At 72.2% G+C, this 450,472-nt stretch carries 414 protein-coding genes, 6 tRNA genes, 5 pseudogenes and 1 riboswitch (2 of these 426 only partly in view); of the genes and pseudogenes, 198 read left to right on the forward strand and 227 right to left on the reverse strand.

All coding sequences use genetic code 11. The features are described 5' to 3' along the window. The 3 genes from ACRB68_RS14965 to ACRB68_RS14975 all read left to right on the forward strand — a co-directional run. A protein-coding gene (locus ACRB68_RS14965; RefSeq protein ID WP_328594224.1) for a sigma-70 family RNA polymerase sigma factor crosses the window boundary here: on the forward strand, positions 1–1,613 show its 3' portion. Its footprint begins 844 nt before the window's first position; only the last 1,613 of its 2,457 coding nucleotides appear in the window; its start codon lies beyond the left edge, outside the window; its stop codon occupies positions 1,611–1,613. A 255-nt stretch (positions 1,614–1,868) separates the two neighbouring features. Beyond that, a complete protein-coding gene (locus tag ACRB68_RS14970) occupies positions 1,869–3,242 on the forward strand; it encodes an NYN domain-containing protein (protein WP_153533083.1) in 1,374 nt (457 codons plus the stop codon). Between the two features lie 102 nt (positions 3,243–3,344). Continuing rightward, positions 3,345–3,962, forward strand: coding sequence for a tetratricopeptide repeat protein (locus tag ACRB68_RS14975; protein WP_328594225.1), 618 nt, complete (start codon positions 3,345–3,347; stop codon positions 3,960–3,962). 289 nt (positions 3,963–4,251) lie between these two features. On the opposite strand, the gene ACRB68_RS14980 is transcribed toward ACRB68_RS14975, so the two are convergent. Then, positions 4,252–4,818, reverse strand: coding sequence for a hypothetical protein (locus ACRB68_RS14980; RefSeq protein ID WP_153533084.1), 567 nt, complete (start codon positions 4,816–4,818; stop codon positions 4,252–4,254). Between the two features lie 113 nt (positions 4,819–4,931). Here ACRB68_RS14980 and pyrE point away from each other — a divergent pair, with 113 nt between their 5' ends. Next, entirely contained in the window at positions 4,932–5,468 is a 537-nt protein-coding gene (pyrE, locus tag ACRB68_RS14985) for an orotate phosphoribosyltransferase (RefSeq protein WP_328594226.1), read from the forward strand. Between the two features lie 55 nt (positions 5,469–5,523). Here the strand turns inward: pyrE and ACRB68_RS14990 are convergent, their stop codons facing one another. Together ACRB68_RS14990 and ACRB68_RS14995 are read right to left on the reverse strand one after the other, a co-directional pair. Continuing rightward, positions 5,524–5,916: a hypothetical protein gene (locus ACRB68_RS14990; protein WP_328594227.1), complete on the reverse strand. Its 393-nt coding sequence runs from the start codon at positions 5,914–5,916 to the stop codon at positions 5,524–5,526. Between the two features lie 60 nt (positions 5,917–5,976). Continuing rightward, complete coding sequence (locus tag ACRB68_RS14995) at positions 5,977–6,705, reverse strand: DedA family protein (RefSeq protein WP_328594228.1); 729 nt, start codon at positions 6,703–6,705, stop codon at positions 5,977–5,979. Between the two features lie 229 nt (positions 6,706–6,934). Here ACRB68_RS14995 and fbaA point away from each other — a divergent pair, with 229 nt between their 5' ends. The 5 genes from fbaA to ACRB68_RS15020 all read left to right on the forward strand — a co-directional run bounded on the left by fbaA (position 6,935) and on the right by ACRB68_RS15020 (position 11,371). Further along, positions 6,935–7,957, forward strand: coding sequence for a class II fructose-bisphosphate aldolase (gene fbaA, locus ACRB68_RS15000; RefSeq protein ID WP_153533085.1), 1,023 nt, complete (start codon positions 6,935–6,937; stop codon positions 7,955–7,957). Between the two features lie 78 nt (positions 7,958–8,035). Next, positions 8,036–8,491, forward strand: a complete 456-nt coding sequence (locus tag ACRB68_RS15005) for a winged helix-turn-helix transcriptional regulator (RefSeq protein ID WP_328594229.1) — start codon at positions 8,036–8,038, stop codon at positions 8,489–8,491. A 36-nt stretch (positions 8,492–8,527) separates the two neighbouring features. Continuing rightward, on the forward strand, positions 8,528–8,944 hold the full coding sequence (locus ACRB68_RS15010; protein ID WP_153533087.1) for a DUF3151 domain-containing protein: 417 nt from the start codon (positions 8,528–8,530) through the stop codon (positions 8,942–8,944). Positions 8,945–9,102: 158 nt separating this feature from the next. After that, positions 9,103–10,386, forward strand: coding sequence for an adenylosuccinate synthase (locus ACRB68_RS15015; protein ID WP_153533088.1), 1,284 nt, complete (start codon positions 9,103–9,105; stop codon positions 10,384–10,386). Positions 10,387–10,468: 82 nt separating this feature from the next. Continuing rightward, positions 10,469–11,371 (forward strand): glycerophosphodiester phosphodiesterase family protein, encoded by a 903-nt coding sequence (locus tag ACRB68_RS15020; RefSeq protein ID WP_328594230.1) that lies wholly within the window; start codon positions 10,469–10,471, stop codon positions 11,369–11,371. Here ACRB68_RS15020 and ACRB68_RS15025 read toward each other — a convergent pair whose 3' ends face one another. Beyond that, entirely contained in the window at positions 11,372–12,475 is a 1,104-nt protein-coding gene (locus ACRB68_RS15025) for a magnesium and cobalt transport protein CorA (protein ID WP_153533089.1), read from the reverse strand. It abuts the gene before it with no gap. Between the two features lie 362 nt (positions 12,476–12,837). On the opposite strand from ACRB68_RS15025, the gene purD reads away from it, so the two are divergent. From purD to ACRB68_RS15055, 6 genes are all read left to right on the forward strand, one after another. After that, complete coding sequence (purD, locus tag ACRB68_RS15030) at positions 12,838–14,085, forward strand: phosphoribosylamine--glycine ligase (protein WP_328594231.1); 1,248 nt, start codon at positions 12,838–12,840, stop codon at positions 14,083–14,085. A gap of 43 nt (positions 14,086–14,128) precedes the next feature. Continuing rightward, positions 14,129–15,241, forward strand: a complete 1,113-nt coding sequence (locus tag ACRB68_RS15035) for a low temperature requirement protein A (RefSeq protein WP_153533090.1) — start codon at positions 14,129–14,131, stop codon at positions 15,239–15,241. Next, on the forward strand, positions 15,238–16,548 hold the full coding sequence (gene purB, locus ACRB68_RS15040; protein ID WP_328594232.1) for an adenylosuccinate lyase: 1,311 nt from the start codon (positions 15,238–15,240) through the stop codon (positions 16,546–16,548). Before ACRB68_RS15035 ends, purB begins: the two co-directional genes overlap by 4 nt. 128 nt (positions 16,549–16,676) lie before the next feature. After that, the gene (locus ACRB68_RS15045) at positions 16,677–17,456 is read left to right on the forward strand and encodes an MOSC domain-containing protein (RefSeq protein ID WP_153533091.1); all 780 of its coding nucleotides are present in this window, start codon (positions 16,677–16,679) and stop codon (positions 17,454–17,456) included. 316 nt (positions 17,457–17,772) lie between these two features. Beyond that, complete coding sequence (gene murA, locus ACRB68_RS15050) at positions 17,773–19,059, forward strand: UDP-N-acetylglucosamine 1-carboxyvinyltransferase (RefSeq protein WP_153534871.1); 1,287 nt, start codon at positions 17,773–17,775, stop codon at positions 19,057–19,059. Positions 19,060–19,691: 632 nt separating this feature from the next. Next, positions 19,692–20,954 (forward strand): transcriptional regulator, encoded by a 1,263-nt coding sequence (locus tag ACRB68_RS15055; RefSeq protein WP_194293391.1) that lies wholly within the window; start codon positions 19,692–19,694, stop codon positions 20,952–20,954. Positions 20,955–21,012: 58 nt separating this feature from the next. Here the strand turns inward: ACRB68_RS15055 and hisC are convergent, their stop codons facing one another. The 4 genes from hisC to ACRB68_RS15075 form a co-directional block, all read right to left on the reverse strand. Beyond that, positions 21,013–22,092 (reverse strand): histidinol-phosphate transaminase, encoded by a 1,080-nt coding sequence (gene hisC / locus ACRB68_RS15060; protein WP_328594233.1) that lies wholly within the window; start codon positions 22,090–22,092, stop codon positions 21,013–21,015. A 38-nt stretch (positions 22,093–22,130) separates the two neighbouring features. Further along, positions 22,131–22,406, reverse strand: a complete 276-nt coding sequence (locus tag ACRB68_RS15065) for a DUF6401 family natural product biosynthesis protein (RefSeq protein ID WP_194293319.1) — start codon at positions 22,404–22,406, stop codon at positions 22,131–22,133. 167 nt (positions 22,407–22,573) lie between these two features. Beyond that, positions 22,574–23,770, reverse strand: a complete 1,197-nt coding sequence (locus ACRB68_RS15070) for an MFS transporter (RefSeq protein ID WP_153533094.1) — start codon at positions 23,768–23,770, stop codon at positions 22,574–22,576. 44 nt (positions 23,771–23,814) lie between these two features. After that, positions 23,815–24,285 carry an RrF2 family transcriptional regulator gene (locus ACRB68_RS15075; protein WP_153533095.1) on the reverse strand — a complete coding sequence of 157 codons (471 nt, stop codon included), beginning with the start codon at positions 24,283–24,285 and terminating at the stop codon, positions 23,815–23,817. A gap of 216 nt (positions 24,286–24,501) precedes the next feature. Between ACRB68_RS15075 and ACRB68_RS15080 the strand changes: the two genes are divergently transcribed. Next, positions 24,502–25,368 (forward strand): NAD(P)H-binding protein, encoded by an 867-nt coding sequence (locus tag ACRB68_RS15080; RefSeq protein ID WP_153533096.1) that lies wholly within the window; start codon positions 24,502–24,504, stop codon positions 25,366–25,368. A gap of 107 nt (positions 25,369–25,475) precedes the next feature. Here ACRB68_RS15080 and ACRB68_RS15085 read toward each other — a convergent pair whose 3' ends face one another. Beyond that, the gene (locus tag ACRB68_RS15085; protein WP_153533097.1) at positions 25,476–25,922 is read right to left on the reverse strand and encodes a MarR family winged helix-turn-helix transcriptional regulator; all 447 of its coding nucleotides are present in this window, start codon (positions 25,920–25,922) and stop codon (positions 25,476–25,478) included. A 43-nt stretch (positions 25,923–25,965) separates the two neighbouring features. On the opposite strand from ACRB68_RS15085, the gene ACRB68_RS15090 reads away from it, so the two are divergent. Further along, positions 25,966–26,868 carry an LLM class flavin-dependent oxidoreductase gene (locus ACRB68_RS15090; protein WP_153533098.1) on the forward strand — a complete coding sequence of 301 codons (903 nt, stop codon included), beginning with the start codon at positions 25,966–25,968 and terminating at the stop codon, positions 26,866–26,868. A 2-nt stretch (positions 26,869–26,870) separates the two neighbouring features. Here ACRB68_RS15090 and ACRB68_RS15095 read toward each other — a convergent pair whose 3' ends face one another. Continuing rightward, on the reverse strand, positions 26,871–27,647 hold the full coding sequence (locus ACRB68_RS15095) for a MerR family transcriptional regulator (protein WP_153533099.1): 777 nt from the start codon (positions 27,645–27,647) through the stop codon (positions 26,871–26,873). Between the two features lie 113 nt (positions 27,648–27,760). Between ACRB68_RS15095 and ACRB68_RS15100 the strand changes: the two genes are divergently transcribed. Together ACRB68_RS15100 and ACRB68_RS15105 are read left to right on the forward strand one after the other, a co-directional pair. Further along, positions 27,761–28,306 (forward strand): SCP2 sterol-binding domain-containing protein, encoded by a 546-nt coding sequence (locus ACRB68_RS15100; RefSeq protein WP_235959391.1) that lies wholly within the window; start codon positions 27,761–27,763, stop codon positions 28,304–28,306. Positions 28,307–28,437: 131 nt separating this feature from the next. Then, the gene (locus ACRB68_RS15105; protein WP_153533100.1) at positions 28,438–28,830 is read left to right on the forward strand and encodes a hypothetical protein; all 393 of its coding nucleotides are present in this window, start codon (positions 28,438–28,440) and stop codon (positions 28,828–28,830) included. Positions 28,831–28,834: 4 nt separating this feature from the next. On the opposite strand, the gene ACRB68_RS15110 is transcribed toward ACRB68_RS15105, so the two are convergent. The 8 genes from ACRB68_RS15110 to phoA form a co-directional block, all read right to left on the reverse strand. Continuing rightward, positions 28,835–29,890: a hypothetical protein gene (locus ACRB68_RS15110; protein WP_153533101.1), complete on the reverse strand. Its 1,056-nt coding sequence runs from the start codon at positions 29,888–29,890 to the stop codon at positions 28,835–28,837. 108 nt (positions 29,891–29,998) lie between these two features. Then, positions 29,999–30,619: a DUF4189 domain-containing protein gene (locus ACRB68_RS42475; RefSeq protein ID WP_153533102.1), complete on the reverse strand. Its 621-nt coding sequence runs from the start codon at positions 30,617–30,619 to the stop codon at positions 29,999–30,001. Between the two features lie 246 nt (positions 30,620–30,865). Further along, the gene (locus ACRB68_RS15120; protein ID WP_153533103.1) at positions 30,866–31,540 is read right to left on the reverse strand and encodes an NUDIX hydrolase; all 675 of its coding nucleotides are present in this window, start codon (positions 31,538–31,540) and stop codon (positions 30,866–30,868) included. 64 nt (positions 31,541–31,604) lie between these two features. Further along, positions 31,605–32,939 (reverse strand): flotillin family protein, encoded by a 1,335-nt coding sequence (locus ACRB68_RS15125; protein ID WP_153533104.1) that lies wholly within the window; start codon positions 32,937–32,939, stop codon positions 31,605–31,607. A gap of 72 nt (positions 32,940–33,011) precedes the next feature. Further along, the gene (locus ACRB68_RS15130; RefSeq protein WP_153533105.1) at positions 33,012–33,212 is read right to left on the reverse strand and encodes a hypothetical protein; all 201 of its coding nucleotides are present in this window, start codon (positions 33,210–33,212) and stop codon (positions 33,012–33,014) included. A 70-nt stretch (positions 33,213–33,282) separates the two neighbouring features. Then, entirely contained in the window at positions 33,283–33,981 is a 699-nt protein-coding gene (locus ACRB68_RS15135) for a hypothetical protein (protein ID WP_153533106.1), read from the reverse strand. A 76-nt stretch (positions 33,982–34,057) separates the two neighbouring features. Continuing rightward, positions 34,058–34,732 (reverse strand): lysophospholipid acyltransferase family protein, encoded by a 675-nt coding sequence (locus ACRB68_RS15140; protein WP_328594236.1) that lies wholly within the window; start codon positions 34,730–34,732, stop codon positions 34,058–34,060. Positions 34,733–35,090: 358 nt separating this feature from the next. Then, entirely contained in the window at positions 35,091–36,449 is a 1,359-nt protein-coding gene (gene phoA, locus ACRB68_RS15145; RefSeq protein ID WP_328594237.1) for an alkaline phosphatase, read from the reverse strand. A gap of 202 nt (positions 36,450–36,651) precedes the next feature. Here phoA and ACRB68_RS15150 point away from each other — a divergent pair, with 202 nt between their 5' ends. Beyond that, positions 36,652–36,999, forward strand: coding sequence for an STAS domain-containing protein (locus tag ACRB68_RS15150; protein WP_153533107.1), 348 nt, complete (start codon positions 36,652–36,654; stop codon positions 36,997–36,999). Here ACRB68_RS15150 and ACRB68_RS15155 read toward each other — a convergent pair. Genes ACRB68_RS15155 through ACRB68_RS15180 form a run of 6 tightly spaced genes read right to left on the reverse strand, consistent with a single transcriptional unit; the run spans position 36,996 to position 44,857 of the window. Continuing rightward, entirely contained in the window at positions 36,996–37,811 is an 816-nt protein-coding gene (locus ACRB68_RS15155) for a glutamate ABC transporter substrate-binding protein (RefSeq protein WP_153533108.1), read from the reverse strand. The two genes, ACRB68_RS15150 and ACRB68_RS15155, sit on opposite strands and share 4 nt — an antisense overlap. 14 nt (positions 37,812–37,825) lie before the next feature. Beyond that, the gene (locus tag ACRB68_RS15160) at positions 37,826–39,319 is read right to left on the reverse strand and encodes a hypothetical protein (protein WP_235959393.1); all 1,494 of its coding nucleotides are present in this window, start codon (positions 39,317–39,319) and stop codon (positions 37,826–37,828) included. After that, a complete protein-coding gene (locus tag ACRB68_RS15165) occupies positions 39,316–40,002 on the reverse strand; it encodes an FHA domain-containing protein (protein ID WP_153533109.1) in 687 nt (228 codons plus the stop codon). The genes ACRB68_RS15160 and ACRB68_RS15165 overlap by 4 nt, the downstream gene beginning before the upstream one ends. Before the next feature lie 4 nt (positions 40,003–40,006). Beyond that, positions 40,007–41,314, reverse strand: coding sequence for a VWA domain-containing protein (locus ACRB68_RS15170; protein ID WP_153533110.1), 1,308 nt, complete (start codon positions 41,312–41,314; stop codon positions 40,007–40,009). Positions 41,315–41,333: 19 nt separating this feature from the next. After that, the gene (locus ACRB68_RS15175; protein ID WP_153533111.1) at positions 41,334–43,631 is read right to left on the reverse strand and encodes a serine/threonine-protein kinase; all 2,298 of its coding nucleotides are present in this window, start codon (positions 43,629–43,631) and stop codon (positions 41,334–41,336) included. Beyond that, a complete protein-coding gene (locus ACRB68_RS15180; protein WP_328594238.1) occupies positions 43,628–44,857 on the reverse strand; it encodes a hypothetical protein in 1,230 nt (409 codons plus the stop codon). Before ACRB68_RS15180 ends, ACRB68_RS15175 begins: the two co-directional genes overlap by 4 nt. 337 nt (positions 44,858–45,194) lie before the next feature. Here ACRB68_RS15180 and ACRB68_RS15185 point away from each other — a divergent pair, with 337 nt between their 5' ends. After that, positions 45,195–46,511: a hemolysin family protein gene (locus tag ACRB68_RS15185; protein ID WP_153533112.1), complete on the forward strand. Its 1,317-nt coding sequence runs from the start codon at positions 45,195–45,197 to the stop codon at positions 46,509–46,511. Positions 46,512–46,666: 155 nt separating this feature from the next. Next, a complete protein-coding gene (locus tag ACRB68_RS15190; protein WP_153533113.1) occupies positions 46,667–47,680 on the forward strand; it encodes a hemolysin family protein in 1,014 nt (337 codons plus the stop codon). A gap of 3,170 nt (positions 47,681–50,850) precedes the next feature. On the opposite strand, the gene ACRB68_RS15195 is transcribed toward ACRB68_RS15190, so the two are convergent. Further along, entirely contained in the window at positions 50,851–51,300 is a 450-nt protein-coding gene (locus tag ACRB68_RS15195; protein ID WP_328594239.1) for a phage holin family protein, read from the reverse strand. A gap of 49 nt (positions 51,301–51,349) precedes the next feature. Between ACRB68_RS15195 and recQ the strand changes: the two genes are divergently transcribed. Next, a complete protein-coding gene (gene recQ, locus ACRB68_RS15200) occupies positions 51,350–53,317 on the forward strand; it encodes a DNA helicase RecQ (RefSeq protein WP_153533115.1) in 1,968 nt (655 codons plus the stop codon). Here the strand turns inward: recQ and ACRB68_RS15205 are convergent. Further along, positions 53,302–54,072: a class I SAM-dependent methyltransferase gene (locus ACRB68_RS15205; protein ID WP_153533116.1), complete on the reverse strand. Its 771-nt coding sequence runs from the start codon at positions 54,070–54,072 to the stop codon at positions 53,302–53,304. The genes recQ and ACRB68_RS15205 overlap by 16 nt on opposite strands. Positions 54,073–54,151: 79 nt before the next feature. On the opposite strand from ACRB68_RS15205, the gene ACRB68_RS15210 reads away from it, so the two are divergent. Then, positions 54,152–54,361, forward strand: coding sequence for a hypothetical protein (locus tag ACRB68_RS15210; RefSeq protein ID WP_153533117.1), 210 nt, complete (start codon positions 54,152–54,154; stop codon positions 54,359–54,361). Positions 54,362–54,365: 4 nt separating this feature from the next. Here the strand turns inward: ACRB68_RS15210 and ACRB68_RS15215 are convergent, their stop codons facing one another. The 5 genes from ACRB68_RS15215 to ACRB68_RS15235 all read right to left on the reverse strand — a co-directional run bounded on the left by ACRB68_RS15215 (position 54,366) and on the right by ACRB68_RS15235 (position 59,288). Continuing rightward, positions 54,366–55,295: a DMT family transporter gene (locus tag ACRB68_RS15215; protein ID WP_153533118.1), complete on the reverse strand. Its 930-nt coding sequence runs from the start codon at positions 55,293–55,295 to the stop codon at positions 54,366–54,368. Between the two features lie 132 nt (positions 55,296–55,427). Then, on the reverse strand, positions 55,428–55,589 hold the full coding sequence (locus ACRB68_RS15220; protein ID WP_153533119.1) for a hypothetical protein: 162 nt from the start codon (positions 55,587–55,589) through the stop codon (positions 55,428–55,430). 133 nt (positions 55,590–55,722) lie between these two features. Then, the gene (locus tag ACRB68_RS15225; RefSeq protein ID WP_153533120.1) at positions 55,723–56,997 is read right to left on the reverse strand and encodes a hypothetical protein; all 1,275 of its coding nucleotides are present in this window, start codon (positions 56,995–56,997) and stop codon (positions 55,723–55,725) included. A 309-nt stretch (positions 56,998–57,306) separates the two neighbouring features. Further along, positions 57,307–58,584: a pentapeptide repeat-containing protein gene (locus tag ACRB68_RS15230; RefSeq protein ID WP_153533121.1), complete on the reverse strand. Its 1,278-nt coding sequence runs from the start codon at positions 58,582–58,584 to the stop codon at positions 57,307–57,309. 215 nt (positions 58,585–58,799) lie between these two features. Further along, positions 58,800–59,288 (reverse strand): hypothetical protein, encoded by a 489-nt coding sequence (locus ACRB68_RS15235; protein ID WP_153533122.1) that lies wholly within the window; start codon positions 59,286–59,288, stop codon positions 58,800–58,802. A gap of 291 nt (positions 59,289–59,579) precedes the next feature. Between ACRB68_RS15235 and ACRB68_RS15240 the strand changes: the two genes are divergently transcribed. Then, complete coding sequence (locus ACRB68_RS15240; RefSeq protein WP_207709701.1) at positions 59,580–60,446, forward strand: class I SAM-dependent methyltransferase; 867 nt, start codon at positions 59,580–59,582, stop codon at positions 60,444–60,446. Here ACRB68_RS15240 and ACRB68_RS15245 read toward each other — a convergent pair. Further along, positions 60,404–60,796 carry a hypothetical protein gene (locus ACRB68_RS15245; protein WP_153533124.1) on the reverse strand — a complete coding sequence of 131 codons (393 nt, stop codon included), beginning with the start codon at positions 60,794–60,796 and terminating at the stop codon, positions 60,404–60,406. The two genes, ACRB68_RS15240 and ACRB68_RS15245, sit on opposite strands and share 43 nt — an antisense overlap. A 330-nt stretch (positions 60,797–61,126) precedes the next feature. On the opposite strand from ACRB68_RS15245, the gene ACRB68_RS15250 reads away from it, so the two are divergent. From ACRB68_RS15250 to ACRB68_RS15265, 4 genes are all read left to right on the forward strand, one after another. Further along, positions 61,127–61,717 carry a hypothetical protein gene (locus ACRB68_RS15250; protein WP_153533125.1) on the forward strand — a complete coding sequence of 197 codons (591 nt, stop codon included), beginning with the start codon at positions 61,127–61,129 and terminating at the stop codon, positions 61,715–61,717. 153 nt (positions 61,718–61,870) lie between these two features. After that, on the forward strand, positions 61,871–62,317 hold the full coding sequence (locus ACRB68_RS15255; RefSeq protein WP_153533126.1) for a DUF5666 domain-containing protein: 447 nt from the start codon (positions 61,871–61,873) through the stop codon (positions 62,315–62,317). A gap of 9 nt (positions 62,318–62,326) precedes the next feature. Further along, positions 62,327–63,022, forward strand: coding sequence for a response regulator transcription factor (locus tag ACRB68_RS15260; protein WP_153533127.1), 696 nt, complete (start codon positions 62,327–62,329; stop codon positions 63,020–63,022). Further along, positions 63,019–64,380 (forward strand): sensor histidine kinase, encoded by a 1,362-nt coding sequence (locus ACRB68_RS15265; RefSeq protein ID WP_153533128.1) that lies wholly within the window; start codon positions 63,019–63,021, stop codon positions 64,378–64,380. Before ACRB68_RS15260 ends, ACRB68_RS15265 begins: the two co-directional genes overlap by 4 nt. Here the strand turns inward: ACRB68_RS15265 and ACRB68_RS15270 are convergent. Then, positions 64,365–64,835 (reverse strand): macro domain-containing protein, encoded by a 471-nt coding sequence (locus ACRB68_RS15270; protein ID WP_153533129.1) that lies wholly within the window; start codon positions 64,833–64,835, stop codon positions 64,365–64,367. The genes ACRB68_RS15265 and ACRB68_RS15270 overlap by 16 nt on opposite strands. Before the next feature lie 40 nt (positions 64,836–64,875). Beyond that, complete coding sequence (locus ACRB68_RS15275; RefSeq protein WP_153533130.1) at positions 64,876–65,745, reverse strand: alpha/beta fold hydrolase; 870 nt, start codon at positions 65,743–65,745, stop codon at positions 64,876–64,878. Between the two features lie 101 nt (positions 65,746–65,846). Here ACRB68_RS15275 and ACRB68_RS41255 point away from each other — a divergent pair, with 101 nt between their 5' ends. Beyond that, positions 65,847–66,353 (forward strand): CGNR zinc finger domain-containing protein, encoded by a 507-nt coding sequence (locus ACRB68_RS41255; RefSeq protein ID WP_328594241.1) that lies wholly within the window; start codon positions 65,847–65,849, stop codon positions 66,351–66,353. Here the strand turns inward: ACRB68_RS41255 and ACRB68_RS15285 are convergent, their stop codons facing one another. From ACRB68_RS15285 to ACRB68_RS15295, 3 genes are all read right to left on the reverse strand, one after another. Then, positions 66,354–67,121, reverse strand: a complete 768-nt coding sequence (locus tag ACRB68_RS15285; RefSeq protein WP_153533131.1) for a class II glutamine amidotransferase domain-containing protein — start codon at positions 67,119–67,121, stop codon at positions 66,354–66,356. Positions 67,122–67,186: 65 nt separating this feature from the next. After that, positions 67,187–68,959 (reverse strand): N-acetylglutaminylglutamine amidotransferase, encoded by a 1,773-nt coding sequence (locus ACRB68_RS15290; RefSeq protein ID WP_153533132.1) that lies wholly within the window; start codon positions 68,957–68,959, stop codon positions 67,187–67,189. Positions 68,960–68,978: 19 nt separating this feature from the next. Next, positions 68,979–71,465, reverse strand: a complete 2,487-nt coding sequence (locus tag ACRB68_RS15295) for a carboxylate--amine ligase/circularly permuted type 2 ATP-grasp protein (protein WP_153533133.1) — start codon at positions 71,463–71,465, stop codon at positions 68,979–68,981. A 120-nt stretch (positions 71,466–71,585) separates the two neighbouring features. On the opposite strand from ACRB68_RS15295, the gene ACRB68_RS15300 reads away from it, so the two are divergent. Both ACRB68_RS15300 and ACRB68_RS15305 read left to right on the forward strand, forming a co-directional pair. Beyond that, a complete protein-coding gene (locus ACRB68_RS15300) occupies positions 71,586–72,506 on the forward strand; it encodes an alpha/beta fold hydrolase (protein ID WP_153533134.1) in 921 nt (306 codons plus the stop codon). A 19-nt stretch (positions 72,507–72,525) separates the two neighbouring features. Then, entirely contained in the window at positions 72,526–73,029 is a 504-nt protein-coding gene (locus tag ACRB68_RS15305) for a hypothetical protein (RefSeq protein ID WP_153533135.1), read from the forward strand. Between the two features lie 8 nt (positions 73,030–73,037). Here ACRB68_RS15305 and ACRB68_RS15310 read toward each other — a convergent pair whose 3' ends face one another. Then, on the reverse strand, positions 73,038–73,595 hold the full coding sequence (locus ACRB68_RS15310) for a dihydrofolate reductase family protein (protein ID WP_153533136.1): 558 nt from the start codon (positions 73,593–73,595) through the stop codon (positions 73,038–73,040). Between the two features lie 159 nt (positions 73,596–73,754). Here ACRB68_RS15310 and ACRB68_RS15315 point away from each other — a divergent pair, with 159 nt between their 5' ends. After that, on the forward strand, positions 73,755–74,024 hold the full coding sequence (locus ACRB68_RS15315; RefSeq protein ID WP_235959592.1) for a cell division protein SepF: 270 nt from the start codon (positions 73,755–73,757) through the stop codon (positions 74,022–74,024). 7 nt (positions 74,025–74,031) lie between these two features. On the opposite strand, the gene ACRB68_RS15320 is transcribed toward ACRB68_RS15315, so the two are convergent. After that, entirely contained in the window at positions 74,032–74,286 is a 255-nt protein-coding gene (locus ACRB68_RS15320; protein WP_153533138.1) for a hypothetical protein, read from the reverse strand. A gap of 228 nt (positions 74,287–74,514) precedes the next feature. Between ACRB68_RS15320 and ACRB68_RS15325 the strand changes: the two genes are divergently transcribed. Genes ACRB68_RS15325 through ACRB68_RS15335 form a run of 3 tightly spaced genes read left to right on the forward strand, consistent with a single transcriptional unit; the run spans position 74,515 to position 77,879 of the window. Then, positions 74,515–75,906 carry a family 2B encapsulin nanocompartment shell protein gene (locus ACRB68_RS15325; RefSeq protein WP_153533139.1) on the forward strand — a complete coding sequence of 464 codons (1,392 nt, stop codon included), beginning with the start codon at positions 74,515–74,517 and terminating at the stop codon, positions 75,904–75,906. Between the two features lie 28 nt (positions 75,907–75,934). Next, complete coding sequence (locus ACRB68_RS15330; RefSeq protein WP_153533140.1) at positions 75,935–76,771, forward strand: geranyl diphosphate 2-C-methyltransferase; 837 nt, start codon at positions 75,935–75,937, stop codon at positions 76,769–76,771. Positions 76,772–76,778: 7 nt separating this feature from the next. After that, positions 76,779–77,879, forward strand: coding sequence for a family 2 encapsulin nanocompartment cargo protein terpene cyclase (locus tag ACRB68_RS15335; protein WP_194293320.1), 1,101 nt, complete (start codon positions 76,779–76,781; stop codon positions 77,877–77,879). Between the two features lie 59 nt (positions 77,880–77,938). Here the strand turns inward: ACRB68_RS15335 and ACRB68_RS15340 are convergent, their stop codons facing one another. From ACRB68_RS15340 to ACRB68_RS15360, 5 genes are all read right to left on the reverse strand, one after another. Further along, on the reverse strand, positions 77,939–78,562 hold the full coding sequence (locus ACRB68_RS15340; protein WP_153533141.1) for a hypothetical protein: 624 nt from the start codon (positions 78,560–78,562) through the stop codon (positions 77,939–77,941). A gap of 207 nt (positions 78,563–78,769) precedes the next feature. Next, the gene (locus ACRB68_RS15345) at positions 78,770–79,027 is read right to left on the reverse strand and encodes a hypothetical protein (protein WP_153533142.1); all 258 of its coding nucleotides are present in this window, start codon (positions 79,025–79,027) and stop codon (positions 78,770–78,772) included. 68 nt (positions 79,028–79,095) lie between these two features. Continuing rightward, positions 79,096–80,133 carry a serine/threonine-protein kinase gene (locus ACRB68_RS15350; protein ID WP_153533143.1) on the reverse strand — a complete coding sequence of 346 codons (1,038 nt, stop codon included), beginning with the start codon at positions 80,131–80,133 and terminating at the stop codon, positions 79,096–79,098. A 418-nt stretch (positions 80,134–80,551) separates the two neighbouring features. Continuing rightward, positions 80,552–81,004: a hypothetical protein gene (locus tag ACRB68_RS15355; RefSeq protein WP_153533144.1), complete on the reverse strand. Its 453-nt coding sequence runs from the start codon at positions 81,002–81,004 to the stop codon at positions 80,552–80,554. A gap of 39 nt (positions 81,005–81,043) precedes the next feature. Beyond that, positions 81,044–81,718 carry a DJ-1/PfpI family protein gene (locus tag ACRB68_RS15360; RefSeq protein ID WP_153533145.1) on the reverse strand — a complete coding sequence of 225 codons (675 nt, stop codon included), beginning with the start codon at positions 81,716–81,718 and terminating at the stop codon, positions 81,044–81,046. A 210-nt stretch (positions 81,719–81,928) separates the two neighbouring features. Here ACRB68_RS15360 and ACRB68_RS15365 point away from each other — a divergent pair, with 210 nt between their 5' ends. Continuing rightward, positions 81,929–82,867 carry a GlxA family transcriptional regulator gene (locus tag ACRB68_RS15365; protein ID WP_153533146.1) on the forward strand — a complete coding sequence of 313 codons (939 nt, stop codon included), beginning with the start codon at positions 81,929–81,931 and terminating at the stop codon, positions 82,865–82,867. A gap of 26 nt (positions 82,868–82,893) precedes the next feature. On the opposite strand, the gene ACRB68_RS15370 is transcribed toward ACRB68_RS15365, so the two are convergent. Further along, positions 82,894–83,454, reverse strand: coding sequence for a TetR/AcrR family transcriptional regulator (locus tag ACRB68_RS15370; RefSeq protein ID WP_153533147.1), 561 nt, complete (start codon positions 83,452–83,454; stop codon positions 82,894–82,896). A 97-nt stretch (positions 83,455–83,551) separates the two neighbouring features. Here ACRB68_RS15370 and ACRB68_RS15375 point away from each other — a divergent pair, with 97 nt between their 5' ends. Next, positions 83,552–84,460, forward strand: coding sequence for an NmrA family NAD(P)-binding protein (locus ACRB68_RS15375; RefSeq protein ID WP_153533148.1), 909 nt, complete (start codon positions 83,552–83,554; stop codon positions 84,458–84,460). A gap of 64 nt (positions 84,461–84,524) precedes the next feature. Here ACRB68_RS15375 and ACRB68_RS42480 read toward each other — a convergent pair whose 3' ends face one another. Together ACRB68_RS42480 and ACRB68_RS15390 are read right to left on the reverse strand one after the other, a co-directional pair. Continuing rightward, entirely contained in the window at positions 84,525–85,223 is a 699-nt protein-coding gene (locus ACRB68_RS42480; protein ID WP_194293321.1) for a Gfo/Idh/MocA family protein, read from the reverse strand. 111 nt (positions 85,224–85,334) lie between these two features. Beyond that, positions 85,335–86,960 carry an MFS transporter gene (locus tag ACRB68_RS15390; protein ID WP_153533151.1) on the reverse strand — a complete coding sequence of 542 codons (1,626 nt, stop codon included), beginning with the start codon at positions 86,958–86,960 and terminating at the stop codon, positions 85,335–85,337. Positions 86,961–87,070: 110 nt separating this feature from the next. Here ACRB68_RS15390 and ACRB68_RS15395 point away from each other — a divergent pair, with 110 nt between their 5' ends. After that, positions 87,071–88,222 (forward strand): NAD(P)/FAD-dependent oxidoreductase, encoded by a 1,152-nt coding sequence (locus tag ACRB68_RS15395; protein WP_153533152.1) that lies wholly within the window; start codon positions 87,071–87,073, stop codon positions 88,220–88,222. On the opposite strand, the gene ACRB68_RS15400 is transcribed toward ACRB68_RS15395, so the two are convergent. The 9 genes from ACRB68_RS15400 to ACRB68_RS15435 are packed head-to-tail and all read right to left on the reverse strand — an operon-like array spanning position 88,134 to position 97,128. Further along, on the reverse strand, positions 88,134–88,925 hold the full coding sequence (locus ACRB68_RS15400; protein ID WP_153533153.1) for a class I SAM-dependent methyltransferase: 792 nt from the start codon (positions 88,923–88,925) through the stop codon (positions 88,134–88,136). The genes ACRB68_RS15395 and ACRB68_RS15400 overlap by 89 nt on opposite strands. Further along, complete coding sequence (locus ACRB68_RS15405) at positions 88,922–89,992, reverse strand: adenylosuccinate synthetase (RefSeq protein WP_194293322.1); 1,071 nt, start codon at positions 89,990–89,992, stop codon at positions 88,922–88,924. Before ACRB68_RS15405 ends, ACRB68_RS15400 begins: the two co-directional genes overlap by 4 nt. Beyond that, the gene (locus tag ACRB68_RS40180; protein WP_194293323.1) at positions 89,992–90,990 is read right to left on the reverse strand and encodes a hypothetical protein; all 999 of its coding nucleotides are present in this window, start codon (positions 90,988–90,990) and stop codon (positions 89,992–89,994) included. Before ACRB68_RS40180 ends, ACRB68_RS15405 begins: the two co-directional genes overlap by 1 nt. After that, positions 90,987–91,997: a Gfo/Idh/MocA family protein gene (locus tag ACRB68_RS15410; RefSeq protein ID WP_153533155.1), complete on the reverse strand. Its 1,011-nt coding sequence runs from the start codon at positions 91,995–91,997 to the stop codon at positions 90,987–90,989. The genes ACRB68_RS40180 and ACRB68_RS15410 overlap by 4 nt, the downstream gene beginning before the upstream one ends. Next, a complete protein-coding gene (locus ACRB68_RS41265) occupies positions 91,994–93,559 on the reverse strand; it encodes a DUF6917 domain-containing protein (RefSeq protein WP_153533156.1) in 1,566 nt (521 codons plus the stop codon). Before ACRB68_RS41265 ends, ACRB68_RS15410 begins: the two co-directional genes overlap by 4 nt. After that, complete coding sequence (locus ACRB68_RS15420; RefSeq protein ID WP_153533157.1) at positions 93,556–94,239, reverse strand: HAD family hydrolase; 684 nt, start codon at positions 94,237–94,239, stop codon at positions 93,556–93,558. The genes ACRB68_RS41265 and ACRB68_RS15420 overlap by 4 nt, the downstream gene beginning before the upstream one ends. 2 nt (positions 94,240–94,241) lie before the next feature. Next, positions 94,242–95,165 (reverse strand): transketolase C-terminal domain-containing protein, encoded by a 924-nt coding sequence (locus ACRB68_RS15425; RefSeq protein ID WP_153533158.1) that lies wholly within the window; start codon positions 95,163–95,165, stop codon positions 94,242–94,244. Beyond that, entirely contained in the window at positions 95,162–95,956 is a 795-nt protein-coding gene (locus tag ACRB68_RS15430) for a 1-deoxy-D-xylulose-5-phosphate synthase N-terminal domain-containing protein (RefSeq protein ID WP_153533159.1), read from the reverse strand. Before ACRB68_RS15430 ends, ACRB68_RS15425 begins: the two co-directional genes overlap by 4 nt. Beyond that, entirely contained in the window at positions 95,956–97,128 is a 1,173-nt protein-coding gene (locus tag ACRB68_RS15435; protein WP_153533160.1) for a threonine synthase, read from the reverse strand. The genes ACRB68_RS15430 and ACRB68_RS15435 overlap by 1 nt, the downstream gene beginning before the upstream one ends. Positions 97,129–97,346: 218 nt before the next feature. Between ACRB68_RS15435 and ACRB68_RS15440 the strand changes: the two genes are divergently transcribed. The 3 genes from ACRB68_RS15440 to ACRB68_RS15450 are packed head-to-tail and all read left to right on the forward strand — an operon-like array spanning position 97,347 to position 102,657. Then, the gene (locus ACRB68_RS15440; RefSeq protein ID WP_153533161.1) at positions 97,347–99,101 is read left to right on the forward strand and encodes a nucleotidyltransferase domain-containing protein; all 1,755 of its coding nucleotides are present in this window, start codon (positions 97,347–97,349) and stop codon (positions 99,099–99,101) included. Further along, a complete protein-coding gene (locus tag ACRB68_RS15445; RefSeq protein ID WP_153533162.1) occupies positions 99,082–99,963 on the forward strand; it encodes a hypothetical protein in 882 nt (293 codons plus the stop codon). The genes ACRB68_RS15440 and ACRB68_RS15445 overlap by 20 nt, the downstream gene beginning before the upstream one ends. A gap of 33 nt (positions 99,964–99,996) precedes the next feature. Beyond that, positions 99,997–102,657: a phosphoenolpyruvate synthase gene (locus ACRB68_RS15450; protein ID WP_153533163.1), complete on the forward strand. Its 2,661-nt coding sequence runs from the start codon at positions 99,997–99,999 to the stop codon at positions 102,655–102,657. 9 nt (positions 102,658–102,666) lie between these two features. Here the strand turns inward: ACRB68_RS15450 and ACRB68_RS15455 are convergent, their stop codons facing one another. From ACRB68_RS15455 to ACRB68_RS15480, 6 genes are read right to left on the reverse strand one after another with little or no spacing between them, the layout of a single operon-like run. Next, positions 102,667–103,722, reverse strand: a complete 1,056-nt coding sequence (locus ACRB68_RS15455; protein ID WP_153533164.1) for a DUF2332 domain-containing protein — start codon at positions 103,720–103,722, stop codon at positions 102,667–102,669. After that, the gene (locus tag ACRB68_RS15460) at positions 103,719–104,816 is read right to left on the reverse strand and encodes a mandelate racemase/muconate lactonizing enzyme family protein (RefSeq protein ID WP_153533165.1); all 1,098 of its coding nucleotides are present in this window, start codon (positions 104,814–104,816) and stop codon (positions 103,719–103,721) included. The genes ACRB68_RS15455 and ACRB68_RS15460 overlap by 4 nt, the downstream gene beginning before the upstream one ends. Further along, positions 104,813–107,575 (reverse strand): ATP-binding protein, encoded by a 2,763-nt coding sequence (locus tag ACRB68_RS15465; RefSeq protein ID WP_153533166.1) that lies wholly within the window; start codon positions 107,573–107,575, stop codon positions 104,813–104,815. The genes ACRB68_RS15460 and ACRB68_RS15465 overlap by 4 nt, the downstream gene beginning before the upstream one ends. After that, positions 107,569–109,254 carry a thiamine pyrophosphate-binding protein gene (locus ACRB68_RS15470; protein ID WP_153533167.1) on the reverse strand — a complete coding sequence of 562 codons (1,686 nt, stop codon included), beginning with the start codon at positions 109,252–109,254 and terminating at the stop codon, positions 107,569–107,571. The genes ACRB68_RS15465 and ACRB68_RS15470 overlap by 7 nt, the downstream gene beginning before the upstream one ends. A 39-nt stretch (positions 109,255–109,293) precedes the next feature. Next, positions 109,294–110,970, reverse strand: a complete 1,677-nt coding sequence (locus tag ACRB68_RS15475) for an AMP-binding protein (protein WP_328594244.1) — start codon at positions 110,968–110,970, stop codon at positions 109,294–109,296. Further along, the gene (locus ACRB68_RS15480; RefSeq protein WP_153533168.1) at positions 110,967–112,253 is read right to left on the reverse strand and encodes a cytochrome P450; all 1,287 of its coding nucleotides are present in this window, start codon (positions 112,251–112,253) and stop codon (positions 110,967–110,969) included. The genes ACRB68_RS15475 and ACRB68_RS15480 overlap by 4 nt, the downstream gene beginning before the upstream one ends. Before the next feature lie 214 nt (positions 112,254–112,467). On the opposite strand from ACRB68_RS15480, the gene ACRB68_RS15485 reads away from it, so the two are divergent. From ACRB68_RS15485 to ACRB68_RS15500, 4 genes are read left to right on the forward strand one after another with little or no spacing between them, the layout of a single operon-like run. After that, positions 112,468–112,731: an acyl carrier protein gene (locus ACRB68_RS15485; protein WP_207709702.1), complete on the forward strand. Its 264-nt coding sequence runs from the start codon at positions 112,468–112,470 to the stop codon at positions 112,729–112,731. Next, positions 112,728–113,837: an SDR family oxidoreductase gene (locus ACRB68_RS15490; RefSeq protein WP_207709703.1), complete on the forward strand. Its 1,110-nt coding sequence runs from the start codon at positions 112,728–112,730 to the stop codon at positions 113,835–113,837. The genes ACRB68_RS15485 and ACRB68_RS15490 overlap by 4 nt, the downstream gene beginning before the upstream one ends. Continuing rightward, positions 113,834–115,057, forward strand: coding sequence for an acyl-CoA dehydrogenase family protein (locus tag ACRB68_RS15495; RefSeq protein ID WP_153533169.1), 1,224 nt, complete (start codon positions 113,834–113,836; stop codon positions 115,055–115,057). The genes ACRB68_RS15490 and ACRB68_RS15495 overlap by 4 nt, the downstream gene beginning before the upstream one ends. Then, the gene (locus ACRB68_RS15500; RefSeq protein ID WP_194293324.1) at positions 115,054–115,896 is read left to right on the forward strand and encodes an acyl-CoA thioesterase domain-containing protein; all 843 of its coding nucleotides are present in this window, start codon (positions 115,054–115,056) and stop codon (positions 115,894–115,896) included. Before ACRB68_RS15495 ends, ACRB68_RS15500 begins: the two co-directional genes overlap by 4 nt. Before the next feature lie 25 nt (positions 115,897–115,921). Here the strand turns inward: ACRB68_RS15500 and ACRB68_RS15505 are convergent, their stop codons facing one another. Both ACRB68_RS15505 and ACRB68_RS15510 read right to left on the reverse strand, forming a co-directional pair. Next, on the reverse strand, positions 115,922–117,235 hold the full coding sequence (locus tag ACRB68_RS15505; protein ID WP_194293325.1) for a helix-turn-helix domain-containing protein: 1,314 nt from the start codon (positions 117,233–117,235) through the stop codon (positions 115,922–115,924). Between the two features lie 372 nt (positions 117,236–117,607). After that, complete coding sequence (locus tag ACRB68_RS15510) at positions 117,608–118,543, reverse strand: adenosine kinase (RefSeq protein WP_207709704.1); 936 nt, start codon at positions 118,541–118,543, stop codon at positions 117,608–117,610. Between the two features lie 468 nt (positions 118,544–119,011). Here ACRB68_RS15510 and ACRB68_RS15515 point away from each other — a divergent pair, with 468 nt between their 5' ends. Then, positions 119,012–119,509 carry a response regulator transcription factor gene (locus ACRB68_RS15515; protein WP_235959396.1) on the forward strand — a complete coding sequence of 166 codons (498 nt, stop codon included), beginning with the start codon at positions 119,012–119,014 and terminating at the stop codon, positions 119,507–119,509. Positions 119,510–119,579: 70 nt separating this feature from the next. On the opposite strand, the gene pafA is transcribed toward ACRB68_RS15515, so the two are convergent. Further along, positions 119,580–120,938: a Pup--protein ligase gene (pafA, locus tag ACRB68_RS15520; protein ID WP_153533174.1), complete on the reverse strand. Its 1,359-nt coding sequence runs from the start codon at positions 120,936–120,938 to the stop codon at positions 119,580–119,582. 272 nt (positions 120,939–121,210) lie between these two features. Between pafA and pabB the strand changes: the two genes are divergently transcribed. From pabB to ACRB68_RS15550, 6 genes are all read left to right on the forward strand, one after another. After that, positions 121,211–123,361 carry an aminodeoxychorismate synthase component I gene (gene pabB / locus ACRB68_RS15525; RefSeq protein ID WP_328594246.1) on the forward strand — a complete coding sequence of 717 codons (2,151 nt, stop codon included), beginning with the start codon at positions 121,211–121,213 and terminating at the stop codon, positions 123,359–123,361. Next, on the forward strand, positions 123,358–124,158 hold the full coding sequence (locus ACRB68_RS15530; protein WP_153533176.1) for an aminotransferase class IV: 801 nt from the start codon (positions 123,358–123,360) through the stop codon (positions 124,156–124,158). Before pabB ends, ACRB68_RS15530 begins: the two co-directional genes overlap by 4 nt. Positions 124,159–124,228: 70 nt before the next feature. Further along, entirely contained in the window at positions 124,229–125,890 is a 1,662-nt protein-coding gene (locus ACRB68_RS15535) for a (2,3-dihydroxybenzoyl)adenylate synthase (RefSeq protein WP_153533177.1), read from the forward strand. A 9-nt stretch (positions 125,891–125,899) separates the two neighbouring features. Further along, positions 125,900–126,931 (forward strand): ketoacyl-ACP synthase III family protein, encoded by a 1,032-nt coding sequence (locus tag ACRB68_RS15540; RefSeq protein WP_153533178.1) that lies wholly within the window; start codon positions 125,900–125,902, stop codon positions 126,929–126,931. Positions 126,932–126,974: 43 nt separating this feature from the next. Beyond that, complete coding sequence (locus ACRB68_RS15545; RefSeq protein ID WP_207709705.1) at positions 126,975–127,895, forward strand: diiron oxygenase; 921 nt, start codon at positions 126,975–126,977, stop codon at positions 127,893–127,895. A 42-nt stretch (positions 127,896–127,937) separates the two neighbouring features. Continuing rightward, entirely contained in the window at positions 127,938–128,600 is a 663-nt protein-coding gene (locus ACRB68_RS15550) for a response regulator transcription factor (RefSeq protein WP_153533180.1), read from the forward strand. 21 nt (positions 128,601–128,621) lie between these two features. Here ACRB68_RS15550 and ACRB68_RS15555 read toward each other — a convergent pair whose 3' ends face one another. From ACRB68_RS15555 to ACRB68_RS15565, 3 genes are all read right to left on the reverse strand, one after another. Further along, positions 128,622–130,190 carry a long-chain-fatty-acid--CoA ligase gene (locus tag ACRB68_RS15555; protein WP_328594248.1) on the reverse strand — a complete coding sequence of 523 codons (1,569 nt, stop codon included), beginning with the start codon at positions 130,188–130,190 and terminating at the stop codon, positions 128,622–128,624. Continuing rightward, the gene (gene hemA, locus ACRB68_RS15560) at positions 130,183–131,388 is read right to left on the reverse strand and encodes a 5-aminolevulinate synthase (RefSeq protein ID WP_153533181.1); all 1,206 of its coding nucleotides are present in this window, start codon (positions 131,386–131,388) and stop codon (positions 130,183–130,185) included. The genes ACRB68_RS15555 and hemA overlap by 8 nt, the downstream gene beginning before the upstream one ends. 114 nt (positions 131,389–131,502) lie before the next feature. Further along, complete coding sequence (locus ACRB68_RS15565) at positions 131,503–131,958, reverse strand: MarR family winged helix-turn-helix transcriptional regulator (protein WP_153533182.1); 456 nt, start codon at positions 131,956–131,958, stop codon at positions 131,503–131,505. 229 nt (positions 131,959–132,187) lie between these two features. On the opposite strand from ACRB68_RS15565, the gene ACRB68_RS15570 reads away from it, so the two are divergent. The 10 genes from ACRB68_RS15570 (at position 132,188) to ACRB68_RS15615 (ending at position 141,788) form a co-directional block, all read left to right on the forward strand. Continuing rightward, the gene (locus ACRB68_RS15570; RefSeq protein ID WP_153533183.1) at positions 132,188–133,660 is read left to right on the forward strand and encodes an MFS transporter; all 1,473 of its coding nucleotides are present in this window, start codon (positions 132,188–132,190) and stop codon (positions 133,658–133,660) included. A 269-nt stretch (positions 133,661–133,929) separates the two neighbouring features. Next, complete coding sequence (locus ACRB68_RS15575) at positions 133,930–134,916, forward strand: aminotransferase class I/II-fold pyridoxal phosphate-dependent enzyme (RefSeq protein WP_194293326.1); 987 nt, start codon at positions 133,930–133,932, stop codon at positions 134,914–134,916. Positions 134,917–134,978: 62 nt separating this feature from the next. Further along, complete coding sequence (locus ACRB68_RS15580) at positions 134,979–136,541, forward strand: AMP-binding protein (protein WP_194293327.1); 1,563 nt, start codon at positions 134,979–134,981, stop codon at positions 136,539–136,541. A gap of 59 nt (positions 136,542–136,600) precedes the next feature. Further along, the gene (locus ACRB68_RS15585) at positions 136,601–137,302 is read left to right on the forward strand and encodes a beta/alpha barrel domain-containing protein (RefSeq protein WP_194293328.1); all 702 of its coding nucleotides are present in this window, start codon (positions 136,601–136,603) and stop codon (positions 137,300–137,302) included. A 6-nt stretch (positions 137,303–137,308) separates the two neighbouring features. After that, positions 137,309–138,265: a 1,2-phenylacetyl-CoA epoxidase subunit PaaA gene (gene paaA, locus ACRB68_RS15590; RefSeq protein WP_153533186.1), complete on the forward strand. Its 957-nt coding sequence runs from the start codon at positions 137,309–137,311 to the stop codon at positions 138,263–138,265. Then, on the forward strand, positions 138,262–138,546 hold the full coding sequence (paaB, locus tag ACRB68_RS15595) for a 1,2-phenylacetyl-CoA epoxidase subunit PaaB (RefSeq protein ID WP_328594250.1): 285 nt from the start codon (positions 138,262–138,264) through the stop codon (positions 138,544–138,546). Before paaA ends, paaB begins: the two co-directional genes overlap by 4 nt. 7 nt (positions 138,547–138,553) lie before the next feature. Beyond that, positions 138,554–139,444, forward strand: a complete 891-nt coding sequence (gene paaC / locus ACRB68_RS15600; RefSeq protein WP_153533188.1) for a 1,2-phenylacetyl-CoA epoxidase subunit PaaC — start codon at positions 138,554–138,556, stop codon at positions 139,442–139,444. 5 nt (positions 139,445–139,449) lie between these two features. Next, positions 139,450–139,935 carry a 1,2-phenylacetyl-CoA epoxidase subunit PaaD gene (gene paaD / locus ACRB68_RS15605; protein WP_328594251.1) on the forward strand — a complete coding sequence of 162 codons (486 nt, stop codon included), beginning with the start codon at positions 139,450–139,452 and terminating at the stop codon, positions 139,933–139,935. Further along, complete coding sequence (locus ACRB68_RS15610; RefSeq protein WP_153533189.1) at positions 139,935–140,990, forward strand: 2Fe-2S iron-sulfur cluster-binding protein; 1,056 nt, start codon at positions 139,935–139,937, stop codon at positions 140,988–140,990. Before paaD ends, ACRB68_RS15610 begins: the two co-directional genes overlap by 1 nt. Before the next feature lie 9 nt (positions 140,991–140,999). Beyond that, the gene (locus ACRB68_RS15615; RefSeq protein WP_153533190.1) at positions 141,000–141,788 is read left to right on the forward strand and encodes a tryptophan synthase subunit alpha; all 789 of its coding nucleotides are present in this window, start codon (positions 141,000–141,002) and stop codon (positions 141,786–141,788) included. Here the strand turns inward: ACRB68_RS15615 and ACRB68_RS15620 are convergent. From ACRB68_RS15620 to ACRB68_RS15670, 11 genes are all read right to left on the reverse strand, one after another. After that, positions 141,778–143,013, reverse strand: a complete 1,236-nt coding sequence (locus ACRB68_RS15620) for a cytochrome P450 (protein ID WP_153533191.1) — start codon at positions 143,011–143,013, stop codon at positions 141,778–141,780. The genes ACRB68_RS15615 and ACRB68_RS15620 overlap by 11 nt on opposite strands. Continuing rightward, positions 143,013–143,831: an SAM-dependent methyltransferase gene (locus tag ACRB68_RS15625; RefSeq protein WP_153533192.1), complete on the reverse strand. Its 819-nt coding sequence runs from the start codon at positions 143,829–143,831 to the stop codon at positions 143,013–143,015. Before ACRB68_RS15625 ends, ACRB68_RS15620 begins: the two co-directional genes overlap by 1 nt. Before the next feature lie 95 nt (positions 143,832–143,926). Next, positions 143,927–145,315, reverse strand: a complete 1,389-nt coding sequence (locus ACRB68_RS15630; RefSeq protein WP_328594252.1) for an amino acid adenylation domain-containing protein — start codon at positions 145,313–145,315, stop codon at positions 143,927–143,929. Continuing rightward, a complete protein-coding gene (locus ACRB68_RS15635) occupies positions 145,312–154,191 on the reverse strand; it encodes a condensation domain-containing protein (protein ID WP_153533194.1) in 8,880 nt (2,959 codons plus the stop codon). The genes ACRB68_RS15630 and ACRB68_RS15635 overlap by 4 nt, the downstream gene beginning before the upstream one ends. Before the next feature lie 21 nt (positions 154,192–154,212). Beyond that, the gene (locus tag ACRB68_RS15640; RefSeq protein ID WP_153533195.1) at positions 154,213–155,415 is read right to left on the reverse strand and encodes a cytochrome P450; all 1,203 of its coding nucleotides are present in this window, start codon (positions 155,413–155,415) and stop codon (positions 154,213–154,215) included. A 179-nt stretch (positions 155,416–155,594) separates the two neighbouring features. Beyond that, on the reverse strand, positions 155,595–160,856 hold the full coding sequence (locus ACRB68_RS15645; RefSeq protein WP_153533196.1) for a type I polyketide synthase: 5,262 nt from the start codon (positions 160,854–160,856) through the stop codon (positions 155,595–155,597). Beyond that, positions 160,853–167,971, reverse strand: coding sequence for a type I polyketide synthase (locus ACRB68_RS15650; RefSeq protein ID WP_153533197.1), 7,119 nt, complete (start codon positions 167,969–167,971; stop codon positions 160,853–160,855). The genes ACRB68_RS15645 and ACRB68_RS15650 overlap by 4 nt, the downstream gene beginning before the upstream one ends. Further along, the gene (locus ACRB68_RS15655; RefSeq protein WP_207709706.1) at positions 167,968–169,407 is read right to left on the reverse strand and encodes an NAD(P)/FAD-dependent oxidoreductase; all 1,440 of its coding nucleotides are present in this window, start codon (positions 169,405–169,407) and stop codon (positions 167,968–167,970) included. The genes ACRB68_RS15650 and ACRB68_RS15655 overlap by 4 nt, the downstream gene beginning before the upstream one ends. Positions 169,408–169,861: 454 nt before the next feature. Further along, positions 169,862–170,047, reverse strand: coding sequence for a hypothetical protein (locus tag ACRB68_RS15660; RefSeq protein WP_153533198.1), 186 nt, complete (start codon positions 170,045–170,047; stop codon positions 169,862–169,864). Positions 170,048–170,056: 9 nt separating this feature from the next. Beyond that, positions 170,057–170,419: a helix-turn-helix domain-containing protein gene (locus ACRB68_RS15665; RefSeq protein WP_328594253.1), complete on the reverse strand. Its 363-nt coding sequence runs from the start codon at positions 170,417–170,419 to the stop codon at positions 170,057–170,059. Positions 170,420–171,304: 885 nt separating this feature from the next. Beyond that, complete coding sequence (locus ACRB68_RS15670; protein ID WP_194293329.1) at positions 171,305–171,577, reverse strand: response regulator transcription factor; 273 nt, start codon at positions 171,575–171,577, stop codon at positions 171,305–171,307. A gap of 1,021 nt (positions 171,578–172,598) precedes the next feature. On the opposite strand from ACRB68_RS15670, the gene ACRB68_RS42825 reads away from it, so the two are divergent. From ACRB68_RS42825 to ACRB68_RS15690, 5 genes and pseudogenes are all read left to right on the forward strand, one after another. After that, a complete protein-coding gene (locus ACRB68_RS42825) occupies positions 172,599–172,853 on the forward strand; it encodes a hypothetical protein (RefSeq protein WP_407924290.1) in 255 nt (84 codons plus the stop codon). A 47-nt stretch (positions 172,854–172,900) separates the two neighbouring features. Further along, positions 172,901–173,044, forward strand: a pseudogene (locus ACRB68_RS42960) (IS701 family transposase); the annotation flags it as partial. A 248-nt stretch (positions 173,045–173,292) separates the two neighbouring features. Continuing rightward, positions 173,293–173,718: a site-specific integrase gene (locus tag ACRB68_RS15680; protein WP_153533201.1), complete on the forward strand. Its 426-nt coding sequence runs from the start codon at positions 173,293–173,295 to the stop codon at positions 173,716–173,718. Beyond that, on the forward strand, positions 173,715–173,888 hold the full coding sequence (locus ACRB68_RS15685; RefSeq protein ID WP_153533202.1) for a hypothetical protein: 174 nt from the start codon (positions 173,715–173,717) through the stop codon (positions 173,886–173,888). The genes ACRB68_RS15680 and ACRB68_RS15685 overlap by 4 nt, the downstream gene beginning before the upstream one ends. Next, the gene (locus ACRB68_RS15690) at positions 173,885–174,124 is read left to right on the forward strand and encodes a site-specific integrase (protein WP_153533203.1); all 240 of its coding nucleotides are present in this window, start codon (positions 173,885–173,887) and stop codon (positions 174,122–174,124) included. The genes ACRB68_RS15685 and ACRB68_RS15690 overlap by 4 nt, the downstream gene beginning before the upstream one ends. Before the next feature lie 71 nt (positions 174,125–174,195). Here ACRB68_RS15690 and ACRB68_RS15695 read toward each other — a convergent pair. Next, a tRNA-Arg gene (locus ACRB68_RS15695) sits at positions 174,196–174,268 on the reverse strand. A 190-nt stretch (positions 174,269–174,458) separates the two neighbouring features. On the opposite strand from ACRB68_RS15695, the gene ACRB68_RS15700 reads away from it, so the two are divergent. Together ACRB68_RS15700 and ACRB68_RS15705 are read left to right on the forward strand one after the other, a co-directional pair. Further along, positions 174,459–174,905, forward strand: coding sequence for a hypothetical protein (locus ACRB68_RS15700; protein ID WP_153533204.1), 447 nt, complete (start codon positions 174,459–174,461; stop codon positions 174,903–174,905). A gap of 145 nt (positions 174,906–175,050) precedes the next feature. After that, positions 175,051–175,140, forward strand: a tRNA-Ser gene (locus ACRB68_RS15705). Between the two features lie 236 nt (positions 175,141–175,376). Here ACRB68_RS15705 and ACRB68_RS15710 read toward each other — a convergent pair. Then, positions 175,377–177,107 (reverse strand): L-aspartate oxidase, encoded by a 1,731-nt coding sequence (locus ACRB68_RS15710; protein WP_153533205.1) that lies wholly within the window; start codon positions 177,105–177,107, stop codon positions 175,377–175,379. A gap of 236 nt (positions 177,108–177,343) precedes the next feature. Between ACRB68_RS15710 and ACRB68_RS15715 the strand changes: the two genes are divergently transcribed. Then, positions 177,344–180,100 (forward strand): AAA family ATPase, encoded by a 2,757-nt coding sequence (locus ACRB68_RS15715; RefSeq protein WP_207709707.1) that lies wholly within the window; start codon positions 177,344–177,346, stop codon positions 180,098–180,100. 18 nt (positions 180,101–180,118) lie between these two features. Here the strand turns inward: ACRB68_RS15715 and ACRB68_RS15720 are convergent, their stop codons facing one another. Together ACRB68_RS15720 and ACRB68_RS15725 are read right to left on the reverse strand one after the other, a co-directional pair. After that, the gene (locus tag ACRB68_RS15720) at positions 180,119–180,604 is read right to left on the reverse strand and encodes an OsmC family protein (protein WP_153533206.1); all 486 of its coding nucleotides are present in this window, start codon (positions 180,602–180,604) and stop codon (positions 180,119–180,121) included. Continuing rightward, positions 180,601–181,374, reverse strand: a complete 774-nt coding sequence (locus ACRB68_RS15725; protein WP_153533207.1) for a nuclear transport factor 2 family protein — start codon at positions 181,372–181,374, stop codon at positions 180,601–180,603. The genes ACRB68_RS15720 and ACRB68_RS15725 overlap by 4 nt, the downstream gene beginning before the upstream one ends. Positions 181,375–181,749: 375 nt before the next feature. Here ACRB68_RS15725 and ACRB68_RS15730 point away from each other — a divergent pair, with 375 nt between their 5' ends. Then, on the forward strand, positions 181,750–181,992 hold the full coding sequence (locus ACRB68_RS15730; protein ID WP_153533208.1) for a hypothetical protein: 243 nt from the start codon (positions 181,750–181,752) through the stop codon (positions 181,990–181,992). A gap of 43 nt (positions 181,993–182,035) precedes the next feature. Here ACRB68_RS15730 and ACRB68_RS15735 read toward each other — a convergent pair whose 3' ends face one another. The 5 genes from ACRB68_RS15735 to ACRB68_RS15755 all read right to left on the reverse strand — a co-directional run bounded on the left by ACRB68_RS15735 (position 182,036) and on the right by ACRB68_RS15755 (position 186,735). Next, a complete protein-coding gene (locus ACRB68_RS15735) occupies positions 182,036–182,977 on the reverse strand; it encodes an RNA polymerase sigma-70 factor (RefSeq protein WP_153533209.1) in 942 nt (313 codons plus the stop codon). Positions 182,978–183,143: 166 nt separating this feature from the next. Continuing rightward, entirely contained in the window at positions 183,144–184,955 is a 1,812-nt protein-coding gene (locus ACRB68_RS15740) for a ferritin-like domain-containing protein (RefSeq protein WP_153533210.1), read from the reverse strand. Positions 184,956–184,990: 35 nt separating this feature from the next. Continuing rightward, a complete protein-coding gene (locus ACRB68_RS15745; RefSeq protein ID WP_153533211.1) occupies positions 184,991–185,230 on the reverse strand; it encodes a hypothetical protein in 240 nt (79 codons plus the stop codon). A gap of 275 nt (positions 185,231–185,505) precedes the next feature. Then, a complete protein-coding gene (locus ACRB68_RS15750; protein ID WP_153533212.1) occupies positions 185,506–185,943 on the reverse strand; it encodes a cupin domain-containing protein in 438 nt (145 codons plus the stop codon). 36 nt (positions 185,944–185,979) lie between these two features. Beyond that, complete coding sequence (locus tag ACRB68_RS15755) at positions 185,980–186,735, reverse strand: SDR family oxidoreductase (protein ID WP_153533213.1); 756 nt, start codon at positions 186,733–186,735, stop codon at positions 185,980–185,982. Between the two features lie 230 nt (positions 186,736–186,965). On the opposite strand from ACRB68_RS15755, the gene ACRB68_RS15760 reads away from it, so the two are divergent. Next, positions 186,966–188,135 carry a low temperature requirement protein A gene (locus tag ACRB68_RS15760; protein ID WP_153533214.1) on the forward strand — a complete coding sequence of 390 codons (1,170 nt, stop codon included), beginning with the start codon at positions 186,966–186,968 and terminating at the stop codon, positions 188,133–188,135. A 372-nt stretch (positions 188,136–188,507) separates the two neighbouring features. Here the strand turns inward: ACRB68_RS15760 and ACRB68_RS15765 are convergent, their stop codons facing one another. Then, a complete protein-coding gene (locus tag ACRB68_RS15765) occupies positions 188,508–190,199 on the reverse strand; it encodes a hypothetical protein (RefSeq protein ID WP_153533215.1) in 1,692 nt (563 codons plus the stop codon). Between the two features lie 79 nt (positions 190,200–190,278). Beyond that, positions 190,279–190,575, reverse strand: coding sequence for a TetR/AcrR family transcriptional regulator C-terminal domain-containing protein (locus tag ACRB68_RS40185; RefSeq protein WP_194293330.1), 297 nt, complete (start codon positions 190,573–190,575; stop codon positions 190,279–190,281). Between the two features lie 113 nt (positions 190,576–190,688). Between ACRB68_RS40185 and ACRB68_RS15780 the strand changes: the two genes are divergently transcribed. From ACRB68_RS15780 to ACRB68_RS15810, 7 genes are all read left to right on the forward strand, one after another. Further along, positions 190,689–191,399, forward strand: coding sequence for a B3/B4 domain-containing protein (locus ACRB68_RS15780; RefSeq protein ID WP_153533218.1), 711 nt, complete (start codon positions 190,689–190,691; stop codon positions 191,397–191,399). 287 nt (positions 191,400–191,686) lie between these two features. Beyond that, entirely contained in the window at positions 191,687–192,904 is a 1,218-nt protein-coding gene (locus tag ACRB68_RS15785; RefSeq protein ID WP_153533219.1) for a glycosyltransferase 87 family protein, read from the forward strand. 272 nt (positions 192,905–193,176) lie between these two features. After that, positions 193,177–193,797: a hypothetical protein gene (locus ACRB68_RS15790; RefSeq protein WP_153533220.1), complete on the forward strand. Its 621-nt coding sequence runs from the start codon at positions 193,177–193,179 to the stop codon at positions 193,795–193,797. Between the two features lie 42 nt (positions 193,798–193,839). Next, entirely contained in the window at positions 193,840–195,870 is a 2,031-nt protein-coding gene (locus tag ACRB68_RS15795; protein WP_153533221.1) for a flotillin family protein, read from the forward strand. Between the two features lie 78 nt (positions 195,871–195,948). Then, complete coding sequence (locus ACRB68_RS15800; protein WP_328594254.1) at positions 195,949–200,835, forward strand: DNA repair ATPase; 4,887 nt, start codon at positions 195,949–195,951, stop codon at positions 200,833–200,835. Positions 200,836–200,889: 54 nt separating this feature from the next. Continuing rightward, positions 200,890–201,897: a permease gene (locus ACRB68_RS15805; RefSeq protein WP_328594256.1), complete on the forward strand. Its 1,008-nt coding sequence runs from the start codon at positions 200,890–200,892 to the stop codon at positions 201,895–201,897. After that, positions 201,894–202,568 (forward strand): TIGR03943 family putative permease subunit, encoded by a 675-nt coding sequence (locus ACRB68_RS15810; RefSeq protein WP_153533224.1) that lies wholly within the window; start codon positions 201,894–201,896, stop codon positions 202,566–202,568. Before ACRB68_RS15805 ends, ACRB68_RS15810 begins: the two co-directional genes overlap by 4 nt. Here ACRB68_RS15810 and ACRB68_RS15815 read toward each other — a convergent pair. The 7 genes from ACRB68_RS15815 to ACRB68_RS15845 all read right to left on the reverse strand — a co-directional run bounded on the left by ACRB68_RS15815 (position 202,559) and on the right by ACRB68_RS15845 (position 210,418). Beyond that, the gene (locus tag ACRB68_RS15815; protein WP_153533225.1) at positions 202,559–203,326 is read right to left on the reverse strand and encodes an SAM-dependent methyltransferase; all 768 of its coding nucleotides are present in this window, start codon (positions 203,324–203,326) and stop codon (positions 202,559–202,561) included. The two genes, ACRB68_RS15810 and ACRB68_RS15815, sit on opposite strands and share 10 nt — an antisense overlap. Positions 203,327–203,458: 132 nt before the next feature. Next, on the reverse strand, positions 203,459–204,292 hold the full coding sequence (locus ACRB68_RS15820) for an alpha/beta hydrolase (protein WP_153533226.1): 834 nt from the start codon (positions 204,290–204,292) through the stop codon (positions 203,459–203,461). Next, on the reverse strand, positions 204,293–205,810 hold the full coding sequence (locus tag ACRB68_RS15825) for a glycerol-3-phosphate dehydrogenase/oxidase (RefSeq protein WP_153533227.1): 1,518 nt from the start codon (positions 205,808–205,810) through the stop codon (positions 204,293–204,295). A 4-nt stretch (positions 205,811–205,814) separates the two neighbouring features. Continuing rightward, the gene (gene glpK, locus ACRB68_RS15830; protein ID WP_153533228.1) at positions 205,815–207,323 is read right to left on the reverse strand and encodes a glycerol kinase GlpK; all 1,509 of its coding nucleotides are present in this window, start codon (positions 207,321–207,323) and stop codon (positions 205,815–205,817) included. A gap of 70 nt (positions 207,324–207,393) precedes the next feature. Then, on the reverse strand, positions 207,394–208,155 hold the full coding sequence (locus ACRB68_RS15835; protein ID WP_153533229.1) for an IclR family transcriptional regulator: 762 nt from the start codon (positions 208,153–208,155) through the stop codon (positions 207,394–207,396). A gap of 63 nt (positions 208,156–208,218) precedes the next feature. Beyond that, positions 208,219–209,283: a serine hydrolase domain-containing protein gene (locus tag ACRB68_RS15840; RefSeq protein WP_153533230.1), complete on the reverse strand. Its 1,065-nt coding sequence runs from the start codon at positions 209,281–209,283 to the stop codon at positions 208,219–208,221. 139 nt (positions 209,284–209,422) lie between these two features. Next, positions 209,423–210,418, reverse strand: a complete 996-nt coding sequence (locus ACRB68_RS15845; RefSeq protein WP_153533231.1) for an adenylate/guanylate cyclase domain-containing protein — start codon at positions 210,416–210,418, stop codon at positions 209,423–209,425. 90 nt (positions 210,419–210,508) lie between these two features. Here ACRB68_RS15845 and ACRB68_RS15850 point away from each other — a divergent pair, with 90 nt between their 5' ends. Beyond that, a complete protein-coding gene (locus ACRB68_RS15850; protein WP_153533232.1) occupies positions 210,509–211,279 on the forward strand; it encodes a MerR family transcriptional regulator in 771 nt (256 codons plus the stop codon). Positions 211,280–211,309: 30 nt separating this feature from the next. Here ACRB68_RS15850 and ACRB68_RS15855 read toward each other — a convergent pair whose 3' ends face one another. The 4 genes from ACRB68_RS15855 to ACRB68_RS15870 all read right to left on the reverse strand — a co-directional run bounded on the left by ACRB68_RS15855 (position 211,310) and on the right by ACRB68_RS15870 (position 215,540). After that, on the reverse strand, positions 211,310–212,701 hold the full coding sequence (locus tag ACRB68_RS15855) for an RNA polymerase sigma factor (RefSeq protein ID WP_153533233.1): 1,392 nt from the start codon (positions 212,699–212,701) through the stop codon (positions 211,310–211,312). A gap of 123 nt (positions 212,702–212,824) precedes the next feature. Beyond that, a complete protein-coding gene (locus ACRB68_RS15860) occupies positions 212,825–213,244 on the reverse strand; it encodes a hypothetical protein (RefSeq protein WP_153533234.1) in 420 nt (139 codons plus the stop codon). Positions 213,245–213,247: 3 nt separating this feature from the next. Next, positions 213,248–214,870 (reverse strand): fatty acid--CoA ligase, encoded by a 1,623-nt coding sequence (locus ACRB68_RS15865; RefSeq protein ID WP_328594258.1) that lies wholly within the window; start codon positions 214,868–214,870, stop codon positions 213,248–213,250. 169 nt (positions 214,871–215,039) lie between these two features. Then, positions 215,040–215,540: a SigE family RNA polymerase sigma factor gene (locus ACRB68_RS15870; protein WP_328594259.1), complete on the reverse strand. Its 501-nt coding sequence runs from the start codon at positions 215,538–215,540 to the stop codon at positions 215,040–215,042. Between the two features lie 294 nt (positions 215,541–215,834). Between ACRB68_RS15870 and ACRB68_RS15875 the strand changes: the two genes are divergently transcribed. Further along, positions 215,835–216,764, forward strand: a complete 930-nt coding sequence (locus ACRB68_RS15875; RefSeq protein ID WP_328594260.1) for a hypothetical protein — start codon at positions 215,835–215,837, stop codon at positions 216,762–216,764. Beyond that, positions 216,758–217,555 (forward strand): MauE/DoxX family redox-associated membrane protein, encoded by a 798-nt coding sequence (locus ACRB68_RS15880; protein ID WP_153533237.1) that lies wholly within the window; start codon positions 216,758–216,760, stop codon positions 217,553–217,555. The genes ACRB68_RS15875 and ACRB68_RS15880 overlap by 7 nt, the downstream gene beginning before the upstream one ends. Before the next feature lie 133 nt (positions 217,556–217,688). Here ACRB68_RS15880 and ACRB68_RS15885 read toward each other — a convergent pair whose 3' ends face one another. Further along, entirely contained in the window at positions 217,689–218,882 is a 1,194-nt protein-coding gene (locus ACRB68_RS15885) for an ATP-binding protein (RefSeq protein ID WP_328594261.1), read from the reverse strand. A 295-nt stretch (positions 218,883–219,177) separates the two neighbouring features. Then, positions 219,178–220,158: a pirin family protein gene (locus ACRB68_RS15890; RefSeq protein WP_153533238.1), complete on the reverse strand. Its 981-nt coding sequence runs from the start codon at positions 220,156–220,158 to the stop codon at positions 219,178–219,180. Between the two features lie 158 nt (positions 220,159–220,316). Here ACRB68_RS15890 and ACRB68_RS15895 point away from each other — a divergent pair, with 158 nt between their 5' ends. Then, positions 220,317–220,793, forward strand: coding sequence for a MarR family winged helix-turn-helix transcriptional regulator (locus ACRB68_RS15895; RefSeq protein WP_153533239.1), 477 nt, complete (start codon positions 220,317–220,319; stop codon positions 220,791–220,793). 25 nt (positions 220,794–220,818) lie between these two features. Here the strand turns inward: ACRB68_RS15895 and ACRB68_RS15900 are convergent, their stop codons facing one another. Then, a complete protein-coding gene (locus tag ACRB68_RS15900) occupies positions 220,819–221,232 on the reverse strand; it encodes a hypothetical protein (protein ID WP_153533240.1) in 414 nt (137 codons plus the stop codon). A 117-nt stretch (positions 221,233–221,349) separates the two neighbouring features. Between ACRB68_RS15900 and ACRB68_RS15905 the strand changes: the two genes are divergently transcribed. Further along, a complete protein-coding gene (locus ACRB68_RS15905; RefSeq protein WP_235959399.1) occupies positions 221,350–222,087 on the forward strand; it encodes a M15 family metallopeptidase in 738 nt (245 codons plus the stop codon). 9 nt (positions 222,088–222,096) lie between these two features. On the opposite strand, the gene ACRB68_RS40190 is transcribed toward ACRB68_RS15905, so the two are convergent. Next, on the reverse strand, positions 222,097–222,267 hold the full coding sequence (locus ACRB68_RS40190; protein WP_194293331.1) for a hypothetical protein: 171 nt from the start codon (positions 222,265–222,267) through the stop codon (positions 222,097–222,099). Between the two features lie 194 nt (positions 222,268–222,461). Between ACRB68_RS40190 and ACRB68_RS15910 the strand changes: the two genes are divergently transcribed. The 3 genes from ACRB68_RS15910 to ACRB68_RS15920 all read left to right on the forward strand — a co-directional run bounded on the left by ACRB68_RS15910 (position 222,462) and on the right by ACRB68_RS15920 (position 225,796). Continuing rightward, positions 222,462–223,295, forward strand: coding sequence for a DUF4397 domain-containing protein (locus ACRB68_RS15910; protein ID WP_194293332.1), 834 nt, complete (start codon positions 222,462–222,464; stop codon positions 223,293–223,295). A 119-nt stretch (positions 223,296–223,414) separates the two neighbouring features. Continuing rightward, positions 223,415–223,885, forward strand: coding sequence for a class F sortase (locus ACRB68_RS41270; protein ID WP_328594262.1), 471 nt, complete (start codon positions 223,415–223,417; stop codon positions 223,883–223,885). Between the two features lie 54 nt (positions 223,886–223,939). Then, positions 223,940–225,796, forward strand: coding sequence for a WD40 repeat domain-containing serine/threonine protein kinase (locus tag ACRB68_RS15920; protein ID WP_153533243.1), 1,857 nt, complete (start codon positions 223,940–223,942; stop codon positions 225,794–225,796). Here the strand turns inward: ACRB68_RS15920 and ACRB68_RS15925 are convergent. Continuing rightward, the gene (locus tag ACRB68_RS15925; protein ID WP_153533244.1) at positions 225,791–226,639 is read right to left on the reverse strand and encodes an alanyl-tRNA editing protein; all 849 of its coding nucleotides are present in this window, start codon (positions 226,637–226,639) and stop codon (positions 225,791–225,793) included. The genes ACRB68_RS15920 and ACRB68_RS15925 overlap by 6 nt on opposite strands. Positions 226,640–226,709: 70 nt before the next feature. Here ACRB68_RS15925 and ACRB68_RS15930 point away from each other — a divergent pair. Next, positions 226,710–226,799 (forward strand) — tRNA-Ser (locus ACRB68_RS15930). Between the two features lie 58 nt (positions 226,800–226,857). On the opposite strand, the gene ACRB68_RS15935 is transcribed toward ACRB68_RS15930, so the two are convergent. From ACRB68_RS15935 to ACRB68_RS15945, 3 genes are read right to left on the reverse strand one after another with little or no spacing between them, the layout of a single operon-like run. Beyond that, positions 226,858–227,712, reverse strand: a complete 855-nt coding sequence (locus ACRB68_RS15935; protein ID WP_153533245.1) for an aldo/keto reductase — start codon at positions 227,710–227,712, stop codon at positions 226,858–226,860. 43 nt (positions 227,713–227,755) lie between these two features. Then, positions 227,756–228,547 carry an SDR family NAD(P)-dependent oxidoreductase gene (locus ACRB68_RS15940; RefSeq protein ID WP_153533246.1) on the reverse strand — a complete coding sequence of 264 codons (792 nt, stop codon included), beginning with the start codon at positions 228,545–228,547 and terminating at the stop codon, positions 227,756–227,758. 17 nt (positions 228,548–228,564) lie between these two features. Continuing rightward, positions 228,565–228,768: a hypothetical protein gene (locus ACRB68_RS15945; protein ID WP_153533247.1), complete on the reverse strand. Its 204-nt coding sequence runs from the start codon at positions 228,766–228,768 to the stop codon at positions 228,565–228,567. 197 nt (positions 228,769–228,965) lie between these two features. On the opposite strand from ACRB68_RS15945, the gene ACRB68_RS42485 reads away from it, so the two are divergent. Both ACRB68_RS42485 and ACRB68_RS15950 read left to right on the forward strand, forming a co-directional pair. Next, entirely contained in the window at positions 228,966–229,085 is a 120-nt protein-coding gene (locus ACRB68_RS42485) for a DLW-39 family protein (RefSeq protein WP_220163873.1), read from the forward strand. Between the two features lie 119 nt (positions 229,086–229,204). Beyond that, a tRNA-Ala gene (locus ACRB68_RS15950) sits at positions 229,205–229,277 on the forward strand. An 89-nt stretch (positions 229,278–229,366) separates the two neighbouring features. Here ACRB68_RS15950 and ACRB68_RS15955 read toward each other — a convergent pair. After that, positions 229,367–230,284 carry an AraC family transcriptional regulator gene (locus ACRB68_RS15955; RefSeq protein ID WP_328594263.1) on the reverse strand — a complete coding sequence of 306 codons (918 nt, stop codon included), beginning with the start codon at positions 230,282–230,284 and terminating at the stop codon, positions 229,367–229,369. 76 nt (positions 230,285–230,360) lie between these two features. Between ACRB68_RS15955 and ACRB68_RS15960 the strand changes: the two genes are divergently transcribed. Both ACRB68_RS15960 and ACRB68_RS42965 read left to right on the forward strand, forming a co-directional pair. Continuing rightward, complete coding sequence (locus tag ACRB68_RS15960) at positions 230,361–231,248, forward strand: NADP-dependent oxidoreductase (protein ID WP_153533249.1); 888 nt, start codon at positions 230,361–230,363, stop codon at positions 231,246–231,248. Between the two features lie 60 nt (positions 231,249–231,308). Beyond that, the gene (locus tag ACRB68_RS42965) at positions 231,309–232,742 is read left to right on the forward strand and encodes a S1 RNA-binding domain-containing protein (protein ID WP_456356037.1); all 1,434 of its coding nucleotides are present in this window, start codon (positions 231,309–231,311) and stop codon (positions 232,740–232,742) included. Between the two features lie 4 nt (positions 232,743–232,746). On the opposite strand, the gene ACRB68_RS15970 is transcribed toward ACRB68_RS42965, so the two are convergent. After that, on the reverse strand, positions 232,747–233,643 hold the full coding sequence (locus ACRB68_RS15970; RefSeq protein ID WP_153533250.1) for a PrsW family intramembrane metalloprotease: 897 nt from the start codon (positions 233,641–233,643) through the stop codon (positions 232,747–232,749). A gap of 25 nt (positions 233,644–233,668) precedes the next feature. Further along, positions 233,669–234,652 (reverse strand): helix-turn-helix domain-containing protein, encoded by a 984-nt coding sequence (locus tag ACRB68_RS15975; RefSeq protein WP_153533251.1) that lies wholly within the window; start codon positions 234,650–234,652, stop codon positions 233,669–233,671. 98 nt (positions 234,653–234,750) lie between these two features. Here ACRB68_RS15975 and ACRB68_RS15980 point away from each other — a divergent pair, with 98 nt between their 5' ends. From ACRB68_RS15980 to secY, 4 genes are all read left to right on the forward strand, one after another. After that, positions 234,751–235,227, forward strand: a complete 477-nt coding sequence (locus ACRB68_RS15980) for a rhodanese-like domain-containing protein (RefSeq protein ID WP_153533252.1) — start codon at positions 234,751–234,753, stop codon at positions 235,225–235,227. Between the two features lie 454 nt (positions 235,228–235,681). After that, positions 235,682–237,358 carry a DEAD/DEAH box helicase gene (locus tag ACRB68_RS15985; RefSeq protein WP_328594264.1) on the forward strand — a complete coding sequence of 559 codons (1,677 nt, stop codon included), beginning with the start codon at positions 235,682–235,684 and terminating at the stop codon, positions 237,356–237,358. A gap of 134 nt (positions 237,359–237,492) precedes the next feature. Next, positions 237,493–237,873, forward strand: a complete 381-nt coding sequence (locus tag ACRB68_RS15990; protein ID WP_153533253.1) for a hypothetical protein — start codon at positions 237,493–237,495, stop codon at positions 237,871–237,873. 147 nt (positions 237,874–238,020) lie between these two features. Next, the gene (gene secY / locus ACRB68_RS15995) at positions 238,021–239,316 is read left to right on the forward strand and encodes a preprotein translocase subunit SecY (protein ID WP_328594265.1); all 1,296 of its coding nucleotides are present in this window, start codon (positions 238,021–238,023) and stop codon (positions 239,314–239,316) included. A gap of 351 nt (positions 239,317–239,667) precedes the next feature. On the opposite strand, the gene ACRB68_RS16000 is transcribed toward secY, so the two are convergent. Beyond that, entirely contained in the window at positions 239,668–240,603 is a 936-nt protein-coding gene (locus tag ACRB68_RS16000; RefSeq protein WP_153533254.1) for a LysR family transcriptional regulator, read from the reverse strand. 133 nt (positions 240,604–240,736) lie between these two features. Here ACRB68_RS16000 and ACRB68_RS16005 point away from each other — a divergent pair, with 133 nt between their 5' ends. Both ACRB68_RS16005 and ACRB68_RS16010 read left to right on the forward strand, forming a co-directional pair. Further along, on the forward strand, positions 240,737–241,981 hold the full coding sequence (locus ACRB68_RS16005) for an MFS transporter (RefSeq protein ID WP_153533255.1): 1,245 nt from the start codon (positions 240,737–240,739) through the stop codon (positions 241,979–241,981). Positions 241,982–241,994: 13 nt separating this feature from the next. Then, positions 241,995–242,594 (forward strand): cysteine hydrolase family protein, encoded by a 600-nt coding sequence (locus tag ACRB68_RS16010; protein WP_328594267.1) that lies wholly within the window; start codon positions 241,995–241,997, stop codon positions 242,592–242,594. A 61-nt stretch (positions 242,595–242,655) separates the two neighbouring features. Here ACRB68_RS16010 and ACRB68_RS16015 read toward each other — a convergent pair whose 3' ends face one another. Both ACRB68_RS16015 and ACRB68_RS16020 read right to left on the reverse strand, forming a co-directional pair. Further along, positions 242,656–243,495: an acyltransferase gene (locus ACRB68_RS16015; protein ID WP_153533256.1), complete on the reverse strand. Its 840-nt coding sequence runs from the start codon at positions 243,493–243,495 to the stop codon at positions 242,656–242,658. Between the two features lie 111 nt (positions 243,496–243,606). Continuing rightward, on the reverse strand, positions 243,607–244,074 hold the full coding sequence (locus tag ACRB68_RS16020) for a hypothetical protein (RefSeq protein ID WP_153533257.1): 468 nt from the start codon (positions 244,072–244,074) through the stop codon (positions 243,607–243,609). Between the two features lie 150 nt (positions 244,075–244,224). Here ACRB68_RS16020 and ACRB68_RS16025 point away from each other — a divergent pair, with 150 nt between their 5' ends. Next, complete coding sequence (locus tag ACRB68_RS16025) at positions 244,225–244,755, forward strand: peptidylprolyl isomerase (RefSeq protein WP_328594268.1); 531 nt, start codon at positions 244,225–244,227, stop codon at positions 244,753–244,755. Positions 244,756–244,798: 43 nt separating this feature from the next. Continuing rightward, positions 244,799–245,683 (forward strand): rhomboid family intramembrane serine protease, encoded by an 885-nt coding sequence (locus ACRB68_RS16030; protein WP_153533259.1) that lies wholly within the window; start codon positions 244,799–244,801, stop codon positions 245,681–245,683. A gap of 144 nt (positions 245,684–245,827) precedes the next feature. On the opposite strand, the gene ACRB68_RS16035 is transcribed toward ACRB68_RS16030, so the two are convergent. Further along, positions 245,828–246,085, reverse strand: a complete 258-nt coding sequence (locus ACRB68_RS16035; protein ID WP_328594270.1) for a cell division protein CrgA — start codon at positions 246,083–246,085, stop codon at positions 245,828–245,830. Positions 246,086–246,166: 81 nt separating this feature from the next. Here ACRB68_RS16035 and ACRB68_RS16040 point away from each other — a divergent pair, with 81 nt between their 5' ends. The 4 genes from ACRB68_RS16040 to ACRB68_RS16055 are packed head-to-tail and all read left to right on the forward strand — an operon-like array spanning position 246,167 to position 248,457. Then, positions 246,167–246,922: a DUF881 domain-containing protein gene (locus ACRB68_RS16040; RefSeq protein ID WP_328594271.1), complete on the forward strand. Its 756-nt coding sequence runs from the start codon at positions 246,167–246,169 to the stop codon at positions 246,920–246,922. A 51-nt stretch (positions 246,923–246,973) separates the two neighbouring features. Continuing rightward, positions 246,974–247,609 (forward strand): class E sortase, encoded by a 636-nt coding sequence (locus ACRB68_RS16045; RefSeq protein WP_153534916.1) that lies wholly within the window; start codon positions 246,974–246,976, stop codon positions 247,607–247,609. Between the two features lie 35 nt (positions 247,610–247,644). After that, a complete protein-coding gene (locus tag ACRB68_RS16050; protein WP_235959839.1) occupies positions 247,645–247,836 on the forward strand; it encodes a hypothetical protein in 192 nt (63 codons plus the stop codon). A 39-nt stretch (positions 247,837–247,875) separates the two neighbouring features. Then, positions 247,876–248,457 (forward strand): anthranilate synthase component II, encoded by a 582-nt coding sequence (locus ACRB68_RS16055; protein ID WP_328594274.1) that lies wholly within the window; start codon positions 247,876–247,878, stop codon positions 248,455–248,457. Between the two features lie 239 nt (positions 248,458–248,696). Here the strand turns inward: ACRB68_RS16055 and pknB are convergent, their stop codons facing one another. From pknB to ACRB68_RS16090, 7 genes are read right to left on the reverse strand one after another with little or no spacing between them, the layout of a single operon-like run. Next, entirely contained in the window at positions 248,697–250,505 is a 1,809-nt protein-coding gene (gene pknB, locus ACRB68_RS16060) for a Stk1 family PASTA domain-containing Ser/Thr kinase (protein ID WP_153533262.1), read from the reverse strand. 22 nt (positions 250,506–250,527) lie between these two features. Beyond that, positions 250,528–251,877 carry a serine/threonine-protein kinase gene (locus tag ACRB68_RS16065; RefSeq protein ID WP_328594275.1) on the reverse strand — a complete coding sequence of 450 codons (1,350 nt, stop codon included), beginning with the start codon at positions 251,875–251,877 and terminating at the stop codon, positions 250,528–250,530. Beyond that, positions 251,874–253,358 (reverse strand): peptidoglycan D,D-transpeptidase FtsI family protein, encoded by a 1,485-nt coding sequence (locus ACRB68_RS16070; protein WP_153533263.1) that lies wholly within the window; start codon positions 253,356–253,358, stop codon positions 251,874–251,876. Before ACRB68_RS16070 ends, ACRB68_RS16065 begins: the two co-directional genes overlap by 4 nt. A 10-nt stretch (positions 253,359–253,368) precedes the next feature. Then, the gene (locus tag ACRB68_RS16075) at positions 253,369–255,018 is read right to left on the reverse strand and encodes an FtsW/RodA/SpoVE family cell cycle protein (RefSeq protein ID WP_153533264.1); all 1,650 of its coding nucleotides are present in this window, start codon (positions 255,016–255,018) and stop codon (positions 253,369–253,371) included. Next, positions 255,019–256,575 carry a Stp1/IreP family PP2C-type Ser/Thr phosphatase gene (locus tag ACRB68_RS16080; protein WP_153533265.1) on the reverse strand — a complete coding sequence of 519 codons (1,557 nt, stop codon included), beginning with the start codon at positions 256,573–256,575 and terminating at the stop codon, positions 255,019–255,021. Further along, complete coding sequence (locus ACRB68_RS16085; protein WP_153533266.1) at positions 256,572–257,081, reverse strand: FHA domain-containing protein FhaB/FipA; 510 nt, start codon at positions 257,079–257,081, stop codon at positions 256,572–256,574. Before ACRB68_RS16085 ends, ACRB68_RS16080 begins: the two co-directional genes overlap by 4 nt. A gap of 11 nt (positions 257,082–257,092) precedes the next feature. Next, positions 257,093–257,848 carry a DUF3662 and FHA domain-containing protein gene (locus tag ACRB68_RS16090; protein WP_328594276.1) on the reverse strand — a complete coding sequence of 252 codons (756 nt, stop codon included), beginning with the start codon at positions 257,846–257,848 and terminating at the stop codon, positions 257,093–257,095. Positions 257,849–257,977: 129 nt separating this feature from the next. Between ACRB68_RS16090 and ACRB68_RS16095 the strand changes: the two genes are divergently transcribed. Then, positions 257,978–258,060, forward strand: a tRNA-Leu gene (locus tag ACRB68_RS16095). A gap of 591 nt (positions 258,061–258,651) precedes the next feature. Here ACRB68_RS16095 and ACRB68_RS16100 read toward each other — a convergent pair. Together ACRB68_RS16100 and ACRB68_RS16105 are read right to left on the reverse strand one after the other, a co-directional pair. Beyond that, complete coding sequence (locus ACRB68_RS16100; RefSeq protein WP_153533267.1) at positions 258,652–259,518, reverse strand: endonuclease/exonuclease/phosphatase family protein; 867 nt, start codon at positions 259,516–259,518, stop codon at positions 258,652–258,654. Positions 259,519–259,616: 98 nt separating this feature from the next. After that, positions 259,617–260,528: a LysR family transcriptional regulator gene (locus tag ACRB68_RS16105; RefSeq protein ID WP_328594277.1), complete on the reverse strand. Its 912-nt coding sequence runs from the start codon at positions 260,526–260,528 to the stop codon at positions 259,617–259,619. 110 nt (positions 260,529–260,638) lie between these two features. Between ACRB68_RS16105 and ACRB68_RS16110 the strand changes: the two genes are divergently transcribed. Both ACRB68_RS16110 and ACRB68_RS16115 read left to right on the forward strand, forming a co-directional pair. Continuing rightward, complete coding sequence (locus ACRB68_RS16110) at positions 260,639–261,826, forward strand: MFS transporter (protein ID WP_235959403.1); 1,188 nt, start codon at positions 260,639–260,641, stop codon at positions 261,824–261,826. 26 nt (positions 261,827–261,852) lie between these two features. Next, positions 261,853–262,833 carry an SMP-30/gluconolactonase/LRE family protein gene (locus ACRB68_RS16115; protein ID WP_207709708.1) on the forward strand — a complete coding sequence of 327 codons (981 nt, stop codon included), beginning with the start codon at positions 261,853–261,855 and terminating at the stop codon, positions 262,831–262,833. On the opposite strand, the gene ACRB68_RS16120 is transcribed toward ACRB68_RS16115, so the two are convergent. Genes ACRB68_RS16120 through ACRB68_RS16145 form a run of 6 tightly spaced genes read right to left on the reverse strand, consistent with a single transcriptional unit; the run spans position 262,735 to position 267,412 of the window. Then, positions 262,735–263,253 carry a dihydrofolate reductase family protein gene (locus ACRB68_RS16120; RefSeq protein ID WP_153533268.1) on the reverse strand — a complete coding sequence of 173 codons (519 nt, stop codon included), beginning with the start codon at positions 263,251–263,253 and terminating at the stop codon, positions 262,735–262,737. The two genes, ACRB68_RS16115 and ACRB68_RS16120, sit on opposite strands and share 99 nt — an antisense overlap. After that, positions 263,250–263,837, reverse strand: coding sequence for a TetR/AcrR family transcriptional regulator (locus ACRB68_RS16125; protein WP_153533269.1), 588 nt, complete (start codon positions 263,835–263,837; stop codon positions 263,250–263,252). The genes ACRB68_RS16120 and ACRB68_RS16125 overlap by 4 nt, the downstream gene beginning before the upstream one ends. Before the next feature lie 22 nt (positions 263,838–263,859). Then, entirely contained in the window at positions 263,860–265,107 is a 1,248-nt protein-coding gene (locus tag ACRB68_RS16130; RefSeq protein WP_153533270.1) for an FAD-binding oxidoreductase, read from the reverse strand. 40 nt (positions 265,108–265,147) lie between these two features. Beyond that, positions 265,148–265,597, reverse strand: coding sequence for a carboxymuconolactone decarboxylase family protein (locus ACRB68_RS16135; protein WP_153533271.1), 450 nt, complete (start codon positions 265,595–265,597; stop codon positions 265,148–265,150). Between the two features lie 56 nt (positions 265,598–265,653). Beyond that, entirely contained in the window at positions 265,654–266,139 is a 486-nt protein-coding gene (locus tag ACRB68_RS16140; RefSeq protein ID WP_194293334.1) for an RrF2 family transcriptional regulator, read from the reverse strand. A gap of 10 nt (positions 266,140–266,149) precedes the next feature. After that, positions 266,150–267,412, reverse strand: a complete 1,263-nt coding sequence (locus tag ACRB68_RS16145; protein ID WP_207709709.1) for an amino acid permease — start codon at positions 267,410–267,412, stop codon at positions 266,150–266,152. 107 nt (positions 267,413–267,519) lie between these two features. Between ACRB68_RS16145 and ACRB68_RS16150 the strand changes: the two genes are divergently transcribed. Together ACRB68_RS16150 and ACRB68_RS16155 are read left to right on the forward strand one after the other, a co-directional pair. Beyond that, positions 267,520–267,975: an Lrp/AsnC family transcriptional regulator gene (locus tag ACRB68_RS16150; RefSeq protein ID WP_153533274.1), complete on the forward strand. Its 456-nt coding sequence runs from the start codon at positions 267,520–267,522 to the stop codon at positions 267,973–267,975. A 70-nt stretch (positions 267,976–268,045) separates the two neighbouring features. Next, complete coding sequence (locus ACRB68_RS16155; protein WP_153533275.1) at positions 268,046–268,852, forward strand: SDR family NAD(P)-dependent oxidoreductase; 807 nt, start codon at positions 268,046–268,048, stop codon at positions 268,850–268,852. Positions 268,853–268,927: 75 nt separating this feature from the next. Here the strand turns inward: ACRB68_RS16155 and ACRB68_RS16160 are convergent, their stop codons facing one another. Both ACRB68_RS16160 and ACRB68_RS16165 read right to left on the reverse strand, forming a co-directional pair. Beyond that, positions 268,928–270,376 (reverse strand): DHA2 family efflux MFS transporter permease subunit, encoded by a 1,449-nt coding sequence (locus ACRB68_RS16160; RefSeq protein WP_153533276.1) that lies wholly within the window; start codon positions 270,374–270,376, stop codon positions 268,928–268,930. Between the two features lie 5 nt (positions 270,377–270,381). Beyond that, positions 270,382–270,927, reverse strand: a complete 546-nt coding sequence (locus ACRB68_RS16165) for an NADPH-dependent FMN reductase (RefSeq protein WP_207709710.1) — start codon at positions 270,925–270,927, stop codon at positions 270,382–270,384. A gap of 131 nt (positions 270,928–271,058) precedes the next feature. Here ACRB68_RS16165 and ACRB68_RS16170 point away from each other — a divergent pair, with 131 nt between their 5' ends. Then, positions 271,059–271,652 carry a TetR/AcrR family transcriptional regulator gene (locus ACRB68_RS16170; RefSeq protein ID WP_153533278.1) on the forward strand — a complete coding sequence of 198 codons (594 nt, stop codon included), beginning with the start codon at positions 271,059–271,061 and terminating at the stop codon, positions 271,650–271,652. Here ACRB68_RS16170 and ACRB68_RS16175 read toward each other — a convergent pair. Then, positions 271,649–272,299 (reverse strand): O-methyltransferase, encoded by a 651-nt coding sequence (locus ACRB68_RS16175; RefSeq protein ID WP_153533279.1) that lies wholly within the window; start codon positions 272,297–272,299, stop codon positions 271,649–271,651. The genes ACRB68_RS16170 and ACRB68_RS16175 overlap by 4 nt on opposite strands. Positions 272,300–272,396: 97 nt before the next feature. On the opposite strand from ACRB68_RS16175, the gene ACRB68_RS16180 reads away from it, so the two are divergent. The 4 genes from ACRB68_RS16180 to ACRB68_RS16195 all read left to right on the forward strand — a co-directional run bounded on the left by ACRB68_RS16180 (position 272,397) and on the right by ACRB68_RS16195 (position 275,844). Next, positions 272,397–272,957 (forward strand): GNAT family N-acetyltransferase, encoded by a 561-nt coding sequence (locus ACRB68_RS16180; RefSeq protein ID WP_153533280.1) that lies wholly within the window; start codon positions 272,397–272,399, stop codon positions 272,955–272,957. Positions 272,958–273,028: 71 nt separating this feature from the next. Continuing rightward, entirely contained in the window at positions 273,029–273,673 is a 645-nt protein-coding gene (locus ACRB68_RS16185; RefSeq protein WP_328594280.1) for an RNA polymerase sigma factor, read from the forward strand. Then, the gene (locus ACRB68_RS16190) at positions 273,670–274,656 is read left to right on the forward strand and encodes a CU044_5270 family protein (protein WP_153533281.1); all 987 of its coding nucleotides are present in this window, start codon (positions 273,670–273,672) and stop codon (positions 274,654–274,656) included. Before ACRB68_RS16185 ends, ACRB68_RS16190 begins: the two co-directional genes overlap by 4 nt. Positions 274,657–275,334: 678 nt before the next feature. Beyond that, on the forward strand, positions 275,335–275,844 hold the full coding sequence (locus ACRB68_RS16195; protein WP_153533282.1) for an HIT family protein: 510 nt from the start codon (positions 275,335–275,337) through the stop codon (positions 275,842–275,844). Positions 275,845–275,849: 5 nt separating this feature from the next. Here the strand turns inward: ACRB68_RS16195 and ACRB68_RS16200 are convergent, their stop codons facing one another. Beyond that, positions 275,850–276,482 (reverse strand): class I SAM-dependent methyltransferase, encoded by a 633-nt coding sequence (locus tag ACRB68_RS16200; protein WP_194293335.1) that lies wholly within the window; start codon positions 276,480–276,482, stop codon positions 275,850–275,852. Next, positions 276,475–277,242, reverse strand: a complete 768-nt coding sequence (locus ACRB68_RS16205) for a hypothetical protein (protein ID WP_153533284.1) — start codon at positions 277,240–277,242, stop codon at positions 276,475–276,477. Before ACRB68_RS16205 ends, ACRB68_RS16200 begins: the two co-directional genes overlap by 8 nt. Positions 277,243–277,400: 158 nt before the next feature. On the opposite strand from ACRB68_RS16205, the gene ACRB68_RS16210 reads away from it, so the two are divergent. Continuing rightward, positions 277,401–278,075, forward strand: coding sequence for an HIT family protein (locus ACRB68_RS16210; protein WP_153533285.1), 675 nt, complete (start codon positions 277,401–277,403; stop codon positions 278,073–278,075). Between the two features lie 31 nt (positions 278,076–278,106). After that, entirely contained in the window at positions 278,107–279,171 is a 1,065-nt protein-coding gene (gene thiL, locus ACRB68_RS16215) for a thiamine-phosphate kinase (RefSeq protein WP_153533286.1), read from the forward strand. A 707-nt stretch (positions 279,172–279,878) separates the two neighbouring features. Here the strand turns inward: thiL and ACRB68_RS16220 are convergent. Beyond that, the gene (locus ACRB68_RS16220; RefSeq protein WP_153533287.1) at positions 279,879–280,736 is read right to left on the reverse strand and encodes an LLM class F420-dependent oxidoreductase; all 858 of its coding nucleotides are present in this window, start codon (positions 280,734–280,736) and stop codon (positions 279,879–279,881) included. Positions 280,737–280,745: 9 nt separating this feature from the next. Beyond that, positions 280,746–281,111, reverse strand: a complete 366-nt coding sequence (locus ACRB68_RS16225; protein ID WP_153533288.1) for a MerR family transcriptional regulator — start codon at positions 281,109–281,111, stop codon at positions 280,746–280,748. Positions 281,112–281,196: 85 nt separating this feature from the next. Between ACRB68_RS16225 and ACRB68_RS16230 the strand changes: the two genes are divergently transcribed. Next, the gene (locus ACRB68_RS16230; RefSeq protein ID WP_328594282.1) at positions 281,197–281,622 is read left to right on the forward strand and encodes a RidA family protein; all 426 of its coding nucleotides are present in this window, start codon (positions 281,197–281,199) and stop codon (positions 281,620–281,622) included. A 7-nt stretch (positions 281,623–281,629) separates the two neighbouring features. On the opposite strand, the gene ACRB68_RS16235 is transcribed toward ACRB68_RS16230, so the two are convergent. After that, on the reverse strand, positions 281,630–282,064 hold the full coding sequence (locus tag ACRB68_RS16235) for an ArsI/CadI family heavy metal resistance metalloenzyme (RefSeq protein WP_153533289.1): 435 nt from the start codon (positions 282,062–282,064) through the stop codon (positions 281,630–281,632). 103 nt (positions 282,065–282,167) lie between these two features. On the opposite strand from ACRB68_RS16235, the gene ACRB68_RS16240 reads away from it, so the two are divergent. The 5 genes from ACRB68_RS16240 to ACRB68_RS16260 are packed head-to-tail and all read left to right on the forward strand — an operon-like array spanning position 282,168 to position 285,099. Continuing rightward, positions 282,168–282,533: an ArsR/SmtB family transcription factor gene (locus ACRB68_RS16240; protein WP_153533290.1), complete on the forward strand. Its 366-nt coding sequence runs from the start codon at positions 282,168–282,170 to the stop codon at positions 282,531–282,533. After that, on the forward strand, positions 282,530–283,606 hold the full coding sequence (gene arsB, locus ACRB68_RS16245; protein ID WP_328594283.1) for an ACR3 family arsenite efflux transporter: 1,077 nt from the start codon (positions 282,530–282,532) through the stop codon (positions 283,604–283,606). The genes ACRB68_RS16240 and arsB overlap by 4 nt, the downstream gene beginning before the upstream one ends. Further along, a complete protein-coding gene (locus ACRB68_RS16250) occupies positions 283,599–284,009 on the forward strand; it encodes an arsenate reductase/protein-tyrosine-phosphatase family protein (RefSeq protein WP_153533291.1) in 411 nt (136 codons plus the stop codon). The genes arsB and ACRB68_RS16250 overlap by 8 nt, the downstream gene beginning before the upstream one ends. 20 nt (positions 284,010–284,029) lie before the next feature. Continuing rightward, complete coding sequence (locus tag ACRB68_RS16255) at positions 284,030–284,359, forward strand: ArsR/SmtB family transcription factor (protein WP_153533292.1); 330 nt, start codon at positions 284,030–284,032, stop codon at positions 284,357–284,359. Continuing rightward, positions 284,359–285,099 (forward strand): methyltransferase domain-containing protein, encoded by a 741-nt coding sequence (locus ACRB68_RS16260; RefSeq protein ID WP_153533293.1) that lies wholly within the window; start codon positions 284,359–284,361, stop codon positions 285,097–285,099. The genes ACRB68_RS16255 and ACRB68_RS16260 overlap by 1 nt, the downstream gene beginning before the upstream one ends. Here the strand turns inward: ACRB68_RS16260 and ACRB68_RS16265 are convergent. Continuing rightward, positions 285,056–285,541: a hypothetical protein gene (locus ACRB68_RS16265; RefSeq protein WP_153533294.1), complete on the reverse strand. Its 486-nt coding sequence runs from the start codon at positions 285,539–285,541 to the stop codon at positions 285,056–285,058. The two genes, ACRB68_RS16260 and ACRB68_RS16265, sit on opposite strands and share 44 nt — an antisense overlap. A gap of 132 nt (positions 285,542–285,673) precedes the next feature. Between ACRB68_RS16265 and ACRB68_RS16270 the strand changes: the two genes are divergently transcribed. Beyond that, positions 285,674–287,104, forward strand: a complete 1,431-nt coding sequence (locus ACRB68_RS16270; RefSeq protein WP_194293336.1) for a DUF2079 domain-containing protein — start codon at positions 285,674–285,676, stop codon at positions 287,102–287,104. Here the strand turns inward: ACRB68_RS16270 and ACRB68_RS16275 are convergent. Together ACRB68_RS16275 and ACRB68_RS16280 are read right to left on the reverse strand one after the other, a co-directional pair. Then, positions 287,038–287,529, reverse strand: coding sequence for a MarR family winged helix-turn-helix transcriptional regulator (locus ACRB68_RS16275; protein ID WP_328594284.1), 492 nt, complete (start codon positions 287,527–287,529; stop codon positions 287,038–287,040). The two genes, ACRB68_RS16270 and ACRB68_RS16275, sit on opposite strands and share 67 nt — an antisense overlap. A gap of 3 nt (positions 287,530–287,532) precedes the next feature. After that, positions 287,533–287,949 (reverse strand): SRPBCC family protein, encoded by a 417-nt coding sequence (locus ACRB68_RS16280; RefSeq protein WP_153533296.1) that lies wholly within the window; start codon positions 287,947–287,949, stop codon positions 287,533–287,535. Positions 287,950–288,055: 106 nt separating this feature from the next. Here ACRB68_RS16280 and ACRB68_RS16285 point away from each other — a divergent pair, with 106 nt between their 5' ends. Further along, positions 288,056–288,562 carry a DinB family protein gene (locus ACRB68_RS16285; RefSeq protein WP_153533297.1) on the forward strand — a complete coding sequence of 169 codons (507 nt, stop codon included), beginning with the start codon at positions 288,056–288,058 and terminating at the stop codon, positions 288,560–288,562. Positions 288,563–288,565: 3 nt separating this feature from the next. On the opposite strand, the gene ACRB68_RS16290 is transcribed toward ACRB68_RS16285, so the two are convergent. Beyond that, a complete protein-coding gene (locus ACRB68_RS16290; protein WP_153533298.1) occupies positions 288,566–289,492 on the reverse strand; it encodes an NADP-dependent oxidoreductase in 927 nt (308 codons plus the stop codon). A gap of 94 nt (positions 289,493–289,586) precedes the next feature. Here ACRB68_RS16290 and ACRB68_RS16295 point away from each other — a divergent pair, with 94 nt between their 5' ends. Beyond that, entirely contained in the window at positions 289,587–290,555 is a 969-nt protein-coding gene (locus ACRB68_RS16295) for a GlxA family transcriptional regulator (RefSeq protein WP_153533299.1), read from the forward strand. A 7-nt stretch (positions 290,556–290,562) separates the two neighbouring features. Here the strand turns inward: ACRB68_RS16295 and ACRB68_RS16300 are convergent, their stop codons facing one another. From ACRB68_RS16300 to ACRB68_RS16315, 4 genes are all read right to left on the reverse strand, one after another. Next, positions 290,563–290,985: an STAS domain-containing protein gene (locus ACRB68_RS16300; protein ID WP_153533300.1), complete on the reverse strand. Its 423-nt coding sequence runs from the start codon at positions 290,983–290,985 to the stop codon at positions 290,563–290,565. Positions 290,986–291,068: 83 nt separating this feature from the next. Then, positions 291,069–291,491, reverse strand: coding sequence for a hypothetical protein (locus tag ACRB68_RS16305; RefSeq protein ID WP_153533301.1), 423 nt, complete (start codon positions 291,489–291,491; stop codon positions 291,069–291,071). Positions 291,492–291,546: 55 nt separating this feature from the next. After that, the gene (locus tag ACRB68_RS16310) at positions 291,547–291,909 is read right to left on the reverse strand and encodes a 5-carboxymethyl-2-hydroxymuconate Delta-isomerase (RefSeq protein WP_153533302.1); all 363 of its coding nucleotides are present in this window, start codon (positions 291,907–291,909) and stop codon (positions 291,547–291,549) included. Positions 291,910–291,966: 57 nt separating this feature from the next. Continuing rightward, a complete protein-coding gene (locus ACRB68_RS16315) occupies positions 291,967–292,752 on the reverse strand; it encodes an alpha/beta fold hydrolase (protein ID WP_153533303.1) in 786 nt (261 codons plus the stop codon). A gap of 88 nt (positions 292,753–292,840) precedes the next feature. Between ACRB68_RS16315 and ACRB68_RS16320 the strand changes: the two genes are divergently transcribed. Then, positions 292,841–293,455: a TenA family protein gene (locus ACRB68_RS16320; protein WP_153533304.1), complete on the forward strand. Its 615-nt coding sequence runs from the start codon at positions 292,841–292,843 to the stop codon at positions 293,453–293,455. Between the two features lie 43 nt (positions 293,456–293,498). On the opposite strand, the gene ACRB68_RS16325 is transcribed toward ACRB68_RS16320, so the two are convergent. Next, complete coding sequence (locus ACRB68_RS16325) at positions 293,499–294,587, reverse strand: alkene reductase (protein ID WP_153533305.1); 1,089 nt, start codon at positions 294,585–294,587, stop codon at positions 293,499–293,501. Positions 294,588–294,606: 19 nt separating this feature from the next. Beyond that, positions 294,607–294,996 (reverse strand): RidA family protein, encoded by a 390-nt coding sequence (locus ACRB68_RS16330; protein WP_194293337.1) that lies wholly within the window; start codon positions 294,994–294,996, stop codon positions 294,607–294,609. 89 nt (positions 294,997–295,085) lie between these two features. On the opposite strand from ACRB68_RS16330, the gene ACRB68_RS16335 reads away from it, so the two are divergent. Next, entirely contained in the window at positions 295,086–295,499 is a 414-nt protein-coding gene (locus ACRB68_RS16335) for a MarR family winged helix-turn-helix transcriptional regulator (RefSeq protein WP_153533307.1), read from the forward strand. A 4-nt stretch (positions 295,500–295,503) separates the two neighbouring features. On the opposite strand, the gene ACRB68_RS16340 is transcribed toward ACRB68_RS16335, so the two are convergent. The 5 genes from ACRB68_RS16340 to ACRB68_RS16360 form a co-directional block, all read right to left on the reverse strand. Further along, entirely contained in the window at positions 295,504–296,316 is an 813-nt protein-coding gene (locus ACRB68_RS16340) for a hypothetical protein (RefSeq protein ID WP_153533308.1), read from the reverse strand. Between the two features lie 104 nt (positions 296,317–296,420). Then, positions 296,421–297,071 carry a nitroreductase family protein gene (locus ACRB68_RS16345; protein ID WP_153533309.1) on the reverse strand — a complete coding sequence of 217 codons (651 nt, stop codon included), beginning with the start codon at positions 297,069–297,071 and terminating at the stop codon, positions 296,421–296,423. Positions 297,072–297,139: 68 nt separating this feature from the next. Further along, positions 297,140–299,446, reverse strand: coding sequence for a heavy metal translocating P-type ATPase (locus ACRB68_RS16350; RefSeq protein WP_153533310.1), 2,307 nt, complete (start codon positions 299,444–299,446; stop codon positions 297,140–297,142). Positions 299,447–299,479: 33 nt separating this feature from the next. Then, a complete protein-coding gene (locus tag ACRB68_RS16355) occupies positions 299,480–300,427 on the reverse strand; it encodes a hypothetical protein (protein ID WP_153533311.1) in 948 nt (315 codons plus the stop codon). A gap of 3 nt (positions 300,428–300,430) precedes the next feature. Continuing rightward, complete coding sequence (locus tag ACRB68_RS16360) at positions 300,431–300,637, reverse strand: heavy-metal-associated domain-containing protein (RefSeq protein WP_153533312.1); 207 nt, start codon at positions 300,635–300,637, stop codon at positions 300,431–300,433. Between the two features lie 153 nt (positions 300,638–300,790). Between ACRB68_RS16360 and ACRB68_RS16365 the strand changes: the two genes are divergently transcribed. Beyond that, positions 300,791–301,915 carry an NAD(P)/FAD-dependent oxidoreductase gene (locus ACRB68_RS16365; RefSeq protein WP_153533313.1) on the forward strand — a complete coding sequence of 375 codons (1,125 nt, stop codon included), beginning with the start codon at positions 300,791–300,793 and terminating at the stop codon, positions 301,913–301,915. Between the two features lie 6 nt (positions 301,916–301,921). Here the strand turns inward: ACRB68_RS16365 and ACRB68_RS16370 are convergent, their stop codons facing one another. Further along, positions 301,922–302,269: a winged helix-turn-helix transcriptional regulator gene (locus ACRB68_RS16370; protein WP_153533314.1), complete on the reverse strand. Its 348-nt coding sequence runs from the start codon at positions 302,267–302,269 to the stop codon at positions 301,922–301,924. Positions 302,270–302,359: 90 nt separating this feature from the next. Here ACRB68_RS16370 and ACRB68_RS16375 point away from each other — a divergent pair, with 90 nt between their 5' ends. Beyond that, positions 302,360–303,022: an NADPH-dependent F420 reductase gene (locus ACRB68_RS16375; protein WP_153533315.1), complete on the forward strand. Its 663-nt coding sequence runs from the start codon at positions 302,360–302,362 to the stop codon at positions 303,020–303,022. Positions 303,023–303,104: 82 nt separating this feature from the next. Here ACRB68_RS16375 and ACRB68_RS16380 read toward each other — a convergent pair whose 3' ends face one another. Beyond that, complete coding sequence (locus tag ACRB68_RS16380) at positions 303,105–303,878, reverse strand: glucose 1-dehydrogenase (RefSeq protein WP_153533316.1); 774 nt, start codon at positions 303,876–303,878, stop codon at positions 303,105–303,107. An 86-nt stretch (positions 303,879–303,964) separates the two neighbouring features. Here ACRB68_RS16380 and ACRB68_RS16385 point away from each other — a divergent pair, with 86 nt between their 5' ends. Both ACRB68_RS16385 and ACRB68_RS16390 read left to right on the forward strand, forming a co-directional pair. Continuing rightward, positions 303,965–304,582 carry a TetR/AcrR family transcriptional regulator gene (locus ACRB68_RS16385; protein WP_153533317.1) on the forward strand — a complete coding sequence of 206 codons (618 nt, stop codon included), beginning with the start codon at positions 303,965–303,967 and terminating at the stop codon, positions 304,580–304,582. 207 nt (positions 304,583–304,789) lie between these two features. Continuing rightward, positions 304,790–305,653 (forward strand): Fpg/Nei family DNA glycosylase, encoded by an 864-nt coding sequence (locus ACRB68_RS16390; RefSeq protein ID WP_153533318.1) that lies wholly within the window; start codon positions 304,790–304,792, stop codon positions 305,651–305,653. A gap of 3 nt (positions 305,654–305,656) precedes the next feature. Here ACRB68_RS16390 and ACRB68_RS16395 read toward each other — a convergent pair whose 3' ends face one another. Then, positions 305,657–306,115, reverse strand: a complete 459-nt coding sequence (locus ACRB68_RS16395) for an SSI family serine proteinase inhibitor (protein WP_153533319.1) — start codon at positions 306,113–306,115, stop codon at positions 305,657–305,659. A gap of 115 nt (positions 306,116–306,230) precedes the next feature. On the opposite strand from ACRB68_RS16395, the gene ACRB68_RS16400 reads away from it, so the two are divergent. After that, positions 306,231–306,566, forward strand: a complete 336-nt coding sequence (locus tag ACRB68_RS16400; RefSeq protein ID WP_153533320.1) for a rhodanese-like domain-containing protein — start codon at positions 306,231–306,233, stop codon at positions 306,564–306,566. Positions 306,567–306,575: 9 nt separating this feature from the next. Here ACRB68_RS16400 and ACRB68_RS16405 read toward each other — a convergent pair whose 3' ends face one another. Then, the gene (locus ACRB68_RS16405; RefSeq protein ID WP_153533321.1) at positions 306,576–306,986 is read right to left on the reverse strand and encodes a hypothetical protein; all 411 of its coding nucleotides are present in this window, start codon (positions 306,984–306,986) and stop codon (positions 306,576–306,578) included. Between the two features lie 56 nt (positions 306,987–307,042). Then, positions 307,043–307,158, forward strand: a riboswitch (TPP riboswitch). Here ACRB68_RS16405 and ACRB68_RS16410 point away from each other — a divergent pair. The 3 genes from ACRB68_RS16410 (at position 307,152) to ACRB68_RS16420 (ending at position 311,396) form a co-directional block, all read left to right on the forward strand. Beyond that, positions 307,152–308,486 (forward strand): purine-cytosine permease family protein, encoded by a 1,335-nt coding sequence (locus ACRB68_RS16410; RefSeq protein ID WP_153533322.1) that lies wholly within the window; start codon positions 307,152–307,154, stop codon positions 308,484–308,486. (Overlaps the previous riboswitch by 7 nt.) Positions 308,487–308,572: 86 nt before the next feature. Continuing rightward, positions 308,573–310,432 carry a sensor histidine kinase gene (locus ACRB68_RS16415; protein WP_153533323.1) on the forward strand — a complete coding sequence of 620 codons (1,860 nt, stop codon included), beginning with the start codon at positions 308,573–308,575 and terminating at the stop codon, positions 310,430–310,432. A gap of 430 nt (positions 310,433–310,862) precedes the next feature. Then, complete coding sequence (locus ACRB68_RS16420; RefSeq protein WP_235959409.1) at positions 310,863–311,396, forward strand: ATP-binding protein; 534 nt, start codon at positions 310,863–310,865, stop codon at positions 311,394–311,396. A 148-nt stretch (positions 311,397–311,544) separates the two neighbouring features. Here ACRB68_RS16420 and ACRB68_RS16425 read toward each other — a convergent pair whose 3' ends face one another. Continuing rightward, the gene (locus ACRB68_RS16425) at positions 311,545–312,759 is read right to left on the reverse strand and encodes an arginine deiminase (protein ID WP_328594286.1); all 1,215 of its coding nucleotides are present in this window, start codon (positions 312,757–312,759) and stop codon (positions 311,545–311,547) included. 67 nt (positions 312,760–312,826) lie between these two features. On the opposite strand from ACRB68_RS16425, the gene ACRB68_RS16430 reads away from it, so the two are divergent. The 3 genes from ACRB68_RS16430 to ACRB68_RS16440 all read left to right on the forward strand — a co-directional run bounded on the left by ACRB68_RS16430 (position 312,827) and on the right by ACRB68_RS16440 (position 316,431). Further along, positions 312,827–313,999: an MFS transporter gene (locus ACRB68_RS16430; protein WP_153533325.1), complete on the forward strand. Its 1,173-nt coding sequence runs from the start codon at positions 312,827–312,829 to the stop codon at positions 313,997–313,999. Positions 314,000–314,225: 226 nt separating this feature from the next. Then, positions 314,226–315,410 carry an elongation factor Tu gene (gene tuf / locus ACRB68_RS16435; protein WP_153534934.1) on the forward strand — a complete coding sequence of 395 codons (1,185 nt, stop codon included), beginning with the start codon at positions 314,226–314,228 and terminating at the stop codon, positions 315,408–315,410. Between the two features lie 133 nt (positions 315,411–315,543). Then, on the forward strand, positions 315,544–316,431 hold the full coding sequence (locus tag ACRB68_RS16440) for an endonuclease/exonuclease/phosphatase family protein (protein ID WP_328594287.1): 888 nt from the start codon (positions 315,544–315,546) through the stop codon (positions 316,429–316,431). Between the two features lie 45 nt (positions 316,432–316,476). Here ACRB68_RS16440 and ACRB68_RS16445 read toward each other — a convergent pair whose 3' ends face one another. The 3 genes from ACRB68_RS16445 to ACRB68_RS16450 all read right to left on the reverse strand — a co-directional run bounded on the left by ACRB68_RS16445 (position 316,477) and on the right by ACRB68_RS16450 (position 319,049). Further along, positions 316,477–318,033 (reverse strand): long-chain-fatty-acid--CoA ligase, encoded by a 1,557-nt coding sequence (locus tag ACRB68_RS16445; protein ID WP_328594288.1) that lies wholly within the window; start codon positions 318,031–318,033, stop codon positions 316,477–316,479. 80 nt (positions 318,034–318,113) lie between these two features. After that, positions 318,114–318,281: a hypothetical protein gene (locus ACRB68_RS40195; RefSeq protein WP_194293338.1), complete on the reverse strand. Its 168-nt coding sequence runs from the start codon at positions 318,279–318,281 to the stop codon at positions 318,114–318,116. 99 nt (positions 318,282–318,380) lie between these two features. Next, positions 318,381–319,049, reverse strand: a complete 669-nt coding sequence (locus tag ACRB68_RS16450; RefSeq protein WP_153533326.1) for a hypothetical protein — start codon at positions 319,047–319,049, stop codon at positions 318,381–318,383. A 214-nt stretch (positions 319,050–319,263) separates the two neighbouring features. Between ACRB68_RS16450 and ACRB68_RS16455 the strand changes: the two genes are divergently transcribed. The 4 genes from ACRB68_RS16455 (at position 319,264) to ACRB68_RS16470 (ending at position 324,399) form a co-directional block, all read left to right on the forward strand. Beyond that, entirely contained in the window at positions 319,264–319,956 is a 693-nt protein-coding gene (locus ACRB68_RS16455) for a response regulator transcription factor (RefSeq protein ID WP_328594525.1), read from the forward strand. After that, positions 319,953–321,047, forward strand: coding sequence for a sensor histidine kinase (locus ACRB68_RS16460; RefSeq protein ID WP_153533328.1), 1,095 nt, complete (start codon positions 319,953–319,955; stop codon positions 321,045–321,047). Before ACRB68_RS16455 ends, ACRB68_RS16460 begins: the two co-directional genes overlap by 4 nt. A 426-nt stretch (positions 321,048–321,473) precedes the next feature. Next, the gene (locus ACRB68_RS16465) at positions 321,474–322,871 is read left to right on the forward strand and encodes an FG-GAP repeat protein (RefSeq protein ID WP_328594289.1); all 1,398 of its coding nucleotides are present in this window, start codon (positions 321,474–321,476) and stop codon (positions 322,869–322,871) included. A gap of 79 nt (positions 322,872–322,950) precedes the next feature. Then, positions 322,951–324,399, forward strand: a complete 1,449-nt coding sequence (locus ACRB68_RS16470; protein WP_194293339.1) for an FG-GAP-like repeat-containing protein — start codon at positions 322,951–322,953, stop codon at positions 324,397–324,399. Between the two features lie 7 nt (positions 324,400–324,406). Here ACRB68_RS16470 and ACRB68_RS16475 read toward each other — a convergent pair whose 3' ends face one another. Continuing rightward, entirely contained in the window at positions 324,407–324,781 is a 375-nt protein-coding gene (locus ACRB68_RS16475; protein ID WP_153533330.1) for a hypothetical protein, read from the reverse strand. A 233-nt stretch (positions 324,782–325,014) separates the two neighbouring features. On the opposite strand from ACRB68_RS16475, the gene ACRB68_RS16480 reads away from it, so the two are divergent. The 3 genes from ACRB68_RS16480 (at position 325,015) to mptB (ending at position 327,613) form a co-directional block, all read left to right on the forward strand. Then, complete coding sequence (locus ACRB68_RS16480; protein ID WP_328594290.1) at positions 325,015–325,350, forward strand: STAS domain-containing protein; 336 nt, start codon at positions 325,015–325,017, stop codon at positions 325,348–325,350. A 92-nt stretch (positions 325,351–325,442) separates the two neighbouring features. Next, entirely contained in the window at positions 325,443–326,171 is a 729-nt protein-coding gene (locus ACRB68_RS16485) for a glycosyltransferase family 2 protein (RefSeq protein ID WP_153533331.1), read from the forward strand. Beyond that, positions 326,168–327,613, forward strand: a complete 1,446-nt coding sequence (gene mptB, locus ACRB68_RS16490; RefSeq protein ID WP_153533332.1) for a polyprenol phosphomannose-dependent alpha 1,6 mannosyltransferase MptB — start codon at positions 326,168–326,170, stop codon at positions 327,611–327,613. Before ACRB68_RS16485 ends, mptB begins: the two co-directional genes overlap by 4 nt. On the opposite strand, the gene ACRB68_RS16495 is transcribed toward mptB, so the two are convergent. Then, positions 327,495–329,672: a hypothetical protein gene (locus ACRB68_RS16495; protein WP_153533333.1), complete on the reverse strand. Its 2,178-nt coding sequence runs from the start codon at positions 329,670–329,672 to the stop codon at positions 327,495–327,497. The genes mptB and ACRB68_RS16495 overlap by 119 nt on opposite strands. Before the next feature lie 39 nt (positions 329,673–329,711). On the opposite strand from ACRB68_RS16495, the gene ACRB68_RS16500 reads away from it, so the two are divergent. The 4 genes from ACRB68_RS16500 (at position 329,712) to ACRB68_RS16515 (ending at position 333,134) form a co-directional block, all read left to right on the forward strand. Then, positions 329,712–331,079: a glycosyltransferase 87 family protein gene (locus ACRB68_RS16500; protein ID WP_153533334.1), complete on the forward strand. Its 1,368-nt coding sequence runs from the start codon at positions 329,712–329,714 to the stop codon at positions 331,077–331,079. Then, positions 331,079–331,525, forward strand: coding sequence for a DUF4446 family protein (locus tag ACRB68_RS16505; RefSeq protein ID WP_153534944.1), 447 nt, complete (start codon positions 331,079–331,081; stop codon positions 331,523–331,525). Before ACRB68_RS16500 ends, ACRB68_RS16505 begins: the two co-directional genes overlap by 1 nt. Positions 331,526–331,627: 102 nt before the next feature. Continuing rightward, complete coding sequence (pheA, locus tag ACRB68_RS16510; protein WP_153533335.1) at positions 331,628–332,551, forward strand: prephenate dehydratase; 924 nt, start codon at positions 331,628–331,630, stop codon at positions 332,549–332,551. A gap of 79 nt (positions 332,552–332,630) precedes the next feature. Further along, positions 332,631–333,134: a hypothetical protein gene (locus ACRB68_RS16515; RefSeq protein WP_153533336.1), complete on the forward strand. Its 504-nt coding sequence runs from the start codon at positions 332,631–332,633 to the stop codon at positions 333,132–333,134. 15 nt (positions 333,135–333,149) lie between these two features. On the opposite strand, the gene ACRB68_RS16520 is transcribed toward ACRB68_RS16515, so the two are convergent. Further along, a complete protein-coding gene (locus tag ACRB68_RS16520; RefSeq protein ID WP_407924297.1) occupies positions 333,150–334,064 on the reverse strand; it encodes an alpha/beta hydrolase family protein in 915 nt (304 codons plus the stop codon). Positions 334,065–334,268: 204 nt separating this feature from the next. On the opposite strand from ACRB68_RS16520, the gene ACRB68_RS16525 reads away from it, so the two are divergent. The 7 genes from ACRB68_RS16525 to ACRB68_RS16555 all read left to right on the forward strand — a co-directional run bounded on the left by ACRB68_RS16525 (position 334,269) and on the right by ACRB68_RS16555 (position 341,767). After that, positions 334,269–334,781 (forward strand): TetR/AcrR family transcriptional regulator, encoded by a 513-nt coding sequence (locus tag ACRB68_RS16525; protein WP_153534948.1) that lies wholly within the window; start codon positions 334,269–334,271, stop codon positions 334,779–334,781. Positions 334,782–334,922: 141 nt separating this feature from the next. Next, complete coding sequence (locus ACRB68_RS16530; protein ID WP_153533337.1) at positions 334,923–335,630, forward strand: PaaI family thioesterase; 708 nt, start codon at positions 334,923–334,925, stop codon at positions 335,628–335,630. A gap of 83 nt (positions 335,631–335,713) precedes the next feature. Next, positions 335,714–337,579: a peptidase associated/transthyretin-like domain-containing protein gene (locus ACRB68_RS16535; protein WP_153533338.1), complete on the forward strand. Its 1,866-nt coding sequence runs from the start codon at positions 335,714–335,716 to the stop codon at positions 337,577–337,579. A 20-nt stretch (positions 337,580–337,599) separates the two neighbouring features. Beyond that, positions 337,600–338,403: a class I SAM-dependent methyltransferase gene (locus ACRB68_RS16540; protein ID WP_153533339.1), complete on the forward strand. Its 804-nt coding sequence runs from the start codon at positions 337,600–337,602 to the stop codon at positions 338,401–338,403. A gap of 68 nt (positions 338,404–338,471) precedes the next feature. Then, positions 338,472–339,539 carry an RNA ligase (ATP) gene (locus tag ACRB68_RS16545; protein ID WP_153533340.1) on the forward strand — a complete coding sequence of 356 codons (1,068 nt, stop codon included), beginning with the start codon at positions 338,472–338,474 and terminating at the stop codon, positions 339,537–339,539. A 52-nt stretch (positions 339,540–339,591) separates the two neighbouring features. Further along, the gene (gene serS / locus ACRB68_RS16550; RefSeq protein WP_328594293.1) at positions 339,592–340,851 is read left to right on the forward strand and encodes a serine--tRNA ligase; all 1,260 of its coding nucleotides are present in this window, start codon (positions 339,592–339,594) and stop codon (positions 340,849–340,851) included. 112 nt (positions 340,852–340,963) lie between these two features. Continuing rightward, entirely contained in the window at positions 340,964–341,767 is an 804-nt protein-coding gene (locus ACRB68_RS16555; protein WP_153533341.1) for an HAD family hydrolase, read from the forward strand. Here ACRB68_RS16555 and ACRB68_RS16560 read toward each other — a convergent pair. The 5 genes from ACRB68_RS16560 to ACRB68_RS16580 form a co-directional block, all read right to left on the reverse strand. Then, entirely contained in the window at positions 341,764–342,297 is a 534-nt protein-coding gene (locus ACRB68_RS16560; protein WP_153533342.1) for a bacterial proteasome activator family protein, read from the reverse strand. The two genes, ACRB68_RS16555 and ACRB68_RS16560, sit on opposite strands and share 4 nt — an antisense overlap. 13 nt (positions 342,298–342,310) lie before the next feature. Beyond that, a complete protein-coding gene (locus ACRB68_RS16565) occupies positions 342,311–343,267 on the reverse strand; it encodes an NAD(P)H-quinone oxidoreductase (RefSeq protein WP_153533343.1) in 957 nt (318 codons plus the stop codon). 132 nt (positions 343,268–343,399) lie between these two features. Beyond that, a complete protein-coding gene (locus tag ACRB68_RS16570; RefSeq protein WP_153533344.1) occupies positions 343,400–345,325 on the reverse strand; it encodes a cutinase family protein in 1,926 nt (641 codons plus the stop codon). Positions 345,326–345,509: 184 nt separating this feature from the next. Further along, entirely contained in the window at positions 345,510–347,507 is a 1,998-nt protein-coding gene (locus ACRB68_RS16575) for an AfsR/SARP family transcriptional regulator (RefSeq protein WP_153533345.1), read from the reverse strand. A 228-nt stretch (positions 347,508–347,735) separates the two neighbouring features. Then, a complete protein-coding gene (locus tag ACRB68_RS16580; RefSeq protein ID WP_153533346.1) occupies positions 347,736–348,869 on the reverse strand; it encodes a serine hydrolase domain-containing protein in 1,134 nt (377 codons plus the stop codon). A gap of 279 nt (positions 348,870–349,148) precedes the next feature. On the opposite strand from ACRB68_RS16580, the gene ACRB68_RS42045 reads away from it, so the two are divergent. Further along, positions 349,149–351,977, forward strand: a complete 2,829-nt coding sequence (locus ACRB68_RS42045) for a nucleotide-binding protein (protein ID WP_328594294.1) — start codon at positions 349,149–349,151, stop codon at positions 351,975–351,977. 21 nt (positions 351,978–351,998) lie between these two features. Next, on the forward strand, positions 351,999–352,370 hold the full coding sequence (locus ACRB68_RS16590; RefSeq protein WP_153533347.1) for a cupin domain-containing protein: 372 nt from the start codon (positions 351,999–352,001) through the stop codon (positions 352,368–352,370). On the opposite strand, the gene ACRB68_RS16595 is transcribed toward ACRB68_RS16590, so the two are convergent. The 6 genes from ACRB68_RS16595 to ACRB68_RS16620 all read right to left on the reverse strand — a co-directional run bounded on the left by ACRB68_RS16595 (position 352,256) and on the right by ACRB68_RS16620 (position 357,378). After that, positions 352,256–352,786 (reverse strand): hypothetical protein, encoded by a 531-nt coding sequence (locus tag ACRB68_RS16595; protein WP_153533348.1) that lies wholly within the window; start codon positions 352,784–352,786, stop codon positions 352,256–352,258. The two genes, ACRB68_RS16590 and ACRB68_RS16595, sit on opposite strands and share 115 nt — an antisense overlap. Continuing rightward, positions 352,783–353,715 (reverse strand): DMT family transporter, encoded by a 933-nt coding sequence (locus tag ACRB68_RS16600; protein WP_328594296.1) that lies wholly within the window; start codon positions 353,713–353,715, stop codon positions 352,783–352,785. Before ACRB68_RS16600 ends, ACRB68_RS16595 begins: the two co-directional genes overlap by 4 nt. 41 nt (positions 353,716–353,756) lie before the next feature. Further along, positions 353,757–354,626 carry a helix-turn-helix domain-containing protein gene (locus ACRB68_RS16605; RefSeq protein ID WP_328594297.1) on the reverse strand — a complete coding sequence of 290 codons (870 nt, stop codon included), beginning with the start codon at positions 354,624–354,626 and terminating at the stop codon, positions 353,757–353,759. After that, positions 354,583–354,804, reverse strand: coding sequence for a hypothetical protein (locus tag ACRB68_RS16610; protein ID WP_153533349.1), 222 nt, complete (start codon positions 354,802–354,804; stop codon positions 354,583–354,585). Before ACRB68_RS16610 ends, ACRB68_RS16605 begins: the two co-directional genes overlap by 44 nt. A gap of 809 nt (positions 354,805–355,613) precedes the next feature. Further along, the gene (locus tag ACRB68_RS16615) at positions 355,614–356,069 is read right to left on the reverse strand and encodes a hypothetical protein (protein WP_194293340.1); all 456 of its coding nucleotides are present in this window, start codon (positions 356,067–356,069) and stop codon (positions 355,614–355,616) included. Positions 356,070–357,114: 1,045 nt separating this feature from the next. Then, a complete protein-coding gene (locus ACRB68_RS16620; protein ID WP_153533350.1) occupies positions 357,115–357,378 on the reverse strand; it encodes a hypothetical protein in 264 nt (87 codons plus the stop codon). A 126-nt stretch (positions 357,379–357,504) separates the two neighbouring features. Between ACRB68_RS16620 and ACRB68_RS16625 the strand changes: the two genes are divergently transcribed. Next, positions 357,505–358,044 (forward strand): hypothetical protein, encoded by a 540-nt coding sequence (locus ACRB68_RS16625; RefSeq protein WP_153533351.1) that lies wholly within the window; start codon positions 357,505–357,507, stop codon positions 358,042–358,044. A 183-nt stretch (positions 358,045–358,227) separates the two neighbouring features. Here ACRB68_RS16625 and ACRB68_RS16630 read toward each other — a convergent pair whose 3' ends face one another. The 13 genes from ACRB68_RS16630 to dnaA all read right to left on the reverse strand — a co-directional run bounded on the left by ACRB68_RS16630 (position 358,228) and on the right by dnaA (position 373,193). Beyond that, positions 358,228–358,569: a hypothetical protein gene (locus ACRB68_RS16630; protein WP_153533352.1), complete on the reverse strand. Its 342-nt coding sequence runs from the start codon at positions 358,567–358,569 to the stop codon at positions 358,228–358,230. Positions 358,570–358,688: 119 nt separating this feature from the next. Then, positions 358,689–359,555, reverse strand: a complete 867-nt coding sequence (locus ACRB68_RS16635; RefSeq protein ID WP_328594298.1) for a sigma-70 family RNA polymerase sigma factor — start codon at positions 359,553–359,555, stop codon at positions 358,689–358,691. After that, a complete protein-coding gene (locus ACRB68_RS16640) occupies positions 359,552–359,932 on the reverse strand; it encodes a VOC family protein (RefSeq protein WP_153533353.1) in 381 nt (126 codons plus the stop codon). The genes ACRB68_RS16635 and ACRB68_RS16640 overlap by 4 nt, the downstream gene beginning before the upstream one ends. Positions 359,933–360,021: 89 nt before the next feature. Beyond that, on the reverse strand, positions 360,022–360,309 hold the full coding sequence (locus ACRB68_RS16645) for a hypothetical protein (protein WP_153533354.1): 288 nt from the start codon (positions 360,307–360,309) through the stop codon (positions 360,022–360,024). 409 nt (positions 360,310–360,718) lie between these two features. Further along, a tRNA-Ile gene (locus tag ACRB68_RS16650) sits at positions 360,719–360,792 on the reverse strand. Positions 360,793–360,862: 70 nt separating this feature from the next. Then, a complete protein-coding gene (locus ACRB68_RS41285; RefSeq protein WP_328594299.1) occupies positions 360,863–361,756 on the reverse strand; it encodes a DUF3566 domain-containing protein in 894 nt (297 codons plus the stop codon). 33 nt (positions 361,757–361,789) lie between these two features. After that, complete coding sequence (gene gyrA / locus ACRB68_RS16660; RefSeq protein WP_328594301.1) at positions 361,790–364,300, reverse strand: DNA gyrase subunit A; 2,511 nt, start codon at positions 364,298–364,300, stop codon at positions 361,790–361,792. A 51-nt stretch (positions 364,301–364,351) separates the two neighbouring features. Further along, entirely contained in the window at positions 364,352–366,295 is a 1,944-nt protein-coding gene (gyrB, locus tag ACRB68_RS16665) for a DNA topoisomerase (ATP-hydrolyzing) subunit B (RefSeq protein ID WP_153533355.1), read from the reverse strand. 394 nt (positions 366,296–366,689) lie between these two features. Continuing rightward, positions 366,690–367,214 (reverse strand): DUF721 domain-containing protein, encoded by a 525-nt coding sequence (locus tag ACRB68_RS16670; RefSeq protein ID WP_328594302.1) that lies wholly within the window; start codon positions 367,212–367,214, stop codon positions 366,690–366,692. A 2-nt stretch (positions 367,215–367,216) separates the two neighbouring features. Further along, positions 367,217–368,341 carry a DNA replication/repair protein RecF gene (gene recF, locus ACRB68_RS16675; RefSeq protein WP_328594304.1) on the reverse strand — a complete coding sequence of 375 codons (1,125 nt, stop codon included), beginning with the start codon at positions 368,339–368,341 and terminating at the stop codon, positions 367,217–367,219. A gap of 82 nt (positions 368,342–368,423) precedes the next feature. Next, complete coding sequence (gene gnd, locus ACRB68_RS16680; protein WP_153533357.1) at positions 368,424–369,344, reverse strand: phosphogluconate dehydrogenase (NAD(+)-dependent, decarboxylating); 921 nt, start codon at positions 369,342–369,344, stop codon at positions 368,424–368,426. A 73-nt stretch (positions 369,345–369,417) separates the two neighbouring features. Further along, positions 369,418–370,548, reverse strand: a complete 1,131-nt coding sequence (dnaN, locus tag ACRB68_RS16685; protein ID WP_153533358.1) for a DNA polymerase III subunit beta — start codon at positions 370,546–370,548, stop codon at positions 369,418–369,420. 548 nt (positions 370,549–371,096) lie between these two features. Further along, entirely contained in the window at positions 371,097–373,193 is a 2,097-nt protein-coding gene (dnaA, locus tag ACRB68_RS16690) for a chromosomal replication initiator protein DnaA (protein ID WP_153533359.1), read from the reverse strand. Positions 373,194–373,815: 622 nt separating this feature from the next. Between dnaA and rpmH the strand changes: the two genes are divergently transcribed. Genes rpmH through ACRB68_RS16715 form a run of 5 tightly spaced genes read left to right on the forward strand, consistent with a single transcriptional unit; the run spans position 373,816 to position 376,154 of the window. Beyond that, the gene (rpmH, locus tag ACRB68_RS16695; protein WP_021592695.1) at positions 373,816–373,953 is read left to right on the forward strand and encodes a 50S ribosomal protein L34; all 138 of its coding nucleotides are present in this window, start codon (positions 373,816–373,818) and stop codon (positions 373,951–373,953) included. Between the two features lie 12 nt (positions 373,954–373,965). Then, complete coding sequence (rnpA, locus tag ACRB68_RS16700) at positions 373,966–374,337, forward strand: ribonuclease P protein component (protein ID WP_153533361.1); 372 nt, start codon at positions 373,966–373,968, stop codon at positions 374,335–374,337. After that, positions 374,334–374,690 carry a membrane protein insertion efficiency factor YidD gene (gene yidD / locus ACRB68_RS16705; RefSeq protein WP_153533362.1) on the forward strand — a complete coding sequence of 119 codons (357 nt, stop codon included), beginning with the start codon at positions 374,334–374,336 and terminating at the stop codon, positions 374,688–374,690. The genes rnpA and yidD overlap by 4 nt, the downstream gene beginning before the upstream one ends. Beyond that, on the forward strand, positions 374,683–375,630 hold the full coding sequence (yidC, locus tag ACRB68_RS16710; protein WP_328594308.1) for a membrane protein insertase YidC: 948 nt from the start codon (positions 374,683–374,685) through the stop codon (positions 375,628–375,630). Before yidD ends, yidC begins: the two co-directional genes overlap by 8 nt. Positions 375,631–375,665: 35 nt before the next feature. Next, the gene (locus tag ACRB68_RS16715; protein WP_153533363.1) at positions 375,666–376,154 is read left to right on the forward strand and encodes a Jag family protein; all 489 of its coding nucleotides are present in this window, start codon (positions 375,666–375,668) and stop codon (positions 376,152–376,154) included. A gap of 127 nt (positions 376,155–376,281) precedes the next feature. Here ACRB68_RS16715 and ACRB68_RS16720 read toward each other — a convergent pair whose 3' ends face one another. Next, a complete protein-coding gene (locus ACRB68_RS16720) occupies positions 376,282–376,713 on the reverse strand; it encodes a DUF6458 family protein (protein WP_153533364.1) in 432 nt (143 codons plus the stop codon). A 155-nt stretch (positions 376,714–376,868) separates the two neighbouring features. On the opposite strand from ACRB68_RS16720, the gene rsmG reads away from it, so the two are divergent. The 3 genes from rsmG to ACRB68_RS16735 all read left to right on the forward strand — a co-directional run bounded on the left by rsmG (position 376,869) and on the right by ACRB68_RS16735 (position 379,662). Continuing rightward, the gene (gene rsmG / locus ACRB68_RS16725) at positions 376,869–377,549 is read left to right on the forward strand and encodes a 16S rRNA (guanine(527)-N(7))-methyltransferase RsmG (protein WP_153534966.1); all 681 of its coding nucleotides are present in this window, start codon (positions 376,869–376,871) and stop codon (positions 377,547–377,549) included. 236 nt (positions 377,550–377,785) lie between these two features. Beyond that, entirely contained in the window at positions 377,786–378,676 is an 891-nt protein-coding gene (locus tag ACRB68_RS16730; protein WP_407924298.1) for a ParA family protein, read from the forward strand. Next, on the forward strand, positions 378,673–379,662 hold the full coding sequence (locus ACRB68_RS16735; RefSeq protein ID WP_328594310.1) for a ParB/RepB/Spo0J family partition protein: 990 nt from the start codon (positions 378,673–378,675) through the stop codon (positions 379,660–379,662). The genes ACRB68_RS16730 and ACRB68_RS16735 overlap by 4 nt, the downstream gene beginning before the upstream one ends. A 55-nt stretch (positions 379,663–379,717) precedes the next feature. On the opposite strand, the gene ACRB68_RS16740 is transcribed toward ACRB68_RS16735, so the two are convergent. Together ACRB68_RS16740 and ACRB68_RS16745 are read right to left on the reverse strand one after the other, a co-directional pair. Next, on the reverse strand, positions 379,718–380,158 hold the full coding sequence (locus tag ACRB68_RS16740; protein WP_153533365.1) for a HEAT repeat domain-containing protein: 441 nt from the start codon (positions 380,156–380,158) through the stop codon (positions 379,718–379,720). An 878-nt stretch (positions 380,159–381,036) separates the two neighbouring features. Then, positions 381,037–381,516, reverse strand: coding sequence for a diadenosine tetraphosphate hydrolase (locus ACRB68_RS16745; protein ID WP_153533366.1), 480 nt, complete (start codon positions 381,514–381,516; stop codon positions 381,037–381,039). A 197-nt stretch (positions 381,517–381,713) separates the two neighbouring features. On the opposite strand from ACRB68_RS16745, the gene ACRB68_RS16750 reads away from it, so the two are divergent. Continuing rightward, a complete protein-coding gene (locus tag ACRB68_RS16750) occupies positions 381,714–382,781 on the forward strand; it encodes a carotenoid 1,2-hydratase (protein ID WP_194293341.1) in 1,068 nt (355 codons plus the stop codon). Between the two features lie 1,913 nt (positions 382,782–384,694). Here the strand turns inward: ACRB68_RS16750 and ACRB68_RS16755 are convergent. From ACRB68_RS16755 to ACRB68_RS16765, 3 genes are all read right to left on the reverse strand, one after another. Beyond that, complete coding sequence (locus ACRB68_RS16755) at positions 384,695–385,477, reverse strand: LLM class flavin-dependent oxidoreductase (protein ID WP_328594311.1); 783 nt, start codon at positions 385,475–385,477, stop codon at positions 384,695–384,697. A gap of 1,700 nt (positions 385,478–387,177) precedes the next feature. Further along, positions 387,178–388,119 carry a D-alanine--D-alanine ligase family protein gene (locus ACRB68_RS16760; protein ID WP_153533369.1) on the reverse strand — a complete coding sequence of 314 codons (942 nt, stop codon included), beginning with the start codon at positions 388,117–388,119 and terminating at the stop codon, positions 387,178–387,180. A gap of 71 nt (positions 388,120–388,190) precedes the next feature. Further along, positions 388,191–389,423: an aminotransferase-like domain-containing protein gene (locus ACRB68_RS16765; RefSeq protein WP_153534973.1), complete on the reverse strand. Its 1,233-nt coding sequence runs from the start codon at positions 389,421–389,423 to the stop codon at positions 388,191–388,193. A 284-nt stretch (positions 389,424–389,707) separates the two neighbouring features. Here ACRB68_RS16765 and ACRB68_RS16770 point away from each other — a divergent pair, with 284 nt between their 5' ends. After that, positions 389,708–390,325, forward strand: coding sequence for a GNAT family N-acetyltransferase (locus tag ACRB68_RS16770; RefSeq protein WP_328594312.1), 618 nt, complete (start codon positions 389,708–389,710; stop codon positions 390,323–390,325). Between the two features lie 64 nt (positions 390,326–390,389). Here the strand turns inward: ACRB68_RS16770 and trxA are convergent, their stop codons facing one another. Together trxA and trxB are read right to left on the reverse strand one after the other, a co-directional pair. Continuing rightward, entirely contained in the window at positions 390,390–390,704 is a 315-nt protein-coding gene (gene trxA, locus ACRB68_RS16775) for a thioredoxin (protein ID WP_153533370.1), read from the reverse strand. A gap of 109 nt (positions 390,705–390,813) precedes the next feature. Beyond that, entirely contained in the window at positions 390,814–391,767 is a 954-nt protein-coding gene (gene trxB, locus ACRB68_RS16780; protein ID WP_328594313.1) for a thioredoxin-disulfide reductase, read from the reverse strand. A 188-nt stretch (positions 391,768–391,955) separates the two neighbouring features. Between trxB and ACRB68_RS16785 the strand changes: the two genes are divergently transcribed. Then, positions 391,956–392,525 carry a dienelactone hydrolase family protein gene (locus ACRB68_RS16785; RefSeq protein ID WP_153533371.1) on the forward strand — a complete coding sequence of 190 codons (570 nt, stop codon included), beginning with the start codon at positions 391,956–391,958 and terminating at the stop codon, positions 392,523–392,525. 77 nt (positions 392,526–392,602) lie between these two features. Here ACRB68_RS16785 and ACRB68_RS16790 read toward each other — a convergent pair whose 3' ends face one another. Together ACRB68_RS16790 and sigM are read right to left on the reverse strand one after the other, a co-directional pair. Further along, on the reverse strand, positions 392,603–393,370 hold the full coding sequence (locus tag ACRB68_RS16790) for a hypothetical protein (RefSeq protein WP_153533372.1): 768 nt from the start codon (positions 393,368–393,370) through the stop codon (positions 392,603–392,605). Beyond that, positions 393,367–393,972, reverse strand: a complete 606-nt coding sequence (gene sigM / locus ACRB68_RS16795) for an RNA polymerase sigma factor SigM (RefSeq protein WP_153533373.1) — start codon at positions 393,970–393,972, stop codon at positions 393,367–393,369. The genes ACRB68_RS16790 and sigM overlap by 4 nt, the downstream gene beginning before the upstream one ends. An 860-nt stretch (positions 393,973–394,832) precedes the next feature. Between sigM and ACRB68_RS16800 the strand changes: the two genes are divergently transcribed. Continuing rightward, positions 394,833–395,237 carry a hypothetical protein gene (locus ACRB68_RS16800; RefSeq protein WP_153533374.1) on the forward strand — a complete coding sequence of 135 codons (405 nt, stop codon included), beginning with the start codon at positions 394,833–394,835 and terminating at the stop codon, positions 395,235–395,237. Positions 395,238–395,604: 367 nt separating this feature from the next. Here the strand turns inward: ACRB68_RS16800 and ACRB68_RS16805 are convergent, their stop codons facing one another. From ACRB68_RS16805 to ACRB68_RS16820, 4 genes are all read right to left on the reverse strand, one after another. Then, positions 395,605–397,191, reverse strand: a complete 1,587-nt coding sequence (locus tag ACRB68_RS16805) for a protein kinase family protein (protein WP_153533375.1) — start codon at positions 397,189–397,191, stop codon at positions 395,605–395,607. 178 nt (positions 397,192–397,369) lie between these two features. Next, positions 397,370–398,986, reverse strand: a complete 1,617-nt coding sequence (gene murJ / locus ACRB68_RS16810) for a murein biosynthesis integral membrane protein MurJ (RefSeq protein ID WP_235959411.1) — start codon at positions 398,984–398,986, stop codon at positions 397,370–397,372. Between the two features lie 61 nt (positions 398,987–399,047). Further along, complete coding sequence (locus ACRB68_RS16815) at positions 399,048–401,423, reverse strand: DUF6049 family protein (RefSeq protein ID WP_153533377.1); 2,376 nt, start codon at positions 401,421–401,423, stop codon at positions 399,048–399,050. A gap of 153 nt (positions 401,424–401,576) precedes the next feature. Further along, positions 401,577–402,128 carry a YbaK/EbsC family protein gene (locus tag ACRB68_RS16820; protein ID WP_153533378.1) on the reverse strand — a complete coding sequence of 184 codons (552 nt, stop codon included), beginning with the start codon at positions 402,126–402,128 and terminating at the stop codon, positions 401,577–401,579. 326 nt (positions 402,129–402,454) lie between these two features. Here ACRB68_RS16820 and ACRB68_RS16825 point away from each other — a divergent pair, with 326 nt between their 5' ends. After that, complete coding sequence (locus ACRB68_RS16825; RefSeq protein WP_153533379.1) at positions 402,455–403,909, forward strand: CCA tRNA nucleotidyltransferase; 1,455 nt, start codon at positions 402,455–402,457, stop codon at positions 403,907–403,909. Next, positions 403,906–405,222 (forward strand): adenosylmethionine--8-amino-7-oxononanoate transaminase, encoded by a 1,317-nt coding sequence (locus ACRB68_RS16830; RefSeq protein WP_153533380.1) that lies wholly within the window; start codon positions 403,906–403,908, stop codon positions 405,220–405,222. The genes ACRB68_RS16825 and ACRB68_RS16830 overlap by 4 nt, the downstream gene beginning before the upstream one ends. On the opposite strand, the gene ACRB68_RS16835 is transcribed toward ACRB68_RS16830, so the two are convergent. The 3 genes from ACRB68_RS16835 to ACRB68_RS16845 form a co-directional block, all read right to left on the reverse strand. After that, a complete protein-coding gene (locus ACRB68_RS16835; protein ID WP_153533381.1) occupies positions 405,215–406,498 on the reverse strand; it encodes an MFS transporter in 1,284 nt (427 codons plus the stop codon). The genes ACRB68_RS16830 and ACRB68_RS16835 overlap by 8 nt on opposite strands. A 135-nt stretch (positions 406,499–406,633) precedes the next feature. After that, positions 406,634–407,713, reverse strand: coding sequence for an inositol-3-phosphate synthase (locus ACRB68_RS16840; RefSeq protein WP_153533382.1), 1,080 nt, complete (start codon positions 407,711–407,713; stop codon positions 406,634–406,636). 70 nt (positions 407,714–407,783) lie between these two features. Then, entirely contained in the window at positions 407,784–408,407 is a 624-nt protein-coding gene (locus ACRB68_RS16845; RefSeq protein ID WP_153533383.1) for a PadR family transcriptional regulator, read from the reverse strand. Positions 408,408–408,612: 205 nt separating this feature from the next. On the opposite strand from ACRB68_RS16845, the gene ACRB68_RS16850 reads away from it, so the two are divergent. The 4 genes from ACRB68_RS16850 (at position 408,613) to ACRB68_RS16865 (ending at position 415,530) form a co-directional block, all read left to right on the forward strand. Next, complete coding sequence (locus ACRB68_RS16850; protein WP_153533384.1) at positions 408,613–408,990, forward strand: DUF5318 family protein; 378 nt, start codon at positions 408,613–408,615, stop codon at positions 408,988–408,990. Between the two features lie 561 nt (positions 408,991–409,551). Further along, entirely contained in the window at positions 409,552–411,798 is a 2,247-nt protein-coding gene (locus tag ACRB68_RS16855; protein ID WP_153533385.1) for a transglycosylase domain-containing protein, read from the forward strand. Between the two features lie 707 nt (positions 411,799–412,505). Continuing rightward, on the forward strand, positions 412,506–414,647 hold the full coding sequence (locus ACRB68_RS16860) for a transglycosylase domain-containing protein (protein ID WP_153533386.1): 2,142 nt from the start codon (positions 412,506–412,508) through the stop codon (positions 414,645–414,647). A 484-nt stretch (positions 414,648–415,131) separates the two neighbouring features. Further along, a complete protein-coding gene (locus ACRB68_RS16865) occupies positions 415,132–415,530 on the forward strand; it encodes an IS110 family transposase (RefSeq protein ID WP_235959413.1) in 399 nt (132 codons plus the stop codon). 84 nt (positions 415,531–415,614) lie between these two features. Here the strand turns inward: ACRB68_RS16865 and ACRB68_RS16870 are convergent. The 7 genes and pseudogenes from ACRB68_RS16870 to ACRB68_RS16900 all read right to left on the reverse strand — a co-directional run. After that, positions 415,615–415,923, reverse strand: a pseudogene (locus ACRB68_RS16870) (transposase family protein); the annotation flags it as partial. Between the two features lie 609 nt (positions 415,924–416,532). Beyond that, on the reverse strand, positions 416,533–417,879 hold the full coding sequence (locus ACRB68_RS16875) for an ABC transporter permease (RefSeq protein ID WP_153533388.1): 1,347 nt from the start codon (positions 417,877–417,879) through the stop codon (positions 416,533–416,535). Next, entirely contained in the window at positions 417,879–418,616 is a 738-nt protein-coding gene (locus ACRB68_RS16880) for an ABC transporter ATP-binding protein (RefSeq protein ID WP_328594314.1), read from the reverse strand. Before ACRB68_RS16880 ends, ACRB68_RS16875 begins: the two co-directional genes overlap by 1 nt. Further along, entirely contained in the window at positions 418,613–419,776 is a 1,164-nt protein-coding gene (locus ACRB68_RS16885; protein WP_194293344.1) for a peptidoglycan-binding protein, read from the reverse strand. The genes ACRB68_RS16880 and ACRB68_RS16885 overlap by 4 nt, the downstream gene beginning before the upstream one ends. A gap of 148 nt (positions 419,777–419,924) precedes the next feature. Then, positions 419,925–420,857, reverse strand: a complete 933-nt coding sequence (locus ACRB68_RS16890; RefSeq protein ID WP_153533391.1) for a hypothetical protein — start codon at positions 420,855–420,857, stop codon at positions 419,925–419,927. Between the two features lie 176 nt (positions 420,858–421,033). Then, positions 421,034–421,300 (reverse strand): hypothetical protein, encoded by a 267-nt coding sequence (locus ACRB68_RS16895; RefSeq protein ID WP_153533392.1) that lies wholly within the window; start codon positions 421,298–421,300, stop codon positions 421,034–421,036. A gap of 1,542 nt (positions 421,301–422,842) precedes the next feature. Beyond that, positions 422,843–423,531: pseudogene (locus tag ACRB68_RS16900) on the reverse strand (transposase family protein). 129 nt (positions 423,532–423,660) lie between these two features. Here ACRB68_RS16900 and ACRB68_RS41295 point away from each other — a divergent pair. Next, a pseudogene (locus ACRB68_RS41295) lies at positions 423,661–424,226 on the forward strand (transposase family protein); the annotation flags it as partial. A gap of 304 nt (positions 424,227–424,530) precedes the next feature. Here ACRB68_RS41295 and ACRB68_RS42830 read toward each other — a convergent pair. The 4 genes and pseudogenes from ACRB68_RS42830 to ACRB68_RS16925 form a co-directional block, all read right to left on the reverse strand. After that, positions 424,531–425,145: pseudogene (locus tag ACRB68_RS42830) on the reverse strand (CatB-related O-acetyltransferase). A gap of 16 nt (positions 425,146–425,161) precedes the next feature. After that, entirely contained in the window at positions 425,162–426,700 is a 1,539-nt protein-coding gene (locus ACRB68_RS16915) for an FAD-dependent monooxygenase (protein WP_153533393.1), read from the reverse strand. Positions 426,701–426,781: 81 nt separating this feature from the next. Beyond that, the gene (locus ACRB68_RS16920) at positions 426,782–427,048 is read right to left on the reverse strand and encodes a DUF1905 domain-containing protein (protein ID WP_153533394.1); all 267 of its coding nucleotides are present in this window, start codon (positions 427,046–427,048) and stop codon (positions 426,782–426,784) included. A gap of 14 nt (positions 427,049–427,062) precedes the next feature. Continuing rightward, positions 427,063–427,428, reverse strand: a complete 366-nt coding sequence (locus tag ACRB68_RS16925) for a VOC family protein (protein WP_153533395.1) — start codon at positions 427,426–427,428, stop codon at positions 427,063–427,065. A gap of 109 nt (positions 427,429–427,537) precedes the next feature. Between ACRB68_RS16925 and ACRB68_RS16930 the strand changes: the two genes are divergently transcribed. Continuing rightward, entirely contained in the window at positions 427,538–428,620 is a 1,083-nt protein-coding gene (locus ACRB68_RS16930; RefSeq protein WP_328594316.1) for an ABC transporter substrate-binding protein, read from the forward strand. Here the strand turns inward: ACRB68_RS16930 and ACRB68_RS16935 are convergent. Continuing rightward, on the reverse strand, positions 428,608–429,513 hold the full coding sequence (locus ACRB68_RS16935; RefSeq protein ID WP_194293395.1) for a LysR family transcriptional regulator: 906 nt from the start codon (positions 429,511–429,513) through the stop codon (positions 428,608–428,610). The genes ACRB68_RS16930 and ACRB68_RS16935 overlap by 13 nt on opposite strands. Before the next feature lie 142 nt (positions 429,514–429,655). Between ACRB68_RS16935 and ACRB68_RS16940 the strand changes: the two genes are divergently transcribed. From ACRB68_RS16940 to ACRB68_RS16965, 6 genes are all read left to right on the forward strand, one after another. Further along, positions 429,656–430,387 carry a flavodoxin family protein gene (locus ACRB68_RS16940; protein WP_153533398.1) on the forward strand — a complete coding sequence of 244 codons (732 nt, stop codon included), beginning with the start codon at positions 429,656–429,658 and terminating at the stop codon, positions 430,385–430,387. Positions 430,388–430,530: 143 nt separating this feature from the next. Beyond that, the gene (locus tag ACRB68_RS16945) at positions 430,531–430,974 is read left to right on the forward strand and encodes a lamin tail domain-containing protein (protein ID WP_153533399.1); all 444 of its coding nucleotides are present in this window, start codon (positions 430,531–430,533) and stop codon (positions 430,972–430,974) included. Between the two features lie 101 nt (positions 430,975–431,075). After that, complete coding sequence (locus ACRB68_RS16950) at positions 431,076–432,488, forward strand: glycosyltransferase family 87 protein (RefSeq protein ID WP_153533400.1); 1,413 nt, start codon at positions 431,076–431,078, stop codon at positions 432,486–432,488. 65 nt (positions 432,489–432,553) lie between these two features. Beyond that, positions 432,554–432,733, forward strand: coding sequence for a hypothetical protein (locus ACRB68_RS16955; protein WP_153533401.1), 180 nt, complete (start codon positions 432,554–432,556; stop codon positions 432,731–432,733). Positions 432,734–432,807: 74 nt separating this feature from the next. After that, positions 432,808–433,626 carry a D-alanyl-D-alanine carboxypeptidase family protein gene (locus tag ACRB68_RS16960; RefSeq protein WP_153533402.1) on the forward strand — a complete coding sequence of 273 codons (819 nt, stop codon included), beginning with the start codon at positions 432,808–432,810 and terminating at the stop codon, positions 433,624–433,626. An 18-nt stretch (positions 433,627–433,644) separates the two neighbouring features. Beyond that, positions 433,645–434,583, forward strand: coding sequence for a phosphotransferase family protein (locus ACRB68_RS16965; RefSeq protein WP_153533403.1), 939 nt, complete (start codon positions 433,645–433,647; stop codon positions 434,581–434,583). On the opposite strand, the gene ACRB68_RS16970 is transcribed toward ACRB68_RS16965, so the two are convergent. Further along, positions 434,555–435,475, reverse strand: a complete 921-nt coding sequence (locus tag ACRB68_RS16970; RefSeq protein ID WP_153533404.1) for a MerR family transcriptional regulator — start codon at positions 435,473–435,475, stop codon at positions 434,555–434,557. The two genes, ACRB68_RS16965 and ACRB68_RS16970, sit on opposite strands and share 29 nt — an antisense overlap. Positions 435,476–435,607: 132 nt before the next feature. On the opposite strand from ACRB68_RS16970, the gene ACRB68_RS16975 reads away from it, so the two are divergent. Beyond that, positions 435,608–436,033, forward strand: a complete 426-nt coding sequence (locus ACRB68_RS16975; RefSeq protein ID WP_153533405.1) for a ribonuclease domain-containing protein — start codon at positions 435,608–435,610, stop codon at positions 436,031–436,033. 25 nt (positions 436,034–436,058) lie between these two features. Beyond that, entirely contained in the window at positions 436,059–436,523 is a 465-nt protein-coding gene (locus ACRB68_RS41315) for a barstar family protein (RefSeq protein WP_207709713.1), read from the forward strand. Between the two features lie 215 nt (positions 436,524–436,738). On the opposite strand, the gene ACRB68_RS16985 is transcribed toward ACRB68_RS41315, so the two are convergent. The 3 genes from ACRB68_RS16985 to ACRB68_RS16995 all read right to left on the reverse strand — a co-directional run bounded on the left by ACRB68_RS16985 (position 436,739) and on the right by ACRB68_RS16995 (position 438,486). Beyond that, positions 436,739–437,158: a DUF4190 domain-containing protein gene (locus tag ACRB68_RS16985; RefSeq protein ID WP_153533406.1), complete on the reverse strand. Its 420-nt coding sequence runs from the start codon at positions 437,156–437,158 to the stop codon at positions 436,739–436,741. Positions 437,159–437,352: 194 nt separating this feature from the next. Continuing rightward, on the reverse strand, positions 437,353–438,123 hold the full coding sequence (locus ACRB68_RS16990) for a deoxyribonuclease IV (protein ID WP_153533407.1): 771 nt from the start codon (positions 438,121–438,123) through the stop codon (positions 437,353–437,355). 45 nt (positions 438,124–438,168) lie between these two features. Beyond that, on the reverse strand, positions 438,169–438,486 hold the full coding sequence (locus tag ACRB68_RS16995; protein ID WP_235959418.1) for a hypothetical protein: 318 nt from the start codon (positions 438,484–438,486) through the stop codon (positions 438,169–438,171). 238 nt (positions 438,487–438,724) lie between these two features. Between ACRB68_RS16995 and ACRB68_RS17000 the strand changes: the two genes are divergently transcribed. From ACRB68_RS17000 to ACRB68_RS17025, 6 genes are all read left to right on the forward strand, one after another. Beyond that, entirely contained in the window at positions 438,725–438,931 is a 207-nt protein-coding gene (locus ACRB68_RS17000; RefSeq protein WP_235959841.1) for a hypothetical protein, read from the forward strand. A gap of 125 nt (positions 438,932–439,056) precedes the next feature. After that, positions 439,057–439,347: a 30S ribosomal protein S6 gene (gene rpsF / locus ACRB68_RS17005; RefSeq protein ID WP_153533408.1), complete on the forward strand. Its 291-nt coding sequence runs from the start codon at positions 439,057–439,059 to the stop codon at positions 439,345–439,347. A 40-nt stretch (positions 439,348–439,387) separates the two neighbouring features. Next, entirely contained in the window at positions 439,388–439,954 is a 567-nt protein-coding gene (locus ACRB68_RS17010) for a single-stranded DNA-binding protein (RefSeq protein WP_153533409.1), read from the forward strand. Between the two features lie 66 nt (positions 439,955–440,020). Further along, entirely contained in the window at positions 440,021–440,257 is a 237-nt protein-coding gene (rpsR, locus tag ACRB68_RS17015; protein ID WP_019631633.1) for a 30S ribosomal protein S18, read from the forward strand. Positions 440,258–440,274: 17 nt separating this feature from the next. Further along, entirely contained in the window at positions 440,275–440,721 is a 447-nt protein-coding gene (gene rplI, locus ACRB68_RS17020; RefSeq protein WP_153533410.1) for a 50S ribosomal protein L9, read from the forward strand. A gap of 197 nt (positions 440,722–440,918) precedes the next feature. After that, on the forward strand, positions 440,919–441,704 hold the full coding sequence (locus tag ACRB68_RS17025; RefSeq protein ID WP_153533411.1) for a peptidoglycan recognition protein family protein: 786 nt from the start codon (positions 440,919–440,921) through the stop codon (positions 441,702–441,704). A 6-nt stretch (positions 441,705–441,710) separates the two neighbouring features. Here ACRB68_RS17025 and ACRB68_RS17030 read toward each other — a convergent pair whose 3' ends face one another. Then, complete coding sequence (locus ACRB68_RS17030) at positions 441,711–441,899, reverse strand: hypothetical protein (protein ID WP_153533412.1); 189 nt, start codon at positions 441,897–441,899, stop codon at positions 441,711–441,713. A 52-nt stretch (positions 441,900–441,951) separates the two neighbouring features. After that, on the reverse strand, positions 441,952–443,433 hold the full coding sequence (locus ACRB68_RS17035) for an FAD-dependent monooxygenase (RefSeq protein ID WP_153533413.1): 1,482 nt from the start codon (positions 443,431–443,433) through the stop codon (positions 441,952–441,954). A gap of 38 nt (positions 443,434–443,471) precedes the next feature. On the opposite strand from ACRB68_RS17035, the gene ACRB68_RS17040 reads away from it, so the two are divergent. Next, positions 443,472–444,053 (forward strand): TetR/AcrR family transcriptional regulator C-terminal domain-containing protein, encoded by a 582-nt coding sequence (locus tag ACRB68_RS17040; protein ID WP_194293345.1) that lies wholly within the window; start codon positions 443,472–443,474, stop codon positions 444,051–444,053. Here ACRB68_RS17040 and ACRB68_RS17045 read toward each other — a convergent pair. Continuing rightward, entirely contained in the window at positions 444,050–445,363 is a 1,314-nt protein-coding gene (locus ACRB68_RS17045) for an MATE family efflux transporter (protein ID WP_153533415.1), read from the reverse strand. The genes ACRB68_RS17040 and ACRB68_RS17045 overlap by 4 nt on opposite strands. Before the next feature lie 325 nt (positions 445,364–445,688). Between ACRB68_RS17045 and dnaB the strand changes: the two genes are divergently transcribed. Continuing rightward, complete coding sequence (dnaB, locus tag ACRB68_RS17050) at positions 445,689–448,493, forward strand: replicative DNA helicase (RefSeq protein ID WP_153534982.1); 2,805 nt, start codon at positions 445,689–445,691, stop codon at positions 448,491–448,493. A gap of 19 nt (positions 448,494–448,512) precedes the next feature. On the opposite strand, the gene ACRB68_RS17055 is transcribed toward dnaB, so the two are convergent. Then, complete coding sequence (locus ACRB68_RS17055; RefSeq protein ID WP_153533416.1) at positions 448,513–448,881, reverse strand: MFS transporter; 369 nt, start codon at positions 448,879–448,881, stop codon at positions 448,513–448,515. Between the two features lie 14 nt (positions 448,882–448,895). Between ACRB68_RS17055 and ACRB68_RS40200 the strand changes: the two genes are divergently transcribed. After that, the gene (locus ACRB68_RS40200; RefSeq protein WP_194293403.1) at positions 448,896–449,153 is read left to right on the forward strand and encodes a hypothetical protein; all 258 of its coding nucleotides are present in this window, start codon (positions 448,896–448,898) and stop codon (positions 449,151–449,153) included. Here ACRB68_RS40200 and ACRB68_RS17060 read toward each other — a convergent pair. Beyond that, entirely contained in the window at positions 449,113–449,946 is an 834-nt protein-coding gene (locus ACRB68_RS17060; protein WP_153533417.1) for a dienelactone hydrolase family protein, read from the reverse strand. The genes ACRB68_RS40200 and ACRB68_RS17060 overlap by 41 nt on opposite strands. 84 nt (positions 449,947–450,030) lie before the next feature. On the opposite strand from ACRB68_RS17060, the gene ACRB68_RS17065 reads away from it, so the two are divergent. Further along, positions 450,031–450,472, forward strand: partial view of a GlxA family transcriptional regulator gene (locus tag ACRB68_RS17065; RefSeq protein WP_328594318.1) — the start only. The gene runs 545 nt beyond the window's last position; only the first 442 of its 987 coding nucleotides appear in the window; it begins with the start codon at positions 450,031–450,033; the stop codon falls past the right edge of the window.

Here is a 450,472-nt window from a genome sequence, read left to right on the forward strand (position 1 = left end):
CCGGCGGCGGCGTCCTCGGCTGGTTCCGGCACCTGCCGAAGCGGCAGCAGCAGGCGACGGCCGGTGCCGCGGCGGCGGTGCTGGTGGGCCTGCTCGCGGGCGGGATGGTGCTGGCCTCGACCGGCGAGCCGCTCAAGCCGCGGCCGAAGCCGCCCGCGGCAGCCCCGGCCGCACCCGCGCCCGCGCCGCCGGCCAAGCCGGGGGCGCCCGGCGGCAAGCCGAAACCGAAGCCGCCGGCCAAGGCCGCGCCCAAGCCCAAGCCCAAGCCCGCGCCGGGCGCGAGCACGCCGAAGCCCGCCGCGGCACCGGCCGCGCAGCCTCCCGCGAAGATGACCGCCCGCATCGGCACCGTCGGGACGCTGCTGCGGCAGCAGCCCGGCATCGTCGCGATGACCGTGCGCAACGACGGCGGGAGCCCGTCCAAGGACGTCCTCGCCATCGTGGACCTGCCGCCCGACGTCGCCTACGCGGGCGGCGCGACCGGCCGCAACTCGGTGATGTTCACGCCGCTGCGGCCGCCGGGCGACGGCTGGGCGTGCCGTCCGGGCGCGGGCGGGACGGTGCGCTGCACGCACGCGCCGCTGCCGGCCCGCTCGGCCACCTCCGCCTACCTGGACGTGCGGGTGGGCGCCGCCGCGCCCTACGACACCCCGCCGGCCGTCACGCTGCGCGCGGGCGGCGCGCCGCTCACCGCCCGCGCCGAGGAGGGCGTCGCCGCCGACGGGATGCCCGCGCGGTTCGCCGCCGACGGCCACGTCCGCGCCGTCCAGACCGGCAACGCGCTGCTCGGCTGCGACACCGCCGACGCGGGCTGCCGCCGGGCGATGGACCGCGAGGGCGACGAGCGCGACGACGACTTCTGGGACATGACCCCGATCGACCGCGACGACGACAAGGGCACCTCCTCCTCCAGCGCCGCCACCCTGGACGTCCCGGCGGGCGGCAAGGTGCTGTGGGCCGGCCTGTACTGGTCGGGCGTGGCCGACGGCGACGTCCCGGCGACCGCGAAGCTGCGCGGCCCCGGCGGCGCGTACCAGGCGGTGAAGGCCGCCGAGACGCGGCGCGGGCGGTTGCCCGACTTCGGCGTCTACCAGGCGTTCGCCGACGTCACCGAGCAGGTGCGGGCGGCGGGCGGCGGCACCTGGTGGGGCGCGGACGTGCCGACCGTCCCGGGCACCGCGCACTACGCGGGCTGGGCGCTGGTCGCGGTCGTGGAGGACCCGAAGGCGCCGTTCCAGCAGGCGATGGTGCTGGACGACGCCCGCGCGCTCGGCCCGCAGGCCGGCGACCGGCTGGAGGCGCGGGTGAACGGCCTGCTCACCGCCGCCCGCCCGGCCCGGATCGGGCTGGTGGCCTGGGAGGGCGACGCCGGGCTCACCGGCGACCGGTTCAGCCTGGACGGCCGGGCGCTCACGCCCGAGACCGGCGACCGCTCCGCCGACAACGTGCTGGACTCGGCGGCGGACGGCGCGATCGGCCCCAAGCTCACTTTCGGGATAGATGTCGATTACTTCTCAGTAACCCTGGGGCGGCATCCCGTCCTCTCCCTGTCCACCGGGCGGGACGCCCTGTTCGCGGGGGTCGTCACGGTCACCGCGCCCATGCGCAGTTGAAATCCGCCCGGGCACCGAACCCCGCCCCGGCCCTTTCCGTAAAGATCATGAAGCGGGTATTTCGGACAGAAAGGATGTGCTGGTAGCGTCCGCGCTACATCCGAGGGGCCGATCCCGTACCCGCCCGGAGCGGGCGGCGTGCGGGCGTTCCGCGGCGGCTCGCCGGATCGGCCTACGCGACCTTCGGGCTTCACTAGGCTAGGGATTCCCGGGTCTCTCCGGCCCATGTCCCGACATCCGGAAAGGCGGTGTCGCATGGATCGCTGCGCGCTGTTCGTAGACGCCGGCTATCTGCTGGCGGACGGCGCCATGGCGGTGCACGGCACCCGCCACCGCGAGACCGTCTCCTGGGATTTCGGCGGCCTGCTGCAACTGCTCGGCAACCTCGCCCGCGAGCGCACCGGCCTGCCGCTGCTGCGCTGCTACTGGTACGAGGCCACCGTCGAGGGCCGCCGCGCGCCCGAGCACGAGGCGCTCGCCGACCTGCCCGGGCTGAAGCTGCGCCTCGGCCGGATCCGCCCGGGCCGCCGCGAGGGCGTCGACACCGAGATCCACCGCGACCTGATGACGCTCGCCCGCGGCGGCGCGCTCGCCGACGCCGTCCTGGTCAGCGGCGACGAGGACCTGGCGCAGGTCGTCGCCGACGCGCAGGACCTCGGCGTGCGGGTGACGGTCGTGCACGTCGCCGCCGACGGCAACTGGACGATCTCGCGGGCGCTGCGCCAGGAGTGCGACGACCTGATCGAGATCGGCGCCGGCCACCTGCGCCCCTACGTCAACCTGCTCTCGGGCATCGACAGCGGCGCGGGCAGCGGCACGGGCTCCACACCCGCGCTGTCGGCGGCGCCGCTGTCCAACGGGCACGGCAGCGCCTCGTCCCTCGGCTCGCTGTCGGCGACGGTGCAGAACAGCCCGCCGCCCGCCACGCCGCTCACCGCGCAGCCGTCCTCCGCCTCCACCTCCTCCTCCGCCGGACGCGGCGGTTCGAGCAGCAGTGGGTACGGCACGGGCGAGTACGGCACGGGCGAGTACAAGACCGGCGAGTACAGCACGGGCGAGTACAGCACCGGTGAGTACAAGACGGGCGGGTACGTGCCGAGCCAGTCGTCCTCCTCCTCCGGGAGCGGGTCGAACTACGGCTCCGGGCTCGGATCGACCTCCAGCGGCCCGCAGCCGCTTCCGGTGAACCCGCTGCAGCAGGCCCCCTCCTCGGCGTCCGCCTCCCAGGCACCGCCCAGCAGCAGCACGCAGTACACGCCGCCGTCCCCGCCTCCCGCCATGCCGCCTTCCAGCATGCCGCCGCCCAGCATGCCGCCCGTTTCGCAGCACGGCCCCTACACCGGGCCGCAGCAGATCTCCCCGCTGCCGGTGCAGCAGAACACCCCGTCGCTGGCGGACGCGGTGAAGGCCGCGCACAAGGAGGGCCAGGACTTCGGCGAATCGGTCGCCCGCGACGCGCCCGCGCTCTGGCTGGAGGCGGTGCTCGCCCGCAAGCCGCGGATGCCGTCCGATCTGGAGGCGCGGCTGCTGCAGGGCTCCTCGCTGCCCATCGACTTCCTGCTGCACGACGAGGTCCGGCACGCGCTGCGCCGCGGCTTCTGGGACGCCCTCGAACGTTCCCGCAGGTAGCGGCGGCGCCGCGGGTCATCCCGCGACCACGTACGCGTAGAAGATTCACGATCATCCGCGATTCGCCCGCTTCGGCCGCCGGGCGCCGGGTAGCGTTGAGGCGTGACGCATGTGACGGAAGACGATCTCGACGACCTGGAGTTCGCCACCCTGCGCACCGGCGATCACGTCACGGCGGCCCGGCGGCTCGGGGAGCTGGCCGAGGCGGTGTCCGGCGGGGTGTCGCGGGCCAACGTGCTGCTGCGCGCCGGCGAGCAGTGGCAGCACGCCGGCGACCACGGCAGGGCCGCGGAGTTCTACGAGAAGGCCGTGCAGGACGGTGGCGAGACCTACGGCGACCCGCGCGCCTACCTGGCCGACGCGCTGTTCGAGCTGCAGCGCCCCGCCGAAGCGCGCGCGCTGCTCGACCAGATCCGCGCCGACTCCCCGCGCGACCCCGAGGTCTACCGGGCGGTCGCCGAGGTGCTGTACGCCCAGGGCGACGCGGCGGGCGCGCACGAGTGGGCGACCAGCGGCGCCGACCTCGTCCTCGCGCTGCGCGACCGCGCGACCGGCACCGGCCTGGCCGGGGTGCCCGACGCGGCGGCCGACGACGATGTGGCGCTCGCCGAGGACAGCCTGGAGGCGCTGCTGCGGCTGCGCTACCGCGCCCGCGTCGACCTCGGCAAGCCCGAGGACGACTACGACGCCCTGCTGGACGACCTGCTGAAGAACGCCTGACCCCCGCCCCCGCACTCCTCGTACGGGCCGCTCAGGGCGCCGCCTTCACCTCGCGGCACTCAGCACGGTGGTCACCGCGCTGTCCTCAACATGCGGCGTTCTCGGCATGGCCGCCTTCGGCGCGCGCCCTAGAGCACGGTCGTCACCGCGATGCCCTTGGCACGCGGAGCTTTCAGCACGGGCACCTTCGGCGCACGGCCCGCAGAGCGGTGCCCTCGGCTCAGGCCGTGCGGCCTCTCAGCACGGGCCCTGAGCGCAGCCCCTCAGCGCGGCCCGTCAACACGTGTCCTCAGAGCGCGGCGAGCAGGTCGCCGAGGGCCTGCCCGGCGGTCACGGGCGGTTCCTGCTCCACGACCGGCCAGCCCCGCAGCCGGGCCTCCCGGACGGCCTGCTCGTGCCCGGCCGCGGCGCCGGTGGCCGCGAACGCCGTCCGGTCGGCGTGGGTGCGCAGGTAGCCGCAGGGCGCCTCGGGCCAGTCCGCCGGGACGGCGGGGGCCGCCCCGCCCTCGGGCCCGTGCCCGTGCCCGTGCTCATGTTCGTGCTCGCGGCGCGGGCGGGGCAGCAGCGCGTCCACGAAGACGTAGCCGCCGACCTTGCGGTGCGCGGCGCGCTGCGCCAGCGCGACGGCCGGCAGCAGCGGCCCGGCCGTGCCGTGCCCGACCAGCACCAGCGGCGCCACCGGATCGGTCGCCGCGATGATCAGCGAGGCGCGGGCCACGTACCGGGCGCCGCCGCCCTCGGCCACGGTCGGCGCGACCACGTCGTGGCCGCGCGAGCGCAGCAGTTCGGGCAGGTCGCCCCATGCGGCGGCGGTGTCCAGCGGGGCGTGCAGCAGCACCAGGGTGCCAGGCGTCAACGTCGACCTCCGGGGTAGCCGGGCGCGGCCACCGGCCCCGGGCCACCGTACAGCGCCCGCCTCGGGCGGGCTCGGGTCCCCGGACACGGGGCGCGACGCGTAGGGTTCTCAGTGTGAGCGATCGTGATGACCTGCTGCAAGAGATCAAGGACAAGGCCGTCGTGCACGGCGATTTCGTGCTGTCCTCGGGGCGGCGCGCGTCCTGGTACGTGGACCTGCGCCGGGTCACGCTGGACGGCGCGGTGGCGCCCCTCGTCGGCCGGGTGATGCTGGACGAGACCGCCGACCTGGACTACGACGCCGTCGGCGGCCTGACGCTCGGCGCCGACCCGGTGGCCACCGCGATGCTGCACGCCGCGGCCGCGCGCGGCCGCAGGCTGGACGCGTTCGTGGTGCGCAAGTCCGACAAGGCGCACGGCCTGCAGCGCCGCATCGAGGGCCCGGACGTGGCGGGCCGGCGGGTGCTGGCGGTGGAGGACACCTCCACCACCGGCGGCTCGGTGCTGACCGCGGTGCAGGCGCTGCGCGCCGCGGGCGCCGAGGTCGTCGCCGTCGCGACGATCCTGGAGCGCGGCGCCGCCCCGCGGATCGCCGAAGAGGGCCTGGAGTACCGCCACCCCTACAGCGTCGCCGACCTCGGCATGGAGTGACCCTGCGCGACGGCCGGCGTCCCCCGCGCGGGGGGCGCCGGCCGTCGCGTGTGCGTCAGCGTTTGGGGACCGACCACTCGCCGCGCTGCCCGGCGGCCTTCGGCTGCTCCGTGCCGTAGACGAACACCTGGACCAGTCCGGCGTCGGTCGCCACCACGCTGAGCGGCGTGTCGTCGAACTGGCGCCCCTCGCCCGGGTTCAGCCGCCCCCGGAAGAGCACCTGGCGGTCGTTGCCGCCGGTGATGGTGACGACCGTCGGCATGTCCCCGATGTTCTTGATGAGCAGCGCGGGCTGCCCCGTCGAGGAGGGGTGGGCCGGCGCGGAGGCGCGGGTCCCCGGCGGGCCGGAGGCGCCCGGGGGGGCGGCCTCCTTGTTGGAGGTCAGCGCGTTCACCAACGCCATACCGCCGACGACGAGCAGCGCTATGACGAAAGCGACGGCGAGCACCGCGATCGCTATGCGCGCTAGACCCCTAGGGTCCGACCGATGACGTCCCACATGGGGAGGTTAGCGATAACTGTCACCGCTGAGCGACGGCCGTGACTCTTCAGGGGCATTCTTATTCGGACCGTTGCCCTTGCCGCCCCGGCCCTTGAGCACCTCGCGGATGATGGGGATCAGCGACAGGATGAGGATGACGGCCACGCCGGGCAGGATGTAGCGCTCGATGTTGGGCACCCGGGTGCCCAGGAAGTGGCCGAGCAGGAACAGCGCGTCGGTCCACAGGACCGCGCCGACGACGTTCCAGACGAAGAACTTGCGGCTGTCCATGCCGAGCATCCCGGCGAGCGGGTTCAGGAACGTCCGCACGATCGGGATGAAGCGGGCCAGCACCACGGCGCGGGCCGGGCCGAACCGGTTGAAGTAGTGCTCGGCCTTCTCCACCCACTCCTGCTTGAAGATGCGCGAGTCGGGGCGGTCGAACAGCTTGCGCCCGTACCGGGCGCCGAGCCAGTGCCCGAGCTGGGCGCCGGCGATCGCGGCGACCGGGCCGCCGATCAGCAGCCACGGCAGCGACAGCGGCTCGAACTTCTGCCCCTGGACCTCGTCCACGGCCGTCAGGATGCCCGCGGTGAACAGCAGCGAGTCGCCCGGCAGGATGCAGCCGAACAGCAGGCCGGTCTCGGCGAAGATGATGGCGAGCACGCCGATCGTCGCGAACGTGCCGAACAGCGCCAACCATGCGGTCGGATGCAGCCATTCGGTGATGTCAAGGGGAATGAGGGCGAGGTCCACGACACGAGCGTACCCGTGATGCGAAGGCGATTCCGAGAGTCCGGCCGGTCCGCTGACACCCCGAGCGGCACCCCCCGCTGGCCTGTGGCGGGAAAAACGAGATACTGGCGGAGGACGGCATGCCAGTCCCGTCCCGTGCGCCCGGGAGCCCTGACCTGGAGCAGTACGGACGGGATCGACCGCCCGGCCGGACGCCCGGCGGCACCACTGCGTACGAAAGGACTGCTCCATGCCCATCGCGACCCCTGAGGTCTACGCGGAGATGCTCGACCGTGCCAAGCGCGACGGCTTCGCCTACCCGGCGATCAACGTGACGTCCAGCCAGACGCTGAACGCCGCGCTGCGCGGGTTCGCCGAGGCCGAGAGCGACGGCATCGTGCAGGTGTCCACCGGCGGCGCCGAGTACCTGTCCGGCCAGTCGGTGAAGAACATGGTGGTCGGCTCGGTCGCGCTCGCCGAGTACGCCCGCGTGGTGGCGGCCGAGTACGACGTCAACATCGCGCTGCACACCGACCACTGCCCGAAGGACAAGCTGGACGGCTTCATGCGTCCGCTGATCAAGATCTCCCAGGAGCGGGTGGCGCGCGGCGAGCAGCCGCTGTTCCAGTCGCACATGTGGGACGGCTCGGCCGTGCCGCTGGAGGAGAACCTGCAGATCGCGGCCGAGCTGCTGGAGCAGTGCGCCAAGGCCAACATCATCATGGAGATGGAGATCGGCGTCGTCGGCGGCGAGGAGGACGGCGTCGCCAACGAGATCAACGAGAAGCTCTACACCACCATCGGCGACGCGCTGGACACCGCCAAGGCCGTCGGCGTCGGCGACAAGGGCCGCTACATCCTGGCCGCGACGTTCGGCAACGTGCACGGCGTGTACAAGCCGGGCGCGGTCAAGCTGCGGCCGGAGGTGCTGAAGGAGATCCAGGACGCGGTCGGCGCCGAGTACGGCAAGGACAAGCCGTTCGACCTGGTCTTCCACGGCGGCTCGGGCTCGTCGCTGGAGGAGATCCGCGAGGCGGTGTCCTACGGCGTGGTCAAGATGAACATCGACACCGACACCCAGTACGCCTTCACCCGCCCGGTCGCGGACCACATGCTCCGCAACTACGACGGCGTGCTGAAGATCGACGGCGAGGTCGGCAACAAGAAGCAGTACGACCCGCGGTCCTACGGCAAGGCCGCCGAGAACGGCATGGCCGCGCGCATCACCGAGGCGTGCGAGAGCCTGCAGTCGGCCGGCAAGCGCCTGAAGTAGCCCGGCACGGGAGGGCCGGGGCGGCCACCGCCCCGGCCTTTTCTGCGTTCTTGCCCCGGTACGGGGTATTTTCCGGGTGTGGCGCTACCCCGCACCTACGACTCGCAGAACTGCTCGATCGCCCGCTCCCTGGAGGTCGTCGGCGACCGCTGGACCCTGCTGGTGATCCGCTCGGCGCTGGAGGGCGTGCGCCGGTTCGACGACTACCAGGACGCGCTCGGCGTCGCCCGCAACATCCTGGCCGACCGGCTGACCCGGCTGTGCGACGAGGGCGTGCTGCGCCGCGTCCCCTACCAGGAGCGGCCGGTCCGCTACGAGTACCGGCTGACCCGCAAGGGCCTGGAGCTGTGGCCGGCGATGATGGTGCTGCTGCTGTGGGGCGACCGGCACTACGCCCCGGACGGGCCGCCGCTGATCGTCGGGCACCGCGGCTGCGCCGGCTCGCTCACCCCCGCCCTGACCTGCTCTTCCTGCGGCGCCGCCCTCGGGCCCGGCGAGGTGGAGTCGCGCCCGGGGCCGGGCGGCCGTTCCTAGAGCCCGGTTGATGCGCACGGCCCGTCCCGACTTACGATGACCCGCATGACCCAGAACCTGCTCGGCGGCCCGGCCCCGACCGAACTCCCGGACGTACCCGAGGCGCGCGAGGCGCTGGAGAACGGGGTCGACCCCGTCGAGGTCGCGGCGCGCCATCCCGAGTACCCCGGCGCGTGGGCGGCGCTGGCCGACCGCGCCTTCGCCGCGGGCAGCGTGATCGAGTCCTACGCCTACGCGCGCACCGGCTACCACCGCGGCCTGGACGCGCTGCGCCGGGCCGGCTGGAAGGGCCACGGCCCGGTGCCGTGGGAGCACGCGGCCAACCAGGGCTTCCTGCGGGCCCTGCACGCCCTCGGGCGGGCCGCGGCGGCGATCGGCGAGGACGCCGAGGCGGCGCGCTGCAAGACGTTCCTGCGCGACTCCAGCGCCACCGCGGCCGAGGTGCTCGGCTGACCTTTGCGACAACGGGTTCCAACGGCCCCACCAGCCGCTTTCGACCCGCCGAGAACGACGTGCGGTTTCTTCGGCACCCGGAGCCGGGTACGATTTGATCGCAAGAGGCCCCTTCGCGCTTGCGATCAGGGGCCTTCGTCGTGGGAAGGGAAAGTGGCATGCCTGCCATCGTTCTTGTCGGTGCCCAATGGGGAGATGAGGGCAAGGGCAAGGCCACCGACCTGCTCGGCGGCGACGTCGACTACGTCGTCCGCTACCAGGGTGGCAACAACGCCGGCCACACCGTGGTCATCGGCGACAAGTCCTACGCCCTGCACCTGCTGCCGTCGGGCATCCTGTCCGACGACGTGGTGCCGGTGATCGGCAACGGCGTGGTGATCGACCCCGCGGTGCTGCTGCAGGAGATCGACGGGCTGAACGAGCGCGGCATCGACACCGGCAAGCTGCTGATCTCGGCGAACGCGCACCTGATCATGCCCCAGCACCGGACCCTGGACAAGGTCACCGAGCGCTACCTGGGCAAGGCCCGGATCGGCACCACCGGCCGCGGCATCGGCCCGGCCTACGCCGACAAGATCAACCGGATGGGCGTGCGGGTGCAGGACCTGTTCGACCCCAACATCCTGACCCAAAAGCTGGACCTGTCGCTGCGCGAGAAGAACCAGGTCCTGACCAAGGTCTACAACCGGCGCCGGATCGAGACCGGCCCGATCGTCCAGGAGTACCTGGCCTACGGCGAGCGGCTGAAGCCCTACGTCGCCGACACCACGCTGGTGCTGAACAACGCCCTGGACGAGGGCAAGGTCGTCCTGCTGGAGGGCGCGCAGGGCACGCTGCTGGACATCGACCACGGCACCTACCCGTTCGTCACCTCCTCCAGCCCGACCGCGGGCGGCGCCTGCGCCGGCTCCGGCGTCGGCCCCACCAAGATCACCCGGGTGATCGGCATCCTGAAGGCCTACACCACCCGCGTCGGCTCGGGCCCGTTCCCGACCGAGCTGCTGGACGAGCAGGGCGAGTTCCTGCGCAAGACCGGCGGCGAGTACGGCGTCACCACCGGCCGCGACCGCCGCTGCGGCTGGTTCGACGCGGTCATCGCCCGCTACGCCAGCCGCGTCAACGGCATCACCGACTACTTCCTCACCAAGCTCGACGTCCTGTCGGGCCTGGAGCGGATCCCGGTGTGCGTCGCCTACGAGATCGACGGCGTCCGGCACGAGGAGATGCCCGCCTCGCAGACCGGGTTCCACCACGCCCAGCCCGTCCTGGAGTACCTGGACGGCTGGCAGGAGGACATCACCGGCGCCAAGACCTTCGACGACCTGCCGAAGAACGCGCAGGCGTACGTGCGGGCGCTGGAGGAGATGTCGGGCGCGCAGATCTCGGCGATCGGCGTCGGCCCGGGCCGCGACCAGACGCTGTCGCTGCGCCCGCTCGTCTGACCCCGCGCGCTTGAGGTGACGTTCTCTGCGACATCACCGGTAGTCCACCGGTGATTCGGCCGCAGCCGATAGCGTGCCCGTCGTGACTTCCTTCGGGGGGACCGTCGAACTGCACGGTCATCGGGGGGCGCGCGGGCTGCGGCCCGAGAACACGCTGCCCGGATTCGCGCACGCCGTGGAGATCGGCGTGCACGCGGTCGAGCTGGACGTGGGCCTGACCGCCGACGGCGTCGTGGTCCTCAACCACGACCAGGTGCTGTCGGCGGCCAACCTCGCCGACACCGGCCCGGCAACGCCGGACGACCCGCTCTACCCCTACGTGGGGCGGGCGATCGGCGAGCTGACGCTGGCGCAGGTCCGCACGGTGGACGCCGGGTCGCGTCCGCCGGCGGCGTTCGCGGCGACGCAGCGGCCCGCGCCGGGCACGCCGCCGCCGACGCTGGCCGAGGCGTGCGCGCTGCTCGGGGCGGCGGGCGTCGACCTGGCCGTGGAGCTGAAGACCGACCCGGGCTGGCCGGTCGCCGCCGTCGCGGAGTTCACCGCCGCCGTCGCCGGCGTGCTGGACGGCGCGGGCCTCACCGGCCGGGCGCGGCTGCTGGCGTTCGACTGGCGGGTGCTGGTCGCGGCCCGCGCGTGCGCGCCGGGCCTCGGCCGGGTCGCGCTGGCCGAGCGCAAGACGCTCGCCCCGGGCACCGCCTGGCTCGCCGGCCTGCCGCCGGAGGCGCCCGCCGAGGCCGCCCTGGCGATCGGCGCGACCGCGCTGTCCCCCGAACGCCACCTGGTGACGCCCGAGCTGGTGCTGACGGCGCAGGCGCTCGGCCTGCCCGTCGCGGTGTGGACGGTCAACGACCCCGGCGAGATGGCCGCCCTGGTCGACCTCGGGGTCGACGCGATCGTCACCGACTACCCGGACCGCCTGCGCGCGGTGCTGTCGGAGTACGGCCTGCCGCTCCCCGCGCCCGTCCGCGTCCCGGCCTTCAGCTGATCACAGCCAGCCGTTGCGGCGGAAGCCGCGGTGCAGGGCCAGGCAGGAGAGCGCGATGATCACCAGGACCATCGGGTAGCCGTAGTCCCAGCGCAGCTCGGGCATCTTGTCGAAGTTCATCCCGTAGATCCCGGCGATCGCGGTCGGCACCATGAAGATGGCGCCCCAGGCCGAGATCTTGCGCATGTCCTGGTTGTCGGCGACGGTCACCTGCGTCATGTGCGCCTGCAGGATCGGGTTCAGCAGCTCGTCGTAGGACTCCACCTGCTCGCGGACGCGGGTCAGGTGGTCCTCCACGTCGCGCAGGTACTCCTTGATGTCGTCGGGGACGAACCGGCGGCCGGTCAGGTTGCGCAGTGGCCCGGCGAGCGGCCCGACGGCCCGCTTCAGCTGGATGACCTCGCGCTTCAGCCGGTAGATGCGGCGGGCCTCGTCGGTGCGCTCGGGCGAGAACACCGCCTCCTCGACCTCGTCGATGTCCTCCTGGACGGCGTCGGCGACGCACACGTACCCGTCCACCACCCGGTCGGCGATGGCGTGCAGCACCGCGGTCGGGCCGAGGGCGAGGCGCTCGGGGTGGCGCTCCAGCTGGCCGCGGACCGAGCCGAGCTCGCCGTGCGCGCCGTGCCGGACCGTCACCACGAAGTCGGGGCCGCAGAACACCATGATCTCGCCGGTCTCCACCACCTCGGACTCGGCCGGGTCGTGCGCCACGTAGCCGACGGTCTTCATCACGAAGAAGTTGACGTCGTCGTAGCGTTCCAGCTTGGGCCGCTGGTGGGCGTGGATGGCGTCCTCCACGGCCAGCTCGTGCAGGCCGAACACCTCGGCCAGCTCGTGCAGCTCGGCGGCGGACGGCTCGTGCAGCCCGACCCAGACGAAGCCGGCGCTCTCCTCGGCCGACGGGGCGAGCCGCCCGTCGCGGACGAGGCGGACGGCGTCGGCGACCGAGTCGGTACAGACCCGGTGGCCGTCGATGTAGGCGGCCCAGTCGATCACCGCGGTGCTGCGCCGCGCCGCCTGCACGGGGACCGGGTGCAGCCGGTTGCGCGTCTTGAACAGGGACATCGTCGCGCGGCCCGGGAGGACTCGGGTCATGGCCATGAGGTGCTCCTAACCTCCGGCCGTCAACGCGCGTCAGCGCGCTCGACCCCGGCGGCTAGCGAGGGGAGCGCGCGAAGCGGGAGGAGGCCGGACGCCGTCGAAGGGCGGTCGGTCGTACAGTCCGGCTCGGACTGTGAGGGTTCTCCGGCGAACAGCACGTATCGCCAGGACTCATCCCGACCACCTCCCTTCGCGTCAGGGCACGGGGCATCGCCTGCGGCGAGCGTTCCGCAGCCTACCAGCCGACATATAAGACGCCCGGGACATCGCCGAAGTTCACCCGGGCGCGCTGTGAGCCGCGCCGCATCCGCGCGGGCACTCCCCGCGTGGCGCCGGCGGCGGGCCCACTAAGCTCCCTCTACGTGCGAGTACTCGTCCTTGGATCGGGTGGCCGCGAGCATGCGCTCGCCCGCGCCCTGCACCGTGACCCTGCCGTCTCCGCGCTCCACTGCGGGCCCGGCAACCCCGGCACCGCCCAGATCGCGGTCAACCACCAGATCGACCCGGCCGACCCGACGGCGGTGGTGGAGCTGGCCGAGCGGCTCGCGATCGACCTCGTCGTCGTCGGGCCCGAGGTGGTGCTGATGGCGGGCGCCGGGGACGCGCTGCGCGCCGCCGGGATCGCCTGCTTCGGTCCCGACCGCGAGGCCGCCCGGATCGAGGGCTCCAAGGCGTTCGCCAAGGAGATCATGCAGGCGGCGGGCGTGCCGACCGCGACCGCGCGCGTCTGCGAGACGCCCGAGCAGGTCGACGCGGCACTGGAGGAGTTCGGCGCCCCCTACGTGGTCAAGGACGACGGCCTGGCCGCCGGCAAGGGCGTCGTGGTGACCGACGACCGCGCCGAGGCCGCCGCGCACGCCGCGGCCTGCGGGCGCGTGGTGATCGAGGAGTACCTGGACGGCCCCGAGGTGTCGCTGTTCGCGCTCTGCGACGGCGAGCACGCGGTGCCGCTGCTGCCCGCGCAGGACTTCAAGCGCGCCTACGACGGCGACGAGGGCCCCAACACCGGCGGCATGGGCGCCTACACGCCGCTGCGGTGGGCCCCGCCCGGCCTGGTCGAGGAGGTCATGGCGAGCGTCGTGCAGCCCGCCGTGGACGAGCTGCGCCGCCGCGAGCTGCCGTACGTGGGCGTGCTGTACGCCGGGCTCGCGCTGACGTCGCGGGGCGTGCGGGTGGTGGAGTTCAACGCCCGCTTCGGCGACCCCGAGACGCAGGTCGTGCTGGACCGCCTCGCCACGCCGCTCGCCGGGCTGCTGCACGCGTGCGCCGTCGGCGGCCTGGACCCGGCGTTCCGGCCGGCCTGGCACGACGGCGCGGCGGTGACCGTGGTCGTGGCGGCGGAGGGCTACCCGGCGGCGCCGGTGAAGGGCGACGTCATCGAGGGCCTGGACGAGGCGGCGCAGGTGCCGGACGCGTACGTGCTGCACGCCGGGACCGCGCTCGACGCCGAGGGGCGCCTGGTCTCCAGCGGCGGCCGGGTGCTGAGCGTGGTCGGCACCGGCGCGGACCTGGCGGCGGCGCGGACGGCGGCGTACGAGGCCGCCGGCCGGATCAGGCTGCGCGGCTCGCACCACCGCTCCGACATCGCGCTGAAGGCGGCCACCCGGTAGAGGTCTTGGCAGGCGGGGGGCGTTGATTACATAATTACCCGCCATGACCGCCCCCCGTGGGGCCGAAGAGGTCTACGGCGTCACCACGCTGGAGCTGTTCTTCGACCTCGTCTTCGTCTTCGCCATCACCCAGCTGACCGCCGTGCTCGTGCACGACCTCGGCCCCCGCTCGCTGCTGCAGGTCGTGCTGATGTTCGGCGTGCTGTGGTGGATGTACGGCGGGTACGCCTGGCTCACCAACACCCTGGCCCCGACGACGACGGCCCGGCGCCTGATCATCCTGACCGGGATGGCCGGGTTCTTCCTCGTCGCGCTGGCCACGCCGACCGCCTTCTCCGGCGGCGGCGTGCTGTGGGGCCTCGGCTACCTGCTCCTGGTCCTCGCGCACGCCGCGCTGTACGTGCGGAGCAACCCGCAGATCCTGCGGGTGCTGCCGGGCAACCTGCTCGCCGCGGTCCTGATCATCGCGGCCGGGGTGCTGGACCACGGCACGCCCGTCTACGTCCTCTGGGCGCTCGCGCTGGTGGTGCCGATCGCGCAGCCCTACCTCGTCCCGGCGGGCGGCCGGTTCCGCATCCAGGCCGCGCACATCGTCGAGCGGCACGGGCTGCTGGTGATGATCACCCTGGGCGAGTCGATCATCGCGGTGGGGGCGGGCGCCGGCGGCGCGGACCTGGACGCCGGGCTGGTCGCGGCGGTGCTGCTCGGCCTCGCCCTCGCCGCCGGGGTGTGGTGGACCTACTTCACCGGCGACGACGAGCGCGCCGAGGAGGCGCTGACCGGCGCGGACGAGACCGCCCGGACGCAGATGACCATGTTCGGGTACTTCTACGCGCACATCCCGCTGCTCGTCGGGATCATCGTGCTGGCGGCCGGGCTGAAGAAGGCCGTCGGGCACGCCTGGGGCCACCTGACCGCCGCGCAGGCCCTCGCGCTCGGCGGCGGCCTCGCGCTCTACCTGCTCGGCGACGCGCTGTTCCGGCGCACCGTGCGCATCGGCCCGTCCAGGATCAGGATCGCCGCCGCCGCGGCCGCGCTCGCCGCCGTCCCGGCCGGCCTGTGGCTGGCCGCCGCCGAGCTCGCGCTGCTCCTCGCGGTGATCGTCGCGGCCCTGGTCGCCGAGCACGGCCGGCGGCCTGGGAGAATCGAGGCGTGATCGAACGCTACACACTCCCGGAGATGGGCCGCGTCTGGTCCGACGCGCACAAATACGAGCTGTGGTGCCAGGTGGAGACCCTGGTGGTCGAGGCCCACGCCGAGGCGGGCACCATCCCGGCCGAGGTCGTGGAGCCCGTCCGCAAGGCCCCGCCGCCCACGCCCGAGGCGGTGCACGCGATCGAGGCGGTCACCCAGCACGACGTGATCGCGTTCCTGTCGGCCTGGGCCGACAACACCGAGCCCCGCGAGGCGGCCCGGTACGTGCACTTCGGCATGACCTCCTCGGACCTGCTGGACACCGCGCTCGCCCTGCAGCTGGTCGAGGCCACCGACATCCTGCTCGCCAAGGCCGACGCCCTCGTGGCGACGCTGCGCGACCACGCCCTGGAGCACAGCGCCACCCTGCGCGTCGGCCGCACCCACGGCATCCACGGCGAACCCGACGTGTGGGGGCACCGCGTCGCCGACTTCGCGTTCGCGATGGCCCGCTCCCGCGACCGGCTGCGCCGCGCCCGCGAGGCCGTCGGCGTCATGGCCATCTCCGGCGCCGTCGGCACCTACTCCAACATCGACCCCGCGATCGAGGCGCACGTCGCCCGCCGGCTCGGCCTGAAGACCGCCGAGGTGTCCACCCAGGTCGTCATCCGCGACGGCATCAGCGAGTGGACGTCCGCCCTGGCCATCATGGCGACGGTGTGCGAGGCGATCGCGCTGGAGGTCCGGCACGGCCAGCGCACCGAGGTCCGCGAGCTGTGGGAGCCGTTCGGCAAGGGCCAGAAGGGCTCCTCGGCCATGCCGCACAAGAAGAACCCCATCATCTCCGAGCGGCTCGCCGGGATGGCGCGGATCGTGCGGGCGCAGATCGTCCCGGTCATGGAGGGCATCCCGCTCTGGCACGAGCGCGACATCTCCCACTCCTCCACCGAGCGGATCGCGCTGCCGGACGCCTCCATCGCGCTCGACTACATGCTGAACCTGACCGGCCGCCTCATGTCGGGCCTGGTGGTGGACACCGACCGGATGACCGCCAACCTGGAGTCCACCGGCGGCCTCATCTACACCTCCACCGTGCTGCTGGAACTGGTCGAGGCCGGCATGTCCCGCGACGACGAGGCCTACCCGCTGGTCCAGAAGGCCGCCATGGACACCTGGGAGACCGGCGTCCCCTTCCGCGAGACGCTGCGCAAGCACGCGGGCGAGGCGGGGCTGACGCTGGACGAGGCGCGGCTGGACGAGGTCTGCCGGCCGGAGCGGTTCGTGGTGCGGCTGGCGCCGATGTTCCAGAAGCTGGCTGCGCTCGTGTGACCTGTGGGGCGCCCCCCGCACCCCGGACCCCTTCGGGGTGAACCGCGGGCCCGGAGTCTTTCGTCAGGGGCTCTCGGGCTCTTTAAGGTGGGGGTCTGTGGTTTCTGGTTGGTGGGGAGTGTCCCAGTATGGCGATCTTGACCGCGTTGAACGTCTATCCGCTCAAGAGCGCCGGGGGCACTCCCCTGCTCGGTGCCGAGCTCGGCCCGGCCGGGCTCCGGTTCGACCGGGAGTTCATGCTCGTCACGCCGAAGGGGCGGTTCCTGTCCCAGCGGGAGATCGCGGCGATGGCGCTGCTGCGGCCCTCCTACGACGGCGCGGCGCTGACCGTCGGGTTCGGCGGCGCTGAGCCGCTCGTGCACGCCCCCGTCGCGGGCGGGCCGGTACTGGAGGTGTCGGTGCACCGGAACCCCTGTCAGGGGGTCGATCAGGGCGATGCGGCCGCAGCGTGGTTCGGGCGGATGCTGGACACCGAGTGCCGGCTGGTGCGCTTCACCGGGCACCGGGCGACGTCGCGGGGCGGCGGCGAGGTGAGGTTCGCCGACGGGTACCCGCTGCTGGTGATCTCCGAGGAGTCGCTGGAGGACCTGAACGGGCGGCTGGAGGACCCGCTGCCGATGGACCGGTTCCGGCCGAGCCTGGTCGTGCGCGGCCTCGGCCCGTTCGGGGAGGACAAGGTGCGGCGGCTGCGCGTCGGCGCGGCCGAGATCGAGCTGGTCAAGGCGTGCGCCCGGTGCGTGATCACCACGACCGACCAGGCCACCGCCGCGCGCGGCCGCGAGCCGCTGCGCACGCTCGCGACCTACCGCACCATCGACAAGGGCATCATGTTCGGGCAGAACGCGGTGCCGCGGGTGACCGGCACGCTGCGCGCCGGCGACGACGTCGAGGTGCTGGAGTACGCCTGACGGCCGGGCGGTTTGCCCTTTGTTGACCCAGTCCGGACCCGGCACCACTGGACTGGGGCGAATCCGGCGGGCAACCTCGTTTCCGGCGGGGAAGTGCGAACTTTTCCCGCCGTGCCGCCATCAAAATGATCAGACTGTTCCGGACAGCGCGCGCCGGACACCCCATCGCCCACCCGATGGTTTACTGGGGACGCGTTCGGCTCGCCGGGATCATCCGGTGCGTTCGCGGCCCTGGTCACCGCCGTTTCCGGCCGGACGGGCACTCGCGTACCCGCATCACACATCCGCAGCTTCGAAGGAGTCAGACGGCATGAGCATGGGCCACGATGTCCGCTATCGCGTGCGAGGCGGACGGCGGCTGCACGGCACCGTCTTCATCCAGGGCGCCAAGAACGCCGTCCTGCCCATGATCGGCGCCTCGCTGATGGCGAGCAAGGGCCGCACGGTGCTGCGCAACGTCCCGATCATCGAGGACGTGCGCCGCGCGGTGGAGCTCGCCCGGGCCATCGGCGCCAAGGCCGAGCTGCACGAGGCCGAGCGCACCCTGGTGATCGACGCCTCCAGCCTGTCCAGCCCGGTGCTGCCCGCCGAGATCGCCGCCCGCTTCCGCGGCTCGTTCCTGTTCGTGCCGGCGCTGCTGCACCGGCTCGGCGAGGCCGTCATCGAGGGCGTCGGCGGCTGCAACCTCGGCAGCCGCAACCTGGACTTCCACTACAACGGCTTCAAGCGGATGGGCGCCACCGTCACCGAGCAGGTGGCCGACAACGGCGACGGCACGATCCACATCAAGGCCGGCGACCTGCGCGGCGGCACGCTGTACTGCGACACCCCCTCGCACACCGGCACCGAGAACCTGATCATGGCGGCGGCGCTGGCCCAGGGCACCACGCTGATCAAGAACGCGGCGCTGGAGCCCGAGGTGCTGGACAACATCGCGTTCCTGCAGGCGATGGGCGCCCGGATCAGCGGCGGCGGCACCGGGTTCGTCACCGTCGAGGGCGTGGACGAGCTGACCGCCGTCGAGCACACCGTGATGCCCGACCGGATCGACGCGGGCGTGTTCGTCATGGCCGCCGCGATCACCGGCGGCGAGCTCAGCCTGGTCGGCGCCAACCTCGAGCACCTCGGCGTGGCCGCCGACAAGCTGGAGCAGATGGGCGTGGAGTTCCACCAGCAGGGCGCGGTGCTGCAGGTCCGGCGGGACCGCCCGCTGCGGCCGATCAACGTCATCACCGACGAGTACCCCGGCTTCGCCACCGACCTGCAGTCGCCGATCATGGCGCTGTCGTGCCTGGCCGACGGCCCGTCCTACATCTACGAGCGGATCTTCGACGGCCGGTTCAAGCTGGCCGACGAGCTCGGCAAGATGGGCGCCGACATCGAGGTCGACGGCAACCGCGCCAAGGTCAACGGCGCCGTCCGGCTGACCGGCGCCGAGGTGGAGGCGCACGACCTGCGCTGCGGCAGCGCGCTGGTGCTGGCCGGCCTGGCCGCCGAGGGCGAGACGACGATCACCTCGGCGTACTACCTGGACCGCGGCCACGCGCACACCGCCGAGCGGCTCTCCCAGCTCGGCGCCGACATCGTGCGCGAGGCCGACTAGGCCCGGTGACCGAACGCCCTTCACACCGCCGCTGACAGAAGCGGTCAAGGTGAAAAATCACCGGCCGGGGGCGCCGGCCGCGCCGCCGCGCCGGATCCCTCGTTCTGCTTGCCGCTTCTGATCGTTTCGGTCCGGTTCCGGCCGCCGTGTGAACCGAACGCCCGTCCCGGGGGTCTTCTGAGAGCGCAACCGCGCCACAGGAGGCCCCTTCCGGTGTTTTCGGGTCTTGTTTTTCAACTTCGGACGACCCAAGATGCAGGATCAAGGCTGGCCGAATGGTGACAAATTACTGACCAAGGGGTCGCGTAGGTTACTTTTTCGCCGCACTCTTGATTCGATTTCGCGTCTGGGCGTCACACGCGGTCGCCCCGACCCGATCTGCCCACTGAGGAACGAATCGCACGGGAACTGCGGTGCTGGGTCAGAAGGCAGGGGCGACAAGCCATGAGTCAACCGTTGGGCGGAGCGTGGGCGAACGCATGGCCGGACCGGGGCCACCGAACCGGACCGGATCGGCTCCCCTCGCGCGCGGGGAAATGCCCCGGGCGGGAAGCGAGCGATCGACGATGACGGTGCCCAGAGCGGGGGCGGTGACACCCGACCTCACGATCGGCGTCGTGGGCCCGCATGACCTGGTGGAACGGGTCATGCTGATGGGCCACGGCCCGACGCCGGTGCCGAGCCGGCTGGTGGCCGCCGCATACCGAGACGAACAGGAGGCCGCAGACAAGGTCGTACGGCTGGGCGGCGGGGTGGACGTGTGCCTGTTCGCCAGCCCGGTCCCCTACGACTTCGCCCGCAAGGCCGGCGTGCTCACCATGCCCGCCACCTATGTGCCGCTGAACGGCGCCGCCCTGCAGGGCGCGCTGCTGCGGGCGTCGCTGGACGAGCGCTTCGACCCGGGCCGGGTCAGCATCGACGTGCTCGGGCGGGCCGAGGTCGAGGAGGCCTACTCCGAGATCAACCTCGGCACCGAGCAGGTGCACCTGCGCGAGGAGGCGGCCGGTCCCGGCACGCTCGCGGCCTTCCACGAGCGGCTGTGGCGGCGCGGCGCGACCACGGTCGCGATGACGTGCGTGCACGCCACCGCCGAGCGGATGGAGCTGGCCGGCGTGCCGACCATCCGGGTGCGCCCGACCGGCGCCGCGATCCGCAGCTCGCTGCAGACCGCGGCCCTGCTCGGCGCCCACCACCGGCTGGAGGAGTCCCAGCTCGTCGTGGTGCTGGTGGACGTGCCGACGCTGCGGGAGACCCCGCGGCGCGTCACCCCCCGCTACTGGCGCGACGAGCTGAAGCTGGCGCTGCACCGGGTGCTGCTGCAGGAGGCGCACCGGATGAACGCCTCGGTGTGGCCGCTGGACGACCACAGCTACCTGGTCATCGCGACCCGGGGCTCGGTCACCGGCGTCACCGAGGGGTTCCGCACGCCGCCGTTCGTGGAGCGGGTCCGCGAGGAGCTCGGGCTGGCCATCGAGGTCGGCATCGGCATGGGCCGCACCGCGCACGAGGCCGAGTCGCACGCGCGCGCGGCGCTCGCCCGCTCGCAGAGCTCGCAGCGGGCGCAGGGCTTCGCGCTGGACCGCGATGGCCGGGCGCTGGTGCCCGCGCCGCGCCAGCCGCCGCGGGCGCAGCCGCCGACCAAGCCGAAGGGCCTGGAGATCCTGGCGCGCCTGGCCGACAAGCTCGGCGACCAGGACCAGCCGCTGATCGTGGACGCGGAGAACGCGGGCAAGATGCTCGGCGTCACCCCGCGCACCGCGCGGCGGCTGCTGCGCACGCTGGTGGAGGAGGGGCTGGCCTGGCCGCTGCCCCCGAACCGGACGCCGCAGCCGGGCCGGCCGCGGCAGCTGTACCGGCTGATCGTGGAGAAGCTCGGCCCGAAGGCGGGCGCCTGATCGCGGGTGGCCGGGGGCGCGTCCCCCGGCCCCCGCGCTCGCCGGCCGGGCGCCGGCGCTAGCCGCGGTGCGGGAACGCCTGCGCGACGGCCAGGAAGGCGTCGTTCTCCTCGGGCGTGCCGATCGACACCCGCGCGCCCTCGCCCGGGAACGGCCGGACGCTGACGCCCTCGGCCTCGCACGCGGCGGCGAACTGCGCGGTCCGCTCGCCGAGCCGCAGCCAGACGAAGTTGGCCTCGGTCGGCGGGACCGTCCAGCCGTCCGCGAGCAGCGCGCCGCGGACCCGGTCGCGCTCCTTGACGGTGCCCTCGACGCGCTCCAGCAGCTCCCCGGCGGCGGCGAGCGAGGCCACCCCGGCGGCCTGCGCGATCGAGTTGACGCTGAACGGCAGGTAGGTCTTGCGGATCGCCCCGGCGACCTCGGGGTGCCCGACCAGGAACCCGACGCGCAGGCCGGCCAGGCCGTAGGCCTTGGAGAACGTCCGCAGCACCACCAGGTTCGGGCGGCCCTCCAGCAGCTCCAGGCCGTTGACGACGTCGGCGTCGCGCACGTACTCGCGGTACGCCTCGTCCAGCACCACCAGGCAGTCGGCGGGCACCCGGTCCAGGAACGCCTCCAGCTCGGCGCGCCGGACGACCGTGCCGGTCGGGTTGTTGGGGTTGCACACGAAGATCAGCCGGGTGTTCGCGGTGATCGCGTCCGCCATCGCGGCCAGGTCGTGCGCCTCGTCCACCAGCGGCACCTGCACCGAGGCGGCCCCCGACAGCGCCACCAGCAGCGGGTAGGCCTCGAACGAGCGCCAGGCGTACAGGATCTCGGCGTCCGGCTCGGCGACGGCCTCCAGCAGCATCTGGGAGACCCCGACCGACCCGCAGCCGACCGCGACCTGCTCCGGCGCCACCCCGAACTCGGCGGCGATCGCCTCGGTCAGCGCGGTCGCGTTGTTGTCGGGGTAGCGGTTGATGTTCCGCGCCGCCTCGTTGATCGCCTCCTGCACCGAGGGCAGCGGCCCGTGCGGCGACTCGTTGGACGACAGCTTGAACGAGCGGCCCGCGGGCGACATCACGGCCCTGCCGGGCTTGTAGGCCGCGAACCGGTCGAGCACGGAGCGGAAGCGGGGGGTGGTTGCCTCGGACACCGTTGTCCTCCAAATATGACGAGGTGGTGAGCCGTAGCCTACTGAGCGGCGCCCTGCCGCATCATCCAGCAGACCGCCACGATCCGGACGAACTCCCAGTCCCGGGTGCTGTCCGGCCACCAGCCGCGCTGGAAGGCCTCCTCGGCGAAGCCGTGCAGGTAGCCCATCAGCGCCTCGGTGCCGGGCTCGGGGAACAGGTCGCGCAGCGCGGCCACGTGCTGGTCCACCGCCGCCGCGAGGCCGGGCGTGGTCGCCATCTCGGCGACGCCGGCGTCGCCGATGTCGCGCACCAGCAGCCCCAGCTCTTCGGACAAATCACCACTCATAGGACAAAAAACTAGCAACGCCCCGGCCATGCCCTCTTCACCGGAACCCCCGGCCCGGACCCGGCCGATTCCGCCGCAGCCCCGTCCCGCGCGCCGATCCGGGGCACCGGGGCGGCCCTCAAGTCTTTACCTGGAATTCCGCGTCGCCGGGCCTGTCACCGGTACCGGCGGGTGAGGCCGAGGTAGGCGAGGCTGAGCACCGCCAGCCCGGCGCAGGCCGCCAGGGCCGCCGGCACGCCGACGGGCAGGAGGAGCCCGCCGAGACCGGTGCCGAGGGCGATGCCGAGGTAGAGGGCCGAGGCGTTCAGGCCGACGACCACCGGCGTCTCCCGCGGGGCCGCGGAGATCAGCCGGACCTGCTGGGCGGGCGTCTGGAACCACGTGCCGGCGCCCCAGGCCACCATCAGCAGACCGGCCAGCGGCAACCGGTGCACGTGCGCGCCGGCCGCCCAGGCGGTCGCGGCGAGCGTCACGGCGAGCGCCGTGTACCCGGCCGCCAGGACGCGGACGGGCCCGTACCGGTCGACCGCGGCGCCGGCCGCCAGGTTGCCGGCCACCGCGCCCGCGCCGTACAGGAAGAGCAGCCACATCTCCGCGCCGCCTTCGGCACCGAGCGCGTGCAGGATGGGGACGGCGTAGGCGTACAGCCCGTAGCTGGCGGCCAGGCCGAGCACGGTCAGCGGCAGCACCGCCACCACGCCGGGGAGGCGGAGGGCGTTCAGCCGCGCGCGCAGGGGGACGCGGGGGCCGCCGGGGAGCACCGGCATGACGGCGAACACGCCCGCCGCGCAGAGCGCGCAGAGCGCCGCGACCAGGCCGAGCGCGGCCCGCCAGTCCAGCAGCCGGCCGGCCAGGTTGCCGAGCGGCACCCCGAGCGCCGTCGCGACGGTCAGGCCGCCGATGACCACGGCGAGCGCGCGGCCCCGCTGCGCAGGCGCGACCAGCGAGGCGGCGACGGCGCCCGCGCTCGGGGTGAAGGCGGCGGCGCCGAACGCGGCCAGGACCCGGGTGGCCATCAGCACCGGGAAGCTCGGTGCCAGCGCCGAGCCCAGGTTCGCGGCCGCGAGCAGCACCAGCGCGCCCACCAGCAGGGCCCGGCGCGGAATCCGGGTGGTGGCGGTGGCGAGGACGGGCGCGAGCACGGCGTAGGCGACGGCGAAGGCCGTCGCGCTCTGCCCCGCCGCCCCCTCCGACACCCGCAGCGAGTCCGCCATGGCGGGCAGGAATCCGGCCACCACGTAGGCGTCGGTGCCGACGGCGAAGGTGCCGAGCGCCAGCACGGCGGTCGAGCCGAGGCCGCGCGCCGCGGGCGCGGCGGGGGCCGCGGCCGTCTTGACCGGGATATTGGACATCCCCATTTCCTTCCTGACTGGGCCCGCACGCGGGCCGGCCTGTTTCAGCCGCCCAGGCGGGCGTAGTTGCGGCGGGCGCGTTCGGCCGACGCCGGGGAGCCGGCCATCAGGTCGGCGACGGTCTGCGCGGCCAGTTCACGCCGCCAGGCCAGTTCGGCCCGGCGCATCGCGGCGGCGATCCCGCACGGGCCGTCGAAGCGGGCCCCGACGGCCCCGGCGCCGCGCTGCCGGATCTCCTCGCAGCGGAAGAACTCCTCGCCGCCCTCCAGCGCGGCCACGACGTCCATCAGGGTGATCCGCTCCGGCGGCCGCGCCAGGGCGAAGCCGCCCCGCGCGCCGGGCGTGGAGGTCAGGATCCCGGCCCGGGCCAGCGCCTGCAGGCGCTTCTTCAGGTACTCCTGTGGCAGGTCGAACCAGGCGGCGAGCCTGCGGATCGACACCGGGCCCTCGCCCTCCAGCCAGCCGAGCGTGACGCAGCAGTGCAGCCCCCACTCGACCCCTTCACCCAGTCGCATGAACAGGGATCTTAGATATCCCCTTTCCCGGCCGCAACCCGACCCGCGGGGGCGGGGCGCACGGCCGCGGCGGGCCGGAGAATTTTTTTTCCGCACCCTCCGGCCCCTTTCTCGCGCGTTTATGCAGGTGAGCGAAATACATGAACATCGCATTCACGTTTGCCTTCGCCGCACGCTCGGCACAGAATGCGGGCTCACCAATTCAAGGAGGACGTGATGACCATTCTGGTGACCGGGGCCACCGGGAACATCGGACGGCTCGTCGTCGAGGGGCTCCTGGAGGCCGGCGCATCGGTGCGGGCCGTGACCCGCTTCCCGGAGACGGCCGGACTGCCCGCGAAAGCCGAGGTCGTGCACGGTGACCTGACCCGGCCGGACACGCTGGCGGAGGCGCTGCGGGGGGTCGAGGCGGTCTATCTGTTCCCCGTCGCCGCGACGGCCGGGGAAGTGGTCGGGCTCATCGAGGCGGCCGGCGCGGAACGCGTGGTCACCCTGTCGTCGGGGGCCGTGGAGGGAGGTTACGACACCGATTTCCATTTGCCCGTCGAGCAGGCCGTGGAGGCGTCCGGAATGGCGTGGACGCATGTGCGGCCGGGTGAATTCATGCTGAACAAGCTGTGGCTGTGGGGGCCGTCCATCCGGGCCGAGCGGACGGTCCGCGAGCCGTCGCCGGACGCGCTCTGGTGCCCCGTGCACGAGCGCGACATCGCCGAGGTGGCCGTCGCGGCGCTCACCGAGGACGGCCACGCGGGCGCCGCGTACCCGCTGAACGGCCCGCAGGCGCTCTCCCTGCGCGACCAGGCGCGGGAGATCGCCGCCGCGCTCGGCGAGGACGTCCGGTTCGAGCGGGTCACCCCGCAGGAGGCGCGCGAGCTGTACCGGCGGCAGGGCGGGTTCGCGGCGGCCAACGCCGACTTCCTGCTGGGCTTCACCGACTACGGCGGGGCGGAGACGACCCCCGGCGAGGCGGACGGGCTGGACGCGTCGATGCTCGCCGACCTGCCGACCGCCGCGGCGGTGACCGGCCGGCCCGCCCGGACCTTCGCCGCCTGGGCCCGGGAGCACGCCGGCGATTTCCGCTGACCCGCTCTTAAAGTTCGTACCACGAACAAGTATTGTTCGTGGTACGAACCATTAGGGACGGGAGGGCGGGGGCATGACCTGCACGGCCGCGGTCACCGGTCCGGCGCCTACTCGAACACCTCGGGCACCTTGTTCTCCAGCACCACCCGGCCGAGCAGGGCGGCGAGGGCCGCCCGGTCCGCCTCGCCGAGGCCCGCGGTCAGGTCCTCGATCCGGCGGCAGGTCTCGGCGTAGAACCGCTCGGCCACCCCGGCGCCCGCGGGGGTGAGCGCGATCCGGACGGCGCGCCCGTCCGCCGGGTCGGGCTCGCGCCGCACCAGGCCGCGCCGGGCGGTGCGGTCCACCAGGCCGGTGAGGCTCGACTTGGCCAGCCGGAGCATCCCGCCGAGCTCGCCCATGCCGTACGGCTGCGCCATCAGCACGCAGAGCAGCTGGCCCTGCTGCGGGGTGATCCCGTGCTCGCGGCCCGACTCGGCGTACACCGCGTCCACCAGGAACGAGGAGCGCACCAGCGCGGCGACGACCCCCATCGGCCCGTTCTCGGCTCTTCCCATGCGGCCACAGTACATTCGCAGTACGAACTAAGAAGGTGCGGAAATGAACCAGCCCCTGTTCGGCGTGAGCGTCAGCACCGCGGTCGAGGCGGCACGGGAGTCGCTGCGGCTCGCGACCCTGGCGGACCGGGACGGGCTCGACCTCGTCACCGTCTCCGACCACCCCTACTACGGCGGCCGGCTGGACGCCTACTCCATCCTCGGCGTCGTCCTCGGCGCGACCTCCTCCATCACCGGCGTCGTGAGCGTCTCCAACCTGCCGACCCGCCCCGCGCCCATGCTGGCGCGCGCGGTCACCTCGCTGTCGGCGCTGTCCGGCGGCCGGATCGTACTCGGGCTCGGCGTCGGCGGCCTGTGGGACGACATCGCCCGGATGGGCGTGGAGAGGCTCGGCCCCGGCGCCGCGGTCCGCGCGTTCGAGGAGGCGATCACCCTGGTCCGGGAGCTGTCCGGCGGCGGCGGGCCGATGACCTTCGACGGCGAGTTCTACCAGGTGGACGCCCTGGAGCCGGCGCCGGTCCCGGCGGCGCCGGTCTGGACGGGCTCGGTCGGCCCGAAGTCGCTGGCCGTCACCGGCCGGCTCGCCGACGGCTGGTTCCCCGGGCACGCCGCGGACTGGCTGAGCGAGCGGTACCGCACGTCCCGCCCGGTCATCGACGAGGCCGCGCTGGCCGCGGGCCGCGACCCCGCGGACGTCGCCACCGTCTACAACCTGCCCGGGGAGATCACCGAAGCGCCGCTCGCCGCGCCCCGGGACCGGGAGGGCCGGTGGCGGGGCGGCTCGGTGGAGCAGTGGACCGAGGAGCTCACCGGCGCGGTGCTGGAGCACGGCGCGTCCGGCTTCGTGTACTTCGCCCCGGGCGGGCGGGCGCCGGACGAGGCCGCCCTCGGCCGCTGGGCGCGGGAGATCGTCCCGGCCGTCCGCGCGGCCGTCGCCGCGGGCTGAGGTCAGCGGGCGCCGGACCGCCGGGCGATCTCGGTGATCTGCTCGCTGGTGCGGGCCTGGATCTCGGCCTGCATGGCGCGGGCCAGGAGCGCCCGCACCGCCGCCTCGCTGAGCGGGCGGAGCCGCCGGATCAGCCCGGCGACCTCGGGCAGGTCCTGCCGGACCGCGTTGTGCGAGGAGTCGTCCAGCTTGCCCTGGTCGACGGCGAGCTGGACGAAGCGCCCGGCGATGTCCCGGCAGCCGGCGTCGGTCTTCTCGGCGATCTCGAACACGGTCGTCAGCGGGACGCCGGCGGCCACCAGCTCGGCGCCGACCTGCAGCAGGGCCGGGCTGGGGACCGTGTAGTGGTCGCCGTCGCGCTCGACGAAGCCGAGCTCCTCGGCGCGCCGCAGCGTCCACCGCAGGTAGCCGGCGGGCAGCGCGTCCAGCTCCCGCGGCGTCATGCCGGGGAAGAACATCGCGGTCAGCCGGGGGCCGTCGATCCGCCCGGGCGCCTCCTGCGACCACGGGTCGGTGAGGGCCTTCTCCACGCCGAGCAGGTCGGCCAGGTCGTGCCCGCTCTCCCAGGCGGTGATCAGCTCGGCGATCGTGGCGATGGTGTGGCCGCGCTCCTGGAGCTGGTGGATCAGCCGCAGCCGGGCCAGGTGGGTCTCGTCGTAGAGGGAGACCCGGCCCTCGCGCCGCGGCGGGTGCAGCACCCCGCGCTCCCGGAAAGCCCGCACGTGCCGGGAGGTGGTCCCCGCGGCGTGCGCCAGCTCGTCGATGCGGTAGGTCGCCATGCCCGTCTTTTTATCACCGGGCGCTCTTGACGGTGCCGCGACGACGCCCGCAAACTGTGGCCCTCAAGTCAATGTGCCATAGATTTACGGCACAGTCGCGGATGGAGAACCCGATGACCGATCCGACCGTCCTGCGGGAGACCGACGACCTGCCGACACTGCTCGCCCACCTGAAGGGCGTGGACATGACGAGCCTCCTGGAGCAGGCCGACCCGGCCGACCTGCGGCGGCTCACCACGTCCATCAGCACCCCCGGCGAGCTGCGCGACCTGCTCGCCCTCGCCGGCGACGACGCCACGATCACCGCGTTCATCGCCAAGGGCGGCGTCGAGGCGATGCTGGACCAGGTGTTCGGCCTGATGCCCACCCGGCTGCTGCCCGAGAAGATCGGCGCCGACGGCGGCACGGTGGAGTGGCACATCGGCACCCCCGACGGCGAGAAGACCTACCACCTCACCATCGCCGACGGCACCGCGACCGGCACCCGGGGCGCCGCCGACCGGGCCCGCACCACGCTGACGATGTCGGCGCCCGACCTGCTCCGCCTCTGCGCGGGCACCCTGGACGGCGTCGCCGCCTTCATGACCCAGAAGATCAAGCTGTCCGGCGACATGCTGTTCGGCGCCAAGCTCGCCTCCGCCTTCGACACCACCGCCTGAGCCACCCCCTGGCGCGGGGGAACGCGTTTCCCCCGCGCCGGCTCCGGCGGCCGAGGTGTTTTTCCCGGCTGTGCCGGCCGCCGGGATCTTCTAGGGTGCGATGGACGAATGATCTACATGGGAGGTCCACCGTGCGCCGGTTCGCGACCGTGTCCGCCATGGCCCTGCTCGCCGGGGCCGTCCCGCTGATGTCCGCCCCCGCCGAGGCGGCGGTCTGGCACTCCTTCAAGGCCTCCCCGGTGAAGGGCGGCGCGGCCGGCGGGAAATGGGCGCGGGACAGGTCCAAGATCACCGTGCGGATCTGCGCCAAGGACACCGGGCGCGACGGGCTCGCCGCGATCGCCGTCCTGCGGGTCGCCGAGAAGAAGCGCACGAAGGAGCTGTTCGGCGCCTCCGCCGGCGGCTACGGCAAGGTGCGGTGCCGCACGGTGACCTCGAAGATGAACGACCACCTGTGGGTGCGGGTCCTGACCGGCAACGAGGGAGGCCCGGCCCGCATCGGCACGTGGCAGAAGCTCGCCTGACCCGTCAGGGGTTCTCCCGCAAGGTGAGGCCGAAGAAGTCGACGTGGTAGCCGTCGATGGACTGGGCGTGGTCGACCAGGCTGAGGCCCTGCGGGGACTCGATGCCGAAGGCCTTGGCCGTCTCGACCAGCAGCCCGGCCAAGCGGAGGCCGTCCACCTCGCCCAGGCGGTGCGGGCCCGAGTGGTAGGCGACGCGCGTGAACTCGTCGTGCTCGTGGGACGGCGGCGCGTCGGCGGTCGCCGTCCAGCCGAGCGAGGGCAGGTCGTACTTCGCCAGGTCCACGTCCTCCTGCTCGAAGACCGCCAGCTCCAGCGTGTCGGCGTCGCAGGCCAGGTGGAACACCCAGGGGCCGTACGTGCCCGGGATGAGGGCGTGCATCGCGAGCGACAGCTCGATGCCGAGGGCCCGGACCTCCGCCGGAAGGCTCCGCAGGAAGCAGGTCAGCGTGGTGTGGAAGACCTCCCAGTCGTCGGTCCGCCACATGCCGGGGATGCTGAGGCCGCCGTTCGCGGCGCTGCGGTCGGTGCCGAAGAAGCCGTCCAGGGCGTAGGCCTCACCGTGGCGCTGGCGCCAGAACCAGTTCTCGGTCGGATCGGTCGGGAACAGCACCAGTTCCGGGCCGGCCTCGCCCGCCTGCAGTTCCAGCGAGTCGGGGTGGCCGCGCCAGCGCCGGAACGGGGCGCCCCACCGGGGCGTGCTGTCATAGAACGTGCTGAGACCGCCGTACGAGCCCATGATCGGGGAGGGGCCGAGGGCCGCGGTCAGCTCGTGGGCGGCGCGCCGGAAGGCGTCGGCCTTGACGGCCGGGTCCGCCGCCACGGCGATCGGCACGTAGAGGCCGACGTACTCCTCGCCGCGGACGTGGTCGCTCTCGTACTTGCCGACGGGCCGGAGCCGGGCGTCACCGGAGGGCAGGCCCGTGCGCACGACGTCGCCCGCCCGCTCCCAGCCGAGGCCGGCCACGAGCCGCCCCACCCCGTCCTCGCGCCACCCGCCCGTGTCGGCCGCCCGCAGCCGCCGCGCCAGGTCCACCAGATCGTCTCCGCCGAGCACCGGCATCCCGCCCTTTCATGATCGAGTGGGACAAGCCTGCCACGCGCCACCGACGAAATCGCCGTGGCCGCCCCCGGTCGTCCACGGAGCGGCCACGTGCGCTGCGGAACGTTCCTACCGCGTGGTGCACACCCAGGAGATCCAGCGGCCGCCGCCCGCGTTGGAGATCGCGTTCCGCTGGGCCGCCTCCTTCGTCGCGCCGCTGCCGCCCCAGTACCGGTTGGTCCTGGAGTTGAACGCGACCGCGCCGCAGCCGTTGACGAACGTGGTGAGGACCTTGCACCCGGAGGCGGGGCACTCGTTCAGCGCCCGCCGCTTGGCGCCGGCCTCGGTGTCGTAGTCCCAGGCCTTGCCGACGGCGCCGTTGCTCGCCACGGCGATCGCCCCGTAGTTGCGCGGCGGCGGCGAGTACGTGCTGTCCGGGGTGGACGGCGTCGAACTGGGCAGCGTCGGCGGGCTGTACGTGGGCGGGCTGTAGGTCGGGACGTCCGGGATCGTGGGCCGCGTGATCGCCGTCGGCCGCGACGAGCCGCTGGAGCCGAGCAGCAGCACCGCGAGGACGCCGCCGCCGATCAGTACCACGAAGACCGCGACGAGCACGATGATGAGGGCCGCCGGGTTGCCGTTCGGCGGCCGCGGGGGGCCGGGCGGCCCCCAGCCGGGCGGGCCGGGCGGACCGGGCGGCGGCCCGTACGAAGGTGGTGGGCCACCATGCGGCGGCTGCGGAGGTTGCACTGTGACCGCTCCCGGGATGCGTCGATTTCCGGAAGATCATAGCGACCCCGGCTGACGAGAAATGGCGACAATCTACTACTTTTCACCCCCACTTGCCGCATCCGCCACTCCACCCCCTGAAGCCCGCCTCAATCAACGCCCGCACCACCGGACCCGCCCCGCCGGACGGCACACCGAAGCCACGCCGCCGCACATCGCCAGGAGTAGCGCATCCGGGGCCTGAAGCGGCTTGGGTTCCGGGAGGGGTCAGCGGCCGGGGCGGAGCATGGGGGGGCGGAGCTGCTCGGCGTCGCCGCGGGTGTACAGGCGGGCGGGGCGGCCGCCGTCGCGGGTCGTGGTGCGGCCCGTCGGGATCAGGAAGCGGTCGGCGCCGGTGACCTTGCGGTGGAAGTTGCGGGGGTCCAGCGCGGTGCCCCAGACGATCTCGTAGACGCGGCGCAGCTCGGCGACGGTGAACTCGGGCGGGCAGAACGCGGCGGCGAGGGAGGTGTACTCCAGCTTCGCGCGGGCCCGCTCCACGCCGTCGCAGAGGATGCGGCGGTGGTCGAAGGCGGCGCGGTCGCGGTGGATGAGGTCGTCCACCGCGGCCCACAGGACCTGGGCGCGGCTGGAGGCGGGCAGGTCCGGGGCCAGGCCGAGGTAGGCGACGCTGACGACGCGCTGGCGCGGGTCGCGGTCGGGGTAGCCGTAGGTGGCCAGCTGCTCCAGGTGGATGCGCACGTCGGCGAGGCCGGCCCGCTCGGCCATCAGCCGGGACGCGGCGGCGGGCAGGTCCTCGTCGAGCTGGATGAAGCCGCCCGGCAGCGACCAGGCGCCGTCGTAGGGGGCCCGGTCGCGCCGCCACATCAGGGCGGAAAGGCGCTGCTCCCGCACGGTGAGGACGACCAGGTCGACGGTGACGGCGAGGCGGGGCACGGGCATGGCATGAACGTTAATCGTTCCCGGGACCCGCGCGGGCCGTTCCGCCCGCGCGGGCCCCGCCGGTTCACTCGGGCCTCGGCTCCGCGGCCGGGACGGCGGCCGGGGCGGGGGCGGCGCCGTTGCCGCCGTTGCCGTTCATGCCGGCCAGCAGCGAGCGCGCCACGCCGAGCCCGGTGCCGCCGAGGGTGAGGGCCTTGGCGAGCATGTCCTCCACGCCGTCGGCGCCGTTCAGCACCACCATGTTGTCGACGTTGCCGAACACCTTCGCGCCGGCCTCGACGATCTGCGGCCACTGCTCGGCGAGCTGCTGGGCGATGACCGCCTCCTGGTTGTGCGCCAGGGCCTCGGCGCGGGCCTTGATCGCCTCGGCCTCGGCCAGGCCCTTCTGCCGGATCGCGTCGGCCTTGGCCTCGCCGATCAGCCGGGTCGCCTCGGCCTCGCGGGTGGCCTTCAGCTGGACCTCCTGCGCGGCGGCCTGGGCGTAGGCGATGCGCTCCTCGCGCTCGGCCTCGGCCAGCTTGACCTGCTCGTACGCGCGCGCGTCGGCGGGCTTGCGGATCTCGCTCTCCAGCCGCTTCTCGGTGCGCTCGGCCTCCAGCTCGGCGTTGCGGGTCTCGCGCAGGATGACCTCCTGGCGGGCGAGCGCGGCGGCCTGGTCGACCTGGCCCTTGTACTCGGCCCGCTTGATCTGGGTGTCGCGGATGACGGCGGCGTTCTCGCGCTCGGCGTGCTGCTCGGCGACGGTCGCCTCCTGGTTGCGGGCGGCCTCGGCGATGCGGGCGGCGGCCGCGACGGCGGCGGCGTCGGGCCGGCCGAGCGCGTCGATGTAGCCGCTGTCGTCCTCGATCTCCTGGATCTGCAGCGAGTCGACGATCAGGCCGAGCTTGCCCATCTCGTCGGCCGAGGAGGTGCGCACCTGGTTGGTGAGCTCCTCGCGGTTGTGGATGAGGTCCTCGACGGTCAGGTGGCCGATGATCGAGCGCAGGTGCCCGGCGAACAGCTGGTGGGTCTTGTCGTCCATCAGCTTCTGCTGGTCCAGGAAGCGGCGGGCGGCGTTGGCGATGGAGGTGAAGTCGTCCCCGACCTTGTAGATCACCACGCCGCGCACGTGCACCTTGATGCCCTGCCGGGTGACGCAGTTGACGTCCAGGTCGGAGGCGCGGGTGTCCAGGGACAGCCGGCGGCAGGTCTGGAAGCCCGGCAGCACCGAGACGCCCTTGCCGGTGACGATCTTGAAGCCGAGGGACTCGGCGGTGTCGCGGTTGTGCGCCTTGGCGCCCAGCCCGGAGATGATCAGTGCTTCGTTCGGTTCGGCGACGCGCCAGATCATCTTGAAGATGATCACCAGCGCGATCACGGCGGCGACGGCGATGATCGCCACGGTGGCGGTGAGCGGCATCGCGCTCCTCCCAGGGACGGCGGATCCGGTACCGGATAGACGCCCTGGAGCGGCGAACGGTTCGCCGCGCGGTCAGGCCAGTGCGGGCGCCACGTAGACGGTGCGCGGCGGGTGGTACTCGACCACCACGATGATGGCGCCGACCTGGATCTCCTCGCGCGGGTCGACCGGGTGCGCGTAGAAGGCCTCGGTGCCGCCGCGGACCGCGATGATGACCTCGCCGGTGCGGCCCGGGCCGATCCTGCCGGTGACCCGGCCCTCCTTGCCGATCAAGCCGACCCCCTGCCGTCCCCTGCCGTGGAGGCCACGCTATCTCGCCGCGCGGCCGTCCGGCGAGCGCCGGTCAGGGCAGGATGCGGCGGGCCTGCTCGATGGCCTGGCCGGCGAGGCCCTCGGCCTCCTCGCGGGTGGCGTTCGGCCCGTACAGGCTGATCGTCACCAGGTGGCGGCGGCCGCGCGCCACCACGTACCAGGTCTTGGTGTTGGACCCGCCGGTGGTGCTGACCACGCCGACGGTGCGCGACCCCTCGCCGAGGGTGCCCGGCGGCGGCTCCATCACCTCGTGCTCGGACCAGGTCGCGCCGACCAGGGTGCGGAAGGTCTGGCAGCCGGCCGGGACGCGCGCCTTGACCTGCCGTTCGGCGGCGTCGTCGGGCAGCGCCAGCAGCGTCTCGGTGAGGCTGCTGCCGCCCTTCTTGGCGAAGGTGGCGATCGCGGCGGGCACGGAGCGGTCCAGGGCGCCGCCGGGACGGGCCGCCGCGCAGCGCGGCTTGTCCAGCTTCACCTGCCGCTGGAGCTGGTCGAAGTTCTGGATGGCGGCGAGCGTCCCGTACTCGCCCGAGTCGGGGTCGCCGGCGCGCCGGTAGCCGGAGGGTTCGGTGAGCAGCGCCTGCTCGAGCTGGTCGGAGGTGTAGCCGGCGCCGGCGAGCGCGGCGCGGCCGGCCGCCTGTGCGGGCGGGCCCTGGTCCGCGCCGCCGCCGCACCCGGCCGTGGTCGCGGCCGCCGCGGCGAGCAGCGCGATCGGGAGGAGCCTGTGCGTCATGCCGCGAGCCTATGGCGGGCCGGTGCCACGGCGGGCAAGGGGACACGCCGCCGGCCCGTGTGTTCAGCCCGCGTGTTCAGCCGGTGTGGTCGGCGCGCTCGTTGTAGGAGCCGGCGTACTCCTGGCCCGACAGCTTGCCGATCGCCGTCACGATCTCGTCGGTGATCGCGCGCCGGGCCTTGGCCGCGGGCAGGTCGCGGTACTGCGCGAAGTCCAGCGGCGCGCCGATCCGCACGGCCGGGCGGGGCGCGAACGGCCGCGGCCAGCCGGCGCCGATCGGCTGGATCTTCTCGGTGCCGGCCAGGCCGACCGGCAGCACCCGGGCGCCGGAGGCGAGCACCAGCCAGCCGACGCCGGTGCGGCCGCGGTAGAGCCGGCCGTCGCGGGAGCGGGTGCCCTCGGGGTAGATCGCGAAGGCGCCGCCGTCGTCCAGGATGCCGACGGCCTGCTCCAACGCGCCCATCGCGGCGCGCTGCGCGCCGCGCTGCACCGGGACGTGGCCGAGCGAGGTCATGAACCAGCGGACGAACCGGCCCTTCAGCCCGCCGCCCTCGAAGTAGTCGGCCTTGGCGATGTAGGTGACGGGCCGCGGGATCGACAGCGGGATGATGAAGCTGTCGATGAACGACAGGTGGTTGCTGGCCACGATGAGCGGTCCGTCCGGCGGGACGTTCTCGGCGCCCTCCACCCGGGGACGGAAGAGCACCCGCAGGATCGGCGCGACCACCCGGGACATGAACGTGTAGAGCACCCAGCCCTCCAGAATTCGGCACCGCCGACTGTAGCGGCTTTACTCGGACGCGCCGGAATCAGCGCCCCGATTTTCCCCTGCGGGAATGTATCACCGCTGCTCAGTGGCATGGTATGCGCGGCATTCCAGTGAACCGGGCGGGCCGTCGGAAACCCGGCAATTGGACGGACGATCCAATCCGCCCGCCCTTTTCTACTGTTTAGTAAGTTTCCCGGGAGTAGCTTTTCCCGCCGTTCCCCGCCCGGGCCGCCGGGCGCGAACGGGACGGGCCGGCCGGATCGCCGTCGTGGGACGGCGGATCCGGCCGGCCCGTCTCTCCTGCCGGTCAGCGGGTTCGCGCGGTGGCCCCGCGCGCCGTTCAGCGTGCGCCGAGCGCGCGCCGCAGGGTGCGGAACAGGTCGGTCTGGTCGGTCACGCCGACCACGTTGGCCGCCTGCGGGCCGCGCGCGGCGATCCGCACCTCGGTGCCGGTGTGCTCCTGCGACTCGCCGGCCGGGTTGGTGGCGTAGTTGATCTTCATCTGGGCGTTGTCGGCCGTGACCAGCGTGGCGGTCTGGCCGGGGCTCTTGGCGTCCAGCGGGATGATCTGGCTGGTGTGGCCGTGGTCGGCGGTGGTCACCACCAGGGTGCCGGGGTGCCGGCGGGCGTACTCCTGCGCGACGCGGACGGCGTTGTCGAACTCGACGGTCTCGCCGATCTGGCCGCACGGGTCGGCGGCGTGGTCGCGCTTGTCGATCGAGGCGCCCTCGATCTGCAGGAAGAAGCCCTTGCGCTTGGACCGGGTCTGCGCGTCCAGCGCGTCGATGGCCTTGGTGGCCATCTGGGACAGGTGCGGGCCGCTGAACTGGGTGTTCGGGGCGCACTTGGCCGGGTCGGTGCCGCCGACCTTGGCGGCCGGACCGGTCCACTCCTGCGGCATGTTGCCGTCGGCGAACAGCCCGAGCAGCCGCTGACCCGGCTTGGCCGCGGCCAGCCCGGCCGCGTCGGTGACGACGTTGTAGCCGGCCGCCTTGGCCTGGTCCACGACCGTCTTGCCCTGGAACGGCCCGGCCTTGACGGTCTGGGCGAACCGGGCCCGGCCGCCGCCGAGGTACAGGTCGGCGCCGGTCTGGATCTGCTGCTCGGCGATCGACCCCTGGCCGCCGTTCTCCTTGGCGTTGGCGGGGCAGTTCTTCATGTCGGCCGGGCCCTGGCAGCCGCGGTCGGTCACGTGCGCGGCGAGCACGGCCGGGGTGGCGTCGGTCAGCTCGGCCGTGGTCACGTCGCCGGTGCGGAAGCCGGCCTGCTTGGCCAGCTCCAGGATGGTGCGCTGCGGCTTGCCGTCCGGGGTGACCGAGATGGCGCCGTTGTAGGTCTTGTGGCCGGTCGCCCAGCCCGAGCCGCTGGCGGCCGAGTCGGTCACGTACTCCGGCAGCGACGGGTTCGCCTTCTGCACGGCGTAGGTGGTGTACGCGCCGGTCAGCGGCAGCGTGTCCATGTTCAGCCGGCCCGCCGCGCCCTTGGCGTAGTTGCGCGCGATGGTGATCTCCGAGTCGCCCATGCCGTCCCCGATGAGCAGGATGACGTTGCGCGCCTTGCCTCCGTGGATCGCCTCCCGCACCTGGTGCGTGCGGTCGCCGTCGCCGGCGCCGGCCAGGCCGGTGCCGAGGACCGAGACGGCCACCCCGGCGGTGAGCGTGATAGCGGCGAGGCGCCGCGTCCGTGCAGCCGAAGTCACCGGCTGACCTCCCCATTCAGGTCGTTCGTGAGCAGGGATAGATAACAGGGGCAAAATGGCCTATACCCCCGCACCGGATGGCGTCCCGGTGAACACCGCCCCACCCGCGGGACACCTCCCGCTCCCGGCGGGCGCTTGGCAGGCGGCGGCCGGTGGGCGATGCTGAGGACTCGGTGACCGAGCCGGGGGGCAAGGTGGACCCATGGACTTCGACATCAGCCTGCTGCACCACGACAGCTGCACCCTGCTGCGCATCCAGGGGGAGATCGACGTGGTCTCCCGGGCGCGGTTCGAGGAGTCGATGCTCGGCGTGCTGGACGCCGGGCAGGCGATGATCGTGGACATGCGGCAGGTGACGTTCTGCGACTCGACCGGCCTGAACGCCATCGTGTCGGCCAACCGGCGGGCGGCCGAGCGGGACGTGCCGATCGCGCTCGTCGCGCCGCCGCCGCGGGTGGAGCGCGTCTTCCACATCACCGGGATCGACCAGTACGTCCCGGTCTACGGGTCGGTGCGCGAGGCGATCGGCTCCTTCGGCACCCCGCCTTAGGAGCAGCCCTCGAACTGCGGGACGCTGGTCGTCACCTCCAGCCCGGCCTTGGCGAACCACTTGTTCAGCAGCGCCGCGGCCGTGCCGTCCTGGTACATCTCGGTGAGCGCGCGGTTGACGGCCTCGCAGCCCGCCAGGTCGCCCTTGCGCAGGCCGACGCCGTACTTCTCGTCGGTGAACGGGGCGTTGACGATCTTGGCGCCGCCGCGCGCGGCCAGGCCGGCCAGGATCAGGTCGTCGGTGGAGATCGCGTCGACCTGCCCGGACGTCAGCCGGTCCATGCAGGCGCCGTAGGTCGGGGTGTCGACCGGGACGGCGGCGACCTTGCGCTCCTCGGTGACCCGCTTCCAGGAGTTGGACCCGGTGACCGCGCAGATCCGGCGGCCCTTCAGGTCGCGCACGTTGCGGATGCCGGTCTCGTCGTCGCGGACCAGGATGGCCTGGTGCGCGACGTAGTACGGGCCGCCGTAGGTGACCTGCGTCTTGCGCTTCGCGGTGATCGAGTAGGTCGCGAAGACCAGGTCGACGGCGCCCGACTGCAGCGCCTGCTCGCGCGCCGACGACGGGGTGGTGCGGAACCTCAGCCGGGACGGCGGCACCCCCAGCCGGCCGGCCACATAGGTCGCCACGTCCACGTCGAAGCCCTGGTAGCGGCCGTCGGGCCCCTTCAGGCCGAGGCCGGGCTGGTCGGCCTTCACCCCGATCACCAGCGAGCGTTTGTGCACGACCGACCCGGCGTCGGCGCTCTCCAGGGCGCAGCCCGCGCTGGAGAGCGCGAGCAGCAGCGCGGCGGCGGCGCGGGAGAGGCGCATGGTCACTCCTTGGGTCAGCGGAACTCGGCGAGCCGGGGGCGGACGCCGGCCAGGATCAGGGCGGCGATGACGAGCGCGGCGCCGAGCGGCAGCCACTTCCAGCCGCGCAGCCCGCCGTCGCCGGCCGCGATGGCGGCGTCGAAGCCGCGCCGGTGCGTCTCGCTCAGCGAGACCAGCGCCCGGTCGTAGTCGTCGAACGCGCGGATCGCGCCGCCCGGCCCGGTGCCCATCCGCAGCCGGATCGCGCCGGCCCGGTCGCCGCGGCCGGCCAGCTCGCGCATCCGCCGGTCGTTCTGCTGGACGGCCAGGTAGGCGCGCAGCGTCTGCCCGAGCGCGTCGGACGCCGCGCCCGCCGGCCTGACCTGGTGCGCCTCGTCGCCGAAGAAGCCGAGGAAGCGGGCCCGGCCGGGCGTGAACCCGCGCACGTCCCGGTCCAGCGTGGCGTAGTAGGTCTCCAGGTTGACCGGCTTGCCCTGCCCGGGGTCGACGTACAGGACCGCCAGGGCCTTGTCGAGGTAGGTCTGCTCGTAGGTGTCGGCCCGGTCGGGGTCCAGCAGGTAGCGGCTTTCGTCGGCGAACGCGCTGTGGCTGATCGCGCGGGCCCGCGACAGCGACAGCACCGAGTCGAACCCGTCCCGCTTGGCCACCCGCAGGTGCTCGGCCTGCGCCGACAGCTGGGCGAACGCCGCGACGGCCAGCACCAGCGTCAGCAGCGTCGCGAGCGCGAGGCCGGGGTTCACCGTCCGCCGGAAGCCGCGCGCCAGGTACAGCTGCGCGACGGCGAGCGCGGCCAGCACGAGCACCGCGGTGAGCACCACCCACGCGCGGCCGGACAGGACCGCCGCGCGCTTGCTCTCGTAGGACTGGCGGACGGTCGCGCCGCTGTCCAGCGTCAGGTTGTAGGCCTTCGGCAGCAGCTCCAGCTTCATCAGGTCGGTGGCCTGCCGGTAGACCCTCAGCACGTTGCCGGGCGGCGGCCCGGCGGCGTGCCCGGACTGGTCGTTCAGCAGCATCGCCTCGCCGGCGAGCTGCTCGTACCGGCCGAGCCCGTTCAGCACGTCGCGCACGTTCTGCTGCCGCTTGGCGTCCTGCCCGGCCAGCTGCGCGGCCTGCACCGCGGCCTGCGCGGCGGCGTCGCGGCGCTGCTCGTAGCGGCGCAGCGACTCGTCGTGGCCGATGCCGAGGCCGTGGTCGCGGCCGATCAGCAGCACGTCGGCGACCTGGGCGTCCATGTCGCTGAGCGCGAAGTACAGCGCGCCGGTCGCCACGACCTGCGGGCCGGCGTCGTGGCCCATCGTCTGCACGCCCTGGCGGGCGTTGCCGACCGCCACGGTGAGCACGATGCCCATCAGCGCCAGCAGCGCGAGCAGCAGCGCGACGGACGCGCGGATGCGGCCGGGGATCGTCTTCAGCCAGCGGCCGCGCGCGAACGTGCGCAGCCGGCCGCGGCGCCGCGCGGGCGGGCCGGGCCGCGCGGCGGGCACCGGCGGCTGCCGCGTCGTCGTCATGAGGAGCCCTCCCCGTGGTGGTGCAGCGTGATGGTGGTCCAGGCGCCGACGTGCACGCGGTCGCCGGGGGCGAGGGGGACCGGGGTGTTCGGCGGGATCGGCGCCGGGTCGTCGTTGACGGTGGTGCCGTTGACCGACCCGGCGTCCACGATGGTCCAGCCGCCGCCGGGGACGGCGACCAGCGCGGCGTGGGTGTGCGAGACGCCGGGGTCGCCGGGCGGGACGGCCAGGTCGATCTCGGGCAGCAGCCCGCGCGCGACGCTGCGGCGGCCGATGCGGACCTTGTCGCCGAGCAGCGGGACGCGGCGGTCGGGGCAGTTCTCGGGGAAGGCCAGGGTGGCGGCGTCGGGGCCCTCCTGCGCCAGCACCGCCGCGTGGTAGGCGCGGTCGGCGGTGATCAGCACGGACCAGCCGGTGAGCGCCGGGGGCGGGCCGGGCGGCGCCTCCGCGGGCTCGGGCGCGGGCGCCGTGCCGAGCTCGAAGTCGTACCCGTCCTCCTCGCAGAACCGGCCCGAGCGCGCCGCGCCGCACGTCGGGCAGGTCTCGGCCCGCTCCGGCGCGGCGGGCGCGGGCGCGGCACGGGGGGCGTCCAGGTCGGCGCGCGCCGCGCCGTCCATCAGGTCGCCGCACACGTCGCAGTAGTCGGGGTCGTCGGACGGATGGCCGTTCGGGCAGGTCGCCATGGCCTCAGCTCCCGGGTTCGGGCGCGGCGCCGCCGGGGCGGGTCCGCACGGTCCGGACCGACCGGGTGTCCAGCGACATCTCGTCGGCCTTGCTCACGTCCTTCTTCAGCCGGACGGTGCCGGACTCCTCGTCGATCACGTCGACGACCTTGTGCAGCAGCCCGGCGATCTGCGCGTTGCCGACCTGGCGGGCGAGCGCGACGGCGCGGCCGAGGCGGGCGGTGGCGGCGTCCTCGTCGCCGCCGCGGCGGGCCGCCAGGCCCTCCTGGATCGCCTCGGCCAGCTCCGACTGGCCGGTGTGGTGCGCGACACGGGCGTTGATGCGGGTGGACTTGTCCTCGTCCTCGGTCCACTCGGCCAGGACGTTGCCGCCGGCGAGCACCGCGTCGCCGGGCCCGAGCAGCCTCACCCAGGAGGCGCGCATCTGCCGGCCGACGTCGCCGGGCGGCACCTGCACGCACAGGTGGTACTCGCGGGCCTCCTCGCCCCACGCGCCGAGCGGGTAGTCGCCGGTCTGCGCGCCGGAGGCCACGCGCTTGCCGGTGAGGTCGTCCACGGCCGGCACCATCTGCTTGAGGAACCGCAGCCTGGCGTGCTGCGGCGTCCACACCCGCAGCCGGACGTCGGCGACCTCCTTGCCCATCGCGTGCTCGGCCAGGCCGCGCAGGTGCCCCTCCAGCCGGGCCGGCTCGGGCACGTCCCAGAACCCGCCGAGCAGCGCCGTGGTGATCTTGCGCAGCTCGGCGACCTCCCAGTCGGTGCCGACGCCGAGCGCGTCGCAGGTGAACGCGCCCTCGCAGCGGGCCAGCGCGGCGTCCAGCTCGGCGGGCTCCTCGTGCTGGTTCTTGCCGTCGGTGAGCAGGATCGCGTGCCGGACGGCGCCGCGCCGCTCCTCGGCGAGCCGGGCCGCGAGCCGCAGCCACGACCCGATCGCGGTGCCGCCGGCCGCCTCCAGGGCGCCGATCGCCTTGCGCGCGGCGCGGCGCGTCCGGTCGTTCATCACGACGAGCCGCTCGCCCTGCGGGTAGACCATGCGCGGCTGGTTGGCGCCCGACACGACCGCGAAGTGCACGCCGTCGCGCAGCACGTCGACCGCGGCCTTGGCGGCGCGGATCGCCGCCGCCATCTTCCCCGAGTAGGCCATCGAGCCCGAGGTGTCGATGACGATGATCTCAGCGGCGTCCGTGGTGCGAGCGCCGCCGGTGGCGCCGCCGGTCGCGCGGACGGTCACGATCGCGTGCATCTCCTGCCCGCCGGCCGGCAGGTAGGGGTTCTGGTCGATGTCGACGGTGAACTCGGGCAGGTCGCTCATCTGCGGGTCTCCCTGCGGGTCAGAACAGCGTGCGCGGCCGGACGGCGTTGGCCCGTTTGACCATCGCGTGCCGGTCGCCCGGGGTGTCGGCGAGCTTGGCGAGCGTCCGGTAGGTCTCCTCCAGCCGGCGCCGCAGCGCCGGTTCGGTCAGCGGGACGCCGAGCAGCCGCCCGCGCGCCCGGCGCCCGGTGCGCACCCAGGCCAGCGCGGCCTCCAGCAGCTCGGCGGCGAACCGGGCGCGCCGCTCGGTGCCGAGCCGCAGCGCCTCCAGCCGGCGGCCGGTGCCGGTGAGCAGCGCCTCGTCGAACTCCTGCGGGCGGCGGTTGCGCACGACGGTGGCGACGGCGGCCAGCTGCGCGGCGACGTAGTGCGCCGAGATGCGCGGGACCGAGTCCAGCACCCGTTCGGCCGCCGCCGGGTCGCCCGCGGCGAGCCGCGCCCGCGCCACCCCGAACGCGGCGCTGACGAACGTCTCGTCGGTGCGCCAGACGGCCTCGTAGTAGTGCTCGGCCTCGGCGCCCTCGCCGCGGCCCTCGTGCGCGAAGGCGAGCGCGAGCTTGGGCGCGGTCTCGCCCGGCATCAGGTCGTACAGGTCGTCGAAGATCTTGGCGGCGTCGGCGCTCCGCCCGGCGGCCAGCGCGCGCACGCCCCGGTACCAGTCGACGCGCCAGTCCTGCGGGCAGTCGGCGGCGAGCTCGTCCAGCAGGCGGGCGGCCTGCGTGAAGTCGCCGATCTCGATCTGCGCGCGGACGAGCGCGAGCCGCACCTCGGTCGACGACACCGGCGCGGCGGCCAGCGCGGCGGCAAGGTCGCCGGGGTCGCGGGCCGACAGGCCGCGCAGGAACGCCGCCGCCGGGTCGCCGCCGTAGACGAGCGGGACGGGCAGCGCGGCGGCGGCCGCCGCCGGGTCGAGCGGGACCAGCACCCGGCCGTCGGCGCCGTCGTCGAGGGTGTCGGTGCCGGCCGAGGAGCGCTCGGGGCCGAACAGCGGCGACGGCGCGGGCCGCGGCTGCCCGTCCTCGGCCGACAGCACCTCGCGCAGCACCCCGGTGAGCTGCTCGGCCATCTCCCCCGCCGACTGGAACCGGCGTGCCGGGTCGGGATGCGTGGCGCGCCGCAGCAGCCGGTAGTACGACTCGTAGCGCTGCAGCAGCGGCACCTCCTCGCGCGGGGGGAGGCTGCGCAGGTGGCGGCCGGTGTAGCCGCGGAAGGGGAAGCTCAGCACGGCCAGCGTGCGGCCCACGGTGTACAGGTCCGAGGCGATCGTCGGGCCGCCGGTGCCGATCTCGGGCGCCTGGTAGCCGGGCGTGCCGAAGATCGGGCTGTTGGCGTCGAACGCGCGCCGCACCCCGCCGAGGTCGATCAGCTTCAGCTGCTCCTCGGACTGGATCGCGTTGTCGGGCTTGAAGTCGCAGTACAGCAGGCCGACGCCGTGCAGGTAGCCGAGCGCCTCCAGCACCTCCAGGCCGTAGGCGATGACCTGGCCGAGCGGCAGCGCGGCGTCCTCGCCCTCCTCGGCGCGGCGCCGCAGCAGGATGTCCTTCAGCGACTCGCCGCCGACGTACTCCATCACGATGTAGCCCGAGCCGCCGTGCCGCACGAAGTTGTAGATCTTGACGATGTTGGGGTGCTCGACCTCGGCGAGGAAGGCGCGCTCGGCGGTCGCGGCGGCCATCGAGTCGGCGTCGCCGGTGTCCAGCAGCCCCTTCAGCACCACCCAGCGGTCGCTGACGTTGGCGTCGCGGGCCAGGTAGACCCAGCCGAGGCCGCCGTGCGCCAGGCAGCCGAGCACCTCGTACTGGTCGGCGACCCGCTCGCCGGCGACCAGCTTCGGCGCGAAGGAGAACCGGTGCCCGCAGTTGCGGCAGAACCCCTCGGTGCGGCCCGGCCTGCCCTCGCGGCTGCGCCCCACCGGATCGCCGCAGCGGCTGCAGTACCGCCGGTTCTCGGGCACCTCGGGCTTGGCCATGACCTCCAGCGAGGGGTCGCGGTAGGGCACCGAGGGCACCTCCACCAGCCCGGCGCCGAGCTTGCCGCGCCGATGCGAGCCGGTGGAGCCCGACCCGCCGGTGCCGCGCGAGGCCGTCCGGCCCGCCGTCACCGCCGACCCGGCGGCGCTCACCGGGGTGGCGGGCGTGGTCGGCGCGACCCCGACCATCGCCATCGACTCCACCGGCCGGGCGAGCTGGGACGGCTCGCGCGGCGCGACGACCAGCGGCGGCGCGACCGGCAGCGGCGGGGGCGGCGCCATCCCGCACACCTCGCAGAACCCGTCCTCGACGGTGCCCGCGCAGCCGGGCTGGGTGCATGCCGTCATCGCCGCGCCGCCTCGCTCTCGCTCGCCCTGATCGCACGCTGGTAGTCGGCCACGGCGGCGGTCGCCGCCCGCAGGTCGCACGGCGCCGTCCACAGCAGGTCGCGGGCACGGGCGTGCAGCCGGGCGAGCGTCTCGTCCTCGGCGAGTCCGAGCCGCGCCGCCTTGGCCTGGTAGGCGCCGAGCCGCCCCCGCAGCTCGGCGCGCCGGTCGAGGAGTCCGCTGCTGAGACGCAGATGCTCGGCGGCGCGTTCCCGCGCGTCCGCGATGGCCGCCTCCAGCGCCTGGGCGCGGCCCGCCAGATCGGTCCAGCGGCCCGCCTCGCGCAGCGCGCCGAGCGCGGCGAACCGGTGGCGCAGGCCGGCGGCGCGCGGCTTCAGCGCGGGCGGCCCCGCCGCCTCGATCTTGCGGGCGGCCGTCTCCGCCGCCTCCAGTGCGGCCCGCTCGGCCTCCTCGACCTCGCCGACCGCCGCCTCCAGCGCGGCCGCGCGCTCCTCGTAGGAGTCGCGCAGCGCGACCGCCGCGGCGAGCTCGTCGTGCAGCGCGGCGATCGCCGTGCGCAGCCGGTCCAGGCGGCCGGCGTCGGCGGCGAGGCCGAGCGGGTCGCCGCGCACCTCGCGGCGCAGCGCGGTCAGCTCCCGGCCGAGCCGGTCCAGGTCGGGCCGGCGCGCGCCCGACAGCGCGTGCGCGAACCGCGCCGCCGCGCGCCAGCCCTCCTCGGCCTCGCCGAGCGGGCCGGCCAGCTCGCCCCACGCGGCGTCGGCGGCCGCGACCATCTCGGCCGACCGCTCGAACGCCTCCGCCATCAGCGCGACGGCCTCGTCCAGCGTGACGCGCTCCTTCGGCGGGCCGAGCAGCGTGCGGCGGTCCAGCGGGATCTCCCCGCCGGGCAGCTCCACCGAGTCGCCGGTGAGCAGCCGGGTCAGCTCCGCGCGGACGGCGCCATCGGGGCGGGCGTGCGCGGCGCGCAGCGCGGCGGCCCCGTCCAGCACCTGCCGGTAGGCGTCGTACAGGCGCCACAGCAGCGCCATCCGCGCCTTGGTCTCCTCCCAGCGGCGGCCGGTCTCGCCGGTGAGGCTCGCGCCGCCGAGCAGCCGCAGGCCGTCGTGGGCGTCCAGGTCCAGCAGGGAGGCGGCAATGCGCTCCTGGTCGGCGCGCAGGGACGTCAGGGCACGGTCGATGGCCTCGTCGCCCATGGGCGCGGCGGCCCCGGCCCCGCTCTCCGTCACATCGGCCCCGCGTTCGGTCTCCAGCGCTGCGCCAGTACGGCCATGATCCTGCGGTTTCCCTGCACACAGTGTGTTCGGTGACACTTTTCGAGACAAGCGCTCTGGTGCACCGAAGAATTCACCAGCCCCAGGAGCAAAGGCCACAAAGCACACACCGCGATGTGGCCGATGGCCGCCATCGGCCATCCGGGACGCTCCATGATGAGGCGTTCGTCACGCGCGTGTCGCTTGTGCTCCGGGAACCACCTGGTGTGGAGTGACGTTCCGTAAGGTGAACCGGTTGCGAAAGGAGTGGTGAGTCCGCAGTGTCGGACCCTAGTCATAGACCTGGTGTCCCATGGTGAGCGCGATCCTCGGCGTCCTCGCCGTCATCCTGCTCACCGCCGCGACGGGCTACTTCGTCGCCCAGGAGTTCGCCTACGTCGCCGCCGACCGCGTCCGGCTGGCCCAGGCCGCCGACCAGGGGGACGCCGCCGCGCGGCGCGCCCTGAAGGTCGTCGGGCGGCTCTCGTTCATGCTGTCGGGCGCGCAGCTCGGCATCACCATGACGACCCTGGTGGTCGGCTTCATCGCCAAACCCGCCCTCGCCGGGATCATCGCGCCGCTGCTGCGGGCCGCGGGCGTCCCGGACGGCGCGACCGGCGCGATCGCCCTCGCCACCGGCTTCGTCCTCGCCACCCTGATCCAGATGGTCCTCGGCGAGCTGTTCCCCAAGAACCTCGCGCTCGCCAAGGCCGAGACGCTCGCCCGCGCGCTCGCCGCGTCCACGCTCGTCTACCTGACGGTCGCGGGCCCGCTCATCCGGCTGTTCGACAAGGCCGCCGACAGGCTGCTGCGCTCGGTCGGCGTCGAGCCGGTCGAGGAGCTGCACAGCGGCGCGACGCTGGAGGAGCTCGGCGACATCATCGGCCGCTCGCACGACGCCGGCCATCTGCCCGCCGACCTGTCGGGCCTGCTGGAGCGCGCGCTGTCGTTCGGCGACCGCACCGCCGACGAGGTCATGGTGCCGCGCCCGCAGGTGAGCGCGCTGGCCGGCGACGCGACCGTCGCCGACCTGGTCGCGGCGATCCGCGACACCGGCCACACCGACCACCCCGTCTACGGCCTGGAGGTCGACGACGTCATCGGCGTCGCCGGCGTCCGCGAGGTCGCCGACGACGCGCTGCCGCGCGACACCCCGCTGCGCGAGGTGGCCCGCCCGGCGCTGCTGGTGCCCGGCAGCCAGCCCCTCTACGGCGTGATCGACCGGATGCGCGACTCGGGCGAGGAGTTCGCCTGCGTGGTCGACGAGTACGGCGGCCTGGCCGGCATCCTCACCTTCGAGGACGTCGCCGAGGAGCTCGTCGGCGAGATCGACGACGAGACCGACGTGCGCGCCGACCTGCCCTGCGTCACCGCCGACGGCGGCTGGCTCGCCGACGCGGGCCTGCGCGTGGACGAGGTCACCCGCTTCACCGGGCTGCCGCTGCCCGAGGGCGACTCCTACGACACCCTCGGCGGGCTGATCATGGCCGAGCTGCGCCGGCTGCCGAGCCCGGGCGACCGGCTCACCGTGGCGCCGGTCGAGCTGGAGGTGGTGTCGGTGCGCCGCCGCGTCCCGCACCGGGTCCGGCTGCGCGCCGTCTCCCCCGAGCCCGTCGCGACGGGGGCTTAGGGCGTGCCTCCCAGGCCCACGTCCTACCGCGCGAAGCCCGGGCGGCCCCTGGCGGCGTCGCCGCCGGTCGCCGGCCGACACGACCCCCTCCTCCGCCTTGCCAGGAACCACCTGGACGCCGCTCGCCACGAACAGGACCTAGGAAACACGCCCGCATGGACCCGCTGACCTCACTGGCGATCACCGTCCTGCTGCTGCTCGGCAACGGCTTCTTCGTCGCGGCCGAGTTCGCGCTGGTCGCGGCCAACCGCGGCCAGCTGGAGCGCGCCGCCGCGACCGGCAGCCGCCCGGCGCTGGCCGCCGTCGCGGGCGTCCGGGAGCTGTCGCTGATGCTCGCCGGCGCCCAGTTCGGCATCACCATGTGCTCGCTCGGCCTCGCCATCGTCACCGAACCGGCCGTCGAGCACCTGCTGGAGCCGCCGCTGCACGCGCTCGGCGTGCCCGAGGCGGGGGCGAAGGCGGTCGCGCTCGCCGTCACCCTCGCGCTGATCACCTTCCTGCACATGGTGATCGGCGAGATGGCGCCGAAGTCGTGGGCGATCGCGCACCCCGAGCGGTCGGCGCTGCTGCTGGCGCTGCCGTTCCGCGCGTTCGCCAAGGTGTCGCGGCCGATCCTGGCCGCGCTGAACACCGTCACCAACGGGCTGCTGCGGCTGCTCGGCGTCACCCCGCGCGACGAGCTGGAGAGCCACACCGACCCGCAGGGGCTCAGCCACCTGGTCGGCGAGTCGCGGCGGCTCGGCCTGATCGGGCGCAACGACCACGAGCTGCTGCGCCGCGCCATCTCGGCGCGGGAGGCGACGGTCGGGCCGCTGGTCGTCCCGGCGGCGTCGGTCACCACGATCGACGCGGCGGCGACGCCGGCGCAGATCCGGCGCACCGCGACCGCCAGCGGGCACAGCCGGCTGCTGGTGCGCGACGGCGCGGCGACGGTCGGCATCGTGCACGTGCGCGCCGCCGTCACCGAGCCGGACGGCGACCGCCGCGCGGCCGGGCTGGCGCACCCGGCGCCGTCGCTCACCGCCGGCACGACGGTGCTGGACGCGGTGTCGCGGATGCGCCGGGCGCGCGCGCAGCTGGCCGTGGTGCAGGACGCGGACGGCGGTTTCGCCGGCATCGTCACGCTCGACGACCTGCTGGCCGAGCTGCTGGCCGTGAACCCGCGCTGAGCCCCCTCTCAAGATCAATGGGCTGTGAGACGTTAGTCGGGGGCAGTCGGGGAGACATATCGCCCGAAGCAACCGGGAGCGGGATGGCAGTGGAACTGCACGACGAGGTCGAGAAGAACTACGGGCCGCTGGCCGCTTTCTACGAGCGCCTGCATGCCGAGCACGGCACGAACGCGATCGGCTGGGCCCCGCACGTGGCGGCGCTGCGCGCGCTGCTGGCCGGGGAGCGGCCCGACCTGGCGGCCCTGCTGCTGTCCCCGGCGGACTCGGGCGCGCAGTTCGTCGAGTCCGCCGACCAGGCCGGCGCGGCGCTGGAGGCGGCCCGCGAACTGGTGGACGCCGGGGAGCGGGTGCTGCTGATGGCGCCGCCGGAGCGGCTCGCCGAGATCGTCCAGGCCCTGGAGGCCGCCGGGTCGCCGCTCGCGGTGCGGCTGGCCGAGGAACCGGCCGAGCCCGGGCCGGCCCGGCCGGCCCCGGCCATCGCGGGGCGGGGCGAACCGGGCTCCAACGGGACGATCGAGTTCCGGCCGGTGACGAGCCCGGCGGAGGCCGCGCAGATCATCGAGGCCGTCGAGGCGGCCTCCCGCCCGGACCGGCCGTCCAACGGGACGATCGAGTTCCAGGCGGTGCGGCCCGCACAGGAGCCGCCGTCTGTCCGGACGATGCCGCTGGAAGAACTCCCGCCGGCCGCCGGCACGGCCTCACTGCAGGAAACGCCGACCGAGGCGCTCTCGCCGGTGACCGCCCCTACCGACGAGCTGGGGACACCGCCCGAAGCGGCCTCCCCAGCGGAGCCGCCGGCCAACGCGCCAACACCCGACGAAACACTGCGGGCAGAGCTCTCACCCGGCACGCCCCCGCACAGCGGGGCACTGCCCGAAACGCCCTCGCCCAACGAGACACTGCGGGCAGAACCGTCGGTCGAAACGCCCTCGCCCGGCGGAGCACTGTCAGTTGAAGCGGCCTCCGCAACGCCCTCGGCCACCGAGACGGTGCCGGCAGAGGCGCCGGCCAACACCCCTCCGGTCAGCGGGTCGCTGCCAGTAGCGGCGGCGGGCGAAACGCCCTCGCCCAGCGGGACACCGCCGGTTGAAGCAGCCTCCGCAACGCCTCCGACCAGCGGGACGCTGCCGGTAGCGGCGCCAGCCGAGACGTCCTCGCCCGGCGGAGTACCGCCGGTTGAGGCGGCCTCCGCAACACCCCCGGCCACCGAGACGGTGCCGGCAGAGGCAGCGGCCGACACACCCTCGCCCAGCGGGACGCCGCCCGTAGCGGCGTCGGCCGACGCGCCCTCTCCGAACGAGACGTTGCCGGTGGAGGCGTCCTCCGAAGGTTCCCAGGCCGGTGGGACACTGCCGATCGAAGCCTTGTCCGAAACGCCCCCGGCCAGTGGGGCACCGCCGGTGGAGGCGACACCCGGAACGTCCCCGGCCGGCGCGACGCTGCCGGTTGAGATGTCAGCCGACGCGCTCTCGCCCAACGGGATACCGCTGGTGGAGGAGCCGCCCGGAACGCCCCCGGCCGACGCGACGCTGCCGGTGGAGCCGTTGCCGGTGGGCGCGCTCGCCGCCGAGGCGGCGCCGCGGGCGCCTGAGACGTGGGTGCGGGACGTCGTCGTCCGGCCCGTCGGGGACGCGTGGCAGCAGGCGTGGGACGCCGAGGAGCGGCTGCTGCGGCGAGGCCTGCTCTGGCTGGAGCAGTGGCCCCGCGACCTGGCGAACCAGGAGACGCGGCAGGCCGATCACGCACGGCACCGCGAAGAGCTGAACGCCGAGCTGGAGACGCTGGAGCAGCGCCTCCAGGGGCTGCGCGGCGAGCTGGAGACGGCCGAGCGGTCCATCGCCGAGGCCACCGTCGAGTGCGAGCGGCTGGAGGCCGAGCGCGCCGCCGCCGCCGAGGCCGTCGCCGGGCCGCGCGAAGAGGCGCAGCGGCTCCAGCAGGACGCCGACGCGGCGTCGAACCAGGCCAAGCAGCTGTCCGCCGTCGCCGAAGAGGCCTACACGCTCTGCACCAGCATCGACGAGCGTTCCGCGCGCGCCCATGCCGAGCTCCAGGCCGCGCGGGAGCAGGAAAGCTCGCTGACCGAGCAGCTCGCCCGCGCGCGCGCCGAACTGCCCGTCGTCGCCGAGGAGGCCGAGCGGCTCGCCGCGCAGGACGCCGACGCCGTGGCCGAAGGGCATGCCAGCTACTACCGGCTCGCCGCCGCCGAGTCGGCGCTCAGCGCGATCCGGCAGAAGCTGACGCTCGGCCAGCGCCTGCACGTCGCCGCGCCGCCGGAGGATCTGAAGCGGCTGCGCGAAGAGGTGCGGACGCAGACCCGCAAGGCCGACGAGGCCGCCACGCGGGCCCGCGGGATCAAGGAGGCCGCCGAGCGGGCCGAGCACCGGCGCGGCCAGATCGACCGGTTCCTGGCCGAGGGCGGCGCCGCGCTCACCGCCGCGCAGGAGGCGCAGGTGCGGCTGGACGCCGAGCTCACCCGGCTGACGGCCGACCGAGAGACGGCCGCCGCCGCCCACCGCGAGCGGGCCCGGCAGGCGGCCGAGGCGGTGGATCGTGCCACCCAGTCCAGCGCGTCGGCCCGCTACGCCGAGCAGGCCGCGCGGGCGCTGGAGGAGCGGCTCGCCGCCGCCACCACCGCGCACGAGGTGGCGCAGGCCGCCGCCGAACGCGCCCGCCAGGACGCCGAGGCCGCCGCCGGGCGGCTCGCCGAGGCCGAGGCGGCGCTGGAGGCCCGGCGCGGCGAGGTCGCCGGGCTGCTGGCGGCCGACGACGCCGAGGCCGAGACGATGCGCGCGGCCGCGGAGGAGTCGCGTGCCAACGTCCGTGAGTTCTGCGGCGAGGAGCCCGACCCGGCGCGGCTGGCCGACCACCAGCGGCGGGCGATGGAGCGCATCGAGCGGCTCGCCGCGCTGCGCGCCGACCCCGCCGGCCTGCTGCCCGCCGCCGGCCTGGTCTGCGGGACGCCGGTCACGATCGGCGCGGCCGCCCCGGCCGGCTTCGACGCCCTGGTCGTCGCGGGCGCGGGCGCGCTCACCGAGGCCGAGGTGCTCGTCGGCGCCGCCCGCGCCCGGCACTGGGTGCTGACCGGCTCGGACGCCGACCACCCGCCCGCGTACGCCGAGTACGGGGGCGAGCGGCCGGGCTCGCTGTTCGCGCGGCGCGGGCAGGGGTCAGTCGTCGTCCCCGCCGAGGAGCAGGTCCAGGATCCAGCCGACGACGCCCACGACGATGGCGCCCCAGAAGGCGGCCCAGAATCCGGACACGTGGAAGGGCAGGTCGAGCCGGTCGGCCAGGAAGCTGGTGAGCAGCAGCAGGAGGGCGTTCACCACGAGGCCGAACAGGCCGAGGGTGAGCACGTAGAAGGCGCAGCCGAGCGTCTTGACGATCGGCTTGACGACGGCGTTGACCAGCCCGAAGACGATCGCCACGCCGACCAGCGTCAGCACGCGGCGCCCGGCGGTGTCGCCGTGGACCGCGATGCCTGAGACCAGTTCCGTCGCCGCCCACAGCGCGGCGGCGGTGATGCCTATCTTGAGAAGAATGCGCACACCCCGATCATGGGCCGGGGCGGCCTGATCCGGCATCCCTCCCCGAAACGATTTCCGCGCCCGCGGGGTCATCACCCGGGACGAGCCGCATATCGTCCCCGGCGGCTCGTACTATGGCCCGATGACTTCCCCCGACGTGGACGAGACCCTGCGGACGCTCCAGCGCGTGTTCGGCTACGACGCGTTCCGGGGCGAGCAGCAGGAGGTCATCGACCACGTCGTCAACGGCGGTGACGCGCTCGTCCTGATGCCGACCGGCGGCGGCAAGTCGCTGTGCTACCAGATCCCCGCGCTGGTCCGGCCGGGCACCGGCGTGGTCATCTCCCCGCTGATCGCGCTGATGCAGGACCAGGTCGACGCGCTGCAGGCGCTCGGCGTCCGCGCCGGGTTCCTCAACTCCACCCAGGACCTGGACGAGCGCCGCGTCATGGAGGCGCGGTTCGCCGCCGGCGAGCTCGACCTGCTCTACCTGGCGCCCGAGCGGCTGCGCGTCCCGGCGACCGCCGCGCTGCTCGACCGCGCCAAGATCTCGCTGTTCGCCATCGACGAGGCGCACTGCGTGTCCCAGTGGGGGCACGACTTCCGGCCCGACTACCTCATGCTGTCGGGCCTGCACGAGCGCTGGCCGGAGGTGCCGCGCATCGCGCTCACCGCGACCGCCACCCCGGCCACCCGCGAGGAGATCGCCACCCGGCTGAACCTGACCGGCGCGCGGCACTTCGTGGCCAGCTTCGACCGGCCCAACATCCAGTACCGGATCGAGCCGAAGACCGACGCCAAGCGCCAGCTGCTGCAGCTGCTGCGCACCGAGCACGAGGGCGACGCGGGCATCGTGTACTGCCTGTCGCGCAGCTCGGTGGAGAAGCACGCGCAGTTCCTGTCCGACAACGGCATCGAGGCCGTCCCCTACCACGCGGGGCTCGACGCGCGGGTGCGCGCCGAGAACCAGTCCCGGTTCCTGCGCGAGGACGGCCTGGTCGTCGTCGCGACGATCGCGTTCGGGATGGGCATCGACAAGCCCGACGTCCGGTTCGTCGCGCACCTGGACCTGCCCAAGTCGGTCGAGGGCTACTACCAGGAGACCGGCCGCGCGGGCCGCGACGGCCTGCCGTCCACCGCGTGGCTGGCCTACGGGCTGAACGACGTCGTCAGCCTGCGCAAGATGATCGACGGCTCGGAGGGCGACGCCGACCACCGCCGCCGCCTCAGCCAGCACCTGGACTCGATGCTCGCGCTCTGCGAGACCGTGGAGTGCCGCCGCGTCCAGCTGCTGAACTACTTCGGGCAGGACGCCGCGCCGTGCGGCAACTGCGACACCTGCCTGACGCCGCCCGAGACCTGGGACGGCACCGTCCCGGCGCAGAAGGCGCTGTCCACGGTGGTGCGGCTGAAGCGCGAGCGGCGCCAGCAGTTCGGCGCCGGGCACATCATCGACATCCTGCGCGGCAAGAAGAACGCCAAGATCATCCAGTTCGACCACGACGCGCTCAGCACCTTCGGCATCGGCGCCGACCTCAGCGACGCCGAGTGGCGCGGCGTGATCCGCCAGCTGCTCGCGCAGGGCCTGGTCGCCGTCGAGAGCAACTACGGCTCGCTGGTGGAGACCGAGGCCAGCGCCGGGGTGCTGCGCGGCGAGCGCAAGGTCATGATGCGCCGCGAGTCCGAGCGCACCAGGGCCGCCGCCGCGAAGACCAGGACGGCCAAGGAGCGCAAGGCCCCGGTCGACCTGCCCGCCGAGGCCGCGCCGGTCTTCGAGCGGCTGCGCGCCTGGCGCGGCGCGGCGGCCAAGGAGCAGGGCGTCCCCGCCTACGTGATCTTCCACGACGCCACGCTGCGCGAGATCGCGACGGCGCGCCCGGCGTCGCTGTCGGCGCTCGGCGGGATCAGCGGGGTGGGCGAGAACAAGCTGGCCAAGTACGGCGAGCAGGTCCTGGAGGCCCTCGCCGAGTTCGGCGACGCCCCGCCCGCCCCGGCCCCGGCGCCTGCACCGGCGCCCGTCCAGGCCGCGGTGCCCGCCCCGGCACCGCCCGCCGACCCGCCCTACTACGACGACCTGCCGCCCGAGCCCGACTTCTACGAGTACGAGTAGCCGCGCACCGCCCGTACCGCGAGGGTGACGATGGGCAGGTCGAACTCGCCCTCGGCGGTCTCGGGCGTGGCGCGCAGGTAGGCGAGCACGCGGTCCAGGAGCGCGGCGCGTTCGCCCTCCTCCAGGACCAGCGCGTGCGAGTGGGTGCCGACGGTCGCGGTCAGCGACTCGGCGGTGCGGCGCTGCGCGTGCGGGAACTCGGCCCGCTCGACCTCGGGGAACCAGCGGGTCGGCGGGAGCCGCTTCGGCCGCCACCGCTCGAACGAGACGCCGCTGCGCGCGGCCTCCTTGAAACCCGCGACCCACGGCACCCGGTCGTCGTCGAGGTTCCACAGCCCGGCGAGGACGCCGCCGGGGGCGAGCACCCGGTGGATCTCCGGCAGCGCGCGGTCCAGGTCGAACCAGTGCATGGCCTGCCCGACCAGGACGGCGTCCACCGACCCGTCCGGCAGCGGGATGTCCTCGGCGCCGCCCTGCTCGGCCCGCACGCCCGGCAACCGCCGGCGCAGCTCGGCGAGCATCTCGGGATCGGGCTCGACGGCGATGACGTCCCGGTCCAGCAGCGCCTCGGTCAGCTTCCCGGTACCCGCGCCGAGGTCCAGGACGCGCCGTCCGGGCGCCGCCTCCAGCGCCCACCGCACGGCCGCCTCCGGGTATCCGGGGCGTTCGGTGGCGTAGGCGGCGGCGTTCCCCCCGAACGACGCGGCCCGGCGCGCGACGAGATCCCGGTCGGCGCCGGGAAAAGCGTTCTCCATATCCCCAAAACTACGGGTCTGGGGCACCCTGGATGCGTCGCCGGCCCCCGGAAGCGAAGTGATCATGGCTCCTGAGGACATGCCCACCGAAGGTCCGCCGAAGCGGCTGCTGCGCTGGTGGCACCACGTCGCCTCCCTGGCCGTCGCGGTCGTCATCCTCGTGTGGGGGCCGTGGGAGCCGTGGTTCCGCATCGTGGCCGCGGTCACCACCGTCGTGCTCCCGCTGCTGTGGGAGCAGGCCGCGCTGTGGGACGCCAGGCGCCGGCGGCGGTCCGGCGACCGCCGCTGACACCTCAGGCCGGGACCAGGGCCTTAGGGTCCTCGACGGCGACCGGTGCCGCCGCGCGGCGGCCCCAGAACGTGCCGGCCAGCACCAGGCAGGCACCCACGTAGCCGAGCGCGCCCAGGTCGTCGCCGCCGACCGCAACGCCCACGACGGCCGCCCAGAGCGGCTCGGTGCCGAGCAGCAGGCTCACCCGCGACGGCGAGGTGCGGCGCACCGCCCACATCTGCACGAGGAACGCGAACAGGGTGCAGCCGAGCGCCAGGTAGACCAGGTCCAGCCAACCCAGCGCGCCCAGGGAGGCGGCGGCCTCCCACGGCGGCGTCCCGGCCCAGGGAGCCAGCAGCGCGAAGATCCCCACGCACGTGCCGAGCTGCACGAAGGTGAGGGCGCCGTCATCGGTGTCGCGGACGGCGGGCAGCCGGTGCATCAGCAGCACGTTCGCGGTCCGCACGCCGGCCGCCAGCAGCATCAGCACGTCGCCCGCCGAGGGCGCGGTGAAGCCGGCGCCCTGGGTGAGCAGGCCGACGCCGACGACCGACAGCGCCGCCGCCGCGACGAAGGACCCGGTCGGCCGGGTCCGGTTCAGCGCCGCCTCGGCCAGCGGCGTGAAGATCATGGTGAGGCTGATGATGAGCCCGGCGTTGGTCGCCGAGGTGTGCACCACCCCGTAGGTCTCCAGCAGGAAGATCAGCGCCAGCACCAGGCCGAGCAGCACCCCGCCGCCGATCTCCGGCCGGGTCAGCCGCCGCAGCCTGCGCCGCGCCGCGACCGCGAGCGGCGGCAGCGAGATGGCGAACCGCAGCAGCAGGATCGCGATGACGTTGGCGCCGTCGGTGATCTGCTTGGTCGCCAGGTAGCTGGAACCCCACACCACCGCGACGAGCAGGACCGGGACATCGACCAGCAGCGCACGGCGGCCGGCAAGGGGGGACGGCATAGGGGAGCTTCCTCAAAACGTGGGAACAGCGGCGGAACGAACCGTCAGCGCGCCACGTTGAGCGCCCACGCCCTCAGCACACCGAGGACGTGCAAGAACATACCGTGCCCCGGTCGCCGATCACCTGCCCGCTCAGGACGCCAGGCCGATGCACCACTGCAGATCACCTCCCAGAACCTGCGGGCAGGTGCCGCGCCGGAGCCGCACGGTGACCTGCTTGCGCGAGTAGTCGCCGGTCACGGAGACGAGCGGCAGGCCCTCCCGGCGCAGCCCGGCGTAAGCCAAGTGACGCATCGAGCAAGCCCTTTGTCCCGCCGCGTGCCGCAGGAACGACAAACGCCTCTCACCCCTGGACGCGAACCTGCCAAAGGACCGGTCCAGCCGATAGGGAACCATCCGAAGAAAAGGAATGGCGGTGAACGCGGAATCAGCGTGATACGGCCAGGGTCCACTCTTCGTGATCCGCGAGGACCTGCAGGAGTGCGCCGTGCCGCAGCCGCACTGAGCCGCGCTGCGGCCGTACCGAAGTCCGCCGTCGCGGTACGGAGGCGATCAGTTCGCTCTCCCGATGGAATTCGCCGTCCAGCCGGTGCAGCTCGAACCACTGCCCCGCCCACGAGGCGTCGATCATCGCGTCGGGGCCCGTGTAGCGGACGACCTCGTCCCCGCGCCCCTTGATGTCGGTGTCGAAGTCGCGGATCTCGGCGGCCTCCGTGACGACGATCCGCCACTTCCCCTTGGCCTGAATCGACATCAGCGCCGGACCGCCCAGCGCCACACATCCGTGATGCGAGCTTGCAATCTGTTCCAGCCAGCCCAGATCGCGCGCGAGACCGACCACCTCGAACCCCGGTTCGGCCTCGATGAAGGCGATGCCCTTCGGGCCGCGGTAGAAGAGGACGTCGTCTCCCTCTCCTTCGGCCTGGGAGGTGAACCGCGGCACCCCGCCGGCGTCGTGCAGCGAAATCGCCCAGGCGCCTTCGGCCTCGATCCTGAGGTGACGCACCTCCCACAGGCCGACGACCTTCCGACCGCCGGTGAAGACGGTCTCTTCGGCCTCCCCTTTTCGGTGGCGCAGCAGTTCGACCCGGATCGCGCCGTGGTCTCCGGCCGTCATGAGGACGTGGTCTGGCAGCCCTTCCGGCAGAGGGACGACCGCGTTCCCGGCGCCGTTCAGCACGTGCAGCGGCGGCCCGGGGTCGTCGATCCGTGCCAGCCGCTCACGCTCTCTGGCCCGCCAGGAGTCGCTCCTGTCGATCCGCGAGTCTCCGTAGAGCCTCATCTCCAGGCGCCGCAGCGCGGCCAGCGCGTCGCCGGTCGCATCGAGCGCCTGCGAGCCGTGCCGCAGCCGCGCCGCGTCGGCCCGCCGTTGCAGGGCCTCCCGATGATCCTGCACCGCGTCCGGGGCCACGCCTTCCCGCTGCGGATCGAAGTCGAGCCCGCCGAGAACCTGGTCGAATTCGACCATCTCTTCTTTGGCCAGCGAGATCAGGGAAAGCCGCTTGTCCGCTCTCTTGAATGCCAGCCTGGTGGCGATGAAAAGACCTGCGTTCACGATAGCGAGGAGGCCCGTCCACCAGATGCCAAGTCCGCCCATGAGGACGAACACGAGAACGACGGAGAGGAGGCCGAGGACCGTCCAGTAGAGTTCCCGCAGCGGGCTCCGGTAGAACGGGTTCAGCCAATCGGGAAAATCCTCCATAAACTCGCACCTCTTTACCTGATATAAGTCGATTGCGTTCGTCGCGGAAGGCACGAGCTGAGGTCGCAACAAAACCCCCAAAGTACCCGTAGGCTACATCGGGGGATCAGGCACGCCTGCTTCACCCGGCCGCGCAAGAGGCCGTCGCCCCTGCCGGCACCACGGGCCTGCACAGAATCGGCCTGTACGCCATCGCGTCCTCCTGGACTTGTTGAACGGCAAGGCCCGGCACCACGTTTTGAAACACCCTGGAAGCCGCGAATATCCGGCTGAACGAGATCATCTAACGAGCGTTGAGAAACGATCGTTTTACGACAGGTGATCGGCCATGCCGTCCGGCAACCCTTCCGGCCGCCGGCCGACGGCATCCGTGAAGTCGATCGTGCCTCCATCGAACCCCGCGTCAGTGAAGTCGACCCTGCCGCCCACGAACCCCACGCCCCTGAAGTCGACCCTGCCGTCCCCGAATCCCACGCGCCCGAAGTCGACCTTGCCGTCCCGGAACCTCGCGTCCCTGAAGTCGACCGTGCCGCCCTCCAAGCTCGCGCTCCTGAAGTCGACCGTGCCATCCTCCAAGCTCACACACCTAAAGTTGACCGCGCCGCCCACGAACCGCGCACTCCCGAAGCCGACCGCGCCGTCCCTGAACAGCGCGTCCCCGAAGTCGACCATGCCGTCCTTAAGCCGCACACGCCCAAAGGCGACCGTGCCGCCCTCGAGCCGCGCATTGGTGAAGTCGACCGTGCCGCCCAGGAATCCCGCGCTCTCGAAGTCGACTGTGCCGCCCTTGAACCGTGCACCGGTGAAGTCGACCGTGCCGCCCCTGAACCGCGCACCGGTGAAGTCGACCGTGCCGCCCTCGAACTGTGCATTGGTGAAGGTGAGGGTGCCGCTGGTGATGTGGATATTGCGCAGGTCGCCGCCGTCGAAGGCCACGTCGGTGAAGTCGAAGTCGTGGCCGTCCCAGGAGACGGTGGCTTCGGGGCGCAGGTGGTTGCCGATGATGCGGATGATGGTGTGGCGGACCTCGCGGATCGCCCGGTACCGCTGGCGCGCCTGGAGGTGCTCGGGGGCGTCGCCGGGGTCGGGGTCATACGGCAGGCGCAGGTAGGCGCACAGGACGTCGATGCAGGTCTGGCGCAAGGCGCGGGTGGGGGCGTCGTCGGCCAGGCCGGCCAGGGCGTGCACCCCGCCAAGCTGCACCGCGGGTGAGGCGTCGCCGAGCTGGGCGACGGCGGCGGTGAAGCGGTCGCTGTGCAACTTGGTGTTCTCGCGCAGCGCGGCGTTCTCCTCGGTGCGCTGCTTGCGGTAGGCCACCACCAACGCAACCAGACCACCCAGACCGGCCACGACCGCGAACGACAACTTCACCAGATCGAACAGCACCGATGAGGAGATCTGCTTCTCGCGCTTGACGCCGTGCACGTCCAGCAGGTCCAGCCCCAGCCACAACGCGCCCGCCGCGACCGCGACCGCGGTGACGAACGTCCCCGACAGCGCCACCCACACCGGCACCAGCCGCGCCGGCCGCCGCCATCCGTCGCCGTCGCCGTGCCGGCGAAGCCACCCTTTCCGCTGTCTGGCCATGGTGCGGCGCCCTTCCGGTCAGGGCCCGCAGCACCGGGCCGCCCGCTGTTTCGACGCGCCCCTCCAGCATCGCGTTCACGCCCTGGTGGAGGCGGATACTCAGATCCCAACCGCCCACAGGGGCGTTCGTCTCCATGAGGCGGGTTCCGGTGGGGACGCGCCGCTGATCGAACGGCTGGGCGAGCGCGTGATGTGGAATGCCGAGGGGTCGCTGCTTAGGGCTGATGGTGCAGAACCGTGGTGAAGCCCTCGCTGCCGTAGAGCGACTCGTAGCCGATCTGTAGCTGTAGTCGGTTGTCGATCAGCTCGGAGAACCACGCGTGCTCGGCGCGGTCCCAGTCCTGCAGTTTCAGCAGGAACGTCTCGTAGCCGGCCGGGATCGCCCTGCCGGGGCGGAAGGTGGCGGCCTCAGGCCGGACCGGCAGCGTGCTGCGGAGCCGGTCAAGGCTGGGGCGGTCCCAGTCGCCGAACGGCCGTCCGTCCAGCACCAGCTCGATGCGGGTGATGATCGCCGGGCCCATGCCGCGGTTGACCAGGACGATCCCGGCCGGTCCGCCGTCGGTCTTGGTGAACCACAGCTCCAGCAACGGCCGCACGGCGTACCGGTTGTGCCGGCGGGTGGCCCGGGCCTCCAGGAAGGACACCCCCAGAGACAGCACGGCGATGAAGGTCGCACACGTGGCGATCACGGTATTGGCGTCCACCGGCACTCCTGCCCTCGACACCGCTGTTCGGCGTTCAAGTTCGACCACGCAGGACCACGCCGGGTTCCACACGTCCCGGTGCTGCACCGCATCTGGCTCATAGACGGGGCTTGAGCAGCAACCGAACGGCCAGTCACGTTAAGGAGCCCGGGGCCCGTCTTAGCGTGACTGGCCGTTCCGATGCAGGCGGTGGTCTCGTAAGGGGCCTTCGGGGAGGCTAGGTGCAGCGCTTAGTGGTAGGTCGTGGTGTTTGTCTGAATTACATGACCTTGCCTCTTGCCGCGGCGGGACGTGCGGCTCGCCATCGCGACGGCACGGCAACAGCCGCGGCAGAATGGTGCGGTGGCGGATTCGAATCGACGTGACCTCGGCCGCGTGTTCAACGAGGTGCCAGAGCTCTACGATCGGGTTCGGCCGACATACCCCGACGAAATGTTCTCTGACCTCGTCTCCATCACGGGCATGGACGAGTGGTCGTCGGTGCTTGAGGTGGGCTGCGGTACCGGTCAGGCGACGCGCTCGCTGGCTGCGCTCCGATGCTCGGTGACCGCGATCGAGCCGGGTGCGGAAATGGCCGTACTCGCTCGCCAACGGCTCGCCGCCTTCCCCAGCGTCGAAGTCGAGACGTCGACGTTCGAGGAGTGGAACGACCGCGGTAGACGCTTCGATGTCCTCGTGGCCGCGTCAGCATGGCATTGGGTGGATCCATCGATTGGCTGGCAGCGAGCGCACGACATGCTCCGTCCCGGAGGTTGGATGGCGCTGCTCGGCAACATCGTTGTCCGCCGGCCAGGAGAGCCGGAGGTGTACGCCGAGACCGCCGATCTCTATGAGCGGTACTCCCCGGGGAACCCCGACTGGGGTCATCCGCCACTCGAGGATGACGTGCGCACCACCGACGAGGGTTGGGGACCGGTTGAGGATCCCGGCGACTTGTTCGGCCCAACGATCGTCCGCTGGTATCCGACCGTTCAGGCGTTCGACGGGAACGGTTTCGCCGATCTCCTTCGCTCGACGTCGCCGTTCCGAAGGCTTGACCACGACGTCCGCGAGCCCCTGCTCGACGCCATCGCCGAGCGCATCCGCACACGGATGGGCGACCGAGCATCCCGCCGTTACCTGAGCGTTCTCCGTATCGGACAGCGCGCCGGGCGGTAATGACCGGTCGGCGGGTCCGTGGACGCGGCCGAGCGGTACCTGGACTGATCGGCGGGCGGCGTCCCGCAAGTCGCCGGCCGGGCCGCCGCCGCCGGCGCGATCAGGTCGTCCAGCGCCTGGTGCAGCGGCTCGGCGCACATCACCGGCACCGGGACGCCCAGGGCGGCCGTCGCGTCCACGACGTCCTCCACCACGTCGAACAACTCGTCGGTGTCCGCCTCGGCCGTGCCGTCGTCGGCAGGCCCGTTCAGGGTTCGCGAGAGGCGGCCGAAGACCGGCGGCGCCTCGGCCGGCAGGGCCTTGGAAGGGAAGTAGGCCAGCAGGTCACGGGCGACCTCGATCAGCAGCACGGGCGCGTCGCCGGTCGCGATCTCCCGTGCCGCCTGCAGCCGCTCCAGGGCGGGCCAGAGCGGATGCAGCCGGCCGGCAGCATCCGGGCGGCGTGCTCGCCCAGGACGGCGTCGGCCGTGGCGAACACCTCGCCGACGTCCAGGCCGCGCTCCTCGCCTCGGGGCTTGAGCAGCAACCGGACGGCCAGTCGCGTTAAGGAGCCCGGCGGGACACGCCTCGGGACAGGTGCGCTCCCTGACGTCGGCCTTGCCCACACCCAGAGAACCGTGCCTTGCAGGATGTCCGGCCTTCCGCTTTCCCGTGGCGGGAAGATCTCTCATCCTTAAGCCATGGCCGCAGTCATGAGTCTGATCGGCGCGCTTGTGGGCGCCTTCATCGCCACTACCGGGCAACTCGCCATCACCCGTGCCACCCGACGCGACCGATGGGCCGACAAGTTCCACCAGCGCTGCGCACAGATCTATGCGCTGGAACGCGAGTGTGACCTGGCCGTTGCCCACATCCTGAACGGCGAGGGCGCCGATCGTCTCGACGCGTGGGACTTCGCCACCCGGCGCATCGCCGAGGCCGAGATCCTTCTGCTGACCGGCGACGTGGAGCTGACCCGCGCCTTGACCGACCTCACCACCGCCGGGGTCCGCCTCTCGGCGCAAGCCCGCGCAATGGCCGCCGGAGGCGGAGATCAGGACCAGGTCCAGGCACGGCGCGCCGAACACGCCCAAGCATTGATCCGCTTTGCTGAAGCCAGCCGTCGGGGGCTGGGAGTGGATTCCGTCCTGACCCGCAGACGCGCCAGGCGTCTGCTGCCGCCCACCCGCGAGAACGGTTCCTTGCCTCCTGCAGGATGGCCGATCGGGCCCACCGGAGGCAGCGGAGCCTTCCTTCCGGACCGCGCCCAAGGCGACCAGCAGGTCCGGTGACCGTCAACGCGCTGCGGCCGGCCGCGTCCGTCGACAGCGCATAGATCCGGTAAGGCGTTCAAAGTACTGCGAACTCCACGCCGAACGCCCTCTCAGGGTTCTCCCAGCCTTAGCCGGGGGCTGTTGCCAGCCCGGCCGGGTTCACTGAGGAGCATGAGAGCCAACAAGAAGATCGTCGCCGCCGGTGCCGCGGGGCTGCTCGGGCTCGGCCTGGCCACCGCCGTTCCCGCCCTCGCCGACCCGTCGCCGTCCCCCTCCGCGTCCGCCAAGGACCACCGCGAGCACCGCCGCCACCCCGGCATGCGCGCGATGCACGGCCTGCGCGGTGTGCACGGCGAGGCGACCGTGAAGCGCAAGGACGGCTTCCACGTCGTCGGCTGGCAGCGCGGCCAGATCACCGCCCTGTCCGGCGGCACGCTGACCGTGCACAGCGAGGACGGCACCGACTGGCAGTGGGCGGCCAACGCCCAGACCCGCGTCCGCAAGGACAAGGCGAAGGCGGACATGTCCGCGCTGGCCAAGGGTGACAAGGTGGTGGTATTCGGGGAGAACAACGGCGGTACCCGCACGGCGAAGGTCGTCCGGGTGACGCAGAAGTAGCGGAGGCGCATGAACGACGACCACCGGGTGCTCGTCGTGGACGACGAGGCCGGCATCCGGGACCTGATGTGCACGGCGCTGCGGTTCCACGGCTTCCGGCCGGTCACCGCGGGCACCGGCGCCGAGGCGCTGCGCGAGGCGGCGGCGCGGCGGCCCGACCTGGTGCTGCTCGATGTCATGCTGCCCGACATCGACGGGTTCGAGGTCTGCCGCCGGCTGCGCGCCGCCGGCGACGACGTCCCGGTGATCTTCCTGACGGCGCGGGACACCCCCTCCGACACCGTCACCGGCCTCACCCTCGGCGGCGACGACTACGTCACCAAGCCGTTCTCCATCGAGGCGCTGATCGCCCGCGTCCGCGCGGTGCTGCGCCGCACCGCCCCGGCGGGCGGCGCGGCGCCGGCCGCGGGCGAGGTGCTGCGCAGCGGCGACCTGGAGCTGAACGAGGCCGACTGGACCGTGCGCCGGGCGGGCACCGAGGTGGACCTGTCCCCGACCGAGTTCCGCCTGCTGGCCCACCTGATGCGCAACGCCGGCCGGGTGCTCAGCCGGGCCCAGCTGCTGGAGGCGGTGTGGGGCTGGGACCAGCACGGCAGCCCGCAGGTGGTGGAGACCTACATCAGCTACCTGCGCCGCAAGCTCGACCCGCTCGGGCCGCCGCTGATCCACACCCGCCGCGGCATCGGCTACATCCTGCGGCCATGACGCTCAACGCCCGGCTGCTCACCGGCCTGCTGTCGGTCACCCTCGCCGGCCTCCTGGTGATGGGCGCGGTGAGCGGCCTGGTGCTGCACGGCTACCTGATGCACCGGGTGGACGGCCAGCTCCAGGCCACCCGCGACCGCGCCGTGCCGCGGCTGCTGCGGCCCGGCCTGCCCGAGCAGGGCGTGGCGCCGGCGCGGTTCGTCGTCGCGCACGTCACGGCGGCGGGGCAGGTCCGCATCCTCAGCGGCCCCGACCCGGACCCGTCGCGGGCCGCGGCCGAGCTGCGGGAGCTCGGGCCGGGCGCGCTGGCCGAACGCGCGGCGAGCCTGGAGCCGTTCTCGCTGCCGGGCCTGCGCGCCGTCGCCCGCGCGGGCCGCAACGGCAACACCATCGTGGTGGCGGCGCCGCTGGACGAGGTCCGCGCCGCCGTCCGCAACCTGGTCCTCACCGAGCTGATCACCGCGCTGGTGCTGCTCGCCGTCCTCGCCCTGGTCGGCCGGCACCTGATCCGGCGCGGCCTGCTGCCGCTGGACCGGATGGCGGCGACCGCGCACGCCATCACCGCGGGCGGCGACCTGCGCGCCCGCATGCCGTCCGGTCCCGGCGCGCGCACCGAGACGGGCCGGCTCGCCGCCGCCATCAACGTCATGCTGGACCGGATCGAGCAGGCGTTCTGGGCGCGCAGCCGCTCGGAGGCGCGGGTCCGCGAGTTCGCCGCCGACGCCTCGCACGAGCTGCGCACGCCGCTGACGACCATCCAGGGCTACGCCGAGCTGTACCGGCACGGCGCGCTCGGCCCGGCCGAGCTGCCCGCGGCGATGGCCCGCATCGAGGCCGAGGCGCAGCGGATGAACAGCCTGGTCACCGACCTTCTGGAGCTGGCCCGGCTGGACCGCGAGGCGACCTTGGACCCCGCCGCCGTCGACCTGGTCGCGCTGGCCCGCGAGGCCGTCCGGGACGCCGGGGCGGCCGGTCCGGCGCCGTTCGCCCTGGACGCCCCGGACGCGCTGGTCGCCACCGTCGACGAGGCGCGCGTCCGGCAGGTCCTGGCGAACCTGCTGGCCAACGTGCGGACGCACACGCCGCCCGGCACGCCCGCGACCGTCCGGCTGTACCGCGCGCCGGACGCGGTCGTCATCGAGGTGGCCGACGAGGGTCCCGGCATGCCGCCGGACGACGCCGCCCGCGCGTTCGAGCGGTTCCACCGCGCCGGCCGGGCCTCCGGATCGCCGGGCGCGGGTCTCGGGCTGCCCATCGTCGCCGCGATCGCCGCGGCCCACAACGGGCGTGCCGAGCTGCTGTCCGCGCCGGGCAAGGGCACGACGGTCCGGGTCACGCTTCCTCAGGCGACGTCGTAGACGGTCACCTGGACGTCGCGCGCGGTCAGGTTCCGTTCGACGAGCGGTTCGACCAGCTCCCACCGGCCGCCCGCCAGCCCGCACCCGATGCGCGGCATGTGCACGCTCGCCCCGAGTTCGAGGGCCTTGTCACCGAGCGCGGCCAGGCACGTGTCGAGGGCGTCGTAGCGGATCGGCACGCCCTTGCTGCCGCGTTTGGTGCCCCGCTGCCCGATCATGTTCGCGACCCAGGTGTACCGGTCGACCTGCACGAACTGCACCGCGCCGAGCGCGAAGCCGTCGCGGGAGCGCCGCCAGGCCCGGTAGGCGCGCTCGGGCTCGTCCCAGCGCCGTGACAGCGCCAGGACGAAGCCCTTGCCCCAGCCGCCCAGGTCGTTGCAGACATGGGCGATGATCTTCACGCCCTTCGCCTGCGGGCTGGTGGCGTCGCCCTGGATGTAGCGGATGCTCCCCATGGCGCCGACCTTAAAGATCGACTCGGACATCCGCCACGGATTAACCGAGGGCCCGGCCGAGGAAGTCGCGGATCAGCGCGGCGATCTCGGGGCCGTGGGTCTCCAGGGCGAAGTGCCCGGCGTCCAGCAGGTGGATCTCGGCGTCGGGCAGGTCGCGGGCGAACGCGCGCGCCCCGGCCGGGCCGAAGATCTCGTCGTGCTCGCCCCAGGCGACCAGCACCGGCGGCCGGTGCGTGCGGAAGTACTCCTGGAACGCGGGGTAGCCGTCCAGGTTGAACTGGTAGTCCCAGAAGAGCTGGAGCTGGGCCTCCTTGGAGCCGGGGCGGTCCAGGTAGGCCTGGTCGAGCGTCCAGGTGTCGGGGTTCAGCCGGTCCAGGCGGTCCTTGGGGACGCCGTGCTCGTACTGCCAGCGGGTGGCCGCGGGCTCCAGCAGCCCGCGGACGTCCGCCTCGTTGGCGGCGCGGTCCTTGGCGTGCGCGAACAGCACGTCCCAGAACGGGGTGAACCCCTCCAGGTAGGCGTTGCCGCTCTGGCTGATGATCGCCGTCACCCGGTCGGGGTGGCGGGAGGCGATGCGCAGCCCGATCGGCGCCCCGTAGTCCTGGACGTAGAGCGCGAAGCGGTCCAGGCCGAGGGCGTCCAGCAGGCCGAGCGTGATCTCGGTGAGGCGCTCGAAGGAGTAGTCGAAGTCGGCCACCGAGGGGGCCGCCGACTGCCCGAAGCCGATGTGGTCGGGGGCGATCAGGTGGTACTCGCCGCCGAGGTCGGCCAGCAGGCCGCGGAACATCGCCGAGCTGGTGGGGAAGCCGTGCAGCAGGACCAGCGTGGGGCGGGCGGGGTCGCCGGCCTCCCGGTAGAAGACGCGCTGCCCCTGGATCCCGATGGTGCGGTGGTGGACGACGGCGGTCATGGCGGACCTTCTCTCTAACCGATGAATCTCGCTTGAATGGTTAGAACATAGATCAACGCGACCTAACCCGTCAAAGGTTGTTCATCAGTTAGACTGTGCCGGTGATCACAAGACCGCTCACCGGCGAGCCGCTCCCGTTGGACCTGGTGAACACCCGCTGGCCCGCCCAGGGCGGCTGGATCGACGCGCTGGAGGACTGGCACGCCGAGCACGCGGCGGCGCTCGGCGGCACGACCGGACTGGAGCAGCTGCGCGCCGCGCGGCAGGCGATCCGGCGCGCGTTGGAGGAGAAGGAGTACGACGAGCTCAACGCCGTGCTCGCGCACGGCCGCGTCCGGCTGGAAATGACCGGCGACGGGCCGGTCGAGACGCCCGAGGTCGACGACGAGGCGTGGCGCGGCGCGTGGCTCGCCGCGCGCGCGTTCGCCGAGCTCGTGCGGGATGCGCCGCCCGGCCGGATCCGCGACTGCGAGGCGCCGGACTGCATCCTGTGGTTCCTCGACGTCTCGCGGAACGGCCGGCGGCGCTGGTGCTCGATGAGCGGCTGCGGCAACCGCGCCAAGGCCCGCGCGCACTACGCGCGGGCCCTGGGCGGCCAGGCGCCGTGACTACCCGGGCACGGCCTCGCCCGGCAGCACGGTCGGCGCGGCCGACGGCACCGTCCGCAGCGATCTGACCTGCGCCGACGACCCGTCGGCGACGAGGATCGAGCGGTCGGGGACGGTGGTCCAGTCGTCGGCGTCGTCCTGCGGCTCGCTCGCGACCATCACCCCGTCGCTCTCCTGGCGGTAGCAGAGGGTCTCCGCCCAGGTCGTCGCGACGGCCTGCGTCCCGTCGGTGGCCAGCATGTTCAGGCACGCGTTCGGGTCGAGCCCGACGACGTCGTACAGCAGCCCCTCGACCGTCTCGGCGAGCGGGCGGCCCTGCTCCAGCCGCTGCCAGAGCAGCGCCGCCAGGAACGCCGAGTCGCACGTCGACTCGGGCTCGCGGCCCGCCTCCAGCAGCACGCCGGTCTTGCCGACGTTCAGGTGCCCGTTCAGGCTGAGCAGGATCTCGCCGTCGGTGAACGGCGCGTTCGCGGTCTCCTCGATCGGCATGCCGGGGCTGGCCGCGCGGGCCGCGCCGAGGACGCAGCCCGCGGAGACCTCACGGGCGAACGCCGGGAACTCCGCGTCCTCCCAGATCGGCGTGGTGGTGCGGAACACCCTGGTCCCGCCCCCGGGCGGATGCCACCCGGCGCCGAAACCGTCCTTGTTGACCAGGCCGATCTGCTGCCAGCGCGGCAGCCTGGCCTGTTCGGGCAGTCCGTAGCTCGGCTCGAAGAACAGGGCGTGCAGCGTCCTGGGCGCGCCGACCCAGGCGAAATGACGGCACATCTAGGCAGGGCTCCCCTTCGTTGCGGTCTGGACGTCGCCGAGGTCGTTCCCGGCGTTCGTCCCACTCACACGCCATGCCCCTGCAACCACAGTTCCAACAACGCGATCTGCCACAGCTGGCTCGCGCCGAGCGTGGTCCGGTGGTCGCTCGGCGCCGCCAGCAGCCGCTCGACGTAGTCGGCCCGGAACAGCCCGCGCTCCTTGGCGGCCGGCGACATCAGCGCCTCGCGCACCAGCTCCAGGTAGGGGCCCGACAGGTGGCGGATGGCCGGGACGGGGAAGTAGCCCTTGGTCCGGTCGATGACCTCGTCGGGGACGATGCCGCGCGCCGCGTCCTTCAGCACGCCCTTGCCGCCCTGGGCGAGCTTCAGCTCGGGCGGGCAGGCCGCCGCGAGCTCCACCAGGTCGTGGTCCAGGAACGGGGTGCGGGCCTCCAGGCCCCACGCCATCGTCATGTTGTCGACGCGCTTGACCGGGTCGTCCACCAGCATGACGGTCGAGTCGATGCGCAGCGCCGCGTCGACCGCCGTCTCCGCGCCGGGCGCGCCGAAGTGGGCGCGCACGAAGTCGGAGGCGGCGTCGTGGTCGAGCAGGTAGGACGGGTTGAGGATGCCCTCCAGCTCCGGGTACGGGCGGTCGAAGAACACCCCGGCGTAGGCGTCGGCGGCCTGCTCGCGCGGGACGCCCGCGAGCGGCGGATACCAGTCGTACCCGGCGAACACCTCGTCGGCGCCCTGCCCCGACTGGACGACCTTGACGTGCTGGGACACCTCCTGCGACAGCAGGTAGAACGCGACGACGTCGTGGCTGACCATCGGCTCGCTCATCGCGCCGATCGCGCCCGTCAGCGCGGGCAGCAGCCGCGCGTCGTCGATGCGGATCTGGTGGTGGTCGGTGCCGAACCGCTCGGCGACCAGGTCGGAGTAGACGAACTCGTCGCCCGACTCCCCGCCCGCCGCCTGGAAGCCGATGCTGAACGTGCTGAGGTCGCGCTGCCCCGCCTCGGCGAGCAGCGCGACGATGAGGCTGGAGTCCAGGCCGCCCGACAGCAGCACGCCGACCGGGACGTCGGCGACCATCCGCCGGTCCACCGCCGTGCGCAGCGCCGCCAGCACCTCGCCGGTCCACTCCTCGCGGCTCATCGGCAGGCCCCGGGTGAAGCCGGGGCTCCAGTACAGCCGGTCCTCGATCCGCCCGTCGCGCTCCACGGTCCGCACGGTCGCGGGCGGCAGCTTCTGCACGCCCGCCAGGATCGTGCGCGGCGGCGGGACGACCGCGTGGAACGTCATGTAGTGGTGCAGCGCGACCAGGTCCAGCCCGGTGTCCACGCCGCCGCCGGCCAGCAGCGCGGGCAGCGTCGAGGCGAACCGGAGCCGGTCGGCGTCCTGCGTCATGTAGAGCGGCTTGATGCCGAGCCGGTCGCGGCCGAGGACGACCCGCCCGGAGTCGCGCTCCACGATCGCGAACGCGAACATGCCCTTGAAGTGGTCGACGCAGCCGGTGCCCCAGTGGTGGTACGCCTTGACCAGCACCTCGGTGTCGGAGGTGGAGAAGAACCGGTAGCCCGCGGCGAGCAGCTCGTCGCGCAGCTCGCGGTAGTTGTAGAGGCAGCCGTTGAAGACGCCGGTGAGGCCGAGCTCGGCGTCGGCCATCGGCTGCGCGCCCCGCTCCGACAGGTCGATGATCTTCAACCGGCGGTGCCCGAGCGCGACCGGCCCGGCCGACCACACCCCGGCGCCGTCCGGGCCCCGCGGCTCCATCGCGGCCGTCATCCGCGCCACCGCCGCGACGTCGGCGCCCATGCCGTCCAGGCGCACCTCACCGCTCAACCCGCACATTCGGATGTCTCCCTTCCGTTCACTGCATCAGCCAGGTGTCCTTGGAGCCGCCGCCCTGCGAGGAGTTGACGATCCGGCTGCCCTCGGGCGCCACCCGCGTCAGCGCGACCGGGACGACCTCGGCCCGGTCGCCCTGGCACACGAACGCCCGCAGGTCCACCGCGCGCGGCCGCAGCCGGCCGCCGTCCAGCACCGGGTGCGTGGACAGCCCGACGGTCTCCTGCGCGATCCAGCCCGCCGGGTTCTCCAGCAGCCGGTCGCGGGCCTCGGCCAGCTCGGCGCGGGAGGCGTCCGGGCCGATCAGCACGCCGGCGCCGCCGTAGCCGTCGACCGGCTTGAGCACCAGCTCCGGCAGCCGGTCCAGGACCTGCTCGCGCTGCTCCTCGTCGCGGCACAGGTAGGTCGCGACGTTGTCCAGCAGCGGCTGCTCGCCGAGGTAGTACTCGATGAGGCGGGGGACGAACGCGTACAGCGCCTTGTCGTCGCCGACGCCGTTGCCCGGCGCGTTGGCCAGCCTCAGCTGCCCGCGCCGCACGGCGTCCAGCAGCTCGCGGGGCAGTTCGTCCTCGTCGATCCGGCGGTAGAGGACCTCCACGTGCTGCCCGTCCGCCCGGACGCCGTGCTCGTCCACCTCGATCTGGTCGGGCGTGACGAGCGGGATGCCCATCTCCTGCGCGAGCAGCCTGTGCTCGAAGAACGCCGAGTCGGATTCACCGGACGTCACCAACGCGAGCGCGTCCGATTCGTTCGACAGCGCCGCACGCAGCACCTTCAGCGCGCGCGCTGGGCTGGGCGTGGACGACGCGCGCAGCATCTCCGGCAGCACCCGCGCCATCAGCCAGCGGTTCGCGAGCGCGTACCCGATGCCGGACGGAACCCGCAGGTTGTCCTCCAGGACGGCCCAGCGGCCCGCCCCGTCGCGCACCAGGTCGATGCCCGCCACCGCGCACCGCACCGAATCCTTCGGGACCAGCCGCCCGTCGTCCCGCAGGCCGGGCGAATCGTCGACCGCCCAGGCGGGCAGCACACCGTCGCGCACCGCCTCGCGATCGCCGTAGGCGTCGCGCAGGAACGCCTCCAGGGCGCGCACCCGCTGCACCAGGCCGACCTGCAGCAGCGTCCAGTCCTCGGCGGCGATGATGCGCGGCACCAGGTCGACCGGGAACAGCCGGTCCTCCTCCTCGCCCTCCACGTGGAAGGTCATGCCGAGCTGCCGCTGCACCTCGTCGCGCTTGCGCTCCCGCTCGGCCAGGCCGTCCGCGCCGAGCCGGTCGAGCGCGTTCATCAGCAGCCCGTAGGGGCCGCGCGCGCTGCCGTCGAACACCACGGCCTCGTCGGCGGAGGTGTCGTAACCGGCCAGCATCGGCGCGACCCGCGTCCGGGCCGGCCCCGCGCCGGGCGCCCACTCGGTGTTCGCGCGGGTCTCGGCGAGCAGCAGGTCCACCACCCGCCCGACACCGCCCTCGGCGAACGCGGCGCGCTGCCGGGCCGCCGACCCGCCGCCCGCCAGGACCGCGTCGGCCAGCTCCGACACCAGCTCCCAGTCGCCCAGCCGCTCCAGCGCCGGCCGCAGCCCCGCCACCGTCCGGCGGATGAACAGCGGCGCCGGCACCGGCACGCCGTCCACCGGATCGACCAGCTCGCTCTCCAGCCCGGCGCGGGCGGCGCGCCACGACATCGCCCGGGTCAGCTCGGTGCGCACCGGCAGCGGCGGGCGGCCCGCGACGGCCGCCTCCATCTCCTCGATCACCATCGCCCGGAACAGCCCGGCCAGCAGCACGACGTCCTCCACCCGCGGGCAGGCGTCGCACACGCGCAGCTCGATCGTCGGCAGGTGCGCCGACGGCCGCACATCGAAATAGATCATGCCGCGGTCGCTGATGACGCCGGACCGCACCAGGTCGTCGACCATCCGGTCGTACTCCTCGGCCGACCCGAACTCCCCGAGCGGCCCGGTCGTCGGCCAGCGCGACCACAGCAGCGTCCGGTAGCTGGCGTAGCCGGTGTCGGAGCCGAGCCAGTACGGCGAGCTCGCCGAGATCGCCAGCAGGGCCGGCAGCCGCGGCGCGATCCGGTGCGCGATCGCCACCGCCAGATCGCGGTCGCCCACGTCCACGTGGACCTGCGCGCCGCAGATCAGCTGCTCGCGGGCCAGCGCCTGGTACTCCTCCAGCATGTTCTCGTAGCGGGGGTCCGGCGTGACCTTCAGCGCGTCCACGTCGGCGACGGGCACGGTGCCCGACGCGACGATGCCGAGCCCGAGCGGCTCGGCCGCGGCCACCACGCCGCGTCTCAGCGCGGCCAGGTCCTCGGCCAGGTCGATCAGCCGCAGAAAGGGTCTGCTGTTGGTCTCCACGACCGAACGCTGCAGCTCAGCACTGAAACGCTCGGCCGGTAGTTGCTGCAGGAGGCTGTCCGCCCGCGGCAGCAAACGATGCGTTTCCAGGTCCACGGTGTGGAACTCCTCCTCCACACCGACGGCCATCACTTCCGCGCGGTCGCCCATCACGCGACCGTAGGTGCCCTTTGTTTCGCCGAAATATCATGAACATGGCGAACGGGTTCGCTTACCTGGCTCTCACCAGCCGGAATCATCCGTGAAACACGCCCGGCCGACCCTGCGGACATGCTCTGTTTCCAGGACATCCACGGTTACCGCCGCGCCTACCGCGTCCTCGGCGACGGCCCCCCGCTCCTGCTCGTCCACGGCATCGGCGACAGCTCGCTGACCTGGGACCGGGTGCTGGCCGGCCTCGCCGAACGCCACACCGTCATCGCCCCCGACCTGCTCGGCCACGGCGACTCGGCCCGGCCCCGCGCCGACTACGCCATCGGCGCCTACGCCTGCGGCATGCGCGACCTGCTGACCGTCCTCGGCGTCGACCGGGTCAGCGTCGCCGGGCACTCCCTCGGCGGCGGCATCGCGATGCAGTTCGCCTACCAGTTCCCCGAGCGCGTCGAGCGCCTCGCCCTCGTCGGCAGCGCCGGCCTCGGCCGCGCCGTGCACCCGGCGTTCCGGCTCGCCGCCGGCCCCGGCGCGTCCCTCGGCATGCGGCTGCTCACCACCCCGCCCACCCGCGCCGCGGTCCGGGCCGCCACCCCCGTCCTGCGCGCCCTCGGCGGCGCCGGCCTCGGCCACGACCTGGACTACGTCCTCGGCCGCTACCGGAACTTCGCCGACCCGTCCGCCCGCCGCGCGTTCCTGCGCACCATCCGCGCCGGCGTGGACCTGCGCGGCCAGGCCATCACGATGCTCGACCGCGGCTACCTCGCCCGCGACCTGCCCACCCTCATCGTCTGGGGGCGCCGCGACGGCATCATCCCGGTCCGCCACGCCTACGTCGCGCACACCGTCATGCCCCGCAGCCGCCTGGAGGTCTTCGAGGACGCCGGCCACTTCCCGCACCGCGACGAGCCCGAGCGCTTCGTCGAGGTGATGGACGACTTCCTGAAGACCGAACCGGCCCGGCACGACCGCGCCGACTGGCGCGACCTCCTGCTCGCCGGCCGCCCGACCACGCCCCCGGAACCCTCCAGCGGCACCTGAGGCCCGCCATACTCGGCGCATGCTGGACTTCCTGGTGCGCTTCGCCCTGACCGGAAGCGCCGGCCTGCTCCGCCTCGGCGCCCCGCTCCGCGACCTGGTCGCGGAATACGGCGGGCCGTGGGACATCGGACGCGTCGGCAAGCACGACAGGTGGCCGCACCTGTACTCCTACGGCGACGTCGAGTTCACGGTCTGCCGCTGCCGCATGGTCACGCACATCTCGGTGCCGACCTGGCGCGAGACCGTCGAACTGCCCCCTGGCCTGGGCACCGTCCCCGCAACGGTCACCTACCGGCAACTGACCGAGGCCCTGTCCGCGGCCGGCTGCGCCTGGGAACCTCTCCCGCCCATCCCGGGCCAGTGCGGCATACGCGCCATGCCGGAACGCATCGAGTTCGTCTTCGTCACGGAAGAGGAACCCGAACCGCTGCTGCACGGCGCCCACAGCTGGTTCCTCCCCCACGACTGCATCGACACCGCCACAGCCGCGGCCCGTTTCCCGGACGACCTCCCACCAGAGTGACGGAGCGGTCAGGGGCGCTTGGGCTCGTAGTGCATCGCGGTGATGCCGCAGTCGAACGGGTGGGCGCCGACGAGGCGCAGCCCCTGGTAGGCGCCTTCAGGGAAGACCGGCATGCCGGAGCCGATCGCGGTGGGGTTGACGAACAGGTGCAGCTCGTCCAGCAGGCCCTCGGCGATCAGGCTCTGGGCCAGCGTGCTGCCGCCGTAGGCGATGATGTCGCCGCCCTCCTGCGCCTTCAGCTTCGCGATCGTCCCGGCCAGGTCGCCGGACACGGTGGTGTTGTCCCAGGGCGACTCGGTGAGGCTGCTGGAGATCACGACCTTGGGCGTGCCGTTCATCTTGTCGATCGCCTCCTGCGGCTCGCCCTCCGGACCGGCCGCCCACGTCGGGATGAACCCCTCCGCGAGGTTGCGGCCCAGCACGATGCAGTCGACCGGCTCGGTCAGCGCACCGATGTAGGCGCCGATGTCCTCGGTCCAGGGGAACGTCATCCAGTCCATCTCGCCGTTCGGGCCGGCCATGAAGCCGTCGGCGGTGACCTGGACCTGCAGCTTGAACCTGCGCATGGGGTGCTCTCTCTCAGCCGTGGAACCGTCGTCCTTCTCGATGGCTCCACACTGCCGGACCCCGCTTACGGCATCTTTACGGCTTCTCTTCGATGACGCCCGGCTTCATCAGCAGGTCGGCCTTGACGCCAGGATCAGCACCGGGAGACTGGCCTGGTGATGGTCAAGACGCTGCGTCCCCGCGACTACAACGAGGCCCTGCACGTGGGGCACTTCTTCCGCAACAAGCGCATCCCGGTCGTGATGGACCTGACGGCGCTGAACGACGACGTGGCGCGGCAGTTCGTCGACTTCGCCGCGGGCCTGGTCTTCGGCCGGGGCGGCGACATGGACCGGCTGGGTCCCAAGCTCTTCCTGCTGATCCCCTCCGGCCTGTCCCGGCCGGCCGTCCTCCCGCCGGCTACCGGGACGGACACGGCCACCGCCTGACCGGCCGTCACGGCGTGCCGGTGACCACCGCCGTGCCGACGAGGACATAGCGGGGCTCGTGCCATCGGGAGGGACCCTCGCCCGGCGATATCGTCGTCACCTGCAACCCCACGATGGCGTGGGCGCCGCGGTAGACCGCCGCGTGCGCGAGCTGATCGAGTCCGAGACCGATGTCGGCGGCGTCGGTCCAGACCGGCCACGCCTGCTCGACGGGTCCCGCGCCGGCGATCGGTATGTGGTCGGTCGTGTAGATCGGGATCATCCGGCCACCCTCTCCTACCACCGGGCGCGTTTTCGACCCCCTATCCGTGACGCCACATTCCGCTGGACGGCGCGTGCGGCTTCTGTAGTGAACGGCCCCCTTTCCGGCCTGCGAAGGGCGCGACTAACGTCACTTTCCGTAGCCGATTGACTTTACTGCGTATCCATTTTGCCCGTTCTGGCCGTTCCGCCAGAGGACGCTCCGCCTTTCCCCCGAGAGGAGCCCGTCATGACCAGCGAGGCGACCGGCGAAAGGCTCAGTCTCAGCACCCGCGCGGCACGGAACCTGGCCACCACCACCAAGACCGTGCCGCAGATGCAGGGCATCACCCCGCGGTGGCTGCTGCGCAGGCTGCCCTGGGTCGAGGTCCCCGGCGGCACCTACCGGGTGAACCGGCGGCTCAGGCTCGCCGTGGGCAGCGGCCGGGTCGGGGTCGTCCAGGCGGGCGCCGACGACGTCCGGATCATCCCCGAGACGCTCGTCGAACTCCCCCCGCTGCGCGGGTACGGCGACGCGGCGGTGCTCGCCGGGCTGGCCCGCCGCTTCACCCCCCGCCACGTGCAGCCCGGCGAGGTGCTGGCCGCGGCCGGCGCGCCGGTGACCGAGGTGCTCGTCATCGCGCACGGCAAGGTCGAGCGGATCGGGACGGGCGAGTACGGCGACCCGCAGACCCTCGGCGTGGTCGCGGACGGCACGCACCTGGGCGAACAGGCCCTGCACCAGGACGAACCGGTATGGGCGCACACCTACAAGGCCGCCACCGCCGGCACCCTCCTGGCGCTGCCCCGGCGGGAGCTGCAGCGGATCCTGGACGAGACGCCGCGGCTGCGCGCGCACATCGCCGACCGCCTGGCGGCCGGCGACCGCCCCGCCAACCGCAAGGGCGAGGCCGAGATCGCGGTGGCCTCCGGGCACCACGGCGAACCCGTGCTGCCGGGCACGTTCGCCGACTACGATCCCGGCCCGCGCGAGTACGGGCTGTCGCCCGTGCAGTCCGTCGTGCGCGTGCACACCCGCGTCCAGGACCTCTACAGCGACCCGATGGACCAGACCGAGCAGCAGCTGCGGCTGGTGATCGAGGAGGCCCTGGAAACCCAGGAGCGGGAGCTGCTCACCAACCGCGGGTTCGGGCTGCTGCACAACACCGAGTACGACCAGCGCATCAGCACCCGCGGCGGCCCGCCGACCCCCGACGACATGGACGACCTGCTCACCCGCCGCCGCGGCACCAGGCTGTTCCTGGCCCACCCCAAGGCCATCGCCGCGTTCATGCGCCAGTGCAGCCGGCGCGGCCTGTACCCCGCCCCCGTCACCGAGGACGGGCGCCCCGTCCCCGCCTGGCGCGGCGTCCCGATCTTCCCCTGCGACAAGATCCCCATCAGCCGCGGCCACACGACCTCGATCGTCGCGATGCGGCTCGGCGAGTCCGCGCAGGGCGTGGTCGGCCTGCGCCCCGCGGAGCTCGCCGACCAGGTCGCACCGGGCGTGAGCGTCCGCCGCATGGGCGTCGACGAGCGCGCGCTGACCGCCTACCTGGTGTCGGCCTACGCCTCGGCCGCCGCCCTCGTACCCGACGCGATCGGCGTCCTGGAGAACGTCGACATCGCCGCCGGCCACTGAAGCAACCCGCCCCCGAAAGGAACCTTCCATGGTCATCGCCAGCGTCTACCAGAACGACGTCGCCGACTACTGGAACGCCGAACGCAACCCCGTCAACCTGCGGCTGGGCGAGGTGTCGGGGATCTACCACCACCACTACGGCATCGGCGAGGTCGATTGGACCGTCCTGGACGCCGACGACGACGACGCCCGCGAGAAGGCCGTCATCGCCGAACTGCACCGGCTGGAGAACGAGCAGGCCCGGCTGCTGCTCGGCCACCTCGGCGACATCAGGCCCGAGCACCGCCTGCTCGACGCCGGCTCGGGCCGCGGCGGCTCCAGCATCATGGCCAACGCCGCCTTCGGCTGCCGGGTCGACGGCGTGTCCATCTCCCAGGCCCAGGTCGACTTCGCCAACGCCCAGGCGGCCGAGCGCGGCGTGGCCGACAAGGTCCGCTTCCACTTCAAGAACATGCTCGACACCGGCTTCGAGGCGGGCGCCTTCCAGGCGATCTGGAACAACGAGTCGACCATGTACGTCGACCTGAACGACCTGTTCGCCGCGCACTCGCGGCTGCTGGCGCGCGGCGGCCGGTACGTCACCATCACCGGCTGCTACAACGACGTGTACGGGCTGCCGTCCAAGGCGGTGTCCACCATCAACGCCCACTACGTGTGCGACATCCACCCCCGCAGCGCCTACTTCCGCGCGATGGCGGCCAACCGGCTGGTGCCCACCACCGTCGTCGACCTGACCGCCGCCACCATCCCGTACTGGGAACTGCGCCAGCGCTCCTCGGTCGCCACCGGCATCGAGGACGCCTTCCTGACGGCCTACCGCGACGGCAGCTTCCAGTACCTGCTCATCGCCGCCGACCGCGTCTGAGGGCGAGATGACCACGCACGCACCGGGCAGGCCGACCGGTCTCGGCACCACCGCGGCCCTGCTCCCCGCCCTGCTGGCCGCCGCGCGCCCCAGCCGCGACTCCCCGGCGGCCGGCCCCGGCTACGCCGAAATGCCCTGGGGCGACGGAACGCACTCGCCGCTCTACTGCCCCCTGCCCGAACGCCTCGACCAGGCCCTGTCCGACGAGGTCGACGCCCGCCTCCTGGCCTGGGCGCAGGACCGCGGCTTCCAGGAACACGAGCTGGCGGGCCTGGCCAAGGCCGCGTTCGGCCACCTGGTCACCCTCGCCCACCCCGACGTCGACGACCCCGACGCGCTGCTCGTCGCCGCCCAGATGAACGCCAGCTGGTGGGCGGCCGACGACTACTACGCCGACGACACCGCCCTCGGCGCCGAACCCGTCCGGCTCCCCGAACGCCTCACCCTGGTGATGGCCGCCATGGACCCGGTCGCGCCCGCCGGGGACCTCACCCCGCCGCTGGAGGCGGCCTTCCAGGACGACCTCGTCCTGCGCATGTTCGACTCGGCGGTGGCCCACCTGCGCCGCCACGCCACCCCGGCGCAGGTCCAGCGGATCTGCTACGCCACCTTCTCCATGTTCGTGAGCTGGACCGCCTACGCCGCCTGGCGCGAGACCGGCGACGACCCCACGGCCTGGGAGTACCTGGCGGCGCGCCAGCACGACAGCTTCTACACGTCCATGACCCTCATCGACGCCATCGCCGGCTACCAGGTCCCCGCCGACCTGTTCTGCCACCCGCACGTCCGCCGCGCGGCCATGCGGGCCGGCACCGCCAGCGTGATCGTCAACGACCTGCACTCGGTGGCCAAGGACGCCGCCGACGAGAAACCCGTCTGCAACCTGGTCCTGCTGACCGCCGCCGACCGGGACTGCTCGCTCGACGAGGCCACCGAGGTCACCGTGGCCCTGCACAACGACCTGGTGCGCGGCTTCGAGAACGACCACCGCCAGTTGGCCGCCGTCCCGTCCCCCGAACTGCAGCGCTTCCTGCGCGGCCTGCGGGCCTGGATGGGCGGCGGCTTCCACTGGCACGCCACCAACCCCCGCTACGCCACCCGTCCCTGACCGGACCCCGGAGAGGCCCCTCGCGACGTTCGCGAGGGGCCTTTCTTCGTGGCCGCGCCCTAGGAGAGGACGAGCTTGAACTCGGCGTCGAAGGTGATCGTCTCGTTGGCCTTCACCCCGGGACAGCCGATGGAGCCGTCGTTGTTGGCGGTGGTGTAGGGCCGCGCGGTCGCGCTGATGTACTTCAGGGACTTGGTGCCGACGGTGTAGGTCGCGATGATCTTGTCGAAGTCGAACCGGCAGCCGTCGGAGAGGTAGGAGATCCCGTAGGGGGTGCTCTTGTTGCCGATGAGGCTGACGACGCCGGTGGCCGGGTTGTAGGCGGTCTGGGTGTAGTAGACGATGCCGATGCTCGCGATGTCCCCGCCGATGAGCATGCCCTGCTCTCCGTTGGGACGCTGGCACGTGCTCCCGTTCCGGACGGCGGCGGTGTAGTCGGCCTTCCTCGGCAGCTGACCGGCGGTGGCGGAGACGGTGGTCCCCTGCTGGTAGAGCGAGGTGCAGGTGAAGATCGTCTGGCCGGCGGAGTTGCGCACGGTCACCACGCCGGTGGTGTCGGAGGTGTAGCGGCCGTCGGCGGCGTGCGCGGGCGCGGGGGCCAGCGCCAGCAGCGCCGCGGCCGGCGCGAGGACGCCCACCAGGGCGCGGGTCAGGGCACGGGGACGCGAGGGGGTGGGGAGCATGGGGCGATGCCTCCTTGTACCCGCCGGGGCGGGAAGTTCCACTGAACGAACACCGCCAACACTATTTACGCCCCCTACAAGATCAATGCACTCTGCGCAGACGCAACCGAACCGGTGAATGAGCTGCCGGAAGCCGCCCCCAGAAGCCGTTTCCGCAACGACCACGGCCTTGAACCAGCCGAATCGTTCTCGCCGAAGGGCCTTCACTCAACGTCCTTCACCCGCCGTCGAAGGCCGCCACCCGGCTCGAATCCCAGCAGCCTCAGCACGCGCCGCCGCAGCCTCGGCGGCGGCGAGCTGCCGGTCCTCCTCATAGAGAAGCCGTTGGGACAACTCATCAAGAAAATCCGCCATGCGCTCACGCCAGTCAGCGAAGTCCAGCGAATCGACGTCCCCGGCCGGCCGCTGAGAATGCACCTCACGCAACCGCCGCAGAGAACGCTTCAGATCATCGGGGACGGTCAAGCCCGCCTTCGTCCGTACGCGCTACAGCAATTCCAAGCGCCGCCATACTCCAGCCGCACCGGACAACGTCAGAGGATCTGCGCGAGCTCCGAAAGCTCGGCACGCAGCCGTGGCGCCAGGGGCCTGTCCGCCGGATCCTTCGCGAGCAGCCTCATCAGCAGCGGCCCCAGTGGCTCCCCCGCGCGCCGCGGCGGGAGAGGCGGATCGGTCAGAACGGCGGCCATCGCCGCCGTCGGGCTCGGCCCGCCGAAAGCGGGCAGCCCTTCGACAGCGTAGAAGAGCGTGGCGCCGAGCCCCCACACATCGGTGGCGGGCGAGCTCTCCAGCCCTCGGATCTGCTCTGGAGCCATGTAGGCCGGAGTGCCGATGATGGCACCCGCTTCGGTGAGCGTCGGTTCACCTTGGAACCGGGCGATACCGAAATCGGCGAGCTTGATGGATCCATCGCTTTGAACGAGGACGTTCGCGGGCTTGACGTCCCGATGGACGATCCCGAGTTCATGCGCCGCCGTGAGCACATCGAGCAGGTCGAGGGCCATCGCGGCGACCCGCGCGGGAGGCAGCGGCCCCTCGGACTCCACCATCGCGCCGAGCGTGACCGCCTGGACCAGTTCCATCACGATGAGAACCGAACCCTGGTCCTGGAGGACGTCGTGGACGGTGACGGCGTTCTTGTGGGCGAGCTGCGCGGCGGCCCTGGCCTCGCGCAGCATGCGGGCCCGCATGGCCTCCTGCGCGCCGGGGGCGGCCCCAGAGGGCGGGAGGAGCTGCTTGATCGCCACCTGGCGGCCCAGCACGCCGTCCCTGGCCCGCCAGACCACCCCCATGCCGCCGCGGCCGAGTTCTTCCAGCAGCGTGAACCGGCTCCAGGCGGCGGCACCGGCCTCCTGCACGCTCACGGCCGGTGGCTGCGAGGAGCCCCCGCTGAAGACCTCCGTAGCCCGCTGCGCCGAGCCCGCCCGCACATGCCGCCGTCGGCGGCGTTGCAGCCCAAGAAAGATCCCGAACAGGACGAACAGAACAAACAGCACTATGCCAGTGATGACAAAGGAATTGGTGTACCAGGGCGATGCCGCCTCCGCGGCCCCAGGCGGCGACAGTTCCACCGGAAACCCTCTCTGCCCAGTTCAGCACGGTCGGCCTGATCAGGACTCAGCACAGACCATCGTCCACCGATCCCTGGGACAGTAACCTCGCCTACGAGCGAGGCGGCGTCAAGGGGAACAGATCACCGAAGGCGCTCATTCATCCTCCCCATAAAGTCCACGGCCTGGTGGCCGGAGACCACGCGGCATGGTCGCCAAGCGAGCCCATCGAAGACGCGGAAACCGGTCCAGGGCGCGCGACCATGTGCACTCACGGGCAGGAACAAGGGACCCCGACTTGGCGATGACAGATAAATTCGGTAACGCGGATGCACACCTATCGGACGGCCCGCGCCGCACCGACTCGTCCATATCGCCTGCACCGTTTCCCGGCACGCACGGGCTGCCCTGCAGGCCGCTCTGGACACCCCGCCCAAGATCACCCAGCTCTGCCGCCGTTGGCGTCCGGGGCAGGAAACCGGGCGATGTACCGCAGAGCCCGCTCCCATGGATCGAAGGCGAAGCACTGCCGGGGCCGGTGATGGTGGCGCGCGCAGAACGCGTCGAGCCCCATGCGGATCGGGCGCGGCCGGAGATCGCTCAGCGGCTCGGCGGCGCGGGCGCCCCTCAGGAGTTCGGACTGCAAGGTCCACCCGTCGTGATCGAACGCCCAGACGCCGTCCGTGACGTAGACATGACAAGCGTCCCTCGCCCCGCGCGGCCAGAGCCCGACGGGGCCGAACCCGGCATCCGGATAGGTCGCGATGAACGCGTACGCGAGGATGTGGCAAGCGCCGGCAGCGAAGAACGCCACGTCATCCCGGTTCCACGAGAGCAGCTGATCCTGCCGCTCGGCGCCAGTACGTCTGAAGCGTCCACTCGGACGGTACATACCTGGAAACCCTACGAGCCAAGCGGAGAAGGGGCGCGGTCAAAAGCCGCCGGGTACGGGGCCTTCGGGGCGCCAGACGATGCCGCGGCGCTCATGGGCGAACAGCTCTTCGACGGCGTGGGCGATCTGGGGCCCCACCTCGCGCTCCAGCAGGTACAGGCCGAGGTCCAGGCCGGAGGTGACGCCGGCCCCGGTGACGAGGTCGCCGTCGTCGACGACGCGGGCGCGCACCGCGTGGACGCCGGCGGCGTCGAGTGCGTCCAGGCCCGCGTGGTGCGTGGTGGCGTGGCGCCCCTTCAGCAGACCGGCCATGGCCAGGACGAGCGAGCCGCCGCACACCGCGCTGAGCGTCACCTCCGGATTGTCCCTCGCCGCCTTCAGCAGGGCGGGCAGTTCCGTCGCCAGGGCGCGGCCGAGCAGGACGGTGACGGGTTCCTCCTTCCGGCCCCCCGCTCCCGCGTCCTCGCCGGGCTCGCCCAGGCGTCCCGCGGCGCCGGGGACCAGGACCAGGCCCGCGCGGGCGGGGTCCAGGGCGGCCGTGGCCCGCAGCGCCAGGCCCCCGAGGCCGCCGGCCACTTCACGCGGCCCCTCCGCGGAGACCAGTTCCACGCTCACCGCGCCGCCGGAGGCGGTGCCGCCGGCGTACAGCACTTCGTAGGGGGCGACGACGTCGAGCGGATCGAAACCATCGAACAAGACGATCTGGGCGTGCATGGAGAAACCCCTTCGCGAGCGCTGCCTCCGACCTCCCGCCGGAGCCGCTCCCGACGCTAACCGGCCACCGGCCCGCCCCCCAGTGGCGTTAATGCCACCTTCCACCGGAATAATGCCAACATCCTGGATGAGGTCCTGAGCTGCCCAAAGTGGGCGTTCAGCGGCCCGCAGCCCGGATCCGGGCGCCCGGCGGGCGGATATCTTCTGGCCATGCACACCGTCGCCGTCCTCGCCCTGGACGGGGTGATCCCCTTCGACCTGTCCACCCCGATCGAGGTCTTCTCCCGCACTCGCCTGCCGGACGGGCGGCCCGGTTACCGGATCCGCGTCTGCGGCGAGCGGCCGGAGATCGACGCCGGCGCCTTCACCCTGCGCGCGCCCTGGGGGCTGGACGGGCTCGGGACCGCGGACACGATCATCGTTCCCGGCACCGCCGACCCCACGGCGCCGCTCGCCCCCGCCGTCCGTGACGCGCTGTGCGCGGCCGCCGCCAACGGCACGCGCATCGCCTCCATCTGCACGGGCGCCTTCCCCCTGGCCGCCGCCGGACTTCTGGACGGCCTGCGGGCCACCACCCACTGGGCCGCGGCCGATCTCCTGGCCGCCGCCCACCCGGACATCGACGTGGACCCGGACGTCCTGTACGTCGACAACGGCCGGATCCTCACCTCCGCCGGCGCCGCAGCGGGCCTGGACCTGTGCCTGCACCTGATCCGCCAGGACCATGGATCGGCCGTCGCCGCGGACGCCGCCCGGCTGTCGGTCATGCCGCTGGAGCGCGAGGGCGGGCAGGCGCAGTTCATCGTCCATGACCGTCCGCCCGCTCCCCAGGGGGCGACGCTCGAACCGCTGCTGGCCTGGTTGCAGGACAACCTCGGCTCCGACCTCACCCTCGCCGATATCGCCGCCCGGGCCGGGATCAGCACCCGCACCCTGATCCGGCGCTTCCGCGAGCAGACCGGCACCACCCCGCTCCAGTGGCTCCACCGCGCACGCGTCCGCCAGGCCCAGCACCTCCTGGAGGCCACGCACCACTCCGTCGAACGCATCGGCGCCCAGGTCGGGTTCGGTTCGCCCACCGCCTTCCGCGACCGGTTCAAGAAGACCACCGGCGTCAGCCCCAACGCCTACCGCCGCGCCTTCGGCTGACGACGTCCGCGCCGTTCGTCCCGCCCTCACTTTCCGGGGCTGAGCCCCTGAACGGTCAGGCCGAGCAGCCGGTGCGCTTCGGCGGCGGGGGCGGGGAGGTGCTCGGTGGCCAGGGCGATGCCGGTGACCAACGTGATCAGGTCGGCGGCGGTCACGGCCGGCGCCAGCGCGCCGGCCCGTACGGCGGCGCGGACCAGCGGACCGGCCGCCTCGGCGAGCTTGGCCGAGCAGGCATCGGCGTGCCCCGGGCCGCTCCCGCCGTCCTGGACCAGCGCACCGGCCATGCCCCGCGCGGAGGCGGCGTAGTCGGTGAGCGCCCCCAGCCAGTCCAGCAGCGCGGCGCGCGCGTCGGCTGCGCCGGCCGATTCCGCGGCGCGGGCGCACAGGACTTCGATCCGCTCGCGGAACACCGCCGCCAGCAGCGCGCGCCGGTCGGGGAAGTGCCGGCGCACGGTGGCCGAGCCGACCCCGGCGACGCGGGCGATCTGCTCCAGGGACGCGCCGGCGCCGTGCGCGGCGACCTCCTGCTCGGCGACGGCGAGGATCCGCGCGTGGTTGCGCCGGGCGTCCGCGCGCTGTACGGCCATGGCGTCACCTCCGGTCTTGCCAAGTGGCGGGGCCCTCCGTATGGTACGGAACCATAAGTGGCGGGCCCCGCCACTTAGCCGTTCGCAGAGGAGCGCCATGCCGGCAGCGTCCGCCCCCGTCCTGGTCACCGGCGCCACCGGCCGCCAAGGCGGCGCCGCCGCCCGCGCCCTGCTGGCCGCGGGCACCCCGGTCCGGGCGCTGGTCCGCGACCCCGCGACCGGCCGGGCGAGGGCCGTTGAGGCCCTCGGCGCCGAACTGGTGACCGGCGACCTGGACGACCGCGATTCCGTGACCGCGGCCGCCCGGGGCGCCCGCGCCGTCTTCTCCGTCCAGATGCCCGACACGGACCGGCGCGCCTTCGAGGGCGAGGTCGCCCAGGGCGTCAACCTGATCGAGGCCGCCAAGGCCGCCGGTGTCCCGCAGTTCGTGCACACCTCCGTCTCCGGCGCCGGACGGCATGTCGACTGGGTCAAGGGCCGCTGGGCCTGGATGGAGCCCTACTACGCGGCCAAGACCGAACTCCAGGACCGGGTCCGCGCGGCGGGGTTCGCGCACTGGACGCTCATCAAGCCGGGCTTCTTCATGGAGAACTTCCTGCCCACCGAGCGGATCATGTTCCCCCGCGGGGTCGGCGGCGGGCTGGTGAGCCTCCTCAAGCCGGCCACCCGGCTGTCCCTGGTCGCGGTCGCCGACATCGGCGGCGCGGTCGCCGCGGCCATCGCGGAACCGGCACGGTTCGACGGGGTCGAGCTGGAGCTGGCGAGCGACCACCTGACGATGGCCGAGATCGCCGAGACCCTCTCCCGCGCCCTGGGCGTCCGGCTGACCGCACCCGACATGACCGAGCAGGAGGCGACCGCCGCCGGCATGCCCGGCATGGGCCTCGCGCAGGCGCGTATCAACGAGTTCCCCCAACCCGCCCGTCCCGAATTCGCCCGAGCCCTCGGCCTTTCCCTCACCGCCTTCGAGACATGGGCGAAAACCCACCTGCGCCCCGCCCCCTGACCGGCCGCGCCCTTCTCCGCACCAGCGACCAGCCCTGCGGCAGGCCTGCCGTTCAGAACACCACCTAGGCGGGGGTGCGGGCGCGGTCGGCGAGCAGGGCTGCGTACCGGCCGCCGCGTGCGGCCAGGTCGTCGTGGGTGCCCTGTTCGACCAGGCGGCCCTCGTCCAGGACGAAGATGACGTGGATGTCGCGGACCGTCTCCAGCCGGTGGGTGATGGCGATCGTCGTGCGGCCGGGCAGGAGCGGGGCCAGGGCGTCCTGGACGTGGTGGGTGTTCTCGGTGTCGACGCAGACGAGGGCTCCGGTCGCCGAGGCCCGGGAGAAGGAGGTGCGGGAGGGATCGCGGCGGCGCCGCGCGTGGGCGCGGAACATCCGGGCGCTGACGGCGGTGATGGCGTGCCCGGAGACGAACCGGGCGAGGTCGCACCAGTGGGAGCCGATGTCGCCGAACGCGCGGGACGCGCCGCCGAGGGCCGTGTCGACCCGCCGGTTGTCGTCGCCCTCCTCCAGCAGCCAGTCCTGGAGATAGGCGCCGTGGATCAGGCGCAGGTCACCGGACGTGCCGTCCAGCAGCCGCGCCCGGGCCTGCCGGACGAGGGCGTAGTAGGGCCGACCGCTCGGGGGTGGAGGTCGTAGGTGTGACCCATCGTGCCGGTGGGCGAGGTGATCGTGGTGGTGCGGTCGCGGGTGTCGTAGCCGAAGGCGGTGGGGCCGCCCCCGGTCCCGCCAACCGTCACATTCCTGTCGCCTGTGGCACGTCACCCCGCCCCGGCTTTGAAATCGCCCCGCCCCGGGAATAACGCCTCCGGCAATTCTCGCCTCGGGCTTTAAATCCCACCAATAAGCCTTTCGGCCATTACCGAACAGGGTCGGTCAGGTCCTGTCGGTGGCTGTGGCGGCGTCCGGGGCGCCGGTGGCGTCCGCCGGTGCGGCGCGCGCCGGTTCACGGAGCAGGAACGCGCAGCAGAACGCGACCGCGAGCGCGGCGGCGCAGGTAAGCAGCGCAGGTTGCAGCGCGGTCGTGAAGGCGCGTTCGAAGGCATGCTGGCGCGCGAGCTCGACGACGCGGGCCGCCTGGGGTGCGAGGTGTGCAGTGCCGGTTCCGCCGCCCGCGTTGGAGATGGTGATGCCGTGTTCGGCCGTGCCGCGGATCGCGTCGGCGAAGGGCTTCACGAGATTCGCGGGAAGCGTGCTCGCGGTGGTGGCCGCCTCGTGGTGCAGGGAGGCCGACAGCCGGTTCTGCAGGACGGCGCCGACCAGCGCCCCGCCGAGGATGTTGCCGAACTGGCGGGTGGTGTTCAGCACCCCCGAAGCGGCGCCCGCGAGTTCGAGGGGCAGGCCTCGCATGGCGACGCTCGTCATGGGCGCCCAGAGCTGCCCGGAGCCGAAGCCGGTGACGACCAGGCCCGCCTGGAGCGCCCAGGTGTTCTGGTCCGCCCGGATGGCGAGGGTCGTCATCAGGATGCCGAGGCCGAACATGAGGGAGCCGGACAGCAGCACGCGGCGGCTTCCGACCTTGTCGGCGAGGCGGCCCGCGAACGGCGAGGTGACCGCGGCGAGGATGGGGAGGGCGATGAGCGACACCCCGGCTTCGAGGGGCGAGAGGCCGACGACCTCCTGGAAGTAGATGGTCAGCGGCAGGTAGAGGCCGAACAGGGCGAACTGGCACGCCGCCGTCATGACGTTCATCAGCGAGTGGTCGCGGTGCCGGAACAGCGCGAGCGGCATGAGCGCGTTCGGGCGGCGCTGGGAGACCACGAAGACCGCGAGCAGCACGACGCCCCCGACCAGCAGCAGCGGGATCGAGACGAACGACCAGACCACGCCCCAGTCGTAGCGCTGGGCCTCGATCAGGCCGTAGGTGAGGGCCAGCAGCGCCGTGCTCCCCAGGAGCATGCCGCGGAGGTCGAAACGGGCGCTCCGGCTCGCCGGAAGCGGCGGCAGGACGACGCGCGCCAGAACGATCGTCGCAAGGCCGATGGGGACGTTGACGAGGAAGATCCAGCGCCAGCCGAGGCTCTCGACCAGCAGGCCGCCGAGGGTCGGCCCGGCGACGGCCGCGCTGCCCGCGACACCGCCGTAGACGCCGAACGCGACGCCGAGCTTCGTCCAGGGGAACACCGCGACGATGAAACCGATGGTCGGCGGGGTGAGCAGCGCGGCCCCCACGCCCTGGAATGCGCGCGCGGCGATGAGCTGCCCCGGGCTCATCGTCATGCCGCAGACCGCCGACGCCAGGGTGAAGACGGTCACGCCCACGATGTACACGGTCCGCGGGCCGAGGATGTCCCCCAGCCGCCCGCCGGTGATGTACAGGACGGCGATGACAAGGATGTAGACGTTCATCACCCACAGCATCTGGTCGAGCGAGGCGCCGAGGTCCATGGCGATCGCCGGCAGCGAGATGCTGACGATCGTCGCGTCCAGCATCGCCATGAAGAAGCCGAGGCAGAGCACGAACAGAATGAGCCACGGCCCTTTTCGGGCAGTTTCATCCATGCCATTCTCCCATTTTAGAGAATTGCTGTCGAATGCGGCACTGCTATTGATTTGCCTGATGTCTGTAATTAGTCTCCCTGAAGATAACCGTTCCGGAAAGGGGTGATCTGATGCGGTGCGATGTGCTCGTCATCGGCGGCGGGGCGGCCGGGCTGGCGGCCGCGGCCAGGCTCCGGCGCCACGCGCCGGAACTCGCGGTGACCGTGGCGGACGCGAGTCCCGATCACGTGTACCGGCCCTGGCTGGTGTTCCTCCCCTGGGAGCGCGTACCGGCGGCGTCGCTGCGCGTCGGGCTCGCCGACTTCGCGCGCGAGCACGGGTTCACCTTCCGGAACGGGAAGGTGGAGGCGGTCGACGTCGCGGCCCGGACGGCGCGGATCGCGGGCGAGGACGTGGAGTTCCGCGCCGTGGTGGTCGCCACGGGCGCTCCGGCCGACCGGGACGCGGTGCCCGGCGCGCGTGAGCACGCGCTGTTCCCCTGCGACCCGTCCGACGCCGAGACGCTCGCCGCGCGCCTGGCGGACGGCCGCCGCGACCTCGTGCTCATCCTCACCGGCGAGCGCGTCGGGCCGGGCGTGGAGTATGCCGCGTGGATCGCCGAAGGGGCCGTGCGGGCCGGGAAGGAGCTTCGGGTCACCGTCGTCGGCGACGAGACGGCCATGAGCTCCTACCTCGGTGCCCGCGCCACCCGGGTGTTCGCGGCCAAGCTCGCGAAGTGGCGGGGCGGCTACCGTCCCGGAACGGTGAAACAGATCGACGCGACCGGGGTATGGCTGACCGAGGGCGACTTCCTCCCCGCGGACCAGATCGCGGTCGTGGGCCCGCTGGCCGCCCCGGACACGGGACTGCCGGACGAGACGCTGGACCCCGCGGGGTTCCTCGTGGTCGACGACACGTTCCGCAGCCCCCGGCACGAGTGCCTCTTCGGGGCGGGGGACACGATCACGGTGCCCGGGCAGAAGTGGCGGCGCAGCTGGCTGCTCAGCGTCAGCCAGGCGGAAAGGGCCGCCGACAACGTGGTGGCGGCCCTGCGGGGCGGAGACCTCCAGCCGTTCGATCCGGCGATCGGACGGCGCCTTGCGCGCACGTCGGTGCCGGACCTGGCGGGGTCTGCGCTGCTGATCGTGAACCAGCGGCTCCTGGCCTCGGGCCGCTGGGTGCACTGGCTGCGGGTCAGGATGGATCGGCTGCATTTCGCTCGCTATGGCGTGCCGGGGCGGCCGGCGGTGCGCCGTCCAGGACGGGTGCGCGGCGCGCGGTGAGCACCCGGACGTGCGGAAACGGGAGGTAGCGCAGGCCGGAGACCTCGACGTCGAGGCATCCCGCCGCGCGCAGGGGCTCGAGGTAGGTGTGGGTCCGCCAGAAGTCGACGAGCATGAGCCGTCCGCCGGGCCGCAGCACCCGGACCATCTCGCGCAGTGCCGTGGCGCGGTCGGCCGGATCGGGCAGGTTGTGCACGACGAGGGTCGAGATGACGATGTCGAACCGGCCGTCGGAGAACGGCAGGTCGCGCATGTCGCCGTGCGTGAGCGTCGTCCGGTCCGCGACCCCCTCCGCCCGCATGTTGGCCAGGGCTCGCTCGCGTGAGTTGCCGGAGTGGTCCCAGGCCCGCCAGATGTCGACGCCGGTGGCGTGGCCTCCCGAGGTGAGGTGCCGGGCGACGGCGGCGAGCTGCTGCCCCGAGCCCGTCCCGACGTCGAGGATCTGCTCGTCGCCGCGCAGCGCCAGGTCCTCGATCAGGCCGCGCCACAGCCGCCGCTTCCCGTACCGTCCGCTGATGACGATGCCGGTGCACTCGGCGAGCGTCACGACGGCGAACAGCACCAGCAGGACCGCCAGGACCCGCCAGACCACGCCGCCGGCCATGGCGAGCCACACCGCTCCCCCGGCGAGCGCGGTCGTCCCGACCGCGTAGTGCGCGATGACGATGAACGGGCTGTCCACTCCGTAACGTGCGCGGGTCATGGTCTGCCTTCCGGTCGGCGGTGGGATGCCGGGGGTTCGGGCGCGAGGACCGGCTCGCCGAGCCGCACGATGTCGCCGACGGCGGGGCCGGTGGAGACCAGGCTCACCGGGACGCCGAGGTCGTCCTCGGCCTGGTCGATCCAGGAGCGGATGCCCGCGGTGAGCCCGGCCGTGTCGCGCGCGCCCGCGCAGTCCGGGTCGTAGAGGTCGGCCCTGCCGAGCGCGAGCGAGCTGGGCCGTTCGGTGCGGACGAACCGCCGCAGCATGTCGAGGTCCGGCCGGGCGGCGACGCGACGGCGTACACCGGAGACGGCGCCGTGGCTCTCCAGTCCCCTACGGCGGATCTCCGTGAGCGTCAGCTCGTGCGCGAGCGGCACGGGCGAGGTGACGGTGGGCGTCATGTTGACGACGGCGACGACCTCGCGCAGGTAACGCCACGCGAGGCCGGTCCGGCTCAGCGTCGCGGCGGCGGAGCAGTTGTCCGAGGTCGTGATCGGGTAGTGCGACCCGGTGTAGAGGCTGTAGTCGGCACCATGGGCGCCGAGGACCAGCACGTCCTCATCGACGGCGACGGCGTTGAGGGCGGCCACGACGTCCCCCGAGGGGCAGGGCGGGTCGACGAGCTCGCCGTAGAGCCGGGCCCTGCGCCAGAGATAGTCCACCCGGGCGGCGGTGGTCCCGGCCTCCCAGGAGAGCCCCAGGTCGTGCAGTCCCTGCTCGCGCTCGCGGGCGTGGGCGTCGTCCGGGATGAGGCCGCAGCGGCGGTCCACGAGCAGGCGGGAGGCGGCGTCGTGGGCGGCGAGCCCGGCGAGCTCGGCGCGCAGGACGCGCTCGCTCACCAGCGTGCCCGGGCCGATGTAGAGGCGGGCGTCCGGGACGGCGAAGCCGACCGGCACCTGGCTGACGGTGTGGGCCGGCCCGTCCGGCAGCGGGAGGACATGCCCGGCGCTCGGGCCCGTCCCGCCGTCCACGACGTGGCGGACGCCCCGGCTGAGGGCGAGGAACGCGGCGATCTTGCCCTTGCCGCTGTCGCCGAGCCCGGCGTCCAGCACGACGGTGGCGGGCATCAGACGACGTCTCCCGCCAGAGCCGTGGTCCAGTGCCGCAGGAGGGGGCCGCGCTCGCCGGGGTCGCGGGGCCGGAGGGGCGCGGCGGCGTCGAGACCGGTCAGGGCCGCGTGCACGGCGGCGGTGGTCGCCTCGTCCTCGTCCTGGGCCGTCCGTACGTGCAGGCGCTCGCGGTGGATGGCCAGGGTGGACGCACGGTGCCCGTGGATGTAGCGCAGCTGCTCGGAGATCGTGTCCCAGTAGGCGGTGAGCTCCGGATGAGCGGCACGGACGGCGCGCGCGGTGTCCACCTGCTCCTCCCAGGTCCGGGTGAGGAAGCGCAGGTGGGAGAGATACCGCGTGGTGCTGCCGGAGAGGACGATCCCGCTCCGGTCGGGCCGCAGGGCCTTCCGTCCTGACCGCCATCCCGGCGCGGTGTCCTCGTCCACGCCGATCTCGTTGACCAGCACGGCGAAGGCGTAGTCGGGGGCGCGGCCGAGCCAGTCCGTGCAGAGCTCGCGGAACAGCAGCGCGTCGCGTCCGGTGGCGGAGTTGCTGTCGGCGAAGATCACGCGAGTGGAACGGCCGGTGAGGCGGCGCAGTACGGCGGGGAGGTCGCTCAGGCCGGCGGAGGAACGCGCGTAGTCGGTGCAGGCGGCCTGGAGCGCCTCGGGCGGGTCGGCGCTCAACGTCACGAACGGGTGCTTGGACATCGGCAGCAACAGGAGATGGGCCCCGGCCTCGTCGCACAGCCGGCGGAGGACCGGCAGCAGAAGGGCGCCGCTCATCAAGGGGGCGACCACGACGTCGCCTGGCCGGATGACCGGAGCGAGCGTCTCGGCGGTGAGCCCGGCCAGCTCGGTGTGGCCGAGCACGTGGGGATACCAGCCGCCCAGCAAGCCGCGGACGCGGTCCTCATAACGCGGTGGCGCCTCGTACCAGGGGTGGTGGTCCAGGACCAGCAGCCGTTCGTGGCAGGCCCGTGGCGTCGTCTCGGTGGACAGGGTCGGCTGGTTCATCGCAAGGCTTCCTCGCCTTCGGGATCGGCGGAACCGGCCAGCCGCCGGGCGGCCAGCGCGAAGGTCAGCGCCCGGACGACGGATCCGTGGTCGCCGGGCAGGGTGGCGGCCTCGCCCGCCAGGCAGGCGTCCCGGAACCGCGTCAGCAGCCCGGCGAAGCCCGCGTCGTCGTCGTCGCCTCGGTGCACGGTGTTCCCGGCGCTGCTCTGGACGCGCAGGGTGTGCCGCCGCCGGTCGTCGAGGCCACGGTCGAAGGAGACCGAGCCCTCGGTCCCGGCGACGTCGAAGAAGCCGGACCTCATGGCGTTGGTTCCCAGCCAGGTGGTCTCCAGGACGGTGACGCAGCCTCCGGTGTGGCGAAGCGTGGCGGTCCCTCCGACGACCGCCTCGCCGTCGCGGTACTCGGCGGCCGACAGCACGGTCTCGGCGGGCCCGAGCAGGGTCTCCATCAGGTGGAAGCCGTGCACGAGCGTCTCGACGAACGGCCCTCCGCTGGTCTCGGGCGAGCGGAGCCAGGCGGGCGCCGGGCGGGTCCGTGGGACGAACATGCGGAAGGTCGCGTGGACGGGCCGGCCGATGGCACCGCCGGCGATGGCCTCGGCGGCGCGTTCGATGAGCGGGTTGTAGAGCCAGTGGTAAGGAACCGCGAGGACGAGTCCCCGGTCGCGGGCGGCCTTGACGAGCGCGGCGGCTCCGGCCGGGTCCAGGCCCACGGGCTTCTCGACGAGGACGTGGTGTCCGGCGAGCAGGGCCGCCTCGGCGAGCGCGACCTGTGCGGCCGGTGGCGTGCAGATCAGCACGGCGCTCAGGCCGGGCCGTGCCAGGACCTCGGGGTAGGCGTCGCGGGCCAGCACCTCGTAGGTGCATCCGGAGAGGCTCAGTTCACCGGGACCGCGCCCGACCACCGCCTCGACGCGGTAGCCCGGCAGCCGGGTGAGCGCGCGCAGCAGCCGGCGGCCGCTCCAGCCGGGGCCGACCAGCGCCACGGGCAGGACGGGGGCGCTCATGCGCCGGTCGGGGGCACGATCCGAACGGTGTCGCCGGGTGCCAGCCCGCGCTCCGCACCTGTCTTCAGCACCGGCGAGGTGAACACCACGTTCATGTGGTCGGGCAGGTGGGCGTCGTCGAATCCGGCGAGGACGCCGATGGTCTCGTCGCCGACGCGCAGCTCGTCCCCGACTGCGAGGATCCCGGCGTCGAACCTGGCGAAGCCCAGATAGCGGACGTGGTCGGCGCTGCCCGTCGCCAGCTCGTCGGCGTCGCAGACGAGCAGCTCGTGGACCTGCCCGGCGGCCACGGCCCTGGTGTTCCACCGGGCGAGCGTGAGACCGCGGTCCTCGCGGACATGGTGCATGACGCACACGAGGTCGGCGTCCAATACGGGCCGGGCCCACGTCCGCGGGTCGGGCGAGGGCGGGGCGTCCGGCCAGTAGCGCCGGGTCACCAGGTCGGACATGGCGTCGGCGGTCCCGGTGACGGCCAGTTGCGGAGCGGCGGCCGTCTGCCTGATCGTGCGGACCATCTCTTCGGTCCGGTGGTTGATCCCGCCGAGCAGCTCGCGCAGCCAGCCCGAGCCGTCGGGGTCGGGGACCAGGGCGACCTCCTCCAGGTAGGCGCAGATCTTGTCCTCGGTGGGCACCGACGTCTCGGCCGGCCCGCCGCCCGCCTTGCCCGTCTGGAGGGAGGGCCAGACAACCGCCTGGAGCCGCGCCGTGGGGCAGAACGGCACCCCGAGGATCCGGGTGAGCTCACCTGGGCTGAGTTCGAGCTTGTCCTGGTGGATGAACTGGTCTTCCAGCGGCAGGATCGCGGCGTGGAAGTGGTCGAACGCGTGCAGGTGGCTGCGGAGCACCGGGTGGTGCTGGAGGGTGCCGCCCCCGATGCGCGCCGACATGGCGTACGGAAGGACGTCGAGGCCGCCGTCCGGCCCGGGGCCGACCAGGACCCGGTCATTGCCGAGGTACTCCGCGCGCGGCGCCTCCAGTTGCTTCAGGCTGAGGGTCGTCTTCCCGGCACCCTTGTTCCCGGCGAACAGCACGGCCTCGCCGTCATGCGCGACCGCCGCGGCGTGCAGCGTGATGTAGCCCCGCGCGAGCATCGCCGTGAGCAGCAGTTCCCGTGCCTGCCTGGCCAGGTCCCGGATGTCGTTGGCCCGCTCGGTCGTGACGTTCAGCACCGAGCGCGACTCGCGGTCCACCAGGTAGACCGAGGGGCCGTCGGGGTCGACGACGGCCAGCCTCCCGGCGCCCAGCGGGTGGACGGTGGCGGTGCGGCGCAGATGGACGGGCAGCGGCGTGCCCGCCTCGGCGGCGACGGCGGCCGCGAACCCCGTGGTGTCGGGGACGATGAACGACCAGTAGGCCGTGGTGGTGGCCGCCCCCTCCGCCACCGTGACGATGGGCTCGAGGTAGCGGCGGGCCCACGTGAGCACGGCCGGGACGTTGGTGGCGACGTCGAGCGTCTCCCCCGCGTACGTGAGGCGTGCGGTGTGGGGGGCTCCGCCCAGCCGCTCGGCGAGCGTCGCGAGCGGGGCCGTGGCCAGCAGGTCGGACGTGAGGTGCGGCGTCATGGGTTCGCTCCTTGGAGGACGTCGAGCAGTCCGGCGAGCGCGGGGACACGGCGCAGGCCGGGCGGGGCGGATTCCGCGGGGTCGTGGCCGCCGACGAGGACGGTGTCCATTCCGAGCCGGGCCGCGGCGCTGAGGTCGGGATCGACGCGGTCGGAGATGACCAGGTAGGGGGCGCCCGGTTCGTACAGGCGGCCGAGGAACCTCGGCCAGTCGGCCTTGGTGGCGCCGACCTCGCCGGAGATCAGCACGGCGGTGAACGCCCCGGCGATTCCCGCGCGGTCCAGCCGTGCGCGCTGCCGTGCCCCGATCCCGTGCGTGCACAGCACAGGCCCCTCGTACCGTCCGGCGAGAAAGGAAAGAACGTCGGTGGCCTGGGGCAGGAGCCGTACAGAGTCATAGCGGGTCTCCCAGTAGCGGTCCACCGCGCGGTCGAGGAAACGGTCGTCGGGCCGGTGACCGACAGTGGTGAAGGCAAGGGTGAGCCTGGTCCGGTACTGCTCCTCGTCCGCGACCGGTCTGAGCAGGCGGGCCCGGTCCTTGGCCTGGCGGTAGGCGGCGGACCAGCGGGAGGCGTCGGCGCCCGGAGGGAGCAGGTCGCGCAGGGCCGCCGCTGCCGCCTGTTCCTCGTACCGGTAGTCCAGGAGCGTGTCGTCCAGGTCGATGAGGCAACGCACTCGCACCGTCACACTGCCGAATCCGGTCGCAGTACGCTCCGAACGCGTTCCACCGCTCGCGGTCCGGCCAGCCCGCACTCGTTGAGCAGGTCCATGTACGTGCCGCTGCCGGGGCTCGCAGCGACCGCCATCTCGTGGACCGGGACGTCCCCGAGGGCCTCGCGGAGCCGGTCGGCGAGGCCGCCTCCGGCGCGATGTTCCTCAAGGACGACGATCTGGTCCGTGCCCCCCAAGGCGCCCCGCAGGGCGGACGCGTCAAGGGGCTGGCATCGCCGGAACTCCAGAACGCCCACGCCCAGCCCGGCTTCCCCGAAGGCACCCGCAGCCGCCAGGAGGCTGGGGCCGTATCCGCACACCACAGGGCCGTTCGTGCGTGGCGTGAGCCAGCGCAGGGGCCCATCGGTGTCCTGCCCCGGCCATGAGGGCACAGGCACGCGGGCGAGCCGCACGTAGGCGGGGCCGGGCTGGGAGAGGAGGTCGGCGACCACCCAGCGGCACGCGGCGGCGTCGGACGGGGTGTACACGCGAGTGGAATCCAGTGGCCGGAAGAAGGCCAGATCCTCCAGCGCATGGTGGCTGACACCGTCCGGGCCGGCCGACAGACCGGCCATTCCGCCGAGCAGCACGACGTCGGCCTTCTCACCGTCGATCAGGGTGCGGAGCGGCTCCGCACCGCGCAGGGTGCCGAAGGCGGCGAACGCCGCGACGAAGGCGGTCCGGCCCTCGGCGGCGAGCCCTGCCGCAAGGCCCAGCCCGAGGGCCTCGCTGATCCCCACGTCGATGTGCGGGAGGCCGTGCCGTTCGAGCAGGGCGGGGAGCCGGAACGTCGAAGCCGAGTCGCAGGTGACGAAGCACGGGCGGCGGGAATCGTCGCACACGAGTTCCTCGCACAGCAGGCCGAGGAACTCCTCCAGCTGCGTCGGGGCGGTCATGGCAGGCTCTCCGCGCGCAGCCGGGCGACGGCCGTTCCGACCGCGGCCGGTTCCGGCAGGTAGCTCATGGGACGGCCGTGCCCCAGACCGAGCTCGGGTGCCCCGGCCGCACGGCTGGTACGGGCGAACACGACGGTGAGCAAGTCCTCGGGCGCGCACTCGCGAAGGACGCGGGTGAGCACGAGCAGGTCGTGGCCGTCCACCTCGACGAAGCGGTCGGCCACCGCCGCCAGCTGGGCGGCGAGCCGGGACGCGGCGAGCACGGCGCCGAACGACTGCTCGCCGTTCGCATCGACGATCACGACGACGCCCCGCGTGCGGCGGCGGGACGCGAACATCAGCGCTTCCCAGGCCAGCCCGGTCTGCAGTTCCCCGTCACCGGTGACCAGGGCCAGCCGTCCGCTCCCCCGGGCCAGGTGCACACCGAGCGCATGCGCCAGGCCAAGGCCGAGCGAGCCGGTGGTGCTCGGGGTCGCAGGCCAGCGCAGCCTGTTCGGATGCCCCTGGAGAGGGGACCCCAGAGCGGCGTAACGGCCGTGCTCCCGCCAGTCCCAGCCGTACGCCAGCGCATAGAGGGCCGGGGCGGCGTGCCCCTTGGAGAGCAGGACGATGTCACGCCCGCGCAGGTCCGGCCGGGGCAGGTCCCAGGAGACGTGGAGCGCGGCGAGGATGTCGGCGACCGACATGCACGACCCGGCGAATCCAAAGCCGCCCTGCGCGATCATCTCCAGGGCGGCGCCACGGACCTCGGCGGCGAGCCGCCGGCCGGTGTCCACGGGCGCCATCGTCATCAGGCGTCCTCGCGCTGGCTGCCGGTGAGGTTCGCGAGGACGGTCTCCTCCGGGCCGATCCGCCCGGCGTCACGGCCGCGGATGATCGCGGCGATCGTGGCGGCGGAGGCGTAGCAGGCGTCCACGCCCTCGGTCTCGCGCAGCAGCTCGCGGGCCCGGCGGAGCTCCTCGGTGGCGACCATGGCGATCTCGCCGCCGCTCAGCTCGGCCAGGCGGTACAGGTAGGGGTAGCTGGCGGTGCCGTTGCCGCGGAGGATGGCCGTGGCCAGCCCGGACGGCTTGGCGATGATGTCCTCGGCGCCCAGTTTCTTCTTGCCGCTCTGCCAGCCCCGGGCCATCGGGGCGCAGGTCTCCTGCTGCACCATGACCAGCCGTGGCTGGTGGGTGAGCCTGCCCAGCGCCAGGTACTCCTCGACGCCCTTCTGCGCGCCGAGCATCCCCATGCCGCTGCTGACGGCCTGGACCACGATGTCGGGCGTCCGGTCCATCTGGTCGAACGCCTCCAGGTACGCCGTCTTGAGCCCCTCGCGGCGGCCCCAGTTGAAGAATCCGCCCTCCCAGACCAGGCCGTGCGCGGAGCTGTAAGCGCGGGCGGCCTTCTCCGCCGCGACGAAGTCACCCTCGACGACGTGCAGTTGCGCACGCGAGTGGTCGAAGTGGGAGTGGCGGCCGGCGAAGTCGGTCGCGCAGAAGAAGTCGCCCCGCACACCGTCGTAGAGGCCGAGGGCGCGAGCCATGGCCGACGAGCTGTTGCCCGTGCTGCTGGTGACGAAGCGTTCGATGCCGAACTCGCGCAGCATCGGAACGACGACGGCGGCCATGCGGTCCTTGGTGCTGCCCGTCGGCTGGGCGAACTCGCCCTTGAGCCACAGATCGGGCACCCCGATCCGGTCCCCGAGGCCGGTGGCGCGCCAGCAGGGCGTGGTGACGCAGATGCCGGGCACGAGGCGCCCGGGTTCGCGCATCGGCAGCAGCGCACCGTAGCGCTCGACCGGGTCGGCGCTCTCGGGGAACGTGACGGCCCCGAGGTCGTACCGCGAATCGAGCAGCCCGCCGCACTCGCCGCACTTGTGGGTGAAGCTCCACTCAGTGACGGCGCCGCACGACCCGCAGGCGAGGTCGGCCGGCGCGGTTCCGGCCGTCTGGTCTCGGGGGGATTGAAGCGCGGTCATGAAGGACAGAACAGCAGGGGCCCTCCGCAGGCCACATCCGGAAACACACGGAACAAACCAGCGCCGCCCCATCGCAGCGAACGGCATCACGGGCCCGTCATCTCCGTAGTCCGGCCTCCTGCGGCCAGACCAGAAATCTCCGTGTGTTTCCGGATGTCGGCCCGTGCGCGCCCGTGGTCCGGTGGAAGACGTCCGACACACGAGCGAAGGGGCGGACGGTGGACGAACCCACAGACGAGCATGGCCCCGCCGGCGGATGGGACCGCTCTCTCCTCCTGGGGGAAGACCGGGTCCGGCGGCTGCTGGAGAGCGCGCTTGAACGCGTCACGGTGCCGGACAGCGCCGCGATCGTGCTGGAGGGCAGCATCGCCGAGGGCTTCGGCAACGCCACCTCCGATGTGGACTTCCTGGTCATCGTGCCGGGCTCCCGGGAGTACCTCACGATGCCGACGGTCCTGTTCGTCGACGACCGGCGCGTCGAGGTGCGGATCCGGTCCGCCGCGCAGATCGAGGCGCAGAACGAGCGGCTGCGCGCGATGACGCGGCGCGGCGCCCGCCCGTCGGCCACCGAGTTCGAGGACCTGCTGAACCGGGCCCAGCGGCTGTCGCGGGCCGTCCCGCTGCGGAACCGGCCGCTGGTCGAGTCGACCCGCGCGCTGATGCCCTACGATGAGATCATCGCGATGGTGCGCGGCTGGTACGGCCAGTTCGCGCGGCGCGCCGCCCGCCGCGCCGTCGCGCTCGCCGCGCTGGGCCGGGACGAGCTGGCGATGCCGTGGGCGCGCACCTCGCTCACCTACGGCGCCAAGCACTGGGCCGCCGGGCGCGGCGAGACGTACCTGGGCATCAAGTGGACCACCGCCCAGTTCCAGCGCGCCGATCCACCGCCCGGCATGCTGGAGCGGCACACCGCACTGACCACTCCCGGGCCGCTGGCGCTGTCCCCGGCCGACTATGTGAAGGCCGCCGTCGACCTGCTCGGCGACCTCGGTGTCACCGACGTCAGCGCCGACCCCGGCCAGATCTACCTGCGCCGCCGCCGGGACGTCACCACGTGGCAGATAGGCAGCCGCCTCCATGTGATCCGGCGCCGTCGCCAGGTGTACGCGTTCGGGGACGAGGCCGAGCGCATGTGGCGGTCCCTGTCGTTCCACCACCCGGTCCCGCGGCTGCTGGCGGACGCGCCGCTTCCCCGCGAGCGGGCAGGCGGGCTGCTCGCCGAGTTCCACCGCCTCGGCCTGATCCAGGTGTGCTGGGGCGGGCCGGACGGTTCGATCATCCCGGCGCCGGTGTCCGCTCCGCTGCCGGTCGTCCGGTCGCCGCTGCTCGGGATCGACGGCCTCGCCCTTCCCCCCGGCACGCAGATCGGGCTGGCCCCCCTGACCGCCGAGCGTTTCGCCGCGGCGGGCATGGCGCAGGCGTGGGCGAACGTCGAGGTGGAGAACGCCCGGGAGGACCTGCTCGGCGCGATCAAGAACGCGCAGTGGCCGGTCGCCCTGTCGTCGGCGCACCGGATGCTGCGGTACACCGCCGCCGTGCTGCTCAACGCCTACGGGACGTTCCCGCACCCGGCCGTCGAGGAGGCCGTCTACCATGTGCGCGAGCTGGCGGGGCCGCCCGCCGAGCTCGTGGCCGGGATGGAGCGCCTGGAGCGCCTGTTCATCGGCGATCCGAGCTGGCCCGAGCACGCCGAGACCCGCCAGGACGAGCTCGCCGATCTCGTCGACCGCGTCCGTGCCCACCTGAACACCGCGCACAGCCGGTCGTTCCCGCTGTCGTTCGACTCCGCGGACGGCTGGCACGACACCTTGGAGATCGGCTACGACTGGGTGCGGCTCGGTGCCCACCTCGATGCGACGCTGCCCATCGAGGAGGCCCGCGACCTGATCGCCTCGGGCGGGCAGCAGCCCCACGTGGCGGCCGAGGCCGAATCGGCGGCCGCCGGCGACGACCGTGTCGCGTCCGGTCGCTGAGGGCCGCGCCCAGGCGGCGGCCTCGTACCTGCTCGCCCGCTTCCCGCCGCAGTCGCTGGGCCTGGCGATCGTGGTCTGCGCGCTCAGCGCCACGCTGCTGTGCGCGCTGAGCGCGCCCCGGATGTCCGTTCCCGCGGTGGCCACCACGGTCTCGACCGTGACCCTGGTGCTGCTGTTCCTGCTGATGCGGCTCGCCGACGACCTGAACGACCTGCCGCACGATCGGCCTCCGGGGCCGGAGCGCGAGCGGGCGCGCGGCGCGCTGATCCGCGCGATCGTCGCGGTCATCGGCGTGGCCGCCCTGCTCAACGTGACCCGGCCGCGTGCCGCCGGGGTCGTGCTGGCCACGTCCGCGCTGGTGCTGCTCACCCCGTTCGTGCTGAAGCACCTGCTGCGCGAGAACCGCCTGCTCCTGCTGCCGTGTTATGAGGGCGGCCCCGCGCTGGCGCTGCTGTACGTCCCGCTCGCGTGGAGCGACGCGTCCGGTATCGCGCTGTCCGTACCGCTGACGCTGGGCATCACCGGGGCGTTCTGGGCGAGCTACGAGTTCTGGAAGTTCTCCCGCAAGGCCGGGCAGGACGTCTACCAGCCCTACGACCTGTCCGATCCGGGCCTGCGCCTGGTCCTGCTGGGCCTCGCGGCGCTGCTGGCCACGTGCGTCCTGGCGGTGTGGCGGCTGGGCGGGCTGTCCCCGCTCTTCCCCTTGCTCGGCCTGCCCGGTCCCGCGCTTCTGGCCGCCGCCGTCGTCCGCCGGTGGCCGCGCCGCGGCGTGGACGCCACCCCTGGGTGGGCGGGACTCCCCATCGTCGTCGCACTGGTCGGCGCGGTCGCCGCCGAAGGCCTCTGGACCGCGCTGCGATGACCGCCGACCTCCGTACTGAAAGGTAGGACGACCATGAAGGTCCTCACTCAGGACTCGCCGGCGGCCGAACTCGCCGCACTGGGCGGCGGCAAGGCCCGCGGCCTGCACGCACTCGCCCGGACGGGCGCGAGCGTCCCCGCCTGGGCGGTCGTCGGCACCGACGTGTTCGAGCGGTACCTGGCCGACAACGACCTCACGGGCAAGCTCGCCGACCTCGTGGCGCGAACCGGCGAGCTCGGCACCGAGACCGTCGCCGCCCGCGCCGAGAAGCTGCTCCTCGGCGGGGACCTCGGCGACGAGGTGGCGGGCATGGTCGGCGAGGCGTACCGGACGGTCGGCCAGGGCGCGGTCGCGGTGCGGTCCTCGTCCGCCGAGGAGGACTCCGCCGACCTCTCGTTCGCCGGTCAGTTCGCCACCTTCCTCAACGTCCGCGGCGAGGAGGCGGTCGCGGAGCACGTGCGGCGCTGCTGGGCCTCGGCCTACTCGGCGCGGGCGCTGGCCTACCGGGCCCAGCACCCGGAGGCGGGCGGGCTCGCCCCGATGGCCGTGATCGTCCAGCGGATGGTCCGCGCGGACACCAGCGGGGTGCTCTTCACCGCCAACCCCACCACGGGCGACCGCGGCGAGCTGATCGTCAGCGCCGTGTACGGCCTCGGGGAGGCGCTGGTCAGCGGCACGGTGGACGCCGACACCATCGTGGTCGACCGCGTGACCGGGGCCGTGACGAGCACGGTCGTCGGCGACAAGGCCGAGCGCTACGACGCGGACGAGGAGCTCGGCTACCGGGTCAGCGAGGTCGATCCCGCCAAGCGCGGCGCCTGCTGCCTCACCTCGGAGCAGATCGGCGAGCTCACCGCGCTCGGCGCCCGGCTGGAGGAGGCCTTCGGCGCGCCCCAGGACGTCGAATGGGCCATCAGCGAGGGACGGCTGCTGGTCCTGCAGAGCAGGCCGATCACCACCGAACTCGGCCCGCCCCCGGACGAGCCCGTCCTCATCTGGGACAACTCCAACATCGTGGAGAACTTCGGCGGCATCACCAAGCCGCTCACGTTCAGCTTCGCGCAGCACGTCTACCACCTCAGCCACCAGGAGTACTGCCGCATGCTCGGCGTCCCGGAGCGGCGGCTCGCGGAAATGGACGACTGGCAGCGCGGCAGGCTCGGCTACTTCCACGGCCGCGTCTACTACAACCTGCTCACCTGGTACCGCATGCAGCGGCTGCTGCCGTTCGCGCGGATGAAGCGGCGCGTCATGGAGCTGTCGATGGGGGTACGCGAGCCCATCCCGCACGCCACGGTGGAGGCACTGCAACCGTTCACCACCGACTCCCAGTTGGAGTCCGCCCTGATCCGCGCCCGTGCCGGGGCCGTCTTCTCCTGGCATCTGCTGGCCACCGAACGCTACGTCCGGCGCTTCCTGCGCGACTTCCGGACGGAGTTCCGCCGGTTCGACGAGCTCGACTACGAGGCGATGCCGGGCGAGGAGGTCTACCGCCGTTTCGTCGACCTGGACCGCACGCTCCTGCCCAAGTGGGCCCCGATGATCGGGCTGGAGGCCGTGATCCTCACGACGTACGGCGCGCTGTTCGGCCTGACCCGCCGGTGGCTGCCGGACGCACCCGGCTGGTTCTACTGGAAGGTGGCCAACCCGGGCGGCGGGGTCGAGTCCGCCGAGCCCGCGCACGAGCTCACCGAGCTCGCCGCCACCGTGCGCGCCGACCCCGGCCTCGGGAAGCTGCTGGACTCGACGCCGGCGGACGAGGTCCTGGAGGCGCTGGACCGCGATGGCCACGACGACTTCGCGCGGCGGGTGCGGCGGTACATCGACCGCTACGGGTACCGCAGCCTGAACGAGCTCAAGCTGGAGGAGCCGGACCTGCGGCAGAACCCGGCGTCGCTCTTCATAATGCTCCGCAGCGCGCTCGCCGCCACGGCCGTCCCCGCCGAGCCGGGGCGTGTCGACGACGTCGAGGCATACCTGAACGAGCACCTCGATCCGGCGCGCGGACGGCTCTACGGCGTCGTGCGCCGCAAGGTGCGGGGGTCGCTGGACGCCCGCGAGCGCGTCCGCTTCTGCCGCACCCGCGCGTTCGGGCTGGCCCGGCGCATGTTCCGCGGCATGGGCCGCTCGCTGGCCGAGATGGGGGCGCTCGAACACCGGGACGACATCTTCTACCTGCGCATGGAGGAGATCCGCGACTGCTTCGAGGGCGCGCTGGGCCACGGCGATCTGACCGGCCTGGTCGAGCTGCGCAAGCGGCAGGAGGCGAGGGACGCCGAGCTCACTCCGCCCGAGCGGTTCGTGACCCGCGGTCCGGTGTACTGGCGCGGCAACCTCGACCGGGCCGGCTGGTCCACCGCCGCGGACGACACCTCCTCGGGCCGCACGCGGTTCCAGGGGACGCCCTGCGGGCCGGGCGTCGTGGAGGACGTCGCCCAGGTGGTCACCGAGCCGACCGAGGTCACGGGCGGCGTGCTGGTCACCTACCGGACCGACCCCGGCTGGGTCGGCGTCCTGCCGTCGCTGTCGGGGCTGCTCATCGAGCGCGGCAGCCCGCTCACCCACCTGGCGATCGTCGCGCGCGAGCTGGGCATCCCGACCGTCGTGCAGATCAAGAACATCACCCGTGAGGTGAAGACCGGAACGCGCCTGCGGGTGGACGGCGGAACGGGCGAGGTCACCGTCGTGGAGTGACGGGGGCGCTCACCAGGCGGGCGGGGTCCGCCAGACGCAGGGCAGGCCGTGATCCTCGCTGTCGGCGGCCACGTCCCGCCCGCCACCGGGCCACCGCTGCAGCTCCAGCCGGTACCGGGCCTGCGTGTCCGGCTCCAGCGTCATCCTGACCAGCGGGGCGCCGCCGGTCGCCCTGGCCCCCGCCGCCTCCAGCAGCTTCTCGACCTCCACCTGCTCGGACGCGGGGATGTACTGCCACACCAGCGAGTGCCACACCACCGTGGTGACGCCGGGCTGGGCCGGCTCGGCGAGCCTGTCCGCCAGCCAGTCCGCCGCGCCCGACCGCGTCACCGCGAAGGGCAGGTCCCGGGCGAGGTCCACGGCCCGCCGCGCACGCTCCCAGCGTTCCCGCTGGTCGGGCCAGATGCACGACAGGAGAGCCAGGCCCCCGTCCGCCGACCGCGGGTCGAGCGGATGCGGATCGCAACCCGCCCTGGCCACGATCACCGGGGTCGCGGAGGTGCCGGCCGGAAGCCCCTCCCAGGGTTCGCGCAGCCGGACGGGCGAGCCGGGATCACCCAGCACCCGCCGTCCCACCTCATAGGCGTACCGGTCGGGCCACAGGTTGAGCCCGGCGCTCGCGCCGATCTCCAGCAGCCGCACCTCGGCGGACGGCCCGCGGTCCACGGCCCGGATCAGCCCGCCGTACAGGGCGGCGCTCCGGCCGACCTCGTTCGTCTGGAGCGGCAGGCCGGTCAGCTCCGCCACCTCGGCCGGGCGTTCGGCGAGCAGCCGCCGCATCGCGGGCCACGCGCCCGCCGGCCCTTCGGCACCGCCCGCGCTCGGGAAGTACGGCGCCAGCTTCGGCGCCCGCCCGGCCAGCACCAGCCAGTGCACCGCCCGCATCATGCGCAGTGCGGGAACACTGCTCAGCTCGGGTTCGGGCCCTTCGAACAGCGCGGCGACCGGCCCGCCCGCTTCCACGTCGTCGGCCGCCGCCGCCAGCAGCTCCGCGTAGAGCGGCGAGCCCAGCCGGCCGCATTCGTGGGCGTGGTAGCGCATCCCCAGCGCCAGCAATTCGGTCACACGAACCACTCCTCCGCAAGTTCCACGCCGAAGCCCGGCTCCGTCCACGGTACGAGCCGCCCGTCCTTGACCGTGTAGCCGCCGTCCGGCACCGGCTCGTCCAGGACGACCAGCGAGAAGTAGTAGTCACTGCCGTCGACGATCGGATCGAGGGTGACCATCAGCTGGAGCGCGGCGCTGGTCGCCAGCCGGGTCTCGGAGAAGGCCCCCGCGTATCCGCGGATCCCGAACGTCGCGGCGGTCCGGGCCGCGGCGGCGGTCGCGCGCAGGCCGCCGAGCTTGCCGACCTTGAGGCTCACGACCTCGAACGTCCCGTCGGCCACGATCCGCTGCAGGTCGGCGGTGCCGCGGAACGACTCGTCGGCGCAGAACGCGACCGGGACGGCCTGGCGGAGCCACCGCAGGGCCTGGGTGTCCCCGGGCGCGAACGGCTGCTCCACGAACTCCAGCGGAAGGCCGGCGGCGGCCCGCAGGAACATCCCGATCTCGGGCACCGTGCCCGTGCCGTTGAAGTCGAGCCGGACCGAGATGTCGTCGGCGAACCCGCACAGGGCCTCCAGCCGCGCGAGGTCCTCGCGCCACGGCCGCACGCCCGTCTTCAGCTTGAAGATCCGATAGCCCTCGGCGTAGCGGGCCGCCACCAGGTCGGCCTCGGCCGCGCGGTCCTGGGCGGACACCGAGTAGGACAGCCCGAGCGAGTCCCTGACCGGCCCGCCGAACAGCGTCATCGCCGGGACGCCCAGGCGCCGCGCGGCGAGGTCCACCAGCGCCATCTCCACCGAGCTCTTGGCGGCGGGATTGGCGAGGATCGCCGACTCGATCGCCCCCGTGCAGGCGTTCAGGTCGAGCGCCGACCGCCCGATGAGGAGCGGCGCGAACAGCTCTTCCACCAGGTCACGGATTCCGCTGGGCGTCTCGGCGGCGAACAGCGCCCAGGTCGCGGCCTCGCCATAGCCGCAGACCCCGTCCTCGTCGCGGACGCGGACGAACACGTTGTCGGTGTGACCGGCGAGGTCGCCCGCGCCCATCACCTGGTGCTCGCGCATGCGCAAGCTCCGCACCACCGCGCGGACCTCGGCGATCCGCCCGGTCACCAGCCCTCCTCCGGTTCGCAGGTCCGGACGAACGCGTCCAGCCGGAGCTCGGCGGCGTGCGCCCCGGCCTCGGCCATCAGCGCCGCCCTGGACGCGACGCCGAGCTTGGCATAGATGTGCGACACGTGGCTCTCCACAGTTCTCGGGGAGATGAACAGGCGTGCGGCCGCCTCGCGGTTGGTCAGCCCCTCCGACAGGAGCCGCAGCACGTCCAACTCGGTGGCGGTCAGGCTTCCCCAGCCGCGCGAGCGGCGGCGCGGTCGTGCCGCCGAGCGGCGGTGCACGCCGAGCGCGCGCAGCGCCGAGCGGACCTTGGCCGCGCTGCGTGCGGCGCCCATTTGCTCGTACGCCGCCAGGGCCTCTTCCAGCCGGTGCACGGACTCCTCGGCCCGGCGGGCGCCGACCAGTGCGGCGCCCGCGTCCGCGAGGGCGTCCGCCCGTGCCAGCGGCGCGGGATGCTCGCGCATCGCCCACGCCGCCGACAGCAGCGTCTCGGGGTCCCGGCTCACCAGGCCCGCGCACCGCTGTGCGACGTGCCCGGCCGCCGGCCCGCAGGCCGGGTCGGCGGCGAAGTCCGCGACCCGGCGGGAGATGCGCGAGGCGAGCCGTTCGTCGCCGCAGGCCACGCAGAGCCGGACCAGGTCGACCATCTGGTCCAGGTACGGGAACGGCGGGGCCACGGACCCGGGCGGCTCCCACAGCCTCGCCACCGACGCCAGCGCGCGGCCGGGTTCGCCGTTCGCCTCGGCGACCAGTGCCCGCACCCGCCAGAGCGGCGCCCACACCGGCCATATCTCCAGGTCCTCGGCGATCTCTTCGGCGCGGGCCAGCGCCGCCCCCGCGCCCCGCAGGTCGTTGCGCTGCACGGCCAGCTCGGCCGCCAGCGTGTCCGCCCAGGCGGCCACCATCGGCGTGCCCACCTCACCGGCCAGCGCCCGCGCCTCCCCCGCCGCTGCCATGGCCTCGTCCCAGCGGCCCCGGCGGTAGGACGCGGCCGCGTGCGCCCAGCGGTAGAACGGCGCGTGCAGGAGCGCACCGGACACCTCGGCCCGCCGCTGCCCTTCGGCCACGGCCGTCTCCGCCTCGTCCAGCCGGTCAAGCTGCAACAGCGCGAGGGCCGCCGGGAGATGGCCGGGCCACAGTGCCAGGTCGTGGCGCGCCTGCAACGCCAGTGCCCGTTCGGCCGCGTCCAGCGCCTCCTGCCCGTGGCCGGCGGCCAGGAGGGCGAGGGTCTGCGCGCCGAGCTCGGCACAGGCGGCGAGAGGCGTGATGTCCGGACGATCCCTGTCTGCGGCGGTGCCCTTCAGCGGCTGGCCGGGACGGTCCGCCAGGACGAGATCCCAGGCGAGCTCGGCCGGCCCCGCCGGTGCCGGGTCCGGTTCATCGGCCTGGCTTCCGCGCACTCGCCACAGGTTGGCGAGCAGTCCGCTCAGCCGCCGGGCGGACGCCTGGCCGGGACGGCGGGCGAGCTGTTTGCGCGCCAGCTCTCCGGCTTCGCGGAGCCGCCCGGACCATGCGAGCGACTCGGCGAGGTCGGCCATCAGGTCGCCGTGCAGCGGCTCCTCCGGCAAGGCGAGCGCGAGCGCCTGCTCCAGCAGCCGCGCCGAGGTCGCCGGGGCCGTGTCACGCACCCCGCGGGCGGCGGTGCGCAGCCAGGTCAGCGCCTCTTTGTCCCCGGGCAGCGCGCCGAGGGCCAGATGGCGCCCGACCTCGGTCGGCGGGGCGCCCGTCTCCGACAGGGCCCGTCCCACGTCGAGATGGAGGCTGGCCCTGACCGCGGCGGGGATGTCGTCGTACAGCGCCTTGTGCACCAGCCGGTGCCGGAACACGAGCCGGTCGTCGTCCGCCGCGAACAGGCCCGCGTCGATCAGCTCGTCGAGCACCGGCAGCAGATCGACGGTCGAACGCCCGCTGGCCAACGCCAGATGCGACACGCAGAAGCCGGTTCCCAGCACGCAGCCCACGGACAGTGTCGTCTGCGCGGCGGGTGACAGCTCCCGCGCTGAACGCAGCAGGATCTCGCGGGCGGCCGGAGGCAGTTCGGGGTGGGACATCTCGGCGTGCCCGCCCGCCGACTCCAGCATGCCCTCGGCGTCCAGCGCGGCGACCAGCTCGACCGCGAGGCCGGGGTTGCCGGCCACCCCGTCGAGGAGCCCGCGGAGTTCCCGGCCCGGCATCCGTTCCAGCATCGCGACGACCAGCTCGTCGAGGGTGTCGCCCGGCAGGCCGGGAAGGCCGATCCGCTGCGCCCCGCATTGCCGGAAACCGGGGGCCGCCGTGCGCAGGCCGGGCACAGGGCGGTAGACCACCAGCATGGCCAGCGCCAGGTCCTCCGTCCGCCGCGCCAGCGACCCGAGCAGGTGCAGGCTCGCCGGATCCGCCAAGTGCGCGTCGTCGATCGCGAGCAGCAGCGGCTCGCCGACCGCGTCCGAGCGCACCGCGTCGACCAGCTCGGCGACATCCCGTGCCGGGGTGCCGAACAGGTCCGTGGCCACCGAGAACGGCTGGTAGGCGGCGACGACGTCGGCCTCGACCCGGCGCACCTTCCAGCCGTCGCGGACGGCGCGTCCGCACACCTCCGCGAGCAGGCGGCTCTTGCCGATGCCCGCCTCGCCCTCGACCAGGACGACCTGGCCGGCGCCGCCCGCCGCCCGCCGCAGCACTCCCTCCAGCCACCCCAGTTCGGCCGAACGGCCGAGCAGTGGGGTCCGGCGCGCCGTGTCCACTCCGCACTCGCCCTCCACGACCGGTGTCACCACGCGGCGGCGCTTCCCGCCTTGAACATTTCGAAGTCAGGCGAGGACTCGGCGGCCGTGACGAGCGCGTCCAGGACGAGGACGCCCCCGTTCGCGCCCCATCGGTCCAGTTCGCTCTCCAGGCCCCGCAGCGAGTCGACGCGTTCGGCGCGGCAGCCGTAGCCGCGGGCGACGGCCGTCCAGTCCGCGCTCGGCGCGCCGGGCAGGGTGAAGTCGGGCCGGAGCTTGTGCCTGCCGACCTGTTCCAGCAGGCCGAGCGACCGGTTGTCCAGGATGACCACGGCGAGGTCGAGTCCCGCCGTCACCGCGATCTCCAGTTCGTGGCAGGACATGGCGAACCCGCCGTCGCCCGTCACCGCCACGATCTTGCTCCCGGGCGCCGCGAAGGCCGCTCCGATCGCCGCGGGAACGGCATACCCGATGCTGCCGCTGCCGCGTGGTGCCAGCACCGAACGCCCTGGGCGGCCCACCCGGTGGTGCACGCCGACCCAGCTGGACGCCTTGCTCGCGTCCGCCACGACGACCGGCGGATCGGGAAGGCGGGCGCGTAACGCGCTGACGATGACTTGCGACGACCACTCCGGCGCCGCCTGTCCGTTCGGCGGCGACCCGTCGTCCACCGCCGGCTCGGTGGTGGACCATGCGGGCGCCCGCCAGCCGGGGGCGCGGGACGACAGTTCGGTGGTGAGGTCTTCCAGGAACGCGGCGGCGTCCGCCGCCAGGCCGACTTCCAGGGGGAAGGTACGGCCCAGGGCCTCGGGGTCGATGTCGACATGGACGACTGCGGCCCCGGCCGGCGGCAGCTTGCCGTAGAGGGTGGACTTGTCGCCCGCCTTGCTCCCCAGCCAGACGACGGTGGTCGCCCGGGCGGCCTCGGCGTTCGCCCGCGGATGTCCCTTGGCCCCCACGACCCCGAGCCAGTGCGGCCCCTCTTCGGCGACCGCGCCCTTTCCGTTGAAGGTGGTCGCCACCGGCAGGCCGTGCGCGCGCACCAGCTTCTCCAGCGCGTCATAACCGCTGCTGGCGTGGATGCCGCCGCCGACCACCAGGAGGGGCCTTTCGGCCTCGGTCAGGAGCCGGGCGGTCTCGGCCAGACCGGCCCGGTCAGGGCGGGGACGCCCGGCGGGGCAGACGACACGGCCCGCCGCCGTCCTCGGTCCGTCCTCGCCCGCCGGTTCGGACAGCAGGCCCGGATCGATGTCCAGGACCACCGGCCCCGGCCGCCCCGACACCGTCAGTGTCAGCGCCCGGTCGACCAGCTCGCCGATCCGGTCGGGGCGGGTGAGCCGCAGCACCTGCTTGGCGACGCTCTCGAAGAGGCGGTCGTTCTCGCAGTGCGTGGTCGGCCACCGGCCCGCGTCCCGCGCGGGCGGGGCCGTGGTGATCGCGAGCAGCGGGATCGCGCTCGTCCAGGCCTCGTGCAGGGCGGGCACGAGCCACGGGGTGCCGACGCCGCCCGGGGAGTCGCAGATCCCGGCCGTGCCCGACAGCCGTGCATACCCGTCGGCCATGTACCCGGCGCACCGCTCGCAGACCGCCATCACGTGGCGCAGCTCGGGTCTCCCCTGGGTCGCCGCGTACAGCGGCAGGCTCGATTCGCCGGGGAATCCGAACACGTGGCCCACCCCGGCCCGGACCAGCCGGTCCACGATCCTTACGGCGCCCTCGTCCGTGGTGTGCATGGTCCTCCCTCGTGAACGGTCTGCGGACGGCCCGCGCCGTCAGCCGGCGGCCGGGCCTGGTTCGCGGACGGCGACCGCGGTGCCGCCCAGCCGGCCGGCCTGCAACGCGTTCCACATCCGGCGGCGCCGCGGCTTGCCGCTGGAGGTGCGCTCGATCAGCCCGGCGGAGCCCGTGACGACCCGTACGGCGCACTCGTCGCCCAGCTCGCGCGTCAGCACGCGCAGCACCTGCTCGACCCACGGGCCGGGCCTGCTCTCGGCGATGACGGCGACCCCGCTCCGCCCTTCGCTCGCAGCGCCGACGACCGCGACGCGGCCGCGTTTCAGCCCCCCGGCGTCGGCGATCTTCTCCTCCAGGTCCTCCAGGTAGACACTGCGGCCGCGCACCTTGAGGCTGTCGCCCATGCGGCCGACGACGTACAACTGGCCGTCGTGCAGGAAGCCGGCGTCGCCCGTCCGCAGCACCGGCCCGTCGAAGCGGGTCGATCCCTGTGTGTTCCCGCCCTGGTATCCGGCCGCCACCGAGGTGCCGGTGACGGTGAGCTCGCCGAGGTGCCGGTCGGGCAGGACGGCCCCGGACTCGTCGCGCACGTCCAGCGACATCCCGTCCAGCGTGCCTCCGCAGCCGACCAGCCAGCCCGGCTCGTCCGCGGCGGACGGATGGTCCAGGGCTCCTTCGTCCGTCAGCCGTACCGGCTCGCCGAACCGCAGCTCGGCCCAATCCGGCCGGACGACCCACGGCGTCTCCCCCGATCGCAGCCCCGTAACGGCCAGGGTGGCCTCCGCCATGCCGTAGGCGGGAGCGAAGACGCCGCGGGAGAAGCCCCGGGGTGCGAGGCGCCGGGCGAAGGTCTCCAGGACCCGCGGGTTGACCGGTTCCGCGCCCACGATCGCCGTCCGCCAGCCGCTGAAGTCCAGGTCGGCCAGCTTGTCGTCGGTCACCCGCCGCGCGGCGTACGCGAGACCGAACGTCGGCGTCGCCGTGTGGTGGGCCCGGCCCTCGCCGAAGCACCGGAGCCAGCGGGCGGGGTCGCGGACGAACTGGTCGGGGCGCATCAGCCACAGGTCGCCTTGCGCGGTGACCGTGGAGAGGAAGCAGCCGATCAGCCCCATGTCGTGGTAGAGCGGCAGCCACGAGGCCGTCGCGTCGCCGTCCCGCCAGCCGACCCAGTCCAGGATCGAGTCGATGTTGGCCTCCAGGCAGGAGCGCAACACCCGGACGCCGCGCGGATTGCTCGTCGAGCCGGACGTGAACTGGAGCAGGCCCACGTCCGCCGCCGGTCCCGGCCCGGAGTCCTCGTCCGCCTCGCGCACCAGCCAGGGCCGGCCGTCGTGGCCCGCGTCCGACAGGCCGCGCCTGACCAGCGCCTCGTACGCCTCGGTGGTCACGGTCAGCGTGGGACGCGCCACCGCGAAGATGCTCGACACGTGCGCGGCGTACTCGTCCTCCTTCTGGAAGGCGGGCGGGACGACCGGGCAGACCGTCGCACCGGTGTACCAGACCCCGTACAGCGCGGCCACGCACCGGTGATCGGTCGGCAGCACCACGCACACGACGTCGCCCGGGCGGACGCCGTCCTCCCGCAGCGCGGCGGCTATCCGGCGCGCCATGGCGGCCAGCTCGGTGTACTCCTGAAACTGCCAGCCGGTGTCTCCCGCAAGGTGCACCCCGCGTCCCGGCCTGGGTCGCTCCAGCCAGTCGGTCAGCCCTCTCACGCGCGGGCCTCCGCGGGCGTGAAGGTGCAGGGAAGGTGCTTGACCCCGTTGATGAAGGCGCTGCCGATGAGCCGGTCCGGCTCGCCCGCGCGGATGTCGGGGAGGCGGGTCAGCAGCTCGCGGAACGTGGCGCTGATCTCGGCCCGCGCCAGATGGGCGCCGAGGCAGAAGTGCGGTCCCGGCGCGCCGAACGCCACGTGGTCGTTCGGCGTGCGGGTGATGTCGAACCTCTCGGGGTCGGGGAAGACGTCCTCGTCCCGGTTGGCCGACCAGTAGAAGAGCAGCGCCTTCTCGCCCTCGCGGTACCGGCGGCCGTTGACCTCGCAGTCCTCGACCACCGTGCGGCGCATGAAGATGATGGGCGAGGCGAGCCGCACGATCTCCTCGACCGCGCCCGGGCCGTACCGGTCGAGGTCGCTCGCGAGCAGCTCGCGCTGCTCGGGGTGGTCGGTGAGCAGCATGAGCCCGTGGGTGATCGCGTTGCGGGTCGTCTCGTTGCCGGCCACCGCGAGCAGCAGGAAGAACGACCCGACCTCCTGGTCGGTGAGGGACTCGCCGTCGACGTTCGCCTGGACCAGGTGGGAGATCAGGTCGTCGGCGGGACGCTCGCGCCGCCGGGCCGCCAGGTCTCCGACCAGATCCACGATCTCCGAGCCCGCGGTCAGCAGCTGCTCGGCGATCTTCTCGGGGGCGGGCAGGAACTCGGGATCGAACCCGCACAGGATCCGGTTCGATCTCTCGAAGACGAAATCGTGGTGTTCCGGCGGTACCCCGAGCATTTCGCAAATGATCGCCAGGGGCACCCGCGCCGCCACTTCGACCGCGAAATCGCAGGAACCGCGGGCGGCGACGGCGTCGACCGTCCGTGCGGCGACCGCGTCGATCTGACGGGACAGGTCGGCCATCGACCGCCGGGTGAACGCCCGGGACACGATCCGCCGCAGCCGCGCGTGCCGCGGGTCGTCCATATTGATCATCGACCCGAAGTACTCCGCGTACTCGTCGGGCATGTCCAGGATGTTGGTCGCCCCGCCGCGCCCGGAGCAGAACAGCTCGGGCCGACGGCTCACCGCGAGGATGTCGGCATGCCTGACCAGGGCGTGGTAGCCGGTGCCCCGCTCGAAACCGATGTCGGTGTAATCCGGGTCGGCGAACCAGATCGGGCCCGCCTGGCGGCGCAGCACCGCGAAGGCGGCCGACCGCTCGGCCGGGGGCCGGTCCCAGAACCCGGCGTCGGACAGATCGATCTCGCCCAGCGCGGGGAGGGTTGCGGACTCGCCCATGCGTCTCCCGTCGTGACGTGTGTGCTGCCCCGTGCTGCCACGGGCGGTCGTTGTCAAAAAATTGACATCTAAGATACCAATGTCAATCAGCATTTAAAGTTTGTCAAGCTTGACCGGTCTGCTGGCGATTGGTTAGATTTTCAGGGAATAGCCCGTCCCCGCCACCGAGAAGGTTCTCCCGCCGCATGCGCGGAATCCGCAGGAAGGACGATCTATGTCGACGGAGTCAGCGGAGCACATACGCAGCGAGACCTATGCGGTGATCCAGGCCATGGCGCGCGAGGACCCCGGCGAGATGCGCGGCGACCTGAGCCTCGTCGAGCAGCTCGGCTTCGACTCGCTGCGGTTGATCGAGCTGGCGATCGCCGCCGAGCAGCATTTCGGTCTGCCCCCGGTCGACCTGGAGAACGCGGTGACCGTCGCGACCGTCGAGGACGTCGTCCAGCTCGTCGCCGGCCTGCGCGAGGTGAACCGGTGATCGTCCTTCTGACCGGCGCGGCTGGGCTCATCGGCGCCGAGGTCGCGGCCCGCCTGGCCGCCAAGGGCGCCGCCGTGATCGGGCTCGTCCACCGCAACCCGAACCTCACCCGCAACAACGGCCGCCCCATCCGGACCGTCCCCTGGAACGGCGCGCCCCGCCCCGGCACCGTCACCACGGTCACCGGGGACGTCACCCAGCCGCGGCTCGGGCTGGAGCAGTACAACGCCATACGCGAGGCCGCCGACATCGTCGTGCACTGCGCCGCCATCACCGACTTCGGCCGCGCCCAGCACGTCTACGACGGCGTCAACGTCAACGGCACCGACCACGTCCTCCGGCTCGTCCGCCCGCGCGACGCCCGGCCCGTCCCGCTCGTCCACGTCAGCACGGCGTACGTGTGCGGCGAGCACGAGGGCACGTTCCGCGAGGCGGACCTGGACACCGGCCAGAGCTTCGGCACCGCGTACGAGCAGAGCAAGTTCCGCGCCGAGACGATGGTCCGCGAGGCCCAGGAGGGCGGGCTGCCCGCGGCGGTCGTCCGGCCGAGCATCGTGGTGGGCGCCGAGCGCACCGGAGTGGTGCGCGAGTTCCAGAACATGTACGTGGTCCTCAAGGCCCTCACCGAGGGCCGGGTGCGCTCGATCCCCGGCTACTACGACGCCCACCTCGACCTTGTGCCCGTGGACTACGTGGCCGACGTGGTGGTCGAGGCGACGCTGCGCTTCGCGGCGGCCGAGGGCCGCACGTTCCACGCCCTGGGCGCCGCCCCGCACACGCTGCGCGACTTCAGCGACGTCCTCGCCGAGTACCCGACCTTCCACGTTCCCCGCTACATCCCGCCCTCCAGCTTCTCGGCCGAGAAGCTGCCCGCCACCGAGCGGATCTACTACGAGCGCATCGTCGGCCTGTACGAGACCTACTTCCGGCGCACCGTCGTCCACGAGAACGTCAACGCGGCCGAGCTGCTCGGCCGCAAGCCCGGCGCCCAGGGCCTGCCCTACCTGCGTCGCCTGCTCGACCACGCGCTCAAGGTCGGCTACCTGGGCACCCCTCTCCCGTCCGTGGACGAGGCGCTCGCCGGCTTGGCGAAGGAGGGCCGGTGACCACTACGGCCAGTGGCCCCACCACCGGGGTCGAGGCACCCGGCGACGTCCCCGACCTCGGCGTCGAGCTGGCGCTGGACCGCGCGAGCGCCGCGGTGTCGGAGCACCGCGCGCGGCTGCGGGAGCTCATCGACGCACAGGTGGCGCCGCTGATCGAGGCGGCCGAGCGCGACCGCCGGTTCCCCCGGCGGGCGCTCGCCGCGCTCGGCGCGGCCGGGGTGCTGCGCGAGCGGTGGAACGGCGGCCCGCACGGCGATCTCGGCCGGTGCGTGCTGCTGTCGGAGGAGCTCGGCAGGGCCGCGCTCGGCGGCGTCGGCGTCGGGATCAGCCTCCATCTCGACGCCGCCGCGCCGCTGCTGCGCCGGTTCGCCCGGACCGACCTCACCCGGGACATCCTCGACCGGGCGCTGGACGGCACCGCCGTGTGCTGCGTCGCCACGTCCGAACAGCTCGTCGGCTCGGACCTGTCCTCGGTCGGCACCCGGATGCAGCGCGACGGCGACGGCTGGCGGATCGAGGGCACCAAGTGGTTCGTGTCGCCGGGCGCGGCGGCCGACTTCGCGCTGGTGCTGTGCGCCGCCGAAGAGGGGCCCGCGGTCGTGGCGGTGCCCCGCGAGGGCCTGACCGTCGTCAAGCGGCTGGAGACCGCCGGGATGCGCGGCCTGGAGACCGTGCGCCTCACGGTGGACGCGCGAGTCGGCAAGGACGCCGTCCTGGCCCCGCCGCGGACGGGCCTCGCCGCCGTGATGACCAGCCTCACCTACGAGCGGCTGGCGATCGCCGCCCAGACCCTGGGCGCACTCGACCTGGCCGTCACCCTCGCGGCGACCCACCTGCGCCGCCGCCGCCAGTTCGGCGTCCCTCTGCACGAGCACCAAGCGCTCCGGCTGCGGATGGCGGACCTGTCGGCCCGCACCACGGCCGCCCGCCGCGCGTTGTACGCGACCGTCACCGAGCTGGCGGCGGGCGGGCCGACCAACCTCACCGACATCGCGGGGCTGAAGGTCTCCTCGGCCAGGCTCGCCGAACGGGTCGCCAGCGAGTGCATGCACATGTTCGGCGGGCGTGGTTATCTTGAGGACGCCACGCCCATGAGCCGCCTCTGGCGCGACCTGCGGGTCGGGAGGGTCGGCGGCGGCACCGACGAGATGATGTGGGAGCTCGTGGCGAGCGGCATCCGCACCGACGACGCCCTCTACGAGAGGTGGATCAGCGAGTGACCCCGACTGACGGCCTGGCCGCCGACACCGCGCTGGAACAGATCGGCGAGCATCTCCACCAGGCCGTCCTGCCGCCGGACTGGGCCGTCTGGGGACCGCACGGCGGCTTCCTCGCCGCGCTCGCGCTGTGCGCGGCCGGCGCCCACGCCCCGGACGCGCGGCCGCTCAGCATCGGCTGCGACTTCCTCGCGCCCGCCGAGTTCGACAAGGTCGAGCTGGAGACGGTCCCCTTCCACACGGCTCGGACGAGCCGGGCGCTGCGCGTCACGATGACCCAGCGCGGCCGTCCCGTCATGGCCGCGAGCGTGTGGACGGCCGGAACCCACCTCACCAGTCCCGAGCGCGCCTGGCGCCCCGCCCCCGACCTGCCGCCGCCGGAGGAACTGCCGGGTTTCGACCGGCTGATGCGCGAGGCCGGCCAGGAGCCGCCGCCGATCTTCAAGCACACCGACCAGCGTCCGGTCGCCTGGCCCGACGACTACTTCACCCGCTCCGGCGGCGACGCGGCGATCACGACCTGGGCCCGGTTCCTCCCGCAGGGCACCTTCCCTGGTGACCCCTGGCTCGACGCCGCGCGCAGCGTCATCCTCACCGACCTCGGCCTCTTCCCGGCCGTGGCCGCCGGGCTCGCCGCCTCGGAGATGGTCTTCACCGCGCCGAACGTCAACCTGCACGTGGCCTTCCACCAGCGCCGCCCCGACCATGAGTGGCTGCTCTTCGAGGGCGAGGGCCTGGCCATCTGCGACGGCACCCTGGCCGCGCGCTCCATCATCTCGACCGCCGACGGCGCCGTCGTCGCCACCGGTGTCGGTCAGATGCTCTACCGTCCGTTCGCCTGAGCCCCGACGCCCGTCACCGTCACCGTCACCGTGGGATCGTGGGGCCTGCGTTGAGACCCAGCTCGGCCGCGGTCCGGTAGGCCGACAGCGCCGTCGCGGTGTCGCCCGCGTCCTCGGTCAGGCGCGCCAGCTCCAGATAGGCCTCGGCGCTCAGGCGGACGGCGCCGAAGGACGCCAGCGCCGCGGCGGCGCGGTCCAGTTCCTTGTGGGCATGGCCGGTCGCGCCGGCGCCCCAGTGGGCACGGCCGCAGATCAGGCGGGCGCGCTCCTCCAGGAGGGCGCCCCGTCCCGTCCACTCGGACATGACCTGCTCGACCTCGCCGAGCGCGGCCTGCGGCTGGCCCGCGCGGACCTGCTGTTCGGCGTAGTCCAGGCGCCAGCGCGCGGCGATGGTGCCGGGGTCGCGGGCCAGCGCGGCCAGGGCCGCGGCAAGGTCGTCGGGCGTGGGGGCCGGGGTCGTGCACCGCTCGTGGGCAAGGGCGGCGGCGATGGTCCAGCGGGCCAGATAGCCGGTGTCGCGGTCGCCGGCGTGGGCGGCGAGGGCGCGCCGCGTCAGGACGGCGGCGGCGTGCGCGTCGCCCGAGGTCTCGGCCATGGAGGCGGCGGCCAGGTAGCTCTCCACCCGGCGCCCGCGGCGGGCGAGGCCGGTGACGACCGGCGCCCAGGTCCCGACAAGCTCGGCGGCCCGCTCCGACAGGCCCCGGTCCAGGCACTGCCGGACGAGACCGGCGGCGGCCGCGACGGCGAGCGGGCTGCCGTCCAGGCCGTGGTCGGCGAGGTTCCGGGCGGCCTCCTCCAGCCGGTCCATCGACTCTTCGGCGCGTCCCAGGTCGGCCAGGCAGCCGGCCAGCGACAGCGCGGTGTCCAGCCGGACGTCCCAGTCGTCGTACCGTTTCGACAGCGCCTCGCCGTAGAGCGACACCGCCTCCTCGAGCCGGCCGAGCCGCTCGTTCGCCAGAGCCAGTCCGCGCAGCGCCATGGGCGGCGGGGTCCCCCCGGACGAGCGCAGCGCCTGCGCGAAGAGGTCGCGAGCGGTCTCGGTGCCGCCCTCGGCCAGGGCCAGCTCGCCCCGGGCGAGGAGGAGCTCGCGCTCGGCCGTCATGTGCCCGGACGGCGCCGGGGCGCTCTCGGGCTCGCCGGAGTTCAGCAGCACCTCGGGCGCCACGTTGAGGCGGGCGGCGAGCTTCAGCGCGATCTCGACCGTGGGCCGTCGCTTGCCGCTCTCCAGAAGGCTGACGTAGCTGGTCGACAGCTCGTCTCCCGCGAGCTCGGTCTGCGTGATCCCCTGCTGTCGCCGCAGCGCCCGAAGCCTTCGCCCGAAACTGTCCGCACTGGTCACCGAGCACAGTCCTTCGTCGTTCAAGCCCGCGTCAGACCCGCGCGGCACGCCGATAGAGAATATCATTTCAGCGTCCGAAACGCCGGAGTGGGCCCCACCGATTACCATCGGGCGCTCTCCTTGCCAAAACCACGGAATGACGGTTGGCCGGGCGCACCCGGACGAAGCCGGATGTCACCCGCGAGGAGAGAGCTGGTCACGCCGAAGGGGCCTGAGAGGCATCTGCTGTCAGGGAGCCGTCCGATTGTCGCCCGCGCGACGCCCAGAAAATCGGACGATCAACGCGTTGTGACGATACTGACACGGAGCCCGTCACATTGCAAGAGTGTAGTCAAATTTATTTATGGAAAATGGTTAAAGCGGTCAATATCATCAGGCCTCGTCGAGCAGCAGGTCCGCCTGGGGGCGGGAGCCGAGATGCCCGATGACTTCGGCCGCCGCGGCCGAGCCCGTCCGCGCGCAGGAGGGCAGGTCGAGGCCGCGGGCGAGGCCGTGCAGGAACCCGGCCGCGTAGGCGTCACCCGCGCCCGTGGTGTCCACGATGCGCGCGACCGTTTCGGCGGGCACCTCCACCGCCCGGCCCGACTCCAGGACGACCGAGCCGTGCGCCCCACGGGTGACCGCCGCGATCAGGTCGCGTTCGGCCAGCGCGGACAGCGCGGCCGGCAGCCCGTCCGTCTCACAGAGGGAGACGACCTCGGCCTCGTTGCCGAACACCAGGTCGACGTGCTCCTCGATGAAGTCGCGAAACTCCTCGCGGTGCCGTTCCACGCAGTAGGAGTCCGACAGGGTCAGCGCGACCCGGTGCCCCGCGGCGCGGGCCGTGCGCGCCGCGAGCAGCACCGCCTCCTTCGCGGGCGGGGAGTCGAAGAGATAGCCCTCGACGCAGGTCACCCGGGCGCGGCTCACGAGTTCGGTGTCCACGTCGGCGGCCGTGAGCTCCACGCACGCGCCGAGGTAGGTGTTCATCGTCCGGTGCCCGTCCGGAGTGACCACGATCAGGCTGCACGCCGTGCCGGTCAGGCCCGACGACACCTCAGCCCCGAAGTCCACCCCCGCCGCCCGGAGGTCGGCGGTGAAGGCGATGCCGAACTCGTCGGCGGCCACCTTCCCCACGAAGGCCGCCGCGCTGCCCAGCCCGGCGGCACAGACGACCGTGTTGGCGACCGACCCGCCGGACATCTTGGCGACCGGCCGCATGCTCCCGTACAGGAAGGCCGACCGCTCGGCGTCGACCAGCGTCATGCTGTTCTTCGGCATGCCGTGCAAAGCGAGGAACTCATCGTCCTCGTGAGCGAAGATGTCCACGATCGCATTACCGATTCCGAGAACATCGAAGCCATTCTCCGACGCCATGATGCTTCCTCCGGGCTTGCGGGCAAAGTCCCGAGGCTAGGCCATCCGCGCGGATCGAACATGCGGTTTGACCAAAATCGGTCAGCGCCTCCGACGGGCCACGCCGCAGCCCTGGTGCGCCGCGGATGGCCGTTATCGGACAGATCGTCTCGTAACCACCGTTCCACGCCCCCGCACGGGGGGGCGGGACCGCCCGCACGGCGCGGGGGACCGGGTGTCCTTCACCTCGTGATTTACACCAGCGAAACATCATGACAAAACGCGGTACCACCCTTCGCATCGAAAGGCTCACTGCAGAGAACCGTTTCGGCTGTCGACCGCATGATCATCGCATGGTGTCGCGAGTTACACTTCGCTGGTCCGGACCAGTCACGTTCCAACCCACCAAGGCAGGCAAGGGCACGAAGGCAGGGGAACTGCATGAGCCCAGTCACCATCGTGAACGACTCACCGCAACTCATTCTCGTCGTCGTCGACGACACGAGCAGCCCCACAGAGTCTCTGATCCGCACGATAATGCGCGCCGCACCGACCTCGAAGATCCTGGTTCTCGATGCGGACGACTGCTCCCGCGCCCAGGACCGGCTGGCGGCCGCCGGAGCGCACGCCTTCCTGACCAAGGACGCGATGATCGGGGGCTTCGTTCACACCGCCACGGACACGCCGAGCCGCGCACCGGCCATGCCGGATCAGGAGAAGGTGCCCCCGCCCGACGAGTTCCCCCTCTCACCGCGGGAGGAGGAGGTCCTCGGGCTGGTGTCCACCGGGCTCCGGAACGCGGAGATCGCACAGCGCCTCCGCATCGCCGAGGGGACCGTCAAGCGCCACCTGACGAGCATCTACATGAAGCTGCACGCGACGTCACGGCTGGACGCCGTCAACAAGGCGGCGGCCCTCAGGGTCGCGCTCGGGCGGTAGCCGCCTCCCCGCGCCGGATACCGGCGATCGGCCGGTCTCCGCCCGGCCGGCGGCGACGGCCCGGTCCGCGTCAGATGCCGGCGATGAGCCGGTCCACACGTTCGTCCACGGACCGGAAGGGGTCCTTGCACAGCACCGTCCGCTGGGCCTGGTCGTTGAGCTTCAGGTGCACCCAGTCCACGGTGAAGTCGCGGCGCTTCGCCTGGGCCTTGCGGATGAACTCCCCGCGCAGCTTCGCGCGGGTGGTCTGCGGTGGCACCGACTTGGCCTCGAAGATCTCCAGATCGCTGGTGACACGCTTCATCAAGCCGCGCTTCTCGAGCATGTAGTAGAGCCCGCGGTCGCGCTGCACGTCGTGGTAGGCCAGATCCAGCTGCGCCGCGCGGGGAGAGCTCAGGGGCAGATCGTGCTTGCGCCGGTAGCGCTCGATCAGCTGGTACTTGGCCACCCAGTCGATCTCGCGGGAGACCAGGTCGAGATCGCCGGTCTCCACGGCCCGCAGCGTGCGCTCCCACAGTTCGAGGACCCGGTGCGCGCTCTCGTCGCCGCCGCGGCGGTCGACGAAGTCCTTGGCCTTGCCGAAGTACTCCTTCTGGATCTCCAGCGAGCTGGCCTCGCGGCCGTTGGCCAGCCGCACCTTGCGGCGGCCGGTCATGTCGTGGCTGACCTCGCGGATCGCCCGGATCGGGTTCTCCAGCGTCAGGTCGCGCATGACCACGCCCGCCTCGATCATCCGGAGGAGCAGGTCGGTCGCGCCGACCTTCAGGAGCATGGTCGTCTCGGACATGTTGGAGTCGCCGACGATGACGTGCAGGCGGCGGAACCGCTCGGCGTCGGCGTGCGGCTCGTCCCGCGTGTTGATGATCGGCCGGGAGCGCGTGGTGGCCGAGGAGACGCCCTCCCAGATGTGCTCGGCCCGCTGCGACACGCAGTAGACCGCGCCGCGCGGCGTCTGCAGCACCTTGCCGGCCCCGCAGATGATCTGCCGGGTGACCAGGAAGGGGATCAGCACGTCGGCCATCCGGCCGAACTCGCTGCGCCGTTCCACCAGGTAGTTCTCGTGGCAGCCGTAGGAGTTGCCGGCGGAGTCGGTGTTGTTCTTGAACAGGTAGATGTCGCCGGCGATGCCCTCCTCGCGCAGCCGCTGCTCGGCGTCCACGAGCAGGCCTTCGAGGATCCGTTCGCCGGCCTTGTCGTGCGTCACCAGGTCGACGACGTTGTCACATTCGGGTGAGGCGTACTCGGGGTGGCTTCCGACGTCCAGGTAGAGCCGCGCGCCGTTGCGCATGAACACGTTGCTGGAACGGCCCCACGACACCACTCGGCGGAACAGGTAACGGGCCACCTCGTCAGGTGACAACCGCCGCTGACCGCGGAAGGTGCAAGTGACGCCGTATTCGCTCTCGATTCCGAAGATGCGCCTGTCCATGACGGTCAACGTTACGCGCCGAAGCGATGGTTTTACAGTATTGACTTCAGCTGCCGCCGCCCCGGCAACCCGTCTGTCACCGCCACGCCCGGTCCACGTCCGCCCGCGAGCCGCGCGCGGGCGCATCCGGGACCCGCTCCCTCCGGCCGCCCCCTCTGTCAAATCCTTGTCACATGCGCGACCCGGTCGCTACGCTGATCGCAGTCAAAACTGTAAACCCGCGTTTGCTGGTCCTTCGGCGTCTGACATTGATCACCCGATCGGGGTCCATCGTGCCGACTCTGCTCATCGACAACTACGACTCCTACACCTACAACCTCTTCCAGCTTCTCGCCGCGGTGAACGGGATCCCGCCCGTCGTGTTCCACAACGACGACCCCCGTCTGCCCGAACTCGAACTACGGGATTTCGACTCGATCGTGATCTCGCCGGGCCCGGGACGTCCCCAGGCCGGGCGCGATCTCGGCCACGTGACCCGGTTGCTGGAGGAGGCCCGCGCACCGGTGCTGGGGGTCTGCCTGGGGCACCAGGCCCTCGCCCATATGGAAGGCGGGGACGTCGTTCCCGCACTGCTGCCCCGCCATGGGCACCTCACGGTCGTCCGGCACGACGGCGACGGCCTGTTCGAGGGCATTCCCCAGAATTTTCGGGCCGTCCGCTACCACTCGCTCGTCGTCGCCGAGCCTCTGCCCGACTCCCTCGTGGCGACGGCCTGGGCCGAGGACGGCATGGTCATGGGGCTGCGGCATAAGCACCTGCCGCGCTGGGGAGTGCAGTTCCACCCGGAGTCGATCGCGACCGAGCATGGGGAACGCCTGCTCGCCAACTTCCGCGACCTGGCCGCCGCCGTTCGCGAGAGCAACGGGCACCGCCGCCCGCGAACGCTCTCCGTCCACGAGGCCATGACCCCGGGCCCACTCGCCGACCCGAGCACGGTCGCCGCCGCGGACGAGGAGCCGATGGGACTTGCCGTCGAGGTGCGCGCGCTTCCCGGCGCCGTGCCGACGGAGCGTGCCTTCGAGGCGCTTTACCGCGACGGCGAGCAGGCCTTCTGGCTCGACAGCAGCCGGGTGGAGCCGGGCCTGTCGCGCTTCTCGTTCATGGGCGACTTCTCGGGCCCGTTGAGCGAGGTCCTCACCTACCGCGTTCCGGACGACAAGGTGACCGTGACCAGTCCGGACGGCACCACGCGGCTGGAACCGGGCGACATCTTCGAGGTCCTGGAGCGCCGGCTGGCCACCCACGCCGTGGACTCCCCCGACGGGCTGCCCTTCGACTTCAGCTGCGGATACGTCGGCTACTTCGGCTACGAGCTCAAGGCGAACTGCGGCGGCGACTACCGCCACGCGTCCGCGACCCCGGACGCCACGTGGATGCTCGCCGACCGCCTGGTGGCAGTGGACCACCAGGAAGACCAGACCTATGTGCTGACGCTGAACGACGGCTCCAACAAGGTTCGCCGCGCCAACGCCGCCTGGACGGAACGGATGCTGGCCGCGCTGTCGAACCTCCTCACCGAGAGCGAAGGCGAGGATCCGCGGGCGGATCCGGCCCCACCGGCGGCCGGTGGCTCCGAGGCCGATCCGCTCAATACCCGTGGCCGTCCCCGGTATCTGGAGGACGTGGCCGAGTGCAGGCGGCTGCTCGCGGCGGGCGAGAGCTATGAGATCTGCCTGACCGACAAGATCCGCACCACCTTCGACGGTGACCGGCTCGCCTTCTACCACCGGCTGCGCTCGGTCAACCCGGCCCCCTACGGCGCGCTGCTGCGGTTCGGCGATCTGACGGTCTTCTGCTCTTCGCCGGAGCGCTTCCTGCGCATCGACACCGACCGGCTGGTGGAGACCAAGCCCATCAAGGGCACCGCCCCGCGTTCGGACGACCCGCTGGAAGACGCGCGGCTGCACAACGGGCTCGCCACCAGCGCCAAGGCGCAGGCCGAGAACCTCATGATCGTGGACCTGCTGCGCAACGATCTCGGCCGCACCTGCGAGATCGGGAGCGTCCAGGTGCCCTCGTACATGGCGGTCGAGTCGTACGCGACGGTCCACCAGCTCGTCTCCACGATCACCGGCCGGCTCCGCCGCGAGGTCTCCCCCGTCGCCTGCGTCCGGGCGTGCTTTCCGGGCGGCTCGATGACCGGCGCCCCCAAGCTCCGCACGATGGAGATCATCGACCGGCTGGAGCACGAGGCGCGCGGCGTCTACTCCGGCGCCCTCGGCTACTTCGGCCTGAACGGCACGGCGGACCTCAGCATCGTGATCCGGACCGCCGTGCTGTGGAAGGACGATCTCACCGTCGGCGCGGGCGGGGCCGTGGTCTACGGCTCCACCCCGGTGGAGGAGTACGACGAGATGGTCCTCAAGGCCTCGGCGACACTGCGCGCCCTCGCCTCTCTGCAGAGCACCACCACCGCCCCATGACCACCAGGGCGCGGCGGCTCGTGTGGCGTGGGGACACGGGCGCCTTCGCCACGGCGTCCGCCGGCGGTCCCGCGCTCGTCGTGGACTCGTGGCTGGTGTCGGACGGCCTGGTCCGCGGCCTGGACCTGCACAGGGAGCGCTTCGTCCGCGCCTGCGCCGCACTCGCCGGCGTGCGGACGGAGACCACCGGCGCCTTCTTCACCGCCGCCGTCGAGGAGCTGCCGCGCTCGGGCGACTGGTTCCCCAGGGTCGAATACGCGCCGGCCGGCACGACCGGTGACGCGGCCGCCGGGGCGTTCCGGCTGTGGATCAGACCGGCGCCGCAGCGGGGCTCCTTCGTGCGGATGTGGGTGCCGGAGGAGGCCGATCAACGTCGTCATCCCGCCGTGAAGGGCCCCGACCTGCCCTATCTCCTCGCGCTGCGCGACAGGGCCCTCGCCGCGGGCGCGGACGAGGCGCTCCTGCTCGGTCCCGGGGGGCAGGTGCTCGAAGGGACGACCACCAGCCTGCTGTGGTGGCGCGGCGACAAGCTGTGCATGCCGCCGGACGAGGCGCCGGCGCTGCACGGCGTGACCCGCAGGCTGATCCGGGCCATCGCCGGGAACCTCTGGTGCCCGGTCGGGTTCGAGTACGTCACGCTCGCCGACCTGGATGGCGTCGAGGTGTGGACGGTCAACGCGCTGCACGGCATCCGGCCGGTGTCCGCCTGGGCGCAGACCGCACTCCGGGCCCCCGCGCCGACGGACCGCCTGCACCACTGGCGGCGGCTGCTGACGGCCACCTCGGCACCGATTTGACTAATTCGTTGTCAAATTTTACACCCTATGCCACGATCATTGACTGATCTCTGGTCGGAGAAGAGGAACGATGCCACGTCCCGGACTCACGCTCTATCCGGAGGAGTTCGCCGACCACTACGTCCGCGCCGGATACTGGCGCGGTGTGCCGCTCGGTTCCTGGCCCTGGGACTGGGCCTCCCGGTACGGCGACCGGACGGCGCTGGTCGACGACGACCGGAGCCTCGGCTTCCGTGACCTCGCCGAGCACACCGATGCGCTCGCCGGGCGCCTGCTCGCGCTGGGACTGCGCCCCGGCGACAACATCGTCGTGCAGCTCCCCAACCGCTGGGAGTTCGTCGTCCTGTTCCTGGCCTGCCAGCGGATCAACGTGGTGCCCGTGCTCGCGCTGCCGGCCGACCGGGACCACGAGATCGGCGTCCTCGTCGAGCGGGTGCGGGCGACGGCGCTCGCGGTCCCGGCGACCTGGCGCGGCTACGACCACCTCGCCCTGGCCGGGCGCGTCCGGGAGCAGGCCGGGCGCGACCTGCACATTCTGGTCGCCGGCGGCGACGGGGGCCGCCCGGGCGCGGACCTGCGCGCCATGGCCAGGCCCGGGCCGGAGCCCGCGGTGCAGCGCGCGCTTCTCGACGCGCTCCCCGTCGATCCGCGGGACGCGGCGCTCATCCTGCTGACCGGCGGGACGACGGCGACGCCCAAGCTCATCGCCCGGACGCACGAGGACTACCACTACGCGGTGCGCACCAGCGCCGAGGTCTGCGGCGTGGACGACCGGTCCGTGTACCTCGCCGCGCTGCCCATCTCGCACGGCTTCGCGCTCGGGGCGCCGGGGGTCCTCGGGACGTTGTCGTGCGGCGGCCGGGTGGTCCTGTCCCCCTCGCCCAACCCCGAGACGGTGTTCGCGCTGATCGAGCGGCACCGCGTCACGCGCACGTCGGCCACCCCCGCCGTCGCGCAGCGCTGGATGGAGGAGGCGGGCCGGACCCCGCACGACATCTCCAGCCTCGACGTCCTGCTCATCGGCGGCGCGGCGCTCCCGCCCGAGGTGGCCGAGCAGATCACGCCCACCCTCGGCTGCCGGCTCCAGCAGGTCCTCGGCATGTCCGAGGGGCTGATCTGCTACACCCGGCTCGACGACCCGCCCGAGGTGGTCCACCGGACGCAGGGCCGCCCGATGAGCCCGGGCGACGAGCTGATGGTCGTCGGCCCGGACGGCGCGCCGGTGCCGGACGGCGAGGAGGGCGAGCTGCTCACCCGCGGGCCGTACACGATCCGCGGCTACTTCGCCGATCCGGCCGGCAACGCGCGCTCGTTCACGCCCGACGGCTGGTACCGCTCTGGCGACCTCGTCCGCCGGGACGCGGACGGAAACGTCGTCGTGCGCGGCCGGATCAAGGACATCATCAATCGCGGCGGCGAGAAGATCTCTGCGGAGGAGGTCGAGGTCGCCCTGCTCGCGCACCCGGACATCGAGCAGCTGAGCGTCATCCCCGTCCCCGACCCCGGGCTGGGTGAGCGCGTCTGCCTCTGCGCCGTTCCACGCGCCGGGCGGGAGATCGGCCTCGGTGACATCCAGCGGATCTGCGCGGAGGTCGGCCTCGCCCGCTACAAGATCCCCGAGCAGCTGGTGCTCCTGGACTCCCTCCCGCTGACCCCCATCGGCAAGATCGACAAGAAGGCCCTCGCCGCCCGGGTCGCGCAGCCCTCCAGTCCGCTTTCCCTCCGATCCTGAGAGCGAGTCATGCGCTTCGACGACATCTATGTGCTGGGGCTCGGCACCGAGCTGGGCCAGACCGAGACGGTGCAGGCCGCCCTGGACCGGGGCGCCTACCAGCGGAAGTGGGCCGACCTCACCGGGCAGCTCGCCACGTCGGTGTCGGACGCCGCCGCGCCGGAGCTGGCCGTGGGCGCGGGCCGCAAGGCGCTCGCCGCGGCGGGCCTTGGCACCTCCGGCCTCGTCCGTGACGCTGTGGGCCTGCACCTGCACGTCTGCACCAACTTCCAAGGCCTGGACATGTGGCCCGCCCAGTGCTTCGTGCTCGATCAGCTGGGCGGCGGCGGCTCGGTGCTGACCGGCCAGCTCGGCGCGCTCTCGAACGGGTTCATGGCGGCCATCGAGATCGCCGCGGGCATGCTCAACGGCAGGCCGGACCTCACCGCCGCCCTGCTCACCTCCGGCGACCGGTTCTGCGAGCCCGGCTTCCTGCGCTGGTCCACGCAGAGCAACGTCGTCTTCGGCGACGGCGGCGCGGCCATGGTCCTCGGCCGGCGGCCCGGCCCGGCGCAGCTGGTGTCGGTGGTCTCGCAGACCGATCCGGGCCTGGAGGGCCTGCTGCGCGGCGACAAGCCGTTCGACCAGGTGAGCCGGCTGGCGTTCGGCGCACCCGACATCACCGACCGGATGCGCTGGTTCGTCGAGCGCAACGGCGGCCTGGACGCGATCAATGAGCGCAAGAACGAGGGCCTGCGCGCGGCCGTCCGGCAGGCGCTGGCGGAGGCCGGGCTGGAGCTGGCGGACGTGCGCTGGGCGGCGGCGCCGTTCTTCGGCCAGAACTACGTGCACTCGCAGGTCATCGAGCCGCTGGGCCTGCGCGCCGAGCAGGTGGACATCGAGTTCGGGCTGCGCACCGGGCATCTGGGCGCCAGCGACCCGGTCGTCGGGCTCGACCACCTGATCTCCTCCGGGCAGGCCCGGCCGGGCGACGCGGTGCTGCTGCTCGGCATCGCGACCGGCTACATGTGGAGCGCGGCCGTCGTCCGCGTGCTCGGCTGACACGAGACCCATCCGACGGCAAAGAACGGAACAGGCGGAAGAGATGGCACCACAGGGCCCCTCCGGGGCGATGGAACGCGATCTGCTCGGACGGCTCTCCGACCGGTGGGGCAAGCAGGTGGCGGTCAAGAAGGACGAGCTCGATCTGGACGGCCACTTCGACCCCGCGCTGCCGGACTTCCCGGCACGGCTGGTACCCCTCTTCGGGATCCCGCGCGTGGCGGCGGCCGACCAGGAGACGCGGCACCGCGTCCTCGCGGGCGCGTGGATCTCCTACAACGCGCGGACGAGCGCGGTGGAGCAGGAGGTGATCCTCCCCGCATGCAGGCTCATGCTCACCGACCGCCTGCCGGGGCGGCGGGACAGCCGCGCCAAGGAGGTCCTCCATCAGACCATCATCGACGAGCACTACCACATCCTCATGTGTATGAACGCCGCGGGCGTGACCGCGCGGCGCCGCGAGCTGACCGGCCTGGACTTCGACGACCGCCGGTGGCGGGTGGTGGAGATCCTCAACGCGCGGCGGGACGCGGCGCTCACCGAGCGCGCGAAGGACCTGGTGACGCTGGCGTTCTCGGTCGCGGCCGAGACCGTCATCGGCGCGTACCTGCTCACGGTCTCCAGCGACATGGGGATCCAGCCGATGAACCGGCTGAGCGTCCACCTGCACCGCCAGGACGAGACCGGGCACGCGGTCGTCTTCCGCGAGTTGGTCGCCTCGGTCTACCGCGCCCTCGGCACCGAGGAGCAGGCGTTCTTCCGCCAGGCCCTGCGGGACGGCCTGGCGGCCTTCCCTTCGCCCGACCACCGGCCGTGGGTCGCGATCGCGGGCGCGGCGGGCCTCGACGTGTCCGAGGACGACGTCGCCGCGGCGTTCGGCTCGCTTCCGCCGCTGCCCCGCGACACCGGCCCGCTCCGGCGGCTGCTCGCCGAACTGGACATCACCGAGAGCTTCGGGCTGTGACCCGCATCCCTCCCCGCGCCGATCTGAAGAAAGAGAGACAGCATGTCCCCTCAAGTCGCGCACGCCGGTCTGGAGATCGCTCTGGTCGTCCGGGACGAGGTACGCCGGTACGGCATCGAGGGCATCGCCCGCTCTCTCGGCACGGCCACGGCCACCCACCGCTTCGACACGGCCGAGCAGGCCTTCACCGCGGCCGAACGACGGGACTTCGATGTGCTCCTCATCGGTTACGCCGACCTCGCGGCGAGCATCGCACCCACCCCGCCCGACGGCTTCCATGCCGGGAACGCGCCGGTGCTGGTGCTGGTCGACGACGAGGACCCCGTGCCGCCCGCGTGGGTCACCGAGGTCCAGGGCTTCCTCGCCTGGTCGGAGCTGGGCCCACAGCCCCTAAAGGCCGCGGTCACCGACGCGGTCGCGGGCCGGTTCCACGTCTCGCCCGCGCTGGCCCGCCGGCTGCTGTCGGCCACCCACGCAAGGCCCGTGGAGCCGGTCAGGGCGGATGCGCCCGTCCTGACGGCCCGTGAGCTGCAAGTGCTCCGGCTGGTCGCCGAGGGCCTCAGCAACAAGCAGGTCGCGCGCGCGCTCCAGCTTTCGGAGAACGGGGTCAAGCGCGTCGTGGGCAACGTGCTCGCGAAGCTGAACAGCCCCAACCGCACCCTCGCCGTCGTCCGCGCGGTCGAGGTCGGCCTGCTGACGCTGTGAGGCCCGGGCCGCCCCGGCCCGTCAGCCGCGCGCAACCCAGGTCACCAGCTCCCGTTTGAGCACCTTCCCGCTCGGCCCGAGCGGGAAGGCGTCCACGAACTCCACGCGCCGCGGGTATTTGTAGGCCGCCACGCGCTCCCGGCACCACTGGATGATCTCGTTCGCGAGCGCGGCACCCGGCTCGGCCTCCGAACGGGCCACCACCACCGCGCACACCTCTTCGCCCAAGCGGTCGTGCGGAACGCCGACCACCGCGACCCGCGCGATGGCGGGATGCCCCACCAGCACCTCTTCGACCTCGCGCGGGTAGACGTTGTAGCCCCCGCGGACCACCATGTCCTTCTTCCTGTCCACGATGGTCAGGTAGCCGTCGGCGTCCTTCACGCCGAGATCACCCGAACGGAACCAGCCGTCCACGATCGCCTCGGCGGTGGCGTCGGGCCGGTTGAGGTACCCCGCCATCACGTTGTGGCCCCGGACGACCACCTCGCCGACCTCGCCGGGCGGCACCGGCTCGATCCGGCCGGCCAGGTCCGCGCGGGCGATCCCGACCTCGACGCCCCAGATCGGCAGCCCCACCGTCCCCGGGCGGCACGGCCAGGCGCGCTGGTTGTACGCGACGACCGGCGAGGTCTCGGTCAGGCCGTACCCCTCGTAGATGCGGCAGCCGTACACGTCCTCGAACTCCCGCAGCACGCGCACCGGCAGCGCCGAGCCACCGGAGAAGGCGCGGTCGAGCGGCGGCCGCCGCGGGTCGGACGCCGCCAGGTCGAGCAGTTCCATGTACATCGTCGGCACGCCCATGAAGACCGTGCATTCCCGCGCGACCATGAGGTCGAGCGCGGCGGCGGCCTCGAACCTGCGCATCAGGGCCATCGTGCCGCCCGCCCGGAAACACGTCAGCATCCCGCAGATCTGGCCGAACGTATGGAACAGCGGCAGGCAACCGAGCAGGACGTCGCCGGCCCCGAAGTCGAACGGCGACAGCATCGTCACCGCGACGTTCATCGTGATGTTCAGGTGCGTCAGCATCGCCCCCTTCGGCCGCCCGGTCGTCCCGGACGTGTAAAGGACGATCGCGAGATCGGCGGGGTCGCGGGGCACGTGACCGTCGATCGGCCGGGCCTGCTCGGCGAGCCGGTCCAGGCGGGGCGCCCCCGCGCCTGCGGGGCGGGACGGATCCTCGTCCAGCACGGTCAGCATCGGCACCCCGGCCGCTTCGGCGGCCTTGCCGCCCTCCTCCAGCAGCGGCCCGGCGCAGACCAGGACCTTCGCCGCCGAGTCACGCAGCACGTACTCGATCTCGTTGGCCCTGAGCAGCGCGTGCACCGGGACCACGACCGCGCCGAGCGCCAGCGCGCCGAAGTACGCCATCGGGAACTCAAGGGAGTTCGGCACGAGCAACGCCACAGTGTCGCCGGGGCCGATGCCCTGCTCCCGCAGCACGGCGGCGTACCGGCGGGCCGCGTCCCACAGCTCGCCGTAGGTCACCTCGTCCGCGTCCAGCACGAGGGCGGGGTGGCCGGGGCGCCGGGCCGCCGACTCCGCGAGTACGGCGGCCACCGAAAGGGACAGGGCGGCCTCAGACACGCCCGATGCCCAGTTCTCCCCAGATGCCGTCGAGCGCCTCGACGAACTTCACGACGTCGTCGGTGGTGTGGGTGGCCGACGGCGCCACGCGCAGGATCTCCTCCCCCGCCTTGACGCTGGGGGCGTTGATCGCCTGGACGTAGATGCCGTGCCTCTGCAGCAGCAGGGCGGACGCCTTCTTGCAGAGCCCCTCGTCGCCGACGAACACCGAGACGATGTGCGTCATCGGGGAGAGGTAGGGGATGCGGCGCTGGTCGAGCTGCTCGTGCAGCGCCCGCGCGTTCGCCGCCAGCCGGTCGCGGTCCTCGTCGGTGGCGCGCAGGTGCCGGACCGCGGCGAGAGCGCCGGCGGCGATCGACGGCGGCAGCGAGGTGGTGAAGATGAACGACCGGGAGAAGCTGCGCACCGCGTCCACCAGCGGAGCCGGGCCCGCGATGTACCCGCCCGCGGTCCCGTAGCCCTTGGCGAGCGTGCCCATGATGACGGTGAACTCGTCCGCGATCCCCTCGCGGGCGGCGATCCCCGCACCCTCGGGCCCGTACATCCCGACGGCGTGCACCTCGTCGAGGAACGTCGTCGCGCCGTACCGCCGGGCGAGCTCCGCCACTTCGGCCAGCGGCGCGATGTCGCCGGACATCGAATACACCGACTCCAGGGCGATCAGCTTCGGGCGGTCGGGATCGGCGGCCGCCAGGAGCTCCTCCAGGTGGGCCGTGTCGTTGTGGCGGAAGATCTGCTTCTCGGCCTTGCTGTGCCGGAGACCGTCGATGATCGAGGCGTGGTTGAGCGCGTCGGAGAACACCACCGTGTCCGGCACCCGCCCGGCGAGGATGGAGAGGGCCCCGTCGTTGGCGGTGTACCCGGAGGTGAACAGCAGGCCCTCCTCCTTGCCGTGGAGGGCGGCCAGCTCCTTTTCCAGAAGGACGTGGTAGTGGTTCGTCCCGCCGATGTTGCGGGACCCGCCGGAACCCGCGCCATATTCATCGACCGCCTTTTTCATGGCCTCCAGAACACGCGGGTGCTGTCCCATTCCGAGATAGTCGTTGCTGCACCAGACGCTGATCTCGGTGTCCGCGCCGTCCGTGCGTGCGATCGCACTGGGGAACCTGCCCGCGCGCCGTCCAAGCTCCAGGAACTCGCGCCGGTGCTCCGCGAACCTCGCCGTCTCGCGCGAGAAGAACTCAACATGCCGGTTCATGGGTCCAGCGTGCCGACGGGAGGGGGCGAGACCTATGCCCGATCGGGGCCCTCGAACGGGCTGCCCGAACGGGCCGCCCCTACCGGGTGGGGGTGCCTCCGGGACGGGCGGCCGTCAGGTCAGCGAGTAGACGCCCGCGCCGACGACCAGGCGCACCATGTAGCGCCGCACCTCCTCGCGCTCGGCCGGGGAGAAGCCGCCGAGGATCTCGGTCTCGATGGACTCCAGCAGTTCCTGGGCACGCTCGGCGAGGGCCACGCCCGACGAGGTGATCCAGAGCCCGATGATCCGGCGGCTGCCGGGCCGGGGGCTGCGCTCGACCAGGCCGCGTTTGACCAGGCCGTCGACCGCCCGGCCCATCGCCGGCGCGGTGACCGCGCAGCGGCGGGCGAGCTCGGCGCCGGAGGCGCCGGGGTGGGCGCTCAACACCATGAGGGCGCTGTTCTGCGCCAGAGTCAGATCCAGCGGCGCGAGCGCGTGCTCGGCCCTGATGTTGAACGCCTGGGAGAGATGCCAGAGCAAGAAGCCGAGTCTCTCGGCGGGGTCCTGAACGCCTACCACGAGCACCATCCTCTCAGGCTTGACAAATAACTCAAGTTACTTGCAGGCTTATAATCTGAGTTATCTACCACCCTGAATTGCACTCTCTGTGCACGCCATTCCGACACGGGGTGACGGCGCACACCCGGATCAATGACTGTCAGCGGTACACACGCTAACGGATGCCGCCGAGGCACGAGGTCACGCCACCGGCCGCCACCGCGCCGAGGACCACGGCACTAGGGGGATCGCTCATCTGATGTCCACCACCACCCGAGATCCTGCCGGCACGCCTCCCAAGCCGGCCCAGGGCTCGCGGCAGCTGCTGATGCTGCTCTGCGGGGCCCAGTTCATGATCTTGCTCGACGCCTCCATCGTGAACGTCGCACTCCCGGCCATCAGTCGAGACCTCGGGTTCGGTCACGGGAACCTGCAGTGGATCGTGAACGCCTACACCCTCGCGTTCGCGGGGTTCCTGCTCCTCGGCGGGCGGCTCGCCGACATCCTCGGCCGCAAGTTCCTGTTCCAGTCCGGCATCATCCTGTTCACCATCGCCAGCCTCGCCGGCGGCGTCGCCCAGGACGAGGGCACGCTGCTGGCGGCCCGCGCCCTGCAGGGGCTCGGCGCGGCGCTGCTGGCCCCGTCGATCCTCACCATCCTCACCACGACCTACTCCGAGGGACAGGCCAGGGCCAAGGCGATGGGCGCCTGGACCGCCTCGAGCGGCGTCGGCTTCGCGGCCGGTGCGCTGTTCGGCGGGGTGCTGGTCGAGGTCGCCAACTGGCGCTGGACGCTGCTCATCAACATCCCGTTCGGCATCGCCGGGCTGGCCGTCGCGCAGAAGGCCATCCCGGCCACGCCGCGCCCGCCGCGCCGGGCGCGCCTGGACGTGCTCGGCGTCCTGCTGTCCACCGCCGGCCTGCTGTCGCTGACCTACGGGGCGGTCAGCAGCGGGGAGCGGGGCTGGAGCTCGCCCGTCACCTGGGGGACGCTGCTCGCCGGCGTCGTCCTGCTCGGCTGGTTCGTCGTGCACGAGACCGCGGTCGCCCGTGAGCCGATCATGCCGCTGCGCCTGCTGACCGTGCGCAGCGTCGCCGCCGCCAACCTCACCATGTTCTGGATCTCGGCGGCCGTCTATCCCAGCCTGTTCGTGCTGTCGCTGTACGTGCAGAACGTCCTCGGCTACTCGGCGCTCAAGGCGGGGCTCGCCTTCCTCGCTCCCACCATCGCCATGGCCGCGACCTCCCAGTTCGCCGCCCGGCTGAACATGCGCGTGGGGCCGCGCACGCTGCTGCTCATCGCCGCGGCCCTCGGGAGCACGGGACTGGCCTGGCTGACCCAGGTGAGCGCCGGGGGCTCGTTCCTGAGCGACGTCCTGGCACCGAGCGTCCTGACCTTCCTCGGGCTCGGGCTCGCCAACGCACCGCTCGCCATGGCGGCCATGTCCGGCGTCGCGCCGAACGAGGCAGGGCTGGCATCCGGGATCCTGAACACCACCCGCCAGGTCGGCATCTCCCTGGGACTGGCGGTCATCGCGACCGTCGCCGCCGACACGACCCGCAACTCACATGCGAGCGACCCCCTGCACAACCTGACGGCCGGGTACGGCGCGGCCTTCGGGGTCGCCGCCGGGCTCGCGGTCCTCGCCCTGCTCTGCGCCTTCTTCCTGCCGGGCGCCACCCGTGCGGCGCCCCGCCCCGCGCCGGCCCCGGCCACCGAGCCCACTCCCTGAGCGACGACCCGGGGGGTCGCGCGCCGCAATCGAATCCGCGCTGTTGACAAGCGGCTTGATGCACATTAAGGCATCGGTCGACAACAGAAAGTCAATGAGACTTTCTGGACATACATATGTCCTCATACGGGGGTAATAATGTGGATATTCCAAACAGCAGGCTTGCTATCCGTGGTCGCGGGGAGGGTGACAGCACCTTGGTGACTATGATGCCGGAATCGAGCGATACGGATTTGCCTCTCGATCCGCACTCACTTCATGTCCTCTCATTGAACGAGAACCCCTTTCCGCCTCTGGCCGACGTCCGGCGCGCCCTGGAGTTCGCGATCGGGAACGTCAACCGCTACCCGGACCCCACCTGCCTCGGCCTGGTCAGCGAGCTGTCCCGCCACCACTGCGTGCCCGAGGACGACATCGTGGTGGGCGCCGACACCCTGCAGATCGCCCTCCAGCTCGTGCGGGCGGCGTCGTTCGAGCCGGGCACGCAGATCATGTACCCGACGCCGTCGTTCGAGGCGTACGACATCATCAGCCGGATGGCGCACGTGCCGCCGATCCGGGTGCCGCTCACCCGCGAGAGCGCGCACGACCTGCCGGGGATGGCCGCGGCGCTGGGCCCGGCGGTGAAGATCGTCCTGCTCAGCAACCCGCACAACCTGACCGGCGTGCCGATCAACGACGTCGACCTGCGCAAGTTCATCAACGCACTGCCGGCGGACACCATCGTCGTGCTCGACGAGGCGTTCCAGGAGTTCGTCCGCGACCCGGCGGCGGCCAACGGCATCGACATCTACCGCGATTACCAGCAGGTCGTGGTGCTGCGCAGCTTCTCCAACGCGCACGGGCTCGCGGACCTGCGGGTCGGCTACGCCGTCGCCCACAGCCCGATCATCGACATGCTGCACGAGCAGATCCCGCCCTTCACCATCAGCGCGCTGGGCCAGGCCGCGGCCGTAGCATCGCTGCGCAGTTTCAGCAAGGTCGAGGAGCGGGTCGAGTCCCTCATCCGCGAGCGGAAGCGCCTGTGGAGCGCGCTCACCGAGTACGGCTTCAGGCCGCCGCGCAGCGAGGCCTCGTTCATCTGGCTCCCGCCCGAGGACCGCTGCTTCGACTTCGCGCTGCGCTGCCACCAGGAGGGCATCGCCGTACGGCTGTACTCCAACGGCGGGCTGCGCATCAGCATCGGCACCCCCGCGGCCAATTCCAGCCTGATTCGCGTCGCGCAGCTCCTGCACGACGAGAGCTCCGCGTCCTGATCGCTCACGTTCCATACACGGGGATATCAAACACTTTACAAATAAGGGCGGGGGAGCATCAGGTGCGGCTCGCATCGCAGCACTATGTGCAAAGAATTGTCGACGCACTGGGCGACGACCAGGACCGCCCGCTGCTCTGGTGGCGGGACACCGCTCTTTCGGCGGGCGGGCTGCGGCGGATGATCCTCTCGGCCGCCCAGGCGATGCTCGACCTGGGCGTGGACCGGGACTGGACCGTCGCGCTGCTCACCGCGTCCAACAGCCCCGACCTTCTGGTGGGGCGCTACGCGGCGAACCTGCTGGGCGCCACCGTCATCCATCTGCGGTCGACCAACGCCGCCTCCTCGCAAGACGCGCTGCCCGTCGAACCGCAGCTCGCCATGGTGGAGGAGACGTCCACCAGGTTGCTGGTGACCGACGCCTGGAACCACGCGCGCGCGATGCAGATCCGCGAGCGCGCGACGAATCCCCTCGTCCTCGCGGCCGCCGGTGATCTCGGCCCCGGCGTCCACGATCTGCACGGGCCCGTCACCGCGACCGCCTCCGACGTCGCCCGGGCCTGCGCGGCGGTACGGCCGGAGGACCTGGCGATCATCACCTACACCAGCGGCTCGACCGGCACGCCCAAGGGCATTTGCCGTTCGTTCCGCGCGTGGAGCCACGCGGTCTCCACCACCTTCGCGCCCGGCGAGCGCCCGCGGATGCTCGTCACCACGCCGCTCAGCCACACCGTCGGCCCGATGGTGGACGCGGCGCTGACCTCCGGCGGAACGCTCGTCCTGCACGAGGGCTTCGACCCCGGCCGGGTCCTGCGCGCGTTCGCCGAGGACCGCGTTACGCAGGCGTTCCTGGCCGCGCCCCAGGTCTACCGGCTCCTCGACCACCCGGACCTGCCCGCCACCGATACCTCGTCGCTCACCCGGCTCCTCTACGGCGGCACGCCCGCGTCGCCGACGCGGATGGCGCAGGCGGTCGAAACCTTCGGCCCGGTGCTGGTCCAGACGTACGGGACGACCGAGACCTGGGAGATCTGCGGACTGCCCGGCCCCGACCACCTGGCCTTCGAACGGCTGGGCACCGCGGGACGCCCCTCCCCCGGCATCGACGTCGAGCTGCGCGATCCCGAGTCGGGCGAGCCGGCTCCCGCGGGCGGGATCGGCGAGGTCTGCGTGCGGTCCCCCGGAATGCTGAACGGTTACTGGAACGATCCCCGGCTCACCGAGAAGGCGCTGCGGGACGGCTGGTTCCACACCGGCGACCTCGGCTACTTCGACACCGGCGGCTACCTGCACCTGGTCGACCGCCTCGCCCACGTCATCAAGCACAGCGGGATCAAGATCTATCCCGTGGAGGTCGAGAACGTCCTGCTGCGCCACCCGGCTGTGGCGCAGGCGGCGGTCTTCGGCGTCCGCGACCGCGACGAGGTCGAGCACGTGCACGCGGCCGTCGTGCTCGTCCCCGGCCGTCACGTCACGGTCGGCGACCTCCAGGAGCACGTGCGCGGGCGGCTGTCGGACCTGCACGTGCCGACCACACTGACGCTGCGCTCCGCGCTCCCGGTGATCAGCTCCGGAAAGCTCGACAAACAGCGACTCAAGCGGGAGGCCGCCGAGCAACTCGCCTGAGCCCCCTCCCCCCGCACTGCCTCCCGGGCGGAAGCCCGGTCCACCTGGAAGGAAACGCCGTGGTAAAGCACAGCCTGCGCGACGTCCTCGCTTCGGCGCGGCACAAGAAGCGCCCCGCACTGATCGTCGACGTCAAACTCCGATCGCCGCGCGACGGCGAGCTGATCTCCGGCGAACGCCTCGAGCCGTACGTGCGGGCCCTGGAGGAGGCCGACGTGGACGCCCTGGCGACGCCCACCGACGGGCAGCACTTCGGCGGCAGCCTGGACGCCGCGCGGCGCATCCGCAAGAACGCGACCGTCCCGCTCATGCGCAAGGAGTTCTTCGCGTCCGTCGCCCAGATGGACGAGTCCCTCGACACCGGGTTCGACGCCGTCCAGCTCACCCTGAGCACCATCCCCGACCTCGGGCTCGTGCGGGAGATGAAAGCGCGCGCGGAGGTGATCGGGCTGGAGGTCGTCGTCTGCGTGCGCACGGCGCGGCAGCTGGAGACGGCGATCGACCTGGGCGCGGCGATGGTGGGCATCGCCAACCGCGACATCACCGCGCTGGAGATGGACGATGGCACTGTGCAGACCACCGAGGAACTGGTCTCGCTGGTGCCCGCCGACGTCTACTCGATCTCCGAGAGCGCGCTGCTGTCGGCCGCCGACGTCGACCGGGTCGCGGCCGCCGGCGCGGACGCCATGGTCATCGGCACCGCCATCGCCAAGAGCGACGACCCGGCCTCGATGGTCCGGGCCCTGCGCGGCGGGGCCTGACCGGCCATGACCGACACCGCCGCCACCGAGGCCGGGCTGGAGGCCGAGTTCGAGGCCAGGATCGCCGCCGACGAGCGGATCGAGCCCCGCGACTGGATGCCCGAGGGGTACCGCAGGACGCTCGTCCGGCAGATGTCGCAGCACGCGCACTCGGAGATCATCGGGATGCAGCCCGAGGCCGAGTGGATCGGCTGCGCCCCCTCGCTGCGCCGCAAGGCGATCCTGCTCGCCAAGGTCCAGGACGAGGCCGGGCACGGCCTCTACGTCTACTCCGCCATCGAGACGCTCGGCGTGGACCGCGCCGAGCTCACCGAGCGCCTGCTGGCGGGCGAGCAGCGCTACTCGGCCCTGTTCGACCACCCCGTGCGCACCTACGCCGACGTGGGCACGATCGCCTGGCTCGGCGACGGCGCCGCTATCTGCCTCCAGGTCCCGGCGTGCCGCGCGTCCTACGGGCCGTACGCCCGCGCGATGTTCCGCATCTGCAAGGAGGAGAGCTTCCACCACCGGCAGGGCTACGAGCTGCTCACGGCGATGATGCGCGGGACCGCGGAACAGCGGGCCATGGTACAGGAGTCGCTGGAGCGCTGGTGGTGGCCGACCATGATGATGTTCGGTCCGCCGAACGCGCGGTCCACGCACACCGAGCGCTCGATGCGGTGGCGGATCAAGCGCGTCACCAACGACGAGATGCGCCAGCAGTTCGTCGACATGGCGGCGCCGCAGGCCGAGGCGCTCGGCGTCCGGCCGCCCGATCCGGCGCTCCGCTGGAACCCCGAGCGCGAGCACTACGACTACACCGATCCGGACTGGGCGGACTTCGAGCGCCTGATCTCGGGTGACGGCCCGCTCCGGGCGCAGCGGATCGCCCACCGGGAGCGGGTCCACCGGGAGGGCGCCTGGGTGCGCGAGGCCGCCCTCGCCTACGCGCGGCGCAACGAGGGCGCGGAGGTGGGCGCGTGAGCGACTCATGGCCGCTGTGGGAGGTGTTCATCCGCGGCAAGCGGGGCCTGAACCACGTGCACGTCGGCTCTCTGCACTCGCCGGACGCCGAGATGGCGCTGCGCAACGCCCGCGACGTCTACACCCGGCGCAACGAGGGGACCAGCATCTGGGTGGTCCCGTCCGCCCAGATCACCGCGTCCAGCCCCGAGGAGAAGGACTCCTTCTTCACCTCGTCGGCCGACAAGGTCTACCGGCACCCGACGTTCTATGTCGTGGCCGAGGAAATTCCCCACATCTAGGACACCCATGCCGACTGAAAACCTCTTCAAGGCCCTCGTACGCGAGGACGACAACGGCCAGTGGGCGTTCGGCACCGGCTTCACCGACGGTCTCGCCCGCGTCGACCGCGGCGTCCCCGAGGGCGTCGACCGCGCCGATCTCGCCGAGTACTGCCTGATGCTCGGCGACGACGCGCTGATCTACGCGCAGCGCCTCAGCGAGTGGTGTTCGAAGGCCCCCGAGATCGAGGAGGACATCGCCCTCGCCAACATCGCGCTCGACCTGCTGGGGCACGCCCGGGTCCTGCTGGCCCGGGTGGCCGAGGTGCGCGAGGAGGGCGACGAGGACGCACTGGCGTACTGGCGGGACGCGCCGCAGTTCCGGAACGTGCGGCTCGCCGAGCTCGACCTGGGGCCGGGTCCGGGCGGCGACTTCGCCGCCACGATGGCCAGGCTCCTGCTGTTCAGCAGCTGGCGCCTGGCGATCTTCACCCGGCTCGCCGGATCTCGGGACCGGCTGCTCGCCGCGCTCGCGGCCAAGGGCGCGAAAGAGATCACCTACCACCGTGACCATGCGACCCAGTGGGTGATCCGGCTGGGCGCCGGCACCTCGTACTCCCGCGCCCGGATGACCGCCGGCCTGGACGCCGTGTGGCCGTACGCCGAGGAACTCTTCGCGCCCCACCCGGTCGAGACCCGGCTGGCCGCGCAGGGCGTCGCGGTCGATCCCGCCACGGTCCGCACCGAGGTCCTCGGCGTTCTGACCGAGGTCCTCGCCCACGCCGAACTGCCTCCGCCCGCGTTCGTCCCGGACGGCGAACCCCATCCCGGCCGCGACGGCGAGCACACCGAGGAGCTCGGCCCGCTCCTCGACGAGATGCAGTCGCTGGTCCGCGCCATGCCGGGGGCGACCTGGTGACCGGCGTGGCACGGGCACGGCAGGCGGTCGAATCGGTCCTGGACCCGGAGCTGCCGGTGGTGACGCTGGCGGAGCTCGGGGTGATCCGCGGGGTCGAACTGAACGGCGACAGGGTCGAGGTGGCCCTGACCCCGACCTACACCGGATGCCCCGCGCTGGCGCAGATGCGCGCGGACATCCAGGCGGCGCTGGCCCGGGCGGGCTTCCCGCGCTGCGAGATCACCACCGTTCTCGCTCCGGCGTGGACGACCGACTGGATCAGCGAGAGCGGCCGCCGGAAGCTGGCCGACCACGCGATCACCCCGCCCGGGCCCGCGCCGCGGCACCAGGGGCCGGTGCCGTTGACGCTGGCGCCGAGGCCGCCGGAGACGTGTCCGCGCTGCGGGAGCGGCGGCACGGTGGAGCTCTCCCGGTTCTCGGGCACGGCATGCAGGTCGCTGCACTCCTGCACGGCCTGCGGCGAGCCCTTCGAGCACATGAAGGCGATCTGATGCGCGCCCCCGTCGAGTTCCACAAGCTTCGTGTCACCCGCGTGGAGCGGATCTGCGCCGACGCGCTCACGGTCACCTTCGAGCCGCCGGGCGGGCGGTCCTACGCGCATGCCCCAGGGCAGTTCCTGACGTTCCGATTCGCCAGGGACGGGGTGGAGGAGCGCCGCTCATACTCGATCTGCTCCCCCGCCGGCGGCGAGCTGCGCATCGGGGTGCGGCGGGTACGCGGCGGGCTGTTCTCCGATGGGATCCTCCCGTCGCTCTCCCCCGGTGACGAGCTGGAGGCGATGGCGCCCCAGGGGCTCTTCACGCCTCCACCCGAGTCCCGCGACGGCCACCACGGGTTCATCGCGGCCGGGTCCGGGATCACTCCGGTGCTGTCGATCATCGGCACCCTGCTCGCCGGGAGCCCCGAGGCGCGCGTCAGCCTGATCTACGGCAACCGCACCACGCGCTCGGTGATGCTCGCCGACGAGCTGGCGGACCTGAAGGACCGCTATCGCGACCGCCTGCACGTCGTGCACGTCCTGTCGCGGGAGTCGGGTGCGGCCCCGCTGCTGTCGGGCAGGCTGGACGCCGGCCGGCTCGGCGACCTGCTCGACCGGGTCGTGGACGCGGCGTCGGTCGGGCACTGGTGGCTCTGCGGCCCCGAAGGCATGCTCGCCGCCGCCGGCAGGACGCTGCTCGATCGCGGAGTCCCACCCGAGGCGGTGCACGTCGAGCTGTTCTACAGCGAGGGCCCCCCTCCTCCGCCGCCCGAGGACGAGCCCGAGATCATCGGTGCGAAGGCCACGCTCATCCTGGCCGGCCGGGCGTCCACGGTCGGTCTCCCGCCCGGCGTCTCGATCCTGGAAGGGGCCCTCCGATCCCGGACCGACCTCCCGTTCGCCTGCCGCAGCGGTGTGTGCGGGACGTGCCGGGCCAAGCTCGTCGACGGCGGCACGCGCCAGCTCACCAGCTTCGCCCTCAGCCGGCCTGACCTCGCGGAGGGATTCGTGCTCACCTGCCAGGCGGTGCCGACCAGCGACGAGGTCACCGTCGACTTCGACGCGTAGCGTGCCGCCATGAACCCGTCTGGAGAAGGCATGAACCGGTTCGGCGACCGCCTGGCCGCGCGGCGGTCCTCGCTGCTCATCGTTTACCTCACGCTCGGCGACCCGCTGACGACGGCGGGCCTGGACCTCCCCCTGGCCGCCGTGGAAGCGGGCGCGGACGTCATCGAGGTCGGCATCCCCACACCGTCCACCGCGCCGAAGGGCGCCATCGTGGCCGAGTCGTTCCAGCGCGCGGGCGGCCTCCCGCCCGAGCGGGCGTTCGCGCTGCTGGGCGAGATCCGGGCCGCCCTTCCCGGCACGCCGATCCTTTCCCTGATCTATCCGGAGACGGTCGCCGACCTCGGCCGGGAACGGCTGATCACCGAATCGGTGCGGTCCGGCACGGACGGCCTGGTGCTGACCGCCCCGGACCCGGGAGAGCTGCGGGACGTCGCCGCCGGCGGGCTGGCCGCGATCCCGGTGATCCGGGCGGTGGACGACCCGGCGGCGGACGCCCTGGAGTCCGCCGCGGCCCCCGCGACCTATCGCACCATGTCACCGGCCACCGGCTCGGAACTCGACGCCCCGTCGGCCGGGGCACTCGCCGAGACCCTGGCCGCGACCGCGCGGAAGCCGTTCCTCGCCGGTTTCGGCATCTCGCGCCCGTCCGAGATCGGCCTGATCGCCCCGCACGCCGCGGGCATCGTCATCGGCAGCGAGCTGCACCGGGTCCTGCTCCGCTCGGCGCCCGGGAAGCGGCTCGACGCGGCGCGCTCGGCCATCAGGGAATGGAAGGCCGCGACCGTCGTCACCAGCTGACCGGCAGCGCGACCAGGCCGTAGACGTTCGCGTCCTCCTTGAACCGCAGCCGCTCCACCTCCACCGCGAGGCGCAGGCCGGGAATGCGCCGCAGCAGCGCCTGCAGTGCGATCCGTAGTTCGAGCCTCGCCAGGTTCGCGCCGAGGCACTGGTGGGGGCCGTAGCCGAACGCCAGGTGATCGCGCCGCCCGCGCGTGAGGTTCAGCGTGTCCGGGTCCTCGAACACCTCCGGGTCCCGGTTCGCGGTGGAACCCAGCCCGATCACGCCTTCCCCGGCGCGGATGGTCACTCCGCCGATCACGACGTCCTCGAGCGCGGTGCGGGAGGTGGTGACCTCGGCGATGGTGAAGTAGCGCAGCCATTCCTCAACCGCGTCATCGACCAGCGCGGGGTCACGGGCCATGGCCGCCCGCCGTTCCGGGCCCTCCATCAGGAGGGCCATGGTGCTCAGCGAGATCATGCTGGCGGTCGTCTCATGCCCGGCGATCAGCAGCGTCCAGGCCAGGTTGACCAGTCCGTCGTGGTCGTAGACCGGATCCGGCTCGGCGCGCTGCCCGGCGACCAGCCTGCTGATCAGGTCGTCCCCGGGGTCGCCCTCCTTGGCGCGGACCAGCCCGTCGAGGTACTGCCGGATCTCGGTGACCGCCCGGACCCACGTCTCCCGATCCGTGCCCCGGTCGACGTAGAGGTCGGTGCGGGCCTGGAAGTACTCGTGGTCGTCGTACGGGACGCCGAGCAGCTCGCAGATCACCAGCGACGCGACCGGGAGCGAGAAAGCGGACACCAGGTCCACGGGACGCTCGCGGGAGCTCAGCAGGTCGTCCAGCCTGTCCTCGACGATGCGCTCGGCCCGGGGCCGCAGCCCGGCCACGCGCCGCACGGTGAACTCGCCGGCCACGGCGCGGCGGGCGCGGGCGTGCGCCGCGCCGTCGAGGCTGCCGATGCTCTGCGGGAACGCCTTGACGGCCTGCGCCTGGCCCGGCGTGAACAGGGGGAACCCGGGATGAGCCCGGTCGGAGCCGAACCGGGGGTCGGACAGCATCGACCGCACGTCGGCGTAGCGGGTCAGGAGCCAGGCGGTGTTGCCGCCCGCCATCCTCACCCGGGAGACCGGCTGCTCCCCGCGCAGCCGCGTGTACTCCTCACGCGGCGCGAACGGGCAGGTCCGGGCCAGCGGGACGGGAGGGATGTCCGCCGCCGGGACGGGAGGGGTGCCCGCCGTCATCAGAACGGGCCCGGCCTGTGGGCGACCGCGATCAGGCATCCGATGTCGGCGACGTCCATATCGGAGGAGATCGTCGCGTTGTGGATGTCGTCGACGTTGACCCCGTGCACCCGCTCGAACTCGTCCCGGTGGCGCTGGAGGTTCTCGGTGATGCGCGGCACGGTGTACCTGGTGTGGTCGGTCACGTCGACCAGCTCATCCAGGACGAACCCGGCATCCGCGATGACCTGCGGATACTCGTCGAGGCTCGTCAGCGAGCTGAGCTTCCCCGCGCCGCCCGCGGAGCGCTCCAAGCCCTTGGGGACGGTGAGGTCCGTCAGGACGAGCCGCCCGCCGGGAACAAGGACGCGCCTGATCTCCCGCAGCGCCTTCGCCCGGTCCATGTGCACCAGGGACTCGAACGCCAGCACCGCGTCGAAGGACGCGTCGTCGAACCCCGTCTCCATCGCATCGGCCTTCTGGAAGGTCACCCGCTCCACCAGCCCCCGAGCCTCCGCACGCTCGCCCGCCTTGCTGATCTGCAGGGCGTTGGTCGAGATCCCCACCACGGCCGCCCCGGTGGCCTCGGCGAGCCGCACCGCCGGCTTGCCCACGCCGCAGCCGACGTCGAGCACGCGGTCGTTCCCGCCGACGCCGAGCCTGCCGATGAGGACGTCGGTGAAGCGGTCGGTCGCGACCTCGATCGAGCTGTCGTCGGCCGCGTCCTCCCAGTATCCGAAGTGGTAGTTGTCGTCCCAGATCATGCTCAGCAACGGCCCGAACGAGTCGTACAGGTCCGACACCTGGTCGGTGCCGGTCGCCGCGGATCGAGAGGTCATGATGTTCCCTTCGGCGTTGGGGGCGAGGGGTCCTCCACCAGGCTAGGAGCCCGGATCGGAGGCGACCATGGGACCTTGGTGCCGTGGCCCGGGGGCTAGCCGCCCATGGCGGGCACGACGTAGGCGACGAGCCGCTGGTCCCCCGGCCGGTCCTCGCGCAGGGTCACCGCGCACCGCGAGACCCCCTCGCACCGGGCCAGCACGGACTCGATCTCGCCGAGCTCGATGCGGAAGCCGCGCACCTTGACCTGGTTGTCGACCCGGCCGATGAACTCCAGGTCGCCGTTCTGGTTCCAGCGCACGCGGTCGCCGGAGCGGTACATCCGGGAACCCGGCGAGCCGAAGGGGTCGGCCACGAACCGCTGCGAGGTCAGGTCGGGACGGTTGAGGTAGTCCCGGGCGAGGCCCGGGCCGGACACATACAGCTCGCCGGTCACGCCCACCGGGACCGGGCGCAGCGCGTCGTCCAGCACGTAGAGGCACAGGTCGGGCATCGCGACGCCGACGACGCTCGCCGGTTCTCCCTCGGTGTCCGACCTGGACAGCAGGCGATAGGTGACGTGCACGGTCGTCTCGGTGATCCCGTACATGTTCACCAAGGCCGGGCTCTCGTCACCGTGGCGCGCGTACCAGTCCTTCAGCTTGCCGAGGTCGAGCGTCTCGCCCCCGAACACGACGATCCGCAGCGACAATGGCCGCTCTCCGCCGTCGTCGCGTTGCAGATGCGCCTCCATCAGCGGATAGAAGGCCGACGGTGTCTGGTTCAGCACGGTGACGCCCTCGTCGATCAGGAGCCGCAGGAGATCCTGGGGGGACCGGCTCACCGCGTGGGGCACGATGACGAGCCGGCCGCCGTGCAGCAGCGCGCCCCACATCTCCCAGGCCGAGAAGTCGAAGGCGTGGGAGAAGAACAGCGCCCAGACGTCGTCCGGCCCGAAGCCGAACCAGTGGTCGGTGGCCGAGAACAGGCGGATCACGGCCTCGTGGGAGACCTCGACACCCTTGGGCACCCCGGTGGAGCCCGACGTGTAGACCACATACGCGATGTTCGACAGGCTCAGCGCGTGCGTGCGGTCGGCGTCGACCGGGTCCGGCGCGTCGGCGGCGGACGTCAGCGCGTCGATGTCGACCACCGGCGCGGCCGACTCGGGCAGGGTTTCGAGCACCGGCCTGCTGCTCAGCACGAGCGCCGGATCGCAGTCGCCGAACAGGAAGGCGATCCGTTCGGCGGGATAGGCGGGATCGACCGGCACGTAGGCCGCGCCCGCCTTGAGCACCGCCAGGATCGCCACCACCAGTTCCGCGGACTTGTCGAAGGCGACGACGACGCGCCGTTCCGGCCCGGCGCCCCTGGCGATCAGCTCGTGCGCGAGGCGGTTGGCCCGCGCGTTCAGCTCGCCGTAGGACATCGAGACGTCGCCATGGACGACGGCCACGGCATCGGGGGCGCGACGCGCCTGGACCTCGAACAACTCCGCGATCACGCAGGCTCCCCTCGTCGGCATCGGCGGTCGAGCTCCGCGAGCAGGTCGCCCACCGAGTGCTCCGGCCGCTCCGCGGCGATCCGCAGGAGCAGGTCGAGCCGGTCCAGGTACTCGGCGACCCTTCCCTCGGGGAAGCGGTCGGCGTAGTGGTTCATGTTGATCATCAGGCTGTCGTCGAGGAACGCGAACTCGATGCGCAGCGGGTGGTCGGTCTGGTTGACGAACTCGATCGGCGTCGCGGCGAGCACGTTCCCGAAGCGCTCGAAGTTGCCCGCCAGCTCGGGGAACGTCTCGTTGACGATGTAGCTCTCGAAGAGGAACCCGCTCTGCGGCACCCCGGCCAGCTCGTACAGCCGCTCCGGCGGCATGTACTCGTACCGGGCGATCTCCGAGACCTTCCGCTGCAGCCCGGCCAGCATCACCGGCAGCGGCAGCTCGGGGCGGACCGCGAAGCGGACCGGGAGGATGTTGAAGAACTGGCCGATCGCGCTCTCCACGTCCCCGGTGAGGGTTCCGTCGTCGGCCGTGGCCCGTCCGGAGAACACGGTCCCGAACACCGGCTCCGGGCTTGCGGTCATCGAGCTCAGCAGCGCCGCCCACATGCCCTGGAAGAGGGTGTAGGCGGTGAGGTTGTTCCGGCGGGCCAGCTCGGTCAGCTTCGTCGTGACCTCCGGTGGCACCACCGTGCTCTCCTGCAGGTACGGCAGCGCCGAGCGCGCGCCGTCCTCCGGCGCCGACGTGATGACCGGCGACGGGAGGGAGAGGCCGTCGAGCTCGGCGCGCCAGAAGTCCTCGGCGGCGGTCATGTCCCGGGTCCGCTGGGCCGCGCAGAACTCCCCGTACGCCGGGGAGTCCGGGACCGGGACGGGGTCGCGTCCGGCGAGGACCGCCTCGTAGGCGTCCAGGAGCGCCCGCAAGATGATCATGTAGCTCCAGCCGTCGTGCTCGGCGAGGTTGAACATGTACAGGTACTCGTAGGCCTGGTCGCCGAGCCGGAAGAGCGCGACCCGCATCTGCGGCGTGGACTCGGGATCGAAACCCTCCTCGCGTTGCCGGACGATGTGCGCGTGCAGCCGCCGCTGCTGCTCGGCCGGGGGCACCGGGCGCCAGTCGAACTCCTCGAACACCAGCGGCGCCGAGGCGCGGACGACCTGGACCGGATCGCCGTCGTTCCACACGTACGACGTGCGCAGCGCCCCGAACTGGTCGATCGCGTGCTGCCACGCCTTGCGGAGCGCCTCCGGGGAGAAGTCGGGCGCCTCGATCCGGAAGCGGTGGTGCACGACGTTGGCGCCGGACTCTCCGGTGGTGCGCGCCCGGTACAGGATGTGCTGCTGCGTTCCGGTGGCCGGGTAGGCCCGCTCGGCGTCGGCGTACAGCTGCCGCATGCGTTCCAGCAGTTCCTCGTCGACGAACCTCTCGGCCATGCGGGCGGTGGTTCCGCCCTCGGCCACGCGGGTGGCGGCGAGCTCGGCCAGGTCCGCGATCGTCTTGTTCTGGAAGACATCCTGCGGGGTGAGCTCGATGCCCTTCGAGGCGGCCCTGGTGACCATCCGGATCACCAGCAGCGAGTCCCCGCCCAGCGCGAAGAACGTGCTGGTCACGCCCACCCGCTCGACCCCGAGGACCTCGGCCCAGATCGCGGCGAGATCGTGCTCGACCTGCGTTCGCGGAGCGACGTAGCCGTCCGCGGTCTCCATGCGGGCGACATCGGAAGGCGGGGGCAGCGCGGCCCGGGCGAGCTTGCCGTTGCCGTCCACCGGCAGCTCGGGCAGCACGACCAGCGCGGAGGGGATCATGTACTCGGGGAGCCGCTCCCGCAGGAAGACGGCGATCTCGGCGGTGAGCCTCCGGCTTGCCTGCGCCAGCAGCGGATGGTTCGCAAGGCCGCGGATCGAGTCGCCCGTCCCTTCGGCCGGAGGCTCCAGCCAGTCGGGTCGCCAGGCCGAGCCGGGGCGGCGGAAGACGACCCGGTAGTCACCCCTCTCGTAGGGTTCGGTCCAGCCGACGCCGGCCTGGTAGCCGAGTTCCTCGGCGAGCTGCCACCACTGGTCCGGCTCGATGCCGCCGCCGTCCTCCTCCGGCTGCGGAAGCGTCTCCGCGCCGTCGGCGGCCCCGATCGCCTCACGCCAGGCGTTGACCGAGGCCAGCCGGGCGTTGGGGACGCGGTCGACGACCAGGGCGTCCGGGGATTCGGCGAGCAGTGACCTGACGCCGTCGAGGGTGATGTCACCCGCCGCCCAGTCCAGCCACCGGGGATCAGGGGCCGCCACCGGATCACCGCCGACATGCAGCGCGACGTCGTAGCGGTACCGGGTGAGCTCGTTGTGCCGCCACCCGCGCCTGAGCATGACCTCGCCGCGCGAGACAGCGGGCATCTCCTGGCGCAGCACCGCGAAGAAGCGCGGGTCGACGACCAGTTCCTGCTCCTGGTCGATCCTCCGGCGGACCCTCGTGCCGAGGTCCGCGACCGTCGCCGGACGGTCGGCGCGGCGCAGCTCGGCCTCGGTGTGGAAGGTCTCCAGCAGCGGCAGGCTGCGCAGGTCACCGAGGAACACGGTGCCGCCGGGTGTCCGCACCCGTGCCACCGCCCCGGCGACGACCTCCCGCAGGTAGCCCGCATCCGGGAAGTACTGCGCCACCGAGTTGATCACGACGAGGTCGAACGGTTCCTCGCCCTCGACGGCCCGGTCGAGCGCCTCGAAGTCATTGCCCTGGCAGTGCACGAGCTTGACGCGGGTGGAGTCCGGCAGGTCGCCCAGGATGCGGTCCTCGACGTAGGACAGGGCGGCGTCGGACACGTCGGTGCCGCAGTAGTACTCGGTGCCCGGCGCGACCCGGGACAGCAGGAGCCCGGTGCCGCAGCCGATCTCCAGCACCCGCCGCGGCCGGTACCCGAGGAGCCGCCGGACGGTCCCCTCGACCCACACCCGCATTTCCTCGGCGGGGATGGGTTCGCCGGTGTAACTGCTGTCCCAGCCGACGATGTTGAAGTCGTCGCCGTGGGCGGCGGGTGTGCCGGAGTAGGTGGTGTCGAAGACCTCCTGCCATTCGGCGACGCGGTCGGCGGTCAGCCGCGCGTCGTCGCGGGGTTCCTGCGCGGCCGCGGCCGGAGCGGCGGCGAACGCCTGGACGCGGGTGCCGGACGCGGCCTGCTCGCGTTCGGCGTCGCCGTCGCCGGCCGGGATCTGCGCCCGCCCCTCGTGGACGAGCGTGCCGTCCGGCAGGTAGCGCGCCAGGTCTCCCGTTCTGATCAGGTGGGACCCGGCGTGCGGGCCACCGAGGTACAGCTCCCCGACGGCTCCGACGGGCACGGGGTTGCGGTGCTCGTCGAGGACGTAGCCGCAGGTGTTGGCGATCGGCTGTCCGAGCGGAACGACCGTGGTGTCCTCGTCGTCCTGGCACGGCCTGTGCAACGCGATGCCGACGCCCCGCACCGGTGTGTAGAGGGCGTGCAGTTCGACGTCCGGGAACAGGGCCCGGAACCGCCGGCTCTCCGAGTGCGGGAGCCGCTCCCCGCTGACCAGCACGCGGCGCAGCGGGGTCGGCGCCCCGGCCTCCGCGCGGTCGAGGAACAGCCGCAGCATCGAGGGGACGAAATGCATCGTGGTGATCTCGCGGTCCCGCACCAGCGAGGCGAGGAGGGGAACCGCGTGCACCGCACCGGGCTTCGCGAGGACCGTCGGAACTCCGGCCAGCAGCGGCCAGAAGATCTCCCACACGGACGCGTCGGAGCCGACGGGCGATTGCTGCAGCACGCGGTCGCCGGCTCCGAGCCGGAACCGGTCCTGCATCCAGAGCAGCCGGTTCACGGCGTCACGATGGGCGACCGGGACCGCCTCGGGCCGCACGCAGGGATCGGGCGAGTAGATCAGGTAGGCGGGGTGGTCTCCGTCCGTCGCGCAGTCCGGCCGGGTGGCCGGTTCTGACGCCGCCTCCGCCAGGACCTCCCGTGTCACGACGGCGGGTGCGCAGGCGTGCGCGACGATGGCCGTCACGCGTTCCGGCGGGCAGGCCGCGTCGATCGGCACGTACGTCCCGCCGGCTTTGAGGACGGCCAGGGCGGCGACCACCAGTTCCCAGGACCGTTCGAGATGAACCGCCACCGGGGTTCCGGCGGCCACGCCCATGCCGCGCAGCCGGTGGGCGAGCCTGTTCGCGCGGCGGTCGAGGTCACCGAAGGTCAGCTCGACCGCGTCGGCCGCCAGCACCGCGACGGCGTCCGGCGCGGCGTCCGCCTGGTCCTCGACCAGCCGGTGCAGGGCACGTCCGGCCGCGGCGCCGAAGTCGCGCTCGGTGCGGTTCCATTCGACCAGCACCAGCTCCGAGTCGGCCGGGGCGAGCACCGGCAGGGCCGACACCGGATGGTCCGCCGCGTCGACGACCGCCCGCAGCACGGTCTCGTAGGAGCGGACGATCCGTTCCGCCGTGCGGCGTTCGAAGATGTCGGTGTTGTACTCGACCTCGCCGCCGAAGCCGCCGTCCGCGCGCTCGGTGAGCGAGATCCACAGGTCGAACTTGGCCGTGCCGTTCCGGACCTCCCGCGCGTGCCCGAGCATGGGCTCGTCGCGCAGCAGCTCGCCCATGACCGGCTGCATCGCGAAGCAGACCTGGAACAGCGGGTTCATGCTCATCCCGCGGTCCGGCAGCAGTTCCGACACCAGCAGCTCGAACGGGAAGTCCTGGTTGGCGTAGGCGCCCCGGGCGATCTCGCCGACGCGGCCGACGAGCTCGGCGAACGTCGGGTCGTCGCCCAGCTCGGTCTTCAGCACGACCGTGTTCACGAAGAACCCGACCAGGTTCTCGATCGCGGTGTGGTGCCTGCTCGCGGCGGGCGTGCCGATCACCACGTCGTCGCTGCCGGTGTAGCGCCGCAGGACGACGTTCAGCGCCGCGACACAGGTCATGAACAGGGTCGCGCCGTGCTCGGTGCCGAGCGAGCGCAGGTCCGCGACCAGGTCGCCGGGAAGCTCGAACCGCAGGCTACCGCCTTGGAAGGTCTGCACCGGGGGGCGCTCGCGGTCGGCGGGCAGCTCCAGACCGGACTGGTTCATGCCGAGGCGGCCGCGCCAGTAGGCCAGCTTCTCGTCGTACACGGCGCCACTGAGGCGTTCCCGCTCCCACAGCGTGAAGTCGCCGTACTGCACGGGCGGCTCCGGCAGTTCCGGCTCCTCGCCGGCGTCCAGCGCGCGGTAGATCCGCAGCGCCTCCTTCACGATGATGTTGCCGGACCACGCGTCGGTGATGATGTGGTGCATGTTCAGCACGAGCTCGTGCCGGTCGGGGCCCATGCGCACCAGCTTCACGCGCAGCAGCGGACCGCTTTCGAGGTCGAAGAGGCGCCGCGCCTCGTTCTGGGCCAGCCGGTCGAGCCCGGCCTCCCGTGCCGCCGCGTCGAGGCCCTCCAGGTCGACGACGGGCAGCGGGATCTCCAGCGACTCCAGCACCGCCTGCCAGGGCTCGCCGGCCTCGCTCGGGAAAACCGTGCGCAGCGCGTCGTGCCTGCGCACGACCTCGTTGATCGCGGTGTGCAGCAGGTCGGCCCGCAGGGCGCCGCGCAGTTCCAGGATCAGCGCGACGTTGTAGGCGGGGCTGTCCGGCGCCATCCGGCTGAGCGCCCAGAGCCGCTGCTGGTGGAACGACAGCGGCACCCGCCCATGGTCGCCGCTCTCGCGGCGGTCGGCCGCGACGTCGAGCAGGTCGCGGCAGTGGGCCTCGCTCCGGCCGTCCTCGCACGCCGCCTCCCCCGACAACTCGGCGGTCACCCGCTCGGCGAGCTCGGCGACGGTCGGGTGGTCGAAGGCCGCCGTGGTGGGAAGCGCGGTCGCCAGGGCGGTGTTGATCCGGTTGCGCAGCTCCAGCGCCGTCATGGATTCGAGGCCGAGATCGAGCAGCGCCGACCGCGTGCCGACCGGCTCGGGCGTCGCGTACCCGAGCACGCTCACCACCGCCGAACGGACCAGTTCCAGGACCCGGGCGGCACGCTCGTCCGGCGCCATCGCCAGCAGGTCGCGCCGGAGCGACCCGTCCTCGTCGCCGTCCGGTTCCACGGAGGTGAGCGGTTCCGGCGCCGCGCCGAGGTCGGGCGCGTTCAGCCAGAAGCGGCGCCGCTGGAACGCGTAGGTGGGCAGCTCGATCCGGCGCGCCCCGGTCCCGGCGAACATCGCCGGCCAGTCGACGGGCACACCCCGCACGTGCGCCTCGGCGAGGCTCGTGAGAAACCGGCGCGGGCCGCCCTGGTCGCGGCGCAGCGAACCGAGGACGGCGGCGGCACGCCCGTCGCCTTCCAGGGTCTCCTGGATCGAGGGCGCGAGGACGGGATGGGGGCTGACCTCGATGAAGGCGTCGACTCCCCGCTCGGCGAGCGCTCGCGTGCCCTCGTGGAAGTGCGCGGTCTCCCGGAGGTTGCGGTACCAGTAGCCGGCGTCGAACGACGTGCCGTCCACCCACCGCGACTCCACCGTCGAGTAGAACGGGACGGCCGCCTCCTCTGGGCGTACGGCGGCGAGCAGGTCGTGCAGTTCGTCGCGGATGCCTTCGACGTGCGCGGAGTGCGAGGCGTAGTCCACGGGTATCCGGCGCACGCGGACGTTCTCCCGCACGTAGCGCGCGGACAGCTCGTCGAGGGCGCCGGGCTCCCCCGACACCACCACCGACGACGGCCCGTTCACCGCCGCGATGCCCAGCCGCCCGTTCCACGCGCGGCCGTGCTCGGCGACGATGTCCGCGGGAAGCCCGACCGAGAGCATCCCGCCCCTGCCCGCCAGCGCGCGCAGGGCTTTGCTCCGCAGCGCGACAACCCGGACGGCGTCCGGGAGCGAGAGGATGCCCGCGACGTGGGCGGCAGCGATCTCCCCCTGGGAGTGGCCGATGACGGCGGCCGGCGCGACGCCGCACGAGCGCCACAGTGCCGCCAGCGAGACCATCATCGCGAACAGCGCGGGCTGGACGACGTCCACGTGGTCAAGGCCCGGGGCGTCCTCGGGCGCCGCGAGCACCTCCAGCAGCGACCAGTCGACGAACCGCTCCAGCTCGGCGGAGACCTCGCGCATCGACTCGGCGAAGACCGGCGAGGACTCCAGCAGGCCGAGGCCCATTCCGGGCCACTGCGCCCCCTGCCCGGGGAAGACGAACGCCGCGCGGCCGCCGAGGTCGGCGCGGCCGCGCACCACCCCCGGCACGGGATCGTCCGCGGCGAGCCCCGCGAGCTGCTCCTTCAGCTCCGTGCCCGTCCCGCCGAACACCACGGCGCGGTGATCCAGCGTGGCACGGGTCGTCGCGAGGGACCGGCCGATGTCCAAGGGCGAGCCCTCGGGCCCCTCCTCGACGAAGGACAGCAGCCGGGCGGCTTGGCCGCGCAGAGCGCCGGAGGTCTTGGCCGACAGCACCCAGGGCAACGCGCCGTCGAACACCCGCCCGCGGGCGGGGTCGTCCGGGGCCGCGGCCTCGCCCGCCACGGCGGACGGTTCTTCGACGATGACGTGGGCGTTGGTGCCGCTGACGCCGAACGACGACACCGCGGCGCGCCGCGGACCGTTCCGCCGGGGCCACGCGGCCGGCTCGGTCACCACCCGCACTCCGCCGTCCGCCCACCGGACCTGCGGTGTCGGCTCGTCCACGTGCAGGGTCGGCGGGACGACACCGTGCCGCATCGCCAGGACCATCTTCATGATCCCCGCGATGCCGGCCGCGGCCTGCGTATGCCCGAGGTTCGACTTGACGGAGCCGAGCAGGACGGGCGCCTGCGCGGGCCGGTCCCGGCCGTAGGTCGCCAGGACGGCCTGCGCCTCGATCGGGTCGCCGAGCGGGGTCCCGGTGCCGTGCGCCTCGACGACGTCGACGTCTCCGGCGGAGAGCCCGGCGTTCGCGAGCGCCTCCCGGATCACCCGCTGCTGCGCGGGTCCCTTCGGTGCGGTCAGGCCGCTGCTCGCGCCGTCCTGGTTCACCGCCGAGCCCCGCACCACGGCGAGCACCGGGTGGCCGAGCCGCCGGGCGTCCGACAGCCTCTCCAGCAGCACCAGCCCGACGCCCTCGGCCCAGCCGACACCGTCCGCGCTTGCGGCGAACGACTTGCAGCGCCCGTCGGGGGCCAGCCCGCGCTGCCGCGAGAACTCCACGAAGACGTCCGGTGACGACAGGAACGTCGCGCCCCCGACGAGGGCCATCGAGCATTCGCCGTCGCGCAGCGACCGAGCCGCCCAGTGCAGGGCGACCAGCGACGAGGAGCAGGCGGTGTCGACCGTCACCGCGGGCCCTTCCAGGCCGAAGGCGTAGGCGACGCGTCCCGACGCGACGCTGCCCGCGTTCCCGCTGCCCACGTAGCCCGCCAGCTCGTCGGGGACCGACCGCAGGCGCGGGACGTAGTCGTGGTACATCAGGCCGACGAAGGTGCCGGTCCTGCTTCCGCGCACCTGCGACGGCGGGAGCCCGGCCCGCTCGAACGCCTCCCAAGCGCACTCCAGGAGGAGGCGCTGCTGCGGGTCCATGGCCAACGCCTCACGCGGCGAGATCCCGAACGGCGCCGGATCGAACTCCGTGCCGCCGCGCAAGAAGCCGCCCTGGCGGGTGTAGGACCGGCCGGGACGGCCGGGCTCGGGATCGTACAGATCCCCCAGCGGCCAGCCGCGATCCTCGGGGAAGCCGGAGATCGCCTCCTCGCCACGGGACACGAGCCGCCACAGATCGCCCGGGGTCTCGACGCCGCCGGGGAGGCGGCAGGCCATCGACACGATCGCCAGCGGCTCGTCCGTCCGCGGCCCGCCGGACGGCCGTCCGGCGGCCGGGCCCGCGAGCCGCTCGTTCGCCTCCCGCAACCGCTCGTTCTCGAGGAGGGCCGCCCGGAGCGCCTCGACGACCGACTCAGCTGAGATCGCCACCGCTACCTCGCATCCGCCCGTTCACCAGGCCACCGGAAGTTCCCAGGGCCCGCGGATGAGCATCGCCGAGCGCCACCGCACCTCCTCGGGCGGGACGGCCAGCCGCAGGTCCGGGAACGCGGCCAGCAGCGACCGCACCGCGATCTGCAGCTCCATCCGGCCGAGCTGCGCCCCGAGGCAGTGGTGGGCCCCGTGGCCGAACGTCAGGTGCGGGGTGTCGCGGCCGGAGAAGTCCAGCGTGTCGGGGTCGGCGAAGACCCCGGCGTCGCGGTTCGCCGATGCCATCGCCGGCAGGACCGCCTCTCCGGCCCGCACGGTGACGTCACCGACCTGGACGTCCTCGGTCGCCACCCGGGCCATGAAGGCGTTGGCGCCGAGCGGGGTCATGCGCAGCAGCTCCTCGACGGCCTGGGGCACGCGCCCGGGGTCGTCGCGAAGCTCGGCGAGCCTGTCGGGGTTGGTCAGCAGCAGGTGGCAGAAGTTGCTGATGAAGTTGCCGGTCGACTCGTGGCCCGCGATGAGCACGTCCACGCCGATGCCGATGATCTCCTCGTCGGAGAGGTCCTCCGCCTTCTCCTGGGCGAGGACGGTCAGCAGATCGTCGGCGGGCTCGGCCCGCTTCGCGGCGACGAGACGGCCGAGATAGGCGTGCAGGTCCGTGTGCGCCTGGATGATCTGGTCCAGGGACACGCCCAGGCCGGGGTCGTTCACGGTGATGATGTCGGCGAACCCGCGGAATGTCGGCCGGTCCTCGTAGGGGACGCCGAGCAGGTTGCAGATCACCATGATGGACAGCGGCAGCGAGAAGCCCTGCACCAGGTCGGCGGGAGGACCCTGCCGCCGCATGTCGTCGAGCAGCCCGTCGGCGAGCTTTTGCACACCGGGCCGCAGCGACTCGACGCGGCGCATGGTGAACGCCTTGGCCACGGCCCGGCGCAGCCGGGTGTGGTCGGGCGGGTCCATGGCGAACAGGCTCGTCGGCAGGGAGGCGAAGGGCAGCTTGCGCGGCTCGTCGTCGCCGACGGCCCGCGCCCTGCTGAAGCGCGGGTCGCCGAGCACGGTCCGGACGTCCTGGTAGCGGGTCGCCAGCCAGGCGGGCCGACCGTAGGCCATCTGCACGCGCGCCATCCCCGGCTGTTCCCGCAGTTCCCGGTACCGCGGGTGGAGGTCGAGCGCTTCCGGATCATCGAACGGATAGGGGCAGGTCTCGGATTCAGAAGACATGGCGACCTCGCTTGCTCATGAGAGAAAACGGTGGCGAATTGCCAAGTAATATCTGATATTACAACGCTGTCAAATCATCGACAAGTGCTTGACAGTAGTATTCAGATCATCACTCTTGGTGTCGATGAATTGCGCACAGGGGTCCACTACCGGCCACACCGCGCCCCAGAGGAGAGCCGTTATCTCGCCGGTCTCTCCGCGTCCAGCGCGAGCCGGACGAGCTCCTCGGCGTTCATATTCCTGATCGAATCCGTGCGGTTGCCCGCGTCATTCCTCGTCTCATTCTCGGTCGCCTCCTCAGGGGCCAGGCTTTCGAGCAGATGCCGCACCAGGTCGGCGACGTTCGGGTAGTCGAAGATCAATGTGGCGGAAAGGTCGAGGCCCGTCGCCGCGGCGAGCCGGTTGCGCAGTTCGACCGCTCCCAGCGAGTCGAAGCCCTGGTCGGTGAAGCCCCGTACGGCATCCACCTCTCCGACGTGGTCGTGGCCGAGCACCGCGGCCACCTGTTCGAGCACGGCGATCCGCACCGCGTCCAGGCGCCGTTCGGGCGCCACGGCCGCCAGCCGCCGGCGGTCGAGGCGCCGGTCGCCATCGGCGCGCCCGGGGCGCGGATCTCGCAGGACGGCCAGGGCGGCGAGGTCGATTCGGGCGGGAACGAGCACCGGTCCGGGGGCGGTCATCCCGAGGTCGAACAGCGCCAGGCCGTCCTCCCACGAGAGCCCGGCCATGCCGGACCGCGCCGCGCGCCGCGCCGTCTGCCCGTCGGCCTGGTCCCCGGCCATGCCGCCCGGGACCGACCACAGGCCCCACGCCAGTGACACCGCGGGCAGGCCCGCGGCGTGCCGGTGCGCGGCGAGCGCGTCCAGGAAGTGGCTGGCGGCGGCGTAGTTGCCCTGGCCCGGACTGCCCAGCGTCCCGGCGGCGGAAGAGAACAGCACGAACGACGACAGGTCCGCGTCTCGCGTGAGTTCGTGGAGGTTCCAGGCGCCGTCCGCCTTGGGACGGAGGACGGCGGCGACCTTCTCGGGGGTCAGGTTCCTCGCGGTGCCGTCGGCGATGACCCCGGCGGCGTGCACGACCGCCGTCAAGGGATGCTCGTCCGGGATGCGCTCCAGCACCCGCGCGAGCGCGGCCCGGTCGGCCACGTCGCAGGCGGCCACGGTGACCTGTGCCCCCAATGCGGTCAGCTCGGCCTCGATTTCCGCGGCCCCCTCGGACGCGCCGCCCTTGCGGCTGAGGAGCAGGAGGCGCCGCGCCCCGTGCGCCGTGACCAGGTGCCGCGCGACGCCGCGCCCCAGCGCACCGGTACCGCCCGTGATCAGGACGGTGCCGTCCGGGTGCGGGAGGACGGCCGGTGCATCCGCCGCCGCCGGCTTCCTGCGGCGCAGCCTCGGGACGGTCGGCCGACCCTGGCGCAGCGCGAGCTGGGGCTCGTCCGGCAGCGGCGGCGGGTCCGAGAGGATGCCGGGATCGTCCACATCCAGGAGGGTGAACCGGCCAGGGTGCTCGCTCTGCGCCGACCGCACCAGCCCCCAAACGGCCGCTCCGGCGAGGTCCGTCACCGTGTCGCCGTCCACCGCCGCCACCGCGCCCGAGGTCACCACCACCAGGCGGTCCGACGCATGCCGGGGGTCGGCGAGCCGGTCGCGGATCAGCGACACCGCACGGTTCACCTCCGCTTCCGCGGCCTCCGGTGGCGCGGCGCCGGAGCCGGTGCCTCCGAACGGGACGAACACGGCAGGGCGGTCGTCCGGCCTCTGCCGGTGGTCAGGCGCGGGCACCCAGTCGATCCCGAACAGGGCGTCGCGGGCCGCGGCCCGGCCACCGATCTCGCCCAGCGGCACCGGGCGGAGCCCGATCGTCTCCACCGAGAGTACGGCGGCGCCCGAGGAGTCGGCGGCGGCCAGCGAGATCCCGCCGCCCTCGGCGCGTGTCAGGCGGACGCGCAGCGCGTCGGGCCTGGTGGCGTGGACGGTCACCCCACGCCAGGAGAACGGCAGCCGCACCTCGCCCGGCGCGGTATCGCGGGTGCCCTCCAGCACGAACAGGGCGTGCAGTGCGCCGTCCCAGAGCACCGGGTGCACGTCGAAGGCGGCGGCGCCCTCTCGCGCCGCCGTGCCGAGGGCGACCTCGGCGAACACCTCGTCCCCGCACCGCCACACACCGCGCAGGTTCCGGAAGGCAGGCCCGTAACCGGTGCCGCGATCGGCCAGGGCCGCGTAGAGATCGTCGATGTCCTCGGCGACTCCGCCGGGCGGTGGCCAGGCGGTGAAGGGGCCGCTCGGCGGGCCGGGCTCGTTCAGCGGCGCCAGCACGCCCGATGCGTGGCATTCCCACGGCGCTTCGGCATCCGGCTGGGAGTAGATGCTGAGCGGCCGCCGTCCGGAGCCGTCCGGTGCGTCCGCGACCAGGCGCAACCACGCATCCTGCCCGCCGGGAAAGAGGAGGGGCGCCCGCAGCACGAGCTCGTCGAGCCGGTCGAGGCCGAGGAGGCGTCCCACGCGCGTCGCCAGCTCCACGAACGCCGTCGCAGGCAGCAGCCGCACGCCGCCGATCACATGATCGGCCAGCCAGGGATGGGCGTCCGGGGACAGCAGCCCGGTCAGGACCACGCTCTCGGAGCCCGGCACCTCGGCGGCGGCGCCCAGGAACGGGTGGCGGACGGGTTCCAGGCCGAGCCGGGCCGCGTCGCCCGACGAGGGCGGCGGGCTCACCCAGTACCGGCGCCGGTCGAAGGCGTAGGTCGGCAGGTCGACGCGTCGGCCGCTGCCGTGACCGGACAGGACCTCGCCCCAGTCCACCGCGACGCCGTCGACGTGCAGGTGGGCGAGCGCGGTCAGGCAGGAGGAGGTCTCGGATCGGCTTTCGCGCCGCAGCGGCACGCACAGGCTCCGGGCCTGCGGAGGGAGGCATTCCTGCGCGGCGACGGTGAGAGCCGTGCCCGGGCCGATCTCCACGCATCTCGTCACCCCGCGATCAGCGAGCCACGCCATGCCGTCGGCGAACCGCACCGCCTCGCGGACATGGGACGCCCAGTACGCGGGGGAACGCGCCTGTTCGGCGGAGAGCGTGCCGCCCGTGACGTTCGACACCACGGGGATCCGCGGCTCGTGAAAGGTCAGCGATGCGGCGATGTCCGTGAACCCGGTCAGCATCGGTTCCATGCGAGGGGAGTGGAAGGCGTGCGAGACCGGCAGCCGCTTCGTACGCGCGCCGCGCTCCTTCCAGGTGCGCGCCACCGTGAGGACCTCGTCCTCGTCACCCGAGATCACGACGGCGGACGGCCCGTTCACCGCCGCGACGACCGCTTCCGCGCCGGTCTCGGCGAGATGGTCGCGCATCGCCGCCTCGGGGACCCCGACGGCGACCATCGCGCCGCCCTCCGGGAGCGCCTGCATCAGCCGACCCCGCGCCGTGACCAGCCGGGCCGCGTCCCCGGGGGAGAGGACGCCCGCGACGTGGGCGGCCGCCAGCTCGCCGACGGAATGGCCGATCAGGTGGTCCGGCCGCAGGCCCCACGCCGTCAGCAGGTGGAACGCGGCGACCTCGAAGGCGAACAACGCGGGCTGGGCGTACTCGGTCCGGTCCAGCGCCCCGGCCTCGGCGGTGCCCTGCTCGGCGAACATCACCGGCTTGATCGGGCGCTCCAGGTGGACGTCCAGTTCCGCGCACACGGCGTCGAGCGCTCGCGCGAACTCCGGGAAGGCCGCGTAGAGGGCCCGTCCCATTTCGGGGGCCTGGGAACCTTGGCCGGAGAACAGGAACGCGAGCGCGCCGTCGTGCCTGGCCCTGGCGACCACCAGGTCGGCGCGGACCTCTCCGGCGGCCAGCGCATCCAGGCCGCGGAGCAGCCCGGACCGGTCGCTGCCCAGCACCACGGCACGGTGTTCCAGCGCGGACCGGGTGGTCGCCAGCGAGACCGCCACGTCGGCCGCGGCGCGGCCGCCGTGGCTCCGCACATGCGCGGCCAGCCGCTCGGCCTGCCGCCGTAGTCCGCGCCCGTCCCGGGCGCCGATGATCCACGGCAGCACGTCGAGCCGGGGCCGGCCCGGCGTTTCCTCGCGCGTCTCCTGCTCCGGGGCGTGTTCGAGGACGATGTGGGCGTTGGTGCCGCTCACGCCGAACGAGGAGACCGCCGACCGGCGCGGGGCACCGGTGTCCGGCCAGTCCACGGGTTCGGACAGCAGCTCCACCGCTCCCGCCGCCCAGTCCACCTTCGGCGTCGGCACCCCGGCATGGAGTGTCTTGGGCAGGCGTCCGTGCCGCATGGCGAGGACCATCTTGATGACGCCCGCCATCCCGGCGGCGGCCTGGGCGTGACCGATGTTGGACTTGATCGACCCCAGCCGCAGCGGCCGTCCGGACGGCCGGTCGCGGCCGTAGGTCGCCAGCAGCGCCTGCGCCTCGATGGGATCGCCGAGGACCGTGCCCGTCCCGTGCGCCTCGACCGCGTCCACCTCCGCCGCCGACAGCCGCGCTCCGGCCAGGGCCTCGCGGATCACGCTCTCCTGCGCGGGGCCGTTCGGCGCGGCCAGGCCGTTGGACGCGCCGTCCTGGGCGACCGCCGAGCCGCGCACGACCGCGAGGACCGGGTGGCCGAGCCGGCGGGCCTCCGACAGCCGTTCCGCGAGCAGCACCCCGGCGCCCTCGGCGAAGCCCGTGCCGTCGGCGTCCGCCGAGAACGACCGGCAGCGGCCGTCCGGTGACAGGCCGCCCTGGCGCTCGAACTCCGCGAACCACTCCGGCGTGGACATCACGGTCACCCCGCCGACCAGGGCGAGGCCGCACTCGCCCAGGCGGAGCGACCGGCAGGCCAGGTGGAGGGCGACCAGCGATGACGAACAGGCGGTGTCGATCGTGACGGCGGGTCCCTGGAGGCCGAAGGTGTAGGCCAGCCGCCCGGAGACGATGCTGCCCGCGCTCCCGTTGATGAGGTAGCCGCGGTAGGTGTCCAGTTCCGGTACGCCGAGGAGGCGGGAGGTGTAGTCGTTGTACATCACGCCGGTGAACACGCCCGTCCTGCTTCCAGCGACGGAGTCAGGGGCGATTCCGGCCCGCTCGAACGCCTCCCACGAGCACTCCAGCAGCAGGCGCTGCTGCGGGTCCATCGCGGAGGCCTCGCGCGGCCCGATGCCGAAGAAGGCGGCGTCGAACTCGGCGGCGTCGTGCAGGAAGCCGCCCGCCCCGGCGAAACCGTCGCCCGGGCCGGCCGGCCAGCCCCGGTCGGCGGGGAAACCGGAGATCGCGTCCCGGCCGGAGTCGACCAGTTCCCACAGCTCGTCGGGCGAGGACACCCCGCCGGGAAAGCGGCAGGCCATGCCGACCAGGGCGATCGGCTCGCGGTCTCGCTCCTCGGTCTCCCGCAGGCGCCGCCGCACGTCGCGCAGTTCCGTGGTGGCGCGCTTGAGGTAGGCGAGCAGCTTCTCCTCGTTCGCCGTCATGACCGTCCCAGCTCCTCGTCGAGCAGATCGAACATCTCCTGCGCCGTCGCGTCCTCGATCGGCTGGGCGCCGTCGTCCGGGGCCTCGGTCCCGGACCATGTGTGCAGGAGTTCGCGGAGGCGGGCGGTGACCTCCGAACGGACGGTCTCGTCCGCCTCGACCGCCGCCAGTTCCGTACGCAGCAGGTCGAGCCGGTCGAGCACACCGGAGGCGGCCCCGGCGCGTTCCTCCTCGGCCAGGCGGTCGCCGAGGCGGGCGGCCAGCACGGCCGGGGTGGGGTAGTCGAACGCGAGGGTGACCGGGAGGCGCAGCCCGGTCGCCGCGCCGAGCCGGTTCCGCAGCTCCACGGCGATCAGAGAGTCGAAGCCCAGTTCCTTGAACGGCTGGTCGGGCTGCACGGCCTCCGGGCCTGGATGGCCGAGAACGGTCGCGACGTTCGTCCGGACCAGGTCCATGACCAGGCGTTGTCGCTCTGGCGCCGGGAGGTCCGCCAGCCTGCGCCGGAAGGCCCGGCCGTCCATGAGGTGGTCGGCCCGTGGCGCGGTGGCCGCACGCCGCCGGACGAGTCCGCGCAAGAGGACGGACGTCCCGCCGGGCGCCGCGCCGGCGTTCACGCGCACCGGGGCGAGCAACGCCTCGTCCATCGCGGAGGCCGCGTCGAACAGCGCCAGCCCTTCGTCCGGCGCGAAGGGCACGATCCCGAGCCGCGCCATCCGCGCCCGGTCCGCCTCGGTCAGATGACCGGTCAGCTCGCTGGGCCGGTCCCAGTACCCCCAGGCGAGCGACTGTGCCGGAAGACCCTGCGCGCGGCGCGATCGGGCGAGGGCGTCGAGGAAGGCGTTCGCGGCAGCGTAGTTGGCCTGTGCCGGGCCGCCCAGCAGCGCCGAGGCCGACGAGAACAGCACGAACTCCGACAGGTCGAGGTGCTGTGTGAGCTCGTGCAGATTCCAGGCCGCGTCCACCTTCGGGCGCAGCACCCGCTCGAACCGCCCGGGCGTCAGTGCCTGGACGAGACCGTCGTCGAGAGCTCCGGCCGCGTGCACCACACCGGTGAGGGGATGCTCGGGAGGGACCCCGGCCAGCGTCCGCTCCAGGGCCGGGCGATCGGCGACATCGCAGGCCGTGAGGGTGACGGCCGCACCCGCTTTGGTCAGGTCGTCCACGAACTCCGCGGCGCCCGGGGTCTGGTCGCCGCGGCGGCTCACCAGCAGCAGCCGGCGCGCCCGGCCCGTATCCACCAGGTGGCGCGCGACCAGCCTCCCCAGGACGCCGAGCGCCCCGGTGATCAGTACCGTGCCGTCGTGGGCCGGGGGCGGGGCGGTGGGCTGCTCCGCCCTGGTCAGCCGGGGGACGAGGACGGCTCCCTCCCTGATGGCGACCTGCGGCTCCCCGGTGGCCAGGACCATCGGGAGGGCGGCGGCCGATTCCTCGTTGTCGTCGATGTCGACGAGGAGGAAGCGGTCCGGGTACTCGGCCTGGGCCGCGCGGAGCAGACCCCAGACAGGCGCGTTGACCAGGTCCGCCGGCTCGTCGTCCGTGACGGTGAACGCCCGGCGCGTCACCACCGCCAGCCGGGTGGAGCCGAAGCGCTCGTCGGCCAGCCATGTCTTGACCGATCCCAGCACGTCCGCCAGCACCGCCCGCACGGCGGCGGGAACCGGCGCCTCCGGACGGTCCGCGCACGGCAGGACGACCACGTCCGAAACGTCGTCGATCTGCGCGAGGGCGGCGAAGCTGCGGGGGCCCGCGAGAGTGCTGAGCAGTCCTGACCGATCGCCGACCACGGCCAGGGACGGCGTTTTCCAGCGTTCTGCCGGGGCCGCACGGGTCCAGTCGAGCCGGAGCAGCGCCCCGGCGCGCGCGAACCGGTCAAGGGAGGTCTCGGCCAGCCGCAGGCTGCCGATCGACACGACGGGTTCACCGGACGGGTCGGTGAGGAGCATCCGATAGCCGTCGCCGTCGCCGTGGGCCGTCAGGCGGGCGTGGACGGCGTGGGCGTGGGGCTTGTGCACGGTCACGCCCTGCCAGTCGAACGGCAACCGGACCGCGTCGGTGTCCTCCAGCGCGGCGAGCGGATGCAGCGCGGCGTCCAGCAGCGCCGGATGAACGGCGAATCCACGCCCGGTGACCGCCTCGTCGGGTAGCGAGATCTCGGCTAGGAGCTCGTCGTCGTGGCGTTTCCAGAGACGCCTGAGCCCCTGGAAGAGCGGGCCGTGCTGGAAGCCGCGACGGGCCAGGCTCTCGTACCAGCCGTCCAGGGAGGCCTCGGCGGCATCAGCGGGCGGCCAGGCCTCCGGTGGATCGAGTGGACGTTGCTCCCGCCGCCCCAGCAGGCCGGTGGCGTGCCGGACCCATTCGGCGTCCGCGCGCGCGTGAATGGTCACGGTCCGCCGGTCGTCCTGCTGTGGAGGGCCTATGACGACCTGCAGGTCGACGGCGTGGTGGTCGGGGACGAGAAGCGGAGCCTCCACCGCCAGCTCCAGGACGGGAAGCCCGGTGCTCAGGGCCAGGTCGACGAACCCGGTCCCGGGGAAGACGACCTGGCCGGCGATCTGGTGGTCGGCGAGCCATGGGTGGTCGTTCAGGGAGATCCGGCCGGTGTACACGACCCCGGCGCCATCGGCCAGTTCGACCTTGGTCTCCAGGAACGGATGCCCGATGTCGCCGGCGGCGCGGCGTGGGGAGAGCCAGTACCGTTTGCGTTGGAAGGGGTAGGTGGGCAGGTCGACGAGCCGGCCGGTGCGGCCGGTGAACCAGTTCACACCGACACCGTGCACGAACGCCTCGGCGGCGCTGGCCAGCATCCGCGCCATGCCGCCCTCACCGCGGCGCAGCGTTCCCAGCGCGGCCACCGAGTCCATGCCGACGGTGAGCGTGGGATGAGGGCCGACCTCGATGAACGGCCCGAACCCGGCCTCGTCCAACGCCCTCACCGCCGCGTCGAACCCCACCGGCTCCCGCAGATTCCGATACCAATACCCGCCATCCAAGACAGCGGTATCGACCCAGTCACCGGTCACCGTGGAAAAGAACGGCACCTTGGCCGGGCGCGGCTCCAGACCGGCCAACGCCTGGACCAGCTCGGACTCGATCACCTCCACGTGCTCGGAATGCGAAGCGTAATCCACCGGAATCCACCGAACCCCGATCCCTTGGGACTCGCAGTCGGCCACCACCGCCTCCAGCGCTTGGACCCGGCCGGAGACCACGGTGGAGGCCGGGCCGTTGACCGCTGCGATCGCAACGTCCCAGCGCCCCCGCAGCCACTCGGCCGGCGCCGCGACCGACACCATCGCGCCCGAGCCCGCCAAACGTGCCGCGATCAGACGACTGCGCACCGCCACCACCCGCGCCGCGTCCCCAAGACTCAAAGCACCCGCCACACACGCCGCGGCGATCTCCCCTTGCGAATGCCCCACCACCGCAGCCGGCACCACGCCCAACGACTCCCACAACCGCGCCAGCGCCACCGCCACCGCGAACAACACCGGCTGAACGACATCCACCCGATCCAGCCCCGCCGAAACCACCCGATCCAGCCCCGCCGACCCAAGAGCCTCCAGCAACGACCAGCCGGTATGAGGGTCCAGCACCTCAGCGCACTCCCTGATCGCCTCGGCGAACACCGGCGACGACCCCAGCAACTCCACCGCCATCCCCGGCCACTGACCACCCTGACCCGAAAACACCAACACCGGACGAGACACAACACCCCGCCCCACCACCGGCGCACGCAAACCCGCCAGCAACTCATCGCGATCCGAAGCGATCACCGCGCTTCGATAGGGGAGCACCGCTCGTCCGGTCGCCAAAGAGAAGGCCACATCCGCCAACCGCGCTTCGGGATGGGCCTTCACCCATTCAGCCAACCGCGCCATCTGCTCCCGCAACGCCGCCTCACAACGAGCCGACACCACGAACGGCAAAGGACCAGACACCGCCCCGACCCCGGCCCCGGCCTCGGCCCCGACCCCGGCCTCAGCCCCGGTCTCGGCCCCGGCCCCTGCCCCGGTCTCGGCCCCGACCCCGGCCTCAGCCCCGGTCTCGGCCCCGGCCCCTGCCCCGGTCTCGGTCTCGGTCTCGGTCTCGGCCTGCGGAGCCTCCTCCAAGATCACGTGGGCATTGGTGCCGCTGATGCCGAACGAAGAGACCCCGGCACGCCGCACATCCGCGGTCCGCTCCGTGGTCCGCTCCGTGGTCCGCTCCGCGGTCGGCTCCGCGGTCGGCTCCGTGGTCGGCTCCGTGGTCCACTCGACCGGTTCGGTCAGCACCCGCACCTTGCCCGAAGACCAGTCGATCCGCGACGACGGCTCCTGGGCATGCAGAGTCCGCGGCAACACCCCATGCCGCATCGCCATCACCATCTTGATCACACCCGCAAGCCCCGCCGCCGCCTGCGTATGACCGATATTCGACTTCACCGACCCCAGCCACAACGGCCGGACACGACCCCGCCCATAAACCGACAACAACGCCTGCGCCTCGATCGGATCACCCAAACGAGTGCCCGTCCCATGCGCCTCCACCACATCCACCTGATCCGGCGACAACCCGGCATTCACCAACGCCTGACCGATCAACCGCTCCTGCGACGGACCATTCGGCGCAGTCAAACCATTCGAAGCACCATCCTGATTAACCGCAGAACCCCGCACCACACCCAAAACACGACGACCATGACGACGAGCATCCGACAACCGCTCCAAAAGAACCACCGCCACACCCTCGGCCAACCCGAAGCCATTCGCCGACTCGGCGAACGCACGACAACGCCCATCCGGCGACAACGCCCCCTGACGACCGAACTCAGCAAACACCCCCAACGACGACATCACCGTCACCCCGGCCGCGACCGCCAGATCACACTCCCCCAACCGCAACGACTGCGACGCCGAATGCAAAGCCACAAGCGACGACGAACACGCCGTATCAACCGTCACCGCCGGACCCTCGAACCCGAACACATACGCCACCCGCCCCGACACCACACTCCCGGTGTCGCCGGTGAACGCGTATCCGGCGGCGGGTCCCTCGGTCTCCTGCCAGCGAGGTCCGTACTCCTGGGTGATCGCTCCCACGAACACGCCCGTCCGGCTTCCCCGCAACCCCAACGGATCAAGCCCCGCCCGCTCCAACACCTCCCACGAACACTCCAACAACAACCGCTGCTGCGGATCCATCGCCAACGCCTCACGCGGCGAAATCCCAAAAAACCCCGCATCAAAATCCGCAACACCGTCCAACAGCCCTGCCTCTCGCTGCACAAGGCCGTCGGTTTCCCAGCCGCGGTCGCCGGGGAAGCCCGTGACCACGTCCCGCTCGCTGAGGACCACCTCCCAGAGGTCCTCCGGCGAGCGCACGCCGCCCGGCAGGCGGCATGCCATCCCCACGATCGCCAACGGCTCGTCCGCGCGGGTCACAGAGGGGACGGCGGTGTCGTCGCTCACGGCGCCGGTGATCTCGGCTCGCAGGCGGGCGACGAGTTCGGCGGGCGTGGGGTGATCGAAGATGGCGGTGGCCGGCAGCCGCAGCCCCGTGACCGCGCTGAGGCTGCGGCTCAGCCGCAGCGCGCCCAGGGAGTCGAAACCCATGTCGGCGAAGGACCCCTGCGGGAGGAAGGCGTCCGGCTCCTCCATGACGAGCGCGACGCTGGAGCGCAGCAGGTCCATCAGGACGCGCCGGGCCTCGGCCTCCGAGGCGGTCGCCAGGCGTTGCCTCAGCGACGGTTCCGCCGGCCCGTCATCCGCCTCGGTCGGTGCTTCCGGAAGGGCGACCTCGCCGTCGTCTCCGTCCCGGGGCCCGAACACCGCGTCCCAGTTCACCGTCGCGCCGTTGGCATGAAGCTCCGCCAGTGACCTGACCAGTTCCTCCCTGTCGCTGCGCTGTCTCTGGAGGGTGGCGACGACGACGGCGGTCCGGTCCTCGGCGTCGAAGGTCTCCTGCATGCCCTGGGCGAGCAGCGGATGCGGGCTGATCTCCAGAAAGAGCTCGTGTCCGCTGCGCAGCAAGGCCCGGGTCGCGCGGTCGAACCGGACGGTGCTGCGCAGGTTCCGGTACCAGTAGCGAGCGCCCAGGTCCCCGGTGTCCATGAGTTCCCCGGTCACCGTCGAGAAGAACGGGATCTCCGCGGGCACGGGCGCGACGGGAGCGAGGTCGGCGAGCAGGCGCTCCCGCAACCGTTCGATGTGCGGGGAGTGGGCAGCGACGTCCACGGGGATGCGGCGCGGCCGGTGGCCGGCTTCGCCGAGTTCGGCCATCAGGGCGTCGACGGCGGCGCGGTCGCCGGAGACCACGACCGACCGGGTCCCGTTGACGGCCGCGAGGGCGAGCCGTCCTTCCCAGGGGGACAGCCACTCCGAGACGGCGTCCTCGGTCAGCGCCACGGTGAACATGGCGCCGTCACCGGCGAGCGTGGCCTGGGCACGGCTCCACAGCGCCACCACCCGGGCGCCGTCGGCCAGGGACAGCGCTCCGGCCACACAGGCCGCGGCGATCTCCCCGTTGCTGTGCCCGACGACGGCGGACGGCTCGACGCCGTGCGTGCGCCAGACCTCGGCCAGCGCGACCATCACGGCCCACAGCGCGGGCTGGACGACGTCGTCGCGCTGGAGCCATCCCTCTCCGTGCTCACCCCGCAGTGTCGCGAGAAGCGGCCATTCCACGAACGGCGAGAGCGCCTCGTCGCACCGCCGGAGTACGTCATCGAAGACCGGGGAGGAACGCAGCAGTCCCCCGGCCATGCCTGCCCACTGCGCGCCCTGGCCGGGAAAGACGAAGACGGCCCCGCGTCCGCCCCGGAGGTCCGGGAGGCCGCGGGTGGGGCGGATCAGGCCGATCTCCTCACCGCCGTGTGCCAGCGCGTCCAGGCCCCGGACGAAATCGGAACGGTCCCGGCCCAGCACGACGGCCCGGTGGGCGGCCGGGCCGGTCCTGTCGCCGCCGAGGAGGCGGCCGACCGCGGAGGGCCGCAGGTCCAGGTGCTGCCCGGCGTACTCGTGCAGCCGTGCGGCCCATGCGCGCAGCAGGCCCTCGTCCGGTTGCGAGAGCGGCCAGGGGACGAGCGGTGGACGATCCGGGTCGGTGCCCGTGGAGATCCCGTGAGGTGCGTTCGTCATCGGCGACCGGGCGACCGCGGCCCGTCGTGTTCGCGGTTCCCTGTCCTCCCTCGCGTGTCTGGACTGTGCGGGGCTTTCTGGTTCGGCCGGTCGACGCCGGGTCCAGGCCTCGCCTGCCCCGGGCGGACGTTCGCACGGAGTACGCGCAGGAGAATGGGCGGTGAGAACAGCCGGTGGGGCGGGTCCAGGAGGTTGGCGACGCGCAGCATCGTGCGGCCGACGGCCGGATCCCGTTCGAGGGCATTCCCGAGCGAGCCGAGGTAGGCGTTGGCCAGCCGCAGCACGGGCGACCGGCGGCCCTCGACCCCGTCGAAGCGCAGGTCGCCTCCGGTGGCCATGAGCCACGGCACGTCGATCACGCGCTTGATCTCCTGGAAGAACCGGCAGGCGAGGTCACGGTCGCCCTTGAGCAGGCAGGTCCGCAGCACCCGCGCCTCCTCCGCGGCGACGGTCATTCCCTGGCTGTAGACGGGGTTGAAGCTGCACACCGCGTCACCCATGACGAGATAACCGTCCGGGAACCGCTCCAGGTGCTCGTAGCGGCGCCGGACGCTCGCGGGGAACCGGGCACGCACCGCCTTCTCCAGGGGTTTGGCCGTGGCGATGAGCCCGGCGATCCGCGGGTCGTGGAGGGTCGCCGCGAAGGCGTGGAACCCGGCGTCGTCCAGCGGGGGCTCGTCCCCGAGGATCCCGGCGAGCGTGACAATCCAGCGGTCGCCCTCCTCCCGCGCCAGCGCGCCGCCCCGCGGATTGTCCACGGACAGTGACACGACGGCGCCCTTGCCCTCGGGCAGGTGGTGCGGCTCCCGGTGGAAGTGGCGGGTGGCGTAGGTCATGCCGATCCGCACGGCCTCCTCGGCGGGACGTTCGTAGCCGAGTTCCTCCAGCCACACGGGAGACCGGCTGCCCCGCCCGGAGGCGTCGACGACGAGGTCGGCGCCGATCTCCTCACGGAGGTTGTCCTCGTCCAGGCGGACGACCCGGACCTCGGTGACCCGCCCGGCGTGCGCGGTCAGCCCCTCGACCTCCCGGCGTTCCTGGATCCGCACCTTCGGGAGCGCCGCCACCCGCGCACGGACGCGGTTCTCCAGCAAGGCCCGGCTCATGGACAGGCCCTCCAGCCCGGACCTGGCCCGGTGCATCGGATGGCCGTCCAGGGTCCAGCAGATGTCGTGCTGGAGGTCGGCGCTGGTCGCGCCGAGGCTCAGCAGTTCCGCCGAGAGTCCGGGGAACATCTCCTCCAGGAGGTCGCGGCCGCGGGCGAGCAGCCCGTGCAGATGGCGGGCCTGGGGCGTTCCGGTCCGCGGCACCGCGTCGCCGGGCAGGCTGTCGCGGTCGAGCACGACCACCTCGTCGTGCGTCTCGCTGAGCGCTCTGGCCGCGACGAGTCCCGTCATCGCGGCGCCGATCACCACCGCCCGTTTCACGTGCGGCACCCGCCTGAGACTTCGGTCAACTTCCAGCACGCCAGACTTCTGTCTCTGACCACGAACACGAGCCCCCAGCACAATCCGAGAAGGATGAGGATGAGTGGAACCTGTGGAATGGAAGGCCCATGCGGCGCCGGCATGGACCTCTCGTGTTCTTCAGACTCACCCGAGCCCGGACAGGGGTCAATGGAACTTTCGTCCGACCAGGCACAGGTTGACAGCGAACACCAGGTCAGCAGCATGCCTCGCGGCCCGGCGCGGGCCACCCGGACGGCACGGGAAGGCGCCGTTGATGTCATGTTTCCCGGGCCCGATCGCGTCCGCGTCCTCGTGGTAGCCGATCACCCACAGTTCCATATCGGACGGAAACCATTCCCGCCCCGCCGCGTACGCGTTCGGATGGGGTTTCCCGAATCCGGTCCGCGCGGACGTGATGACCGCGTGGAAATACTGAGCCTTTTCAGCAGGTGGTCTGAAGTCCGCGGTTGTGGAGTACCAGGATGGCTTCGGCCAGGTGACCAGGGCTCAGCCCGGTGCTGCGCAAAAGCCGGGGCATGCCCCAGATCCGGACGGCGATCAGGTCGTGCACGCTGCCGGGCAACGCCCCCGACACCCACAACAGCCGCCCGTCAGTCGCTGCCGGCACCCTGCAGGTTCATGCCGTGTTCCTTGTGCTTTCCCGAGTAGTAGGGGCCGTCGGCACCAGGGCGCCGTCCAGCACCGGATACAGCAGCCCGTCGCCGGCCGCCCGGCGCAGCGCGGGGGTGCGGGCGGCCAGCAGGCCCACGGTGCGGTGCACATACCGCCAGGCGGTCGCGGTCGAAACACCGAACCCACCAGCCAGTGCGGTGAAGGTCTCGCCCTTGCGCAGGTAGACCGGCGTCATCAGGGCTTGCCGGCCGGGTGGCAACGCCCGGTGCCGGCGGGCGCCTCGGGCAGCACGGTCACGGCGAACCACGCCGGTCGCACAGGCCAGGGTCGAACGCGACAACGACCGCCTCCGACGCCCACCCGGCACACCACCAATTTCCCGAGATCATCGGTTATAGGGCATGCCGCTCCGGTGACATCATTCCGCAGGTCACCGGGCCGGGGAAGGCCTCCCCAGTTCCCGCCGCCACTATCGTTACGTTCCGCGCCCATACGCCGGAGAGTCCTTCACGGCTGTACCTCCAGGCTCTTCACCGCTCCCATGGCCTTCACTCCGGTTTCGAAGGGCTCGGCACTCTCTTGTCCCGCCTCGAAAGACGGCTGAGTAATAACGCTGCAGGCTTCGCTTTATGTTACGGACCGCATCTTCGCTTCCCTCTAACAGGGTTTTCGATGCCGGGCTTCGACCCCGCCCGTTTCCAGGCGAGGCCGCCAGCCTGCCACCGGGCTTCCTGGCAACTACCCGGACCGGACTTCCACCGGCAAGCGACGACGAGCTTGCGAACGAAAAGATCAGCCGCTCATCGCGGCATCATCTCCGATCTTCTGGGCGCACGAAAAAAGCTCGATCAATGACCCGCGGGAAACAGGCCAGGGCGTTCACGGAGGACCGACCTCGTACTCAAATTCTTCACGATCAATTCTGTGGGAAGTCCAGGCCGGAAGCGTGCGACATAAGCCATGCGGGACCACTCGGCATTGAAAGGCACAGGGATTCCGGCCCGCTCTAGGACGACAGCCGCCTTCCCATAGAAGCCCGCCCGTTCCAAGGACGATCTTTTCGCGCACAGAGGTGACGCCGCCCAGGCCCGGGATAATGCGAAAGAAACAAATACTGCCGGACAAGGGGTGGGCGGACTTGCTCTTGCCTCGGCGAACGAATTATTCCGATTCGATGTCCGTCAGGAATTTGCCGACGATGGCCATCGTCCGTTCCTCCCGCGCCACCGATTTCGGATGACCCGCACGCGCCTCAGCGACAGCCATCATCAATGGCGCCTTCGTTCAGGAGGCGGTGCAGAACGGAGACCAGCCCCGCCTGCAGCCTGGAATCCACACCGAGTTTGCTCATGATCTGGGCGACATGAGTCTTCACCGTGCGCTCGGCAATGCCGAACTGTCGGGCGATCAGCCGGTTCGAATAGCCCTCACCGAGCTTGGTGAACACTTGCACCTCACGCGTCGAGAGCAGATGGACCCGGCCGACGTGTTCGGTCCAGATCGCCTGGCTGCCCGGCAGGCTCACCGAATCCGATCGAGTTCTTACCGTTTCTCCAACCGACGACATGACCCGAGGCCTTCCTGTCAGAATTTATGAATTGTCGGGTGGTGGCACGTACGCACAGCGCCCCACGTAAGTCCTGGCACAGGTGCCCACCTGGGGAGACTCGGACCGTGGCCGCCTACTACAGGCGATCTCATTCAGGCTAAGCAGCTGTCAAATCGCCCGTCAATAGCCCCGAAGCCGTCAGCCCCGGCAGCCCTACGGCCCTCCACGCCGGGCCGGCGCCGCGGCCCTCCGACTGAAGTGGAGTCATGACCGACTGTCAAGGAGCATGTACCGAGAACCGGGCCGAACGCGATCATCGACTCGCGTCATTTCGGTCTTCATAACCATCGGTTTATGTATCGTCCGATGGTCACATCTGACGACACAGGGGACCCCCAAGACCCCATGGTCGCGAACGAGACGACGACCTGGCCCCTGGGCCGGCCCTCATCTCCGCCGCCGCCTTTCAGCATGAGAGGACGCGGGCATGGATTTTCACGCCTGGCACCAGGAGTAGATCGGCCGGATTCACCTCTCGGGCGGCTCCTGCGCGTGGTTCAGGGACGCATCCACGTGATTCTGGACGGCAGCCCGCCCGGCTCTCTGCCCGTTATCACTCCAGCCGCGCTTGGAGATATCGGTCTGGTCGAGGCCGGGACGTGAGACGGTCACCGCCGTGATCCAGTGAGATCACGAGCTTCGCGACTTCGACAATGCTCTGACCTGCAAAACCAGGCGCGTCAAAGTCTTTAAATCCATGATCTATTTAGATCATGTGGGTGTGTTGGAACCCTATGATCGGCGGTGGCCGTGCCGCCTGCTGTAGAAGGTGTCGACCCGGCCGGGTGGGTTGATGGGTTCGATGCGTTGTTCGCGCAGGTGGTGGCGCCGTTCTTCGGGCGCAGGGAGCCCCGATTGCGGGCCAGGCGGTATCTGCTGGGCCTGTTGAGCGGGCTGGTCGCCGGCGGAGTTCGCCGGGGATGCCCGGCCGGACGGGATGCAGCGGTTGCTCAACCAAGCACGATGGGACGCCGGCCAGGTGCGCGACGCGCTGCGGTGGCAGATGACCGACGACACCGGGTTCGAGAAGAAGGGCCGCCGCTCAGCGCCAGTACACCGGCACCGCGAGGAAGATCACCCATTGCCGTTCGCCTCGTATGCCAACCCCGGCGATCAGCGGGTGCTCATCGACCGGCAGCTGTATCTACCCAGGTCCTGGTTCGCAGGCCCTGACCGGCTGGCCGACGGCTGAGCCGTTCTGCATGGGCGCTGGCCCTCCGGTCGATCAGCGACCCACCCGAACTGGTCCGGGCCGCGGGATGCCGATGGAGCGCCGAGGAATGCTTCCAGGCGACCACGAACCAGGTCGGTCTCGATCACTACCAGGTTCGCCGGCACGTCACGCTGGCCATGGTCGCCCACGCCCACCTGGCCTTCCTGGCCACCGGGCGCCTCCAGGCTTCGATGACGACAGTGGCGGGGCCGACGCCCCCGCCACACGGGGGCCCGGGCCCGCAGGGACGACCCCGGCGAACTGGTCCCGCTCACCGTCAACGAGATCCGCCGCCTGCACGCCCATCTCCACCACCCCAGACACCCACCCGAAACCGACGGCGCCACCAAGCCCGCGCCCACCGCTGCCGCCACCAACGCTGGCTCACCGATCGCTGCAGGCGGTTCGGCCGGCGCAGGTGATCAAGCTCTACCGCGACCTCGTGACGAGCGGCGGGCGGGATGGCAAGGGCCTCTCCCCGCGCACCGTGGCCTACGTGCACGCGGTCCTCCGCAAGGCGTCCGAGGACGCCGTGCTCGTTGACCAGCTCATCCCGTCCAACCCGGTGGAGCGGGCGAAGCGGTCCCGCACGCCGCACCCGGAGCCCGGAAAGATCTGGACGCCCGAGCAGCTCGGCGCCTTCCTCCGCACGGCTCAGAAGCACCGGCTGTCGGCCTTCTTCCACCTGGCGGCCTACATGGGGGCGTGGCGCGGGGAGCTGCTCAACCTGCGGTGGCGTGACGTCGACCTGGACAGCCGAACGATCCAGATCAGGGGGTCGTCTCGTTCATCGCCGGTGAGCGCATCGAGGGGACGACCAAGAGCGGACGGTCCCGGGTGGTGAGCATCGACGCCGGGACGGTGCGTGTGCTGCTCGCGCATCGCAAGCGGCAGGCTGCCGAGAAGCTCGAAGCCGGGGAGAGCCGGCGGGGTGCGGGCAAGATCGAGGACGGACACGTCTTCGTGAGCGGCCGCGTCCTGCCGATCCCCCCGACACGGCCTCATCCCTCATGAAGCAACTGATCAAGAGCCACAACGCCACCGTGGGCGAGGGAGACACGTTGCCGCACGCTCGCCTTCACGATCCGCGGCACGTCCATGCGACCACGCTGCTGCTGGTCGGCGTCGTCGCCGCGCGGCTGGGGCACGCCGATCCGGCGATCACGCTCCGGGTCTACGCGCACGTGATCAACGAGCAGCTCGCCGAGGCGGCGGCCATCTTCACCAAGCAGGTGGAGGGAGCCGCGTAACCGGCTCCTGTCAGCAAACCCGTTAGCACAAAGGCCCCTTGCGATGATCGCAAGGGGCCTCTGGCCTGCTGTGCACCCGAAGGGATTCGAACCCCTAACCTTCTGATCCGTAGTCAGATGCTCTATCCATTGAGCTACGGGTGCGCGCTGCTGGAGATAACTGTACCGGGTGTTCGGAGCTCTTGCGACTCGGGGTGGAGGCACGCCGCCGGGGGCGGCGGGGTGGAACCGATCGGGGCGCTGCGCACTCGAAGTGGTGATCGAGGCGGGTGTGTCACATGAGGTCTACGCTCGCCCCGTGTTCCCAGCCCCCCGCTTGAAGGAGAAATCCCCTATGCGCATGTCTGCCGCCAAGATCGTCGGTGCCCTCGCCATCGGTGGCGCGGTGCTCGGCTCGACGGCCTGCGGTCCGCTCGACGCCGTCGCCGGCGGGGACAAGAAGACCGCCTGCAACAACATCAAGACCGAGCTGACCGCCCTCGGCGATTCGGGTTCGGCGACCGGGCTCGGCGGCGCGGGCGCCAACGCCGCGGCCAAGGCGGACAAGTTCGCCGCCGCCGCCTCCAAGATCCGCAGTGAGGGGCAGAAGGCCGGCGGTGACGTCGAGACGTCCGCCACCGCACTGGCCGGCGACCTGGACAAGACGGCCGACACCCTGCGCAGCCTGTCCTCGGGGCGGCCCTCGGCGGGCGGGATGAACTCCCTCACGCAGATGGCCCAGCACGGCCAGGAGCTCGGCAAGGCGTGCGGCTACCAGTCCAACTTCCGCTTCGGCAGCTGACGACGAGGCCGGGCCCGGCCCGCCGCCGGGCCCGGCCTCGTACGGTCCACGCTCGTTTCCCACTATGCTTGGGCGTCGGCTCCCGGGTAACGCTTTGCTGCTCGGCACGCCGACCGGTAGCCTGTGCTGAGCCTCAGGGCTACATGGAGGATTCGCCTAGTCCGGTCTATGGCGCCGCACTGCTAATGCGGTTTGGGTTTACCGCCCATCCGGGGTTCAAATCCCCGATCCTCCGCTCGTGAGCAGGGGCTTCGTCGAAGGCGACCATCTTCGACGAAGCCCCTTCTGCGTTCCTGGTGCCCGTTTGGGCTGCTGGAGAGCACAAGACACCGTGACGGCATCATCCGCGCCGGTCCAGCGTCCTGTTCTGGATCATTGACGTGATCACCCCGCGGGCTCGGTGCGGGCCGCGAGGGAGATCGCATTCCGTGCGGCCGCAGGGGTCTCCGGCTCCGGCGGTTCATGTTCCCCCTATTCGGCGAGCTTGCCGGTGGAGGAGACCTCCCGCATCAGGGGGGCGATCTCCGGGGGGATGGGCGGGATGCCTTCCCGTTCGACCTTGCCGGGGCCCGACCACACCAGGTTGACCTGGAGCGATGCGTCGATTTCGGGATGGTCCGAGCGGTTGTGACAGCCGCGGGTCTCGCGCCGTTCGAGCGCCGCGTCCAGCGTCGCCCGCGCGGCCAGGACGGTGGACTTCAGGTCGAAGGCGTGCGCGAGGTCCTGATAGCCGGCGTTGTCGGGGTGGACACCGATGGCGCCGATCCGCGCTTCGATGGCGTCCAGCTCGGTGAGGCCGGTGCGCAGGCCCTTCTCGTCGCGGACGACTCCGCCGTACTCGGTCATGACGTCGCGGACCGCGCGCTGCAGGGCCCGGACGTTCTCCGGTCCGTCGCAGGACAGCAGCCCGTCGATCTCGTGGCGTGCCGCGGCGAGCGCGTCCGGGCACCGGCGCCGCCCTTGGAGGCCGGCCGAGTAGGCGGCCGTCGCTTCGCCGACGATCCGGCCGTAGACCAGTAGTTCGATGAGGGAGTTGCCGCCGAGCCGGTTGGCCCCGTGCAGACCGCTGGCGGCCTCGCCGATCGCGTACAGGCCGTCCACATCGGTGCTGTGGTCCTCGGGACGGACCCATACGCCGCCCATCGAGTAGTGCGCGGTCGGGGCGATCTCGATCGGGTCCCTGGTGATGTCGAGCATCTGCAGCTCCAGCAGGGTCTGGTACACCCGCGGCAGGCGCTCCATGATCGTTTTTCGGGGCAGGTGCGAAACGTCCAGCCAGACTCCGCCGTTCGGGGTGCCGCGCCCCTGTTTGATCTCGGTGTAGGCGGCCAGTGCCACCCTGTCGCGGGTCGACAGCTCCATGCGCTCGGGGTCGTAGCGCGCCATGAACCGCTCGCCGAGGTCGTTGAGCAGCCTCCCGCCTTCGCCGCGCGCCGCCTCCGACACCAGCGTCCCGGCGGCGTCCTCGGGCGACAGGAGCCCGGAGGGATGGAACTGCACCAGCTCGGGGTCGCGGACACGGCCACCGGCCAGCACCGCCAGGCGGAAGGAGTCGCCGGTGTTCTCGTCACGGCGGGAGGAGGTGCGCCGCCAGATCCGGGTGTGCCCGCCGGTCGCCAGGATCACCGCGTCGGCGTGGATGACGTAGCGGGTTCCGTCGTTCACATCGAACCCGTAGGCGCCGAAGACCGCGTTGTCGCACACCAGGAGGCGGGTGATGTAGAGGGTGTCCAGGATCGGGACGTCCAGCTCGGCCGTCCGCCGCACGAGGGCGCGCTGGATCTCCAGGCCGGTGTAGTCGCCGCTGAACGCGGTCCGCCGCCAGGTGTGGGCGCCGAAGAAGCGCTGCGAGATCCGTCCGTCGGCCTCCCTCGCGAACGGCATCCCGTAGCGGACGAGGTCGTCGATGCCGCGCGCGGCGCCCTCGGTCACGATCCGCACCGTCTCCGGGTCGGCCAGCAGGTAGCTCTCCTGCAGAGTGTCGGCGGCGTGCTGCTGCCAGCTGTCGTGCGGGTCCATCGTCGCCAGCGCCGCGTTGACGCCGCCGGCGGCCAGCGTGGTGTGAGCGTCGGCTTTAGGGCGTTTGCCGACGGCCAGGACCCCCACGCCCCGCTCGGCGAGTTCGATCGCGGCCCGCAGTCCCGATCCTCCGGTGCCGATCACCAGTACCGGCGCCGCGAGCCGCCGCTCAGAACCATTCATGGTCGTGCCTTCCAGATGTCGGGTTCGGTGTTCGGCCCGCGCGGGTCCGTCGTCGTCCGGCGGGTCCGATCACCCTGGCCGGACCGGGCACCGGGAGGGACCAGGGGACTGCACGGGCCGACTCCCTGGGAGGGCGCCGCATCCCCGGGGAACCGGCGGCCGTCACGGACGCAGGGGCTGTCCGGTCTTCATGGGCGACACAGGGATACGGGCTGATCGAACGGCGGTGCTGTCAGGTGTTGCGAGGGCGAGACGACGAGTTTGCGCGGCTCGACGGCCTCCTTGAGGCCGTGCGGAGCGGTGAGGGGCGAGTGTTGCTGCTGCACGGCGAGCCGGGGGTGGGAAAGACGGCGCTGCTGGACTATCTGGCGGGGCGGGCGCGCGGGTTCCGGGTCCTGCGCATCACGGGGGTCCAGTCAGAGGTGGAACTGGTCTTCGCGGGCCTGCACCAGCTCTGCGCGCCGATGAACGACCGTTTCGGCCGCCTCCCCGCTCCTCAGCGTGAAGCCCTGCGCACGGCGCTCGGGCTCAGCTCCGGACCCGTTCCCGACCGCTTCCTGGTCGGCCTGGCCGCCCTCGGTCTGCTGGCCGAGGCCGCCGAGGAGCGTCCGCTGCTCTGCCTGGTGGACGACGCGCAGTGGCTCGACCATGCCTCGATGCAGGCGTTGGCCTTCGCCGCCCGCCGCCTGCTGGCCGAGTCGGTGGCGATCGTCTTCGCCGCCCGGGATTCGGTCGCGGAACAGGCCGGCCTGCCGGAACTGGAGATCACCGGGCTGCCCGACGGGGACGCGCGGAACCTGCTGCGCGCCGCGCTTCCCGCCTTGCAGGACCAGCAGGTGCTGGACCGGGTCGTCGCGGAGGCGCGGGGGAATCCGCTGGCACTGGTGGAGCTGGCGAAGGAGTCGAACCCGGCCGAGCTGGCGGGCGGGTTCGGGCTTCCGGGTCCCCAGGCCCTGACCGGCCGGATCCGGGAGATCTACGAGCGCCGGGCCGTCCGGCTTCCGGCGAGGACGCGCCTTCTGCTGCTGGCCGCAGCAGCGGAGCCCGGCGGGACGGCCGCTGTGCTGTGGCGCGCGGCCGAGCGGCTGGCCGTCGGCATCGGCGCGGCGGCGCCCGCGGTCGCCGCCGGGCTGGTCCAGATCGACGACCGGGTGAGCTTTCGTCATCCGCTGGCCCGATCGGCGGTCTACTGGGCCGCCTCGCCGGACGAGCGGCGCCGTGTCCACCGGGTGCTCGCCGAGGTGATCGATCCGCGGACCGATCCGGACCGCCGCGTCTGGCACGCGGCGCACGGCACGCAGGGGCCCTCCGAGGACGTCGCGGCGGAGCTGGCGAGCTCGGCCGCACGGGCCCGGGCGCGGGGAGGGCTCTCCGCGGCGGCGGCGTTCCTGGCGAGGGCGGTCGAGCTGACTCCAGACCCCGCCCGCCGCCAAGAGCGGGCCATGGCCGCCGCGCGGGCCGCCTATCAGGCCGGAACGCTGGAAACCGCCCTGCGGATGCTGTCCATCGCGGAGGCGGACTCGCTCGATCCGCTCCGGCACGGCCAGGTGAGCCTCATGCGCGCGCAGATCGCCTTCGCCGCCGACCGCGGGAGCGACGCGCCCGGGATGCTGCTCGAGGCCGCCGGGCGGCTCCAGCCGCACGACGCGCCACTCGCCCGCGAGACGTACCTGGAGGCGATCAGCGCGGCATTGTTCGCCGGGCCGCTGGCCACCGGCGGCGGCCAGCTCGAAGCGGCCGAGGCCGCGCGGTCCGCGCCTTCGCCGGGAGGACCCGCCCGTCCCGCCGACCTGCTGCTCGACGGGCTGACGACCCTCATCATCGACGGCCACGCCGCGGGCGCGACGGCCCTGGAACCGGCGCTGAGAGCGTTCACGGACCCGGAACTCCCGCCGGAGGACGGGCTGCGCTGGCTGTGGCTCGCCGGTATTTCGGCCGCGACGATGTGGGACCACGAGACCTGGAACGCCTGCGCGACCCGGCACCTGCGGCTGGCCAGGGAGAGCCGGCGGACCACCGCGTTTCCGCTGGCGCTGACCGGGAGCATCGCCGTGAAGATGGTCGCGGGCGAGCTGAACACGGCCTCCGCGCTGATCGAGGAGGTGCGGACGATCGCCGAGGCGGTCGGGACCGTTCACCCGCCCTACGGCGCGCTGCACGCCGCCGCGTGGCTGGGCAGGGAGGCCGAGCACGATGAGCTGATGAGAACGATCGTCGCGGACGCGATCCGGCGGGGCGAGGGGAGCGCCCTGCTCACCGGCGGGTGGACGACGGCGCTGCTGTACAACAGCCTCGGCCGGTACGAGGAGGCGCTCGCCGCGGCGAGCGAGGTCACCGGCCTTCCGCAGCGGGAGACGAGCGCCGTGGTGGGCTGGGCGCTGGTCGAGTACGTCGAGGCCGCCGTCCGGAGCGGCGCCCCCGATCGCGCCGCCGGCGCGTTCCGGCGGTTGAGCGAGCGCACCAGCGCCAGCGGGACGGACTGGGCGCTGAGCGTCGAGGCGCGTTGCCGTGCGCTGCTGAGCAGCGGCGCGGCCGCGGAGGAGTGCTACCGCGAGGCGATCGGCCGTATCGACCGCACGGCCGTACGTCCCGAAACGGCCCGCGTCCGTCTCCTCTACGGTGAATGGCTGCGCCGCGAGCGCCGCCAGCGCGACGCCCGCGAGCATCTGCGGACGGCGCACGAGTCGTTCACGGCGATGGGCATGCGGGCCTTCGCCCGGCGGGCCGAGCGGGAGCTGCTGGCCACCGCGCAGCAGCCGCGCAAGCGTGCGCTGGAGACGGCCGGCGAGCTCACCGCGCAGGAGTTCCAGATCGTGCGGCTGGTGCGGGAGGGGCTGAGCAACCCCGAGATAGGGGCCCGGTTGTTCATCAGCCCCCGCACCGTCGAATGGCACCTGCGGAAGACCTTCATCAAGCTCGGCATCACCTCGCGCAGGCAACTCCAGCGCGCCGGCACGAACGGAGCCCGGCCGCGGCCGGACCCGATCGCCTGACCGGATGCCGGAAGACCGTCAGCGCGCAAGACGGATCGTGGCCGGGGCCCCCGCGCGGCTCATCTTCACGTAAGGGCAGGCTTCGGCCGCCTCGGCCAGCAGTTCGGCGGCGGTCGAACGGGCGGCTCCCGGCCAGTTCACCAGCACGTCGGTGCGCAGCAGAAACCCGCCGCCGGCGGGATCGCGGCCGACGGCCACCGCCGCGCCGATCGTGATCGGTGCGGGGTCGAGTGAGTGTCGCCGGGCCAGCAGGCTGAGCACGGCGTGGAGAGAGGCGGCGAGGGCCGCGGCGAAGAGCTGTTCGGGATTGGCGCCGGTGGCGTCACCGCCCAGTTCCCGGGGTGCTCGCAGTTCCAGGTCGAGAGCGCCGTCATGGGAGCGGGCCCTGCCGGTCGCGCGACCGTGGGCGGAGCCGCCTCCGCCCACGGCGACATGGGCGGTGTAGATCGGTGTGAACGCGGCGCCGTCGTAGTCGTCGTCCGTGGACGGGATCGGGTCGTTCAACGACTCCGCCTTTCCCCGCCGTGATGCGAGGGGCCCGCGGGCGTGCCGTGCTCAGGACGATGCCAGCGCCGCAGCTTGTCGGGGTTCAACGTGATCCAGACGGCGGTGACCTCGGTGCCGGCGGTGCTCACGCTCACCACCGCCACGGCCTGGCCCGCCTGGTACAGGACGAGGCCCGTGCGGCCGTTGACGGACCGGACGGTCACGGTGAGCCGGAGCCGCCCGGACAGCAGGGCCGCCATGAAACGGGCGGCCGCGTCCGCACCGTGCGCCGGGCGGGCCGCGGCGCGCACTTTGCCGCCGCCGTCGCTGACCACGATCGCGTCGCCGGCCAGGAGGGTCTTCAGGGCCGCCGTGTCGTGGGCGCCGCATGCCGCCGCGAACCGGTGCACCACGTGATCGTGTCTTGCGAGCAGGGCTTGGTCGGAAGGGTCCTGCCGTGGCTGGCGTCGCAGCCTGCCGATGACGGGATCGAGTGTGCGGCGGGGCTCGGGCAGGCCGCCCGTGTCCGCGCGGGCGGTCCTGCCGCCGGGGCCGCCGAACTCACCGCCGGCGAGCAGCCCCAGGCAGATACCGCCCGCCACACGTGTCAGCCATGCCCTGGGCGCCGCGATGCCCGCGCGTTTCCCCTCATCGAGGGAGTACCAGCGGCGATAGGTCTCCTGGACGATCCGGTCGGCGGCGTCCGCGCCGAACATCCACTCGGTGACATCCAGCAGGTGCCTCCGCTCGTCGAGCATCTCCGCCAGCGACACGGTGGCCCCGGTCATGACCGGACGTCCTCGTCGCGAGGAGGGAGCGCCCGGCAGCGGGGAACGCCGTTCTCGCATGCGCGGCCGTCGGCCGCCGAGATCGTCGGCACATCGTCCTCACTTCGGTCGGGTCGCCAGGTAAGACAGGGCAGCGCCTCCGGTTGTGACCGCCCCCGGCATCGTGGGGGGGCAGGTCGGGCGGCGGCGAAGGCGGGGACGTAGACCAGGGACCGCATGGCGAAACGCCCGATGAGACCGGCACCCCATCTGGGCTGTGACGGCCCTATCGAAAAGCGCGCCCGCCCTCGTCTGCGCGGGACCTGTCACAGATCAGCGGGCTGTCCTGTCTTTCCAGGAGACCGATCCGGCCATTCCATGAACGGAGCACAGGACATGCCGTTCCCCGTCGAAAGCCACGAACTCAGCTTCGAGCAGGACATCAAGCCCCTGTTTCGGACGAAGGACCGCGCCGCGATGCTGACCCGTTTCGACCTGTTCGATCACGCCGACGTCGCCGAGCACGCCGACGCCATCCTCGGTTCCCTGCTGAGCGGGCGAATGCCATGCGACGGCGCGTGGCCCGAGGCGGACCTGGAGAAGCTCCAGCGATGGATCGACATGGGCAAGCCCGCTTGACGGATGGTCCGCCTCCGTACGCCGTACCCGCGTACGGGGGCGGTCAGGCGGCGCCGGGCAACGCTGTGATCTTGGCGGGGTTCATCATCCACAGCACTTCGCCGATGCCCTGGTCGCTGCCATCGACGGTCAGAACGGCGAAGGTACGGCCGTCGCGCTGAAGCAGGGCGGCGCACCGGCCGTTCACGGCGGCCCACTCCACGTCGACCCCGTCCCAGAACCGGTCCGCGAACGCCCGGACGTACTTGGCGACGCGAATCGCGCCCACCACGGGGAAACGGGACGCCCGAACGGCGCCGCCACCGTCGGAGTAGCTGACCGCGTCCGCGGCGAGCAACTCCTCCAAAGCGGCCAGGTCGCCGGCACGGGCGGCGACGACGAAGGCGGTCAACAGCCTGCGCTGCTCAGCGCCGGTCACCGGCGTCCGCCGCTCGGACCGCAGGTGCTCGCGGGCCCTGCTGACCAGCTTCCGGACCGCCGCCTCCCCGGCCTGGAGGATCTCCGCGATCTGCGGATAGGGGTAGTCGAACGCCTCGCGCAGGACATAGGCGGCGCGTTCGGTGGGTGACAGCCGTTCCAGGAGCATCAGGACCGCGAGGTTGAGCGCCTCACCGCGTTCGGCGCCCAGGTACGGATCGGCGGCGGTGTCGACGGGTTCGGGCAGCCAGGGACCGATGTAGCTCTCCCGGCGGACCCGGGCGGACTGCAGGACGTTGATCGCCAGCCGCGTGGTGGTCGTCGCCAGGAACGCGGCGGGGTTGGCCACGGCGGCGCGGTCGTAGGTCTGCCACCGCAGCCAGACGTCCTGCATCAGGTCCTCGGCCTCGGTGGCGCTGCCCAGCATCCGGTAGGCGATGCCGAACAGCCGCGGCCGCACCTCGGCGAAGACCGCGGTGGCGTGATCGAGGTCGACCGCCGCCTCCGGGATGCCGGTGACCGGCCCATCCGTCGCCGGTTCGCCGCCCGGTCCGCCGTCCGCCACCATGATCGCCTCCGCTCGGATCGTCGGGCCGCTCCGGCTTCACCCGCCCTCGACCAGCTCAGACAAGACAGCCCCCTCTTCTGTGACGGAACCAGCCGCCGGTTCGAGATGGCCGAGCGCGTACGAGGGTGCGCACGGTGTGCGCGGCACCGCCGCGCACGTCGTGCGCTCAGATGGTCTCACCCCGCTTCGCCGCGCCGCCGCCGGCCGGGCCGGACGCCTCCTCACGGAAGGCGATCTTTCGGTGGGTGCCGTCGCACAGCGGCTTGCCGGCCGACTGCCCGCAGCGGCACAGCGTCACCCTGTTGCGGGTCTCCAGCGGCCGCCCGTCCGCGCGGTACACGGGGACGCCGCCGGTGATCCACAGCGCGCTGGCCAGCCCGCCCTCCTCTTCGAGGACGGAGACGGCGGGCGGGAGGTCGGGCTCGATGGTCTCCCCGCCGCGCCGCAGGGCGTAGCTGTAGGAGCCGGAGGGGCAGTGCTCGATCCGCCCCATGATGTTGGAACGCACGTCGCCGTCCCCGGTCTCGGCGAGCATCTCCGCGATCGGCCGGGTGCGCCCGATGCAGAACGCGGCGTGGATGCACAGCTCGCCGACCCGCTGTGCCGAGATGTCCACCCCGTCGTGCACGTGCTGCAGTTCCCTGTAGGGCCGGACGTCGGCGTTCTCGGTGCCGTCGAATCCGATCAGCGCGTGCGTCCCGTCGCAGAACGGCTTGGACCGCGAACGGCCGCAGCGGCACAGCGCATAGACGGGCTCGGCCGGCAGGGCGTCGCCGGTCTGCCAGGTGAGCGCGTCGTCCCCAGACGAGACGATCTTCCGTTTGCGCCGGAGCGGGACCTCGCCGCGCACGAGGTACGGGCCGTGGGGGAGCACGTTGACGCGCTGCGGCTCGTCGCCGGCGAACCCGGCGCGCTCCTCCGGCGGGACGTATTCGAACGTGGGTCCGGCCGTGGTGCCGTCGCCGTCAGGCGTCCGCATCAGCGCTTGGGCCTGCGCCTTGAGCCGGTACATGGTGGCGACGGCGACCGCGAGCAGCCGCGGGCTGCCGTTGAACGCCTGCTCCAGCAGGTGGAGGAGGGTGCAGTACGTCCGGTTGAACTCCTCCTGGGCCGCGCGGATCGCGTGGCCCGGGGCGTGGTCGGCGACCTTGGGGTCGGGCCGCATCGGCAGGACATCGGCGAAGTCCACGTCGAGCGGCTCGCCGGTCGGCCCCGACCGAGGGGTGTCGCCGCGGCGGTAGCGGCGGCCGGCCCTGAGCTCCTGGAAGCGGTAGTAGTGCGCGACCTCGTCCCGGTCGGGGTGGTGGACGTCCGGGTCGCCGTCCCAGACCGCGCCGCGGGACGTGCCCTCGCCCTCCTCGACGATCTCCTCCAGCGCGGCCAGCGCCGAGACCAGATCGGTGACCGCGACCATCCGTCCGGCGGTGTGCTGGAAATGCCCGGCATGGAGCTGGCGAGACGGATCGCCGGAGAAGACCTCCTCCTCGCCGAGCCGGCCGCACAGATCGCGCAGACCCGCCTCGATCGCGGCATAGAACTGCCCGATCGTCTCGTAGTGGTCGCCTTCGGCGGGGGCGCCCGGCGGTGCCGGCCGCTCCAGGCGCAGGAACATGTCGAGCGCCGCGTCGCCGAACGGGAGCAGCGACAGCTCCAGCGACGGGTCGGCGTGCGGCAGCCGCCGGGGGTGCGGCGGCAGCAGCTCCGGCGCGTCCAGCCGCGGGCTCCCGCCGACGGCGTTGAGCAGGTTCGCCGCCAGCGCCAGGTGCAGCATCTCCTCGATGAAGACGCCCGCCACCGCCTCGACGGCGTCGGGATTGCGCTCCGGATCGAGCGAGTACAGCGCGCACAGGTACGGCGGCAGGGTCGCGTGCTCCAGCTCGATCGCCCACTGCAGGTGCTCGCGGAGATCGTCGAGCGTGGCGATTCCGGTCGATGGGCCGGGAAGGGGGGCATGCTGCCGCCCGGTCGGATGGTTCATGGGCGTCTCGTTTCGGATGTCATGGAATGGGCGGGTCAGGCGCCTTCGCCGGAGCGGCGCCCGTGCGACCGGGGGGCGGACTCCAGCTCCCTGGCCGCGCCGAGGAGGTCGCGGAGCCTGACCTCCTCGGCCTCGACCTCAGCCGGGTCGAACAGCCACTCGGAGACCGGTCGCGCCGCGGCCCGCGCCGGGTCGCTCGCCTCGGCCGATTCCAGTTCGGCCTCGACCTCCGCCTCGAACTCGATGGCGAACTCGTCGCCGTTCGGGGTGCTCATCGGCCCTCCACACATAGATCGTTCGGATGACCGCCCGTCCGGACGTCTGGTCGCGTGGACCAGCTGCACGGAGATCTGCCCGGAAGCGAACAGGCGGGTGAAGCTCTCGTTCTGGCGGACCGCCGGCGCGTGGGCGCGGTCGGCCCGGTGCCGGCCCGCAAGGGGATCCGGCCGCCGTCCGCCGTGACGACCGGCAGCCTGGCCGCGGCGCGGCACGCGGTCGGCATCGGCTCCAGCGGGATCGGCCGGGCCCCGAACCGTTCCGGTGCCGGTGGTCAGGAAGCCCTGGGGACCCGCAGATGCGCGCGCTCGGCGAGCTCGGCATCGTCCACGAGGGTCAGCATCGGCTTGCCCGGCTCGCAGAGCATCGTGACGACGAACCGGACCGGCATGTCGTCGCGGTTGTTGCCGTCCTGGTAGTGGACGACGTCGCCGCCGGGTTCCCAGAACGCCTCGCCCGCCGCGACGGGCCGGGGCGGCTGCCCCTCGAGTTCCAGCAGCATCTCGCCCTCCAGCACGTAGCCGAACGCCGGGCCGGGGTGCCGGTGCGGCGGCGCGCCGGGGTCGCCGGGCGGGTACTCGATGACCACGGTCGCGGCGTGCGCGCCGGGCGGGATGAAGGGCGGCTCGGCCTCCTGGACGGTGGTGAGCGCGGTCTGCCACGCGGACGACCCGCGCTTCGGCTCGGCGGCGGGGGAATCAGGGCCGGACATGGTGGCGCCTCCTCGGCTCGTCGGTGCGGACGGCGGTCACTTGACGTCGTTCGCGGCCAGCCAGGCGGCATACGTGATCTCGCCGAGGGTCGCGGTGCCCTCGTCGGGGACGAGATCGCGCTCGTGCATCTCGGCGCCGAAGTAGTGCGCGTGCGAGTCGGTGACCACCTCGCGCGGGTCGCCCCATGCGGCCAGCGCCTTGCGGAAGAACTCGTCCATCCGGGACACCTCCGGTCCGGCGATCCGGAGCCGGCCGTTCAGCGGCGTGCCCGCCGCGGTTCGCGCGACCGTTCGGGACACCTCCTCGCCCGCGATGGGCTGGAACAGCACCGGCGGCATCGGGACCTTGCCGCCGGCGGCGGCCTCGTCGGCGATCCTGCGCCCGAACTCGAAGAACTGCGTCGCGTGGATCAGCGAGAACGGGATCGGCGACTCCTCGATCAGCTTCTCCTGCGCGAGCTTCGCCCGGAAGTAGCCGATGTCGGGCCGCCGGTCGGTGTTCACGATCGTCAGCGCGACGTGGTGGCCCACACCCGCCTTCTTCTCCGCCGCCAGCAGGTTGCCGGTCGAGGTCGTGAAGAAGTCCAGCACCGCCGCGTCCTCGAAGGACGGCGAGTTGGCCACGTCGACCACCGCGGAAGCGCCCTCCAGCACCTCGGCCAGCCCCTCGCCCGTGAGCGCGTTCACGCCCGTGTTCGGCGCGGCCGGCACCGCCTCGTGTCCGTGCTGCCGGAGCATCTGCACCGTCTTCGAACCGATCAGGCCGGTGCCGCCGATGACCACGATCTTCATGGGTGCCCCTCTCGTCCGCCGGGCGGTCGGTCACCGCCCGGTCGCCAGCTAAGACAGGGCACCCGTCCAGGCTGTGACAGCTTCCGCGAAAGATTCCCGGACGCCGCCCGATTCGGCTGCGGCCGTCACGAATCCGGGCGCTGGCTTGTCTTCGCAGACTGACGAGCCCATGTGACGACGGGAGTGAGACCGTGCCGCCGACAGGTGCCGCATGCCGTATCCGGATCCGGATGACCGCGCGCGCGATCGACGAGACGCACCGCGCCTCGAGCCAGCTGGAGCTGCTGTTCGACCTCACCTTCGTGGTGGCGGTCGCGGCCGTCACCAGCCGGTTCGCGCACCACATCGCCGACGGGCACGTCCTGTCCGGGCTCGTTCCGTTTCTGCAGGTCTTCTTCGCCGTGTGGTGGGCGTGGATGAACTTCACCTGGTTCGCGTCCTCGTACGACACCGACGACATCCCCTACCGGCTGCTGACCATGGTGCAGATGGCGGGCGTCCTGGTCCTCGCCGCGGGCGTGCCGGCGGCCGCCGACCGCTCCGACTACCGCGCCGTCGCGATCGGCTACCTCGTCATGCGGGCCGCCCTCGTCGCGCAGTGGCTGCGGGCGGGCGCCGAAGACCCGGCGGGCCGCCGCACCGCGCTGCGCTACGCCTTCGGCATCACGGTCGCCCAGGCGGGCTGGATCCTCTGGCTCGCCGCGGCGGAGGCCGGCGCCCTGCCGTCACCCGCCCGGATCCCCTGCTTCGCCGCCCTGGCCGCCCTGGAACTGGCCGTGCCGCGGTGGGCGGAACGGGCCGACCCCACCACCTGGCACCCCCATCACATCGCCGAACGCTACGGCCTGTTCACGATCATCCTCTTCGGGGAGAGCGTCCTCGCCGCGTCCGACGCGGTCGCCGGAGCACTCGAAGGAACCGAGGTCGGCCGACGGCTCCTCATCATCGCCGGCTCCGGCCTCGTCCTGCTGTTCGCCCTGTGGTGGCTCTACTTCCTCGCCCCCGCGGGCGAGGGCCTCAACGACCGCCGCCACCGCTCCTACCGGTGGGGCTACGGCCATTACGGCATCTTCGCAAGCCTCGCGGCCCTCGGCGCCGGGCTCGAGGTGGCGGTCGCGCAGACCGGACACGACCTCGAAGCGTCACCTCTCGTGATCTGCTACGCCGTGGCGGTCCCGGCCGCCCTGTTCGTCACGCTGCTCTGGACGGTCCACACGCCCATCCTGGCCGTACCCGTCCTGCGCCCCGCGGTGGTGTTGCCCGGGGCCGCCGCCGTCCTGCTCCTGCCGTTGGCGGCCACGCGCGTCGGAGTGGCCACGATCACCGCGGCGATCGCCGCCGTATGCGTCACGATCACCGCCCTCACGATCGCGCTCGGCAAAGACGCCGCACGGCGGTGACCGCACCACAGGGGTCCACATTCCTCACCCCGAAACCGACGATCTTCCTTCAGCCGGCAGACGAAAGAACGCGTCCAGGGCTGCTGGCCTTCGCCCGGTTACCGCCGCGCTTTCACGCCCGCCACATGTGCTTGGCCTTGCCCACGAAGGACGCCGAGCCGGGGTTCATCGTCTGTGCCCGCGCAACGGTCCTCTCCACGTCCTCCCAGGACCGCGCTGACATCTACGCCTGGACCGGTCAATCGCAGGTGCTTCACACTCTGCGGCCAGCCGGGGCGGCGGTCACGTGTTCCAACGGCATCGGCGCATAGGGCTCGTCGTAGCCACCGCGTGGGCCAGGGCTTGTGGGCTCCCGGCCCAGCGCGGCCTTGGTCATCGGTTCGGGTCCTGCTCGGCGTCGTCGGCCGGTTCCGTGGATGCCTGGCCCGCTTCGATGGCGACGTGGCCGCGCTGCCGGAGCTCGTCGCGTTCGGCGTCCGGGATCGTCATCGCTTCGGCGAGGACGGCGGCGAGCGCGTCCACCTGGACATCGTCGACGCCGGCCGGGAAAAGCCACCGGATGTTCTCGTCGCGCGTGATGAGGTCGATCGCCAAGCGGCCGCCTCCGTCCTGCGTGGTCGCCGCGCGGACGTAGCGCACCAGGTCGAGCGGGATGTCCCGCCCGATCTCGCCCTGCTCGAGGAACGTGTTCGTCCTGGCCGTGATGATGCGGCGGTCCGTGACGGCGACCAGTGTCTTCGCCGCCGACCTGTCGATCACCGCCGTCAGCTTCTCCTTCGCCACGCTGAAGATCGCGGAAAGCGGGCCGAGGGCGTCGAGCTGGTCGGGGAAGGCGAGGACGCGGAGGGTCTCGCCGTCCTCCAGGAACCAGCGCAGGATGCGGAGGTAGGGGTCGAGGTCCATCGATTCGAGTGCGCAGACGGCCTCCGGAGCCTCGAGCGGAGGGACCGGCGGGTGGAGGGCGTCGGCGAGGGGCTCGATCGCCTCCAGCAGACGGGCGGAGGTCTGCCGGGCCGCCTTCGCGTCCTTGCGCTTCCGCGTCAACGACTGCGCGTCGCGCCCGGGGAGCTCGGCGATGATGCGCAGTTCCCGCGTCAGCGCGTCGACGAGGGCCTTCATCTCGGGAAGCGCGGATTCGAGCTCCGCGCGGGTGTCGCGCGCGATGGTGTCGACGAGCCGCGCCTCGCCTTCGTCGTCGGGGGCGGCGGTTCTCGCCCGCGCGGCGTGGAGCGCCTGATATCCGGTCCAGGCCTTGAGGGAGGACAGAAGGGCGTTGGCATCGAAGACGATCGCCTCGGCGTTCGTCTCGAGATACTCACGGCGGCCATGCGAGTCGAGACCGTGGATCTGCTGGACATGCCTGCCGACGTTCAGCCGGTACAGCTCGTGCTGCTTACGCAGGTCCGCCTCTTTGCCCGCGACGGTGTCCCACAGGGAACCCGGGACCGATTCGATCTCTCGCGCCTTGTCGATCGCGCGATCGATGGCGGTGCCGAGCCCCGTCACCTCCGCCCACTGCTCGTGACGGATGTCCGTGAGCACCTGGCCGGTCAGCGCGATGTTGGTCCTGGCCAGACCCGTGATCTCGCTCAACTGCATCTGCAGGGCGACCATGGCCAGCGCCGGCCCGATCGCGGCCGCGGTCTGCGCCAGGCTCAACGAAGACACGGGGATGAGGCGGGCCTGGCCGACAATGCGACCGTTGGCCATCACTGTACCGAGGTTCGCGCCGTCCTTGACGACGAGCGTTCCGCCCGCCTTCAGCAGGGCCTGTGTCGCGTCACTGAGCTTGTAAAGTCCCTGCGCACTGGCGAATGCGCTCCCAATATTGCCGGCCGCGGTTGCGGTGTTACCGAGCGAGGCGATCGCCGTGGAGATCTGCGAGCGGTCGGCGGCCGGGACGAGCCCGAAGCCGAACAGGTCGTGCTTGAGTTCGGCCGGGACCTCGCCGAAAACGACGCCGATCCCCGGGAGCACCTCCGCGATGACCGTCGAATCGCTTGCCACGGGCAAGTCGGCGGTATTGCTCTCGTCGTTCTCCGCCGAGTCCGAGGGGTCCTGCATGTGCTCTCCTCCACCCGAGGGATCAATGTCGGCCGACTCTATCGACCGGTCATTGTTTCCGCGCGGGTCCTGAGAAGTGTCATTTCGGTGTGCCGTAGGTCTTCAGGAACATGTCGACGCCGTTGTCGATGAGGCGGGCCGTGCGGTCTTCGGGGAGGGACGTGCCGAAGGAGCCTGTGATCAGGTGCGGGTAGACGGTCAAACCGAAGAACTGAATGACGGCCATTTCGGTGTCGGCGATGGGCAGCCGGCGACGGGCGCGGAGGTCGCCGAGGACTTCGGCCAGGAGGCCGTGGGCACGCTGGTGAAGCCGATGGAGGACCACCGCGACGACATCGTGGTCATCGTCGCTTGTCCCCTGACCGCGCCCGGCCACGCCGACCGTTTTTGGTCCTCTCGGGCAGGCCTTCATTGGCCCTGTCCGCCAGGCCATTGCGGCGGCAGAGTGCTGGTCAGGAGAACGCCGCCGATCCCATGACGGAGCCGACCATGTACTTTCAGCACTCGGACGAGATCTGGTCCGCTCACCCCGGTCTCGTCGCCGGCGTGCTCGCCGCCACGGGGATCACCGCCGACGCGGCCGTCGAGCCCCTGGTCGAGGAGTTCAGCGCGCGCGCCAAGGCGCGGCTCGCGGCGGGCACGGAGGCCGACCTGCCCGAGATCCAGGCGTGGCGGCGCACCTTCTCGGCGATGGGGCTGAAGCCCACGCGGTACCGATGCGCCTCGGAGTCGCTGCTGCGGCGCTTCCGCAAAGAGGGCGCCCTGCCGCGGATCCATCCGCTGGTCGACCTGTGCAACGCCGTCTCGCTCGCCTACGCGATCCCGGTGGCCGCGCTGGACGTCGCCAGGATCTCCGGGGATCTGGAGGTGCGGCACGCGACCGGCGACGAGGAGTACCGGACGCTCGCGGGAGAGCCCGAGCATCCCGAACCGGGCGAGGTGACCTTCGTCGACGCCGCCGGGCACGCGCACGCCCGGCGGTGGACGAACCGGCAGAGCGGCCACTCGGCCGTCCGCGACACGACCCGCACGGTCCTGATCGTCGTGGAGGCGTTGCACGCCTCGGCGGCCACCGACGTCCCGGATCTGCTCGCCGCGCTGTCGGACGCGCTCGGCGATGTCTGGCCGGCTACGGTGCGGACCACGATGGTGAGCCGCTCCGCGCCGTGTTTCGACTTTCAGCCGCCGGTCGTGCCGTAGCTGCGCAGGAACATGTCCACGCCGTCGTCGATGAGGCGGTCCGCGCGGTCCTGCGCCGGAACCGCGCCCGGTGATCCTCGCCGAAGCTGAAGGAAACCTGAACGGCTTCGTGCGCACATGGGCGATTGACCAGGGAAAAGTCGGGTATCTTGGCCGCTGGCAAGATCTTTTTCGTCTGTTCGCCGCCCACCGTGCCCGGCAGACATCCACGACCAGGAGGCGCCTTGGACAGCCCGGCGCAGCGGGCCCCGGCCGGCCCGCCCGCGGGAACGGCCCGGTAGCGGTCCATGGACCACGCGTTCGTCATCGCCCTCCTGCTCGTCGGCGCGGCCGGCCTGGCCGCCTGGGCGCAGTGGCGGGGGCTGCGCCCGCCGCTGTGGGCCGCGCTGGCCGTCGGGATCGCGCTGCGCGGCGCGCTGCTCGCGCTCGCCGCGACCAGCGACTGGCAGCCAGCCGACTTCATCCTGGGCTTCCAGAAGGCCGGCCAGGCGGTGCAGGCCGGGCAGGACCCGGTGCTGGCCTCGGAGGGGTCCTGGCACTTCCTGCCGATGATCCCCTACTTCTACGGCGCCGCGCTGTCGGCCGGGCTGCCCTGGGTGGTCGCCGGGCGGCTGTGCACGATCCTGGCCGACGTCGCCCTGATCGTCCTGGTCGGCCGGCTGGCCCGGCCGGAATGGCGGGCCCAGGCCGCGTTCTGGTACGCCTGCAGCCCGCTGGCGCTGATGGTGTCGGTGCTGCACGGCCAGATCCAGGCGGTCGCGCTCGCCTTCCTGGCCGGGGCGTTCCTGGCCGCCCGCGCGGGGCGGTCGGTCTCCGCCGGGGCGCTGTTCGGCCTGGCGCTGTCGTCGGGGAGCTGGCCGGTCATCCTGCTGCCGGTGGTGCTGTCGATGCTGCCCACCTGGCGCCGCCGCCTGTACGGGCTGGTCGCCGCCGGCGCCGTGCCGCTGCTGTTCCTGATCAGCACCCCGCTGCTGCTGCACACCTCCTGGCGGAACCTGGTGCACGTCAGTTCGTATCTGGGCGGTGTGCGGCCCATCGTCGGCGGGTGGGGCTGGACGGCGGTGCTGACCGGCGGCCAGCCGATGCTGAACTCCGACTACGCCAGGATCGGGCAGCTCGTCCTGTACGCCACCCTGGCCGTCGTGGCGTACCTGTGGCGGCGCGCCGACCCGCTCGACCTGGCCCTGGCCATGCTGCTGGCCTTCCTGGTCGTGACGCCGCGCATGGGCTCCCAGTACCTGCTGTTCTTCACGCCGTTCCTGTGCGCCCGCCCCACCCGCTGGGCGCGGCCGGCGCTGGCGGCGTGCGGGGTGTGGGCCGCCGTCGGCTACCTCTACCTGACCCAGTACGACGACGCGGGCTGGTGGGCGCGGCACATCTGGTGGTCGCAGCTGTCCCTGCCGGTCATCGCGCTGCTCGTGCTGGCCATGCCGGACCGCGGCGTCGCCGACCGCGAGTCGGCCCGACCGCGGATCCCGGTGAAGCGCCCGGTGCGCACCTCCTGACAAGGCACTTCCACACCCGCGTATTTCACGTTAAAGTGATCAGCGGTGTGCCGGGAAGTCTGGTCGGCGAGACAGGATATGTCTCTCTACCAGGAGGAATGATGGATTTCCGGCCCACACCATTCGCACCACGTCCGGTGACGGCGCCGCACCCCCCGCAGGCGGACGCCGGACGCTCCGTCTCCCAGGCCTTCAGGTCGAGCGTCGCACCGCTTTCCTGCCTGCTGTGACAGCACGAACGTCACTGCCCCCGAGCGGAGTTACGAATACGGATGGGCGAGCTTCTCGCTACGGCGTTCGATTTCCCGACCGCGCTTTTCACCTTCGCCCTCGCGGTGGTCGTCCTTTACTGGGTCCTGGTCCTGCTGGGCGCGCTCGGCGTGGACACCCTGGACTCGGGCGACGGCGACCTGGCGGCCGGGCTCGGGCTGGGCGGGGTGCCGGCGAGCGTGGCGCTGTCGCTGCTGATCGCGCTGGCCTGGTTCGGCAGCCTGGCCGGGACCGTGCTCACCGACGGCATGCCGGGCTTCGTGCGCTTCGCCGTGCTCGCCGGTGCGCTCGTCCTCGGCTGGCTGGGCACCCGGCTGCTGGTGTTCCCGCTGCGCCGGATCCTGCACGACGAGGCGGTGCCCTCGCGCGCCGACTTCGTCGGCCGGATGTGCGTGATCCGCACCGGCTCGGTGCGGGCCGACTTCGGGCAGGCCGAGGTCACCGCGTCCGACGGCTCGTCGGCGCTGGTGCAGGTGCGCCGGCCCGAGTCCGACGTGGACGCCGGCGCGCTGCCGCTCACCCACGGCAGCACCGCACTGATCTTCGACTACGACCAGGCCGGCGAGTTCTTCTGGGTCATGCCGTACGACGCGGCGCTGGACCCCGGCGACCCCGCCCGCTGATCACCCCGCGTCCCCTTCCCCTCCAGTAGACAGGGTCTTTCGATGGATGCCATCACCCTCGGGATCGGCGTGCTCGCCGCCGTCGTCCTGCTCGTGGTCATCGGCCTGGCGCTGACGGTCACCCGGCTGTTCCGCAAGGTCGAGCAGGGCCGGGCGCTGATCATCTCCAAGGTCAAGAAGGTGGACGTCACCTTCACCGGCGCGGTCGTGCTGCCCGTCCTGCACAAGGCCGAGCTGATGGACATCTCGGTGAAGACCATCGAGATCGAGCGGTCCGGCCGGGACGGGCTGATCTGCCAGGACAACATCCGCGCCGACATCCGGATCACCTTCTTCGTGCGCGTCAACAAGACCGCCGAGGACGTCATCAAGGTGGCGCAGGCGATCGGCACCGCCCGCGCCAGCCACCAGGAGACGCTGCAGGAGCTGTTCGCGGCCAAGTTCTCCGAGGCGCTGAAGACCGTCGGCAAGCACCTGGACTTCGAGGACCTCTACACCCGCCGCAACGAGTTCCGCGACCACATCATCCAGGTGATCGGCACCGACCTGAACGGCTACAGCCTGGAGGACGCGGCGATCGACTACCTGGAGCAGACGCCGCTGACCTCGCTCGACAAGAGCAACATCCTGGACGCGCAGGGCATCCGCAAGATCACCGAGCTGACCGCGATCCAGCACGTGCGCACCAACGAGCACGCCCGCAACGAGGAGAAGGAGATCACCCGCCAGAACGTGGAGGCGCGCGAGGCGATCCTGGAGCTGGAGCGGCGGCAGGCCGACGCCGAGCTGAAGCAGCAGCGCGAGATCGAGACGGTGCGGGCCCGCGAGGAGGCCGAGACCTCCCGGGTGCAGGCCGAGGAGCGGCTGCGCGCGCAGACCGCGCACATCCGCACCGACGAGCAGCTCGGCGTGCAGACCGAGAACAAGAACCGGGAGATCGCGGTCGCGGAGAAGAACCGCGAGCGGGTCATCGCGGTGGAGAACGAGCGGATCGAGAAGGACCGGATGCTGGAGGTCATCGCGCGCGAGCGCGAGACCGAGCTGACCCGGATCGCGGCGAACAAGGAGGTCGAGGCCGAGAAGCGCGACATCGCCGAGGTGGTCCGGGAGCGGATCGCGGTGGAGCGCACCGTCGCCGAGCAGGAGGAGAACATCAAGCGGCTGCGCGCGGTCGAGGAGGCCGAGCGCGAGCGCCAGGCGATCGTCATCCGGGCCGAGGCCGACGCGCAGGAGGGCCTGGTCAAGGACATCAAGGCGGCCGAGGCCGCCGAGGCCGCGGCCGAGCACAAGGCGCGCGAGGAGCTGACGCTGGCGCAGGCGCGGCAGCAGGCCGCCGAGCTGGACGCCGCCGCCAAGATCCGGCTGGCCGAGGGATTGCAGGCCGAGGCGGCCGCGGCCGGGCTCGCCGAGGTCCAGGTCCGCGAGCGCGACGCGGCCGCGATCGAGAAGGTCGGCCGGGCGCAGGCCGTGGCGGCCGAGCAGGCCGCGCTGGCCGAGGCGACGTCGATCCGGGAGAAGCTGAAGGCCGAGGCCGAGGGCCTGAACGACAAGGCCGGCGCGATGGCGGCGCTGGACGACGCCACCCGCAAGCACGAGGAGTACCGGCTGCGCCTCGGCATCGAGAAGGACATCCGGCTGGCCGGCCTGGACGCGCAGCGGCAGATCGCCGAGGCGCAGGCGACGGTGCTGGCCACCGGGCTGGAGCAGGCCGACATCAACATCATCGGCGGCGAGAGCGTGTTCTTCGACCGGCTCGTCGGCTCGATGACGCTCGGCAAGAGCGTGGACGGGTTCGTGCAGAACTCCGAGGTCGCCAAGTCGCTGGCGGGGCCGTGGCTGGACGGTTCGGCCAGCTTCACCGACGACGTCTCCCGGCTGCTCGGGTCGCTGGACACCTCGGGCGTCCGCGACCTGACGCTGTCGGCGCTGCTGCTCCGGCTCATCAAGTCGGGCGGCCCCGAGACCGGCAAGCTGCGCGAGCTGCTGGACACCGCGAAGCGGCTCGGCGTCGCCGACGCGCCGCTGCCGCTGCCGGCCGGCGCCGTGAACGGCGCCGAGGCCGTCCAGCACTAGCAGGGGCCTGCGGCCGCGCCACCGGGACGGCGCGGCCGCGGCGCGTTGCCGTCCCTCACACGCCACGAAGGAGAGCCAGTGAGCGAGACCGTGACCCCCGATGCCGAGGCCGGGCTCGACCACGGCACCTACGAAGTGCTGCGCGCCCGGCTCGCCGGGCAGGCCGCCGAGCTGGCCGGGCGCGCCGAGCGGCTGAACGCGCGCCGCCTCGAGGTGTTCGGGGGGACCGAGCTGCGGCTGCTCGGCACCGAGCGGATCCGCACCGAGCAGAACTGCGTGCCGCGCGACGTGGTGTCGGTCGGCGGGCTGATGCTGTTCGGCTACAACGTGTTCCTCGGGCTGAAGCCCGAGACCGAGGTCGGCGACGTCTTCTCGCTGCACCGCTTCACCGGCGGCGACGACGGCTTCGCCTTCGAGACCGCCCGCCTGGACGCGGTGCCCGGCCTGCTCGACGACCCGCGCTTCACCCGCGACTTCACCGAGATGTACCGGTACTACCGGCAGGCGCGGCTGCTCCAGCTGCGGCGGGTCGAGGGCCGCCTCCTCGCGGTGTTCCAGACCGGTCCGCGCCTGGCGGACGTGCGGGTGCTGCGCTGGCGGATCGGCGCCGACGACAGCGTGGCGTACGAGGACAACCGCGGCGAGCGCGACCACGTCTTCCCGCCGGCGCACGACTTCGCGTGGACCGCGACGACCCGCGACGACCACGTCCTCGGCCGGCACCCGCACATCTCCATCGGCGGCGAGGTGTTCGTCGAGACGGTCGGCGGCGACCTCACCGTCAAGATCGAGGACAACACCGAGACCGGCGCGGGCATCTACAGCGAGCCGGTCGACGAGCCGCTGCAGAGCCTCGCCGACGCCGACGTGCGGTACGCCCGCGTCGGCGCGCTCATCCTGCTGCGGATCCGGCCCTACAACGAGGCCGCGTGCCGCTACCTGGTGTTCAACACCCGCACCAAGGACGTGGTGCGGCTCGACGGCATCGAGCAGGCGTGCCGGCGGCTGCCCGACGACCACGGGATCATCTTCCCGGGCGGGTACTACCTGGACACCGGCGTCGCCAAGACCTTCGACGGCGACGTCACCGGCCTGGAGTACGAGCGCGCCGTGCGCTCGCCCAACGGCGAGGACGTGCTGTACGTCTTCCACTCCCGCGAGGACGGCCGCTCGCTGCTGCTGCCCTACAACGTGATCCGCAAGGCCGTCGCCACCCCGGTCACCTGCCACGGCTTCTCGCTGTTCGACGACGGCACGCTGGTGGCGCTGCGGGCGTTCTCCGACGAGGCGGGCCGGGTGCACCCGGTGCAGGTGTGGCGCACCCCGCTGGTGTCGGACGCGCACGCCGCCGCGCAGCCCGCCGGCACCGGCCCGCTGGAGCGGGTGGGCAACGCCGACCTGGTGCGCGGCATCTCCGACTGCCTGTCGATCAACCGGATGACGACGGAGATGTCGCCGTCGACCGAGGTGTTCGAGGCGCTCATCGCGGCCTGCGAGCGGACCGCCGACCGGTTCCACTGGCTCGGCGACGCCGAGCTGGAGGACCTGGCGGCGCCGCTCGCGGAGGTCCGCACCACCGCCGGGCAGGCGCTGGCCGAGTACGAGAACGTCCGCGCCCTCACCGCGCAGGCCGCCGCGGCCGTCGCCGAGGCCGCCGAGCAGGCCGGCGGGCTGGTGCGGCGCGCGCAGGTCGAGACGCCCGGCACCGCCGGCGGGTGGGCCGAGCAGCTCGCCGGGCTGCGCCGCGCGCAGGGCCGGGTGGAGACGCTGCGGGAGCTGCGCTACGCCGACACCGCGCGGATCGACGCGCTGGCGGCGGAGCTGGAGTCCGGGCTGGACACCGCCGGGCAGCGCGCGGTCGGGTTCCTGCAGCGCGCGGACGCCTTCACCGGCTACCACGCCGAGGTCGACGGGCTGGCCACCGAGGCGGGCGCCATCGCGACCGTCGCCGAGGCCGGCCCGCTCACCGAGCGGCTGACCGCGCAGGCCGAGGGGCTGGAGGTCGTCACCGAGGTCGTCGGCGCACTCGACATCGCCGACGCCACGGTCCGCACCGCGATCCTGGAGCGGGTCGGGGAGGTGCTGGCCGGGCTCAACCGGGCCCGCGCCGTCCTGGAGAACCGGCGGCGGGAGCTGCTGGACGCCGAGGGCCGCACCGCGTTCGCCGCCGAGTTCGCGCTGCTCGACCAGGCCATCGCCGGTGCCCTGTCTACAGCCGCCACCCCGGAACGGTGCGACGAGCAACTGGGGCGGCTGCTGCTGCAGCTGGAGACGCTGGAGTCGCGATTCGCCGACTTCGACGATTTTCTCGCCGACCTGGAAAGCAAGCGCACCGACGTCTACGAGGCGTTCTCCACACGCAAGCAGTCGCTGCTGGACGAGCGCGCGCGCCGCGCCGGCCGTCTCGCCGAATCCGCGGACCGCATCCTGGCGGGCGTCCGCCGCCGCGCCGCCGGGCTGGCCTCCCTGGAGGAGGTCAACACCTACTTCACCACCGACGCCATGGTGGCCCGGCTGCGCACGGTGGCGGGCGAGCTGCGCGAGCTCGGCGACCAGGTGCGGGCCGAGGAGCTGGAGGGCCGGGTCAAGGCGGCCCGGCAGGAGGCCGGGCGGGCGCTGCGCGACCGGCTCGACCTGTACGGCGACGACGGCACCACCGTCCGGCTCGGCCGGCACCGCTTCGCGGTCAACACCCAGCCGGTCGAGCTGACGCTCGTCCCGCACGAGGACACGATGGCGTTCGCCGTCACCGCGACCGACTACCGCGACCCCGTCACCGACGAGGGCTTCGCCGCGACCCGGCCGTTCTGGCGGCAGGCGCTGGTCTCCGAGACCGAGGAGGTGTACCGCGCCGAGTACCTCGCCGCCTCCCTCCTGTCCGACGAGGGACCCCGGCTGCAGGAGGCCGCCGCCACCCCCGGCGCGCTGCTCGACCTGGTCCGGGCCGCGGCCGCCGACCGCTACGACGAGGGCTACGAGCGCGGCGTCCACGACCACGACGCCGCCGCGATCCTCACCGCCGCGCTGAACCTGCACGCCAAGGCCGGGCTGCTGCGCTACCCGGTGGACGCGCGGGCCGCCGCCCAGTGGTTCTGGGCATACGGGACCGAGGAGCACGAGCGGACGGGCTGGGCCGTCCGGGCCGCGTCCCTGGCGCGGGCGCGCGCGACGTTCGGCGCCGCCGGGGCCGTCGGCGAGCTGGCGGCCGAGCTGGCCGGCGCCGTCGCCGCGTTCGCCGAGCGCGCCGAACTCGCCGCCGACGCCGCCCTGGCCGCCGAGTACCTGGCCGAGGAGCTGGCCGGCACGCCCGCCGGGTTCGTGACCGGCCCCGGCGCGCGCACCCTGCTGGACGACTTCCGCCGCGCGCTCGGCGCCGGCCTCGCCGACTTCGAGCACGACCTGAAGGCGCTCGGCGACGGCCCCTTCACCGCCCGCCGCCGGCTCGCCGAGGCGTGGCTGCGGTCCTTCGCCGCCTCCCCGGACCTGCCCGAGGCCGCCGCCGTCCTGGTCACCGGGTCCGCCCTGGAGCGCTACGACTCCGCCGCCCCGCTGACCGAGACCGTCGACGGGCTGCTCGGCACCCACCCGCGCCTCACCGGCCGCGCCCTGGAGGTGCGGCTGGACGAGCTGCTCACCCGGACCCGGCGCTTCCGCACCGAGCGCGTCCCGGCCTACCGCGCCTACCAGCGGCGCCGCAACGAGCTCGTCGCCGCCGAGCAGCGCCGGCTCCGGCTGGAGGAGTACCGGCCGCGGGTGATGAGCACCTTCGTCCGCAACCGGCTGGTCGACGAGGCGTACCTGCCGCTGATCGGCGACAACCTCGCCAAGCAGCTCGGCGCGGCCGGCGACGGCAAGCGCACCGACCAGATGGGGATGCTGCTGCTCATCTCGCCGCCCGGCTACGGCAAGACGACCCTGATGGAGTACGTCGCCGAACGGCTCGGGCTGGTGCTGGTGAAGGTCAACGGGCCCGCGCTCGGCCACGCCGTCACCTCGCTGGACCCGGCCGAGGCGCCGAACGCCACCGCCCGCCAGGAGGTGGAGAAGATCTCGTTCGCGCTGGAGATGGGCAACAACGTGCTGCTCTACCTCGACGACATCCAGCACACCTCGCCCGAGCTGCTGCAGAAGTTCATCTCGCTCTGCGACGCCCAGCGCCGCATCGAGGGCGTCTGGGAGGGCGCGACCCGCACCTACGACCTGCGCGGCAAGCGCTTCGCCGTCTGCATGGCCGGCAACCCCTACACCGAGTCCGGGCAGCGGTTCCGCATCCCCGACATGCTCGCCAACCGCGCCGACGTGTGGAACCTCGGCGACGTCCTGTCGGGCAAGGAGGACCTGTTCGCGCTCAGCTACATCGAGAACGCGCTCACCTCCAACGCCGTGCTGGCGCCGCTGTCGACCGGCGACCGCGGCGACGTGGAGCTGCTGGCCCGCCTCGCCGCGGGCGACACCTCGGTGCGGCCCGACCGGCTCACCCGCCCCTACTCCCAGGCCGAGCTGGACCAGATCCTGGCCGTGCTGGGCAAGCTGCTGCGCGTCCGCGAGGTCGTCCTCGCCGTCAACCGCGCCTACATCGACTCGGCCGCCCGGTCCGACGCCTCCCGCACCGAGCCGCCGTTCCGGCTGCAGGGCTCCTACCGCGACATGAACAAGCTCGCCGAGCGCATCGTCCCGGTCATGAACGACGCCGAGCTCGAGGCCGCGATCGACGACCACTACCGCGCGGAGGCACAGACCCTGACCTCGGGCGCGGAGGCGAACATGCTGAAGCTCGCCGAACTCCGCGGCACCCTCACCCCGGAGAAGTCCGCCCGCTGGGCCGAGGTCAAGTCCGCCTACCTGCGCGACCGCGCCCTGGGCGGCGACACCGACGACCCGATGACCCGCGCGGTCGGTGCCCTGGGCCTCCTGGCCGACCGGGCCGCCGCCATCGAGACCGCCATCCGGGAGCGGCAGTTGTAAAAACGAAAACCGTTGTCGGTGGTAGGTTCGTCGCGGCCGGATGAGGGAGGGCCCGTGACGAGACCGGCGGACGTGCTGGACGACTCCACGCTGCCACCGCCCGAATGGGCGCCCCGGCGCGGGTCCGGGGTGCCGTGGGTGTTCGGCGGGCTCCTCGTGGTGCTGGTCGCCGGGCGGCTTTGGGTGGCGCCGCGGCTCGACGCCGCCGCGCTGGACGCCTGGACCACGGTCTTCGTGGCGATCTGCGTGCAGGCGCTGCCGTTCCTGGTGTTCGGCGTGGCCCTGTCGGCGGCGATCACGGCGTTCGTGCCCGCGCGGGTGTGGACACGGGTGCTGCCCGCGCGGCCTGCGGCGGCCGTGCCGGTGGCGGGCGCGCTCGGCGCCGTGCTGCCCGGGTGCGAGTGCGCCTCGGTACCGGTCGCGGGCGGGCTGATGGCGCGCGGGGTCACGCCGGCGGCCGCGCTGACGTTCCTGCTGGCCGCCCCCGCGATCAACCCGGTCGTGCTGGTCGCGACGGCGATCGCGTTCCCCGGGTCGCCGTCGATGGTGGCCGCCCGGTTCGGCGCGTCGCTGCTGGTGGCGGTGCTGGCCGGGTGGACGTGGGCGCTGTTCGGGCGGGGGCTGCGGGTGCCGCCGCGGCCCGAGGCGCACGGCGGCGCGGCGCGCTGGGACGCGTTCCGGCAGGCCATGCGGCACGACCTGATGCACGCGGGCGGCTTCCTGGTGGTCGGCGGGATCGCCGCGGCGACCATCAACGTGGTCGTGCCGGCCGGGTGGGTGGCCGGGGTCGCCGGGGTGCCGGTCGTGTCGGTGCTGACGCTGGCGGTGCTGGCCGTCCTGATGAGCATCTGCTCCGAGGCCGACGCCTTCGTCGCCGCGAGCCTGACCCAGTTCTCGCCGACCGCCAAGCTGGCGTTCCTGGTGGTGGGGCCGATGGTGGACCTGAAGCTGATCGCGCTGCAGGCGGGGTTCTTCGGGCGGCGGTTCGCGCTGCGGTTCGTGCCGCTCACCTTCGTGCTCGCGGTGACGGTCAGCCTGGTCGTGGGCGAGGTGTTCCTGTGAAGCGGGCGGCGCAGGACCTGCTGATGATCCTGCTCGGCGGGACGGCGCTGTGGCTGGTCTTCAGCGGCGAGTACACCGACTACGTCAAGCCCGGGCTGCGGATCCCGCTGGTCGCGGCGGCCGTGGTGCTCGTCCTGCTGGGCGCCGCCGGGCTGCTGCGCGACTCGGGCGAGGGCCACCACCACGCGCCCCGGGTGGCGTGGCTGCTCTGCCTGCCGGTGCTGGCCGTGTTCGTGATCGCGCCGCCCGCGCTCGGCGCGTTCACCGCCGGGCGGGCCGTCGCGCGCCCCGCCCCGCCTCCCGCCGGCGACGCGGGTGCGCTGGACGCCGGCGCGGGGCCGGTCACGTTGACGCTGGGGGAGTTCATCTGGCGGGCCTACGAGGCGCAGACCGGCCAGCCCTCCAACATCGCCAACGTGCCGGTGCGGCTGGTCGGGTTCGTCAGGCCCGCCAAGGACGGCTGGTACCTGACGCGGCTGAAGATGAACTGCTGCGCGGGCGACGCTATCCCGTTCCAGGTGCGGGTCCGGGGGCTCCCCCGGCCGCGGGCCGGTTCGTGGGTCGAGGTCGTCGGCGTCTGGGCGCCCCGCAAGGACGGGCAGGCCGACGCGCAGGACATCGGCGGGCGGGAAGTGCAACCGGTGAAGAAGCCGGAGAACCCCTACGAGTGAAGCCCGACTCCCCCGTACATGAGGGAGCGGGCCGGGTTGGCGGACCGCGCGCGCCATTGGGCGGTGAGGACGACGCCCGGTGGGAGGAGGGTCAGGCCGTCGAAGTAGGCGGTGATCTGGCGGCGGGTGCGGGGGGTGAGGACGGTGCCGCAGCCCTTGCCGTAGCGGGCGGCGGCCGCGGCCGTGCGGGTGGGGAGGACGTCGGCGGTCGCGTGGGTGAGGACCAGCGCGCCGCCCGGCGGGAGGGCGGCACGGAGCTCGGCGACGACGCCCGCCGGGTCGTCGGCGCCCGGCAGGTGGTGCACGACGGCGCCGAGCAGCACCGCGACCGGGCGGTCCCAGTCGAGGGTGGCGGCGGCGAGGCCGAGCAGCTCGGCGGGCTTGCGCAGGTCGGCCTGGAAGGCGGTGACGTCGCTGTCGTCGGCCATGATGGCGCGCGCATGGGTGATCACGATGGGGTCGTGGTCGACGTAGACGGTGCGCGCGCCCGGGGCGTGCCGGGCCGCGATCTGGTGCACGTTGTCGCCGGTCGGCAGGCCGCAGCCGATGTCGAGGAACTGGCGCACGCCGAGGCCGCCGAGGACGGCGACGGCGCGCGCGAGGAAGGCGCGGTTCTCGCGCGCGGCCGTCTCCAGGTGCGGCTGGAGCTCCAGCAGCTCACCGGCGAGCGTGCGGTCGGGCAGGTAGTTGTCCTTGCCGCCGAGCAGGCGGTCGTAGACGCGGGCCTCGCAGGCGTGACGGCTGACCGGTGGCTTCATGACCGACCTCCCAGAAAGAATCTAAGGAGGAAGACCGACCGGAAGTATGGCCGGAAAAGACCGTTTAAACCGGAAATCCTGCATGGGCTGCAACGATGACCATGACTCGGGTTGACTCATGGCCACATGCGGTCAGCGGGTCAGCCAGGCGGCCAGGTCGGCCTCCACCTCGTCCCGGTTGGTCTCGTTGAGGATCTCGTGGCGGGCGCCGGCGTAGGTCCGGTAGGTGACGTCGGTGAGCCCGGCGTCCCGGTAGCGCTGGACGAGCAGGTCCGACAGGGCGAGCCCGCCGTTCAGCGGGTCGCGGTCGCCGACGGCGACGTAGAGCGGCAGGTCCTTGGGGACCGCGGCCGGGTCCACCAGGCGGGCGGTGGCGTTGATCAGGTCGCCCATGCCCTGGTCGTCGAGCTCGAACCCGCACCAGGGGTCGGCGACGTAGGCGTCGACCTGCGCCTCGTCGCGGCTCAGCCAGTCGGCGGGGGTGCGGGCGGGCTGGAACGGGGCGTTGAACGCGGCGAGGACGTCGCCGCCGGCCTCGGCGAGCGCGCCGAACAGGCCGTCCAGCGCGGTGGTGCCGGTCATCGCGACGCCGTCCAGCAGGTCGGCGTGGTCGAGGATGTACTGCTGGGCGGCGAACGAGCCGAGGCTGTGCCCGAGCAGCACGACGGGCAGGCCCGGGTGGCGGTCGCGGACCAGGCGGGTGAGCGCCACCATGTCGGCGACCAGCAGGTTCCAGCCGTCCTCACCCAGGTGGCCGGGCTTGCCCTGCATCGTCCGGCCGTGACCGCGGTGGTCGTCGGCGTAGACGGTGTAGCCGAGCCCGTTGAGCGTCCCGGCCAGGTGGGCGTAGCGGGCGGCGTGCTCGCCCATGCCGTGGGAGAGCTGCACGATCCCGCGCGGCTCGCCCGGCGCGGGCCACTCGTGGACGTGGATCTCCAGGCCGTCGGTGCTGGTGAAGGTGAACATCTAGCGGCTCCTCAGCATCGCCGAGACCCGGGCGTGGATCTCGGGGGTGTCCAGCCCGCGCAGGGTGAGGGTGGTGCGGCGGCGCAGGACGTCATCGGGGGTGGCGGCCCACTCGTGGTCGCGGGCGTAGACGGCCTGCGCCCAGATGTCGGGCCCGCCGGGGTGGATCGGCTCGCCGAGGGCGGGGTCGCGGCGGACCAGGTCGGCCAGGTCGAAGGCGAGCGTGCCGTAGTGGGTGGACAGGTGCGCGGCGACCGCCGGGTCCATCGGCGCGGCGGCGAGGCGGTGCGCGACGGCGGCGGGCGCGGCGAGGCCCGGCAGCGGGACGGTCTTCAGCACGTCGGCGCCGACGCCGAGGCGGTCCAGGACGACCTTGCCGATGTGCCGGTAGGTGGTCCACTTGCCGCCCGCGATCGACAGCATCCCGCCGCGGCCCTCGGTGATGACGGTCTCGCGCTTGGCGGTGGCGACGTCGCCGGGGCCGCCCGGCAGCACCCGCAGCCCGGCGAAGGCGTAGGTGACGTCGGCGGGGTCGAGGCGGTCGGCCTGGACGGCGTGCCCGGCCTCGTCCAGGATCTGCGCGATGTCGGCGCCCGTGGCGCGGACGTCGCCGGGCTCGCCCTCGTACGGCTCGTCGGTGGTGCCGAGCAGGAGGTGGTCCTCCCACGGGATCGCGAACGACACCCGGTACTTGTCGATGGGGATGGTGAGGCCGGCCCGCCACTCGTCGCGGCGCTTGAGGATCAGGTGGGCGCCCTTGGACAGGCGGACGCTGGGGGCGGCGCCAGGGTCCTCCAGCGCGCGCAGCCGGTCCACCCAGGGGCCGGTCGCGTTGAGGACGAGCCGGGCGGAGATCCCGAACTCGGTGCCGTCCAGGGAGTCGCGCAGCTCGGCGCCGACCACGCGGCCCTCCGACATGCGCAGCCCCTGCACCGCGGCGTGGTTCAGCACCACGGCCCCGGCCGCGACGGCCGCCCGCACCGTCATGATGGCCACGCGGCTGTCGTTCATCTGGTGGTCGGTGTAGACGGCCGCCGCGCGCAGGCCCTCGGCGCGCAGCGCGGGCACCTGCTCCAGCGCGTGCGCCTTGCCGATCACCCGGCCGAGGCCGTCGCCGAACGCCGACAGCGCCGAGTACAGCAGGACGCCCGCGCCGAGCTTGGCCGCGCCGTGCGGGCCGTCGCTGTAGACCGGGACGACGAACCGGCGCGGGCTGACCAGGTGCGGCGCGACGTCGGCGGCCAGGCTGCGGCGCTCGCGGTGGTTCTCGGCGACCAGCCGCACGTTGCCGGTCTGCAGGTAGCGCAGCCCGCCGTGGACCAGCTTGGTGGAGGCGCTGGAGGTGGCGCCGGCGAAGTCGCCGCCGTCCACCAGCGCGACCCGCAGGCCCGCCTGCGCGGCCGTCCAGGCCGCCGCGATGCCGACGGCGCCGCCGCCGACCACGAGCAGGTCGAAGGTGCCGCGGGCCAGTTCCGCGCGGGCGCGGGCCCGGCCGTCGTGCACGGTGAGGGTGTCCATGCTTCTACTCCAGGTCGTCGTCTTGGTCGACCCAGCCCTTGGCCAGCTCGACGGCCTTGCCGTACTTGCGCATCATCCGGTCGCGGACCCGCGCGTCCAGGCGCGGCGTCCACTCGGCGGCGCGGCGCCACTCGGCGCGCAGCGCGTCCAGGTCGGGCCACACGCCGGTGACCAGCCCGGCCGCGTGCGCGGCGCCGAGGCAGGTGGTCTCCGACACGAACGGCCGCATGACGGGGGCGTCCAGCATGTCGGCGATGGTCTGCATGAGCAGGTTGTTGGCGGTCATCCCGCCGTCCACCTTGAGGGACTTCAGCGCCACGCCCGAGTCCAGCACCATCGCGTCCACCACCTCGCGGGTCTGGAACGCGGTGGCCTCCAGCACCGCGCGGGCCAGGTGGCCCTTGCCGGCGAAGCCGGTGAGGCCGACCACGACGCCGCGCGCGTCCGGCCGCCAGTGCGGCGCGAACAGGCCGGAGAACGCCGGGACCAGGTACAGGCCGCCGTTGTCGGGCTCCGACAGGGCGAGGGTCTCGATCTCGGCGGCGGTGGAGATCAGGCCGAGCTTGTCGCGCAGCCACTGGGTCAGCGACCCGGTGTTGGCGATCGAGCCCTCCAGCGCGTAGACGGGGGCGTCGGCGCCGAGCCGGTAGCCGACGGTGGTGAGCAGCCCGTGGCGGGAGCGGACCGGCTCGCCGCCGGTGTTCAGCAGCAGGAAGCTGCCGGTGCCGTAGGTGGACTTGGCGTCGCCGGCCGCGAAGCAGGTCTGGCCGAACAGCGCGGCCTGCTGGTCGCCGAGCGCGGCGGCGATCGGCACGCCGTCCAGGACGCCGGTCGCGGTGCCGTACACCTCGGCCGACGAGCGGATCTCCGGCAGCAGCGAGCAGGGGATGCCGAACGCGGCCAGGATCGTCTCGTCCCAGTCCAGCGTGCGCAGGTCCATCAGCATGGTGCGGCTGGCGTTGGTGACGTCGGTGACGTGCACCGCGCCGCCGGTCAGGTTCCAGATGACCCAGGTGTCCATGGTGCCGAACAGCAGCTCGCCGCGCTCGGCCCGCTCGCGCACGCCCGGCACGTGGTCCAGCAGCCAGCGGATCTTGGGGCCGGAGAAGTAGGACGCCAGCGGCAGGCCGGTCGCCGCGGCGAACCGGTCCCGGCCGTGCTCGCGGGCCAGCTCGGCGCACAGGTGCTCGGTGCGGGTGTCCTGCCAGACCAGGGCGTGGTGGACGGGCCGGCCGGTCGCCCGGTCCCACAGCACCGTCGTCTCGCGCTGGTTGGTGATGCCGACGGCGGCGAGGTCGGCGGCGCGCAGCCCGGCCTGGGCGAGGGCGCCCGCGACGACCTGCTGGACCCGCTCCCAGATCTGCCCGGCGTCGTGCTCGACCCAGCCGGGGCGGGGGAAGATCTGCCGGTGTTCCCGCTGCTCGACGGCGCGGATGCGGCTGTCCGCGTCGAAGACGATGCAGCGGGTCGACGTGGTGCCCTGGTCGATCGCCGCGACGAACCGGTCGGTCATGATCCCTCTCCGGAGGCCGGGGCCGGGTGGTCCACGTCACCGTACCGGATTCGACAATGTCGAACAATGCTCAGAAGAGAGCGGCCCCGAGGTCGCGGCTGATCGAGCGGGACGCCTCCCGGACCGCGGCGACCAGCCGGGCCGGGAACTCCCCCCGCTCGGTGAGCCGCTCCACCGCGCCGCCGATGCCGACCGCGCCCATCGGGGTGCCGCGCCGGTCCCGGATCGGCGCGGCGAGGCCGGCGACGCCCTCCACCGCCTCCTCCCGCTCGCCGGCCCAGCCCCGCTCGCGGATCAGCCCGCACTCGCGCTCCAGCGCGGCCCGGTCGGTGAGGGTGCGCCGGGTGAAGGACTTCAGCTCCTCGTCCAGCTCGCCGTGCGCGACCGGGTCGAAGGCCAGCAGCACCTTGCCGAGGGCGGTGGCGTGCAGCGGGCGCATCGCGCCGACCTCCAGCACCTGGCGGCTGTCGTCGGGCCGGAACACGTGGTGGACGACCAGGACGCCGCCCTGATGCAGCACCCCGATCCGCACGCTCTCGCCGGAGACCCGGGCCAGATCGTCGGCCCACATCAGCGAGCGCGCGCGCAGCTCGTGCACGTCCAGGTAGCTGTTGCCGAGCCGCAGCAGCTCCGCGCCCAGCTGGTAGCGGCCGGTCTCGGGGTCCTGCTCGACGAAGCCCTCCTGCTGCAGCGTGCGCAGGATCCCGTGCACCGTCCCCTTCGCCAGGCCCAGCGTCACCGCCACATCCGACAGCGCGAGCTGCCGTTCGCCGCCCGCCAGCAGCCGCAGGATCGCCGCGGCGCGCTCGAGCGACTGGATAGAGCCCGGCATGCACCCCTCCAAACCAAGTATTCGACAATGTCGAATCTATCGCGGCTGGAGGCCGCTGCCCAGCTACTCGCCGCAGAGGGCCTTTTCGGTCAGGGCCGCCAGGTCCTTCTGGAAGCGGGGGTCGGCGTCGACGGCGTTCTCGTTGTAGGTGACGACGGCCTGCCGGCCCGGCCGGGTGTAGGTCCAGGTGCGGTAGCCGGGCCAGCCGCCGTCGTGGCCCCAGGCGTCGCCGCACGAGAGCCGCACCTTGTAGACGCCGAGGCCGTAGTCCTCCGCGCGGCCCTCGTCGACGACCGGGATGGTCGCGGTGAGCTGCCGCTGCTGCGCGCGGGGCAGCAGGCGGCCCGCGAACAGGGCCCGGTGGAAGCGCGCGACGTCGTCCACCGTGGAGATCATCCCGCCGGACGTCCAGCCGCTGGACGGGCTCACCACCGTGCTGACGTCGCCGTACCCGCCCCAGTAGCCGTGCACGTAAGGGCCGGGGAACGCGCTGGTCGCAGGCATGGAGGTGTGGCGCAGGCCGAGCGGCCCGATGAGGCGTCGGTTCAGCTCGGCCGTGTAGGAACGGCCCGTCGCCTTCTCCACGATCATGCCGAGGAGGATGTAGTTGGCGTTGGAGTAGTGCCAGCCGCCGTCGGTGAAGCGCGGCTGCTCCAGCGCGATGCCGACCAGCTCACGGGGCGTCCAGTCGCGCTGCGGCTGCGTCTGGATCCGCTCGTCCAGCGCGTACTCGCCCAGGCCGCTGGTGTGCTGGAGCAGCCGGCGCACCGTGATCCGGCCCGGCACCAGACCCGGCAGCCAGCGGTCGACGGTGTCGTCCAGCGAGAGCCGGTGCTCGGCGACGAGCTGGAGCACCACGGTCGCGGTGAAGGTCTTGCTGACCGACGCGATGCGGAACCGCAGCCGCGCGTCCATGGGCCGGCCCGTCGCCTTGTCCGCGACGCCCGCGGTGACGTGCGAGACATGCCTGCCGCGCCGGGACAGCACGATGACGCCTGGCGCGCCGTCGGCGACCAGCTTGTCCGCGGCCTGCTGCAGCCCGGCCGGACGGGCCTCCGCGCGTGCGGCGGGGGCGAGACCGACGGCGAGCGCGGCAGCGGCGGTGAAGGCCGACAACGTGCGGATCATGAGGGCTCCTCAGGGGGTCGATCGCTTACGTGATCAACCCTGCCGGGAGGCCGCAGCGCTGGTGAGGGGCATGGGCACCGGATGGGGGGTGTACTTAACGACACCTTGGTGCTTTCACCCCCCCGGCGGGAGGGCTTCGTCAGGCTCGTCTGAGGACCCTTGGGCGGACCCGGCCCAGGCCCTGGAGGGAGCGGGGGCGGGTGCTGGTGAGGTCGTAGGCGTCCCGGTCCTTCAGGGCGGTGGCCAGGTCCGGGTCGATCAGGACGGCGCCGGGGTGGGCGGTGGCGGTGAGCCGCGCGGCCATGTTGACCGGGGTGCCGAACACGTCGCCGTGCCGCTGGATGACCTCGCCGTAGGCGAGGCCGACCCGCACCTTGGGGAAGTCGGGGTCGGTGTCGCCGAGCTCGGCGATGGACAGCCCGATCTCGGCGGCGGCGACCGGGTCGGACGCCGCGAACAGGATCTCGTCGCCGAGGGTCTTGACCACCCGGCCGCCGAGGTCGGCGACGACCTCGGTGGCGATGCGCTCGAAGTGCTCCACGAACGCGGCGAGCTCGTCGCCGTCCATCCGGCGGCTCATCCGGGTGAAGGACACCACGTCGGCGAAGCCGGTCGCCAGGCGGGCCACGCCCGCCGACGGGTCGGCGGTGGCGGCGGCGGTGGTCGCGGCGGCGCGCAGGCCCGCCTCGGCGAGCTGGCGGCGCCAGCCGTGCAGCATCAGCCGCTCGAACGCCGGCAGCAGCTCGCCGGTGGCGGTCAGGGCGGCGCCGACGACGTCGGGGGAGACCGGTTCGTCCTCGGGGAGGAGCGTGCTGAGGCGGCGCAGCCACACGTCGCCGAGCCAGCTGGCGAGGCGGCCCATCGTCTGGCCGACCGCGCGCGACAGCTGCAGCACCATCTCCTCGTCGACCAGGGCGCTCTCCTGCAGCGCCCGGATCTCGCGGAGCGCCTGCACGTCACCGTCGGTGAAGGCGACCTCGTCGTCGGGCGGCGCGGGGAAGCCGAGCGCCTGCCAGATGCGGCGGGCGTGCTCCTCGTCCACTCCGGCGAGCCCCTCGACCTCCTTGCGCGTATAGCGGAGCGGGCCGCCGAGCAGCGTCTCCTCGATCTGATGCGACGACCACGGGTCCGACATGAGACATCCTCAAATGTGCCATTGTTTGATGTGACAATCTAACCGAAGTAGGATCCGGGTGGTCAACGACACGAGTCCGGCGGGCGGGGCATGGCCGAGTACCGAATCGACGAGCTGGCCCACGCGGCCGGCACCACCGTGCGCAACATCCGCGCCTACCAGGACCGCGGCCTGCTGCCGCCGCCCCGGCTGGAGGGACGGGTCGGCTACTACGACGACTCGCACCTGGCCCGGCTCCGGCTGATCGGCAAGCTGCTGGCGCGCAACTACAACGCCGCGGTCATCAAGGACCTGCTCGCGGCCTGGGAGACCGGCAAGGACGTCAGCGAGGTCCTCGGCCTGGAGAAGGTGCTCACCGACCCCTGGTCCGACGAGCTGCCCGGGACCGCGACGATCGAGGAGCTGGTCGAGCGGTTCGGCACCGGCCAGGGCGAGGCCGAGGTCGCCCGGATCGTGCAGCGCACCATCGACCTCGGCCTGATCGAGCCCGAGGGCGACCACTTCCGGGTGCCGAGCCCGCGGCTGCTGCACGTCGGCGCCGAGCTCGTCGCGGCCGGCATCCCGCTGGAGTCGGTGCTGGACATCGCCACGCAGATCCGCGACGACTGCGACGTCATCGCCGGCCGGTTCGTCAACCTGGTGCAGGAGCACGTCTTCACCCGGCTGGAGGCCGAGCCCGACCTGTCCGGCGAGCCGCTCGGCGAGATCGCCGAGGTGGTGCGGCGGATGCGGCCGCTGGTGAAGATGGTCGTCGACCCGTTCGTCGCGCGGGCCATGGAGGTCCGGGTGCAGGCGGCGCTCGGCGACCAGCTGGAGGCGATCCGCGACCATCTGGCGACCGCGGTCAGGGCCGACGGCTGACCTCATTCCCCGATCCCATCACGTCCGCGCTCACAATAGCGACACGCCCCACTCCACCGGAACCTGCTTGAGCGCCCCGTCGGCGTCGGCGATGGTGAGCGTCGCGCGGCCGGGCAGGCCGATCAGCGCGCTGCTCAGCCGGACGGTCAGCTCGCCCGAGCCGTCCTCGGTCAGCGCGCCGGTCGCCGGCGTGAGCGTCAGCCGCTCGTCGGACGCGACGGCCTTCCAGCGCACCGGCCCGCCGGCGGCGCGCAGCCGGACCCGCGCGGTCTTGGTCCCGTACATGGTCACCTTCGCCGTCAGCACCTCCAGGCGGCCCGTGCGCGCCGGCCGCATCGACGGCGAAGGCGACGGCGACGTGGCGGGCGTGTGGGGCACCCGGGCCGGCGGCGTGGTCTGCGGCCGGCGCCCGTCCAGCTGCGGCGAGACCGGCGCGCCGCCGGAACGGCCGCCGGGCGGCTGGTCCGCACCGGGGCGGGTGCCGGGGCGGGCGCCGGGCTGCGCCGGGCCCGCCGGCCCCGGCTGCCGCTCGTTGTGCCCCGGCGGCCACAGCAGCAGGGTGGGGGCCGGCTCCAGGCCCATGAGCTGCGCGACGACGAGCGCGGTGACGAGCGCGCCCGCCATCCCGCCCCCGGCGAACAGCCAGCGGCGGGTGATCGGCGAGGGCACGCCGGGCTGGTTCGGCAGGCCGGCCGGCGTCAGCCCCCCGCCGCGCGCCACGATGTCGGCGCGGTAGCCGGCCAGCTCGGGGTCGGTCGCGGTGTGCACGACGCGGTGCCGCAGCGCGGCGGGCAGCACGGCGGCGGGCACGTCGGCCAGCGCCGTCGCCGGCCCGGCGGGCGCGGGCCGCGGCCGGCAGCGCGGGCGGACGGCGAAGGGGCTGCGGGCGGCGAGCACCACGACGGGGGCGGGGACGGTGTCGTCGGACGGCCCGCTCATCCGGCCGCGGGCCCGGTCGGCGCGGGCCGCGGCGCGGCGCGGCGGCACGCCGAGGAGCGCGCCGAGGTCGGCGGGGGACAGGCCGTGCCGGTCGGTCAGCAGCAGCAGCTCCTGGTCGTCGGGGTCCAGCTCGGCGAGCGCGGCCTGGAGCGGTTCCAGCGCGGCCCGCTCCTCCTCGGGGACGTCCCAGTACGGCTCGTGGGCGCGGCCGCGCTGCAGGCAGCGGCGGCGCGCGGCGCCGTACAGCCAGGCGCGCAGGTGCAGGTGGTCGCGCATGCGCGGGGCGCGGCGGCCCGCGTCGACGAACACGTCGTGCACGATGTCGGCGGCGACCCGGGGGTCGGCGGTCATCGTCAGCGCGTAGTCGTACAGCCGCTCGGCGTAGGAGTCGTAGAGGGCGCCGAGCGCCCGGACGCCCTCTTCCCGCAACTCCTGGACCAGCGTGCGGTCGACCGCGGGGTCATAGGGGGACCACCTGGTCATCAACGCTCCCCCGCCAACGGCATGGTGTGCGCCCCCGGCGGGGGCCGTCCGGACAAAGTGTCCATCCTGCATACACCCGTGCGCCCTGTCCACACCACCGGGTCGGCCAAATGACACTGGAGGTCAGCGCCAGAACAGCAGCTTGGCGGTGCCGCCGGCCACGACGCCCGGTCCGTCCCCGAACTGGATGACCTGGATCCGCAGCCGCCGCCCGGCCTCGACCCGGTCGGCCGGCAGCGCGTACAGCAGCGCGGTGTCGCCGCCGGTCGCGGTGAACTCCAGCGGCGGGCCCGCGTCGAACCGGGCGGTGTCGTCGGCGACCACCTCGATCGAGCGGACCTGCCCGCGGGTCCCGGCGGGCAGGCCCCGCACGGTGACCGCGGCGGTGAGGGAGAAGTACGCCGGGCCGTTCAGCACGCTCGGGCCGCCCTGGTCGACGTGCTGGCCGGCGGCGTCGGAGTACTCGTGCCGCCAGTCGAGCGTCACCCACTCGCCGGGCGGCAGCGGCTGCTCCGGCGCGCCGACCGAGACGTAGTCCGGCACGGCTCAGTCCACCCGCTCGACGGACAGCTCGCCCTTGCCGTACTGCTCGCGGATGGTCTTCTTGGAGAACTTGCCGACGCTGGTCTTCGGCACCGCCTCCACGAACGCCCACCGCTCGGGCAGCTGCCAGCGCGCCACGTGCCCGGCCAGGAACTCCTTCAGCTGCGCGGCGGTGACCTTCGCGCCCGCGCGGACCACGACCGAGGCGAGCGGCCGCTCCTGCCAGCGGTCGTCGGGCACGCCGACGACGGCGGCCTCGATCACGTCGGGGTGGCCCATCAGGTGGTTCTCCAGCTCCACCGAGGAGATCCACTCGCCGCCGGACTTGATGACGTCCTTGGCCCGGTCGGTGAGGACCAGGTAGCCGTCCGGGGACAGCGTGCCGACGTCGCCGGTGCGCAGCCAGCCGTCGTGGAAGCGGCCCGGGTCCTCGTCGCGGTGGTAGGAGGCGGTGATCCAGGGCCCGCGGATCTCCACCTCGCCGACGGCGGCGCCGTCGGCCGGCAGCACCGTGTCGTCGTCGCCGGTGAGCCGGGCCTCCAGGCCCGCCATGATCCGGCCCTGGGAGACCCGGTAGGGCAGGGCGTCCTCGCCGGTCACCCCGGCGGGCGGGTGCGCGACGGTGGCCAGCGGCGAGGTCTCGGTCATCCCCCACGCCTGCACGATCCGCACGCCGAGGCCGTCGAAGCCGCGCATCAGCGACTCGGGGACGGCCGACCCGCCGCACGGCACCAGGCGCAGCGACGTCAGGTCCGCGCCGTGCTCGCCGGCGTACCGCAGCACGTCGCCCCAGATCGTCGGCACCGCGCCCGCGACCGTCGGCCGCTCGGTCTCGATCAGCCGCACCAGCGGCCCGGCCTGCAGGAACCGGTCCGGCATGATCAGCGACGCGCCCGCCATCAGCGCCGCGTACGGCAGGCCCCAGGCGTTGGCGTGGAACATCGGCACGACCGGCAGGATGCGGTCCCCGGCGTCCAGGCCGAAGGCGTTGCCGGTGCAGGTCGCCATCGAGTGCAGGTAGGCCGAGCGGTGCGAGTAGACGACGCCCTTGGGGTTGCCGGTGGTGCCGCTGGTGTAGCACATGGCCGCCGCGGAGCGCTCGTCGAGCTCGGGCCAGTCGAACTCCGCGGGCGCGGCGGCCAGCAGCTCCTCGTAGGAGTGCAGCTCCTTGCCGGCGCCGGCCAGCGGGGCGGTGTCGCCGTCGCCGACCACCACGACGTGCCGGACGGTGGAGAACCGCGGCAGCACCGGCGCCAGCAGCGGGATCAGCGAGGCGTCGACGAGGACGACGTGGTCCTCGGCGTGGTCGGCGATGTAGACCAGCTGCTCGGGGAACAGCCGCAGGTTCAGGGTGTGCAGCACCGCGCCCATCGACGGGACCGCCAGGTAGGCCTCCAGGTGCTCGGCGTTGTTCCACATGAACGTGGCGACGCGCTGGTCGCCGTCCACGCCGAGCCCGCGCAGCGCGCCCGCGAGCCGCGCGGCGCGCGCGCCGACCTCGGCGTAACTGCGGCTGCGGGTCCCCTCGCCGGTCCAGGTGCGGACCTCGGCGGACCCGAAGACCGACGCGCCGTGGCGCAGGATCGAGGTGATGGTCAGCGGAAAGTCCTGCATGGTGCTCAGCACGGCGCGCCTCCAGCTCAGCGAAGTCCAGAAACGGATTCTTGCCGCTCGCCACCCCATTTGTCAGTACCCGTCCGAATGCCAGGATCCCACCCGATAAACCCGGACAAGTGCGGCATCGCCGCGTGGACAGGCGGGCGGGTCGGGCCGCACGGGCGGCCCGCGGCGCGGGTCAGGCGAAGTCGTCGACCAGGACGGCGTCGTCGCGGAGGCGGGCCATCGCGCGCGAGACGGTGCTCTTGACGGTGCCGACGCTGACGCCGAGCACCTCGGCGACCTCCGCCTCGGGCATGTCCTCGTAGTAGCGCAGGATCACCGCCAGGCGCTGGCGCTCGGGCAGCCGGCGCAGCGCGCGGCCGAGCGCGTCGTGCATCTCGCTGCGCCGGGTGTGGTCGTCGACCGGCAGCTCGGGCAGCTGGTCGGTCGGGTAGATCTCCAGCTTGCGGCGCCGCCACCAGGAGATCTGGGTGTTGACCATGGCGCGGCGCACGTAGCCGTCGAGGGCGGCGCGGTCGCCGATGCGGTCCCAGGCCAGGTAGGTCTTGGCGAGCGCGGCCTGCAGCAGGTCCTCGGCCTCGGCCCGGTCGCCGGCCAGCCGGACGGCGGCGCGCAGCAGCGCCGGCCCGCGGGCCGAGACGTACTCGCGGAACTGCTCGTGCCGCGTGCTGTTCACGTCACCACCGGGTCAGGGGTTGCGGGACGCTTTCAGGCTGTCATGGCCAGCGTAATTCGGGACCAACGCAAACGACATATTCGGGTCAACCGGTGGAGGATGCTTCTGCGCGGTACATCGTTTCTCTACCGGCTCGACACGGAGCGCCCCGGGCATCTGACTTATTGCGACAAATCCGTCGACAGTCGGGTGTCGTCGAGTGAGTCTTGACTGACCTTCCTTACACCAGTGCCGGAGACCGCCATGCAGCTCCCACGCTCCCGAGGTGCCCGACGCCGCCGTGATCGCGCGGCCGTGCTGGGCCTTTCCCCCGTCCCCCTCGTCACGCCGACCGCCGACCGCCGGCCACCACGGCGGGTCCTGACCGGAACGGTGCTGGACGCCAGTCCGCATCTGCTCGTCCTGCGCACCCCGGCCGGTGAGCGCCGGGTCGCGATGTCGGGGACCACCTCGGTCTGGCACGGGGGGCGCGCCGACCTCGCCGCGCTGCGGCCGGGCCGCTCGGCGATCGCGCGGCTGGCCGCCGACGGCCTGGCCGCCGACCGGGTCTGGGTGGAGGCGGCGCGGGTGACCGGCACCATCCTGGCGCGCGGACGCGACGCGCTGGAGATCGACATGGGCCCGCACAGGGGCCGGGCCCATGTCGATCTCCCGCCCGCCGCGCTCGGGCAGGTGCTGGTGCGCCATCCGAAACTGGAGCCGGGCTACCTCGCCGACGTCATCTGCGTGCGCACGCCGGACGGGCCGCGCGCGGTGCGGCCCGGCACCTCCCAGCCCGGCCACCGCGCCGCGCACCCGCCGGGGCCGGCGCGGGGCGCGGCGATCGCCGATCCGGTGCACGGGACGGCCACCTGGTTCGGGGACGCGGTGGCCACGCCGGGTCTCGGCGCCGCCTACCCGGCCGTCGACGCCGAGGGCGACGCGGGCGGCTGCGCGGACGCCCCGGACGGCTGCGCGGCGCTGCCGCTGCTGTCCCTCGGCAGCGAGATCAGGGTGCTCAACCAGTGCACCGGGCATCTGGGGGCGGTGCCGGTCACCGAGTGCGGCTGCGTCGCGGCCCGCTACTGCGACCGCTGCGTCGAGTGCGGGACGTCCCCGCGCGGCCGGGTCGCCGAGCTGACGCCCGCCGCGTTCGTCGGCCTCGGCGGGGAGCTGGAGACCGGCTGCTTCAACGCCTTCCTGTTCCACGGGGCGGGCGGCGGGCAGGAGGCGCGGCCATGGTGACCGTCCTGCAGAACACCCAGGTCCTGCTGCTGTCGGCGGTGCTGCTGTCGGCGGGGCTGGCCAAGCTGACGATCCGCGAGCGCGCCGCGGCGACGCTGCGGCACGGCCGCCGCACCGGCGTCGGGCTCGGCCTGGCCGAGGGCGCGCTCGGCGCGGCGCTGCTGGTCAGCTCGCACTCGGCGGTCCGGATCGGCACCACGATGGTGTTCGCCTCCGCGACCTGGGTGGTCGGCGAGCTGCGGTCGCGCCGCGCCGACGTCGGGTGCGGCTGTTTCGGCGGGCTCAGCGACAGGCCGGTCGACCGCCGCGGCGTGCTGCGCGCGACGCTGCTCACCGGCGCCGCGCTGGTGTCGATCGGCGCCCCGCACGCCGGGCTGGAGGTGCTGCGGCGGACCCCGGTGCAGGTCGCGGTGCTGCTGGCGGTGGAGCTGGCGCTGTTCGCCGCGCTGTCGCCGGAGCTCGCGGCGCTGCGCGAGCGGCTGGCCGGCGGGCCCGTCCGCCCGTCCTGCGCGCGGCGCCGCAGCACGCTCGGCGAGTCGCTGGCGAGGCTGCGCGCGAGCGACGCCTGGCTGGCGTACGAGAACGCCATCGCCAGCGCGGCGCCGCTCGACGTGTGGCGGGAGGGCTGCTGGCGGTTCCTGCTCTACCCGGCGCGGGTGGAGGGGCGCCCGGCCGGCCTGGTGTTCGCGGTGTCCACCGCCGAACGCGACCGGACGGTGCGGTCCGCGCTGGTCACGGCCGTTCCGGCCGCCGGGGAGGCGCGGGCCATCGCGAAATCTACCGCTCTCTAGCCTCGACGCTAGAGAGCGGTATATCCGGCCAGAGCGCGGCGGTCATGGCTCTTTCTACGCCTCTCTATGGTTCGCCGTAGAGAGGCGTAGATTTTCGCATCGACGGTCGATGCGCCGCTGTGCGCTCCTCGGCTCAGGCGGGCTGGGAGCGCAGGAACGTGCCGAAGTGCGGCACGGTGAAGGCCACCAGGCCGCGCTCGGCGCTGTAGACGAGCCCCTTCTTGATCAGTCCGTCACGGGCGGGCGAGAGGCTGGAGGGCTTGCGGCCGAGCTCCTCGGCGACCGCGGCGGTCGGCACCGGGTCGTCGCCGAGCGCCGCCATCGCCCGCATGTAGTCGCGCTCGGCGGGGGTGGCGCGCTCGTAGCGGCTGCCGAAGAAGCCGACCGCCAGCTCGCTCTCGGCCTCGGGCGCGGCGACCTTGATGTCCTCGGCGGTGATCGGGGTGTCGGGCGCCACGTCCCACACGACCTTGGCGTAGGCCTGGACGAAGTAGGGGTAGCCGTCGGCCGCGGCGTAGAGGGCGTCCAGGGCCTCGGCGGTGAAGGTGACGCCCTCGCGCTCGGCCGGCGCGAGCAGCGCCAGGTCGGCCGACTCCCGGTCGAGCCGGTCGATGCGGGCGTAGCGGAACAGCCGCTCGGAGTAGGACTTGCTGGCCGACAGCACCGCGGGCAGGTGCGGCAGCCCGGCGCCGACGACGATCAGCGGGCCGCCGCTCTGCGACAGCTCGTGGCAGGCGGCGCAGAGGGCCGAGACGTCGTCGGCGGGGATGTCCTGCATCTCGTCGACGAACAGCGCGATGCCGGCGCCGACGTCGGTGGCGACCGAGGCGGCGTCGCTCAGCAGCTCGGTGAGGTCGATCTCCAGGTCGCCCGAGTCGGCGCGGCCGCGCGCGGCGGGCACGTCGATGCCGGGCTGCCAGCGGTGCACCCGCGCCTTGCCCTTGGCGTCCTCTTCGGGGCCGGCCTGCGCGAACGCCTTCAGCACGCCGAGGAACTGCTCGATGCGGTCGGGGGCGCGGTGCCGCGGCGCCAGCTCGCGCACGGCCATGTGCAGCGCGGCGGCGATCGGGCGGCGGATCGACTGGTCCGGCCGGGCCTCGATCTTGCCGGTGCCCCACAGCCGCTGGATGGCCATCGAGCGGAAGGTGTTGAGCAGCACGGTCTTGCCGACGCCGCGCAGCCCGGTGATGATCATGCTGCGCTCGGGACGGCCGCGGGCCACCCGTTCGAGGACGACCTCGAACTGCTTCAGCTCGCGGTCGCGGCCGGCCAGCTCCGGGGGGCGCTGCCCGGCGCCCGGGGCGTAGGGGTTGCGCACGGGGTCCACGGTCTCGGACTCTATGAGGCGATATAGCTGCGGCCGTAGATTTGCATAGAAAGTCCTGCGGCGTGTCGCGTACGGGCTCCGCGCGCGGCAGGGCGCCGCCTCCCGGCCCTGCGCGCCCCCGCGCGCCACCCCGTGCGGGGTGCCCGTCGCCACCATGCCGCCTCCCCAGGCGCACACGTCGAACCTGTGTTCGACTATTCGAACACAGTAGCGCATGCCCCCGCGCCCGTCACCCGGATCCCGTAAAGAACCGGCCATGGCGCGGGCCATGGCCGGTTCGCGGCGAACGTGCAGGTCAGAGCGTTTCGCCGGGGTGCACGTGCGGGACGCGCTCGGCGGGGACGACGCCCATCCGGCCCGCCTGGAAGTCCTCGAACGCCTGCTGGAGCTCGGCGCGGCTGTTCATCACGAACGGCCCGTAGTGCGCCATCGGCTCGCGGATCGGCCGCCCGCCCAGCAGGACCACCTCGAAGTTCTCACTGCGGGAGTCCTGGCTCTCGGCGGCGCGAATGGTGAGCGCGTCGCCGTCGCCGAAGACGACCGACTGCCCCATGCCGAACGGCCGCCGCTCCTCGCCGGCGAAGCCCTGTCCCGCCAGGCCGTAGGCGAGCGCGTTGAAGTCCGCCCGCCAGGGCAGCGTGATCTCGGCGCCGGGGCTCACCGAGGCGTGGATCATCGTGATCGGGGTGTAGGTGGCGCCCGGCCCCTCGTGGCCGTCCAGCTCACCGGCGATGACCCGCAGGAGCGCGCCGCCGTCACCGGTCGTCAGCAGCTTGACGCCGCTGCCGCGGATGTCCTGGTAGCGCGGGTCGGCCATCTTGTCCTTGGCGGGCAGGTTGACCCACAGCTGCAGGCCGTGGAAGAGGCCGCCGGACATGACCAGCTCCTCGGGCGGGGTCTCGATGTGCAGAAGGCCCGAGCCCGCGGTCATCCACTGGGTGTCGCCGTTGGTGATGACGCCGCCGCCGCCGTGGGAGTCCTGGTGCACGAAGGTGCCGTCGATGATGTAGGTCACGGTCTCGAAGCCGCGGTGCGGGTGCCAGGGGGTGCCCTTCGGCTCCCCGGCTCGATAATCCACCTCGCCCATCTGGTCCATCATGATGAACGGGTCCAGGTCGCGGTAGTTGAGGCCGGCGAACGCGCGCCGCACCGGGAAGCCCTCGCCCTCGAAGCCGGCGGGGGCCGTCACCACGCGCAGGGCGCGGCGGGCCCGAGCGGTCACCGAAGCGGTGACCCGGGGAAGGACGAGCGGGTTCGCCACCGTCACGGCAGGCATGGGATCTCCTCACATCGGTGCCGCTCCGCCCTGGGTGGTGGAGCGCGGCACCCGGCACAACCTGATTGAAATTTAAACTATTCCCGGGGGCGGCGGCGGATCCGGCGGGATGTCCCTCTTGGTAGTTGAAAGTTCAACTTTCGCTTATACTGGCGGACATGAGCGAACCGCGCTGGCTAGACGCCGCCCAGCAACGCGACTGGCGCTCCTTCGTCGACGGCAGCCTCCGCCTCACCGAGGTCATGGAGCGCGACCTGAAGTCCCGGCACGGCCTGTCGATGTCGGAGTACGAGATCCTCGTCCGGCTGTCGGAGGCGCCCGAGCGGCGGCTGCGCATGGCCGAGCTGGCCGAGCACGCCAGCCAGTCGCGCAGCCGGCTGTCGCACACCTGCTCGCGGCTGGAGTCCAAGGGCCTGGTCTTCCGCGGCGGCTGCCCCAAGGACAAGCGCGGCGTGTACGCCCACCTCACCGACGAGGGCTTCGCCGCGCTGGACCGGGCCGCCCGCGACCACGTGGAGACCGTCCGCGACTTCTTCATCGACCTGATCGACCCCGCCGACCTGGCCGCCGTCGGCCGCGCCTTCCGCGCCGTCGCCGAGCGCATCGACGCGGCGGGCCGGGACGCCTCCTGCTGACCCGCGCGGGCCGCGGGCGGGCGGATCACGGGCCGAGCCCGGTGAGGAACCCGACCGAGACCAGCGTCAGGAACAGCCAGCAGGCCATCATCCCGTAGCCGAACGGCCGCCACCTCCCGCCGACCTTCCCGGCGAGCAGGCCGCCGAGGCCGAACGCCAGCACCAGCAGCGTCACCATCTGCGGCGTCGTGCTCGGGCGGCTGCTCATCATCAGCGGCGCCCACATCATCACCGCGTCCACGAACAGGAACGTCGCGAAGCCCGCCGCGCCCGCGGACAGGTCCCGGGCGGCCGGCAGGCGGACCGGCTCCCGGGGGAGCCGCAGCCGCGGGCCCGCCTCGGGCGCCTCGCGCTCGACCCGGGCGGCCACCGCGAAGATCTCGTCCTCGAGGCTGTGGCCGTCCTGTCCCTGGCGGTCCTTCCCCTGCGGGTCGGCCATGCCGGCTCCCTCTGACCGGGGTCGCTGATCGGCGCGTCCCGCGGGACGCGCCCCCCAACGCACCGTAGCGAATACCCGGTCCGACGCGAAGCCGGACGGGCGTGTCATCCTGCTGGTATGCCTGTCGACATGCTGGTCAGCCGCTCGCTGGGGGTCGCGGCGATCGGCGTCGCGCTGTCGCTCGCGGCCGGATGCGGCCAGGGCGGCGACGACGGCGGCGCGAAGAGGACCGCGACCCCGCCGACCGTCGCCTCGTCCACCGCCACGCCCGTCCCGACCGCGCCGCCGCGCTTCCAGGCGCAGGTGAAGCCCGTGACCGCGCAGCTGCTGAAGCACTCCTGGCGCAAGGGCTGCCCCGTCCCGCTGGCGGATCTGCGGGTGATCGAGATGCCGTACTGGGGCATGGACGGCAAGGCGCACACGGGCGGGCGGCTCGTGGTGAACGCCGAGGCCACCGGCCCGCTGACCAAGGTCTTCGGCAAGCTCTACGCCCTGCGCTACCCGATCCGCCGGATGGAGCCGGTCGACGCCTACAAGGGCAGCGACTACGACTCGATCGAGGCCGACAACACCTCGGCCTTCAACTGCCGCGCGGTGACCGGCGGGACCGGCTGGTCGCGGCACTCCTACGGCCTGGCCGTCGACGTCAACCCGTGCGAGAACCCCTACGTCGACTCCGACGGCCACATCGACCACAAGGACTGCGTGAAGTTCGGCGACCGCAAGCGCCGCGATCCCGGGGTGATCCACGCGGGGGACAAGGTCGTCAAGGCGTTCGCCGGCATCGGCTGGGGCTGGGGCGGCGACTGGAACGGCATCAAGGACTATCAGCACTTCTCCAGCTCAGGCCGCTGAGGCCACGGGTCAGAGCATCATCAGCACGACGGCCGCCACGACCGCGACGAGGGCGACGGCGGCGATCACGCCGACGATGAGGCCGGTGTTGGCGCCGCCGGTCTTCTCCGGCTGGCCCTGGTTGGCGAACGCCCGGAACTGGTGGGTGGTACCGGCCGGATCCTGGGGAGTCTCAGACATGCCGATGACTGTAACGGACAACTTCGCCGTGGATAGTGCCGTTTCTGCCGGAAATGTGAAGATCATTCGACGGTGACGGTCACACGGAGTGACCGTTACCCGTTCGCAAACCCGGGTTCCATTGCCCGTCCCCGGCCCGTTGTGCTCCTATGGCGGTCCTCAGGCGACACCCCTCAACCACCGGTGGAGCGGCCATGGCCAACACCGTCCTCGTCCGACGCGCGTGCACCGTCCTGGTCTCCGGTGCCGCCGTCCTCGCCCTGTCCGCCGCGCCCGGCACCGCCGCCCCCGGCGAGGGCTACGTGCGGCTGGCGCACCTGTCCCCGGACACCCCGGCCGTGGACGTGTACCTGTACACCGCGGGCAAGAAGACGCCCCGGCTCGTCCTGCGGCACGTGGGCTACGGGGTGCTCTCCCCCTACCAGCGGCTCGGCGGCGGCAGGTACACCGTCGCGATGCGCCCGGCGGACGCGCCCGCCTCGTCCAAGCCCGTGCTGTCCACGAACGTGCGGGTACGCGGCGGCGCCTCCTACACCGTCGCGGGGATGGGGCCCTACAAGGGCATCAAGCTGGACGTCCTCGACGACACCGTCGACCTGCCCGCCGGGCGGGCCGGCCTGCGGCTCATCGCGGCGTCGCTGAAGCAGCCCGGCCTGAAGGTGACGGCGGGCGGCACGGACATCGCCCCCGGGCTGCGTTTCGGCACCGCCACGCCGTACCGGGAGATGGCGCCGGGCGCGCTGAAGGTCCGCGCCACGGGCGCGAAGGACGCCGCGGTGTCCGCCAAGGTCGCGCTGACGGCCGGTTCGGCGCACACGGTCATCGTGCTGGACGGCCCGAAGGGGCTGCGGCTGCTCGACCTGCGCGACGTCGGGCGCGGCGCCGTCCCGCCGCCGCGCGGGGGCGTGGACACCGGTCTCGGCGGCATGGCCGGGAACGGCTCTCCCTCCCCATGGTGGCCGGCCGCTCTGGCGGCGCCGTTCGCCCTCGCGGCCGTTGCTCTGCTCCGCCGCCGCCGCACGAGGTGACCCACCATCCGCAGAAAGCCGTCCTCGCCGTGTGCGCGCTCGTCCTGAGCGCATGCACCTCCCAGGCCGGGCCCGCTGTGACGCCTTCCAACTGGAAAGCGGCGCCTGGCCAGGTCGCGGTGCCGTCGAGCGCGCGCGCTGCGGCACGGCTGGACGAGCCGGTACGGCTGAGCATTCCCTCACTCGACGTCCAGACCGAACTGGAGCGCCTGGCCACCGGCGCGGACGGCGTGCTCGGCACACCGCGCGACCCCGCCAAGGCGGGCTGGTACGCGGCCGGGGTGCGGCCCGGCGACCAGGGCCCCGCGGTGATCGCCGGGCACGTGGACTCGCGGACCGGCCCCGCCGTCTTCGCCCGGCTGCGCGAGCTGCGGCGCGGCGCCGAGGTGCTCGTCGCCGACGCGCGGGGCCGGACCGCCCGGTTCACCGTGGACGAGGTGCGCGTGCACGCCAAGGCGGCCTTCCCCACCGCCGAGGTCTACGGGCCGACGCCCGACGCCCAGCTCCGGCTGATCACCTGCGGCGGGGCCTTCGACCGGGCCCGCGGCCACTACCGCGACAACGTCATCGTCTATGCCACCAGGACCTGACCGGTGCCCTCGCGAGCCCTCTTTTCCCTCATAACTAACCGATACTGTTAAATCATGGCGGATGGCCGGGAACGGGTCATCGCCGGCCAGTACCGGCTGGCGGACGAGATCGGCAGAGGCGGCTTCGGCGTCGTCTGGCGCGCCTGGGACGAGCGCCTGCGCCGCCCGGTGGCCGTGAAGGAACTGTTCCTGCCCACCTACCTGGCCGCCGACCAGCTCGAGGAGCGCCGCCGCCGCAGCCTGCGCGAGGCCCGCGCCGCCGCCCGGATCGTGCACCCGAACGCGGTCACCGTCTACGAGGTCGTCGAGCACGACGAGTCCCTGTGGATCGTCATGGAGCTGGTCGACGGGCGCGCGCTGAACACCATCGTGCGCCGCGACGGCCCGCTGCCGCCGCGCCGCGCCGCCGCGATCGGCCTCGCCCTGCTCGGCGCGCTGCGCGCCGCGCACGCCGCCGGGGTCGTGCACCGCGACGTCAAACCGGGCAACGTGCTGATCAGCGAGGACCGGGTGGTGCTCACCGACTTCGGGATCGCCACCATCGAGGGCGACCCGTCCCTCACCAACTCCGGCTTCGTCATGGGCGCGCCCGCCTACACCGCCCCGGAGCGCGCGCGCGGCGAACCCGCCGTACCCGCCTCCGACCTGTGGTCGCTGGGCGCGACCCTGTTCTACGCGGTGGAAGGCCGCCGCCCCTACCCCGGCGCCAACGCCAACGCCGTCTTCAACGCCATCCTGAACGGCCGGCCCGCCAAGCCGCAGCTCGCCGGGCCGCTCGGGCCGGTCATCCAGGGCCTGCTGCGCCAGGAGCCCGCCGACCGGCTCACCCCCGACCAGGCCGCGAGCCTGCTGACCGACGTCCTGGAAGACCGGGTGCCGCGGCTGCGCTCGCTGCCGGCGGGGGGCCGGGACGCCGACGCCGTGATGCCGGCCCGCCCCCGCCGCACCTGGCTGGTCGCGGCCGCCGCGCTGCTGCCGGTCGCCGCGGCCGGGGTCGTCGTCGGCCCGCTGTGGCCGCGCGACCACCCCGCGCGGCGCCCGCCCCCGCCCGCCTCCTCGCCCGGCCCGCACCTGCTGGCCACGCTCCCCGCCGGCGACAGCGTCTACACCGTCGCGGTCAGCCCCGACGGCCGCACGGTCGCCGCCGGTGGCGAGGACCGCACCGTCCGGATGTGGAACCTCGCCGACCGGCGGCCCGCCGCCACCCTGAAGGGCCACGGCAACGCCGTCTTCACCGCCGCGTTCGCGCCCGACTCGCACACCCTCGCCACCGCCGGATATGACGGCGACGTCCTGCTGTGGGACATCGCCGGGCACCGCCGGTCCGCGCGGCTCTCCCCCGGCCAGGGCACGATCGGCGCGGTCGCGTTCAGCCCCGACGGCCGCCGCCTCGCCACCGCCGGCACCACCGACGTGCAGGTGTGGGACGTGGCGTCGCGGACCCGCGTCCGCACCCTGCGCCCCGGCGCCGAGAGCCAGTTCAGCCTCGCCTACTCCAGGCGCGGCTGGCTCGCCTACGCCAGCACCGACCGGCTGCGGATGCTGCGCCCCAAAGGCGGCAGCGCCCTCGGGCCGGTCACCGCGCTGGTGCGCGCCATGGCGTTCGACCCCGGCGGCGCGACCGTCGCGGTCGGCGACGACAACGGCGAGGTCGCCCTGTGGGACTGCGCCGCGGCCCGCCGGCTCGGCACCCTGCACCACGACCGGGCCGTCTACGCCGTCGCGTTCAGCCCCGACGGCCGCACCCTCGCCACCGCCGCCGGGCGGACCATCACCCTGTGGAACGCGGCGACCCGCAGCCGCGTCACCTCCTTCTCCGGAGGCCGCGGGCTGGTCAGCGCGCTGGCCTTCGCGCCCGGCACGCTGGTCAGCGGCGGCTACGACGGGACGGTGCGGCTCTGGCGGCTATGACACCTCGGTCCGCACGACCGGTCCGGCGTCGCCCGGCTCCATCGACACCCGCACCGCGCCGAGCTCGCCGAGCCGGGACAGGTGCGTGCCGCCGCAGGGGATCTCGACCGTCCCCTCGGGCAGCGCGCAGCGCCACCGCCGCGGCGCGGTCAGGCCCGGCCCGGGCGCCTCGATCGCGACGGGCGCGTCGGCGGCGATCCAGCGGGCCATCCTCGCCTCCACGACCTCGGCCAGCTTCGGCAGGTCGCCGGCCAGGCCCTCGGCGGTGAAGCCCTTCTTGCGCAGCGACGTGCCGATCCGGTAGGTGTCCAGGCTGCCGCCGGGCACGATCCGCGACGAGGCGATGGCGAGCGCGTCGAAGTCGGGGTGGCCGAGGCCGTCCGGCCGGACCTCCTTGCGCCAGCGCGGCGCGAGCGCCTCGTTCAGCGCGAGCGCCATCAGATGGCAGGCGGTGTGGCCGGCCGACAGGGCGCGCCGCCGCTCCTCGTCGACGGCGAGCCGCACCGTCACGCCCACCGGGACGTCGCGCTCCACCACGTGCACGACCAGCCAGGACCAGTCCGGATCGCCGCGGCGGACCGGGATGTCGGCGCCGACGAGCAGCTCGCCGCCCCGCATCGCCCCGGTCAGGCAGTCCACCACCCGCGTCTCCAGGCCGTCGGCGCCGAGCACGCCGGTGTCGGCGGGCTGGTCCGGCCAGGAGGGGTCCAGCGGGTGGAACGGGGTCTCCTCGACCACCACCCCGTGGCCGCCGTCCAGCGGCACCGACATGATCACGCGTGACTCCCCGGCGGTCCCGCCCGCCGGGAACGTCACCTGGGTCGATCCCCTGATTTCCCCCATGTCACGACGCTAACAGCCGTTATCGGGGCGCTCCCTCGGCCCCCGACCCGCTATCGTGGGATCGCTCTCGGGAGGCTTCGCATAGTGGACGAGTGCACCAGTCTTGAAAACTGGAGAGTCGGTATCCCCGGCTCCGTGGGTTCGAATCCCACAGCCTCCGCGAGCCGGGCCACCGTGTCCGGCGCCGCCGCGCCGGACACGGTGGCCCGCTGCTTTTCCTAGCCGAGCGCGGTCAGCTCCGCGACCTCGTCCTCGCTCAGCTCGATCCCGGCCCCGGCCAGGTTCTCCTCCAGGTGCGCGACCTTGGAGGTGCCCGGGATCGGCAGCATCACCGGCGACCGGCGCAGCAGCCAGGCCAGCGCGAGCTGCGCGGGCGTCGCGCCGTGCCGCTCGGCCGCCGCGGCCAGCACCCCGCCGGGCGCGGCGAGCTGCCCGGTCGCCAGCGGGAACCACGGGATGAAGCCGATGCCCTCGCGCTCGCAGTACTCCAGGACGTCCTGCGACTTGCGCTCGGTCAGGTTGTACAGGTTCTGCACCGTGGCGATCTCCACGATCGCGCGGGCCCTGCCGATCTCCTCGACCGAGACCTCCGACAGCCCGATGTGCCGGATCTTGCCCTCGTCGCGCATGTCCCGCAGCACGCCGAGCTGCTCCTCCAGCGGGACCTTCGGGTCGATGCGGTGCAGCTGGTACAGGTCGATGCGCTCCAGCTTCAGCCGCCGCAGGCTCATCTCCACGCACTGGCGCAGGTACTCGGGCCGGCCGACCGGCAGCCACACGTTCGGGCCGGTGCGGGTGAGGCCGCCCTTGGTCGCGACGACCAGGTCCTCCGCGTAGGGGTGCAGCGCCTCGGCGATCAGCTCCTCGCTGACGAAGGGGCCGTAGGAGTCGGCGGTGTCGACGAACGTCACGCCGAGCTCCACCGCGCGGCGCAGGACGCGCAGCGCCTCGTCCCGGTCGGCGGGCTCGCCCCACACGCCGGGCCCGGTCAGCTGCATGGCGCCGAAGCCGAGCCGGCGCACCGGCAGGTCGCCACCGATCTCGAAGGTGCCACTAGCGGAAATGTCGGTCATGTGTCCCCCATCCGATGATCAGCTGACAAGCACGATAATCCCCTCAGCGCTTGCCGCGCTGTCCCGCGGCCAGCCCCCGCGTGATCCGGTCGCCGCCGGCCCGCCGCTGCACGGCCGCCGCCAGCCCCGGCGCGGCCCCGCCGAGCAGCGCGCCGAGCCGCAGCCCGAGCGGCGCCACGTCGACCTCGGCGAGGTTCTGCTCCACCGCCCGCAGCGTCGCCCGCGCGACGTCCTGCGGCGACCGCGTCCCGACGCCCCTCGGCAGCGTCACACCGGCATCGGCGAACATCCCGGCGTCCCTGATGAAACCCGGGAAAACCGTCGAAACCCCGACGCCCATCGGCCGCATGTCCTCGCGCAACGCCAGGGCGAAGCCGCGCAGGCCGAACTTTGTCGCGTTGTACAGGGAAGCTTGACCGGAGGCGGTCTTGCCCGCCAGCGAGGAGACGAACACCAGATGGCCCCGGCCCCGCGCGGCCATCCGCTCCCCGGCCAGCCTCGCCATCACGATCGGCGCCCGCAGGTTGACGTCCAGCGCCCGGTCGATCTCCCCGACCGAGAAGTCGCCGAGCGGCCCGGACGCCGGCAGCGCCGCGTTCGCGACCAGCACGTCGATCTCCCCGGCGGCGTCCAGCAGCCGCTCGGCCTCCCCCGGCTCGGCCAGGTCGGCGGCCACCGCCTTCCCGCCGAGCTCGTCGGCGAGCGGCTCCAGCACATCCACGCGGCGCCCGCTCAGCACCACGTGGCCGCCCCGCGCCGCCACCGCGACGGCGAGCGCCCGCCCGATCCCGCCGCTCGCCCCCGTCACCAGAACCTTCGCGCCCCGCACGTCCATGCGGGGATCATCCCGCCTCAGAACCCGATGCGCCACAGCACCAGGATCAACACCGCCGCCGCCAGCCCGGCCAGGCCGATCCGCACGTCCCCGACCAGCATCAACGCGGTGAAGCCGGCCGCCGTGAGGGCGGCGGCGACCAGCACCGGCCGCCCCTCGTCCTCCTCCTCTTCGGGCCGCAGCTCCCGTTCCCACAAACCGAAGTCGTCCTGTCCGCCCATGACCGGAGTATGCGCCCCCGATGACCTGACCGGGCCGCCACACCCCTGTCCGGATTGGACGTTCGGTCCGATAACCCCGTCGGGGTGCGGACCGTCGGTGAACCGTTGCTAGGCTGCGGAGGGCCTGGGGGAGGACTCGTCATTCCAACCATCTCCCTCGGGGTTGGCTTCATAGTCGAGGTGAAGGGGTCCCCACCGTGAAGAAGCTTCTCGTTCTCGCCGTTGTCGCTCTCGGCGGTTTCGCTGTCTGGCGCCGCCTGCAGCAGGACCGCGCCGAGCTGGACCTGTGGACCGAGGCCACGTCCTCCGACAGCTGAGCCGCCTCCACGGAGGCCCCCGGCGCGACCGGGGCGGATCGACATCTGCCCCGATCCGCCGGGCCGCGCCCTGCCCTGCGCCGCGGACCACGGGCCCCCGGTAGGATGGTCGCGCCCAAGGGGCCATAGCTCAGTTGGCAGAGCACCGGCTTTGCAAGCCGGGTGTCCGGGGTTCGAATCCCCGTGGCTCCACCTGGGGCCGTCCTTGCGACGGCCTGGAAGCGTTGCCGAGATCCCGTCCGATCACGTCGATCGGGCGGGATCTTGCGTTCCCCGGGCGGTCAGGCGCTCTGCCTGCGGTAGCGGCCGGGTGCCGTGCCGTACTCCCGTTTGAAGGCGTTGGCGAAGGCGAACTCCGAGCGGTAGCCGACCCGCGCCGCGACCTCGCTCAGCAGCGCGTCGGTCTCACGGAGCGCGCGGGCGGCGAGGGTCAGCCGCCACCAGGTGAGGTAGCCGAGCGGCGGCCGGCCGACCAGGGCGGTGAAGCGGTGCGCGAAGGCGGCGCGCGACAACCCCGCCCGGTCGGCCAGGCTCTGGACGGTCCAGGGGTGCGCCGGCTCCTGGTGCATGGCCTGCAAGGCCGCGGCGACCACCGGGTCGGCCAGCGCCGCGGCCCACCGTCCGCCCTGCTCGGGACGCTCGGTGAACCAGGCGCGCAGGATGTAGATCAGCAGCGTGTCCAGCAGGGCGGGCACGACCGTCGCGGCGCCCAGGCCCGGCTGCTCCACCTCGCGGCCGAGGAGCTCGACGGCGGCGCGCAGCCCGCTGTGCCGTTCGGCGCGGGCGGGCAGGTGGACGACGCCGGGCAGGTCGCGCAGCAGCGGATGGGCGCGCCCCGGGTCCAGCCGGAAGCCGCCGCAGAGCGTCACGGTGGCCGGCCCGCTGTTGCCGACGAAACCGGAGACGAACAGCTCCGCGTCGGCCGTCGGGTCGCAGACCGGCTCCGCCAGCGGGGTCGCGGGGGCGTCGGCCAGGCCGTAGCCGTCGCCGTGGGGGAAGAAGAGCACGTCGCCGGCGCCCAGCTCGACCGGGCCGGCGCCGGAGGTGATCAGCCGGCACGACCCGCGCAGGATCACCTGGAAGCCCGCCGAGCCGCGCACCTCGGGGAAGCGCTGGCCCCAGGGGGCGTGCCAGACGACGCGGGCCGAGGTCGGCCGCCCGGAGCGCATGATGGCGACCACATCGCTGAGCACATCCACCGGGCAAGACTCCCACGTATGAAAGACGGACGATAAATTATTCACCGTCTCGCCGGGCTTCTCTAGCGTTGCCGGCATGTGGACAACGCATATTCATTCGTACGGCGGGCCGGACGTGATCAGGTACGAGCAGGTCCCGGACCCGGAGCCGGGCCCCGGCCAGGTGCTCGTCCAGGTGGCCGCCACCTCCATGAACCCCTCCGAGACCGCGCTGCGCGCGGGGATGCTGCGGACGGTGCTGCCGCTCACCCTGCCGTACCGGCTGGGCTGGGACGTCTCCGGCACGGTCGTGGCCGTGGGCGACGGGGTGACCTCATGGTCGGACGGCGACCGCGTCATCGGCCGCCTCGACGCGGGCGGGGCGGCCGCCTCGCTGGTGGCGGCCCCGGCCGGGAGCCTCGCCGCCGCGCCCGCCTCCATCCCGCTCCCGCACGCGGCCGCCATCCCGGTCGCCGGGCTCGCCGCGTGGCAGGCCGTCGACGGCCGGGTGCGCGCCGGGCAGCGGGTGCTGGTCAACGGCGCGGGCGGCGGGGTCGGGGGCTTCGCGGTCCAGCTCGCCAAGCGGGCCGGGGCGACGGTGATCGCCACCGCGAGCCCGCGCAGCGCGGAGGCCGTCGCCGCGCTGGGGGCCGACGAGGTCGTCGACCACACCGCCGGGCCGCTGCCCGGCGGGATGGACGTGGTGATCAACCTCGCCCCGGTCAGCGCGGAGGCCGCCGGCGGGCTGGCCGCCCTGGTGCGGCCGGGCGGGACCGCGGTGTCGATCGCCACTCCCATCCCCGGGCACGAGCACTTCGTGGCCCGCAACGATCCCGGGCAGCTCGCCCGGCTCGTCGCGCTCGTGGACGCCGGCGAGCTCGCGGTCCACATCGCGGGCACCGTGCCGCTCGCCGAGATGGCCGAGACGCACCGCCTGAGCGGGGCGGGCCTGCTGCGCGGCAAGACGATCCTCGTCCCTTCCTGATCGCGGCCGCTTGACGGGACGCGCGTGCGGTCAGCACAGTCTCGCGGTGGAGGTGATGGCGTGCTGCCGTACGTCTACCGGATCACCAAGTACGACCCCGCCGACCGGAACGCGCACGGCCACTACACCGGCGACCAGGAGCCGGTGAGCGACCACGGGCCCGTCGAGGCCGCCTACCTGGCGGCCGTCGCCGCCTTCGCGCGGGACTCCGAGGTCGACCTGCTGGAGATCCGCGAACCGCAGGTGGCCGGTTTCGTGAACTTCGAACTGGAAGCCCCGGTCGACGGGTACGGCCTGGCCGGGCTGTTCCCGTCCGGTCTGGCGGATTACCACGACGGCGCGCGGGTGCCGGTGGCCGTGGGCCTGGAGCTGGTGCGGGCCATGCTGCGCGGCAACGGCGCCTGGTGCCGGCTGGAGGCCCCGGGCCGGTTCTTCGTGCATGTCGGATACGACCAGTACGTCTATATGGGCAGCACCGTCCCTTGCGAACGGGCGATGGCCGGGGTGTTCGTCGAGCGCCTGGACGCCTCCCCCTACGAACCGGAGCCCGAGCCCGGCGAGCAGCGCCCCGCCGACGACGACTTCTGGGCGGCGGTGGACCTGAGGATCCCCCGGGACGGGGCGCTCCTTCTGGAGGAGCGCCCCGTCGGGAACCTCTCCCGGTGGCATCGCCTCACCCGCGACGGGATCGGCCAGGTGCGCGCCGGCCTCGCCCCGCGCGCCTGCCTGACGGTGTGGCCGGGCCTGTCCGCCGACCTGGACGCGGTCCGCCGGGCGTTCCCCGAATACGGCCTGGTCGAGCTCGTCTGGCAGGACCAGGCGGGACGGATCACCAGCCGCATCGGCGACGAGGAGCAGTACGGGGATCTGGCCGCGCTCCTGACCGGGGCGCGTGCCGCAGCGGTGCTGCCCTTGAGCACAGACGAGCGCTGTCCGCTGTTCACCGCGGTCCTCCCCGACGACGACGGCGTCCTGCGCGCCCGCTGGCGGACCGACCCGGCCCCCAGCGATCTGCGGTGGCGCCTCCTCAAGGACTTCCGGCCCGGGCAGATCCGCACCGGCACCGTCACCTCGATCCAGAACTTCGGCGTGTTCGTGGACCTGGGCGGCATCGACGGGATGATCAACGTCGCCGAACTGTCCTGGGGCCACTACGACCACCCCGGCCAGATCGTGCGGGTGGGGCAGCAGGTCACCGTCGAGGTCCTCGACGTGGACATGCCGCGCGAACGGATGTCCCTGTCCTTGAAGGCGCTGCAGGAGGACCCCTGGCAGGGGTTCCAGCAGAGCCACCGCAGCGGCCAGGTCGTCTCCGGCGAGGTCACCAAGCTGGTCCCCTTCGGCTACTTCGTCCGCGTATCGAGGGAGATCGAGGGCCTGGTCCACGAGAAGGACCCGGCGGACGTCCGGGTCGGCGACGAGGTCCGCGTGACGATCGTGGAGATCGACCCCGCCAGGCGGCGCGTCGCCCTCTCCCGCGAAGCCCCCGCCTAGCGGCTCAGCCCTGCCAGGGATGCGCGGGGCCCCAGGGCAGGGGCGGGGCCTGGCGGGTGCGGACGGCGAGGACGCGCAGCCAGACCAGGGCGGCCGCCGAGATCAGCGCGAGGCCGCCCCACTCCAGGACGGTGACGAACCGGCTCTGCCCGGCCGTGGCCTCCGGCAGGTGGCCGTGCTCGATCAGGTCGTGCTGCCAGGGCGCGCCGGCGAGGAGCACGGCGAGGCCGATGGCGATGCCGTGCATGGAGTCCCACAGCGCGTGCAGGAGCGAGACGCCGAGGTAGGCGAGCAGGACCGTGCCGTCCAGCCGCCAGCGGCCGTGCCGGCGGGCCGCGGTGAACAGGACGCAGCCGAGGATCGCCGTCCACAGGCCATGGCCGAGCGGGGTCAGCACGCCGCGCAGGACCTCGGTCGCGACCAGCGAGCGCAGGCTGACGCCGTGCGCGTCGAACATGGCGTTGAAGGCGTAGCCGGCGCTCTCGAAGGCGGCGAACCCGAAGCCGACCGCGGCGCCGAGGACGAGCCCGTCGCGCGAGGAGCGCAGGGACAGCCCGCGCGCGACGATCATCAGGGCGACGAGCTTGACCGCCTCCTCGATCAGGCCGACGCCGGCGTACATCCACGGCGACGGGTGCAGCAGGTAGGACTCCAGCAGGGAGGCGCCGAGGATGCCGAGCACGCCGCCGTTGACGAAGCCCCGGAACAGCAGCGGGACGGTGAGCTCGCCCGCCCGGCCGTGCTCGTAGGCCCACACGACGAAGGTGACCGGGACCAGGAAGCTGCCGAGCAGCACGATCGTGGGCAGCAGGTTGGGGTTGTCGGTGAGGAACGTGACCAGCACGGTGAGCGCCCACAGGATGAGCCCGATCATGAAGACCCTCACCCAGCTGCGGCGCATGCCCCTCCCTCGCTCCGACCTGGGCCTACCCGGTGGCGCGGCGCGGCGAACCCGGGGCGCGGAAGGTGCGGCGGTAGGCCGACGGGGAGGTGCGCATCGCGCGGGTGAAGTGGTGCCGGAAGGTGACCGGGCTCTCGAAGCCGACCGCGGCGCCGATCTCCTCGACCGGCAGCGCGCCGTCCTCCAGCAGCGGCAGGCTCGCCATGATCCGCTGGGTGATGACCCAGCGCAGCGGGCTGGTGCCGGTCTGGCGGTTGAAGTGCCGGATGAAGGTGCGGGGCGCCAGGCGGGCGGCGCGGGCCAGGTCGGCGACGGTGACGGGCTCGGCCAGGTGGGCGAGGGCCCAGTCCATGGCGCGGGCGACGGCGTCGTCGGCGGCCGGGACGGTGACGGCGGCCTCGACGAACTGGGCCTGCCCGCCCTCGCGGTGCGGCGGGACGACCAGGCGTCGGGCGACGGAGTTGGCGACGCGGGCGCCGTGGTCCTTGCGGACCAGGTGCAGGCACATGTCCAGGCCGGCGGCGCTGCCCGCGCCGGTGAGGACGTCGTCGGCGTCGACGTAGAGGACGTCGGGCGTCACCTTGATCCGCGGGTGGCGCTGCTGCAGCAGGCCGGCGTAGCGCCAGTGCGTGGTGGCCTCGCGGCCGTCGAGCAGGCCGGCGGCGGCGAGCGCGAACGCGCCCGAGCAGATCGACACGATGCGCGCGCCGCGTGCGTGCGCGGCGCGCAGGGCCGCGACGACGTCGGGGTGGACCTCGGCGCGCACGTCGGGGACGGCGACGACCATCACGGTGTCGGCGGCGGCGAAGGCGTCCAGGCCGTGCCCGGCGGTCATGGTGAAGCCGCCGACGGCGCGCAGCGGGCCGCGCTCGCGCGAGCAGACCCGCAGGTCGTACCAGGGGACGCCGAGTTCGGGGCGGGGCAGGCCGAAGACCTCCACGACGGTGCCGAGCTCGAAGGGGGCCATGCCGTCGAAGACCAGGACCGAGACGGTGTGGGCCGGCTGCATGGCGGGATCTTAGCGGTATCGGGCGTTCGTGCCACTGCCGGGACGGCGGGCCGACCGCCAGGATCGAGGTGTCCGCAGCAAGCAGCCAAGGAGCACAGATGCCCGCCACCACCGTCGCCGCCACCACCGTCGTCCCCGCCGCCCCGAGCGCCGACGCCGTCGCGCACTTCGCCGCCCGCCTCGCCTTCGAGACCGACGTGTCCGACGTCGCCGCCGACCTCGCCGCCGGCGCCGCCGGCGTGGTGGTCGTCGACTCGCGCAGCGCCGTCTGCTGGAACCAGGGGCACGTGCGGGGCGCGATCCACCTGCCGACCGCGCAGATCGCCGAGCGCGCCGGGGAACTGGTGAGCCGGGACGCCACGGTCGTCGTCTACTGCTGGGGCCCCGGCTGCAACGGCGCGCAGAAGGCGGCGCTGGAGTTCGCCAGGCTCGGCTACCCGGTCAAGGAGATGATCGGCGGCTTCGAGTACTGGGCGCGCGAGGGCTTCCCGGTCGAGGACGGCGCCGGGAACGTCACCCGGCAGGCCCCCGACCCCCTCACCGCGCCGGTGTCGGGGATCACCTGTGCCTGCTGAGAACGTGGGCAGGATCACTCGGCCGGGCCTGCGACACGCGGAAACGCGCGGGCGGCGGGGAAACAACGCGGTGGAATCACCGCGCGGCGCCGTCCGAAAAGCCGGAGCAGCGTCCGGGGGCGCGTAGCATCGGCGTGGCGGCACCGCGCTTGCAGGTGAAGACGGTGTCCCCCGACTTCCTCCGGACGTTCGGTTCGTCTGCCCGGGCGCCGCGCACGGCGCCGCAGACGCGGGATCCGGCCCTCTTTTCCACCCCGCACAATGCGACAAAAGCAGCCAAAGCGGGACATGTGGCGCAGGGCATACTCCGGTACGGGGCATAAGGAGGTAGGTCGGCGACGTTAGACTGAACAAATCACTCTTACGACGCTGAACGCGTCCGGCTCGTCCTTGACGCCCACTGACCTGATCCGTGGTGCCTCCCGAGACGTGCCCCCCTCTCGGAAGGTATTGCGTGACCAACGTTCCTGCTGCCCATGACCTGACCCCGTCCACCGAGGACGAGACGACGGTTCCCAGCTTCGCCGAGCTCGGCCTGCCCGCCGAGCTCGTCGCCGCCCTGGCCCGCCAGGGCATCGACGCCCCGTTCCCGATCCAGGCCGCCGCCATCCCCGACGTGATGGCCGGCCACGACGTCCTCGGGCGCGGCAAGACGGGCTCGGGCAAGACCCTGGCGTTCGGCCTGCCGCTGCTGGCCCGCCTGGCCGGCCGCCGCGCCGCGCCGAAGCGCCCCCTCGGCCTCATCCTCGTCCCGACCCGCGAGCTCGCCCAGCAGGTCCAGACGAACCTGGAGCCGCTCGGCCGCAGCCTCGGGCTGCACTTCAAGACCGTCATCGGGCAGACCTCGATGTTCAAGCAGATCGACGCGCTGCGCCGCGGCGTGGAGATCCTGGTCGCCACCCCCGGCCGGCTGAAGGACCTGATGCGGCAGGGCGCCTGCGACCTGTCCGACGTCGAGATCGTCATCCTCGACGAGGCCGACCACATGGCCGACATGGGCTTCCTGCCCGACGTCACCGACATCCTGGACCAGGCCCGCGTCGGCGGCCAGCGGATGCTGTTCTCGGCGACGCTGGACCGCGACGTCGACGTCCTGGTCAAGCGCTACCTGAACGACCCGGTGACGCACGCCATCGGCTCGGTCGACGAGTCGGTCGACACGATGGACCACCACCTGCTGCTGGTCGCGCCCAAGGAGAAGGGCCTGATCACCGCCGAGATCGCCAACCGCGAGGGCCGGACGATCCTGTTCGCCCGCACCAAGCACGGCGTGGACCGGCTGGCGCAGCAGCTCACCGACGTCGGCGTGCGGGCCGCGGGCCTGCACGGCGGCAAGAGCCAGGGCCTGCGCACCCGCACCCTGCACGAGTTCCGCGAGGGCACCATCAGCGTGCTCGTCGCCACCGACGTCGCCGCGCGCGGCATCCACGTGGACGACGTCAGCCTGGTCATGCACGTCGACCCGCCGGCCGACTCCAAGGACTACATGCACCGCGCCGGCCGCACGGCGCGCGCGGGCGAGAAGGGCACCGTGGTCACCCTGGTGCTGCCGCACCAGGTCCGGTCGACCTCGGCCATGACCCGGCGCGCCGGCATCGAGGCGCCGCGCACCCGCGTCGCGTCCGGCGGCGACGCCGAGCTGATCAAGCTGACCGGCGCGCGGATCCCGTCCGGCATCCCGATCACCGAGCCGCTGATCCCCGAGCGCCCGCGCCGCGGCGAGGGCGGCCGCGGCGGACGTCCCGGCGGCGGTGGCCGTCGCGGTGGCGGCGGCCGCGGCTACGGCGGCGGTGGCGGCTACAACGGCGGCGGCGGCCGTGGCGGGCCGCGCCGTGAGGGCGGCGGCTACAACGGTGGCGGCGGCTACAACGGCGGCCGTGAAGGTGGCGGCGGCTACAACGGCGGCGGCGAGCGTCGCGAGGGTGGCTACAACGGTGGCGAGCGTCGCGAGGGCGGCGGCTACAACGGCGGTGGCGGCGGTTACGGCGCCCCCCGCGGTGGCGGCGGCTACAACGGCGGCGGCGAGCGTCGTGGCGGCGGTTACGGTGAGCGCCGCTCCGGCGGCGCCCCGCACGGCAACCACCGCGGTGGCGACCGCCGCCCGGCCAGCCCGACGTCCTACTCCGGCTGATCCAGCCTGAAGACCGCGCCCCCGCTCAGCACCGCTGAGCGGGGGCGCGGTCTTTTCGCCGTCCGGAGGCCGATCGCGCCGATCGCGCTGTACGGTGCGAGGAGGAGATCGACTCGGGCGGAGGTGGGCGGGGCGTGAACGAGCACGTCTGCCGCCACCAACGGCTCCTCGCGGTACTGGCCGGCCTCTTCGGCTTCGCGGTGACCGCGACGCTGTCGGCCGTCCCCGGCAGCGGCGTCGCGGAAGTGATCCGCGCGGGCACCGCAGCGGCGGCGGCCACCGCGGTGAACGGCCGCGCCCAGGCCGCCGAGGCCGTCGCCGTCCGGTACGCGCCGGACGACCACCGGCGGTCCGGCCCCTCCGGCGGCTACGCCGCCATCGCCGGGCACGGCCCCGCCGCGCCCGGACCGGCGCGCACCGGCGCACGGGCCGGCGCCGCGGCGGACGGCCTCCCGCCGTCCGTCCCCTCCTCCGCCGTCAAGGTGCGAGGACCGCCCTCCAGCACGGGTTCCTGACGCTCACCGTCATCTGCCGCAGCGTCCCTGCGGATGCTGCGGCGTTCCCGTATGGAGGCAAGTCATCTTCCGCACCACCGTGCGGCGAGCGTTCCCCGCGCTCGCCGGTACCACCACGCCCGGACACCGTCCCCTCCGGAGGCGGCCGTGCTGACCGTCTTCGCCCGCGCGTTCCGCATCCCGGAGCTGCGCCGGAAGCTGCTGTTCACCCTGCTGATCATCGTGCTGTTCCGGATCGGGCAGACGCTGCCCACGCCCAACGTCAACGTCAAGGTGCTCGCCGAGACCGCCGTCGCGGGCCGCAAGAACAACCCGCTGTACGGCCTGGTCGACCTGTTCAGCGGCGGCGCGCTGCTCAAGCTGTCGGTGTTCGCGCTCGGCATCTACCCCTACATCACCGCCAGCATCATCCTGCAGCTGCTGACGGTGGTGATCCCGCGGCTGGAGGCCCTGAAGAAAGAAGGACAGGCCGGCACCACCAAGATCACCCAGTACACCCGGTACCTGACGGTCGCGCTGGCGGTCCTGCAGGGCACCACCGTCGTGGCGATGGCCGCCACCGGCCGGCTGCTCGGCGGCGTCCCCGGCAGCGCCGACATCCTCTACGACCGCGGCCTCGCCGCGGTGACCACCATGGTGATCGTCATGACCGCCGGCACCGCGGTGGTCATGTGGCTGGGCGAGCTGGTCACCGACCGCGGCGTCGGCAACGGCATGTCCATCCTGATCTTCACCCAGATCGCCGCGGTCTTCCCGGCGCAGTTCTGGGGGATCTACAAGGCGAAGGGCCCGTTCGTCTTCACCCTGGTGATCATCGTGGGGCTGGCCATCATGGCGGGCGTGGTCTTCGTCGAGCAGGCGCAGCGCCGCATCCCGGTGCAGTACGCCAAGCGGATGGTCGGCCGCCGCATGTACGGCGGCTCGTCCACCTACATCCCGCTGAAGGTCAACCAGGCCGGCATCATCCCGGTGATCTTCGCCTCGTCGCTGCTGTACCTGCCCTCGCTCGCGGCCCAGTTCTGGCCGCACGCGGGCTGGCTGGGGTGGGTCCGGCCCCATCTGCAGCAGAGCGACCCCTGGCACATGGCCGCGTTCTTCGTGCTCATCATCTTCTTCACCTACTTCTATGTGGCGATCACCTTCAACCCCACTGAGGTGGCCGACAACATGAAGAAGTACGGGGGATTCGTCCCGGGCATCCGCCCGGGCCGGCCGACCGCCGGGTACCTGGACCACGTGCTGTCCCGCATCACCGCCCCGGGCGCGCTCTACCTGGGCTTCGTCGCGCTGGTCCCGATGCTGTCCCTGGCCCTGCTCAAGCTCGGGGACGAGTTCCCCTTCGGCGGCACGAGCATCCTGATCGTGGTGGGCGTCGGGCTGGACACGGTGAAGCAGATCGAGGCCCGGCTGCAGCAGCGCAACTACGAGGGCTTCCTCAGCTGACCGCCGGCCCCATGGGCCGGCGGGCCTTTGCGGGGGAGGGTACGACCCCGCCTTCCCCCCAAAGGCGGTCCCGCCTCCGCGAGGCAGACTTCTCCGACGCCGGCAAAGGCAGTCCCCGCCCGGGGGCGGACCGTACTTCCACCAGTGTCATCCGTCCCACCCCGCCCGGGGGAGTGGAACACCCGGGAACCATAGGGCCGTTCACCGTCCTGGGCTTACCAGGCCCTGACGTCGACGTCGTCTACATGGAGACGATCAACGGGAATCTGTGGGTGGACAAGTCGGGAGAAGTGGTGCTGGTTCGCCCTTTATCTGTCGGCCCGGCCACGAGGATCGCAGACGCCGTGGCGGTCAGCGCGGGGTCACCCAGCGGGGTGTCCAGGTCCCGTCGGCGTCGTGGCCGGTCGTTGTGGCGGAGAGGTGGGCGCGGAGGGTGGCCAGCGCCGGGTGGGGGTTGTCGCGGCGCCACAGGAGCGAGTGCGGGTAGACGGGCGTGGGGTCGATGATCGGGATGCGGCGCAGGCCGTGGTCGGCGGGCCAGACAAGGCGGGTCTGCTCGCCCATGAAGGTGGCCAGGGCCGGGGTGTCGGCGATGGTGTCGAGGAGCGCGTCGGAGCCGAAGTTGGGGCCGGTCGCCTCGACGGTGAGGCCGAACTCGGCGACGAGGTCGTCGTAGTAGGCGGCCCATTCGGTGCCGGGAACGATGCCGGGCATCCAGATCCGGTGCCCGGCGAGCTGGGCGAGGGTCACCGACCGGGCACCCGCCAGCGCATGGGCGGGGCCGGTGAGGAGCTGGAGCGCCTCGTCGAGCACCCGGACGGACGCGATGTCCGCGCCGAGGGGCCGGCCGGGCACGGTGACGGCGCGGAAGGACGCGTCGATCGTGCCGGACCTGAGCGCGGCGACGGCCGTCTCGCCGTCGAACAGCATCACCACGTCGAGCTCGATGTCGGGGTGCGCGCGGTGGAAGGCGCGCATCAGGCCCGCTTGCGCGCTGCGCGAGGCGAGCACGTCGACGCGCAGCGGACGGCTGCCGGCGCGCACGGACGCGACCGCGCGCTCGGCGACGCGCAGCAGCTCGCGCGCGTGGGGCAGGAACGCCTGCCCGTCGATGGTGAGCCGGGCCCCGTGCGCGGTGCGGGTGAACAACTGCACGTCGAGGTTGCGCTCCAGCGCGGCGATGCGCTTGGAGACGGCCTGCTGGGTGACGGCCAGCTCGGCGGCGGCCTCCTGGAACTGCCCCGCGTCGGCGGCCGCGACGAAGGTCCGGATGGTGTCGAGATCCATGTCGATACCCTATGGGTACAACTAACCGTTGTGACGATGGCCGCCAGAGTTGTTTGATCCCTGGCTGTGACGCGCGCTTGGATGAATCCGATCACGGATCGGTTGTGCAGATGAGCGGCAAGGGGCGTCGGGCATGCGGAGCGGGCACCGTCTGGGACGGCAGTTCGGCTGGCTGTGGGGAGCGTACGGGACCAGCGCGCTCGGTACCTGGCTCGCCTTCGGCGCGTTCCCGCTGATCGCCATCCAGGTGCTGCACGCCGGACCGGCCGAGGTCGCCGCGCTCTCCTGCGTGGGTGCCGCGGTGGGCGCCGCCGTGGCGGTACCGCTCGGCCCGTGGGTGGAGTTCCGCCGCAAGCGTCCTGTGCTGATCGCGATGGACCTGGTGCGGTTCGCGGCGCTGCTGACGATCCCCGTCGCGTTCGCGTTCGGCGTGCTCACCTTCCTTCAGCTCCTGCTGGTCTCGGCCGTCGTCGCGGCGGCCGACATCGCCTTCCGCTCCGCCTCCGGCGCGTACCTGAAGACCCTGCTGCGGGCCGAGGACCTGCTCGTCGCCAACGCCCGGTTCGAGTCCACGGCCTGGACGACCACGATCATCGGACCGCCGCTGGGCGGCGCGGCGATCGGGCTCCTCGGCCCGGTGGCGACGGTGGTGGCCGACGCGGTCAGCTACCTGCTCTCGGCCCTGGGCATCCGCGCGATGGGCGGACACGAGCCGCGGCCCGAGCGCCCGGACGCCGCACGCATGCGGGCCACGGACTTGCTCGACGGCTGGCGGTACATCCTCGCCGACGCGACGTTGCGCCGGCTGTTCTTCAACACCGCCTTGTTCAACGGCCTGGTGATGGCCACTCAGCCGCTGCTGGCCGTCCTGATGCTCGACCGGCTCGGATTCGCACCGTGGCAGTACGGCCTGGCCTTCGCCGCGCCCTCGATCGGCGGGCTGCTCGGCTCGCGGCTGGCCCGGCCGCTCGTCACCCGGTTCGGGCCGCACCAGGTCCTGGTCGCGACCGGGGTGCTGCGCGCGATCTGGCCCATCGGCCTGGCCTTCCTGGGGCCGGGCACCGCAGGGCTGCTGCTGGTGATCGGCGTCGAACTGGGGCTCATCTTCTGCTGCGGCGTCTTCAACCCCGTCTCCGCCACCTGCCGCCTCGAGCGCACCCCGGCCGGCCGGGCCGCGCGCACCCTGTCCGCCTGGGCGGTGACGACCAAGGCCTCGGCCGCGCTCCTGACGGCCGTCTGGGGTGTGCTGGGCAGCCTGCTCGGCCCGCGTACGGCCATCGGCCTGGCCGGCGTGCTCCTGCTGGCGACCCCGCTGCTGCTCCCCCGACGCGACCACACCTCACAGCCCGAGCCGGAACCGGCCCGTAGCCGCACATAAGGAGAACACTCGCGTGAGCACCGCCCCCGCTTTCGACCCCGCGCACACCGCTCTTCTCGTCATGGACTACCAGCCGGCGATCCTGGCCTCTCTGCCCGCCGACGGGGACCGCGAAGCCTTGCTCGGCCGCGTGGAGAAGGCCATCGCCGACGTCCGCGCCAACGGCGGCACCATCGCCTACATCTGTGTCGGCTTCACCGATGCCGACTGGGACGCGATCCCGGACACCAACAAGTCTTTCGCCCCGGTGGCACGGCATCGCGTCATGCACCACCAAGACCCTGCCGCCGCCATTCATGAACGGCTGGCACCCCAGGCCGGCGACATCATCGTGCGCAAGGTCCGCTACGGCGGCATGTCCACTACCGACCTCGACCAGCGGCTACGCGAGCGCGGCATCACCACTCTGGTCATCTCCGGCATCACTACCAGCGGCGTCGTCCTGTCCACCCTCGTCGACGCGGCCGACCGCGACTACCGGCTCTATGTCCTGTCCGACGGCGTCGCCGACCCCGACAGCGAAGTCCACAACGTCCTGCTCCACCGGGTCTTCCCCTCGCGGGCCCACATCATCGACACCGCCGGCCTGCACACCCTGCTCCGGACCGGCTGACCCGAACCGCCGAGCCGGTCCCACCCCCGACCGCGACCGGTGGACGACCCGGGAGGACGGGTCAGCTGGCCTCTTCGCTGAGACGGGCGTCCGGGCGGTCGCCGAGGCGTTCTTCGAGGCGGGCCGTGCTCTCCTCGCGGAGCCGGTCCTGCAGCACCTGCAGGCCCTCCATGCCGCTCAGGGACAGGCCGATGAGCTCGTCCGCCGAGATCAGCGAGCCGGCCGAGCGGAGCGGCGGGTCCCAGCCGCGCGCCTCGTCGTAGCTGCGCAGCACCTTCGCGGGCACGCCGCCGATGACCGAGTGGTCGGGGAACTCGCCGCGGACGACCGCGCCGCCGGCGACCGCGACGTTACGGCCGAGCCGGGTACCCGGCAGGATGATCGCGCCGGTGCCGATCCAGCAGCCGTCGCCGATGACGACCGGGTTGTTCTCCGGCCACTGCCGCCCGATCGGCATGTCCAGGTCGCCGTAGGTGTGGTTCTGGTCGGTGATGTAGACGTTCGGGCCGGTGAAGACGTCGTCGCCGATCTCGATGGACTGGTGGCCGACGATGTGGGTGCCACGCCCGAGCGAGCAGCTTGACCCGATTTTTACGATCACGTCCGGGCCGAGGTCCAGCCCGGGGACGAAGCCCGCCGAGATCGTCACGTGCGTGCCGACCAGCGTGTGGTCGCCGATGGAGATCCACGGCTCGCCGTAGATCGCTCCGACCGGGAAGCCGATGCACGCGCCCTCGCCCAGATGGGCGAACCGGCGGCGGCCCGGCGTGTGCGGGGTGATCTCCCCCTGCCGCTGGATCCACTCCCAGCCGCGATGGACGGCCAGGTGCATGCCCCGGCGCGCCCGGTCCTTGATCCGGGCGGGCACGAGCTGCCGCAGCGGGCTGGCTTTCGACGACATGGCGCCCACCGTACCGGGTGGGGGGAAATGGCCGGTATAACGCGTGCGCCCTACCATCTGCCGGAGCGCGCGAAGGGCCCGGCTCGGCGAGCCGGGTCCCCTCACGTCGCCTCAAGCCTTGGGCTGCTGCACCTTGCCGTCGGACTCGGCGGCGGTCTTCTCGGGCAGCGGCTCGTCGAAGAACGGGTCGGTCTTGCCCGAACGCCGCGTCATCACCACGCCGGCCACCCCGAGGGCGGCCACCGCGGCCAGCATCATCATGACGCCCTTGCGGCTGCGGCGGCTCGTCTGCGGCGGTTCGACGCGGTGCGCCGTCTCGTCCAGGAACGAGCTCACCCGGGGAGCCAGATCCGACTCCACGTACCTGGCGGCCTGCTCCAGCCGCGGCGCGCTCCACTCGCGCGCCTGCAGCATGCGTTCCATGGCCGCCTCACGCGTCTGCTGCGCCGTCGGGCCCATCCGTTCGGCCGCGGTGGACGCGCCCTGCCTGGCGTACTCGGCGCCGTGGCGGCACGCCTCCTGCATCCGGCCGACCTTGCTGATCATTTCGTCCTGCGGCTTGCGACGGGTCCTGAACATTAGCGACACGCTAACCTCCCTGTTTGCGAGGCCCTGTGCAAGCAGCCTTCCCATCGAGCGGGGGGTAAACCATGCGGGTGCGCCCGAGCGGTCACGCATGGTAGGCAGAAGGTCGCGAGCACACACGATTCGACGAGGAGGCGGCCCACCGTGGCTGAGGAAATCTTCGCGACGTTCAACACGTCGCTCGGCAAGATCGTCATCCAGCTCTTCCCGAACGAGGCCCCCGAGACGGTGGCCAACTTCGTGGGGCTGGCCGAGGGCACCCGCGAGTGGCTGGACCCCGCCACCGGCGAGAGGACCACCCGGCCGCTGTACAACGGGACGGTCTTCCACCGCATCATCCCCGACTTCATGATCCAGGGCGGCGACCCGCTCGGCAACGGCACCGGCGGCCCCGGCTACCAGTTCAAGGACGAGTTCCACCCGTCGCTGAAGTTCGACCGGCCCTACCTGCTGGCCATGGCCAACGCCGGGCCCGGCACCAACGGCTCGCAGTTCTTCATCACCACCAACGTGGCCAACACCCGCCACCTGACCAACCGGCACACCATCTTCGGCAAGGTCATCGAGGGCACCAACGTGGTGGACCAGCTGTCCGCCGTGGAGACCGGCCGGCAGGACCGTCCCGTGAAGGACGTCACCATCGACTCGGTGACGATCGAGCGCCGCCAGTCGTAGTACAGGGTGTGACCCCGCGTACCGGCCACGACGGAGCCGTCCGATGACCCCTGAGCGTCCTTCCGTGCCCGAGGCCCCGGCGCCGGTCTGCTACCGGCACCCGGGCCGCGAGACCCATGTGCGCTGCACCCGGTGCGATCGGCCGATCTGCCCCGAGTGCATGCGGGAGGCCGCCGTCGGGCACCAGTGCGTCGAGTGCGTGGCCGAGGGCCGCCGGTCCGTCCGGCGGCCCCGCACGGTCCTCGGCGCCCCGGCCCGCGCCGGGGCCCGGCCCGTCGTCACCTACACGCTGATCGGCCTGTGCGTGCTGGCCTACCTGGGCGAGCTCGCCACCGACCGGGTGTTCGACGAGCTGGCGATGATCGGGCTGTACCGGTTCGACGGCGGCGCGACGATCGGCGTGGCCGAGGGCGAGTGGTACCGCCTGCTCAGCTCGATGTTCCTGCACCAGCCGCCGGACGGCGGCTCGTTCTGGATCACCCACATCCTGTTCAACATGTACGCGCTGTGGGCGCTCGGGCCGCAGCTGGAGCAGGTGCTCGGGCGGGGCCGCTTCCTGGCGCTGTACCTGCTGTCGGGGCTCGGCGGTTCGGTGCTGGCCTACCTGCTCGCGCCGGGGACGCCGGTGGTGGGCGCGTCCGGCGCGATCTTCGGCCTGTTCGGGGCCTACTTCGTCATCGCGCGCCGGCTGGGGACGCCGCCCGGGCCGATCGTGTTCCTGCTGGTGCTGAACCTGGTGATCACGTTCTCGGTGCCGGGGATCTCCTGGCAGGGCCACGTGGGCGGGCTGGTGACCGGCACCGTGCTGGCCGCCGCCTACGCGTACGCACCGGCCCGGCACCGGCAGGCGGTGCAGATCGCGGCGACCGCGGCGGTGCTGGTCCTGCTGGTGGTGCTGACGGCGGTCAAGACCACCGAGCTGGTCTGAACCCCGGGCACGGCGAAACGCCGCCACGTCCCCGTGACGGGGAGGTGGCGGCGTCTTTGCCGAGCGGCCGCGGCACGGCACCGAAGTCGTCCCCAGGCTGTGGACAACCTTGGTGGATTGCGCCGCCGCGAAACGGGGTAGGAGTCAGCGCCAGCGCGTCGCCAGCACCACGCCCAGGATGATCGCGACGAAGCCGATCCCCAGGTTCCAGTTGCCGAGGTCGCTCATCAGCGGCACCTTGGTGCCGGTGCTGGCCGTCACGTAGAACGTCGCGATCCAGGCCAGCCCGATCAGCCACAGCACGACCATGGCGGGGGCCAGCCAGCGCGGGCTGACCTCGGGTGCCTTGGACTTCTGCGGCGGCGTGTAGACGGCCTTCTTGCGCACTTTGGACTTGGCCACGGTGGGATCGATCTCCTCGGGCGGCTGGCGGCCGGAGCGCCGGTCCGCGCATGGTCGTTTTGTCGGTTAGCGTAGTCGCTGGTGAGCAGCGTACGGCGTCGAACGTGGGGAAGCATCATCCCAGCACTCACGCTGGCGGCGGGAACCCTGTTCGCGGCGAGCGCGAGCACGGCCCGCGGTACCGACCTGCGCGAGGAGGGCCGCACCCGGATCACCGAGCTGATCACCGCCGAGCAGCGCCGCACCCGCCGTGAGCTGGGCGACTACCAGCGGCTGCGCCGCGAGGTCGACGCCGTCTCCCGCGCCGCCGGCCGGCACGACGCGCGCGCCCGCGCCGCCCAGGAGCGCGCCGACCGGCTCGCCGCCCGCGCCGGATTCACCCCGCTGGCCGGCCCGGGCGTCCGGGTCCGGCTGGACGACGCGCCCCGCTCCGGCGGCGCGCCCCCGCGCGGCGCCGCCCCCGACGACCTGGTCGTGCACCAGGCCGACGTGCAGGCGGTGGTGAACGCGCTCTGGGCGGGCGGCGCCACCGGCCTGAAGATCATGGACCAGCGGGTGATCGCGACCAGCGCGGTCCGCTGCGTCGGCAACACCCTGATCCTGCAGGGGGTCGTCTACTCGCCTCCGTTCCGCATCACCGCGGTGGGAGATCCGCGCCGGCTGCGCGCCGCGCTTGACTCCTCCCCCGAGGTTTCGATTTACAAGAGGTACGTACGCGCCTACGGGCTCGGATACTCGGTGCGGACCCTGGACCGGGTGTCCCTGCCCGCCTACACCGGAAACGTGACGATGAACCACGCGAAGGTGGCGGACGACCCGGACGGGGACGGCGCCTAGGCGACATGCCGGGGCGGGCTTTTCTATGCCGAGAGGGGACGCGCGGTGCGGATGCTCATCCGTGGGCTGGGCGAACTGTGCATCACGGCGGGCCTGGTGCTGCTGCTGTTCGTCACCTACGAGCTGTGGGGGACGGGCCGCTACACCCAGCAGCAGCAGGACTCCCTCGGCAAGGAGATGATCAAGGAGTGGCGGGCGCCCCGGGTGACCACCGAGAAGGTGCGGATCGGCAAGGGCCTGGCGATGATCCGCATCCCCAGGTTCGGGGCGTCCTACCGCTTCGTCGTCATCGAGGGCGTGGAGCTGGCGGACCTGCGCAAGGGGCCGGGCCACTACCCCGGCAGCGCGCTGCCGGGGCAGATCGGCAACTTCGTGGTCTCGGGGCACCGCACCACCTACTCGGCGCCCTTCAACCGGCTCGGCGAGCTGCGCGCCGGCGACAAGATCCTGATCGACACCCGGCAGCGGCAGTACGTCTACAAGGTCACCGACCGCCGGATCGTGAAGCCGACGGACGTGGACGTCACCGCGCCGGTGCCCTTCCATCCGGGCCGCACGCCGACCCGGCGGATGATCACGCTGACCACCTGCCACCCCAAGTACTCGGCCGCCGAACGGATGATCGTCTTCGGTGAGCTGAGCGAGGAGCTGCCGCGCGCGGCCACCCCCGCCGCGGCGCAGCACTGACCCCGGCAGGCCCGCAGGACAGGAGGAGGAACGCCGTGTACGGCTGGATCTGGCGCAACCTGCCCGGCACGTGGCAGGTCAGGACCGCCATCGCGCTGGCGCTCGTCGTGGCGCTCTGCGCGGTGCTGTGGTACCTGGTGTTCCCCTGGCTGGAGCCGAAGGTGCAGTTCGACCCGGGCGTGGTCGACAGCACCCCCACGGCGCCCGCCAGGCCCGGCGCGGGCTGACCGGCCGGGGCACCGCGCGCGGGCGGCGACAATGGCGGGGTGCGTGTTCTGGTCGTGGACAATCACGACAGCTTCGTCTTCAACATCGTGCAGTACCTGCGCGAGCTCGGCGCCGACTGCCTGGTCAAGGACCGCTCGGACGTCCGCCTCGCCGACGCCGCGTCCGTCCACGGCGTGCTGGTCAGCCCCGGGCCCGGCCATCCCGCGGACGCCGGCGTCTGCCTGGACCTGGTGCACGACGCCGGGGAGCGCGGCCTGCCGCTGCTCGGCGTCTGCCTCGGCCACCAGGTGATCGCCCACGTGCACGGCGCCGTCGTCGGGCCGGCGCCGCGGATCGTGCACGGCGGCACCAGCCGGATCCACCACGACGGCCGTGGCGTCTTCGCGGGCCTGCCGGGCGGTTTCCCCGCCACCCGCTACCATTCGCTCGCCGTCGACCCGCTGAGCGTCCCCGGCGGCGTCCTGGACATCACCGCGCGGACCGAGGAGGGCGTCGTGATGGGGCTGCGGCACCGCGACGCCCCGGTCGAGGGGGTCCAGTTCCATCCGGAATCGGTGCTGTCGGCCTGCGGCCACGACCTGTTCCGCAACTGGCTGGCCGGCTGCGCCGCCCCCGTGTAGACCGCACCGTTCGGGCGGCGCCGTCCGGCTCCGGCGGGACTTGTCGGTTTGCTATGAAAAATTCTCCCGTGCCCTGTAACGCCGACATGGGTTACTCCGAAGTACGTACCGAGGGCTTCCGCCATTGCCCCCGAGTGGCGGAAGCCCTCTTCGCGTCCGCGCCGTCCTCACACGGCGCGCAACGCCGAAGGGCCCGGACCCCCCTCACGGGGTCCGGGCCCTTCGGCGTTGCGGCCGGATCAGTTACCGGTGCCGGGGACCGTGATCGACGGCGTCGGCGTCGTCTTCGGCACCACCGAGATGACCACGGTCTCGCCCGCCGCCAGCGTCGAGTCCTTCGGCACGCTCTGCTGGTAGACCAGGCCGGGCGCCATCGGCGGGGTGCCCGGGGGCGGCGGCGTCTGGTCCACCTTGCACTTCAGGCCGAGCGAGACCAGCTGCCCGCAGGCCGCCCGGGCGCTCTGGTTGGTCAGGTCCGGGACCTTGACGTTCTCGGCGCCCGAGGAGATGTACAGCGTGACCAGCGAGTTCTTCTTCGCCGACGTCCCGGCGGGCGGGTCGGTGCGGGTGGCGTTGCCCTGCTCGACGGTGCTGGACTTCTCCTGCTTGGTGACGACGCGGAAGCCCGCCGAGATCAGCGCCTGCTGCGCCTGGGCGGAGCTCTGGTCCTTCACCGAGGGGACGTCGACCTTGGCGATCGGCTTGCGCCCCTTGGAGACCTCCAGGTTCACCGCGCTGCCCTTGGCGACCGAGGCGCCGCTCTCGGGGTCGGTGCTGATGACGTTGCCCTCGTCGACGTCGTTGTCGTAGACCTCCTTGACCTCGCCGACCTTCAGCCCCGCGTCGGTGAGCGCCTTCTCGGCGTCCTCCCGCGAGTGCCCGGTCAGCCCCGCCGGCACGGTGATCGAGACCGGCTTCGTCGGCTTCTCCCCGCCTCCGCCGCCGCCGCTCGACAGCATCCAGCCGATGAGCGCCGCGCCGCCGATGAACAGCACCGCGAGGCCGACCCACAGCGCGACCTTCTTGCCGGTGCCGTCGTGCTCGGGGCGCTGGTCGTCGTACTGCACCGGCGGCAGGTCGTAGCCGTTGCGGCCGGCCTGCGTCTGCTGCATGTGGGTCTGGCCGGGGACCGCCCCGAGCACCTGCGTGCCCTGCGGCTGCTGCTGGCCGCCCATCAGCATCGTGGACGCCGCGGTGGAGGAGACCGGCTGCCCGTGCAGCACCCGCTGGATCTCCTGCCGGAACTCGTTCGCCGACTGATAGCGGTGCGCGGGGTCCTTCGCCATGGCCTTCAGCACCATGGCGTCGGCCCACTGCGGGATGTCGGGGTCCACCTGGGACGGCGGGACCGGCTCCTCCCGCACGTGCTGGTAGGCGATCGCGACGGGCGAGTCGCCGGTGAACGGCGGCCGGCCCGTCAGCAGCTCGTACAGCACGCAGCCGGTGGAGTAGATGTCGCTGCGGGCGTCGACGCGCTCGCCGCGCGCCTGCTCGGGCGACAGGTACTGGGCGGTGCCGATGACCTGGGCGGTCTGCGTCATGGTGGACGCCGCGTCGTGCATGGCCCGGGCGATGCCGAAGTCCATGACCTTGACCTCGTGGCCGCGGGTCAGCATCACGTTCGCGGGCTTGATGTCGCGGTGCACGATGCCGCCGCGGTGGCTGTAGTCCAGCGCCCGCAGGATGCCGTCGGTGATCTCCAGGGCCTTCTCGGGGAGCAGCGCCCGGTTCTCCCGCAGCAGGTCGCGCAGCGTGCTGCCGTCGACGTACTCCATCACGATGTAGGGGATGGAGTTGTCGCCGATCATGTCCTCGCCGGTGTCGTACACCGCGATGACCGAGGGGTGGTTGAGCGAGGCCGCGGACTGCGCCTCGCGCCGGAACCGCTCCTGGAAGATCGGGTCGCGGGCGAGGTCGGAGCGCAGCGTCTTGATGGCGACGATGCGATCGAGACGCCGGTCCCGGGCACGGTAGACCTCGGCCATGCCACCGCGCCCGATGACGGCGTCGAGCTCGTAGCGGCCGCCTAGCAGCCGAGGTTGACTCATATGTGCACTTTCCCTCGTACCTCTACACCTTGTCCTCCGAACCTAGCCGCCTGCCCTGCACGGGCACGGGAGCCGGGCTCGGAGTTGACGGAGTCGTGGCGGTCTCCGCCGGAGCGGGTGCTGGTTCTTGGGCGTTGGAGGCCGCCCTGGCCGGTTGCCTGTTTCGCTTCTGTCTGGGTGACGCGCCGGGCCGCTCGGCCGTTGACTTCCGCTTCTTGACGGTGCGACGCCGGTCCTTGCGATCCTTGCGGTCCTTGCCCGGATGCCGTCGTCCGGTGGCGGGCGGGTGGCGGCGGACGTCCGGGGACGCCTGCCCGGTGCCGGGGACGGCCGCCGGCGGGGTGGACGGCGCCGGCCGGGCCGGCTGGGAGTGTTCGTCCCGGACCAGGCCCGCGCTGCCGTCGTCGCGCCACAGCGCGCCGGCGGTGAGCGCGGCGAGCGCCACCAGCGCGGCCACCGAGCCGTAGATCAGCGCCGGGCGTCGTTGCCCGGCCGCCTTCACCTTGGTGAGGGTATCCGGCCGATCCGCGGCGTCAAACTTCGCCGTCTCCTGCCCGTCGCGGCCCGGCAGGAGCGCGCGGGCCCGCGCGGCGACCTCGGCGGCGCCGGCGGGCCGGTCCGCGGGCTTCTTGGCGAGCAGCTCGGCGACCAGGTCGCGCACCGGCCCCGGCACGCGCGGGGGCAGCGGCGGCGGGACGTCGCGGACGTGCTGCAGCGCGATGTCGACGGGCGTGCGGCCGTCGAACGGCGGGGACCCGGCGAGGCACTCGTAGGCGACGACGCCGAGCGAGTACAGGTCGGCCGCCGGCGTCAGCTGCTGCCCGGACGCCTGCTCGGGCGAGATGTAGTGCGCGCTGCCCATGACCATGCCGGTCTGGGTCTGCGAGGCCGCCTTCAGCCCGCGCGCGATGCCGAAGTCGGTGATCTTGACGGTGCCGTCGGTGGTCACCATCAGGTTCGGCGGCTTGATGTCGCGGTGCACGATCCCGGCGGCGTGCGCGGCGGCCAGGCCCGCCGCGGTCTGCGCGACCAGCTCCAGGGTGCGCTCCACCGGCAGGCCGCCGGTGCGGGCGAGCAGCCGCGACAGCGGCTCGCCCGGCACCAGCTCCATGACCAGGTAGGCGCGGCCCTCGTGCTCGCGGGCGTCGTACACCTGCGCGATGCCGCCGTGCCGCAGCGACGCCGCGTAGCGGGCCTCGGCGGCGAAGCGGCGGCCCGCGGAGTCGTCGCCGATCAGCTCCTCGCGCAGCAGCTTGACCGCGATCTCCCGGTCCAGCGCCTCGTCGGTGGCCCGCCAGACCTCGCCCATCCCGCCGGTCGCCAGCAGCTCGTGCAGGCGGTACCGGCCGTTCAGGACGAGGTCCTCGGTCACTTCTTCAGCACCTGGGCCATGATGGACGCGGCGAGCGGGCCCGCGCCGTGCGCGCCGTCGCCGCTGCCCTCGGTGATGACGGCGAAGGCGTAGCGCGGGTTCTCGATCGGGCCGAACCCGACGAACCAGCGGGCGTTGGGGTTGCCCCCGCCCTGCTCGGCGGTGCCGGTCTTGCCGGCGATGTTCTGGCCCTGCAGGTTGGTCGCGGTGCCCTTGGAGACCACCTGGCGCATCATGTCGCGCAGCTGGCTCGCCGTGCCCGGCTTGATCGCCTGCCCGAACTCCTTCGGCTGCGCGCTGTACAGCTCGCTCTGGTCCTTGGCGCGGACCCGCTGCACCAGGTACGGCTGCATGATCTTGCCGTTGTTGGCGACGGCGGAGGCGACCATGGCCATCTGCAGCGGGGTGGCGCGGACGTTCTCCTGGCCGATGCCCGAGCGGGCGGTGCCGTCCTGGCCGGTCGGGGTCACCTTGCCCGACAGGTCGCGGGTCTCCTTCGGCACGTCGCTGGTCGCGGCGTACAGGTCGGGCTCCAGCCGCACCTTGCGGCCGAACCCGAACCGCTTGGCGCCCTCGCTCAGCCGGTCGATGCCGAGCTCCAGGCCGAGCCGGCCGAAGGAGGTGTTGCAGGACTCGGCGAACGCGTCGATGAGCGAGGCGCTGCCGGCGCAGCTGCCGCCGTCGTGGGAGTTGGGCAGCGGCTGGTGGGACTCGGGCAGCAGCAGCGGGCCGGTGTTCTGGTTGCTGCTGGAGTCCAGGCCGAGGTCCTCCATGCCCAGCGCCGCCGTGACGATCTTGAAGGAGGAGCCGGGCGGGAACGTCTGGCTCATCGCGTTGTCGATCAGCGGCTTGATGGTGCCCTTGGCCTTGTCCAGCTCCACCAGCCGCTTGCCGCCCTCGGTGCCCTTCTGCGGCGCGACCTCGTTCGGGTCGAAGTCGGTGCCGGTGGACGCCGACGCCAGCACCACGACCGCGCCGGTCTTGATGTCGATGACGGCGGCGCCGGCCCGGCGCGAGGTGCCGCCCTTCAGCACCCGGTAGGCGGTCCGCTGCGCCTGGGTGTTGAGGGCGAGCTCGACGTTGGCCCCCTCGGGCTTCTTGCCGATGAAGGCGTCGAACCAGCGCTGGTGGGTGATCCGCTTGTCGGTGCCGCCGAGCAGCGAGTTGTAGGCCAGCTCGACCTTGCCCGCGCCGCCGTTGAAGAACCCGACGACCGGGGAGAAGACCACGCCCTCCTTGTAGGTGCGGCCGTACTTGGGGTTGTCCTTGTGGGTCGGCTGGGACTCGGCGAGCACCTGGCCGCCGGCGATGATCTGCCCGCGCGGCGAGTTGAACACGTCGGCGAACCGGCGCGTGTTGTTGGGGTCGTTGCGCAGCTTGTCGGCCTGGCTGCCCTGGACGTAGTTGACCTGGGCCATCAGGGCGAAGAACAGCAGCAGACCGAAGATCGCCACCCGGCGGACCGGCTTGTCCATGTTCATGACGAAAGGCTCATCTCGTGCTCACGATCTGGGTCATGCCCTCGTCCTGGATCGCCTGGGGGGCGGGCTTGCGGGCGTCGTGGCTCATCCGGACCAGGATCGCGATGAGGATCCAGTTGGCCATGAGCGAGGAACCGCCCTGGGAGAGGAACGGAGTGGTCAGACCGGTCAGCGGGATCATTCTGGTGACGCCGCCGACGATCACGAAGACCTGGAGCGCCAGGACGAACGACACACCGCCGGCGAACAGTTTCAGGAACGGGTCGCGGGCCGCGACCGCCGTCTTCATCCCGCGCTGGACGATCAGGGCGTAGACCAGCAGGATCACCATCAGCCCGGTCAGCCCGAGCTCCTCGCCCATCGAGTCGAAGATGAAGTCGCTGAACGACAGCGGCGTGCGCCACGGCTGCCCCTGGCCGAGCCCGGTGCCGAGGACGCCGCCCTGCCCGAGCGCGAACAGGCCCTTCATCAGCTGGGCGCTGTCGGAGTAGTCGCCCTTCAGCTGGTTGGTGCAGGCGTAGTAGCCGGGCTCGATCAGGCGGGTCGACTTGGCCTTCGCCGCCTGGCCCTGCGCCTCGTACTGGGCGGCCCTGGTCTCGAGCGCCTCCTTGGTCTGCTTGTAGATGTCGGTGTTGGGGTTGACCGGGACGACCTTCTCGTTCACCAGGCAGCCGCCGTCGAAGTACGGCCCGGGGTCGCGCCAGATGTCGATGCGCTGGTTCACGTGCCCCATGAACGGCAGCATCGTGGCGATGAAGACGCCGACCGCGAGCAGCCCGACGCCGATCATCACCCAGGAGACGCGCTGGGTGGCGATGTAGATCATCGACACGAACAGGCCGAAGTACAGCAGCGCGGTGCCGAGGTCCTTCTGCATGAACAGCACGCCGAGGCACAGGAACCAGATGACCAGGATCGGGCCGAGGTCGCGGGCGCGCGGCAGGCTGATCGGGCCGACCTTCTTGCCGATCAGCGACATCGCCTGGCGCTTGTTGACCAGGTAGCCGGCGAAGAACACCACCAGCAGCAGCTTGGCGAACTCGCCGGGCTGCACCGAGAACGGGCCGATGTGGATCCACACCCGGGCGCCGTTGATCTCCGAGCCGATGCCCGGCACCACCGGCAGCAGCAGCAGGATGATCGCGCTGAGACCGATCAGGTAGGTGTAGCGCTGCGCGGTCTTGGGGGTGAACGACAGCTTGGCGTCGCTCTTGTCGGTGTCGCGCATGATCGCCACGGCGGCGACGAACAGCGCGATGCCGACGAACGTCCACATCAGCTGGCCGGGCGCGTCCGCGGCGTCCTTGAGGAACTTCTTGCCGGCCTGGGCGGCGGTGATGCGGTCCTTGCTGGTGTCCAGGTCCAGCCGGTAGATCATCGCCAGGCCGAGGCCGTTCAGCGCGACCGCCAGCGGCAGCAGCAGCGGGTCGGCGTACGGCGCGAACTTCGACTGCACCAGGAACGCGATGATGGCCAGCACGACCAGGCCGCCGCCGTACAGGAACAGCCCGCTGGGGATCTTGCCGTCGCGGGCCAGGCCGACCTCGGCGAACGCCGACAGCGTCAGCACCATCGCGAAGATCAGCAGCGCGGCGGTCGCGGCGTTGCGGCGCTGGTAGGGCAGGTGGGCGCGGATCTGCTCACCGAGTGAGGTCACCATCTACGCCCCGCCCCCCTTGCCCGCCGGGCAGTCCTTGACCGCGGGGTCGTTCGCCCGGCACTTGTTGCGGCGCTCGACCAGCGTGCGCAGCGCCTCGGTGGCCTTGGCATGGCCGATGACCGGCTGGAACTTGCGGACCCGGTCGGCGTCGGCCGGCGGCAGTTCGCTCAGCTTGACGTCGCTGGTCTCGAACTTCTTCTCCTGGCAGTCCTGCGTCTGGCCGCGGCCGCGCACGATCGCGACCTTGTCCTGGTCCTCGACCAGGGAGTAGCGGCAGACCATGGTCTCCAGCTTGGCGATGATGGAGGCGTCCTTGACGGTCTGCTTCTTGCGGACCGCGTCCTGCTGCGCCGGCGGCAGGTCCGCCACCGGGAGCGGCTCCTTCGGCTGCTGGGACGCGGCCGCCTTGTACGACAGCGGCAGCAGCGGGACCTGGTCGGGGATGCCCCGGTAGAGCACGACCTGGCCCTTCTCCTCGCCGATGTAGTAGCCGGTGCGGATGTCCTGGATCACGAAGAAGCCGGCCGCCGCGATGCCGATGACCGCGACGCCGGCCGCCACGATCAGCCAGGTCCACCGCCGCAGCCCGGCGCCGCGCCGGGCCGGCGCCATCGCGGGGGCCCGGCCGCCCATCGCCTCGTGCTGGGGGGCGGGCGCCGGCGGCGGCATCTCGTCGACCGCGACCGGCGGCTGCGGCGAGGTGTCGCGCAGCTGCGCGGCGCGCCCCGCGGGGGTGTCCTGCGCGGTGACCTGCGCCATGCCGGGGCCGGCGGGCGGGCCCGCGTTGGCGGCCGCGCCGACCGCGCGGCCGGGCGGGGCCTGCTGCTGCTGGCCGCCGAGCTCGACGACGTCGGCGACCACGCAGGTGATGTTGTCGGGGCCGCCGCCCCGGTTGGCCAGGTCGATCAGCTGCCGGACGGCCTGCTCGGGGTCGTCGACGTCGGTCAGCACCTGGAAGATCGTCTCGGCGGTGATCACGCCGGACAGGCCGTCGGAGCACAGCAGGTACCGGTCGCCGACCTTGGCCTCGCGCAGCGACAGGTCCGGGTCGACCTCGCCGCGGCCGTCCAGGGCGCGCAGCAGCAGCGACCGCTGCGGGTGCGAGGCGGCCTCGTCGGGGCTGATCCGGCCCTCGTCCACCAGCGACTGCACCAGCGTGTGGTCGTGGGTGATCTGGAACAGGCTGCCGTCGCGCAGCAGGTAGGCGCGCGAGTCGCCGATGTGCACCAGCGCGACCTGGTTGCCCGCCCACAGCATCGCGGTCAGCGTCGTGCCCATGCCCTGCAGGGCCGGGTCGGACTCCACGATGCGGTGCAGGTTGTCGTTGGCCGTGCGGACCGTGTGCTCCAGCGCCGCGAGCAGCTCGTTGGCCGGCAGGTCCTTGTCGAGCTTGCGCAGCGCCTCGATCGCGGCGGCGCTGGCGATCTCGCCGCCGACGTGCCCGCCCATGCCGTCGGCGACCGCGAGCAGGTGCGCGCCCGCGTAGGCCGAGTCCTCGTTGCCCTCGCGCAGCATGCCGACGTCGGAGCGCGCGGCGTAGCGGATTCCCAGAGTCATTTGCGCAGCTCGATCACGGTCTTGCCGATGCGGACCGGGACGCCCGGCGGGATCGGCATGGGCCTGGTCACCTTCGTGCGTCCCAGGTAGGTCCCGTTGGTGGAACCCAGGTCCTCCACGATCCACTGGCCGTCCTGCGCGTAGATCCGGGCGTGCCGGCTCGAGGCGTAGTCGTCGGTCACCACGAGCGTGGCGTCGCCGGCGCGGCCGATGGTGATGGGCACGCCGGTGAGGTCGATGACGGTACCGGCCCGCTCGCCCTGGACGACGACCAGTTTGGAGGGGCCGCCGCCGCCCCCGCCGCCGCCTCCGGCGCGCGGCGCCCGGGGCTGCTTGGGTTGTTTGGCGGGCCGGGACGCGCGCGGCTGCGCCGCCCGCCCGGCGGCCTTCGCGGCGGCCTTGGAGCCGAACAGGTCGGCCCGGATCACGCCGACGGCCGCGATGACGAAGAGCCAGAGCACCGCGAGGAACGCCAGCTTGATCAGCGTAAGGGTGAATTCGGACATCGGAGTCGGGGTTACTCCCTATCGCGGCGGAAGACCAGGGTTGTCCGGCCCATCGTGACCCGGGACCCGTCGACCAGCGTCACACGCCTGATCGGCTGCCCGTTCACGAAGGAGCCGTTGGTCGACCCTAGATCCACGAGGACGATTTCGGGACCTTCTACACGAATCTCGGCATGGTGCCGGGACACGCCCGGGTCGACGAGCCGCAGGTCGCAGTCGGTACCGCGACCAAGCAGCGTCACCGGAGTATTGATCTCGTACGTGCGCTGGGTCGTGTCGGAGCCCTCCACGGCCGTGGTGACCAGCAGCCGGGGGTGACCGCCGAACGCACCGCCCCGGCCGCCCTGCGGGACGTCGCTCACCGGGCGGCGGATCTCCCCGCCCTCGACCGTCGACCCGCGGATCACGCCGGACCGGATGCGGAACATGCCCGTCGTCAGGTCGCCGGCGTTCTCGAACCGGACCCGGACCGGACCCACGAAGGAGTACCCCTGCTCCTTCGCGTACTCGCGCGCCAGATTCGCCAGCTCCTGGCTCAGGCTGTCGGCGTACACCTGCAGCCGCTGCCCGTCCTGCTGAGAGATCTCGACGACGAAGTCGTTCGGCACCAACGTCCGGCCCGGTGCGACGATCGCGGCCCGGTCGTCCATCTCGCGCTGCACAGCACTGGCCACCTCGACCGGCTGGAGCTCGGACTTGAAGGCCCGGGCGAAGGCTCCTTCGACCATGCCCTCGAGCCTTCGCTCGAAGCGCTGAATGACGCCCACGGGCACCTCCCTTCCCCAGTGATAGACGATCGTATCGGTGCGATGGTTCGCTCGAAGTATCTGGATACCTAACCACCCCCGCGACCGTGCTAATCTCTTTCTCGCACCCGGAAACGGGGGCGACACCCAGGGCGGGTGGCGGAACGGCAGACGCGCACGGTTCAGGTCCGTGTGTCCGAAAGGACGTGAGGGTTCAAATCCCTCCTCGCCCACGTAAGTGACAGGGGCGGTGTGCTCGCGGAAAGCGCGAGCCGCCGCCCCTTTCGTTATGCCCGCCCAGGGGGACGACCCCCTGGAACCCCCGGGGCGGGGGCTCCGCCCCCGCACCCCCGGCCGCACACGGGGTTCGGCTCTTTCGTCGCTCCTTCGCCGAAGCTGATCTTTTCTGCACCATGGCGAGTGGGCGTCACCTTCACGGGACCATCCCTCACCAGGTTCGCCTCTCACATGGCGAAGATCCTGGGGCCGGCACTCCGTGCACCCTGGCGAGTGGGCGTCATCTTCATATCTCTGCCGCTCACAGGGTTCCGCTCTCACGTGACGACCGGCCCCGGACCGGCCTCCGCAGGCCGACGGGTGGGCGGCTCCCTCGCGCTCTCGCCTCGTTCGGGTCGTTCCTCTTACCTCCAGGAGATCCGGGGACCGGTCTTCTTCGGGCGCGGGGGCGCCGTCTTCGCGCTCCCGCGATTTTCCGGGGGCGGCTCTTTGGGCAGGTGGCCGCGGCATGTTTCTACTTTCCTCGCCCCGGCGCGCTCTGACCAGGGATCGGACAAGGTCATGACGCGTCCGGGGCGAGGAGGGTGTCAGCGGGCCGTCCAGGTGAAGGCGACGGTGGTGGGGGCGTGGTCGGAGAGGGGCTTGCCGTCGTCGCGCAGGAACTCGGACGCGGGGGTGGCGTAGGTGGCGGGGGTCAGGGCGAGGGTGGGCGAGCCGCGGTAGAGGATCTTGTCGATGGACTCGCAGCGGTCGGGGGCGGTGGGCGCGCAGCCGGCCGGCGGGGTGGTCGGGGTCGGCTCGGCGCCGCCCTGCTTCAGGGCGACCCAGGAGTCGGTGAGGCCGTTGTCCCTGATGAAGGCGCTCAGGTTCTCGCCGGGTCGGGTGTAGCGGGCGTTGGTGTCGCCCATGATGACGACGGCGCGGCCGGCGGAGTGCTCGGCGATGTAGGCGGTGAGCTGGGCCAGGCCGGCGTTGCGGGCCTTGATGTCGCCCTCCTGGTCGCCCGCGTCGGCGTGCAGGTTGTACAGGTCGAAGGAGACGCCGTCCGCCAGCTTGACGCGGCTGTAGGTGAAGCCCTTCGGGGTCAGGCAGTCGGCCTGGTTGATGTAGCACGTGGCCCACGTGACGCGCTTCAGGTCGGTGACGGGGTGGCGCGCCATCGTGTTGAGGCCGCTGCCGAAGGGCACCGGGCCGCTGCTCCACGTCCGGTACGGGTGGGTGTCCGTCCAGTAGAGGGCCCAGTGGTAGTTGAAGTCCTCCTGGACGTTGACGACGTCGTAGGGGGCGAGCCTGGCGCCGATCGCCAGATGGGCCTCCAGGCGCGGGTACGGGGCGCTGGACAGGGGTTCGGGAAGTCCCGCGACGTTGTAGGTGATGGCCGAGAACGTGCCCGCGGGAGCGGCGGAGGCGGTGGACGGGACGAGGGTGACGGCGGTGGTCAGGCAGAGGGCCATTGCTGCACGGGATGCGCGCATACGACTCCAAAGTCGAAGGATCCTCACATCACACCGAGATCCTCGTACAGCGCGGGGGCGCCGTCCATGGGGCCGGTTCAGTAATCGGCGGGGGCCGCCTCCGCTCCGCCGTTCACGGTGGACAGGAACGCGGCGGCGGCCGGCGAGGACGGGAAGCCGCTCCAGATGAGGTGCTCCATGCGGGCCGGGGCGTCGCGGACGCGGAGGACGGACAGGCCGGGGAGTTCGGGCGCGAAGGCGGCCGGCAGCATCCCGACGCCGAGGCCCTGGCGGATCAGGCCGGCCATGAAGTCCACCGTCGTGATCTCGAAGGCGACCTCGCGGCGGGCGCCGGCGGCGGCGAACGCCTCGTCGGTCTGGGCGCGGGCGGCGGTGCCCGGGGGGAAGTCGACGAACGGCTCGTCCGCCAGCCGGTGCAGGTCCACGTCCCTCCCGGTCGCCAGCGGGTGGGCGGGGGCCACCACCGCGACGAGTTCGCCGCGCGCCAGTTCGCGGCCGCGGACGCCCTTGGGGCGCGCGCCCACCGGCAGCCCGAGGAACGCGACGTCCAGGGCGCCCTGCCGCACCTGTTCGGCCAGCCACTCGCTGGCACCCGAGCGGAGGGTGATCCGCACCCGGGGATGGCGCAGGTGGAACTCCTTCAGCGCGGCCGGCAGGTCGACCGCCACGACGGTGGGGATGGCGCCGATGGCCAGGCGGCCGCGGATCTCGCCGGCGGCCGCCGCCACCTCGTCGCGGGCCCGCTCGGCGGCGTCGAGGGCCTGGCGGGCGGCGGGCAGGAACGCCTCGCCGGCCGGGGTCAGCCGGACGCGGCGGCTGGTGCGGTCGAACAGCCTGGCGCCCAGCTCGCGCTCCAGCCGGGCGATCTGGTGGCTCAGCGCGGACTGGACGACCAGGCACCGCTCGGCGGCGCGGGTGAAGTTGCTCGTCTCGGCGACGGCGACGACGTAACGCATCTGCTGGAGTTCCACGAAGCGATCGTGGATCACGATCGGCGTCCATGACAAGCATGTGTTGGACTCATTGATCGTTCACCGGTGAGGCTGAGGCCATGACTGGACATGGTTCGGGCGGTTTGCCGCGCGGGTTGCTTCTGCTCATGTCGGTGGCCACCGGGGCGGCGGTCGCGGGCAACTACTTCGCCCAGCCGCTGCTCGACCTGATCGGCCGGGAGCTCGGGCTCGGCCCCTCGCTGGCCGCGCTCACGGTGACGGCCGCACAAGTGGGGTACGCGCTGGGGCTGATCCTGCTGGTGCCGCTCGGCGATCTGGTGGAGCGGCGGCGGCTCGCCGTCTCTCTTTATGCGCTGACCGCGGTGTTCCTGCTGGTGACGGCGACCGCGGTCAACGGGACGGTGCTTCTGATCGGCACGGCCCTGACCGCGCTGACCTCGGTGGGGGCGCAGGTCGTGGTGCCGTTCGCGGCGTCGCTGGCGGACCCGGCCGAACGCGGACGGGTCGTCGGCACGGTGATGACGGGGCTGATGCTCGGCCTGCTGCTGGCGCGCACCGCGTCCGGGACGCTGTCGGAGCTGGGCGGCTGGCGGACGGTCTACTGGGTGAATGCCGTCCTGATGGTGGTGGTGGCCGTGCTGCTGCGCGTCTTCCTGCCGCGGCTCGGGGGCGGCGACCGGCGTTTCTCCTATCCCGGGCTGCTGCGCTCGACGCTGGCGATGTTCCGCCACGAGCCGCTGCTGCGGTGGCGGGCCGGCATCGGCGCCCTGAGCATGGCCTCGTTCAGCGTGCTGTGGACGGCGCTGACGTTCCTGCTGGCGCGCCCGCCCTACGGCTGGTCGGAGTCGGCCATCGGCCTGTTCGGGCTGGCCGGCGTCGTCGGCGCGCTCACCGCCACGGTGGCGGGCCGGCTCGCCGACCGCGGGCTCGTCCAGGTCGTGTCCGGCGCGGGGGCGGTCCTGCTGGTGGCGTCCTGGGCGGCGGCCGCCGCCGGGGCGCGGTCGCTGTTCTGGCTGCTCATCGGCGTGGTCGTGCTGGACCTGGCGCACCAGGCGGTGCTCAACAGCACGCAGAACGTCCTTTACGCGCTCCGGCCGGAGGCCCGCAACCGGATCAACTCCGCCTTCATGACCTCGCTGTTCCTCGGCGGCGCGGCGGGTTCCGCGCTGACGTCGGTGGTCTGGGCGAGAGGCGGGTGGGGCGGTGTGTGCGTCCTCGGCGCCCTCTTCTCCGCCGGGACCCTCGTGCTCTGGGCCCTGGAGCGCGTCACTACGAAGGCCCCTTCGGTCCCTGATGCGGCGCCGGTCGTCGCCTCAAGCCGCGCATCGCACTAGGAAGGACTTTCATCATGTTTCGGAAAATGCTCGCCGCGTTCGGGCTGGTCGTCGCGTCAGCCTCCCCCGTCCAGGCGGCGGAGTTCCCGGACACGATCCGGCTGCCGCGTGGGTTCCGTCCCGAGGGCGTCGCGACCGGCGCCGGCCCGTTCGCCTTCTTCGGCTCGATGGCGGACGGCTCCATCTACCGCGCCGACCTGCGCACCGGGCGAGGCGCGATCTTCAGCCGCGGGCCCGGCACGCCGTCCCTCGGCATGAAGGTCGGCCCGGGCGGGCGGCTCTTCGTGGCGGGCGGCACGGGCGGTGACGCGCGGGTCCTCGACGTCCGCACGGGCCGGGTGCTGGCGTCCTACCGCCTGACCGGCGGCCCGGCCTTCGTCAACGACGTCGTGCTCACCCAGGGCGCCGCGTGGTTCACCGACTCCACCAACCCGGTGCTGTACAAGCTGCCGCTGCGCGGGGGGCGGCTGCCCGCCGCCGCAGAGCGGATCCCGCTCACCGGCGACCTGGTCTACCGCGCCGGGTTCAACGCCAACGGCGTCACGCCGACCCCGGACGGCCGGGGGCTGATCGTCGTGCAGTCCAACACCGGCGGCCTGTTCCGGGTGGACCGGTCCGGCGTGACCCGCCGGGTGGACCTGCACGGCGAGTCGCTGCCGGAGGGCGACGGCCTGCTGCTGCGCGGCCGGACGTTGTACGCGGTGCAGAACCGGCTCAACGTCGTGACCGTCCTGCGGCTGAACGCGGCGGGGACCGAGGGCCGCGTCATGCGGCGGGTGGGCGATCCCCGGTTCGACGTGCCGGCGACCATGGCCGTCTACGGGCACCGGCTGTATCTCCCCAACGCCCGCTTCGACACGCCGCCCACCTCGGACACCCCGTACGACGCCGTCGCCGTCCCGCTGCCGTCAGCGGTCGACGGTGTAGGTGGTCTGGACGATGCCGGCGCCCATGTCCGCCGTCCGCTGGAGGGTCAGGGGGACGTCGGCGTCCAGCTCGCCGAATAGCGGGAAGCCGGCGCCGATCAGGACCGGGACCGTCGACACGGTGATCTCGTGGATGTGGCCGGCCCGCAGGAAGGCCTGGACGACGCGGCCGCCGTCCACGTACACGCCGCCCTCCAGGGACGCGACGAGGTCGTCCATCGAGCGGTGCACGGTGACGCGCGGGTCGTCGTCGGCCAGGGTCGTGCTCAGCACCGCGACCCGCTTGCCCTCGTACGGCCACATGTCCGCGCCGAACCCGAGGACCTTCTCGTAGGTGACGCGGCCGAGGACGACGGTGCCGACGCCGTCCATGAACTCCTTGTAGCCGAGGTCGTGCCCGGCCTTCTCGCCGCGGCTCGTCAGCCAGCCGATGTCGCCGTCGGGGCGGGCGATGTAGCCGTCGAGGCTGGTGCCGATGAAGACCTTGCCGGTGAACGTCATGCCGTTCGCTCCTTCTTGAGCAGGTGGTCGAGGTCGGCGCGCAGGGCGGTGGCCAGGTCGCCCTCGCCGGTGAGCGCCCAGGTGATGAGCGCGCCGTTGTAGGTGACCTGGACGGCGCGGGCCAGCCGGCCGACGGCCGCGTCCGGCCCGAGCTCGCCCGCGCTCACGGCGTCGGCGAGCAGCGCGGCGATCTCCTCGCGCATCCGCGTCGTCGCCCGGGTGGCGTGCTCGCGGAACTGCGGGTCGGTGAGGTCGAGCTGGAGGAAGCCGAGGTGCCCGGCCAGCTCTTCGGGGGAGCGGACCGGCTCGGCCATGGCGGCGAGCGCGGCGGTCAGCGCGGCCAAGGGCGAGCGGTGCGCGCGGCGGGCCTCGTCGAAGGGGGCGGCGGTGTCGCGCGCGGCCCGCTCGGCGACCGCCAGGAGCAGGCCGCGCTTGGAGCCGAACCGCTGGACGAGGGTGGCCGGGGACACCCCGGCCTCGGCGGCGACGGCGGCGAGGGTCAGGCCGGCCGGGCCGTGCCGCCCGATCGCCCGGCCCGCCGCCGTCAGGAGCGCCTCGTCGGTGGTGGTGCGTGGTCGTGCCATGGCAGAGATAATAAACGAATGTTCATTTACTTACAACGGGGTGGTTGGCGCGGATGATCTCCCGGCCCTCCTTGAGCTTGCGGAGCCGGTCCAGGGTGTCCGGGGCGAAGGCGAGGGCGGCCGGCTCGTGCGGGGCGAGGAAGTTGTACGGCTTGCGGCCGGTGACCGCGTCGCCGAGCGCGTCCGCCATCTCCCGCTGCCGCGCCGCGATGTCGCCGGCGGACGGGATCCCGAACATGTAGAGGGCGTAGGGCTCGGCGATCGGGCCGGCGGCGCTGTCGGACGGCCGGGCCAGCGCCCCGCCCAGGTGCCGGATCTGGACGCTGAGCAGCGGGGCGATCGGCGCGGACAGCAGCGCTTCGGCGTCCAGCCGGGACAGCAGCTCGCCGCGCGAGACGCCGGGCGAGGGGTCGGTCGGCTCGGCGGTGATGGTGCCGAGGTCGGCGATCCGCATCCGGGCGCGACTGTCGGAGATGAGGCCGGGGATGCCGTCCAGCGGGCGCAGCAGCGCGCGCGCTGCGGCCTCCTCCCCCAGGTAGGTGGCATCGATGGCGACCATCGGCGGGGCGCCGGGGAAGTGCAGCAGCTCGAGCCAGAGGGTCAGTTCCTCTGGGGCGTCCGCGGTGATCTCCTGGAAGGCGGCCAGCACCTCAGGCGTGCGGTCGCCGGACCAGAGCATCCGGCCGCCGAACAGGTGCGGCGCGGGGAACAGCTCGAACTCGATCGCGGTGACCAGCGCGAAGTCGCCGCCGCCGCCGCGCAGCGCCCAGAACAGGTCCGGGTCGCTGTCGGCGGTGATGCGGGCCTCGGCGCCGTCGGCGGTGACGACGTCGAACGCGCGGACGGCGTCGCAGGCGTTGCCGTGCTTGCGCGAGAACCAGCTGAGGCCGCCGCCGAGGGTGTAGCCGGTGACGGAGACGACGGGGGAGCTGCCCGCCAGGCCGATCAGGCCGTGTTCGCCCGCCGCCGCCAGCACCTGTCCCCACTGGATGCCCGCGCCGACGCGGGCGATCCGCTCGTCGGGCCGGATCTCCAGCTCGTCCAGGCCGGCGGTGCGCAGCAGCAGCACGCCGTCGACGTCGCCGGACGCGCCGTGCCCGCTCGGCTGGGCCGTCACCGCCAGCCCGTTCGCGCGGGCGTAGGCGAGCGCGGCGGCGACGTCGGCGGCGTCGGCCGCCTCGGCGACGGCCTGGACGGGCTGGTCGACGGCGAGGTTCCAGGGGCGTCGGGCCTGGTCGAATCCGGGGTCCGCGGGGGTCAGGATGCGCATGGGTTCTGCCTTTCTCGGAGTCTTGATATCCAGAATGAGATCAGGAGGCGACGGGGCGCCGGGTGGTGGCGTTGATGCGGTTCCAGGCGTTGATCGAGGCGATGGCCATGACCAGCACGGCCAGGTCCTCCTCGGAGTAGTGGTCGGCGGCCTCGTCCCAGACCGCGTCGGAGACGCCCTCGGGATGGTCGGCCAGCCGGGTGGCGGCCTCGGCGAGGGCGAACGCGGCCCGCTCCTCGTCGCTGTAGTACGGGGTCTCGCGCCAGGCGGCGATCGACCAGATGCGCTCGTCGGTCTCGCCGGCCTTCTTGGCGTCGCGGGCGTGCATGTCGACGCAGACGGCGCAGCCGTTGATCTGGCTGACGCGCAGCCGCACCAGGTCCAGGGTGCTCCGCGGCACGCCGCCGCGCCCGATGAACGCCTCCAGGGCGATCATCGCCTGGTAGCCGTCGGCGGCGAGGGAGTAGATGCCGGGCATACGGGACTGCATGGTGGATCCTTTCGAGTGTTCTTGGATGCTGGATATCCAGAATCAGCGCATGGGGGTCAGGCCCGCGCGTTCGCGAACCCGTTGCGGGTGTTCTCGGGCGTGTGCGGGAAGCGCTGCTCGACCGTCGCCTTGAGGTCGGCGAGCGTCCGCCCGGCCAGGTGACCGCGCCAGGCCAGCTCGGCCTCCGCCATCGTCTGGGAGATGACGCAGTGCGCCCGGTAGTCGACGTCCGTGCGGCCGCCCGGCCCCGCGGCCAGGATGCCGGTGCAGCGGAACGCCTCCTCCGGACCCTCGATCGCGGTCACCACGTCCATCACCGTGATCTTCTCGGGGGGCCGGGCCAGCCGGAACCCGCCCCGGGGCCCCGACGTGGATGCCAGGATCCCGGCGCGGGCGAGGGCCTGAAGGTGCTTGTTCAGGTACGCGGCGGGCAGGCTGTAGAAGGCCGCCAGCTTCGCCGCCGTCACCGCCTCACCGGGGGGCGCCCAGGTGAGGTTGAGGCAGCTGTGCAGCGCCCACTCCACGCCCTCGCTCATTCGCATATCCTGGATATTACATGTCCAGGATGCGCCGCGCAACACAGATCCGGTACAGCGCGGCGAGCGCGGCGGGCACCAGCAGGAACAGCCCGCACGACAGGACGACCACGGCGGTGAACGCGGTCGCCACGCGGGCGGCCAGGCGGCCCCGGCCGTGCAGCAGCCGGGTCGCCGCCGCGACCCCGGCGAGCGTGACGGCGGCCAGGCAGGCGGCGGTGGCGCGCATCAGGCCGTCCAGCCCGAGGCCGGTCGCGAGCACCACGGCGAAGACCGGCACGGTGAGGCCCTCCAGCAGCAGCAGGCTGCGGTGGCGGCCGCGCGCGAACAGGCCGGGCAGCGCGCCGTCGCGGGCGAGCGCGGCGCCGAGGCGGGCGCCGCCCGCGATGTAGGTGTTCATCGCCACGAAGCTCAGCACCAGCGCGGCCACGGCGGAGGCGGCCCCGGCCGCGCCGCCGATCCCCCGCTCCATCAGCAGCCCGATCGGCACCGGCGAGGTCGCCGCCTCGCCGCCGAGCGCGCCGATGACCGTCACCGCGAGACCGAGGTGCAGGACGGCGACGATGACCAGCGTCAGGCCCGTGGCCCGCGGCAGCAGCCGTTCCGGGTCCTCGAAATCGCCGGACAGGTGGCTGGCGGCCTCCCAGCCGGCGAAGGCGAAGAACAGCACGCCCGCCGCCTGGGCGATGCCCGCGACGCCGTGCGGCGCGAACGGGGTGAAGTTGCTCCCCCGCACGTCCGGCGCGGCGGCGGCGACCGCGACCACCAGCAGCACGGTGAGAGCGGCGACCAGGGCGAGCTGGACCCGGCCCGACATGCGCAGGCCGCCGTGGTTGGCGGCGAACGCGGCGGCCAGCAGGCCGAGCGCGACCAGCGCGCCGCCCGCCCGGCCGAGCCCGAGGGACGCCGCCACGTACTCGCCGCCGATCATGGCGCCGGCGAGCGTGCCGACCGGGACCGCGGCGAAGAACCACCAGCCGACGGTCCCGGCCGCGCGCGGCCCGAACGCGCGGCCCGCGAACGTCGCGACGCCGCCGCCGTCGGGGAAGCGGGCGCCGAGCGCGGCGAAGGTGAACGCGACCGGCACGCTGAGCAGCAGCAGCGCCGCCCAGGCGACGAGCGCGGCCGGCCCTGCGGCGGCGACGGCCAGGTGCGGGAGGGCCAGGATGCCGGGGCCGAGCAGGGCGCCGACGAACAGCGCCGTGCCCTGGCCGAGGCCGAGCCGGTGCGGGGCCGGTGCGGAGAGGGGGGCGGGAGGGGCCGCCGGCTGAACGGACACGTCATTCCTTCCAAGGAGACGGGCGAACGGCTCGAAAGTAGGCAACCAGGCGGGGAAAGCGTCATCTCGCCGAACGTTCAGCCGGAAATAGCGCTGATAATCCGGGTATGGACGAACTTGATACGGAGCTCGTGCGGCTCCTCCAAACGGATGCCCGGCTGTCCAACCGGGAGCTCGCCCGGCGGCTCGGCATCGCCCCCTCCACCTGCCTGGAGCGGGTCCGCGCGCTCACCCGGCGCGGGGTGATCCGCGGCTACCACGCCGACATCGACCTGGCCGCGCTGAACCGGGGCGTGCAGGCCCTGGTGTCGCTGCAGGTCCGGCCGCTCAGCCGGGCGGTGATCGACCGGATCCAGGGGGACGTGGCGCGGATGCCGGAGGTGGTCAGCGTGTTCGTGGTCGCGGGCGGCGACGACCTGGTGCTGCACGTGGCCGTCCCCGACCTGGACGGGCTGCACGCGTTCCTGCTGGAGCGGCTCAGCCGGCGGCCCGAGATCGCCGGTTTCCGCACGTCGGTGATGTTCCAGCACGTGCACAACACGGTGCTGGACCGGCTGGAGTGAAGAACGCCGCAACCGATCGGGGCGGGGCGGGGTTCCTCCCCCCGTAACGATCGCCTTCGGAAGGAACCCCATGGACCTGCAGCTCGCCGGCCGCGTCGCGCTCGTCACCGGCGCGTCCAAGGGCATCGGCCTCGCCGTCGTCCGCACCCTGCTGGAGGAGGGCGCCAAGGTCGTCGCCGCGTCCCGCAAGACCTCCCCGGAGCTGGACGCGCTCGCCGGCCCGAACCTGTCGCACGTCGCGGTGGACCTGACCGACCCGGCCGCCCCCGCGCAGGCCGTCGAGCACGCGGTGCGCACGTTCGGCGCGCTCGACATCCTGGTCAACAACGCGGGCGGCCCGCCGCCCGGCGTCACCCTGCCGCGGTTCGGGTTCCTCACCCCCGACGACGAGGACTGGGCGCGGATGTTCGACTTCAACCTGTTCGCGGTCGTCCGCGCCATCCGGGCGGCGCTCCCGCACCTGCTGGCCAGTGACGCGGCGGCGATCGTGAACGTCTCGACCGGCATGGCCCACGTGCCCGCCCCGATGAACGTGGACTACAGCGCCGCCAAGGCCGCACTGAACAACCTGACGCTGGCGCTGTCGGAGGAGTATGGGCCGCAGGGCGTGCGGGTCAACGTCGTCTCGCCCGGCGCGGTGCGGACCGCGTGGTGGACCGAGGAGGGCGGCGCCGCCGACGTCATGGCGGCCGCGTTCGGCACCGACCGCGACACCGTGATGGACAGCGCCGCCCCCGAGATGATGAAGATGGTGACGGGCCGTCTGGTCGAGCCGCAGGAGGTCGCCGACACCGTCGTGCAGCTCGTCTCGCCGCGCGCCGCCAGCACCACCGGCGCCGAGTTCGCGGTGGACGGCGGCTTCACCAAGCACATCTGACCCCGGACACGGCGAAGGCCCCTGGCCACGCGGGCCGGGGGCCTTTCGTCGAGTGTGCGCGGCCGTCGGGTGAGCTCAGCGGCGCGGCAGCAGCAGCGCCGGGACGAGCGCCAGCGCGATCAGGCCGATGGCCATCAGGTAGCCGTGCTGAAACGCCTCCGCCAGGTCGGCCGCGATCGCGTCGTGCGCCTGCGGGGACAGCCGGTGCAGCGCCTGCAGGCCGCCGTCCACCGGCAGCAGCGCCGACAGCAGCACCGAGGCGACCGCGATCCCGACCGCCGACATCGTCGTGGTGATCAGGTTGACGGTGGTGCTGGCGGCCGGTCCCCGGTCGCCGGTCATGCCCCGGCTCGCCGCCGTCATCGCCGGCATCATCGTCGCGCCGCCGCCCGCGCCCATCAGCAGCATCGCCGCACCGAGCCCCCAATAGGACGCGTCCGCGCTGAGCTGGAGGGCGAACAGCACGTAGCCGGTCAGCGAGGTCGCGATCGCGACCGGGACGAGGCGGCCCGGCGGGACCCGGTCAATGATCCGGCCCGCGACCTGCATCGCCACGCCCGAGGCCAGCGCGAACGGGATGCCGAGCAGCCCCGCCTTCGTGGCGCTCTCCCCCCGGACGACCTGCAAGTACAGCGGCAGCAGCAGCATCGAGCTGAAGTAGCCGGCGGAGAACAGCGCCAGCGTGCCCGCCGCCGCCGAGAACGTCCGCTCGCGGAACAGGCCGAGGTCGATCAGCGGGTGCTCGGCCTTCAGCGCCCGCACCACGAACAGCGCGATCAGCAGCACGCCCGCCAGCAGCGGCACGAGCGCGCCGGGTGCGGCGAAGTCGCCGCGCTCGCCGCCCGCCGTCACGCCGTAGACGAGCGCGGCGAGGCCGGGGGACAGCAGGGCCAGCCCGGCGAAGTCCAGCGGGCGGCGCCGCGCCGGGCCGTCGGCCGGGAAGAGCCGCCAGGCCAGCGGCACGACCAGCGCGCCGATCGGCAAGTTGATGAAGAACATCCAGCGCCACGACACCTCGTCGATCAGCCAGCCGCCGAGGACGGGCCCGGCCAGCGGGCCGACCAGGATCGCCAGGCCGAGGGTGCTCATCAGCCGGCCGAGCCGCTCCGGCCCGGCGGCGCGCATCAGGATCGTCATGCCGACCGGCATCACCAGGCCGCCGCCGACGCCCTGCAGGACGCGGAACGCGATCAGCGACTGGACGTTCCAGGCCAGCCCGGCCAGCAGCGACCCGGCGGCGAACAGCGTGATCGCGGTGACGTAGAGGCGGCGGGCGCCGAACCGGCCGATCGCCCAGGCGCCGCTCGGGATGATCGCGGCGAGCGCCAGCGAGTAGCCGGTGGCGATCCACTGGACGGTCGCCAGCGGGGCGTCGAAGTCGCGCGACAGCCGGTCCAGCGCGACGTTCACCACGGTGGTGTCGAGCGACACCATGATCGCGCCGAGTACCAGGACCAGCGCGATCGTCATGGGCTTCGGGCCGGCCGGGGCCGGCGCGGTGCGGGGTGCGGTCAGGGTGGTCATGGCGGTCAGGCTCCGTAGGGACGGGCGGCGCGGGCCTCGCGCAGCGCGGTGCCCCACCAGGCCAGCTGGTCGAGCATGGTCTTGGCGGCGGCCTCGCAGCCGTCGGGGCCGCCGCCGCTCGCCAGGCCCCAGGCGTTGTGGAAGCTCACGGTGTCGCGCACGGTGACCGTGTGCAGCTCGGCGAAGACGCCGCGCAGGTGCTCCACCGCGCGCAGGCCGCCCGACATCCCGCCGTAGGAGACGAACGCGACCGGCTTGGCCTGCCACTCCGCGCGGTGCAGGTCGATCAGGTTCTTCAGGCCGCCGGGGTAGCTGTGGTTGTACTCGGGGGTGATGACCACGAAGGCGTCGGCCGCGGCCAGCCGCGCCGTCATCTCGCCGGGCGCCGGGGCGCTGCCGAAGGCGTGCGGCAGCGCCGCCTCGGCGGCGTCGACCATGTCGAAGGTCATGTCCGCGCGCTGCCGGGCCTGCGCGCCGAACCAGTCCGCCACGGTCGTGCCGTACCGGCCGTCGCGGGTGCTGCCGATGATGACCGCCACCTTGAGCGTCATGGTCGTCCTCCGCATTCGTGCTGTTCAGGGGGTTCCTGCTGACACTGAGGACGCTACGGAGCGGCCCGGCCGGCGGGCATCTGTCGAATGACCGGGCCCGCTATTTGTATCGACCGCTATACAATGCGGGCATGACCAAGCCCGCCGGCCGCCCGCGCGCCTTCGACCGGGACGCCGCCTTGGAGAAGGCCCTGGCGGAGTTCTGGCGGCACGGGTACGAGGCCACGTCCATCGCGGGGCTCACCGGCGCCATGGGGATCCGGCCGCCGAGCCTGTACGCGGCCTTCGGCGACAAGCGCAGGCTGTTCTCGGAGTGCGTGCAGCGGTACCAGGAGACCTACGGGGCCGCCACAGCGCGCGCGCTGCAGGACGCGCCGACCGCTCGCGAAGGCATCGCCGCCATGCTGCGCACGGCCGCCGCTGACTACAGCGACCCGTCCCATCCGCCGGGCTGCCTCGTCATCACCGCCGCCGCCAACCACGGCCCGGAGAACGCCGACGTCGAGGCCGAACTACGCGCCCAGCGCGAGGCCACGAAGGCCCTCATCGCCGACCGCATCAAGGCAGATGTCCGGGCAGGCCGGCTCCCTCCCGGAACCGACGCCGACGCGCTCGCCCGCTTCTACGCCGCGACCGTCCAGGGCATGTCGCGCCAGGCCCAGGACGGCGCCACCCGCGCCGAACTGGAGGAGATCGCCGTCCTGGCGCTGCGGGCCTGGCCCTAGAGCTTGCGCGCGACGGTGAGGCCGTCGCCGATGGGGACGATGACCTGCTGGACGCGGCCGTCCCGCGCGACCCGGTCGTTGAAGTCGCGGATGGCCCGTGTCTCCTCGTCATCGGACCCGTCCACGACCCGCCCCTCCCACAGGGTGTTGTCGGCCAGCAGCAGGCCGCCCGGCCGGATCATCGGCACGAGCTCCTCCCAGTAGGCGCCGTAGGAGGGCTTGTCGGCGTCCACGAAGGCCAGGTCGAACGCGGTGCCCGGCGGCAGCGCGCGCAGGGTGTCCAGGGCGGGGGCGAGACGCAGGTCGATACGGTCGTCCAGGCCGGCCCGCGCCCAGTAGCGGCGGGCGACCGACGTCCACTCCTCGCTGACGTCGCAGCAGAGCAGCCGCCCGCTGATCCCCCGCGCGAGGCAGATCGAGGAGTAGCCGGTGAAGGTGCCGACCTCCACGGCGTCCCGCGCGCCGGTCACGCGGGCGAGCAGCGTCATGAGGGCGCCCTGGTCGGCGCCGATCTGCATGCCGGCGCTGTCGCCGAACCGCCCGGCCGTCTCGGCGGCCAGCTCCTCCAGCAGCGGATCGGTGCCGCCGCTGTGCGCGACGATGTAGTCCTGGAGCTCCGGGGTGACCCGCACAGTGCGAAGAGACATGGGGCCAACGCTCCAGCACCGGCGCCCCGAGGTCCACGACCGCGCCCGGTCGGCGTTGCCGCGCCGCGCGGGGCCCGGCGCGTGATCTGCTGGGCGCATGGCCATGACCACGCCGGCGCGGTTCGTCCACTCGCTCGGTCCGGACGCCGCCCTCCTGCTGCGCACGCCCGCGATCGCCGAGGCCTTCCACGAGCTGCTGGCGGCCAACCAGGAGCGGCTGGCCCGCTGGGATCCGGGGGCCTGCCCCGTCCCGCTCACCCTGGAGAACACGCGGGCGCGGCTGGAGACCAACCTCAGGGCCGCCCTGGACGGCACCCAGGTCCCGGTGGCCATCGCGACGCCCCGCCCGGGCGGCTGGCGGCTGGTCGGCGCGGCCAACCTGCGCGTCTCCGGCCGGTCCGGCGAGGTCGGTTACTGGATCGACGCCGGGCACGAGGGCCGCGGGCTGGTCACCAGGACGGTGGCGGTGCTGCTCGACCACGGGTTCGGCACGCTCGGCCTGCAGCGCGTCATCCTGAGCACCGCCGCCGCCAACCACCGCAGCCGCGCCGTGGCCGACCGCCTCGGCTTCACGCTGATCGCCGGCCCCGACCGGCCTCCCGCCGAGGTCGTCTACCGCCTCCTCGCCGGCGAGTGGACCGGCGCCCTCTCCGGCTGATCGCCCCGCACCGGCGCGCGCTGTGATCCACATCACGGGAACCCGGCGCCGGCCTCCGGACAGGACAGGACGTGGAGTCGTCATTACGGGCCCGGATACGGGCCGGGGACCAGGCCGCGTTCGCGCAGATCTTCGACGAGGACGCGGGCGTGGTCTACCGCCACGCGCTCCGGGTGCTCGGCGACCGGGCGGCGGCCGAGGACATCGTGTCGCTGACCTTCCTGGAGGCCTGGCGGCTGCGGGAACGGATCCGCCCGGACGGTGAGAGCCTGCGGCCGTGGCTGCTCGGCATCGCGACCAACGTGCTGCGCAACACCGGCCGGGCGGCCCGCCGGCACCGGGCCGCGCTCGCCCGGCTGCCGCGCGGCGACGCGCTGCCCGACTTCGCCGACGACCTGGTCGGGCGGATGGCCGACGCGGACCGGCTCGCCGCCGCCCAGGCCGCCCTCGGCCGGCTGCGGAAGGCCGACCGCGAGGTGTTCCTGCTCGTGGTGTGGTCGGGGCTCGGCTACGCCGAGACGGCCGAGGCGCTCGGCGTCTCCGTCGGCACGGTCCGCTCGCGGCTGTCGCGGGCCCGCAAGCGCCTGCGCGAGCTCACCGACGCCGAGCTGCGTGCCCAGAAGGGCGGCGGAGAACGGGAACCGGGCGTCCCGCTCGGACAGCTGGATGGTGACCGCGCCGAAGCGGTCCGGCTTACACAGGAGAGGTACCGATGAGCGTCACCCCGCCACAGGGCCCGAACCCCGCCGAGCGCGCGGAACTGGCCGGGCTGCTGCCCGCTCCGGGGGACCCCGACCTCTCCGGCAGCCGCCACCGCCTCCTCAAGGAGCACCTCATGCTGGAGATCCAGGAGCCCGCCCCCACGCGCAGACCCCGGCGCCGCCTCGCCGTCGCCGCCCTCGCGGTCCCGCTCGCGGCGGCGGCCGTGGCCGGCGCGGTGGCCGTCGGCACGGACGGCGGCGGCCGCCCGCGACCGGTCGCCGTCGACGGTCCCGCGCCCAGGAACGCCGCCATGCTCCTCGACCGCATCTCGCTGGTCGCCGCGAACAAACCCGCCGTGACCGTGCGCGACGACCAGTTCATCTACACCAAGACCAAGCAGATCTACACCGAGATCGTGACCGGCAGGGACAGGAAGCGGACGGTGACACACGGCAAGCATGCGGTCCGAGAGGCCTGGGTGTCGCCGCTGCCGACCGGCGTCGACGGGATGATGCGCGAGAACGGGGGGCCGCTCGACGGGGTCACCGGGGAGAACGTCTACAGCTACAAGAGGGTGTCGGCGTTCCCCACCGACCCGGACGCGATCCTGCGGCGCATCTACCGGGAGCGCAAGAACCGGAAGGGCGACGACCAGAGCAAGGAGGGCCTCGCCTTCGACGAGATCGGCAAGCTGGTCAACGAGAGCATCCTGCCGCCGGGCGTCACGGCCGCCCTGTACCGCGCCGCCGCCCGCATCCCGGGCGTGGTGATGGTGCCCGACGCCGTCGACGCGGCGGGCCGGCACGGGGTGGCCGTCTCCCGGGTGACGGGCGCCGGCCGAACCGAGTGGATCTTCGACCGGAAGACCTTCGCCTACCTCGGGTCGCGCACCGTCCTGGTCAAGGACACCGACGAGGGCAGGAAGGGGACCCTGATCGGCCACAGCGCGCTGCTGGCCAGCGGCGTCGTCGACAAGCCCGGCCAGCTCCCGCGCTGACCGCCGAGAGCACGTGGGAAGGCCCGGCCGCCTTCCGCGCGACGCCACCTAAGCCGGCGTCGCGCGGAAGGTGAGTATCGGACGACGCCGCTCCGGCAAAGGTAACGCGCTAAGCCGTAAGGGGCCTGCCGGTCAAGGTCGAGGCGTGGGATGTTGTTCCGCCGCACCGAACTGTTCGTGCCCCAGCCGCGAGTCTGGATCCGCTCGAGAGGGCGTCGCACACACCAATCCCGTGGGGGGTTGCCACGACCATGAAGTTCTCCGTGCGGTGTGGGGAAGCCCGACCTCTCCACTCCATAGCCCTTGGTCGGTCATCAGGTATCAGCGGATCGCTTCATCCGAATCACTCTCATCCTTCAGCAGGTCAGATGGGAGAGAAACGTACGCAATGTCCAGTTCACTTGTCCGTGACGGACGATACCGGCCCCGCTGATCATCGGCTCCCTCTCTTGCAGCCGAAATGGCCAGGGTCGTACCGTGGCCTGGTGGACGAATGCGTCAACTAGGTCAGCAAGTCGACCGCCATGTTTCTCGCGACTCATATGACCAAGCGTGACCACTTGCCTCCAGGCGGCGTCACACTGTCGCTACCATCTGCAACGCAGGCGAACGGTCCAACAAATCAAAGGCCGCCCTCACCTTCCACATACTACTGGATATTTCATCATAGGGGAGAGAATGTTCATAGCAGACACTTCAGGCAAAGAAGTAAATAATCGTTGGCGGCTGCCCGGGAGCCGCTACCTGGGGCGTCGTCGACAGATTCAAAACAAATCACTCCCCCAGTCCCATGTCGGCCATAGCGACTGCATCTTTTGTCACCCAGAAGACTCGACCCTCAATACGATCATGTGCGAGAACGAGGCATTCTATGCCCGGTACGATAATTTCCCAGCCAACCCCGGCCATATCGAGATCGTCCCCAAGAGACATATCGAGTCATTTTTCGAGCTTAACGAGAGTGAGATACTCAGTGCCTATGAGCTGATACACGAGGCCAAGGACATACTCGACGAGAAGTACTTGCCCGAGGCGTACACGATCGGCATCAACGATGGAAAGGCCGCCGGCAGAACCATCGACCACCTGCATATTCACATCATCCCTCGACACCAAGGCGATGTCGCCGATCCCAGAGGAGGAATACGCAGGGCTGCTCCCAACTGCGACCCCGATACGTGGAAATAACGGGCTCAGCGCACACCGAATGCGACATACCACCCCGGGCGCCCCGAAAATCGCGTCTGCACATTGGCAAAACCCGCCGATCTCAGATGTTCCGCGAAGACTTCCGGACTAACGAACGTGAACCACCGCTCACCTTCAAGCGACCCGCCGCTCTTCCAGCCTTCACCCTCACCGCTGCGCATACTGATTTTGGTTATGCCGCCCGGGACGAGGACTCGGTAAACCTCCCTCAGTGCTTGTTCCATTCGAGCCAGTGGAACGTGCAGCAGGCTGCCCGATGCCCACACACCCGCGATGGAAAATTCACAAAAGGGCAACTCGAGGGCGTTCAGCCGCAGAAAACGCAAGGAGTCACCCTCTTCGAGAGACCGGTCGCGCGCCCATACCAGCATCGCCGGAGCATAGTCACCCGCAACCACCCGACGGCCAAGCGAAGCCAGGAAACGGCCATCCCGGCCGCTACCGCATCCCAGGTCCAGCAAGGGCAGACCTCCTGGTGCACGCTCCGCAAAATCGACTACTTCCTCCAGCAACCCGGGAAACCGGCCATACTCTTCCGATATATCACCATAGAGATCTGAATTGGCATCATAGACGGCGCAAGTTGCACGTGTAATCTCAAGCACAGAATCAGGCATCTTCGAATCCATCCTGTCCGAGAACGAAGCTCAATGAATTCAGCACGTGCCAAACGCGCTGCACATCCATGTCATCATAACCACGGGACACATCGAAGCTCACGCATCCCACGAATCTTGAGCGAGCGTTTCGCACCGGACTGGCGAAGACAGCACCGCGGTGGCTGTAGCGCTGGAACTCCTCCCAGGTGAATCCCATGACAGCATCCACCCCTTTCTGATCGCGAAAGGATTCGAAGGTGTCCCTGTCCACGAGGGAGCGCGCGACTTCTTCTACGTTGACCCCGGTCTCCTGATCATATTTCCAGCAGAGACCCACCACTCCGACACCCAACCGGGGTCGCAGCTTCCGGGTGGCCGGAGCCGCCCCAAGGCGATAAGTGGAAATTCTGACCAACTCTCCGTTCAGCGGATGCCGAACGGTGCGCTTCTTCTGCCAGAAATGCAACCCAAGATCGCTCGTACTGTTAGGCGGATTGATGGCCTTGCAGATCTCCAGAAGCTGGCCGAACGCAGTAAGTATATGCCTACGCATCACTACGCGCCGCTCAATGCGGAGACGTTGCGTAAAAGATTCAAAGGGAGAAGCCAGCCCAAAGAATCCGGCAATGACGATCAAGCCGATCAGGACAAAGGAATATTTCCCGTTGAAGCTGTCCCAAGTGCGTTCGGAAGGAAAACCATACTGCTTGCACGCGAGCATCACCGTCGCAGCGAATATGACTCCGCGGTCTACGGCGCGAGCCACCGACACCTTCATCGGTCAACCACCCCACCTGGAACGACGCAATATGCTGCGCAGGGCTTGCCAGCCTACCCAAAGAGTGGATAATCGCCTAACGATCAGGTTGACAAGGCAAGTTTCGGTCGCTCACCAGGATGTTAATAGTGTTGACCACATTACCGTCGAGGTAGGCAATGCCCGAGCCAGAAGGCTTCTGCGTCGGATCCGACTTCTGCCAAGAGCTGGCCGGGGCCGGGGAGACCGTCTTCCAGCGCGTCTATGACGGCAGGCCCTCCAGCCGGATCATCAGCCACGGGTCGACGATCAGCCTGCTCGCTGACATGTCCCCTCTGACGCGAGGGCACCTGCTGATGGTGTCCAACAGGCACTACGTCAGCTTCGGTCAATTAATGATCGACCATGCCGATGCCGCGAAAACGGCCCTGGCCGATGTACTCCCACAGTACAAGGCGAGCTTCGGCGAACCGGTCATCATGGAACATGGATCAACGAACAGCATGGACGGATCCGCCTGCATCACCCATGCCCATCTTCATCTGCTGCCACTGCAGCTCGATCAAGTACATGCACTGATGACGCTGGACGGGCTGTCGTCCACTGCCCTCGGGAGCATTTCTGATCTAGCAGAACTCGGGCACGCGGACCTGCCTTATTTCTATTGCTCAGACGCCAGCACGCATCGGGTGTACGGTGTTGCGCAACCAATGCCTCGCCAGTATCTCCGCTCAGTGGCCGGCAGGCTGCTCGGCCTGGATGATCCCGAATGGGATTACGCAGTCATCGTTCGAAAGCAACTGCTCAGAGCGACCGTGGAAGAGGCGATGGACTGGCGGGTTCCACTGCCGTGACAGATCGACCGAATCCTTGAAGGATGGTTCCATGCAGAACTTCGGCCCTGCCTCGGACGAACCGACGCGACTGGCCAACATCGTCAGCCCCATGTTCCTGGGCCAAACAGGATGGGTTCAGGAGCTGCAGGACGGGGCCAAAGCCGAACTCCTTGCGGGGGCCGACGCTCAAGACGACTGCGCGGTCTTCCGGGTGGACGGCCCCATGGAAGTCGTGCTCGGCTCGGACTATGTCCGTGGGCCGAAGTTCCGGCTCTACGAGCTTGGTTACCTGTCAAATTATGACATCGGCTACTACTTGGCGATGGCCAATCTCAGTGACATTGCCGCCATGGGCGCCCTCCCGATCGCGCTCCTATCGGTCATCAGGTATCCCAAGTCGCTCCCAGACACAGATTTCACCACCGTCATAGAAGGGATTCGCGATGCCTGCCGTGAGGTCAACACCCTGAATGTGGGGGGCGACATCGGCAGCGCAGAAAGGATCATCCTCTCCGCCTCGGCCATGGGGATCGTCGAGCAGGGCAGGTCCTTGCTACGCGGGGGAGCCCGTCCAGGAGACCGGCTCTGCGTTACCGGACCAACCGGAATCGCGGCTTCGGCACAGCGCTATTTCGGCATTTTCGACTCCGGCTCGACAAAGTTGCCGGATGAGAGAGAAGAACTGCTGATCTCCGCATGGCGACGGCCCCGGGCGCTGGTGCGTCAAGGGCGCTGCCTCAGCACGAGTGGAGTGGTGACGAGCTGCCAGGACACCTCCGACGGCCTGAAGGCAGGAATCCAGTCACTCGCTGTGGCCAGCAGCGTAGGTTTCATGGTGGATGAAAGTGCGCTTCCCATCGCTGACATCGTGACCGAGGTGGCCGTACTCACTGATTGCGAGATCACTTCTCTGATCATGGGCGACTCCGTGGACTTCCAGCTCGTCTTCACCGTCGCAGAAGAGGACGTGCCACAGCTCTCCAAAATATTCGCCGATGCCGGGCTTCAGTTCTTCAGCATCGGCCATGCCACCGAGGCGCATGAGGTAAGTTTGCGGCGTGCCGACGGTACGGTCGAGGCGCTTCCCGGGACTCCCTGGCGTCATGCCACCTGACCATGACGGGCAGGAACTATCGCTTCTTCCTTGGCGTTTGTGAGACTCTGCGGCCGATCTGGGAACGGACCACCGGTCTACTCTGGAGGCATCGCCGCATCGGCCTTGAGCAGGCGGCGCTGCAGGCCGAGTCGGTCTGCTCCAGACAGGTGATTCGAGCGCGCACCGCAGACCTGCTGACGGCGGGTTCCACACTCCGCTAGTGGATGGTGCAGTTCTTTTCAGAATAGGCCGGCGAGTAATCGACTAGCAGTGCCGTCTGATCGCGCAGCTTGTGCCGGGACTGCGCTGCCACGCGGCACGGGCAGGTAGCGCCGGCGCTGAAGCAGCACACACGATGAAGTCCGCGAAAGCCTTGGGCGGTGCGCCGCTCGACCGACGGCTTCCACTCCTTCTTGTCCTACTGCCCATACTCCAGTAGCCACTATGCATGATGACCGGGCCCGCCTGCGCGCCTCTTCCGACTCGTCCCGGTAGGTGTCCAGCACCTGCTGAGAACGCGTCCGGGAGGAGCAAGCCCTGGTAGGCCCCATAGCCCCGCAGGAGAAGGCAGCGGGCACCGGCTAAAAAAAGAACAACCGTCTTTGCTCACTTGTTCATGGGGCCTTGCATTACGAGGGCTGCTCGTTCGAGTGATCAAGAGCTAGAGAAGTGATGGGCCAGGGCCGGTGTACGCGTGCATAGGGGGCCTGGTTCCGCTTCGGCCGTCAGGTGTTGGGGAGGCCGAAGCGCTCGGCGAAGGCGGACATCTCGTCGCGCTGCTCCACCGGGTCGGCGGAGGTCGCTCCGACGACGATGCGGGTCACGCCCTGCGCGGCGAACGCCTCGGCCCGCTCGACCGGCATGTCCATCGAGCCCCAGCGGGTGTACTCCAGCGCGGCCGGGTCGCGGCCGGCCTCGGCGGCGGTCGACCGGGCGAGGTCCAACTGCTCCCCCCGCACGTGCGGGGGGAGCGCGCCGCCGGGGAAGTAGCCGTCGCCGCGCAGCCCGACGCGGCGCGCGGCCGCCGGGCTCGAACCGCCGATGTGGACGGGCAGGGAGCCGCCGGCCGGCTGGGGGAAGCTGCACAGGTTCTCGAAGGAGAAGAACTCCCCCTTGAAGCTCACGCCTTCCTCGCCGCCGGACCAGAGCAGGCGCATCACGTCGATCGCCTCGTCGGCGCGGCGGCCGCGGGTGCGGAAGTCGACGCCCACGGCCGCCGCCTCGCCCGGCAGCGCGCCGACGCCGACCGTCAGCAGCCGCATCCTGCCCTTGGACAGCACGTCGATGGTGGCCAGGCGCTTGGCCAGGATCACCGGGTGGTGGTACGGCAGCAGCAGCACGCCCGTCCCCAGCAGGATCCGTTCCGTTGCCGCGGCGACGAAGCTCAGGGAGTCGAGCGGGTCGGCGTAGGGCAGCGCGGGTGGGAGTTCCACCGGCCCGACCATCGCGCCGGGGTACAGCGCGATGTGCTCCGGCATGTACAGCGCCTCGAAACCGCACGCCTCGGCATGCCGCGCATAGGCGATGAGCCGGTCGGGATCGACGCCGTAGTAGGGGGTGCTGTAGCTGACTGCGAACTTCATGTCTTCCTCTCAGGCCGTCCGTGATCCGGGGCAGGCCCGCGCCAGCTGGTCGGTGATCTCGGCGCGGCGCCGCAGCAGGACGCGGATCTCCCGGTCGATCTCGGCGAGCCTGCGCCGGGAGACCAGGACCGACTCCGGGCACGCGCCGCCGGACTCGTGGCCCGCGCGCAGGCACTCCACGAACGGCCGGGCGTCCTCCAGCGTGAAACCCGACGCCAGCAGCGTGCGGATCTCCGCGACCAGCCGCAGGTCGGACTCGTCGAACTCCCGGTAGTCGTTGGCCGCGCGCCGGGCCGTGAGCAGCCCCTGCTTCTCGTAGTAGCGCAGCGCACGCGCGCTCACACCGGCCCGCTCGGCCAGCTCCCCGATCCGCATCCGTCCTCCTGGTCCCTGGTCGAAGGACGCTATCCCCTGACACCGGCGTCAAGGTCAACCCCGGACGGCGCACTAGGTTGATCTTGTGAGCGAGCACCTGCGCAGCGGCACCGACATCCGCCAGTACACCCCCGCCGGGCTGCCGCCCGGCCCCGGCTACAGCCACGCGGTCGCGGTCGACGTCCCCGGCCGCCTGGTCGTGATCAGCGGCCAGGTGGCGGTGGACGCGGGCGGCGCCCTGGTGGGCCGGGGCGACCTGCGCGCGCAGCTGCACCAGATCTTCACCAACCTCGGCACGGCGCTGGCGGCGGCGGGCGCGGGCTGGGAGCACGTGGTCAAGCTCGGCTACTTCCTGCGCGACGCCGGCCAGGTCGCCGTCGTGCGCGAGGTGCGCGCCGCGCACCTGCCGGCCGGCGTCGAGCCCGCCGCCACGCTGGTGGAGGTGTCGCGGCTGGTCCACGAGGACATGCTGGCCGAGATCGAGGCGTGGGCCGTCGTCCCGCTGCGCTGACCCGGCCTCAGCAGCAGGCCGACGCCTTCTCGGCGGTGCCGCAGCACGCCGAGTCCTCGCCCTTGGACAGGGTGTCGGCGTCGCCCTTGACCACGTAGACCTCCCACGGCTCCTGGCCGGGGCCGTGCACCCAGACCTTGTCCTGGACGGCGTAGCAGCAGGAGGTGTCCTTCTCCTCCAGGGTGATCAGCCCGGCCGCGGCGAGGCGGTCGGTGGCGGCGGTGACCTCGCCGGTGGACTCGACCTCGACGCCGAGGTGGTCCAGGCGGGTGGCCTCCCCGTCCTCGCCCTCGATCAGGACGAGCTTGAGCGGCGGCTCGGCGACGGCGAAGCCGGCGTAACCGGGGCGGACCTTGGCGGGCTCGGTGCCGAACAGCCTGCTGTAGAAGGCGATCGAGGCGTCGAGGTCGGCGACGCGCAGGGCGAGCTGGACACGGGACATGGTCTTCTCCTCGTGGTGCGGCGGACCCTTGATTAGATAGATGTCTAATCAAGCGGACGGCCCGAGTTTGCGCCTCTGTATAGATGGATGTCAAATTAGATGCATGTCGAAGCAAGAGCTCCCCCTGGTGGACGCGGGCCAGGCCTGCTGCGCGCCGCTCGTCTGCGCACCGCTCACCGAGGCCGAGGCGGGTGAACTGGCGCCGCTGTTCAAGGCGATCGGCGACCCCGTCCGGCTGCGTCTGCTGTCGCTCATCGCCTGCCACGAGGGCGGCGAGGCGTGCGTGTGCGATCTGACGGACGCGTTCGAGCTGACCCCGCCGACGATCTCCCACCACCTGAAGGTGCTGAAGCAGGCCGGGCTGATCGACTCGCAGCGCCGCGGCACGTGGGTCTACTACTGGCTGAACCCGGGCGTGCTGGAGCGGCTGTCGGCGGTCCTCGGCCCGCGCGCGCTGGTGAGCGCGTGACCGCGACCGCCGTCCAGGACGAACGGGCCGTCGGAGTGCGCCTGTCGCGCCTGGACCGCTTCCTGCCGGTATGGATCGGCGCCGCGATGGCGATCGGCCTGCTGGCCGGCCGCGCGATCCCCGGCCTCGGCCCGGCGCTGGACACGGTTCAGGTGGACGGCATCTCGCTGCCCATCGCGCTCGGCCTGCTGGTGATGATGTACCCGGTGCTGGCCAAGGTCCGCTACGACCGGCTGGACGCCGTCACCGGCGACCGGCGGCTGCTGCTCTCGTCGCTGCTGCTGAACTGGGTGCTCGGCCCGGCGGTGATGTTCGCCCTCGGCTGGCTGCTCCTGCCGGACCTGCCCGAATACCGGACGGGCCTGATCATCGTGGGCCTGGCCCGCTGCATCGCCATGGTCGTCATCTGGAACGACCTGGCGTGCGGCGACCGGGAGGCCGCTGCGGTGCTGGTCGCGCTGAACTCGGTCTTCCAGGTGGTCGCGTTCGCCGCCCTCGGCTGGTTCTACCTGTCAGCGCTGCCGGGATGGCTCGGCCTGGAGCAGGCGCGGCTGGACGTCTCCGCCTGGGACATCGCCCGCAGCGTGCTGGTCTTCCTCGGCGTGCCGCTGGCCGCCGGGTACCTGACGCGCCGGCTGGGCGAGCGCGCCAAGGGCCGCGCCTGGTACGAGGAGCGGCTCCTGCCGCGGATCGGCCCGGCCGCCCTGTACGGGCTGCTGTTCACCATCGTCGTCCTGTTCGCCCTGCAGGGCGACGCCATCACCTCCCGGCCGCTGGACGTGGCCCGGATCGCGGTCCCGCTGCTGGTCTACTTCGCCGTCATGTGGGCCGGTTCGTTCGCCCTCGGCCGGGCGATCGGGCTCGGCTACCCGCGCACGGCGACGCTCGCGTTCACCGCGGCGGGCAACAACTTCGAGCTCGCCATCGCGGTCGCCATCGCCACCTTCGGCGTCACCTCGGGCCAGGCCCTCGCCGGGGTCGTCGGCCCGCTCATCGAGGTGCCCGTCCTGGTCGGCCTGGTCTACGTGTCGCTGGCGCTGCGCCGCCGGTTCCCGGGGAGCCGTGATGTCTGAGATCCCGGAAGTGCTGTTCGTCTGCGTCCACAACGCGGGCCGCTCGCAGATGGCCGCCGCGCTGCTGGACCACCACGCCGCCGGACGCGTCCGGGTCCGCTCGGCCGGGTCGGCGCCGGTGGAGTCCATCAATCCGGCGGTCGCGGCCGCCATGGCCGAGGCCGGGCTGGACCTGTCGCGGGAGTTCCCCAAGCCGCTGACCGACGGCGCCGTCCGCGCCGCCGACGTGGTCGTCACCATGGGCTGCGGCGACGTGTGCCCGGTCTTCCCCGGCAAGCGCTACCTGGACTGGCGGCTCCCCGACCCGGCGGGCAAGCCGGTCGCCGAGGTCCGGCCGATCCGCGATCAGATCGACGCGCTGGTGCGGGACTTGCTGGGCGAGCTCTTGCCGCCGGATATTTAATCGTTTATCGTCGATGAACGATGGAAGCTGACAAGGGCCCGCTCGACCGGCCCACCGCCGCCGAGTACGCCACCTGGTTCAAGGCCCTCGCCGATCCCACCCGGATCCAGATCGTGTCGCTGCTGGCGCGGCAGGGCCGGCCGCTGAACGTCGGGGAGATCGTCGAGGCCGTCGCGGTCGGACAGTCGACCGTCTCGGCCCACCTGAAGGTCCTGGCCGAGGTGCGGTTCGTGCTGGCCGAGCGGCGCGGCACCGCCCGCTACTACCGGATCAACGAGGCCTGCATCGCCTGCTTCCCCACCGCCGCGGACGTCGTGATGGGTCGTCCCGCCCCCGAAGGAGCCCGCTGATGTCCGATGCCATCGTCGACCGGTACTCCGGCCTCGCCCGCCTCGCCATGGACGGCGGGACGCCACTGGACGGCGAGGAGGAGGGCTGCTTCGGCGCCGCCGCCTACACCGGCGGCGACGCGGTACCCGAGGCCGCGCTGCGCGCCAGCCTCGGCTGCGGCAATCCCCTCGCCGTCGCGGACCTGCGGCCCGGCGAGACCGTGCTGGACCTCGGCTCGGGCGGCGGGCTGGACGTGCTGCTCTCGGCCCGCCGCGTCGGCCCGGCGGGTACCGCCTACGGCCTGGACGCCAGCGCGGACATGCTCGCCCTCGCCCGCGCGAACGCCGAGCAGGCCGGCGCCGCCAACGTCCGCTTCCTGCACGGCCGCATCGAGGACGTCCCGCTGCCGGACGCGTCGGTCGACGTCGTCATCTCCAACTGCGTCATCAACCTGTCGGCCGACAAGCCGCGCGTGTTCGCCGAGATCCTCCGCGTGCTGCGGCCCGGCGGGCGCCTCGGCATCAGCGACGTGATCGCCGATGAGGGGCTGGACACGGCGCGGCGGGCCGCCGCCGAGCAGCGCGTCGGCTGCGCCCGGGGCACGCTCACCGCCGGGGAGTACCGGCGGCTGCTGGACGAGGTCGGGTTCGCTGAGGCCCGCGTCACCGTGACGGGCGACGCGGGGGACGGGCTGCGCACGGCGATCGTCCAGGCGGTCAGCGGACCTCGCCGGTGCGGGTGTCGGCGGCCCAGGCGGTGATGCGGTCGTCGACCGGGCCGGTGCCGTCGAGGACGTGGCGGGCGAAGGCGTCGCGTTCGTGGGCGAGGATCGCCGCCTCCCACAGGCACGGGCCGAGGCCCGCGCGGCCCGGCCGCAGCAGGTCGGGCCGGTCCGCGGGGCCCACGAAGATCGCCAGGTCCGACATGTAGCCCTCGATCCAGGTGGAGAGCACCACGTAGTCGCCGTCGCCGCCCGCGTGCACGATCAGGACGGCGAGGCCGAGCGAGCCGCGCGCGTAGCCGAGCGCCAGATGCCCCTCGGCGACCTCCAGCGCCGCCTCGTCCTTGACCGTGCGGCCCGGCGCCTCCAGGGCGTAGACCTTCACCTGGTGCCCGGCGAGGTCGCGGACGCCGAGGGGGCGCGCGGTGCGCGCGTGGTAGCCGCCGGCCAGGCCGAGCAGCGAGTCGGACGGTTCGCTCATCCCGCCATCATGCCGGGCGGCCGGGCCCGCCGGAATATCATCGCGGGCATGACCGCCGTCGATTCGCCCGTGACCGTGGCGCGGAAACCGCGCCTGCCACGGACGAGCCGGCATTTCCCGGCCGTTCTTCTCATGTCCGTGGTCGCGGCCGCGGTGTATTCCGCGCACTCGCTGCTGCGTTATGCGACGTTCCGGGCCGGCACCTACGATCTGGTGATCTTCGATCAGGCCGTCCGGTCCTACAGCCGGTTCCGGCTGCCGGTGGCGATCGTGAAGGGCGTGCACAACGGTTTCGGCCCGGACTTCAGCGTGCTGGGCGACCACTGGTCGCCGATCCTGGCCGTCCTGGCGCCGCTCTACTGGGTCCACGACGGCCCGGAGACGCTGCTGGTGGCGCAGGCGGTGCTGCTCGCCGCGGCGGTCCCGTTCCTGTGGCTGTTCACCGCCCGCACGCTCGGCAGGCGCGCCGCCTACTGCGTTTCGGCCGGGTACGCGCTGTCGTGGCCGGTCGCCGAGGCCGTCGGGTTCGACTTCCACGAGGCCGCCTTCGCACCGGTGCTGACGGCGGTGACGTTCGAGCGGCTTTCCGCGCTACGGGCCGGTTCCGGGCGGTGGTGGCAGGTCGTCCTGCCCGCGCTGCTGCTGCTCGGCGTCAAAGAGGACATGGGCTTGCTGGTGGCGGGTTTCGGCCTTTTCATGATGGTGCGAAGGCAGGGCGAAGGCCGTTTTGGAATTGCTTTCTTCGTGGGCGGGCTGGCGGCTGCCGCGGTTTCCACGAAGGTGCTCATTCCCTATTTCGGCGGGCGCGGCGATTACTACTGGGCCTACAACAACTTCGGGCCGACGATGCCCGCCGCCGCGCGGTACGCGATCACTCATCCGTGGGAGGTCGCCCGCACCTTCGTGTCGCCCGGCGTGAAGCTTCAGACGCTGCTGTGGCTGCTCGCGCCGGCCGCGTTCGCGTCGCTGGCCTCCCCTTACGCGCTGTCGGTGCTTCCGCTGCTGGCGGTCCGGATGCTCTCCGACGGCACGTTCCCGGCCTGGTGGGGGCTCAGCGCGCACTACAACGTCTTCCTCGTCGTCCCGCTGCTGTGCGCGGGGGTCGACGGGGTCGCGCGGCTGGCGAAGAGGCGGCACCGGGTCGTCCACCTGTGGGCCGGCGCCGTGGTCGCGATCGGCGTCGCCGCCCTGCCCTTCTTCTCGTTCAAGTCGCTGGTCTCCGAGCGCTACTGGGCGGGCGCGGGCCGGATGGACGCGGCCGCCGCGGCCGCCGCGCAGATCCCCGACGGCGCCCTGGTGGAGTCGTCGTCGAACATCGGCGCCCGGCTGACGGGCCGCACCCGCGTCCTGCTCCTGGACCGGGTGCCGCGCTGGGCGCCGTGGGTGGTCGCCGACGTCCGGGAGCAGCGGTTCCAGTTCTGCGACGTGCGGGAGCAGCAGGCCAGGGTCGAGTACCTGCTGAAGAACGGCTACCGCACCACGTTCGAGCGCGACGGCTACCTGGTGCTGCACCGGCCAGGCCCCGAACTCCGGCCGGCCGCCGTCGCGTCCCCGCACTGCTGACCGGGATCGGCCAGGGGCCGCAGCATCGCCAGCAGGGCGGCGGGGTCGCCGGCCGGCTCGAAGAAGGCCGCGTCGACCGCCTCGACGGCGGCGACGGCCTCCCGCGCCAGCGCGGCGCCCCGGCCGGTGACCTTCAGCAGCCGGGCGCGGGTGTCGGCCGGGTCGACCTCGCGCCGCAGCAGCTCCTTGTCCTCCAGCCGCCGCAGCACCTGGGACGTCATCTTCACGTCGGTGCCCGCGCGCCGGGCCAGCGCGAGCTGGTTGGGGTCCTCGCCGTGCTCGTTCATCCACCAGGCCGTCGCCAGCAGCACGAACTGCACGTGGGTGAGGTCCAGCGGGGCGAGGGCGCGGGCGATGTCGCGCTGCCAGCGCAGCGTGGCGTGCCAGAGCAGGAACCCCGGGCTGGCCTCCGGATCCAGCGGCACCGGTCAGCCTTCCGCGGTCTTGATCAGCGCGGCGACCACGTCGGGGAAGTCGCCGGTGATGGCCGGGCCGAGCTCGGGGCCGACCCGGTCGGCGGCCGGGCCGGTGATCTCGGTGCGGTAGACGACGCGGGTGCCGCCCGCCGGCAGCGGCTCCAGCCGGTGCACGGTGGTCACCTGGAAGTCGCCGGCGTCCATCACGTCGGTGAACAGCGTGCCGGGGACGATCTCGGTGAGGGTCATGGTGACCGGGTCGTCGCCGGGCGGGGTCATGGTGAAGCGGGTGCCGGGCGCGAACGGGCCGTCGGCCTCGATCCGCTCGATGCCGGCGTTCCAGGCCGGCCAGGCCGCCATGTCGGACCAGCACCGCCACAGCGCCCCGGGCGCGGCGGAGGTCTCGGCGGTGTGCTCGTACTCCCACATGAGGGCTTCCCTTCGTCGATTGATCTACGCAGAGATTATCTCTGCGTAGATCAATCGTCAACGGGTCCCCGGAATACGCCCGGGACCGGCGGGAAAGGATGGGATCATGGAATCCCCCGACCGGACGCCGCCCCCGCTGAGCGGCGACGAACGCACCATGCTGGCCGCCTACCTGCAGTACCAGCGCGAGACCCTCGCCTGGAAGTGCTCGGGCCTCGGCGCCGACCAGTTGCGGGAGCAGGCCGTCCCGCCGTCGCAGATCTCGCTGCTCGGGCTCGTCCGGCACATGGCCGACGTCGAGCGCGGCTGGTTCCGCAACGTGGTGAACGGCGAGGACACCGCGGACCTGTGGGCCGGCACCACCGGCCACTACCGCGACTTCGAGGTGGCGGACGCCGATGTGGACGAGGCGTTCGACGCCTGGCACCGCGCGTGCGCCCGGTCCCGGGAGATCGTCGCCGCCGCCCCGTCCCTCGACGTCACCGGCCGGGCCGACGACGGCAAGGACTACTCGCTGCGCAACGTCCTGCTGCACATGATCGAGGAGTACGCCCGGCACAACGGGCACGCCGACCTGATCCGCGAGCGCATCGACGGCGCCACCGGCGAGTGAGCCTCAGACGGTAAGGACGATCTTGCCGGTGGTGCGGCCCGTCTCGCCCAGCTCGTGCGCCTTGGCGGCCTCCTCCAGCGGCAGCTCGGCCTCGATCGCGGCGTGCAGCAGGCCCGCCCCGGCGAGCGCGGCGATCTCCTTCATCCCGGCGTGGTCCGCCTCGACGATCATGAAGCCGGCGCGCCGCCCCTGGGCGCGCGCCGCCTCGGCCAGCGCGGCCTCCGCCGGGGAGGCGAGCGACACCACCAGGCCGCCGGGCCGCAGCGTGCGCAGGGAGCGCGGGCCGTACTCGCCGCCGATGGTGTCCAGGACGACGTCGGCGCCCTGGACGGCCTCGGCGAAGTCGGCGGCGGTGTAGTCGATCACCTCGTCGGCGCCAAGGTCGCGGACGAAGCCGTGCTTGGCGGCGCGGGCGGTGCCGATCACGTACGCGCCGCGGGCCTTGGCGATCTGCACGGCCAGGTGCCCGACGCCGCCGGCGGCCGCGTGGATCAGCACCCGCTGCCCCGCCTGCACGTCCGCCATGTCCACCAGTCCCTGCCAGGCGGTGAGCGCGGCGAGCGGTAGCGCGGCGGCCTGCACGTGGTCGATGTTGGCGGGCTTGCGGGCCAGGTGCCGCGCCGGGGAGGTCACGTACTCGGCGTAGGTCCCGGCCGGCGCCGGGTGGCGGGGCAGGCCGAACACCTCGTCGCCGGGCTGGAACAGCGTCACGCCGATCCCGACCTCCTCCACCACGCCCGACACGTCCCAGCCGAGCCGGACCGGCCGGCCGGCCAGGCCGCCGCTGGCGCGGTGCCAGCGGTCGGTCGGGTTCACCCCGGCCGCGTGCACCCGGACCAGCACCTCGGCGGGGCCGGGCTCGGGGCGGTCCACCTCGACGACCTTGAGGACCTCGGGTCCGCCGAACGTGTCCTGGGCGATGGCGCGCATTGCTTGCTCCTTCGAACTCGGTGTGCCCCCAGCCTGCCGGGCCGTCCCGAAGCGGACGAGTGGCCAGATGGCCATGATGTGAAAGAATCCGGCCATGCATCGCGTCGTCGTCCTCGCCCTCGAAGGCGTCTATCCGTTCGAGCTGAGCATCCCCGTCCGCATCTTCGGCACCGCCGTATCGGCGGACGGCTCCCCCCTCTACGACGTCGTCACCTGCGGCCTGGAGGCGGGACCGGTGCGCACCGGCGCCGACTTCTCCATCGCCGTCGAGCACGGCGCGGAGGCGCTGGAGACCGCCGACACCCTGGTCATCCCGCCGTTCGGCTGCGGCGCCGACCAGGACACCGAGTGGCTGCCCGCGCCGCTGGCGGACGCGCTGCGGCGGCTGCGCCCCGGCGCCCGCATCGTGTCGGTCTGCACCGCGTCCTACGTGCTCGCCGCCGCCGGGCTGCTCGACGGCCGCCGCGCCACCACCCACTGGAACGAGGCCGCGCACTTCCAGCGGACGTTCCCGCAGGTCGAGGTGGACGCCGACGTGCTGTTCATCGACGACGGCGACGTGCTCACCGCCGCCGGCGTCGCGGCCGGCATCGACCTGTGCATGCACCTGGTGCGCCGCGACCACGGCAGCGAGATCGCCAACCAGGTGGCGCGGCGCTGCGTCGTCCCGCCGTGGCGCGACGGCGGCCAGGCCCAGTTCATCGAGCGGCCGGTGCCGCCGCCCTCGGCCACCGCGACGGCGGCGACCCGCGAGTGGGCGCTCGGGCAGCTGCACCGCCCGCTGTCGCTGTCGGAACTGGCCCGGCACGCGCGGATGAGCGTGCGCACCTTCTCCCGGCGGTTCCGCGAGGAGACCGGGATGACGCCGGGGCAGTGGCTGACGCGCCAGCGCGTCGAGCACGCGCGGCGGCTGCTGGAGACCACCGACCTGCCGGTCGACCGGGTCGCCGAGCAGGCCGGGTTCGGCACGGCCGCGTCCATGCGCCAGCACCTGGTCGCCGCGATCGGCGTCCCGCCGACGGCCTACCGCGCCACCTTCCGCGGCGAGGACGCCCTCGCCTGAGGGCGGGTCAGGCGTCCTCGGGCAGCGCGGCGGCGCGCTCCCAGGCCGGGCCCCGGACGGTGATCACGGCGCGGTCGGGCAGCGTCTCGCGCAGGCTGAGCATCTTGTCCAGGCCCATCCAGCTCATCCGCTCCCGCAGCGGCCCGGGCACGTGCAGCAGGACCAGCTGGCCGTGCAGCGCGCGCAGCCGCTTCCACGCCCGCACCAGCACGTTCACGCCGGTGGAGTCGCAGAACTCCAGGCCGGCCGCGTCGACCGCGACATGGGTGCGGCCGCCGGGCAGCTCGGGGACGTCCAGCGCGGCCTCCAGCCGGGGGGCCGTCGCCAGGTCGAGCTCACCGGACACCGTCACGATCAGCCAGCGGCCGTCGATCCGCTGCCGCAGCTCCATCGCCTCGGCAGGGGGCGTCTCGTATGTCACTGTCGTCACCCCCCGATGCTGGGCCGGTTCCCTTCGGGGGCCCTGTACCCAGCATCGGCGCGACTATTGCCAAGCCCGCGGAGTATCCCCGGTCAGTTCGGGGCGGGCGTCTGCGTGATGAACTTCACGCAGGCCAGCGTGGCGGCCTTCAGCTTGTCCTTGGGGACGTTCGGCGGGGCGGTCTGGCCGATCTTCACGTCGACGCCCTGCTCGTGCATGCACTTGATGAAGGCGTTGACGGCCGGCGGCGTCGTGCGCAGGCCGCCCCCGGGGCCGGTGCCGGGACCGGTGCCGTTGGTCGGCCCGCCCGCACCCGGGGTCCGCTCGCCGGGGGCGACCGGCGGCGTGCTGCCGCCAGGCGGGACGGACGCGCCGGGCGCCGGGGCCGGCCCGGTGGCGGGGGAGGTGGTGACGGTCGGGGCCTGGCTCGTGTTCTTGTCCTTGTCGCCGCCGCCGCAGGCGGTGAGGGCGAGGGACGGGACGAGCACCAGCGCGGCCAGACGGATCGGCTTCATCGAGGAGATCCTTTCGGAGGTGGGCGCCACGGTAGAGGGTGGCGCCCGCCCGCCGCTAGGCGACCACGTGCTTGAAATAGAGCTCGGGGGCCAGTTCCCGGATCTCCACGGTGGTCTGGACGGTGTACCCGGTGCCGTCCTTCAGGTGGGCGCGGACGAGGTCCAGGACGTCGCCGGCCAGCCGGTCGCGGGTGGCGGCGTCCCGCCCGGCCATGATCGCCAGATCCACGTGGATCATGGCGTGCGCGGGGTCGCCGTCCCCGATGACCACCTGGTCAAGCGGAACGAACCGGGTCTTGTGGGCGTCCAGCGCGCTGCCGATCAGCTCGGCGGACCGGGCGTGCAGGGCGAGGGCGAAGGGGCGGCGGTCGAAGGCCTCCGCGAGCGGGGCGGAGTATTCGACGGTGATCTGCGGCATGAGGCCTCATTCTGGCGGGCGGGACGGAGCGCGGCGCGGGCGGGTGGCCGGGACCGGTCAGCCGGCCGCCTCGGCGAGGAAGCCGTTGGTCAGCTCCGCCCATTCGGCCGGGCGCTCGGCGAAGGGAAGGTGCCCCGAGTCCAGCTCGGCGAGGCGGGCGCCGGGGATGCCGGCGGCCAGCTCGCGGTGCAGGGCGGGCGGCACCAGCCGGTCGGCCGTCGTGGAGACCACCAGGGTCGGCGCCGTGATCGCGGCGAGGTCGGCGCGGACGTCGGCGCGGCCGGCGAGGTCGGCGTGCTCGGCGGTGCCGGGCGGGATCGTCGCCGCGGTGCCGGCCACGACCCGCTCCAGCCGCTCGGGGGTGAGGGCGGCCAGCGCGTCCGGGCCGAGCGCGAGCGGCACGAGGAACCGGGCGAGCGCGTCGGGGTCGCCCGCGCGGTGCAGGCGGGCCCAGACCTCGGTGATGAGGCGGAGCCGGTTGTCCGCCGCCGCCATGGAGGCGCTCAGCACCAGGGCCGACACGCGCCCGGGGTGGCGGGCGGCGGCGCGGACGGCGACCATGCCGCCGAGGGAGTAGCCCGCGACCGCGAACCTCTCCAGGCCCGTCTCGACGGCGGCCGCGACGAGTTCGTCGGCCAGGTCGTCCAGGTCGAGCGGGCCGTCCGCGCGGGGCGTCGCGCCGGTGCCGGGGTAGTCGACGCCGACGACGGTGTGCCGGGCGGCGAGGGTGTCCAGGATCGGGCCGAAGTTGGCCTGGAAGCCGCCGCCCGCGCCGTGCGCGACGGCGAGGCCGGGGCCGGAGCCGGTGACGGTGCGGGCGAGGCGGACGGAGGTCGCGGGCATGGGGTCCCCCTGTTCTGTAGCGAGTGATACAGATCTAACATAGCGATCGCTACAGAATCAAGTCCGCGGCTTTTGGCAGGATTGCGGGATGAGTCTCGCGGCACACCTGGAAGAGCTCGGCCGTCCCCTGGTGGAAGAGCAGCTGGCCCACCCGACCGTGGCGGGCATCGCCCGCGGCGACCTGGACGAGGCGGTGTTCCGCTCCTGGCTGGAGCAGGACTACCTGTTCCTGCACGACTACGTGCGCGTCTTCGCCCGGCTCGCCTGGCAGGCGCCCGCCGGGCACCTCGGCGACCTGGTCGACCTGGCGCACGCCACCTTCCACGACGAGCTGGACCTGCACCGCTCCCTGTCCGCGGAGTTCGGCGCCGACCTGGACGGCGCGCGCAAGGGCCCGGCCTGCGCCGCCTACACCGCGTTCCTGCTGGACAGCGCCGCCTCCTATGCCGAAGGCCTGGCCGCCCTCTACCCCTGCATGTGGGGCTATTCCGCGCTCGGCGCGCGGCTGGCGCGGAATCCGCCGGCCGAGCCCCGCTACCGCCGCTGGGTCGACACCTACGCCGACCCCGGCTTCGCCGAGCTGACCCGCCGCTGCGCCCAGATGATCGACGAGGCGGCGCCCGAGCGGGGCCGCGCCGAGCGGCTCTTCCTGGAGGGCATGCGGCACGAGATCGCCTTCTGGGACGTCCCGCTCGGGGGTTAGCCGGTCCGCGCCCGCGCGGCTCGCGCGGGCGCGGACCGGCGCGTCACCGCGTGACCCGCAGGTCGGCGAGGGCGGGGTAGTCGACGTAGCCGACGGCGTGGTCCCCCTCGGGGAAGCCGTAGACGACCTCCTCGCGCAGCTCGTTCAGCGGGGCGCCGGTGGCGAACCGCGCGGGCAGGTCGGGGTTGGCGATGAACAGCCGCCCGAAGGAGAAGACGTCGGCCAGGCCCTTGGCGAGGACCTCCTCGGCGGCCTCCCGCGAGCTGGGCGCGGTCCCGTTGTAGTTGGCGATCAGCGTGCCGGGCCAGTGGGGCCGCAGGCCGGCGATCGCCCCGTACTCACCGCGCTCCAGGACGTGCAGGTAGGCCAGGCCGAGCGGGGCCAGTTCGGCGAGCAGCGCCTGGTAGGTCCCCTGCGGGTCGTGCTCGACCAGCTCGTTCTCGGGGTTGCCGGGGGAGACGCGCAGGCCGACGCGCTCGGCGCCGACCGCCGCCGCCACGGCCTGGACGGCCTCGGCGGCGAACCGGATCCGCTCGCCGAAGCGGTCGGTGCGCCGGTTGGTGTTGTCGGCGAGGAACTGGTGGATCAGATAGCCGTTCCCGCCGTGCAGCTCCACGCCGTCGAACCCGGCGCGGATCGCGTTGCGGGCCTCGGCGGCGAACGCGGCGACGATCCCCTCCGCCTCGGCGGTCGTCAGCTCGCGCGGCGTGACGTGCTCGGCCATGCCGTCGTCGGTGAAGATCCGCTCGTGCTCGATCCGGACGGGGGAGGGCGCGACCGGCGTCGCTCCCCCGATGTTGCGCGGATGCGTCATCCGGCCGACGTGCCACAGCTGCGCGTAGATCCGGCCGCCGGCCGCGTGCACGGCGTCCGTCACCGCCCGCCAGCCCGCCACCTGCTCCTCGGTGACCAGGCCGGGGATGCGGGGGCCGCCCTTGCCGAGGGGATCGGGCCAGATCCCCTCGGTGATGATCAGGCCGGCGCCGGCGCGCTGGGCGTAGTACTCGGCGGCGTGCGGGCCCGGGACGCCGGTGGCGTCGTCGGCCCGGTTGCGGGTCATCGGCGCCATCGCGACGCGGTTCGGCAGCCGCAGGGCGCCGCTCTCGTAGGGCTGGAGCAGGGGGCTGGTCATCGGCGTGGTCCTTTCCTGGTCAGCGGGCGACGGCGGTGGCCTCGACCTCGATCAGCCAGTCCGGCTGGGCGAGCGAGGAGACCTCCAGCAGGGTGTCGGCGGGGTAGGGCTCGGCGAGGAACTCCTCGCGCAGCTTGATCACCTCGTCCAGGTGCGCGGCCATGTCCCGCACGAAGATGCCGATCTTCACCACGTCGGTGAGGTCGGCGCCGGCCTCGTTCAGCACCCGGCGCAGGTTGGCGAACGCCTGGCGGCCCTGTTCCAGGAAGCCGCCGGGGACGGTGCGGCCCCGCTCGTCGAAGCCGGCCTGGCCGGAGACGAAGATCAGGCCGTTCGCGCGGACCGCCTGCGAGATCCGGTAGGGCGCGTACCAGTCCGGGGTGGTGGCGATCTTCTCGATGGTGCTCATCTCGGCTCCCTCAATTGCATGCATGTACATGCACATATTGAGTCTGCATGTACGCTGCTGTCAAGCACGAGATTCGGGATGGACGCGCGATGGACAACGAAGCCTGGAACCGGGTCGTCACGCTGCACGGCCGCGTCGAGCAGGCCCTCGCCAAGGCGCTCCAGCGCGGGCACGGCCTCGGCCTGTCGGAGTACCGCGCGCTGTGCAACCTGGCCCGGGCCGAGGACGGCGAGCTGCGCATGCAGGAGCTCGCCGACGCCATCGGCCTCAACCAGAGCTCGGTCAGCCGGCTGGTCGCCCGGCTCGAGGACGCCGGGCTCACCCGCCGCGACCTGTGCCCGCGCGACCGGCGCGGCGTCTACACCGTGATCACCGAGGAGGGCCGCGCCCTCCAGGCCAAGGCGGCGCCCACCTACGACGAGGTGCTCACCGCCACCCTGGACGCCGCCGCCTCCGACCCCGCGGTGTCGGCGCTGGTCGGCGCCCTGCGCGACCGGTACTGAGGCCTCAGGCCACGACGGCGGTGAAGGCGGCGGTGCGGACGACGTCGCCGTGCTTGAAGTCCAGGAACAGCCGGTAGGCGCCCGGGCCGGGGACGGCGGCGTGGAAGGCGATCTCCGGGCCGGCCGGGGTCACCCCGTCGCCCGGCGCGCCGCCCGGGTGGACGTGCACGTACGCCAGGTCGCCTGCGCGCAGCACCACCAGGTGGCCGTAGGCCTCCAGGTAGGGCTGCAGGTCGGTGACCGGGACGCCGTCCTTGCGCACGGTGAGGGTGAGGCCGCCGTCGCCGGGTTCGCCGTCCAGGGCGACCTCGTAGCCGTCCACGGCGAACGTGCGCGCGGGCGCCGGCAGCGGGCGCGGGTCGTAGTCCCCGGCGAGGGCGAGGTCGGCGCCGAGCGTGATCCCCCGGCCGAGGGCGCTCGGGACGATGTCGGCGAGGACGCGGTAGGCGCCCGCGGCGGGCAGGTCGATCGCGACGGTCCAGGTGCCCTCGGCGTCGCGCACCGGGTGCACGTGCCAGAAGCCGGTCAGCTCCCGGTTCGCGATGATCAGGTGCAGTTCCTTGCCGTGGGCGGCGGCGTACTCGGTGACCGGCCGCCCGTCCGGGCCGAGGACGCGGAACCGCAGCTCGCCCGCGCCGGGACGGGCGATCGGGGTCTCCAGGGCGAGGGTGTAGCCGTCCTGGGCGACCAGCAGGCCGCCGGGGAGGGCGGGGGCCGCGTGCTGGGCGTGCCCGTGGTGGGCGTGGCCCGTGGTGGCGGGCACCGTGGCGGCGGGAGCGGCGTGGTGGGCGGCGTGGTGGTCGTGGGCGGTGCTCATGATCTGTCCCCGTTCGGATCGCTGCGGTTCCAACGAGCCTCAATCTATACCCCCTGGGGGTATCTGTCACGGTGATGTGGATCACGCACGGCGCCCCACGCCGGTCACCAGCGGTCGATGTGCAGCACCTCGTCGAGCGGCTGACGCGCCGCGGGCTTGAACGTCTCGCCCGTGTAGTACGCGGTCGGGACCAGCGCGGCCTGCCGGACGTCATCGGGCAGCCCGAGCAGCTCGGCCGCCTCCTGCTCGTACATCAGGTGCAGCGTCGTCCACGCCGTGCCGAGCCCGCGCGCGCGTGCGGCCAGCATGTAGTTCCAGACGGCGGGCAGCAGCGAGCCCCACACCCCCGCCTGGTTGCCGGCGGCGAGGTTGCGCTCGGGGACGCGCAGGCACGGGATCATCAGCACGGGCACGTCGCCCATGTGCTCGCCCAGGTGGGCGACGCTGCCGCCGACGCGCTGCTGCACCTTGGCGCGCTCGGGGTCGTCGGCGAACAGCCTGCCCGCCGCGCCCTCGGACGCCAGGTACCGGTCCACGGCGCGCCGGTAGATGTCGCCGAGCGCGGCCCGGGTGCCGGGGTCGGTGACGACGATCCACTGCCAGTCCTGCCGGTTGCTGCCGCTCGGCGCCTGCAACGCGATCTCCAGGCACTCGCGGACCAGCTCCATCGGCACCGGCCGCGTCAGGTCCAGGCGCTTGCGGACGGTGCGGGTCGTGGTGAGCAGCTCGTCTGGCGTCAGCGGCAGAGTCGTCATGGCCTCCATGCTGCCAGGACGCCGAAAAGGCCCGGCCCCCGAGTGGGGGCCGGGCCGGGGGTCTCCGGTCAGCCGACCGGGACCTCGGAGCGGGCCGGAGCCGTCGTGGCCGCCGGGACCGTGTCGCCGCTGAGCGGTTTGAAGCCGCGCAGCCGCAGGCTGTTGCTCACCACGAAGACCGAGGAGAACGCCATCGCGCCACCGGCGATCATCGGGTTGAGCAGGCCGGCCGCGGCCAGCGGCAGGGCGCCCACGTTGTAGGCGAACGCCCAGAACAGGTTGCCCTTGATGGTGCGCAGCGTCCGCCGCGACAGCCGGATGGCGTCGGCGGCGGCGCGCAGGTCGCCCCGCACCAGGGTGAGGTCGGACGCCTCGATCGCCACGTCGGTGCCGGTGCCCATGGCCAGGCCGAGGTCGGCCTGGGCGAGCGCGGCGGCGTCGTTCACGCCGTCGCCGACCATCGCGACCGTGCGGCCCTCGCCCTGCAGCCGCTTGACCACGTCGACCTTGTCCTGCGGCAGCACGTCGGCGATGACCTCGTCGATGCCCACCGCGTCCGCGACCGTGCGGGCCACCGCCTCGTTGTCGCCGGTCAGCAGCACCGGCCGCAGCCCGAGGGCGCGCAGCCGGGTGATCGCCTCGGCGGAGGTCGGCTTCACCTGGTCCGCGACGGTGATCACGGCGCGGGCGGCGCCGTCCCAGCCGACCGCGACGGCGGTGTGGCCGAGCGCCTGGGCCTGCGCCATGGCGCGCTCCAGCTCGGGCGTCAGGTGCTGCGACCACTCGGCCAGCAGCTTGGGACGGCCCACCAGCACGCCGTGCCCGTCCACGACGCCCTGCACGCCGAGGCCCTCGATGTTGGCGAAGTCCGCCACCGTGCCGAGCTCGCCGACGCGGTCGGCCGCGCCCTTGGCGATGGCCTGGGCGATCGGGTGCTCGGAGGCGTTCTCCAGCGCGCCGGCCAGGCGCAGCGCCTCGGCCTCGTCCACGCCGCCCGCGGTGACGACCTCGACCAGCGCCATCCTGCCGGTGGTGACGGTGCCGGTCTTGTCCAGCACGACGGTGTCGATGGCGCGGGTGGACTCCAGCACCTCCGGCCCCTTGATCAGGATGCCGAGCTGGGCGCCGCGGCCGGTGCCGACCATGAGGGCGGTCGGGGTGGCCAGGCCGAGGGCGCAGGGGCAGGCGATGATCAGGACGGCGACGGCGGCGGTGAACGCGGCGGCCAGGCCGGCGCCGGTGCCGATCCAGAAGCCCAGCGTGGCGACCGCGATGGCGATGACCACCGGGACGAAGATCCCCGAGATCCGGTCGGCCAGGCGCTGCACCTGCGCCTTGCCGGTCTGGGCGTCCTCCACCAGCCGCGCCATCTGCGCGAGCTGGGTGTCGGCGCCGACCCGGGTGGCGCGGACCAGCAGCCGCCCGCCGGCGTTGACGGTCGCGCCGGTCACCGCGTCGCCGGGACCGACCTCGACCGGTACCGACTCGCCGGTGAGCAGGGAGGCGTCCACCGCGGACGAGCCCTCCTCCACCACGCCGTCGGTGGCGATCTTCTCGCCGGGGCGCACGACGAACACGTCGCCGGCGGCGAGCTGGTCGACCGGGATGCGCTCCTCGCGGCCGTTGCGCACGACCGCGACGTCCTTGGCGCCCAGTTCCAGCAGCGCCTTCAGCGCGGCGCCGGCGCGGCGCTTGGAGCGGGCCTCGAAGTAGCGGCCCGCGAGGATGAACGCGATGACTCCCGCGGCGGCCTCGAGGTAGATGTTGGCCGACCCGTCCGAGCGGGTCATGGACAGCTCGAAGCCGTGCTTCATGCCCGGCTCGCCGGCGCTGCCGAAGAACAGCGCCCACAGCGACCAGCCGAACGCCGCGAGTGTGCCGCCCGAGACCAGGGTGTCCATGGTCGCGGCGCCGTGCCGCAGGTTCGTCCAGGCGGCCTTGTGGAACGGCCAGCCCGCGTAGACCACGACGGGCGCGGCGAGCGTCAGCGACATCCACTGCCAGTTGGTGAACTGCAGCGCGGGCACCATCGCCATCGCGATGACCGGCACGGCCAGCACCAGCGAGGTGATCAGCCGCTGGCGCAGCGGGCGCAGTTCGTCGGCGGGCCCGGCCGCCTCGGGCTCGGCGCCGGCGGGCTTCGGCGGCGGGGGCAGCTCGGCGGTGTAGCCGGCCTTCTCCACCGAGGCGATCAGCTCTTCGGGGGTGACCGTCCCCGCGGCGAACTCGACCTTGGCCTTCTCGGTCGCGTAGTTGACGGACGCGGTGACGCCCTCGATCTTGTTCAGCCGCTTCTCGATGCGGGCGGCGCACGACGCGCAGGTCATCCCGCCGATCGCCAGCTCGATCTGCCCGGACGTGTCGCCGGTGTTCATCGCGTTGCTCCTCTCGGTGGATCGTGCGGGACGTCAGTGGCCGTGGGCGCCGTGGTCGTCGGCGGGCTCGCCCGCCGGCTTCCCGGCCGGGACGGACACGCCGGCGGTCACCGCGGTGAACTCGGCGGTCCGGACCTTGCCCTTGTGCTGGAAGTCCAGGTAGAGCCGGTAGGCGCCGGGACTGGGCACCTCCGCGTAGAAGGTGATACCCGGTCCGGGTTTGGTGCGCCCGTCGCCGGGCTCGCCGTCCGGGTGGACGTGCAGGTAGGCGAGGTCGCCGTCGCGCAGCGCGACGAGATGACCGTACGCCTCAAGGTACGGCTCCAGGTCGGTGACCGGCGAACCGTCCTTGCTGACGGTGAGGGTCAGCTTGCTGGAGCGGCCCGGGACCAGGGCCCCGTCGAGCTTCACCTCGTAGCCGTCCACCTTGGCGACCTGCCCGGCCTGCGGCAGCGCCGCCGGGGTGTAGTCGCCGGGGGCGGTGACGTCGGCGCCGAGCGTGAGCTGCTTCTTCGCGCCGGCGGGCTTGATGTCGGTGAAGAAGCGGTAGGCGCCCGGGTCGCGCAGGGTGAGGGGGATCGTCCAGGTCCCGTCCGCGCCCTCGGCCGGGTGCAGGTGCTGGAACCCCGACAGGTCGCGCCGCGCCACGATCAGGTGCAGCCGCTTGCCGTGCAGCGGCTCGAACCGGGTGACGGGCTTTCCGTCCGGTCCGTTGATCGCGAACCGGAAGTCGGTCGGCTCGCCGGCCTTGACGGTGGTGGTCTTCGGGCTCAGCGTGTAGCCGTCCTGGGAGATCTGCAGGCCGCCCGGGACGGGGGCGCCGCCGGCCTCGGCCTTCGGGGCGGCGCCGTGGGAGGAGTGGCCGCCGCCGCTGTCCGCGGTGGCGCCGACGGGACCGGTCACGTTGCCGATCCCGACGGCGCCGCCGAAGACGACGGCCAGGCCCAGGGCGTACGCCCCCAGCTTGGACGCGGTGTTCATGTCCTATGCCTTCACTTCGTAACCGGCCTCTTCGACGGCGTCCCGGATCAGGGCGTCATCGATCCGGCCGTCGGCGGTCACGGTCACCCGGCCCGTCTTGAGGTCGACCTCGACACCGGTCACCCCGGCGACCTGGCCGACCTCCTGCTGCACGGAGCCGACGCAGTGGCCGCAGGTCATCCCGGTGACGGTGTAGGTGGCGGTGCTCATGTCTTCCTCCGGTTCCTTGTACCCCTGGGGGGTATTGCGTGGTCCTCATGGTGCCACAACGGCACATCGGCTGCAACCCCTACCCCCTAGGGGTTATTTCGTGATTCAGGTCACCTGGCCGGATATATACCCATGGGGGGTAGGGTTCCCGGCATGATCGAGCACATCGTGATCGCCGGCGCCTCGCTCGCCGGCCTGCGCGCCGCCCAGACCCTGCGCGACGAGGGCTTCACCGGCCCCCTCACCCTCGTCGGCGCCGAACCGCACCGCCCCTACAACCGCCCGCCGCTGTCCAAGAGCGTGCTGACCGGAGACGACGACGTCGCGCTGCCCGGCGGCGACGAGCCCGAGGCCGCGTGGCTGACCGGCCGCCGCGCCGTCCGCCTGGACGCCGGCGCGCGCGTGCTGACCTTGGACGACGGCGCCGAGCTGCGCTACGACGGCCTCGTCATCGCCACCGGCGCACAGCCGCGCCGCCTGCCCGGCGACGCACTCGTCCTGCGCACGCTGGACGACGCGCTCGCCCTGCGCGCCGCGCTCGCCCGCGGGCCGGAGCGGGTCGCCATCGTCGGCGGCGGCTTCATCGGCGGCGAGGTCGCCTCCACCGTGCGCGCCCTCGGCATTCCGGTCACCCTCATCGACTCCGGCGAGCTGCCGATGGCGGGCGTCATCGGCGCCACCGCCGCCCGCTGGCTCGCCGATCACCACCGCGCGCACGGCGTCGACCTGGTCACCGGCGCCCGGGTCACCGAGGTGGCCGGCGGGGCGGTGCTGCTGGCCGACGGCCGGCGCGTCGAGGCCGGCCTGGTCGTGGCCGCGATCGGCGTCGTCCCGGCCACCGGCTGGCTGGACGGCAGCGGGGTCAAGATCGACGACGGGGTCGTCACCGATGCCGCGCTGTTCGCCGAGGGCGCGTCCGGGATCGTCGCCGCCGGGGACGTCGCCCGCTGGCCGCACCCGGTATTCGGCGCCTCGGTCCGGGTCGAGCACTGGGCCAACGCCAACGAGCAGGGCGCCCTGGCCGCCCGCAACCTGCTGCACGGCCCGGACGCCGCCGAGCCCTACGCCGAGGTGCCGGGGCTCGGCACCCGGGTGCACGGCGCGCGGGTCCAGTGGGCGGGGCTGCCCGCGCTGGCCGACGCGAGCGAGGTCGCCGCCGGGTCGGTGGAGGAGGACAGGTTCGCGGTCGCGTTCACCAGGAACGGGGTACCGGTCGGCGCCGTGGGCGTGTCCTTCCCCAAGGAGTTCAACCGGCTGCGCCGCGCGATCGTGGGGTAGCGCGGGTCAGGACGTCACCGACAGCTCGTCCTGGTTCTCCGCCGCCCATTCGGCGAGGTGGGCCAGCGGGCCGTCGGCGAAGGACGCGCCCAGCGCCGTGAGCCCGTAGACGGCCGCGTCGCGTCCCGGGCCGCGCGGCGCCCTCGCGACCAGACCGCGCGCGGTCAGGCGCCGGAGCGACTCGGTCAGCACCTTGTCGCTCGCCCCGGCGACGCGGTCCAGCAGAACGCTGCGCCGCGTCGGCCCCATGCGCAGCGCCGAGACCACGACCGGGTCCCACGTGTGGTTGATGAGGTCGACCGCAGCCCGTACGTGACAGTCCGAGACGAAGGTCTCGCAGCCCGCTTCCTTCATCGGCCCAGCCTCTCATCTCGCCCCTACCGATTGGTAGGAGACGCGTGCCTAGCGTCGTGGTGACACCTCGTCGAGACGAAGGAGAGCCACATGAGGATCGGACTGCTGGGAACCGGGAACCTCGCGGTGACGCTGGGGCAGGCGTGGGCGGCCGCCGGGCACTCGATCGTGCTCACCGGCCGTGACCCCGGGCGGGCGAAGGCCGCCGCCGGGCAGATCGGTGCCGCCGCGACGCCGGTGGATCCCGGCCGGCTCGCCGACCAGGCCGACGTCGTCGTTGTCGCGATCGCCTGGAACGGGCTGGAAGAGGCCCTGCGGCTGATCGGCGGGCCCGAGGGGGCGCTGTCCGGGAAGGCCGTCATCGACTGCACCAATCCCGTCGACTACGCGACCGGGCGCCTGCTGCCGGAGACGGGGTCGGCCGCCGAGTTGGTCGCCGAGATCGCGGCCGGTGCCCACGTGGTCAAGGCGCTGCATCTGTTCGCGGGCGCCTCGTGGCCGTTCACCGGCGAGGAGGGCGACTCACCCGTCGTCGCGATCTGCGGCGACGACGCCGGCGCGCTCGACCGGACCGCCGCGCTGATCGGGGACCTCGGCGCGCGGACCGCGGTGCTGGGCGGGCTGGCCGCCGCCCGGCAGGCCGAGGAGGCCGCCGGTTTCGTGATCCGGGTGGTCGCGGCGGGTGCGAACCCGCGCTTCGCGGTCCCCGACGTGGACCCGGCCCTTCTCCGCGCAGGCGCCGCGGACCAGTGACCCTGTCACAGGCATCGGTGGTCCGCCGGTGCCTCCGCGGGCGGGAGACCGAGGCACGGTGCTCCCGCCCACGGGGAACGGCTCACAGGCCGGCGCCGCCCGTCGCGTCGATGACGCGGCCGGTCACCCAGCGCGCGTCGTCGGACGCGAGGAAGGCCACGATGTCGGCCACGTCCTCCGGCTGCCCGACCCGGCCGAGGGCGGCCAGGGACGCCGCGTGCGCCTCGGCCTGCGGGTCGCCTCGCAGCCAGGACGCGTTGACGTCGGTGTCGACGATCCCGGGGGCCACCGAGTTGGCCGTGATGCCCCGCGGCCCCAGCTCCTTGGCGAGGTTGAGGGTGAAGGTGTCCAGGGCGCCCTTGGTGGCGCCATAGGCGATGATCTCCGGTGCGGCCAGGCGGGCCGCACCGCTGGAGATGTTGATGATCCGGCCTCCGTCGCGCAGGCGCGGCAGCCCCTGCTGCACGATGAAGAACGGCGCGCGCACGTTCACGGCGAAGACCTCGTCGAAGCCGTCCTCGGTCAACGAGGCCAGCGGCGCGCTGCGTCCGATGCCGGCGTTGTTGACGATGATGTCGAGCTTCCCGTCGGGAGCGTGGTCCTTGCCCGCGGCGTCGAAGGCGGTCCACAGGCGCGTCGCGTCGCCGTGCCGCCCCAGCTCCGCGTGCAGGGCGAAGGCCCGCCCTCCGTCCTTGCGGATGCGCTCGACGGTCTCGTCCGCCGCCGCCTCGTCGCGGGCGTAGGCGACGCCGACGGCGGCGCCGTCGCGGGCGAGCCGCTCCGCGATGGCCCGGCCGATGCCCCGGCTGCCCCCGGTGACCAGCGCGACCTTGCCCTCAAGTGCTCCTGCCGCCATGACGATCTCCTGCCCCTCATTTATTGAGCGTTTACTCAAGAAGTGACCGTAGCAGAATTCTTGAGTGCTCGCTCTAGAATGGGGGCATGACTGGATCAGGCGCGAAGCGCGGACGGCCGCCGGCGTTCGACCGCACGACGGCCCTGACGGCCGCCACCCGGCTGTTCTGGGAGCACGGCTACGAGGCCACCTCCATCGGCGAGCTGACCCGGGTGATGGGCATCAAGCCCGGCAGCCTGTATGCGGCGTTCGGCGACAAGAAGTCCCTGTTCAAGGAGGTCGTCCGCGCCTACGGGCGCACTCCCGTGGGCGCGTTCGTCGGCACCGCGCTGGCGGAGGAGCCCACCGTCCACGGCGCGTTCCGCCGCGTCTTCCGCGAGGCGGCGGCCGTCTACCCCGACCCCTCCCACCCGGCCGGCTGCCTGACCATGAGCGCCGCCACCAACGTCACCGTCCAGGACGCCGACACCGCGGCGTTCCTTCGCGACCTGCGCAACACCAACCTGGCCGTCTTCGAAGCGCATCTGAAGACCGCGCAGCAGCAGGGCGAACTGTCCGCCGCGGCCGATCCCCGCGCCCTGGCCGCCTACTTCGCCGCGGTCCTCCAGGGCATGTCCCAGCGCGCCCGGGACGGCGCGACGACCGCGGAGCTCACCGAGACGGCGGAACTGGCGCTGTCGGTCTGGCCCCGGCCGCAGGACTGAGCACCGGGCTCCTTGGGCTGGATATTGCGAGAAGTTATCCACAGGCCGTGGGTACGCCTGGGTAGCGATCTACCGAGGTTTTTGCCCCACTTCGCCCTGCTTATCGCCATCGAAGGCCCGAAACGGCGGCGGATCCCGCGGTTGTGCACAGGGTTGTCCACAGGCTTCCACAGGGTTGTGGACAGCGGCTTCGCCGATACTTGGGACATGCCTGAGCTACCCGAGGTGGAGGCGCTCGCCGGAGTCCTGCGCGAGCGCGCCGTGGGCCGCGTGATCGCCCGTACCGACGTTCTCGCGATCTCCGCGCTGAAGACCTACGACCCGCCGGTCACCGGCCTCGGCGGCCTCACCGTCACCGGCGCCGCCCGGCACGGCAAGTTCCTCGACCTGGACGTGGCCGGCCTGCACCTGGTGATCCATCTGGCCCGCGCCGGCTGGCTGCGGTGGCACGACGCGCTGCCCGCCAAGCCGGTGCGGCCCGGCGGCAAGAACCCGCTCGCGCTCCGCGTCCACCTGGACGACGGCTCGGGCTTCGACCTCACCGAGGCCGGCACCAAGAAGGGTCTCGCCGTCTACGTCGTCCGCGACCCGGCGGACGTCCCGGGCATCGCCGCGCTCGGCCCCGACCCCCTCGCCCCGGAATTCACCCCCGAGGCGCTCGCGGAGATCGTGGCCGGGCGGCGCACCCAGATCAAGGGGCTGCTGCGCGACCAGAAGGTGGTCGCCGGGATCGGCAACGCCTACTCCGACGAGGTCCTGCACGTCGCGCGGATGTCCCCTTTCAAGATCGCCTCGACGCTGACCGGGGAGGACGTCGCCGTCCTGCACCGCGCGATCGTGACGACGCTGCGCGACGCGGTCGCCCGCTCGGCGGGGCTCGCCGCGGGCGACCTCAAGGGCGAGAAGCGGGCCGGCCTGCGGGTGCACGGCCGCGCGGGCGAGGCCTGCCCGGTCTGCGGCGACACCGTCCGCGAGGTGTCGTTCGCCGACTCCGCGCTCCAGTACTGCCCGTCCTGCCAGACCGGCGGCAAGCCGCTCGCCGACCGCCGGATGTCCAGGCTGCTGAAGTAGGCGTCAGCGGACCTTCGGCACGTCCCCGAACAGCGGGGCGAGCCCGGTCCAGCGGTGCAGCTGGCAGCCGTCGGCGCGGCCGAAGCTCGCGTCGACCGGCCGCCCCTTCCAGGTGCCGGTGACCGTGGCGGTCTCCGGGCCGCCGTAGATCTTGGTGCAGATCCGGTCCTTCGGCGGCGCCTTGAACGGGTCGGCCGACTTGGCGAGCGCCGCGCAGGCGGCGTCCTTCTTGGGGTGGTCGCCGCCGGCGGGGTCGCAGGTCAGCGTCCACTTCTGGGCGGGGGCCTGGGGCGAGGCCTTGACCTGCACGATCAGCCGGTCGGCGGCCTGGGTGGGCTGGACGGCGGCACTGCCGGAACCCTTCTGGTCCGGTGTCGTCGAGGCCCGTTCGGAACCGCAGGCGGCCGATGCCAGGATCAGGGCCAGCCCGGGTGTGGCGAGAAAGAGCGTCCGATACCGCATGAGGGTTCGACGCAGCGGAGGCGGCGCGGGTTCCCGGACGGCGCGCGGAATATGCCGAGGTCAATATCCTCGGAAGGGCCGCCCCGCTCCGGGACGGCGGATTCACGGAGGTTCGATGTTCTTCGGGGAAGATGTCCCGGCGGTCGACGCGGCCGAGGTCCCGGACGGGGGCTACCTGCTCGACGTGCGCGAGCAGGGCGAGTGGGACGCCGGGCACGCGCCCGAGGCCGTCCACATCCCGATGTACGACCTGAACGAGCGGGCCGGCGAGGTTCCCCGCGACCAGGAGGTCTACGTGATCTGCCGCTCGGGGGTGCGCTCCGCGCAGGTGGCGGCCGCCCTGAACCAGGCGGGCTGGACCGCGAAGAACGTGGACGGCGGGATGAAGCGCTGGGCCGAGGCGGGCCGCCCGATGGAGACCGAGCTGGACGGGCCGCCCCGGGTGGCCTGACCCGGCGCGTCAGCAGGCGGGGCCGATGCAGGAGGTGCGCAGGACCGTCTTCCCCGCGACGGTGCCGGTGAAGGTGCCGCGGACGAAGTCGGCCTTCTTCAGCTCGGCCGACTCGGTGATGGTCCCCTTGAGCGTGACGGGCCTGCCGTCGTCGGTCGCGCCGGTGCAGCTGACGGGGGTGGCGGTCGCGCCCTCCGCCGCCTGGCCGACCGTGCACTCCAGGTCCTTGGAGATGGCGGCGTTCGCCTTGGCGGCGAGGGCCTCCTTGGCCAGCACCTCGATCATGCCCTCGCGCTTGCCCTGCTCGAAGCCCTGCTCGGTGCCCTTCTTGATCTCCCGGGCGGCGCCGCAGCCGGCGGCCGCGGCGGCGAGCACGGACGCGGCGAGCGCGCAGGCCAGGAGACGTGTGTGCTTGGTCACGTGGTGATCATAGAGCTCCTGGTCAACCCGGTTTTGTCCTTGTACGATGCGACTTGACCGTTATCCGCGGGAGCTCGGGCGAGCCGGGCTGAGAGGGCGACCTGTGACCGCGTCGCCGACCGCATGAACCTGTCCGGGTAATGCCGGCGTAGGGAGTGTGTCCCCATGACGCCCGTCGTCAACGAGCGCCCGCTGCGTGAAGCCCCCTACACCCTGGAGGAACCGGCGCCGAAGGTGCTCGGCTTCTGGGACCAGAGCGCCTTCTGGGGCAACCTCGGGGTCAGCCTGTTCGCCTTCTCCGGCGCCTACACGGTGCTGGCCCCCGACGACAAGGGGAACCCGACGCTGTCCATCGCGGCCGGCATCGTCGCGATGATCGTCGGGACCGTGCTCGGCGGGCTGATGCTCGGCCTGGCCGCCGCGCCCGGCGCGATCACCGGCAAGCCCGCGATGGTGCTGCTGCGCGGGCTGTTCGGCGCCCGGCTGTCGATGGTGCCGACGGTGCTGAACATCGCCCAGCTGGTCGGCTGGGGCACCTTCGAGCTGATCGTGATCGCCGACGCCGCGCGCTCGCTGTGGGACGGCGTGCCGCGCTGGGGCTACGTCGTGGCCGCCGGCGTGCTCACCACCGCGCTGACGATCTGGCCGCTCGGCTCGGTGCGGGTGCTGCGCCGCTACGTCACCGCCGCGGTGCTGGTCGCGCTCGTCTACTTCTACGTCCAGCTGCTGCGCGAGCCGCTGCCGGACCTGACGCACGGCTCGTGGGGCGGGTTCTGGATCGGCGCCGACGCGGCGCTGGCGGTGTCGATCTCGTGGGTGCCGGTCGCGGCCGACTACACCCGGCACGCGCGCAGCGCCAAGGGCGCCTACGGCGCCGCCGCGATCGGCTACTCGGTCACCCAGATCTTCGCCTACGTGCTCGGGCTGCTGGCGCTGGCGCTGGTGGCGGGCGACTCCACCAAGGTGTTCGACCCGTTCCTGCACGTCACGCTGGGCGTGGTGTTCTTCGCGGTCTTCGTGCTGCGCGAGGCCGACCAGTCGTTCGCCAACGTGTACTCCACCGCGGTGTCGATCCAGAACCTGGTCCCCAAGGCCGACCGGCGGGTGCTCACGGTCGCGCTCGGCACCGGCATCACCGCGCTGGCGCTGGCGCTGGACATCGGCGACTACGCCGGCTTCCTGTCCCTGATCGGCTCGGTGTTCGTGCCCATGCTGGGCGTGCTGGCCGCCGACTTCTTCCTCGGCGCGGGGCGGCGGGGCTGGGACACCGGGTCCACCGCGCCGTCGCGCTGGGGCATGGTCGCCGCCTGGCTCGCCGGCTTCGCCGTCTACCAGCTGATCTACCCGGGCTCGGTGAGCCGCTGGGCGGACTTCTGGAAGGACGTCCAGCACGCGCTGCACTTCACCCCGCAGAACTGGATGAGCGCGTCGCTGCTGTCGTTCCTGGCGGCCGGGCTGGCCGCGCTGGCCGCCGGACGTCTCCGGCGAAACCGGGCGTGACGTGGCGTTCTTCCGGAGGTGACGGGCCCGCCGTGGAAACCTTTCCACGGCGGTCGCCCGGCGCCGCCCCCTGATCCGGTGGCACGATGTCAGGCGTGCAACCCGCCGCCGACCCGATCGCCCGCGCCGTGCTCCACAGCGCCGCGGACGCGATCATCGCCGTGGACCGGCGCGGCCGGGTCACGGTGTGGAACCCCGCGGCCGAGCGGATGTTCGGCTGGAGCGCCGCCGAGATGGCCGGGCGGGTGCCGCCGATCGTGCCGGCCGAGCTGACCGCCGAGCACCACGCCGTCCAGGAGCGGCTGCTCACCCGGCCGCCCGGCGCGGACGGCCGGATCTCCATCGCCACCCGCCGCCTGCGCCGCGACGGCCGGCTGATCGACGTGCGCGTCGACGCCAGCCTGCTGCGCGACGGCGCGGGCGGCCGGCTCGGCTGGGTCGAGGTGCACCACCCGGTCGCCGAGGACGGCCTCGTCCGGCACCACATGGCCGAGCGGGCCCGGCTGGTGCGGCGGCTGAACGACATCGTCGCCGACCTGAACGCCGAGCGGGACCTGCCCGCCGTGCTGGACCGCATCACCGCCGCGCTGATCGAGCTGACCGGCGCCGACGCCGCCGGGTTCGTCCGCATCGAGGGCGACCGGCTGCGGCTGGTCAGCACGACCGGGCTGCCCGCGCACCTGCGCGGCGCGACCGCCGACCTGCGGTCCAGCCTGGTCGGGGAGCTGCTGCGGTCGGGCCGGTCGGTGAAGCTGGCGAGCGGGGAGCGGCGGCTCGGCGACCTGGTGTGGGCCGAGCTGCCCGGCCTGCACCAGGTTGCGCTCGGGCTGTCGTTCCTGCAGAACCGGCCCTACGGCGCGCTGTACGCGCTGTTCTCGGGCCGCAAGGCCGGGCATGTCGAGCTGGAGCTGCTGGAACTGCTCGCCGGGCACGCCGGCGTCGCGGTCGGCAACGCCGTCGCCTACGCCGAGGTGGTCCGCCAGCGCGCCCACGAGCGGGCCGTCATCGACACCAGCGCCGACGGCATCGCGGTGCTCGGCCGCGACGGCCTGGTCCGCCAGTGGAACCCGGCCGCGCACGCCCTCACCGGGCTCGCGCCGCAGGACGTGATCGGCGCCGGGCTGCCGTTCCAGCCGCCCGAACCGGGCCGGATGCGCACCTTCCAGTACGCCTCGGGCGTCTGGCTGAACGTGCTGGCCGCCGAGATCGAGGAGACCGGCGAGCTGGTCGTGGACTTTCGCGACGTGTCGGAGGCCAAGGCGCTGGAGGGCGCCAAGGACCTGTTCCTGGCCACCACCAGCCACGAGCTGCGCACCCCGATCACCGTGGTGCAGGGCTTCGCGAGCACGCTGGTGAACCGGTGGGAGGAGCTGGACGACGCGGCCCGCCGGGCGGCGGTCGCCACCATCGCCGAGCGCGCCCAGTCGCTCGGCCGGCTGGTGGAGCACCTGCTGCTGGGGTCGCGGGCCGGCGCCGAGGAGCTCGCGGTGACCAACGAGCCGTTCGACCTGCCGCGGGTGCTGGCGGGCGTCGTCGCGGGGTTCGGCTCGCTGTCGGGGCTGCACCGGGTCGAGCTGGACGTGGAGCCGGGCCTGCCGACCGCGTGCGGCGACGCGATGGCCACCGACATCGTGCTCGGGCAGCTGCTGGAGAACGCCTTCAAGTACTCCCCGGACGGCGGGACGGTGCGGGTGAGCGCGCGGGCCGAGGACGACGGCCTGGTCGTCACGGTGCGCGACGAGGGCGTCGGCATCGCGCCGGGCGACCACGAGCGGATCTTCGAGCGGTTCGTGCAGGGCGAGACCGGCGACCGGCGCCGGTTCGGCGGCGTCGGGCTCGGGCTCTACATCGTCAAACGGCTGACCGAGGCGCAGGGCGGGACCGTCACCGCGCTGCCGGCCGACCCGGGCACGTGCATGCGGCTGGTGCTGCCTCGTGCCGGCTGAACCCGTGCCCGCCGGCCACGTCATGTGCATTACGGGCAACCGTCCGGGACGCCGGCCCGTCCAAGGGTTCCGGCCGCTTCCGGCCGCCCCGGCTTCCCCGCGGAGGGCATTGCGATGATCTTGACGGAGCGGTGCCCGCCCGGGCGCGAAAAAGGGAGATATCACCCTAATGTGACGGAAGAAACGTACGCGGGAGGAGTATTCCGTCCTGAGGTGGATAGATCCTTCATGGGTTTCCGTTGAGGATGGGGTTTCGTTGGCCGTGCCGTACGGGGGTGATCGTCGTGACTGGAGGACGGCTCGCAGGCCGTCCCGGCGGCGGCCGGGGGCCCTCATGTTTCCGGAAGTTTGCCACCGGGCATTTCGGTCGTACCGGAACAGCGACGGCGGGCCTCGTCCGAGCGACCGGAACCACGGGGAGGTGAGGGCGATGAGCGTCGTGCTGCTGCCGCACGCACCGTCCAGCGTCGCCGTGGCGCGGCGGCGCCTCAGCTCCGAGCTGGCCGCGTCGGGGGTGTACGAGTCCATCGTCGACGACGCCAGCGTGATCGTCAGCGAGCTGCTCAGCAACGCGCTGCGCCACGCCAGGCCGCTGCCGTCCGGCCAGGTCAGGCTCACCTGGCTGCGCCGCGGCGACCTGCTGGAGCTGGCCGTCAGCGACGGCGGCGCCTCCACCGAGCCGCGCCGCGGCCCCGGGACGCTGTCCTCGCTCGGCGGCCGCGGGCTCGGCATCGTCGAGACGCTCTCGCAGAGCTGGGGGGTCCGGCACGAGGACGGCTCCACCACCGTGTGGGCCGTGCTGGACGCACCGCAGAACGGCGGCGGGCACCACCGGTCGCCGCCGGTCGCCGCGCACGCCGTGCTGCCCGAATTCGCCGAGCTGGCCGACCTGCCGGACGACCCGGACGACCTGGCCACCGGCCCGAGGCATGAAAGCGCGTCAAGCCGGGCATACCCCGGCTAGGCGGTCCCTTGGTTCACCTTGTAGGGTCCTGCTCAAGCTCGGGCGCTGTCGTGCCCCCGTCGACACCGCCCGAGCACCAAAGCACCGCGAGCCCCCGCGCCTGAACCCACCAGGCGGCGGGGGCTCCGCCGTTCTCAGGCCGCCGTTCTCAGGCCGGCGGCTCGTCGCGCAGGATCGGGCAGGACATGCAGCGCGGCCCGCCGCGGCCGCTGCCGAGCTCGCTGCCGCTGATCGCGATGACCTCGATGCCCGACGCCTCCAGCACCGCGTTGGTCTCGGTGTTGCGCTCGTAGGCGACGGCGAGGCGCGGCGCGATGGCCAGGGTGTTGTTGCCGTCGTCCCACTGCTCGCGCTCGGCGGTCACCGGGTCCAGGCCGGTGTCGATGACCTTCAGCCGGTGGTCCAGGCCCATCGCGTCGGCCGCCGCCTCCAGGAACGGCCGCGGCTCGGAGACGCGCAGGTCGCCGTCGTCGGCGGTGACGATGTAGGCGGTCAGCGAGTGCGCGATCGGCGGGTACATCACCACCGTGTCGACGTCGACCATCGTGCAGACGGTGTCCAGGTGCATCGTCGCGCGCTCCTGCGCGATCGGCACCGCCAGCACGGTGTGCGCGACGCCCGCCTCGAACACCCGGCGGGCCAGGCGCTCCACCCCGGCCGGGGTGGTCCGCTCGCCGGTGCCGACGGCCAGCACCCCGGGGCTGAGCAGCAGGATGTCGCCGCCCTCGACGTGCTCCAGCGACGGGTCGTACAGCGGCCGCACGCCCGCGAACCGCGGATGGTGCCGGTAGATCAGCCCGGTGAGGAACGACTCGCTGCGCCGGGCCGGCATGGCGAGGCTGGTCACCGCGACCCGGCCGCCGATCCAGGCGCTGCTGTCGCGGGTGAACAGCAGGCCCGGCAGCGGGTCGATGATGAAGTCCAGCCGGTCCATCAGCCGGTAGACCAGGCCGTGCGCGCCCTTCAGCTCCTCGTGCGCCAGGCCCGCGATCAGCGTGCCCGCCAGGTCCTCGGGGTCCAGGCCGGCCAGATAGCCGGTGACGACGCGGCGCAGCTGGTCGCCCCAGCGCAGGTCGGCCGTCACCTCGGCGATGGCCTGGGCGCGGGCCTCCTCGTACTCCAGCGCGTCCTGCAGCAGCTCGGTCAGGTAGAGGACCTCCACGTCGTGGTCGCGCAGCGCCTGCGCGAACGCGTCGTGCTCCTCCTGCGCGCGCCCGACCCACGGGATCGCGTCGAACAGCAGCTTGTCGCTGTTGCGCGGGGTGAGGCGCTTCAGTTCCGCGCCCGGGCGGTGCAGCAGGACGGTGCGCAGCCGCCCCACCTCGCTGGTGACCCGGTGCTGGTAAGCCGTGGTGTCCGTCACCTGCGCCAGTCTATGCCGCGATGATCTCGGCGCTTCGGCGGGAACGGTCCTATGTCAGGATGCGGTGGTGTCCCGCGCGCTTCCCGTCCATCTGACCGCGGCGACCCTGCTGCGGATCTCGGCCGAGGGCCTGGCGACGGCGCTGGTGCTGACCGTCCAGGCGCGGACCGGGCACGCGGCGACCGCGGGGTTCCTGCAGACCGCGATGACGCTGCCGTACGTGCTGAGCGGCCCGGTGCTCGGGCACGTCCTGGACCGCGCGGCCCGGCCCCGCCGGATCGCGGTCGCCATGGCCGCCGGGTACGCGGTCGCGACCGCGGCGCTGCTCGCCCTGGCGGGCCGGTCGCCGCTGGTGCTCGCGCTGGCGGTGGCCGCGGTGATCGGGCTGACCGAGCCGGTCGTGGTGGCGCTGACCGGGCTGCTGCCGCGGTTCGTCCCGGCGGACCGGCTGCCGCGCGCCTACGGCCTGGAGGCCTCCAGCTACAACGTCGCGGCGATCGCCGGTCCCGGCCTGGCCGCCGCGATCGCGGCGGCGTTCGGCGGCGGGTACGCCGGGGCCGCGATGGTCGGCGCGGCCGTCGCCGGGCTGGTCGCGCTGCCGCTGCTGCCGTTCCGCGGGCCCGCCGCCGACGCGCCCTCGGACGAGCAGCGCCTGCGCGACGTCGTCACCGGCGGATTGTCGGTGCTGGCGCACAACCGGGTGCTGCGGGCCTTGACGGCCGCGACGACGCTCGCCTGGCTCGGCTTCGGCGGCGCCGCCGTCACCGCCGTCCTGCTGGCCGGGCACCTCGGCGCGCCCGCGAGCGGCGGCGGGCAGCTGCTGGTGTGCATGGCGGCCGGATCGCTCGCCGGGTCGCTGGCGGCCAGCCGGTGGCTGACCGCGCGGCACGCCGAGCCCGTCATGCTGGCCGGTCTCGTCGCGTTCGGGACGGCCCTCGCGCTGCTGGCCGTCGTGCCGTCGCTGCCGTGGGCGATGGCGGCGTTCGGCGCGGCGGGCGTCGCCGAGGGGCCGGTGTTCGCCGCGACGCTGCTGCTCCGCCAGCGCGAGTCGCCGCCCGAGCGGCTCGGGCAGGTCAACACCACCGCGGGCAGCCTGAAGATCGGCGCCTCGGCGGTCGGGGCGGCGCTGACCGGCGCGTTCGCCGACGCCGCCGGGCCCATCGGGCTGGTCCTCGGGATCGCCGCCTGCCAGCTCGGCGGCGCCGCGCTCGGCCTGCTGCTGCTGCGCCGAGGCCGCTGAAAAACCCGTCGACACCGCCGCTGCCCGGCGCCTACTCTCAGCGCATGTTCTTCGCGGCCGACACCAGCAAGCTCGCAGGGTCCACCCTGCTGAGCGCGGTGTCGGCCGCCTTCGACCTGTCGAACGGCGTCCGAAGCTGACCCCTCTCCGTCCCGCCTTCCGGAGAACCAGCGGAGGGGGGTGGGGCACGCGGGTTCTCACCCTGCGCAGAGTGAGGACGCACATCATGGCCAAGCAGCTCTACGAGCGCGCCAAGCCGCATCTCAACATCGGCACGATGGGGCACGTCGACCACGGCAAGACCACCCTGACCGCCGCCATCACCAAGGTCCTGGCGGACCGGGGCCTCGCCGCCGCCGTGCCGTTCGAGGGCATCGACCGCGCCCCCGAGGAGCGCGACCGCGGCATCACCATCAACATCGCCCACGTCCAGTACGAGACGGCGACCCGGCACTACGCCCACGTGGACATGCCCGGGCACGCCGACTTCGTCAAGAACATGATCACCGGGGCGGCGCAGCTCGACGGCGCCGTGCTGGTGGTGTCGGCGCAGGACGGCGCGATGCCGCAGACGCGCGAGCACATCGTGCTGGCCCGCCAGGTCGGTGTGCGGCACGTGGTCGTCGCGATCAACAAGGCCGACGCGGCCGCGGACGCCGAGATCCTCGACCTGGTCGAGCTGGAGGTCCGCGAGCTGCTGTCGGAGTACGGCTACCCCGGCGACGAGGTGCCGGTGGTCCGGGTGTCCGGGCTGCGGGCGCTGGAGGGCGACCCGTACTGGACCGCGCGGATCATGGACCTGCTGGACGCGGTCGACGCCTACGTGCCGGTCCCGCCGCGCGTGCTGGACAAGCCGTTCCTGCTGCCGGTGGAGAACGTGTACACCATCACCGGGCGCGGCACCGTCGTCACCGGCGTGGTCGCGCAGGGGTCGGTGGAGCTCGGCGACCGGATCGAGGTCGTCGGGCTCGGCGACACCTTCGCCAGCGTCGTGACCGGGCTGGAGACGTTCGGGCAGACGATGCGGCACGCCGAGGCCGGTGACAACACCGCGATGCTGCTGCGCGGCGTGCAGCGCGGGCAGATCCGGCGCGGGCAGGTGGTGAGCGCGCCCGGGGCGATCGCGCCGCACGTACGGTTCCGCGCCCGGGTGCGGTTGCTGACCGCCGCCGAGGGCGGGCGCGGCAACCCGCTGTTCCACGGCTACCGGCCGCAGTTCCACTTCCGCACGACCGACGTGCCGGGCACGGTGGACCTCGGCGGCGAGGGCGCGATGGCCCTGCCGGGCGACACGGTCGAGATGGCCGTCGAGCTGGGCAAGCCGATCGCGCTGGCCGAGGGGCTCGGCTTCGCGGTCCGCGAGGGCGGGCGGACCGTGGGAGCGGGTACCGTGGTCGCGATCATGCAGTGAGGACGTGATCCGGAGGGGCCGGTCCCCCTCCGGATCACATCCGTCCGGGCGGCGATCGCGAATCGCTGGCACGGAAGATCTTTTATGTGGTGAGATTTCCCGACCCCGCTGATTCATCACTTATGGAGCATGTGTGCGAGCCCCCCGCGCTCTGATCCCCCTGCTCGCCGTGTGCGGCGCCGGCGCCGTCGTGGCGTTCGCCGGCGCCGGCGCCGCCATCGAGAAGGGCTCGGCCTCCGGCCTGTCCGACGAGGCCGCCCCCGAACCCGTCCAGGCCACGATCACCACGATGACCTGGAGCGCCTGCGGCGACACCGCGCCCGGCTGCCCGCTCGGCGCCCGTCCCGCCGACCTGGCCCGGCGGATCGTGCAGGAGTCCGGCGGCAACCTCGTCGGCGGGCGCCGCGTCCGCGCGGACGCGGTCTTCCTGCAGGAGGTCTGCGCGGGACACGTCGGCGCGCTGGAGAAGACCGCCGCGCTGCGCGGCTGGTCCTGGGCGTTCGCCCCCTACGGCCCCGCCCGCAAGTGCGCCAACGGGCAGGGCCGGTCCGGTGTCGCGATCGGCACCCGGGCCAAGCTGGCCGACGTCCGCCGGGAGGCGCTGCCCGCGCCCGCCGGGCAGGGGCGGTCCGTCCTGTGCGGAACGGTCGAACAGTGGCAGACCCGGCTCTGCACCGCCCGGTTCAGCGGCGCCGAGGACCCGCGCGGCGAATGGCGCCGCAAGCAGGCCCGGCGGCTGGGCGAGCTCGCCGGCTCCGGCCGGGTGATCTTCGGCGGCGACCTGGTCGACGAGCCGGCCGGCAAGCCCCTCGACGCGCTCTACGGCGCCTACGACGAGTGCGACCAGGGGCCCGAGGCGCGGGCCGGCGCCAAGACCCGGCAGGACTGGTCCGGCCAGGCCGTGGCCAAGACCGACTACCTGTTCACCACCAGGTCCGCGGGCGTCTCCTGCGGCGTCTCGCCGGACCCGAACCGCGCGTCCGACCACCGGCCGCTGACGGCCGTCGTCCGCTTCGGCTGACCCGGTGACCGGCCCGGGGGACGCCCCCGGGCCGGTTCCGCCCGGTCAGTGCACCGCGCGCTCGTGGCCCTCCCAGTACGGCGCCCGCAGCTCACGCTTGAGGATCTTGCCGGTGGGGTTGCGCGGGATCGCGTCGCGGCGCTCCACCGACGTCGGGCACTTGAAGTGGGCCAGCCGCTCGCGGCAGTGGTCGATGAGCTCCCGCTCGGGGACGTCGGCGGCGAGTACCACGATCGCCTTGGGCGTCTCGCCCCACTTGTCGTCGGGGACGCCGACGACCGCGCAGTCGGTGACCTGCGGGTGGCTCATCAGCACGTTCTCCACCTCCGCGGGGTAGATGTTCTCCCCGCCCGAGATGATCATGTCCTTGACCCGGTCGTGGATGTAGAGGTAGCCGTCCTCGTCCAGGTAGCCGGCGTCGCCGGTGCGGAACCAGCCGTCGGGCAGCAGCGCCGAGGCGGTCGCCTCGGGCATCGCCCAGTAGCCCTTCATGTTCTGCGGGGTGCGGCAGAGGATCTCCCCCACCCGCCCGGGCGGCAGCGCGTCCCCGGTGGCCGGGTCGGCGATGCGCAGCTCGCAGGTGGGGTTGGGGATGCCGGCGCTGCGGATGCGGCCGGCGTGCGGGCCGTCGGGGTCGTGGTCCTCGGCGGGCAGGTAGGTGATCGCGCCGGCCGTCTCGGTCAGCCCGTACACCTGCATGAACCGGGTCCGCGGCAGCATCCGCATCGCGCCGCGCAGCACGTCCTCGCTGATCGGGGACGCGCCGTAGAGCATCAGCTCCAGGCTGGACAGGTCGCACTGCGCGACCTCGGGGATCAGCTGCATGAACTGCAGCAGCACCGGGACCAGGAAGGTGTGGGTGACGCGGTGCCGCTCGATGGTCCGGGCGATCGCGGTCGGGTCGGGCTCGCGCACGATCACGCCGGTGATGCCGTCGAAGACGGTGCAGGCGGCCAGGGCGCAGCCGGCCACGTGGTACATCGGCATCGCGACCATCAGCACGGTGTCGTCGCCGATGCCCCACAGCTCGGTGGTGAGCGGCAGCACCGCCGCGAAGTTGTCGTGGGTGAGCATCACGCCCTTCGGCAGCCCCGTCGTCCCCGACGAGTAGAGCTGCACGAACACGTCGCCGCCGTCCACCCGGTGCGCGGGCGGGACGGCCTCGTGCGCGCCGACCCACGCCGCGTAGTCCTGGTGGGCGTGGCCCTCGCCGCCGATGACGACGAGCAGGCCGGTGTGCTCCAGCTTCGGCGCGACGGCGTCCAGCACCGGGACGAACTCGGGCCCGGCGATGAACACCTTCGCCCGCGCGTTGTTGACGATGTAGGCGACCTCGTCGGGCGCGAGCCGGTAGTTGACCGGCACCTGCACGGCGCCGATCCGGGCCGCGCCGAAGAGCTGCTCGACGTACTCGGCGGAGTTCTTGTCGAGGATCGCGACCCGGTCGCCCGGCCCGACGCCCGCCGCCGCCAGCGCGGCGGCCGCCCGGTCGACGCGCCGGTCGAACTCCCGGTAGGTGATGCTGGACTCGCCCGAGTGGAAGGCGACACGGTCCGGACTGTGCTGCGCGCGCTCGCGCAGCACCTCGGTCAGACCCGGCACGTGGGACCCCTTTCGCCGTGGGACCGGCTGGCTGTCAGGGCATCATCCGGTCCCCGGCATACCGGGGCAAGAGCCGGGTCTCAGCTTTTCGACCCCTTGGCGATCAGCTTCACCGCCAGCACCACGATGACCGCGACGATGGCCACGAAGAAGAAGAACTTCAGCATCGAGAAGATCCAGCCGAGGACCATGAGGCCCAGCCAGATGGCGAGGATGACACCGGCGATACTCAAGATTGTCCGACCCATGCCCCCAACCGTAGGCGGCGGCCGGGGACACCGTCATCACACCCAGGTAGGACCCGGCCCTGAGCCGTCCCCTACTCGGGGGTGGAGCCGGCCTCAGGGTCAGCGCGGCGGCTGGTACCCAGGCGGGCCGTCCTGAGGCGGCGGGAACCCGCCGGGCGCGGGCGGGCCGGGGTAGGGCTGCGGGCCACCGGGCGCGGGCGGGTACCCGCCGGGCGCCCCCTGGCCCGGATAGGGCTGCTGCCCCGGATACGGCTGCTGTCCCGGCTGCGGGGCACCGCCCCAGGGCGCGTACTGCGGCTGCCCGCCGCCGGCCGGGCGCTTGGCACCGAGCGCGGCGAGCACGCCGGCCGCCACCGGCGTCGCCAGCAGGGCCAGCAGCCGGTACGTGTCCAGATGCCCGAAGCTCTCGAGGTAGTCCCCGATGGCCCGCACCGGCCCCTGCCGGCCTTCGATCAGCGACAGCGCGGCGACGCCGAACACGCTGCCGGCCTGGTCGGCGAGCACCGCCGCGACCACCGCTCCGAGCGGCGCGGCCGGCCCCTTGACGCGGCAGACCAGGAAGACGACGCCGATGAGCGCGCCGATGGCCAGGCTCGCCAGCACATCGATGATCTGCAGGGTGAGGATGCCGCCCTCACGGTAGATGTCGGTGAAGGTGTAGTAGACGAACAGGACGTAGCAGAACCCGGCGGCGGTGGCGAGCGCGCCGCCGAGCAGGAACGCCAGCACCGGCGAGCCGGGCCGAGCAGGGGGACGATTCAGGGCCATCGGCCCATTAAAGCCATAAGCATCGCCCCTTACCACCGTCCTCTTGCCTCCCGGTCAGAACGCCGGTGGCGGCCGGTATCCGCCGCCGGCCGGGTGCCCCTTCCTCCCCGCCCCCCGGACCTTACGAGGTGATGACGAGATCGGCGGATCGGCGCAGGCACGCGTAACGTGAGAGCGTGATCGCTGCTTGCCCCGCCGGGTGGTCCCGGTGAACGTGACCGGCCGGGTCCTGGTCGTCGACGACGACCCGACCGTCGCCGAGGTCGTCGCCCGCTACCTGGCCCGCGACGGCCACGAGGTCGAGTGCGTGGCCGACGGGAACCAGGCTCTCGCGCGCGCCCTCGCCCAGCCGCCCGACCTGGTGGTGCTCGACCTGATGCTGCCCGGGATCGACGGCCTGCAGGTGTGCCGGCGGCTGCGCGAGACCTCGGCCGTCCCGATCGTGATGCTGACCGCGCTCGGCGGCGAGACCGACCGGCTCGTCGGGCTGGAGACCGGTGCCGACGACTACGTGACCAAGCCGTTCAGCCCGCGCGAGCTGGCGCTGCGGGTGCGCTCGGTGCTGCGCCGGGCACAGGGCTCGTTCGCCCCGGCGGGCGGCGCGCCGCTGCGCGACGGGGACCTGGTCGTCGACGTGGCCGCGCACGAGGCGGCGCGGGCCGGCGAGCCGCTCGCGCTCACCGCCCGCGAGTTCGACCTGCTGGCCTTCCTGCTGCGCAACCCGCGGCAGGCGTTCACCCGCGACCAGCTGCTCGAGAAGGTGTGGGGCTGGTCGTTCGGCGACTCCTCCACCGTCACGGTGCACGTGCGGCGGCTGCGCGAGAAGATCGAGGACGACCCGACGACCCCTCGCCGGATCATGACGGTGTGGGGCGTCGGCTACCGCTACGAACCGGTGGACGCATGATCTCCGTCGAGGACCTGCTCTGGGTGGCCTGGTACGCGGCGGTCGCGGCGGCCGCGGTCGCGGTGCTCGGCCTCGGCCTGCTGCACGCGCTGCGCGGCCGGTCGGTCGCCACCCAGCTCACCGTGGTGGGCGCGGCGACCGTGCTGGCGACGGTGTCGGGCATCGTGGTGATCTCACTGATGATGCTCATCAACCCCCACGACCTGACCGTGGTGCTGGCGGTGGTGACGGCGGCCGGGCTGGTCGCGATGGCGGTGTCGGTGCTGCTCGGGCGGCGCCTGGTCGCGGCGAACCGGACGCTGGTGGAGGCGGTGCGCGCGGACGCGTTCCGCCCGCCGGACACCCGGCTGCCCGCCGAGCTGGCCGAGCTGTCGCGCGAGCTGGACGCCGCCTACGCGCGGCTGCGCGACTCCGAGGCCAGCCGCCGCGAGCTGGTCGCCTGGGTGAGCCACGACCTGCGCACGCCGCTCGCCGGGCTGCGCGCGATGGCCGAGGCGCTGGAGGACGAGGTCGTCGCCGACGCCGAGACCGTGCACCGCTACCACGGCCGCATCCGCATCGAGGTGGACCGGCTGTCGGAGCTGGTGGACGACCTGTTCGAGCTGTCGCGCATCCACGCCGGGGCGCTGCGGCTGTCGCGGCAGCGCGTCGGCCTGGCCGACCTGGTCGCCGAGGCGGTGGCGGGCGCGGAGGCCCTCGCCCGGGCCAAGGGGGTGCGGGTGCGCGGCGACGTCCAGGAGGGGCTGCCGGTGCAGGTCGACGCCGGCGAGTTCGGCCGCGCGCTGCGCAACCTGGTGGTGAACGCGATCCGGCACACGCCGGGGGACGGCACCGTGGAGATCATCGGCACGGTCGCCGAGGGCACCGCCCGGGTCACGGTCGCCGACGCCTGCGGCGGCATCCCCGAGGACGACCTGCCGCGCGTGTTCGACGTGGCGTTCCGCGGCGAGGCGGCCCGCACCCCGGGCGGCGGCGCGGGCCTCGGCCTGGCCATCGCCCGCGGCATCGTGGAGGCGCACGCGGGCGAGATCGGCGTCGCGAACGAGGGTCCGGGCTGCCGCTTCGAGGTCCGCCTCCCCGTCCCGGCCTGACCGGCACATGCGAGCAGGACCAGGGGACGCCACGCACGACCAGCCAGGCGCATAGAGCCGCGCGGGGCCAGCGCGCACGCCGGTACGGGCGAGCGCGCCTAGGTCGACCCGGATATCGGCACGGGCGGGTGGTGCGTGGGCCGGCGCTGTGTCGCACATGACCAGCGCGACAGGCGGTATCGGCAGGTGGCGTGTGGGACGACGCACACAGGTGGCGAGGACGAGGACGGTGTGTGACCAGGGACGCACGGTGATCTAGATCATCGCGCCGATGGACCTGGGTGGTCATAAGGGACCTGACCAGGCACGATGCGGGTTCTGTGGGCCACGTCACGGCACATAAGGAACTGCTTACGCAGGGTAGCGTTCCGCCTGGTTATTGGACGTGGCGTGCCATAGAAGGCCGCCGTGACCTGGAGGTTCCCTGTGCGGTCGTGGGTTGCCGGCACCCTGGCGTTGAGCGCGACGATCGGCCTGGCCGGTCTCGCCGTCCCGGCCGAGGCGAAGGCGGCGGCGAAGCCCTACGACTTCAACGGCGACGGCCGCCGCGACCTGGCCATCGGCAGCCCCGGCGGGCGGGTCGGCAAGGCCTCCGGCGCCGGGTTCGTCAGCGTCGTCTACGGTTCCGCGTCGGGCATCGGCGGCGCCCGGAAGGTCATCGGCCAGAACAGCGCGGGCGTGCCCGGCGCGGCCGAGGCCGGCGACCGCTTCGGCTCCTCGCTCGCCTCCGCCGACTTCAACCGCGACGGCTACGCCGACCTCGCCGTCGGCGCGCCGGGCGAGAACGCGGGCACGGGCAGCGTCACGATCCTGTGGGGCTCGCGCTCCGGCCTGGCCAAGGCGAGCGTCCACACCGAGGCGCGCGCCGCGAAGGGCCACCGCTTCGGCGAGTCGCTCGCCGCGGGCGACATCCAGGGCGACGGCTCCCCCGAGCTGTTCGTCACCGTCCCGGGCACCAGCACCTACACCTGGCTCTACTTCGGCGGCGCGCGCGCCAAGGCGATGGACGCGCCCGCGCGGATCCGCTCGGCCCGCGACGTCGACCAGTCCTGGGTCGCGGCCGGCGACGTGAACGGCGACGGGCGCGGCGACGTGGCCTACGGCTGGTTCGACCACGACGACCCCGAGGTGGACCACCGGCGCGGCTTCACCGTCTTCTACGGCACCTCCGGCGGCGGCTTCACCCGGGGGACCACCGTCTACAAGGCCGTGTTCTCCCTCGCCATCGCCGACTTCGACGGCGACCGCCGCGGCGACGTCGCGGCGGGCGACATCTACGACTCGCCCTGGGTGGGCGGCAGCGTCCGCGTCTACCGGGGCTCGCCGTTCGGGCTGTCGGGCTCCTACGACATCCACCAGGGCACCCCGGGCGTGCCGGGCATCGGCCGGGTCGAGGACGACTTCGGTTACGCGCTCGCGGCGGGCGACGTGAACGGCGACGGCCGCGCCGACCTGGCCGTCGGGGCGCCCAAGTCCGATGTCGGCGGCGCCTTCGACGCGGGCACCGCGTTCCTGCTGCTCGGCTCGCCGTCCGGCCTGACCGGCCGCGGCGCGCAGGAGTTCTCGCAGGCCAGCCGGGGCGTGCCGGGGACGGCGGTGGCGCACGAGCACTTCGGCCTCCAGGTGTCGCTGCTGGACCACGACCGCGACGGCCGCGCCGACCTGGTCTCGGGGGCGCCCGACGAGGACCGCGGCGACGGCGGCGTCACCTTCCTGCGGGGCGGCGCGTCCGGCCTGGTGGCGCGGGGTGCGTCGGCGCTCTCGGCGACCACGCTCGGCGTGCGCGGCCGGGCCGCCCACGTCGGCGGACGACTCGGGCGTTGACCCGGTAAACCGGCATCCGGCCCCAGGCGTCCCTCCTGTGTCCCGCATCACCTCGATGCGCTCCCCGGAGGTTCCCCACTTGCGTCTTCTCACGCGCGCCCTGGCCTCGACCACGGTCGGCGCCCTCGCGTTCGCCCTGGTCACCCCCACCGCGGACGCCGCCGTCGCGGCCAGGCCCTACGACTTCGACGGCGACGGCCACCGCGACCTGGTCATCGGCAGCCCCGCCGCCACGGTCGGCAAGGTGCGCGGCGCGGGCCTGGTCACGGTCGTCTACGGCTCGGCCTCCGGCCTGAACGGCGGCCGGCGGCAGATCCTGTCGCAGGACACCAAGGGCGTGCCCGGCGGCGCCGAGACCGACGACCACTTCGGTTACGCGGTCGCCTCCGCCGACCTCAACAACGACGGCCGCGCCGACCTGGTCGTCAGCGCGCCCGACGAGGACACCGGCAAGAAGAAGAACGTCGGCTCGATCACCGTCTTCTGGGGTACGAAGTCCGGGCTGTCCACCAACGCCCACGCCGTGCCCGTCGACCCCGAGATGCCGGCCGGGGAGCGGTCCGGGCTGGCCCTCGCCGCGGGCGACTTCAACCGGGCCGGCACCGGCGACATCGCCTACACCACCGTCCACTACTGGGACTGGCACATGGGCGACGGCGGCGGCTACGCGGCGCGCGCCCGCGTACTCTCCTCGCACCTGACGCGGCTGCCCGGCCACCCGGCGGCCGCGCGCGCCGCCGCCGGCGGCGCCTCCACGACGTTCGTGCAGAGCGGCAACGTGACGAGCGGCAAGTACCCGAGCCTGGTCCTGGCCTGGCACGACCCGTCCGCCGCGCCGAAGGACCGCGACGGCGTCGCCCTCTTCGAGCGCGGCAAGAACGCCCGCACCCTCGCGGCGCGCTCCTTCGTCAAGGCCGAGGGCGGCCCGTCGGCGGTCGGCGACTTCAACGGCGACGGCTTCGGCGACGTCGCCGTCGGCCAGCCCGGCGACACCGGCCACCGCGGCGGCCAGATCACCGTCTACAAGGGCTCGGCGACCGGCATCTCGGCCGCCGCGAAGACCGTCGTCACCGCCGACACCCCCGGCGTGCCGGGCACCCGCACGGCGGGCGGCCGGTTCGGCGCCGACCTGTCCGCCGGCGACGTGAACGGCGACGGCAGGACCGACCTCGCCGCCGGCGCCCCCGGCGTCAAGCCCGGCGGCTACGCCTACCTGCTGCTCGGGTCGGCCGCGGGCATCGGCGGGCAGGGCGCGCAGTGGCTGTCGCAGGACACCGCGGGCGTGCCGGGCACCGCCAAGCCGGGCGACCTGTTCGGCGGCCAGGTCACGCTGCTGGACCACGTCCGCGAGCGCCGCGCCGACCTGGTCGCCGGCGCGCCCGGCGAGGGCGGCACCGAGGGCTCGGTCGCCTGGGTGAAGGGCCGCGCCTCGGGCCTGCTGCCCGTCGCGGCCGCCACCGGCCACACCCCGACGTCCTTCGGCCTCGGCGGCCGCGGCGCCCGCTTCGGCCTGGTCCTCGGCGGCTGAGCCGGCCTCACCTCCGGCCGAGGACCTCGTCGATGGCGCGGAAGGTGGGGCAGGGCCAGCGCCACATGCAGGAGCGGCAGCGGCGGATCGGGCGCGTCGGGTCGCTGGTGATGCCGCCCGCGTCCTGCGGGCGGTGCAGGTCCAGCAGCCGGGCGCCGAGCTCGGCGAAGGCGAGCACGTCGTCGCGGGCGCCGGCCAGGAACGTCAGGTCCGCGCGCGTCAGCCGGGTCCGGACGGGGACGTAGCCCGCGCCGTTGACCAGGCCGGACAGGTAGTGGGTGGACGCGCGCCAGGAGCCGGCCCGTTCCGAGCGCACCCGGATCGTCTCCAGGCGGTCGCGCAGGCGGGCCGCGCGCAGGTCGGCGCCGCCGTCGGTGTTCATCGTGCGCACCCCCTGCCTCTGCGCCCGGCGGGACGGCGACCAGCGTAGCCCGCGCCCCGGGGCCGCGGAGGCGATCGGGGAACTCGCCGGAGCCGGTGAACAGGACATGACCGAGCGTAGTACGCAAAGCGTACGGGCGGGTCGCGGCGGCGGCGCGCCTGGACACGCCCGTGCGGCTGGGGACTTGGGCAACCCTCTGGCCCGGCGGCCGTTCGCCCGATAGTGTGCCGGACGTGGAGCTAAACGTCTCGACCACGTCTCAAGGAGGTCACGCCGTCGTCACAGCGACCGGCGAACTCGACCTGTACACCGCACCCCGCCTGCAGACGGCGCTGGCCGCCCTGCTGCGCGACCAGGTCGACCGCATCGTGGTCGACCTCAGCGGCATCGAGTTCTGTGACTCGACCGGCATGAACGTGCTGCTGTCGGCCATGAAGCGGATCGACGAGCGGGGCGGCTCGTTCGAGCTGGCCGCGCCGCGCACCGCGGTGAAGCGGATCCTTCAGGTCACCGGGCTCGACACGGTGTTCACCGTGCGCGACGCGGTGCCCGCGCCGCACGCCGGCTGACCGGCCCGTCCGTCCGGCGGCCCGCGGGGTCCTCCCCGCGGGCCGCCGTCGTTCCGCGATGACACCGGCCGCCGCGCACTACGATCTCAGCCATGCAGGATGTAGCGGTGATCATCCCGGCCAAGGACGAGGCCGACCGCATCGCGGCCACGGTCAAGGCCGCCCTCGAGCTGCCCGGCGCCGGGCTGGTCGTGGTGGTCGACGACGGCTCCGCCGACGGCACCGGCCGGGTGGCCGAGCAGGCCGGCGCGCGCGTGGTGCGGCACGCCCGCAACCGCGGCAAGGGCGCGGCGATGGAGAGCGGCGCCGAGGCGGTGCGGCTGCTGGACGACGGCGAGAGCCCGCGCCACCTGCTGTTCCTGGACGCCGACCTCGCCGGGACCGCGCGCGAGGCGGCGCCGCTGGTCGAGCCGGTCCGGGCCGGCGAGGCCGACATGACGATCGCGGTGTTCTCCACCACGGTGAAGCTCGGCGGGCACGGTTTCGTGGTGCGGCTGTCGCGCGACGGCATCCGCCGCGCCGCCGGCTTCGCCGCGACGCAGCCGCTGAACGGGCAGCGCTGCCTGACCCGCGCGGCGTTCGAGGCGGCCCGGCCGCTCGCGGCCGGGTTCGGTGTGGAGACCGCGCTCACCATCGACCTGGTGCGCCAGGGCTTCCGGGTGCGGGAGGTGGAGGTGCCGCTCGCGCACCGCGCCACCGGCACCGACTGGCGCGCCCAGGTGCACCGCGCCCGGCAGTTCCGGGACGTCGCGCGCGCGCTGGCCACCCGCGAACCCGCCGTCGCACAACTGCAGGACAAACTGCGGAGCCGTCTGCGGTGACCCCTCGCGCGGGGCTGTCCGCGATCGGGGTGAGCCTCGGCTGCCTCCTGCTGACGGCGCTGCTCGGCCCGTCGGCGTTCGAGCCCGCTCTGCCCGGGAAATCGGGCCAGCCGCCGTATTCGCTCGACGCCCACCCGTCGCCGTATCTGGTGGTGGGGCTGGTGGTGGTGGGCGTCCTCGCCGGTATCGCGGGGCTCGCCCTGTGTTTTCGCGCCGTCCGGCGGGGGTGGGAAGCGCGCGCGCTGCCGCTGGTGGTGGCGGGCCTGCTGGCCGCGGTCGCCTTCATGTGCATGCCGCCAATCGGATCCGCCGACCACCTGAACTACGCCTCCTACGGCCGGATGGCGGCGACCGGCCACGACCCGTACGTGACGCGCGCCAACGACGTCCCGGACGACCCGGTGATCGGCGCGGCGGAGGAGTGGCGCGACACCCCGTCGGTGTACGGGCCGGTCACCGTCGCCGGGCAGGCCCTCGCCTCGAAGATCGGCGGTGGTTCGGTCAGGCTGACGGTGTTCGCGCTGTCGGTCATGAACGTCGCCGCGTTCGCGCTCACCGCGCTGCTGCTGCACCGCCTGGCCCGCGACGGCCGCGGCCGCCTGCGCGCCGCGCTGCTGTGGACCTGCAACCCGCTGCTGCTGTTCCACCTGATCGGCGGGGCGCACAACGACGTCCTGGCGATCGCGCCGATGGTCGCCGCCCTCGCCGTCTTCTCCGCCAGGCCCGGCCTGCCGCGCACCCTCGCCACGGGTGCCCTCGTCGGCCTCGGCGCGGTGACCAAACTGCCCGCCGCGCTCGCCGGCGGCGGCCCCGCGTGGGTGCTGCTGCGCCGCCGGGAGTGGCCGCGGCTCGCCGCGCTGTTCGGCGGCGCCGGCGTCGTCGCGGTCGTGGCGTTCGCGCTGGCCGGGCCGCACGCGCTCGACCAGGTCCGCAAGGCCAGCGACATGATCTCGCTGGCCACGCCCTGGCACCTGCTCGCCCTCGTGGTCCGGGTCCGGCCGATCGTGAAGATCGTCGCGTTCGCGGTGCTGCTCGCCCTGGTCTGGCTGCTGCACCGCGCGCTGCCCGGCGACGAGCGCGACGAGCCGCGCCGCGTCGCCGCCGCGCTCGTCCTCGCCTGGCTGTTCGCCGCCCCCTACGAACTGCCCTGGTACGACGGGTTCGGCTGGGCGCTGCTGGCGCTGCTGCCCTGGTCGCGGTTCGACGAGGTGCTGCTCGCGCACACCGGCGCGCTCAGCCTGGCCTACCTGCCCGCCCGCGCCCCGCGGGTCATCGACCTGCCGGGCGGCCTGACCTGGCTCGTCCCGGTGCTGCGCTCGGCCGTCATCCCGCTGGTGCTGACCGGCGTTCTGCTGGCGCTGGCCCGGCTGTGCCTGCGGACGCCTCCTCCGCCTCCAGGGCCCGCAGGCCCACCGCGAGCGTCAGCGGGACGGCCAGGATGAACGCCACCGACAAGATGATCACGCCGGAGTCGTTGACCAGCGTGCCGAGCACGCCCACGGTCAGCGCGCACAGCAGCGCCGCCCGCAGCTGCGGGCTCGCCTCGTAGGAGCGCTCCAGCAGCGCCGGCCGCCACCGCGACGGCGTGGCGAGGACGTGGTAGAGGCCGGCCAGCGCCGCCACCAGCAGCAGCGTCACCGGCCAGAAGCCCAGGCTGCCGATCATCGACTCGAACTTGCGGACGACCACGCCCCACGCGTCGCCGCTCTCCAGGTCCTTCCAGAACCTCCCGAGGTGCGTCGGGTTCGCGCTCTGCGCGTTGACGAACGAGATCGCCAGCACCAGCGCCACACCGGCCAGGCCGGACAGCCCGAGCTTGACCGGCGACACCCGGCGGCCCGTCACCAGCACCCCGAGCATCGCGAACACCGGGACCATCGCGAGCACCCCGCCGAAGTCGGCGCCCCACACCGGCAGGCCGTCCACCGCGACGGCGAACACGCCGACCGCCGCGACCACCCCCGCCGCCTGCCACTTCTTCGCCGGGTACGCCGACAGCCACGCCGCCGTCAGCACCGCCGCCACGGCGAACAGCGCGAACGCCTGGTTCCCGAACCCGTAGAAACGCCCCGCCACCAGCGCGGTGTAGCCCATCAGCGAGTTGAGCTGCAGGGTCGAGCCGGTCAGCACGTCCGCCGCCAGCACCAGCACGGTCGCCCCGGCGACCACCAGGCTCGGCGCCGTCGCCGACCGCCGCCACGGCCCGGCCAGCGCGAGCGCCGCCAGCAGCCCGCTGAACCCGGCCACCGCGCAGACCAGCACCGGCGTCGGGCGCGGCGCCTGCCACCACGGCACCAGGCCCGCCAGGAACGACGCGGCCGGCGCGGCGCCCGCCATCAGCGCCGCCACCCGCGCGGTCCCGAGCACCCGCCGGCGCAGGCCCGGCGCGTCCCGGCGGCGCAGCAGCAGCCACGCCACCCCGTAGACGACGGTCTGCACGACGGCGAGGACCCAGTAGAACGAGCCCTGCACACCCCGGACGGCCTGCGCGGCGACGTCCTCGTCGACCAGCGCGTCGACCTTGCGGCCGATCTTCCACGACGAGGCCTTGGAGCTCCACACCGACCCGACCGCCTGCTCGGGCTGCTCGATCCCCAGCGTGTGCAGCACCGTCGCGGTGAGGTCGGTCAGCGTCACCATCCCGCGCTGGCGCGTCGCGCCCGACGACACGAACCCGCGCGCGAAGCCCGGCCCGTCCGCGATCGCGACCCGCAGGTGCGGCTTGAGACCGGTGTCGGAGATGCCCGCGACCAGCACCGTCGTGCCCTCCGGCAGGCCCGCCAGGACCTGCGCGACGCGCCGGTCGGCGGCGGCCGCCGCGGCGGCGCGGCCCGCGTCGGGCACCGGGTTCGGCTCGCCCTTGCCGTTCACCCCGGCGGCCACGTAGGCGCGGAACAGGTCGTCGACCTCGACGGCGGCGAGCGGGCACGCCGCCCAGTCGCCCGGCGCGACCTTGTCGGTGGACGGCGCGTACCGGTCGACCCGGCCCGACCCGTCGGCCAGCCCGTACACCGCGCCCGGCCCGACCGCGAAGGTGCAGCCGCCCGCGCCGTGCACGGCGTCGCCGAGCAGCCCGGCCCGCGCGTGGTAGGACGTCCCGGCGTTGTCGGCCTTGATCGCCGCCCAGCCCGGCGCGACCGCCCCGGCCCCCGCCGCCTCGGGCGAGGCCGGCAGCACGCAGTCGCCGGGCTCGAGCCGGGACCGCTGCCCGGCCGAGATCGTCAGCCATCCGTCGGTGGGGCAGGTGTTCGGGCGGGTCGTGCGCACGGTCAGCCCGCCCGCGCCGCCGCGCCCGGTGAGCCGCCACAGCGCCGGGGTGCGCGCCGCCGAGACGTCGCTCCACATCATCCCCGGCACCCCGATGACGACGGTGCGCCCGACCGGCGCGGCCTGCGCCGCAGACCCCGTCAGCAGCACCGGAAAGGCCGGCGCGAGCAGGACGATCAGGGCTCTGACCACGACGGACCTCAAGATGTACAGTTCCGTCCCCCGGTGCGCCATGCGACCAGAGTAGTGGGCGCGTTGGGCCAGGATGGAGCCATGCGCAGAGGCAGTGCGGACCCGGGGGCCGCCCCGGGGGCGGTCCGCGCGGACCGGTGGATCGTGGCGCTCGGGGCGCTGATCGCGGTCGCGGCGATCTCCCCGATCGTCTGGAAGTGGCTGAACAACCCGCCCGACCAGCGGCTGGTCGACCTGGAGGTCTACCGCGACGGCGGGCGGGCGATCCTGCGCGGCGCGCCGCTGTACGAGGTGCTCACCCAGCCGCCGCAGCTGCTGCCGTTCACCTACCCGCCGTTCGCCGCCGTCCTCGCCGTGCCGTTCACGCTCATGTCGTGGAAGGGCGCGCAGTGGGCGTGGACGGCCGCGATGTACCTGACGCTGCTGGTCGTCGTGCGGTACGCGTTCCGGGACCTGATCGCGCGGACCGGGCGCTGGTCGCCCGCCGTCACCGGCGCGCTGGTCGGCGCGTCCGCGTGGATGTGGCCCTCGTTCGACCAGATGCGGTTCGGGCAGGTCGGGTTCTTCCTCATGGCGCTCTGCCTCGCCGACTGCTGCGCGCGCACCGCGTACTGGCCGCGCGGCGTGCTCGTCGGCCTGGCGATCGCGATCAAGCTGGTGCCGGGCGTCTTCCTCATCTACTTCTGGATCACCGGGCGGCGCGACGCGGCGGTCAACGCGCTGCTGACGACGGGCGCGGTGTCGCTGTTCACCGTCGCGCTGCTGCCGCAGGACTCGGTGGACTACTGGCTCGGGGCGCTGCTGGAGGGCGGCGAGCGGACCGGCGCGATCGACTTCACCACCAACCAGGCGCTGAACGGGATGGTCGCGCGGCTGATCCCCGAGGGGCCGGTGCGCACGCTGGTGTGGCTGCCGCTGCTGCTGGCCGTCGCCTACGCCGGGTTCCGGCTGGCCCGCCGCGCGACCCGCACCGCCGACGCGCTGGCGGCGCCCGCCGTCATGGCCCGCCCCGGCGGCACCGACCTGATGCGCGCCGCGGACCCGGCCGCCGGTCCGGACGCCTACAGCGCGCTGCTGGCCGGCACCGCGATCACCGGCCTGCTGTCGGTGCTGCTGTCGCCGGTCGGCTGGATGCACCACCTCGTCTGGATGATCGCGGTGGTGGGGGCGCTGCTCGGCGACGGCCGCGACGCGCGCCGCCGCGTCGCGGCGGGCCTGCTGTGGTTCTTCTTCCTGTTCCCGATCCCGTGGTGGGGGTCGGCGATGGCGGGCAAGGAGCACCCGCTGGGCATGCGGATCGTCGGCAAGTTCCTGCAGGACGCGTTCGGCCTGACGGCCATCGCCATGCTCGCCGTGCTCGGGGTATGGCTGGTGAATCGTCTGCGTACGTCCAAGGTTTGTGAAGAGTCTTCGCAGCAGGATGCCGAGGTGGGTACGCTCAGCCCGTGATGCTTGTCGCCGTGGCGGTCGCCGGCTTGGTAACCGGTGTCGCCGGACTGTCCATCGCGGTGGCCGCCCACAGGCGCGTCGGCCAGGTCGCCGAGGAGTGCGCCGGCGGTCTGCGCCGCCAGCTGCAGCTGGCGAGCGGCACGGTGGACGAACGCGCGCTGCGCGACCTGGCCATCGTGCACTACGACGCGCTGAAGGAGATGTCGGGCCACCGCTCGTTCTCCCTGGCGCTGCTGAACGCCTCCGGCGACGGCGTCGTCATCAGCTCCATCAACGGCCGCACCGAGACCCGCACCTACGCCAAGGTGGTGCGGGGCGGCCACCCGCTGGAGGGGCTCTCCCCCGAGGAGGGCCAGGCGCTGCGCGCGGCCCGGCTCGGCAAGGGCCCGGTGGTGACGATGGACGACCCGCTTCCCGACTTCGGCGGCACGTCGGCGCACGCCTGAGGTCCGCAGGGGCCGTAAAATCGGTGCGCCGGAGGCCGCCTCGTCACGGCCCACTACGAACACCGTGCCCACTCCTCGCGGGGGCGGAGGAGCAGAACCCACATGCCAGAGCGCTTCGCCTATCTCGGCCCGCAGGGCACCTTCACCGAGGCGGCCATGCGGGCCTTCCCCGGGTCCGCGCAGGCCGAGCACCTGCCGTACGCGACCGTCCCGGCCGCGCTGGACGCGCTGCGCCGCGGCGACGTCGACCTCGCCGTGGTGGCGCTGGAGAACTCCGTCGAGGGCTCGGTGCCGACCACGCTGGACGAGCTGGCCACCGGCGAGCCGGTGCAGATCGTCGGCGAGGTGCACCTGCCGGTGTCGTTCGCGCTGCTGGTGCGGCCGGGCATGTCGCTGGCCGACGTCAAGACGGTCGCCTCGCACCCGCACGCGCAGCCGCAGTGCCGCCGCTGGCTCGCCGAGCACGTCCCCGACGCCGAGTGGCGCGCGGCGACCTCCAACGCCGAGGCCGCCCAGCACGTCGCCGACGGCCTGTACGACGCGGCGCTCGCCGGGTCGTTCGCCGCGGCCCGCTACGGCCTGGAGGTGCTGGCCGAGGACATCCACGACGTCGCCGACGCCGTCACCCGGTTCATCGCGCTGCGCCGCCCGTGCGAGCCGCCCGCGCCGACCGGCACCGACCGCACCACGGTGGTCGCGTTCATCGGCGAGGACCACCCGGGCGCGCTGCTGGAGATCCTCACCGAGTTCTCGATGCGCGGCATCAACCTGACCCTCATCCAGTCGCGGCCGACCGGGGCGGGCCTCGGCTCGTACCTGTTCTGGATGGACTTCGAGGGGCACGTGGCCGACGCCCGGGTCGGCGAGGCGCTGATGGGGCTGCGCCGGGTCTGCGCGGACGTGCGGTTCGTCGGGTCGTACGCGCGTGCGGACCGGGTGCGGCCGGACATCCGCCGGGGCACCCACGACGCGGACTTCACCGAGGCGGCCGCCTGGCTGGAATCGGTCCGTACCGGGTGTTCCTGACCCGGTTTCGCCCGAACTTTTCTGGACGCGCGGCGTCCTACTCCCTGACGGTGTCCGATGGACCGAGGGAGCGACCCGGGTGCGGAACAAGCTGATCAAAACGGCTTTCACGGGTGCGGCGGGGGCCGCCCTCGTCTTCGGCGCGACGGCCTGCGACGGGAAGGTCAGCATCAACGCCGGATCTTCCTCCGCCCCGTCGGCGGGGGCCACGACGTCCGGCGCCAAGACGGGCACGAAGACCGGCGTCAAGCCGGCGCCGGCGCCCGGCACGAAGACCTCGCCCGCCACCGCCACCGGCAGCCACGTCTACATCGGCCGCATCAGCGTGGTGGCCCCGGGCAGGCTGTCGGTCGCCGGCCACACCGGCGTCCTGGCCAAGGACGCCACCGTCTACGTCGCCTACGGCACCTGCCCCGACGGCTCCGGCACCGAGGGCGACACCGCCGACCCCGCCACGAACCGCGGCACGAAGGCCTGCCCGGTGACGGGCCTGGAGACCTGGCTGAAGAGCAACCCGCTGACCGGCGAGGTGCGCATCACCGACGGCGCCATCGTCAAGATCGTCGAGCACAAGGGCGGCTGACCCGTACCGGGCCCGCTACTTGCTCTGCAGTCTTCCCAGCGCCTGGGGGTCGGCCTCCAGCGCGGCGGCCGCCTCCTTCCAGGCGGTGTCCTCGGAGCAGAGGACACCGCGCAGGTAGGCCAGGCTGAGCCGCTGGACCAGCGCGACGCGCGCGGGGCTCTCGTCCGTCGTCTCCGCGACCTCGTACCCGGGGATGCCGCCGAGGGAGTGCTCCCCGCCCGGCAGCGTGAGCAGGCTCTTGCTGCCGGGGCTGTGGAAGTAGGCGTCGGTGAACCAGTCCGGCCCCCGCGTGGTCAGCGCGGACCGGTCCTGGTCCCCGGCGACGACGAGCGCGGGCGTGGTCATGCCGGCGAAGGACGGTCTCATGAAGGGCAGGTGCTCGGCCGCGAACGGCGACAGGTCGTCGCCCAGCCCGGCCGCGGCGAGCAGCACGCCCGCCTTGACCCGCGGGTCGGACATGTCCGCCCCGGGGACGCCGTCGGCGTCGAGGACGCGCGCGCCCAGCAGCATGCCGGCCGACTGCGCGCCCCAGGAGTGGCCGGCCACGGCGATGCGGCCGTGGTCGACGCGTCCCGCGAGGCCGGGCACGGCGGCCTCCAGGGCGTCGAGCCCGTCGATGGCGCGTTTGAGGTCCTGCACGCGGAGCCGCCAGATCTCCGGCGTGCGGGGGTCGTCGGCGGGAAGGCCCAGCCTCCGCGAGTCGAGGTGGGTGGGCTGCACGACCACGAAGCCGTGGGCGGCCCAGAAGTCCGCCAGCGGGGCGTAACCGTCCATCGACCAGCCGTGCCCGTGCGAGAAGACGATGACGGGCAGGTCGCGTCCGGTGACAGGCGCGGACACGCGCACCCGCAGGTCCTCACCGCGGCCGGGGGCGGGCAGGACGACCGGCTTCACCGAGACGATCGGCGTGCTTGTGTCGTTCACGGGGATTCCTTCGTTCGGTCTCGTGCGCCGGCGGATCGCCGGCGCGGGCTACGATCGCGAGGCGGCCGGGAGCACCGGCAAACGGAACCTCGTTCCGGTAAACATACGGAACAAGGTTCCGCTTAGCAAGGCGGGAGTGGAGGAGACGGCGTGGCGAACGACGGGGACGGGGGCGCCCCGCGCAGGCGGGCCGACGCCCGGCGCAACAAGATGACGCTGCTCGACGCCGCCGCGGCGGCCTTCGTGGCCTCGGGCGTCGACGCGCCGGTGCGCGACATCGCGGCCAGGGCGGGGGTCGGGGTGGCCACGATCTACCGCCACTTCCCGACGCGGGCGGACCTGGTCATCGCCGTCTACCGGCACCAGGTGGAGTCCTGCGCCGAAGCCGGCCCGGCCCTGCTGGCGAGCGGCGTGACCCCGCACGCCGCGCTGGGGCGGTGGATCAACCTGTTCGTCGACTTCCTGGTCACCAAGCACGGGCTCGCGGCCGCGCTGCGATCCGACGACGCGGGCTTCGCCGCGCTGCACACCTATTTCCTCGACCGGCTCGTGCCCGTGTGCGCCGAGCTGCTGGGCGCCGCGGCCGCCGCCGGCGAGATCCGCCCCGGCGTCGACGCCTACGAGCTCATGCGCGGCGTCGGGAACCTGTGCATCGGCGCGGACAGCGACCCGCGCTACGACGCGCGCCGGCTGGTCGGGTTCCTCATCGCAGGGCTGCGCTGACCGCCGACGGAACGCCGTTCAGGACGTTCACCCAGCACTATCGGAACGACGTTCCGTCTAGCGTCCACCCGAGCCGGGCGCCCGTGACAGCACCGAACCCCGTTCCATAAGATCAACTTTCCGCGGACGGAAGGTGGCAGCGTGGCGCATCAGGTCGTCATCCCCAAGGGGGTCTACGGGTTCCCCGACGTCGGGTTCGGCGGGTTCGTGGCGGGGCTGCTCGCCGCCCCGTCCGGGGACGGCGGGCAGCACGTGGACTTCCACCGTCCCGCCCCGCTCGGCGTCATGCTCACGATCACCGAGGCGGACGGGCGGCGGCGGCTCGAGGACGGCGAGGGCCCGATCGCGTCCGCCCGGCCCGCCGAGGTCGCCGTCGACGTCCCGGCGCCGCCCACCTGGGACGAGGCGCTCAGGGCGACGGGCGAGTACGTGACCGAGGCGCCGATCGTCCAGCACGACTGCTACGGCTGCGGGCCGCGGCGCGCCGAGGGCGAGGGGCTGCGGCAGTTCCTCGGGCTGCTGCCGGAGCGCGGCGTCGTCGCGGCGGCCTGGCGCCCGGCGCCCGCGCTGGGCGGCCCGGACGGCGCGCTGCCCGCCGTGCAGGCCTGGGCCGCGCTGGACTGCCCCGCGGGCTGGGCGCGGTTCCGCCGGCCCGACGCCCCCGCCCGCGTCATGACCGCCAACCTCGCGGCGACCCTGCACCGGCCGATCATCGCCGGGGAGCGGCATGTCGCGTTCGGCTGGGTGATCTCCCGGGACGGGCGCAAGACCGTCGCCGGCAGCGCCGTCGCCACGGCGGACGGCGAGCTGTGCGCCGTCGCGCGCTCCCTCTGGATCGACGCGCGCTGAGACGCGGGTCACATCGGGGCGGGACAACCCCGCCGGTTCCTCGCCCGTCTCCTGATCATCCTTGTGCCGATCTTGGAGTCGCCGTGCGCCGCATCATGCCGGTCCTGCTGTCCACAGCCGTCGCCGGCGCCCTGCTGCCGGCGGGCACCGCCGTGGCCGACCCCGGTGTGATCGTCCTGCAGACCTCGATGCTCGACGTCTCCCAGAGCGGCGCGCTGCGGTATCTGCAGGTACGGGCGGCGTCCCCGGCGGGCGTGGCCAAGGTCCACATCGGGCTGCGGGCGAGCGGCGCGGACCGCCCCTACGGGTCCGTCGACGACATGAGGCGGTTCCGGGGCACCGACGCCAACGGCGAGTGGCAGCCCGCGGGCACCGTCACCGTCCGGCCGGGCCGCACCTACCTGGACGTCGAGGTCACCGACCGCGACGGCGACACCGCCGTCAAGCGCGACGCCGCCTTCGTCGACCTGCCGGGCGACCGGCTGACGGTCACCTCGTTCGGCCCCGACGGCTCCCTCGACGGGCCGTTCCACGCCAGGCTGACCGTCGGCCACAGCCGTCCCGTCGACCGCGTCGAGGCCAGGCTGGTCAAGGCCGCCACCGACGTCGCGGTCGCCGACTTCGGCAGGCTCGGCGCCACCGGCGGGACCGGCGGCGTGACGTCCTACCGGTCGCTGCGGCCGGTGGACGTGCCGGTCGGCGACTACGAGATCGTGGCGACCGTCTGGGACGACCGCGGCGACCGCGTCGAGCGCCGCTCCCAGCCCTTCGGCCGGCGGCTGCCCGTGGCGTTCGCCGACCTGAGGCAGGACCGCACCGTGGTCGACGCCGACCACACCGGCGTCGCGGTGACCGGGCGGCTGACCGACCCCGCGACCGGCGGCCCGCTGCCGGGCGTGACGGTCCGCGACGCCGACCACACCGGCGTCGCCACCCGTACCGGCGCGGACGGCCGGTTCGCTCTCACCCTGGACGCCCGCGACCGGGTCCAGCTGCCGATCGTGGCCGAGGGGCACGGCGCTTACGCCGGCAAGTCCGCGCACGTCGAGGTCGTCCACCGGGCGCTGGCGACCCGGCTGAGCGCCGCCGCGTCGCCGGTGACGCGCGTCGGCCGGCAGATCACCCTGTCGGGGAAGCTGGAGCGCCAGGACGCGGCCGGCGCCTGGCGGGTGCTCGCCGGGCAGGACGTCACGCTCCGCCTCGGCGAGGCGGCGGTCACGGCCCGCACCGGCGCCGACGGCCGCTACTCCGCGCGGACGGCCGTGCCCGCGAGCGGCGCCTGGGAGGCGACCTTCGCCGGGAACCGCGACTTCAAGCCGGTGCGCACGCTCACCGGTGCGGTGCACGTCCAGTACACGGCGGGCTTCCAGGACTTCGGCGCGACCTCCGCGAAGGGGGGCGTCACCGCGCGCGGCCGGCTCCTGCGGACGCTCGTGACCGGCGCCAAGGCGCCCGTGGCGAACCGTCCGGTCACCCTGCAGTTCTCCGCCGACGGCCGCACCTGGACCCGCGCCAAGGACGGCCGCACCGACGCCCAGGGCCGCTTCGCGGTCTCGGCCGCCGCCCCCCGGACCGGCTCCTGGCGGGTCTTCTACGACGGCATCGACAGCGGCGTGTCCGACACTCCCGACACCCTCGCCTACAGCCCCGTCGTCCGCGGGACCGCCTTCACCCGCTTCGGCGCCGCACCCGAGCCCGTCCGCAAGGGCCGCACGATCACCGTGTCCGGGCGGCTCGGCCCCGTCGCCGCGGGGACCGCCGTCCAGATCTACTTCAAGGCCGACCACAGCACGAAGTGGACGCTCCTCGCCACCGCCGAGACCGGCGCCAAGGGCCTGTTCAGCAAGGGCTTCAAGGCGTCCAAGGACGGCTCCTGGAAGGCCGTCCACACCGGTGGCGGCCTCTACCTCGGCTCCAGCAGCACCACCGACCACGTCGACGTCCGCTGATACCCGGCTATCGTCCGGGCATGGGCATCGACTTCGACACGTACGAGCGGGAACTGTGGGCCGGGCGGGCGGACGCGTACGAGCGGGGGTTCGCGCTGCTCACCCGGCACGCGGTCGGGCCGCTGCTGGACGCGGCCGGCGTCGGCGCGGGGACGCGGCTGCTGGACGTCGGCACCGGCCCCGGCTTCGTGTCGGCCGAGGCCGTGCGGCGGGGCGCGCGGGTGTCGGCGGTCGACGCCGAGGCCGGGATGATCGAGGCCGCCCGCCGGAACGTGCCCGGCCTGGACGCGCACGTCGCGATCCTGCCGGACCTGCCGTTCCCCGCCGGCACGTTCGACGCCGTCGTGGGCAACTTCGTCATCAACCACGTGAGCGACCCCGGCGTGACGCTCCAGGCCCTCAAGCGCGTGCTCAAGCCGGGTGGGCGCATCGCGCTGACCTGCTGGGTCATGCCCGGCAGCGGCGCGCTCGCGGTGGTGCGCGACGCGCTGGACGAGGCCGGGGTGCCCTGGCCGGACGACATCCCGATGACGCCGTTCATGGAGTACGGGCAGCGCGAGACGTTCGAGCGGCTGGTGGCCGGGGCGGGCTTCGACGCCGTCGCCGAGGAGCTGGACTGGGAGCACGCCGTCGACCCCGAGGAGTGGTGGGAGACCGGCGCGCTGGCCCGGATCGGCTCCAACGGCGTGGTCATCGGACGGCAGGACGCGGCGACCGTCGCGCGGGTCAAGGCCGCCTACGACCGGATCGTCGCCCGGTACGCGGCGGGCGGGCAGGTCGCGCTGCCCGCGCACGCGCTGCTCGCGCACGGGACCGCCCGCTGAAAACCCTTTGCCGGGCCGTGCGCGGCGTTGTCACCCTGACGGGACGTATCCGGCCATAAGGGGGCGCCATGTCGACGCTTCGAGTAACAGCAGAGCAGCTCACGATCCACCCGCACGGCAACGCCGACGCGCTCGAGCTCGCCCAGATCGGGCTCTACCGCGCCGTCGTCGCCAAGGGGCGGTACGTGACCGGCGACTGGGCCCTCTACATCCCCGAAGGCGCCCTCGTCCCCGACGACCTGATCGAGGAGCTCGGCCTCACCGGGCGGCTCGCCGGCAGCGGCAGGAACCGCGTCAAGGCGGTGCGGCTGCGCGGCGAGCTGTCGCAGGGCCTGGTGTGCGTGCCGAAGGCCGTCGCGGACGTGGACCTGGCGGCGGCGCACGCGCAGGGGCGCGACTTCGCGGCCGAGCTCGGCGTCACCAAGTGGGTGCCGCCGATCCCGGTGCACATGAGCGGCGAGGTCGCCGCGGCGCCGGACCTGGTCCCGTGGATCGACATCGAGGACGTCAAGCGCTACCCCGGCATCTTCGAGCCGGGCGAGGAGGTCGTGGCGACCGAGAAGATCCACGGCACCGCGTGCGCGTTCACCTGGGCGGGCGGCGAGCGGTACGTGTCGTCCAAGGGGTTCAGCGCCAAGCGCATGGCGATCGTGCACGACCCGGCGAACCTGTACTGGCGCGCGGTGGAGGCGCACGGCGTCCCGGCGGCGGCGGAGCGCATCGCCGAGCGGTACGGGGTGGACCGCGTCGGCGTCTTCGGCGAGGTGTTCGGCGCCGGCGTGCAGGACCTGGCGTACGGCGCCACCGGCAGGGGCGAGCGCCCCGGCTACGCGGTGTTCGACGTCGCCGTCGGCGAACCCGCGCGCTGGCTGGACGCGGGCGAGGTCGCCGAGGTCCTCGCCGACGTCGGCCTGCCCATGGTGCCGGTCCTGTACCAGGGCCGCTACGACGAGGCGGCGCTGATGGAGCTGGCCACCGGCCGCGAGAGCGTGTCGGGCAACGCCGAGCACCTGCGCGAGGGCCTGGTCGTCCGGACCGCGGCCGAGCGCTACAGCCCCGTCACCGGAAACCGCGCCATCGCCAAGTTCGTCTCGCCCGCCTACCTGACCCGCAAGAACGGCACCGAATACGAGTAGGCGTCGATAACCCGCGCGCGGAAGGCACCACCGGTTCGGTAGCCTCGCCTCTGTGATTGACCTGCGAGCTCTTCGAGAGGATCCCGAGCGGCTGCGCGACTCCCAGCGCGCCCGCGGTGAGGATGACGCCGTCGTCGGCACCCTGCTGGACCTGGACGAACGGCGGCGCTCCGCGCTGACGTCGTTCGAGCAGCTGCGCGCCGAGCAGAAGAGTTTCGGCAAGTCGGTGTCCCGGGCGCAGGGCGACGAGCGGCAGGCGCTGCTGACCCGCGCCAAGGAGCTCGCCCAGCAGGTCAAGGACGCCGAGGCCGAGGCCGACCGGCTCGGCGGCGAGCTGGACGCACTGCTGAAGGGGGTGCCGAACCTCATCGAGGACGGCGCCCCCGCCGGCGGCGAGCAGGACTTCGTCGTGCTGGAGCACGTCGGCGAGCCGACCCGGTTCGGCTTCGAGCCCAAGGACCACCTGGAGCTCGGCGAGTCCCTCGGCGCGATCGACATGGAGCGCGGCGCGAAGGTGTCGGGCGCGCGCTTCTACTACCTGACCGGCGTCGGCGCGCGGCTGCAGTACGCGCTGCTCAACCTGGCGATGGAGCAGGCCGTCGAGGCCGGCTTCGTGCCGATGTACCCGCCGGTGCTGGTCAAGCCCGAGGCGATGGAGGGCACCGGCTTCCTCGGCGCGCACGCCGCCGAGGTGTACCAGCTGCCCGCCGACGAGCTGTACCTGGTCGGCACCTCCGAGGTGCCGCTCGCCGCGTACCACATGAACGAGATCATCGACGCGCTGCCGCGGCGGTACGTGGCGTGGTCGTCGTGCTTCCGCCGCGAGGCCGGCTCCTACGGCAAGGACACCCGCGGCATCATCCGGGTGCACCAGTTCGACAAGGTGGAGATGTTCTCCTACTGCGACCCGGCCGACGCGCACGAGGAGCACCTGCGGCTGCTGGAGTGGGAGAAGCAGATGCTCGCCAAGGTCGAGATCCCCTACCGGGTGATCGACGTGGCGGCCGGCGACCTGGGCAGCAGCGCGGCCCGCAAGTACGACTGCGAGGCGTGGGTGCCGACGCAGCAGGCCTACCGCGAGGTCACCTCGACGTCGAACTGCACCGACTTCCAGGCGCGGCGCCTGTCGGTGCGGCACCGCGACGGCGACGGGAAGACCCGCCCGGTCGCGACGCTGAACGGCACGCTCGCCACGACCCGCTGGATGGTGTCGATCCTGGAGAACCACCAGCAGGCCGACGGTTCGGTGCGGGTGCCGAAGGCCCTGCAGAAGTTCCTGGGCCTGGAGGTCCTGGAACCGGTCAAGCGCTGAGGAGCCGGGAAGGGCCGCCCCCGTCGCGGGGGCGGCCCTTCCCGTTCGACCTGTGTGCGATCAATGACGGAGGTGTCGCCTATGGTGTGTTCCAGCTGCCCTGGAAGGTGACATGTCTGCTCCGAAGCCGCGCCTGATCGCCACCGACCTGGACGGGACCATCGTCCGCAGCGACGGCACGATCTCCGACCGCACCGTGGCCGCGCTGGCCCGGGTCGAGCGCGCCGGCGCGATGCTGGTCATGGTCACCGGCCGGCCGCCGCGCTGGATGACCGAGATCGCCGCCGCCGTCGACCACCACGGCGTGGCCATCTGCGCCAACGGCGCCGTCGTCTACGACCTGCACACCGAGTCGGTGCTGCGCGCCCGCATGATCGAGCCCGACGTCATCGCCGAGGCCGTCGAGCGGCTGCGCGCCGTCGACGCCGAGCTGCGGTTCGCGGTGGAGTACCCGACCGGGTTCGTCTTCGAGGCCCGCTACAACCTCGGCCGCTGGGACGCCGAGGCGCTCGGCGGCCGGCCCGTCGACGGCGAGACCCTGGTCAGCCGCAGCGGCACCAAGCTGCTGGCCTTCCACCCGAGCGCCGACCCCGACGCGCTCGCCGAGAAGGCCGAGAAGGCCGTCGGCGAGCTGGTCACCGTCACCCACTCCTCGGGGCGCGGGCTGCTGGAGATGAGCGCGCAGGGCGTCACCAAGGCCAGCGCCCTGGCCGAGCTGTGCGCCGAGCACCGGATCACCGCCGCCGACGTCGTCGCGTTCGGCGACATGCCGAACGACCTGCCGATGCTGACCTGGGCGGGCACCTCGTACGGCGTGGCGAACGCGCACCCGCTGGTGCTGGCGGCCGTCACCGGCACCACTTCCCGCAACGACGACGACGGTGTCGCCCAGGTCCTGGAGCGCCTGTTCCCTTAGAGATAGGGCCCGGAGGTGTGCCGCGGCGACTGCGGCCCCTCCTCCTCGGCGCCCGGCGGGATGGCACCGGCGGGCAGCGCGCGGCGCATCTGCTCCAGCTGGGCCCGCGCCGCCATCTGCTGCGCGAACAGCGTGGTCTGGATGCCGTGGAACAGGCCCTCCAGCCAGCCGACCAGCTGGGCCTGCGCGATGCGCAGCTCGGCCTCGCTCGGCACCTGGTCCTCGGCGAACGGCAGCGACAGCCGCTCCAGCTCCTCGACCAGTTCCGGCGCGAGCCCGTCCTCCAGCTCCTTGATCGACGACTGGTGGATCTCGCGCAGCCGGGCCCGGCTCGCCTCGTCCAGCGGGGCGGCCTTCACCTCGTCCAGCAGCTGGCGGATCATGCCGCCGATCCGCATCACCTTCGCGGGCTGCTCGACCATCTCGGCCACCGACTTCTCTTCCCGGCCGGGGTCGCCGCCGCCCTCCATCGCCATCCCGTTCGGGCCGACCACCAGGACGTGCGGCTGCTTGTCAGAGGATTCCGTCATAGTCCCTCGATTCTCACACGGTCAGAAGGATCTTGCCGATGTGCGCGCCGTCCTCCATCAGCCGGTGCGCGTCCGCCGCCCCGGCCAGCGGGACCCGCGCGTGGACGACGGGCCGGACGTCCCCCGCCTCGATCAGCGGCCACACGTGCTCGCGGACCGCCGCCACGATCGCGGCCTTCTCCTCCAGCGGACGGGCGCGCAGCCCGGTCGCGTGCACCGTGCCCCGCTTCACCAGCAGCCTGCCGAGGTCCAGTTCGCCGGTGCGGCCGCCCTGCGTGCCGATCACCACCAGCCGGCCCCCGGTCGCCAGCGCCTCCACGTTGCGCGGCAGGTAGGAGCCGCCCAGATGGTCCAGGACCACGTCGAACGGGCCGTGCCCGACGAAGTCCTCCGTCCGGTAGTTGACCACGGTGCCCGCGCCGAGCTCCCGGCACACGCGCGCCTTCTCCTCGCTGCCCACGGTGCAGGTGACCTTGGCCCCGTAGGCGCGGGCGAGCTGGATCGCCATCGTGCCGATGCCGCTGCCGCCGCCGTGCACCAGGAACGACTCCCCGGCACCGAGCCGCGCCAGCATGAACACGTTGGACCACACGGTGCACGCCACTTCGGGCAGCCCCGCCGCCTCGGCCAGGCCGACGCCGTGCGGGACGGGCAGCACCTGCCCGGCGGGGACCGCGACGCGCTCGGCGTAACCGCCGCCGGCCAGCAGCGCGCAGACCTCGTCGCCCTCGCGCCATCCCTGCACCCCGTCGCCCACCGCGGCGATCCGGCCCGAGACCTCCAGCCCCGGATACTCGGACGCGCCCGGCGGCGGGGGATACAGGCCGCGGCGCTGCATGACGTCCGCCCGGTTCACCGCGCTCGCGGCGACCTCGATGACGACCTCGCCGGATTTCGGCTCGGGATCGGGAACCTCGGTCCATTCAAGGACATCGGCGTCCCCCGGCTCACGGATCACGATCGCATGCATGCCGACCACCCTAGTTAATCCGCTCGGCGGCTCGCCCTCTGGCCGTGCCCGGGCGGGTGCGGCGCCGCTTGGTGATCGGCAACGGACGACCCGGCCCGGGGCCCCCCGGCCGGGTCTCGTCCTGGAGAGCGGTCAGGAGGCGTCCTCGAGCCGCTGCGCCAGCCAGTCCGCCAGCACGGTGGTCGCGGGACGGCCGGTGCCGTCCACGGGGGCGCTGCCGTAGGAGGTGTGCACGCCGGAGCCGTAGAAGGTCGCGACCACGACGCCTTCCTTGATGACCTGCTTGGGGGTCAGGTCGCTGGTCAGCAGCTGCGTGAGGGTGCCGTTGGGCAGGCGGATCCCGGCGACGGTCAGGCCGTGCTCGGCCAGGTCGGTGATCGGCTGGACCAGCCCGAGGACGTCGACGCCGAAGACGCCGGTCAGGGAGCGGGCCGGGTGCGCCGGGTCGATCTTCGGCGGCTTGCTCGGGTCGAACTTGGCCAGCTTGTCCTGGAGTATCCGCAGGTCACGGGTGATGCGGCTCCAGTTGACGCGGTCGAGCACGACCAGCGCGTTGCCGACGATCCGCTCGTTGCTCCCCGCGGGCCACATCGAGAGCAGCGCGCCGAGCGCCTTGAAGTCGATCTTGTCGGCGGTCTTGGCGAGCGGCATGAGCCGGTCCTCGATGGCCGTCAGGACGCGGTACAGGCCGGCGGTGTCACCCCGCTTGACCAGGGCCGGGATCTTCTCGACGGCCTTCCGCAGACCCGCGTAGTCGACCTTGGTGACGCCCCCGACGATGTTGTCGAGCTGGCCGAGCAGGTTCTCCGGCAGCATCCCCTGGACGACCCAGCTGGCCTTGGACAGCTGGTCCGCCGGGATCCCGGCCAGCGGCCCGAGCGTGAGCGCCGCGTTCATCGCGACCCGCAGCAGGGTGTCCAGGTCGCCCTTGGCCGCCGCCGTGACCGCGGACTGCAGGTCGTTCGCGAGCGAGACCAGGTCGACGCGGGTGAGGATCTGCAGGACCTGGCCGGCGATGTAGGTCTGCGAGCCGGGCGCGGTGTTCAGCAGCGCCTGGATCAGCAGCGGGTTCCCGAGCGTGCGGACGAGGTTCTGCAGCGGCTCGACCATCGTGCCGAGCTTGGCGGCGTTCTGCCGCGCGCCGCCGGCGTCCTTCTTGCGGGCCTGCTCGACCAGCTTCTGCACGGCGGCCGGCAGGGCGCTGATGTCGGCCCGGCGAGCGGGCTTGGAGAGGTCCGCGGGCTTGCTCAGCTCCTGTTCCGCGGACCCCAGGAGGTCGGCCACCCCCGTGTGCGCGAGGACGGTGGTGAGCGCGGCCATGAGCTTGTAGTCCCGAGGGAGCGCGCAGTAGAGGTCGCCCGGCAGGCAGACGTTGGCGACCCGGCCCGACAGCGCGCCGAACCCCTTCGGCCGCCCGCCGACGTCCATGCCCCTGGAGCCGGGCACCTGCTTGCCGAGGTTCACCTCGCCGTCCGTGCCCTTGCCCGGGTCCGACACCAGGCCGCCCGCGATGTAGGACGAGGCGGGGACGGGCCCCTGCCCGTTCCCGATGGCCGCGGCGACGTCGCCGGCGATGTCCGCGCCCTGGCTGTACCCGAGGCCGACGAACCGCGTGCCCGGGCAGCTCTTGGCGATCTCGGCCATGGCGGAGCGGGTGGCGTTCAGCCCGCTCTGCTTGGAGTCGTTGTACGCCACGCCCTGGTCGAAGGCCCTGGCGGTGTACGGGACCCAGTACGAGGAGACCTTCGAGCCGAACCGGCTCTGCAGCCGGTCGGTGATGCCGCGCAGCATCTGCGGGCCGGGCGGGTCGGACGGGTCGGCGCCGGGGGTCGTCTCCCAGGTGCCGGGCACCACCATCAGCTTCACCGGGGTGCATTCGGTGTTCAGCGCGACCGGTCTGATGTCGATCCGCTGCTCTGGGGCCTGGGTGATGGCGACGATGCCGCCGGCCGCCGCCGTCGCGCCGGCGACCGCGACGGCGACCGTGCGCGAGGGCATGCGCCGGCGGCGCTTGATGTCCTTCTCGTCGGGGTTTCGAGGAATGTGGGGGATTTTCACTGCGGTCCGACCTTCTGGTGGAGGGAGTCAATTGCACGCGGTGGCGCAGAAGGCGTCGAAGGCCGCCCCAAGGCCTCGTCGGCCTTGGTCGGGAGCAGGGGTTATTCGTTGCTGGCGGCGATCGCCGGAGACGCTAGCGACGGGCGTTGAAATCCCGGTGAAACCGCAATTTTCCGATGCGGCCCTAAGACAGCCGCCCCGAAGGCCCCGCCACACCGAATATCTCTTCCCAACCCTTGAACGGCTCTTCGACGGGAATCTCGCAGTCGTCCGCCCATTGCCTGGCGGCCGGCTGGAACCGGAACACGCCCGCCCGGGCCTGGGCGACCGGCGCGGGCTCCTGCCCGGCCAGCCGCCGCGCGTACACCCGGACCAGGTCGTGCAGCCCGTACCGGCCCGGCGCCGGCTGCTGGAGCAGGCTCGCGTCGACGAGGTTCTCCAGGGACCGCTCGGCGGCCTGGGGCGAGCAGCCCGCCAGCGCCGCGACCGCCTGCGGGTCGGTCTCCACCACCGGCGACAGGCCGAGGATGCGGAAGACCCGCTGCTCGGTGCCCGGAAGCCGGTCGTACGACTGGTGGAACGCCGCCTCCACGCTGCGGTCCCCGGCGGTCAGCTCCCCGAGCCGCCGGTCGTCGTCCGCCAGCCTGCCGACCAGGTACTCGACCGTCCACGACGGGCGGTTCTGCAGGCGGGCCCCGGCGATGCGCAGCGCCAGCGGCAGCCGTCCGCACAGTCTCGCCAGGGCGCGCACCGCGCCCCTCTCGCGCGCGGCGCGCGGCTCCCCGACGATGCGGCGGAGCACCCCCTCCGCCGCGTCGAGGTCGAGCAATCCCAGCGGCACACGCCGGTCCACGTCCAGGCCGGTGAGCCGGCGCCGGCTCGTCACCAGCACCCGGCTCCCGCCGCCGCCGGGCAGGAGCGGCCGCACCTGCTCCGCGCTGTCCGCGTCGTCGAGGACGACCAGCAGCCGCAGGGAGGCCGTGGCCGTCCGCCACAGCGCGGCCAGCTCGTCCACGTCGTCGGCGTCCCGGGCGTCGACGCCCACCGAGCGGAGCAGCCGCCGCAGCGCCGCCCGCGTGCCCAGCGGATCGCGGCCTTCGGAATGCCCGTGCAGGTCCACGAACAGGCAGCCGTCCGGATGGTCCGCCCGCAGCAGGTGCCCGGCCCGTACCGCCAGCGCGGTCTTCCCGGCTCCCGCGACGCCGTCCACCGAGATCACGCGGGCCTCGCCGGCGCGGGTCAGCAGGGCGAGCTCCCGGTCGCGGCCGGCCAGGGTTCCGGGGTCGGCGGGCAGCTCGTCCCTCGCCCGGACGGCCGCTGCCTTGCGGAAGTCCGCGCTTTTCCCGCGGCCGGCGTCCGCGCCCCCGAGGAGGACGCCCTTCGCGGCCGCCGGTGCCGGGACGATCCCGAGCCGCCCGTCGTCTTCGCGGAGTACCGCCTGGTGCACGCGGCGGAGTTCTTCGCCGGGCTCCAGGCCGAGGTCGTCGACCAGGCGGCGCCGCAGGCGGGCGAAGACCGCCAGGGCGTCCGCGCGCCGGCCGCAGCCGTAGAGGGCGCGCATCAGGAGTGCGGCGAAAGGCTCACTGTGCGGGTGGACCGGGGCGAGCGCGGACAGCTCGCCGACCGCGTCGGCGTGCCGGCCGAGACGCAGCTGCCACTCCAGCTTCTCCTGGAGGAGCGCGATCCTGCGTTCGGAGAGGCGGAAGCGTTCCCCCGCGGCGAACGGCCCGGGGAGCCCGGCCAGCGGCTCGCCCTGGAACAGCTCCAGGGCGCGGGCGTGCAGGCCGATGGCGGACGCCAGGTCACCGGCCGCCGCCGCCTCGGCGGAGCCCGCCGTGATCTCCTCCAGCCGGGCGGTGTCCACGGCGGCCCCGGCGCTGGAGAAGCGGTAGCCGCCGCGGTCGTGCAGGATCACCGGGTCGGCGGGCCCGTCCTGCGGATACAGGCACTTGCGGAGCCGGTAGACGTAGACCGGCACCACCTTGTCGCCGGTGCCGGGGGGCTCCAGGCCCCAGACCCCGTCGAGCAGCTCGCGCCGGCTGACCGTGGTGTCCGGGCGCAGGGCGAGCGCGGCCAGGAGGGCACGCTGGCGGACCGGCCCCAGATCCAGCGCCGCGTCGCCGCGCCATGCCTGGAGAGGACCGAGCACGGCGATCCGCAGTTGCGTTCGAACGTCCGACATCACGTTGCTCCCGGCCGGTGCTTACCGTCACCAGGGGCCGCCCCGCTCGAGGCCCCCTTACCGTCCTGCGACAGCGACAGTAGCCCGCACCCGACCTAAAAGACAGTGATGTCTGTTAGGTCGTGGGGTGCTTCGGGTCACGTTCCGTTCGGCAGGCCGGGAAAAGGGGCCGGGCCGGCGCGGTGTGGCGCCGGCCCGGGAGCGCGTGCGTGGAGGGGACGCCGCCGGTCAGCCGCAGAGGGCCTTGTCGACCATGCGCTGCTCGGCGTCGTTCGGGGCGGCGATGACCGCGGTGTTGTTCATGCCGATGGAAATGGAGCGGGAGCCGTTGCTGACGGTCCGCGTGGTGTACCCGGCCACCGAACCCGTGTGCCCCCAGGCCGTACCGCACGCCGTGGGGAACGCGGCCAGCCCGAGGCCGTAGTCGCCGACCCTGACGACGGGGAGGGTGCGCCGCATGTCGGCGAGCCGCGCCGGCGAGAGCACCCGGCCGGAGACCAGGGCGTTCACGAACTTGGTCATGTCGCGACCAGTGGACACCAGCGCGGCGGCCGCCCCCCATACCGCGGGTTCGAAGTTCGTCACGTCGGCGAAGGGCACGCCCGCGACCGAGAGATAGCCCCGCGAGTACGGGGCCGGCAGGCTTTTCTGCCCGGGGCGCGGATAGAACGTCGAGGTCATCCCGACCTTCTTCAGGATGCGCTTCTTGATCGCGGTGGTGAGGTCCGTGCCCGACTTCTTCTCCACCAGCATGCCGAGGATCGTGTAGTTGGTGTTGGAGTAGACGCCCTCGCGGCCCGGCTCGGACTGCTTCCCGTACTTCGTCCCCTCGTTGACCATCTGCTGCTGCGTCGGGGGGACGAGCTGCCACCTGGGGTTCAGCAGAAGCTGCGCCGTCTGGAGGTAGTCGCCGTTGACGAACCCGAGGTTGTCCTTGATGCCCGAGCGGTGCTGCAGCAGCTGCCGCACGGTGATGGCGTTCGGGTTCAGGCCGGAGCCGCGCACCACACCGGGCAGGTAGCGCTCGATGGGGGTGTCCAGCTTCACCTTTCCCTCGTCCACCAGCTGAAGCACGATCGTCGCGACGAACATCTTGGTCTGGCTGCCGACCCGCAAGCGGGTGTCGGCGCCGAGCTTGGCCTGCGGGTGAAGCTGCGTGCTGCCGCTGCCGTAAGCGGTCACCGCGTCGCCGTGCCGCACGGTCGCCACCGCGCCGATGGCCCCGTTGGCGCTCCGGTAGCGGTCCAGCTGCTCCTGGAAAAGGGATTCGCGCGCCGCGACCGGCTGCGTCGCGCCCATCCCGGCGACCAATCCGGTGACGGCCGCGACCACACCGGCCCGCCATCCAGCTCGTGGATTCATGGGCGGGAGATTAACGAGCCGCGATGAAATCCCAATGACAGCAGGCGTTGCGCGCGTCCGCCCGCACTGGGCGGCCGTCTCGATGACGACCCCGCCGGGCCGGGATCACTCAGCCGGCTGCACAGGAGGGGCCAGGTCATACCCGGGTACTCACGGAAACCCCGGCGATGCCCTCATACGTCTGCGATACATGGTATTTGCTGCCAGGTATCCTGCCACTGGGCTGATCCCGACCTGTTCCGCAAATGATCGTCTGCAGCTTGACCGAGGGGAGAGACGGTGGCAAGGAACGATCAGGACGGACGTTCCCTCGAGGAGCGGCTGGCCTCGCTGGACGCGATGAGCGGCGAGACCGGCGGTCGGGCCGAGCCCGAGCAGCAGCGCCCGGACGCCGAGGGCAACCCGTGGCTGGCCGCCCCGCCGCCGCCTCCGACCGACTTCGGAGCGCCTCCCGCCGCCCCCGCCTACGGCCCGCCGTCCGAGCAGGGGCAGCCCCCGGCCGACTTCAACGCCCCGCCGCCCGCGAACTTCGGACCGCCGCCGTACGCCCCTGTCGGCGGCGACTTCGGCCCGCCGCCGCAGGGCCCGGGCCATGCCCCCTACGGCCAGCAGCCCCCCGGGCCGCCGCCGGGACAGCCCGGCCAGCCCCCGGCCAACTTCGGCCCGCCGCCGTACGGCCAGCCCCCGGCCGACTTCAACGCGCCTGGCGGCGTTCCCTTCGGCTCGCCCGGCCAGCAGAACTTCGGCCCGCCGCCCGCCGACTTCAATGCCCCCGGCAACGGCCAGCCCGGTCTCTACGACCCTCCGGCCGACTTCAACGCACCCGGCGCCCCGCCCTTCGGCGCCCCGCAGGGCGGGCAGAATTTCGGCCAGCCGCCTGCCGAGGGCCAGCCCCCCGGCGGTGTTCCCTTCGGCCCGCCCGGCCGGCAGAACTTCGGGCCGCCGCCCGCCGACTTCAACGCCCCCGGCAACGGCCAGCCCGGCCCCTACGGCCCTCCGGCTGATTTCAACGCGCCCGGTGGTGCACCTTTCGGTGCTCCGCAGGAGCAGCCCGGCCCCTACGGCCCCGGCCAGCCGCCTGCCGACTTCAATGCGCCCGGCGCCGCCCCCTTCGGCCCTCCGCAGGGCGAGCAGAACTTCGGCCAGCCCCTGGCCAACTCCAACACGCCCGGCGACCTTGGCGCCCCTGTCGAAGGTCAGCCGTCCTTCGGCCAGCCGCCTGCCGACTTCAACACGCCCAGCGACCCTGGCGCCCCTGAAGGCCAGCACTCGGGTGGCGTGCCCTTCGGCCAGCCCCCGGCCAACTCCAATGCGCCCGGCGGTGTTCCCTTCGGGGCCCCGCAGAGCGAGCAGAACTCCGCCCAGCCGCCCGCCGGTTCCAACGCCCCCGGGGAACCTGCCGAAGGCCAGCACCCCGGCGGTGCGCCCTTCGACCAGTCGTCCGGGCCCTACAGCCCTCCGGCCGATCTCGATGCGCCCGCCGAGGGGCAGGACGAGCCGTCCCAGGAGGCCACCGGCGGGCAGGCAGGTCCGCAGGGGGAGAACGGCGAGCAGGGGCAGGACGACTCCGCCGAGAGCGGGCAGGCCGGGGTGAGCTTCGGCAAGCCGCAGGACGAGTCCGGGCAGCAGGAGAACGCCCCCGACCGTCCGGTCACCGGTGAGGAGCAGGCCGCCGAGGCGCCCGCGGGCGGGCAGCCCGGCGCGGACTTCGGCCCGCCGCCGTACTCGCCCGCCCCCGACCCGCAGGCGGTCCCGTTCGGTTCCACCGGGCAGCCCGGCCCGGACGCCGCCCCGCCCGCGCCCGGCGGTTTCGGTGCGCCCCAGCCCGGTCCCGGCTTCGCGCCGGCCGGGCCGGGGGAGCCCGGGCCCGGTTTCGGGGGTCCGCCGAACCCCGCGCCTTACGGCGACCTGCCCGCGCCTCCCCTGTACACGCCGCCCGCCGAGGGCGGCGCGCCGCCGTATCCGGCGCCGGGCTTCCAGCCGCAGGAGGGCGAGCCCGCTCCCGCGTTCGAGCAGCTCCCGCCCTACCCGGCCGGGCAGTACGGCCCGCCCGCCGCGCAGCCCTACCCGCAGCCGCCCGCCGGCGGCGGCTATGGCGGGCCGCCGCCCGCCTACCCGCCGCAGGGGCAGTCCCAGGGCCAGCCGCCGCAGGCGTACCAGCCGCCGGCGCCGCAGTCCTCCGAGAGCCTCAGCTCGGAGAACCTCCTCGGGGAGCGGCGGCTCGCGCCGTCGTCGGGCTGGCGCCGCGCGGTCTACAAGGCCACCGCCGGCAACATCCACCCGGGCGAGTCGCAGGGCGAACTGCGCCGCAAGGACCTGGTCGAGCGCGCGCGCACCGCGGTGAACGGCGGCCACCACCGGGTGGCCGTCATGTCGCTCAAGGGCGGCGTCGGCAAGACCACCACGACGACCGGCCTCGGCTCGATGCTGGCGTCGCTGCGCGGCGACCGCGTCATCGCGGTGGACGCCAACCCCGACCGCGGCACCCTGTCGGACAAGGTGCGGCTGGAGACCGCCGCGACCGTCCGGGACCTGCTCAACAACCGCGACCAGATCACCCGGTACGCCGACGTGCGCTCCTTCACCTCGCAGAACGCCGCCCGGCTGGAGGTCCTGGCCTCCGACCGCGACCCGGCGGTGAGCGAGGCGTTCAGCGCCGAGGACTACTCCGCGGTCGCGGTGGTGCTGGAGCAGTACTACTCGATCTGCATCACCGACTGCGGGACCGGCCTGCTGCACTCGGCGATGGCCGGCGTGCTCGCGCTCGCCGACCAGCTCGTCCTGGTCAGCTCGCCGTCGGTGGACGGCGCCCGCTCGGCCAGCGCCACCCTGGACTGGCTGGAGGCGCACGACCACGGCCACCTGGTCCGCAACGGCGTGGTGGTGCTGTCGATGGTGCGCAACCGCACCCGCAGCCAGGTCGACCTGGACAAGCTGCAGGCGCACTTCGAGAGCCGCTGCCGCGCCGTCGTGCGGATCCCCTACGACGACCACCTGGAGGAGGGCGCCGAGGTCGAGCTGGAGGCGCTGTCCCCGCAGACCCGCGAGGCGTATCTGAACCTGGCGGCGGTCGTCGGCGACGGCTTCGTCTACCAGCGGCCGTCCTGACGGCCGTTAGTGTCGTCGTCCATGCCGGAGAACGTGTATGTGGGCAAGGCTGCGGCCGACGGGGCGCAGGACCGCGGCTGGCTGCTCGGGCACTTCAAGCCGCCCGGCGACCCGCGCCACAGCGAGGACGTCGAGATCAAGTGGGGCGTGCACCCCAAGGGGGAGCGCCGGGCGCAGTGGGCGGTCGGGGAGAAGCGCACCGCGCTGCTGGTGCTGATCAGCGGCCGGTTCCGCATGGAGTTCCCGGACGGTGACGTCGTGCTGGCCGAGCAGGGCGACTACGTGCTGTGGGAGCGCGGCGTCGACCACTCGTGGGAGGCCGAGGAGGCGTCGGTCGTCATGACGGTCCGCTGGCCGTCGATCCCCGGATACGCCGTCCCCGACCGCCGGTAGTACGAGATCACCACGGCGGTCCAGCTCACCACCTGGGCGACGCCGACCGGGATCTCCAGCGCGGCGAGCGGCGACCCGTAGTCCACCCGCCACAGGGTGACCAGCGCGCCCGTCTCCAGCATGACCGCGGCGACGGCCAGGGTGCCGAGCATCGCCCAGCGGGGGAGCAGGCCGCCCCGGCGGGTGACGGTCGCGAGCGCCAGCAGCGCCGCCGCGACGCCGAGCCCGGCGTTGGCGGCCTGGGCGAGCCCGGCGTGCTCGAACCGGGCCTGCACCGCGGCGGACGCCACATGCCCCGGCATGCCGATCTTGCCTTCGGCGGCCATGTAGGCCTTCTGCGCCGCGTACACCAGCATGGTCATGGCCGCTGCCGCCGCCGCGGCGATGTCCGCGCGGCCCGGCCTGGTGAGGATCATGCCTTCATGGTGCGCGCCGGGGCCGGGCCGGCGCCTCCCGCCCGCGGGTCGTCGTCCTCCCCCGCCGGGGTGATCCCCCGCGTCCGCACGGTGGCCAGCACCGAACCGCCCAGGATCAGCGCGAACGCCACCACGATCGGCGTGCTCAGCGGCTCGTCGAGCAGCAGCACGCCGCCGGCGACGGCCACCGCCGGGTTGACGTAGGTGAACACCATGGCGCGGGAGGTCCCGGCCTCGCGCAGCAGCTCGAAGAAGACCAGGAAGGCCAGCGCGGTGCACACCACGCCGAGCGCGCCCAGCGCCACCAGCACCTTGGCGGGCGGCGGCGCGGACGGCAGCGTCAGCGCCGCCGGGACGGCGTAGACCAGCGCGGCCAGGCCGAGGCAGGCCGCGGTCAGCGCCAGGCTCGGCACCTCCTGCAGCCGCCGCGCCATGATGATCGGCGCGACGGCGTAGCCGATCACCACGAGCAGCATCTCGGCGAGCGCCCGGCCGCTCCCGCCCGACAGGTGCGGCGCGGCCAGCACCGCGACGCCGCCGAGGCCCGTCAGCAGGCCGGCCCAGCGGAGCGGGCCGAGCCGCTCGGCGTCGCCGGTCAGCCGGCCGATCAGCACCGCCACGATCGGCACGGCCGCGATGAGCAGCCCCGACATCGAGCTGGACAGGGTGCGCTCGGCGTCCGACAGCAGCGCCCACGGGCCGAGGATCTCCAGCGCGGCGAACGCCAGCAGCGGCCGCCAGTGCCGCCGGGCCGCCGCCAGGCCGCCCGACCGCAGCGCGAACGGCAGCAGCAGGAGCGCGCCGATCCCGGTGCGGGCGAAGACCACCACCGGCACCGAGACCTCGCCCACCGCCACCTTGATCAACAGATAGGGGATGCCCCAGACCACGCACATCAGCGCGAACAGCATCCAGCCCCGCCGGCTCACTCACGACCTCCGTCCATCCGCCCCGGTGCGGGCGGCCCGGGTCATGCTGCCGGGCGCGGCGCGCCGCCGTCTTGAACGCTGTTGCGGTACGCGCCGGGCGTCACGCCCAGCACCCGCCGGAACCAGCGCGTCAGGTGGGCCTGGTCGGCGAACCCGACCAGCGACGCGGCCTCCGCCGGCCGGAGCCCGGCGTCCAGCAGCGCGCGCGCTCGGGCGACCCGGTGCTGGGCCAGCCACGCGTACGGCGGCATGCCGGTGGCCGAGCGGAACGCGCGCAGCAGCTGGTAGCGCGACAGGCCGAGGTCGCCGGCGAGGACGGCGAGCGTCGGCGGCGCGGTCAGCTCGTCCGCGAGCCGCTCGCTGACCAGCCGGGCGACCCGGCTGCCCGGCGGCGCGGCGGGCTCCCCCGCCGGCTCGGCGTGGCGCCGGACGAGCTCGCCGAGCAGCCACAGCAGCCGGGACTCGCCCTCCAGCGGGTCGCCGCCGCGGCGCAGCTCCCGGTGGGTCAGCCGCATCGCCGTGGCCAGCTCCGGGTCGTCGATGACCGGCCGGCCGAAGTGCGGGACGCCGCCCCCGCCGACGGCGCGCAGCGTCGCCGCGCCCGGGTAGAGCGCCAGGTAGGCGTACCCGTCGGGACCCGCCGGTCCGCCGGTGTGCGTCTCGCCGGGCTCGACGACCAGGATCGACCCGGCGGCCGAGAAGATGCGCTCGCCCCGGTAGCGCATCGTCTCCAGGCCGTCGACGCACACGCCGATCGCGTACTCGTCATGGACGTGCGGGGCGTAGTGCTGCCGGCCGAACCGGGCGGTCAGCAGATCCAGCGGTGCGCCCTCCTGGACGTCCGGGACCCGCGTCCAGACGGCCCGGTCAGGCGGAGAAGAGATGGCGGAGCCGCCAGCGGTCCTCGTCACGGCCGAGCTCCGCGACGGCGCGGCCGTCCGCGCCGGTCACCCGGACGCGGTAGATCCGGGTGCCGTAGGACTTCAGGACCTCGTCCACGGTGTAGCGCGCGCCTCGCCACCGGTACGCGGTGAGCCGCCCCGCCTGGTCGTGCTCGGCGATGACCGGCTCGTTCAGAAGGTGCCCCATGGACCCGCGAGCCTAGCACCGGGTCGAACGGGTGTTCGTGAGGCCGCGCGGACGCCTTCCGCCTGCTCGGCACGGCTTGGAGACGCTCCCGCATGGAGTCATTAAGCCGCGGGCCGCCGCGCGTGCCCACCCCTGCGGATCCGGGTTATCCACAGGCTGGGGGTAACTTTCCCCACAGCCTCCGACCTGCGCGGGCAGCGCCGGAGCACCCTTCGATCCACAGTGAAATCCCCAGCTGATCAGAGTTTTCACCAGTCCGGCGGCGCCTTGGGAGGGCCTGTGGAAGCCGCATCCGCCCGACCCTGCTGTCCACAGCCTGTGGACAACCTCTGTGCACAGACTGTGGGCGGCCGGCCACGGCGTCGTCCACCGGCCGTCCCCAAAAGGATCACCAGCCCTGCGATGCCCGTCCACAGGGTGGATAACCCTGTCACCTGCAGCTGAACCCGCTGTGCACGCGACTGCGTACACTCTGTGCACAGGGTGTGGGAAACCACGTCCACAGCCGGCGCCGGCCGGTGGAAAGAGTTGCCCACCGGAAATCCCCAGCGCCGTCCCCAGGGACGGGCACCTGTGCATGTTCACGATCGCGGCCCGCACGCCGTCTCACCAGCCGACACACCGTGGGCAATCCGGCGCTTGCCCCCAGACTCAGGCAAGCGGGAACGGCCTCCCGGACGCGTCCCGCCCCTTTACAATGGCGCCGCGCGAGGCTTTACACACAGGAATTCTCCACATCCTGTGGATAACGAATAACCGCAGCACAATGGCGGTGAAGAGGCCGTCCGGCCGCACCTTCGTCCTCAGGTTCAGCGGACCGGCGGAGCCATGGCGGCCATCGACCGCGCCTGCGCCACCGCGCTCGCCGCCCACGCGCCGCTCTGCGGGCCGGCCGGGAACTGCATGGTGTGGTGGAACCCCTCGCCGGTCACCGAGATGGTGACGAAGCCCGTGTAGCGCCGCTCCTTCATCAGCAGGAACAGCAGACCGAAGAGGCAGAACCACACGAAGATGATGGTCAGCACGATCGCGACCACCGGAATCCCCTCGGTCACCTGCGTGGAGTCCTGCACATTCCACATGCTGCCGCGCAATGGAAAACGGCCGTGCGGCAGGATCACATGCGTCCTGGTGAGAGCGGTATCGCCGATCTGCAGAAGAACGGGCTCATGCCCGGGATGGGCGAGCTCCCCGCCCGGCCGCGGCGACGGCGGCGGATATCCCCATTGCTGGTTCTGCGGATTGCCCTGCTGGTACGGGTCCACGAAGTCCCCACCTTCGTTCGGGAGCGCCCGGTGCGTCATCACCACGCATGATGCCGGTAAAGATCGCCCTCTGCCCAGCCCCTGCGGGCAAGGCCGGCGAAAGGTGTGACGGTCCCGATACCTGACGACCCGCCCACAACCCCTGTGGACAACCTCCGTCCCCAGGCGCGCCGCCCTGTGCATGCGAAGTTATCCACCGTCCGCCCCCGGAACAGCGTTCGGCCCACAGGTTATCCACCGCGAGAAACCCCAGGTCAGCAAGGACTTTCGGACCATCGCACCCCACTGTCCACACCCTGTGGACAACCTGCCTCCACAGAGCGCCGTTCCAGTGGACAACAGTTGTCCACCGGTTGTCCGCAGGATGTCCCCAGATCACCGCGGTCGTCCACACCACGATCGCGCAGACACCCGGCCCGCGGCCACCCGCCACTCCACACGACATAAACCGCAAAAGCACCAAACAGCCGCCTACTGGGTTGATCACCCCAGGAACGGCAACGACCCCCATGTCCCCAGGGCGGCGAGGTGATCCGGCACCGACTCGCCGCCGAGGACTAGCCGGCGACATATGAGCTCCCGCTCTATGAAGGCACGTGCTGCGGCGTGAGCATCGATTCCCCCAACGAGGATGGTCCGCAGTTAGAGGTGGTCGTCAGCGGCGAAACCGCGTACGTACGGTTTCTGAACCCGTGGGACATCGACTGCGCGCACGCGGCCTCTCGCCGAGGAGGCCGTAGAAGCCCTGCCAAAGCCCCCGAAACCCCAACGTTGGTGGCGACGCATCCGCATCTGAACGCCGCAGCACGCTGCGCAGAATCGATTCCGGCATGAACGCTCGGCACCGGCACACGTGGACTTCCTGCGGCTGCCGGTGGGCCGTCCGGCACCGGGCCACCAGCGCATCGGTCCGGTCTCCGCACACGACACAGCGCGCAGCCACGGATATCACCGGGATTGCCGTCCATGACCGATCCACAGGCACTGAGGGCATCGCTCACGAGGGACGGCGAGGTCCGCCGCCGCCGGATTCCCCGATGGAACGTCAGCGGCTGAGAACCGGCGCCTGCCTGTCGATCTCCCGGCAGATGACGGTCACCATGTCCTCGAAGGCGTCGCCGCCGTGCTTGCGGATGAGGGCCCCGTAGAGGTCCTTGCGGCAGGCCTCCCGGATCATCCAGGTGAGGGCGCTGTGATGGACCGGCCGATCGGCGGCCAGTTCGTCATAGGCCCCCTGAGAGACCCTCGCCAGCTCAGGGAAGGGCGCGGACTCCGCCATGATCATGCGGGCGGCATCGGTGAGCTCCATGCCGGGAGTCTAGGTCAGCCGAAGTCGCCCAGCCCGGCATCCGCCCCGGCCCTACGACCAGGAGATACGCGTGCTTCCGCCGCGAGGGCTGTCCCATCGGCATTTCGGCTGACAAACTCTCCGATCATGGCGAACAGCGCACTGTGGGTCGGTGTCCTCACCGCGTTGACCGCTCTCGGGGCCAGTTACATCACGTCGCGGGCGACCCTGCGCGCAGCGCTGACCCAGGCCCGCACGTCCGCACGGGCGCAGGCCCTCCGCGAACAGCACGAGCGCCGCCGGTCCACCTACCGGGAAATGATGAGCTGCACGCACGCGTTCAACGAGGTCACATGGCAGATCGACGACGTCGACGCGGCGCCCGACCGTGAGACCAAGGACCGGCTCCTGACGCAGATGGCCGAGCACATCGCCCCGGCCATCAGGGGTATGAACCGGGCGATCCACGAGGTCCGGCTCGACGGCCCCGCCGAGGTCTCCGCCGCAGCGGATCACGCACGTGACATGGCGCGGCGCGTGCAGGCGATGCTCAAGGCCCTCATCGGCGACGACGCCCCCGAGCGGCGGGCCGCCTACGACGCCGCCTACCGGGATTTCCGAGCGGCCTACGTCACGTTTATCGGCCTGGCACGAGAAACGCTGGACATCAAGGACGAGGACGATTAGCCCCAGCAAGCCCCCGGCGTGTCCGGACTGCGGCGGCGCACTGACCTGGCGGGCTTCGTCCTGAAGCTGTGCGGAGCGCCACCAATGGTGGATGTGGGCAGACCGGCCTACCAGCGCACTGGAACGCTGTCCCCAGAGCTGTTCGCCTCCTGACCGCATACGCCGGATGGCGTGATCCGGCGGTCAGCAGACGCGTTCCTGATAGACGAAGCTGTCCACTGGCTGAAGCGCCGTGATGACCGGCCACTCCGGCCGGTGCTCGATTTCGTTCAGGAAGGCTGTAAACGCCGGCTCCCTGCCCTCGTCGACGTCGGCCTGACGGCAGAAGGACAGGCAGAAACGCCGAGGGCCGCGGAAGGAGTACGTGCCGAACTCGTAGAGCAAGGCGTCTTCCACAGCCTCGATCGGCCTGTGCATGAAGCGGCTGAACGCACGCCATGCCGGCAGCGGGGAAAGCCGGCCGGGCTCTTGCCCCTCCTCGCGCAGGAGGGCGAGCAAGTGGTCCTGCGCTTCCCCGATCCGCATGGGAGCCCCTGGAAGCGCCTGAGGAGCATCAGGGCGCTGTTTCACAGCCGGCCACAGTAAGGCCCCTCAGGTTCGAGGCCTGTGCACATCGGAGACCGGCTGTGGAAAGCGGCACCGCATCAGCCGTCCGATCGACGGGCCGGGGCGGACAGCTGGATCGCGGCGAGCTTGGCCGGGTCCACAACGATGTGGATAGCGGTGATCCGACCTCCGGCGACGGTGAAGGCGATGGCGGAGAGCCGAGTCCCGTCGGGACGCCAGGTCATGTGGCCGGGGATGCCGTTGACCAGCACGGGTCGCTGACGGGCGACCTCGCCGGAGAACATGCGGGCGCCGGCGGCGACCTCGGTGGCGCCGAGGGTGACGACCACGCCGCCGGGGGTGTCGACGGTCAGCTTCACGTCCGGGTCGAGGACGCGCAGGAGCGCCGCGAAGTCGCCGTCGAGGGCGGCGGCGCGGAACGCCTGGACGGCCTGGTGGTGCTCGCGGCCCGGGGCCGCCGGCCGGTCCGTGGCCCGGACCTTCCGGCGGGCCCGGCTGGCGGTCATCTTGGCGGCGTCGGCGGATTTGCCCAGGATCTGGCCGATCTCGTGGAACGGGACCCCGAACATGTCGTGCAGGACGAACGCCAGCCGCTCGCTCGGGGTGAGCGAGTCGAGCACGACGAGCAGGGCGAGGCCGACCGAATCGGCCAGCACCACCTGCTCGTCCGGCGCGGGGCCGTCGGCGGGCGTCACCACGAGATCCGCGGATTCGTGCTCGGGATGGGCGTGCCGGGATCTCAGCAGGTCCAGGCTGATCCGGCCGACCACGGTGGTCAGCCAGCCCGCCAGGTTGGCGATGTCCGCCTCGTCCTGGCGGACCAGGCGCATCCAGGCCTCCTGGACCACGTCCTCGGCGTCGGCGTGCGAGCCCAGCATGCGGTACGCGACGCCGCGCAGCCGGTCACGCTGGGCATCGAACACCTCGGCCAGCCGGACGGTCACGGCTTGCGCTGCTGCCGGAGCGAGACCCGGTTGCCGTCCGGGTCCACCGCCTCGATGCGGACCCCGAACGGGTAGTCCTCCGGCTCGTCCTGTGCGAAGGTGACGCCGCGCCGGCGCATGGCCTCGAAGTCCTTCCGCAGATCGTCGGATTCAAGGAGCAGCGGGCCGGGCGCGCCGTCCTGGCCCATCCCCGCACCCGCCGCGTGCGGCCACAGGATGATCTGCACCGCGCTGTCGGGGACCCCGACGGTGAGAAAACGCCCGTCCGGCCCTGCGAAGTCGATCCGCTTCTCCAGGCCGAGCCCCTCGGTGTAGAACTCCAGCGCACGGTCCTGGTCGGTGACATAGACCGTCACGTACATGATGTTGGTCAGCATCCTGCCCTCGCTTCACTCGTCGGTACGACAACCGTTCGTTGCCCCTATGACGAGTGCCGGCGGGAGAAGGTAACAGGACCCCCGCCAGGTCACTCCCTGAAGCAGGTGAGGGGCCCGTCCAGGCGTGGGAGCAAGCGCGGATAGGTGATCGGGGTGGTGAGCCGGCCGCACAGGAACCGCGTCATCGGAACGGTGTCGATGACGCCGTCGGGCACCTGGCGGCCCTGCACCGCAGTCGGCCGGCTTTCGGGTTTCCCTTCGGTAAGCCAACTCAGCTGGTCGCCGTTGACGTCGCCACCCCAGCTCAGGAATCCGCCCGGTTCGGGCCATGCGGCGAGCGGATGGAACTGATTGCCGTAGATCTCGATGAAAGCCACGAAGTCAGTCGGCAGGCGCGCCCCCAGTTCGTCGAAGACCGCCTCCCAGGGGCGCAGCGGTGGCGGTGGGAGGGTCTCCAGCGCGTCGAAGGCCGCCGTTCCCAGTCGACCGGCCCCAGCGGGGGCCTCCGCTACCGCCTGCTCCGGCTGCGCATACGCCCCACAGACGGCGCGCCACCGATGAGCGGTCTGTGGATCGTTGTGGACGGAACATCTCTGTCGTTCAAATGCCGGTTCAACACCCTGAGCCGCCGGCGGTTCCGCCGCTCACGCACCTAGCCCGGCCACGCGCATGGGGGTGTGGGGGCGAAGCCCCCACCCGGGGGTTCCAGGGGGTCGCCCCCTGGGCGAAACGACGAAGGAGCGGCGGCTCACGTTTTCCGTGAGCACACCGCTCCTCGCGATCGAGTGGGCGTACCAGGACTTGAACCTGGGGCCTCATCCTTATCAGGGATGCGCTCTAACCGACTGAGCTATACGCCCGCACCTCGCCGCCGCGCTCCGGCGGCAGCAAGGAGAGATTACCGCATCTCAGGAGACGACCGGTAATCCATTAATCGGCCTCCTTGAGGGTCACCTCGACGCCGCCCACCAGGTCGGCGGCCAGGTTGTAGATGACCGAGCCGACGGTGGACAGGGCGGTGATGAGCAGCACGTTCAGCGCCCCCACCAGGACGGTGTAACCGAAGACGCGGGCGAAGGAGAACCAGCTGCCGGCGTCGACGCCGCCGCCGGACTCGCCCGGCCGCTTGGTGAGGCTGTTGACGGTGTCGCCGATGGCGTCGAAGACGCCGAGGCCGGCCAGGATCATGTAGAGGACGACCACGGCGACCAGCAGGACGACGAAGCAGACCAGCGACATCACGAAGCTGAACTTCATCACCGACCAGGGCTCCAGCCGGGCGAGCTGGAGCTGGGCCTTGCGGGCGGGCTTGCCGCTCGCCGCGGGCTTGGACTTGTCGGCGTCGGCGGCCGGGGTGGCCACCGGGCGGTCCTTCAGGACCGTGCTGGCGAACCCGCGCGATCCCGAGGACGACGACGGGGACGAGCCCGACGACGGCGGGGACGACAGCGGCGGCGGCGAGCCGAGCGGCTTGTCGGTGCGGTCGCGCGAGACCGAGCCGGCGGGCTCGGCGGGCTTGGTCCACGACGGCTCCGCGGCGTCCTTCACCGGCGCGACGGGCACGTCGGTCAGGGTGGGCTCGGCCACCGCGTCCTTCGCCGTGTCCTTGACCACCGGCTCCTTGGCCTTGGCCGGCTTCTTGGCCGCCGCGTCCTTGACGGTGCCGAGGTCGGGCGTGGTCTCGTCCAGCGCGGGGAGCTTGGCGGTCGCCTCGTCCCGGCCGGGCTTGGCGGACGCGGCCACGGTCTTCTTGGGCTCGTCTCCCGAGCCCTCCTTGACGGGGTCGTCCGTCCGGCCCTTGTTCTTGCCGGGCTGGGTGCTCACGTGTCCTCCTGGCCTAGCGCGGGCGCAGGGGCCTTACTCACTTGCGGCCCCTTCGTCCTCGACGTCGTCCGAGTCCTCCATGGACTCTACGTTCCTCGCGATGGCGACGATGCCGGCCTTGTCCGCGAGGCTCATCAACCGGACGCCCATGGTCTGCCGGCCGGACTGCTTGATTTCGGCCGCGCTGGTACGGATGACGCCGCCGTTCGAGGTCATTGCGAACACCTCGTCGTCGGTGCCCACCATGAGCGCCCCCACCAGCCTGCCGCGAGATTCCACGATCTTAGCGGTGAGCACGCCCTTGCCCCCCCGCCCCTGCCGAGGGTACTGGGAGACCGGAGTGCGCTTGGCATAGCCGCCGACGGTCGCGACCAGGACGTTCTGCGTCTCGTCCTGGACCACCAGCATGTTGAGGACCTCCTGGTCCCCCTCGAAACGCATGCCGATGACGCCGGAGGTGGCGCGGCCCATGGGGCGCAGCGAGTCGTCGTCGGCGCTGAACCGGATGGACTGCGCGCCGGTGGAGACCATCAGCAGGTCGTCGTCGGGCGAGACCAGCCGGGCCGAGATGACCTCGTCCTCGTCGAGCAGGTTGATCGCGATGATGCCGCCCGAGCGCGGCGAGTCGAAGTCGCGCAGCGCGGTCTTCTTGACCTTGCCCTTCTTGGTGGCGAGCACCAGGTAGGGCGCGACGTCGTAGTCGCGCAGGTCCATGACCTGGGCGATGTGCTCGTCGGGCTGGAAGGCCAGCAGGTTGGCCACGTGCTGGCCGCGCGAGTCGCGGGCGGCGTCGGGCAGCTCGTAGGCCTTGGCCCGGTAGACGCGGCCCTTGTTGGTGAAGAACAGGATCCAGTGGTGCGTGGTCGTCACGAAGAACTGGTCGACGATGTCGTCCTGCTTCAGCTGCGCGCCGCGCACGCCCTTGCCGCCGCGCCGCTGTGCCCGGTACAGGTCGGTCTTGGTGCGCTTGGCGTAGCCGCCGCGGGTGATGGTGACGACGACGTCCTCCTCGGCGATGAGGTCCTCGTAGGACACGTCGCCGTCGAAGGGGATGATCTGGGTGCGGCGGTCGTCGCCGTACTTGTCCAGGATCGGGGTGAGCTCGTCGCCGACGATCCGCCGCTGCCGCTCGGGCGAGGCCAGGATGTCGTTGTAGTCGGCGATCTCGGCCATCAGCTTGTCGTGCTCGTCGGTGATCGCCTGGCGCTCCAGGGCGGCGAGCTTGCGCAGCTGCATGTCCAAGATGGCCTGCGCCTGGATCTCGTCGATCTCCAGCAGGCCCATCAGGCCGCGCTGGGCCTCCTGCGCCGAGGGGGACCGCCGGATGAGGGCGATGACCTCCTCGATGCGGTCCAGGGCCTTCAGCAGCGCGCGCAGGATGTGGGCGCGCTCCTCGGCCTTGCGCAGCAGGAAGCGGGTGCGGCGGACGATGACGTCGACCTGGTGCGTCACCCAGTGCCGGATGAACTGGTCCAGGCGCAGCGTGCGCGGCACGCCGTCGACCAGCGCGAGCATGTTCGCGCCGAAGGTCTCCTGCAGCTGGGTGTGCTTGTACAGGTTGTTGAGGACGACCTTGGCGACCGCGTCCCGCTTGAGCACGATGACCAGGCGCTGGCCGGTGCGGCCGGAGGTCTCGTCGCGGACGTCGGCGATGCCGTCGAGCTTGCCGTCCTTGACCAGCTCGGCGATCTTCAGCGCGAGGTTGTCCGGGTTGACCTGGTAGGGCAGCTCGGTGACGACCAGGCAGGTGCGGTTCTGGATCTCCTCGACCTCGACCACGGCGCGCATGGTGATCGAGCCGCGCCCGGTCCGGTAGGCCTCCTCGATGCCCTTGCGGCCGACGATGAGGCCGGCGGTCGGGAAGTCGGGGCCCTTGATCCGCTCGATCAGCGCGTCGAGCAGCTCCTCGTCGGAGGCGCCGTAGTTCTCCAGGTACCAGCGGACGCCCTCGCCGACCTCGCGCAGGTTGTGCGAGGGGATGTTGGTGGCCATCCCGACCGCGATGCCCGACGCCCCGTTGACCAGCAGGTTGGGGTACCGCGACGGCATGACGTCGGGTTCCTGCGAGCGGCCGTCGTAGTTGGGGGAGAAGTCGACGGTCTCCTTGTCGATGTCGCGCAGCAGCTCCATCGCCAGGGGCGCCATGCGGCACTCGGTGTAGCGCATGGCGGCCGCGGGGTCGTTGCCGCGCGAGCCGAAGTTGCCGTTGCCGTCGACCAGGGGGTAGCGCAGCGACCAGGGCTGCGCGAGGCGGACCAGCGCGTCGTAGATGGCCGAGTCGCCGTGCGGGTGGTAGTTGCCCATGACGTCGCCGACGACGCGGGCGCACTTGAAGTAGCCGCGGTCGGGGCGGTAGCCGCCGTCGTACATCGCGTACAGGACGCGCCGGTGCACCGGCTTCAGGCCGTCGCGGACCTCGGGCAGCGCGCGCGCGACGATGACCGACATCGCGTAGTCCAGGTAGGACTTCTGCATCGACGCCTGGAGATCGACCGGCTCGATCCGCTCTCCCGGAACGCCGCCCTCGGTGGTCACATCCGTCACTGTGAAAGACCTCTTCTACGTCGGGGAAGGGAAGCTCGTGGCCGCCGGGGCTCAGATGTCGAGGAAGCGCACGTCCTTGGCGTTGCGCTGGATGAAGTCACGGCGGGGTTCGACCTCCTCGCCCATGAGGACGCTGAACAGCTCGTCGGCCTGCGCGGCGTCGTCGAGCTGCACCTGGAGCAGGAGCCGCTTGGCCGGGTCCATCGTGGTGTCCCACAGCTCGTTGGCGTTCATCTCGCCGAGGCCCTTGAAGCGCTGGACCTGGTCGCGCGGGCGCGGGTCGCGCTTGCCGGCGGCGATGCCGGCCTCGATGACCTGGTCGCGCTCGGCGTCGGAGTAGACGTAGTCGGCCTCGTTGCCGCGCGCGTCCCACTTGATCTTGTACAGCGGCGGCTGGGACAGGTACACGTGGCCGGCCTCGATCAGCGGCTTCATGAACCGGAACAGCAGCGTGAGCAGCAGCGTGTTGATGTGGTGGCCGTCGACGTCGGCGTCCGACATCAAGATGATCTTGTGGTAGCGCAGCTTCTCGATGTCGAACTCGTCGTGCACCCCGGTGCCGAGGGCGGTGATGATCGCCTGCACCTCGTTGTTCTTCAGGATGCGGTCGATCCGCGCCTTCTCCACGTTCAGGATCTTGCCGCGGATGGGCAGGATCGCCTGGGTGATGGAGTCGCGGCCGCCCTTGGCCGAGCCGCCCGCCGAGTCGCCCTCGACGATGTACAGCTCGGACTTGGCCGGGTCGGTCGACTGGCAGTCCGACAGCTTGCCCGGCAGCGAGGTCGACTCCAGCAGGCTCTTGCGCCGGGTCAGGTCGCGCGCCGCCCGCGCCGCCACCCGCGCCCGCGCGGCCTGCGTGGCCTTGTTGATGATCTCCTTGGCCTCGCCGGGGTTCTCCTCGAACCAGTCGCGCAGGTGCTCGTTGCACGCCTTCTGCACGAACGACTTGGCCTCGGTGTTGCCGAGCTTGGTCTTGGTCTGGCCCTCGAACTGCGGGTCGGCCAGCTTGATCGAGATGATCGCGGTGAGGCCCTCGCGGACGTCCTCGCCGGTCAGGTTGTCGTCCTTGTCGCGCAGCAGGCCCTTGTCGCGGGCGTACCGGTTGACGATCGTGGTGAGCGCCGCCCGGAAGCCCTCCTCGTGCGTGCCGCCCTCGGCCGTGTTGATGGTGTTGGCGAAGGTGTGCACGGACTCGGCGTAGGACGAGTTCCACTGCATGGCGATCTCGACCGACATGCCCTCGGTCTCGTCCGACAGGTAGATCACCGACTCGTGGACGGCGTCCTTGCGCGCGTTGAGGTAGCGGACGAAGTCCTCGATGCCGCCCTCGTAGTGGTAGACCACCACGCGCGGCTCGCCCTCGTCGGTGAGGTGGTCGGCGCGCTCGTCGCACAGCGTGATGGACAGCCCGCGGTTGAGGAAGGCCATCTCCTGCATGCGGCGCGAGAGCGTCTCGAAGTTCCACTCGAGGGTCTCGAAGATGTCGCCGTCGGGCCAGAAGGTGATCTGGGTGCCGGTCTCGTCGGTCGGCTCACCCTGCTCCAGCGGCCCCTTGGCGCCCTTCCAGTCGTAGGACTGGCGCCAGTAGTGGCCGTCGGTGCGCACCTCGGCGTCCAGCCGGGTCGACAGGGCGTTGACCACCGCCGAGCCGACGCCGTGCAGGCCGCCCGACACCGCGTAGGACTTGCCGTCGAACTTGCCGCCCGCGTGCAGCGTGGTCAGCACCAGCTCGATGGCCGGGCGCTTCTCCACCGGGTGCTCGCCCACCGGGATGCCCCGGCCGTTGTCCTTGACGCGGACGCCGCCGTCCGCCAGGAGGGTCACCTCGATGGTGTCGGCATAGCCGGCCAGGGCCTCGTCGACGGAGTTGTCGACGATCTCGTAGACGAGGTGGTGCAGCCCGCGTTCCCCGGTGGAGCCGATGTACATGCCCGGGCGCTTGCGCACCGCCTCGAGCCCTTCGAGGACAGTGATGGAACTAGCGTCGTACGCCAAAGGAGATCCTCCTGCCGGGGAAGCGTGCCGCCCCCGCGCCACGCGGACGCGGTGTGCCCCGTAACACACGAAGGGCGCCCAGTGCTCTGTCCGTGTCGGCCAGAGAACCCCGCGGCGACCCATGGCGGCCCAGCATCCTGAACCCGAATTCATTCTACCGGGTGATGCGCCGAAAAGTGGCACTGACGGACGCTGTGTGCACGTGTGGCGGCCGAGCGGATGAGGAGGTACATCCCCCCATTCACCCTGGGGTGTTCACTGGCCTGTGAGGCCCTCGCAGCGGAAAACCGCTCCGCGAGCCACCCTTGGATGGTCGCACCCGGCACTGACATTTTGCGGCACGTCGCCGACCTGCGGGTTCGCGGCGTCGTCGCTGATCAGGACGGCGGCCGGCTCAGCGGGCGCGCCAGGCGCCGGTGCGCCGCGGTCCCGACGACGGGCCGACCACCTTGACCTGCTTGACGGTCCCCTGCCCGAGCTCCTCGTTCAGCCGGCGCATCAGCTGGGTGCGCAGCAGCCGCAGCTGGGTCGCCCAGGTGGTGGAGTCGGCGACGACGGTGAGCTCGCCGTCCTCGAACCTGTCGGGCTTGGTGTGCTCGGCGAGCTCGGGGCCGACGATCCCGGGCCAGTTGCCGAACACGCCGCCGACGGCCGCCCGCTGCTCCCAGCCGCGCGCGGCCATCAGCTCGCGGATCGCGCTGCCGAACGCCTGGGGGTCGCCGCCGCGCCCGGACTGGCGGACCGGCGCGGGCCGCGGCCCCTTGCGCTTGCCCTGGCCGGGCAGGGTGCCGCGTTTGCGGGCGTCGGCCTTGGCCTGGGCGAGGGCCTCGCGGGCCAGCTCGATGCCCGACTTCGCCGGCGCGGCGGGCGGCGGCGCGGCGGGGGAACCGTCCACAGGCTGTGGATCCTCGTCGGCCACGGCTACTCCTTCCGGATCCGTCCGTCCGCGACGGCGTAGGTGACGCCGGTCAGCTCCTTGGGCACGTCCTCGGGCACCGCCGCGGTGATCAGGACCTGCTCGGCGGGCGCGACCATCTCGGCGAGGCGGGCGCGGCGGCCGGCGTCCAGCTCTGCGAACACGTCGTCCAGGATCAGCACCGGGTCGTCGCCGTCGGCGCGCAGCAGCTCGAACGCCGCCAGCCGCAGGCCGAGCGCGAACGACCACGACTCGCCGTGGCTGGCGTAGCCGCGGGCCGGCAGCTCCCCCAGCTGCAGCAGCAGCTCGTCGCGGTGCGGGCCGACCAGGCTGACGCCGCGTTCCAGCTCCTGCTTGCGGGCCTCGGCGACGGCGCCGAGCAGCTGCTCGGCCAGTTGTGCACGGTCTGTGGACAACTCCGCGGCGCCGATCGAGCTCTTGTACATCAGGTCGGCGGCGCCGCTGTGCGGGGCGAGCTCGGCGTACGCGCGCGCGACGAGCGGGCGCAGCGCCTCGACGAGCTCCAGCCGCGCGGACAGCAGTTCCGCGCCGGCGCGGGCCAGATGCGAATCCCACACGTCCAGCGTCGCCAGCACCTCGGCGCTGGGCGAGCGACGGTGCGCGGCCCCCGAGCGCAAAAGCGCGTTGCGCTGCTTCAGGACACGCTCGTAGTCGGAGCGCACTCCGGCGAAGCGCGGCGCGCGCGCGGTGAGCAGCTCGTCCAGGAAGCGGCGGCGCTCCCCCGGGTCGCCCTTCACCAGCGCCAGGTCCTCCGGCGCGAACAGCACCGTCCGCAGCATCCCCAGGATCTCGCGCGGCCTGGGGACGGGGGAGCGGTTCAGCCGTGCCCGGTTCGCCTTACCCGGGTTGATCTCCAGCTCGATCAGCGCGCGCCGGTCGTCGCGGACCACGCCGGCCCGCACGATGGCGCGCGCCGCGCCCTGCCGGACCAGCGGCGCGTCGGTGGCCGCGCGGTGGCTGCCGTGCGCGGCGACGTACCCGACGGCCTCGACCAGGTTGGTCTTGCCCTGCCCGTTCGGGCCCACGAACGCGGTGACGCCCGGCTCCAGCGCCACCTCGGCGGTGGCGTAGGAGCGGAAGTCCTGGAGCGAGAGATGGGCGACGTGCACGAGCAACGAGAGTAGAGCCTCCGGGCCGCCCCTGGGTCGGGGCGGCCCGCGAGCGGCTCGTCGACAGGCTGTGGACGGCGGCTCAGAGCTGCGGCGGCTTGACGTCCGCGCCCGGGGAGTCGGCGCCCTTGGCGGACTCGACGGCGTGCCCGCCGAACTGGTTGCGCAGCGCCGCGACGACCTTCATCGCGGGCGAGTCGTCCTGCCGGGAGGCGAACCGCGCGAACAGCGAGGCGGTGATCGCCGGGAGCGGCACCGCGTGGTCGACGGCGGCCTGCACCGTCCACCGGCCCTCGCCCGAGTCGTTGGCGTAGCCGCGGATCTCGTCCAGCGTGGCGTCCTCGGCGAGCGCCCGGTTCATCAGGTCCAGCAGCCAGGACCGGATGACCGTGCCCTCCTGCCAGCTGTGGAAGACCGCGGGCACGTCGGTGACGACGTCGCTGGCCTCCAGCAGCTCGTAGCCCTCGCCGAACGCCTGCATCATCGCGTACTCCACACCGTTGTGGACCATCTTCGCGAAGTGCCCGGCGCCGATCTTGCCGGCGTGCACGAACCCGAACTCGCCCTCGGGCTTCAGCGTCTCGAAGATCGGCATGAGCCGCTTGACGTTGTCCTCGTCGCCGCCGACCATCAGCGCGTAGCCGTTCTGCAGGCCCCACACGCCGCCGCTGACGCCGCAGTCGACGAAGCCGATGTCCTTGGCCGCCAGCTGCTCGCCGTGCTTCTGGTCGTCCACATAGTGTGAATTGCCGCCGTCGATGACGACGTCGCCGGGCTCCAGGAGTTCCCCCAGCCGGTTGACGGTCTCCTGCGTCGGCCCGCCCGCCGGCACCATCACCCACACCGCGCGCGGCGCCGCGAGCCGCTGCACGAGCTCCTCGACGGTGGCGACGTCGCTGACGTCGGGGTTGCGGTCGTAGCCCACCACGGTGTGGCCGCCCCGGCGCAGACGTTCGGCCATGTTGCCGCCCATCTTGCCGAGGCCGATGATCCCAAGCTCCATCTCGACTCCCCTGTCGTGTGGGCGGACGCCCCGCCCACGGCCGGTCTTCCCTGGTATGCCCCGGAGACGAGGTTTACCCCGACAGCCGGACCGGCATGATCAGGTAACGGTAGTTCGGGTTCTCGCCTTCCTGCGGCGGCTTGCCGGTGAGCACGGCGGGCTTGGTCGGGGTGGTGAACGACAGCCGCGCGGTGTCGGAGCCGATCGCCGACAGCCCGTCCAGCAGGAACCCGGGGTTGAAGGCGATGTCGATGTCGTCGCCCTCCAGCTCGGCCTCCAGCGCCTCCACGGCCTGCGCCTCGTCGCCGGTGCCGGCCTCCAGCACGACCTCGCCCTTGCGGAACGACAGCCGCACCGGGGTGTTGCGCTCGGCGACCAGCGACACGCGCTTGACCGCCTCGATGAACGCGCCGGTCTGGACGTCGGCGAGGCCGGCGTACTCGCTCGGCAGCAGCGAGCGGTACTTGACGAAGTCGCCGTCCAGCAGCCGCGAGGTGGTGCGACGGCCGCCGCCCGCGAAACCGATCATGCCCTCGCCCGCGCCGCCGCCCTGCGCGGCCAGCGCGATCGACACCTCGGCGCCGGCGGTCAGCGACTTGGCGGTGTCGGCGAGGGTCTTGGCGGGCACCAGGGCGACCGCGGTGAAGTCGGGGCGCTCGGGCTTCCAGTGCAGCTCGCGGACGGCCAGCCGGTAGCGGTCGGTGGAGGCGAGCGTGACGGTCTCGCCCTCGATCTCCACCCGCACGCCGGTGAGCATGGGGATGGTGTCGTCGCGGCCGGCCGCGATGGCGACCTGGGCGACGGCGGCGGCGAACTCGTCGCTGCCGACCGACCCGGCGGCCGGCGGCATCTCCGGCAGCGTCGGGTAGTCCTCCACAGGCATGGTGAGGAGTGTGAACTTCGCGCTGCCGCAGCGCAGCATCACCTTGGCGCCGTCGGTGGTCACCTCCACAGGGTGTGGAGGAAGGCTGCGCGAGATCTCGGCGAGCAGCCGGCCCGAGACCAGGGCGCTGCCCGGCTCCTCGGTGTCGATGTCGGCCGACACCTGGGCCGACACCTCGTAGTCGAACGCCGACAGCTTCAGCCGGTCGCTCGCCTCGAGGTGCATGCCCGCCAGGACGGGCACCGGGGGGCGCACCGGGAGGGTGCGCGCCGTCCAGGCCACGGCGTCGGCCAGGGCGTCTCTGTCGATGCGGAACTTCAAGGGGACCCGCCTCCTGCAGGTGTCGGACAACGGTGAGGTCGATCAGGCCCGGGGAGCGCGCTCGGGGCGCTTATCCCCAGGCCCTAAGTTGATCTTGTTTTTCTTTCTAGGTAGAGACAAGGGGTAGTACTCGTAATAGGGGCTGTGGATACTGTGCACAAGTACCGTTTTCGCAGGTCAGACCGGGTTTCTCTGTCCACCGGCCCTGTGCATGGGCGGTGGACGGGCGAAAACGATCTGGGGACGGGGAAACCGTCCCCACAGCTCGTCCCCAAGCTATCCCCCGGTTGTCCACTGGTTTTCCGCAGGTTTCCCACGCCCGCCGCCGGGTAGGTCTGTCGGACGGAGCCGACGCGGCGGTTGTCCCCAGGCCGTCCCCAGGTCGTGCACAGGTTCGTCCCCATGATGCCGGGTGGCCGTGCACAGGCGGTCCACAATCGCTCCACAGGTCGTCCACAGTCATCCTCTGGTTATCCCCTGGGTCGTCCACGGATTACGCAGAGTTATCCACAGGTTGTGCGTGGCTTGGGGGTGCCCGGGGAAGGCGCTCAGCGCTTGCGGGCCTGGTGCTTGATGCGCCCGGTGAGCTCGGTGACCTGGTTGTAGATCGCCCGCCGTTCGGCCATCAAGCTGCGGATCTTACGTTCCGCGTGCATCACCGTGGTGTGGTCGCGGCCGCCGAACTGGGCCCCGATCTTGGGCAGCGAGAGGTCCGTGAGCTCCCGGCACAGGTACATGGCGATCTGCCGCGCGGTGACGAGCATCCGCGACCGCGACGGTCCACAGAGGTCCTCGATCGTCGTGCCGAAGTACTCCACGGTCTGGGCCATGATCATCGCGGCGGTGATCTCGGGACCGGAGTCGTTGGGGATGAGGTCCTTCAGCACGATCTCGGCGAGCTTCATGTCCACCGACTGCCGGTTCAGGCTCGCGAACGCCGTCACCCGGATCAGCGCGCCCTCCAGCTCGCGGATGTTGGTCGCGATCTGCGAGGCGATGAACTCCAGCACGTCCGGCGGCGCGGCCAGTCCCTCCTGGCGGGCCTTCTTCTGCAGGATCGCGATCCGGGTCTCCAGCTCGGGCGGCTGGACGTCGGTGGTGAGGCCCCACTCGAACCGGTTGCGCAGCCGGTCCTCCAGCGTCACCAGCTCTTTGGGCGGCCGATCACTGGAGATCACGATCTGCTTGCTCGCGTTGTGCAGGGTGTTGAAGGTGTGGAAGAACTCCTCCTGCGTCTGCTCCTTGCCCTCCAGGAACTGGATGTCGTCGACCAGGAGGATGTCCACGTCCCGGTACCGCCGGCGGAACCCGTCGGCCTTGCCGTCGCGGATCGAGTTGATGAAGTCGTTGGTGAACTCCTCCGAGCTCACGTAACGCACCCGCGCGCCGTTGAACAGGCTCTGCGCGTAGTGGCCGATGGCGTGCAGCAGGTGGGTCTTGCCGAGGCCGGAGTCGCCGTAGATGAACAGCGGGTTGTAGGCCTTGGCGGGCTGCTCGGCGACGGCCACCGCGGCCGCGTGCGCGAACCGGTTGGACGAGCCGATGACGAACGTCTCGAACGTGTACTTGGGGTTCAGACGTGCGTGCTCCCCCGCCGACGCGCCCGCCGAGCTGCCGCCGGAGGAGGAGGGGGCGCCCCCGGCCGGACGCGCGTCGGAGCCCTCTTCCTCACGGAACGGGCCCTCGCCCCGGTACTGCTCACCGCCGCCTGAGAAAGAGTCGTTCTTATAGGAGTCGTCGGAACGGCTCAGCGGCTCGCCCTGCCCGCGCTGGCCCTCGCCTCCGCGCGCGCCCTGCGGCTCGCCCCGTCCGCCCTGGCGGGGGGCCGCCAGCGTGCGGTCGTTCAGGTGCGAGGGGGCATGCCCGCCGCCGGAGGACGACTGCGGGCCCTGCTGACGTCCTCCGGGGCCCTCGGCGCCATGGCCGAACCCCTCGGAGCCGCCCGGGCCGGTACGGCCTCGTCCACCGAAGCCGCCCTGCTGCTGCTGGCCGCGCCCCTCGAACGGGGAAGGACCGCCGCGTCCGCCACCGGGACCGGCTCCATAAGCAGGAGGACGGGGAGCGGCGGGGAAGGCACCGCCGTGCTCGTTGTCGCGCTGTGGCCAGCCGCGGTCCTCTTCCTGAGAGGGATATCCACTGGAGGAGGAGGGGCTGTGGGTAACTCCCGGCTGAGGACGCCCGCCGAAGCCTTTGTCCCCATATCCCTGCTCAGGATAGGAACGGTCTCCGTAGGACGGTTCGCCGGAGTACTGCTGCTCTCCGTAGGAGCGGTCCTCGTACGACTCATAAGGACGGTCCTCGTAGGACTCGTACGGCCGCTCGCCATAAGAGGAGGACTCCGAACCGCGATCATGCATGCCGGGACCAGGGTCGCCGGGCTGGGCGGTCGGCTCGGGCTGAACGGTCACCGCGACGCGGATCTCCCGGCCCAGTTCATGCGAAAGCGCCTGCGTGATGAGGTTGCGCAGCCGCGTTTCCAGCGCGTCCTTGGCGAATTCGTTCGGCGCGGCCAGCAGCGCGGTGCCCTCGACGAGCGCGAGCGGACGGACCATCGGAAGCCAGGCGCGGTAGCTCGGGGCAAGATCGCTCTCGCCGAGTGCCGTGAGGGTGCGGGCCCAGACCGATCCGAGATCCTGTCCGTCCATGCGCAAGGTCCCTCCCCAAATCCCCGTCACCGGAGTATCCGGCCACCCAGCTGTTCCGCAGGTGTGAACCGCCTCAAAGAGCACGATGGCGCCGCGGAAGGCTTACTCTCTCACGAGTTGTCCACAGAGTTGTCCACACGCTGTGCATGAGCATGGGTATGCCTGTGCAAAAGCCCACAGCGCGTGTCGGCAAGCGTGATTCGGGGGGAACAACGGGCCCCGGCGGGACAATGCGGGGCCGGAAGGGGAGGCGGGTGATCGGCGTCAAGCCGGACCGGCTCGCCGCAAGACTGTAGCGGTTTCTTTCGCATGGTCGCAACATGAACACCACGTGCCGCGCGCCTTTTTCCACAGGCCGGCGAGCCGATGTGAGATCGGCCGCCCGGCCACCGCGAAACCCGCGCCGACAAGGGGAAACAAGGTCCGCCGGAGAGGTCTCCGTTTGACCTGGCGCCCCCGTAGCCCGTAACGTTCTGAGGTCGAGTCGCATCGATGGAGATGACGCGTGCCCGCCGGCCCGCCTCGCGAGTACGGATGGGCCCCCGCTGCGGGGGACCGGACGCGGCCCTCGATGCGAGCTATCGCGCCTCAGACCCAACCGACCGCAGCACTGGAGCCTCTCGTGAGCAAGCGTACTTTCCAGCCGAACAACCGTCGTCGCCACAAGAAGCACGGCTTCCGGCTTCGGATGCGCACCCGCGCCGGCCGCGCGATCCTGTCGTCGCGCCGCGGCAAGGGCCGCGCCCGCATCGCGGTCTGATCCACCCCCCACATGCTGCCGTCCGGTAACCGGATGCGGCGGCGGGACGAGTTCACGCTGGCCGTCCGGCGCGGTCGCCGCGCCGGACGGCCGACTGTCGTGGTGCACCTTCTCCCCAGGGATCAGGAGCCCGGGGCCGGTCCCGTGCCGCCGCTGGCCGGGTTCATCGTGTCGCGCGCCGTCGGCAACGCCGTCGTCCGCAACGTGGTGCGCCGCCGCCTGCGCCACCTGGTGCGCGGGCACCTGGACCGGATTCCGGAAGGTAGCCTGCTCGTAGTGCGCGCCAACCCCGCCGCGGGGTCGGCGGGCCATGACGAACTGGCCGCGGATCTGGAGTCGGCACTGGGCCGGCTGTTGCGGCCCGCGTCCAAGGGGCGGAAATGACCAGTCGGCCGGGTGAGCCCGCGCCAGGACCGGCCGCGGGGATCGGTCCCGCGGCGCGGGTCCTGATCCTGCTCGTCCGCGGCTACCGCCGCTTCCTCAGCCCGCTGCTCGGCCAGCAGTGCCGGTTCCAGCCGTCCTGCAGCGCCTACGGCCTGGAGGCCCTCCAGGTGCACGGCGCGCTGCGCGGAAGCTGGCTGACGGCCCGGCGCATCGGCCGCTGCCACCCCTTCAACCGCGGCGGGCTCGACCCCGTCCCGCCGCGCCGGGCCGCACCGGCGGCGCCCGACACCTCCGGTGGCCGCCAGGCGGGCGGCCCCGCCCCAGCAGAGCCCAAGGAGCTGCCCGGTGCTTGATTGGCTGTACTCGATCGTCGCCCAGCTGATCGTCTGGATTCACAGCGGTCTCAGCCTGGTCGTCCCCAAGGACAGCGGCTGGGCCTGGGGCGGTGCGATCATCCTGCTGACCGTGCTGCTCCGGTTGCTGCTCGTGCCGCTGTTCGTCAAGCAGATCCACGCGTCCCGCAAGATGCAGGAGCTGAACCCCAAGGTCCAGGCGCTGCGCAAGAAGTACAAGAACGACAAGCAGCGCATGAACCAGGAGGTCATGAAGCTCTACCAGGAGAACGGCGCCAACCCGCTGTCGGGCTGCCTGCCGATCCTGGTGCAGATGCCGGTGTTCATCGGCCTCTTCCAGACGCTCAAGCGGGTCTCCGACGCCAAGGACGGCCAGGGCGTCTTCGCCATCACGCCGGACCTGGTCAAGAGCGCCCAGCACGCCAACATCTTCGGCGCGCACATCCCCGACACCTTCCTGAAGGCGTTCGGCGCGGACCCCAAGCCGTGGAGCGCGATCGTCATCACCGGCATCGCGGTGGTCATCAGCTCCATCACCACCTTCTTCACCGTCCGCTCCAGCATGAAGCGGCAGCCGGTCACCGACGACGCCAACCCGATGGCGCAGGCGCAGAAGATGATGGTCTTCCTGGCCCCGCTGTTCGGCCTGTTCGGCCTCGGCTTCCCGCTGGGCGTCCTGATGTACTGGGTGACCTCCAACAGCTGGACGCTGGTGCAGCAGCACTACATCTACTCCAAGTACCCCCCGCTCGGCGCCGACGGCAACGGCGCGGCCGGCAAGGACACGCCGCCCGGCAAGGGGTCCCCTGGCGGCGGCCTGAAGGGCAAGCTCAAGAAGGAGCCGGAGCCGGCCCCCGAGCCCGAGGCCAAGCCGCAGGTCGTCCGCAACCAGCCGACGCGCAAGCCGCGCAGCAAGCGCAGCGGCACCCCGAAGCGCTAGTTTGAGTACCGGCCTGTCGAAGAAGGAGATCCCCGTTGAGCCAGACCGACACCACTGAGGTCGACGTCCAGGCGCTCGAGCAGGAAGGCGAGATCGCCGCCGACTACATCGAGGGCCTGCTGGACATCGGTGACTACGACGGCGACATCGACATGGACGTCGAGGGCGAGCGCGCGATGGTCGCGGTCGTCGGCGCCTCCCTGGACGAGCTGGTCGGCAAGCGCGGCGAGGTGCTGGAGGCGCTGCAGGAGCTCACCCGCCTGGCGGTGCACCGGCAGACCGGCCAGCGCTCCCGGCTGATGCTCGACATCGGCGGCTACCGCGAGCGCCGCCGCGCCGAGCTGTCCAAGCTCGGCGCCGACGTCGCGGCCGAGGTGCGCCAGAGCGGCACGGCCAAGCCGCTCGCGCCGATGACCCCGTTCGAGCGCAAGATCGTGCACGACGCGATCGCGGCGGCCGGGCTGCGCAGCGAGTCCGAGGGCGAGGAGCCCGAGCGCTACGTCGTGGTCCACCCGGCGTCCTGAGCACGAACGCAGCCGGCCCCCGCACCCTTTCGGTGCGGGGGCCGTCGTGTTCCCGGCGCAGGCCGGTCCCGGTGAGCACCGCCCGGCGGAGCCTTGCGGCGTCAGCGCTGCCCGAGGGCTCGGGCGCTCAGGACTGGCGGTTCTGCCGGGCGGGATCCTGCGCGATCGAGGGGTCCATGGCGACGGCCGGGTCCTGCCCGGCGTGGCCGCGCGGCTCCGGCCGGACCGGCCGCTCGATGATCCGCTCCACCGGCTCGGCCGAGCCCTCCACCGGCCGCTCGATGATCCGCTCGACCGGCGCCTCGCCGACCGGACGTTCCACGATCCGCTCCTGCACGAGCGAGCCGCCGGCGTCGTCGCCGAACGCGGCGGGCTGGCCGCCGACCAGGCCGGCGGCGCGGCGGCGGGTGTAGGCGAGGGTGAAGACCATGCTGATGACGCCGACCAGGATCAGGATCCAGCCGACGAGATGAATGTCCACTCCGGCGAGATCGACTCGCAGGGCGAACGCCAGAATCGCACCGATGGCGATGAAAGCCAGACTGACTCCGATACCCATGTCTCGGAGCCTCCTTCCGTGACGGTCGGGCAGCACTGGTGTCTCCTGTACCCGATCGGCGGCGAATAAGCCCGGCCCCCCTGTCGCCGGGGCCACACTCACGTGCGCGCGACGCGCTGTACTGGGCGCATGCCTGTGTGCGCCGCCCCGAGCTTTTGTGGAACGATTCGCCGGTGGGGATAGCAAGCGAGGTCTTCGGGGACGCACTGCCGGTCGCGGAACGCTACGCGGAATTTCTGGCCGGGCCCGGTGTCGAGCGCGGCCTGATCGGGCCGCGCGAGGTCGACCGGCTCTGGGAGCGCCATCTCATCAACTGCGCCGTCGTGGCGGAGGCGATCCCGGCGGACGCCCGCGTCGTCGACATCGGCTCGGGCGCGGGGCTGCCGGGGCTGGTGCTGGCGATCGTCCGGCCCGACCTGAAGATCACCCTGCTCGAACCGCTGCTGCGGCGCACCACCTTCCTCACCGAGGCCGTCGGCCTGCTGGAGCTCGGCAACGTCGAGGTCCGGCGGGGCCGCGCCGAGGACGCCGCCGCCGACCTGTCGGTCGACGTGGCCACCGCGCGTGCCGTCGCCCCGCTGGAGCGGCTGGCCGGGTGGGCGCTGCCGCTGCTGCGGCCGGGCGGGGAACTGCTGGCGCTGAAGGGGGAGCGGGCCGCCACCGAGCTGGAGGAGGCCCGCCCGGTGCTGGCCCGATTCGGCGTGCGAACGGCGGAACTGCTGCAAGTCGGGCAAGGTAAGGTCGACCCGCCGACAACGCTCGTCCGTGTGGTGGCCGAGCGTGCCGCCGCACGCGCGCCCCGGCGCGCGAAAGGGTCGAGGAAGAGGTCTTCATGAGCACGGGACCAGGACTGGGCCGGCCTGACCGCGCCGGCGAATCCCCCGACGAGCAGCAGCCGGGCGCCGACGAGGCGGCGGGGGAGACCGCGCCGGAGGCCACGCCCTCCGGGCACGCCATGTGGGGAAGTACGACGTCCGGAACGGCGGACAACGTCGGCTATGTGCCGACCGGCGGGGCGGGCGCCGCGCCCGCACCGCGCGCCGGACGGCCAACTCAGGGGGAGTCGGAACTGGTGCGCGAGGCGCTCAAGGACGCCAAGGTTTCACATGAAACCACGGCGGCCGCAGGCAAGGGACAGGCCGCCGCGGCCCGCCGCGACCGGCAGTGGCCGCGGCCCGGCAGCTGCCGGATCATCACGATCGCCAACCAGAAGGGCGGCGTCGGCAAGACCACCAGCTCGGTGAACCTGGCCGCCTCGCTGGCCCAGCACGGCGCGCAGGTCCTGGTCGTCGACCTGGACCCGCAGGGCAACGCCTCCACCGCGCTCGGCATCGACCACCACGCGGACGTGCCGTCGATCTACGACGTGCTCATCGAGGACACCCCGCTCGCCGACATCGTCGTGCAGGCCCCCGAGATCCCCAACCTGTTCTGCGCCCCCGCCACGCTGAACCTGGCCGGCGCGGAGATCGAGCTGGTCTCCAAGGTGGCCCGCGAGTCCCGGCTGCAGCGCGCGCTGGAGGCCTACGACACCGACAAGTACGACTACGTGCTGATCGACTGCCCGCCGTCGCTCGGCCTGCTCACCGTCAACGCCCTGGTCGGCGGCAACGAGCTGCTCATCCCGATCCAGTGCGAGTACTACGCGCTGGAGGGCCTCGGCCAGCTGATCCGCACGGTGGAACTGGTCCGCTCGCACCTGAACCCGACGCTCAGCGTCTCCACGATCCTGCTGACGATGTACGACGCGCGCACCCGGCTCGCCGCGCAGGTCGCCGAGGACGTGCGCAACCACTTCGGCGACGTGGTGCTGAAGACGGTGATCCCGCGCAGCGTCCGGGTGTCGGAGGCCCCCAGCTACGGCCAGTCCGTCATCACCTACGACCCGGGCTCCAGCGGCGCCCTCGCCTACAGCGAGGCCGCCTCCGAGATCGCCCACCGCAACACTGGAGCAGCCGAGTGAGCCTGCCACGGCGCGGCCTGGGCAAGGGCCTGGAGTCGCTGATCCCCACCGCCCCGCCGCCTCCCCCGGCCACCGGCCACGACATCTGGCACGGCACGGACGGCGGCTCCGACGGCGCGGCCACCGGCGCCGGCCCGGGCTCGCAGCCGGTCGCGGGCGCCTACTTCGCCGAGCTGCCGCCCAAGTCGATCCGGCGCAACCCGCGCCAGCCGCGCACCCACTTCGACGAGGAGGCGCTGCAGGAGCTGGCCGAGTCGATCTCCATCGTGGGGCTGCTGCAGCCGATCGTGGTCCGCCGGATCGACTCGGCCGAGCACGACTACGAGCTGATCATGGGCGAGCGGCGCTGGCGGGCGTCCCAGGAGGCGGGCCTCACCGCCGTCCCGGCCATCATCCGCGCCACCGCGGACGACGACATGCTCCGCGACGCGCTCATGGAGAACCTGCACCGCCAGCAGCTCAACGCGCTGGAGGAGGCGGCGGCGTACGCGCAGCTGCTGGAGGACTTCGGCGTCACCCACGAGCAGCTCGCGGTGCGCATCGGCCGGTCCCGCCCGCACATCAGCAACACGCTGCGGCTGCTGAACCTGCCGCCGGCGGTGCAGCGGCGCCTCGCCGCGGGCGTCATCTCCGCGGGCCACGCCCGGGCGCTGCTGTCGCTGGACAGCGTCGAGGCGCAGGAGCACCTGGCCCAGCGCATCGTGGCCGAGGGACTGTCGGTCCGCGCCGTCGAGGAGATCATCACGCTGCGCGAGGCCGAGGAGCCGGTCGAGCCGCGCCGCGGCCGCGGCAAGAAGACGGTCGCGCCGGAGCTGCGGCAGCTCGCCGACCGGCTGTCGGACCGCTACGAGACCAAGGTCCGGGTCGACATGGGCCGCAGCAAGGGCAAGATCGTCGTAGAGTTCGCGACGCTGGAGGACCTGGACCGGATCATCAAGTCCATGGCCCCCGACGACGCGGGCGTCGGCGGCTCCGAGGACTTCTGACCGCCACGTGCGACGCCCCGGTGCCCCGGTGCCGGGGCGTTCGCTTTCCCGCCCCCTAGGCGGACCGTGCGGGCGCCGGGCAGGGTATCTCGGTGAGCGCCAGAGCAGCCTCCTCACGGACACCCGGGTCGGGATGGTCCAGGAAGGGCCGGACCAGCGGGCAGGCCCGGGGATCATGGGTCGCGCTGAGGATGTAGAGGACGTATCCCAGCAGTACCGGCTCGATGCCTGCGCGGCCGGTCGCCAGAGGCGCCACGACCTCCAGCGGGAACTCGTACCGGCCGAACGCCTCGGTGATCGCGTGCAGGGCCGACTCGCGGGCCAGGAAGTCCTGCTCACCGAGCGCGGACTCCACCAGCCGGGCCACCGCCGCCGTAGCGGCGGCGAAGCCGAGCCCGCCCCCGCGCAGCAGGTCACCGATCTCGGCCGCGGCGACGTCCCGCCGCCGGGGGTCGGGGTCGCCCAACCGCGCCAGCGACTCGTCCAGAGGCTCCATGCCCGCCCTCCCATTCACAGGGAGGATTCTCCCCCTGGCAGGCCACCGCGATGATGGACGGTGGAACTGCCCGCGCTACGGATACCCGTGGCCCGCTCTGGCCGGTCCATGGACGACCGGTGACCATCACCGCTCGACTTCTCCACGGCCATCCAGTGCGACTGGAGCACGTAGTCCCCGACCAGACGCGCAAGCATCGCCTCGGCCGCGACATCACACCAACACCGACCGGCCGGCGCAGCGAAGCTCAGGTGGCTTCGCCGGTCCTGATCGGCCGGAGTTCCAGGCAGGTCGGGCACAGCCTGAAGCCTTCAGGAAGCGGTGCACCCCACGGTTCGTGGTAGCTGCACGGGAGCGGCGGACCGCCGCACACCGGCAGATCGGAGCCCTCAGGGACCGCATGCGCCACACAGATCCCAGTCCCGACGGATCGCAGGTTCGCGTAGCCAGGCGGTAGATCCGGGTCCTTGGGCACGAAGCGAAAATCGCAGCCCCACCACAGCTCAAATCCCACCAAGCGACCCTATTCCAGCGGAGTTGAGCAGATGCGCTACCGCCTGTGTTCCGGCAGGGATCCGGCCCCTCAGCTCGTAGCGGAGCCAGAGCGCGCCATTCGAACTCCGGCATCAGGGTCCAGGACCTGTCGGCTCTCGGGACCGGAGTTCCCCAGAAGGACTCCACAACCTCGCCCAGTCGCGCCGTGGCGACACCCTACGGAGCCGATGCGGTTCAGCGGGGCCTTCCGTACTTCCCAAGCCATCAGAAGCCCCTACACGCCCAAGGAGGTCATCCCCACGACCAGCCTGCTGCCAATCCGCCGCCCGCAGGCGATCGGTGAGACGCCCCACGCGTGCGAGGAGCCGCTCTACGGCTTTCCCTCAGTTCGCTGAGCGCAGGCGGTCCAGTTCGTTCCCGATCTCCTTGCGCAGGGGGTCGTGCTGCGGGCCGAGAGCGTACTGCTCGTCGGACCATCTGCTGCGGGGATAGAGCCACACTGGCCTGCCCACCAGGTCGGGCGGCTCCCATTCGAACCGGGGCCAGACGTGCGCATGCAAGAAATGGTCGGTGTTGCCGAGGATCTCCAGATTGACCCGGCGGAAAGCCGCGTCCAAGCGCCGGGACGCCCGCTCGACCGCCTCTCCAAGGAGGTCCATGTCGGACAGGAACGCCATCCGCCTGCTCCGAGGGAGATCCGACAGTCTCTCCACCTTGGGGTCGTCCGCCAGCAGCACCGAGTAACCGGGCAGGAACTGCACATCGCCGATCACCGCGAAGCCTGCGTCCAGATGCCTGAGCACGGTGGGGTTCTCACCACGCAGCGCACTTCCGATCCGGTCCAGCCGCCAGTCGCCGGTCATGGCCTCGAACCTACCTGGACACGGTCGCCCGCTCCCGGACGGCTGGCCGGGAAACAGCGGCAAAGCCTTTTCGGCGGCATAGGCGCCATACCGTCCCCAGCGTGGAAAAACAAGATCCGATAGGCCAATGGATGACCGGAACGGCCAATATTGGTCGCAAATCCCTGTGCCGGTGGCGGCGGTACTATCTTGCGCCCATGATCAAAGACCACAGGGGCCGACGGGCCGGGCGGCGCCTCCTCGCGTTGTGGGCGGCGTTCGCCGTCGCGCTGACGCTGCCGGTGGCCGCATCGGCGAGCACGCCCGGGGTGTCGATCCCCAAGGACGAATCCCCGCATAACACCGCGCGTGAGTGGTGGTACTACACCGGCCACCTCGACGGGGTGGACTCGCGCGGCAAGCGCCGTTCCTACGGCTTCGAGCAGGTCTTCTTCCGCAACCGCATCCAGTACCCGACCCTGGAGGGCTACGCGGCCAACCTCGCCGTCACCGACCTCACCGGCGACGGCTTCAAGTGGGAGACGCGGACGGCCGGCCAGCCCGACAACCTGCCGGCGGGCGGCGGCTACGACATCGCCGTCCAGGACTGGAACATGGCCGGCAAGAGCGGCCAGTACCGGCTCGGCGGCGGCTTCCAGGACGGGTCCTACAAGCTCGCCCTCAACCTGGAGCAGCGGACGCCGCCCGCCCTGCACGGCGAGTACAAGGACGTGAAGGGCCTGATCGACTACGCGCAGTGGGGCGAGTCGTTCTACTACTCCTACACCAACCTCAAGACGACCGGGACGATCTGGGACCACGGCGAGCCCATCAAGGTCACCGGTACCTCCTGGTTCGACCACCAGTACGGCGACTTCACGCGGGGCTACGGGAGCTGGGACTGGTTCAGCGTCCAGCTCACGAACGGCACCCAGTACATGGTCTACCTGATCAAGGACCGGACGGGCGTCGTGCGCCGGACCGGAACGCTCGTCCGCAAGGACGGCTCGACGGTGAACCTCCCGGCGAAGTCGCTGTACGCCGAGGCGCTCGGCACGTGGAAGAGCCCGGTGACGGGACTCAGCTACTCCAGCGGCTGGAAGGTGCACGTCCCCGGCGGATGCCTCACCATCAAGCCGCGCCGCCTCGACCAGGAGGTCGCCTGGGAGGACGCTCCCGGCGGCGGCTACTGGGAGGGCGACTCGTCCGTCACCGGCACCATCGACGGCGACTCCGTCACCGGCCGGAGCTACGTGGAGATCACCACCCCGGACGACACCTTCTGATTCACGGGCGATACCGGAGGAAACGCCCTCCGATATCGCCCGTGAATCCGCTGCACGCCCACAGCGCCTCCCCTGGCCCTCCCGTTTCACGGGAAACCGAACGCCGATGACCACTCATCACCGGCCGGGCCACCGGGAGGCGCTGCGGCATTCCCGGCGAAAACAGTCGCCCGCTGCGCGCCTTCACCCACTCGCCCAACTAGAGGAGCCCCATGTTTCCCGTGAAACGTAGAGCGACTCAGGCCCAGCGAGGCCATATGAAGCACAGCAGGCCCTTCGAGTGAGGTGCCGCTGCCCTCCCTGGCCTCCTGGCGAGCCCGCCCGTCGCAGCCGGCTACCAGGATTCTTCTGCGGCGGAGGCTGAGGCGCCTCCCTGTTCCCCACAGCCATAACAGCCGCCATCGTGACTAGGCGCGGGCATCGTTGAAGGCCTGCCGGACGTCTCGGATTGCCTTGACCGCAGACTTAGGTGAGCGCCGTGGTCATGGTGCCGCCTTCGTGATCAGGTGCGAGCATCGTTGCACCACCGGATGGGTTGGCTTACCTGGCCACAGCCTCAGATGGGCGCCACCATCTGTCCACTTGTCTCGGGAGACGTCGACCGCTGGGCCTCCCCTGGTACGCAGCCGAACTCGCGTCCACCCACAGGGCATATGACCACGGAGCCTCCCCCTTGCCTCCATCCTGTTTCACGGGAAACCAACCCTGGCACTCAGTCGCCAGCTACAGCACTCGGCATGCCTCCTGAAACCAGCCATGGATGCACACCCCAGCCACCTGCACAGCAAGAAGGAAGCCATGTTTCCCGTGAAACACGCACCTCACGGTGCTTGGACCGTTGACTCTCTGGCGTCGCAACCTCCTCACGGACGACTCATTCGGGCGGGCCGCGCTGCGGAAGCAGGAGTAGTGGGATGAGGCCTGGGCGTGGAATGCCCGCTAGGTGACCGATCGGCGACGCGTGTTTCCCGTGAAACATGCGCATGGGGAGGTCTGGAGCGTTGGCTTCCTGCTGGCACGGCGCCCTCGTGGACGTCTCGCACGGGACGGGTCGTACTGCTGATGTAGGTCTGCCGGGGGACCTGGTCTTTTGTAGAGCGATCGCGCAGCGGACTTTCGTTTCGGATGCTGCGGGCGAGGCTCGCCTGGCCGCCCTGCCGGTGCTGGCGCATGAGCCGCAGAAGTGGGCGGTGCGCAGCGCCGCCCGACTGAGAACGACGCAGAGGCGGTTGCTGCGGATGGGGCAGGCACTCGCTGGCGTTCTCTCGAAGAGAAGTGCAGCGCGTCAGAGCGTTCCTAAGGTCTGTCCGGTGGAACTTCGGTGGTGCCTCTGGACTGCCGGGTCGGCGGTTGCATCTGTCGGGCGTGGCCATTTCGTCTGACGGTGGATGGGATCCGAGGGTGGCCCAGTGCGTTGCCGGGCCCGTCGCGCAGAAGTCGCTGGTTCGTTCTTCCGTAGCCGTAGCCGTAGCCGTAGCGAGTAAGCGGGCTGGCGGCCCGGTGATGCTGGGCGTCCGGGTTCACGGTTGACGCGGTCAGCACCCCCCTGGGGCCCACTGGACGGTCTGAAGGCGCCCAACGCGTGCCAGGAGGCTTGGTGAACTGCTCGCGGAACGCGGAGCTCCGGGGCCGGTGAAGGGGAGGAAGGCAGCCGGGGCGGCGGCAACCGGCCCGGTACGTGGCCGGCCCACTTACGCCCTCACACCGGAGGATGTGGAGATCTGGCGTGAGGAAGCCGAGCAGATCCAGGCAGTGCTTCGTGGAAGAGCGCCGGCCGGGCAGTAGGGGCGGCATTGGCCTGGTATGCACGGGCGCGAATTCGATCTGCAGGCTCAGGAAGAACGTTGGCTGCCACATTTCCCGAGCCGAGAGGGCAGTGGTGGTGCTCCTCTGCGGCTTTGGCCGGGGTGGGCTCAGTCGGCGAGCACGCCGGTCACGTCGCTGATGCTGGTGAGTTCGGGGAACTGGACGAGCCACCAGTTGGCGCCGGCCTCCCGGTAGGGGGCCGGGTCCTCGTCAGGGGCGCCGCCCACCGCCACCGCGAAGTCCTGGAGATCCCCGCGCTGCTGTTCGATCTGGTCGAGCATCTGGCGCAGGCCGTCCGGGGTGGTTTCCGGGCAGAGGCCGTCGAAGCGGGCGGCCCGTCGCAGGGGAGCGGGCTTGACCGACTGCGCAGCGACCCAGATCGGTATGCGCGGACGCTGTACCGGGCGCGGCAGGAACCGAAGTCCGTCGACGCGGTAGTGGCGGCCCCGGTGGGTGACCGGCTCACCGGACCACATGCGGCAGACGACGTCCAGGCCTTCGTCGAGCATCTCGGCCCGCGTGCGCGCGTCGTCGACTTCACCCAGTTTGGAGAGTTCGCCGCCGTTGTCCGCGCCGAGCCCGACGCCGAGGACGAGGCGCCCCGCGCTGAGCCGGTCGATGGCGACCGCCTGCCGGGCCACGTCCTGGGGCCGGCGGCGGGACAGCGGGGTGATCCGGGTGCCGATCGTGATCCGTTCCGTGCGCATGGCGATGGCCGCCAGGGCGATCCACGCATCGCAGACGGGGAGGTCGGGCTGGTTCGGGCGTACGACGTGGTCCCAGAGGAACACGCCGTCGAACCCGGCAGCCTCCGCCCGGGCTGAGAGATCGGCGAGCACGGCGGGGTCGGCCAGCTCGCCGAAGGGCGGAAGGTACAACGCATGGCGCACCCGGCCGATCCGAACACGTGCCGGCACAGGGATGCCCGGCGACACTCCGGTCTTGGCCCAAAGGTCGCACGAGAGGGACCGTGCGGTGGCTTGATGGGCAGGACGGCGCAGAAGCATGTGGAGCCCGCGCGGCGTGCCCTACACGTTTGCGGCCCGCCGAGCGCCGATCCTCTGCACGAGCCATGACCTGACACGCGACGGAAGCCGAGCGGTGGAGAGCATCGCAGCCCACCCTGACTGGGTGTGTGCGGTCGACGTATCTCAAGGCGGCTCCTGGGAAGAGCGGCAGGGATCCGCACGTGCCGATGCCGGATGGGCGTAGCGGCAGCCGGGTGTTGGTGCGGCATGGATGTGGCTCGTCCGCTAGCCGGTGTGCGGTAACGCGCCCCGTACCGGGATGCCTGGGGAAAGTGGCAGGGATCCGCACGCGCCGCGACTTCAGCGCGCAGCGGATGCTGGATGGGCGTAGCGGTAGCCGGGTGCTAGTGCGGTACGGATGTAGCTCGCCCGCTAGTCCGGTGCGCGGCAACGCGCCCGCCCCGTACCGGATTCCTGGAGAGGGCGGCAGGGATCCGCACGTGCCGAGACCTGAGCGCGCAGCAGATGCTGGATGGGCGTAGCGGCAGCCGGGTGTTGGTGCGGCATGGATGTGGCTCGTCCGCTAGCCGGTGTGCGGTAATGCGCCCCGTATCGGGATTCCTGGAGAGGGCGGCAGGGATCCGCACGTGCCGCGAGCTGAGCGCGCAGCGGATGCTGCCTGGGTGTAGGGCAGCCGGGTGCTGGTAGCCGGTGTGCGGTTGACGCGTCTCACGCGCGGCGTACCGAGTTCTTGGGGAGAGCGGCAGGAATCGCGGATGCCGATGCCGCATGAGCGTAACGGTGGTCAGGCGCTGGTGCGGTACGGGTGTAGTCCGTCGCTAGGGGGGTTTGCGGTTGGTGGCGGCTCACGAGCGGCGCACTGGAGCTCTTGGAGAAAACAGCAAGCATCGTGTGCTGCACCTTGCATGGCGTTGAGGTCGGGGTGAGGTGCGCGGCAGGTGCCGCCGCCTGGGCGCAGGGGCAGCCAAGCGTGGGGAGCGGCGTGGATACAGTCCGTCCGCTGGGGTCGGGTGTGCGCGGCTGTCGCGGCTCAAGTGCGGCGCACTGGGGCTCTGGGAGAGCAGCAGCGACCGTGTGTGCCGCGCTTGTCGTCGGCGCTTGGATTGAGTGCGCTGTAGGTGCCGCACGGACGTAGGGGCGGGCGGGTGCTGCTGGCCGGTACGGGCGTAGCTCGCCCCCTCCCAGCTGAGTGTGCGGTTGAAGCGCCATACGCGGGCGCACCAGGCTCCGGTGCAGAGCGACAGGCACCGCGCGTGCCATGTCTTGAGCACACCGATGCCGCCCAGGGGCAGCAGGCAGCCAGGTGAAGTGGCGGCGCGGATGCACCCCGTTCGCTGGCCGGGGGCGCGGTTGGGGAGAACGGCAGGAACCGTTTGCCATGCATGGCGCTGGCGGTGGTGCTGGGTGCGCGGCAGATACCACGTGGGTGCAAGCGAGGCGGCTCGCATGCGGTGCGCCGGAGGCTGAGAAGTGCATCAGGTGGCTGCGCCTGCCACACGTTAGGTGGTGTGGCTGCGCTCAAATTCTGGAAGTGGCCCCAGGCGATGCTGCGCGGCGGCCCGAGTCATGCTGCTCGTTCGCCGGGCCGCTGGCGGGATGTTTCACGGGAAACGGCGGAGCAGGAGGTCGTGGCAGACCGTGCCGAGGTCGAGGCCCGCGGCCTTCACCGCGCGGGGCAGCAGGCTCGTCTCGGTCATCCCCGGGGCGACGTTGACCTCCAGGAAGTGGACCTCGCCGTCGGCGTCGACGATGAGGTCGGTGCGGGACAGGTCGCGCAGGCCGAGCGCGCGGTGCGCGGTGACGGCGGCCTCGGTGGCGCGGGCGGCGGCCGCGGGGGACAGCCGGGCCGGGGTGACGAACTCGGTGTCCCCCGCGTCGTAGCGGGCCGTGTAGTCGTACCGGCTGTCCGGCGCGACGATCTCGACGGCGGGCAGGGCGTGCGGCCCGTCGGCCAGCTCGATGACGCTGACCGCGACCTCGGTGCCCTCGACGTGGCGTTCGATGAGGGCCGCGTCGCCGTAGGCGAAGCAGCCGACCATGGCGGCCGGCAGGTCCTGGGCGCGCCGGACGACGGAGGTGCCGAGCGCCGAACCGCCCCGGGTGGGCTTGACGAACAGCGGGAGGCCGAGGACGCCGATCACGCGGTCCAGGACGGCGCCCGCGCCGAGGTCGTGGAAGACCTCCTTCGGCAGCGCGATGGAGTCGGGCGTGCAGAGGCCCGCGCGGCGGACGACGGTCTTGGCGGCCGGCTTGTCCCAGGCGATGCGGCAGGCGTCCGGGCGGGCGCCGACGTAGGGGAGGCCCAGCAGCTCCAGGACGCCGCGGACCGAGCCGTCCTCCCCCGTCGCGCCGTGCAGGACGGGGAAGACCACGTCCGGAGGGTCGTTCGTCAGCCGGTCCAGGAGGGAGGCGTCGGTGTCGTACAGCACCACCGGGATGTCCAGCGCCCGCAGGGCAGCGGTGACGCGCCGCCCGGACCGCAGCGACACCTCCCGCTCGAACGACATACCCCCGGCGAGGACGACGACGTGCCCGAGTTCCAAGACGTGCCTTTCACAGGAGACGAAAGAACGCCGGTCCCCCGCGTCGGGGGACCGGCGTCGTCGGAGATGCCTCAGACTACGTCGGGGCCGGGCGTGTGGACGCCGCGGGGTTCGGCCGGGAGGGCGCCCCCGAAGGTGTCGCGCATCACGATCTCCTGCTCCACGACGCCGGCGAGGCGGCGGACGCCCTCGCGGATGCGGTGCGGCTCGGGGAAGCAGTAGGACAGGCGCATGTGCCGGTGGCCGCCGCCGTCGGCGTAGAAGCCGGTCCCGGGTACGTAGGCGACGCGTTCGGCCAGCGCGCGGGGCGCCATCGCCTTGGCGTCCAGCCCCTCGGGGAGCGTCAGCCAGACGAAGAAGCCGCCGGCGGGCCGGGTCCAGGTGCAGCCGGCGGGCATCAGCTCGGCGAGCGCGTCCAGCATGGTGTCGCGGCGCTCGCGGTACAGCTCGCGGAAGCCCTTGATCTGCTCGCGCCACGGCTGGGTGTTCAGGTACTCGCGGACGGCCAGCTGGGAGAAGTTCGACGGGCACAGGATCGCCGACTCGGCGGCCAGGACGAGCTTGGCGCGCACCGCGTGCGGGGCGAGGACCCAGCCGACGCGCAGCCCCGACGCGATCGTCTTGGAGAACGAGCCGAGGTAGATGACGCGCTCGGCGTCGTCCGCGCGCAGCGCCCGCATCGGCTCGCCGTCGAAGCCGATCAGCCCGTAGGGGTTGTCCTCGACGATCAGCACGTCGTACTCGGCGCAGATCTCCAGCACCTCGGCGCGGCGGGCGGCGCTGAGCGTGACGCCGGCGGGGTTCTGGAACGTCGGGACGGTGTAGAGGAACTTGACCCGCCGGTTCTCGCGGCGCAGCCGCTCCAGCGTCTCGCGGAGCGCGGACGGGACGAGGCCGGCGTCGTCGAGCGGGACGTGCACCACGTCGGCCTGGTAGGAGGCGAACGTGCCGAGCGCGCCGACGTAGGACGGCGCCTCGGCGAGCACCACGTCGCCCGGGTCCACGAAGATCTTGGTGATGAGGTCCAGGGCCTGCTGCGCGCCGACGGTGACGACGATCTCGTCGGCGCCGGCCTGGACGCCCTCCAGCGCCATCACCTCGCAGATGCGCTCGCGCAGCCCCTCGTCGCCCTGCGCGGAGCCGTACTGCAGCACCTCCGCGCCGCGGCTCGCCACCAGCTCGCCGATCATGCCGCCGACGGCGTCCAGGGGCAGCGCCGACACGTACGGCGCGCCGCCGGCTAGGGAGACCACCTCGGGGCGGGACACCACGGCGAACAGGGCGCGGATCTCCGACGGCACCATCCCGGCGGCGCGGGCGGCGTAGCGGTCGACGTAGGCATCTGTACGCGCGTGCTGTTCCACGAGGCACCTCCACGGGTGATTCGGATGTCTGAGCAAACTACGGCATGGCCTGTGGGAGCGGGTGTGCTGCCCCCGGTGGCGGCGGGCCGGAGCTCCAGGGTGGACGGTCCCCCTGTCGGATACGATGCCCGAGGGTCCCGGAGTGTTGCCGGGGATTTCCGCGAATTGGCGCTCCGACGGTGCACGCGCCACGCACTCACGAGCCCTCAGGGGGTGCCTTTCCGGTGTCGCGTCGTCTCGTCAACATCACGCTGGACAACCTGGACGATCTCCCGCATCGCTGTCGCCGCTGCGTGTTCTGGGAGCTGGACCCGGTGAGCGGGGAGCGCGCGGTGAAGACCGGCGACCCCGCGCTGGAGAAGGAGGCGTGGATCTCGGCCACGCTGCTGGAGTGGGGCGGCTGCGGGAAGATCGCCTATGTGGACGACGTCCCGGCCGGTTTCGTGATGTTCGCCCCGCCGCTGTACGTGCCGCGCTCGGTGGCGTTCCCGACGAGCCCGGTGAGCGCCGACGCGGTGCTGCTGATGACGGGCCACATCCTGGCGGAGTTCACCGGCGGCGGCCTCGGCCGGATGCTCGTGCAGGGCGTCGCCAAGGACCTGACGCGGCGCGGGGTGAAGGCCATCGAGGCGTTCGGCGACCTGAAGGGCGAGTCCGGCGGCTGCATGGTCCCCGCCGACTACCTGCTGTCGGTGGGGTTCAAGACGATCCGCCCGCACCACCGGTACCCGCGGCTGCGGCTGGAGCTGAAGTCGGCCCTGTCGTGGCGTGAGGACGTCGAGGTGGCGCTGGAGCGGCTGCTGGGCTCCATGACCCCCGAGGGCGCGCTGCGTCCCGTCTGAGGCGATCTCAGCGCACGCGAAAGGCCCCGTTCCGGGCGGAACGGGGCCTTTCGGCTGCTCGGGGTCAGATGAACTCGGCGAGATCGCGGATCAGCGCGGCCTTCGGCTTGGCGCCGAGGATCTGCTTGACGACCTCGCCGTTCTTGAAGATCAGCAGGTTCGGGATCTGCATGATCTGGTACTTGGCGGCGGTGGCGGGGTTCTCGTCGGTGTTCAGCTTGACGATCTCCAGCTTGTCGCCGTGCTCACCGGAGATCTCCTCCAGGATGGGGGCGACCATGCGGCACGGGCCGCACCACTCGGCCCAGAAGTCGACGAGCACGGGCTTGTCGTTCTTCAGGACGGCGGTGTCGAAGTCGGCGTCGGTCACGGCCTTCATCGGTTCTCCTTCGCTTCGCCGCGGCGGAACCCCCGCCGCCGCGTCCGGCCGGCCCTGGCGGGCCGTTCCCCTGGGGCCCGGGGGACCGGGCCCGTGATCCACCCTCGGCTCAGGCCTGGTGCGTCAGCTCGGCGGCGCCCTGGTCGGCCAGCCAGCGCTCGGCGTCGATGGCGGCGGCGCAGCCGCTGCCGGCCGCGGTGATGGCCTGGCGGTAGGTGTGGTCGACGACGTCGCCGCAGGCGAACACGCCGGGGATCTTGGTCTTGGTGGAGGGGGACTCCACGGTCAGGTAACCGTCGGCGTCGGTGTCCAGCTGGCCCTGGAACAGCTCGCTGCGCGGGTCGTGGCCGATCGCGATGAACAGGCCGGTGACCTCCAGGTCGCGCTCGGCGCCGGTGTTGACGTCGCGCAGCCGCACGCCCTGCACCCGGTCCTCGCCGAGGACCTCGGTCACCTCGCTGTCCCAGGCGAACTTGATCTTCTCGTTGGCGAACGCGCGGTCCTGCATGATCTTGCTGGCGCGCAGCTCGCTCCGGCGGTGCACCACGGTGACCGAGCGGGCGAACTTGGTGAGGAAGGTCGCCTCCTCCATCGCGGTGTCGCCGCCGCCGACCACGGCGATGTCCTGGTCGCGGAAGAAGAAGCCGTCGCAGGTCGCGCACCAGGAGACGCCGCGGCCCGACAGCCGCTTCTCGTTCTCCAGCCCGAGCTCGCGGTAGCCCGACCCGGTCGCCACGATGACGGCGCGCGCCCGGTAGACGTCCTCGCCCACCTTCACGATCTTGGGGTCGGCGGCCAGGTCGACCTCGGTGACGTCGTCGGTGATGAGCTCGGCGCCGAACCGCTCGGCCTGCTTGCGCAGGTTGTCCATCAGGTCCGGGCCCATGACGCCGTCGGGGAAGCCGGGGAAGTTCTCCACGTCGGTGGTGTTCATCAGCGCCCCGCCGGCGGTCACCGACCCCTCGAACACCAGCGGCTTGAGGTCGCCGCGCGCCGCGTAGATCGCGGCCGTGTACCCCGCGGGGCCCGAGCCGATGACGATGACGTTGCGGACGTCGCTCACTGTTCTGTGCCTCTCCTCGTTGGCCTGCGGTGCCACGGCGGTTCCGTGCGAGACCGCCTCTCGGCGCCTCTCGCGGCTGCTGTGCGCCTCCGGCACGGCCCGGCCTGACAGTCGCGTCAACCGATCCTAGGCCCCGGTGATTCCCGCCCGGTCCCGGCCTCGTGCGAGCGCGACCCTAAGCTTTCCCCATGGCGTCGATTCTTCTCCTGCACTCCATGTACGGGCTGCGGCCCGCGGTCCACCAGGCCGCCGAGCGGCTGCGCGCCGCCGGGCACGAGGTGCACGTCCCCGACCTGTACGACGGGCGCGTCGTGGACACCCCCGAGGAGGGCATCGCGATCAAGGAGGAGATCGGGCGGGACGAGCTGCTGCGGCGCGCCGTCGCGGCCGCCGCGCCGATCTCGGGCCGCGGCCTGGTCTACGCCGGCTTCTCGCTCGGCGGCGCGCTCGCCCAGAACCTGGCCCTGGCCGACGACAGGGCCGGCGGGCTGCTGCTGATGCACGGCACGTCCGACCTGGCCGACGACGCCTCCACCGAGATCCCCGTCCAACTGCACGTCGCCGACCCCGACACCGCCGAGCCCGTCGACTGGCTGAACGCCTGGTACCTGCGGATGCGGCGCGCGGGCGCCGACGCCGAGGTGTTCCGCTACCGGGGCGCCGGGCACCTGTTCACCGACCCCGGCCTGCCCGACTACGACGCCGAGGCCGCCGGGCGCGCGTGGGCGATCGCGCTGGACTTCCTGGCCGACCTGTAGCGAACGCCAGGACCCGCGCACACCGTGTGCGCGGGTCCTGGCATGCGTCATCCCCGGCCGGCGGGCCGGGGCCGTTGTCAGTGGGCGGCGGCGGTGCTCTGCTCCAGGACCGGGTGGTCCTGCGCGGTGCAGTTCGCCCCGACGACCATGAGGTCGAGCGTGCCGGACTTCGTCCCGGGCAGCGCGACCACCAGGGCCGGGGCGCCCTTGTAGCGGGCCCGGTCGACCAGTTCGGGGCGCCTGCCGTTCGCGAGCGCGTCGACGCAGCCGCGCAGCACCGCCGAGGGCTGGTCGCCCTGCGTCCGCAGCTCCTGGCCCTTGCCGAGCAGCGACCTGACCTGCGCGCCGACCTGGCCGGGCCGGTAGTCGGTGCCGCTGTGCGCGACCGTGAACGGCGGCGCGGCGCCCATCAGCCTCTGGGTGGGCGCGGCGTTGGAGCCCGGATCGGTCGCGGGCATCTTCGCCGCGCTGTCGCCGCTGTTGTCGCCGTCCAGGACGGCCGTGCCGACCATCGCTCCGCCGCCGAGCACCACGACCGTCGCGGCCGCCGCCGACAGGATCCGCCAAGGGCGCCTACCGCGTCGCTGCTCCAGGCTCACCACGGTGGCGCTGTGCAGCGACTCGGCCGCGATGGCGGAGTCGATGCGCGACGCCAGTTCGGCGGGCATGGCCGGGACCGGTGCCTCCGCCAGGAGCCGGGAGACGTCCGCAAGGTCGGCGGATCGGTCCCGGCACTCGGCGCAGGTTTCCAGGTGCGCGTTGACGGAGGCGGCCTGGTCGTCCTCGAGCAGCCCCTCGGCCAGGTCGGCCAGGGTGTCGTAGTCAAAATGTGCGGGGTTCGTCAAGATGTGCCACCTCCTTCCATACCTCGGACGTTCCGCGGGTCCCGACGGTTCCGATGGTGGCCCAGAAGCGGCGCGAGCCGCGCCCGGCCCCGCGCGCACCGGCTCTTGATCGTTCCGGCCGGGACCTCCAGGACACGGGCGGCGTCGTCGACGGAGTAGCCCATCATGTCGACCAGCACCAGCGCCGCGCGCTGCTCGAACGGCAGCGCGGCGAGGGCGGCCTGCACGTCCAGCGACACCCCGTGCGCGTCGGTCGGGTCGGGCATCTTGGGGGCGACGGCGTCGAACGTCGCGTCGTCGCCCATCGGGGTGGCGGGACGCACCGACTTGCGGCGGATGCGGTCCAGGCACGCGTTGACGACGATGCGGTGCAGCCATGTCGTCACGGCGGCGTCGCCGCGGAACCGGCCGGCGGCGCGGAACGCCGACAGGCAGGCGTCCTGCAGCGCGTCGGCGGCCTCCTCGGGGTCGCCGAGCGTGCGCAGCGCGACGGCCCACATCCGGTCGCGGTGCCGGTTCACCAGCTCGGCGAACGCGTGCGGATCCCCTTGCGCGTGCCGCGCGAGCAGCTCCTTGTCCGGTACCTCGTCAACGCGCCGCATGCTCACCGACGCCATGGACGCCCGCTCTCACGTGCGGCAGGACCGATCGGCGCCGGGTGACAACGCCCGGACGCACCTGCTGGGTTGCACACCACGGATTCCTGGGGGGAGGGGACATTCTGCTCACAGGCACGATACCGACTGCCGACCCCCCACGTCACAGCCCCGGTATCGCCCACCTTGATCGCCGTGCACTCGTGACCTCGGCATCCCTCGACGCGGGAGGGGACACACCCGCCCGTCGGCTGCATACGGCGTCGGCGCTGCGACAGCAGACGGCGCCGGGAGGCCGGCGGGTCGATGCTGGAACGCCACGAGGACAAGCCATGCGCCGGGCCGGCGGATCAGGGACACCGGCTCGAAGAAGGCAACACCGCACATGATCCGGCCAGATCGATCGATCCGGAGTTCGTCGAAGCTGCAGAAGGCCAGCGATCTCCCTTGATGGCGCCGGTTATCCGAAAGTCAATGAACACCACGTCCTCAGTACCGGCCCCGTCCAGCATCTCGCCCTGTCGGCGTCCCGCCACCGCTTCAGGTGAAAGCCCTGCAGAGCAGAGGCCGAAAGACCCCACCTCGCACAGTACCTAGGCCCACTTGACGGGGCGGCGACGGCCTGCCCGACGGAGCGGAGCCCGACCTCAACGCTCGACGAGGGCTCAGCAGGCTCGGGCACCGACGGACACCTGCCCGGCGGACCGCGCGAGGATTGTGGTGAGCGGGTTGCTCGATTCACGCCATGCAGGTGTCCGAATGCGGCCAAAGCATTCTTTGACTTGACGTGAACGGAAAGATCATGAATCTTGTCAACATCCAATGCCGTTGCTCGTCGGGCAGAACGGTCAGATTCGGGGAGTCGGATGAAAAAGATTATCGCGGGATTTTCGATAGCCGCCCTGGCCGGTGCTGTGGTGGTCGTACCGGCCAGTCCCGCATCGGCTCAGGTGTACTACGGAAAGAAGTCGATATGGAAATTCGGCTGTAATGGAAAGCTGGACATCGACCACCGGGGCAAGGGGAAGTGGTACGCGCGAGGGCGCTTCTATACGTCGAATGACTGGGCGACGCGCTGCCGAGTCAAGATTCAGCGCAAAAAGGGGAACGGTTCATGGAAGACCGTCTCGAGGGTCGGTCTCCTGGATGCCGGTGGCTCCAGTGTGGCCCGCTACAACACGGCTTGGTACTGGGACAGCGACCCCTATAAGGCGCGGGTTTGCATAGAGTACTTCGATCAGGACAAGTGGTATTGCAGCGGTTCCTACTGACGCTGTAGGGAGTTTCGCCACCACCTGCTCGTGCACCGCTGGCCCACTCGATCTTCCAGTCTCCCTTTGTGGCGCTTGCGCCGTTGGCGACGATAACCCTGTCGATCGGTTACCGGGCCGCCATCAGATCGGGACAGAAGCCTTGAGTGCGCAGCTTGGGGCAGAGTGGGAGCGGACGAACGGCGGGTTGTGGATAAGCGCATCTGGCGCTTATCCACAACCCGCCGTTCTGCTTCCCTGCGGTGACCTGGGCGTTTGACAATGGGAGTACGCGGTCCGCCCCCGGGCGGGAGGGGACTGCTCTTGTAGGAGCGATCGATCTCGGCGACGCGATGGGCGGAGGCGCCCAGGCAGGTCTGGGCGCCGGCTAGGACGCCGGGGTGCCGTAGATGGTGATCTCGCCGATCCGGCCCTTCAGAGAAGGCGGCAGCTTGGTGAACCAGACCAGGACGTAACGGCCACCAGAAGTGCCCTCGGCCTCGATCGTGGTCTCTCCAGAGTCGCTGGCCTTCTTGCCGATGGGAGTGAGGGACGTCGGGGACGTGGTGTCGCCGACGCGCACCTGCAGCGTGCCGCCGCCTTCGACCCCGCTGACCTGGACCTTGGCCACCTTGACCGGGCGGCCCATGTCCAGCAGGACGCCGAGGCCTCGCGAGTAGTTGCCGAAGTTGGTGCTGGCGTAGGACTGCGTTTCCCACACCGCGGCGTCTTTGCCGTCGATCACGGCGTCCGGGCGCTTGGTGATCGTGTGGTCGTAGTGGCCGTTGATGGGATCTTCGGCCGCGGTCGCGTTCTGCGCCTGCAGCTTGACCGGGGTGGGCTTAGGCGGCTGGGACTGCTTGGTCTTGTTGTCGGTGATGCCCGTGGTGGCGCGCGGCTTGGGGTCCTCGCCGCCGTTGCTCACCGCCCAGGCGCCGAGGCCGGCGATGACGGTCAGCGCCGCGGCGGCCACGCCGATGAGGGCGCGGTTGGGGCTCTTGCGCGGTGCACCGCCGGTGTTGTGCGGCGGGTGGGCCGACGGGGCGGTGGGCGCCGACGCGGGGGGCGGGCCCTGCTGGAAGCTCTGCGCGGGCTCGCGGTGCTGCGACCGCGCCGACGGCGGCTGCGGGGTGGGCGTGGTGGGGGCCGGAGCCGGGCGCGGCACGCGCGGCGATGTCTGGACGTTGCCGAGCCCCGCGAACAGCGGCAGCGGCGTGCGCGGCACCCCGCGCAGCGCCTTGACGAAATCGGCGGGCCTGGCCAGCGGCTCGTACCCCGGCACCTCGACGCCGAGGCAGCGGCACACGATGTCGTTGATGCCCTGCGCGATGCCCGCCTGGACCTGGCGCGGCGCCTCGGGCAGGCCGTCCACCAGGGGCGCGGCGGGCAGCGCGGAGCAGTCGGGGTCGCCCGGCCAGCGGGCGGTGAGGGCGGCGTACAGCATCGCGCCGAGGCCGCGGACGTCGTCGGCGGCCGGGTCGTCGCCGTAGCGGTCGCCGAGGACGGCGTCGGTGGCGACGCCGAGGACCTTGACGGTGCCGCCGGTCGTCCAGACCAGCTCGCGCGGGGACAGGCACAGGTGGGCCAGCCCCGCGGCGTGCGCGGCGGCGACGGCCTCGGCGGCCTCGTACAGCAGGGTGGCGGCGCGGCCGGGCTCCAGCGGGGCCTTGGCCAGCATCTGCTCCAGCGTCTCGCCGACGACCCACTCGCTGACGACGTAGGCGCTCTCGCCCGAGTCGTCGGCGTCGAAGACCTGGGTCAGCCGCGGGTCGGTGAGGCGGCTCGCGGCGCGGGCGGCCGTGACGACCTCGGCGATGCGGGGGAACTCAGGGTCGAAGGTGCGGACGGCGACGGCACGGGCCAGGATCTCGTCGATGGCCTTCCAGAGGCAGGAGCCACCGGTGTCGCTGATGCGTTCCTCGAGGCGGTAGCGTCCGGCCAGCCGAGTGCCGGGCTCGATCACAGACGTGCTCACGGCACCATCCAGCGCAGGTGGTCAGATCCCATGTTCGTGGCGTGGCAGCTTACGCCTCCGACCCTCCTCTTTGCGTTTCCCAGGGTGTCGCCCCGCAAGCCGTAGTCCCTGACATGGTAGTGGTTACCGCGGTGGGCGGCTGACTTATCGCGGCGCGTCCGGCCCACTTTGCCGCGTGTCACCCCCGCCGGCCTCCGGGAAGACGCGCCGAGACGGTGGAGACCATGGTCTGCACCTCGGGGACGCGAAGCAGTTTCGCGAACACCAGGTAGAGGGCGCCGCCGCCCGCGCTGCCGACGGCCAGGGCGAGGATCCCGGGCAGCAGGCCCGCGCCGAGCCCGGCCTCGACCACCGCGTGCACCGCGTAGCCGAACCCGATCAGCGGCCACAGCGCGATGATCAGCTTGAGGTAGGTGACCGCGATGCGGCGGCCGTCCATGCCGCCGAGGCGGCGCCGCAGGATCGCCCAGCCGACGAGGGCGCCGACGGTCTGGGCGAGCGCGAACCCGCCGGCGATGCCGACGATGATGTGCTGCGGCGCCAGGGTGTTGTAGACGATCAGCGCGGCGGTGATGCTGGTGGCCACGACCGCGACGCTGATGAACGTCGGGGTGCGGGTGTCCTGCATCGCGTAGAAGACGCGCAGCATCAGCTGGTAGGCCGCGAACGGCACCAGCGCGACCGCGAACATCTGCAGCACCTGCGCGATGACCTGCGCGTTGGCGACGCTGGTCTGGCCGTGCGCGAACAGCACGGTGGTGATGTCGGAGGCCAGCACCCCCATCAGCCCGGCGGCGGGCAGGATGACGACCGAGCAGAGCCGCAGCCCGGCCGAGAAGTCGTCGCGGACCTCGGCCATCCGGCCGGCCGCGGCGTGCTCGCTCATCCGCGGCAGCAGCGCGGTGATCACCGAGACGCCGATGATCGCGTAGGGCAGCTGGAAGAGCTGGTAGGCGTTGAAGTAGGGGGTGTAGCCGACGTCGCCGAGGTGCTGGGCGCGGCCGCGCACGCCGGCGGAGTTGGCCAGCCGGGTGGTGACCGCGAACCCGACCTGGGTGATCACCACGTAGGCCAGCGTCCACACCGCCATCCGGCCCATCTGGCCGAGCTCGCCCTTGCGGAAGTCCAGCCGGGGCCGCCAGCGGAAGCCCGAGCCGCGCAGCGACGGCCAGAGCGCCAGCGTCTGCAGCGCCATGCCGCCGATGGTGCCGCCCGCCAGCAGCGCCACCTCGAACGTGGTGATCGTTTCGGGGGTGACCTTGCCGGTGCTGACCAGCAGGAACACGGCGGCGGTGAGGCAGATGACGATGTTGTTGAGCACCGGCGCCCACATCGGCGCCGCGAACCGCTTGCGGGTGTTGAGGATGGCGCCGGAGAACGCGCTGACGCCGAGGAAGAAGATCTGCACCGCGAACAGCCGGGCGAACAGCACCGCCAGGTCGCGCTGCGCGCCGCGCATCGATCCGCCGTAGATGCCGATGAACACCGGCCCGAGCAGCACCGCGATCGCGGTGATGACGGCGAGGCCGAGCACGGCGAGGGTGAACAGCCGCTGCTCGTAGCGGGCGCCGTACTCGGGGTCGCGTTCGCGGGCGCGCACGATCAGCGGCACCACGACGGCGGTCAGGACGCCGCCGAGCAGCAGGTCGTAGACGATGAACGGGACGGTGTTGGCGGTGTTGTAGGCGTCGGCGAGCGCGCCGACGCCGAGCGCGGCGACCAGCATCGCGGTGCGCAGGAAGCCGGTGACGCGCGACGCCAGGGTGCCGACCGCCATGATGGCGCCCGAGCGCATGATGCCGCCGCCGCCCCCCGAGGGCGGGGGCGGGGGCGGGGTCTCCTGCGGGAGCGGGAGGTCAACCGCCGTTTCCGCCGCCGTGCCGGCCGCCGGGGGCAGTCCCGTCGCCGGTGGCGGCGGGCCACCCGTCGCCGGACGGCCCATCGGCGGGCCCGGGTGGCCCTGGTTCGCCGGGTAGCCCTGGTTCGCCGGGTAGCCCGGGCCCGGCGGCCGGCCAGACCCCGTCGCCGGGGAACCCGGTCCCGGCCGGCCCGATGCCGGGGAGCCCTGCTCCCATGGCTGCGGCCTCCGCTGGTTCCATTCCTCCGGTCGACCCGTCACGGGCTGCCTCCGCTTTCCGGCGCCGTCTCGCTCGTGTGGCGCGCACTCCGACGCCCACGAAGAGTACGGCAAGTCCTCCACCGATGATGAGCAGCGAGGTCTGGCCGAGGGCGGTGGTCTGGACGTTGATGTCGCGTCCGTCGTTGAAGGGCTCGCCCCCCTGCACCGAGACCAGGTCCACGTGCACGATGAACTTGCCGTTGCCGGAGGCCTCGAGGGGGACGTTGGTGGACTTCTTCTGCTTGGCGTCGAGTTCGACCAGCAGGTCCTGTTCGTCGTCGATCCGGCCGATCTGCAGCTTGGCGCGGTTCTGCGAGACGATCTTGAGCCTGACCTTGATCTTCTGGTGCGGCAGATCGTTGACGACGGTGACCGGGATGCGGCCGGTCCGGCCGGCCAGCGCCGCCCGCCTGGTGATCACCTGGACCAGCTTCATGTCGTCGCCGAGCAGGCGGCCCAGCTCGTTGCGCGCGCGCAGCGCCCGCTCCGGCCGGCCCCGCCAGGCGACCGACTCCGCGCGCAGCAGGGCGCGCTTGTAGCTGACGGTGACCGGCGGCACCATGACCGCGGTGAACGCGTCGGCGCGGCGGCCGATGGACCGCACCGCCGACAGGTACGAGCCGCCGAGCTCGTAGCGCTCGTAGGAGTCGGGGTAGCCGGCGTAGTCGCGCTGCTCCGGCCGGGTCTTCATGATCGTCTCAAGCGGGGTGGCCTTCAGCCACGGCGCGGACGCCGTCGCGTTCAGCAGCGAGCGGGCGAACTCCTCGGTGGGCGCCCAGTGCCGGTTCGGCGCGACCACCAGGGTGCGCGCGGTGCCCGGCGCCTCCGCGGTGATCATCGCGGTCTCGGCCAGGAACCGCTGCCCGGCCAGCACCGCCGCGCCCGGCGCCCGCACGTCGGCGCTGACGATCTCGTTCAGCTTGTCGTCGTAGGCGATCGCCTGCCGGACGCCCTTGCTGGTCTGCACCGAGGTCATCGCGCCGGTGGTGTAGCCGGGGTCGGGGTTCTGGGTGAACATCTCGCGGCTCAGCAGGAACGCGCCGTCCTTCGGGCCGAACTGGGACAGCGTGGCGAGCTGGTTCAGCGTGCCGGGCCCGGCCATCCCGGCCGGCGGCCAGGCGAACTTGGCCGGGCGGCGGCCGAGGACCTGCTCGGCGATGCCGGCGGTGTCGGTGTCGTAGGCCGCCTTGAGGTGGTCGTACATGCGGCTGCGGGTGAGCGCGACCACGTCGGGGTCGGCGTAGGGGAGCGCGAAGTACGGTGATTTCTCGGAGACGTTCTTCAGCCGGCTCAGCCAGTCCTCCGCGATCTGGCTCTTCGGCCGGGTGACGTGCTTGTCGGCCTTCGGCGCCCGCACCCTGTAGGGGCCGGTGGCCATGGCCCGGGCGTCGTCGAGCAGCGCCGGGTCGACGGCCCAGGTGAGCGGGACGCGGGTGCCCTGCACCGCCTGGACCAGGTCGTCCAGCCGCCCGTTCGCGCCCATCTCCTTGCCGAGCTGGTCGTCGAGGAAGGTCTGGTCGTTGCCGCGGTGCATCCGGTCGGCCAGCGGCCACACCCAGCCGATCCGCAGGGGGGTGAACTCCTTGCGCTGCGGCACCTGGTAGGTGATGAAGGAGGTGACGCCGGCGACCTGCTGCTGCGCGGCGTTCACCGCCTCGACGCCCACCGGGTACACACCGAAGCCGCGCAGCCCCATCGCGGGCGCCTTCAGCTGCAGCGTGAAGTTCTGCTTGCCGCCGGGGGCGGCGGCGGTGGCCAGCGGGACGGCGGGGCCGAGCCGCGGCCCGGCCGGCGGGGCGCCGGCGACCTGGTCGAGCTGCGCCCGGCTGGTCATCCGCTGGGCGCTGTAGCGCAGCCGGACCGCAAGGCCGGGGATGTCGTGGCCGGTCCGGTTCTCGATGGTGCCCGTCACCACCATCCGGGCGGTCTTGCCGGTGGGGGTGAGCCGCGGCGACATCTTCGTCAGCGTGACGACGACCTGGGCGCGGCCCTGCGCCGCCCGGCCCGCGGGCCCGGGGGCCTGCGGGCTCGCCGCGTGGACCGGCATCACCGGGGCCGTGATGCAGGGGAGGAGGGCGGCCAGCAGCGCGGCCGCGCGTTGGAGCCTTCTCACGCCATGGCCGCCCGGGGGGCCCCTACGCGCGGGGCCGTACGCGGGCGGCGGGCGTCGTTATCCCGCACCACGCGCTCGATGGTAGCCGCGCCTCAGGTCCCATCAGACCTCCTGATCGTCATCTCGGGTGCAAGCGGGGCCCGCGGCGGCGCGTCAGCCCACCGGATGGCGGGGTTCGGCGCGCATCCGCCGGGCCGGCGGGCGCGGCCCGGGGCCGAACAGGTGCACCGGCTTGGCGCCGCTCAGCGCGTACAGGTCCAGGGCGCGGATGCCGAGCGCGGTGGACGGCTCGCCGGTCGCGGTGTAGACGACGTCGTCGATGGCGAGCCCGTCGATGATCCGCTGGTCCATCAGCAGCGGCATCGCGGGCGGCAGCAGCAGCGGGCAGACCAGCCCGGCGGCGTACTCGGTGGCGGCGTTGACCAGGTCGGCGCGGGCGGGGCGGACCGTGCGGGCGCCGACGCCGAGGCGGACCACGTCGGTGCGCGGCCGTTCCCCGGCGGCCACGACCACCCCCGTCAGGAAGCCGCGGCCGCGATGGACGTCGTCGCAGGCGTAGACGCGCGTCACCAGGCACCGGTCCGCCGGCAGGCCGAGCGCCCGGGGCAGCTCGTCGGCGTGCGCGACGGCACGGGGCAACCGCACGATCTCGTGCTGGGTCTCCCGCTCCAGGAGCGCGCGGTGGATGGTGAGGGCGTCCTTCATGTTCGGCTCCGTCCTGCGGGGGTCACCCGCGAACATCCCGGTGGGCCCGATCGAGGGGCGGTGTCCCGACATACCCTTTTTGGCAGTCTTAATCCGTGCCGGTCTGCCGGTGCAGCCTCCGCGTACGGGCGCACACGGGCGCGCGGTGGCCCGTGCCCCCGGTCGTCCCGCTACCTTTGGTCGTACGGGAGGCTCATCGGCGGTCGCGCGGGCGTCGTCCGGGGTGTCCAGAACGTAACCCGGGGATCGCTTGTTGTGAAGAGCCCGCCCGCGCCCGGGACCCGCGGGAACCCTTTTGCCAGCCGCCTATCAAGGAAATACGCTCGATGTCCGTGCCTGAACAGAACGTGACCACCGCGCCGGCCGCCCAGCAGCGGGCCGCCATCGCCGACCTCCTGCACGGCGTCGCGCCCGTCGCCGACGAGCTCGGCGCCCGGTTCGCCGCCGCGGGGCACGAGCTGGCGCTGGTCGGCGGGCCGGTCCGGGACGCGCTGCTGCGCCGCCCCACCAAGGACGTCGACCTGACCACCGACGCGCCGCCCGAGCGCATCCTGGAGCTCATCGACGGCTGGGCGGACGCGGTCTGGACGATCGGCATCGAGTTCGGCACGGTCGGACTGCGCAAGAACGGCCACGAGCTGGAGATCACCACCTACCGCAGCGAGTCCTACGACCCCAGGTCGCGCAAGCCCGAGGTGTCCTACGGCACCTCGCTGGTGGAGGACCTGCGGCGCCGCGACTTCGCGGTGAACGCGATGGCCGCCCGGCTGCCCGGCTACGAGTTCGTCGACCCGTTCGGCGGCCTGGCCGACCTCGGGCGCAAGGCGCTGCGCACCCCGGGCCGCCCCGAGGACTCCTTCGGCGACGACCCGCTGCGGATGCTGCGCGCCGCCCGGTTCGCCTCCCAGCTCGGCTTCACCGTCGCCCCCGACGTCGTCGAGGCGATGACCGCGATGGCCGGCCGGATCGAGATCGTGTCGGCCGAGCGGGTCCGCGACGAGCTGTCCAAGCTCGTCAGCGGCCCGCACCCGCGCGAGGGGCTGGCGCTGCTGGTCGACACCGGCCTGGCCGCGCACGTGCTGCCCGAGCTGCCCAAGCTGCGGCTGGAGATCGACGAGCACCACCGGCACAAGGACGTCTACGAGCACTCGCTGATCGTGCTGGAGCAGGCCATCGCGCAGGAGGAGGACGGCCCGGACCTGGTGCTGCGCCTGGCCGCGCTGCTGCACGACATCGGCAAGCCCCGCACCCGCCGGTTCGAGGAGGGCGGCCGGGTCTCCTTCCACCACCACGAGATGGTCGGCGCGAAGATGACCCGCAAGCGGCTGACGGCGCTGCGCTACCCCAAGGACGTCGTGGCCGACGTGTCGCGGCTGGTGGAGCTGCACCTGCGCTTCCACGGCTACGGCAGCGGCGAGTGGACCGACTCGGCGGTGCGCCGCTACGTCCGCGACGCCGGGCCGCTGCTGTCGCGCCTGCACAAGCTGACCCGCGCCGACTGCACCACCCGCAACAAGCGCAAGGCCGACCGGCTGCGCCGCACCTACGACGAGCTGGAGGCGCGGATCGACCGGCTCGCCGAGGAGGAGGAGCTGGCCGCGATGCGGCCCGAGCTGGACGGCAACCAGATCCAGGAGATCCTCGGCATCGCGCCGGGACCGGCCGTCGGCAAGGCCTACAAGTTCCTGCTGGAGCTGCGGCTGGACCGCGGCATCATCGGCCCCGAGGCCGCCGCCGAGGAACTGCGCCGCTGGGCCGGCGAGCAGGGGATCGGCGCATGATCGACCTGAAGCTGGGGCGGCTCAGCCCCGCCGAGACCGAGCGGCTGCTGGCCTTCGACCGCGAGCACGTCTGGCACCCCTACGCGCCGATGCCGGCGGCCGGCCCGGTGCACCCGGTGGTGTCGGCGTCGGGGGTGCGGCTCACCCTCGCCGACGGCAGCGAGCTGATCGACGGCATGTCGTCGTGGTGGGCCGCGATCCACGGCTACGACCACCCCAGGCTGAACGCGGCCGTCACCGGGCAGCTCGGCAAGATGGCGCACGTGATGTTCGGCGGGCTCACCCACCCGCCGGCGGTCCGCCTGGCCGAGCGGCTCGTCGCGCTGTCCCCGGCGCCGCTGACGAAGGTGTTCTTCGCCGACTCGGGGTCGGTGGCGGTCGAGGTCGCGATCAAGATGGCGATCCAGTACCAGCGCTCGCAGGGCCGGGCGGAGCGGCGGCGGCTGCTGACGGTGCGCGGCGGCTACCACGGCGACACCTTCGGCGACATGGCCGTCTGCGACCCGGTCAACGGGATGCACCACCTGTTCGGCGACGTCCTCGCCCGGCACGTGTTCGCGCCGGTCCCGCCCGGCGGCTACGACGCCGAGCCCGACGAGGCCTACCTGGCCGAGCTGGCGAAGCTGGCCGCCGAGCACGCCGGGGAGCTCGCCGGGATCATCGTCGAGCCGATCGTGCAGGGCGCCGGCGGGATGCGCTTCTACGCGCCCGAGTACCTGCAGGCGCTGCGCGCCCTCGCCGACGAGCACGGGCTGCTGCTGATCCTGGACGAGATCGCCACCGGGTTCGGCCGCACCGGCGAGCTGTGGGGCTGCGACCACGCCGAGGTCGCGCCCGACATCATGTGCGTCGGCAAGGCGCTGACCGGCGGATACCTGTCGATGGCCGCGACGCTGTGCACCGACGAGGTCGCCCGGGGGATCTCTACCGGTGAGGCGCAGGTGCTGATGCACGGGCCGACGTTCATGGGCAACCCGCTCGCCGCCGCCGTCGCGTCCGCGTCGATCGACCTGCTGCTGTCGCGCGACTGGCGCGACGAGGTCGACACCATCGAGGCGGTCCTGACGGCCGGGCTGGAGCCTGCGCGCGCCCTGCCGGGCGTCGCCGACGTGCGGGTGCTCGGCGCGATCGGCGTCATCGAGGCCCATGAGCCGGTCGACGTCGCCGCCGCGCAGGCCGTCGCGATGGACCATGGCGTGTGGCTGCGGCCGTTCGGCAAGCTCGTCTACACGATGCCGCCGTACGTGAGCACCGAGGACGACCTGGAGCACATCGCCGACGCCATGTACGCGGTGGCGGAGTCGCTCAGCTGACGGGTACGGGCCGCCGTGACGTGGCGGCCCGGTAGCCCGCCGCCCCGGCCACGTAGACGGCGACGAGGGCGGCCAGGGTCGGGTAGGACGCCCCGTCCGCCGGCAGCCACGTCGCGGCCGCCGCGGCGGCGGCGGCGAACGTGGCGTTGAACAGCATGTCGTAGACGGCGAACACCCGCCCCCGGTAGGCGTCCTCGATCGTCTCTTGCAGGATCGTGTCGACGCACAGCTTCACGCCCTGCGACACCACGCCGAGCGCGAACGACGCCACCGCCCACGGCGCCTGCGCGAACGGCGTGCCGAGCGCCAGCAGCGTCACGGCCGCGGCGGCCAGCAGCGCCGCGATCCACGCCTGCTTGCTGATGCGGTGCACCACCGGCGGCGTGACGAGGGCGGCGGCGAAGTAGCCCGCCCCCGACGTCCCGAGCATCAGCGCGAACGACGCCAGGCCCGCCTCGGCGTCCCCGGCGGCGAACCGGCCGCGGCAGAGCAGCAGCGTCATGATCAGCACGATCCCGTACAGGAACCGGTGGAAGGAGATCGCCGCCAGCGCGAGCGCGGCGGGCCGCCGCGTCCGGATGTGCCGGGCGCCGTCGACCAGGCCGTTCAGCACGCCGCCGAGGGCCCGGCGGGTCTGCGCCGGCGCCTCCTCCAGGTGCGGGCCGAGCAGCCGGCGCGGCAGCCGCGCCGCGAGCAGCCCCGCCGCCAGGAACAGCGCGGCGGCGCACACCAGGATGAGCGCGGTGCCGTCCGCGCCCGCCCCGAACACCCGCCGCAGCAGGTACCCGGCGCCGCCGCCGACGAAGGCGGCCACGGTGCCGGAGGTGACGGTGAACGCGTTGGCCGTCACCAGCTGCCCGCGCTCCACCACGTGCGGCAGACCCGCAGACAGCGCGGCCAGGAAGAACCGGTTCACGCCGAGGACGAGCAGCACCCCGAGGAAGAACCCCGGGCCGTCGCGCCCGGCCGCGACCAGGGCGGCGACGGCCAGCACCAGCACGGCCCGCAGCGCGGGCGTCCACAGCAGGATCTGCCGCCGCTGCCAGCGGTCGATGAGCACCCCGGCGAACGGGCCGAGCACCGAGTAGGGCAGCAGCGTCACCGCGAACGCCGCCGCCGCGCGGCCCGCCGACGTCTGCCGCTCAGGGGAGAAGAACACGAAACCGGCGAGCGCGACCTGGAACAGGCCGTCGGTGAACTGGGAGGTCAGGCGGGTCGCGTACAGCCGCCGGAAGTCCCGGCGCCGCACGATCCCCCGCAGCTCCCCCGTTCGCATCCGATCACCCTATGCGTCCGCCGGACTGCGGGCGCCGCGGCCTACAGGCCGGGAGAACAGCAGGCCCCGGCAGCGTTCACCGCTGCCGGGGCCTGCTGGAAGTGCCGTGCGCTCAGGCGCTCAGCGCCGGGTCGTTCAGCGCTCCACGTCGCCGCGGATGAACGCCTCGACGGCCTCGCGGGCCTGGTCGTCGTTGTACTGCTCCGGCGGCGACTTCATGAAGTAGGAGCTGGCCGACAGGATCGGGCCGCCGACGCCGCGGTCCTTGGCGATCTTGGCGGCGCGCACCGCGTCGATGATGACGCCGGCCGAGTTCGGCGAGTCCCACACCTCGAGCTTGTACTCCAGGTTCAGCGGGGTGTCGCCGAAGGAGCGGCCCTCCAGGCGGACGTAGGCCCACTTGCGGTCGTCCAGCCACGGCACGTGGTCCGACGGGCCGATGTGCACGTCGGCCTTGGCCATCTCGTGCGGGATCTGGGAGGTGACCGACTGGGTCTTGGAGATCTTCTTGGACTGCAGGCGCTTGCGCTCCAGCATGTTCATGAAGTCCATGTTGCCGCCGAAGTTGAGCTGGTACGTGCGCAGCAGCTCCACGCCGCGGTCCTCGAACAGCTTGGCCATCACGCGGTGCGTGATGGTCGCGCCGACCTGGGACTTGATGTCGTCGCCGACGATCGGCACGCCCGCGTCGGTGAACTTCTGCGCCCACTCGGGGTCGGAGGCGATGAACACCGGCAGCGCGTTGACGAACGCGACCTTGGCGTCGATGGCGCACTGGGCGTAGAAGCGGTCGGCCTCCTCCGAGCCCACCGGCAGGTACGACACCAGGACGTCGACCTCGGCGTCCTTCAGGGCCTGCACCACGTCGACCGGCTGGGCGTCGGACTCCTCGACCATGTCGAGGTAGTACTCGCCGAGGCCGTCCAGGGTGTGGCCGCGCTGGACGATGACACCGCTCGGCGGGACGTCCGCGAACTTGATGGTGTTGTTCTCGCTGGCGTGGATGGCCTCGGACAGGTCCATCCCGACCTTCTTGGCGTCCACGTCGAAGGCCGCGACGAACTCCACGTCACCGACGTGGTACTCGCCGAACTGGACGTGCATGAGGCCAGGGACGCGCGTCTCGGGGGCCGCGTCCTTGTAGAACTCGACACCCTGGACGAGTGAAGAGGCGCAGTTGCCCACACCAACGATGGCTACGCGCACCGAACCCATCCGGTTGCTCCTTTTCTCTTACGGAACATGTGGTGTTTCTTCACCCGCCCCCGAGGGGGGGAGGCCGCGATCAGCGGCCCGTCTCCCGAGGCATGTCCTGATTCGTGTTCTGTGAAGTCTTGGCTTGCAGTTCCTGCTCCGCCCGCTCGCGCCCGATGAGCTCGTTGAGCCACCGGACCTCGCGTTCGACGGACTCGAGCCCGTGGTTCTGCAGCTCGAGGGTGTAGGTGTCGACCCGCTCGCGGGTCCGCGCCAGCGCGGCGCGCACGCCCTCCAGCCGTTCCTCCAGCCGGCTGCGCCGGCCTTCCAGAATGCGCAGCCGCACGTCGGCGCGGGTGTGCGAGAAGAAGGCGAAGTGCACGCCGAACCCCTCGTCCTCCCACGACGCCGGGCCGGCCTCGGTGAGGAGCTGCTGGAGGCGCTCCTTGCCGTCGGCGGTGAGCTTGTAGACGATCTTCGAGCGGCGGCTCTGCAGCGCCAGCGGCGCCCCCGGCTCCTCCGGCCGGTCCTCCACGATCAGCCCCTTGGCGAGGAGCTGCTTGAGGCACGGGTAGAGCGAGCCGTAGGAGAAGGCGCGGAACATCCCGAGCAGGGTGTTGAGCCGCTTGCGCAGCTCGTACCCGTGCATCGGGGACTCGTGGAGGAGACCGAGCACGGCGAGCTCCAGCACGCCCGCGCCCTTCTTCCCCGCCATGCCGCGTCCCACTTCCGCAGAGCCGATGTCTCAACCTGATGTATCGAGCGAATGTATCGCTTCGATACATCGCAAAGATACGTACCGCCATGGATCCTGGCAAGTCCACTCAAAAATGATCAAGATCCTGGCGCCTGGTGCGCGGCCTTCTCAGCGCGGCGGGCCCGGCCTACCCTGCTGGCATGCGGGGTCGAAGGGACCGCCCATGAGACCGAGGCTGGTGGTGGACTACGGCCTCGCGAAGCGGGCCGCCCTGGCCGGGCTGCGCGGCGGCCGGCTGACCAGGGACGACGCGTGTGACGCTCATCCCTATCTGCTGCGCGCGGCCCGCCACCACGGCGAGCCCACCGACCAGGAGTGCCAGGTCTGCGGGCGGGCGCGGCTCACCCATGTGACCTATGTCTACGGGGACGCGCTGGGCCGGTACGCCGGACGGGTGAAGGCGCGGGCGGAACTCGCCGAGATGGACCGCCAGTACCCCGAATTCCGGGTCTATGTGGTGGAAGTGTGCCAAAGTTGCGGTTGGAACCATCTGTCCATGTCGTACGTCCTCGGGCACGGGGACCGGCCACTGGACCGGTGATGGTCGTCCCGGCGCGTGTGCGCCCCTGAAGAGAACGTGCCGTGACCGGCACGCCTGGCCGCGCTGTGCACGGCGCTCCCCCCGCTCGGCGGCCCGCACAGTACCCTTCGGGGCGATGTAGAGACGTTGCCCCCTGTTGATCGAGGTCGCGTGAGTAATCCAAGCCAGCCCCGACCCGAACCCGAGTCGCCGTGGCCGGGCGGGCAGAACTTTCCCCGTCCCGGCAGGCATGACGCCGCGAACGGCCCGCCGAAGCCTGCCCAGGCGCCGGCGCAGGGGCCCGCCGGCTCCTGGTCGGCGGCAGGACCGGGCGGCGGAGCGCGTCACGCGGCCGGCCCCGTGACGCCCGGCGGGACCGGACGGCCGGCCGCCTTCGGCGCGCCGAGCATCCCCGGTGGACCGGGCGGCCCTGGTGGACCGGGCGGACCCGGTGGTCCCGGCGGGCCTCAGGGCCCCGGCGGCCCGGGGCGCCGCGCGGGCAAGCCCCAGCGGCGCGGGCTGTTCGACCATCTGCGGTCGCGCCCGACGGGCTGGCGGCGCTTCCTCCCGTCCTGGAAGGCCGTGATCGGCCTGTTCGTCCTCGGCTTCGGCGGCCTGGCGACGATGATCGGGGTGGCCTACGCGAACACCCCGACGCCCGACGAGCCGACGGTCAAGGGCGTCCAGGACCAGGCGTCGATCTTCTACTACAGCGACGGCAAGACCGAGATCGGCCGGATCGGCAAGAAGCGGCAGAGCGTCGAGCTGAACGAGGTCGCCCGGATCGCGCAGGACGCGGCGCTCGCGGCGGAGAACCGCAACTTCCGCAACGACCCCGGATTCTCGGTGAAGGGCACCGCACGCGCGGTGTGGGTGAACCTGACCGGCGGCCGCGGCGGCGGCTCCACCATCACCCAGCAGCTGGCGAAGAACTACTACTCCGACCCGAACAACCGCACCTACAGCCGTAAGTTCAAAGAGCTCCTCATCTCGCTCAAGCTCGCCGACGACAAGTCCAAGGACGAGATCCTCAAGCTCTACCTGAACACCATCTACTGGGGCCGCGACACCTACGGGATCGAGGCGGCGAGCCGCGAGTACTTCGGAGCCAAGGTCCACGCCAACAACCTGCGCCCCGACCAGGCGGCCTTCCTCGGCGGCATCATCCAGAACCCCAACCGGGACCCCTCCGACAAGGAGAACCAGGCCTGGGTGATGGAGCGCTACCAGTACACCCTCAAGGGCCTGGTCGCGATGAAGGCGCTGTCGCAGGCCGACGCCGACAAGTACATGAACAAGCTGCCCAAGTACAACAAGCCGGGTGCGGCCGGTGACCTGTACGACGGGCAGCGGGGCTACATGCTCATGCGCGCCAAGCTGGAGCTGAAGCGGCAGGGCATCGGGTCCGACGTGCTGACCACCAAGGGTCTGCGCGTCTACACCACCTTCGACCGGCGCAAGATGAAGGCCGCCACCGAGGCCGCCGAGCGCACCGTCCCGCAGGTGCACCCGAAGACGCTCGCCCGCAAGAAGATCCGGGTCGGGCTGGTCTCGGTCGACAGCAAGAACGGCGAGGTCATCGCGTTCTACGGCGGCCCGGGCTACCTGGACCAGGCGTTCGACAACGTCTGGCAGGGGCGCGCGCAGGCCGGATCGGCGATGAAGCCGTACGTGCTGGCCGCCGCGCTGAAGAAGGGCTACAGCCTGGACAGCATGGTCGAGGGCCGCTCCCGGATCCCGATCCGGCGTGACGGCTCCGTTGGGCCGGGCGGTTACCCGGTGCCGAACGGGCACCGTACGCCTGCGGCCATCAACCTCGTCGAGGCCATGAAGCTGTCGATCAACACCGCCTTCGTGCAGCTCGGCGGCAAGGTCGGGGCCGACGACGTCATCCGGCTGGCGACCGACGCGGGCATCTCCTCGGAGCTGCTGGCGCCGCACAAGGACAGCCAGGCGCTGTTCCTCGGCGTCAACGACATCCGCCCGATCGAGCAGGCCGCCGGCTACGCGATGTTCGCCAACGGCGGCACCTACCACCAGCCGCACGTCATCCGGGAAGTGCGGAAGACCGACGACAAGACGCGGATCAAGCTCAAGAACCGCTGGGAGAGCAAGTCCGTCCTCAGCGAGAACCAGGCGGCGAACGCCACCAAGGCGATGCGCGCGGTCGTCACCGGCGGTACGGCGACGGCGGCGGCGCTGCCCGACCGCGAGGTGGCCGGCAAGACCGGTACCACCGACCGCAACGTCGCCACCTGGTTCGTCGGCTACATCCCGCAGGTGTCCACGGCGGTCACGCTCTACAACGACGACATCGACAAGCAGACCAAGCTGAAGAAGTCGCTGATCCTGCCCGGCATCGGCGAGGTCCAGGGCGGCACGATCCCGGCCCGGATCTGGCGCCAGTACATGCTGGAGGCCACCCGGGGCATGACGCCCGAGTCGTTCCCGGTGGCCCAGCCGGAGGGCACCGCGCAGATCTGGGCCAAGCTGCCCAAGAAGAAGGAGAAGGACGACAAGGAGAAGGACAAGGACAAGCGGCCGCCGTGGTGCGACTCCCCGGTCGGTGAGCTGGACCCGCGCTGCAAGGACGGCGGCGACGGCGGGGACAACGGGGACCAGAACCCGAACAAGCCCTGCCAGCTGCCGGGGCAGACCAACTGCAACCCGGACCGGCCGCCGTCCTACCCGCCGCCGCGCTGGTGGTGCATGATGCACCGCGACGAGAAGGCCTGCCGCAAGGTGCGCGGGCAGGACGACGCCCCCTGGCCGAACTCGCGGCGGTCGGTGGAGCTCCCGCTCATATCAGCCAGAACCGAACGCGACTGACCGTCGTCGAACACAGTGAAGGCCGCCTCGCCCGCCCGGTCGGAGGCGGCCTTCGCCATGTCCGGAGGTGCCGTTCCGCATGCCCGTTTTGGCTACATCGCCTACCCTGCGGCATATTCACGCGTAAGTGATGACCGGCGATGGTGATCCACCGTGCACGTGCCCCGAACTTCGTCTCCGGCGTTCGGTGGCCCGTGGCGCACCGGACCGGGGCAGTACTCTCGGACGACGCACAACCCCCGCACCCCAGTTGATGAGGACGCGTGAGTTACCCAAGCCAGTACGGACCGGAATACGGAGAGGGCCCGCGAGGTCAGGGCTCGTACCGCCCCGGCGGGTCAGGCACGCCGGGCGGCCGCGGAGTGCCGGGCGCGTCGCCCGGCGGCCCGCCGCCGCAGGGCAGGCCCGCGCGTCCGGGCGGCAGGCCCGCCTCCTCCCGTAGCGGAGCCCCTCCGGCGGGCAACCGCCGCCGTGCGGGCGCGCCCCCCAGGCGCCCCGCCCGAGCCGGCGGCGGCCCCGGCGGTCCTCCCCGGGGGCCCGGCGGTCCCGGTGGACCTGGTGGTCCCGGCGGGCCGGGCGGCTCCGGGCCGGGCGGTCCCGGCGGTCCGGGGGACGGGTTCTGGGGCGAGGAGAAGGAAGGGCGCCGCAAGCGCTCGAAGAAGCCGGGCAAGACCGGCTGGCGGCGCTACGTCCCGTCCTGGAAGATCATGCTGGCGATCTTCGCGGTGCTGCTCCTCGGCTTCAGCGTGCTCGTCGCCGTCGCCTACGCCAACACCCCGGTGCCCAAGGGCCGGCAGGCGACGGCGATCGCCCAGGAATCGGTGATCTACTACCGGGACGGCAAGACGCCGCTGGCGCGCATCGGCATGCACCGCGAGGACGTCGAGCTCGATGACGTTCCCAAGCACGTGCAGAACGCGGTGCTCGCGGCCGAGGACCGCAAGTTCTGGGATGAACCCGGCGTCTCGCCGACCGGCGTGGCGCGGGCCCTGTACAAGACCGCAACCGGCGGCGAGGTCCAGGGCGGTTCCACCATCACCCAGCAGCTCGCCCGCAACTACTACGCGGGGCTGAGCCAGAAGCGCAGCGTCGACCGCAAGCTCAAGGAGATCCTCATCTCCATCCGCCTTGGCCAAGAGGTGGACAAGAAGGAGATCCTCAAGCTGTACCTCAACACCGTCTCGTTCGGCCGCCAGGCGTACGGCATCAAGACAGCGGCGCGCGCCTACTTCCGCAAGGAACTCAAGAAGCTCACCGTCTCCGAGGCGGCCATGCTCGCCGCGATGATCCAGCGGCCCAGCTTCTTCGCCACCCGGGGCGACGACAGCAACCCGGCCTATCGGCTGCTGGTCGAGCGCTGGAACTACGTGCTGAACGGCATGGTCACCATGAAGTGGCTGACCCCCGAAGACCGGGCCAGGCAGAAGTTCCCCACGACCGTGAAGCAGTGGAGCGACGTCTCCGACAACGGCCAGACCGGCTACATCAAGCAGCGGGTGCTGGACGAGCTCAAGAGCAAGTTCGGCATCGACGACAAGCGGCTCGAACTGGGCGGTCTGAAGATCACCACCACGTTCGACAAGGACCTCACCGACTACACCGCTCAGATGATCAAGCAGGTGCGGCGGGAGAAGGGCCTGAAGAACGACATCCGGTTCGGGCTGGCGGCCGTCACCCCCGACGGCGAGGTCCGCGCGGCCTATGGCGGTCCCAACTACGTCAAGCAGCCGTTCAACAACTCCTTCCAGGGCAAGATCGCTCCAGGCTCGTCGTTCAAGCCGATCGTGCTGGCGACCGCCCTGAAGAACGGCGTGAGCCTGCAGAACACGCTGGACGGCAGCTACTCGCGCTCGTTCGGCGGCCCGAAGCCGATCACCAACGACTCGCGCAGTGAGAACGGCGTCTACAACCTGGTCCAGATGACCCAGATGTCGATCAACACCGCCTATGTCGACCTCGGCCAGAAGGTCGGTCTGGACAAGGTGGTGGAGACGGCCAAGGAGATGGGCATCCCCGCGGACACCACGGACCTGCGGCCCGGCGTCGTCAGCCTCCCGCTCGGCCCGATCGACGTCAGCCCGGTCAACATGGCGTCGGTCTACTCCACGTTCGCCTCCGGCGGCGACCACACGGACGTGCACGTGATCAGCAAGATCGTCGACGCGGGCGGCAAGAAGCTCAAGCTGCCCTGGAAGACCAAGAACGTCTTCAACAAGCAGGTCGCCGGCGACGCGACCAAGGCCATGCGGGCCGTGGTCACGTCCGGTACGGGCAAGCAGGCCGACCTCGGCGCGCGCCCGGTGGCCGGCAAGACGGGTACCACCGACGAGAACAAGTCGGCGTGGTTCGTCGGCTACGCCCCCGAACAGCTCGCCACCTCGGTGGCGATGTGGCGCCAGGACAAGCACGACACCCGGCTCTCGCTGCAGGGGATCGGCGGCTACTCCCAGATCTACGGTGGCACGATCCCCGCCGACATCTTCAGGCGGTTCATGCTGAAGGCGCTGGAGGGCGAGGAGATCAAGCCGCTGTTCCCGCCCGGCAACGTCGGCGAACTCCAGCCCTGGGCCGTGCCGAAGAAGGAGACCAAGGCGACGCCGACCCCGTCGACGACGCCGACGCCGCCCTGCCGCCCCGGCCAGGAGACCAGCGAGGACAAGCCCTGCCGGCCGAGCGAGCCCCCGACGTCGCCGACGACGCCGACCTCGCCGACGGTCCCGACGTCGCCGACGCCCCCGACCAAGACGCCGTGCCAGGCGCCCGGCTTCCCGCCCGGCTGCGTCGAGCCGACACCGACGCCGAAGCAGCCGGGCAAGCACGACCAGCAACGACAGACCACCGCCTATTAACCCGAACCGGCAGCCTGTGTCCCCAGGGGCACGGGCTGCCGCATGTTCGATGGATGTGACTTGTGGCTCTTGGAGGATCCTCCGGACGGCCAGGTCGACAGCCCGAACATGCCGAGAGTTATCCGTCGCATGAACTGGGTTGGGTAGAGGCTATGGAGCGAGAGACTCGGCTGGTTTTGAACGGCTAAGCCGTCCAGGCGGATCAGCGCCGTGATCGCCTTTTGGCGCACGTCGCAGCGAGCCTCATGAAAGCCAGCAGGGCTGCCGCGGGGCAGACTTGGACATGACAGCCAGCCGGCAGGTGAGCACTCAGTGAGCCTGGATCATGAGTTCTGGAAAAAGATCGTGCCCCTGCCGGTCGGCCGGGTGAACTGATCGCTGCTGGGATGTCGTGCCCGCCCGGTCGTGGACGTGAGCACTGCTTCATTAGGTCGCTGACTTGTTCGGCCGCCGCTGCTGGCCAGCTGGCCCGGCAAGGGGAGCGATGATGCGGCTGTTCATGGGAGATGACTGGGCCGGGGCCCACCACAACGTGGAACTGATGGACGCCGCCGAGCGGAGGCTGGTGCGGGCCCGGCTGCCCGAGGACGTGGCCGGGATGACCTGGCTGCACCAAATGATTGCCGACCGTCTCGGCGACAGCGGCGACGATCAGGTGCAGATGGTGGTCGGGATCGAGACCGACTGCGGGCCGTGGATGCGTGCGCTGGTGGCGGCTGGCTACACGGTGCTGACGGTCAACCCGCTGCAGGCCGCCCGCTACCGCGAACGCCTCAGCGTGTCGGGCACCAAGAGTGACGTCGCCGACGTGCACATGCCGGCCGACACGGTCCGCGGCTGCTGCGCACTACTGGGCTGGCCCAGTTCGCCGCCGCGACCGTGATCGGATGATCATTGCGGACAGTACCTTGTTCCCCTCTGTGAGAGCGGGCAGTGGCGGCCCGCAGCAAGAGCCCCTGAGCCTTTTTCAGCAGGTGGCGGTCTCGCGGTTCTGCAGAATAAGGATGGCCTTGGCGAGTTGGTTGGCCTTCCAGGGGCAGCAGCGCAGCTTGTGCAAGATGCGCCAGGACTTCAACTGCGCGTTGGCGCGCTCACCCGGACCACGCAGCCGGGCGTGGGAGCGGTTGGCGTCCTTTTGGGAATCGGGCTTGCCCCGGCTCTTGTAGGGCGTAAGCGTCTCCGGCTGGCCTTGATGGCCTTTGCCGGCCAGGATCGGTAGCCCAAGCAGCGGGCCCAGGGTGTTCACAACCTGGCGCGAGGCCGAGTGCGAGATCCCGAACAGCGGCCTGACCTGCCGCAAGTCAGGTCGGTGCGCCAATACACCACTGCCAGCAGCACCCGTCCGGCCAGCGGCAACGCCTACAGGCATCTCGGCTGGCCATCGGCGATCTGCAGATCGCTCTGCGCTGTCACCGTCCGCACCAGTTTGCAGAACCGGCGCACCGACAATCCGGTGAACGGACCGATCCACCGCGGTTCATCCGCTGACAACACCTGCACCACACCAGGTCGCCATCCTACTCACGCCGATACGAGACAACCTTAGCAACAAGCTTTGTCCGTCAACTCCACGCGAGAAGAGCTCTTTTAGCAGCTTGCAAAGCCGGCATTCGCCCAAGCAAGGGTGCTCCATTCTCAAAAGAATTGGACATACCGTCTAGCAAATCTGCCAGACTTGCCGCCAACTTGATGACAACGGACCCCATGTGAAGCGAAAACCCAGCCACCTCGCCAAAAGAGTGCCAGGTGGGTGGTTTACGTAGATGACAGCTCCACTATTCATGCAAGCCATTGGAAGTCGATTTTCTATATAAAAGAGTCATGCTCCCTGGGCATTCGATCAACGATGGCGGCATGGGAAGTGAAAGCAGGTTATTTTCTGGAGTCATTGACGGAGTGCTTCCTGTGGTTCAATCCGTGCCGCTCGCAAAGCGGGATACAAGCCAGCCAGCAGGCCGATAAACGCACCGATCAGCGGGGCGGGTAGCACGGTGAATGGCTCCAGGACTGCGGTCCACTGCTGGGCTAAAGCCACAACGACCACGATTCCGATAGCAATGCTGGTACCGATCATTCCGCCGAGTAAGCCAAGCACGGTCGACTCGGTTAGAAACTGGATGGCGATATGGCAGGGACGAGCCCCAAGGGATCGGCGTAGCCCAATTTCGCCAGTACGTTCCAGGACAGAAACAAAGGTGGTGTTGGCGATGCCGACGGCACCAATGACAAGGCAGATTGCTGCCAAGAGAAGGAAGAGGCCGGTCAGGTCACTGGTTACCTGATGGTGCAGTCCTCGAGGGTCAGGCGGAGGGATCGCAGTAAACAAGGCAGGGTTGTCGGGACGCAGGGCGGTAGGAGCCTGGCTGGCAATGAGCCGTGCTGCACCGAGCTGAGTCTTAATGATCATTTGCCCTTGGTTATTCTGCGGCGGAGGCCCGTATACTCGGTCGGCGGTACTGCGTGGAATAAGAACACTGGACAGCAGTTCGGGCATCTGCCGAGTGTCGCCCAGGATTCCGATAACGGTAAAAGCTCGATGGTTGATGAAGACCGCAGGGCGAGAGTCGAGTTGGGTGATACCCAGCCGTTGAGCGGCGGTGGCGCCCAGAATTGCCACTAACTCGCTACGTGCTTCATGGAATGCGTTGTACTGTGTTCCTTGAGTAACGGTGGCCTCTGCGGCCTCAAGCGTTCCCGGTGAGGCGGCGAGCACTGAACTGATCGCGCCGATATCACCATTAGCGCCCGGACGAGTGGCTGGTGAGGCGGTGATGGAGACTGCACCGGGAAAACGGATCCGCCGCCAGGTGCCAGCGTGCACGACCCCATGCAGTCGGGTTATCCGGTGGTCAGCATCGCGGGGGAATGCCTGTGCCTGGGCTCCGTCGCCCTGCCCCGGTTGGTTGGGGCTATTGGCCTCGATAGCGCGATCGGCTGTAGCGGAGACGGTCAACGTGGTAGCGGTCAGAACGTTGAACTGCTGGCTGATCTGACCGGAGGTGGTTGCAGTCAATCCCAGCACAGCCACGAACGCACTGACTCCTAGAATGGTACCTAGCATGGTCAAGGCAGAACGGCCCGGGCGTTGAGTGAGCCCTGCGGTCGCTTCGCTGATCAGGTCTCGCCATGACAAACGAGAAGGGCGGGCTCCGCTTTGCCATGCGCGCGGACTCAGGTCACCATGTAGAACGCGTATCACGAATCGCCTACTTGTGATGCGATCGGTACTCATTATGAATTTTTCTCGAACGGCCGCTGACTATTAGGCCTAGTTTCACGCGGACAGCTATGAGGTACCGAATTGTCGGTCAGTTGCCCGTCATAGATGGTGACTACGCGTTGAGCTCGGTCGGCCACTACCGGGTCATGTGTGATGACCAGGACGGTCTGTCCATCACTGTGCAATTCGTCAAGGAGATCCAAAATGGTGGCAGCGGTGTGTGAATCAAGATTTCCGGTGGGCTCATCACACAGCAGCAGGTAAGGATGGTTGGCCAACGCTCGGGCTATCGCAACGCGCTGGCGCTCACCGCCCGACAAGGTAGTCGGCACTGCGTGCATACGATGCCCAAGCCCCACTCGTTGCAGAGCGATCTGCGCGGTGTTCAGACGTTGGGTGCGCGGGATCGCATCGTAGAGCTGAGCGAGCATCACATTCTCTATCGCAGTCCGGTGGGTGAGCAAGTGAAAAGATTGGAAGACAAAACCGATACGGCGTCCGCGCACCGCTGTCCGTTCTGACTCACTCAGCTGTGCAACATCCACCCCATCAAGCTGATACCGGCCGGTCGTAGGGCGGTCCAGCAATCCGAGCAGATTGAGTAAAGTAGATTTGCCTGAACCTGAAGGGCCGGCGATGGCTATGTATTCCCCGCGATTCACTGTCATGTCAACACGATGTAATGCCGTCACGGGCGGTGGACCGGGGTATGTTCGGCTAACCCCTTCCAGGGCGATGACTGGTCTCACCGCCCCACCACCACCTTGTCACCTTCATGTAGTTGTCCACCCTGAGGACGCACCTCAACGAATCCATCAGCCGACATGCCAGCAATCACCGGGACCCGACGTCGCTCCCCCTTGCCTGTCAGTACGGTCACCGATGCCTGCCCATCGGCTGGCGCAGTGATTGCTCCTTCAGGGACAGCCAGGACTTGGCTCTCGGTGGCGGCTGCAGTCACGGTGATGCGGGCATCCTGATTGTTGAGAACCGGGCTCCATGGTCGGTCACCAACGATGGTTACCGGGATATAGGCAGGATTGCTGTCCTTTTCAGACTCTTTTGGCTTAACTATCTGGCCGACCCGGGTTACCCGAGCCGGGTACTGCTTACCGCTGTCTTCGAGCAAGACTTGTACCTGCTGATTGGTGTTCACCGTGCCCTCGGCCGAGGGATCCAGGTGGCCGATCAACCGCAAACCACCGAGTGTCACCTTCAGCAAGGTACTGCTCGGCCTTGCGCCTACCGCTCCCCCCAGAGCGGTAATCCGCGCCGGAAATGAGGGAAGGAACATTACCTCGGACTTGGGGACCCGAACCAACTTCTTAGCTTTATCTCTAGCCTGGATGCGCAAAGAGGTGGAGCGAGACCGGGTGGACAGAACAGGCTTGGGTGCATCACCTGGCGATTCCTTTGCCACAACCGGTACCGGATATCCCAGTGCTGTATAAAAGCGCCGAACGGCTTGGGCGGTACCGGAACCGAAATGACCCTGTTGGTCGGAGCCCCGCCCATAACCCAAATCGTCCAAGCCGCGCTGTAATTGGGTCACATCTGGCCCCGAGACACCTTGCGTTAGATCACGAATGGCGGGAATCTTGCCATGCAAGGCAAAGACTGGACGATAGGAAATCTCCACTAGCAGCATGCCCGGCTGAACTTGATCACCGGGTTTACGAGGTGTCTTGGTGACTACCATCTCGCCCCCAGCTGAGCCGCTGCCCCCGCTGGGATCCAACGCGGAAGCCGGAGCAAAGTCCACCGATTTTGTAGAGGTGAACGATCCACGGAAGATCACCGTACGCTTCAAGATTTTGTATTCAACCGGAGCCGTTAGAATGCTGGCACGAGGTGGTTTGGCCTGAGCGGCAACCTCAGCAGGTGAATCTACCCAGAACGAGGCGACCATACCCATAGTTGACAAGATCGCTGTCGAACAAGCGATGCCGAGTAGCAGCCTCTGCCGGCGAGCCAGCGGAGAAGAGGACTTAGATGTCCGGTCTGCAGCGACTAGCATTGGCTCCTGATATTCGGTGCCGCCCAACAGGGCATCCGGTTCAGCCACCGTACTGCTTGGTCAATGTTTGCAGACGCTTTTCTTGAGCTTCGATTTGCTTTTTCTCTTTATTCAACGCTTCGGCATTTTTTTCAATTTCGATATTCTGTAGATCAGATTCAACGGCGAACATCACGCCTATTAGGTTCGTTTGGTAAATACAGTCCACAGTAGCGACTGCCGACTTAATCTCAGCTTGGCTCACTTGCACGGGACCATCGCCATCCTGACCGGCGAACTCCGCGCCGGCATGCAATGAATCGCGGTAGTGATATCCCTTAGCTTGCATGCAAAGTACCCATTTAGCGGTGACCACTTGTGCGCGCGCTTCCCTTGCCAGCTGGGCGAAGGACTTACGCTGAAGAGATTTTGCTAGGGTTGGCCCCTCTCCCGCGACGCCTGTTGCTCGGGCCGCCTCCCCCATGCACCCTCCTTGTGGTACTTGCTTGCCCTGGTATTGAACTTTCCCGCCATTAGAGGATGAGCCCTTCAAGACAGTCTGTTGACTTGCAGAAAATTCATCTAGAGACTTCGGCCTTGCACTTCCGATGGTCCAATCGGGCATCCCGTATCCATATCGAGAGGCTGCAGCTCGATCCGAAATTCCATAGCGGCGAGAAGTGCTGAACTTTTCAATTCTAGTACTAGTCTCAATAACTTGGGAAAGGCCCAGCGAAGAAGTCATCTGAAATCCATAACGACGCATGCATTCTTTCATGATGACGGAACGTAGTGCGGCAGTTTGTGCCGTGTCGGAAGCCGACGGCAAATATGCTTCGAGTGGGAGACTGAGTTGTGCCATACTTGTCGGCGTCGGTGTCGCCACAGGGCGCGGTATGGCCGAATTGCCACTATGAGTGGAGCAACCACTTGATGCAGGAATCGCACTTAGCGAGCAAGTGAATGCAATAATTGTAGAAACGTTTTTGAGCATGAAAATTTCCTTCACAAACCTTTTGTCGGAAACAATGGGGTGGTGTGGCGCAATGTCATGTACTGCGCCACACCACCCCCGCGAGCGGCAGTTGAGGTGGTCAGCCCGAACTGATCACTCCAGTTGTTGGTCGCTTCTCACTGCTGCATCCGGCCAATGCGCTGCCGGCTTTCCGATCAGACGCAGTTGTAGGCGCGGATTGATGCGTTGTCATTGTGTAGACCGTTAATGGTCATCTGCCCGTTCCAGAATTCATCGTCGGACAAGTTCCCAGCCCACCCAACGTGCAAGGTGTCGTAGTCGCCCGTGAAGCTAGTCGAGATGTAGGTCGACACGAGGCAGTTCGCGGTATGGTTGCCCATCGAGGCGGAGTTATTTCGTACCACTTGCCCCTTGCCCGCCGAGCCGTATGAGCCGCTGTCGTAGAAGATATTGCCGCCCAAGTCTCGGTCCTGGGTCGACGAGGGGCGCCAACTCGCATTGTTCAGGTTCGTGCTGTAGTAGAGACAGTAATACGTCCCACACGGCGCCCTCCAGCTGCCGTAGGACCACGTGTCCACGCAATGAGGCCTATAGCACTCAGCGAAGGCGGGCGCAGGCTGCGACACAGACAGGGCGACCGAGCCGGCGAGAGCCAGCACCAGTGCCGCAGCAGCAAGGACCATCTTCCTGAATACAGGTGCCCTCAATGCAAATTGAGAAGCCACGTTACACCTTCCGCTTTCCTCCATCACTTTGATGGAATTGGTTAGAGGTAGTTATACATGATTGTGGACGTCATTGCAATAATATAATGTTGCTAAAGACCATCTTTGTCGCCAGACTGACTTTAGTGTCGCAATACCACAGCAACTTTCGACGCGCAATGCCACTCCGGCTTGAAGTATTCAGCTTTCAGTCTCTTGGGCACTGCGGTGTTTGTTCGCCAAGAGCGCGGGTCTGGCGTGGTGTCGGTTGAACAGCTTCTTGTGCTTGTTGGGGATGTTGGCTACTCCACATAGTTGTTGTCGGCATAACAGGCGATCGCCCAGGCCATCGATGTTGAAACGCTCGCGCCTGGCGATCAGTCCGTGGGTGGATTACGGCAAGAGCGATGACGCCTAGATCAACTCACTAGGCGGTTGCGGCCGAGGCCGGCGGACTTGTGCAACGCCATCACCCCGGTAACGGACGTTAGTCCGACTGTGGTCACGACAGCAGACCGTTTCAGGGCACGCAAAAATGCTGCCACCATGTAGACTTCCTTTCGCTCATGTGGTACTGGTCCCGCAGCGAGCCGCCAAGCAAGACTGCGGGACGGACAAAATGTCAGGCAGAGTGTTGCCTATGTCTCCCTGGTGCGCAAACCCCTTATCGACACTCCGCTCAATACGTTCTGTCGCTAATTCTTCGCTCTGGGTATCGGCAAGCAGGGCGGTCGGCTTCCCGGCTGGGACGATTCTCCGGTCCTGCGGCACGCCTGACGGCAAGGCGGGCTTCGCCCTCGCGTTGTATGTGATGTACATCACTTAAATATTTGGAACTTGGCGAGGAAATGTGGGTTTGGCGCTGTCTCTTTCTGTGGTCAAACGGAAACACTCTGTAGTTTTCGGTAGAGACTCTTGAGTGAGGTGCTTTGTCAAAAGTCAGCTTGACTGTACTTTTCAGTAGGTCGTGGTGCTGATGACGAAGATGGCCTTGCGAGCTGGCTGGCGCGATGCAGGTAGTAGCGCAGCCTTGTTCAGAATGTGCCAGGGCTGTACCAGGCGTTGGTGCGTTCGCTTGGCCGTGTAGTCGGACGTGGAACCAGCTGGCGTCCTTCTGGGGATTGGGCTTACCTGCCCTTCGTAAGACGTGGATGCCTTCTGCTGACCCTGATAGCTCTTGTCTGCCAGCACCACAGCCCGCGGTGTGCCACGGTCGCGCATGCCTTGAGCCCTTTTTCAGTTGGTGGTGGCCTCGTGGTTCTGTAGGACGAGGATGGCCTTGGCGAGTTGGCCGGCCTTTCAGGGACGGCAGCGCAGCTTGTGCAGGATGCGCCAGGGTTTCAACTGGGCGTTGGCGCGTTCGCCGGGGCCGCGCAGCTGGGCGTGGGAGCGGTTGGCGTCCTGTTGGGAGTCGGGCTTGCCCCGGCCCTTGTAGGGGGTGAGCGTGTCGGGCTGGCCTTGATAGCCCTTGTCGGCCAGGACCCGGCAACCCGGCGGTGCGCAGCAGCCGGGGCACTCCCCAGACCCGGGCCGCGGTCACATCGTGCACGCTGCCGGGCAGCACGTCCGACACCCACACCACCATCCACCGGGAGCCATCAATACCTGCACGTTCATTCCGCGCACGCGATGCTCGCCCGAGAAGAAAGGGCCGGCCGGCGGGAAGGCGATCGGAGCGGATCCAGGTGCCGTCCAGTACCAGGAACAGGCAGGTGGTGCGGGCCAGGCGCAGGAAGGCGCCCGGCTTGGGAGCACGGGCGGCTGGCAGGGCCACCGCCTTGTGCACGTAGCGCCAGGCCATGGCGATGGAGATACCGCCAGTTCGAAGGTCTCGTTTTTACGCAGGTGGACCAGGACCAGCAGCGCCTGACGGCCGGTGGCAGCCTGCGCCAGGGCGGGCCAAGGGTCGCGCAGTGGCGACGCAGAACTCCGGACAGGTAGGTCAGGGTCGGGCGCGACAAATCCAGCCCGGCGCGGTAGAACAACATCCGATGCCTCTGGTGAAGACTGGTTGTTCTTGGTCGTTCAACCCATCTACCAGGGCTTTGTTGGGCTCAGAGCGAAACCGGCGTGGTGTGCCGGGATCGCGCTATCTGAGGTTCTGGCAGGTACCGACGCTGCCACCCGGCCAACAGGCGTTGACGACGCTGGTGTACTTGTGCATGGGCGGGACCTTTAACACCTTGGCCTGCGGGTTCGGCGTATCGTCCGCTACCACCTGATAGTAAGTGCACTGTGGAACTGCTGCCCCTTCCCCGCACTGACGACCGCGCTACGCCGTGCGTCCCGCGGACTGCTGTACATGTCGCTGAACGCCACCCTGGTGTCGATCGACCGTTCTACTTGGGAAAGCACCAGAGACATGGGATGAACCTGCAGGTGCTGGCTGCCTGCAGCGGGCGGCTGCTGTGGGGGTCGGACGTGCTGCCCGGCAGCGTGCACGATGTGACCGCGGCCCGGGTCTGGGGAGTGCCCCGGCTGCTGCGCACCGCCGGGTTGCCGGGTCCTGGCCGACAAGGGCTATCAAGGCCAGCCCGACACGCTCACCCCCTACAAGGGCCGGGGCAAGCCCGACTCCCAACAGGACGCCAACCGCTCCCACGCCCAGCTGCGCGGCCCCGGCGAACGCGCCAACGCCCAGTTGAAACCCTGGCGCATCCTGCACAAGCTGCGCTGCCGTCCCTGAAAGGCCGGCCAACTCGCCAAGGCCATCCTCGTCCTACAGAACCACGAGGCCACCACCAACTGAAAAGGTTCAGCGTGAAGGACGCTGACGCCGCCGGATAGGACCCTCTCGGGGACGGCCCGGGCAAGAAGTGCAAGGACGCAAGCGGTTCATCGTGACGGACACGCTCGGGCTGCTCATCACGGTGCTCGCCTGTCGCTGCCCAGGACCGTGATGGTGCTAAGGGTGCCCTGGTTATCACCATCCCCAGGTGAGCGGCACCGCATGGGCCTGCTGGCAGCTCCTTTCCGGCGACAATGGATCACGCTCGGGGTGTAGCTTTCTTCAGCGCGTCGATGGTGCCGGACATGATCATGCGGATGTGCTCAGTGAGGTGATCGAGCGGCCAGTCCACCAGGCCAGGGCCAGGAGGCGGTCTATGTCGGCGTCGCTGTAGCGGCGGCGGATGAGCCTGGCGGGGTGCCGCCGGCGATGCCGTAGTCGGGGACGTCGTTGGTGACGACGGAGCCGGACGCGATGATCGCTCCGTGGCCGATGCGGACACCGGGTATCACCATGGTCCGGTAGCCGAGCCAGACGTCGTGGCCGAGGACGGTGTCGCCCCGGCCGGGCAGGCCGGTGATGAGGTCGAAGTTGTCGGACCAGGAACCGCCCATGATCGGGAAGGGGAAGGTCGAGGGGCCGTCCATGCGGTGGTTGGCGCCGTTCATGATGAACCGCACGCCCCCGCCCAGCGCGCAGAACCTCCCGATGATCAGCTTTTCCGGCCGTAGTGGTAGAGGACGTTGCGGGCCTCGAAGGCGGTCGGATCATCCGGGTCGTTGTAGTGGGAGAACGCTCCGACCTCGATCAGCGGCGAGGTGATCAGGGGTTTCAGCAGCACCACCCGCGGCTGCTCGGGCACCGGGTGCACCACGGTCGGGTCGGAGCTTTCATCGGCCGTCCTCCGGGGCGCCGAACCAGGTGGTGAGGGCTTCGCGCAGCGTGGGTGCGGCGGTGCCGGCCGGTTCGTCGGTGGCCGCGGCCCAGGCGATGTGGGCGTCCGGGCGGATCAGGAGGGCGTCGGCCGGCCGGTCGTCGGTCTTGGCGGTGCGGATCTCGACGCGGTCCCGCCAGTCGTGGGCGGCCTCGCGCAGGTCCGCGCGGTCGGCGAGGTCCAGCAGGACGGGCCGGGCGGTGCGCAGGAGTTCGGCGGTGCCGGTGACGCCCTGGTCGGTGTGCAGGACCAGGTCGGGGGCGAAGGTGCCGGCCAGCGGGTGGTGGCCCGTGCCGGGCATCGGGTAGCGGATGTCGGCGCCGGCGATGAACGCCCCCATGCGGCGCAGCGGCTGCTCGTCGAGGAGCAGTTCCTGGAACAGCTCCCGGAGCGCTTCGGCGGCCGGGTCGAGCCCGCGCCGCAGCGCGACCTGGGCCTGGGTGTGCAGCATGGTGCGGGCGCCGGCGAGGCGGCGTTCGTCGTGGTAGGTGTCCAGCAGGCCGTCCGGTGCCCGGCCGTGGACGGCGGCGGCCAGCTTCCAGGCCAGGTTGACCGCGTCCATCATGCCCGCGTTGATCGCCACGCCGGTGGCGGGGAACAGGTGCGCCGCGTCCCCGGCCAGCATGACCCTCCCGAGGCGGTAGCGCTCGGCGTGGCGGGCCTTGAAGGTGAACCGCGACAGCCGGAACGCCTCGTCCACCGGCAGGTCCACGCCGAGCACGCGGCGGAGGCTGTCCTGGAACTCGGCCACGGTCATCGGTGTGTCGTCGTCGTACTCGGTGTCCTCGTCCTCGGTGGTGAAGAGGGAGACGACCTTGGAGTCCGGTGACGCGCCGATCCCGAAGAGGCCGCGGTCGGTGCGGGTGAAGCCCGGGGCGATCGTGCCGAAGCCGGGGACGTCGAGGCCGCCGTCGTCCAGCACGGTCACCGTGCCGGGCAGGGCGACCTGGGCCAGCCGGTTGACCTCCGGGTAGACGGTGCCGGGGAACGCGATGCCGGCCCGGTCCCGGACCCGGCTGCGCGCGCCGTCGCATCCCACCAGGTAGCGGGTGGTCATCCGGGACGGGCCGTCGGGACCGCGCACGTCCACGGTCACCGCGGCGTCGTCCTGGCTCAGCCCGGTCACCTCGTGCCCGCGGCGGATCTCGACACCGAGCTCGGCGACGCGTTCGCCGAGCACCTGCTCGAGCTGCTGCTGCGGGAGCGGCAGGGCGTGCATCGGCGGATCGGCCAGCCGGGTGAGGTCCACGTGCACCCCGCCGAACGGGAACCGGGGCGCCGGGACGGGGCCGGTGCAGGCCGCCTCGAAACGCTCCAGCAGACCCCGGTAGCGCAGCAGCTCCAGGATCTGGCCGCCGAGCCCGCCGGCCTTCGGAGTGTCCCGGCGGTGCGGCTGCCGCTCCAGTACCAGCGGCCGCACCCCGGCCAGGCGCAGCTCGGCCGCCAGCATCAGGCCGGCCGGGCCCGCGCCCACAATGATCACATCGGCGTCCATCAACGTCCTCTTCTCTACGGGGCGCGGCGTTCGTCCGCGCTGTCCGATCCTCGCAGAGCAAGATCGTCTGATGGGCGGGGCTTACGAGAGCCGCTCCCGGAGCCGGACGGTCACGGTGTCCCCCTCCTCCTTGCCGATGGCCTCGCGCACCGCCGCCTTCACCGGCAGCTTGTGCGTGCCGTCCCCCAGGGCCATGAACGAACTCCGGAACGGGTGCCCGTCGATCGTGCCCCGGACCTTCACCAGGCCGCGGGTGCCGAAGTACTCGACGGACCCGGGCCACACCAGGTAGGTCCAGCCGCCCTTGTCCGGGCTCTTGCGCAGGGTCGCGGTGAACTGCTCGTCCATGTCGGTACCGCTCCTCAGGAGGTCTCGATGAGGATGAGGGCGTTGCCGTCCGGGTCGCGCACGCCGAACATCGGCGGCACTCCGGCTCCGAGGCGCAGCACCTCGGCGTCCACGTCGACGCCCCGTTCGCGCAGGCGGGCGTGGTCGGCGCCGGCGTCCCGGGTCGCCAGGCGGATGCCGCCTGGAACCCCGGCGGGGACGAGCGCGATGGTCGTCGCCGCGCCGGGCGGCGCCACCTCGATCCAGCGTCCCTCGCCGAAGGGGACGTCCCGGCGCACTTCGAAGCCGAGTTCGCCGACGTAGAAGTCGAGTGCCTTCTGCTGGTCGGTGACGCCGATCCCGACCGTGGCCACCTGGGTGATACCGGGAGTCCCGCTCATGCCATGCCTCCGCTTCTTCGGTTTCACCAGGACAGACCGGCACCGGCGCCAGGACTCATCGCCGTTCTGGCATGCTGCCGCGGAATCGGCACACAGGAGGCGGCAACCCGTGAACACACCAGCTGAGACGATCCGGATCGGCGCTCTGGTCCCGCTGACCCGGCCCGGCTGGGTCGAGCCGGGCCGGCACCTGCTCGCCGGGCTCGAGCTGGCCGCGCGCGAGGTCAACGACGCCGGCGGGATCGCCGGCAGGCCGCTCGAGCTGGTGGTCCGCGACACCGCGGCCGACCCGGACAAGGCCGAGGCGGCCGTGGCCGAGCTGGCCGGCCTCGGCGTCGCCGCCGTGGCGGGGGAGTACCACAGCGTCGTCGCCCGCGCCGCCGCCACCAGGGCCGACGCCCTCGGCCTGCCGTTCCTCTGCTCGTCGGCGGTCCTCGACGCGCTCACCGAGCAGCCGACGGAGTGGGTCGCGCGCCTGGCCCCGGCGCAGTCCCGCGGCTGGGCGGTCTACGCGGACTTCCTCCTCGGCGCGGGCCGCACGCGCATCGCCGTGGCGGCGGACGCGAGTGTCTACTGGGCCTCGGGGACCCGCATCCTGCGGGACCGCCTCGCGCCACGCGGCGGCACCGTCATCGAACTCGACATGCGCGCCCTCACACCTGAGGCCGTGTGCGACGAACTCGCCGGCGACGGCGCGACGGCCCTCCTCCTTCTGACCGGCTCCCCGGAACCGGCCGTGCCGATCGTCAGGTCCGTCCGCCGCGATCCGCGTCTCGCCGAGGTCATGATCGGTGCTCCGGCCGGGCAGCCGGAGTCGGCCGAATGGGCGCGGCTGCTCGGCGGCGACGGCGCCGGGATCCCGTTCCTGCGCTACCTGCCCGAGCGCCTCGGCCCGCTCGGCGTGCGCGTCGGGGCGGCCCTGCGCGAACGGCTGGCCGAAGCGCCCTCCTTCGTCGCCTTCGAGGGCTACGACACGGTCACCGTCCTCGCCGAGGTGCTGCGCTCCCACGGCACGGACCGGGCGCGCATCGCCGGATCCTGGCCGCATGTCGCGGTCGAGGGCACCCGCGGGCAGATCGGCTTCTCCCGCGCGCCGGGCATCGGCGTCTGGCAGTGGGCGTGGGCGCCGATCCAGGTCGTCGCGCGGGACCGGGCGGACGCCGGCCGCTTCCGGGTCCTTCACACCGGCTGAGCGGGCGCCGGGGGCGACTCCGCCGCGGCGTCCAGCAGCAGGTCGCGCAGCGCCGCGGCGGCGTCCGGCGGCTCGGCGGAGGTGAGGACGACCTGGTCGGCGGTGGTCGAAGGGCCGGTGAGGGGGATGACGCGCAGGCCCGGCGGCCGGTGGTCGAGCGCGGACGCGACGGTGATGCCGATGCCCGTCCCGGCGGCGACGTGCGTGGCGATGGCGTGCACGCTGTCGGCGGTCCTGATGATGCGCAGGTCGGCTCCGCCGATGCGGAAGGCGGCCAGGAGCCGGTCGCAGAGACCGCTGTTGATCTGGTGGGGCCAGGTGAGCAGGGCGGTGGTCGACAGCTCGGACGCGCTCAGCTCGGCGTGCCCGGCGAGCGGATGGGCCGCGGGGACGAGCGCCATGAACCGCTCGGTCGACAGCACCCGCGCCCGCACGCCGGTGAGGCCGCCGGTCGCCCAGCCGATGCCGAGCCCGATCGTCTCCGCCCGCAGCGCGGTGAGCTGCGCCGTGGTCGGCATGGGCTCCGGCACGATCGTCACGCCGGGGAACCGCTCGCGCAGCCGCGGCAGGCAGCGCAGCAGCAGCCGGTGGCCGGTGTACTCGGCGTGGCCGACGACGAGGGCGGTGCCGGCCCGGTCGCCGGCGGCCAAGGCGCGTCCGCGCTGCTGGAAGCGGCGCAGCTGGGCCAGGGCGGCGCGGGCGTCGGGCAGCAGCGCCTCGCCGAGCTCGGTCAGCGACACCCGGCGGCTGGTGCGGTGGAACAGCCGCCCGCCGAGGGTGTGCTCCAGCCGCCGGACGGCGTCGCTGACGGTGGGCTGCCCCCGGTGCAGGCGCGCGGCGGCGCGGCCGAAGTGGAGCTCTTCGGCGACCGCGACGAACGCTTCCAGTTCCATCCTGTCCACCGGGCCAGGCTAACGCGATCGATCGGTGCGGCCGATCGCTGCACGCCGGAGTTCGGCGTTGATGCCGTGACCCGCACCGGATGGGATGGCAGAGCAGGCAGTGATCCCCTCTTGAGTGGAAACGGACGAGCACATGACGATCGATGACATCGCCCCTGAGCACCCGCCGGCGGTCACGGTGACGGTGGTCTACCACTCGGTGCACGGGCACACCCGGCTCCTGGCCGAGCACCTCGCCGGCGGGGCGCGGCTGGTGCCGGGCGCCCGGGTGCACCTGGTCGAGATCCGCGCCGAGGACGTCACCGCGGGCCGCTGGCACGACGCGGAGGTACTGGCGCTGCTGGACCGCTCCGACGCGATCGTCCTCGGCTGCCCGACGCTGATGGGCAGCGTGTCGGCGGTGTTCAAGGCGTTCATGGAGGCGGCGTTCACGCCGTTCACCACGCAGGCCTGGAAGGACAAGCTGGCCGGCGGGTTCACCATGTCCGCCTCGCAGAGCGGCGACAAGCTGGCGGTCCTGGAACAGCTGGCGGTCTTCGGCGCGCAGCTGGGCATGCAGTGGATCGGCGTGGGCGACATGCCGGGCAACAACTGGAGCGGCGGCACCCGCGACGACGTGAACCGGCTGGGCTCGTGGCTCGGGCTGATGAGCCAGAGCCACGCCGACCAGGGCCCGGAACGGGCCGGCTCGCGCGGCGACCTGATCACCGCGGAGCGGTACGGCGAGCGGATCGCCCGGCTGGCCCAGCGCTGGGTCAACGCCGTGCCGTACGAGACCCCCCGGATGACCGAGCACGAGGCGCGCGCCCTGTCGGCCTCCCTCCGGGAGAGGGGCGACGCGCCGGCGGCGCTTTCCGGCAGCTGACCTGCGCGGAACGCCCCGGCGGGGACGTGGGAGCGGCCGCGGCGGTTGACAGCGCGGCCGTTCCAGGACAGCCCCCGGAAAACCCGGCGCAACCCCCGGTTTGCCGTTACACCTGTTATTTCGCTCAATGAGGGGAATTCAGGATGAGGAAGCTTCTCGCGGCGGGGGTCACGGCCGCGGCGGTCGCCGGGATCGGCGCGGTCGCCGCTCCCGCGCAGGCGGCGTCGGCGGTGCAGATCTACCGGGTCTACTACGACAGCCCCGGCCCGGACACCCGCTCCAACGCCAGCCTGAACGGCGAGTGGGTGCAGCTCTACAACACCGGCAGGACCGCGAGGCAGCTCAAGGGCTACAAGCTCAAGGACAGGACGGGCTACACCTACACCTTCGGCAGCTTCGTGCTGGGCGGGAAGAAGACGGTGAAGGTCCGCACCGGCAAGGGCCGCAACACCTCGGCCAACCGCTACTGGGGCCGCGGTTCCTACGTCTGGAACAACACCGGCGACACCGCCTACCTGCGCTACCCGAACGGCAGGGCGGCCGACTCCTGCTCGTGGGGTTCCCAGGGCGACAGCAAGTACTGCTGACGGGCCCGCCGGACGTCAAGAGCGTCCCGGGCCGAATTCGGCCCGGGACGCTTGCGCGTGAGGTAGCAGGACGCGCGGTGCCGACCAAATAGTCTGCTGGGATGTCGTCCTCTCCCGCCGCCGTCCCCGAGCCCGGGCGTTTGAGCAGGTTGGCCCCGGTGCTGACCGGCGTGACGTCCCTGACGTGCCTGCTGGCCTGGCTGCAGAAGCAACCGTGCGCGTCCGCCGGCTTCGACTTCGTCAAGACGACGACGAACGCCTGCTACACCGACATCTACCCGCTCTACTTCGCGCGCGAGCTGAACACCGGCAAGGTGCCCTACTTCGACACGCTCGCGACCGGCGGCGACCTGCACTACGTGGAGTACCCGGTGCTGAGCGGGGTCTTCATGCAGCTGGTGAACCTGCTCGTCCAGCCGTTCGGGGAGGACGCGCGGGGGATGGCGTTCTTCAACGTCACCGCGCTCTGCCTGTCGGTGCTGGCGGTCGTGGCGGTGCTGGCGACCGCGTACGCGGCGGGGCGGCGGTCGCTGCGCGCCGGGCTGATGGTGGCGCTGTCCCCGTCGCTGCTGCTCACCGCGTTCGTCAACTGGGACCTGCTCGCGGTGGCGCTGACGGCGCTGGCGGTGGCGGCCTGGGCGAAGCGGTGGCCCGGGACGGCCGGGGCGCTGCTCGGCCTGGCCATCGCGGCGAAGTTCTACCCCCTGCTGTTCCTCGGCCCCCTGTTCCTGCTGTGCGCGCGCGCCGGGCAGTGGCGGGCCTTCGGGCGGCTGCTCGCGGGGACGGCGGTGGCGTGGCTCGCGGTGAACCTGCCGGTGATGGTGTTCGCCTGGGACGGCTGGGCGGAGTTCTACACCTTCAGCCGGCACCGCGGCATCGACTGGGGATCGATCTTCTTCTACCTGGACCACCACGGCGTCGGCGGGCTGGACGACGTGGACCGGCTGAACCTGTACGGCACCGGCACCTTCCTGGTGCTGGCGGCCGGCATCGCGGTGCTGGCCTGGACGGCGCCGCGGCGGCCCCGGCTGCCGCAGCTGATGCTGCTGGTCATGATCGCGTTCATGCTGCCGAACAAGGTCTGGTCGCCGCAGTACATGCTGTGGCTGCTGCCGCTGGTGGTGCTGGCCCGGCCGAAGCTGCCCGCGTTCGTGCTCTGGCAGGCGGGGGAGATCGTCTACTTCTTCGGCATCTGGTGGTACCTGCTGTCGGTGACGAAGCGGGTTCCAGGCGCGGACCTGGGGGCCACGGTCTCGGCGGTGCTGCACCTGCACGCGCCGGCCGACGGGATCGGCCAGGGCGTCTACGAGGTGACGCTGTTCGCGCGGTTCCTGACGGTGCTGCTGCTCGGCCTGCTGGTGGTCTGGGAGATCCTGCGGCCGTCCGCCGACCTGGTGCGGTCGGACGAGGGGACCGACGACCCGGCGGGCGGGGTGCTGGACGGCGCCGCGGACCGGTTCGCGCTGCGCCGGCCGCGGCGGCGCCGCGAGCCTGTCCTGGAGACCGCTACCTAGGTTGTAATTCTAACTAGGTTGCTCTACCGTTCAGGTACCGGTACCCCTCGCCGAAGGAGTCGTCCATGAACGGGCGGAGCACCCTGATCGTCCTGCTGCCCCTGATGTGCGCGGTCGCGTTCCTCACGCTGCGGGACACCCTGTCCACCGGCGGCACCGCCGACACCGTCGTGGCGGCCGCGTTCGTCGTCATCGAGGTCGTGCTGTGCGCCCTCGCCAGCCGCGAGACCCGCCGGGCCCGCTGACCACCGGGCCCGCGGACCACCGGGCCCGCCGACCGGGGGCATTGACGCCCCGCCCGGCGGGGTAGGCACCCGTCATGCGGATCATGATCGCGGTGGTGCTCGCCGTCCTGGCCTGCGCGCCCGCCGGGCCCGCCCTGGCGGCGGACGGCCCCCGGCGGGTGCACGCCCGCTCGGCCTACCTGGCCGAGGACGGCCGCACCCGGTGGGCGCGGCGCCCCGACACCCGCCGGCCCGTCGCCAGCATCACCAAGGTCATGACGGCCGTGGTCGTCCTGCGGGCGGGCCACCTGGACCGCCGCGTGCGCGTCCAGCGCCGCCACCTGGCCTACTGCGCCGCCCTGCACGGCTCGACCGCCCGGCTGCGCCCCGGCGACCGGATCCCGGTGCGCGAGCTGCTGAACGCGATGCTGCTGCCGTCCGGCTGCGACGCCGCCGTCGCGCTCGCCGAGCGGTACGGCCCCGGGCAGGCCCGCTTCGTCGCGAAGATGAACCGCACGGCCCGCCGGCTCGGCATGCGCCGGACCGGCTACCGCGACGCCACCGGGCTGACGGGCCTCGGCACGTCCACCGCCCGCGACCAGGTCACCCTCGGCCGGTACGCGCTCGGCCTGCCCGAATTCCGGCGGATCGTCGGCCGCCCCGAGCACGTTCTGCGCGCGGGCCGCGGCCACGGCCGGTACGTGTGGCGCAGCACCGACGTATTGCTCGGCTCCTACCCCGGCATGCTCGGCATCAAGAGCGGCCACACCGCCGGCGCCGGCCAGTGCTTCCTGTTCGCCGCCCGCCGGCGCGGCCGCACCCTGGTCGGCATCGTCCTCGGCAGCACGGGAAAACGGCGCGACGCGCGCTTCCAGGACACCATGCGGATGCTCGACTGGGGCTTCCGGCACTGACCTGGCAGCATCGGTCCCGTGATCGACGACGTGACACTCCCCGCGGACTGGGCCGACCGCGTCCGCGCCGCCGTGGCGGACCGGCCCGGCCTCGCCGGCGGCACGCTCACCCTTCTCGGCGCCGGCCTGGACAGCGTGGCGATCCGCCTGGACACCCCCGGTGGAGACGCCCACGTATTGCGCTTCCCGCAGCACGAGGAGGGCGCCGCGGGCATCGCGCGCGAGGCCCGGCTGCTGCCCGAGCTCGCGCCGCGCCTGCCCGTCCCCGTCCCCCGGTTCGCGTTCACCGCGCCCAACCCGCTCGGCCCAGGCGCCTTCTGCTGCTACCCGATGGTCCGGGGCGAGTCGCTGCAGCCGGAGGAGTGGCACGCGCGCGGGCTGCTGGACGAGCCCGAGACGCCCCGCCGGATCGCGGCGATCCTGGACGCCGTCCATATGTTTCCCGTGGAACATGCCCGCGAGCTCGGTGTCCAGGAGTGGGACCTGCGCGCCTCCTACACCGAGGACCTGGTGGCGGTCCGCGCGGAACTCCCCCGCCGGCTGACCGCCCGCGAGACGGCCGCCCTCATCGCGGCCTGGGAGGACCACCTCGCCGACGACGCCAACTTCGTGCACCTGCCGACGCTGATCCACGCCGACTTCAGCCTGGACCACCTGCCGGTCACCGGCACCCGGATCAGCGGCCTGATCGACTTCGGCGACACCGCGATCGGCGACCCCGACTACGACCTGGCCTACCTGTGGGACGAGGCCGGCCCCGGCCTCGTCCGCGCCGTCCAGGCCTGCCGCGGCCTCCCGCTGACCGCCCGGCAGGAGGCCAAACTGCGTTTCTGGGCGCTGTCGGAGCTGGCCAACGACGTGCTGCACGCCATCGAGGAGGACCTGCCGGCCCTTCGCGACCGGTCGCTGGCCGAGCTCCGCGAACACCTCAGCGGCGAGCCCGCAGCGCCTCGATGAACCAGGTGTACACCGGCATCAGGGACGGGAAGGCCGGCCAGCCGTTGATGACGCCGAGCAGCTGCCAGTACCGCTCGGCGCGCGGGTCGCTGCCCACCTCCAGCCGCTCCAGCAGCGACTCCCGGAACCGCGGGCCGTCGGTGCCGTCGACGCTCGCGGCGAACGCGGCGGCGAGCTCGTCCACGACCGGGCCCGCCTCCGGCGACGCCGGGTCCACGCCCGCCTCCAGCGCCGCGCCGGCCTTCGCCCGGACCAGCTCGCCGAGCTCCTGCGGGTTGCGCGGCGTCGTCTCCTCGGCCGCCTGGAACTCGGCCATCCGGCGGACGCTCGCCCGGAAACCGGGGTCGCCGACCAGTTCGGCGAGCTCCACCCACGCCTCCACCTGCTCGGCCGAGGGGTCGTCGGGCAGTTCGGGCATGGCCGTGCGCATCTTCTCGGCGAGGACCGGGTCGACGTCCAGGCCGGCGAAGGTCTCCTCGACGAACCCGGTGATGATGCGCCGGCGCTCCTCGTCGGACAGCCGCGCGAGCTTGTGCATGAGTTCCATCTCCTCGGGGTCGGATCCGCGTGCGGCGACGACCCGCAGCACCGCCCGGCGCAGCCGCAGCGTGCGGATCTGCACGTCCACCGCCTGCGCGTGCGCCGCCGCGACCTCGGCGAGCGTGACCTCGCGGGCCAGCACCCGCCGCACCGTCTCCAGGTCCACGCCCAGGTCGCGCAGGGTGCGCACCAGGTCCAGCCGCGCCGCCGCGGCCAGGTCGTACAGCCGGTAGCCGGCCGCGGTGCGCGCCGCCGGCGGCACCAGGCCGGAGTCGGAGTAGAACCGGATCGTGCGGACGGTGAGCCCGGTCCGCCGCGCCAGCTCCCCGATCGTGTACAGGTCGCCTGCCATGCCCCCACCCTGGGGTCTCCACCCGGTGGAGACTCAAGTCCGTTACCGGAAACGATCGTCGCAGCTCAGCGCGTCACCTGTCCGGCCGTGCGGCCGGTGTGCGACCATCGCGGGCAGTGAGGGGGTGCCGCGATGACGGCGACTGTCGCTACCAGGGCGCTGCGGCTCATGACGGCGTGCGTCCTGGCGCTCGGCCTCGGCGCCTGCGGGGACGGCACCGGCACCGGGACCGCGTCCGGGCCGCGGACGAGCAGCGCCGCACCGCCGGCCGTCCGCGACGGACTGCCGGAGGTCCCGGCGTCGCGGCTGCCCGCCGAGGCCCGCGCGACGCTGCGGCTCATCGAGGCGGGCGGGCCGTTCCCCTACCGCCAGGACGGCACCGTCTTTCGCAACCGTGAGGGCCGCCTTCCCGCCCGGGCAGGCGGCTACTACCTGGAGTACACGGTGCCGACGCCCGGGTCGCGGGACCGCGGCGCCCGGCGCATCATCGCCGGCAAGAGCGGGGAACGCTATTACACCGGCGACCACTACCGGAGCTTCGCGCGGGTCGTCCGCTGACGGCCCGGCCGGAACGGGGGAAGACGTGGAAGCGGATCTGGCACTCGGCGAACTGCTCGCCGGGCGGCTGAGGCCGGGCCTCTACCAGTGGCGGGCGGCCGATCCCGGCGGCGCGCCGGCGCAGGCGGCCGAGGCCGGCCTGCGCGCGTTCGTCCTGGACGGGCGGCGCATCCTGGACAAGGACACCCTGCTGCGGGCCTGCGCCGAGGTCTTCGACTTCCCCGAATGGTTCGGCGCGAACTGGGACGCCCTGGAGGACTGCCTCACCGACCTGTCCTGGGCGCCGGCCCACCGCGGCTACCTGGTCCTGTACGAGGGGTGGACCCGGCTGGCCGGCGACGACGAGGGGTCGTTCCGCACCGCGCTCGATGTGTTCGCCGAGGCCGTCGAGTCGTGGCGGGACACCCCCACCCCGATGAGCGTCCTGCTGCCGGTCCGCGGCGTCGAGGACGCCGGGCTGGACCTGCTGAACCACGCCGACCCGTGCTGACCGAGACCGCGCTGGTCGAACCGCGCTGACCGAGACCGCGCGGCCCAGGTCCTCGCCGCGCTGGTTCCGCCCCGCCTCATGGGGTCGCAGCCGAGGTGCCTCGCCCCGGCCTGTTCCACGGTGCCCGGCTCGCGCGCGAGTGCGCCGCCTGCCCGGTGAGGCGATGCCGGCGGCGAGCCTCAACGGGCAGATCGCGAAGCGATGCGCACAGCCCCTCAGTACGTGCTGGTGCCGCTGGAGTTGTTGATGTTCCAGAGCGCCCAGCCGTAGATGCCGAACACGAAGATCCAGGCGATGAGCACCAGCAGCGTGGTGATGTAGCCCATCACCAGGCCGGCCATCGCCATGCCCGAGCCGCCCTCGCCGGTGCGCTTGATCTGGCTCTGCGCGATATGCCCGAAGATGATGCCGAGGACGCCGAGGACGCCGAAGAAGCCGCAGGTGAACAGCGTCAGCACCACGTTGATGATGCCGATGATCATGGAGGCGGTCGCCATGCCGTTGTTGCTGACCGGCGTGGGCACGCCGCCGCCGTAGTAGTGGTGCTGCACCGGGGGCTGCTGGCCGTACCCGTAGGGGTCGGACGGGTTGTTGTAGCCGTAGGGGTCGGACGAGCCGTAGGGGGGCTGTGCCATGAGGGTTCCCGATCGGGTCGCGCGCCCGCCGTGGAGGAGTCGTTCGCGTGCGCTGAGGGCTGAAGGTCGGATTATGCCAGTGTGGTGGGGACGTGGACTGATCGCCCGATTCAGGGGATCTTTCGGGAGGTTAGATGCCGCACTCCCGGCCCCGGTTCCCGGCGCGGCGGTGGAAACCCGCTGACCGGACCCGGTCAGCCCAGGTTGTCGCGCAGCCAGGAGATGTCGCCGGCCTGCCCGTCGGACGGCGTCTCCACCACCACCGGCGCCCCGGCCGCGCGCACCACCGTCAGGATCAGCTCCGGGTCGATGGTGCCGGCGGCGATGTTGGCGTGCCGGTCGGCCCCCGACCCGAACGCGTCGCGGCTGTTGTTGCAGTGCACCAGGTCGATCCGGCCGGTGATGGCCTTGATGCGGTCGACGGCGTCGACGAGCTCCTCGCCCGCCGCGTGCGCGTGGCAGGTGTCCAGGCAGAAGCCGACCTTGGAGTCCAGGTCGGCGACCTGCGACATGACCTCCCACAGCCGGGCGATCCGGTCGAAGCTGCGGGCCATCGCGTTGCCGCCGCCCGCGGTGTTCTCGATGTAGATGGGGATCGGCGTCTCCAGCCGCTCGAACACCTTGCGCCAGTTCTCGAACCCCTTCTCGGGGTCGTCGTCCTTCAGCACGTGCCCGCCGTGCACGATCAGCGCCTTGGCGCCGATCCCCGCCGCGGCGTCCAGCTGCTGCTGCAGGAGCTTGCGGCTGGGGATGCGGATCCGGTTGTTGGACGTCGCCACGTTGATCACGTAGGGGGCGTGCACGTACACCTCGACGTCGGAGTCCCGGATCTCGGCCATGCCCTCGGGCAGCTCGGGCTTCTTCCACCCCTGCGGGTCGCCGAGGAAGAACTGCACGACCTCGGCGTCCTTGGCGCGGGCACTGGCGAGCGGGTTGGACTGGTCGACGTGGGCTCCGATGCGCATGCCCCGAGCGTAGCCGCGGGGTACGACGGCCGGGGCGAGGCGGCCTCAGAAGGTGAAGCCACCGTGTCGCAGCGCGAACGCGGCGCCGACGAACGAGCCGACCATGCCGATCACGTTCAGCCAGCGCTCCCCGGTGGAGGCCGACACCATCTGGGAGTACAGCGCGAGCGGCAGGCCGATCACGCCGGCCAGCGCGCCGAGGAAGTGGGTGGCGGGGATGAAGCCGAGCACCAGGGCGACCAGCCCGATGACGATCGCGGCGGGCGCCAGGGACCGCTCGACCGTGCCGCGCTCGGCGGCGGTGCCGGCGCCGGCGACCCGGCGTCCGGCCTGACGTTCGCTCCCGGCTGCCTCCTGAGGCATCGGGACTCACCCCTTTCGGTGCGCGCGGCGCCGCGCCGTCGCGGCACCGCGTTGAGCCGTGCGGGCACGGGCCCGCGGGCCCGTGCGTTACAGGGATTCCCGCAACCGGCCCCGATCAACCGGGGGTGCGGGCGCGGAAATGTCGGCGCCGCGGGGTAACGTCGAACACGGATTCGAGGCGAGCGGTCTCGATCCGCCCCGAGGGGAAGCGGGGGCCAGGAGATGGGGAGGTTGCCACGTGAGGGAGAGCGAACTAGCGGTCATCGGTGACGCCGAGCTCGTGGAGGAGCTGTCGATGCTGACGACGCAGGCCGCCCGCATGCGCGCCCGGATGGCCGACATCATGGCCGAGCTGGAACGACGGCGGCACGCCGCCCGGCCCGCGGGCCCGGGCGCCCGGCGCCAGCACGCGCGAACCGGCTCGCCAGCTGCCAACTCTTGGTAGCCTGTACCGGTCTCGCGGCAGGCGCCCCCACCATCGGGCCGGCGCCGCGGCCGCGACGGACGCAAGAGCCCTCCTGTCACGGAGAGACCGTGACCGCCTGAGTCCAGAGGAGGTAGGGACACAGCATGCGTCGTTACGAACTCATGGCCATCCTCGACCCCGCCATCGACGAGCGCACCGCCGGTGCGGCCCTCGACCCGTTCCTGAAGGTCGTCAAGGACGGCGGCGGCAGCGTGGAGAAGGTCGACGTCTGGGGCCGGCGCCGCCTGTCCTACGACATCCTGAAGAAGTCCGAAGGCATCTACGCGGTGGTCGACCTGTCGGCTGAGCCTGCCACGGTCAAGGAGCTCGACCGTCAGCTCAACCTGAGCGAGTCGATCCTCCGCACCAAGGTCATCCGCCCCGAGGTCCACTGAGCCTGACGGCTCAGTCCTCACACCACCCGAAGCGAGCCCCATGGCAGGCGACACCGTAATCACGATCGTCGGGAACCTCGTCGAGGACCCGAATCTGCGCTTCACCCCGAGCGGCCAGGCGGTCGCCTCCTTCCGCATCGCCTCGACCCCGCGGTTCTTCGACCGCCAGTCGAACGAGTGGAAGGACGGGGAGGCGCTCTTCCTGACCTGCAACGTCTGGCGGCAGGCGGCGGAGAACTGCGCCGAGAGCCTGACGCGCGGCATGCGGGTCATCGTGCAGGGCCGGCTGAAGCAGCGGTCGTACGAGACCAAGGAAGGCGAGAAGCGCCAGGTCTACGAGATCGAGGTCGACGAGGTCGGCCCGTCCCTGCGCAGCGCCACCGCCAAGGTCACCAAGGCCCAGCGGCAGGGCGGCGGGGGCTTCGGCGGCGGCGGCGACTTCGGTGGCGGCGGCCAGGGCGGCGGCGGCTTCGGCGGTGGCCAGGGCGGCGGCTTCAACGGCGGCGGCCAGGGCGGCGGCAACCGGGGCGGCGCCCCGGCGGGCGACCCCTGGGCCACCGGCGGCGGCGGCGGGGGCGGCGGATTCTCCGACGACCCGCCGTTCTAACCAGCAAGAAACTCCATATCACGTCCATTCCCGCGAAAGCGGGGCTCTCTCAAGAGGAGCACCACGATGGCGAAGCCACCTCCCCGCAAGCCGAAGAAGAAGGTTTGCGTGTTCTGCCAGGAGAAGATCTCCTACGTCGACTACAAGGACACCGGCCTGCTGCGGAAGTTCATCTCCGACCGCGGCAAGATCCGGGCCCGTCGGGTGACCGGCAACTGCACCCAGCACCAGCGTGACGTCGCCACGGCGATCAAGAACGCTCGTGAGATGGCGCTGCTGCCCTACACCAGCACCGCGCGCTGAGTCGGGGGGAACAGATCATGAAGCTCATCCTGACCCAGCAGGTCTCCGGCCTCGGCGAGCCCGGCGACGTCATCGAGGTCAAGGACGGCTACGGCCGTAACTACCTCGTGCCGCGCGGGTTCGCGATCAAGTGGACCCGGGGCGCCGAGAAGCAGATCGACTCCATCAAGAAGGCGCGTTCGGCCCGCGAGATCGCGACCGTCGAGCACGCCAAGGAGGTCGCCGGCCGGCTGAAGTCGATCAAGGTGACGCTGCGCACCCGCACGGGCAGCAACGGCCGCCTGTTCGGCGCGGTCACCGCGGCCGACATCGCCGACGCGGTCAAGGCCGCCGACGGCCCCGACCTGGACAAGCGCCGCATCGAGATCGGCAACCCGATCAAGACCGTGGGCACCCACCAGGTCAGCGTCCGGCTGCACTCCGACGTCAGCGCCACGATCGACGTCAACGTCGTCGGCGCCTGACACCGGGTCTTACGGCAGGGCCTTCACCGGGCCCGCGCCACCGGCAGCGCACGGCCGGGATCCCCGTTTCCGGGGGTCCCGGCCGTTCCGCATTCTGGTGATCCTCCCGCTTCGCCCTTGAACCGCCCGCTCTTTGGTCCTCCTCGCCCCGGCGGTTACCGTGCGTTAGTGGATCACCGCGGAACGGGAGGTGCGGCATGTGCGAATACCCGGGGGAAGAGCGGAAGGGGGCGCCGCCGACGCGCCGCGCGGTGCTGGGCGTTCTGGCCGCGCTGGGGATCCCGCTGCCGATCGCCTTAGGCATGGACAATGAGGCGATGGCCGCCACCCCCGATCAGCGCCTGCCGGCCCGTCCCGGTCCGGGTCCGCGCCCCCTGGTCCACGCCCGCTCCTCCTGGCACGCCCGCCCGCCGCGCCGCCCGGCCACCGTGCTGCGCCGCGCGCCCGACCGCATCGTGGTCCACCACACCGCCACCCCGAACTCCACCGACTACTCGCTGGAGCACGCCTACGCCCTGTCGCGCGCCATCCAGCGTTTCCACATGGACGGCCGGGGCTGGGACGACTCCGGCCAGCAGCTCACGATCAGCCGCGGCGGCCACATCATGGAGGGCCGCAACACCAGCCTCGCCTCGATCGCCGCGGGCCGGCACACCCTCGGCGCGCACGCCCTGCAGCACAACGAGCACGCCGTCGGCATCGAGAACGAGGGCACCTACATGGAGCAGCGCGTCCCCGGCACCCTGTGGAGGTCGCTGGTGGACGTGTGCGCGTGGCTGTGCGACGAGTACCGGCTGGACCCCTTCCGGGCCATCGTCGGGCACCGCGACTACGGCGAGACCGACTGCCCCGGCGACGTCCTGTACGGGCGGCTGCCCTTCCTGCGCGAGAGCGTCGCGGCCCGGCTGGGCCGGCCCCGCTGGGGGGACGAGGACGACGAGGACGACGGCGACGAGCGCCGTAGCGGCTCCCGCGACCGCTGACCCGGCCTAGCCCTCGGGGGCGCTGTAGCGGCTCCGGCTCTTGGCGATCTCCGGGTCCAGGCCCTCGACCAGCGCCCACAGCCCGGCGACGCGTTCCAGCAGGTCCGCGGGGGGAGGGCCGGCGAGGCTCTCGGCGGCCAGGTCGTCGATCGCCTGGGTCAGCCTGGCCAGCCGCTCGTCATCCCCGGAACACATGTTCGAATAGTAGTGGGTGGGGCACGCGGTGCAGGTGGGATCGCGGTGAAGCTCAGCGGGCCGCGGCGGGTACCCGGGCCGGGCCGAACCAGCGGGCCAGGGCCTCGGCCGGCGTGCCGGGGTCGCCGGTGGCCCACGCGACGACGCCGTCGGGGCGGATCAGCACGGTGCCGGCGTCGATCCCCTCGCACGGGCCGGGCACGGCCGTCACCCGGTCCGCCCACCCGGCGGCGGCCGCCGGGTCATCGGTGACCAGCACGCCGCCTCCCGCGTGGTGCAGGTCCGCGACGCGGCGGCCGCCGGCGGTGAGGTCCGGCGGCTGCACCCGGCCGACCTCGTCGCGCGCCGAGCCGAGGTCGTGGCGGACGCCCGCGCCGGTGATCAGGTCGGTCAGGTACCGGTTGGCGTCGTCGTGGTCCAGCATCCGGGCGAAGATCTCGCGCAGCGCGCCCGTGTGCGGGCCCGGCTGCAGCAGCGCGACCTGCGCGCGGGTGTTGTCCAGCACCTGCGCCGCGACCGGCCGCCGCTCGGCGGTGTAGGTGTCCAGCAGCCGCGCGGGCGCGTCGCCGCGCGCCACCAGCGCGAGCTTCCAGCCGAGGTTGGCCGCGTCGCCGAGCCCGAGGTTGAGGCCCTGGCCGCCGAACGGCGAGTGCACGTGCGCGGCGTCCCCGGCCAGCAGGACGCGCCCGGCGCGGTAGTCGTCCGCGAGGCGGGCGTTGTCGGTGAACCGGGTGAGCGACGACGCGGACTTCAGCGTGACCTCGGTCCCGGTGACGCGGCGGACGGCGGCCTGCACCTCGGCCAGGGTGACCGGGGCGTCGCGGTCGGCGGGCGGGCCGTCGAACTCCACCACCAGGATCCGGCCGGGGACCGGGCCGTTGACCATGAGGCCGCCGGGGCAGCGGTTCCAGCCGCGGGGCACGAAGTCCGGATCGTCGATCTCGACCATGCCCTGGTAGCCGGTGATGATCCCGTCGGTGCCGGGGAAGGCGATCCCGCTGCCCTTGCGGACCGGGCTGCGGCCGCCGTCGGCGCCGACGAGCCAGGGCGTGCGCAGGCCGTAGCGGCCGTCCGGGCCGTCGACGGTGAGGGTGACGCCGTCCGCGTCCTGCTCGAAGGAGGCCAGGGCGTGGCCGCGGCGGACGTCCACGCCGAGCCCGGCGGCGTGCTCGGCGAGCACCTCCTCCAGCCGGTCCTGCGGGATAAGGAACGCCGGGCTCGCGGTGAAGGCGCTCTCGCGCAGCGCGAACAGGCCGGCGAAGTGGCCGCGCGGCTTCGGGCCGCCCCCGGTGGGCCGGGGCATCCCCGCGAACAGCTCCCGCTGGACCTCGGTCAGGCGCCCGGTGAGGCCGCGCCGGTCCAGCAGCTCGGCGGCGCGGCCGTGCATGGCGCCCGCCTTGACGCGCCGGTCCACCTCGGTGTTGCGCTCCAGCACGATCGCGCGGGCGCCGTGCAGCGCCAGCTCCCCGGCCAGCAGCAGCCCGACCGGGCCGGCGCCGATGACCACTACGTCCTTAACGCTGTTAAATTCCATGGCGCCAGCATGCCCTTAACAGCGTTAAGCTGTCAACCGTGAAACTGGAGCGCGACGAGATCGTCCGGACCGCCATCCGCCTGCTCGACGAGGTCGGCCTCGACAAACTGAGCCTGCGCGGCCTCGCCAAGGAGCTGAACGTGCAGGCCCCGGCCCTGTACTGGCACTTCAAGAACAAGCAGGAACTGCTCGACCAGATGGTCTCCACCATGGCCGCCGAGTCCTACGGGCCCGACGCCCCGCTGCCCGGGCAGAGCTGGGACGACTGGCTCGCCGGCCGCGCCCGCGCGCTCGCCACCGCACTGCGCTCCCACCGCGACGCCGTCCGCCTCGCCGCCGGCAGCCGGCCCACCGCCGAGCGCGCGGGCGCCGTCGAAGGCATGATCGGCGCCCTGTGCGACGCCGGGTTCACCCCAGGCGAGGCCCTCAGCAACATCCTGGTCATCACCGACTACGCCGCCGGCACCGTCCTGGAAGAGCAGTCCGGCCGCGACCGCGCCGACGGCGCCCCCACCGGCGGACCCCTCCTCACCGCCGCGGCCGCCGAACTCGGCGACACCTTCGAATACGGCCTCGCGCTGCTCATCGACGGCATGCGCGCCCGCCTCGCCCGCCGCTAGCGGACCGCGCCCATCACCATCCACGCGTCACCGCGCGCCCGCCACCCGAGCGTGACCATCCGCGTCGCCATCCACACGCCGATGGCCAGCCACAACCCGAGCAGCCCCGCGCCCGCCGCGTACAGCGCGAGCGCCGCGGGCAGGAAGACCAGCGTCGCCACCAGCGTCGTCACCGCCAGATAGCCGCCGTCACCCGCACCGATCAAGATGCCGTCCAGGACGAACACCACCCCCGCGACCGGCTGCAGCAGCGCCACCACCAGCAACGACGACAACAGCAGGCCGCGCACATCGCCGTCACCGGTGAACAGCCCCGGCAACCACGGCCGCACCACCAGGATCGACCCGCCGAACACCACCCCGCAGGCCACGCCCCAGCCGACCATCCGGCGCGTCACCGCCCGCGTCCCCACCGTGTCCGACGCGCCCAGATACCGGCCGGTGATCGCCTGCCCCGCGATCGCGATCGCGTCCAGCGCGAACGCCAGCAGCGTCCACACCTGGAACCCCACCTGATACGCGGCGATCTCCGCATCGCCCATCCGCGCCGCGATCGCGGTACCGACGATCAGCACCGCCCGCAGCGCCGCCGTCCGCAACAGCAGCCCCGCCCCCGCCGACGCCGCCGTCCGCACCCCCGCCAGATCCGGCCGCACCGGCGCCCCGTGCCGGCGCGCCGCCCGCAGCACCACCGCCACGTACACCGCCGCGCTCACCGTCTGCGCCAGCACCGTCCCCGCCGCCGAACCGCCGATGCCCCAGCCGAGCCCGATCACCAGCAGCACGTTCAGCGCCAGGTTCACCGAGAACCCGCCGACCGACACCACCAGCGGCGTCCGGGTGTCCTGCAGCCCCCGCAGCACCCCCGTCCCGGCCAGCACGACCAGCATCCCCGGCACACCGAACAGGCTCACCCGCAGATACGTCTCGGCATACGGCGTCACCTCCGCCGACGCGCCGAAGGCCCCCACCAGCCACGGGACGAGCGGCCAGCCCGCGACGATCAGCACCGCGCCGATCGCGAGCGCCAGCCACATCCCGTCGATGCCCTGCCGGACCGCCGCCCGCATGTCCCCGGCCCCGACCCGCCGCGCCACCCCCGCCGTCGTCCCGTACGCCAGGAAGACACAGAGATAGACCAGCGTCGCCAGCGCCTGCCCCGCCACCCCGAGACCGCCCAGCTGCGCCGTCCCCAGATGCCCGACGATCGCCGAGTCCGACAGCAGGAACAGCGGCTCGGCGACGAGCGCGCCGAACGCGGGGACCGCGAGGCGCCAGATCTCCCGGTCGTGCGGCGAAGGACGGATCATGAGGACCGCCACGCTACCAAGCTGTAAGCGACATCAGCACATGGTCCCTTACCGGCCCGGTGAGGCGATCCACACCGACTTTCTTTCCCACACACCCCGTGGACAACATCACCCCAGGTCAGCACCCCTGCGCCCGAACTTCCCCACAGCTCGTCCACAGGGTTGTCCACAGGTAGTGCACAACCTTGACGGCGTGTCTGCACACCCCCGTCCACAGATCCTTTTGGCGTTGCGCCCGTGGTGCTCGCAAAATGTCAGGGGCCTCCGGTAGACGTGAGATGAACACGTGACCGCGGCGGGCCGTGATGAAGGGGGTGGGCGCAAGATGAGTGTGACCGAGCTCGGATCGCACGAACCGGAGTTCGAACGCACCCCACCGCACGACATCGCGGCGGAACAGGGCGTCCTCGGCGGCATGCTCCTGTCCCAGGACGCCATCGCCGAGGTCGTCGAGGAACTGCGCACCGGCGACTTCTACCGCCCCGCCCACCAGATCATCTGGGACGCCATCCTCGACCTGTACGGCCGCGGCGAACCCGCCGACGCCGTCACCATCGTCGGCGAGCTCACCAAACGCGGCGAGATCGCCCGCGTCGGCGGCGCCCCCTACCTGCACACCCTGATCTCCTCGGTCCCCACCGCCGCCAACGCCGGCTACTACGCCAAGATCGTCCGCGAGCGCTCGGTCCTGCGCAAGCTCGTGGAGACCGGCACCCGCATCGTCCAGATGGGCTACGCCGCCGACGGAGCCGACGCCGACGACGTCCTCGACCGCGCCCAGGCCGAGGTCTTCGCCATCGCCGAGAAACGCGCGGGCGAGGACTACGTCCCCCTCAGCGAGATCATGCCGGGGGCGCTGGACGAGATCGAGGCCATCGGCAGCCGCGGCGGCCAGATGACCGGCGTCCCCACCGGCTTCGCCGACCTGGACGCCCTCACCAACGGCCTTCACTCGGGTCAGATGATCGTCGTCGCAGCGCGCCCTGCAATGGGTAAAGCGCTCAAAACGGACACTCCTCTACCAACCCCCACAGGTTGGACAACAATGGGCGAGGTCCAGGTGGGCGACCACCTCATCGGAGCCGACGGCCGCCCCACCCGCGTCGTCGCCGCCACCGAGGTCATGCACGGCCGCCCCTGCTACGAGGTCGAGTTCTCCGACGGCGAGGTCATCACCGCCGACGCCGACCACCAGTGGCGCACCACGACGCGCGAGCCGCGCTCCGATGTAGCCCGGCCCCATACGGTGCCTTGGCATACTGCTATCCAGATCACTTCTTTGTGCGGGTCGAGCAAGTCGATAGCAAGCGCTGCTGTGGCGGTCCGCCTCCTCAAGGAACGTGCCCTCATCGGCAATGGAGGGGCATTCTCCACTGCTTTGGACGGGAGCTCGTTCGTCGTTGACGAAGCGCGCCCCACCCGCTCTCGGCCGATCTGGCCTCAGAACGGCGAACTGGCAACCACCACCCATTCCGTCAGCCTGCCTGTGGCAGGAAAGAGTGGCATCGCAGCGGCGCACACCTTCAGCGCCCCCCACCTGAGCGACGGCGCCGGCCGGCCGTTCCCTGAGGGGAGCACCTCCGGCGGGAAGCGGCCAGGTGCAGTCGGCGCGCACTGTTTCGCCGGTTCTATACCGACAGCCCACCTCGCCTCGGCTCGTGGGCGTTGTGAACTCCCGCAGGCCCTCCGCACCGCCAAGCGCTTCGCACGTCCCGGGAGCTCTGCCCACCCGGCAGGGACCGGCGGGAGCGTCGCCGGTCGGCACCACCTGTCCATGCTGCTCAACGGCGGGCGGATGCCGTCGGGAAGCGCGGCTTCTGCTCGACAGCGTCCCGGCCACCCGGTTGTGAAGTCCTCCTGCCGGCCGAACGGCCACCTCCTGACGCCGTCCCGCGCGGTCAGGACGACGGCGGAGCTCGCGGCGACCCTGCGCCATCACGGCGACGGCCTATCGAACCATGCCGTCGAGGTGGCCGCCCCCTTCGTGTTGCCCGCCGCAGGCCTGCCCGTCGACCCCACGCTGCTCGGTGCATGGCTGGCCGGCACCGAGGTCGACGAGCAGACCGAAGCGGCGATCCGATCCATCACCTCCGGCAAGCGCATCCCGGCGATGTACCTGCGCGCTTCGCAGGTGCAACGTCGGGCGCTGCTCACGGGCATGCAGGATGTCGCCGGCCTCGCCTCAGAGAACGGCCAGGCCCGGCTCACCTTCACCGACCGCGGCCTGGCCGAAGACGTCCGCGAACTGGTCCTCAGCCTCGGCCACCAGGTCACCGCGGCGGAGCAGGGCGAGGAGCACCGGATCGACTTCACCCCGGCCGACACGGCACACGAGGTCCGGTACATCGTGGATGTGCGGCCGGTGGAGAGTGTGCCGGTGCGGTGCGTGCAGGTCGACAACGACGACCACATGTACCTCGCCGGGCGGTCGTGCGTTCCGACGCACAACTCCACGCTGGCGCTGGACTTCGCCCGCGCGGCGTCCATCAAGCACGGGCTGACCTCGGCGTTCTTCAGCCTGGAGATGGGGCGCAACGAGATCACGATGCGTCTGCTGTCGGCCGAGGCGCGGGTGGCGCTGCACGCGATGCGGTCGGGCACCATGCAGGACGAGGACTGGACGCGTCTCGCCCGGCGGATGAGCGAGGTCGCCGAGGCGCCGCTGTTCATCGACGACTCGCCCAACATGTCGATGATGGAGATCCGCGCCAAGTGCCGGCGGCTGAAGCAGCAGCACGACCTGCGGCTCGTGGTCATCGACTATCTGCAGCTGATGACGTCGGGCAAGCGGGTGGAGAGCCGCCAGGTCGAGGTGTCGGAGTTCTCGCGGTCGCTGAAGCTGCTGGCCAAGGAGCTGCAGGTGCCCGTCATCGCGCTGTCGCAGCTGAACCGTGGCCCCGAGCAGCGAACGGACAAAAAGCCCATGGTGTCCGACCTACGCGAATCGGGATCAATCGAGCAGGATGCGGACATGGTGATCCTGCTGCACCGTGAGGACGCCTATGAGAAGGAGTCCCCGCGGGCAGGCGAGGCCGACCTGATCGTGGCCAAGCACCGTAACGGCCCGACCGCGACGGTGACCGTGGCGTTCCAGGGCCACTACAGCCGTTTCGTCGACATGGCCCAATAGGTCCTGCGACGGCCGGGCGTCAGGTTGCCGGTTCGGGGGCCGGGGTGATCGCCGCCGCGGCGGCCAGGACCGCCAGGGCGGACGCGGTCATGGTGGTGGTGGTCAGGGCCGACGCGAAGGCCGCGGGGACGGACGGGTCGCCCCAAGCGAGGGCGGCGGCGTCCGGGACCCGGTGGCCGAGGGAGCGTTCCAGCGACGCGTGGAAGACACCGCCGAGCACCGCGATCCCGAGGGCGCAGCCGAGCTGGCGGACCGCGCCGGCCGCCATCTCGCTCCGTTCCGGTGGGACCGCGGCCATCGCCGCCGCGGTGACGTTGGGCAGCGCGACGCCGAAGCCGGGGACGAGCGCGGCCCAGCCGGAGGATGCGGTGAGGCCGGTCTGGCCCAAGCGCGCCGGCGCCGATGAGCAGCAGTTCGGCCCCGATCGTCCAGCGGGGCCGGACGCGGTGCAGGAAGCGGCCGGTCAGCCAGGAGGACGCGAAGGCCAGGCCGCCGCGGCGACGACCGGGCCGACGAACCTCGCCGTCCAGGTCGCGTGACCTGTACCGCTATCTGACCGAGCGGGTCGCGGCGCTGGAGGCGGTGGGCCATGTCGAGACCGCGCCGATCGTGCGGAACGTCAAGCGGGTCGGGACCCTGCTGGATCCGGCGTTCCGGTGAGCCGGTCCTTCAGGAAGGCCAGGATCTCGTCCCTGGCCTTCAGGGTGGGGTGCCCGGCCTCGTCGACGAGGTGGGCGGTGACGACGCTGTGCGGGGTCTGGACCACGTCGCGGAAGAACGGGGGCGGGTCGGTGGCGGCATCGTCGTCGGTGAGGACGCGTCCGTCGAAGGCGTCGCCGAGGAGTGCCCGGTAGGCGGCGAAGCGTTGCCCGGTGCACCAGCGGTCGCCCTCGAAGCGATAGGCGAGGACCTTCAGCCCGTCGCGGGTGACGCGGTCGCGGACGGCGCGGGCGTCCTCGTCGCTGAGTTCGAGCCCGGCGGGGTCGTCCAGCGGCAGTGACGGGTGGTTGACCACCGGCGCGATGACGGCCGGTTCGAGGGTCATGGTGAGGGCGAAGTTGCCGGTGAAGCAAAGCCCGATCGCGCCGGCCCCCGGGCCGCCGCACTCGGCGTGGGCCTGCCGGGCGAGCCCGCGCAGCCACGCGGTGACGGGGCTGGTGCCGCCGCCGGCGAAGGCGCGGAACTCGGCGCTGACGCAGGCGCGGCGGACGACCTGCGTGCCGTCCTCGGCGGTGGGGTAGGCGCCGTCGGTGCCGAAGAGGGAGGGGACGAAGACGGTGAAGCCGGCGTCCCGGATCCACCGTGCGAGCCGGAGGACGTCGGGGCTGATGCCGGGCATCTCGGGCATGAGGACGACGGCCGGGCCCGTCCCGGCCATGTAGACGGTCTTCACCACCCCGTCCACGTCCACGCGGCGGCGGGTGAAGTCGGTGATCGGGTCGTCGGTGCTCATGGGGACAGCGTGGACGGGCGCGCCCGCGCGGGGCGAGAGGCCGGATCGCCATGTACGGGGGTAATCTCGCCACAGGAGGTGGACGTGGGCGCGTTGCGGGTCGGTGTCCTGGCGTATCCGGGCTGTTTCGCGTCCGAGGTGTTCGGCGTCCCCGACCTGCTGACGATGGCCGCGCACGTCGCCGGCCCGGACCGCGACGGGTATGAGGTTTCGGTTGTTTCGCCCCGTCGGCGGGTCGTCGCGTCGGGCGGTGCGGCGCTGGCCGTATCCGCACCGGGTGAGGCCGATGTCCTGGTCGTGCCGGGGTTCGAGCTTCGGCCGGGCCTTGATGTGGACGCCCGGCTGGCGTCCCTCGCCCCCGAGATCGCGGTGGTCCGCGCGCACGCCGCCGCGGGCGGCGCCGTCGTCTCGATCTGCGTCGGCGCGTTCCTGCTGGCCGAGGCGGGGCTGCTCGCCGGGCGCCGGGCCACGACGGCGTGGCTCTTCGCGGACGAGCTGGCCCGGCGCTGCCCGGACGTCGACGTCC

This window comes from Actinomadura macrotermitis (genome assembly GCF_009604375.1).
GTDB classification, from domain to species: Bacteria; Actinomycetota; Actinomycetes; order Streptosporangiales; family Streptosporangiaceae; genus Spirillospora; species Spirillospora macrotermitis.

What these genes read in the sequence shown, in the direction of transcription:
- ACRB68_RS16255 (WP_153533292.1), top strand. Translation starts at nt 284,030, where the DNA reads ATGGAAGCTGACAAGGGCCCGCTCGACCGGCCCACCGCCGCCGAGTAC.
- ACRB68_RS15815 (WP_153533225.1), bottom strand. Translation starts at nt 203,326, where the DNA reads ATGAAGCCACCGGTCAGCCGTCACGCCTGCGAGGCCCGCGTCTACGAC.
- ACRB68_RS15760 (WP_153533214.1), top strand. Translation starts at nt 186,966, where the DNA reads ATGACCGCGCGCGCGATCGACGAGACGCACCGCGCCTCGAGCCAGCTG.
- ACRB68_RS16720 (WP_153533364.1), bottom strand. Translation starts at nt 376,713, where the DNA reads ATGGGTATCGGAGTCAGTCTGGCTTTCATCGCCATCGGTGCGATTCTG.
- ACRB68_RS15565 (WP_153533182.1), bottom strand. Translation starts at nt 131,958, where the DNA reads ATGGTGCTCGTGGTAGGCGTTCAGGACCCCGCCGAGAGACTCGGCTTC.
- ACRB68_RS16260 (WP_153533293.1), top strand. Translation starts at nt 284,359, where the DNA reads ATGTCCGATGCCATCGTCGACCGGTACTCCGGCCTCGCCCGCCTCGCC.
- ACRB68_RS15535 (WP_153533177.1), top strand. Translation starts at nt 124,229, where the DNA reads ATGCCACGTCCCGGACTCACGCTCTATCCGGAGGAGTTCGCCGACCAC.
- ACRB68_RS15980 (WP_153533252.1), top strand. Translation starts at nt 234,751, where the DNA reads ATGCCCGCCACCACCGTCGCCGCCACCACCGTCGTCCCCGCCGCCCCG.
- ACRB68_RS15550 (WP_153533180.1), top strand. Translation starts at nt 127,938, where the DNA reads ATGTCCCCTCAAGTCGCGCACGCCGGTCTGGAGATCGCTCTGGTCGTC.
- ACRB68_RS17035 (WP_153533413.1), bottom strand. Translation starts at nt 443,433, where the DNA reads ATGGAATTTAACAGCGTTAAGGACGTAGTGGTCATCGGCGCCGGCCCG.
- ACRB68_RS15650 (WP_153533197.1), bottom strand. Translation starts at nt 167,971, where the DNA reads ATGACGAACGCACCTCACGGGATCTCCACGGGCACCGACCCGGATCGT.
- ACRB68_RS16925 (WP_153533395.1), bottom strand. Translation starts at nt 427,428, where the DNA reads ATGAGCGGGACTCCCGGTATCACCCAGGTGGCCACGGTCGGGATCGGC.
- ACRB68_RS16950 (WP_153533400.1), top strand. Translation starts at nt 431,076, where the DNA reads ATGTCGTCCTCTCCCGCCGCCGTCCCCGAGCCCGGGCGTTTGAGCAGG.
- ACRB68_RS40180 (WP_194293323.1), bottom strand. Translation starts at nt 90,990, where the DNA reads ATGAACCAGCCGACCCTGTCCACCGAGACGACGCCACGGGCCTGCCAC.
- ACRB68_RS15570 (WP_153533183.1), top strand. Translation starts at nt 132,188, where the DNA reads ATGTCCACCACCACCCGAGATCCTGCCGGCACGCCTCCCAAGCCGGCC.
- ACRB68_RS16365 (WP_153533313.1), top strand. Translation starts at nt 300,791, where the DNA reads ATGATCGAGCACATCGTGATCGCCGGCGCCTCGCTCGCCGGCCTGCGC.
- ACRB68_RS16295 (WP_153533299.1), top strand. Translation starts at nt 289,587, where the DNA reads ATGCATCGCGTCGTCGTCCTCGCCCTCGAAGGCGTCTATCCGTTCGAG.
- ACRB68_RS16985 (WP_153533406.1), bottom strand. Translation starts at nt 437,158, where the DNA reads ATGGCACAGCCCCCCTACGGCTCGTCCGACCCCTACGGCTACAACAAC.
- ACRB68_RS15185 (WP_153533112.1), top strand. Translation starts at nt 45,195, where the DNA reads ATGGTGAGCGCGATCCTCGGCGTCCTCGCCGTCATCCTGCTCACCGCC.
- pknB (WP_153533262.1), bottom strand. Translation starts at nt 250,505, where the DNA reads ATGAGTCAACCTCGGCTGCTAGGCGGCCGCTACGAGCTCGACGCCGTC.
- ACRB68_RS15370 (WP_153533147.1), bottom strand. Translation starts at nt 83,454, where the DNA reads ATGGCCGTACAGCGCGCGGACGCCCGGCGCAACCACGCGCGGATCCTC.
- ACRB68_RS15255 (WP_153533126.1), top strand. Translation starts at nt 61,871, where the DNA reads ATGAGAGCCAACAAGAAGATCGTCGCCGCCGGTGCCGCGGGGCTGCTC.
- ACRB68_RS15970 (WP_153533250.1), bottom strand. Translation starts at nt 233,643, where the DNA reads ATGCGCCGCAGCTGGGTGAGGGTCTTCATGATCGGGCTCATCCTGTGG.
- ACRB68_RS15335 (WP_194293320.1), top strand. Translation starts at nt 76,779, where the DNA reads ATGACCACGCACGCACCGGGCAGGCCGACCGGTCTCGGCACCACCGCG.
- ACRB68_RS15195 (WP_328594239.1), bottom strand. Translation starts at nt 51,300, where the DNA reads ATGACCCCGCGGGCGCGGAAATCGTTTCGGGGAGGGATGCCGGATCAG.
- ACRB68_RS15925 (WP_153533244.1), bottom strand. Translation starts at nt 226,639, where the DNA reads ATGGGGGAAATCAGGGGATCGACCCAGGTGACGTTCCCGGCGGGCGGG.
- ACRB68_RS15175 (WP_153533111.1), bottom strand. Translation starts at nt 43,631, where the DNA reads ATGACGGCATGCACCCAGCCCGGCTGCGCGGGCACCGTCGAGGACGGG.
- ACRB68_RS15340 (WP_153533141.1), bottom strand. Translation starts at nt 78,562, where the DNA reads ATGCTCCCCACCCCCTCGCGTCCCCGTGCCCTGACCCGCGCCCTGGTG.
- ACRB68_RS16370 (WP_153533314.1), bottom strand. Translation starts at nt 302,269, where the DNA reads ATGAAGGAAGCGGGCTGCGAGACCTTCGTCTCGGACTGTCACGTACGG.
- ACRB68_RS16220 (WP_153533287.1), bottom strand. Translation starts at nt 280,736, where the DNA reads ATGAAGTTCGCAGTCAGCTACAGCACCCCCTACTACGGCGTCGATCCC.
- ACRB68_RS15795 (WP_153533221.1), top strand. Translation starts at nt 193,840, where the DNA reads ATGGATGCCATCACCCTCGGGATCGGCGTGCTCGCCGCCGTCGTCCTG.
- ACRB68_RS16375 (WP_153533315.1), top strand. Translation starts at nt 302,360, where the DNA reads ATGAGGATCGGACTGCTGGGAACCGGGAACCTCGCGGTGACGCTGGGG.
- ACRB68_RS17010 (WP_153533409.1), top strand. Translation starts at nt 439,388, where the DNA reads ATGGCAGGCGACACCGTAATCACGATCGTCGGGAACCTCGTCGAGGAC.
- ACRB68_RS15155 (WP_153533108.1), bottom strand. Translation starts at nt 37,811, where the DNA reads ATGCGCCTCTCCCGCGCCGCCGCCGCGCTGCTGCTCGCGCTCTCCAGC.
- ACRB68_RS15765 (WP_153533215.1), bottom strand. Translation starts at nt 190,199, where the DNA reads ATGCAGGACCCCTCGGACTCGGCGGAGAACGACGAGAGCAATACCGCC.
- thiL (WP_153533286.1), top strand. Translation starts at nt 278,107, where the DNA reads ATGCAGAACTTCGGCCCTGCCTCGGACGAACCGACGCGACTGGCCAAC.
- ACRB68_RS15620 (WP_153533191.1), bottom strand. Translation starts at nt 143,013, where the DNA reads ATGACGGCGGGCACCCCTCCCGTCCCGGCGGCGGACATCCCTCCCGTC.
- ACRB68_RS16630 (WP_153533352.1), bottom strand. Translation starts at nt 358,569, where the DNA reads ATGCGGATCGGGGAAGCGCAGGACCACTTGCTCGCCCTCCTGCGCGAG.
- ACRB68_RS15700 (WP_153533204.1), top strand. Translation starts at nt 174,459, where the DNA reads ATGCGCATGTCTGCCGCCAAGATCGTCGGTGCCCTCGCCATCGGTGGC.
- ACRB68_RS15530 (WP_153533176.1), top strand. Translation starts at nt 123,358, where the DNA reads ATGACCACCAGGGCGCGGCGGCTCGTGTGGCGTGGGGACACGGGCGCC.
- ACRB68_RS16750 (WP_194293341.1), top strand. Translation starts at nt 381,714, where the DNA reads ATGATCAAAGACCACAGGGGCCGACGGGCCGGGCGGCGCCTCCTCGCG.
- ACRB68_RS16990 (WP_153533407.1), bottom strand. Translation starts at nt 438,123, where the DNA reads ATGCGCATCGGAGCCCACGTCGACCAGTCCAACCCGCTCGCCAGTGCC.
- ACRB68_RS16020 (WP_153533257.1), bottom strand. Translation starts at nt 244,074, where the DNA reads ATGTTCAGGACCCGTCGCAAGCCGCAGGACGAAATGATCAGCAAGGTC.
- ACRB68_RS16395 (WP_153533319.1), bottom strand. Translation starts at nt 306,115, where the DNA reads ATGCGGTATCGGACGCTCTTTCTCGCCACACCCGGGCTGGCCCTGATC.
- ACRB68_RS16080 (WP_153533265.1), bottom strand. Translation starts at nt 256,575, where the DNA reads ATGACTCTGGGAATCCGCTACGCCGCGCGCTCCGACGTCGGCATGCTG.
- ACRB68_RS15895 (WP_153533239.1), top strand. Translation starts at nt 220,317, where the DNA reads ATGAGCGAACCGCGCTGGCTAGACGCCGCCCAGCAACGCGACTGGCGC.
- ACRB68_RS16315 (WP_153533303.1), bottom strand. Translation starts at nt 292,752, where the DNA reads ATGCCCGCGACCTCCGTCCGCCTCGCCCGCACCGTCACCGGCTCCGGC.
- ACRB68_RS15780 (WP_153533218.1), top strand. Translation starts at nt 190,689, where the DNA reads ATGTACTTTCAGCACTCGGACGAGATCTGGTCCGCTCACCCCGGTCTC.
- ACRB68_RS15410 (WP_153533155.1), bottom strand. Translation starts at nt 91,997, where the DNA reads ATGAGCGCCCCCGTCCTGCCCGTGGCGCTGGTCGGCCCCGGCTGGAGC.
- ACRB68_RS16850 (WP_153533384.1), top strand. Translation starts at nt 408,613, where the DNA reads ATGAGACCGAGGCTGGTGGTGGACTACGGCCTCGCGAAGCGGGCCGCC.
- ACRB68_RS16845 (WP_153533383.1), bottom strand. Translation starts at nt 408,407, where the DNA reads ATGGCGGGGAAGAAGGGCGCGGGCGTGCTGGAGCTCGCCGTGCTCGGT.
- ACRB68_RS16865 (WP_235959413.1), top strand. Translation starts at nt 415,132, where the DNA reads ATGATGCGGCTGTTCATGGGAGATGACTGGGCCGGGGCCCACCACAAC.
- ACRB68_RS16540 (WP_153533339.1), top strand. Translation starts at nt 337,600, where the DNA reads ATGGGCATCGACTTCGACACGTACGAGCGGGAACTGTGGGCCGGGCGG.
- ACRB68_RS16960 (WP_153533402.1), top strand. Translation starts at nt 432,808, where the DNA reads ATGCGGATCATGATCGCGGTGGTGCTCGCCGTCCTGGCCTGCGCGCCC.
- gnd (WP_153533357.1), bottom strand. Translation starts at nt 369,344, where the DNA reads ATGGAGCTTGGGATCATCGGCCTCGGCAAGATGGGCGGCAACATGGCC.
- ACRB68_RS16525 (WP_153534948.1), top strand. Translation starts at nt 334,269, where the DNA reads ATGACGCTGCTCGACGCCGCCGCGGCGGCCTTCGTGGCCTCGGGCGTC.
- ACRB68_RS16385 (WP_153533317.1), top strand. Translation starts at nt 303,965, where the DNA reads ATGACTGGATCAGGCGCGAAGCGCGGACGGCCGCCGGCGTTCGACCGC.
- ACRB68_RS16745 (WP_153533366.1), bottom strand. Translation starts at nt 381,516, where the DNA reads ATGACCGGCGACTGGCGGCTGGACCGGATCGGAAGTGCGCTGCGTGGT.
- ACRB68_RS15515 (WP_235959396.1), top strand. Translation starts at nt 119,012, where the DNA reads ATGAGCCCAGTCACCATCGTGAACGACTCACCGCAACTCATTCTCGTC.
- ACRB68_RS16085 (WP_153533266.1), bottom strand. Translation starts at nt 257,081, where the DNA reads ATGTCCGAATTCACCCTTACGCTGATCAAGCTGGCGTTCCTCGCGGTG.
- ACRB68_RS15265 (WP_153533128.1), top strand. Translation starts at nt 63,019, where the DNA reads ATGACGCTCAACGCCCGGCTGCTCACCGGCCTGCTGTCGGTCACCCTC.
- ACRB68_RS16800 (WP_153533374.1), top strand. Translation starts at nt 394,833, where the DNA reads ATGAAAAAGATTATCGCGGGATTTTCGATAGCCGCCCTGGCCGGTGCT.
- ACRB68_RS15010 (WP_153533087.1), top strand. Translation starts at nt 8,528, where the DNA reads ATGACCCGCATGACCCAGAACCTGCTCGGCGGCCCGGCCCCGACCGAA.
- ACRB68_RS16190 (WP_153533281.1), top strand. Translation starts at nt 273,670, where the DNA reads ATGAGCGTCACCCCGCCACAGGGCCCGAACCCCGCCGAGCGCGCGGAA.
- recQ (WP_153533115.1), top strand. Translation starts at nt 51,350, where the DNA reads ATGACTTCCCCCGACGTGGACGAGACCCTGCGGACGCTCCAGCGCGTG.
- ACRB68_RS15090 (WP_153533098.1), top strand. Translation starts at nt 25,966, where the DNA reads ATGAACCAGCCCCTGTTCGGCGTGAGCGTCAGCACCGCGGTCGAGGCG.
- ACRB68_RS42825 (WP_407924290.1), top strand. Translation starts at nt 172,599, where the DNA reads ATGCAGCGGTTGCTCAACCAAGCACGATGGGACGCCGGCCAGGTGCGC.
- ACRB68_RS16575 (WP_153533345.1), bottom strand. Translation starts at nt 347,507, where the DNA reads ATGTCGGACGTTCGAACGCAACTGCGGATCGCCGTGCTCGGTCCTCTC.
- ACRB68_RS15645 (WP_153533196.1), bottom strand. Translation starts at nt 160,856, where the DNA reads ATGACGGCGAACGAGGAGAAGCTGCTCGCCTACCTCAAGCGCGCCACC.
- ACRB68_RS15740 (WP_153533210.1), bottom strand. Translation starts at nt 184,955, where the DNA reads ATGAACCATCCGACCGGGCGGCAGCATGCCCCCCTTCCCGGCCCATCG.
- ACRB68_RS15880 (WP_153533237.1), top strand. Translation starts at nt 216,758, where the DNA reads ATGGTGACCGTCCTGCAGAACACCCAGGTCCTGCTGCTGTCGGCGGTG.
- ACRB68_RS16330 (WP_194293337.1), bottom strand. Translation starts at nt 294,996, where the DNA reads ATGAGCACCATCGAGAAGATCGCCACCACCCCGGACTGGTACGCGCCC.
- ACRB68_RS16820 (WP_153533378.1), bottom strand. Translation starts at nt 402,128, where the DNA reads ATGAAGGACGCCCTCACCATCCACCGCGCGCTCCTGGAGCGGGAGACC.
- ACRB68_RS16350 (WP_153533310.1), bottom strand. Translation starts at nt 299,446, where the DNA reads ATGAACACCGGCGACACGTCCGGGCAGATCGAGCTGGCGATCGGCGGG.
- ACRB68_RS16935 (WP_194293395.1), bottom strand. Translation starts at nt 429,513, where the DNA reads ATGGAACTGGAAGCGTTCGTCGCGGTCGCCGAAGAGCTCCACTTCGGC.
- ACRB68_RS16840 (WP_153533382.1), bottom strand. Translation starts at nt 407,713, where the DNA reads ATGGGTTCGGTGCGCGTAGCCATCGTTGGTGTGGGCAACTGCGCCTCT.
- ACRB68_RS16875 (WP_153533388.1), bottom strand. Translation starts at nt 417,879, where the DNA reads ATGAGTACCGATCGCATCACAAGTAGGCGATTCGTGATACGCGTTCTA.
- ACRB68_RS15615 (WP_153533190.1), top strand. Translation starts at nt 141,000, where the DNA reads ATGAACCCGTCTGGAGAAGGCATGAACCGGTTCGGCGACCGCCTGGCC.
- ACRB68_RS15430 (WP_153533159.1), bottom strand. Translation starts at nt 95,956, where the DNA reads ATGACGATGGCGCCCGTGGACACCGGCCGGCGGCTCGCCGCCGAGGTC.
- ACRB68_RS16580 (WP_153533346.1), bottom strand. Translation starts at nt 348,869, where the DNA reads ATGAATCCACGAGCTGGATGGCGGGCCGGTGTGGTCGCGGCCGTCACC.
- ACRB68_RS16830 (WP_153533380.1), top strand. Translation starts at nt 403,906, where the DNA reads ATGATCGACCTGAAGCTGGGGCGGCTCAGCCCCGCCGAGACCGAGCGG.
- ACRB68_RS15095 (WP_153533099.1), bottom strand. Translation starts at nt 27,647, where the DNA reads ATGGCGACCTACCGCATCGACGAGCTGGCGCACGCCGCGGGGACCACC.
- ACRB68_RS15450 (WP_153533163.1), top strand. Translation starts at nt 99,997, where the DNA reads ATGAAGGTCCTCACTCAGGACTCGCCGGCGGCCGAACTCGCCGCACTG.
- ACRB68_RS16170 (WP_153533278.1), top strand. Translation starts at nt 271,059, where the DNA reads ATGACCAAGCCCGCCGGCCGCCCGCGCGCCTTCGACCGGGACGCCGCC.
- ACRB68_RS40195 (WP_194293338.1), bottom strand. Translation starts at nt 318,281, where the DNA reads ATGGGTCGGACAATCTTGAGTATCGCCGGTGTCATCCTCGCCATCTGG.
- ACRB68_RS16180 (WP_153533280.1), top strand. Translation starts at nt 272,397, where the DNA reads ATGGCCATGACCACGCCGGCGCGGTTCGTCCACTCGCTCGGTCCGGAC.
- ACRB68_RS15890 (WP_153533238.1), bottom strand. Translation starts at nt 220,158, where the DNA reads ATGCCTGCCGTGACGGTGGCGAACCCGCTCGTCCTTCCCCGGGTCACC.
- ACRB68_RS40190 (WP_194293331.1), bottom strand. Translation starts at nt 222,267, where the DNA reads ATGTCTGAGACTCCCCAGGATCCGGCCGGTACCACCCACCAGTTCCGG.
- rpsR (WP_019631633.1), top strand. Translation starts at nt 440,021, where the DNA reads ATGGCGAAGCCACCTCCCCGCAAGCCGAAGAAGAAGGTTTGCGTGTTC.
- ACRB68_RS16355 (WP_153533311.1), bottom strand. Translation starts at nt 300,427, where the DNA reads ATGAACACCGCGTCCAAGCTGGGGGCGTACGCCCTGGGCCTGGCCGTC.
- ACRB68_RS15855 (WP_153533233.1), bottom strand. Translation starts at nt 212,701, where the DNA reads ATGACCAGGTGGTCCCCCTATGACCCCGCGGTCGACCGCACGCTGGTC.
- ACRB68_RS15210 (WP_153533117.1), top strand. Translation starts at nt 54,152, where the DNA reads ATGCCCACCGAAGGTCCGCCGAAGCGGCTGCTGCGCTGGTGGCACCAC.
- ACRB68_RS15480 (WP_153533168.1), bottom strand. Translation starts at nt 112,253, where the DNA reads ATGGGCGAGTCCGCAACCCTCCCCGCGCTGGGCGAGATCGATCTGTCC.
- ACRB68_RS15365 (WP_153533146.1), top strand. Translation starts at nt 81,929, where the DNA reads ATGCACACCGTCGCCGTCCTCGCCCTGGACGGGGTGATCCCCTTCGAC.
- ACRB68_RS16970 (WP_153533404.1), bottom strand. Translation starts at nt 435,475, where the DNA reads ATGGCAGGCGACCTGTACACGATCGGGGAGCTGGCGCGGCGGACCGGG.
- ACRB68_RS16140 (WP_194293334.1), bottom strand. Translation starts at nt 266,139, where the DNA reads ATGCGAATGAGCGAGGGCGTGGAGTGGGCGCTGCACAGCTGCCTCAAC.
- ACRB68_RS16890 (WP_153533391.1), bottom strand. Translation starts at nt 420,857, where the DNA reads ATGCTCAAAAACGTTTCTACAATTATTGCATTCACTTGCTCGCTAAGT.
- ACRB68_RS15825 (WP_153533227.1), bottom strand. Translation starts at nt 205,810, where the DNA reads ATGGACACCCTCACCGTGCACGACGGCCGGGCCCGCGCCCGCGCGGAA.
- ACRB68_RS16195 (WP_153533282.1), top strand. Translation starts at nt 275,335, where the DNA reads ATGTTCATAGCAGACACTTCAGGCAAAGAAGTAAATAATCGTTGGCGG.
- ACRB68_RS15295 (WP_153533133.1), bottom strand. Translation starts at nt 71,465, where the DNA reads ATGGGCGACCGCGCGGAAGTGATGGCCGTCGGTGTGGAGGAGGAGTTC.
- ACRB68_RS16505 (WP_153534944.1), top strand. Translation starts at nt 331,079, where the DNA reads ATGCTTGTCGCCGTGGCGGTCGCCGGCTTGGTAACCGGTGTCGCCGGA.
- ACRB68_RS16975 (WP_153533405.1), top strand. Translation starts at nt 435,608, where the DNA reads ATGACGGCGACTGTCGCTACCAGGGCGCTGCGGCTCATGACGGCGTGC.
- ACRB68_RS16240 (WP_153533290.1), top strand. Translation starts at nt 282,168, where the DNA reads ATGTCGAAGCAAGAGCTCCCCCTGGTGGACGCGGGCCAGGCCTGCTGC.
- ACRB68_RS16045 (WP_153534916.1), top strand. Translation starts at nt 246,974, where the DNA reads ATGCTCATCCGTGGGCTGGGCGAACTGTGCATCACGGCGGGCCTGGTG.
- ACRB68_RS16125 (WP_153533269.1), bottom strand. Translation starts at nt 263,837, where the DNA reads ATGGCACGACCACGCACCACCACCGACGAGGCGCTCCTGACGGCGGCG.
- ACRB68_RS15920 (WP_153533243.1), top strand. Translation starts at nt 223,940, where the DNA reads ATGGCGGATGGCCGGGAACGGGTCATCGCCGGCCAGTACCGGCTGGCG.
- ACRB68_RS16120 (WP_153533268.1), bottom strand. Translation starts at nt 263,253, where the DNA reads ATGACGTTCACCGGCAAGGTCTTCATCGGCACCAGCCTCGACGGCTAC.
- ACRB68_RS15395 (WP_153533152.1), top strand. Translation starts at nt 87,071, where the DNA reads ATGCGGTGCGATGTGCTCGTCATCGGCGGCGGGGCGGCCGGGCTGGCG.
- ACRB68_RS15945 (WP_153533247.1), bottom strand. Translation starts at nt 228,768, where the DNA reads ATGGGCGGACAGGACGACTTCGGTTTGTGGGAACGGGAGCTGCGGCCC.
- ACRB68_RS15025 (WP_153533089.1), bottom strand. Translation starts at nt 12,475, where the DNA reads ATGGCCATGACCCGAGTCCTCCCGGGCCGCGCGACGATGTCCCTGTTC.
- ACRB68_RS16825 (WP_153533379.1), top strand. Translation starts at nt 402,455, where the DNA reads ATGTCCGTGCCTGAACAGAACGTGACCACCGCGCCGGCCGCCCAGCAG.
- murJ (WP_235959411.1), bottom strand. Translation starts at nt 398,986, where the DNA reads ATGCGCTCGGGCGCCATCATGGCGGTCGGCACCCTGGCGTCGCGCGTC.
- ACRB68_RS16555 (WP_153533341.1), top strand. Translation starts at nt 340,964, where the DNA reads ATGTCTGCTCCGAAGCCGCGCCTGATCGCCACCGACCTGGACGGGACC.
- ACRB68_RS14970 (WP_153533083.1), top strand. Translation starts at nt 1,869, where the DNA reads ATGGATCGCTGCGCGCTGTTCGTAGACGCCGGCTATCTGCTGGCGGAC.
- ACRB68_RS16475 (WP_153533330.1), bottom strand. Translation starts at nt 324,781, where the DNA reads ATGAACACCGACGGCGGCGCCGACCTGCGCGCGGCCCGCCTGCGCGAC.
- ACRB68_RS16325 (WP_153533305.1), bottom strand. Translation starts at nt 294,587, where the DNA reads ATGACCAGCCCCCTGCTCCAGCCCTACGAGAGCGGCGCCCTGCGGCTG.
- ACRB68_RS15170 (WP_153533110.1), bottom strand. Translation starts at nt 41,314, where the DNA reads ATGAGCGACCTGCCCGAGTTCACCGTCGACATCGACCAGAACCCCTAC.
- ACRB68_RS15220 (WP_153533119.1), bottom strand. Translation starts at nt 55,589, where the DNA reads ATGCGTCACTTGGCTTACGCCGGGCTGCGCCGGGAGGGCCTGCCGCTC.
- ACRB68_RS16595 (WP_153533348.1), bottom strand. Translation starts at nt 352,786, where the DNA reads ATGATCCTCACCAGGCCGGGCCGCGCGGACATCGCCGCGGCGGCGGCA.
- ACRB68_RS15285 (WP_153533131.1), bottom strand. Translation starts at nt 67,121, where the DNA reads ATGTGCCGTCATTTCGCCTGGGTCGGCGCGCCCAGGACGCTGCACGCC.
- dnaB (WP_153534982.1), top strand. Translation starts at nt 445,689, where the DNA reads ATGAGTGTGACCGAGCTCGGATCGCACGAACCGGAGTTCGAACGCACC.
- ACRB68_RS15165 (WP_153533109.1), bottom strand. Translation starts at nt 40,002, where the DNA reads ATGGCGACCTGCCCGAACGGCCATCCGTCCGACGACCCCGACTACTGC.
- ACRB68_RS15820 (WP_153533226.1), bottom strand. Translation starts at nt 204,292, where the DNA reads ATGTTCACCTTCACCAGCACCGACGGCCTGGAGATCCACGTCCACGAG.
- ACRB68_RS15080 (WP_153533096.1), top strand. Translation starts at nt 24,502, where the DNA reads ATGACCATTCTGGTGACCGGGGCCACCGGGAACATCGGACGGCTCGTC.
- ACRB68_RS16160 (WP_153533276.1), bottom strand. Translation starts at nt 270,376, where the DNA reads ATGACCACCCTGACCGCACCCCGCACCGCGCCGGCCCCGGCCGGCCCG.
- tuf (WP_153534934.1), top strand. Translation starts at nt 314,226, where the DNA reads ATGGCCAAGCAGCTCTACGAGCGCGCCAAGCCGCATCTCAACATCGGC.
- ACRB68_RS16400 (WP_153533320.1), top strand. Translation starts at nt 306,231, where the DNA reads ATGTTCTTCGGGGAAGATGTCCCGGCGGTCGACGCGGCCGAGGTCCCG.
- ACRB68_RS16075 (WP_153533264.1), bottom strand. Translation starts at nt 255,018, where the DNA reads ATGGTGACCTCACTCGGTGAGCAGATCCGCGCCCACCTGCCCTACCAG.
- ACRB68_RS16415 (WP_153533323.1), top strand. Translation starts at nt 308,573, where the DNA reads ATGTCAGGCGTGCAACCCGCCGCCGACCCGATCGCCCGCGCCGTGCTC.
- sigM (WP_153533373.1), bottom strand. Translation starts at nt 393,972, where the DNA reads ATGCGGCGCGTTGACGAGGTACCGGACAAGGAGCTGCTCGCGCGGCAC.
- paaA (WP_153533186.1), top strand. Translation starts at nt 137,309, where the DNA reads ATGACCGACACCGCCGCCACCGAGGCCGGGCTGGAGGCCGAGTTCGAG.
- ACRB68_RS15270 (WP_153533129.1), bottom strand. Translation starts at nt 64,835, where the DNA reads ATGGGGAGCATCCGCTACATCCAGGGCGACGCCACCAGCCCGCAGGCG.
- ACRB68_RS16210 (WP_153533285.1), top strand. Translation starts at nt 277,401, where the DNA reads ATGCCCGAGCCAGAAGGCTTCTGCGTCGGATCCGACTTCTGCCAAGAG.
- ACRB68_RS15790 (WP_153533220.1), top strand. Translation starts at nt 193,177, where the DNA reads ATGGGCGAGCTTCTCGCTACGGCGTTCGATTTCCCGACCGCGCTTTTC.
- ACRB68_RS16765 (WP_153534973.1), bottom strand. Translation starts at nt 389,423, where the DNA reads ATGGTGCCGTCGGAGATCCGCGCCCTGTTCGCCGTGGTGTCCCGCCCC.
- ACRB68_RS15485 (WP_207709702.1), top strand. Translation starts at nt 112,468, where the DNA reads ATGTCGACGGAGTCAGCGGAGCACATACGCAGCGAGACCTATGCGGTG.
- ACRB68_RS15160 (WP_235959393.1), bottom strand. Translation starts at nt 39,319, where the DNA reads ATGACGACGACGCGGCAGCCGCCGGTGCCCGCCGCGCGGCCCGGCCCG.
- ACRB68_RS15900 (WP_153533240.1), bottom strand. Translation starts at nt 221,232, where the DNA reads ATGGCCGACCCGCAGGGGAAGGACCGCCAGGGACAGGACGGCCACAGC.
- ACRB68_RS15045 (WP_153533091.1), top strand. Translation starts at nt 16,677, where the DNA reads ATGGCGATCTTGACCGCGTTGAACGTCTATCCGCTCAAGAGCGCCGGG.
- ACRB68_RS15120 (WP_153533103.1), bottom strand. Translation starts at nt 31,540, where the DNA reads ATGCCCGTGCCCCGCCTCGCCGTCACCGTCGACCTGGTCGTCCTCACC.
- ACRB68_RS16205 (WP_153533284.1), bottom strand. Translation starts at nt 277,242, where the DNA reads ATGAAGGTGTCGGTGGCTCGCGCCGTAGACCGCGGAGTCATATTCGCT.
- ACRB68_RS15850 (WP_153533232.1), top strand. Translation starts at nt 210,509, where the DNA reads ATGGCCGAGTACCGAATCGACGAGCTGGCCCACGCGGCCGGCACCACC.
- ACRB68_RS17030 (WP_153533412.1), bottom strand. Translation starts at nt 441,899, where the DNA reads ATGTGTTCCGGGGATGACGAGCGGCTGGCCAGGCTGACCCAGGCGATC.
- ACRB68_RS16175 (WP_153533279.1), bottom strand. Translation starts at nt 272,299, where the DNA reads ATGTCTCTTCGCACTGTGCGGGTCACCCCGGAGCTCCAGGACTACATC.
- ACRB68_RS16320 (WP_153533304.1), top strand. Translation starts at nt 292,841, where the DNA reads ATGAGTCTCGCGGCACACCTGGAAGAGCTCGGCCGTCCCCTGGTGGAA.
- ACRB68_RS15610 (WP_153533189.1), top strand. Translation starts at nt 139,935, where the DNA reads ATGCGCGCCCCCGTCGAGTTCCACAAGCTTCGTGTCACCCGCGTGGAG.
- ACRB68_RS16565 (WP_153533343.1), bottom strand. Translation starts at nt 343,267, where the DNA reads ATGCATGCGATCGTGATCCGTGAGCCGGGGGACGCCGATGTCCTTGAA.
- ACRB68_RS16115 (WP_207709708.1), top strand. Translation starts at nt 261,853, where the DNA reads ATGCTCGCCGCGTTCGGGCTGGTCGTCGCGTCAGCCTCCCCCGTCCAG.
- ACRB68_RS15305 (WP_153533135.1), top strand. Translation starts at nt 72,526, where the DNA reads ATGCTGGACTTCCTGGTGCGCTTCGCCCTGACCGGAAGCGCCGGCCTG.
- ACRB68_RS15110 (WP_153533101.1), bottom strand. Translation starts at nt 29,890, where the DNA reads ATGCCGGTGCTCGGCGGAGACGATCTGGTGGACCTGGCGCGGCGGCTG.
- ACRB68_RS15150 (WP_153533107.1), top strand. Translation starts at nt 36,652, where the DNA reads ATGGACTTCGACATCAGCCTGCTGCACCACGACAGCTGCACCCTGCTG.
- ACRB68_RS17045 (WP_153533415.1), bottom strand. Translation starts at nt 445,363, where the DNA reads ATGATCCGTCCTTCGCCGCACGACCGGGAGATCTGGCGCCTCGCGGTC.
- rplI (WP_153533410.1), top strand. Translation starts at nt 440,275, where the DNA reads ATGAAGCTCATCCTGACCCAGCAGGTCTCCGGCCTCGGCGAGCCCGGC.
- ACRB68_RS15905 (WP_235959399.1), top strand. Translation starts at nt 221,350, where the DNA reads ATGCCTGTCGACATGCTGGTCAGCCGCTCGCTGGGGGTCGCGGCGATC.
- ACRB68_RS40200 (WP_194293403.1), top strand. Translation starts at nt 448,896, where the DNA reads ATGAGCAGCAGTTCGGCCCCGATCGTCCAGCGGGGCCGGACGCGGTGC.
- ACRB68_RS15745 (WP_153533211.1), bottom strand. Translation starts at nt 185,230, where the DNA reads ATGAGCACCCCGAACGGCGACGAGTTCGCCATCGAGTTCGAGGCGGAG.
- ACRB68_RS16070 (WP_153533263.1), bottom strand. Translation starts at nt 253,358, where the DNA reads ATGAACATGGACAAGCCGGTCCGCCGGGTGGCGATCTTCGGTCTGCTG.
- ACRB68_RS15755 (WP_153533213.1), bottom strand. Translation starts at nt 186,735, where the DNA reads ATGAAGATCGTGGTCATCGGCGGCACCGGCCTGATCGGTTCGAAGACG.
- ACRB68_RS15785 (WP_153533219.1), top strand. Translation starts at nt 191,687, where the DNA reads ATGGACCACGCGTTCGTCATCGCCCTCCTGCTCGTCGGCGCGGCCGGC.
- ACRB68_RS16955 (WP_153533401.1), top strand. Translation starts at nt 432,554, where the DNA reads ATGAACGGGCGGAGCACCCTGATCGTCCTGCTGCCCCTGATGTGCGCG.
- fbaA (WP_153533085.1), top strand. Translation starts at nt 6,935, where the DNA reads ATGCCCATCGCGACCCCTGAGGTCTACGCGGAGATGCTCGACCGTGCC.
- ACRB68_RS15840 (WP_153533230.1), bottom strand. Translation starts at nt 209,283, where the DNA reads ATGATCCGCACGTTGTCGGCCTTCACCGCCGCTGCCGCGCTCGCCGTC.
- ACRB68_RS15190 (WP_153533113.1), top strand. Translation starts at nt 46,667, where the DNA reads ATGGACCCGCTGACCTCACTGGCGATCACCGTCCTGCTGCTGCTCGGC.
- ACRB68_RS16450 (WP_153533326.1), bottom strand. Translation starts at nt 319,049, where the DNA reads ATGGCCCTGAATCGTCCCCCTGCTCGGCCCGGCTCGCCGGTGCTGGCG.
- yidD (WP_153533362.1), top strand. Translation starts at nt 374,334, where the DNA reads ATGACCAGTCGGCCGGGTGAGCCCGCGCCAGGACCGGCCGCGGGGATC.
- ACRB68_RS16500 (WP_153533334.1), top strand. Translation starts at nt 329,712, where the DNA reads ATGCGCAGAGGCAGTGCGGACCCGGGGGCCGCCCCGGGGGCGGTCCGC.
- ACRB68_RS15750 (WP_153533212.1), bottom strand. Translation starts at nt 185,943, where the DNA reads ATGTCCGGCCCTGATTCCCCCGCCGCCGAGCCGAAGCGCGGGTCGTCC.
- ACRB68_RS16590 (WP_153533347.1), top strand. Translation starts at nt 351,999, where the DNA reads ATGCCGGAGAACGTGTATGTGGGCAAGGCTGCGGCCGACGGGGCGCAG.
- ACRB68_RS15375 (WP_153533148.1), top strand. Translation starts at nt 83,552, where the DNA reads ATGCCGGCAGCGTCCGCCCCCGTCCTGGTCACCGGCGCCACCGGCCGC.
- ACRB68_RS15725 (WP_153533207.1), bottom strand. Translation starts at nt 181,374, where the DNA reads ATGACCGGGGCCACCGTGTCGCTGGCGGAGATGCTCGACGAGCGGAGG.
- ACRB68_RS16235 (WP_153533289.1), bottom strand. Translation starts at nt 282,064, where the DNA reads ATGTCCCGTGTCCAGCTCGCCCTGCGCGTCGCCGACCTCGACGCCTCG.
- ACRB68_RS16835 (WP_153533381.1), bottom strand. Translation starts at nt 406,498, where the DNA reads ATGCGAACGGGGGAGCTGCGGGGGATCGTGCGGCGCCGGGACTTCCGG.
- ACRB68_RS16340 (WP_153533308.1), bottom strand. Translation starts at nt 296,316, where the DNA reads ATGAGCACCGCCCACGACCACCACGCCGCCCACCACGCCGCTCCCGCC.
- ACRB68_RS16250 (WP_153533291.1), top strand. Translation starts at nt 283,599, where the DNA reads ATGTCTGAGATCCCGGAAGTGCTGTTCGTCTGCGTCCACAACGCGGGC.
- ACRB68_RS16015 (WP_153533256.1), bottom strand. Translation starts at nt 243,495, where the DNA reads ATGTCGTCGAAAGCCAGCCCGCTGCGGCAGCTCGTGCCCGCCCGGATC.
- ACRB68_RS16000 (WP_153533254.1), bottom strand. Translation starts at nt 240,603, where the DNA reads ATGGATCTCGACACCATCCGGACCTTCGTCGCGGCCGCCGACGCGGGG.
- ACRB68_RS15275 (WP_153533130.1), bottom strand. Translation starts at nt 65,745, where the DNA reads ATGACCGCCGTCGTCCACCACCGCACCATCGGGATCCAGGGGCAGCGC.
- ACRB68_RS16545 (WP_153533340.1), top strand. Translation starts at nt 338,472, where the DNA reads ATGTCGACGCTTCGAGTAACAGCAGAGCAGCTCACGATCCACCCGCAC.
- paaC (WP_153533188.1), top strand. Translation starts at nt 138,554, where the DNA reads ATGCCGACTGAAAACCTCTTCAAGGCCCTCGTACGCGAGGACGACAAC.
- ACRB68_RS15545 (WP_207709705.1), top strand. Translation starts at nt 126,975, where the DNA reads ATGGCACCACAGGGCCCCTCCGGGGCGATGGAACGCGATCTGCTCGGA.
- ACRB68_RS15405 (WP_194293322.1), bottom strand. Translation starts at nt 89,992, where the DNA reads ATGCCCGCCACCGTCGTGCTGGACGCCGGGCTCGGCGACAGCGGCAAG.
- ACRB68_RS16485 (WP_153533331.1), top strand. Translation starts at nt 325,443, where the DNA reads ATGCAGGATGTAGCGGTGATCATCCCGGCCAAGGACGAGGCCGACCGC.
- ACRB68_RS15215 (WP_153533118.1), bottom strand. Translation starts at nt 55,295, where the DNA reads ATGCCGTCCCCCCTTGCCGGCCGCCGTGCGCTGCTGGTCGATGTCCCG.
- murA (WP_153534871.1), top strand. Translation starts at nt 17,773, where the DNA reads ATGGGCCACGATGTCCGCTATCGCGTGCGAGGCGGACGGCGGCTGCAC.
- pheA (WP_153533335.1), top strand. Translation starts at nt 331,628, where the DNA reads ATGCCAGAGCGCTTCGCCTATCTCGGCCCGCAGGGCACCTTCACCGAG.
- ACRB68_RS16290 (WP_153533298.1), bottom strand. Translation starts at nt 289,492, where the DNA reads ATGCGCGCCATCGCCCAGGACACGTTCGGCGGACCCGAGGTCCTCAAG.
- ACRB68_RS16380 (WP_153533316.1), bottom strand. Translation starts at nt 303,878, where the DNA reads ATGGCGGCAGGAGCACTTGAGGGCAAGGTCGCGCTGGTCACCGGGGGC.
- ACRB68_RS16785 (WP_153533371.1), top strand. Translation starts at nt 391,956, where the DNA reads ATGGCGTCGATTCTTCTCCTGCACTCCATGTACGGGCTGCGGCCCGCG.
- ACRB68_RS16270 (WP_194293336.1), top strand. Translation starts at nt 285,674, where the DNA reads ATGTCCGTGGTCGCGGCCGCGGTGTATTCCGCGCACTCGCTGCTGCGT.
- ACRB68_RS16885 (WP_194293344.1), bottom strand. Translation starts at nt 419,776, where the DNA reads ATGGTCGCCTCGTTCTGGGTAGATTCACCTGCTGAGGTTGCCGCTCAG.
- ACRB68_RS16225 (WP_153533288.1), bottom strand. Translation starts at nt 281,111, where the DNA reads ATGCGGATCGGGGAGCTGGCCGAGCGGGCCGGTGTGAGCGCGCGTGCG.
- ACRB68_RS15960 (WP_153533249.1), top strand. Translation starts at nt 230,361, where the DNA reads ATGTGGACAACGCATATTCATTCGTACGGCGGGCCGGACGTGATCAGG.
- ACRB68_RS16135 (WP_153533271.1), bottom strand. Translation starts at nt 265,597, where the DNA reads ATGCAGTCCCGTATGCCCGGCATCTACTCCCTCGCCGCCGACGGCTAC.
- ACRB68_RS15690 (WP_153533203.1), top strand. Translation starts at nt 173,885, where the DNA reads ATGAAGCAACTGATCAAGAGCCACAACGCCACCGTGGGCGAGGGAGAC.
- ACRB68_RS15125 (WP_153533104.1), bottom strand. Translation starts at nt 32,939, where the DNA reads ATGCCGCTCACCGCCACCGTGGCGATCATCGCCGTCGCCGCCGTGATC.
- trxA (WP_153533370.1), bottom strand. Translation starts at nt 390,704, where the DNA reads ATGAAGGCCGTGACCGACGCCGACTTCGACACCGCCGTCCTGAAGAAC.
- glpK (WP_153533228.1), bottom strand. Translation starts at nt 207,323, where the DNA reads ATGACCGACCGGTTCGTCGCGGCGATCGACCAGGGCACCACGTCGACC.
- ACRB68_RS16460 (WP_153533328.1), top strand. Translation starts at nt 319,953, where the DNA reads ATGATCTCCGTCGAGGACCTGCTCTGGGTGGCCTGGTACGCGGCGGTC.
- ACRB68_RS16940 (WP_153533398.1), top strand. Translation starts at nt 429,656, where the DNA reads ATGACGATCGATGACATCGCCCCTGAGCACCCGCCGGCGGTCACGGTG.
- ACRB68_RS15730 (WP_153533208.1), top strand. Translation starts at nt 181,750, where the DNA reads ATGCCGTTCCCCGTCGAAAGCCACGAACTCAGCTTCGAGCAGGACATC.
- ACRB68_RS16130 (WP_153533270.1), bottom strand. Translation starts at nt 265,107, where the DNA reads ATGCGCATCCTGACCCCCGCGGACCCCGGATTCGACCAGGCCCGACGC.
- ACRB68_RS15205 (WP_153533116.1), bottom strand. Translation starts at nt 54,072, where the DNA reads ATGGAGAACGCTTTTCCCGGCGCCGACCGGGATCTCGTCGCGCGCCGG.
- ACRB68_RS16110 (WP_235959403.1), top strand. Translation starts at nt 260,639, where the DNA reads ATGTCGGTGGCCACCGGGGCGGCGGTCGCGGGCAACTACTTCGCCCAG.
- ACRB68_RS15300 (WP_153533134.1), top strand. Translation starts at nt 71,586, where the DNA reads ATGCTCTGTTTCCAGGACATCCACGGTTACCGCCGCGCCTACCGCGTC.
- ACRB68_RS16335 (WP_153533307.1), top strand. Translation starts at nt 295,086, where the DNA reads ATGGACAACGAAGCCTGGAACCGGGTCGTCACGCTGCACGGCCGCGTC.
- ACRB68_RS15325 (WP_153533139.1), top strand. Translation starts at nt 74,515, where the DNA reads ATGACCAGCGAGGCGACCGGCGAAAGGCTCAGTCTCAGCACCCGCGCG.
- ACRB68_RS41265 (WP_153533156.1), bottom strand. Translation starts at nt 93,559, where the DNA reads ATGACGCCGCACCTCACGTCCGACCTGCTGGCCACGGCCCCGCTCGCG.
- ACRB68_RS15735 (WP_153533209.1), bottom strand. Translation starts at nt 182,977, where the DNA reads ATGGTGGCGGACGGCGGACCGGGCGGCGAACCGGCGACGGATGGGCCG.
- ACRB68_RS16005 (WP_153533255.1), top strand. Translation starts at nt 240,737, where the DNA reads ATGCGGAGCGGGCACCGTCTGGGACGGCAGTTCGGCTGGCTGTGGGGA.
- ACRB68_RS15425 (WP_153533158.1), bottom strand. Translation starts at nt 95,165, where the DNA reads ATGACCGCCCCGACGCAGCTGGAGGAGTTCCTCGGCCTGCTGTGCGAG.
- ACRB68_RS15085 (WP_153533097.1), bottom strand. Translation starts at nt 25,922, where the DNA reads ATGGGAAGAGCCGAGAACGGGCCGATGGGGGTCGTCGCCGCGCTGGTG.
- ACRB68_RS15355 (WP_153533144.1), bottom strand. Translation starts at nt 81,004, where the DNA reads ATGTACCGTCCGAGTGGACGCTTCAGACGTACTGGCGCCGAGCGGCAG.
- rnpA (WP_153533361.1), top strand. Translation starts at nt 373,966, where the DNA reads ATGCTGCCGTCCGGTAACCGGATGCGGCGGCGGGACGAGTTCACGCTG.
- ACRB68_RS15315 (WP_235959592.1), top strand. Translation starts at nt 73,755, where the DNA reads ATGGTCAAGACGCTGCGTCCCCGCGACTACAACGAGGCCCTGCACGTG.
- ACRB68_RS16920 (WP_153533394.1), bottom strand. Translation starts at nt 427,048, where the DNA reads ATGGACGAGCAGTTCACCGCGACCCTGCGCAAGAGCCCGGACAAGGGC.
- ACRB68_RS16390 (WP_153533318.1), top strand. Translation starts at nt 304,790, where the DNA reads ATGCCTGAGCTACCCGAGGTGGAGGCGCTCGCCGGAGTCCTGCGCGAG.
- ACRB68_RS16360 (WP_153533312.1), bottom strand. Translation starts at nt 300,637, where the DNA reads ATGAGCACCGCCACCTACACCGTCACCGGGATGACCTGCGGCCACTGC.
- ACRB68_RS15230 (WP_153533121.1), bottom strand. Translation starts at nt 58,584, where the DNA reads ATGGCCAGACAGCGGAAAGGGTGGCTTCGCCGGCACGGCGACGGCGAC.
- ACRB68_RS16155 (WP_153533275.1), top strand. Translation starts at nt 268,046, where the DNA reads ATGGACCTGCAGCTCGCCGGCCGCGTCGCGCTCGTCACCGGCGCGTCC.
- ACRB68_RS15135 (WP_153533106.1), bottom strand. Translation starts at nt 33,981, where the DNA reads ATGACGCACAGGCTCCTCCCGATCGCGCTGCTCGCCGCGGCGGCCGCG.
- ACRB68_RS15975 (WP_153533251.1), bottom strand. Translation starts at nt 234,652, where the DNA reads ATGCAGCCGGCCCACACCGTCTCGGTCCTGGTCTTCGACGGCATGGCC.
- ACRB68_RS15100 (WP_235959391.1), top strand. Translation starts at nt 27,761, where the DNA reads ATGACCGATCCGACCGTCCTGCGGGAGACCGACGACCTGCCGACACTG.
- ACRB68_RS15540 (WP_153533178.1), top strand. Translation starts at nt 125,900, where the DNA reads ATGCGCTTCGACGACATCTATGTGCTGGGGCTCGGCACCGAGCTGGGC.
- ACRB68_RS15640 (WP_153533195.1), bottom strand. Translation starts at nt 155,415, where the DNA reads ATGTCTTCTGAATCCGAGACCTGCCCCTATCCGTTCGATGATCCGGAA.
- ACRB68_RS15435 (WP_153533160.1), bottom strand. Translation starts at nt 97,128, where the DNA reads ATGACCGCGCTTCAATCCCCCCGAGACCAGACGGCCGGAACCGCGCCG.
- ACRB68_RS16345 (WP_153533309.1), bottom strand. Translation starts at nt 297,071, where the DNA reads ATGACGACTCTGCCGCTGACGCCAGACGAGCTGCTCACCACGACCCGC.
- ACRB68_RS15035 (WP_153533090.1), top strand. Translation starts at nt 14,129, where the DNA reads ATGACCGCCCCCCGTGGGGCCGAAGAGGTCTACGGCGTCACCACGCTG.
- ACRB68_RS15910 (WP_194293332.1), top strand. Translation starts at nt 222,462, where the DNA reads ATGGCCAACACCGTCCTCGTCCGACGCGCGTGCACCGTCCTGGTCTCC.
- ACRB68_RS16610 (WP_153533349.1), bottom strand. Translation starts at nt 354,804, where the DNA reads ATGGGGCACCTTCTGAACGAGCCGGTCATCGCCGAGCACGACCAGGCG.
- ACRB68_RS16620 (WP_153533350.1), bottom strand. Translation starts at nt 357,378, where the DNA reads ATGGAGCTCACCGATGCCGCCCGCATGATCATGGCGGAGTCCGCGCCC.
- ACRB68_RS16945 (WP_153533399.1), top strand. Translation starts at nt 430,531, where the DNA reads ATGAGGAAGCTTCTCGCGGCGGGGGTCACGGCCGCGGCGGTCGCCGGG.
- ACRB68_RS15310 (WP_153533136.1), bottom strand. Translation starts at nt 73,595, where the DNA reads ATGCGCAGGTTCAAGCTGCAGGTCCAGGTCACCGCCGACGGCTTCATG.
- ACRB68_RS17025 (WP_153533411.1), top strand. Translation starts at nt 440,919, where the DNA reads ATGTGCGAATACCCGGGGGAAGAGCGGAAGGGGGCGCCGCCGACGCGC.
- ACRB68_RS15625 (WP_153533192.1), bottom strand. Translation starts at nt 143,831, where the DNA reads ATGACCTCTCGATCCGCGGCGACCGGCACCGACCAGGTGTCGGACCTG.
- ACRB68_RS15835 (WP_153533229.1), bottom strand. Translation starts at nt 208,155, where the DNA reads ATGCCGGGCTCTATCCAGTCGCTCGAGCGCGCCGCGGCGATCCTGCGG.
- ACRB68_RS16165 (WP_207709710.1), bottom strand. Translation starts at nt 270,927, where the DNA reads ATGACGCTCAAGGTGGCGGTCATCATCGGCAGCACCCGCGACGGCCGG.
- ACRB68_RS15260 (WP_153533127.1), top strand. Translation starts at nt 62,327, where the DNA reads ATGAACGACGACCACCGGGTGCTCGTCGTGGACGACGAGGCCGGCATC.
- rpsF (WP_153533408.1), top strand. Translation starts at nt 439,057, where the DNA reads ATGCGTCGTTACGAACTCATGGCCATCCTCGACCCCGCCATCGACGAG.
- dnaA (WP_153533359.1), bottom strand. Translation starts at nt 373,193, where the DNA reads ATGGACGGACAGGATCTCGGATCGGTCTGGGCCCGCACCCTCACGGCA.
- ACRB68_RS15940 (WP_153533246.1), bottom strand. Translation starts at nt 228,547, where the DNA reads ATGGACGTGCGGGGCGCGAAGGTTCTGGTGACGGGGGCGAGCGGCGGG.
- ACRB68_RS15935 (WP_153533245.1), bottom strand. Translation starts at nt 227,712, where the DNA reads ATGACCGACATTTCCGCTAGTGGCACCTTCGAGATCGGTGGCGACCTG.
- ACRB68_RS15390 (WP_153533151.1), bottom strand. Translation starts at nt 86,960, where the DNA reads ATGGATGAAACTGCCCGAAAAGGGCCGTGGCTCATTCTGTTCGTGCTC.
- ACRB68_RS16310 (WP_153533302.1), bottom strand. Translation starts at nt 291,909, where the DNA reads ATGCCGCAGATCACCGTCGAATACTCCGCCCCGCTCGCGGAGGCCTTC.
- ACRB68_RS16495 (WP_153533333.1), bottom strand. Translation starts at nt 329,672, where the DNA reads ATGGCGCACCGGGGGACGGAACTGTACATCTTGAGGTCCGTCGTGGTC.
- ACRB68_RS15250 (WP_153533125.1), top strand. Translation starts at nt 61,127, where the DNA reads ATGGCCGCAGTCATGAGTCTGATCGGCGCGCTTGTGGGCGCCTTCATC.
- ACRB68_RS16200 (WP_194293335.1), bottom strand. Translation starts at nt 276,482, where the DNA reads ATGCCTGATTCTGTGCTTGAGATTACACGTGCAACTTGCGCCGTCTAT.
- ACRB68_RS16995 (WP_235959418.1), bottom strand. Translation starts at nt 438,486, where the DNA reads ATGCCTCAGGAGGCAGCCGGGAGCGAACGTCAGGCCGGACGCCGGGTC.
- ACRB68_RS15015 (WP_153533088.1), top strand. Translation starts at nt 9,103, where the DNA reads ATGCCTGCCATCGTTCTTGTCGGTGCCCAATGGGGAGATGAGGGCAAG.
- ACRB68_RS16915 (WP_153533393.1), bottom strand. Translation starts at nt 426,700, where the DNA reads ATGGACGCCGATGTGATCATTGTGGGCGCGGGCCCGGCCGGCCTGATG.
- ACRB68_RS16625 (WP_153533351.1), top strand. Translation starts at nt 357,505, where the DNA reads ATGGCGAACAGCGCACTGTGGGTCGGTGTCCTCACCGCGTTGACCGCT.
- ACRB68_RS15710 (WP_153533205.1), bottom strand. Translation starts at nt 177,107, where the DNA reads ATGAATGGTTCTGAGCGGCGGCTCGCGGCGCCGGTACTGGTGATCGGC.
- ACRB68_RS16285 (WP_153533297.1), top strand. Translation starts at nt 288,056, where the DNA reads ATGGAATCCCCCGACCGGACGCCGCCCCCGCTGAGCGGCGACGAACGC.
- ACRB68_RS16100 (WP_153533267.1), bottom strand. Translation starts at nt 259,518, where the DNA reads ATGGCCCTCTGCCTGACCACCGCCGTCACCCTCGTCCCGTCCACCGCC.
- ACRB68_RS16420 (WP_235959409.1), top strand. Translation starts at nt 310,863, where the DNA reads ATGAGCGTCGTGCTGCTGCCGCACGCACCGTCCAGCGTCGCCGTGGCG.
- ACRB68_RS15330 (WP_153533140.1), top strand. Translation starts at nt 75,935, where the DNA reads ATGGTCATCGCCAGCGTCTACCAGAACGACGTCGCCGACTACTGGAAC.
- ACRB68_RS15070 (WP_153533094.1), bottom strand. Translation starts at nt 23,770, where the DNA reads ATGTCCAATATCCCGGTCAAGACGGCCGCGGCCCCCGCCGCGCCCGCG.
- ACRB68_RS16280 (WP_153533296.1), bottom strand. Translation starts at nt 287,949, where the DNA reads ATGTGGGAGTACGAGCACACCGCCGAGACCTCCGCCGCGCCCGGGGCG.
- ACRB68_RS16560 (WP_153533342.1), bottom strand. Translation starts at nt 342,297, where the DNA reads ATGACGGAATCCTCTGACAAGCAGCCGCACGTCCTGGTGGTCGGCCCG.
- ACRB68_RS16410 (WP_153533322.1), top strand. Translation starts at nt 307,152, where the DNA reads ATGACGCCCGTCGTCAACGAGCGCCCGCTGCGTGAAGCCCCCTACACC.
- ACRB68_RS16640 (WP_153533353.1), bottom strand. Translation starts at nt 359,932, where the DNA reads ATGCTGACCAACATCATGTACGTGACGGTCTATGTCACCGACCAGGAC.
- ACRB68_RS16305 (WP_153533301.1), bottom strand. Translation starts at nt 291,491, where the DNA reads ATGAAGCCGATCCGTCTGGCCGCGCTGGTGCTCGTCCCGTCCCTCGCC.
- ACRB68_RS15845 (WP_153533231.1), bottom strand. Translation starts at nt 210,418, where the DNA reads ATGTCGGACCCGTGGTCGTCGCATCAGATCGAGGAGACGCTGCTCGGC.
- ACRB68_RS16150 (WP_153533274.1), top strand. Translation starts at nt 267,520, where the DNA reads ATGGACGAACTTGATACGGAGCTCGTGCGGCTCCTCCAAACGGATGCC.
- ACRB68_RS16860 (WP_153533386.1), top strand. Translation starts at nt 412,506, where the DNA reads ATGCTGGCGATCTTCGCGGTGCTGCTCCTCGGCTTCAGCGTGCTCGTC.
- ACRB68_RS15075 (WP_153533095.1), bottom strand. Translation starts at nt 24,285, where the DNA reads ATGCGACTGGGTGAAGGGGTCGAGTGGGGGCTGCACTGCTGCGTCACG.
- ACRB68_RS17060 (WP_153533417.1), bottom strand. Translation starts at nt 449,946, where the DNA reads ATGAGCACCGACGACCCGATCACCGACTTCACCCGCCGCCGCGTGGAC.
- ACRB68_RS15360 (WP_153533145.1), bottom strand. Translation starts at nt 81,718, where the DNA reads ATGCACGCCCAGATCGTCTTGTTCGATGGTTTCGATCCGCTCGACGTC.
- ACRB68_RS15290 (WP_153533132.1), bottom strand. Translation starts at nt 68,959, where the DNA reads ATGTGCGGGTTGAGCGGTGAGGTGCGCCTGGACGGCATGGGCGCCGAC.
- hemA (WP_153533181.1), bottom strand. Translation starts at nt 131,388, where the DNA reads ATGAACCGGCATGTTGAGTTCTTCTCGCGCGAGACGGCGAGGTTCGCG.
- ACRB68_RS15320 (WP_153533138.1), bottom strand. Translation starts at nt 74,286, where the DNA reads ATGATCCCGATCTACACGACCGACCACATACCGATCGCCGGCGCGGGA.
- ACRB68_RS15400 (WP_153533153.1), bottom strand. Translation starts at nt 88,925, where the DNA reads ATGACCCGCGCACGTTACGGAGTGGACAGCCCGTTCATCGTCATCGCG.
- ACRB68_RS15470 (WP_153533167.1), bottom strand. Translation starts at nt 109,254, where the DNA reads ATGCACACCACGGACGAGGGCGCCGTAAGGATCGTGGACCGGCTGGTC.
- ACRB68_RS15225 (WP_153533120.1), bottom strand. Translation starts at nt 56,997, where the DNA reads ATGGAGGATTTTCCCGATTGGCTGAACCCGTTCTACCGGAGCCCGCTG.
- ACRB68_RS16030 (WP_153533259.1), top strand. Translation starts at nt 244,799, where the DNA reads ATGACCCCTGAGCGTCCTTCCGTGCCCGAGGCCCCGGCGCCGGTCTGC.
- pafA (WP_153533174.1), bottom strand. Translation starts at nt 120,938, where the DNA reads ATGGACAGGCGCATCTTCGGAATCGAGAGCGAATACGGCGTCACTTGC.
- ACRB68_RS16740 (WP_153533365.1), bottom strand. Translation starts at nt 380,158, where the DNA reads ATGGAGCCTCTGGACGAGTCGCTGGCGCGGTTGGGCGACCCCGACCCC.
- ACRB68_RS16265 (WP_153533294.1), bottom strand. Translation starts at nt 285,541, where the DNA reads ATGAGCGAACCGTCCGACTCGCTGCTCGGCCTGGCCGGCGGCTACCAC.